General features: G+C 62.1%; 422 protein-coding genes, 5 pseudogenes and 1 riboswitch (1 of these 428 only partly in view). Of the genes and pseudogenes, 251 read left to right on the top strand and 176 right to left on the bottom strand.

Translation table 11 applies throughout. The features are described 5' to 3' along the window. Positions 1-230 precede the first annotated feature (230 nt). Positions 231-512, bottom strand: a complete 282-nt coding sequence (locus BUS06_RS38500) for a hypothetical protein (RefSeq protein ID WP_254369059.1) — start codon at positions 510-512, stop codon at positions 231-233. 42 nt (positions 513-554) lie between these two features. Here BUS06_RS38500 and BUS06_RS36070 point away from each other — a divergent pair, with 42 nt between their 5' ends. Together BUS06_RS36070 and BUS06_RS36065 are read left to right on the top strand one after the other, a co-directional pair. Then, positions 555-2,189, top strand: coding sequence for a putative bifunctional diguanylate cyclase/phosphodiesterase (locus BUS06_RS36070; protein ID WP_254369058.1), 1,635 nt, complete (start codon positions 555-557; stop codon positions 2,187-2,189). Between the two features lie 337 nt (positions 2,190-2,526). Then, the gene (locus BUS06_RS36065) at positions 2,527-5,604 is read left to right on the top strand and encodes a ligand-binding sensor domain-containing diguanylate cyclase (protein ID WP_083611749.1); all 3,078 of its coding nucleotides are present in this window, start codon (positions 2,527-2,529) and stop codon (positions 5,602-5,604) included. 58 nt (positions 5,605-5,662) lie between these two features. On the opposite strand, the gene BUS06_RS36060 is transcribed toward BUS06_RS36065, so the two are convergent. The 5 genes from BUS06_RS36060 to BUS06_RS36040 all read right to left on the bottom strand — a co-directional run bounded on the left by BUS06_RS36060 (position 5,663) and on the right by BUS06_RS36040 (position 9,882). After that, on the bottom strand, positions 5,663-6,715 hold the full coding sequence (locus tag BUS06_RS36060; RefSeq protein ID WP_074269012.1) for a porin: 1,053 nt from the start codon (positions 6,713-6,715) through the stop codon (positions 5,663-5,665). Positions 6,716-6,989: 274 nt separating this feature from the next. Further along, positions 6,990-7,604 carry a hypothetical protein gene (locus tag BUS06_RS36055; protein WP_074269011.1) on the bottom strand — a complete coding sequence of 205 codons (615 nt, stop codon included), beginning with the start codon at positions 7,602-7,604 and terminating at the stop codon, positions 6,990-6,992. Between the two features lie 47 nt (positions 7,605-7,651). Then, positions 7,652-8,443, bottom strand: a complete 792-nt coding sequence (locus BUS06_RS36050) for a molybdopterin-dependent oxidoreductase (protein WP_074269010.1) — start codon at positions 8,441-8,443, stop codon at positions 7,652-7,654. Between the two features lie 2 nt (positions 8,444-8,445). Continuing rightward, a complete protein-coding gene (locus BUS06_RS36045) occupies positions 8,446-9,039 on the bottom strand; it encodes a cytochrome b/b6 domain-containing protein (protein ID WP_074269009.1) in 594 nt (197 codons plus the stop codon). Between the two features lie 312 nt (positions 9,040-9,351). Then, a complete protein-coding gene (locus tag BUS06_RS36040; protein ID WP_438803573.1) occupies positions 9,352-9,882 on the bottom strand; it encodes a GNAT family N-acetyltransferase in 531 nt (176 codons plus the stop codon). 40 nt (positions 9,883-9,922) lie between these two features. On the opposite strand from BUS06_RS36040, the gene BUS06_RS36035 reads away from it, so the two are divergent. Beyond that, positions 9,923-10,909 carry a LysR family transcriptional regulator gene (locus BUS06_RS36035; RefSeq protein WP_367946976.1) on the top strand — a complete coding sequence of 329 codons (987 nt, stop codon included), beginning with the start codon at positions 9,923-9,925 and terminating at the stop codon, positions 10,907-10,909. A gap of 199 nt (positions 10,910-11,108) precedes the next feature. Next, entirely contained in the window at positions 11,109-11,480 is a 372-nt protein-coding gene (locus BUS06_RS36030; RefSeq protein ID WP_074269007.1) for a hypothetical protein, read from the top strand. Between the two features lie 82 nt (positions 11,481-11,562). Here the strand turns inward: BUS06_RS36030 and BUS06_RS36025 are convergent, their stop codons facing one another. Next, positions 11,563-12,456: a LysR family transcriptional regulator gene (locus tag BUS06_RS36025; protein WP_074269006.1), complete on the bottom strand. Its 894-nt coding sequence runs from the start codon at positions 12,454-12,456 to the stop codon at positions 11,563-11,565. Between the two features lie 111 nt (positions 12,457-12,567). On the opposite strand from BUS06_RS36025, the gene BUS06_RS36020 reads away from it, so the two are divergent. Both BUS06_RS36020 and BUS06_RS38635 read left to right on the top strand, forming a co-directional pair. Beyond that, a complete protein-coding gene (locus tag BUS06_RS36020) occupies positions 12,568-13,398 on the top strand; it encodes an SDR family oxidoreductase (protein WP_074269005.1) in 831 nt (276 codons plus the stop codon). 203 nt (positions 13,399-13,601) lie between these two features. Beyond that, on the top strand, positions 13,602-14,111 hold the full coding sequence (locus BUS06_RS38635; protein WP_083611748.1) for a septal ring lytic transglycosylase RlpA family protein: 510 nt from the start codon (positions 13,602-13,604) through the stop codon (positions 14,109-14,111). A 41-nt stretch (positions 14,112-14,152) separates the two neighbouring features. Here BUS06_RS38635 and BUS06_RS36010 read toward each other — a convergent pair whose 3' ends face one another. The 4 genes from BUS06_RS36010 to BUS06_RS35995 all read right to left on the bottom strand — a co-directional run bounded on the left by BUS06_RS36010 (position 14,153) and on the right by BUS06_RS35995 (position 17,836). Continuing rightward, positions 14,153-15,316: an MFS transporter gene (locus tag BUS06_RS36010; protein WP_074269004.1), complete on the bottom strand. Its 1,164-nt coding sequence runs from the start codon at positions 15,314-15,316 to the stop codon at positions 14,153-14,155. After that, positions 15,313-16,107, bottom strand: coding sequence for a DeoR/GlpR family DNA-binding transcription regulator (locus BUS06_RS36005; protein ID WP_074269003.1), 795 nt, complete (start codon positions 16,105-16,107; stop codon positions 15,313-15,315). The genes BUS06_RS36010 and BUS06_RS36005 overlap by 4 nt, the downstream gene beginning before the upstream one ends. An 84-nt stretch (positions 16,108-16,191) precedes the next feature. Next, positions 16,192-17,058 carry an alpha/beta fold hydrolase gene (locus tag BUS06_RS36000; RefSeq protein ID WP_074269002.1) on the bottom strand — a complete coding sequence of 289 codons (867 nt, stop codon included), beginning with the start codon at positions 17,056-17,058 and terminating at the stop codon, positions 16,192-16,194. A gap of 82 nt (positions 17,059-17,140) precedes the next feature. Beyond that, positions 17,141-17,836: an alpha/beta fold hydrolase gene (locus tag BUS06_RS35995; RefSeq protein WP_074269001.1), complete on the bottom strand. Its 696-nt coding sequence runs from the start codon at positions 17,834-17,836 to the stop codon at positions 17,141-17,143. Positions 17,837-18,005: 169 nt separating this feature from the next. On the opposite strand from BUS06_RS35995, the gene BUS06_RS35990 reads away from it, so the two are divergent. Beyond that, entirely contained in the window at positions 18,006-18,641 is a 636-nt protein-coding gene (locus BUS06_RS35990; protein ID WP_074269000.1) for a CGNR zinc finger domain-containing protein, read from the top strand. Positions 18,642-18,649: 8 nt separating this feature from the next. Here the strand turns inward: BUS06_RS35990 and BUS06_RS35985 are convergent, their stop codons facing one another. Then, on the bottom strand, positions 18,650-19,693 hold the full coding sequence (locus tag BUS06_RS35985; RefSeq protein WP_074268999.1) for a rod shape-determining protein: 1,044 nt from the start codon (positions 19,691-19,693) through the stop codon (positions 18,650-18,652). Positions 19,694-19,861: 168 nt separating this feature from the next. Here BUS06_RS35985 and BUS06_RS35980 point away from each other — a divergent pair, with 168 nt between their 5' ends. Both BUS06_RS35980 and BUS06_RS35975 read left to right on the top strand, forming a co-directional pair. Further along, complete coding sequence (locus BUS06_RS35980) at positions 19,862-20,578, top strand: class I SAM-dependent methyltransferase (RefSeq protein WP_074268998.1); 717 nt, start codon at positions 19,862-19,864, stop codon at positions 20,576-20,578. Positions 20,579-20,593: 15 nt separating this feature from the next. After that, positions 20,594-20,995 (top strand): hypothetical protein, encoded by a 402-nt coding sequence (locus tag BUS06_RS35975; RefSeq protein ID WP_074268997.1) that lies wholly within the window; start codon positions 20,594-20,596, stop codon positions 20,993-20,995. A 63-nt stretch (positions 20,996-21,058) separates the two neighbouring features. On the opposite strand, the gene BUS06_RS35970 is transcribed toward BUS06_RS35975, so the two are convergent. After that, positions 21,059-21,931, bottom strand: coding sequence for a LysR family transcriptional regulator (locus BUS06_RS35970; protein WP_074268996.1), 873 nt, complete (start codon positions 21,929-21,931; stop codon positions 21,059-21,061). 172 nt (positions 21,932-22,103) lie between these two features. Here BUS06_RS35970 and BUS06_RS35965 point away from each other — a divergent pair, with 172 nt between their 5' ends. The 4 genes from BUS06_RS35965 to rbsK (BUS06_RS35950) all read left to right on the top strand — a co-directional run bounded on the left by BUS06_RS35965 (position 22,104) and on the right by rbsK (BUS06_RS35950) (position 26,732). After that, positions 22,104-23,069 (top strand): sugar ABC transporter substrate-binding protein, encoded by a 966-nt coding sequence (locus BUS06_RS35965; RefSeq protein ID WP_074268995.1) that lies wholly within the window; start codon positions 22,104-22,106, stop codon positions 23,067-23,069. A 66-nt stretch (positions 23,070-23,135) separates the two neighbouring features. Further along, positions 23,136-24,758: a sugar ABC transporter ATP-binding protein gene (locus BUS06_RS35960; protein ID WP_074268994.1), complete on the top strand. Its 1,623-nt coding sequence runs from the start codon at positions 23,136-23,138 to the stop codon at positions 24,756-24,758. 2 nt (positions 24,759-24,760) lie between these two features. Next, entirely contained in the window at positions 24,761-25,762 is a 1,002-nt protein-coding gene (locus tag BUS06_RS35955) for an ABC transporter permease (RefSeq protein WP_074268993.1), read from the top strand. Positions 25,763-25,799: 37 nt separating this feature from the next. Beyond that, positions 25,800-26,732, top strand: coding sequence for a ribokinase (gene rbsK / locus BUS06_RS35950; protein WP_254369057.1), 933 nt, complete (start codon positions 25,800-25,802; stop codon positions 26,730-26,732). A gap of 103 nt (positions 26,733-26,835) precedes the next feature. On the opposite strand, the gene bla is transcribed toward rbsK (BUS06_RS35950), so the two are convergent. Further along, positions 26,836-27,708: a class A beta-lactamase gene (gene bla / locus BUS06_RS35945; RefSeq protein ID WP_083611747.1), complete on the bottom strand. Its 873-nt coding sequence runs from the start codon at positions 27,706-27,708 to the stop codon at positions 26,836-26,838. A 137-nt stretch (positions 27,709-27,845) separates the two neighbouring features. Between bla and BUS06_RS35940 the strand changes: the two genes are divergently transcribed. Continuing rightward, positions 27,846-28,181: a DUF2322 family protein gene (locus tag BUS06_RS35940; RefSeq protein ID WP_074268991.1), complete on the top strand. Its 336-nt coding sequence runs from the start codon at positions 27,846-27,848 to the stop codon at positions 28,179-28,181. Between the two features lie 137 nt (positions 28,182-28,318). Here the strand turns inward: BUS06_RS35940 and zapE are convergent. Continuing rightward, a pseudogene (zapE, locus tag BUS06_RS35935) lies at positions 28,319-28,492 on the bottom strand (AFG1/ZapE family ATPase); the annotation flags it as partial. Between the two features lie 374 nt (positions 28,493-28,866). On the opposite strand from zapE, the gene deoC reads away from it, so the two are divergent. The 8 genes from deoC to BUS06_RS35895 all read left to right on the top strand — a co-directional run bounded on the left by deoC (position 28,867) and on the right by BUS06_RS35895 (position 38,699). After that, positions 28,867-29,877 (top strand): deoxyribose-phosphate aldolase, encoded by a 1,011-nt coding sequence (deoC, locus tag BUS06_RS35930; RefSeq protein ID WP_074268990.1) that lies wholly within the window; start codon positions 28,867-28,869, stop codon positions 29,875-29,877. A gap of 13 nt (positions 29,878-29,890) precedes the next feature. After that, positions 29,891-32,287 (top strand): aldehyde dehydrogenase family protein, encoded by a 2,397-nt coding sequence (locus BUS06_RS35925; protein ID WP_074268989.1) that lies wholly within the window; start codon positions 29,891-29,893, stop codon positions 32,285-32,287. A 50-nt stretch (positions 32,288-32,337) separates the two neighbouring features. Further along, positions 32,338-32,817, top strand: a complete 480-nt coding sequence (locus BUS06_RS35920; protein WP_074268988.1) for an RbsD/FucU family protein — start codon at positions 32,338-32,340, stop codon at positions 32,815-32,817. Then, positions 32,814-33,776, top strand: coding sequence for a ribokinase (gene rbsK / locus BUS06_RS35915; RefSeq protein WP_074268987.1), 963 nt, complete (start codon positions 32,814-32,816; stop codon positions 33,774-33,776). Before BUS06_RS35920 ends, rbsK (BUS06_RS35915) begins: the two co-directional genes overlap by 4 nt. A gap of 91 nt (positions 33,777-33,867) precedes the next feature. Continuing rightward, positions 33,868-34,896 carry an ABC transporter permease gene (locus tag BUS06_RS35910; RefSeq protein WP_074268986.1) on the top strand — a complete coding sequence of 343 codons (1,029 nt, stop codon included), beginning with the start codon at positions 33,868-33,870 and terminating at the stop codon, positions 34,894-34,896. Between the two features lie 116 nt (positions 34,897-35,012). After that, entirely contained in the window at positions 35,013-36,017 is a 1,005-nt protein-coding gene (locus tag BUS06_RS35905) for a substrate-binding domain-containing protein (protein ID WP_074268985.1), read from the top strand. Between the two features lie 79 nt (positions 36,018-36,096). Next, on the top strand, positions 36,097-37,629 hold the full coding sequence (locus BUS06_RS35900; protein WP_074268984.1) for a sugar ABC transporter ATP-binding protein: 1,533 nt from the start codon (positions 36,097-36,099) through the stop codon (positions 37,627-37,629). Between the two features lie 35 nt (positions 37,630-37,664). Then, positions 37,665-38,699, top strand: a complete 1,035-nt coding sequence (locus BUS06_RS35895; protein ID WP_429285894.1) for an ABC transporter permease — start codon at positions 37,665-37,667, stop codon at positions 38,697-38,699. A 3-nt stretch (positions 38,700-38,702) separates the two neighbouring features. On the opposite strand, the gene BUS06_RS35890 is transcribed toward BUS06_RS35895, so the two are convergent. Then, positions 38,703-39,059 (bottom strand): hypothetical protein, encoded by a 357-nt coding sequence (locus tag BUS06_RS35890; RefSeq protein WP_074268982.1) that lies wholly within the window; start codon positions 39,057-39,059, stop codon positions 38,703-38,705. Between the two features lie 208 nt (positions 39,060-39,267). After that, the gene (locus BUS06_RS35885; protein ID WP_083611815.1) at positions 39,268-40,569 is read right to left on the bottom strand and encodes an MFS transporter; all 1,302 of its coding nucleotides are present in this window, start codon (positions 40,567-40,569) and stop codon (positions 39,268-39,270) included. Positions 40,570-40,885: 316 nt separating this feature from the next. On the opposite strand from BUS06_RS35885, the gene BUS06_RS35880 reads away from it, so the two are divergent. The 8 genes from BUS06_RS35880 to BUS06_RS35845 all read left to right on the top strand — a co-directional run bounded on the left by BUS06_RS35880 (position 40,886) and on the right by BUS06_RS35845 (position 50,766). Then, entirely contained in the window at positions 40,886-41,659 is a 774-nt protein-coding gene (locus BUS06_RS35880; RefSeq protein ID WP_074269507.1) for an N-acyl amino acid synthase FeeM domain-containing protein, read from the top strand. Between the two features lie 115 nt (positions 41,660-41,774). Next, positions 41,775-44,753 carry a putative bifunctional diguanylate cyclase/phosphodiesterase gene (locus BUS06_RS35875; RefSeq protein WP_074268981.1) on the top strand — a complete coding sequence of 993 codons (2,979 nt, stop codon included), beginning with the start codon at positions 41,775-41,777 and terminating at the stop codon, positions 44,751-44,753. Between the two features lie 64 nt (positions 44,754-44,817). Beyond that, the gene (locus tag BUS06_RS35870; protein WP_074268980.1) at positions 44,818-45,285 is read left to right on the top strand and encodes a TIGR02594 family protein; all 468 of its coding nucleotides are present in this window, start codon (positions 44,818-44,820) and stop codon (positions 45,283-45,285) included. A 35-nt stretch (positions 45,286-45,320) separates the two neighbouring features. Beyond that, on the top strand, positions 45,321-45,836 hold the full coding sequence (locus tag BUS06_RS35865) for a GNAT family N-acetyltransferase (protein ID WP_074268979.1): 516 nt from the start codon (positions 45,321-45,323) through the stop codon (positions 45,834-45,836). A gap of 8 nt (positions 45,837-45,844) precedes the next feature. Beyond that, the gene (locus tag BUS06_RS35860) at positions 45,845-46,354 is read left to right on the top strand and encodes a GNAT family N-acetyltransferase (RefSeq protein WP_083611746.1); all 510 of its coding nucleotides are present in this window, start codon (positions 45,845-45,847) and stop codon (positions 46,352-46,354) included. Between the two features lie 97 nt (positions 46,355-46,451). Continuing rightward, positions 46,452-47,354, top strand: a complete 903-nt coding sequence (locus tag BUS06_RS35855) for a hypothetical protein (protein WP_074268978.1) — start codon at positions 46,452-46,454, stop codon at positions 47,352-47,354. Positions 47,355-47,593: 239 nt separating this feature from the next. Then, positions 47,594-48,289 (top strand): head GIN domain-containing protein, encoded by a 696-nt coding sequence (locus tag BUS06_RS35850; protein ID WP_074268977.1) that lies wholly within the window; start codon positions 47,594-47,596, stop codon positions 48,287-48,289. 326 nt (positions 48,290-48,615) lie between these two features. Continuing rightward, positions 48,616-50,766: a tetratricopeptide repeat protein gene (locus tag BUS06_RS35845; protein WP_074268976.1), complete on the top strand. Its 2,151-nt coding sequence runs from the start codon at positions 48,616-48,618 to the stop codon at positions 50,764-50,766. A gap of 7 nt (positions 50,767-50,773) precedes the next feature. On the opposite strand, the gene BUS06_RS35840 is transcribed toward BUS06_RS35845, so the two are convergent. Further along, entirely contained in the window at positions 50,774-51,541 is a 768-nt protein-coding gene (locus BUS06_RS35840; protein WP_074268975.1) for an SDR family oxidoreductase, read from the bottom strand. Between the two features lie 163 nt (positions 51,542-51,704). On the opposite strand from BUS06_RS35840, the gene BUS06_RS35835 reads away from it, so the two are divergent. Beyond that, the gene (locus tag BUS06_RS35835; protein ID WP_074268974.1) at positions 51,705-52,106 is read left to right on the top strand and encodes a VOC family protein; all 402 of its coding nucleotides are present in this window, start codon (positions 51,705-51,707) and stop codon (positions 52,104-52,106) included. 6 nt (positions 52,107-52,112) lie between these two features. Here the strand turns inward: BUS06_RS35835 and BUS06_RS35830 are convergent, their stop codons facing one another. Beyond that, on the bottom strand, positions 52,113-52,838 hold the full coding sequence (locus BUS06_RS35830) for a DeoR/GlpR family DNA-binding transcription regulator (protein ID WP_074268973.1): 726 nt from the start codon (positions 52,836-52,838) through the stop codon (positions 52,113-52,115). Positions 52,839-53,102: 264 nt separating this feature from the next. Here BUS06_RS35830 and BUS06_RS35825 point away from each other — a divergent pair, with 264 nt between their 5' ends. Together BUS06_RS35825 and BUS06_RS35820 are read left to right on the top strand one after the other, a co-directional pair. Further along, positions 53,103-53,534, top strand: coding sequence for a DoxX family protein (locus BUS06_RS35825; RefSeq protein WP_074268972.1), 432 nt, complete (start codon positions 53,103-53,105; stop codon positions 53,532-53,534). Between the two features lie 158 nt (positions 53,535-53,692). Further along, positions 53,693-53,965: a hypothetical protein gene (locus tag BUS06_RS35820; protein WP_074268971.1), complete on the top strand. Its 273-nt coding sequence runs from the start codon at positions 53,693-53,695 to the stop codon at positions 53,963-53,965. Positions 53,966-54,091: 126 nt separating this feature from the next. Here BUS06_RS35820 and BUS06_RS35815 read toward each other — a convergent pair whose 3' ends face one another. Further along, entirely contained in the window at positions 54,092-55,594 is a 1,503-nt protein-coding gene (locus tag BUS06_RS35815; protein WP_143787709.1) for an MFS transporter, read from the bottom strand. Positions 55,595-55,796: 202 nt separating this feature from the next. On the opposite strand from BUS06_RS35815, the gene BUS06_RS35810 reads away from it, so the two are divergent. Continuing rightward, the gene (locus BUS06_RS35810; RefSeq protein ID WP_074268969.1) at positions 55,797-56,516 is read left to right on the top strand and encodes a response regulator transcription factor; all 720 of its coding nucleotides are present in this window, start codon (positions 55,797-55,799) and stop codon (positions 56,514-56,516) included. A 5-nt stretch (positions 56,517-56,521) separates the two neighbouring features. Here BUS06_RS35810 and BUS06_RS35805 read toward each other — a convergent pair whose 3' ends face one another. Continuing rightward, complete coding sequence (locus BUS06_RS35805) at positions 56,522-57,427, bottom strand: dihydrodipicolinate synthase family protein (protein WP_074268968.1); 906 nt, start codon at positions 57,425-57,427, stop codon at positions 56,522-56,524. Positions 57,428-57,797: 370 nt separating this feature from the next. Between BUS06_RS35805 and BUS06_RS35800 the strand changes: the two genes are divergently transcribed. The 6 genes from BUS06_RS35800 to BUS06_RS35775 all read left to right on the top strand — a co-directional run bounded on the left by BUS06_RS35800 (position 57,798) and on the right by BUS06_RS35775 (position 62,634). Then, positions 57,798-58,745: a 4-hydroxyproline epimerase gene (locus tag BUS06_RS35800; RefSeq protein WP_074268967.1), complete on the top strand. Its 948-nt coding sequence runs from the start codon at positions 57,798-57,800 to the stop codon at positions 58,743-58,745. Continuing rightward, complete coding sequence (locus BUS06_RS35795; RefSeq protein WP_074268966.1) at positions 58,742-59,887, top strand: NAD(P)/FAD-dependent oxidoreductase; 1,146 nt, start codon at positions 58,742-58,744, stop codon at positions 59,885-59,887. The genes BUS06_RS35800 and BUS06_RS35795 overlap by 4 nt, the downstream gene beginning before the upstream one ends. Next, positions 59,880-60,149, top strand: a complete 270-nt coding sequence (locus BUS06_RS35790) for a (2Fe-2S)-binding protein (protein ID WP_074268965.1) — start codon at positions 59,880-59,882, stop codon at positions 60,147-60,149. Before BUS06_RS35795 ends, BUS06_RS35790 begins: the two co-directional genes overlap by 8 nt. A 2-nt stretch (positions 60,150-60,151) precedes the next feature. Next, on the top strand, positions 60,152-61,444 hold the full coding sequence (locus tag BUS06_RS35785) for an FAD-dependent oxidoreductase (RefSeq protein ID WP_074269505.1): 1,293 nt from the start codon (positions 60,152-60,154) through the stop codon (positions 61,442-61,444). Positions 61,445-61,516: 72 nt separating this feature from the next. Continuing rightward, a complete protein-coding gene (locus BUS06_RS35780; RefSeq protein ID WP_074268964.1) occupies positions 61,517-62,284 on the top strand; it encodes an AraC family transcriptional regulator in 768 nt (255 codons plus the stop codon). A 14-nt stretch (positions 62,285-62,298) separates the two neighbouring features. Next, the gene (locus BUS06_RS35775) at positions 62,299-62,634 is read left to right on the top strand and encodes a hypothetical protein (RefSeq protein ID WP_074268963.1); all 336 of its coding nucleotides are present in this window, start codon (positions 62,299-62,301) and stop codon (positions 62,632-62,634) included. A gap of 82 nt (positions 62,635-62,716) precedes the next feature. On the opposite strand, the gene BUS06_RS35770 is transcribed toward BUS06_RS35775, so the two are convergent. The 4 genes from BUS06_RS35770 to BUS06_RS35755 form a co-directional block, all read right to left on the bottom strand. Beyond that, positions 62,717-62,920 carry a hypothetical protein gene (locus BUS06_RS35770; RefSeq protein ID WP_143787772.1) on the bottom strand — a complete coding sequence of 68 codons (204 nt, stop codon included), beginning with the start codon at positions 62,918-62,920 and terminating at the stop codon, positions 62,717-62,719. Positions 62,921-63,120: 200 nt separating this feature from the next. Further along, positions 63,121-63,450: a hypothetical protein gene (locus BUS06_RS35765; RefSeq protein WP_074268962.1), complete on the bottom strand. Its 330-nt coding sequence runs from the start codon at positions 63,448-63,450 to the stop codon at positions 63,121-63,123. Positions 63,451-63,715: 265 nt separating this feature from the next. Then, positions 63,716-64,897, bottom strand: coding sequence for a porin (locus BUS06_RS35760; protein WP_074268961.1), 1,182 nt, complete (start codon positions 64,895-64,897; stop codon positions 63,716-63,718). A 170-nt stretch (positions 64,898-65,067) separates the two neighbouring features. Then, positions 65,068-66,963 carry a bifunctional sugar phosphate isomerase/epimerase/4-hydroxyphenylpyruvate dioxygenase family protein gene (locus BUS06_RS35755; RefSeq protein ID WP_074268960.1) on the bottom strand — a complete coding sequence of 632 codons (1,896 nt, stop codon included), beginning with the start codon at positions 66,961-66,963 and terminating at the stop codon, positions 65,068-65,070. A 240-nt stretch (positions 66,964-67,203) separates the two neighbouring features. On the opposite strand from BUS06_RS35755, the gene aroQ reads away from it, so the two are divergent. The 3 genes from aroQ to BUS06_RS35740 are packed head-to-tail and all read left to right on the top strand — an operon-like array spanning position 67,204 to position 69,945. Then, a complete protein-coding gene (aroQ, locus tag BUS06_RS35750; protein ID WP_074268959.1) occupies positions 67,204-67,659 on the top strand; it encodes a type II 3-dehydroquinate dehydratase in 456 nt (151 codons plus the stop codon). After that, entirely contained in the window at positions 67,656-68,525 is an 870-nt protein-coding gene (locus BUS06_RS35745) for a shikimate dehydrogenase (RefSeq protein ID WP_074268958.1), read from the top strand. The genes aroQ and BUS06_RS35745 overlap by 4 nt, the downstream gene beginning before the upstream one ends. Positions 68,526-68,574: 49 nt before the next feature. Continuing rightward, positions 68,575-69,945 carry an MFS transporter gene (locus BUS06_RS35740; RefSeq protein WP_074268957.1) on the top strand — a complete coding sequence of 457 codons (1,371 nt, stop codon included), beginning with the start codon at positions 68,575-68,577 and terminating at the stop codon, positions 69,943-69,945. A gap of 33 nt (positions 69,946-69,978) precedes the next feature. On the opposite strand, the gene BUS06_RS35735 is transcribed toward BUS06_RS35740, so the two are convergent. The 5 genes from BUS06_RS35735 to BUS06_RS35715 all read right to left on the bottom strand — a co-directional run bounded on the left by BUS06_RS35735 (position 69,979) and on the right by BUS06_RS35715 (position 74,799). Further along, complete coding sequence (locus BUS06_RS35735) at positions 69,979-70,680, bottom strand: TetR/AcrR family transcriptional regulator (protein ID WP_074268956.1); 702 nt, start codon at positions 70,678-70,680, stop codon at positions 69,979-69,981. 117 nt (positions 70,681-70,797) lie between these two features. Then, positions 70,798-72,075, bottom strand: a complete 1,278-nt coding sequence (locus BUS06_RS35730) for an NAD(P)/FAD-dependent oxidoreductase (protein ID WP_074268955.1) — start codon at positions 72,073-72,075, stop codon at positions 70,798-70,800. Between the two features lie 59 nt (positions 72,076-72,134). Next, on the bottom strand, positions 72,135-72,935 hold the full coding sequence (locus tag BUS06_RS35725) for an anti-sigma factor (RefSeq protein ID WP_074268954.1): 801 nt from the start codon (positions 72,933-72,935) through the stop codon (positions 72,135-72,137). After that, positions 72,932-73,504, bottom strand: a complete 573-nt coding sequence (locus BUS06_RS35720) for an RNA polymerase sigma factor (RefSeq protein ID WP_074268953.1) — start codon at positions 73,502-73,504, stop codon at positions 72,932-72,934. The genes BUS06_RS35725 and BUS06_RS35720 overlap by 4 nt, the downstream gene beginning before the upstream one ends. Before the next feature lie 362 nt (positions 73,505-73,866). After that, positions 73,867-74,799 (bottom strand): dihydrodipicolinate synthase family protein, encoded by a 933-nt coding sequence (locus BUS06_RS35715; RefSeq protein WP_074268952.1) that lies wholly within the window; start codon positions 74,797-74,799, stop codon positions 73,867-73,869. 273 nt (positions 74,800-75,072) lie between these two features. On the opposite strand from BUS06_RS35715, the gene BUS06_RS35710 reads away from it, so the two are divergent. Both BUS06_RS35710 and BUS06_RS35705 read left to right on the top strand, forming a co-directional pair. Next, positions 75,073-76,002 carry a LysR family transcriptional regulator gene (locus BUS06_RS35710; RefSeq protein ID WP_074268951.1) on the top strand — a complete coding sequence of 310 codons (930 nt, stop codon included), beginning with the start codon at positions 75,073-75,075 and terminating at the stop codon, positions 76,000-76,002. A 162-nt stretch (positions 76,003-76,164) separates the two neighbouring features. Further along, positions 76,165-79,242: a transglycosylase domain-containing protein gene (locus BUS06_RS35705; RefSeq protein WP_074268950.1), complete on the top strand. Its 3,078-nt coding sequence runs from the start codon at positions 76,165-76,167 to the stop codon at positions 79,240-79,242. A 188-nt stretch (positions 79,243-79,430) separates the two neighbouring features. Here the strand turns inward: BUS06_RS35705 and BUS06_RS35700 are convergent, their stop codons facing one another. From BUS06_RS35700 to BUS06_RS35685, 4 genes are all read right to left on the bottom strand, one after another. Further along, positions 79,431-80,678: an ROK family transcriptional regulator gene (locus BUS06_RS35700; protein WP_074268949.1), complete on the bottom strand. Its 1,248-nt coding sequence runs from the start codon at positions 80,676-80,678 to the stop codon at positions 79,431-79,433. Positions 80,679-80,708: 30 nt separating this feature from the next. Beyond that, positions 80,709-81,503, bottom strand: coding sequence for an ATP-binding cassette domain-containing protein (locus BUS06_RS35695; RefSeq protein ID WP_074268948.1), 795 nt, complete (start codon positions 81,501-81,503; stop codon positions 80,709-80,711). Positions 81,504-81,520: 17 nt separating this feature from the next. After that, positions 81,521-82,510 (bottom strand): ABC transporter permease, encoded by a 990-nt coding sequence (locus BUS06_RS35690; protein WP_074268947.1) that lies wholly within the window; start codon positions 82,508-82,510, stop codon positions 81,521-81,523. A gap of 106 nt (positions 82,511-82,616) precedes the next feature. Further along, positions 82,617-83,621, bottom strand: a complete 1,005-nt coding sequence (locus BUS06_RS35685) for a sugar ABC transporter substrate-binding protein (protein WP_074268946.1) — start codon at positions 83,619-83,621, stop codon at positions 82,617-82,619. 489 nt (positions 83,622-84,110) lie between these two features. Here BUS06_RS35685 and BUS06_RS38020 point away from each other — a divergent pair, with 489 nt between their 5' ends. Further along, complete coding sequence (locus BUS06_RS38020; RefSeq protein ID WP_167379459.1) at positions 84,111-84,248, top strand: hypothetical protein; 138 nt, start codon at positions 84,111-84,113, stop codon at positions 84,246-84,248. A gap of 18 nt (positions 84,249-84,266) precedes the next feature. Here the strand turns inward: BUS06_RS38020 and BUS06_RS35680 are convergent, their stop codons facing one another. Then, positions 84,267-86,414 carry a 2Fe-2S iron-sulfur cluster-binding protein gene (locus tag BUS06_RS35680; protein WP_074268945.1) on the bottom strand — a complete coding sequence of 716 codons (2,148 nt, stop codon included), beginning with the start codon at positions 86,412-86,414 and terminating at the stop codon, positions 84,267-84,269. A 51-nt stretch (positions 86,415-86,465) separates the two neighbouring features. Beyond that, positions 86,466-87,113 carry a glutathione S-transferase family protein gene (locus BUS06_RS35675; RefSeq protein ID WP_074268944.1) on the bottom strand — a complete coding sequence of 216 codons (648 nt, stop codon included), beginning with the start codon at positions 87,111-87,113 and terminating at the stop codon, positions 86,466-86,468. A 116-nt stretch (positions 87,114-87,229) separates the two neighbouring features. Here BUS06_RS35675 and BUS06_RS35670 point away from each other — a divergent pair, with 116 nt between their 5' ends. Further along, positions 87,230-88,141, top strand: a complete 912-nt coding sequence (locus BUS06_RS35670) for a LysR family transcriptional regulator (protein WP_074268943.1) — start codon at positions 87,230-87,232, stop codon at positions 88,139-88,141. A gap of 26 nt (positions 88,142-88,167) precedes the next feature. Here the strand turns inward: BUS06_RS35670 and BUS06_RS35665 are convergent, their stop codons facing one another. Then, positions 88,168-88,695 carry an Lrp/AsnC family transcriptional regulator gene (locus tag BUS06_RS35665; protein WP_074268942.1) on the bottom strand — a complete coding sequence of 176 codons (528 nt, stop codon included), beginning with the start codon at positions 88,693-88,695 and terminating at the stop codon, positions 88,168-88,170. A gap of 150 nt (positions 88,696-88,845) precedes the next feature. On the opposite strand from BUS06_RS35665, the gene mdeB reads away from it, so the two are divergent. Then, entirely contained in the window at positions 88,846-91,566 is a 2,721-nt protein-coding gene (mdeB, locus tag BUS06_RS35660) for an alpha-ketoglutarate dehydrogenase (RefSeq protein ID WP_074268941.1), read from the top strand. Positions 91,567-91,623: 57 nt separating this feature from the next. On the opposite strand, the gene BUS06_RS35655 is transcribed toward mdeB, so the two are convergent. Continuing rightward, a complete protein-coding gene (locus BUS06_RS35655) occupies positions 91,624-92,460 on the bottom strand; it encodes a helix-turn-helix transcriptional regulator (RefSeq protein WP_074268940.1) in 837 nt (278 codons plus the stop codon). A gap of 108 nt (positions 92,461-92,568) precedes the next feature. Here BUS06_RS35655 and BUS06_RS35650 point away from each other — a divergent pair, with 108 nt between their 5' ends. The 3 genes from BUS06_RS35650 to msrA all read left to right on the top strand — a co-directional run bounded on the left by BUS06_RS35650 (position 92,569) and on the right by msrA (position 95,542). Then, complete coding sequence (locus tag BUS06_RS35650; RefSeq protein ID WP_074268939.1) at positions 92,569-93,462, top strand: SDR family oxidoreductase; 894 nt, start codon at positions 92,569-92,571, stop codon at positions 93,460-93,462. 234 nt (positions 93,463-93,696) lie between these two features. Beyond that, entirely contained in the window at positions 93,697-94,818 is a 1,122-nt protein-coding gene (locus BUS06_RS35645; protein ID WP_083611745.1) for a sensor histidine kinase, read from the top strand. A 220-nt stretch (positions 94,819-95,038) separates the two neighbouring features. After that, on the top strand, positions 95,039-95,542 hold the full coding sequence (gene msrA, locus BUS06_RS35640) for a peptide-methionine (S)-S-oxide reductase MsrA (protein ID WP_074268937.1): 504 nt from the start codon (positions 95,039-95,041) through the stop codon (positions 95,540-95,542). A 45-nt stretch (positions 95,543-95,587) separates the two neighbouring features. On the opposite strand, the gene BUS06_RS35635 is transcribed toward msrA, so the two are convergent. Continuing rightward, entirely contained in the window at positions 95,588-97,585 is a 1,998-nt protein-coding gene (locus tag BUS06_RS35635) for a sigma-54-dependent Fis family transcriptional regulator (RefSeq protein ID WP_074268936.1), read from the bottom strand. A 420-nt stretch (positions 97,586-98,005) separates the two neighbouring features. Here BUS06_RS35635 and BUS06_RS35630 point away from each other — a divergent pair, with 420 nt between their 5' ends. The 4 genes from BUS06_RS35630 to BUS06_RS35615 all read left to right on the top strand — a co-directional run bounded on the left by BUS06_RS35630 (position 98,006) and on the right by BUS06_RS35615 (position 102,335). Then, positions 98,006-99,094 carry an ATP-NAD kinase family protein gene (locus tag BUS06_RS35630; protein WP_074269503.1) on the top strand — a complete coding sequence of 363 codons (1,089 nt, stop codon included), beginning with the start codon at positions 98,006-98,008 and terminating at the stop codon, positions 99,092-99,094. A 99-nt stretch (positions 99,095-99,193) separates the two neighbouring features. After that, positions 99,194-100,177 carry a thiamine pyrophosphate-dependent dehydrogenase E1 component subunit alpha gene (locus BUS06_RS35625; protein ID WP_074268935.1) on the top strand — a complete coding sequence of 328 codons (984 nt, stop codon included), beginning with the start codon at positions 99,194-99,196 and terminating at the stop codon, positions 100,175-100,177. A 38-nt stretch (positions 100,178-100,215) separates the two neighbouring features. After that, the gene (locus BUS06_RS35620; protein WP_074268934.1) at positions 100,216-101,220 is read left to right on the top strand and encodes an alpha-ketoacid dehydrogenase subunit beta; all 1,005 of its coding nucleotides are present in this window, start codon (positions 100,216-100,218) and stop codon (positions 101,218-101,220) included. A gap of 2 nt (positions 101,221-101,222) precedes the next feature. Next, the gene (locus BUS06_RS35615) at positions 101,223-102,335 is read left to right on the top strand and encodes an acetoin dehydrogenase dihydrolipoyllysine-residue acetyltransferase subunit (protein WP_074268933.1); all 1,113 of its coding nucleotides are present in this window, start codon (positions 101,223-101,225) and stop codon (positions 102,333-102,335) included. Between the two features lie 16 nt (positions 102,336-102,351). Here BUS06_RS35615 and BUS06_RS37270 read toward each other — a convergent pair whose 3' ends face one another. Together BUS06_RS37270 and BUS06_RS35600 are read right to left on the bottom strand one after the other, a co-directional pair. Next, a complete protein-coding gene (locus BUS06_RS37270; RefSeq protein WP_083611744.1) occupies positions 102,352-102,672 on the bottom strand; it encodes a DUF4148 domain-containing protein in 321 nt (106 codons plus the stop codon). Further along, entirely contained in the window at positions 102,623-103,192 is a 570-nt protein-coding gene (locus tag BUS06_RS35600) for a thioredoxin family protein (RefSeq protein ID WP_074268932.1), read from the bottom strand. The genes BUS06_RS37270 and BUS06_RS35600 overlap by 50 nt, the downstream gene beginning before the upstream one ends. Before the next feature lie 409 nt (positions 103,193-103,601). Between BUS06_RS35600 and BUS06_RS35595 the strand changes: the two genes are divergently transcribed. From BUS06_RS35595 to BUS06_RS35565, 7 genes are all read left to right on the top strand, one after another. Then, the gene (locus BUS06_RS35595; protein ID WP_074268931.1) at positions 103,602-104,342 is read left to right on the top strand and encodes a response regulator; all 741 of its coding nucleotides are present in this window, start codon (positions 103,602-103,604) and stop codon (positions 104,340-104,342) included. After that, positions 104,339-105,661 (top strand): ATP-binding protein, encoded by a 1,323-nt coding sequence (locus BUS06_RS35590; protein WP_074268930.1) that lies wholly within the window; start codon positions 104,339-104,341, stop codon positions 105,659-105,661. The genes BUS06_RS35595 and BUS06_RS35590 overlap by 4 nt, the downstream gene beginning before the upstream one ends. A 231-nt stretch (positions 105,662-105,892) precedes the next feature. Then, complete coding sequence (locus BUS06_RS35585) at positions 105,893-106,936, top strand: alpha/beta fold hydrolase (protein ID WP_074268929.1); 1,044 nt, start codon at positions 105,893-105,895, stop codon at positions 106,934-106,936. Between the two features lie 68 nt (positions 106,937-107,004). Further along, positions 107,005-107,787 (top strand): DUF3348 domain-containing protein, encoded by a 783-nt coding sequence (locus tag BUS06_RS35580; protein WP_074268928.1) that lies wholly within the window; start codon positions 107,005-107,007, stop codon positions 107,785-107,787. Further along, positions 107,772-109,868, top strand: coding sequence for a DUF802 domain-containing protein (locus BUS06_RS35575; RefSeq protein ID WP_074268927.1), 2,097 nt, complete (start codon positions 107,772-107,774; stop codon positions 109,866-109,868). The genes BUS06_RS35580 and BUS06_RS35575 overlap by 16 nt, the downstream gene beginning before the upstream one ends. Further along, the gene (locus tag BUS06_RS35570) at positions 109,865-110,515 is read left to right on the top strand and encodes an OmpA family protein (protein ID WP_074268926.1); all 651 of its coding nucleotides are present in this window, start codon (positions 109,865-109,867) and stop codon (positions 110,513-110,515) included. Before BUS06_RS35575 ends, BUS06_RS35570 begins: the two co-directional genes overlap by 4 nt. A 25-nt stretch (positions 110,516-110,540) precedes the next feature. Beyond that, on the top strand, positions 110,541-111,197 hold the full coding sequence (locus tag BUS06_RS35565) for a DUF2894 domain-containing protein (protein WP_074268925.1): 657 nt from the start codon (positions 110,541-110,543) through the stop codon (positions 111,195-111,197). 33 nt (positions 111,198-111,230) lie between these two features. Here the strand turns inward: BUS06_RS35565 and BUS06_RS35560 are convergent, their stop codons facing one another. Beyond that, a complete protein-coding gene (locus BUS06_RS35560; protein ID WP_074268924.1) occupies positions 111,231-112,373 on the bottom strand; it encodes an MBL fold metallo-hydrolase in 1,143 nt (380 codons plus the stop codon). Positions 112,374-112,467: 94 nt separating this feature from the next. Between BUS06_RS35560 and BUS06_RS35555 the strand changes: the two genes are divergently transcribed. Further along, positions 112,468-113,082 (top strand): TetR/AcrR family transcriptional regulator, encoded by a 615-nt coding sequence (locus tag BUS06_RS35555; RefSeq protein ID WP_074268923.1) that lies wholly within the window; start codon positions 112,468-112,470, stop codon positions 113,080-113,082. A 79-nt stretch (positions 113,083-113,161) separates the two neighbouring features. Beyond that, the gene (locus BUS06_RS35550) at positions 113,162-113,563 is read left to right on the top strand and encodes a DUF302 domain-containing protein (RefSeq protein ID WP_074268922.1); all 402 of its coding nucleotides are present in this window, start codon (positions 113,162-113,164) and stop codon (positions 113,561-113,563) included. Between the two features lie 23 nt (positions 113,564-113,586). Here BUS06_RS35550 and BUS06_RS35545 read toward each other — a convergent pair whose 3' ends face one another. Next, complete coding sequence (locus BUS06_RS35545) at positions 113,587-114,990, bottom strand: aminotransferase-like domain-containing protein (RefSeq protein WP_074268921.1); 1,404 nt, start codon at positions 114,988-114,990, stop codon at positions 113,587-113,589. A 361-nt stretch (positions 114,991-115,351) separates the two neighbouring features. Between BUS06_RS35545 and BUS06_RS35540 the strand changes: the two genes are divergently transcribed. From BUS06_RS35540 to BUS06_RS35495, 10 genes are all read left to right on the top strand, one after another. Next, a complete protein-coding gene (locus tag BUS06_RS35540) occupies positions 115,352-116,581 on the top strand; it encodes an NAD(P)/FAD-dependent oxidoreductase (RefSeq protein ID WP_074269502.1) in 1,230 nt (409 codons plus the stop codon). Between the two features lie 110 nt (positions 116,582-116,691). Then, complete coding sequence (locus BUS06_RS35535) at positions 116,692-117,843, top strand: branched-chain amino acid ABC transporter substrate-binding protein (protein WP_074268920.1); 1,152 nt, start codon at positions 116,692-116,694, stop codon at positions 117,841-117,843. 580 nt (positions 117,844-118,423) lie between these two features. Beyond that, positions 118,424-119,683 (top strand): MFS transporter, encoded by a 1,260-nt coding sequence (locus tag BUS06_RS35530; protein ID WP_074268919.1) that lies wholly within the window; start codon positions 118,424-118,426, stop codon positions 119,681-119,683. A 153-nt stretch (positions 119,684-119,836) separates the two neighbouring features. After that, positions 119,837-120,766, top strand: a complete 930-nt coding sequence (locus BUS06_RS35525; RefSeq protein WP_074268918.1) for a LysR family transcriptional regulator — start codon at positions 119,837-119,839, stop codon at positions 120,764-120,766. A gap of 118 nt (positions 120,767-120,884) precedes the next feature. Beyond that, entirely contained in the window at positions 120,885-121,379 is a 495-nt protein-coding gene (locus BUS06_RS35520; protein WP_074268917.1) for a cupin domain-containing protein, read from the top strand. A 44-nt stretch (positions 121,380-121,423) separates the two neighbouring features. Further along, positions 121,424-122,443 carry a hydroxyquinol 1,2-dioxygenase gene (locus BUS06_RS35515; RefSeq protein ID WP_074268916.1) on the top strand — a complete coding sequence of 340 codons (1,020 nt, stop codon included), beginning with the start codon at positions 121,424-121,426 and terminating at the stop codon, positions 122,441-122,443. A gap of 48 nt (positions 122,444-122,491) precedes the next feature. Then, positions 122,492-123,958, top strand: coding sequence for an aldehyde dehydrogenase family protein (locus tag BUS06_RS35510; RefSeq protein WP_074268915.1), 1,467 nt, complete (start codon positions 122,492-122,494; stop codon positions 123,956-123,958). Between the two features lie 7 nt (positions 123,959-123,965). Continuing rightward, positions 123,966-125,033, top strand: a complete 1,068-nt coding sequence (locus BUS06_RS35505) for a maleylacetate reductase (protein ID WP_074268914.1) — start codon at positions 123,966-123,968, stop codon at positions 125,031-125,033. Positions 125,034-125,061: 28 nt separating this feature from the next. After that, positions 125,062-125,370 carry a YciI family protein gene (locus tag BUS06_RS35500; RefSeq protein WP_074268913.1) on the top strand — a complete coding sequence of 103 codons (309 nt, stop codon included), beginning with the start codon at positions 125,062-125,064 and terminating at the stop codon, positions 125,368-125,370. A 3-nt stretch (positions 125,371-125,373) separates the two neighbouring features. Then, positions 125,374-125,706: a Rieske (2Fe-2S) protein gene (locus BUS06_RS35495; RefSeq protein ID WP_074268912.1), complete on the top strand. Its 333-nt coding sequence runs from the start codon at positions 125,374-125,376 to the stop codon at positions 125,704-125,706. A gap of 89 nt (positions 125,707-125,795) precedes the next feature. On the opposite strand, the gene BUS06_RS35490 is transcribed toward BUS06_RS35495, so the two are convergent. After that, positions 125,796-126,587, bottom strand: a complete 792-nt coding sequence (locus BUS06_RS35490; RefSeq protein ID WP_074268911.1) for a shikimate dehydrogenase family protein — start codon at positions 126,585-126,587, stop codon at positions 125,796-125,798. Between the two features lie 64 nt (positions 126,588-126,651). Then, positions 126,652-127,434, bottom strand: a complete 783-nt coding sequence (locus BUS06_RS35485) for a carboxymuconolactone decarboxylase family protein (protein WP_074268910.1) — start codon at positions 127,432-127,434, stop codon at positions 126,652-126,654. Positions 127,435-127,548: 114 nt separating this feature from the next. Here BUS06_RS35485 and BUS06_RS35480 point away from each other — a divergent pair, with 114 nt between their 5' ends. The 3 genes from BUS06_RS35480 to BUS06_RS35470 all read left to right on the top strand — a co-directional run bounded on the left by BUS06_RS35480 (position 127,549) and on the right by BUS06_RS35470 (position 130,477). Then, positions 127,549-128,472: a LysR family transcriptional regulator gene (locus BUS06_RS35480; protein ID WP_074268909.1), complete on the top strand. Its 924-nt coding sequence runs from the start codon at positions 127,549-127,551 to the stop codon at positions 128,470-128,472. Positions 128,473-128,631: 159 nt separating this feature from the next. Next, positions 128,632-129,645, top strand: coding sequence for an aldo/keto reductase (locus BUS06_RS35475; protein ID WP_074268908.1), 1,014 nt, complete (start codon positions 128,632-128,634; stop codon positions 129,643-129,645). A 67-nt stretch (positions 129,646-129,712) separates the two neighbouring features. Beyond that, a complete protein-coding gene (locus BUS06_RS35470) occupies positions 129,713-130,477 on the top strand; it encodes an SDR family NAD(P)-dependent oxidoreductase (protein WP_074268907.1) in 765 nt (254 codons plus the stop codon). An 83-nt stretch (positions 130,478-130,560) separates the two neighbouring features. Here BUS06_RS35470 and BUS06_RS35465 read toward each other — a convergent pair whose 3' ends face one another. Further along, positions 130,561-131,325, bottom strand: a complete 765-nt coding sequence (locus BUS06_RS35465) for an SDR family oxidoreductase (RefSeq protein WP_074268906.1) — start codon at positions 131,323-131,325, stop codon at positions 130,561-130,563. 139 nt (positions 131,326-131,464) lie between these two features. Here BUS06_RS35465 and BUS06_RS35460 point away from each other — a divergent pair, with 139 nt between their 5' ends. The 6 genes from BUS06_RS35460 to BUS06_RS35435 all read left to right on the top strand — a co-directional run bounded on the left by BUS06_RS35460 (position 131,465) and on the right by BUS06_RS35435 (position 139,119). Continuing rightward, complete coding sequence (locus BUS06_RS35460) at positions 131,465-132,382, top strand: LysR family transcriptional regulator (protein WP_074268905.1); 918 nt, start codon at positions 131,465-131,467, stop codon at positions 132,380-132,382. Between the two features lie 155 nt (positions 132,383-132,537). Next, a complete protein-coding gene (locus tag BUS06_RS35455; protein ID WP_074268904.1) occupies positions 132,538-133,557 on the top strand; it encodes an ABC transporter substrate-binding protein in 1,020 nt (339 codons plus the stop codon). A 92-nt stretch (positions 133,558-133,649) separates the two neighbouring features. Beyond that, complete coding sequence (locus BUS06_RS35450; RefSeq protein ID WP_074268903.1) at positions 133,650-134,975, top strand: MFS transporter; 1,326 nt, start codon at positions 133,650-133,652, stop codon at positions 134,973-134,975. 20 nt (positions 134,976-134,995) lie between these two features. Next, positions 134,996-135,673: a response regulator transcription factor gene (locus tag BUS06_RS35445; RefSeq protein WP_074268902.1), complete on the top strand. Its 678-nt coding sequence runs from the start codon at positions 134,996-134,998 to the stop codon at positions 135,671-135,673. Beyond that, complete coding sequence (locus BUS06_RS35440; RefSeq protein WP_074268901.1) at positions 135,663-137,027, top strand: sensor histidine kinase; 1,365 nt, start codon at positions 135,663-135,665, stop codon at positions 137,025-137,027. Before BUS06_RS35445 ends, BUS06_RS35440 begins: the two co-directional genes overlap by 11 nt. 169 nt (positions 137,028-137,196) lie before the next feature. Then, positions 137,197-139,119, top strand: coding sequence for a hybrid sensor histidine kinase/response regulator (locus BUS06_RS35435; RefSeq protein ID WP_074268900.1), 1,923 nt, complete (start codon positions 137,197-137,199; stop codon positions 139,117-139,119). A gap of 59 nt (positions 139,120-139,178) precedes the next feature. Here BUS06_RS35435 and BUS06_RS35430 read toward each other — a convergent pair whose 3' ends face one another. Next, positions 139,179-139,949 carry an SDR family NAD(P)-dependent oxidoreductase gene (locus tag BUS06_RS35430; protein ID WP_074268899.1) on the bottom strand — a complete coding sequence of 257 codons (771 nt, stop codon included), beginning with the start codon at positions 139,947-139,949 and terminating at the stop codon, positions 139,179-139,181. Between the two features lie 153 nt (positions 139,950-140,102). Between BUS06_RS35430 and BUS06_RS35425 the strand changes: the two genes are divergently transcribed. Together BUS06_RS35425 and BUS06_RS35420 are read left to right on the top strand one after the other, a co-directional pair. After that, complete coding sequence (locus BUS06_RS35425; RefSeq protein ID WP_074268898.1) at positions 140,103-140,996, top strand: AraC family transcriptional regulator; 894 nt, start codon at positions 140,103-140,105, stop codon at positions 140,994-140,996. Positions 140,997-141,050: 54 nt separating this feature from the next. After that, complete coding sequence (locus tag BUS06_RS35420) at positions 141,051-141,917, top strand: class I SAM-dependent methyltransferase (RefSeq protein ID WP_074268897.1); 867 nt, start codon at positions 141,051-141,053, stop codon at positions 141,915-141,917. 113 nt (positions 141,918-142,030) lie between these two features. On the opposite strand, the gene BUS06_RS35415 is transcribed toward BUS06_RS35420, so the two are convergent. Further along, a complete protein-coding gene (locus tag BUS06_RS35415; protein ID WP_074268896.1) occupies positions 142,031-143,128 on the bottom strand; it encodes a porin in 1,098 nt (365 codons plus the stop codon). Positions 143,129-143,542: 414 nt separating this feature from the next. Between BUS06_RS35415 and BUS06_RS35410 the strand changes: the two genes are divergently transcribed. The 3 genes from BUS06_RS35410 (at position 143,543) to BUS06_RS35400 (ending at position 146,788) form a co-directional block, all read left to right on the top strand. Next, entirely contained in the window at positions 143,543-144,373 is an 831-nt protein-coding gene (locus BUS06_RS35410) for a MipA/OmpV family protein (protein ID WP_074268895.1), read from the top strand. A 96-nt stretch (positions 144,374-144,469) separates the two neighbouring features. Beyond that, a complete protein-coding gene (locus tag BUS06_RS35405; protein ID WP_074268894.1) occupies positions 144,470-145,141 on the top strand; it encodes a GntR family transcriptional regulator in 672 nt (223 codons plus the stop codon). 186 nt (positions 145,142-145,327) lie between these two features. Further along, the gene (locus tag BUS06_RS35400) at positions 145,328-146,788 is read left to right on the top strand and encodes an amino acid permease (protein ID WP_074268893.1); all 1,461 of its coding nucleotides are present in this window, start codon (positions 145,328-145,330) and stop codon (positions 146,786-146,788) included. Between the two features lie 100 nt (positions 146,789-146,888). Here BUS06_RS35400 and BUS06_RS35395 read toward each other — a convergent pair whose 3' ends face one another. The 3 genes from BUS06_RS35395 to BUS06_RS35385 form a co-directional block, all read right to left on the bottom strand. Then, complete coding sequence (locus tag BUS06_RS35395; protein ID WP_074268892.1) at positions 146,889-150,182, bottom strand: efflux RND transporter permease subunit; 3,294 nt, start codon at positions 150,180-150,182, stop codon at positions 146,889-146,891. A gap of 12 nt (positions 150,183-150,194) precedes the next feature. Then, positions 150,195-151,406 (bottom strand): efflux RND transporter periplasmic adaptor subunit, encoded by a 1,212-nt coding sequence (locus BUS06_RS35390; RefSeq protein ID WP_074268891.1) that lies wholly within the window; start codon positions 151,404-151,406, stop codon positions 150,195-150,197. A gap of 92 nt (positions 151,407-151,498) precedes the next feature. Next, entirely contained in the window at positions 151,499-153,085 is a 1,587-nt protein-coding gene (locus BUS06_RS35385; RefSeq protein ID WP_074268890.1) for an efflux transporter outer membrane subunit, read from the bottom strand. A 346-nt stretch (positions 153,086-153,431) separates the two neighbouring features. Here BUS06_RS35385 and BUS06_RS35380 point away from each other — a divergent pair, with 346 nt between their 5' ends. The 3 genes from BUS06_RS35380 (at position 153,432) to BUS06_RS35370 (ending at position 156,102) form a co-directional block, all read left to right on the top strand. Further along, positions 153,432-154,046, top strand: a complete 615-nt coding sequence (locus BUS06_RS35380; RefSeq protein WP_083611743.1) for a TetR family transcriptional regulator — start codon at positions 153,432-153,434, stop codon at positions 154,044-154,046. 63 nt (positions 154,047-154,109) lie between these two features. Continuing rightward, complete coding sequence (locus BUS06_RS35375; protein WP_074268888.1) at positions 154,110-154,850, top strand: response regulator; 741 nt, start codon at positions 154,110-154,112, stop codon at positions 154,848-154,850. Next, complete coding sequence (locus BUS06_RS35370; RefSeq protein WP_074268887.1) at positions 154,834-156,102, top strand: ATP-binding protein; 1,269 nt, start codon at positions 154,834-154,836, stop codon at positions 156,100-156,102. The genes BUS06_RS35375 and BUS06_RS35370 overlap by 17 nt, the downstream gene beginning before the upstream one ends. Positions 156,103-156,117: 15 nt before the next feature. Here the strand turns inward: BUS06_RS35370 and BUS06_RS35365 are convergent, their stop codons facing one another. Both BUS06_RS35365 and BUS06_RS35360 read right to left on the bottom strand, forming a co-directional pair. Next, the gene (locus BUS06_RS35365) at positions 156,118-157,185 is read right to left on the bottom strand and encodes an SDR family oxidoreductase (protein ID WP_074268886.1); all 1,068 of its coding nucleotides are present in this window, start codon (positions 157,183-157,185) and stop codon (positions 156,118-156,120) included. A gap of 48 nt (positions 157,186-157,233) precedes the next feature. Next, positions 157,234-157,848 (bottom strand): thioredoxin fold domain-containing protein, encoded by a 615-nt coding sequence (locus BUS06_RS35360; protein WP_143787707.1) that lies wholly within the window; start codon positions 157,846-157,848, stop codon positions 157,234-157,236. Positions 157,849-158,240: 392 nt separating this feature from the next. Here BUS06_RS35360 and accD point away from each other — a divergent pair, with 392 nt between their 5' ends. Then, positions 158,241-159,113, top strand: coding sequence for an acetyl-CoA carboxylase, carboxyltransferase subunit beta (gene accD / locus BUS06_RS35355; protein ID WP_074268884.1), 873 nt, complete (start codon positions 158,241-158,243; stop codon positions 159,111-159,113). Positions 159,114-159,146: 33 nt separating this feature from the next. Here the strand turns inward: accD and BUS06_RS35350 are convergent, their stop codons facing one another. Next, positions 159,147-159,779, bottom strand: a complete 633-nt coding sequence (locus BUS06_RS35350; RefSeq protein WP_074268883.1) for a TetR/AcrR family transcriptional regulator — start codon at positions 159,777-159,779, stop codon at positions 159,147-159,149. A 95-nt stretch (positions 159,780-159,874) separates the two neighbouring features. On the opposite strand from BUS06_RS35350, the gene BUS06_RS35345 reads away from it, so the two are divergent. Continuing rightward, on the top strand, positions 159,875-160,540 hold the full coding sequence (locus tag BUS06_RS35345) for an O-methyltransferase (protein ID WP_074268882.1): 666 nt from the start codon (positions 159,875-159,877) through the stop codon (positions 160,538-160,540). Between the two features lie 36 nt (positions 160,541-160,576). Here the strand turns inward: BUS06_RS35345 and BUS06_RS35340 are convergent, their stop codons facing one another. The 5 genes from BUS06_RS35340 to BUS06_RS35320 all read right to left on the bottom strand — a co-directional run bounded on the left by BUS06_RS35340 (position 160,577) and on the right by BUS06_RS35320 (position 165,872). Next, positions 160,577-162,028 (bottom strand): catalase, encoded by a 1,452-nt coding sequence (locus BUS06_RS35340; protein ID WP_074268881.1) that lies wholly within the window; start codon positions 162,026-162,028, stop codon positions 160,577-160,579. A 219-nt stretch (positions 162,029-162,247) separates the two neighbouring features. Next, on the bottom strand, positions 162,248-162,934 hold the full coding sequence (locus BUS06_RS35335; RefSeq protein ID WP_074268880.1) for an HD domain-containing protein: 687 nt from the start codon (positions 162,932-162,934) through the stop codon (positions 162,248-162,250). A 102-nt stretch (positions 162,935-163,036) separates the two neighbouring features. After that, positions 163,037-163,219 (bottom strand): hypothetical protein, encoded by a 183-nt coding sequence (locus BUS06_RS35330; protein ID WP_074268879.1) that lies wholly within the window; start codon positions 163,217-163,219, stop codon positions 163,037-163,039. Positions 163,220-163,580: 361 nt separating this feature from the next. Continuing rightward, entirely contained in the window at positions 163,581-164,798 is a 1,218-nt protein-coding gene (locus tag BUS06_RS38015) for a cell wall anchor protein (protein ID WP_167379458.1), read from the bottom strand. Positions 164,799-165,665: 867 nt separating this feature from the next. Beyond that, complete coding sequence (locus BUS06_RS35320; RefSeq protein WP_074268877.1) at positions 165,666-165,872, bottom strand: hypothetical protein; 207 nt, start codon at positions 165,870-165,872, stop codon at positions 165,666-165,668. A gap of 308 nt (positions 165,873-166,180) precedes the next feature. Between BUS06_RS35320 and BUS06_RS35315 the strand changes: the two genes are divergently transcribed. Next, complete coding sequence (locus BUS06_RS35315) at positions 166,181-166,486, top strand: DUF4148 domain-containing protein (RefSeq protein ID WP_074268876.1); 306 nt, start codon at positions 166,181-166,183, stop codon at positions 166,484-166,486. Positions 166,487-166,740: 254 nt separating this feature from the next. Here BUS06_RS35315 and BUS06_RS35310 read toward each other — a convergent pair whose 3' ends face one another. The 5 genes from BUS06_RS35310 to BUS06_RS35290 all read right to left on the bottom strand — a co-directional run bounded on the left by BUS06_RS35310 (position 166,741) and on the right by BUS06_RS35290 (position 171,789). After that, positions 166,741-167,421 carry a ThuA domain-containing protein gene (locus tag BUS06_RS35310; RefSeq protein ID WP_074268875.1) on the bottom strand — a complete coding sequence of 227 codons (681 nt, stop codon included), beginning with the start codon at positions 167,419-167,421 and terminating at the stop codon, positions 166,741-166,743. Then, positions 167,414-168,541 (bottom strand): Gfo/Idh/MocA family protein, encoded by a 1,128-nt coding sequence (locus tag BUS06_RS35305; RefSeq protein WP_074268874.1) that lies wholly within the window; start codon positions 168,539-168,541, stop codon positions 167,414-167,416. The genes BUS06_RS35310 and BUS06_RS35305 overlap by 8 nt, the downstream gene beginning before the upstream one ends. A gap of 68 nt (positions 168,542-168,609) precedes the next feature. Continuing rightward, positions 168,610-169,485 carry a carbohydrate ABC transporter permease gene (locus BUS06_RS35300; protein WP_174567556.1) on the bottom strand — a complete coding sequence of 292 codons (876 nt, stop codon included), beginning with the start codon at positions 169,483-169,485 and terminating at the stop codon, positions 168,610-168,612. Beyond that, a complete protein-coding gene (locus tag BUS06_RS35295; protein WP_254369056.1) occupies positions 169,482-170,408 on the bottom strand; it encodes a carbohydrate ABC transporter permease in 927 nt (308 codons plus the stop codon). Before BUS06_RS35295 ends, BUS06_RS35300 begins: the two co-directional genes overlap by 4 nt. Before the next feature lie 70 nt (positions 170,409-170,478). Further along, positions 170,479-171,789 (bottom strand): extracellular solute-binding protein, encoded by a 1,311-nt coding sequence (locus BUS06_RS35290; protein ID WP_074268872.1) that lies wholly within the window; start codon positions 171,787-171,789, stop codon positions 170,479-170,481. A 226-nt stretch (positions 171,790-172,015) separates the two neighbouring features. Between BUS06_RS35290 and BUS06_RS35285 the strand changes: the two genes are divergently transcribed. Both BUS06_RS35285 and BUS06_RS35280 read left to right on the top strand, forming a co-directional pair. Continuing rightward, positions 172,016-173,050 carry a LacI family DNA-binding transcriptional regulator gene (locus BUS06_RS35285; RefSeq protein WP_074268871.1) on the top strand — a complete coding sequence of 345 codons (1,035 nt, stop codon included), beginning with the start codon at positions 172,016-172,018 and terminating at the stop codon, positions 173,048-173,050. Between the two features lie 19 nt (positions 173,051-173,069). After that, positions 173,070-173,693, top strand: coding sequence for a polysaccharide deacetylase family protein (locus BUS06_RS35280; RefSeq protein ID WP_174567555.1), 624 nt, complete (start codon positions 173,070-173,072; stop codon positions 173,691-173,693). On the opposite strand, the gene BUS06_RS35275 is transcribed toward BUS06_RS35280, so the two are convergent. Further along, positions 173,664-174,671: a phosphotransferase enzyme family protein gene (locus BUS06_RS35275; protein WP_254369055.1), complete on the bottom strand. Its 1,008-nt coding sequence runs from the start codon at positions 174,669-174,671 to the stop codon at positions 173,664-173,666. The two genes, BUS06_RS35280 and BUS06_RS35275, sit on opposite strands and share 30 nt — an antisense overlap. Here BUS06_RS35275 and BUS06_RS35270 point away from each other — a divergent pair. Next, a complete protein-coding gene (locus BUS06_RS35270; protein WP_074268870.1) occupies positions 174,646-175,335 on the top strand; it encodes a cephalosporin hydroxylase family protein in 690 nt (229 codons plus the stop codon). The genes BUS06_RS35275 and BUS06_RS35270 overlap by 26 nt on opposite strands. On the opposite strand, the gene BUS06_RS35265 is transcribed toward BUS06_RS35270, so the two are convergent. Genes BUS06_RS35265 through BUS06_RS35245 form a run of 5 tightly spaced genes read right to left on the bottom strand, consistent with a single transcriptional unit; the run spans position 175,292 to position 180,171 of the window. Beyond that, the gene (locus BUS06_RS35265) at positions 175,292-176,497 is read right to left on the bottom strand and encodes a glycosyltransferase (RefSeq protein ID WP_074268869.1); all 1,206 of its coding nucleotides are present in this window, start codon (positions 176,495-176,497) and stop codon (positions 175,292-175,294) included. The two genes, BUS06_RS35270 and BUS06_RS35265, sit on opposite strands and share 44 nt — an antisense overlap. Positions 176,498-176,504: 7 nt before the next feature. Beyond that, positions 176,505-177,557 (bottom strand): asparagine synthase-related protein, encoded by a 1,053-nt coding sequence (locus BUS06_RS35260; protein ID WP_074268868.1) that lies wholly within the window; start codon positions 177,555-177,557, stop codon positions 176,505-176,507. After that, on the bottom strand, positions 177,554-178,426 hold the full coding sequence (locus BUS06_RS35255; RefSeq protein WP_074268867.1) for a GTP 3',8-cyclase MoaA family protein: 873 nt from the start codon (positions 178,424-178,426) through the stop codon (positions 177,554-177,556). The genes BUS06_RS35260 and BUS06_RS35255 overlap by 4 nt, the downstream gene beginning before the upstream one ends. Further along, positions 178,423-179,421 carry a phosphotransferase enzyme family protein gene (locus BUS06_RS35250; protein ID WP_074268866.1) on the bottom strand — a complete coding sequence of 333 codons (999 nt, stop codon included), beginning with the start codon at positions 179,419-179,421 and terminating at the stop codon, positions 178,423-178,425. Before BUS06_RS35250 ends, BUS06_RS35255 begins: the two co-directional genes overlap by 4 nt. Beyond that, on the bottom strand, positions 179,422-180,171 hold the full coding sequence (locus tag BUS06_RS35245) for a class I SAM-dependent methyltransferase (protein ID WP_074268865.1): 750 nt from the start codon (positions 180,169-180,171) through the stop codon (positions 179,422-179,424). A gap of 196 nt (positions 180,172-180,367) precedes the next feature. Here BUS06_RS35245 and BUS06_RS35240 point away from each other — a divergent pair, with 196 nt between their 5' ends. The 12 genes from BUS06_RS35240 (at position 180,368) to BUS06_RS35185 (ending at position 193,448) form a co-directional block, all read left to right on the top strand. Continuing rightward, on the top strand, positions 180,368-181,702 hold the full coding sequence (locus BUS06_RS35240) for an alpha/beta hydrolase (protein ID WP_074268864.1): 1,335 nt from the start codon (positions 180,368-180,370) through the stop codon (positions 181,700-181,702). A 238-nt stretch (positions 181,703-181,940) separates the two neighbouring features. After that, on the top strand, positions 181,941-182,897 hold the full coding sequence (locus BUS06_RS35235) for an AraC family transcriptional regulator (protein WP_083611741.1): 957 nt from the start codon (positions 181,941-181,943) through the stop codon (positions 182,895-182,897). Positions 182,898-182,975: 78 nt separating this feature from the next. After that, on the top strand, positions 182,976-184,034 hold the full coding sequence (locus BUS06_RS35230; RefSeq protein ID WP_074268863.1) for an ABC transporter substrate-binding protein: 1,059 nt from the start codon (positions 182,976-182,978) through the stop codon (positions 184,032-184,034). 73 nt (positions 184,035-184,107) lie between these two features. Further along, the gene (locus tag BUS06_RS35225; protein WP_074268862.1) at positions 184,108-184,911 is read left to right on the top strand and encodes an ATP-binding cassette domain-containing protein; all 804 of its coding nucleotides are present in this window, start codon (positions 184,108-184,110) and stop codon (positions 184,909-184,911) included. Between the two features lie 14 nt (positions 184,912-184,925). After that, positions 184,926-186,209 (top strand): sugar ABC transporter permease, encoded by a 1,284-nt coding sequence (locus tag BUS06_RS35220; RefSeq protein WP_074268861.1) that lies wholly within the window; start codon positions 184,926-184,928, stop codon positions 186,207-186,209. A gap of 102 nt (positions 186,210-186,311) precedes the next feature. Beyond that, on the top strand, positions 186,312-187,040 hold the full coding sequence (locus BUS06_RS35215; protein ID WP_074268860.1) for an SDR family oxidoreductase: 729 nt from the start codon (positions 186,312-186,314) through the stop codon (positions 187,038-187,040). 2 nt (positions 187,041-187,042) lie between these two features. After that, positions 187,043-188,686 (top strand): FGGY-family carbohydrate kinase, encoded by a 1,644-nt coding sequence (locus tag BUS06_RS35210; RefSeq protein WP_074268859.1) that lies wholly within the window; start codon positions 187,043-187,045, stop codon positions 188,684-188,686. A 137-nt stretch (positions 188,687-188,823) separates the two neighbouring features. Further along, the gene (locus tag BUS06_RS35205; RefSeq protein WP_074268858.1) at positions 188,824-190,248 is read left to right on the top strand and encodes an MFS transporter; all 1,425 of its coding nucleotides are present in this window, start codon (positions 188,824-188,826) and stop codon (positions 190,246-190,248) included. A gap of 256 nt (positions 190,249-190,504) precedes the next feature. After that, on the top strand, positions 190,505-191,746 hold the full coding sequence (locus BUS06_RS35200; RefSeq protein ID WP_143787706.1) for an ATP-binding protein: 1,242 nt from the start codon (positions 190,505-190,507) through the stop codon (positions 191,744-191,746). A 142-nt stretch (positions 191,747-191,888) separates the two neighbouring features. Then, positions 191,889-192,548, top strand: coding sequence for a glutathione S-transferase family protein (locus tag BUS06_RS35195; RefSeq protein ID WP_074268857.1), 660 nt, complete (start codon positions 191,889-191,891; stop codon positions 192,546-192,548). 167 nt (positions 192,549-192,715) lie between these two features. Beyond that, entirely contained in the window at positions 192,716-192,994 is a 279-nt protein-coding gene (locus tag BUS06_RS35190; RefSeq protein WP_074268856.1) for a hypothetical protein, read from the top strand. Between the two features lie 109 nt (positions 192,995-193,103). Next, positions 193,104-193,448, top strand: coding sequence for a superinfection immunity protein (locus tag BUS06_RS35185; RefSeq protein ID WP_074268855.1), 345 nt, complete (start codon positions 193,104-193,106; stop codon positions 193,446-193,448). A gap of 66 nt (positions 193,449-193,514) precedes the next feature. Here the strand turns inward: BUS06_RS35185 and BUS06_RS35180 are convergent, their stop codons facing one another. After that, complete coding sequence (locus BUS06_RS35180) at positions 193,515-193,793, bottom strand: hypothetical protein (protein WP_074268854.1); 279 nt, start codon at positions 193,791-193,793, stop codon at positions 193,515-193,517. Between the two features lie 516 nt (positions 193,794-194,309). Here BUS06_RS35180 and hflK point away from each other — a divergent pair. Genes hflK through BUS06_RS35160 form a run of 4 tightly spaced genes read left to right on the top strand, consistent with a single transcriptional unit; the run spans position 194,310 to position 200,717 of the window. Beyond that, positions 194,310-196,205 carry a protease modulator HflK gene (gene hflK, locus BUS06_RS35175; RefSeq protein ID WP_074268853.1) on the top strand — a complete coding sequence of 632 codons (1,896 nt, stop codon included), beginning with the start codon at positions 194,310-194,312 and terminating at the stop codon, positions 196,203-196,205. Between the two features lie 50 nt (positions 196,206-196,255). Beyond that, a complete protein-coding gene (hflC, locus tag BUS06_RS35170) occupies positions 196,256-197,329 on the top strand; it encodes a protease modulator HflC (protein ID WP_074269497.1) in 1,074 nt (357 codons plus the stop codon). Beyond that, on the top strand, positions 197,326-198,528 hold the full coding sequence (locus BUS06_RS35165) for an SPFH domain-containing protein (RefSeq protein ID WP_254369054.1): 1,203 nt from the start codon (positions 197,326-197,328) through the stop codon (positions 198,526-198,528). Before hflC ends, BUS06_RS35165 begins: the two co-directional genes overlap by 4 nt. Continuing rightward, a complete protein-coding gene (locus BUS06_RS35160; protein WP_083611739.1) occupies positions 198,525-200,717 on the top strand; it encodes a heavy metal translocating P-type ATPase in 2,193 nt (730 codons plus the stop codon). The genes BUS06_RS35165 and BUS06_RS35160 overlap by 4 nt, the downstream gene beginning before the upstream one ends. A gap of 43 nt (positions 200,718-200,760) precedes the next feature. Here BUS06_RS35160 and BUS06_RS35155 read toward each other — a convergent pair whose 3' ends face one another. The 15 genes from BUS06_RS35155 to BUS06_RS38475 all read right to left on the bottom strand — a co-directional run bounded on the left by BUS06_RS35155 (position 200,761) and on the right by BUS06_RS38475 (position 216,263). Next, entirely contained in the window at positions 200,761-200,997 is a 237-nt protein-coding gene (locus BUS06_RS35155; protein ID WP_074268851.1) for a hypothetical protein, read from the bottom strand. A gap of 427 nt (positions 200,998-201,424) precedes the next feature. Beyond that, the gene (locus tag BUS06_RS38630; protein WP_302050881.1) at positions 201,425-201,559 is read right to left on the bottom strand and encodes a hypothetical protein; all 135 of its coding nucleotides are present in this window, start codon (positions 201,557-201,559) and stop codon (positions 201,425-201,427) included. Positions 201,560-201,699: 140 nt separating this feature from the next. Further along, a complete protein-coding gene (locus tag BUS06_RS38090) occupies positions 201,700-202,044 on the bottom strand; it encodes a hypothetical protein (protein WP_074268850.1) in 345 nt (114 codons plus the stop codon). Between the two features lie 134 nt (positions 202,045-202,178). Then, on the bottom strand, positions 202,179-203,198 hold the full coding sequence (locus BUS06_RS35145) for a DUF2891 domain-containing protein (protein ID WP_074268849.1): 1,020 nt from the start codon (positions 203,196-203,198) through the stop codon (positions 202,179-202,181). Between the two features lie 178 nt (positions 203,199-203,376). Then, complete coding sequence (locus BUS06_RS35140; RefSeq protein WP_074268848.1) at positions 203,377-204,681, bottom strand: NAD(P)/FAD-dependent oxidoreductase; 1,305 nt, start codon at positions 204,679-204,681, stop codon at positions 203,377-203,379. Further along, on the bottom strand, positions 204,681-205,973 hold the full coding sequence (locus BUS06_RS35135; RefSeq protein WP_074268847.1) for an NAD(P)/FAD-dependent oxidoreductase: 1,293 nt from the start codon (positions 205,971-205,973) through the stop codon (positions 204,681-204,683). Before BUS06_RS35135 ends, BUS06_RS35140 begins: the two co-directional genes overlap by 1 nt. 69 nt (positions 205,974-206,042) lie before the next feature. After that, the gene (locus tag BUS06_RS35130; RefSeq protein WP_074268846.1) at positions 206,043-207,626 is read right to left on the bottom strand and encodes a DUF3138 family protein; all 1,584 of its coding nucleotides are present in this window, start codon (positions 207,624-207,626) and stop codon (positions 206,043-206,045) included. A gap of 37 nt (positions 207,627-207,663) precedes the next feature. Beyond that, the gene (locus BUS06_RS35125) at positions 207,664-208,575 is read right to left on the bottom strand and encodes an ABC transporter permease subunit (protein WP_074268845.1); all 912 of its coding nucleotides are present in this window, start codon (positions 208,573-208,575) and stop codon (positions 207,664-207,666) included. Then, on the bottom strand, positions 208,572-209,528 hold the full coding sequence (locus BUS06_RS35120; RefSeq protein WP_074268844.1) for an ABC transporter permease subunit: 957 nt from the start codon (positions 209,526-209,528) through the stop codon (positions 208,572-208,574). Before BUS06_RS35120 ends, BUS06_RS35125 begins: the two co-directional genes overlap by 4 nt. Further along, the gene (locus BUS06_RS35115; RefSeq protein ID WP_074268843.1) at positions 209,525-210,691 is read right to left on the bottom strand and encodes an ABC transporter ATP-binding protein; all 1,167 of its coding nucleotides are present in this window, start codon (positions 210,689-210,691) and stop codon (positions 209,525-209,527) included. Before BUS06_RS35115 ends, BUS06_RS35120 begins: the two co-directional genes overlap by 4 nt. 204 nt (positions 210,692-210,895) lie before the next feature. Next, entirely contained in the window at positions 210,896-212,029 is a 1,134-nt protein-coding gene (locus BUS06_RS35110; RefSeq protein ID WP_074268842.1) for a polyamine ABC transporter substrate-binding protein, read from the bottom strand. Positions 212,030-212,108: 79 nt separating this feature from the next. Then, the gene (locus tag BUS06_RS35105) at positions 212,109-213,545 is read right to left on the bottom strand and encodes an aspartate aminotransferase family protein (RefSeq protein ID WP_074268841.1); all 1,437 of its coding nucleotides are present in this window, start codon (positions 213,543-213,545) and stop codon (positions 212,109-212,111) included. 35 nt (positions 213,546-213,580) lie between these two features. Next, positions 213,581-214,915 (bottom strand): glutamine synthetase family protein, encoded by a 1,335-nt coding sequence (locus BUS06_RS35100; protein ID WP_074268840.1) that lies wholly within the window; start codon positions 214,913-214,915, stop codon positions 213,581-213,583. 31 nt (positions 214,916-214,946) lie between these two features. Continuing rightward, complete coding sequence (locus BUS06_RS35095) at positions 214,947-215,738, bottom strand: gamma-glutamyl-gamma-aminobutyrate hydrolase family protein (RefSeq protein ID WP_074268839.1); 792 nt, start codon at positions 215,736-215,738, stop codon at positions 214,947-214,949. 303 nt (positions 215,739-216,041) lie between these two features. Then, positions 216,042-216,263 carry a hypothetical protein gene (locus BUS06_RS38475; RefSeq protein ID WP_429285803.1) on the bottom strand — a complete coding sequence of 74 codons (222 nt, stop codon included), beginning with the start codon at positions 216,261-216,263 and terminating at the stop codon, positions 216,042-216,044. Between the two features lie 421 nt (positions 216,264-216,684). Here BUS06_RS38475 and BUS06_RS35085 point away from each other — a divergent pair, with 421 nt between their 5' ends. From BUS06_RS35085 to speB, 3 genes are all read left to right on the top strand, one after another. Continuing rightward, positions 216,685-217,236 (top strand): cupin domain-containing protein, encoded by a 552-nt coding sequence (locus tag BUS06_RS35085; RefSeq protein WP_074268837.1) that lies wholly within the window; start codon positions 216,685-216,687, stop codon positions 217,234-217,236. A 91-nt stretch (positions 217,237-217,327) separates the two neighbouring features. Continuing rightward, positions 217,328-218,815 carry an aldehyde dehydrogenase gene (locus BUS06_RS35080; RefSeq protein WP_074268836.1) on the top strand — a complete coding sequence of 496 codons (1,488 nt, stop codon included), beginning with the start codon at positions 217,328-217,330 and terminating at the stop codon, positions 218,813-218,815. Between the two features lie 133 nt (positions 218,816-218,948). Then, positions 218,949-219,914 carry an agmatinase gene (speB, locus tag BUS06_RS35075; protein ID WP_074268835.1) on the top strand — a complete coding sequence of 322 codons (966 nt, stop codon included), beginning with the start codon at positions 218,949-218,951 and terminating at the stop codon, positions 219,912-219,914. A 25-nt stretch (positions 219,915-219,939) separates the two neighbouring features. Here the strand turns inward: speB and BUS06_RS35070 are convergent, their stop codons facing one another. The 3 genes from BUS06_RS35070 to BUS06_RS35060 form a co-directional block, all read right to left on the bottom strand. Continuing rightward, positions 219,940-221,244 carry an MFS transporter gene (locus BUS06_RS35070; RefSeq protein ID WP_074268834.1) on the bottom strand — a complete coding sequence of 435 codons (1,305 nt, stop codon included), beginning with the start codon at positions 221,242-221,244 and terminating at the stop codon, positions 219,940-219,942. Further along, positions 221,241-221,774: a MarR family winged helix-turn-helix transcriptional regulator gene (locus BUS06_RS35065; RefSeq protein WP_074268833.1), complete on the bottom strand. Its 534-nt coding sequence runs from the start codon at positions 221,772-221,774 to the stop codon at positions 221,241-221,243. Before BUS06_RS35065 ends, BUS06_RS35070 begins: the two co-directional genes overlap by 4 nt. A gap of 99 nt (positions 221,775-221,873) precedes the next feature. Then, positions 221,874-223,106, bottom strand: coding sequence for a D-amino acid dehydrogenase (locus BUS06_RS35060; RefSeq protein ID WP_074268832.1), 1,233 nt, complete (start codon positions 223,104-223,106; stop codon positions 221,874-221,876). A gap of 41 nt (positions 223,107-223,147) precedes the next feature. Next, positions 223,148-223,261, bottom strand: a riboswitch (glycine riboswitch). Between the two features lie 287 nt (positions 223,262-223,548). Here BUS06_RS35060 and BUS06_RS35055 point away from each other — a divergent pair. From BUS06_RS35055 to BUS06_RS35045, 3 genes are all read left to right on the top strand, one after another. Continuing rightward, complete coding sequence (locus tag BUS06_RS35055; protein WP_074268831.1) at positions 223,549-224,466, top strand: LysR family transcriptional regulator; 918 nt, start codon at positions 223,549-223,551, stop codon at positions 224,464-224,466. Between the two features lie 139 nt (positions 224,467-224,605). Next, a complete protein-coding gene (locus BUS06_RS35050; RefSeq protein ID WP_074268830.1) occupies positions 224,606-225,007 on the top strand; it encodes a nuclear transport factor 2 family protein in 402 nt (133 codons plus the stop codon). Positions 225,008-225,072: 65 nt separating this feature from the next. Beyond that, complete coding sequence (locus tag BUS06_RS35045; protein ID WP_074268829.1) at positions 225,073-225,828, top strand: SDR family oxidoreductase; 756 nt, start codon at positions 225,073-225,075, stop codon at positions 225,826-225,828. Between the two features lie 105 nt (positions 225,829-225,933). Here BUS06_RS35045 and BUS06_RS35040 read toward each other — a convergent pair whose 3' ends face one another. From BUS06_RS35040 to BUS06_RS35020, 5 genes and pseudogenes are all read right to left on the bottom strand, one after another. After that, positions 225,934-226,329 (bottom strand): DUF427 domain-containing protein, encoded by a 396-nt coding sequence (locus BUS06_RS35040; protein ID WP_074268828.1) that lies wholly within the window; start codon positions 226,327-226,329, stop codon positions 225,934-225,936. A gap of 249 nt (positions 226,330-226,578) precedes the next feature. Then, positions 226,579-227,325 (bottom strand): SDR family NAD(P)-dependent oxidoreductase, encoded by a 747-nt coding sequence (locus tag BUS06_RS35035; RefSeq protein ID WP_074268827.1) that lies wholly within the window; start codon positions 227,323-227,325, stop codon positions 226,579-226,581. 390 nt (positions 227,326-227,715) lie between these two features. Beyond that, positions 227,716-228,345 carry a DUF3331 domain-containing protein gene (locus BUS06_RS35030; RefSeq protein ID WP_143787705.1) on the bottom strand — a complete coding sequence of 210 codons (630 nt, stop codon included), beginning with the start codon at positions 228,343-228,345 and terminating at the stop codon, positions 227,716-227,718. Between the two features lie 278 nt (positions 228,346-228,623). Then, the gene (locus BUS06_RS35025; RefSeq protein ID WP_074268825.1) at positions 228,624-229,613 is read right to left on the bottom strand and encodes a zinc-dependent alcohol dehydrogenase family protein; all 990 of its coding nucleotides are present in this window, start codon (positions 229,611-229,613) and stop codon (positions 228,624-228,626) included. Between the two features lie 61 nt (positions 229,614-229,674). Further along, a pseudogene (locus BUS06_RS35020) lies at positions 229,675-230,148 on the bottom strand (alkene reductase); the annotation flags it as partial. Between the two features lie 211 nt (positions 230,149-230,359). On the opposite strand from BUS06_RS35020, the gene BUS06_RS35015 reads away from it, so the two are divergent. Continuing rightward, positions 230,360-231,238, top strand: a complete 879-nt coding sequence (locus BUS06_RS35015; RefSeq protein WP_074268824.1) for a LysR family transcriptional regulator — start codon at positions 230,360-230,362, stop codon at positions 231,236-231,238. Here BUS06_RS35015 and BUS06_RS35010 read toward each other — a convergent pair. After that, positions 231,227-232,036, bottom strand: a complete 810-nt coding sequence (locus BUS06_RS35010) for a DUF72 domain-containing protein (protein WP_074268823.1) — start codon at positions 232,034-232,036, stop codon at positions 231,227-231,229. The two genes, BUS06_RS35015 and BUS06_RS35010, sit on opposite strands and share 12 nt — an antisense overlap. Positions 232,037-232,292: 256 nt before the next feature. Between BUS06_RS35010 and BUS06_RS35005 the strand changes: the two genes are divergently transcribed. Beyond that, positions 232,293-232,934: a glutathione S-transferase family protein gene (locus tag BUS06_RS35005; RefSeq protein ID WP_074268822.1), complete on the top strand. Its 642-nt coding sequence runs from the start codon at positions 232,293-232,295 to the stop codon at positions 232,932-232,934. A 177-nt stretch (positions 232,935-233,111) separates the two neighbouring features. After that, positions 233,112-234,284: a 4-hydroxybenzoate 3-monooxygenase gene (locus BUS06_RS35000; protein WP_074268821.1), complete on the top strand. Its 1,173-nt coding sequence runs from the start codon at positions 233,112-233,114 to the stop codon at positions 234,282-234,284. Between the two features lie 13 nt (positions 234,285-234,297). Here the strand turns inward: BUS06_RS35000 and BUS06_RS34995 are convergent, their stop codons facing one another. Further along, positions 234,298-235,056, bottom strand: coding sequence for a TetR/AcrR family transcriptional regulator (locus tag BUS06_RS34995; RefSeq protein WP_074269496.1), 759 nt, complete (start codon positions 235,054-235,056; stop codon positions 234,298-234,300). 209 nt (positions 235,057-235,265) lie between these two features. On the opposite strand from BUS06_RS34995, the gene BUS06_RS34990 reads away from it, so the two are divergent. The 4 genes from BUS06_RS34990 (at position 235,266) to BUS06_RS34975 (ending at position 241,067) form a co-directional block, all read left to right on the top strand. After that, a complete protein-coding gene (locus tag BUS06_RS34990) occupies positions 235,266-236,447 on the top strand; it encodes an isovaleryl-CoA dehydrogenase (protein ID WP_074268820.1) in 1,182 nt (393 codons plus the stop codon). Between the two features lie 92 nt (positions 236,448-236,539). Then, a complete protein-coding gene (locus BUS06_RS34985) occupies positions 236,540-238,147 on the top strand; it encodes a carboxyl transferase domain-containing protein (protein ID WP_074268819.1) in 1,608 nt (535 codons plus the stop codon). A 31-nt stretch (positions 238,148-238,178) separates the two neighbouring features. Continuing rightward, on the top strand, positions 238,179-238,964 hold the full coding sequence (locus BUS06_RS34980) for an enoyl-CoA hydratase/isomerase family protein (RefSeq protein ID WP_074268818.1): 786 nt from the start codon (positions 238,179-238,181) through the stop codon (positions 238,962-238,964). Between the two features lie 81 nt (positions 238,965-239,045). Continuing rightward, complete coding sequence (locus BUS06_RS34975; protein WP_074268817.1) at positions 239,046-241,067, top strand: acetyl/propionyl/methylcrotonyl-CoA carboxylase subunit alpha; 2,022 nt, start codon at positions 239,046-239,048, stop codon at positions 241,065-241,067. A gap of 20 nt (positions 241,068-241,087) precedes the next feature. Here BUS06_RS34975 and BUS06_RS34970 read toward each other — a convergent pair whose 3' ends face one another. Both BUS06_RS34970 and BUS06_RS34965 read right to left on the bottom strand, forming a co-directional pair. Beyond that, the gene (locus BUS06_RS34970; RefSeq protein WP_074268816.1) at positions 241,088-241,879 is read right to left on the bottom strand and encodes a phosphate/phosphite/phosphonate ABC transporter substrate-binding protein; all 792 of its coding nucleotides are present in this window, start codon (positions 241,877-241,879) and stop codon (positions 241,088-241,090) included. Next, on the bottom strand, positions 241,876-242,283 hold the full coding sequence (locus tag BUS06_RS34965; protein ID WP_074268815.1) for a winged helix-turn-helix transcriptional regulator: 408 nt from the start codon (positions 242,281-242,283) through the stop codon (positions 241,876-241,878). The genes BUS06_RS34970 and BUS06_RS34965 overlap by 4 nt, the downstream gene beginning before the upstream one ends. A 109-nt stretch (positions 242,284-242,392) precedes the next feature. Here BUS06_RS34965 and BUS06_RS34960 point away from each other — a divergent pair, with 109 nt between their 5' ends. Together BUS06_RS34960 and BUS06_RS34955 are read left to right on the top strand one after the other, a co-directional pair. Beyond that, positions 242,393-243,163, top strand: a complete 771-nt coding sequence (locus BUS06_RS34960; protein WP_074268814.1) for an SDR family oxidoreductase — start codon at positions 242,393-242,395, stop codon at positions 243,161-243,163. 28 nt (positions 243,164-243,191) lie between these two features. Continuing rightward, the gene (locus BUS06_RS34955) at positions 243,192-243,692 is read left to right on the top strand and encodes a GNAT family N-acetyltransferase (protein ID WP_083611738.1); all 501 of its coding nucleotides are present in this window, start codon (positions 243,192-243,194) and stop codon (positions 243,690-243,692) included. Between the two features lie 146 nt (positions 243,693-243,838). Here BUS06_RS34955 and BUS06_RS34950 read toward each other — a convergent pair whose 3' ends face one another. After that, positions 243,839-244,387 carry a carboxymuconolactone decarboxylase family protein gene (locus BUS06_RS34950; protein WP_074268813.1) on the bottom strand — a complete coding sequence of 183 codons (549 nt, stop codon included), beginning with the start codon at positions 244,385-244,387 and terminating at the stop codon, positions 243,839-243,841. Between the two features lie 277 nt (positions 244,388-244,664). Here BUS06_RS34950 and BUS06_RS34945 point away from each other — a divergent pair, with 277 nt between their 5' ends. Further along, positions 244,665-245,504 carry an oxidoreductase gene (locus BUS06_RS34945; RefSeq protein ID WP_074268812.1) on the top strand — a complete coding sequence of 280 codons (840 nt, stop codon included), beginning with the start codon at positions 244,665-244,667 and terminating at the stop codon, positions 245,502-245,504. Between the two features lie 11 nt (positions 245,505-245,515). On the opposite strand, the gene BUS06_RS34940 is transcribed toward BUS06_RS34945, so the two are convergent. Genes BUS06_RS34940 through BUS06_RS34930 form a run of 3 tightly spaced genes read right to left on the bottom strand, consistent with a single transcriptional unit; the run spans position 245,516 to position 248,792 of the window. Further along, entirely contained in the window at positions 245,516-246,946 is a 1,431-nt protein-coding gene (locus tag BUS06_RS34940) for a serine/threonine-protein kinase (protein ID WP_074268811.1), read from the bottom strand. 14 nt (positions 246,947-246,960) lie between these two features. Further along, on the bottom strand, positions 246,961-247,851 hold the full coding sequence (locus tag BUS06_RS34935; protein WP_074268810.1) for a c-type heme family protein: 891 nt from the start codon (positions 247,849-247,851) through the stop codon (positions 246,961-246,963). Next, positions 247,848-248,792: a hypothetical protein gene (locus BUS06_RS34930; protein WP_074269494.1), complete on the bottom strand. Its 945-nt coding sequence runs from the start codon at positions 248,790-248,792 to the stop codon at positions 247,848-247,850. Before BUS06_RS34930 ends, BUS06_RS34935 begins: the two co-directional genes overlap by 4 nt. Before the next feature lie 319 nt (positions 248,793-249,111). Between BUS06_RS34930 and tssB the strand changes: the two genes are divergently transcribed. From tssB to BUS06_RS34840, 18 genes are all read left to right on the top strand, one after another. Next, the gene (tssB, locus tag BUS06_RS34925; protein WP_074268809.1) at positions 249,112-249,630 is read left to right on the top strand and encodes a type VI secretion system contractile sheath small subunit; all 519 of its coding nucleotides are present in this window, start codon (positions 249,112-249,114) and stop codon (positions 249,628-249,630) included. A 9-nt stretch (positions 249,631-249,639) separates the two neighbouring features. Further along, complete coding sequence (gene tssC, locus BUS06_RS34920; RefSeq protein ID WP_074268808.1) at positions 249,640-251,133, top strand: type VI secretion system contractile sheath large subunit; 1,494 nt, start codon at positions 249,640-249,642, stop codon at positions 251,131-251,133. A 107-nt stretch (positions 251,134-251,240) separates the two neighbouring features. Further along, positions 251,241-251,744 (top strand): Hcp family type VI secretion system effector, encoded by a 504-nt coding sequence (locus BUS06_RS34915; RefSeq protein WP_074268807.1) that lies wholly within the window; start codon positions 251,241-251,243, stop codon positions 251,742-251,744. A 59-nt stretch (positions 251,745-251,803) separates the two neighbouring features. Next, positions 251,804-252,307 (top strand): type VI secretion system baseplate subunit TssE, encoded by a 504-nt coding sequence (gene tssE, locus BUS06_RS34910; protein WP_074268806.1) that lies wholly within the window; start codon positions 251,804-251,806, stop codon positions 252,305-252,307. A 5-nt stretch (positions 252,308-252,312) separates the two neighbouring features. Next, positions 252,313-254,199 carry a type VI secretion system baseplate subunit TssF gene (tssF, locus tag BUS06_RS34905; protein WP_074268805.1) on the top strand — a complete coding sequence of 629 codons (1,887 nt, stop codon included), beginning with the start codon at positions 252,313-252,315 and terminating at the stop codon, positions 254,197-254,199. Further along, complete coding sequence (gene tssG / locus BUS06_RS34900; protein ID WP_074268804.1) at positions 254,163-255,179, top strand: type VI secretion system baseplate subunit TssG; 1,017 nt, start codon at positions 254,163-254,165, stop codon at positions 255,177-255,179. The genes tssF and tssG overlap by 37 nt, the downstream gene beginning before the upstream one ends. Before the next feature lie 84 nt (positions 255,180-255,263). After that, entirely contained in the window at positions 255,264-257,966 is a 2,703-nt protein-coding gene (tssH, locus tag BUS06_RS34895) for a type VI secretion system ATPase TssH (RefSeq protein ID WP_074268803.1), read from the top strand. A gap of 63 nt (positions 257,967-258,029) precedes the next feature. Continuing rightward, positions 258,030-259,559 (top strand): hypothetical protein, encoded by a 1,530-nt coding sequence (locus BUS06_RS34890; RefSeq protein WP_074268802.1) that lies wholly within the window; start codon positions 258,030-258,032, stop codon positions 259,557-259,559. Between the two features lie 132 nt (positions 259,560-259,691). After that, positions 259,692-261,578: a type VI secretion system tip protein TssI/VgrG gene (gene tssI / locus BUS06_RS34885; RefSeq protein ID WP_074268801.1), complete on the top strand. Its 1,887-nt coding sequence runs from the start codon at positions 259,692-259,694 to the stop codon at positions 261,576-261,578. A gap of 2 nt (positions 261,579-261,580) precedes the next feature. Next, positions 261,581-262,129: a DUF6931 family protein gene (locus BUS06_RS34880; protein WP_074268800.1), complete on the top strand. Its 549-nt coding sequence runs from the start codon at positions 261,581-261,583 to the stop codon at positions 262,127-262,129. Next, positions 262,126-263,673: a type VI secretion system-associated FHA domain protein TagH gene (gene tagH / locus BUS06_RS34875; protein WP_074268799.1), complete on the top strand. Its 1,548-nt coding sequence runs from the start codon at positions 262,126-262,128 to the stop codon at positions 263,671-263,673. Before BUS06_RS34880 ends, tagH begins: the two co-directional genes overlap by 4 nt. Before the next feature lie 108 nt (positions 263,674-263,781). After that, the gene (tssK, locus tag BUS06_RS34870) at positions 263,782-265,119 is read left to right on the top strand and encodes a type VI secretion system baseplate subunit TssK (protein ID WP_074268798.1); all 1,338 of its coding nucleotides are present in this window, start codon (positions 263,782-263,784) and stop codon (positions 265,117-265,119) included. Further along, positions 265,116-266,519, top strand: a complete 1,404-nt coding sequence (gene icmH / locus BUS06_RS34865) for a type IVB secretion system protein IcmH/DotU (protein WP_074269493.1) — start codon at positions 265,116-265,118, stop codon at positions 266,517-266,519. The genes tssK and icmH overlap by 4 nt, the downstream gene beginning before the upstream one ends. Before the next feature lie 4 nt (positions 266,520-266,523). After that, on the top strand, positions 266,524-270,108 hold the full coding sequence (tssM, locus tag BUS06_RS34860; protein WP_074268797.1) for a type VI secretion system membrane subunit TssM: 3,585 nt from the start codon (positions 266,524-266,526) through the stop codon (positions 270,106-270,108). Continuing rightward, positions 270,105-271,478 carry a type VI secretion system-associated protein TagF gene (tagF, locus tag BUS06_RS34855; protein ID WP_074268796.1) on the top strand — a complete coding sequence of 458 codons (1,374 nt, stop codon included), beginning with the start codon at positions 270,105-270,107 and terminating at the stop codon, positions 271,476-271,478. Before tssM ends, tagF begins: the two co-directional genes overlap by 4 nt. After that, positions 271,475-272,194: a PP2C family protein-serine/threonine phosphatase gene (locus tag BUS06_RS34850; RefSeq protein WP_074268795.1), complete on the top strand. Its 720-nt coding sequence runs from the start codon at positions 271,475-271,477 to the stop codon at positions 272,192-272,194. Before tagF ends, BUS06_RS34850 begins: the two co-directional genes overlap by 4 nt. A 10-nt stretch (positions 272,195-272,204) precedes the next feature. After that, positions 272,205-275,102, top strand: a complete 2,898-nt coding sequence (locus BUS06_RS34845; RefSeq protein WP_074268794.1) for a serine/threonine-protein kinase — start codon at positions 272,205-272,207, stop codon at positions 275,100-275,102. Positions 275,103-275,113: 11 nt separating this feature from the next. Next, positions 275,114-275,536, top strand: coding sequence for a hypothetical protein (locus BUS06_RS34840; RefSeq protein ID WP_143787704.1), 423 nt, complete (start codon positions 275,114-275,116; stop codon positions 275,534-275,536). Between the two features lie 69 nt (positions 275,537-275,605). Here the strand turns inward: BUS06_RS34840 and tssA are convergent, their stop codons facing one another. Beyond that, positions 275,606-276,646: a type VI secretion system protein TssA gene (tssA, locus tag BUS06_RS34835; protein ID WP_074268793.1), complete on the bottom strand. Its 1,041-nt coding sequence runs from the start codon at positions 276,644-276,646 to the stop codon at positions 275,606-275,608. 242 nt (positions 276,647-276,888) lie between these two features. Between tssA and BUS06_RS34830 the strand changes: the two genes are divergently transcribed. Next, positions 276,889-277,854 carry a D-2-hydroxyacid dehydrogenase family protein gene (locus BUS06_RS34830; RefSeq protein ID WP_074268792.1) on the top strand — a complete coding sequence of 322 codons (966 nt, stop codon included), beginning with the start codon at positions 276,889-276,891 and terminating at the stop codon, positions 277,852-277,854. A 59-nt stretch (positions 277,855-277,913) separates the two neighbouring features. Here BUS06_RS34830 and BUS06_RS34825 read toward each other — a convergent pair whose 3' ends face one another. The 8 genes from BUS06_RS34825 to BUS06_RS34790 all read right to left on the bottom strand — a co-directional run bounded on the left by BUS06_RS34825 (position 277,914) and on the right by BUS06_RS34790 (position 284,916). Then, positions 277,914-278,156 (bottom strand): anti-sigma factor family protein, encoded by a 243-nt coding sequence (locus BUS06_RS34825; RefSeq protein WP_074268791.1) that lies wholly within the window; start codon positions 278,154-278,156, stop codon positions 277,914-277,916. A 194-nt stretch (positions 278,157-278,350) separates the two neighbouring features. Continuing rightward, positions 278,351-279,772 (bottom strand): alginate export family protein, encoded by a 1,422-nt coding sequence (locus BUS06_RS34820; RefSeq protein WP_074268790.1) that lies wholly within the window; start codon positions 279,770-279,772, stop codon positions 278,351-278,353. A gap of 14 nt (positions 279,773-279,786) precedes the next feature. After that, the gene (locus tag BUS06_RS34815) at positions 279,787-280,500 is read right to left on the bottom strand and encodes a YoaK family protein (RefSeq protein ID WP_074268789.1); all 714 of its coding nucleotides are present in this window, start codon (positions 280,498-280,500) and stop codon (positions 279,787-279,789) included. A gap of 57 nt (positions 280,501-280,557) precedes the next feature. Beyond that, complete coding sequence (locus tag BUS06_RS34810; RefSeq protein ID WP_074268788.1) at positions 280,558-281,490, bottom strand: glyoxalase; 933 nt, start codon at positions 281,488-281,490, stop codon at positions 280,558-280,560. Between the two features lie 15 nt (positions 281,491-281,505). After that, positions 281,506-281,961 (bottom strand): DoxX family protein, encoded by a 456-nt coding sequence (locus BUS06_RS34805; protein WP_074268787.1) that lies wholly within the window; start codon positions 281,959-281,961, stop codon positions 281,506-281,508. A 1-nt stretch (position 281,962) separates the two neighbouring features. Continuing rightward, positions 281,963-283,864, bottom strand: a complete 1,902-nt coding sequence (locus BUS06_RS34800) for an amidohydrolase (RefSeq protein WP_074268786.1) — start codon at positions 283,862-283,864, stop codon at positions 281,963-281,965. Beyond that, positions 283,861-284,151, bottom strand: a complete 291-nt coding sequence (locus tag BUS06_RS34795) for a XapX domain-containing protein (RefSeq protein WP_074268785.1) — start codon at positions 284,149-284,151, stop codon at positions 283,861-283,863. Before BUS06_RS34795 ends, BUS06_RS34800 begins: the two co-directional genes overlap by 4 nt. Before the next feature lie 111 nt (positions 284,152-284,262). Continuing rightward, a complete protein-coding gene (locus BUS06_RS34790) occupies positions 284,263-284,916 on the bottom strand; it encodes a hydrolase (RefSeq protein ID WP_074269491.1) in 654 nt (217 codons plus the stop codon). A gap of 288 nt (positions 284,917-285,204) precedes the next feature. Here BUS06_RS34790 and BUS06_RS34785 point away from each other — a divergent pair, with 288 nt between their 5' ends. Beyond that, on the top strand, positions 285,205-286,125 hold the full coding sequence (locus BUS06_RS34785) for a LysR family transcriptional regulator (RefSeq protein WP_074268784.1): 921 nt from the start codon (positions 285,205-285,207) through the stop codon (positions 286,123-286,125). A gap of 60 nt (positions 286,126-286,185) precedes the next feature. Next, entirely contained in the window at positions 286,186-286,953 is a 768-nt protein-coding gene (locus BUS06_RS38470) for a hypothetical protein (protein WP_254369113.1), read from the top strand. Positions 286,954-286,971: 18 nt separating this feature from the next. On the opposite strand, the pseudogene BUS06_RS38465 reads toward BUS06_RS38470, so the two are convergent. Next, a pseudogene (locus BUS06_RS38465) lies at positions 286,972-287,211 on the bottom strand (alpha/beta fold hydrolase); the annotation flags it as partial. 508 nt (positions 287,212-287,719) lie between these two features. On the opposite strand from BUS06_RS38465, the gene BUS06_RS34770 reads away from it, so the two are divergent. Then, positions 287,720-289,924 carry an OsmC domain/YcaO domain-containing protein gene (locus BUS06_RS34770; RefSeq protein WP_074268781.1) on the top strand — a complete coding sequence of 735 codons (2,205 nt, stop codon included), beginning with the start codon at positions 287,720-287,722 and terminating at the stop codon, positions 289,922-289,924. A 61-nt stretch (positions 289,925-289,985) separates the two neighbouring features. On the opposite strand, the gene BUS06_RS34765 is transcribed toward BUS06_RS34770, so the two are convergent. Next, positions 289,986-291,074 (bottom strand): fatty acid desaturase, encoded by a 1,089-nt coding sequence (locus BUS06_RS34765; protein WP_074268780.1) that lies wholly within the window; start codon positions 291,072-291,074, stop codon positions 289,986-289,988. Between the two features lie 242 nt (positions 291,075-291,316). On the opposite strand from BUS06_RS34765, the gene BUS06_RS34760 reads away from it, so the two are divergent. Further along, positions 291,317-291,811, top strand: coding sequence for a MarR family winged helix-turn-helix transcriptional regulator (locus tag BUS06_RS34760; RefSeq protein ID WP_074268779.1), 495 nt, complete (start codon positions 291,317-291,319; stop codon positions 291,809-291,811). Positions 291,812-291,910: 99 nt separating this feature from the next. Here the strand turns inward: BUS06_RS34760 and BUS06_RS34755 are convergent, their stop codons facing one another. The 6 genes from BUS06_RS34755 to BUS06_RS37675 all read right to left on the bottom strand — a co-directional run bounded on the left by BUS06_RS34755 (position 291,911) and on the right by BUS06_RS37675 (position 296,818). Further along, positions 291,911-292,651 carry a CDP-diacylglycerol diphosphatase gene (locus BUS06_RS34755; protein WP_074268778.1) on the bottom strand — a complete coding sequence of 247 codons (741 nt, stop codon included), beginning with the start codon at positions 292,649-292,651 and terminating at the stop codon, positions 291,911-291,913. Positions 292,652-292,752: 101 nt separating this feature from the next. Further along, positions 292,753-294,207: an indoleacetamide hydrolase gene (iaaH, locus tag BUS06_RS34750; protein WP_074268777.1), complete on the bottom strand. Its 1,455-nt coding sequence runs from the start codon at positions 294,205-294,207 to the stop codon at positions 292,753-292,755. 137 nt (positions 294,208-294,344) lie between these two features. Beyond that, complete coding sequence (locus tag BUS06_RS34745; protein WP_074269490.1) at positions 294,345-294,563, bottom strand: transcriptional regulator; 219 nt, start codon at positions 294,561-294,563, stop codon at positions 294,345-294,347. 367 nt (positions 294,564-294,930) lie between these two features. Further along, complete coding sequence (locus tag BUS06_RS34740; protein WP_074268776.1) at positions 294,931-295,584, bottom strand: NADPH-dependent FMN reductase; 654 nt, start codon at positions 295,582-295,584, stop codon at positions 294,931-294,933. Between the two features lie 307 nt (positions 295,585-295,891). After that, entirely contained in the window at positions 295,892-296,305 is a 414-nt protein-coding gene (locus tag BUS06_RS34735; protein ID WP_083611733.1) for a hypothetical protein, read from the bottom strand. Positions 296,306-296,524: 219 nt separating this feature from the next. Next, positions 296,525-296,818 carry a hypothetical protein gene (locus tag BUS06_RS37675; protein WP_143787703.1) on the bottom strand — a complete coding sequence of 98 codons (294 nt, stop codon included), beginning with the start codon at positions 296,816-296,818 and terminating at the stop codon, positions 296,525-296,527. 30 nt (positions 296,819-296,848) lie between these two features. Between BUS06_RS37675 and BUS06_RS34730 the strand changes: the two genes are divergently transcribed. Then, a complete protein-coding gene (locus BUS06_RS34730) occupies positions 296,849-297,133 on the top strand; it encodes a hypothetical protein (protein ID WP_074268774.1) in 285 nt (94 codons plus the stop codon). Positions 297,134-297,165: 32 nt separating this feature from the next. Here BUS06_RS34730 and BUS06_RS34725 read toward each other — a convergent pair whose 3' ends face one another. After that, positions 297,166-297,570, bottom strand: a complete 405-nt coding sequence (locus tag BUS06_RS34725) for a helix-turn-helix domain-containing protein (protein ID WP_074268773.1) — start codon at positions 297,568-297,570, stop codon at positions 297,166-297,168. Between the two features lie 714 nt (positions 297,571-298,284). Here BUS06_RS34725 and BUS06_RS34720 point away from each other — a divergent pair. The 4 genes from BUS06_RS34720 (at position 298,285) to BUS06_RS34705 (ending at position 301,928) form a co-directional block, all read left to right on the top strand. Continuing rightward, positions 298,285-299,133 carry a DUF2092 domain-containing protein gene (locus BUS06_RS34720; protein WP_083611732.1) on the top strand — a complete coding sequence of 283 codons (849 nt, stop codon included), beginning with the start codon at positions 298,285-298,287 and terminating at the stop codon, positions 299,131-299,133. After that, positions 299,130-299,951, top strand: coding sequence for a hypothetical protein (locus tag BUS06_RS38010; protein WP_074268772.1), 822 nt, complete (start codon positions 299,130-299,132; stop codon positions 299,949-299,951). Before BUS06_RS34720 ends, BUS06_RS38010 begins: the two co-directional genes overlap by 4 nt. 534 nt (positions 299,952-300,485) lie before the next feature. Beyond that, the gene (locus BUS06_RS34710) at positions 300,486-301,454 is read left to right on the top strand and encodes a hypothetical protein (RefSeq protein ID WP_074269488.1); all 969 of its coding nucleotides are present in this window, start codon (positions 300,486-300,488) and stop codon (positions 301,452-301,454) included. A gap of 78 nt (positions 301,455-301,532) precedes the next feature. Then, on the top strand, positions 301,533-301,928 hold the full coding sequence (locus BUS06_RS34705; protein ID WP_074268771.1) for a hypothetical protein: 396 nt from the start codon (positions 301,533-301,535) through the stop codon (positions 301,926-301,928). A gap of 48 nt (positions 301,929-301,976) precedes the next feature. On the opposite strand, the gene BUS06_RS34700 is transcribed toward BUS06_RS34705, so the two are convergent. From BUS06_RS34700 to BUS06_RS34690, 3 genes are all read right to left on the bottom strand, one after another. Next, a complete protein-coding gene (locus BUS06_RS34700; RefSeq protein WP_074268770.1) occupies positions 301,977-302,414 on the bottom strand; it encodes a CHRD domain-containing protein in 438 nt (145 codons plus the stop codon). Between the two features lie 138 nt (positions 302,415-302,552). Next, a complete protein-coding gene (locus BUS06_RS34695; RefSeq protein WP_074268769.1) occupies positions 302,553-303,473 on the bottom strand; it encodes an anti-sigma factor in 921 nt (306 codons plus the stop codon). Next, entirely contained in the window at positions 303,470-304,018 is a 549-nt protein-coding gene (locus BUS06_RS34690) for an RNA polymerase sigma factor (protein ID WP_074268768.1), read from the bottom strand. The genes BUS06_RS34695 and BUS06_RS34690 overlap by 4 nt, the downstream gene beginning before the upstream one ends. Positions 304,019-304,330: 312 nt before the next feature. Between BUS06_RS34690 and BUS06_RS34685 the strand changes: the two genes are divergently transcribed. From BUS06_RS34685 to BUS06_RS34665, 5 genes are all read left to right on the top strand, one after another. Then, entirely contained in the window at positions 304,331-305,869 is a 1,539-nt protein-coding gene (locus tag BUS06_RS34685; RefSeq protein WP_074268767.1) for a sensor domain-containing diguanylate cyclase, read from the top strand. Between the two features lie 146 nt (positions 305,870-306,015). Continuing rightward, the gene (locus BUS06_RS34680; RefSeq protein WP_074268766.1) at positions 306,016-306,768 is read left to right on the top strand and encodes an SDR family NAD(P)-dependent oxidoreductase; all 753 of its coding nucleotides are present in this window, start codon (positions 306,016-306,018) and stop codon (positions 306,766-306,768) included. 209 nt (positions 306,769-306,977) lie between these two features. After that, entirely contained in the window at positions 306,978-308,300 is a 1,323-nt protein-coding gene (locus BUS06_RS34675) for an MFS transporter (RefSeq protein WP_074268765.1), read from the top strand. A gap of 73 nt (positions 308,301-308,373) precedes the next feature. Further along, positions 308,374-309,552, top strand: a complete 1,179-nt coding sequence (rhmD, locus tag BUS06_RS34670; RefSeq protein WP_074268764.1) for an L-rhamnonate dehydratase — start codon at positions 308,374-308,376, stop codon at positions 309,550-309,552. 91 nt (positions 309,553-309,643) lie between these two features. Continuing rightward, positions 309,644-310,426: an L-rhamnose 1-dehydrogenase Lra1 gene (locus BUS06_RS34665; RefSeq protein ID WP_074268763.1), complete on the top strand. Its 783-nt coding sequence runs from the start codon at positions 309,644-309,646 to the stop codon at positions 310,424-310,426. An 11-nt stretch (positions 310,427-310,437) separates the two neighbouring features. On the opposite strand, the gene BUS06_RS34660 is transcribed toward BUS06_RS34665, so the two are convergent. Next, complete coding sequence (locus tag BUS06_RS34660) at positions 310,438-311,463, bottom strand: LysR family transcriptional regulator (RefSeq protein WP_074268762.1); 1,026 nt, start codon at positions 311,461-311,463, stop codon at positions 310,438-310,440. A 207-nt stretch (positions 311,464-311,670) separates the two neighbouring features. Here BUS06_RS34660 and BUS06_RS34655 point away from each other — a divergent pair, with 207 nt between their 5' ends. From BUS06_RS34655 to BUS06_RS34620, 8 genes are all read left to right on the top strand, one after another. After that, positions 311,671-311,994, top strand: a complete 324-nt coding sequence (locus BUS06_RS34655) for an L-rhamnose mutarotase (RefSeq protein ID WP_074268761.1) — start codon at positions 311,671-311,673, stop codon at positions 311,992-311,994. A 17-nt stretch (positions 311,995-312,011) separates the two neighbouring features. Then, complete coding sequence (locus BUS06_RS34650) at positions 312,012-312,905, top strand: amidohydrolase family protein (protein WP_074268760.1); 894 nt, start codon at positions 312,012-312,014, stop codon at positions 312,903-312,905. 94 nt (positions 312,906-312,999) lie between these two features. Next, positions 313,000-314,529 carry a sugar ABC transporter ATP-binding protein gene (locus BUS06_RS34645; protein ID WP_074268759.1) on the top strand — a complete coding sequence of 510 codons (1,530 nt, stop codon included), beginning with the start codon at positions 313,000-313,002 and terminating at the stop codon, positions 314,527-314,529. Then, positions 314,526-315,590 carry an ABC transporter permease gene (locus BUS06_RS34640; RefSeq protein WP_074268758.1) on the top strand — a complete coding sequence of 355 codons (1,065 nt, stop codon included), beginning with the start codon at positions 314,526-314,528 and terminating at the stop codon, positions 315,588-315,590. Before BUS06_RS34645 ends, BUS06_RS34640 begins: the two co-directional genes overlap by 4 nt. Next, positions 315,583-316,596: an ABC transporter permease gene (locus tag BUS06_RS34635; RefSeq protein ID WP_074268757.1), complete on the top strand. Its 1,014-nt coding sequence runs from the start codon at positions 315,583-315,585 to the stop codon at positions 316,594-316,596. The genes BUS06_RS34640 and BUS06_RS34635 overlap by 8 nt, the downstream gene beginning before the upstream one ends. A 90-nt stretch (positions 316,597-316,686) precedes the next feature. Continuing rightward, on the top strand, positions 316,687-317,694 hold the full coding sequence (rhaS, locus tag BUS06_RS34630; RefSeq protein WP_074268756.1) for a rhamnose ABC transporter substrate-binding protein: 1,008 nt from the start codon (positions 316,687-316,689) through the stop codon (positions 317,692-317,694). Between the two features lie 389 nt (positions 317,695-318,083). Then, on the top strand, positions 318,084-319,391 hold the full coding sequence (locus BUS06_RS34625; protein ID WP_074268755.1) for an MFS transporter: 1,308 nt from the start codon (positions 318,084-318,086) through the stop codon (positions 319,389-319,391). 66 nt (positions 319,392-319,457) lie between these two features. Continuing rightward, the gene (locus BUS06_RS34620; RefSeq protein ID WP_074268754.1) at positions 319,458-320,282 is read left to right on the top strand and encodes an NAD-dependent epimerase/dehydratase family protein; all 825 of its coding nucleotides are present in this window, start codon (positions 319,458-319,460) and stop codon (positions 320,280-320,282) included. A gap of 89 nt (positions 320,283-320,371) precedes the next feature. Here BUS06_RS34620 and BUS06_RS34615 read toward each other — a convergent pair. After that, positions 320,372-321,101: pseudogene (locus tag BUS06_RS34615) on the bottom strand (hypothetical protein). Between the two features lie 153 nt (positions 321,102-321,254). After that, complete coding sequence (locus BUS06_RS34610; RefSeq protein WP_074268753.1) at positions 321,255-322,205, bottom strand: GlxA family transcriptional regulator; 951 nt, start codon at positions 322,203-322,205, stop codon at positions 321,255-321,257. Between the two features lie 141 nt (positions 322,206-322,346). Between BUS06_RS34610 and BUS06_RS34605 the strand changes: the two genes are divergently transcribed. Then, on the top strand, positions 322,347-323,156 hold the full coding sequence (locus BUS06_RS34605; RefSeq protein WP_074268752.1) for an SDR family NAD(P)-dependent oxidoreductase: 810 nt from the start codon (positions 322,347-322,349) through the stop codon (positions 323,154-323,156). 90 nt (positions 323,157-323,246) lie between these two features. Here BUS06_RS34605 and BUS06_RS34600 read toward each other — a convergent pair whose 3' ends face one another. The 3 genes from BUS06_RS34600 to BUS06_RS34590 all read right to left on the bottom strand — a co-directional run bounded on the left by BUS06_RS34600 (position 323,247) and on the right by BUS06_RS34590 (position 325,119). Further along, on the bottom strand, positions 323,247-324,113 hold the full coding sequence (locus BUS06_RS34600; RefSeq protein ID WP_217272847.1) for an aldo/keto reductase: 867 nt from the start codon (positions 324,111-324,113) through the stop codon (positions 323,247-323,249). Positions 324,114-324,153: 40 nt separating this feature from the next. Then, entirely contained in the window at positions 324,154-324,318 is a 165-nt protein-coding gene (locus BUS06_RS38455) for a hypothetical protein (protein ID WP_254369102.1), read from the bottom strand. A 219-nt stretch (positions 324,319-324,537) separates the two neighbouring features. Continuing rightward, positions 324,538-325,119: a TetR/AcrR family transcriptional regulator gene (locus BUS06_RS34590; RefSeq protein WP_074268750.1), complete on the bottom strand. Its 582-nt coding sequence runs from the start codon at positions 325,117-325,119 to the stop codon at positions 324,538-324,540. Positions 325,120-325,380: 261 nt separating this feature from the next. Here BUS06_RS34590 and BUS06_RS34585 point away from each other — a divergent pair, with 261 nt between their 5' ends. The 9 genes from BUS06_RS34585 (at position 325,381) to BUS06_RS34545 (ending at position 333,692) form a co-directional block, all read left to right on the top strand. Next, the gene (locus tag BUS06_RS34585; RefSeq protein WP_074268749.1) at positions 325,381-326,391 is read left to right on the top strand and encodes a LysR family transcriptional regulator; all 1,011 of its coding nucleotides are present in this window, start codon (positions 325,381-325,383) and stop codon (positions 326,389-326,391) included. Between the two features lie 135 nt (positions 326,392-326,526). Next, a complete protein-coding gene (locus BUS06_RS34580) occupies positions 326,527-327,462 on the top strand; it encodes a LysR family transcriptional regulator (protein WP_074268748.1) in 936 nt (311 codons plus the stop codon). A gap of 162 nt (positions 327,463-327,624) precedes the next feature. Further along, on the top strand, positions 327,625-328,056 hold the full coding sequence (locus tag BUS06_RS34575; RefSeq protein ID WP_074269486.1) for a MarR family winged helix-turn-helix transcriptional regulator: 432 nt from the start codon (positions 327,625-327,627) through the stop codon (positions 328,054-328,056). A gap of 75 nt (positions 328,057-328,131) precedes the next feature. Continuing rightward, positions 328,132-329,238 carry an HlyD family secretion protein gene (locus tag BUS06_RS34570; protein WP_074268747.1) on the top strand — a complete coding sequence of 369 codons (1,107 nt, stop codon included), beginning with the start codon at positions 328,132-328,134 and terminating at the stop codon, positions 329,236-329,238. A gap of 18 nt (positions 329,239-329,256) precedes the next feature. Further along, positions 329,257-330,831, top strand: coding sequence for a DHA2 family efflux MFS transporter permease subunit (locus BUS06_RS34565; protein ID WP_074268746.1), 1,575 nt, complete (start codon positions 329,257-329,259; stop codon positions 330,829-330,831). A gap of 8 nt (positions 330,832-330,839) precedes the next feature. Further along, positions 330,840-332,276: an efflux transporter outer membrane subunit gene (locus BUS06_RS34560; RefSeq protein ID WP_074268745.1), complete on the top strand. Its 1,437-nt coding sequence runs from the start codon at positions 330,840-330,842 to the stop codon at positions 332,274-332,276. A 169-nt stretch (positions 332,277-332,445) separates the two neighbouring features. Then, positions 332,446-332,808: a BON domain-containing protein gene (locus tag BUS06_RS34555; RefSeq protein ID WP_074269485.1), complete on the top strand. Its 363-nt coding sequence runs from the start codon at positions 332,446-332,448 to the stop codon at positions 332,806-332,808. A gap of 135 nt (positions 332,809-332,943) precedes the next feature. Continuing rightward, complete coding sequence (locus BUS06_RS34550; RefSeq protein ID WP_074268744.1) at positions 332,944-333,300, top strand: nucleotidyltransferase domain-containing protein; 357 nt, start codon at positions 332,944-332,946, stop codon at positions 333,298-333,300. Beyond that, a complete protein-coding gene (locus BUS06_RS34545; protein WP_254369052.1) occupies positions 333,294-333,692 on the top strand; it encodes a HEPN domain-containing protein in 399 nt (132 codons plus the stop codon). Before BUS06_RS34550 ends, BUS06_RS34545 begins: the two co-directional genes overlap by 7 nt. 54 nt (positions 333,693-333,746) lie before the next feature. Here BUS06_RS34545 and BUS06_RS34540 read toward each other — a convergent pair whose 3' ends face one another. Then, positions 333,747-334,895 carry a CmpA/NrtA family ABC transporter substrate-binding protein gene (locus BUS06_RS34540; RefSeq protein WP_074268743.1) on the bottom strand — a complete coding sequence of 383 codons (1,149 nt, stop codon included), beginning with the start codon at positions 334,893-334,895 and terminating at the stop codon, positions 333,747-333,749. Between the two features lie 10 nt (positions 334,896-334,905). Next, the gene (locus BUS06_RS34535) at positions 334,906-335,481 is read right to left on the bottom strand and encodes an ANTAR domain-containing response regulator (protein ID WP_074268742.1); all 576 of its coding nucleotides are present in this window, start codon (positions 335,479-335,481) and stop codon (positions 334,906-334,908) included. 670 nt (positions 335,482-336,151) lie between these two features. Here BUS06_RS34535 and BUS06_RS34525 point away from each other — a divergent pair. The 5 genes from BUS06_RS34525 to BUS06_RS34505 all read left to right on the top strand — a co-directional run bounded on the left by BUS06_RS34525 (position 336,152) and on the right by BUS06_RS34505 (position 341,512). After that, a complete protein-coding gene (locus BUS06_RS34525; protein WP_074268740.1) occupies positions 336,152-337,363 on the top strand; it encodes a CaiB/BaiF CoA transferase family protein in 1,212 nt (403 codons plus the stop codon). 35 nt (positions 337,364-337,398) lie between these two features. After that, positions 337,399-338,847 (top strand): MFS transporter, encoded by a 1,449-nt coding sequence (locus BUS06_RS34520; RefSeq protein WP_083611810.1) that lies wholly within the window; start codon positions 337,399-337,401, stop codon positions 338,845-338,847. 28 nt (positions 338,848-338,875) lie between these two features. Beyond that, the gene (locus tag BUS06_RS34515; RefSeq protein WP_074268739.1) at positions 338,876-339,721 is read left to right on the top strand and encodes a citryl-CoA lyase; all 846 of its coding nucleotides are present in this window, start codon (positions 338,876-338,878) and stop codon (positions 339,719-339,721) included. Next, positions 339,718-340,623 carry an SMP-30/gluconolactonase/LRE family protein gene (locus tag BUS06_RS34510; protein ID WP_074268738.1) on the top strand — a complete coding sequence of 302 codons (906 nt, stop codon included), beginning with the start codon at positions 339,718-339,720 and terminating at the stop codon, positions 340,621-340,623. Before BUS06_RS34515 ends, BUS06_RS34510 begins: the two co-directional genes overlap by 4 nt. A 91-nt stretch (positions 340,624-340,714) precedes the next feature. Then, on the top strand, positions 340,715-341,512 hold the full coding sequence (locus BUS06_RS34505) for an IclR family transcriptional regulator (RefSeq protein WP_074268737.1): 798 nt from the start codon (positions 340,715-340,717) through the stop codon (positions 341,510-341,512). Between the two features lie 112 nt (positions 341,513-341,624). Here BUS06_RS34505 and infA read toward each other — a convergent pair whose 3' ends face one another. The 3 genes from infA to BUS06_RS34485 form a co-directional block, all read right to left on the bottom strand. Beyond that, positions 341,625-341,897 carry a translation initiation factor IF-1 gene (gene infA / locus BUS06_RS34500; RefSeq protein ID WP_042325066.1) on the bottom strand — a complete coding sequence of 91 codons (273 nt, stop codon included), beginning with the start codon at positions 341,895-341,897 and terminating at the stop codon, positions 341,625-341,627. A gap of 156 nt (positions 341,898-342,053) precedes the next feature. Continuing rightward, the gene (locus BUS06_RS34495; RefSeq protein WP_074268736.1) at positions 342,054-342,335 is read right to left on the bottom strand and encodes a hypothetical protein; all 282 of its coding nucleotides are present in this window, start codon (positions 342,333-342,335) and stop codon (positions 342,054-342,056) included. A 532-nt stretch (positions 342,336-342,867) separates the two neighbouring features. Further along, positions 342,868-343,086, bottom strand: coding sequence for a hypothetical protein (locus BUS06_RS34485; RefSeq protein ID WP_074268734.1), 219 nt, complete (start codon positions 343,084-343,086; stop codon positions 342,868-342,870). 271 nt (positions 343,087-343,357) lie between these two features. Here BUS06_RS34485 and BUS06_RS34480 point away from each other — a divergent pair, with 271 nt between their 5' ends. Together BUS06_RS34480 and BUS06_RS34475 are read left to right on the top strand one after the other, a co-directional pair. After that, positions 343,358-343,552, top strand: coding sequence for a YqaE/Pmp3 family membrane protein (locus tag BUS06_RS34480; protein WP_074268733.1), 195 nt, complete (start codon positions 343,358-343,360; stop codon positions 343,550-343,552). 130 nt (positions 343,553-343,682) lie between these two features. After that, positions 343,683-343,898, top strand: a complete 216-nt coding sequence (locus BUS06_RS34475; RefSeq protein ID WP_074268732.1) for a hypothetical protein — start codon at positions 343,683-343,685, stop codon at positions 343,896-343,898. A 40-nt stretch (positions 343,899-343,938) separates the two neighbouring features. Here BUS06_RS34475 and BUS06_RS38005 read toward each other — a convergent pair whose 3' ends face one another. Then, entirely contained in the window at positions 343,939-344,088 is a 150-nt protein-coding gene (locus tag BUS06_RS38005; RefSeq protein WP_167379457.1) for a hypothetical protein, read from the bottom strand. Between the two features lie 257 nt (positions 344,089-344,345). On the opposite strand from BUS06_RS38005, the gene cysC reads away from it, so the two are divergent. After that, the gene (cysC, locus tag BUS06_RS34465) at positions 344,346-344,933 is read left to right on the top strand and encodes an adenylyl-sulfate kinase (RefSeq protein ID WP_074268730.1); all 588 of its coding nucleotides are present in this window, start codon (positions 344,346-344,348) and stop codon (positions 344,931-344,933) included. Here the strand turns inward: cysC and BUS06_RS34460 are convergent. Both BUS06_RS34460 and BUS06_RS34455 read right to left on the bottom strand, forming a co-directional pair. After that, positions 344,930-345,232, bottom strand: coding sequence for a 2Fe-2S iron-sulfur cluster-binding protein (locus BUS06_RS34460; RefSeq protein ID WP_074268729.1), 303 nt, complete (start codon positions 345,230-345,232; stop codon positions 344,930-344,932). The genes cysC and BUS06_RS34460 overlap by 4 nt on opposite strands. A 98-nt stretch (positions 345,233-345,330) precedes the next feature. Then, positions 345,331-347,346, bottom strand: coding sequence for a sigma-54-dependent Fis family transcriptional regulator (locus tag BUS06_RS34455; protein WP_074268728.1), 2,016 nt, complete (start codon positions 347,344-347,346; stop codon positions 345,331-345,333). 277 nt (positions 347,347-347,623) lie between these two features. Here BUS06_RS34455 and BUS06_RS34450 point away from each other — a divergent pair, with 277 nt between their 5' ends. Together BUS06_RS34450 and BUS06_RS34445 are read left to right on the top strand one after the other, a co-directional pair. Next, entirely contained in the window at positions 347,624-347,824 is a 201-nt protein-coding gene (locus BUS06_RS34450) for a DUF2964 family protein (RefSeq protein ID WP_074268727.1), read from the top strand. A 335-nt stretch (positions 347,825-348,159) separates the two neighbouring features. Further along, positions 348,160-348,450 carry a DUF1488 family protein gene (locus BUS06_RS34445; RefSeq protein ID WP_074268726.1) on the top strand — a complete coding sequence of 97 codons (291 nt, stop codon included), beginning with the start codon at positions 348,160-348,162 and terminating at the stop codon, positions 348,448-348,450. 102 nt (positions 348,451-348,552) lie between these two features. On the opposite strand, the gene BUS06_RS34440 is transcribed toward BUS06_RS34445, so the two are convergent. From BUS06_RS34440 to BUS06_RS34420, 5 genes are all read right to left on the bottom strand, one after another. Further along, positions 348,553-349,854 (bottom strand): NCS2 family permease, encoded by a 1,302-nt coding sequence (locus BUS06_RS34440; protein ID WP_074268725.1) that lies wholly within the window; start codon positions 349,852-349,854, stop codon positions 348,553-348,555. A 283-nt stretch (positions 349,855-350,137) separates the two neighbouring features. Next, on the bottom strand, positions 350,138-350,401 hold the full coding sequence (locus BUS06_RS34435; protein WP_074268724.1) for a DUF4148 domain-containing protein: 264 nt from the start codon (positions 350,399-350,401) through the stop codon (positions 350,138-350,140). Between the two features lie 66 nt (positions 350,402-350,467). After that, a complete protein-coding gene (locus tag BUS06_RS34430; protein WP_074268723.1) occupies positions 350,468-351,244 on the bottom strand; it encodes a slipin family protein in 777 nt (258 codons plus the stop codon). Next, on the bottom strand, positions 351,241-352,815 hold the full coding sequence (locus BUS06_RS34425) for an NfeD family protein (protein WP_074268722.1): 1,575 nt from the start codon (positions 352,813-352,815) through the stop codon (positions 351,241-351,243). The genes BUS06_RS34430 and BUS06_RS34425 overlap by 4 nt, the downstream gene beginning before the upstream one ends. A 102-nt stretch (positions 352,816-352,917) precedes the next feature. After that, positions 352,918-353,961: an AraC family transcriptional regulator gene (locus tag BUS06_RS34420; RefSeq protein WP_074268721.1), complete on the bottom strand. Its 1,044-nt coding sequence runs from the start codon at positions 353,959-353,961 to the stop codon at positions 352,918-352,920. Between the two features lie 258 nt (positions 353,962-354,219). On the opposite strand from BUS06_RS34420, the gene BUS06_RS34415 reads away from it, so the two are divergent. The 3 genes from BUS06_RS34415 to BUS06_RS34405 all read left to right on the top strand — a co-directional run bounded on the left by BUS06_RS34415 (position 354,220) and on the right by BUS06_RS34405 (position 358,081). Beyond that, positions 354,220-355,353, top strand: a complete 1,134-nt coding sequence (locus BUS06_RS34415) for an acyl-CoA dehydrogenase (RefSeq protein ID WP_074268720.1) — start codon at positions 354,220-354,222, stop codon at positions 355,351-355,353. Positions 355,354-355,464: 111 nt separating this feature from the next. Beyond that, positions 355,465-357,189 (top strand): AMP-binding protein, encoded by a 1,725-nt coding sequence (locus tag BUS06_RS34410; RefSeq protein ID WP_074268719.1) that lies wholly within the window; start codon positions 355,465-355,467, stop codon positions 357,187-357,189. 115 nt (positions 357,190-357,304) lie between these two features. Next, positions 357,305-358,081 (top strand): enoyl-CoA hydratase, encoded by a 777-nt coding sequence (locus BUS06_RS34405; protein ID WP_074268718.1) that lies wholly within the window; start codon positions 357,305-357,307, stop codon positions 358,079-358,081. 6 nt (positions 358,082-358,087) lie between these two features. Here BUS06_RS34405 and BUS06_RS34400 read toward each other — a convergent pair whose 3' ends face one another. The 3 genes from BUS06_RS34400 to BUS06_RS34390 form a co-directional block, all read right to left on the bottom strand. After that, entirely contained in the window at positions 358,088-359,347 is a 1,260-nt protein-coding gene (locus BUS06_RS34400) for an MFS transporter (RefSeq protein WP_074268717.1), read from the bottom strand. Positions 359,348-359,416: 69 nt separating this feature from the next. Continuing rightward, a complete protein-coding gene (locus tag BUS06_RS34395; RefSeq protein ID WP_074268716.1) occupies positions 359,417-360,232 on the bottom strand; it encodes a siderophore-interacting protein in 816 nt (271 codons plus the stop codon). A gap of 53 nt (positions 360,233-360,285) precedes the next feature. Beyond that, entirely contained in the window at positions 360,286-361,191 is a 906-nt protein-coding gene (locus BUS06_RS34390) for a PadR family transcriptional regulator (protein WP_074268715.1), read from the bottom strand. A 319-nt stretch (positions 361,192-361,510) separates the two neighbouring features. On the opposite strand from BUS06_RS34390, the gene BUS06_RS34385 reads away from it, so the two are divergent. From BUS06_RS34385 to BUS06_RS34370, 4 genes are all read left to right on the top strand, one after another. Then, complete coding sequence (locus BUS06_RS34385) at positions 361,511-361,762, top strand: YkvA family protein (RefSeq protein WP_074268714.1); 252 nt, start codon at positions 361,511-361,513, stop codon at positions 361,760-361,762. A gap of 60 nt (positions 361,763-361,822) precedes the next feature. After that, positions 361,823-362,209 carry a YybH family protein gene (locus tag BUS06_RS34380; RefSeq protein ID WP_074268713.1) on the top strand — a complete coding sequence of 129 codons (387 nt, stop codon included), beginning with the start codon at positions 361,823-361,825 and terminating at the stop codon, positions 362,207-362,209. Then, on the top strand, positions 362,172-363,413 hold the full coding sequence (locus tag BUS06_RS34375) for an MFS transporter (protein WP_217272846.1): 1,242 nt from the start codon (positions 362,172-362,174) through the stop codon (positions 363,411-363,413). The genes BUS06_RS34380 and BUS06_RS34375 overlap by 38 nt, the downstream gene beginning before the upstream one ends. Before the next feature lie 63 nt (positions 363,414-363,476). Continuing rightward, complete coding sequence (locus BUS06_RS34370; protein ID WP_074268711.1) at positions 363,477-363,908, top strand: hypothetical protein; 432 nt, start codon at positions 363,477-363,479, stop codon at positions 363,906-363,908. Between the two features lie 99 nt (positions 363,909-364,007). Here the strand turns inward: BUS06_RS34370 and BUS06_RS34365 are convergent, their stop codons facing one another. Further along, positions 364,008-364,964 (bottom strand): LysR family transcriptional regulator, encoded by a 957-nt coding sequence (locus BUS06_RS34365; protein ID WP_074268710.1) that lies wholly within the window; start codon positions 364,962-364,964, stop codon positions 364,008-364,010. 100 nt (positions 364,965-365,064) lie between these two features. Between BUS06_RS34365 and BUS06_RS34360 the strand changes: the two genes are divergently transcribed. Further along, positions 365,065-365,730 carry an NAD(P)-dependent oxidoreductase gene (locus BUS06_RS34360; RefSeq protein ID WP_074268709.1) on the top strand — a complete coding sequence of 222 codons (666 nt, stop codon included), beginning with the start codon at positions 365,065-365,067 and terminating at the stop codon, positions 365,728-365,730. A 5-nt stretch (positions 365,731-365,735) separates the two neighbouring features. On the opposite strand, the gene BUS06_RS34355 is transcribed toward BUS06_RS34360, so the two are convergent. After that, the gene (locus BUS06_RS34355) at positions 365,736-366,779 is read right to left on the bottom strand and encodes a helix-turn-helix domain-containing protein (protein WP_083611728.1); all 1,044 of its coding nucleotides are present in this window, start codon (positions 366,777-366,779) and stop codon (positions 365,736-365,738) included. A gap of 340 nt (positions 366,780-367,119) precedes the next feature. Here BUS06_RS34355 and BUS06_RS34350 point away from each other — a divergent pair, with 340 nt between their 5' ends. Beyond that, positions 367,120-367,977: a DUF817 domain-containing protein gene (locus BUS06_RS34350; RefSeq protein ID WP_083611727.1), complete on the top strand. Its 858-nt coding sequence runs from the start codon at positions 367,120-367,122 to the stop codon at positions 367,975-367,977. On the opposite strand, the gene BUS06_RS34345 is transcribed toward BUS06_RS34350, so the two are convergent. From BUS06_RS34345 to BUS06_RS34335, 3 genes are all read right to left on the bottom strand, one after another. Beyond that, on the bottom strand, positions 367,955-368,740 hold the full coding sequence (locus tag BUS06_RS34345; RefSeq protein WP_074268708.1) for a class I SAM-dependent methyltransferase: 786 nt from the start codon (positions 368,738-368,740) through the stop codon (positions 367,955-367,957). The genes BUS06_RS34350 and BUS06_RS34345 overlap by 23 nt on opposite strands. 230 nt (positions 368,741-368,970) lie before the next feature. After that, positions 368,971-369,885: a glutaminase gene (locus BUS06_RS34340; protein WP_074268707.1), complete on the bottom strand. Its 915-nt coding sequence runs from the start codon at positions 369,883-369,885 to the stop codon at positions 368,971-368,973. A gap of 127 nt (positions 369,886-370,012) precedes the next feature. Beyond that, entirely contained in the window at positions 370,013-371,590 is a 1,578-nt protein-coding gene (locus BUS06_RS34335; RefSeq protein ID WP_074268706.1) for a DHA2 family efflux MFS transporter permease subunit, read from the bottom strand. Between the two features lie 279 nt (positions 371,591-371,869). On the opposite strand from BUS06_RS34335, the gene BUS06_RS34330 reads away from it, so the two are divergent. The 3 genes from BUS06_RS34330 (at position 371,870) to BUS06_RS34320 (ending at position 374,645) form a co-directional block, all read left to right on the top strand. Then, positions 371,870-372,538: an alpha/beta hydrolase gene (locus BUS06_RS34330; RefSeq protein ID WP_074268705.1), complete on the top strand. Its 669-nt coding sequence runs from the start codon at positions 371,870-371,872 to the stop codon at positions 372,536-372,538. 214 nt (positions 372,539-372,752) lie between these two features. Continuing rightward, on the top strand, positions 372,753-373,805 hold the full coding sequence (locus tag BUS06_RS34325; protein WP_074268704.1) for a rod shape-determining protein: 1,053 nt from the start codon (positions 372,753-372,755) through the stop codon (positions 373,803-373,805). Positions 373,806-373,844: 39 nt separating this feature from the next. Beyond that, positions 373,845-374,645 carry an alpha/beta fold hydrolase gene (locus BUS06_RS34320; protein ID WP_074269481.1) on the top strand — a complete coding sequence of 267 codons (801 nt, stop codon included), beginning with the start codon at positions 373,845-373,847 and terminating at the stop codon, positions 374,643-374,645. Between the two features lie 38 nt (positions 374,646-374,683). Here the strand turns inward: BUS06_RS34320 and BUS06_RS34315 are convergent, their stop codons facing one another. Further along, positions 374,684-375,085 carry a hypothetical protein gene (locus BUS06_RS34315; RefSeq protein WP_074268703.1) on the bottom strand — a complete coding sequence of 134 codons (402 nt, stop codon included), beginning with the start codon at positions 375,083-375,085 and terminating at the stop codon, positions 374,684-374,686. Between the two features lie 383 nt (positions 375,086-375,468). On the opposite strand from BUS06_RS34315, the gene gltA reads away from it, so the two are divergent. From gltA to BUS06_RS34285, 6 genes are all read left to right on the top strand, one after another. Then, positions 375,469-376,770 carry a citrate synthase gene (gene gltA, locus BUS06_RS34310; RefSeq protein ID WP_074268702.1) on the top strand — a complete coding sequence of 434 codons (1,302 nt, stop codon included), beginning with the start codon at positions 375,469-375,471 and terminating at the stop codon, positions 376,768-376,770. A 273-nt stretch (positions 376,771-377,043) separates the two neighbouring features. Beyond that, positions 377,044-379,317, top strand: coding sequence for an amylo-alpha-1,6-glucosidase (locus tag BUS06_RS34305; RefSeq protein WP_074268701.1), 2,274 nt, complete (start codon positions 377,044-377,046; stop codon positions 379,315-379,317). Positions 379,318-379,395: 78 nt separating this feature from the next. After that, on the top strand, positions 379,396-380,256 hold the full coding sequence (locus BUS06_RS34300; RefSeq protein WP_074268700.1) for a MurR/RpiR family transcriptional regulator: 861 nt from the start codon (positions 379,396-379,398) through the stop codon (positions 380,254-380,256). Positions 380,257-380,521: 265 nt separating this feature from the next. Further along, positions 380,522-381,571, top strand: coding sequence for a C45 family autoproteolytic acyltransferase/hydrolase (locus BUS06_RS34295; RefSeq protein ID WP_074268699.1), 1,050 nt, complete (start codon positions 380,522-380,524; stop codon positions 381,569-381,571). Between the two features lie 28 nt (positions 381,572-381,599). Further along, a complete protein-coding gene (locus BUS06_RS34290) occupies positions 381,600-382,946 on the top strand; it encodes an aspartate aminotransferase family protein (protein WP_074268698.1) in 1,347 nt (448 codons plus the stop codon). Between the two features lie 36 nt (positions 382,947-382,982). Further along, on the top strand, positions 382,983-383,537 hold the full coding sequence (locus BUS06_RS34285; protein WP_074268697.1) for a carboxymuconolactone decarboxylase family protein: 555 nt from the start codon (positions 382,983-382,985) through the stop codon (positions 383,535-383,537). 24 nt (positions 383,538-383,561) lie between these two features. Here BUS06_RS34285 and BUS06_RS34280 read toward each other — a convergent pair whose 3' ends face one another. Together BUS06_RS34280 and BUS06_RS34275 are read right to left on the bottom strand one after the other, a co-directional pair. Further along, positions 383,562-384,860 carry a type II toxin-antitoxin system HipA family toxin gene (locus BUS06_RS34280; protein WP_074268696.1) on the bottom strand — a complete coding sequence of 433 codons (1,299 nt, stop codon included), beginning with the start codon at positions 384,858-384,860 and terminating at the stop codon, positions 383,562-383,564. Further along, positions 384,860-385,198: a helix-turn-helix domain-containing protein gene (locus BUS06_RS34275; RefSeq protein WP_143787701.1), complete on the bottom strand. Its 339-nt coding sequence runs from the start codon at positions 385,196-385,198 to the stop codon at positions 384,860-384,862. Before BUS06_RS34275 ends, BUS06_RS34280 begins: the two co-directional genes overlap by 1 nt. 485 nt (positions 385,199-385,683) lie before the next feature. Between BUS06_RS34275 and BUS06_RS34270 the strand changes: the two genes are divergently transcribed. Further along, the gene (locus BUS06_RS34270) at positions 385,684-386,109 is read left to right on the top strand and encodes an OsmC family protein (RefSeq protein ID WP_074268694.1); all 426 of its coding nucleotides are present in this window, start codon (positions 385,684-385,686) and stop codon (positions 386,107-386,109) included. Between the two features lie 93 nt (positions 386,110-386,202). Here BUS06_RS34270 and BUS06_RS34265 read toward each other — a convergent pair whose 3' ends face one another. From BUS06_RS34265 to BUS06_RS34255, 3 genes are read right to left on the bottom strand one after another with little or no spacing between them, the layout of a single operon-like run. Continuing rightward, entirely contained in the window at positions 386,203-386,817 is a 615-nt protein-coding gene (locus tag BUS06_RS34265) for a hypothetical protein (RefSeq protein ID WP_074268693.1), read from the bottom strand. 50 nt (positions 386,818-386,867) lie between these two features. Then, positions 386,868-387,659 carry a molybdopterin-dependent oxidoreductase gene (locus BUS06_RS34260; protein WP_074268692.1) on the bottom strand — a complete coding sequence of 264 codons (792 nt, stop codon included), beginning with the start codon at positions 387,657-387,659 and terminating at the stop codon, positions 386,868-386,870. Positions 387,660-387,661: 2 nt separating this feature from the next. Continuing rightward, positions 387,662-388,255: a cytochrome b/b6 domain-containing protein gene (locus BUS06_RS34255; protein WP_254369051.1), complete on the bottom strand. Its 594-nt coding sequence runs from the start codon at positions 388,253-388,255 to the stop codon at positions 387,662-387,664. A 205-nt stretch (positions 388,256-388,460) separates the two neighbouring features. On the opposite strand from BUS06_RS34255, the gene BUS06_RS34250 reads away from it, so the two are divergent. From BUS06_RS34250 to BUS06_RS34240, 3 genes are all read left to right on the top strand, one after another. Then, positions 388,461-389,087: a TetR/AcrR family transcriptional regulator gene (locus tag BUS06_RS34250; protein ID WP_074268690.1), complete on the top strand. Its 627-nt coding sequence runs from the start codon at positions 388,461-388,463 to the stop codon at positions 389,085-389,087. Positions 389,088-389,118: 31 nt separating this feature from the next. After that, the gene (locus tag BUS06_RS34245) at positions 389,119-390,624 is read left to right on the top strand and encodes an MFS transporter (RefSeq protein ID WP_074268689.1); all 1,506 of its coding nucleotides are present in this window, start codon (positions 389,119-389,121) and stop codon (positions 390,622-390,624) included. Positions 390,625-391,104: 480 nt separating this feature from the next. After that, complete coding sequence (locus BUS06_RS34240) at positions 391,105-391,395, top strand: YodC family protein (RefSeq protein WP_074268688.1); 291 nt, start codon at positions 391,105-391,107, stop codon at positions 391,393-391,395. Positions 391,396-391,460: 65 nt separating this feature from the next. Here BUS06_RS34240 and BUS06_RS34235 read toward each other — a convergent pair whose 3' ends face one another. Next, on the bottom strand, positions 391,461-392,045 hold the full coding sequence (locus BUS06_RS34235; RefSeq protein ID WP_429286173.1) for a LysE family translocator: 585 nt from the start codon (positions 392,043-392,045) through the stop codon (positions 391,461-391,463). A gap of 189 nt (positions 392,046-392,234) precedes the next feature. Beyond that, a complete protein-coding gene (locus tag BUS06_RS34230) occupies positions 392,235-392,543 on the bottom strand; it encodes a superinfection immunity protein (RefSeq protein ID WP_074268686.1) in 309 nt (102 codons plus the stop codon). A 153-nt stretch (positions 392,544-392,696) separates the two neighbouring features. Between BUS06_RS34230 and BUS06_RS34225 the strand changes: the two genes are divergently transcribed. The 3 genes from BUS06_RS34225 (at position 392,697) to BUS06_RS34215 (ending at position 396,658) form a co-directional block, all read left to right on the top strand. Beyond that, complete coding sequence (locus tag BUS06_RS34225; protein ID WP_074268685.1) at positions 392,697-394,160, top strand: M20 family metallopeptidase; 1,464 nt, start codon at positions 392,697-392,699, stop codon at positions 394,158-394,160. Between the two features lie 33 nt (positions 394,161-394,193). After that, complete coding sequence (locus BUS06_RS34220; protein ID WP_074268684.1) at positions 394,194-395,297, top strand: malate/lactate/ureidoglycolate dehydrogenase; 1,104 nt, start codon at positions 394,194-394,196, stop codon at positions 395,295-395,297. Positions 395,298-395,779: 482 nt separating this feature from the next. Continuing rightward, on the top strand, positions 395,780-396,658 hold the full coding sequence (locus BUS06_RS34215; protein ID WP_074268683.1) for a crotonase/enoyl-CoA hydratase family protein: 879 nt from the start codon (positions 395,780-395,782) through the stop codon (positions 396,656-396,658). A 13-nt stretch (positions 396,659-396,671) separates the two neighbouring features. Here the strand turns inward: BUS06_RS34215 and pdeR are convergent, their stop codons facing one another. Further along, positions 396,672-398,675: a cyclic di-GMP phosphodiesterase gene (gene pdeR / locus BUS06_RS34210; protein WP_074268682.1), complete on the bottom strand. Its 2,004-nt coding sequence runs from the start codon at positions 398,673-398,675 to the stop codon at positions 396,672-396,674. A 206-nt stretch (positions 398,676-398,881) separates the two neighbouring features. Beyond that, the gene (locus BUS06_RS34205; protein ID WP_254369050.1) at positions 398,882-403,540 is read right to left on the bottom strand and encodes a DEAD/DEAH box helicase; all 4,659 of its coding nucleotides are present in this window, start codon (positions 403,538-403,540) and stop codon (positions 398,882-398,884) included. 283 nt (positions 403,541-403,823) lie between these two features. Between BUS06_RS34205 and BUS06_RS34200 the strand changes: the two genes are divergently transcribed. Next, the gene (locus BUS06_RS34200) at positions 403,824-404,879 is read left to right on the top strand and encodes an aldo/keto reductase (RefSeq protein ID WP_074268680.1); all 1,056 of its coding nucleotides are present in this window, start codon (positions 403,824-403,826) and stop codon (positions 404,877-404,879) included. A gap of 93 nt (positions 404,880-404,972) precedes the next feature. Here BUS06_RS34200 and BUS06_RS34195 read toward each other — a convergent pair whose 3' ends face one another. From BUS06_RS34195 to BUS06_RS34180, 4 genes are all read right to left on the bottom strand, one after another. Next, entirely contained in the window at positions 404,973-405,533 is a 561-nt protein-coding gene (locus tag BUS06_RS34195; protein WP_074269480.1) for an FUSC family protein, read from the bottom strand. 83 nt (positions 405,534-405,616) lie between these two features. Continuing rightward, a complete protein-coding gene (locus BUS06_RS34190; RefSeq protein WP_074268679.1) occupies positions 405,617-406,936 on the bottom strand; it encodes a cation:proton antiporter in 1,320 nt (439 codons plus the stop codon). Between the two features lie 84 nt (positions 406,937-407,020). Beyond that, positions 407,021-407,419 carry a DUF3175 domain-containing protein gene (locus tag BUS06_RS34185; RefSeq protein WP_074268678.1) on the bottom strand — a complete coding sequence of 133 codons (399 nt, stop codon included), beginning with the start codon at positions 407,417-407,419 and terminating at the stop codon, positions 407,021-407,023. Between the two features lie 99 nt (positions 407,420-407,518). Further along, complete coding sequence (locus BUS06_RS34180; RefSeq protein WP_074268677.1) at positions 407,519-408,028, bottom strand: PRC-barrel domain-containing protein; 510 nt, start codon at positions 408,026-408,028, stop codon at positions 407,519-407,521. 338 nt (positions 408,029-408,366) lie between these two features. On the opposite strand from BUS06_RS34180, the gene BUS06_RS38450 reads away from it, so the two are divergent. Next, complete coding sequence (locus BUS06_RS38450; RefSeq protein ID WP_254369049.1) at positions 408,367-408,990, top strand: hypothetical protein; 624 nt, start codon at positions 408,367-408,369, stop codon at positions 408,988-408,990. Between the two features lie 36 nt (positions 408,991-409,026). On the opposite strand, the gene BUS06_RS34170 is transcribed toward BUS06_RS38450, so the two are convergent. Together BUS06_RS34170 and BUS06_RS34165 are read right to left on the bottom strand one after the other, a co-directional pair. Then, a complete protein-coding gene (locus BUS06_RS34170; protein WP_074268676.1) occupies positions 409,027-409,701 on the bottom strand; it encodes an HAD family hydrolase in 675 nt (224 codons plus the stop codon). A gap of 137 nt (positions 409,702-409,838) precedes the next feature. Beyond that, on the bottom strand, positions 409,839-411,161 hold the full coding sequence (locus tag BUS06_RS34165; RefSeq protein WP_074268675.1) for a DNA topoisomerase IB: 1,323 nt from the start codon (positions 411,159-411,161) through the stop codon (positions 409,839-409,841). Positions 411,162-411,371: 210 nt separating this feature from the next. On the opposite strand from BUS06_RS34165, the gene BUS06_RS34160 reads away from it, so the two are divergent. From BUS06_RS34160 to BUS06_RS34130, 5 genes are all read left to right on the top strand, one after another. Further along, on the top strand, positions 411,372-411,722 hold the full coding sequence (locus tag BUS06_RS34160) for a chemotaxis protein (protein WP_074268674.1): 351 nt from the start codon (positions 411,372-411,374) through the stop codon (positions 411,720-411,722). A 116-nt stretch (positions 411,723-411,838) separates the two neighbouring features. Further along, positions 411,839-412,390 (top strand): type 1 glutamine amidotransferase domain-containing protein, encoded by a 552-nt coding sequence (locus BUS06_RS34155; protein ID WP_074268673.1) that lies wholly within the window; start codon positions 411,839-411,841, stop codon positions 412,388-412,390. A 319-nt stretch (positions 412,391-412,709) separates the two neighbouring features. Beyond that, positions 412,710-413,051: a DUF1488 family protein gene (locus BUS06_RS34145; RefSeq protein WP_074268671.1), complete on the top strand. Its 342-nt coding sequence runs from the start codon at positions 412,710-412,712 to the stop codon at positions 413,049-413,051. A 62-nt stretch (positions 413,052-413,113) separates the two neighbouring features. Further along, positions 413,114-413,695: a glycine zipper domain-containing protein gene (locus tag BUS06_RS34140; RefSeq protein ID WP_074268670.1), complete on the top strand. Its 582-nt coding sequence runs from the start codon at positions 413,114-413,116 to the stop codon at positions 413,693-413,695. A gap of 765 nt (positions 413,696-414,460) precedes the next feature. After that, the gene (locus BUS06_RS34130; protein ID WP_074268668.1) at positions 414,461-414,913 is read left to right on the top strand and encodes a PA2169 family four-helix-bundle protein; all 453 of its coding nucleotides are present in this window, start codon (positions 414,461-414,463) and stop codon (positions 414,911-414,913) included. Positions 414,914-415,028: 115 nt separating this feature from the next. On the opposite strand, the gene BUS06_RS34125 is transcribed toward BUS06_RS34130, so the two are convergent. After that, positions 415,029-415,361, bottom strand: a complete 333-nt coding sequence (locus BUS06_RS34125; RefSeq protein WP_074268667.1) for a BON domain-containing protein — start codon at positions 415,359-415,361, stop codon at positions 415,029-415,031. A gap of 528 nt (positions 415,362-415,889) precedes the next feature. Between BUS06_RS34125 and BUS06_RS34120 the strand changes: the two genes are divergently transcribed. The 9 genes from BUS06_RS34120 to BUS06_RS34080 all read left to right on the top strand — a co-directional run bounded on the left by BUS06_RS34120 (position 415,890) and on the right by BUS06_RS34080 (position 425,380). After that, positions 415,890-417,398: an RNA polymerase factor sigma-54 gene (locus BUS06_RS34120; RefSeq protein ID WP_074268666.1), complete on the top strand. Its 1,509-nt coding sequence runs from the start codon at positions 415,890-415,892 to the stop codon at positions 417,396-417,398. Positions 417,399-417,503: 105 nt separating this feature from the next. Continuing rightward, complete coding sequence (locus tag BUS06_RS34115) at positions 417,504-418,703, top strand: pyridoxal phosphate-dependent aminotransferase (RefSeq protein WP_074268665.1); 1,200 nt, start codon at positions 417,504-417,506, stop codon at positions 418,701-418,703. A 157-nt stretch (positions 418,704-418,860) separates the two neighbouring features. Beyond that, positions 418,861-419,532, top strand: a complete 672-nt coding sequence (locus BUS06_RS34110) for a lytic transglycosylase domain-containing protein (protein ID WP_074268664.1) — start codon at positions 418,861-418,863, stop codon at positions 419,530-419,532. Between the two features lie 126 nt (positions 419,533-419,658). After that, positions 419,659-420,432: an SDR family oxidoreductase gene (locus BUS06_RS34105; RefSeq protein WP_074268663.1), complete on the top strand. Its 774-nt coding sequence runs from the start codon at positions 419,659-419,661 to the stop codon at positions 420,430-420,432. Positions 420,433-420,552: 120 nt separating this feature from the next. Next, positions 420,553-421,452, top strand: coding sequence for a LysR family transcriptional regulator (locus tag BUS06_RS34100; protein WP_074268662.1), 900 nt, complete (start codon positions 420,553-420,555; stop codon positions 421,450-421,452). Between the two features lie 217 nt (positions 421,453-421,669). Beyond that, a complete protein-coding gene (locus tag BUS06_RS34095; RefSeq protein ID WP_074268661.1) occupies positions 421,670-422,401 on the top strand; it encodes a FadR/GntR family transcriptional regulator in 732 nt (243 codons plus the stop codon). A gap of 270 nt (positions 422,402-422,671) precedes the next feature. Next, entirely contained in the window at positions 422,672-423,415 is a 744-nt protein-coding gene (locus BUS06_RS34090; RefSeq protein WP_074268660.1) for a (Fe-S)-binding protein, read from the top strand. After that, entirely contained in the window at positions 423,412-424,803 is a 1,392-nt protein-coding gene (locus BUS06_RS34085) for a lactate utilization protein B (RefSeq protein ID WP_074268659.1), read from the top strand. Before BUS06_RS34090 ends, BUS06_RS34085 begins: the two co-directional genes overlap by 4 nt. Then, positions 424,790-425,380, top strand: a complete 591-nt coding sequence (locus BUS06_RS34080; protein ID WP_074268658.1) for a LutC/YkgG family protein — start codon at positions 424,790-424,792, stop codon at positions 425,378-425,380. Before BUS06_RS34085 ends, BUS06_RS34080 begins: the two co-directional genes overlap by 14 nt. Here the strand turns inward: BUS06_RS34080 and BUS06_RS34075 are convergent. Then, positions 425,364-426,392 carry an MFS transporter gene (locus BUS06_RS34075; protein WP_254369047.1) on the bottom strand — a complete coding sequence of 343 codons (1,029 nt, stop codon included), beginning with the start codon at positions 426,390-426,392 and terminating at the stop codon, positions 425,364-425,366. The two genes, BUS06_RS34080 and BUS06_RS34075, sit on opposite strands and share 17 nt — an antisense overlap. Before the next feature lie 623 nt (positions 426,393-427,015). Here BUS06_RS34075 and BUS06_RS34070 point away from each other — a divergent pair. After that, complete coding sequence (locus BUS06_RS34070) at positions 427,016-427,381, top strand: RcnB family protein (protein ID WP_074268657.1); 366 nt, start codon at positions 427,016-427,018, stop codon at positions 427,379-427,381. A gap of 121 nt (positions 427,382-427,502) precedes the next feature. Here BUS06_RS34070 and BUS06_RS34065 read toward each other — a convergent pair whose 3' ends face one another. Next, positions 427,503-427,901 carry a lipocalin-like domain-containing protein gene (locus BUS06_RS34065; protein ID WP_429433237.1) on the bottom strand — a complete coding sequence of 133 codons (399 nt, stop codon included), beginning with the start codon at positions 427,899-427,901 and terminating at the stop codon, positions 427,503-427,505. Positions 427,902-427,975: 74 nt separating this feature from the next. Then, positions 427,976-428,959 (bottom strand): annotated as a pseudogene (locus BUS06_RS34060) (aldo/keto reductase). Between the two features lie 135 nt (positions 428,960-429,094). Here BUS06_RS34060 and BUS06_RS34055 point away from each other — a divergent pair. The 7 genes from BUS06_RS34055 to BUS06_RS38625 all read left to right on the top strand — a co-directional run bounded on the left by BUS06_RS34055 (position 429,095) and on the right by BUS06_RS38625 (position 435,574). Continuing rightward, on the top strand, positions 429,095-429,997 hold the full coding sequence (locus tag BUS06_RS34055; RefSeq protein WP_074268656.1) for a LysR family transcriptional regulator: 903 nt from the start codon (positions 429,095-429,097) through the stop codon (positions 429,995-429,997). Between the two features lie 53 nt (positions 429,998-430,050). Then, positions 430,051-430,266 (top strand): hypothetical protein, encoded by a 216-nt coding sequence (locus BUS06_RS37660; protein ID WP_143787700.1) that lies wholly within the window; start codon positions 430,051-430,053, stop codon positions 430,264-430,266. Between the two features lie 101 nt (positions 430,267-430,367). Further along, entirely contained in the window at positions 430,368-430,700 is a 333-nt protein-coding gene (locus BUS06_RS34050; RefSeq protein WP_074268655.1) for a hypothetical protein, read from the top strand. Between the two features lie 165 nt (positions 430,701-430,865). Beyond that, on the top strand, positions 430,866-431,720 hold the full coding sequence (locus BUS06_RS34045) for a methyltransferase domain-containing protein (protein ID WP_143787699.1): 855 nt from the start codon (positions 430,866-430,868) through the stop codon (positions 431,718-431,720). A 236-nt stretch (positions 431,721-431,956) separates the two neighbouring features. Then, a complete protein-coding gene (locus BUS06_RS34040) occupies positions 431,957-433,126 on the top strand; it encodes a GNAT family N-acetyltransferase (RefSeq protein WP_254369046.1) in 1,170 nt (389 codons plus the stop codon). A 63-nt stretch (positions 433,127-433,189) separates the two neighbouring features. Then, positions 433,190-433,732, top strand: a complete 543-nt coding sequence (locus BUS06_RS34035; protein ID WP_074268653.1) for a DUF1003 domain-containing protein — start codon at positions 433,190-433,192, stop codon at positions 433,730-433,732. Between the two features lie 261 nt (positions 433,733-433,993). Next, positions 433,994-435,574 (top strand): methyl-accepting chemotaxis protein, encoded by a 1,581-nt coding sequence (locus BUS06_RS38625; protein ID WP_074268652.1) that lies wholly within the window; start codon positions 433,994-433,996, stop codon positions 435,572-435,574. A gap of 140 nt (positions 435,575-435,714) precedes the next feature. On the opposite strand, the gene BUS06_RS38000 is transcribed toward BUS06_RS38625, so the two are convergent. Continuing rightward, positions 435,715-435,885, bottom strand: a complete 171-nt coding sequence (locus tag BUS06_RS38000; protein ID WP_167379456.1) for a hypothetical protein — start codon at positions 435,883-435,885, stop codon at positions 435,715-435,717. 195 nt (positions 435,886-436,080) lie between these two features. Next, a complete protein-coding gene (locus tag BUS06_RS34025) occupies positions 436,081-437,676 on the bottom strand; it encodes an FAD-dependent monooxygenase (RefSeq protein WP_074268651.1) in 1,596 nt (531 codons plus the stop codon). 258 nt (positions 437,677-437,934) lie between these two features. Between BUS06_RS34025 and BUS06_RS34020 the strand changes: the two genes are divergently transcribed. Further along, the gene (locus BUS06_RS34020; protein ID WP_074268650.1) at positions 437,935-439,518 is read left to right on the top strand and encodes a DHA2 family efflux MFS transporter permease subunit; all 1,584 of its coding nucleotides are present in this window, start codon (positions 437,935-437,937) and stop codon (positions 439,516-439,518) included. A gap of 82 nt (positions 439,519-439,600) precedes the next feature. On the opposite strand, the gene BUS06_RS34015 is transcribed toward BUS06_RS34020, so the two are convergent. Together BUS06_RS34015 and BUS06_RS34010 are read right to left on the bottom strand one after the other, a co-directional pair. Beyond that, positions 439,601-440,107, bottom strand: a complete 507-nt coding sequence (locus BUS06_RS34015; RefSeq protein ID WP_074268649.1) for a universal stress protein — start codon at positions 440,105-440,107, stop codon at positions 439,601-439,603. 151 nt (positions 440,108-440,258) lie between these two features. Continuing rightward, entirely contained in the window at positions 440,259-440,816 is a 558-nt protein-coding gene (locus BUS06_RS34010; RefSeq protein ID WP_083611723.1) for a glycine zipper family protein, read from the bottom strand. Between the two features lie 178 nt (positions 440,817-440,994). Here BUS06_RS34010 and BUS06_RS34005 point away from each other — a divergent pair, with 178 nt between their 5' ends. The 3 genes from BUS06_RS34005 (at position 440,995) to BUS06_RS33995 (ending at position 442,998) form a co-directional block, all read left to right on the top strand. Next, the gene (locus BUS06_RS34005) at positions 440,995-441,552 is read left to right on the top strand and encodes a helix-turn-helix domain-containing protein (RefSeq protein WP_083611722.1); all 558 of its coding nucleotides are present in this window, start codon (positions 440,995-440,997) and stop codon (positions 441,550-441,552) included. Next, complete coding sequence (locus tag BUS06_RS34000; RefSeq protein ID WP_074268647.1) at positions 441,549-441,977, top strand: VOC family protein; 429 nt, start codon at positions 441,549-441,551, stop codon at positions 441,975-441,977. The genes BUS06_RS34005 and BUS06_RS34000 overlap by 4 nt, the downstream gene beginning before the upstream one ends. Before the next feature lie 127 nt (positions 441,978-442,104). Continuing rightward, positions 442,105-442,998 carry an alpha/beta fold hydrolase gene (locus BUS06_RS33995; RefSeq protein ID WP_074268646.1) on the top strand — a complete coding sequence of 298 codons (894 nt, stop codon included), beginning with the start codon at positions 442,105-442,107 and terminating at the stop codon, positions 442,996-442,998. Positions 442,999-443,026: 28 nt separating this feature from the next. Here the strand turns inward: BUS06_RS33995 and BUS06_RS33990 are convergent, their stop codons facing one another. Next, positions 443,027-444,736, bottom strand: a complete 1,710-nt coding sequence (locus BUS06_RS33990; protein WP_074268645.1) for a hybrid sensor histidine kinase/response regulator — start codon at positions 444,734-444,736, stop codon at positions 443,027-443,029. A gap of 379 nt (positions 444,737-445,115) precedes the next feature. Between BUS06_RS33990 and BUS06_RS33985 the strand changes: the two genes are divergently transcribed. Next, positions 445,116-445,952: a CHAD domain-containing protein gene (locus BUS06_RS33985; protein ID WP_074268644.1), complete on the top strand. Its 837-nt coding sequence runs from the start codon at positions 445,116-445,118 to the stop codon at positions 445,950-445,952. Positions 445,953-446,350: 398 nt separating this feature from the next. Beyond that, positions 446,351-447,358, top strand: coding sequence for a helix-turn-helix domain-containing protein (locus tag BUS06_RS33980; protein ID WP_074268643.1), 1,008 nt, complete (start codon positions 446,351-446,353; stop codon positions 447,356-447,358). A gap of 60 nt (positions 447,359-447,418) precedes the next feature. Here BUS06_RS33980 and BUS06_RS33975 read toward each other — a convergent pair whose 3' ends face one another. After that, complete coding sequence (locus BUS06_RS33975; protein WP_254369044.1) at positions 447,419-448,720, bottom strand: MFS transporter; 1,302 nt, start codon at positions 448,718-448,720, stop codon at positions 447,419-447,421. 376 nt (positions 448,721-449,096) lie between these two features. Here BUS06_RS33975 and BUS06_RS33970 point away from each other — a divergent pair, with 376 nt between their 5' ends. The 6 genes from BUS06_RS33970 to BUS06_RS33945 form a co-directional block, all read left to right on the top strand. Then, the gene (locus BUS06_RS33970) at positions 449,097-450,014 is read left to right on the top strand and encodes an STAS domain-containing protein (protein ID WP_083611806.1); all 918 of its coding nucleotides are present in this window, start codon (positions 449,097-449,099) and stop codon (positions 450,012-450,014) included. Between the two features lie 34 nt (positions 450,015-450,048). Further along, the gene (locus BUS06_RS33965; RefSeq protein ID WP_074268641.1) at positions 450,049-450,408 is read left to right on the top strand and encodes an STAS domain-containing protein; all 360 of its coding nucleotides are present in this window, start codon (positions 450,049-450,051) and stop codon (positions 450,406-450,408) included. 107 nt (positions 450,409-450,515) lie between these two features. Next, positions 450,516-450,902: an anti-sigma regulatory factor gene (locus BUS06_RS33960; RefSeq protein ID WP_167379468.1), complete on the top strand. Its 387-nt coding sequence runs from the start codon at positions 450,516-450,518 to the stop codon at positions 450,900-450,902. Then, positions 450,887-451,978: an ATP-binding protein gene (locus BUS06_RS33955; RefSeq protein ID WP_074268639.1), complete on the top strand. Its 1,092-nt coding sequence runs from the start codon at positions 450,887-450,889 to the stop codon at positions 451,976-451,978. The genes BUS06_RS33960 and BUS06_RS33955 overlap by 16 nt, the downstream gene beginning before the upstream one ends. Then, entirely contained in the window at positions 451,975-453,786 is a 1,812-nt protein-coding gene (locus BUS06_RS33950) for an ATP-binding response regulator (RefSeq protein ID WP_254369043.1), read from the top strand. Before BUS06_RS33955 ends, BUS06_RS33950 begins: the two co-directional genes overlap by 4 nt. Positions 453,787-453,810: 24 nt before the next feature. After that, positions 453,811-454,259, top strand: partial view of a hybrid sensor histidine kinase/response regulator gene (locus tag BUS06_RS33945; RefSeq protein WP_074268638.1) — the 5' end (the start) only. 1,510 nt of this gene lie beyond the right edge of the window; only the first 449 of its 1,959 coding nucleotides appear in the window; the start codon lies at positions 453,811-453,813; its stop codon lies beyond the right edge, outside the window.

The raw sequence follows: 454,259 nt of genomic DNA, 5'->3' as shown, positions 1-454,259 counted from the left end.
AGGTGGCATTCGATCGTCGTTAGAGACGCCGCTTTTATTTTCGAGGAGACGCAGCGCCAGCAAGCTTAAAACAAGGTTATTTCGCTTTGTCAGGCGTTTTCTTTCCAGGCTCTTATGGCGTTTCGGGGCATTTCGCCTGTCTTTGCCCGAGCATTGCGCGCCGGCCAAAGGAGAATTAACCCGCTATATGTGGTTTACGTAATAATTGCACTGTAGCCTCCGTCGTTCCGCTAACCGTCAAAAATGCGCAGGTCATGGCTTTCAGCGAACCAAGGTCTCCATTTTTCAAGTGGATTGTCTCTTCCGCTCAAAATCTGAGTGCCGAAAATCGGCAAATATTGCTTGCCAATCTGTTCACCAGAACGGCATCCATTATTTTTGCGTCGATTTGTGAAATCAGTGTCTGCGCCACGGCCTTTTACCTCCATCGGACTGCGCTTTATGCCGGTTGGGGACTTGCTGTCCTCGCTTTGCTGTTTACCCGGCTGGTATTGATTTACGTCTGTTGCCAACGTAGTGCCCGCGGCGAGCCTACGCCCACCTCCGCGTTTCTGTTGGCGAGCATTGTCTGGAGCGCGCTGTTCGGCTTCGGCAGCCTTCTATGCAATGTCAGCGGCGACCCGACGCTATTCCTGCTCGGAAATGTTTGCGCCGTCGGCGTTATAGGCGGCCTGGCAGGTCGCAATGCCGGCATTCCCCACCTTGTGCTGATTCAGATCACGCTCATTCTCGGGCTACTCGGTCTGGGCGCGGCCCTCTCTCCCGGCTCCGGCAAGCTCGTCCTGCTGTTTCAGGCGCCATTCTGCGCGGCAGGCTTCTTTACCGTCGCCCTGCGTAGCAACCGCGACACCGTCGCGTTGCTGACGGCACGCGAAAACAGCCACCGCCTGGCGCGCCACGACAGTCTCACTGGCTTGCCCAACCGCGCACGCATCAGCGAGCTCCTGCTCGAGCGCACGGGGACCGTGCAGCAGGTCGACGATCAATCGTTCGCTGTTCTACTGATCGACCTCGACGGCTTCAAGGCGATCAACGACAGCCTTGGACACGCTGCGGGCGACCAGATCCTGCAGGAAGCGGCGATACGGCTGCGCGATATCCTGCCGGCCGGCGGTATCGTCGGACGCCTGGCGGGGGACGAATTCGTCGCCATCTACGATGGCGCTTCCCTGATCGATGATGTGCGTGTGCTGGCCGATCGCATCGTCAAGGCATTGGCCCGGCCGTTCGTGCTGAGCGAGGCACGCGTCCACATTGGCGCGAGTGTTGGTATTTCGCTTTATCCGGAGCACGGCAAAACCGGGCCGCAATTGCTGATATGCGCGGATCGTGCCTTGTACGCGGTCAAGCGCAATGGCAAAAGTGCCTTTGCCGTTTTCGATGCCGACAAGCACGCCTCCGACGAAAGTCTGAGTCTCCTGCGCAGCGACCTCGAAGGCGCGATGCAGTCTTTTAGCGGCTTGCGGATGGAGTATCAGCCCATCGTCGATCTTAGCGACGGGACCATCTCGGGACGCGAGGCGTTGCTGCGCTGGACCCACCCGACGCGCGGCGAGTTGTCGCCCATCGCATTCATTCCCACGGCCGAACGCACGGGCCTGGTACTCGAACTGGGTGAATGGGCGCTGCGGCAATCGTGCATGGAAGCGGTCACCTGGCGCGATGCGGTCACGGTTGCGGTCAACGTCTCGCCTGTGCAATTGCGCGAGGAGTCGTTCGCTGCGACGGTCGAGTCGATCCTGCACAAAACGAAGTTGCCGCCGCAGCGCCTGAATATCGAGGTGACCGAAACAGTGCTGCTAAGCGACGATATCGCGACCCGGCGCAACGTCGCAACGCTCCGTGCATTAGGTATCGGACTGGCGCTGGACGATTTTGGAACCGGCTTTTCAACCATGTCGACGCTCGTCCGTTTTTCGTTCGATGAACTCAAGATCGACAGTTCCTTCGTCAAGGAATCCGTGCACCGGCGCGAATCCGCGGCGGTGGTTCGCGGGATCGTGGCGTTGGCGCGGGAGATGGGCATGCCGACTACCGCGGAAGGTATCGAGACCCCCGAACAACTCGACTTCGTCCGCGGCTGCGGATGTACCCACGCGCAAGGCTACCTGCTTGGCAGGCCGGAGCGGGCGGAGACCATCGCGCACCGGGAAGAGCGGCTCGCCGCCGACGGTGTGATCAAAGGCTAGGCCATCGCTAACGGCGCGCATGCGCCGTCCACTGCCTGATTTGCCTACCCTGTTTTCAGGCAATCCTTACGCAAAAAGTCCTCAAGTTGCAGTGCGATGCTGCCGTTTACATGCGTCGTGGTGTATGAGAGTAGCCATGAGGTGTTCTGCCCGCCTTCGGATCGTAATAGAAGAGTATTGATCAGTCGTTCTGAATGAGCAGCAAAACCCATGCGTCATGTTTATGAGGAAACCTAAAGTAGCTGCATCGTTTGCCGATATTTAGTTAGATATCGCGTGGCACGAATGCGGCGCGCCGGCATTGCGCGGCGAACGACCTATCGAGGACCAGAATTCCATGCATAAGTGGAGGCGCCATTCGTTGCGTATCCTGAGTTGCCTTCTCGTCTGCGTGGAGATGGTCGCGGCTGTACCGCCCGCCAGAGCAGCCGATGCCTGGTACGATGGATCGACGCCGGTTTTTCGCCATGTCGAAATGCCGAGCGACATTACGCCCACGGCAATGCTGCAGGACCGGGACGGCCTGATCTGGATCGCCTCGCAAACGGGTCTCGCCAGCTGGGACGGCTATCGCTTCCGCACTTACATTGCCGACCCGAGCAAGCCTGGCACCTTGCCTTCTTCCTACATCAATGCGCTGTATGAGGACCGCGAGGGCCGCCTCTGGGCGGCCACAGACAGTGGCGGTCTCGCAAGACTCGACAAGGCAGCTGGCACCTTCTCTACGCTGGGCGCGGGCCCTCAGGGCCTGAGCAGCGTACGCGTATTCTCCCTTGCCCCTGACGGCCCGGACGGCCTCTGGGTGGGCACGGAGGCCGGCCTCGACCGGCTGGATCTCAACACCGGCAAGGTGCGGCGCGCAGGCGGTGGGGCCATCCCCGCTGGCCTGCCCGCGCACCGGATCAGCGCGCTCCTCGTCGATCGCGGCGGCAACCTGTGGGCCGGCACGCTCGACGGGATCTACGTATTGCGTGCCGGCGCACAGGCTTTTGTGGCGGTGCCGGCGACGAGCCTCACGGGCGCCGCTATCGAGGTCTGGCAACTGGCAGAGGACCGGGAAGGGCGGGTCTGGGTCGGGACGCGAGCGACCGGTGCCTTCGTGATCGAACCAGGTGCCACGACGGCGCAGCAATTGCGCGACAGCGAACGCAGCGACGGGCAGGGTGTCGAGACCGACTGGGTCGGCGCGATCGTCGATGTCGGTAACGGTCACGTGTGGCTCGGCACGTGGGCCCAGGGCATCGTGCAGGTCGACACCCGCAGCTGGGCGACCCGGCGTCTGCGCCACGATGCCGGGATTCCTGGGAGCCTGGGCGAGGACGACGTGGCGGCGCTACTGCGCGATCGCAGTGGGTTTGTGTGGGCCGGCGGACCGAATGTGTTCGATTCGATCGATCCCTCCCAGCGGGCGATATCCACGTGGTATGGCAGCGACGGCCACCTGCTCGGCGGCAAGCGGGCAGAGGTCACGGCGGTGCTTGTCCAGCCCGACGGCAGCGTCTGGCTCGGCGCCGATATCGGCGGCGTCGACATCGTCCCGCCTGACCGCGAGCACGGCCGGCGTCTCACGGCGGAGGACGGTCTGTCGCGGACCGCGCTTCCCAGGGGCGCAGTGCTTTCGATGGCACGCGCACCGGACGGTAGCGTCTACATCGGGACTGCTAAGGGTTTGTACCGAACGCGTGATGACGGTCTCAGTGTCGAGCGGATGGAGTTCCCTGGCATTTCGCCTACTGCATTGGTGAGGGCGGTGTCGCTCGTCGATGGCAAGCTCTGGATCGGCGGCACGGACGGATTGAGCTATGTCGACCTGTCCGCGCAAGGCGCCACGGCGTACAGTGTCCCCGGCCTGCAGGGCGAAGACATCACGAACCTCAGCGCCGGCGCAGACGGGACGCTGTGGGTCGGCACGCAGACAGGACTTACGCGGTACTGGCCGACAACCGGCCGGCTCGAGCGGCCCTGGCCGGAGGGGCCCGGGCGTGTCGGCCTGCCTAGCACCCACGTGACTTCGGTTGTGCAGGACAAGCGCGGGCGGCTGTGGATTGCTTTCTATGGCGGAGGCGTGCGTGTGGTCGAGCCCGGGGTGGGCGGAGCGCCTACGCGAATCGACAGCATCGGTCACGATCAGGGTCTGCAGAAAAACGCCGCGAATGCCCTGCTGCTCGACGAGCAGGGCAACGCCTGGGTCAGCACCGACAGCGGCATTCTGCGCATCGACGGTAACACGCTGACCACGACGCTGCTGCAGCAGGCCGACGGGGTGGGGCTGCTGCCGTACTGGACCTCAGCGGCCGGGACGACACCGCAAGGCGATCTGCTGTTCGGCGGCAACGGTTTGACCATCGTGCATCCGAGCGAATTCCAGCCGGCACGTTTCAAGGCTTCCATCGTGCTGACCGATGCCGATGGCCGGCCGTTACCGCCGTCCGGGCTCAGGCTCGGCCCTTCGCAACGCACGGTGCAAGTGGCTTTCGCGTTGCTCGATTACTCGGCCCCCGAACGCACGCGCTACTCCTATCGCCTGGCTGGCCTGGAGGATACGTGGACCGAGTCATCCGCCGAGCAGCGCGTCGCGCATTATACGAATGTGCCGCCCGGAAAATACACGCTGCAGGTGCGGGCGTCGAACCGTGCCGGAGGTCAATGGACCGAGTCGGTGAGCTTGCCCGTCCGCGTTGTGCCGACGTGGTACGAGAGGACCACGTTTCGCGTGATCATGGCACTCCTGCTGCTGGCGCTGTTCGGCCTGCTGATGCACGTGCGCATGCGCCTGCTGCGGCGACGCGCATTGACGCTGGAGGCGGTGATCGCGGAGCGGACCCAGGAACTCCAGCAACGTTCCGATGAGCTGGTGCGCCGCACGGCGGAATTGCAGGCCAGCGAACAGCGGCTCGAGCAGTTGGCTTACTTCGACAGTCTGACGGGCCTCGCGAACCGGCGGCACTTCAACGACGATCTGCAACTCCTGATCGAGCAGGCGCGTCGCGGCGCGGAATTCGCGCTTGTGCTGGTCGACCTCGATCGCTTCAAGCCGATCAACGATATCCACGGCCACGATGCTGGCGACGTGGTGTTGAAGGCCGTTGGCTCACGCCTGCGGCTGATCACGCGCGAGATCGATCTTGTCGCGCGCCTTGGCGGCGACGAGTTCGCCGTGCTGCTCAGAGATCCAGGCGAGCGCGATGCGGTGGCCGAGGTGTGCGAGCGGATCATCGCCACCTTCGCTGAGCCGATTCCGTACCGCAAGCTTTCGCTGGAGGTCAGGGCGAGCATCGGGGTTGCGCGTTGTCCACAGGACTCACGGGATGCCCAGGGGCTGTATAAATCCGCGGACATGGCGCTCTACGCGGCGAAAGAGGCCGGCCGCAGCGCCTGGCGCTGGGCGGGCGATTCTTTCGAGGTGGACCGTTGAGTCGAGCAAGTCAGGTATCCTGAATGATGGCGACTGCCCGGCCCACCGCGCACAACGTTCAGAAGCGGTGCCGGATACCCAGCGTGACACCTGTCTGATTGGACGCAAAGGCAGTGGCGTCCGTTACGCCAATGGGCGTGTAAGTCCCATTCGCATAGCGTGTCGCTGCGGCATACGCCACGGTCGCATAGAGATCGGTGCGCTTGGATAGCGAATAGTCGCCGCTTAGCACGCCCATCCACGAGTTCGATACGTTCGCCGTCTTGTTGGACTGATAGTAGGTGCCGGCCGTTAGCTGGAAGCTTGGTACGAACCGGTAACGCACCCCGCCAAACCACATTGCGGCCGAAACCGTCGAGCCCTTGGTCGGATCGTTCAGGTAGTGCTCATAGCCACCCATGATTTCACCGTTGCCGATATGCTCCAGGACAGAGAAACTTAGGTTGCGCGTCTTGGTCCATGTGCCGGTCGAAGTGATCGCGCCGTTGCGATAATCGTAAGCCACCGCTGCCGCGAACGTGCCGGTGCTGTATTCCAGCGAACCGCCATAGGCCGCGCTGCTCTGGAACGAGTCTGCGTCGCCGCCGAAGCTGTAATCGGCAATCGCCTTTAGTCCGCCAAACTGCCCTACGTACTTCACGGAATTGTTGAGGCGCGCCTTGTAGGAGAAGTCGTCCGACGATCCGGTGGTGGGAAACCACGTGTACTGAGGCGCGTAACCCATCGGATCGTACTTTTCGAGTGTGTCGTACATGGCCGTGTATTGCAGGCCGGCCGAGAGCGATCCCAAGGCGTTCGACAACCCCACCGCTGCAGTGCGATTGAACAGCGTACCGGCGGTGGCAGGCGTGCCGTCGTTGCTGTTAAAGCCGGCTTCCAATACGAACCACGCGCTGGTGCCGCCACCCAGATCTTCCGTGCCGCGAAAACCAAACCGCGAGTTGCTAAGTCCACCTGAATTTTCTCGAACCAGCGACCCACCCGTCGCGCTTGCATGAGTCAGATATTCGATGTTGGTGTCGACTACGCCGTAGAGGGTCACGGACGATTGGGCGTGCGCGCAGGCGCATCCGGTCGCCGCGAGCGCGGCGACAAGACATTTCTTTTTCACTGACCGTCTCCTGAGATTTGCTGTTTTCATTTGCGTCGCAAGCCGGGTGATGTTGCGGCAGGCAGGGGGCAAACAACGCAATGGAGCAAATCGTAGAGGCGGCCGATGTAAATGTAAAATACATATGTGATGCACTATCCATATGCATCAGATATGGCGCTTGGGTCATCCTTGATGAGCCGAAGCGGGAGACAACGCGATCCCCTTTCTGTGGTCCAGGACGCTTTAATAACCTGGGACTACAACAGAAAGGTGATCGCGTCCCGGTCCGGAATTACATGGGAGGTACTACACCATCTTTCTCGACGACGACCACATTCGCGTCATACGAGCCGTTCTTCGCCGGGATTGCCACGATGAATACCTTTTTGTTCGCAGTCAGGTCGTCGCGGGTCGCGGGAATGGCCGTCACGACTGGAGCGTTGGCCGGCACGTTGATGGTGTTGCTGCCGCCTTTATACGAAAGCTTCAGGTCGCGTCCGCTCGTACCTTCCACGACAGTGTCGACGTTGGCGTTCGTCATCGAACTGTTTGCGCCGAGATCCCACGCGTAGTGACCCTCTCCGGTGCCGCGCGCGGCCTCCGGGAAGACCAGCACTTCCTTGGCGACCAGCTTTCCGTCCGGGCCCGGCATCGCCGCCGCGCCGACGTACGAGCCGGCCTTGATATCCGAAAGCTGGATTGCCTTCACGGCGTTCAGCGCCGTCGAGTCCTTCAGGTCAATGTTGACTGTATCGCCGCTGCGCCGGTGGATTTGCAAGGTGTTACCCGAAAGCGATACGATCTCGCCCCGGATCCGTTCGGGCTTGTTGGCGGAGGATTGAGCGAATGCAGCGCCAGCGAGCGTCAATGCGACAGCTGAAACAGCGAGTTTGAGACGAATGGACATAGGTGCTCCGTGTGGTTGATTGCAGTTAAAAGTCATCGGTTCGCGGTTCAGGAGCCGCCGAACCAGTTGTAACCCTGGTTTTCCCAGTACCCGCCGGGAAATTCGTTTGTGACGGTAATGGCGACGATATGCTTCGGGTTTTTGTAGCCCAGTTTGGTAGGCATCCGAAGCTTCATCGGGAAGCCGTACTTCGCAGGCAGGGTGTTGCCGTCATAGGTCAGCGTGAGCAGCGTCTGCGCATGAAGTGCAGTGGGCATGTCGATGCTCGTCCAGTAGTTATCGGCGCAGTGCAGTGCAACGTACTTCGCGGTGGTATCGGCTCCCGCTCGCTGCAGGAAGTCGGCGAATCGCACTCCGCCCCACTTGCCGATTGCGCTCCACCCTTCAATGCAGATATGCCTGGTGACCTGGCTTTGTTGCGGCAACGCACGCAGTTCGTCGAGCGTCCAGTCGGCTTTGCCCTTGACCCGTCCTTTCAGTTCGAGACGGTAGGTTTGTGCATCGACATCCGGCACCTGATCAATGTCGTAGTAGGCATTGAACGGAAATGGCCGTGTGATCATCGATTCCGGGTACGTCGGCGCCAGCTTGCGCGGATCGAACAGCAATGCCTGAGCGTCGTCGTTGAAGGAGGAGATTCGGCGCAGCATCGTGTCGACGGATTTGTCGTTCGTCAGATCGCAACCCGACAGGAGCATCAAGCCGCCCAGCGTGAGGATCCGTTTGCCAAACAAACGCCGTGAGGACGATGAGAGCTCCTTCTGCGCGTCTCTGATGATCGATTGCGCGTCGGGCCGGTATGCCGGCGCGGGCGTCGGGTGACCTTTTCGGGAATTCATGGTTACCGGCCTCGAATCATGGTGAGCAAAGAACGCGGGACGAGAGCGACCATCGCGACGTGCACCGCGAAAAAGCCGACGAGTACGCTCATTGCGGCAAAGTGAACGATGCGTGCGTTATCGAAGCCACCCATCGCCGTGCGCAGGAGCGGAAATTGAACGGGCTTCCAGATCGTCAATCCCGACAGCACGACCAGCGCGATATCCGCGATCACGACGAGATAGGCGAACTTCTGCACGGCGTTGTAACGGCTCAGATCGCCGTGATTAAGCTTGCCTCGCAGGGCTGCAACGAGGTCGGAGCCAATTGCACGTGGGCTGACCGGGAAGAGTTTCTTGCGCAGACGCCCCGTTACGAGGCCCAGTCCCAGATACGCGAGAAAGTTTGCGACCAGCAACCACATGACCGCGAAGTGCCAGAGCAGCGCGCCACCTAGCCAGCCACCCAGCGTAATGGACGCCGGAAACCTGAACGCCGGGAATATCGGCGACGCGTTGTACACCGCCCAACCGCTCAGGCACATCGCTATAACAGCGGCGGCATTAATCCAGTGAAAAATGCGAACCCACACGGGGTGAATAGTGGCGTGATTCAAAGCGACCTCACGGACGATTGGCACTTGCGAACAGGAATGGGGCGGCGAGCGTGCATTGCATAAGACGTAGTTCAGCGTGCCGGGACCTTGGCGCGACGGTGCAGTCAAGAAAGCGGAGTTGCCCTGTCTGGCCCGGGTGGATTGGATTGACGACAGGATCGCAGGCGCGCCACGACAGCGGTATCGGTCAAATGACCGACCCACGGCATCGTGCTTGTGCTTGTGTTTGTGTCTGGTGCGCGGCGCCGGCCGGTGCGCGCTGTCGGCGGCACCGGTGGCATGAAAAGAAGACTTCGGAGAGGGGGCGACCGCCTATTCCTGGTGAGAGTCCAACTCCCGTTGCATCAGCACAGTGTCGACCCACTGGCCGAACTTGAATCCGACCGATTTCAGCGTTCCCACTGTGCGGAAGCCGAGACGTTCATGCAACACAAGCGATCCCGTGTTCTCGCTATTGCCGACAACGGCAAGCATCTGCCGCCATGGCCCTTGCTCGCACCGTTGGATCAATTCCGCGAGCAGCGCTCGGCCGATCCCGAGACGGTCGAGCCCATGTTCTACGTAGATCGAATCCTCGATGGTGTGGCGATATGCCGGACGCGGCCGATACGGAGTCGCGTACGCATAGCCAACTACACGGCCCTGCCTCTGCGCCACCAGATAGGGAAGCCCCGCCTTCAACACTGCGTCGCGGCGTCCGAGCATGTCGTCGACGGAGGGGGGTGTCTCTTCGAACGAGGCGCTGCCGTGCAACACGTGGTACGCGTAGATGGCCTGCACGGCTGCCATGTCGACTGTCGCCGCGTCGCGAATCCGAATTGCACTCTCAACTTCTGATTCCACCATTTACCTCACTCCTGAGCCTCGATGTAGGAGACACGTCATGGGCGGCTCAACCCATACGTTCGACATGCATGATGCCCCGATCGTAGATATAAAGGAAGATTTGGTATCGTATGCAATCGATAAGGAATTCTTTGATATGAAGGGCTTGAATCTCGACTACCTGAAGACCTTTGTTGCCGTTGTCGAGCGCGGTAGCTTTTCTGCTGCAGCCGATCATCTCCGGCTCACTCAGCCGGCCGTGAGCCTTCAGATTCGCCAGCTCGAGAAAAGCCTCGGCGCGGTGTTGATCGAGCGCGTCGGGCGCGTAGCGAGAGCGACGGTCGCAGGGGAGGAGCTACTGGCACATGCCGCGGGAATTGATGCAGCGGTCACCTCGGCAGTGACGGCCGTTTTCCGTCATGCGGAGGAGGGCGTGGGGCGTATTCGCATTGGCACCGGCGCGACGGCTTGCATCTTTCTGCTTCCGCCTATCCTGACCAATCTGCGCCAACGATTTCCGAACCTCGAAATCACGGTCACGACGGGCAATACCGCGGATATCGTCAAGGCGGTCGAGGGTAATATCCTGGACGTCGGGCTCGTGACGATGCCCGTATCGAGCCGCAGCCTGCACATTGCGCCGGTCATGGATGACGAATTTGTGCTGGTGGCCCCATCAGGCATGCAATTGCCGACTCGTATCACCGCCGCCGCGCTCGCCACCCGGCCCGTCATTCTGTTCGAACCCGGTGGCCATACCCGTAGGATTACCGACGAATGGTTTGCGAGGAGCGGTACGAAGCTCAGGCCTGTGATGTCGCTGGGAAGTGTGGAAGCGACCAAGGCGATGGTCGGAGCCGGTCTCGGTTGCGCGATCCTTCCCGCACTCGCGGTCCGCAACGAGGAGTCCGGAAGCAGGATGGTGGTTCGATCCTTGTCCCCGCGTCTTCATCGCAAACTGGTTGCGGTAGTGAGACGCGACAAGCGTCTGTATGGCGGCCTTGCGGAGATCCTAAAATCGTTCCGGACTTTGTCTGAAGATTAGCTTCCCTCCGAATCTTTGGACTGCCAGATAATATGTTTAATCGACATCGCGTCTGAAAGCACGGGCGGTCCGCGCCGGCTGTTCACCGCACTTGAAACGGTTGTTCGACCTAAAGTCATTAGTTCGGACTGCCGTAATTGAGGCATCAGGGCCGGTTGCTTCCGGTAAGAACGCCGGGGCGACTTTCTTGGAGTCGATCATGAGCTATGTACGCGTCACCGGTAGAGTCACACGCAGCGTCTGCTACTTTCTTTTTTCCATCGCCGTGTTTTCGTTATGGGCATCGCTTGCTGCCGGGGCCGGTTTCATCCTGCTGCATTTGCCTGATGTTTGGGCGTCGCACAGCAACGACGAAAATGCACGCTTCGCGGTGATGTCGGTCACTGCGTATGCGGTCATTATTGGCGCACTGTTCCTCATCTTCACTGCGGGCGCCGTCGAGCGTTTATCCGATGCAGTGAGAGCGGCGCGTACAACGCTGCGACACCTTCAGAAGATGCACGCGGTGCGCCGCACACGTCGCGATCACGTCTCCGCAGTTGCACTCCATCCGGTCAGAAATACACACTGACACGCGCTGTTTTACCAGCCTGCTGGTCGTGAGTGCGGGCTGTTTCATATGACCATTGCCGTTGCGGTCTGCGAAAGAGAACTCATCCACTAACCGCCCGCACCATATCGATGAACGCCCGCAGGCTCGTCGACATATGGCGGGTGCGCGGAAAGTAAAGGAACAGGCCAGCTATCGTCGGGCACCAATCCTCCAGCACCGGAACGAGTCGCCCATCGCGCAATGCCGCACGCGCATAGGGTTCCGGAACATACGCGATACCGAGCCCATTCATCGCGGCTTCGACGATCAACTGGTTATTGTCCAGCGTCAAAGCGCCCGGAACGTCTATCGCCACTTCTTGCCGTCGCTTGAGAAACTCCCAACGATAGCGTTTGCCGCTAGGCAGACGCTGCCGGATGCATTGGTGCTGCATGAGTGCATCAGGTGTTTTGGGCGCCGGATGAGCCGCCAGATATTCCGGCGAAGCAACCGCGAGGAAGCGCATGTCAGGTCCAAGCCGAACCGCCACCATATCCTTGGGCACGGCTTCTCCCAATCTCACACCTGCGTCGAAGCCTTGCTGAACAATGTCCACCAGTCGTCCGTCCGCTACCAGGTCCAACTCCACGCCGGGATACCGCGCCAGGAATTCCGGCACAACTGTCTGAAGCAATAATCGAATGGCGTTTTCGCCGCCGTTGATCCGCAGCGTACCGGTTGTGTGACCTTGCTCGCCTGCGACTTCCTCCAGTGCGGCGTCGAGATCGCTCATCAGTGGATCGAGACGGCCCAGCAGGCGCTCGCCTGCCTCGGTCAGCGACACGCTGCGTGTCGTCCTGTGCAGCAGACGGGCTCCGACGCTGTCCTCCAATCCGCGCACGGCATGGCTTAGCGTTGAGCGTGTGATTCCAAGCAGGTCGGCCGCGCGCCGGAAGCTGCGGTGTTCGGCAACGGCCATAAAAGCGCGTAGATCGCTCAGTGTCGGCTTGTTCATTGGTGGCCTATTTTCACTTGCTCATGCCATTCATTGGTGATTGTCGCAACAATGATAGCGCCATAGCATGGATCCCTACAGCCCACACCTTTTCTTCACTGGAGGCGCATCATGGCCAAAACCTGGTTCATTACGGGAACATCCACCGGCCTCGGCCGCATCCTCACCGAACGTTTACTGGAGCGTGGGGACCGCGTCGTTGCAACTTTGCGGCGACCCGGAGCATTGGACGAATTACTTGCCCGGCACAGCGATCGCCTGCATGTCGTCACGCTCGACGTGACCAATGTCGAGGCAATCAGAGGCGCCGTTGCAGATGCTTTCGAACGGATGGGGCGCATCGACGTGGTGGTCAGCAACGCGGCCTATGGTCTCTTCGGTGCTGCCGAAGAACTAAGCGACGCGCAGATCGAGCGGCAGATCTCGACCAACCTTGCGGGCTCGATCCAGCTTATCCGCGCAGTCCTGCCGTATCTGCGGGAGCAAGGTGGAGGGCGGATCGTTCAGGTGTCGTCGGAGGGCGGACAAATCGCTTATCCAAACTTCAGTCTTTACCACGCCACCAAGTGGGGGATCGAAGGTTTCGTCGAATCCGTTGCCAAGGAGGTCGCGCCGTTCGGCATCGATTTTCTGATCGTCGAACCGGGGCCGACTCTCACCAACTTTCGCCAGGGTCTGGAGCACGCGCGGCCCATGAATTGCTACGACAGTACACCAGCCGGTGAAGTGCGCAAGGCGGTGTCTTCCGGAAGTTTCGTTCTCAAGGGCGATGCTGCCAAAACGGTCAATGCGATGATTGACGCGGTCGATGCAGATCGGCCGCCTTTGCGGCTGACCTTGGGCAGTACCGCCTACGCCTCGATCAGCCAGGCGTTGGCCGAGCGGCTACAGTCGCTGGAGGCACAGAAACATCTGGCGCTCTCCGTCGATCGGGACAACTAAGGTCTGTTGACCGGAGCGCTCCTGATAGCTGAACCGGTGCCCGCCGCTTTCGTCAGGCTGAAGAGGAGTGGCAGGTGAAAAGTAATCTTCATACCAGGGAGAGTCGGCCACGGGGCCTTCTCCCTGACGCGGACACAGTGGGCCTGAAAGAGCCATGGACGCCGGTCCGAAGGCATGCGCTCGGACCGGTTCTGCTTCTTGTGATGTCATGCTGTTTCAGCACGGCATTTTCAGCGCAAAAGCAGGTATCAGCGAATGCCGGCCCAGCAAACGCAAACCCAAACCCAAGCGCAACTCACAAGCCTCATCTCGATCTCTCCGGCAAAACTCGCAAGGGCAAGGCTTCTTACTACGGCCGTAACTTTTACACAAAGAAGATGGCCAACGGTATGCCGATGGATCCGCAATCGAATTCCGCCGCGAGCAAAACGCTACCGCTTGGCACCAAGGCTCGAGTCACCAATCTGAAAAACGGCAGCAGTACGGTCGTCGAAATCAGGGATCGGGGCCCCTACGTCAAGGGCCGAATCGTCGATGTGTCTCCCCAGACTGCCGATAAGCTCGGTTTGAAGGAGAACGGCACGGCTCCCGTCGAAGTCAAGCCGGTTGAAGTGCCGCAGCCTGACGGCAGCGTCAAGGCCGGTTCAGGCGTGGCGGAAAACGTGCACGGCCAACCGTCGGCCGACTTGCGGGATGGCCGTATCACCAACTGAGCGGGCGCTGTACTGTCGAGCAGGATTGGCGCTAGCGCATCCTATTTCGACGTCGCCAGACGAGTCGACATCCCCGCACTCCGCACGGCCCTGCCACCCACAGCGCAGACGATCAACGCTGCAATCAGCAGCGCACACAATGCCAGCCGCAAGCCCACGAAACCCGCGCCGAAACCAATCAACGGTGGCCCCACCAGAAAGCCCGCATAACCTGCAGTGGCTGCCATCGATACGCCGACAGCAGGTGTCGCAGCCGAGCGGCCCGCAGCGCTGAAAATGACCGGCACGATATTGGCGAGGCCAAGACCGACAAGCACGAACCCGACGACGGCGGTCCAGACATTGGGTAAGCCCAGCACCAGGGCGAAGCCGCTTGCGGCCAGAAAACCACCGAGTCCGACCACGGTACTCGCGCCCAGTCGACGCACGGATACGTCGCCGATCACACGGCACGCCGCCATGGAGAAGGCAAAAGCAGAATATCCGATGGCCGCAACGCTTGCCTCCCGATTCAGGACAGAGCGCAGGAAAACGGCGCTCCAGTCGGCCACGGCGCCTTCAACCATCATGCAAAGAAAGGCCAACGCAGCGAGCTTCATCAGACTTGCGTCTGGTAAAGCGAAGCCACCGGCTGCCTTGCTTGCGCGGACCCCGACATCGCGCAGTGCGAGAACTGCCGCCGCGACAATCAGCGCTCCAATGAAAGCGTCGGGAAGCAACAGACCGCCGGCGGCGCCGAAGCCCCACTTCTGTATCAGCGCGCCCGTCGCCGCACCGGTTAGGCCTCCTGCGCTCCATGCAGCATGGAATGACGACATGATCGGCGAGCGCCACTGCGTTTCGATCGCGCTTGCGTGACCGTTCATCGAAACGTCCAGGGCACCATTTGCCGCGCCAAGCAGAAGGAGTACCAGGCAGAGCAATGGAAGATTGGGCGCAAACGCGGGTAGTGGCAGCGCGATAAAAAACGCCACGCCGAGCAGTGCGGTTGCCCGGCCGCTGCCGAAGCGCGGAGCGAGCCTGCCCGCAAGCGGCATGGCGACGATCGCGCCCAGCGCGAAACAGAACAGCGCGATCCCCAACGCACTGTCGCTTAGCGAGAGGTGCTCCTTGATGCGCGGAATTTCGACCGCCCACGCACCGATCCCAAAGCCATTCGCGAGAAAAACGGCGAGAGTCGCAAGGCGTTCCCTGATCGGCTTCATGATGTTGCCACCATCACGTTGTCGCAGACTTCTTCGAGTTCGCTGATGCGATCCGCGGCAAGATCGGCTTCAACGACCAGACAGTCGATGGCGGACGCTGGCCCGACAACGAAAGGCGCCGCTGTCATCAGTTTCTCGGTCGTCATCGCAATCGCGAGCACGCTGCTCGATTTGAGCATGGCGCGTTTGAGTTCGGCATCTTCGGCATTGAAGGCGGCAATGCCTTCGACGGGATCGAGGGCGCACGCGCCCAGGAAGCAGACGTCGGCTTTGATCTGCTGGACCTGCAGCAGTGCGGTCGACCCCAGCGCGCCCGCGACATCGCCGCCGACCCTGCCGCCGATGAGAACGATGTCGAAACCCGGCCGATCCAGCAAACGCAGGCAAGCCTCTGGCGAGTTCGTCACGACGGTCAGCCCTGCGTTGTCCGGAAGCGCCTGCGCGATCGCAACATTGGTCGAACCCGCGTCCAGCAGGATCACCTGCCCGGGCTGCACGATCGACGCAGCAGCAATGGCAAGGCGTTGCTTGCGATCCACATCTGCCTTCATACGCGTCGATGCGTTCAGATGAGACGGCGAAGTCAGCAGAGCGCCCCCGTACACGCGCTTGCATAACCCGGCGCTCGCGAGGTCGCGCAAGTGGCGGCGGACGGTGTGTTCGGACGTGTTGAGTTCGGCCGCGATTTCGGACGCCAGCACCCGGCCCTGGGTTCGCAGACGCTCGAGGATGAGCTGCTCGCGCTCGTCGGGCAGCAGCCCATCCATGGCGTCCTGTCGGGTTCGTTGCATCTGGCGATCCTTGCTCGGTTGGGTGAATCGATCATAAACGAGCATAATGTATCGTAAACGAGAATTGCCGGCAACGACTGAATTTCAGGAACGTTCCTGCGCACTCAGGAATTCGCCAATCGCCGCAGCGACTTCCGCAGCATGCGTTTCCAGCGCGAAGTGCCCGGTATCGAGAAAGCGCACCACTGCCGCCGGCAGGTCACGCCGGAATGCTTCGGCGCCAGCGGGTAGAAAGAACGGATCGTTTTTGCCCCACACCGCGAGAAGCGGCGGTTGATGGGTGCGGAAATACTGCTGGAACGCCGGGTACAACGCCACATTGCTCCGATAGTCGCGGAACAGATCCAACTGCACTTCATCTGCACCCGGACGGCTCAGATAAAACTCGTCGAGCGAGTAGCCGTCGGGTGACACGAGTGACGCGTCCGGCACGCCGTGCGTGTACTGCCATACGGTCGTTTCATGTGTCAGCAGCGCACGAAGCGCTTCGCGATTAGCCGGCGAAGCCTCTTTCCAATAGGCGCGGATCGGATTCCATCCGTCGCTCAACCCTTCTTCATACGCATTGCCGTTCTGCGAGATGATCGCGGCGATCCGTTCGGGATGCTTGACGGCAAGCCGGAAGCCCGTTGGCGCGCCGTAATCGAATACGTACATGGCAAAGCGGTCGAAGCCAATCACCTCGGTGAAACGCCCAATCACCTCTGCAATGTGGTCGAACGTGTACGCAAAGCTTTCACGAGCCGGCATGTCGGACTGCCCAAAACCCGGCAGGTCCGGAGCGACGATATGGAAGCGGTCCGCCAGCTTCGGAATCAGATCGCGAAACATGTGGCTCGAACTCGGAAAGCCGTGCAGAAGCAGCAGTTTCGGGGCGCCTTGACGACCGGCTTCACGGTAAAACACCTTGACGCCGTCTACGTCGGCGGAACGATAGCTAATAGATGACATGAGTTTTCTCCTGAATGAATCAACGGGTCTGCCTGCGGTGCAGAGCAGGGGATGTGCACGGATACGAATGTGGCCCGCGTCTTTATTGAGCCGATACTGCCTTAACCGCTTCGACGATCACGTTCGTCACGGCGTCAGGGGCCGTGATCATGGGCGTGTGATCGACCGGGTACGAATGCACCCGCGCGTTCATCCGCTGCGCCATGAACTGCTGGGTGTCGTGACTGATCATGCGATCCTGCTCGGCGATCAGGAACCAGCTCGGAACGTCCTTCCAAAGCGGACGTCCCACCGGCTCGCCAATACAGGCAACCGAAATAGGGCGTTGAACCGCGCGGAGCACCGTCAGTTCCTGTGAAGCCGCGTGTTGTGCGAACGCCGCCGGGAAGGCATCGTCAGGCAGCCAGATCAGACCGTGCTGGTCCGGTGCAAGCTTGGGCGCCTGCGGATGCGGTTCAGCGCGGTAGAACACCTCGCCAACGGTTTCACTTTCGTCGGGCGCCAGAGCCGTCACGTAGACCAGCGCCTTGATGTTGTCTGCGCGCGCTAACCCGACCACTCCGCCGGCGTAAGCGTGTCCGGCAAGCACAACCGGACCGTCGATCCGCTCGAGTGTTCTGTTCAGCGCCGCGACGTCGTCCTGCAGCGACGTAAGCGGCAACGGTGCCGCGACCGCGCGGATGCCTTGTCCTTCCAGACGTTCGATGACCTTGCTCCAGCTCGAACCGTCTGCCCATGCGCCGTGCACAAGCACCACGCTTACGTTGCCAATCGCCATTTTTCGCTCCTTACAAGATAGTGGGTGCCGCTTTGGGTGCGCACACATTGACGTCTCTTTGTAACCTGTGTAGTGCGTATTTATAGGTTACAAAGTGCAGATGTAACTTGTCAAGAGCTTTTTTAGTGGTTACGATGTGTCTATCGTCACTCTGTATTCGTCACAAGAGATGGACTACCGCCAAATACCCGCGATGTTCCTGGCCGACGCGCCCGGACTGGATTTTCTGAATTCGGTGGCGACGCCGGTGGATGAGGAAGTTGACTGGATCAGCGACGGCGAGGGCCTGTTGGCCTGGCTGGACCAGGCAGCGTTTGTGCCGCGTGAAGCACTCGAAGCCATCCGGCGCCGTTCGACGCTTGCCGAACTCGATGAGGTGGCAGCGAAGGCGCGCGAGTTGCGCGAGTGGTTCAGGGGATTCGTGAAGCAGCACAAGGGACGGCCTCTGAGCGCCAAAGATCTGCGCGAGCTCGAACCGGTGAATCAGTTGCTGGAGCGTGACGAACAGCATCGGCAAATCGTCGCGAACACCGTGGATGGCGTGACGACTTTCGAGCTTCGCGCGAAGCGGCGCTGGCAGTCAGCCGAGTCGCTGCTGATGCCGGTGGCCGAAGCGCTGGCCAGACTCGTCTGCGAGGAAGACTTCACGCTGGTGAAAGCGTGCGAAGGGGTGAATTGCACGCTGCTGTTTGCGGATCACACGCGAGGTCACGCGCGCCGCTGGTGCAGCATGGCGCTCTGCGGTAACCGCGCGAAGGTTGCGGCCCACCGCAAGCGCCTCAAGGCGCAGGAACTCAGCCAGTAAGCATCGGCTTATTCGTAGGAAAAGACGTCGCCGAATTTGTCGATGCGCTCGAGCGCCATGCCGGAGCCGCGCACGACGCAGGTCAGCGGCGCCTCGGCGACGAACACAGGCAGGCCGGTCTCCTCGGCGAGCAGCCGGTCGAGATCACGTAGCAGCGCACCGCCGCCGGCGAGCATGATGCCGCGCTCGGCGATATCGGCGCCGAGTTCAGGCGGGGTCTGTTCGAGTGCGATCTTGACCGCCGATACGATCTGGTTCAGCGGATCAGTCAGCGCTTCGAGGATTTCGTTGCTGGAAACGGTGAAGCTGCGCGGTATGCCTTCGGACATGTTGCGGCCCTTCACCTCGATTTCCTTGACTTCGGATCCGGGAAACGCGGAGCCGATGCCTTTCTTGATCGCTTCGGCGGTCTGCTCGCCGATCAGCATGCCGTAGTTGCGGCGGATGTAGTTGACGATCGCCTCGTCGAACTTGTCGCCGCCCACGCGCACCGAGCCTTTGTAGACGATGCCGCCGAGCGAGATCACACCGACTTCCGTGGTGCCGCCGCCGATATCGACCACCATCGAGCCGGTGGCTTCGGAAACGGGCAGGCCTGCACCGGTTGCGGCGGCCATCGGTTCTTCGATCAGATAGACTTTTGCCGCGCCCGCGGTGTGGGCCGCTTCCCTGATCGCGCGACGCTCGACCTGGGTCGATCCGCACGGCACGCAGATCACGATGCGCGGCGACGGCGCAAAAATGTGCGGTGCGTGCACCATTCGGATGAACTGCTTGATCATCTGCTGCGTGATGTTGAAGTCGGCGATCACGCCGTCCTTCATCGGGCGAATGGCTTCAATGTTGCCCGGCACCTTGCCCAGCATCTGCTTGGCTTCCTTGCCGACCGCGAGAATGGTTCGCTTGCCGTTCGGGCCGCCTTCCTGCCGGATGGACACGACCGATGGCTCGTCGAGGACGATACCCTTGCCGCGCATGTAAATCAGCGTGTTTGAGGTGCCGAGATCGATCGCCAGATCGTTGGAGAAGAAGCTGCGCAGAAAACCGAACATTCAACGTCCTGTCTGGCTTGATGCCAGGCGGTTGGTCCATCACATGCGACCATGCGGCAGTCGGGAGAGGAGAGAATAACAGTTTCCCCATCCCGGGGACGCAGCGGTGTATGCGCCACTTGCGCAGGGAGAGGTAGGATACGGCCTGACTTGTCGTTGGAACGACCCATGAACCTCGACCCTCTGAGCGACAGCAAGATCATCGACTCGTGGCGGCACAATGCTTCGCCCTGGACACAGGCAGTACGCGCCCGCGAAATCGAGAGCCGCCGTCTGGTTACGGATCAGGCCATCGTGGATGCGGTGCTGGCTTGCGAGCCCAGGACTGTCATCGACCTCGGCTGCGGAGAGGGGTGGCTAGCGCTCGCGCTGCAGCAACGCGGTATCGGCGTGACGGCGGTGGACGTGGTGCCCGAACTGTTGGCTGCAGCGAAGCAGGCGGGGGTAATCGATGGCAGGGTTCAGTCGTACGAAGAGATCGTTACAGGGCAGTTCAAAGCGAGCGCCGATGTCGTAGTATGCAATTTTTCGCTGCTCGGCAAGGAGTCGGTAGAGGGTCTGCTGCGGATCATGCCAACGCTGCTCGAAGCAGATGGGAGCCTGCTTGTGCAGACGCTCCATCCTCTTGTTTCGTGCGGCGATCTGCCGTACGTTGATGGCTGGCGCACGGGCTCGTGGGCCGGCTTCGGTCCGGCATTTACCGACGCCCCGCCGTGGTACTTCCGTACCTTGCAGGCATGGGTCGAACTGATGCGCGATAGCGGGCTCGTCCTGCGTGCATTGCAGGAGCCGTTGGACCCGAGAACCGGCAAGCCCGCGTCGGTGATTTTTCACGCGCAGGTCCAGGCCCAGGTCCAGGCACCGGTTGGCAAATTGAGTCAGTGACAGGAAATGCGAATCATGATGGAAGATAACCCGCTGTCCGACACGAAGCGGTGGTTGCAAGGACTGGTTCAGGCCGGTGAGGCTGCTGTCCAGGCGGCGGAAAACTGCCCGGAGGCCAACGATCCCGCAAGCGAAGTCGGGATGATGGTGGCGTCGCAGCGCGATCTCGTCCGCGGCGAGGTGGTGAAGTTTCGCGCGAAGCTGACCTCGCTTACGCCGGTCAGGCAGAGCGAGAAGAAGTTCGCCGTGACCTTCGACCGGCGCTACTGGAAGCAGGGGACGTTTGTCTATCCACTGCACGTTTTCCATGACCCCGAGCACCGCTTCTCGGCGGAACAGGTCCAGCAGGTACAGGCGCTCAAGGTTGGCGAAACGGTTGATCTCGCCGACGGCCGGATCGTTCAGCGTCAGGAATAACCAGCCTGTCACGCCGGGATCTCATGCGGCCAGTTCGATCCGGCCTTCGGGTCAACCCCATGCCTAGCGGAAAATCTCGGCAATCAGATTCGCCACGGTGCGGATGCGCTCACTGTCGCGCAGTGCAGGATGCAGCACCATCCACACGTCCTGGTCGAGCGGCTTGATGTGCCGCTCCACGCAGACCAGATCGCTCGTCGTGTCGCCCGCGAGCTGGGCGAGCACGCCGAGCCCGGAGCCGCCCAGCACGCCATCGAACACCCCCATGCCGTAGCTGCTTCGAAGCGAGGGCGCCGGCGCGCCGGTCAGGGTTTTCAGCCATTGCGTGGCGGGATGATCGGGCTGCCGGTCGTCATAACCGACGAACGACAGCTTGTCCCACTCCTTTCTGGCGATGGCCGCCTTGTGCCGCAGATAGTAATCGCGCGAAGCGAACAGCCCGAAGCGGATGCGGCCAATCCGGCGCACATACAGGTCGCCTTCTTCCGGACACTCGGACCACAGTGCAATGTCGGCTTCGCGCCGCGCGAGGCTATAAGGCCGCCGAGACGTCAGCACTTCGATCTGGAGGCCGGGCAGCCGCTCCTGAAACGAGCCAAGCAGCTTCAACAGAATGTACGATGGCCACTCGACCGCATTGATGCGCACCGTGCCGTGCGGGCCGCTGCTGCCGGTCACGTCCGCGGCGCGCTCGATCTGATGGGCGAGGTCTTCCATCTGCTCGGCCCACGCCAGCACCCGTGCGCCGAAGGCCGTCACGGTACAGCCCGACGGCACCCGGTCGATCAGCGGCTCGCCCAGCCGGCGTTCGAGCTCGGTTAGGCGCCGCGAGAGGGTAGGCGCGCTCAGATCGCATGCCGCCGCGGCGGAGCGCATGGTGCCGCCGCGCGCGATGGCCACCAGAATCCTTAGATCGTCCCAGTCCACGTGTTCCATTTTTGAAACGCCCGATTTTGAAATTTGGCATAGCATAACCGAGATCGCGAGGATAGGATTGGACCTGCTCACGCTTGTCCCAGCATCTGGTGGCAAACGTGACGTCCTAACCCATCACACGATTCGGCGGCTATCAGTACGTAGACCGAACGAGCGAACAGGAGACACATCAATGATTCGCCATTTCCAACCGGCGCGACGTCGCGCTATCGTAGTCGGTGCAGCCTTCCTGGCCGCGTCGGTTCTGCCCATGTCCACCGCGTTCGCGCAGACCCCGCACAAGCCGAAGGTCGCGCTTGTGATGAAGTCGTTGGCCAACGAGTTCTTCCTCACCATGGAAACCGGCGCCAAGGATTATCAGAAGCAGAATCCGGACAAGTTCGACCTGATCACCAACGGTATCAAGGACGAGACGGACACCGCCAACCAGATCCGTATCGTCGAGCAGATGATCGTGTCGAAGGTCGACGCGCTGGTGATTGCACCGGCTGATTCGAAGGCGCTCGTGCCGGTGCTGAAGAAGGCTGTCGACGCGGGCATCATTGTGGTCAACATCGACAACCAGCTGGACAAGGACGTGCTCAAGTCGAAAGATCTGAACATTCCGTTCGTCGGCCCGGATAACGCCAAGGGCGCGCAAAAGGTAGGCGACTACCTCGCCAAGCATCTGAAGTCGGGCGACAACGTGGCGATTATCGAAGGCGTCTCGACGACGACCAACGCGCAGCAACGCACGCTGGGCTTCAAGAATTCGATGGCGGCCGGCGGCATGAAGGTGGTATCGCTGCAATCGGGCGAGTGGGAAATCGACAAGGGCAACGCGGTCGCGAGCCAGATCCTCAACGCAAACCCTGATGTCAAGGCGCTCCTGTGCGGCAATGACAACATGGCGATCGGTGCGGTCTCGGCTGTACGTGCGGCTGGCAAGGCTGGCAAGATCCAGGTGGTCGGCTACGACAACATCAGCGCGATCAAGCCGATGCTCGCCGATGGCCGTGTCCTCGCGACGGCGGATCAATACGCCGCCAAGCAGGCCGTATTCGGTATCGATACCGCTTTGAAGGCACTGTCGGAACACAAGAAGCAGTCGGAATTGTCTGGCGTGGTCGAAACGCCGGTCGATCTGGTCACCAAGTAAGAACGGTATAACGCGTGGCGCCGCCCGGCGCCACGCGCCCGCTTCTGGTCTGATTCGGTCAATTTGATGTCTACTCCAAACCTTTCCCTTGTCGATGCCAAAACCGTGCTGCAGGTTCACGGCATCGGCAAGACCTACGCCGAGCCCGTACTCGCTGATATCTCACTGGACCTGCGCGCAGGCGAGGTGCTGGCGCTGACCGGCGAGAACGGTGCGGGCAAGAGCACCTTGTCGAAGATCGTCGGTGGTCTGGTAACGCCGACGACCGGCTCGATGACGCTAGGCGGCACGGCTTACACGCCCGCGAGCCGCAAGGACGCTGAAGCGCTTGGCGTGCGCATGGTCATGCAGGAACTGAACCTGCTGCCGACGCTTTCTGTTGCCGAAAATCTGTTCCTGAACCGCTTGCCGCAGCGCGGCGTGTTCGGCTGGATCGACCGCACCAAACTGCGCGAGGATGCGCGGCACGCCATGGCGCAAGTCGGGCTCGACGCGATCCATCCCGATACGCTGGTGGGTACCCTGGGCATCGGGCATCAGCAGATGGTCGAGATCGCCCGCAATCTGATCGGCGATTGCCGCGTGTTGATCCTCGACGAACCCACCGCGATGCTGACGGCGCGCGAGGTCGATCTGCTGTTCGAGCAGATCGAGCGGCTCAAGTCCCGTGGCGTCGCGCTGGTGTATATCTCGCACCGGCTGGAAGAATTGAAACGTATCGCGAAGCGCGCCGCCGTGCTGCGTGACGGCCGGCTCGTGCATGTCGACGAAATGGCGAACCTCTCTGCCGACCGTCTCGTGACGCTGATGGTCGGGCGCGACATCGGCGAGTCGATCGATCTTGGCGAGCGGCGCATTGGCGAGGTCGCGCTGAAGGTCAGCGGGATGACCCGCGAGCCCGTGGTGCACGACGTTTCCTTCGAAGTGAAGGCCGGTGAGATTTTCGGCATTAGCGGTTTGATCGGCGCGGGCCGCACCGAACTGATGCGGCTTATCTACGGCGCGGATCGCGCCGATGCCGGCGAAGTGTCGATTGCATATGGCGGCGGTGCGCTCGAGAAAGTGCAGATCACCTCGCCAGTGGACGCGGTGAAGCATGGCGTCGCCCTGATTACGGAAGATCGCAAAGGCGAAGGCCTCCTGCTCACGCAGCCGATCGCCGCCAATATTTCGCTCGGCCATCTGGGCGCCGTGTCGAAGAACGGCGTGGTGGACGCGCGTCGCGAGGCGGCCATGGCGGGCCAGCAGATCGACGCCATGCGCGTGCGTTGCTCAGGACCGGCTCAGGTCGTATCCGAGCTTTCGGGTGGTAATCAGCAGAAGGTGGTGATCGGCCGCTGGCTCGCGCGCGATTGCATGGTGCTGTTGTTCGACGAACCCACGCGCGGCATCGACGTCGGCGCGAAGTTCGATATCTACGCCTTGATGGGCACCCTCGCGCGGGAAGGCCGCGCTTTGGTGGTGGTGTCGAGCGATCTGCGCGAACTGATGTCGATTTGCGACCGCATCGGCGTGATGTCGGCAGGACGGATGACGGGACTGTTCGAGCGCGGCGCCTGGACCCAGGACGGGCTGCTCGCAGCGGCGTTCGCGGGCTACACGCAGCGCGACGAAATCCTGCACGAGCCGATCGCGCCCGATGCACACGTGCCCGGCGGAAAGCCCGGCGACAAATTAGTGGAGTACTAAGCATGACCGCACCAACCAGCCTGCCTACGCTGCAGAACGAACCGCCCAAGAACGCAAAGCCGGTCGGCACGCGTCTTGGTTTCTCGAACTACCTGGGACTGCTTGGCGCGCTGCTCGGCATGATCGTACTGTTTTCGCTGCTGAGTTCGCACTTCCTCACCTACGACACGTTCAGCACGATCGCTAACCAGATCCCCGACCTGGTGGTGATGTCGATCGGCATGACCTTTGTGCTGATCATCGCGGGCATCGACCTGTCGGTCGGCTCCGTGCTGGCGCTCGGCGCGGCGTTGACGAGCATCGCGGCACTGCAATGGCATTGGCCGGCGCTGCCGTCCGCCTTGCTCGGCATGGCGGGCGCAACCTTGACGGGCTGCGTGACCGGCACGATTACCGTGGCGTGGCGGATTCCGTCGTTTATCGTGTCGCTCGGCGTGCTCGAGGGGGCGCGCGGCATTGCGTATCAATTGACCAACTCGCGCACGGCGTACATCGGCGATGCGTTCGACTTCCTCTCCAACCCGATCGCGTTTGGCATTTCGCCCGCGTTTCTGATCGCTATCGTCGTGATGGTCGTTGCGCAGTTCGTGTTGACGCGCACGGTGTTTGGCCGCTATCTGGTCGGTATCGGCACCAACGAGGAAGCGGTGCGTCTCGCAGGCGTCAATCCGCGGCCCTACAAGATCGCGGTATTCGCGATGATGGGTCTGCTCTCCGGCCTCGCCGCGCTGTTCCAGATCTCACGTCTCGAAGCGGCGGATCCGAATGCCGGCTCGGGCATCGAATTGCAGGTGATTGCAGCCGTGGTGATTGGCGGGACGAGTTTGATGGGTGGGCGTGGCTCGGTGACCAGCACCTTCTTCGGAGTGTTGATCATCTCGGTGCTGGCCGCAGGTCTCGCGCAGATTGGCGCTACCGAACCCACCAAACGCATTATTACAGGGGCCGTCATTGTCGTGGCGGTCGTGCTGGATACCTATAGAAGCCGGCGTCGCGCCGCATGATCCCGTCATTCGGCGAATGATCGGCAGGAGAGAGAAAGTGTCGAAAGAAGTGAAGCAGGGCCGGGTTCTCGTGGTGGGCAGTATCAATACCGACCTCGTGGCGCGTTCGCCGCATTTGCCGCGGCCGGGCGAGACCATTAGCGGACATGAGTTTTCTCAGGTTGCCGGCGGCAAGGGCGGCAATCAGGCGGTGGCGGCAGCGCGCATCGGTGCGCGAGTGGCGATGGTCGGATGTGTCGGCAAGGATGCCAACGGCGCGCAGCGCGTCAAGGATCTGGAAACGGAAGGCATCGATTGCGCGGGTATTGATGTCGACCCGGCGCAGCCTACCGGTGTCGCGATGGTGACGGTCTCGGACGACGGGCAGAACACTATCGTCGTGGTTGCGGGCAGCAATGGCCAGCTCACGCCGGATAGCGTCGCGCGTCACGAGGCCGCAATCAAGGCTTGCGACGTCGTGGTTTGCCAGCTGGAAACGCCATGGGATTCGGTCTTCGCGACGCTCGGTCTTGCGCGGCGCCTTGGCAAGATCACGGTGCTGAATCCGGCGCCGGCAACCGGGCCGTTGCCCGCTGAATGGTTGCCGCTGGTCGATTACCTCGTGCCGAACGAGGTCGAAGCCGCAATCCTCGCCGGCCTGCCGGTCGAATCGGAGAGTGGCGCGAGAAGGGCGGCGACAGAGTTGCAACGTGGCGGCGCGCGCAATGTGATCGTGACGCTTGGCTCGCAAGGCGCCTATCTTTTGCTCGAAGGTGGCGAAGGGACGCACTTCCCTGCGCCGCAGGTTCAGGCAGTCGATACGACTGCTGCTGGGGATACGTTTATTGGTGTATTTGCCGCGCAAATTGCCGCGCGGCAGCCGCTTGAAGGCGCGATCAGTCTGGCGCAACGGGCGGCCTCGATTTCGGTCACGCGCGCTGGCGCGCAACCGTCGATACCAACGCGCGCAGAAGTGGATAGCGCGGGCTGAAGCGGATCGTTCTTTAAAAATTTCGACGTCAAATAGCTGAGACGGCCTGCGCTGCCGAACGTATTGCTGTGATAGCAATGCCGATTGCGCAGGCCGGCTCTCATTACGCGCTGCGCTTGGCCCAGTCGACAAACGCGGCACCGACCTCGCGCATGACGGCTTCACGGCCGTCCATGTCGACATACGGTGCATCGTAATAGGCCGCGACAAGTAGAGGCGCACGTCCCGGTGGCCGCACGATCGCGTAATCGTTCGTTTCTTCTTCGACGCTGGTTCCCGGCCGGTCTGCGGCAACCCAGTCCGTCGGCAATGCTGCGCGGATCCTGTCGAGGCCTGGCTCGCAATCGATCATCCAGCTTTCAAGTTGTTGACGCGACTGCGCGCTCAACACATTGCCCAGGAGTATCTTGCCGACTGATTTCGTGATCGCTTTCGGCGTCGTGGTATCGCGCGCGCCGCTGTATTGGTTGGAGTCGGGTTCATAGCGATCCGAACGCGTGACGGTGTCGCCGAGGCCTCTAACGAATTGGGTCAGCGCGGGCGGGCCGCCAGCGTCTCTCATCAACAGGGTCGCCGCTGTGTTGTCGCTGACTTCGACGATGGCCTGACACATCGCGCGGACCGACATGGCGCCTTGCGCGACATTGGCCTTCGTCACGGGGGACGTGAAGATCAGGTCCTTCTCCGTGTAATGCACGAGGCGGTCCAGATTCTCCTTGCCGGCGTCTACGCGTGCGAGCACCTGCGCGGCGAGAAGTCCCTTGAAGGTGCTGCACATCAGGAAACGTTCGTCGGCCCGGTAAGCGAGCGTTCGGCCGGAGCCGGTATCGATGGCGAACACACCAAGGCGTCCGCCGCGGCGGCGTTCGATGTTGCTGATGGGGTTGGTGGCTGCGTAAAGCTGAGTGGTGAGCCCGCTGCCGAGCAGGAACGGTAGCCCGAGAGCCAGGCGCCGACGCGTGATAGAGATGGGCAAAGAATCGTCCTGATAGGTAGAAGTTTTCTGGTGCGCATTCTGCGAACCAGTCGCCGGGCGAGCTTGCGCGTTGTGCAGAATCCTATCGGATAAGATACCGACGCAACGTTCACTATCTAACCGATGGAGCCCCTTAAGTGATTCAACCGAGTAACGTATTCAAGGACAATCTGGCTCAACTGCCTTCGATCGACGGCATCGAGCGTATCGATCTGCTGGACGGCGAGCGTGCTGTGGTGGCAAGCATTGAGAACAAGCCTGGCAAGCACGGTTCGGTCGCCGTTTACCATTATCTGCAGCAGGTATTCGGCGCGCTGGATGCCAAGGCAGCCGAGCACGGCCTGGCAGTATTCGCGGAGCATACGGCGGACGCCCGTAATCGTCCGGGTGCACATCCCAACGTCGACCGTCTGCTTGTCATTGCGGCGGGAGGAGAGGCGTTGCGCATCGAGGTGGTTGCCGCCGCGGCCTGAGCGCGCAACAGTAAAACAGGCGGCATCGCTCAGGTGAGGGATGTCGTCATCTCGGACGCTGCCGCAGGGCTATCGAAAAGATTCGGATAGGTTCGCGATTGCATTTCGGCTAACCGGCTCAGCGTGCGCGACAGATCGAAGCGCTCATGAAATTCCGGATTCGGCAGCAGACCCTGCGGCGCGTAGTTCGACGTCAGCACGATGCGCGTGCCCAGTTCAAGTGCGATCTCGAGAAAGCGGCCGATCAGAAATGCATCGGCGATATCGTGCACGTGGAATTCATCGAAGCACAGCAGCTCGACGCCGTCGAGCTATTGCCGCGAGACCGCGACGCTGGCTGTCATCCGGCACGATCGCGCGCGCCGCCAGGGCGCTCACGACGCGAGCTTCGTCAATCATCGTGCTGCAACTCCACGTTTTGAGCAGGGTCGTTTTCGAACAAGGGTCATCCAACTAGGCACCGCTGCGGGCTCAACGATATCTGCACTCGCAGTACAGCGCCTAGTGGAAATACCGATGGCCAAACCCGTGACCACCCGGCGGTTGCCGATGCGCGCCAGTTCCACAAACACGATATGAGGAAATGATCGTAACGAAGCTTGTTACGATCCTATCATTCGATGTACGATGGTTGCGAATAAACCATCACTGGTTGCTGTGCACTGCACAAAATCACGGACGACCCATGCCTGAAGCTCCATCTTCGTCTTCCTCGGTCATCGCGCTTCGGCGCGGCGTGGCCGTACATCCCGAACGTAATCCCGGCGTGCCGTTCGACGCCGCCTGGCTCGACGGCCTGCGCGTGAATCAGTCTGCAGTCGAGCGGCGCACCGCTACGCTCGGCACGCGGCGCACCGTCAAGAAAGATGCGCAGGCCGCCTGGCTATTGAAGGCGGTCACCTGCATCGACCTGACCACGCTGAGTGGCGATGACACCGAAGGCCGCGTACGGCGTCTGTGCGCAAAAGCGCGGCAGCCGGTGCGTGCGGATATCCTCAGCGCGCTCGGCATCGCACCGCAGACCATCACGACCGGCGCGGTGTGCGTCTATCACCGCTTCGTGGCTGCTGCGGTCGATGCATTGCAGGGCAGCGGCATCCCCGTTGCGGCAGTGTCCACCGGCTTTCCGGCAGGCCTCATTCCGCATCCGCTCAAACTGAAAGAGATCGAAGCCTCGGTGGCCGATGGCGCGCAAGAGATCGACATCGTCGTCACGCGCGAGCATGTGCTCACGGGCAACTGGCAAGCGCTTTACAACGAGGTGCGCGATTTCCGTGCGGCCTGCGGTCCGGCGCACCTGAAAGCGATTCTCGCCACCGGCGATATCCGCACGCTCTCGAATGTGGCGCGCGCTTCGATGATCTGCATGATGGCGGGCGCCGATTTCATCAAGACTTCAACCGGCAAGGAAGGCGTGAATGCGACGCTCGACGTGTCGCTGGTGATGGTGCGCATGATCCGTGATTACTACGAGCGTACCGGCATCCTGATCGGTTTCAAGCCGGCGGGCGGTGTGTCCAGTGCGAAATCCGTGCTCACGTATCAGATCCTGATGAAAGAGGAACTGGGGCGTGCGTGGCTCGAGCCGGAACTGTTCCGTGTCGGCGCGTCGAGTCTTCTCGCGGATATTGAACGCCAGCTCGAACATCACGTGAGCGGCCGTTATTCCTCCTTCAATCGTCACCCCGTAGCCTGAGCAGACCGATCCCATGAGCGTAGCCGAATATTTTTCTTCGATGGAGTACGGTCCCGCACCCGAGGACGATCAGCCTGCGCGCGCGTGGCTTGCGCAGCATGAGGCGAGCTTCGGGCATTTTATCGGCGGGGCATGGCATGCACCGGCTTCGGGCGAGCGCTTCGAATCGCGCGAACCTGCCACGGGCGAGTTGCTTGCGCAAATCGCTCAAGGCGATGCGGCTGATATTGACACCGCCGTCGCTGCCGCGCGCGCGGCGCAGCCTGCCTGGCTGGCGCTCGGTGGCGCTGGACGCGCGCGTCATCTGTATGCGCTGTCGCGCATGGTGCAGCGGCATAGCCGTCTGTTCGCCGTGCTCGAAGCGCTCGACAACGGCAAGCCGATTCGCGAGACGCGCGACATCGACGTGCCGCTGGTCGCGCGTCACTTCCTGCATCACGCCGGGTGGGCGCAACTGCAGGACAGCGAGTTTGCCGATTTTGCGCCATTGGGCGTAGTCGGTCAGATCGTGCCGTGGAATTTCCCGCTGCTGATGCTCGCGTGGAAGATCGCGCCGGCTATCGCAACCGGAAATTGTGTTGTGCTGAAACCTGCAGAATACACGCCGCTCACTGCCTTATTGTTTGCGGAGCTGGCGTATCGCGCCGGTTTGCCTGCGGGTGTGCTGAATGTTGTTACCGGCGATGGCCGCACTGGCGCTGCGCTCGTCGAACATCCTGATGTGGACAAGCTCGCGTTTACCGGCTCGACTGAAGTCGGCCGGCAGATTCGCTCGGTGACGGCCGGCTCCGGTAAATCGCTGACGCTCGAACTCGGTGGCAAGTCGCCGTTCATCGTGTTCGACGATGCCGACCTCGACGGTGCAGTCGAAGGCGTCGTGGACGCCATCTGGTTCAACCAGGGGCAGGTCTGCTGTGCCGGTTCGCGTCTGCTGGTGCAAGAGGGCATTGAAGCGCGCTTCATCGACAAGCTGAAGCGGCGCATGGAAACGCTGCGTGTGGGTTCGTCGCTCGACAAGAGCATCGATATGGGCGCGATCGTCGATCCGGTGCAGCTCGAACGAATTCAGTCGCTCGTGGAAGCGGGCCGTCTGGAAGGCTGCTCGGTATGGCAATCGCCGGATGCGGCCGTGCCGGGTCAGGGTTGCTATTACCCGCCCACACTCGTAACAGGTGTTGCTCCTGCTTCGACGCTCGCTCAGGAAGAGATCTTCGGCCCCGTTCTGGTGACGATGAGCTTCCGCACGCCGGACGAAGCGGTCGCGCTTGCCAACAACACGCGCTATGGATTGGCCGCGAGCGTGTGGAGCGAAACGATTGGCCGTGCGCTCGATATCGCGCCGCGCCTGCAAGCGGGTGTTGTGTGGGTCAACGCAACCAATCTGTTCGATGCCGCGGTCGGCTTTGGCGGTTATCGCGAGTCCGGTTATGGTCGTGAAGGCGGCCGCGAGGGCATTTACGAATATCTGAAGCCGCGTGCGTGGCTTAAGCTCGTTGAACGTCCTGCACGAGTTGCGAATGAGCGCGCCGCAACGGACCCGTCGCTTGCCGCGGTGGCAAACGTAACGCCGATCGATCGCACTGCCAAGCTGTTCATTGGCGGCAAGCAGGTGCGGCCAGACGGCGGTTATTCGCTGCCCGTCTATGGTGCAGACGGCGCGATTGTCGGCGAGGTGGGCGAGGGTAATCGCAAGGACATTCGCAATGCTGTCGAGGCGGCGCGCGGTGCAGGGAAGTGGTCGCAGGCCAGTACGCATAATCGCGCCCAGGTCCTGTACTACCTCGCCGAGAATCTCACGGTGCGGGGCGACGAATTCGCACGGCAACTGGTGGCGCGCACCGGCGTTGAGCTAGCCGCCGCGCATGCGGAAGTCGAAGCGGCGGTGACGCGGCTCTTCACCTATGCCGCGTGGGCGGACAAGTTCGACGGCGCGGTGCATACTCCGCCGTTGCGTGGTGTCGCGCTGGCAATGCACGAGCCGCTTGGCGTGATCGGCATTGCCTGTCCCGACGAGGCACCGCTGTTGGCTTTCGTCTCGCTGGTGGGACCGGCGCTGGCGATGGGCAACCGCGTGGTGGTACTGCCGAGCGAATCGAACCCGTTGACGGCGACGGATCTGTATCAGGTGGTCGAGACATCGGATATACCTGCCGGCGTGCTGAACATCGTCACCGGCGAGCGCGCTGCGTTGCTGCCTGCGCTGGCCAAGCACGATGACGTCGATGCGCTCTGGTGCTTTGGCAGTGCGGCGGATTCGGCACTGGTCGAACGCGCCTCGGTGGGCAACCTGAAGCGCACCTTTGTCGATCATGGCCGCGAGTTCGACTGGTTCGACCGCTCGACGGAAGGCCCAGCCTGGTTGCGTCAGGCTGTGCAAGTGAAGAACATCTGGATACCTTACGGAGACTGACCGTCGAACGCTGATCCGATGGCAGTCCACTAGAACATGGAGAAGACACTGTGCTGAAGAATCTGGACCCGCTGTTGAACGCCGATGTGCTGTACGCGCTGCGCGCGATGGGCCACGGCGACGAAGTGGTGATTTGCGATGCGAATTTTCCCGGCGATTCCGTTGCGCGTGAAACGGTGCTGGGCAAACTCCTGCGCTTCGACGGCGCGGATGCGGCGAGCGCGGTTCGCGCGGTGCTGTCTGTCATGCCGCTCGATAGCTTCGTCGACGATCCAGCCTTGCGCATGGAAGTGGTCGGCGAGCCGAACACGATTCCCGCTGTGCAACGCGAGGCGCAAGCCGAAGTGAACGCCGCCGAAGGGCGCGATGTGCCGTTCGCCTCGATTGAACGCTTCGCTTTCTATGAGCGCGCGAAGCAGGCCTATTGCGTGATCGCGACCGGCGAGCAGCGTGGGTACGGCTGCTTTGTGTTCAAGAAGGGTGTGTTGCTGGCGCCGGACGCGCCCAGTGCGACGGAGCGCAGCAAATGAATACGCAGTCCCAGGCGAATGGGCGCGTTGTCATTCTCGGTATCTATGTGACCGATCTGACTTTCCGCGCCGAACGTATGCCGCTGATCGGCGAAACCATCGCGGGCTCGTCCTTTGCGATGGGCCCGGGCGGCAAGGGCTCGAATCAGGCGGTTGCGGCGGCGCGCGCTGGCGCACAAGTGGTGTTCTGCACGCGCCTCGGCAACGATGCCTTCGGCGCGATCGCGCGCTCGACGTGGGCTGCCGAAGGCATCACGGCACGCGCGACTGCCGTAGAGGGCGTGTCGACGGGAGCGGCGCATATTTTTGTCGACGAGACCGACGGCAGAAACGCGATCATCGTCGCTTCCGGTGCTGCGGGCACGATGAATGCGAGCGACGTCGACGCGATTGAAGCCGACATTGCCGCTGCGCAGGTATTCGTGACGCAACTGGAGCAGCCGATCTCCGCCGCGCGCCGCGGTCTCGAAGTGGCGCGCCGGCACGGCGTCACCACCGTGTTCAACCCGGCGCCCGCGTTACCGCTCGACGACGATATTTTCCCGCTGTGCGACTACATCACGCCGAACGAAACGGAAGCCGCCGCGTTGACGGGCGTGCCGATCCAGAACGCCGACGATGCGCGGCGTGCCGCTGACGTTCTGCTGGCTAAAGGCGTCGGCACGGTGATCGTCACACTGGGCGAAGCGGGTGCGTTGCTGCACTCGGCCACGCAATCGGTACTCGTGCCGGCGTTCCAGTGCGGCCGTGTTGTGGAAACGGCTGGCGCAGGCGACGGCTTCACGGGCGGCTTTGCAGCTGCGCTGGCACGCGGCGCCGATCCCGTGGAAGCGATGCGCTTCGGCTGTGCGCTGGCTGGCATCTCCGTCACGCGGCCCGGCACGGCGCCGTCCATGCCGACCTTGAGCGAAGTGAATCAGGTATTGAGTCAGTCGGGCCAACCGGCGTCTGCGCAATAAGCCTGCGTACTAAAGGTGCATTGAGGCCGCTTTAGACGCGCCTCAAAGGCTCACTGAAGTTCGATGCAGTTTGAAGGAGTCTGTCTTCACCATGAAGTCCTCGTTCGCTGTTGGAAAACTGTTCTCCGACCGGCAGTTGAATTTTCTGCTGATCGTCAACGTGCTTGTCGTGCTGGTGGCCACAGGCCTGTCGCACGGCCAGTTCGTGGACATCGACAATCTGCAGTCGATGGGCAGCCAGTTGCCCGAGCTCGGTCTGCTCGCGCTCGGCATCATGCTCTCGATGATCTCCGGCAACGGCGGTATCGACCTGTCGGGCGTCGGCCTCGCCAATCTGTCGGGCATGGTTGCCGCGCTGGCGTTGCCGAAGCTCATCAGCAGCGATGCCTCGCCTGTCGCCTACACAGCGGTCTTCTGTGCGATCACGGTCGTCATGGGACTGCTCGGCGGCCTGCTGAACGGCATCGTGATTGCGAAGCTGCGGCTCACCCCCATTCTTTGCACGCTCGGCACCCAGTTGCTGTTCACCGGCATTGCGGTCGTGTTGAGCAACGGCGCCTCGGTGCCGGTCGAGTATGTCGATCAGCTCTCGGATATCGGTAACGGCACGTGGTTCCAGGTGCCGGTCTCGTTCGTCATCTTCATCGCGGCAATCATCGTGCTCGGCTGGCTGCTTAAGCGCAGTCCGTTCGGCCTGCGGCTGTATCTGATGGGCACCAACCCCAAGGCCGCTTTCTACGCCGGGATTCCGCGCGACCGCATGCTGATCGTGACTTACACGATGTGCGGCGTGCTGGCATCCCTGGCCGGCCTGATCAGTGCCACACATACGTCGAGCGCGAAGTGGGACTACGGCAATTCGTATCTGCTGATCTCGATCCTGATCGCGGTGATGGGCGGCGTGAATCCCGCTGGCGGCCGCGGCCGCATTATCTCCGTGTTTTTCGCGGCGACGGTGCTGCAGTTCCTCGCGAGCCTTTTCAATCTGCTGGGCGTGTCGCAATTCTTCGGCGACTGCGCATGGGGTTTTCTGTTGCTGCTGTCGCTGGCGTTTGGTGGCGGCGAGCGGGTCAGCGCGATCTTCGGCTTCACGCGATCCGATCCGTCCACGCGGCGTTAGTGAGCTCAGCGTGAGCATCGGCACATAGGCAAGGTTTAGTACACGGCGTACATCGGGGCCCTGGATGTCCGCAACCGTGAAGCAGGGCGACATCGAAAGAAAAATGGAGACTTGGTATGAAATTGACTCGATTGAGCGCCGCGATCGCCGCGGGTGTCCTCACGGTAGGCGTGATCGCTGCAGCGCAGGCGGCGAATAATGTCACGATCGTGACAGTGGTGAAGGTGACCGGCATCAACTGGTTCAACCGGATGGACGAAGGCGTCAAGGAGTTCGCGAAAGACAACCCCGGTGTCACGGCCTATCAGACCGGCCCGGGCCAGGCGGACGCAGCACAGCAACTAAAGATCATTGAAGACCTGGTCGCCAAGAAGGTCGATGCCCTGGCAGTGGTGCCGTACGATCCGCCGACGCTCGAACCCGTGCTGAAGAAGGCGATGGACCGCGGCATCAAGGTGGTCACGCACGAGGCCGACAATGAAAAGAACACCATGGTCGACATCGAAGCATTCGATAACACGGCCTATGGCGCCAACCTGAACGAACACCTGGCCTCGTGCATGCACGACGAAGGCAAATGGGCCGTGCTGGTGGGCTCGCTCGGCAGCCGCTCGCAGGTGCAGTGGGCCGACGGCGGGATCGGCAACGCGAAGGCCAAGTATCCGAAGATGGATCTGGTCGAGCCGAAGCTCGAAACCAATAACGACGGCGAGCGCGCCTATGAAGTCGCGAAGGAAGTGCTGCGCAAGCATCCCGACCTGAAGGGCTTCCAGGGTTCGTCGTCGCTGGACGTGATCGGCATTGGCCGCGCCGTTGAAGAAGCGGGTCTGCAGGGCAAGATTTGCGTGTACGGCACGGGTCTGCCGGGTGAGGCGGGCAAGTTCCTGGAAAGCGGCGCCATCAACGGTATTTCGTTCTGGGATCCGAAGCTTGCTGGCATTGCGATGAACAAGATCGCATTGATGCTGATCCACGGCCAGACCGTGCATGACGGCGACAACCTCGGCATTCCGGGCTACACGAAGGTGACCGTGACCAAGGGTCCGGGCAAGGGCATCATCGTGCGCGGCCAGGGTTGGGTTGACGTGGACAAGTCGAACTACAAGAACTACTCGTTCTAAGCTTGTAGATTCCTCTGTAACGGTGTGCCCGCGCGTGAGTTCCACGTGCGGGTGCATTTCTTAAGTTTGCGATTGGAATATGAATTCAGACGCTGCTTCCGTGCCGTTCCTGCAGGTTGTTGGCGTGCACAAGCGCTTTACCGGCGTGCACGCATTGCGTGGCGTGAGCCTGTCGTTCCAGCGTGGGCAGATCTATCATCTGCTTGGCGAGAACGGCTGCGGCAAGAGCACGTTGATCAAGATTATCTCGGGCGCGCAGCCGCCCGATGAAGGCGAGCTCATTATCGAGGGCGTGTCGCATGCGCGCCTTTCGGCGCTCGAATCGCTCGCGGCGGGGATCGAGACGGTGTACCAGGATCTCTCCCTGCTGCCGAACATGAGCGTGGTCGAAAACGTCGCGTTGACCTCGGAGCTAGCCACGCATAACGGCCGTCTGGCCCGCACCTTCGACCGGCGCGCGCTGGCGAAGACGGCAGCGCGCGCGCTCGAGTCGGTCGGTCTGCCGGGCGATGCGGATTTCCAGGCAACCCTGATCGAACAGCTGCCGCTCGCGACGCGCCAGCTCGTGGCCATTGCTCGCGCCATCGCGAGCGAGGCAAAGTTCGTCATCATGGACGAGCCTACGACTTCGTTGACGCAAAAGGAAGTCGATAACCTGATTGCAGTGCTAACCAATCTGCGTGCGCAGGGTGTGACGGTTCTGTTCGTCAGCCACAAGCTCGACGAATGCTATGCAATCGGCGGTGAAGTGATCGTGCTGCGCGACGGCCAGACCATGGCGCAAGGGCCGATCACGAACTACACCAAGGCGCAGATCAGCGAATTGATGACGGGCCGGCATCTGTCGAGCGAGCGTTACCGCGAAGGCGGTTTTGGTGCAGAGGTCGTGCTCGATGTGAGCGGTCTTACCCGCACGGGGCAATTTGCCGATGTGTCGTTTGCACTTCATCGCGGCGAGATTCTCGGCGTGACGGGGCTGCTGGATTCGGGACGCAACGAACTGGCGCGCGCCCTGGCCGGCGTGGCGCCTGCGCAGCATGGCGAGGTCGTGCTCGACGGCAAACGCATTACATTGCGTACTCCTTCGGAGGCGAAAGATCACCGTATCGGCTACGTGCCGGAAGACCGCCTGAATGAAGGGCTCTTTCTCGACAAGCCGATTCGCGACAATGTGATCACCGCGATGATTTCCGGCCTGCGCGACCGCTTCGGCCAGATCGACCGCGCCCGGGCGCAGGCGCTCGCCGTGGAGACCGTCAAGGAATTGCAGATTGCCACGCCCGATGTCGACAAGCCTGTGCAGTCGCTCTCGGGCGGTAACCAGCAACGCGTGCTGATTGGCCGCTGGCTCGCCATCGATCCGCGCGTGCTAATCCTGCACGGCCCGACCGTCGGCGTGGACGTCGGCTCCAAGGACATCATCTACCGCATCATGCAGCGGCTGTCGCAGCGCGGCATTGGCATTATCCTGATCAGCGACGACCTGCCCGAACTGCTGCAGAACTGCGACCGCATCCTGATGATGAAGAAGGGACGCGTCGCGAACGAATACCAGGCCGACCAGATGAAAGAAGCCGATCTGTACCACGCGCTGCTGTCGGAAGCCGCTTAAAGGACGTTAGGGACGTTACACGCATGAACCCGCGCATGAACCAGACCATGACCACACCATCCGTCGTCGAAATTGCCCCGCAGGTCAAACCGCTTGGCTTGCGGGCCAAACTGGCGCGTAACCCTGAGTGGTTCACCTTCGGGCTGATTGTGGTGATGTGCGTCGTCGTGGGCGCGATCAATCCGCGCTTCTTCCAGTTTGCGACGCTATTCGACACGTTGCATTCGGCGACCACGGTCTCGCTGTTTGCGCTGGGCACGCTGGTCGTGCTGGCCTCGGGTGGCATCGACGTGTCGTTCACGGCAATTGGTGCGCTGACGATGTATGGGATCACCAAGGCTGTGTTTGCGTGGTGGCCCGATGAGCCGTTTGCGTTGATCCTGATCACCGGCGCGGTGGGCGGCACGCTACTTGGCCTGATCAACGGCATGCTCGTGCACCGGCTCAAAGCGCCTTCGCTGATCGTGACGATCGGCACGCAATATCTGTATCGCGGCATCCTGCTGACTTTCATCGGCACGACGTTCTTCATGAACATCCCGCACAGCATGGATCGCTTTGGGCGCATTCCGCTGTTTTTCTATCAGACGGCGGACGGTTTGCGCGCAGTGCTGCCGGTTTCGGTGCTGGCGCTGGTGCTGGCGGCCGTAGTGACCTGGTGGCTGCTGAACCGGACCATGATGGGCCGCGGTGTCTATGCGATGGGTGGCAGCCTCGCGATTGCGGAGCGCCTCGGCTACAACGTACGCGCGATCCACCTGTTCGTGTTTGGTTATACGGGCATGCTGGCGGGCATCGCGGGGATCTTGCACGTGTCGAATAACCGGCTCGCGAACCCATTCGACCTGGTCGGCTCCGAGCTCGATGTGATCGCCGCGGTGATTCTCGGCGGCGCACGCATTACCGGCGGCACGGGCACCGTGGTCGGCACGCTGCTCGGCGTCGTGCTGGTCACGCTGATCAACAACGTACTGATCCTCGTCGGCGTGCCCAGCACGTGGCAAAAAGTGATCATCGGCGCCTTCATTCTGATCGCCGGCACACTGTTCGCCCTGCAGCGAAAGTCCTGAGCGTTAAAACGCGTGCTGCAACGCCAGATCGAAACCGATCACCACGAGCGAGCAACCGATACCCGTTAGAACATTGGCGACCCGGTGCTCGAAGTCCGGGTGGCGGGTGATGCCCGCACAGGCCAGAAACACCACTTCGACGAAAATCTGCAGGCCCACGAACGTCAGCATGAGCAGGAATTCATAGCCCATGTACTTGAAGTTCGCGAAGTTCATGCCGTAATCGTAGATCCATCGCCCGACCCGGTACGCCTCGTAGGCAAGCAGCAGGATCGGAAAGAGATAGCTGGTCACGTAGGTGGGTACCGTTGCGTGGCGTAGCTCGAGATGAAAGTGATGAGAGTGGTGAGCAGTCTGCATGTCTCCTCCTGTTCGCGTCAGTCTCGGACCAATGCTAAAAAGTTTGACTGAGGTTCTGCAGAAAGGTGCGATCGCAAAGGTTGCTGTACCTGCGCGACGGGCTTTTTGTCCTGCCACATAGTGGGTCGGTAAAAGTGACCCGTCGCGGAAGGCCGACTCGCCCCCGCTTCACGTTGCGTATGCGCAACAGATATTTTCCTGGCAGATCTTACGAACTGACCTCTTCGTGCTCGAGTGATTGCACCTTTCGCAGGGCCGGAAACAACCTCATCCAGAGCAGGGCAACCGCGATGGTGGCGACGCCTCCCACCAGCACGGCAGGTTGCGCACCCCACCATCCGGCGGTCAACCCGGACTCGAATTCGCCAAGCTGATTCGATGAGCCGATAAACAGCGCGTTGACCGCGCTCACGCGTCCAAGCATCCCGTCCGGTGTGCGTAGTTGCACTAAGGAGCTGCGCACGACCACGCTGATCACGTCCGATGCACCGAGCGCCGCCAGCGCGAGCCACGAGAGCAGAAATTGATGCGAGAGGCCGAACACGATGGTCGCCACGCCGAACGCAATCACGCCGCCGAACATGGCCGCCCCTGGCCGATTACGCAGTGGAAAATGCGCGAGCCAGATGGTGCCGCTCAACGCCCCGATGGCGGACGCCGAGCGCAACAGACCGAGTCCGAGCGGTCCGGCATGCAGGATGTCGCGCGCGAAGATCGGCAGCAGCGCGGTCGCACCGCCAAACAGGACCGCGAATAAATCGAGAGACAGCGCGCCGAGAATGACTGGTTGCTGGCGGATAAAAGCGATGCCTGAAAAGACGGACTCGAGAGTGACGGGTGCGCGCGTGGGTGGCTTCGCCTGCAATGGAATACCCCAGACCATCGCCGCCGCCAATGCAAACGTGAACGTACAGACGATGTACGCAAACCCAGGGCCAACGCCATACAGCAGGCCGCCCAACGCCGGGCCGACGATTTGCGCGGTCTGGCCGGCCGAGGTTGCCCATGCGGTCGCCTGGGGCAGTTGGGCGCGAGGCACGACACCCGGCAACAGCGAAGACACCGCGGGTGATTCGAAGGCGCGCGCCGCGCCGACGCAAGCAGCGAGCGCATAGATAACAGGTGCGCCCAGCCATCCGCCAAAGGTGCCCGACACAAACAGCAACGCAGCAGCGGCTTCGATGCTTTGACAGACGGCGGCGATGCGCCGGCGGTCGTAGCGGTCGGCGACGTGGCCGACCACGAGGGTTAGCGTGAACATCGGCAGAAATTGCGCAAGACCGAGCAGGCCAAGCGCGAAGGCGCTATGTGTGATGGCATAGATGTGCCAGCCCATGGCAACTGCCAACATCTGGAAGGAAAGCGAAGAAAGTACGCGGGTGCACCAGAAGCGCTGAAAGGGCCTGCTGCGCGGCAAGCTTTGCAGCGTAGCGCCGGTTGTCGCGGCGCGTGATTCGCTGGAGGGAGTGGAGTTCGAATCTGCGGGGGGCTCTGCGGGCTGAGGGTTCATTGATTGCGAAGTCGGTTGCGGATCCGACGCCATGCATGCGCCGCCGCATTGCTAAAAAGCCGCCAAGTTTAGTGCAAGTCCGACGATCCCGCTCGCGCTCATCGTGCAGCAATCGGACGATAACGTTTGCGCCTCGCTTCGGCTTTCGCGCGGATCGCCCGCCGGTAAGGCAATTCAGTAAGTTACCCAGAAAGATTAGATAGGACTCACACGTAAATTTGAGTTCATGAGAGTCTAGTTTGTCGTGCTGAAGCACGGATATATGGCGTGCCCAGTGCGGCGATTTCTTCTCTTATCGCTCAATTGGGGTTACAAAATGGATCGACTCAATCCTGCAGTATTAATTTCCGAATCGCACAACGGACGGGCCGCCGACTCGGTAGATTTGAACCTGCCGGTGAAAAAAACCGAAAGAATGCCGTTTACCATTCGAATCGTCGCGGACGAAGAATCCCTTCAAAAAGCTATCGAAATGCGCCAAATGGCTTACAGCAGGCATCTGCCTGACTTCGCCCGCCAAATGACGATAGAAATAGGCGATTACGCGGCCGGCACGGCCGTGCTTCTCGCGGAATCGAAGCTGGACGGCGGCCCGCTCGGGACCATGCGCATCCAGACCAACCAGTTTGCACCACTGGCGGTCGAGCAATCAGTTGAATTGCCGGACTGGTTGCAGGGTACCCGCATGGCGGAGGCGACCCGGCTGGGAGTGGCCGGCGGGGTAATGGGACGGATGGTAAAGATCGGGTTGTGCAAGGCATTGTTTTTATATTGCCAGCAACAGCAGATCGACTGGATGGTGATTACTGCGCGCACTCCATTGGATCGCGAATACGAAGCCATGCTTTTCGACGACGTTTTCGCCAAAAATCAGTTTTTGCCAATGGCGCATGTAGGCGGATTACCTCACCGGGTTTTGGCCAAGCCCGTGGCGGTAGCTCGCCAGCGATGGGCGGCGGTTCAGCACCCGCTGTTCCAGTACGTGTTTGAAACACACCACCCGGACATCGATTTATCCCCGGTAGATTTATCTTTTGCGCGAGAAACGGTAGGATGCCTGGAGGCTTCGCAAATTGCTCAAAGTAGCTAAAACAACATAGTCCGGCCATCCGGCAGGCCAACTAATGGAGTGTGGCGATGGCAGAGCCATTCAGGCTCTGTCATTGCCCAAATAGAAGCGCTGCCGCACTAGGGGAATTCCAGGTATGGAATTGGCGACTTTCTTCTCGCGATCGAGGTACATGCGTGCGGGGTCGTTCATCGACTGGCTGCTGTTCGCATTCTCGGTGTATCTCGTGCCGGGACTCATCGCGGCCGCGACGGTCGTCGCCTTTCTTTGGGCGCCACGACAATTCGAGTCGAACGGCTCGCTTGTTGTGAATCTTCATGTCCTCCCTGACAAGACCAGTTCGCTTACGCCGGCCGAGGCGCTGCAAGCCCTGAGCGGGCAATTGCAGGCGCCTTCTACGCGGCGCTACAGCACGCGGCTCGCCGAAACTCCTTTCTGGTTTTTGTTCGACGTACCCGTCATCAAATCGGGGCAGCCCACGCTGATTGAATTTCCGTCTCGTCACGCACAGACAATCGCGTGCTGGAACGCATCGACTTTGGCGCCGCTTGGGCAAGGTGATCGCCGGGGTGTCAGCGGCAAGATCAGCCCGATCAAGGCGGGGTTCGAGCTCGCCGTCGACGCGCCGGTGTCTGCCCCAAGTGCTGTCTTGTGCCGCGGGACATTTTCGGGTCCTGCGTATCTGAACGCACTTGCCTGGAGCGCGCACGACCTCGATCGTTCAGCGCTCGACTTCCAGGAAAACTCGGCTTTGATCGCGGGCGGTCTGTTGACGCTGGCTGTGTTCGTCTTCGTGACCGCGCTGATCAATCGTGAATGGACGTATGTGATTTTCGCGGCCTGGCTCGTCGGCAATCTGCGGCTCTGTGCGAATGCGATGGGCTGGGACATGGAATGGATCGGCCGCATCATTCCGCCCGATCACATGCAGTTGCTGCGTCAGGCCACCTTCGCCGTGTACTACATGCTCACGGTAGCTTTATTCGGCCAACTGTTCCGCCGCGAGCTGAAAGGAGAAGGCTTTCGCTGGATGCTGCGGATCGTGCAATACAACGGTCTTCTGATGCTCGTGGCAGCCGCCACGTTGCGCTATGCGCAGTTCATCCCGGTGCTGTGGGCGCTCAGCAGCCTGGGCATGGTCGTGCTGATTTTCCTGCTTGCGCGGCTGGTGTGGACAACGCGTTCGCGTACTGTGCTGTGGTACGTGGCGTCGATGGCGGTCGTACTGTTTTCGATCTTCTCCGAGGTGCTGGGTGCGGCGTTCGGCATCAAGCTGCTGTTTGGCGGCGTGAATCCCGTAATCGCAGCGCTGTCGTCGAGCATGATGGCTGCATTCGCGATTGCGGAGCAGATGCGCGCCGATCGCGAGCGCCGCCGCCGCATGCAGACGGAGTTGCGCAATACCTATGATGTTGCGCCGATCGGTCTCTTCACCCTGGATGAGAACGGACGTTTCGTGCGGGCCAATCCCGCGCTGCGTGCGATGCTCGATATGCGCAAGGGCGAATACAGGGACCGTCACTGGAAGGACTATTTCGAACCGGGCGCGTGGGGTTCATTGCAGGCGCTGGCGCAGAAGGGCAGTGAGGCCGAACTCGAACTGGGCGGCTCGCTCGAAACCGGCACGGCTGAGCGGCGCTATTCGCTCAAGGCCACGCATTCGAACGGCTGGATCGAAGCATCCTTGCAGGACGTGACGGAGCGCTCGAAGGCTATCGAGCGGCTGCATTTTCTCGCGGAGCACGATCCGCTAACCGCCTCGCTGAATCGCCGCGGAGTCGAGCGGGCCATCGCGGAACAAAGCGACGAAAACGCACCGTGGGCGCTCGCGTATATCGATCTTGACCGCTTCAAGCTCGTCAACGATCTGTTCGGTCACCGCGCCGGTGACGAGGTGCTCAAGCAGGTCGCAGCGCGTACCCGCTCGGTGGTGAGGTCCGATTATTCGGTGGGACGGATCGGTGGCGACGAGTTTATCTGTGTGATGAGCAATACGGGTATCGACGATGCGATCGAGCAATGCCGCGAGCTGGTCACCGTGCTCAGTGCCGCGCCGTATCAGGTAGGCAATTGCGCGTTTCAGGTCAAGGCGTCGATCGGACTGGTGGAGTGCTCGCACGGGGTACGCGTGCAGGACGCGCTATCCAACGCAGACGGTGCGTGCCGCGAGGCGAAGAACGTGGCACACGGGCATCTCGTCACGTATCGCAAGGGCGCGGCCGCCTTCGAGGAGCGCGCCAAGGAACTGATGCTGGTCGAGACGCTGGGTCAAAACCGCCTGCCGCCTGGTCTGTTCCTGGTGATGCAACCGATCATGTCGCTCGCCGCGCCGACCGCTTCGCTCGATTTCGAAGTGCTGCTTCGCTGGCGCGCGCCGGATGGTACGACGCTGCCGGCCGGCAAGGTGATCGTGGCGGCGGAAGAGTCCGGCAACATTGCGGCCATCGACAAATGGGTGCTTGCTACTGTGCTCGACTGGATCGAGACCAACCGGCATGCGTTGTCGAAGACGCGTTTTGTCTGCGTCAATCTGAGCGGCGGCTCGCTCAACGACGAGCAGTTCATGGAAGACATCTTTGCGCTGTTCGCACGCTATCGCCCGATTGTTCGCTACCTGTGCCTCGAAATCACCGAAAGCGTGGCGCTGCACGATCTTGAGAATACACAGCGCTTTATTGCCCGTGTCCACGATATGGGCGGCAAGATTGCGCTCGATGATTTCGGCGCAGGCTATACATCGTTCAAGTATCTGAAAGATCTCTCGGCCGACGCGTTGAAAATCGACGGCGAGTTCATTCGTACGATGTGCGCGCATCCTGCGGATACGGCGATTGTGGAGGCGATCGTCGCGCTTGCGCGAAACCTCGGCATGCGCAGCATTGCCGAGTGGGTGGAAGATGCCGATACGCTGCGCGCGCTGAAAGAGATCGGCGTGGACTACGTGCAGGGGTATGTTATCGCGAGACCGCAGGAAAGCGCTGCGATTCTGACTGCCGGTTCGGCCGCGAGCTTCATCGAAGATCCCGCCACTCAAGATTTCGTCAATAGCCTGCTCGAACCCGCGCCGCGTATCGAAGAAGAATATGAAATTCGCGTGCGAGCCGGCTTGCATTGAGCGGACTTGCATTGAGCGGGCACGCAAGTGTAGGGTAGGCGTCGGTTCCTTTGCAATTTGATCCATGGACGATCTTCAATACCAACCCGATGCGGGCGAGGGGCCGCCCTGGCTTGCCGTCGCCTGCGGGGAAACTGGCGTGGCCCAGTATCCGCCGGGACAAAGCAATCCACGCATCACCGAATACCATTGGCACACGAATATTCGCGGCTATGACGATAAAGCCTCATGGTGCTCGTCGTTCGTGAACTGGTGTCTGGCGCAACTTGACATCGCCGGGACCGGGTCGGCATTAGCCCGTTCGTGGCTTGAGTGGGGTGAGGCGCTCGGGCAACCGGCTTTAGGATGCGTTGCCGTACTGTATCGCGACGGGCCCGATAGCTGGAAAGGGCATGTTGGCTTTTTCTTGCGCGAGGATGCGCAAAACGTTTACCTGTGGGGCGGCAACCAGTTGGGTCGCGTCTGCGAAAACGCCTATCCGCGTGAGTCGGTGTTGGGTTATCGCTGGCCAGCGGGCGGTGTCTTTAGATAATATGGGCCGCTGCAAATAATCAGGAAACCGTATCGATGTCGATTGAAGTACGAGAAGCGAATCTCGAAGACGCCGAGGCGATCGCGACGGTCCACGTGGCGACATGGCAGGCCGCTTACATCGGAATCATTCCGGAGCACTTTCTAAACGAGCTGACCGTCGCAGGGCGCACCGCTGGATGGCAGAAGGCGCTTGGAAATGGGCGCATCCGCGTGTTGCTTGCGCACACCGGCCACGTGCTCGTCGGCTGGATCGCGTTTGGCCGTAGCCGCGATGAGGACAAGGACAGTCAATGGGCCGAAGTGGAAGCCTTCTATGTGTTGCCGTCGTGGTGGGGCAAAGGAGTGGGCCGGCGCTTGAGCGATGCAGTAAAGATGCAGTTGCGAGACGCGGGATATAAGCACGTGGCGCTTTGGGTATTGGCGGAGAATCATCGCGCGATAGCGGCTTATCGAAAGCTGGGCTTTGTTCATGATGGTTCGAGCAAGTCAACGCAAATCGGTGGTGCGTCGCTTGTTGAACTTCGTTACCATCGCGCTTTGGCTGACTGATCGAATGAATGAACAATCGCATGAGCCGTCCTTTGTCAAAGCCTGATCAATTCAACACGCATATAGAAGGTCCGAAAGACAATGTGCAAGCTGCGTGTGAAGCCATCTTGCGCAGCGTGCCGGAATGGTTCGGAATCGAAGAATCTTTGGTGCAGTATGTCCGTGACACGGCAACGCTGCCTACCTTTGTACTCCACGAAGCAGACAGGATTATCGGCTTCTTGACGTTACGCGAGCATTTCCCGCAAGCTTGGGAAATTCACTGTGTAGCTGTGCACGCTGACGCGAGAGGCAAGGGCCACGGCAAGCAGCTTTTGAAGCATGTCGAGCATTGGCTTGCCGAGCGCGGCGCGCGCTTTTTGCAGGTGAAGACAATCGCGGCCACTAGCGCAAATCCTCACTATGCATTGACGCGCGGCTTTTACGAACGGCAGGGTTTTATGTCCATCGAAGTGTTCCCCGAGCTTTGGGCGCCGAGTAATCCCTGCCTGCAAATGCTCAAGGTGATTGACGCGTAAGGGCAACCCACGCGATGCGCCGGCCAGCTCCCGCCGTTAAACACCACAAGCGCCACGCTGTTTGAATGTTCCGATTGCCAACAAGGGAATACGCACAATGACGGTCGCAGACGAACTCAGCCTGCTAATGCAGAACCACGACGACGAACCCGAAGCTGCCGCCGGCCAGCTTAGGCACATCGCTCAGTCGCCAGTGCCTGCCGATCAGCTAGGGCGCTTCTCGTGGCTGTGCGTTCACGTGATTGGCGAAAAATATCAACGCTGGAGCGAGGCGTACGAGCTGATTGTCAAAGCATCCTCGGCTCATGAAACCATACCCCTCGCCGCATTGCGCAATGCGGCGGTGGCGGCACATCTCAGCGGCGATCTTCTGACCGGCCTCAAGTTGGAGCGCCGGATGACACAGCACGGATTGCGACCGGATCAGGCCACGATGGTCGTGCGCGCAGCAGCGCTCAGCTTCTTGGCGATACGCGAGCGCGCGGTCGACGCAGCCATTGCCTTGCAGACCGTAGTGGCAGCGGTCAGACAATGGGACGAAACAAAGGATGCCGACGCGCTCGTGGCGGCAAGCCTGAACAACATCGTCTCCGCGCTGCTCGAACTGGATGATGAAACGCTAGCGCAGTCTCAGGTTCGAGAGGCGATGAAAGACGGAGCGTTTGCCGCGCGCGAGCTTTGGCATCGCGCGGGAACGTGGGTCAATCACGAGCGGGCGGATTACCTCTGTGCGCTGGTATTCAATCGTCTTGGCGAATTCGCAAAGGCACTTGAAGCGGCGGAGCGCGGCAGGCAGCTGATTGAAACCCATGGCAGCGAAGACGTCGATCTTGCCTTTCTGATGCTTGAGTCGGCGCAAGCGCTTTTCGGACTTGAGCGGCGAGAGGAGGGTGCGGGGTGGCTTCGGCAAGCGGCTGCGATAGCGGAAGGTTGGGACGACGAGTCGCTGAAGGACTGGTTCGCCGGCAAAGCTAAGCCGCTATACAGCATGCTCGGATGAGGGTAAGCGCTGCTCTCCATCCGCTTGCCGAGCGCTGGATTGTCGGCGGCGAAGTGCCGGACAGCGCGCTCTACGGTCTGCTGCGCAGCGATCGTTAGGCCTGCACACTGCTTCGCTTCTCATAGGCCGTCGAAATCTCAAGCGTCTAGTGGTTTGACGCGACCGGCTCGTGAGGTGCATGATCTGCAACCGGAGCTGCTTTAGACCGGCTTGACTTGACTGAACTGATCGGGAGAACTATGAGACCGTCCATCGTTCGCCTGGCCGTCGTAGCGGCTGGCAGCATCCTCGCCAGTGTTGCGCTAGCCCAGAGCAACAACGGCGCCATCATGCGTGTCGATTCACCGGTAGCGGTGTCCCCCGGCGCAGGCGCAGATAAGTCGGAAGCGCGCCAGCCCGGCAAGTTTTCGGGCATTGACTTGCGTGCGCCCGTGGATGTGACTTTTTCTACCGGCGCGAATACGTCCGTTACGGTTTCCGGTCCGGCCGATGTCGTGCCACTGGTGCTTACGACCGTGAAAGACAATGTATTGACTATCCAGCTTACGGATTCGGTGATGCTGAGGAGGCCGATCAAGGTGACGGTTACCGGTCCGTCGCTGCTTGCGGTGAGTCTGTCCGGTTCGGGATCGCTGAATGCTTCCGGTCTCAGCGGCGATTCTCTGAACCTCGACGTCTCCGGTTCTGGCTCGATCGTGGCATCGGGCCAGGTCGCCACGGTCAATGTCTCGATCAAAGGCTCGGGCGGAGTAGACGCGCGTTCGGTCCATGCGAAAACGCTAAATGCGAGTATGAGGGGCTCCGGCGATTTGCGAGGATATGCGGCGAACACGGCAATCGTCTCTCTAACGGGATCCGGTGACGTTCGGGTTGTTGGCAATCCACCAACGAAAATAGTGAACCGGACCGGCTCCGGGGATGTGCATTTCGAATAGCTATCGGGTAGTGCGGATCGCCTCCGCCGGACTACGCGGACAGACCGTCTCCACTCCTGCATATGGCCTTACAGGCGTAAGGTGTCTGTGGGTACCGCACTGCGGCGCTGCAGACTCAGCTGTGCGGTCCTCTACACTCCCATCCCCTGAATAACGTGCTCCAACACGTTCATTTCCTCCCATCGCATTAGCCTCAATTGCCTTAACCTGCGTTTGGGGCGTTCCGTCAGCAGTGGGCGCATCCGCACGACACGTGCGCGTTGAACCTGCTGCTAGCATATCGCTTTCCCTGACCTTACAGACGCTGACATCGGCAACCCCTATTCATGACTCCGGCATCGACGCTCGCGCCCTCCCATGCAGAAACCGTACAGTCCGCGGCTATGCTCTGTTCCACCGGGAAATTCGCCGAGGCGCTGGCATTGGTACAGCCTATCCTCGAAGCGCGTGCCAGCGTCGCCGTACCCGTACTCGTCGGAACACTTAGCGTCGCCGCAATCGCGGCGCACGGTCTGAACCGGTCCACCGAAGCGGAGACGTACTGGCGCGAGTCGATCGCGCTAAAGCCCGATTTCGCAGATGGCTATAACAACCTCGGCATGTTGCTGAAGGGGCTTGGCCGCCTGTCAGAAGCGGAGGCAATGTTCCGCAGCGTCGTGGCCATCCGCCCCGATCAGGCCCAGGCGTATAACAACCTTGGTGCAGTGCTGTGTGGTCTCAAGCGTCTGCCTGACGCAGAGGCGGCCTACCGGCAGGCGCTCGCCGTACGTCCCGATTACGCGGAGGCGCACTACAACCTGGGCATCGTCCTCTACGAACTGCGCCGTTTGCATGAGGCTGAGGCCGCTTACCGGCAATCGCTGGCGTTGCGGCCCGGTTCTGCCGAGACGCACAACAACCTGGGCAACGTGCTCAAGGAACTGGGCCGCTTTCCCGAGGCGGATCAGGCTTACCGTCAGGCGTTGACGATCCGCCCTCAGTATCCCGAGGCGCTCAATAACCTGGGCAGCGTGCTCAAGCTGCTCACGCGGCTATCCGAAGCGGAACTCGCCTGCCGGCTGGCCGTGACGATCCGTCCGGGCTACGCCGAGGCGCACAACAATCTCGGCACCGTAATGGCCGACCTCAAAAAGCTGCCCGAAGCCGAGGCGTGCTACCGGCAGGCGCTAGCGCTGCGTCCCGATTACGCGGAGGCGTGCTACAACCTTGGCATCGTGCTGCACGGGATGAATCGGCTCGCTGATGCGGAGGCGATTTATCGCGAGGCGCTGCACATCAATCCGAACGGTGTCGAAGCGCATAACAACCTGGGCAGTGTCCTCCAGGTACTCGAGCGCTGGTCGGAAGCTGCTGTTGCATACCAGCAGGCGATCGCGCTGCGTCCCAATGTCGTCGAGGCCCATTACAACCTTGGCAACGTCCGGAAGGAGCTCAATCGGCTAGAGGAAGCCGAAGCAGCATACCGGCAGGCGATCGCGATCCGCCCAGACTATGCCGATGCGAAATTCGCTCTCGCGACACTGCTGCTCAGCACCGGTGCGTTCGAAGAGGGCTGGCGGCTTTATGAGTCCCGCTATCAGAAGCCGGACTATATCCACCCGAAGACTGTCGCGATGTTGCCCTGTCAGCACTGGCGTGGCGATGATCTCGCCGGCAAGTCGTTGTTGATCTGGCAAGAGGATGGCCTCGGCGACATTCTGCAGTTCAGCCGCTATCTTCCGCTCCTCAAGGCGCGGGGCGCGGCCACGATTACGGTTGTCTGCATGGCCCCGCTGCACCGCCTGATGGCTGCCGTGGAGGGCGTCGATGCAGTGCTCGACCATCAAGGCGCGTTGCGGCTGGCGTCCGGATTCGACCGCTGGACCAGCCTGCTCAGTGCGCCGCTGCATCTGCATACCACCCCGGACACCATTCCGCCCGCCGGTCACCTGAAGCTCGCCGAGCCGCTTCTCGATCAGTGGCGCTCCCGGCTCGAGGCGCTGCCTGCAGGGCACAAGGTTGGGCTGGTGTGGAAAGGCAACCCGCGACATCACAATGACGCCAACCGGTCACTACCGTCGTTGACAACGCTGGCGCCGCTGTGGAGTTTGCCGGATGTCCAGTTCGTGAGCCTGCAGAAAGGACAGGCCGAAGACGAGGCGCAGTGTCCTCCAGATGGGCAGCCACTGCTGCATCTCGGCTCGGAAGTAGCGGATCTGGCCGATAGTGCTGCGATCATCGCGCAGCTCGATCTGGTGATCTGCGTCGATACGTCGATTGGTCACCTGGCTGCCTCGATGGGCAAGCCTTGCTGGATCATGCTGCCAGGGCACGGTATCGACTGGCGGTGGATGCATGAACGCAGCGACTCGCCGTGGTATCCGCACACGGTGCGACTGTTCCGGCAAGCGGCAAGCGAAAGCTGGCCCGCGGTGGTCGAGCGGGTTCGTGAAGCGTGTATGGTGGAATTCGCGGCGCCGCTTGCTTTGGAGAGCTGAGGATCGCTTACAGCACTGCGAGCCAACCCCCATCGACGTAAATGATCTGGCCATTCACGTAGCTCGATGCCGCTGACGAAAGATACACCGCGGTGCCGACGAGTTCCTCGGGCGTACCCCAGCGCTGAGACGGGTTGCTGCTTTTGACCCACGCATCGAACGCTGCGTTTTCCACCAGCGCCTTGTTCATATCGGTCAGGATATAGCCGGGCCCAATCGCATTGGCCTGGATGTTCGATGACGCCCACTCGGCGCTCATGGCCTTGGTGAGCATCTTGATGCCGCCTTTCGCTGCCGCGTACGCGCCCACGGTGGCACGCGCGTTCTCGCTGATAATCGAGCCGATGTTGACGATTTTGCCTCCCGCGCCACGCGCGATCATGCGTTTGGCGGCCTGCCTGGCGACAATGAAGGCGCTCGTGAGGTTGGTGTCGATCACACGCTGCCAGTCGCTCAGTTCCAGCTCTACGAGTGGTTTGCGAAACTGGATGCCGGCGTTATTGATCAGGATATCTATCTTTATACCGTCTGTGTCCCACTGCGCGAATGCGTCGGCCACAGCCTGTTCGTCAGTCACATCGAAGGCACGGCCATGGACGTCGAGGCCCTTGTCTTTGAGTCGCGTCACAGCTTGAGCGACCGTATCGGCGCGCGTGCCGTTCAATACGACGCGGGCTCCCGCGGCGGCAAGCCCTTCAGCGAGCGCGAAGCCGATGCCACGCGCCGAGCCGGTGACGAGGGCAGTGCGGCCGCTCAAATCAAATAGCTGAGTCATCTGGGTTTCCTTTTTGACGGGTATTCAGGAGTGAGCCGATGCAAATCTCCTCCACGTGGTACTTTTCAGGAGTGGCACCCACCTGGCCGGCGCTGCCGACGCATCCTCCGGCAGGCTGCTGCTCACTTCAACCTGATGATGCACCAACTTACTTTCGACGATCATGAGCTTCTCGATAGACAGCATCGACCACATCGTTCTGAATGTAGCGGATGTGGAGGCCAGTGCCGAATGGTACGTCCGCGCACTGGGCATGCAGCGTATCGATTTCGATTCGCGCACCGGTGTGCGGGTCGCCGTTCATTTCGGCTCGCATAAGATCAATCTGCGGCCGAAAGATGCGGATACGGTGGCATGGTTTACCGGCGTCGCGCCAGTAGCCGGCAGCGCCGATCTGTGTTTCGTGACGCAGGCGAATCCAGAGACGGTCAAGGCGCATTGGCTGGCACACGGTATTGAAATCGAGGCCGGCCCGGTGGCACGATCCGGTGCGCGTGGTCCGATGACCTCGGTGTATTGCCGCGACCCGGATGGCAACCTGATTGAAGTAGCCACGTATCCGTGATCGTGCTCACTTGCGCCGGCGCAACTCCTGGCCTTTCTCGGTGATGATCGAATCGAAATCGTCGACCTGCGAGAACCGGACCGCTTTAACCGCGCCGAACTTGCTCGTATCGACCACCAGATGCCGCTCCACCGCACTCGCCATGGCCGCCTGCTTGAGCGCGACCTCATGAAAATTCCAGCAGGTGACGCCGCGTGCCGGATCCACTCCGCCTGCTGAAATGAACGCCTTGTTGATGCCCATGCGGCGCAGCATCTCGATGCTTTCTTCCCCGGCGAACGAATCCGACGACGGCACATACACGCCGCCCAGCAGGATCATCCGCACGTTGGGTTTGCGCCGTAAAATCTCCGCGACGTTCAGCGAGTAGCAGACCACGGTGACGTGCCGCTCGGCAGGAATCAGCCGCGCCAGTGTGGTGAGGGTGGTGCCGCAATCGATGAAGAGCGTTTCGTTGTCGGCGATCAGCTTCGCGGCGAACGCCGAGGCCTCGGCCTTGGCTTGCGCGAAATGGTCCTTCTCCTGCTCCAGCGAATACCCGGCGGTGTTGGGTACGTCTGTCGCGCTGACGATGTAGCCGCCCAGATAAGTGAATTGCCCCGGACTTGCGGCGACGTCCCGGCGCACCGTCATTTCCGACACGCCGAGCAGTGCGGCGGCATCGCGCAGGCGCATCACGTTTTGTCTGCCCAGCGCGTCAGCGAGCGCGCGCAGGCGGTCAGTTTTCAGCATGGAAGTCCCGGGCCCTGACGCAATGGGTTCGTTATATTTTGTTCGGAATCGTGAAAGGATTATAACAAGACCGGACGCGCGCGGCGAGTAATCAGGAGTGTAATCGGACGCTTTTCGAAGGGAAAAATTCTCCGTATCAGGGCCCGACGTGACGCGTTTTCGCTTGGAGAAGCGAGTCAATGCACATATTCTGACATGCACCTTCCGGGAACTGACAGCGCATCGCCCGGTCTTTTGCTTATCTGTTCACAGGAGTCCTTTCTCATGACGCGACCCGTCGATTCCGGCGTAATCCTCATTGCACGTCTTGCCCTTGCCGTTTTGTTCCTTTGGGGCGGCGTGATGAAACTGTTGGGTTACGCGGGTTTCGTGGGCTATCTGCATTCGAAGGGCGTGCCGTTCGTGCAGATTGCTGCACCGCTTGCCACTGCGGTCGAGGCGCTCGGTGGCCTGTTTCTCGTGCTCGGCTTCAAGATTCGCCCGCTGGCGCTCATCATGGCGGTGTACACGGTAGCAACAGCCGTCCTCGGACACGATTTCTGGAATGTGACGGATGCCGTGGTGCAGCATGACATGGTGATTCACTTCTGGAAGAACATCGGCATTGCGGGTGGTTTCCTGCTGTTGTTCGTGACGGGTGCGGGCCGTATCAGTATCGACGGCGCCCGCGCGCCGCGTAGCGGTCTGGGGCGCTGAGGAATCGCGTCCCCCAAACGCGAGAGCGTGAGCAAAGCGGCGTTTATTGGTCCCGGTACGGAGGTTGCTGCTGGGATAGCTGCATCAGGACCGTTTGCGCAGGGCATGTTCCATCCAACATGCCGTTCCGATTCAGGGTGTCTTCAAGGGAGTCGACAATGATTCAAAATTTTGAGCAAACGATCGGTGGCAACGTCATGCAGTTTTGCGCGAGCCTCGGCGAAGGGCCGACGCCGCATCGTGTGATCATCAGCCTCGCCGATTCCGCGAAAACGCTGGTGGTCCTCGACGCGTCCGGTTTGATCAGCACGATCAAGGCCGAGATTGAAGAACCGGCCAAGCTGATTGCCGATGCGATCAGCAAGGTGGAAAGCGAGGGCCTGATTGCGCGCGCGCTGGAATCCGGTGAGATTCAGGAGACCTCGCTGTAGCTGTCGCGCGATAGGCGGATGGCGGGTCCACTGCTGCCTGGTTCGCCGCGACGCACAACGCCCACGCTGGGCTCAGCGTGGGCGTTGTGCTTTCAGGGGATGGATCTGAATTGTGCGCTAGCGGTGCTAACCGCGATCAATAGCTCGCAGACGACGTCCCGATGATTCCCTGCGACTATCGTTCTCCGGTTGCTGTGCATGCGGTTCCGGATGGACGAGACAGCCGAGCACGAGGGCGGCGAGCAACAGACCCGTCGAGATCGCGGTAGCGACCTGCATGCCGAACACGATATGCGCCGCGCCCGCTCCGCTCACCAGCGCGCCGAACGCGGCGACACCCACGGCACCGCCTGCCTGCCGCGCGGTATTCAATACCGCTGACGCCGTGCCGGCACGCTGCCGTTCCACCGACGCCAGCACAGCGGTCGTCATGGCCGGCACCGCGAGGCCCATGCCCGACGGAATCAGCAGGAACGGCACCAGCAGTCCGATCAGCGGCGTCGTCGCGCCCACCAGGTGCAGCAGCCCATAGCCGAGCGCAGCGGTCAGCGCACCGCAGATCATCGGCACACGCACGCCATAGCGCCCGACCACCCAGCCGCTAAGCACATTCGAAGCGAGGAATCCGCCGGTCAGCGGCAGGAACGCCAATCCAGCCTCGAGCGGCGTGTAGCCCCGCACGTGTTGCAGATACAGACTCAGCACGAACACCATGCCGTAGTACGTCAGATTCACGCAGATGCCGAACAGCACCGCAGCGCTGAAGGTGCGCTTGCGGAACAGCGAGAGCGGCAACATCGGGGTAGCCACGCGCGCTTCCACCGTCACAAACGCAATGACCGCGATCACGGCGAGGATGAAGCCGCCTGCGACCAGCGGATGGCTGAGGCCGAGCGGACGTCCTTCGATAACTGCGCCGGTAAACGCCGTTAGCGCGACGATCGCCAGTAACTGGCCGGGCAGGTCGACGCTGCGTGGCTGCGGGGCAGCCTGTGCGGTGGATTGTGCATTTCCTGGGACGGTTGTGTTCGGGACGGCGGTCGCATCCGGCCGCGGCACCCAGGCGAAGGTCGCGAACAGGCCGGCTGCACAAATCGGCAGATTGACGAGAAAGATGCTGCGCCAGCCGAAGCCCGCGATCAGCAGACCGCCGATCACCGGTCCGGCCGCAATCGAAACAGCGCCTGCCGCGGTCCACAGACCCACAGCCCGCGCCCGCAACTTTGGATCGTGTCCGCAGGCCTGGTTAAGCAGCGCGAGCGAGTTGGGCAACATCGCGGCGGCGCCGATGCCCTGCAGCGCCCGCGCTGCCACGAGCATAGTGGCGTCGAACGCGAGCCCGCAGGCGAGCGACGCGAGGGCAAAGATCACGATGCCGACGGCATACATGCGGCGCGCGCCGAGCCTGTCGCCGAGCACGCCGGCCGACAGCATCAGGACCGAAAAAGCCAGCGCGTAGGCGTCGACGATCCATTGCAGGCCCGTGACGTCCGCGTGCAGATCGCCGCCGATTTTGGCGAGCGCGATGTTGACGATAGTCACGTCGAGCTGCGTGACGACGAACCCCACGCTGACCGTCGCGACGATGCGCGAGATAGCGGGGGTGAAGGGGGCGGTGGTCGTTTTCATAAGACCCATCGTAAGCCTCAGCGGCAGCCGACGTTTCGGCGCGGCATGAAGTGTCAATGCATGGCGGAGAACGCCGGCGTCAGAACGCAGGGCTCATCTGTCGGACAATGCCGATCATTGGGTAAATTAGGATTGCTCCTATGGGCTGGCGGCCGGGCGACTAACAGAATCGCGTCCGATCCAACAGTTAAGAGTTTTTCTCATGCGTATTGCCATCCTTCAGCGCGACCCCCTGCAGAGTCAGTCGATCGAACAGATCCTGCAGCAGGCGGGGCACACCTGCGCGACCTTTGACGACGGTCTGAGCATGTCGAAGGCCCTCGCACGTTCGACCGTAGACCTGCTCGTGCTCGACTGGAACGGCATGCGTCTATCGGGTATCGACGTGCTGAAATCGGTGCGCGCCGTAGGCGGCGACCGGATGCCGGTGGTATTCGCTTCGCACGACCGCTCGGAGGCCGCCGCGGTGCGCGCCTTCGCGGCGGGTGCGGACGACTATGTGCCGTTGCCGGTGCGCCCGGCGGAATTCCGCGAGCGCATCGCGGCGCTGTTGCGGCGCGCCTACCCGGACCGCCTTAGCGTGGCGACGTTCGACGCCGGCCCGTATCACTTCGACGCGCATCGCCAGCTGGTGACGTTGCGGGGTGTGCCTGTGCAGCTGTCCGGCACGCAGTATCGTCTGGCGTCACTGTTCTTCGCCAACATCGGCCGCGTCCTGTCGCGCGACCATATCTTCGCGATGGTGTGGGGCCGCGAATTCCGCGAGTTCACGCGGACCATCGACAGCCACGTGTCGCGCCTGCGTCTGCTGCTCGAGATCGATCAGGACAACGGCTTTCGTCTGCAACCGGTCTACAAGAGCGGCTACCGGTTGCTAAGCCTGCATCAGGCCGAAGCCGAGATCGAGAAAGCCGCGGCCTGATCTGCTCAGAGCGACGGCAGCGTGGGCCGCGTTTCGAGCGAGTGGCGAACCAGCGCTTCGACCGCCTTGCGTTCGTCGCCTGCAAGCGGCAGACGCGGCGGGCGCACATGCTCCGTGCCGAGTCCCACCATCGCTTCGGCGAGCTTGATGTTCTGCACCAGCTTCGGCGAGACATCGAGGGCGAGCAGCGGCGCAAACCAGCGGTAGATCGCGCGGGCTTCGTCGACGCGGCCTGCCTTGATCAGCTTGTAAATCGCGACCGTCTCATGCGGAAACGCGCATACGAGACCCGCCACCCAGCCGTGACCGCCCATCAGGGTGGCTTCCATGGCGAGGTTGTCCACGCCGCACAGAATCGCGTAGCGATCGCCCACCGCGTTGATCAGGTCCGTGACCCGGCGCACGTCGCCGCACGATTCCTTGATGGCGACGATTTTCTTCTCGTCGGCGAGTTCGGCGAACATCTCAGGCGTGGTGTCGACGCCGTACGCGAGCGGGTTGTTATAAATCATTAGCGGCAACGCGCTAGCTTTTGCGACGCTACGGAAGTGGTGCAGCGTCTCGCGCCGGTCCGACAGATAGCGCAGACCCGGCAGCACCATATAGCCAGCCGCGCCATGTTTCGTGCCGGCTTCGGCCTGGCGGCAGGCGTCGAGCGTGCTGTTTTCGGCGATCGTCAGGAGTACCGGCACGCGGCCCCGCGAGGCGTCCACGGCGATATCGAGCACTTCGAGCTTTTCGTCGAGCGACAGGGTCGAGGCTTCGCCGAGCGAGCCGCACACGATGATGCCATCCACACCGGCCTCGATCTGCGCTTCGATATTCTTCGCCGTCCACGCACGGTCTATGCTGAAATCCGCGTGAAATTTGGTGGTGACTGCGGGTAATACACCTTCCCAGATGTGCGCCACGACGTCTCTCCTGAATGTGATGAGTTGACCGCAGTGTAAGCAGGGAAAAAGCCGCCGTCTTGCGCGATTCGCGCGTCTTCGATGACGATTTCAGCACAAGCGGTATGCGGGAATCGCTCGGCCAGGCCGTTGAATGCCCAGTGACGATGCTGTCTTACGGGGATCTGGGCGTACCGCGTCGGGACCGCGCGAGGGAGACTTCCCGGCATACGGAGCCAATGCTGTGCGGAAGCGTTCGGGCTCGCGGAACGGAAGTCCGGGGCGACCGTCGCCAAGGCGGACGAGCCACGCCGATCACTATGCTGAAATCGTCACAATCCGCGCATAATGACACCAAGACTGGCCGTGCCGGCATTTCTAAGATTGCAGCATGAAAACCTTGAACGTGATTGATTCGCACACCGGCGGTGAACCGACCCGCCTGGTTGTGTCCGGTGGCCCGGATCTCGGTAACGGGACGCTGGCCGAGCGGCTCGACGTGTTTCGCACGCGTTTCGACGACTGGCGCGCCGGCATCGTCACGGAACCGCGCGGCTCGGACGTCGTCGTCGGCGCGCTGCTGTGCGAGCCGGATGCCGCCGATTGCGCGGCCGGCGTGATCTTCTTCAATAACGTCGGCTACCTCGGCATGTGCGGACACGGCACGATCGGACTCGTCGTGTCGCTGGCGCATATGGGCCGCATCGGCGCGGGGCAGCACCGCATCGAGACGCCGGTCGGCATCGTCGAGGCCACGCTCAATGGCGATGGCAGCGTCGCGGTGCGCAACGTGCCGTCTTATCGTTACCGTCAGGCGGTGAGCGTCGACGTTCCCGGTCACGGCGTGTTGACCGGCGATATCGCGTGGGGCGGCAACTGGTTTTTCCTCATCGCCGAGCATGGTCATACGCTCGAGGCGCGCCATATTCCCGAGTTGACGGCATTCAGTTCGGCAATCCGCGACGCGCTGATCGCCCAGCACATCACGGGTGCGGACGGCGCCCTGATCGACCATATCGAACTGTTCGGACCCGGCTCGCGCGACGGTCTCGACAGCCGCAGCTTCGTGCTGTGTCCTGGCAACGCTTACGACCGCTCGCCGTGCGGCACCGGCACGAGCGCCAAAGTGGCCTGTCTCGCCGCTGACGGCAAGCTCGCCGAGGGAGCGGTGTGGCGTCAGGAAAGCATTATCGGCAGCGTCTTCGAAGCGACGTATCAAGGGAGCGGCGACGGCAAGACGGTGATGCCGACCATCACGGGTCATGCGCACATCATGGCGGAAGGGCGTTTGTGTTTCGATGAGCGCGATCCGTTTGCCTGGGGTCTGCGCGCGGCATGACGGCGGATGCGCTCATCGTCGGTGCGGGGATTATCGGCGCGGCATGCGCGGCGGAACTCGCCGCGCGCGGCATGCAGGTCGAGGTGCTCGATACGCATGGCATCGGTGGTGGTGCAACGGCTGCCGGGATGGGCCACATTGTCGTGATGAACGACTCCCCCGCGGAATTTGCTTTAAGCGCGTATTCGCGCGACTTGTGGCTCGAACTTGCGCCGCAACTGCGAACACGTGACGCGTTTTCGCGCTGCGGCACGCTGTGGGTCGCGACCGACGACGAGGAATGGCAAGCCGCGGGCGCGATGCACGATACGTTTGTCGCGCAAGGCGTCGCCGCACAACTGCTCGACAGCGCCGCGTTGCGTGCCTGCGAACCCGCGCTCGCAACTGGCATGGCGGGCGGCCTGCGGATCGAACACGACAGCATCGTCTACGCGCCGACCGCGGCCGAGTGGTTGCTCACGCAATCGCCTGCGGCGGCGAATATTCGCGTGAGACTGGCAACGGAAGTGACAGCCGTCGACGCGCATGGCGTGATCCTCGCGAACGGCGAACGCAAGCAGGCGGCCTATGTGATCGTGGCTAACGGCACGGGCGCGCAGAAGCTGGTGCCGTCGCTGCCGCTGCAGCCGAAGAAGGGTCATCTGCTGATCACGGACCGCTACCCCGGTTTGATCCGGCATCAACTGCTCGAACTCGGATACATCAAAAGCGCCCATCACGCGGTGGGCACCTCTGTGGCGTTCAACGCGCAGCCGCGGCCGACGGGCCAACTGCTGATCGGCTCGTCGCGCCAGTTCGACACGACCGATCCCGCTGTCGAAATGCCCGTGCTCGCGCAGATGTTGCAGCGCGCGGCGCGTTATCTGCCGGCGTTGCCATCGCTCAACGGGATTCGTGCGTGGACGGGGTTTCGGGCCGCGACGCCGGATGGCTTGCCGTTGATCGGCCGCATGGGGCGGATGAGCCGGATGAGCGATGCTGCAGCAGATCTATGGGTGGCGGTGGGGCACGAAGGTCTTGGCGTCACCACATCTCTTGCGACGGCGAAACTGCTTGCATCGCAGATCACGGGAGATGCCACGCCGATCCCATGTGAGCCGTATTTGCCGCAACGTTTCGCGCAGAGCGTGTGTCATGTCTAGCCGGGGCATCAAAGCGTGCATTCGCGTGACGATCGACTCTCGCACGATCGAGGTCGAAGCCGGAACGACGGTCGTGGCGGCGCTCGCGATTGCAGGCTTGCGTGGCACGCGCACTTCGGTGGCTGGCCAGCCTCGTGCTGCCTTGTGCGGCATGGGCGTGTGCCAGGAATGCCGCGTCACCATCGACGGCCGCGCGCATGTGCTCGCGTGCCAGACGCTTTGTCGCGACGGCCAGATCATTCACACGACGGGGCCATTGTGAGCGTGGATCAGCACTACGACGTCGTCGTCGCGGGCGCCGGTCCGGCCGGGCTGAATGCGGCGCGAGCCGCAGCGCAGAAGGGCGCGCGCGTGGCGGTGTTCGACGACAATCCGTGCGTCGGCGGTCAGGTCTGGCGGCAAGGGCCGGGCCACGCCCCGCAGGCGCCATTGAGCGAAGTCGACGCGGCCTTGCGCAAGCATCCGAACGTCACCGTGTGGTCATCCTCGCGTGTCGTTGCTCCGTTGGGGCCACGTGCGCTGCTGCTCGAATCGGCCGGGCACGGTGGCGTATGCGTCAGCTACGACCAACTGATCCTCGCAACCGGTGCGCGTGAGCGGCTGCTGCCGTTCGCCGGCTGGACGCTGCCAGGCGTGACCGGCGCGGGCGCGTTGCAGGCGTTGATCAAAGGCGGCACGCCGGTACGCGGCGAGCGCGTCGTGATCGCCGGCAGCGGCCCATTGCTGCTCGCCGCGCTCGCCACCGCTCGCGCGGCGGGCGCCCACGTGGTGGCGGTGGTCGAACAGGCACCGGCGCTCGCGCTGGCGCGCTTCGTCGCCTCGCTCGCGGCCACGCCTTCGAAGTTGCTGCAGGCCGCGCAGCTCACACGTGGAGGAGCAGGGTTGCCCTACTGGACCAGCAGCGTAGTGCGCGAAGCGCGCGGCGCAGGACGAGTGGAGCAGGCGACGATCGTGCGCGGCACCCGCGAAGTCACGCTCGCCTGCGACCGTATTGCATGCGGCTATGGTCTGGTGCCAAACGTGACGCTCGCCCAGGCGCTCGGTTGTGCGCTCGATGAACACGGCGCGATTCGCGTCGACGACATGCAGCGCACCTCAGTGGAAGGCGTCCTCGCTGCGGGCGAATGCACGGGGATTGGCGGCATGGAACTGGCGCGGGTCGAAGGCGCGCTGGCAGGATGCATTGCGAGCGGCGATGCCACGCTGGACCTGCGCGCACTGCGCGCGCAACGCCAGCGTTGGCAACGTTTCGCGCAGCGAGTAGAAACGACCTTCGCCTTAGGCGACGCAGCCCGCGCGCTCCCTGCTGACGAGACCATACTCTGCCGCTGTGAAGACGTGACGCTCGGCGAAGTGCGCGTGCATCGCGACTGGCGCGACGCCAAGCTGCACACCCGCTGTGGAATGGGCGCGTGTCAGGGGCGTATCTGCGGCACGGCCGCCAGCACGTATTTCGGCTGGCAGACAGCGCAGCCGCGTCCGCCATTTCATCCGGCGCAGATCGGCACGCTCATCAAGGCCGCCGATTGGGTCGCATCGCCCTCGTCGACCCCCTGATTTTTTCGCCCCATCGCGCGGACCTATAATCGAGCGCACAAGATCACGCACCGGATGCACGGGATACGCAAGATGAACACGCTGGCTCACCCGCTCGACCCGCCCGACGCCACGTTGACCGGCATGCTCTCGCATTTCACGCTGCTCGAACCGGTCTTCGATGCGATGCCGGACGTCGTGTTTTTCGTCAAGGACGTCCAGGCGCGCTATGCGCTGGTGAACCGCACGCTGGCTTCGCGCTGCGGCTACAAGGACAAGGCGGCGCTGCTCGGCAGGACCGCCGAGGACGTCTTCCCGCGCCGCTTCGGGCGCATCTACACGGCGCAGGACATCGCGATCATCAATGTCGGCAACCAGATGGTCGATCAGCTGGAACTGCATCTGTACCCCGGACGGCAACCGGGCTGGTGCCTGACCTGCAAGCAGCCGTTGCGCGATCCGGCGGGGCAGGTGGTGGGGCTGGCGGGCATTTCGCGCGATCTGAAAGCGGACGAGGGCAGTCATCCCGCGTACAGCCGGCTCGCCGCGGTCGTGCAGTACATTCAGGACAATTATGTGCAGCCGCTGAACCTGAAGCAGCTCGCGGCCATGGCGGATATGTCGGTAGCGCAGCTCGAACGCTACTTTCACAAGGTCTTTCATCTGACGCCGCGCCAGGTGCTGCTGAAAACGCGGCTGGATGCGGCCACTGCGCTCCTGGTGTCGCACGACAAGGTCACGGATGTGGCCGCCCTGTGCGGCTATACCGATCACAGCGCGTTCACGCGGCAGTTCAAGGCGACCGTCGGCATTACACCGACCGAGTACCGCATGCTGCTGCACGGGACCACCTCTAGCTGAGCGTTCGCGTCGCAATGGCCCGTCGCCGTCCGAGTCATCACTATTACGTCTACGTGGTCGTACTGGAAGACACCGTCTGGAACGAGGCGCGCTTTCGCCGTGCGAATCCGGACTACCGGTTCGACAAGCCTTGCGTGTATGTGGGAATGACGGGGCTGGACCCGGACCTGCGCTTCGACCGGCACAAGGCGGATATCCAGGCGAATCGCTATGTGCGCGATTACGGCCTGCGGCTACTGCCAGAGCTGTATGAAGTATTCAATCCGATGCCCTACGACGGCGCGCGCGACATGGAAGTGGAACTGGCGATCGGCCTGCGTGAAGCGGGCTACGCGGTATGGCAGGCGTGAAAACTGCCAATAGTCAAACGAATGGCACGACGAGTAACGGAAACGTTACCGGCTCTATTGCGCGGCCAGACAATCCGCCAAATTAACGGATGCCGAGTCCACGCAAGACTGCATTGCCTTCCGGCGTCAGACGAATGTGCGGTGCACCGGCTTCGGTAGCGACCGTTTCGACGAGCCCCGCCTCATGCAGCATCGGAATCTCGGGTTTCGCGGATGCATCGATCGGCGCATGCAGCAACAGCAACAGCGTAGCGAGTTCATGGTGACTCAACAGGCGGCGCAGCATGGTCCGCTTGGCCGGCACCGCCGGGTCGCTTACGTCGCGATTTGTTTTGTTCAGGTTCAAGATATCCACCTCCAGCTTTTCATTGTCCGGTGGATCATGGGGCCCAAGTCTTAAACGATTCTTAAGACTCGAGCCTCATTCGGTAGGAATGTGTTGCATTCGATGTCGCGTCGATTACCGGCACTTACGTCACAGGAATGTCACGGAGCGCAGGTTTTGCTCGCGCCTTCGATCCACAGGTTGCTGGCGTGACGTTTGCCCGCGTAAAAGCGGTAGGTGGTAGCGCCGTTGTCGGCGCGGATCTTGACGACGTTCGAGTCGCCGAAATCGAGCATTTGCCCTTCGGGCAACGGCGTGGTCTTGAACGTCGCGTTGTGTTTGGCGGCTTCCTGCGTCATGCACGCCACCACGTCGCTTACGGGGCGCTGCGTGTTGCCGTCGATCACGGGCTCGCCCGAATCCGGATTCTGGAAATAGGCACACGCGCTGAGCAGCAGGGGAACGGACAGGACTACGGCAAACTTCTTCATAGGTCTCCAGGGGTATCGGTCCTCGCGGCCTGCGGGGCGGCGCCGGACGGGCGTCGGCCGCGGATAGCGCGCCGCGTCAGGTGGCGGATGGCGGATCAAACGCCATTATATCGGCGCAAAAAGCGTGCCCCTCGGAAGACGCGGACGCCGGGGGAACCTTGCGAAACCCTGAACGCATGTAAAGCCTAAGTAAAGCATCCGTAAAACGCGTTCAAGCTCACGCATGGCCGACCCCGCGCGCGGCACAAACCTGCCCAGCCGTCTTTTAAAAGAGGATCGCGATACCGAACATGCCGACGAACTGCGCGTTCGTCGACGACGGCGTCGAGTTCTGCGAGTCGCCGACCGCCGGCGTCGCCTCGACGATGTTGCCCGCTCCCTTCGAACCGAGCGTCTCGCCGCTAGCTCGCTGATAGGCCTGCACTGCGTACAGCGAGGTGCGCTTCGACAGGTGATAAGTCTGCTTGAGCGAATACTGCTGATAGCGCGCGGCGCTGGTGATGCTGTTGGCTTGCGATGCCAGCGTGTACGAGAATGCGCCGGCCACGTCGAAGTCCGGTGCGAAGCGGTAGGTGGCCAGTGCGGCGTAGGTATTGAAGATCGCGGTGTCGTGGAAGATGGAACGGCCGCCCGCTACGTATTGCACGTTGGTGTACGTGAGACCCATCATCAGGTTGCCGATCGTATAGTCGGCTGCCGCTGCGATGTGCTGGAGCGCCTTCGCCGACACGTAACCGGTGTTGAGCGACGAGGTGCCGAAACTGCCTGTCGAAGCCGCATCGAAGCCGGTGGTCTCTTGCGCGTTGTCCATGCGCAGATAGCCCGCGGCGAGATTGACTGGGCCGGTGGTGTAGCGCACGCCGGCGCTGATCGTCTCGCCCTTGCCGGTGCTGCCGGCAATACCGCCCAGCGCGTACATGCCGCTCGCTTGCAGGCCGTTCCAGTTCGGTGTGGTGTAGATCAGCGAATTGTTGATGCGGATCGTCGTGTCGAGTCCGTCGATATCGCCCGGATGCGCGCCGGTCGCGCCGGTCAGCCAGTTGGAAGAAGCGAGCGGTCCCACGAACTGGTAATACGTCGTATATTGCCGACCCACGGTGAACGTGCCGTACATCGGGTTTTGCATGCCGATATACGCCTGGCGGTTGAAGATCTGCGTGGACGACGACAGGGCACCGGTATTCGGATCGAAACCGTTCTGCAGATCGAAGACGACGGTGGTGCCGCCGCCAATGTCCTCGACACCGCGCAGACCCCATTTCGACGCATACAGGTTGCCCTGGCGCAGATAGACGTTCGACGCGCCCTTCTGGTTGTTGGCATAGACAATTGCGTCGTCCACTGCGCCGTACAGCGTGACGCTGCTTTGCGCGAAAGCCGGACTGGCGAGGAGGGTTGCGCTGGCCGTAAAGGCGAGTTTGGTGAGTGTGCTACGGGACTGCTTCATCGACTGTGTCTCCTTCGTTGTGAGAAAAGATCGCCAAGGTAAAGCGTTGATTTTTTGTACGTGGCCTGTCGCGGCCCGTAACTGACCGAACACTGCTTCGGTGCTCGGGTACATCTTTCTAAAAATGCCAGGGTCTGGTTGAACGCCCCTCGGGGCGCTGCCTGGTTGATCTACTGCTTGCGGTGCTGTGCCTGTGCAGCCAGACGGACCGCGGCGTTCCCAGCGCCGTAGCCGTCGTAGCCGCCGCGTCGTTCGACGATTTCGAGGAAGAAGCGTTGATCGAGTTGTGCGGTGTAGGTGTGGAAGAACTCGCCGCCGCGTTCGTCGCGGTCGTAGAGAATGTTGCGGGCGCGCAGGGCTTCGATCGTCTCGTCCGGCAGCGCGTAGCGAGCGGCGAGATCGTCGTAGTAGTTGCGCGGGATTCGCAGGATCGGCAGACCGGCTTCGACGAATCGAGGAATCGCCGAGAAGATGTCGTCTGTGCGGAACGCCACGTGATTCAGGCCGGAGCCGCGGTAGGCGTGCAACGCCTCCGCCACGGCCGTATGCCGATCCACTGAAGCGTTCAGCGCGATGCGCACCGAGCCGTCGCGGCTGCGTAACGCCCGGCTGCGCACGAGGCCGTACGGATCGGGCACCAGCCAGCTCGGCTCCGCCTCGAAGCCGAAGGCCGTGCGGAAGAACAGCACCCACGTATCGAGTGAGTCCGCGGGCAGCGACAGCACGACGTGGTCGATGTCTGTCAGAAGCGCAGGTTCGGCAATATTGCCGCTTTTGTCCAACAGGAAATCGGCTTCGAACAGGGTGGGTTCGTCGGGCGTTTCGTCGACGAAGTAGTTGAGGCTGCCATCCGGCGCGCGCACGGCGGGCAGCACGCGCTCGTTCGGTCCGACCTGGCCCGAGAACGGCGCATATCCAAACCCGGCCGCGCGCTCGAACGCGAGTCTCGCGTCGTCGACGCGCAGCGCCGACGCGCACAACGACAGTCCGTGTTGCTGAAAGAACGCGCTGGCGAACGAATCGGCCTCGGCGTTCAGCACGATCGAAGCGGCGCCGTGCTGATACAACGTGACGTCCTTGGAGCGATGCCGTCCGGCATTGCGGAAACCGAGTTTGCCGAGCCAGTCGGCGAGATGCGTGCGTGCCGCGTCGTCCACTGCGAATTCGAGGAACTGAAAACCGATGTGAGCAGGGGCAGGAGACGGTTGATAGAGCTGTTCGGTCCGCTGCTTGCTGTGGCCCTGCTGATCCAGCTTCGCACGCGTCTGCTCCTCGAGAAACAGCAACGAACGATGCCCGTCCGCTGCGGTCGCTGCCGTGGGTGCTGCGCGAAATCCATCGTTGAAAATCTCGAGCGAAAGCGGCCCCTGGTAGCCGGTTTCGACCACACGCGCAGTAAACCCCGCAACATCAAAATCGCCCTGGCCCGGAAAGCAGCGATAGTGGCGGCTCCATTCGAGCACATCCATCGCCAGCCTGGGCGCATCGGCGATCTGCACGAAGGTGATGCGCTCGCCTGGAATGGCCGCAATCTCGTCCACCGGATCGTCGATCGACAGCGTATGGAAGCTGTCGAGCACGATGCCGAGATTCGGATGACCGACGGCATCCACGAGCCGCCACGCATGCCGGTACGAATTCACATGACGCCCCCAGGCGAGCGCCTCGTAACCGGCAATCACATCCGCCTGCTCCGCCGCCAGCGCAAGCGCGCCCAGCTGATCGACGATCAGCGCGTCGTCGCGCAGCGTATCCGCCTGCACATTGCTGCAGACCAGAATGCGGTCGGTGCCCAGTTCATGCATCAGATCGAACTTGCGCTTCACGCGATCGAGATTGCGCGCGAGCCGCTCGGCGCTCACGCCCTCGAAATCGCGAAACGGCTGGAACAGCATGATTTTCAGACCGAGATCGGCGGCGATGCGGCGCACGTCGGCGGGCGAGCCGTCGAAATAGAGCAGGTCGTTCTCGAAGATCTCGACGCCGTCGAAGCCCGCCGCCTGAATCGCGGTCAGCTTCTCTACCAGTGTTCCACTAATCGAAACGGTGGCGATCGAAGTTTGCATCAACGGCTCCTGCAAGCGAGAAATGGACCAATCCGTTACCTATGAGTATCGACTCAAGGGGCGCTATCCGCCACATTAGCTGGATTTTTCGTGATTCTATACAAACTAACTAGATCGTACAAATTCGTATAAACCCCAGAAGACCAAACTGTCGATCGGGCGCACACTAGCGCCATGATGGGGAAAAGCGGCCGCGCGCCGGCCGCCTGACCTGTGCACTGATCTTATGGAGTGGCTGCAATGAGTTTCGCCTCGGTACTGGTCCTGAACGGACCGAATCTCAATCTGCTTGGCACGCGTGAACCGGCCATTTACGGCTCCGAAACGCTCGAAGACGTGGGGCGCATGTGCCGCGACGCAGCACAGCGGCTCGATCTGGCGCTCGACTTCTGCCAGTCGAACGCGGAGCATCAACTGATCGACTGGCTGCACGCGGCCCGTACCATGGTGGACGGCGTGATCATCAATCCTGCGGCGTATACGCATACGTCCGTGGCACTGGCCGATGCACTGACCGCGATCGAGAAGCCGGTGATCGAAGTGCACATTTCGAATGTGCATCGCCGCGAAGCGTTCCGGCATCACTCGTATGTGTCGCCGATTGCCGAGGCGGTGATCATCGGCTGCGGCACGCAGGGCTACGTGCTGGCACTGGAACGGATGGCGGTGATTCTGAAGGCGAGGGCTGCAAAATGACGATGTCGGCTAGCAACAAATCGTATCTGGTCGGGCTGATCGGCTCCGGCATCGGCGGTTCGCTGACACCGGCGATGCATGAGGAAGAGGGTAGCCAGCTCGGTCTGCGTTACGTGTATCGCCGTATCGATCTGGAAGCGCTGAAGGTCGACGTCTCCGCGTTGCCCGACATTCTCGTCGCGGCCGAGCGGATGGGTTTCAACGGCCTGAACGTCACGTACCCATGCAAGCAGCAGATCATTCCTCTGCTGGACGAACTATCTCCTGACGCTCATGCGTTAGGCGCCGTCAACACAGTACTGCTGAAGGACGGCAAGCGTATCGGCCACAACACCGACTGGTCCGGTTTTGCCCGGGCCTTCGAGCGAGGTTTGCCGGACGTATCGCTCAAACGCGTCGTGCAACTGGGCGCAGGCGGCGCGGGTGCGGCCGTCGCCCATGCGGCATTGCAGATGGGTGCGCAGGCGCTGACGCTGTTCGATGTGGACGCGTCCCGCGCGCACATCCTCGCCGATGAATTGCAGGCGCGCTTCCCCGCTTCGATCGTGCGTGCAGGCGACTCGCTTGCGGATGCGCTCGCCCACGCCAACGGCCTGATCCATGCGACGCCGACCGGCATGGCCAAGTTGCCCGGCATGCCGCTGCCGGCTGAGTTGCTGCACAGCGGCTTGTGGGTGGCCGATATCGTCTATTTCCCGATTCGTACAGCACTGTTGCAGGCGGCCGAAGCAGCGGGTTGCCGCACGCTGTCCGGTGGCGGCATGGCGGTCTATCAGGCGGTCGACGCCTTCCGCATCTTTACCGGACTGGAGCCGGATGCCGAGCGGATGTTCGCTCACTTCCAGACGCTGTTGCCGCGCGAGTAGACAGCGGCCGGCCGTGCCGCAAATCTAACGAGACATGAAGGAGACAAAGATGCCGCATCCGCTTCATTCCGCCCATTCCGATCTTCCGGAGCCGGGCCCGCAGACCGCTAACGCCGCCGTGGCCGGCGCGCGCCGTACAAAGGTGCGCTACCGCATCCTCGCGCTGCTCGCGATCGGTACGATGATCAACTATCTCGACCGTACCGTGCTCGGCATCGCGGCGCCGCAGCTGACGAAGGAACTGGGCATCAATGCAGCGTTGATGGGCCTGATGTTTTCGGTTTTCTCGTGGAGCTACGTGGCGTCGCAGATTCCGGGTGGACTGTTTCTCGACCGCTTCGGCAGCAAGGTCACGTACTTTCTGTCGATGACGTTCTGGTCCCTGTGCACGCTCGCCCAGGGACTGGTGCACGGCATTGCGCCGCTGTTTGCATTCCGGCTTGGATTGGGGGTCGCAGAGTCGCCGTGCTTTCCGACCAACAGCCGCGTCGTGGCGACCTGGTTTCCGCAAAGCGAGCGGGCGATGGCGACGGGCACCTACACCGTCGGCGAATATATCGGCCTCGCGTTCTTCAGCCCATTCCTGTTCGCGCTGATGGGTGCGTTCGGCTGGCGCTCGCTGTTCTACGTGGTGGGTGCCGTAGGCCTGGTGTTTGGCCTCGTCTGGTGGTTCTGCTACCGCGAACCGCGCGATCATCCGGCGGCCAACGCGGCGGAACTCGATTACATCGAAGCAGGCGGCGGCCTTACCCATCGCAAGAACAACACGGGCGAAGCGAAGCCGAAGTCGGGCGGCTTCGAGTGGCGCACCATTGGACAACTGCTCAAGCATCGCCAGCTCACCGGCATCTGTCTCGGCCAGTTCGCCGGCAATTCGACGCTGGTGTTCTTCCTCACTTGGTTCCCGACCTATCTGGCCACCGAGCGTCATATGGCCTGGCTCAAGATCGGCTTCTTCGCGATCATGCCGTTCATTGCAGCGTCGATCGGCGTGATGTTCGGCGGCACGTTTTCGGACTGGCTGCTGCGGCGCGGCGTCTCGCCGAACGTGGCGCGCAAGCTGCCGATCATCGCCGGGCTGCTGCTTGCCTCGACGATCGTGCTGGCCAACTACGTCGAAAGCAACGTGACTGTGATCGTGATTCTGTCTGTGGCGTTCTTTGCGCAGGGGATGGCGGCGCTCGGCTGGACGCTCGTCTCGGACATCGCACCGGACGGCCTGCTCGGCGTGACGGGCGGCATCTTCAACTTTGCGGCGAATCTGGCTGGGATCATTACGCCGCTGGCGGTGGGGCTGATCGTGGCGTGGACCGGCTCGTTCGTCGGCGCGCTGGTGTTCATCGGCGCGATCGCGCTGATCGGCGCACTGTCGTACATCTTTATCGTCGGCGATATCAAGCGGATCGTGCTGACCGATTAAGCCAGCCAGCGCGCGCCTGTCCGGCAGCGCGCGTCAGTGTTGCGCTTCGTTGCGCACGAAGCGCAGCACGGCGTCGACCACCATGGCCCGGTGCCGCGTGCGCAGACGCGGATGCGACGGATCGCGACCAAACGCGGTGCCGAACGTATGGCGATTGCCGATCCGGTGAAAGCACAGCGAGCTGATCAGCAGGTGCAGATCGATCGCATCCACGTCGCTGCGAAACTGCCCGCTTGCGACGCCGCGCGCCAGCAGATCTTCGATGGTTTCGATCGCACTCGCGTTGCGGTTTTTGAACGTCTTCAACTGCTCGACATACTTGGCGCCGTGAATGTTCTCGATGGTAATGAGGCGCACGAAGTCGCGATGACGGTCGTGATAATCGAAAGTAAATTCGACCAGCTTGCGCATCCCTTCCACGGGATCGAGTTCGCTGACGTGCAGATCCTGTTCGAGCGCACGAATGTCGCCGTACACCTTCTCGAGCACGGCCTGGTACAAGCCTTCCTTGCTCTCGAAGTAGTAGTACAGCATCCGCTTGGTGGTGTTGGTGCGCTCGGCGATCGCGTCCACGCGCGCACCGGTCAGCCCCATGGCGGAAAACTCCTGGGTGGCGACTTCGAGGATGTTGCGTTTCGTCTCTTCGGGATCGTACTTGCGACGGGCGTCGCTGCCCCGAGGTTCGGACGGGATGCCGCTCTGATCCGGCGCGGCGGCCTTGCTTCCCTTTTTCATTGTGTGCTTAAGCGGCGATGACGGCGCATTCTAGCATGGCGAAAATCGGCGCTTGTTGCTGCGTTTTACCGCCTGCGGCGGGTTTGCGGTGCGATGTCGGGCGCGCGGCGGAGGGTATCAGGAACGCGTCCGGCGACGTGCCGCGAGAGCGTCGCGGGCTTGCATGGTGGTGTAGGTCAACTGCGCGGCGGCCAGCCCGAGCGTGCCGAACGTGGGCGTCAGTCCGAACGTGGCGAACGCTTCCGGGACCGCCCGCTCGCCGGCAATCGCCGCCGCCAGCAGTTCGCCTGAAACGGTAGTGGGAGCCATCCCGTGTCCGCCGAAGCCGACCGCGTACCAGACACCGTCGGCGCTCTGGCCAATCTGCGGCATCTTGTGCCGCGCGTAGCTCATCAGGCCGCCCCATGCATACTCGACTCGCACGTCGTGCAGTTGCGGATAGACCTTCAGCAGATCGGCCCGCAGCAGCCTGGCGATGGCCTCCGGCTCGCGGTTGCGCACGGAGATCCGGCCGCCCCAGAGGATGCGCGTGTCGGGCAGCGGGCGGTAGTAGTCGAAGGCGAAGCGCGTGTCGTAGATTGCCGCGGCGGTATTGATCGCCTCTTTCAGACGCTCGCCCAGCGGCTCTGTCGCCATGACGTAGGTGGCGATCGGCAGCACAGCGCGTTCAACCTGGCGGTAGACGTTGCGCGCGTAGCCGCCGCCTGCCATCACGACTTGCCGTGCCTCGACGGCGCCGCTGGCGGTTTCGACCAGATAGCCGCTGCCCTGCCGCTGCAGCCGTACGACTGGCGAGTGCTCGTAGATTTGCGCGCCCGCCGCGGCAACGGCAGCCGCGACGCCGAGGACATACTTCAGCGGATGGAAGTGGAACGCGTTGCGCTCCAGCAGGCCGCCGTGATAGCGCCGCGTTTTCAGTTGCGTGGCGAGCGTGGCGGCGTCGACTGGCTCCCACTCGACAGCGAACGAGTCTTTCATCAGACGCCGCTGCGTCTCGAGGCGTGCCGGTTCGTCGAACCAGTTCGCGAGAATCACACCGGCGTGCGTGTCGTCGCATTCGATCCCGTAGCGCCTGATACGCTGCCGCATCAGATCGACCGCGTCGGTGGTGAGCGCGTAGAGCTCGCGAGCCCGTGCAGGTCCGAGGACGTTGAGCAGATCGGCGCAGTCGAGGCTGTAGCCGCCGAACACGAAACCGCCGTTGCGCCCGGACGCGCCGAACCCCACGTGCTGCGCTTCGAGCACGACCACGTCGCGCACGCCGCGCTCGACAAGTCCAAGCGCTGTCGACAAACCGGCGAGGCCGCCGCCGATAATGCATACGTCGGCGGCGCGCTTGCCGGACAGAGACGCCCGCTCGGGGCGAACCACGGTGGCTTCGTAAAAGCTTTGCATGAGAGGGAGAGAGCTGGCGCCTGCTTTTGTCTGGCAGGCGCCGGCATAAGACGTTGAGATCAGGACACCGGCAACAGCTTGCCGCTGAATACAACCGGACCGCTCGGGCCGTCCGGATTCGGCGAGCCGCCGGGCGGCTCGATCGAGATGGCGAGGGCGGCGTAGTTTTCAGGCCGTTGCTCGCCCGCGGTGACCTTGCCGTTGCCGCTGTTGGGCATGATCCCAAGCGAGACCGGATGGCCGCTTGCCGGGATACCCCACAACTGCATTGCCCGGTCAGGTGGCAACTGGACATCGCCGAGGCGGTGCAGCGTCATGGACGAATGAGCTTCGTCCCATGCCACCAGCAGGACCGGTTGCGCGTCCTTGTTGTTGAGCACCGCCACGTGCGACACCACGGCTTCGCCTTGCTCCGCCACCGTCTGCGAAGATCCGGACGGACCGGCGCCGAATGGCAGCAGCGAACGGACGGCGACCACCACGGCAATCGCCGCGAGCGCGGTGACGCCGATCGCCCAGCCGCGCCAGAAGGCGAGATTGTCGAACCAGTTGCGCGCCGGGCGGGCAGCTGCTTCCGAAGGCACTGGCGGCACCGGCTGCAGGCCAGCCGCCGCGCTGCGCGCGGAGACGAAACCGAGCCGCTGCTCGATGGCCTCCCAGACCGCCGCCGACGGCATGCGCGCCGGGACGAGTTCAGCCATCGGCTCGAGCCGTTGCTGCCATTCTTCCAGCAAGCGGCGAATCACGACGTCATGTTCCGCGTAGAACTGCAGCCGTCGCCGCGCGCCGCCGCGCAGTGTGCCGACGGCATATTCGGCGGCCAGCATATCGACCAGTTGGGGATAGCGGTGCAGATTCATTGCACACCCCCCAGACAGCTTTTCAGTTTGGCGAGGCCGCGCCGTATCCACGACTTGACCGTGCCGAGCGGAACGGTCAGCGTTTCCGCAATCTCGCTATGGCTCTGGTCGCGCAGATACGCCAGCGCGACTGCCTGCCGCTGCGCCGGTTCGAGCTGCTGCATGCAGCCGTCCAGAAGCCGTGCCTGCAGGCTCACTGCCGACAGCGCTTCCGGATCAGGATCCCCCGTGGCCACAAGATCGTCCAACGCATCACTCCATTCTGTTTCCTGCGTATTCACCCGCCGCAGGTGATCGAGCGCACGGTTGCGGACGATCGCCGACATCCAGGTCATGGGAGCCGACAAACCGCGCCGGTAGTCTCCCGCAAACCGCCAGATGTTGACGAAGCTATCCTGCAGGACCTCTTCGGCCCACTCATGCTTGCTCAATATACGGAGCGCAAGGCCAAACAGTTTCGGTGCCGCGGCGTCATATAGCTCCCGCAGTGCCGCAGAATCCTCCCTGGCAATGCGTTCGAGCAACTCGGTGAGCGTCTCCGGCGTTAGTTCGTGAGTGTTTGCGGTCATGGGGAAATGAGTGATGGCATGCGGAGGTATGTTACTCAATTTCCGTCGAGGGTTATATCCGCATTTCTAACGCCTTATCTGCATCCGTTGCGCCTGTGGCTACGTATAGGGGTCGTAGGCAGTCCTGCGCCAAGAGTCATAACCGCCGCTTGCCAATGGCCGCGCAGGGAAGGGAGGACGGGGTAGTGGTGGTGACCAGTGCTGTATTCCGACGGGGGCAGGTGCCGGGAACAGCGTCACGCCGGGCGGGAGAGCAAGCGTCTGGCGGGCAGGCAGTAAAGATGGAGTAGAGCAGGCTCATTCGGCGGGATGGTCAGGCTGGTTGGCGAAAAACGCCACTGGCCTGACCGGAATGAGCGGGATTACTTGCCCCAGCGCAGCACCAGCGGGTCGAGGCGACGCGCGATGGTCAGGAGGCCGGCGCGTGTAGCGGGGTGCATCGGCAGCAGCGGATGACGTACCGCCTCGGAGCGGATCACGCCGCCTTCTTTCATGAGCGCCTTGCAGGCCGCGAGCCCACCTTGGCGATTCTCGAAGTTGATGAGCGGCAGCCAGCGCTGATATTGAGCCGCCGCCGCTTCGGTGTCGCCAGCCGCATAGGCATCGACGATCAGCCGGATGCCGTCGGGATAGCCGCCGGCCGTCATCGCACCGGTTGCGCCCGCATCCAGATCGGCCATCAGCGTGATCGCTTCTTCGCCATCCCACGGGCCGACGATCGAGTCCCCACCGAGTTCGATCAGTTCGCGCAGCTTCGAGGCCGCCTGCGGGACTTCGATCTTGAAGTACGAGACGTTGCGCAACTCGCGCGCCATCTTCGCCAGGAAAGGTGCCGAGAGGGCCGTGCCGGCAACCGGCGCGTCCTGGATCATGATTGGAATATCGATCGCGTCCGAGACCTTCTTATAGAACTCATAGATGCCGCGCTCACCCACCCGGATCGTCGCGCCGTGATACGGCGGCATGACCATGACCATCGCGGCGCCCGCATCCTGCGCGGCGCGGCTGCGCTGTGCACACTGGTAGGAGCTGAAATGCGTGGTCGTGACGATCACCGGCACGCGTCCGGCGACATGCTCCAGCGCTACGTTGATCAGCGTGCTGCGTTCGTCGTCGGAGAGCGTGAACTGCTCGGAGAAATTCGCGAGGATGCACAGGCCGTTGGAGCCCGCGTCGATCATGAAGTCGAGGCAGCGCTTTTGACCTTCGAGGTCGAGCTGGCCGTTGTCGTCGAAGATGGTCGGCGCGACGGGAAATACGCCGCGATAAGGTGTCGGGTGGGTTGCTTGGTTCATGGCTGGGTGTGCTTGACGATGAGCTTTCGTGTTGACCTGATGGATGGGCTAAAACGTTTTGCCAGAGGGTAGAGATAAAGGTCGGTGTCGCCCGGCGCAAGCGTAGGCAGCCGCGCGGCTCGGTCGCCCGTGGGGGCATCTGATTGTCTCCAGGACCGACTATACGGCGGTCCGTTCCGGCCTGTATAGTGAAATGTTTCCATCCTGTGATCGCTTTTACGACTCACCCGGATTCGTCCCGCGCTTATACGAAACCCACATTTCACATCTCACATGAAAGATACGTTGAACGTGCTGCTGTCGCGCTTGCGCATGAAGCAGTTGCAACTGCTGATCGCGCTCGACGACCATAAGTCGCTGCACAAGGCGGCCGGCGCCATGGCGATGACGCAGTCCGCAGCGAGCAAGGCGCTGCAGGAACTGGAGTCGATGCTGGAAGCGCCGCTTTTCGAGCGTTCGAAAAACGGCATGATCGCGAACCAGTTCGGCCACTGCGTGATCCGCTACGCGCGGCTACTGGCAACGGATCTCACTTCGTTGTGCCAGGACATTGCGGAACTCCGCTCGGGGCGCGGCGGACGTCTGGCGATCGGCGCCATCATGGGAGCGATTCCGGAGCAGGTCGTGCCGGTGCTCAACGAACTGCACGCGAGCCAGCCGAATCTGTCGATTGAGATTGTCGAAGACACGAGCGCGCGCATGTTGCTGCAACTCGACGAGGGAAGGCTCGATCTGGTAATCGGGCGCGCGGCAGTCAGCGCCGATCCGTCGAGATATCAGTATCAGTCGTTGGGTGACGAACCGCTTTCGCTGGTGGTGGGATACGCGCATCCGCCCATCTCGCGCAAGAAACTGACGCTGCGCGATCTGGCCGGACACCGCTGGGTGACCTACCCGAGCCATATGCCGCTGCATGCGCTGCTCGAGCGCGAAATGGATCTGGCCGGCATGAGCATGCCGGTAAGCCCGATCTCGACCGCGTCGACGTTCGTCACGGTCGCGTTGCTTCAGGAAGCGGCGGATCTGGTGTCGGTTCTGCCGACCGGAATTGCCGAGCTGTTCGCGAAGCACAAGATGCTGCGCATCCTGCCAGTCAAGCTCAAGTCGCAGTCGCAAACTTTCGGGATTGTGTCGCGCAAGGGAGGGGTGCTGTCGCCGCCGGCGGAGCAATTTGTCCAGCTATTGCGCGCGCGAAAACCATGAATATCGCACTTCGCAAGCCGCTGCGCTACGTCTCGCGAAAATGGTGTTGTTGGCGCGAGACTGTGGGGTAATTTCGGACCGTTTGTGCGCTCTCAATCCGCGCTACACTGAGCCGGATGCAGGCACGTTTCACAGATAAACGCCTGCTAGGGGGATGCCGCCATGAATCGGCCACTTGTTCGGTTACCGCTTCGCATTACCGCCGCTCCGTCGGTGTGGAAGTGGATCAAATGGTCGCTGGTCGCTGCCGTTCTGGTGGCGCTAGCAATTCTGGCGAAGCTTTGCCAGATCGAAATAGAAACCTCCCGCCTGCAGGCGCGCTACCTGTCCGAGTTGACACGCGACGTGGACTTCACGCTCGCGGACGGAGCGAGCCCCAATATCCGTTTTCCCGCTAACGGTCCGTACGACGAACGGCTCGGCTACGCGTTGCTGCCTTCGTTTCAGCAACGTCTGACCGCGCACGGTTTCGTCGTGGCTTCCCAGGCGCGCGACTCCGAACGCATGCTTTCGCTCGCGGATAACGGCCTGTTCCTGCCGTATCAGGAGAAAGATCAGGCGGGCCTGCAACTGTTCGACGGCACCGGCGCACCGCTTTTCGACGCCAACTATCCGCGCCGGATCTATAGCAGTTTCGACGCGGTGCCGCCACTCGTCGTCAAGTCGCTGCTATTTATCGAGGACCGCGAACTGTTGGACCCCAACCAGCCGAACCGTAATCCGGCCATCGATTGGGGCCGGTTCGGCCATGCGCTGCTCGACCAGGGCGCGCGCTTTTTCAACCGCCATCAGGCGCAGCCGGGCGGCAGCACACTCGCCACGCAGATCGAAAAATTCCGCCACTCGCCGGATGGGCGCACCGCGACGCCGCCTGAGAAATTGCGCCAGATCGCTTCCGCTTCGGTGCGCGCATATCTTGACGGACCGCAGACCATGCCGGCGCGGCGCGAAATCGTCGTGCAGTACCTCAATACGGTGCCGCTGTCGGCGCAGGCGGGGGCTGGCGAAATCAACGGTATCGGCGATGGTCTTGCTGCGTGGTACGGACGCGATTTCGCCGAAGTGAATGCGCTGCTGAACGCGCCGACGTCAGCCGACAATCTCACCGAGCAGGCGCTGGCGTTCCGCCAGGTGCTCTCGCTGATGATTGCGCAGCGCGCGCCGTCGTTCTTTCTTCACCACGGCTACGCTGAACTCGGGCGCATGACGGACAGCTATTTGCGGCTGCTCGCGGCGGGCGGCGTCATCTCCACGTCATTGCGCGACGCGGCACTGAACGCGCAGCTTGCGCTCAGCCCGACGCAGATTCCGGAAGCGGACGCGTCGTTTATCAGCCGCAAAGCGGTCACGTCGATGCGTGCGCATTTGCTGGCGGCCCTTGGCGTGCGCAGCTTTTATGAACTCGACCGGCTCGACCTGCAGGCTACCGGCACGCTCAACAACGCGGTTCAGCAGGCGGTGAGCGACCGGCTCGCGAGTGCGGCGACCAAGGACGGTGCGCAGGCCGCCGGGCTGTATGGTTTCGAAATGCTGCGTCCCGGCGACGATCCGTCGAAGATCACCTACAGCCTGACGCTCTATGAACGCCACAACGGTTCGAACCTCGTGCGCGTGCAAACGGACAGCGTCAACGAACCGTTCGATATCAACTCGGGCGCGCGCCTGAATCTGGGTTCGACCGCGAAGCTGCGCACGGTCATTACCTATCTGCAGATCGTGTCGGATCTGCACGCGCGTTACTCGTCGATGAGCGCGGCCGATCTCAAGAAGGTTCAGCCCGATCCGCAGGATGCATTGACGAAGTGGTCTTTGGACTATCTGGCGCAGACTCAGGACCGCTCGCTGCAGGCGATGCTCGACGCCGCCGTGCAGCGCAAATACTCCGCCAACGCAGGCGAAACGTTCTACACCGGCGGCGGTGCGCAGACTTTCACCAATTTCGAATCGAGCGACAACGGCCAGATTCTGACCATCCAGCGGGCGTTCCAGCACTCGGTGAACCTGGTGTTCGTGCGGCTGATGCGTGACATCGTGCGCTACGAAATGATCCAGACTTCCGGGCCGTCGACGGCATGGCTCGACGATCCAGCCGCGCGCCAGCTTTATCTGAAGAGCTTCGCCGATCAGGAAAGCCGCGTCTACATGAAGCGCTTTTACGCGAAGTACCACGGCAAGACGCCCGACGACGCGCTCAGTGTGATGCTGCACAGCGTGCACAAGTCGCCGCCGCGGATTGCGACCGTGCTGCGCAGTGTGGCGCCCAACGGATCGCAGAGCTGGTTCGATGCGCAGATGCGTGCCCAGCTAAAAGGCACGCCGGCGCAGTGGCTTGGCGACGACGATCTGGCGAAGCTCTATACGAAGTACAGCATGGACAGCTTCAATCTGAACGACCGGGGCTATATTTCGCGCGTGCATCCGCTGGAGCTATGGCTGGTGAACTATCTGCGCGAACATCCGGACGCTACGCTCGATCAGGTTCAGCAGGCGAGCGCCGACGTGCGGACCTCGACGTATTCCTGGCTCTTCAAGACGCGCTATCACGCGACTCAGGACCGCCGCATCAAGCGCATGATCGAGTTGCGCGCTTACGATGCGATCGGCAAGTCGTGGCAGGCGCTCGGCTATCCGTTCGCCAACCTGACGCCTTCGTATGCGGCGGCGATCGGCGCATCGGGTGACCGGCCGGCGGCGCTGGCGGAACTGATTGGCGTGATCGCCAACGGCGGCAACAAGGTGCCGACCGAGAACATCACGCAACTCGATTTCGCAAAAGGCACGCCGTACGAAACGCATTTCGTGCGCGCAAGCGTGGCGCCGCAGACGCAGTTGTCGCCGCAGATCGTCAATGTCGTGCACGGGATGTTGAGCGATGTGGTGCAGGGCGGCACGGCCAAGCGTCTCGCGGACGGCATGACGTTCCCCGATGGCAAGACCTTGCCGGTATTCGGCAAGACCGGTACGGGCGATCAGCGGTTCGAGGTGTGGGCGAAGGGCGGCAGGCTGATCGAGTCACGCAAGGTGAACCGGAGTGCGACGTTCGTGTTCATCATGGGCGACCGGTTCTATGGCACGCTGACTGCGTACGTTCACGAGCCGTATGCGGCGCGGTATGACTTTACGAGTGCGATGTCGGTGCAACTGCTGAAGTCGCTTGCGCCCGCGTTGCAGCCGTTGATGGATGAACCGAAGGCGCCGGCTGCGCCGACGGCGGGTGCGGATGCGGTGAAGCGGAGCTGAGTGGGGGAGAAGGGCGAGGGCGGCTTCTGCGAGGCTGCTCGCCGCTGCAGTCGGCTTTGGTCTCGAAGTTCCATCTAACGTGTTGGCCGCATCCCCGGCGCTTAGTACCCGGCTCTTAGCGCTTTCACATGCCTAGCGCTTCGCGCCTCGCGCTTAACGGCCGCATGTCGGCTCATGGTGCCGGGCTCTTAATATCCCGCTTCCGTCGCCGGCTTAAGAAACAGCTCATGCACTGGGGCAAAGTGCGCGTAGAGCGGCAGGATCGCGCCGCCCATCGCACGCGCGTCCGCGCCAATGGTGCCCTCCAGCAATTGCGGCCGCACCATGCCCTCCCAGACGAAACCATCCAGAACGCGCTCGGTACGGCGGATGATTTCTCGCACCAGTTGACGGTCCAATTCGCCGTCGATCACCACCGCTTCGAGGTCGAGCAGCGCAGTCGCATTGATCAGCGCGCCGGCAATCGCCGGACAAGCCGTATCGAGCCATTGTTCGGTCACACGCCACCATTCCGGCGACAGGGCCCGATGATCGTGTGCGGCAGCGGCTGGCGCTCCGGCATCACTCAATAGTTGTTCGAGCACAAAGCCGGATGCGGCGTGCAGCAATTGACGCGTCGGTTGCTTCGCCCCGACTTCGCCGGTACCGCCGCCACTGCCCGCGACGGGAATCGAACCAACGGCCCCTGCGTTATCGTGCGGACCGCTGTGGAGCCGTCCGTCGATCACCATCCCGCCGCCAATGAACGTGCCGACAAACAAATAGAGAAAGTTATGGATGCCGCGTCCCTGACCCATCACCAGTTCGGCGGCGCAAGCGGCAGTGGTGTCCTTGGCGAATTCGACCGGCAAGCCGGTCATCGCCGCGATACGCGCGCGGATATCGATGTCGTGCCACGCATCGAGCGCATCCGGCGGCGCGCCCAGAAAATCGCGCCAGCCGCCGAGCCACAAAGGCGCAGCCACGCCTACCCCAACCACTTGCCTCGTCCGCTCGCCGAGCGTTTCGTTCAGCCGCGCGAGCTTGGTTTCGAGCGCCGGAAACAGCACCCGCGGATCGGGATACGCGTACTCGAGCACATCGCGGCTGCAGACGTGCCCGACGAAGTCCATCGCCAGCACATCCAGACTGCGGCGCCCGACCTTGATGCCGATCGTGTAGGCGCCTTCGGGACGCAACGCAATCGGCACCGACGGCTGTCCGATGCGCCCGCGCACGCGCGGCTGCCGCGCGAGCAGGCCGTCGTCGATCAGACGGTCGACGATCATCGAAACCGTCTGCATCGAAAGACGCGTCAGACGGCCCACGTCGGCTTTCGCGAGCGGGCCATGCAGGCGGATCGCCTGCAGCACGATCCGCTCGTTGAATTGCCGCATGCCGACCTGATTCGAGCCGACCGTGCGCTTGAGCGGCGAGCGGGTGCCGGTGGTATCCATCGTGGGCGGCCCGTCAGCAGGGTGCGTGCGTCATGCGATTGCCTTGACGTCCGCTTCCTTCGCGCCGGTCATGATGGCGACCGCGTCGGACATATGAATGTCCTTCTTGTTGACGAGCGCCGCGCGCCGGCCTAGCCGCTGGATATGGATACGATCGGCAATCTCGAACACGTGTGGCATGTTGTGGCTGATCAGGATCACCGGCAACCCGCGGTCGCGCACGCGCCGGATCAGTTCGAGCACCATGTTGCCTTCCTTGACGCCCAGTGCCGCGGTCGGCTCGTCGAGAATCACCACGTGCCGGGCAAACGCTGCGCTACGCGCTACCGCGACGCCCTGGCGCTGGCCGCCCGAGAGCGTCTCTACCGCCTGACGCATCGAACGGATGCCGATCTGCAAGCCCTTCATGTGTGCGGTGGCCTCTTCGAGCATGCGGCGCTTGTCGATCATCTTGAAGATCGAGCCGCGCCAGCCGGGCTTGACGAGTTCGCGCGCGAGGAACAGGTTTTCGGCGATGCTCATGGCCGGCGCCACCGCGAGATCCTGATACACGGTTTCGATGCCCTGGGCACGTGCATCGAGCGGACTGCGAAATTTAACCGGCTTGCCGTCGAGCAGAATCTCGCCTTCATCCGGCACGGTCGCGCCCGAGAGCGCCTTGATCAGCGACGATTTGCCCGCGCCGTTATCGCCGATCACGGCCATGATTTCGCCGGGCATCACTTCAAAGTCGCAGCCGTCGAGGGCCGTAACCTGGCCATAGCGCTTGACGATTCCACGCGCCTGCAGAACCGGCGTTTGGGAAGCAGTTTGGGGTGTAGACATGACAGGCTCCTGGTGGATCATCGAGCGCCGCGATGGGACAGCTTGTCGGCGGCGACGGCGAGAATCACCAGCATGCCGGTGATCAACACCTGATAGACCGACGACACGCCGATCAAGGTCAGGCCATTGCGAAACACGCCGACAATCAGCGCGCCGAGCAGGGTGCCGACAATCGAGCCGCGTCCGCCGAACAGACTGGTGCCGCCGAGCACGACCGCAGTGATGCTGTCGAGGTTTTCGGTTTGACCCGCTTGCGGATCGCCCACACCGGTCCGCGAAACCGACAACAGCGCGGCAACGCCGTAGATCGCGCCGGCCAGTGTGTAGACGGTGAGCAGGATGCGTTGCGACGAGAGGCCCATCAGGCGCGCGGCTTCGGCGTTGTTGCCGAGTGCGTACAGGTGCCGGCCGGGCACGGTGTCGCGCAACACGAACCAGGTGACGAGATACATCAGCAGCGTCAGCACGGTGCCGTAGGTCACCTGAGCCGGACCGACGCTGAACGTGTTGCCGAGGAACATGATCGCATCAGGCAGGTTCGAGACGCTTTCTGCGTTCGAGTAGATCTGCGTGAGCGCAAAGGCGATGTTCAGCGTGCCGAGCGTGACGATGAACGCGGGCAGTTTGATGCGCGTAATCAGGACCCCGTTGAGCGCGCCGAACAATGCGCTGGCGCCGATGCCGCAGAGAATCGCGAGGATCGGCGGCACGCCGAGGTTGACGGCGAACTTGGTCATGACGATGGAGCCGAACGCCATCACCATGCCGCAGGAAAGATCGATGCCGGCGGTCAGCACGATCAGCGTCTGGCCGATCGCGATGACGGCGACCACCATGGTCTGCTGAAGAATCAGCGAGAGGTTCTGGAACGACAGAAAGCGGTTGCTCTGCGAGATAAAGAAAATGCAGGCGAGCACAAGCGCGACAAGCGGACCGATTTCGGCGAGTGAAGGCAGCCGCTCGGAGAGAGGGCGGTGGCCGCCAGCCGGGGCAGAAGGGGTCGACATGATGTGTTTCCTCGATGCTAGAGCCGTGGCGCGGCGGCCACGCGGCAAATCTGTGGGAGACCCGTGCGCGGGTCTCCCGGTTGCTTAGGAAGGCTGATTGCCTGCCTTATTGACCCCAGCAGTTGGCCAGACCAAACTTGGTGTCCTTGCTGTCGACGCCGCTCATTGCCTTGTCGGTGATCAGCGTGACGCCGGTATCGTGATAGCCCGAAACCTTCTTGCCGGTCTTGGCATATTCGGCACCTGCGTCCACGCCGAGCGAAGCCATCTTCAACGGATACTGCTGCGACGTCGCGGCGATGGCGCCGGCCTTGACGTTACGCACACCTTCACAACCGCCGTCGATCGAGACGATCATCACGTCCTTATCCTTGCCTGCCGCCTTGAGCGCGCGATACGCGCCGGCTGCGGCCGGTTCGTTGATCGTGTAGACCACATTGATGTCCGGCGACTTCTGCAGGCAGTTTTCCATGGCCGTTTGTCCCTTGGACTGATCGCCGCGCGTGTCCTGGCTGCAGACGATGGACGGATCGCCTTCCTTGATGCCGAAGCCCTGCAGGAAGCCGTTATGACGCAGCACGCCCACCGACACGCCCGGCGCCAGATCGAGCGTGGCGATCTTGGCCGGCTTGCCGCCCATCGCCGACTTCGCGTATTGGCCAATCAGGACGCCGGCCTTGAAGTTGTCCGTGGCGAAGAGGGCGTCGGTTGCGTCTTGCGGTTCGGTCGGTGTATCGAGCGCAATCACCATCAAGCCGGCGTCGCGCGCCTTCTTGATGCTCGGCACGATAGCCTTGGTATCGCTCGGCGTGATCAGAATCGCCTTGGCGCCCGCGGTGATCATGTTTTCGATCGCGGTGACCTGACTGGCGTTATCGCCGTCGAACTTGCCCGCCGCGGTCAGCAGCTTGGCGCCATCCTTCTGCGCAGCGGCCTCTGCACCCTGGCGCATCTTCACGAAGAACGGGTTGGTGTCGGTTTTGGTGATCAGGCCGACGATGGGCTGATCAGCGACCGCCAGCGTGGCGCTTGCGCACCATACGGCAGATGCGGCGACGCACAGGGTGGCGAGACGCCGGGCGACGGGTTGCCTGCAGGTTTTCTGATTCATGGGGACGCTCCTCCGGATAATTGACAACGACGTTTTTGGACTGCGGTCGATTCAATAGCTGATGGGCGCTGCTGCGCCTCTTGTGGCCGCGCTGGCTGCGACGAATGACGCAGTTCGGTTGGCCGTTTTCGATTAAATCACTTTGGTTTATTTAGTACAGCAGGACGACGGAGCAGAGTCAAGGAGGGGAATTGGTGCGGCGCGGTCGAACGAAGCGGTCTGAATCACCCGCTGTGGCTTGACTGGCATAGGTCTGGCCAGATTGATGCGATGCGGAAACGGCGGCGCCGGATTGGGGTAAGTCTGGAGGCCAAATGACGCCGCGCGGTGAATTTGATTGTTATTTGGATGTAAGAAAACTCAGGCGGAAGGGGAGGTCTGGCGGAATTGTTTTCTCTTGTTGCGCTGCGGCATGATCGGTCTATAATAGGGTTATTACCTAGGTAGTTAACCTAGATCTCTTAAGCGTAGCCTGAACTGGAGCTTGCCATGAGCCACATCACCACGACTTCTACCCCCGTCGCCAGCAGCTGGTTTGCCCGCGTCGCCGCCGTCGCGCGCCATGCCCTGCAACTGCATCTGCAAACGTGCGCCATCATTGCCGAAGCGCATCGCCGCCCGAATTAAGCATCGCCGGGTTGGGCATTACAGGTCCAGCACCACGGTGGACTCTTCTCCGGTTCCCGTTCTCGCGGGAATCGCCGAGCAGATCAGCGCATGCCCCGGCGCAACGTCCCCTTCTATCGGGGAGGGGTAACTGACCTCGCCGGACAGCACGCGTGTCGAGCATGTCCCGCATACGCCGGATCTGCAGTTGGATTGCGCCGGCACGTCATTCGCTTCGGCGAAGTCGAGTAGCGTTCCCGCTTCCTTCGACCACATCGCATCGCGCCCCGTCCGCATGAATACGACTTTCGACACCTTCGTGGGGTCCGGAGCCGACGCGCGCTGCCCTGCGGCCAGAGCAGTCGTAGCAGCCTCTGCAACCGGAACAACCGCAGCGCTTTGAGTCCGCTTGACGCTCGCGGGCCCGAAAGCCTCGAAACGAATCCTGTCGTCCGCGATATTCAGGGCACGCAGACCGCTATACAGGTCTTGCATAAACGCGCCAGGGCCGCACAGGTAAAAATCGTAATCGCCGAACGGCAGCACGCGTTTGAGAAACTCGATATCCACGCGTCCCACGGAGCGCACTCCATCTTCCCGGGTAACCTCGTTGGGCCGGCTGTCGCGCAGATGCACCGAAACGTGTGGATGCGCCGCGGCCACGGCCATCAACTGTTCGGAGAACGGATGGTCGTTGGCGTCGCGCGCGCCGTGAACGAAGTAGATGTGTTCGGGCCGCGCGTCCCCAGGTTGGCTGGCGAGCAGGCTGTTAAGCATCGCGATCATCGGGGTAATGCCAATACCTGCCGAGAGCAGCACAACCGGACGCGTGTTGGCCCGCACCAGCGTAAACGCGCCTGACGGGGCCTTGGCCTCGATGATTGCGCCTTCGGTGATGTGCTCATGCAGCCACGTCGATACGACACCTTCGCGCTTCACTGTGATCCGATAGTAGCGGCCGTCGGCGGCGTCGGAGAGCGTGTATGTCCGGATCAGCGGTGAAGCATGTCCCGCCACGTTCAAACGAATGGGCAGGAACTGACCGGGCTCGAAGCGCGGCAATGGAGCGCCGTCCACCGGTTGCAGATAGAACGAACGCGCGGTCGGCGTCTCTTCGCGCACCTCGACCACCTTCATCTGACGCCACGCGCCTGCAGCCGGAGCAACCGCTTCGGGCTGCGTTTTCCAGCTACCCGTCTTCGCAAGCTGAGGCGCGTATTGCACCGCAGACCAACGAAACGGCAACACGCGCGGCGTGCGCCGCACCTCGCGGACATGAAAGCGCATGAGGCGCTCGGCCGCCTCGTACGACGCCACTTCCGCACCTTCCCAGATGATCTCGGCATCCACGGCGAGGTACAGCAGATCGCCGCTTTCGAAGTCGATCGCGAGCAAACCCGCGCGCGGATCCTCAAGCAGGTTGCCAATCGTATTGAAGAACAGGTTGCCACTGAAATCCGGCACGGTCAGCGTGTGCGCGTCGTCGACGCGGATAAAGCCGGGCTTGCCGCCGCGATGCGAGACATCGGCGCCACGAGCCAGACCGGCGTCGCTGGAAGCGTTGGCGGTGGCGATAAAAAACGTATCCGCACGGGACAACAGCGCGCGGTCCGCGTCACTGAGTTCGGCAGACACCTCCGGCGTGACAGGTTCGTCCTGCGCAGACGAGATAAAACTCGGCGCGCGGCTCTGAATATATTTGGCGCAATTGCCGAAGCTCTGGCTCACGCTGAAAGTCAGCGTGTCGTGATCGAGCGCGCTGATCACACCGTTGACGCGATTGCGCCGACGCGTAGCCGGCTGAATGCCAAGGCCGCCGATCAGCGAACCGACCTGCCACGATGTTGCCAACGGATCGCCTGGCAGAGCACGTGCGGCGATGCGCACGGTCCGTTCATCAGGAGTCGAAACAAAACCCGGTTCGCCCACGCGGAGCGTGGCCCACGGCTGGCCGCTCGCATCGAGTCCACTCAACACCATGAACGGCTGTTCCGCAAAGAACGTGCGGTGCTGCTCGGGCATGTAGTCGCGGATGCCGCGGCGTGCGTCGACGTTCATGCGTTCCCGCACGCCGACCCGCTCCTGCGCTGCGAGTTCGCCTACATGAAACGGCGATTCCGCGGCGCGCCAGCCGGGCGCGGGAACACGAACTGGTGCAGAGGCAGGGGCGGGAGCAGGGGTAGTCATGATGACCTCGATCGACGGTCAGCGTTGGCAGGCGTAGCACGCCCGCATGAGCTATGAGGCTTCGGCGAGCAAACCGGCTTTGCTCGCAGGCATTGGCAAAAAGCGCGGCAACGCTTCGACTCGTTTCAGCCACGCACGGATATGCGGGTACGGCTCGAGCGACACGCCGCCTTCAGGCGCGTGCGCGATGTACGAATGCGCCGCGATATCGGCAATCGTCGGCGTTTCGCCGGCTGCGAACCGTTTGTCGCTTAACTCGGCGTCGAGCACCCTGAACAGACCGGCGGCGATCTTCTGCGCCGTCTCCAGATGATGCGGTGCGCCGAACAACGTCACCAGGCGTGCGGCACACGGGCCGTAGGCAATCTTGCCCGCAGCCAGCGAAAGCCAGCGCTGCACAGCAGCGGCACCAAGCGGATCCTGGGGCAGCCAGGACGGATCGCCGTATTTGCGCGCGAGGTAAACCAGGATCGCATTCGAGTCGCTCAGAACCACGTCGCCGTCTTCGATCACCGGCACCTCGCCGAACGGATTGAGCGCGAGATGAGCGGGCGTGCGGTTGTCGCCGGCTGCCATATTGAGTTCGACCACCGTGAACGGCAGATCGAGCATCGTCAGGAACAGTTTGACGCGGTGGCCATGGCCGGACAGCAGCGTCGTATGCAGCCTGATGGGTTGAGCGGGCTTGGTGGAGGACATCGGGTGCTCCGTGAAGCAAAGTTAAGTTCGGGGTGTTGATGAAGCTTATGCTTCGCGGACTGGCCTGAGAAGATGGATAATCGTGGTTACTCTATCCTCTTAAAGTGGACAATCGAATGGCTAGCGCGAGCGATGTGAATCTCAACCGGCTGGTGGTTCTGGTCGCGGTGATCGAAGCAGGCTCGTTGACGGCTGCCGCCGAGCGGCTGGGCATCGCCAAGACCATGGTCAGCACCCATATGCAGCGGCTCGAAGCGGAAGTGGGGGCGAGCCTGCTAGTGCGCACCACGCGGCGGATCAGCGTCACCGAGGCCGGCAGGGCGTTCTACGAAGCGAGCCGGCAAATCCTCAGCATTGCCGACGAGGCGCTGCAGGCGGCGGGGGATGACGGCGGCGCGCTGCGCGGCACATTGCGGGTGGCCACGCCGGTCGACTACGGTGCGATCGTGGTGGCACCCGTGCTCGTCGCGCTGCGGCAGCAGCATCCCGAGTTGCACATTGAAATGGTATCCAACGACCGGCTGGTGAATCTGCTGGCGGAAGGTATCGACGTGGCGATCCGCGTGGGAAAGCTGGCTGATTCGAGCCACCGCGCAGTGAAGGTCGACAGCTTCGAGCGCTGGCTGGTGGCGAGCCCTGCGTTTGTCGAGGCGTGGGGCACACCGGCCACAGCCGCGGCGCTGGCCCGGTTGCCGTTCGTAGGGAACGCAGTGTTGCCGAAGCCGTTGACGGTCTCGCTCGAGAATTCACGTGGCAAGAAGCAGACGGTCCGATTCACCGCGGGCTTTCTTGCGGACACCGCGCCGGCGTGCCTGGCAGCGACGCTAGCGGGTGGTGGAGTCGGAGCACTGACGAATTTCTCGGTGGGCGAGGATGTCGCGGCAGGACGCCTCGTTCGTCTGCTGCCGGACTGGTCGACGCCCCCCGCCGGCATCCACGCGCTGTTTCCGCCGGCGCGCTATACGCCGCCCAAGGTGCGCGCCTTTGTCTATGCACTTCGCGCCCATATTGGATCAGAAGCGGCGTGAACTAAAACGCAGCCTTCGTATGCCGCTCACCTCCAGTCCGTTGAAACATCGTCCGGGTCGATCAGCGTCAGTCCCGACGACGGCAACGGCAGGGCCGTCTTATACCGCACCTGCTTGAGTGCAAAGCTGGAACGGATGTTCGAGACGCCCGGTATTTTCGTCAGATGTTCGAGGATGAAGCGCTCGAGCGTCTGCATGTCCGGCATCACGACGCGCAGCAGGTAGTCCGCGTCGCCCGTCATCAGATAGCACTCCATCACTTCCGGGCGCTCGGCGATGGCCTGTTCGAAGCGCTGCAGCGCTTCTTCCACCTGTTTCTCCAGACTCACCTGAATGAACACGTTGATGCGCAGCCCGAGCGGCTCCGGATTCAGCAACGTGACCTGTTGCTTGAACAACCCCAGTTTCTCGAGCGCGCGCACCCGGTTAAAGCACGGCGTGGGCGAGAGGTTGACCGCGCGCGCCAGCTCGGAATTGGTGATGCGCGCATTCTGCTGCAACTGGCTGAGGATGCCGATATCGATGCGGTCCAGCCGTTTCGGCGTGGTTGTCATAGATGACATATTCCGTAAATTGGCGTATGCGAAGAATAAATACACTATCCAGACCCGGAATGACAAGCAAATCAGAGGCCTATTTTGCGGATTGATGGTTACCATGGTGCCAACCCTGTTTAACCGGATACCCCCTCCTGGAGTGGCGTCATGACGGATTTGTCGAGCGGTGCATTGCAGTTGGGTTCTCCTGGGCGCGCTCAGGACGACAGCGACCCCGGGGAAACAGCCGAGTGGCTGGAAGCGTTCGATGCCGTCGTACAACACGTCGGTCGCGACCGCGCGCACTTTCTGTTCGAGCGCCTCGCGGCGCATGCGCTTGCGCAGGGCGTTGAATCGTCCCGGGCGCGGGTGACGCCCTACGTCAATACGATTGCCTTCGATCAGCAGCCCCGTTATCCGGGCGATCTCGAACTCGAGGAGCGGCTCGCCGCCGCGTTGCGCTGGAATGCGCTCGCCATGGTGGTGCGGGCCAACAAGGCGTACGGCGAACTCGGCGGCCACATTGCGAGCTATGCATCGGCGGCGGATCTGTTCGAAGTGGGCTTCAATCACTTCTTTCGCGCCGCAGCGCCCGATGCAGGCGAGGGCAGCGGGGGCGATCTCGTGTATTTCCAGCCGCACTCGTCGCCGGGTGTGTATGCGCGGGCATATCTGGAAGGATTCCTGAACGAAGAAAATCTGCAGCACTACCGGCGCGAAATCGCCGGGCCCGGCCTGTGTTCTTATCCGCATCCGTGGCTGATGCCGGACTTCTGGCAGTTTCCGACTGGCTCGATGGGCATTGGCCCGATCAATTCGATCTACCAGGCGCGCTTCATGCGCTATCTGCAGAATCGCGGCCTCGCGCAGACCGAAGGCCGCAAGGTGTGGGGTTTTTTCGGCGACGGCGAGATGGACGAGCCGGAATCGATCGGCGCGTTGTCGCTGGCGGCGCGCGAAAGGCTCGACAACCTGATCTTCGTGATCAACTGCAACCTGCAGCGGCTCGACGGCCCGGTGCGCAGCAACGGCCGCATCATCGACGAGCTCGAAGCGCACTTCAGCGGCGCCGGCTGGAACGTGATCAAGGTGGTGTGGGGTTCGGACTGGGACGCGTTGTTTGCGCGCGATCGTACCGGCGCTCTCGCGCGTGCCTTCGCTCACACCGTGGACGGCCAGTTCCAGACCTTTTCGGCGAATGACGGTGCGTATAACCGAGAACGTTTCTTCGGCCAGAATCCCGAACTCGCGGCGCTCGCTGCGCAGCTGAGCGATCAGGAAATCGACCGCTTGCGCCGCGGCGGTCACGACGTGCGCAAACTGCACGCAGCCTACGCGAAGGCTTTGGCCCACCGCGGCCAGCCTACGGTGATCCTTGCGAAGACGATGAAGGGCTTCGGCATGGGCACGTCCGGGCAGGGCAGGATGACGACCCACCAGCAAAAGAAGCTCGATTTCGACGACCTGAAGGCATTCCGCGACCGCTTCCGCTTGCCGATTCCGGACGAAGACGTCGAGCAGGTCAAGTTTTACAAACCAGCGGAAGACAGCCCGGAAATGCAATACCTGCATGCACGCCGGACTGCCCTGGGGGGCTATCTGCCCAGAAGGCGGAGAGTGGCATCGAAGGGGCTGACCGTCCCTTCGATCCAGACCTGGGGGCAATTCGCGCTGGATGCGAACGGGCGCGAGATGTCCACGACGATGGCGCTTGTACGGATGCTGACCGCGCTGTTGAAGGATGGCGAGATCGGTCAGCGAGTGGTGCCGATCGTGGCCGACGAAGCGCGCACGTTTGGGATGGCGAACATGTTTCGCCAGGTTGGAATCTATTCGCCGCTCGGGCAGTTGTATGAGCCGGAGGACCTCGGTTCCATGCTGTATTACCGTGAGGATACCAAAGGACAGATTCTCGAGGAGGGGATTTCGGAGGCGGGCGCGGTGTCGTCATGGATTGCGGCGGCCACGTCGTACAGCGTGCATGATCTGCCGATGCTGCCCTTCTACATCTACTACTCGATGTTCGGCTTTCAGCGGATTGGCGACATTATCTGGGCAGCGGCGGATCAGCGTGCGCGCGGGTTTCTGATCGGCGCCACCTCGGGCAAAACGACGCTCGGTGGTGAGGGCTTGCAGCATCAGGACGGCACCAGCCACCTCGCGGCATCGACGATTCCGAATTGCCGTGCCTACGATCCTGCGTTCGCGTACGAGGTAGCGGCGATCGTCGATGAGGGCATGCGCGAGATGGTCGAGCAGCAGCGCGACGTGTTCTATTACGTCACGGTGATGAACGAGAACTACGCGCAGCCTTCGGTACCCGAGGGCGATTTGCAAACGGTGCGCGACGGAATCCTCAAGGGGATTTACCAGCTGCCTACCGAGTCGACTGCAAAAGCGCGTGTGCAGTTGCTTGGTGCGGGGGCGATTCTCGGCGAAGTGATCGCCGCGCAGACGATGCTCAAGGACGATTGGGGCATCGACGCCGCCGTGTGGAGCGTGACCAGTTTCACCGAGTTACAGCGCGACGGCATGGCGGCCGAGCGGTCTTCCAGACTGGGCGGCGTGGAGATTCAGCCTTATGTGAGCTCGGCGCTTGGCGCCTCGCAAGGACCTGTAATTGCCGCGACGGACTATGTGCGTGCAGTGCCGGAACTGATTCGGGCGTATGTGCCGCGCCGGTATGTGACGCTTGGGACCGACGGGTTCGGCCGCAGCGATACTCGCGCCGCGCTGCGGGAGTTCTTCGAAGTGGATCGGGCTTCGATCGCGATTGCTGCGTTGAAGACGCTGGCCGATGAGGGAGAAGTGGAGGCGCGGGTGGTTCGGGACGCGGTGGAGCGATATGGCAAAAGCGGCTGGCCTGGTGGCGCGGCCTGGGTACGGTGAGGGCACGGTACGCCCGAATCACCGTTACGTCAGCGTGCCCGTGCTGTCGTGCTGTCACTAAGCCGTGACGGCACGCGACTCGATCAACGACTTTACCAGGTCCGCATCGTGTGGCGTTGCCGGGTTGTAGACCACCATATGAAGATCCGGTCGACCGTCGACGGCAAACGCTGAGTATTCGAACGCGATCATACCGGCGATCGGATGCCGCAAATGCTTGACCCCCTCGCCGTGTGCGCGCACGTCATGGTCGCGCCACATCGCGGCGAATTCTGGGCTGACCTGGCAAAGTTCCTCCACTAGCGCGGCGACCTGACTGGTGGCTCCGGCGCGCGCGGCATCCACCCGGAATGCGCCTACGACGAAGCGCGCGGTGGTTTCCCAATCGGTTTGCGCGGCGCGCACGCGGGGGTCGCAGAAAACACTGCGCAGGATATTGCGTTGCTCCGGCGGCAGCGCGCCGTAGTCGACGAGCGTCGCAGCGGCGGCGTGGTTCCACGCGACGACGTCCCATGTAGCAGTGCGGATCAGGGCGGGGCTTGGCTCCAGCGCATCGAGCACGTGCTGCAAGCGCGGTGTCACCCCACCGCTTGTCTGATAGCGGACCTCCGGCGGGCGGCCCAGGCCGAGTAGAAACAGATGTTCGCGCTCGACATCGGTCAGCAGCAGCGCCCGCGCGATGCGTTCCAGCACTTCAGCGGAGGGCGCTCCGCCCCGGCCCTGTTCGAGCCAGGTGTACCAGGTCGCACTGACGTTGGCCCGCTGCGCGACTTCTTCGCGCCGCAACCCCGGTGTGCGCCGGCGGGTCAACGCAATGCCGAAGGTGGCGGGATCCAGTTTCGTACGGCGATCCCTCAAATAGGTACCCAGCGGATTTTCATTCGCGGCCGGCATGCTTACCCTCACGCTGTTAGTCGATATACCTGTATAACGTCACTACTTTACCCTGATAGGGTACGCGCCAAGAATCTCTCCTGTCCACTTTGGCTCAGGAGAGTTTCCATGAAAGTTTTTGTGACCGGCGCAACGGGTTTTGTCGGCTCTGCGGTCGTCAAGGAATTGATCGAGGCGGGGCACGAGGTGCTCGGTCTCGCGCGCTCGGACGCCGGAGCCGCGGCGCTTGTCGCGGCAGGCGCCGAAGTACAGCGCGGCTCGCTCGAAGAGCTGGACGGCCTGCAGCGCGGCGCACTCGCCGCGGACAGCGTGATTCACACCGCCTTCAATCATGACTTCACTAAGTTTGCCGAGAACTGCGAGACGGAACGGCGTGCGCTCGAGGCGCTCGGCGACGCGCTCGAAGGCTCCGACCGGCAACTGATCGTCACCTCCGGGGTCGCGCTGCTGGCACCGGGGCGCCTCGCGACCGAAGAAGACGTCCGGCCTTTCGATCCCGCCTTCCCGCGTGCGCCGGAGCAGGTGGCGGCCTCGCTGTTCGCGCGCGGCATCAATGTCTGCACCGTGCGCCTTGCGCCCTCGGTGCATGGCGTCGGCGACCACGGCTTTATTCCGAGGGTGATCGCTATCGCGCGCGAGAAAGGGGTGTCGGCCTACGTGGGCGAAGGACTCAACCGCTGGCCTGGCGTTCATCGTCGCGATGCGGCCCGTCTTTACCGGCTTGCGGTTGAGAAAGGCGAGGCCGGCGCGCGATACCACGCGGTTACCGATCAGGGCGTGCCGTTCAGGGAGATCGCCAGCGTGATCGGCCGTCGTCTGAACCTGCCGGTCGTCAGCAAGCGTCCAGAGGCAATGAACGAGCATTTCGGCTGGTTTGGGATGTTCGCGGCAATGGATGCGCCGACCTCGAGCCACCGCACTCAGGCAACGCTGGACTGGCACGCAGTCGGGCCGGACCTTCTGGGCGACATCGACCAGCCCGGCTATTTCGAGCATTCGTGACGCCGGGTGACGGCGGTCTGTTAGCCTGACGGTAAGCGATCGCCCCCAGCGCATCCGCCTGCCGCGGGCAACGCCGGTTGTTCGCGGCCCCAGTCCGATCCGGAATAGGGCAAAATAAAACCCATCCGGACGGCCAACATCCCACACGTGAACAACTTACCAAGCTCGATTGACTCGCGGGAGTCCCTCGCGCGCGACATAGGCGCAGTCGCGCGCATTGGTGCCGTACCGTCCATGCTTCAGATGATTTGCGACGAAACCGGCATGGGTTTCGCGGCCGTTGCACGCGTCACCGACGCGACCTGGACAGCCTGTGCGGTGCGCGATACCGTCGACTTCGGCCTGCAACCTGGCGGGCAGCTGGACTTGCACACTACGCTGTGCTTCGAATCGCGCGCCGCGAGAACCGCCATCGTGATCGACCAGTTCAGTCAGGACGCGACCTATTGCGGGCATCACACGCCTGCAATCTACGGTCTGGAAAGCTACATCTCGGTGCCGATCATCCTGCCGGGCGGCGAATACTTCGGCAACCTGTGCGCGATCGATGCGCGCCCGGCGAAGGTTTCGGAACCGCGCATTGTTCGCATGTTCGAGGTGTTTGCGACGCTGATCGGGATGCAACTGGACAGCGAGAAACGCCAATGGTCGACCGAGGCGCTGCTGTCGAACGAACGCGAGACGGCGACCCTGCGCGAGCAGTTTATTGCGGTGCTGGGGCATGACTTGCGCAATCCGCTTGCTGCAGTGGGAGCGACCGCGGAGCTTTTGAGCCGCCGCGTCCAGGACCCCGAGATTGCAAATATCGGCAAGCGTCTGAAAACCACCGCGTCGCGCATGGCGCGGCTGATCGACGATGTGATGGACTTCGCACGCGGTCGTCTGGGCTCGGGAATCACGGTTTCTCTCCAGCCGGTAGATGACCTGGGGCAGCACCTGCGTGCCGTCGTCGACGAACTGTGCGAAGCGAACCCGTCGCGCGAAGTGTTGTGTCATCTGGCCATTGCCGCTCCCGTTCGTTGCGATCTGGCGCGTATGCAGCAGTTGCTGTCCAATCTTCTGGGCAATGCCATCAGCCACGGCGCGCCGGATGCGCCCATCGTGATAGAAGGATCGATCGATGCCGGTGAACTGGTGCTTTCCGTCGCCAATGGCGGCGACCTGATCGCGCCGGAAACGCTGTCGCGTGTCTTCGAGCCGTACTGGCGTCCAGCGTCCAGTGCGCCCGGAGGCGGCCTTGGCCTCGGCCTTTATATCTGCAAGCAGATCGTGAGTGCCCACGCGGGAGCCCTGGAAGTGCAGTCTACCGTGGAGTTTGGGACCCGGTTTTCCGTCCGCATTCCTGTGGGTTCGTAGACCACGGGAGTTTCCGAATTCGCCGGCAGGCGTGTCGATGCCAATCGCGACACGACCGGCCTGACCTGTGAGTCGACGGAAATGGTCGACTTCTGGCATGCTGCTTCCGATGCCTGCCTGATGCGAACCGCAGCTCCCGGCGGCAAACCCCAACACGCTAACTTGTTCATTGACGAGTGACGGACTCAGTGAAGTCACCGCACTCATGGAGAGAATCGATATGACGACGCAAACCGAAACCGCCCTCCTGGCTGGCGGGTGCTTCTGGGGCATGCAGGACCTGCTGCGCCGCTACCCCGGCGTACTGTCCACGCGTGTGGGCTACACGGGCGGCGACGTACCCAACGCCACCTACCGCAACCACGGCACGCACGCCGAGGCCATCGAGATCGTGTTCGATCCGGGCAAGATCAGCTATCGCCAGATCCTCGAATTCTTCTTTCAGATCCACGATCCGACCACGAAGAACCGCCAGGGCAACGACATTGGGCTGAGCTACCGCTCAGCCATCTTCTATCTCAGCGATGAGCAGAAGCAGGTGGCCCTGAAGACTGTGGCAGACGTCGACGCATCGGATCTGTGGCCCGGCAAGGTCGTCACCGAGATCGCGCCCGCAGGTCCGTTCTGGGAGGCGGAGCCGGAGCATCAGGATTATCTGGAGCGGATTCCCAACGGATATACCTGCCACTTCGTGCGGCAAGGCTGGAAGCTGCCCGCTGCTTGAGCGGAGCCGCCTGACTGTACCGCTGAGCCGCCGGGCCGCGGCATCTCACACGCGATGCGGGCCGGAGATTTTCAGGCGGGCAATGCGCCGGTACAAGGTCGCTCGCGAGATGCCGAGCGCGACCGCGGCTGCATTGGGCCGCCATTGGTGACGCGTGAGCGCTTCGATGATCCGGGTGCGTTCGTCGTGTTCATCGCATCCACTGGCTTCCTGCGCACGCCGGCCATCGCCGTCAGGCGCGAGCAGCGCCGCGATATCCGGCGGCACATGCCGCATCTCCACACGCGTCGACTCGCACATCGCGCACGCGTAGCGCAGCACGTTGCGTAACTGGCGGATGTTGCCAGGCCACGCATACGTGCACAGATGCGCTGCGAGCTGCGCATCGAGCGTCAGCACATGGCCGGCCGTGCGCGCTTCCTCGTCGAAAACCGCATCGATCACATCGCGGATGTCCGCGCGTTCTCGTAATGGCGGCATGCTTAGCGTCGCGCCGGTCAGCCGGTAGTACAGGTCCTCGCGGAAGAGCCCTTCCATCACCATCTGCGCGAGATCGCGATGGGTGGCGCAGATCACGTCGATATCCACCTGTTGCGGTGCATCGCCGCCGAGCGGTATCACTTCGCCTTCGGCGAGCACGCGCAACAGACGCGTTTGCAGATTCAGCGGCATGTCGCCGATCTCATCGAGAAACAGCGTGCCCGTGTGGGCCTGCGCGATCTTGCCGGTTGCGCCACGGCTGCGAGCGCCGGTAAAGGCGCCGGGCGCATAGCCGAACAACTCGCTTTCGATCAGCGCTTCGGGAATCGCGCTGCAATTGACCGCAACAAAGGGGCGGGTGCGACGCTCGCTAGCGTCGTGCACGGCACGCGCGAATACTTCCTTGCCGACGCCGGTCTCACCAAGCACGAGAAGCGGTAGCCGTTTGCCGGCAACGCGCAACGCTACCTGCGCGTTCTGTGCGATACGGCGATCCGCGCTATGCAGGAAGCGAGCGAGGGAACCGAGGTTGCTGTCCGCCTGCGCTTCGCGCGCCGTGCTTGCCGCCGTGAGATTGCCGCCGTTGCCGCTGCTGTTGCTGCTGTTGCTGCTGCTGCTGCTGCTGCTGCTGTGGCGTGCGGAGCGCCTAAGCGGTGCGCGGATTCGTGCATACAGCATCATGCCGGTGGCTCGCACCCGTAGTCCGACAATCGCATCGCTGCGCGCGGCGTCATGCAGATGCTCGGCTGACACATCGACGACTTCGTCGATGTGACGCGGTTCCTTGAGTCCTGGGACGCATTCGTGCGCTTTGCGATTCGCGGCGACCACGTTGCCGCCTTCGTCGAGTGCGATCAGCACTTCGGGTTGCGCTTCGACGAAGTTGCGGCTCGCGTGGCCGAAGAGAACCCAGTGCTGTGCCGTCTGATTGAGAAAATAGCCATCTTCGATGAGCACCGCACTTTGCCGCACCAGTTGCAGCACGAGGCGCTGGCTATCGCGATTATCCGGCGACTGCACCGCCGACGCGTCGAGCACGCCGATCATCTCCCCGTTCGGTGCAAAGATCGGGGCCGCGCTGCAGGTCAGCGTGGTGAACGCTGCGCGGAAGTGATCGGTCTTGTGGACGGTGATCGGCGCCAGATCGGTCAGGACGTTTGCCACACCGCAGGTGCCTTCTTCGCGCTCCGACCAGCATGAACCGATGAACAGCCCCGCGCGTTTGAAGTCGTTGCGGCGGTCGCGGTCGATCCGGTAGTCGATCGTGACGCCATGTGCATCGGTCAGCATCACGCAATAGTCGGCCACGCGAATCATCTCGTGCAGGCGCGCCAGACACTGGCCCGATGCGCGCAGAAAGGCCTCTTCCTTGCTTCGCACTTCGCGCAGTTCATTGGAGGTGAGCACACGCGGTCCGATCACGGAGCTCGGATCGAGCCGGTATTCCTCGAACGAGCGCTGCCATGACGACACGAGACGCGGCGAACCAGCGGGCGCAGGCAGCCGTCCCTCGATGGCGCCGCGCACCCGGTCGACGTGCTGGGTTTGAGAGACATAGGGCATGGCCGGCTCCCGTCGAGTCACGCGGTGAGTGCAGGCTGTTTTTGTAGCACATCTGACGTGCGCAATCACACTGCAATGCAGCATGCGAGACGGTTGAGACGATTGTCTCAAGCGGGTCGTGAGACTGCGGGGTTGTCGCGTTGATGCTTATGCGGTGGGGCTTGCCGTGATCTTTGCGTGGCCCGGTGAGACGCCTGCGAGCGTACGAGTCGAGGGCTTGAGACGTCTCAATGGCTATCTGATGCTGTTCGTTCCGCATGACCAGCGAGTGCGTCGCCCACGGAAACCCCTTTAAACAAGCGGTTTTCGTTGTCATGCGGTGCCGCTTGGGTTTTTTGGCACATCCTTTGCAGTGTCTTTGTCATGCATGAAAGCGCAGCAGTCGGCAGCGCTTCACAAAAAAAGACCGGAGACAAGACAGTGCCATCGCCCATTACGGTCGGCGTGATCGCGAACCCCGCATCGGGACGCGATATTCGCCGGCTCACCAGCCACGCGTCGGTGTTCCCGACATCGGAAAAGGCCAACATGGTCGTGCGGCTGCTCGCGGGACTCGGCGTGGTCGGTGTCGAGCGCGTGCTGACCTTGCGTGATCGCACCGGCGTCGCGGCGCTCCTGCTGCGCGCAATCGATACCCATACGGCGCTCGCCGGCCCACAGCGTTGGCCTCAAGTCGAATTCCTCGAACAACCGATTGCCGATAGCGTGGCGGACACCCATGCCGGCGTCGCTGCGATGGTGCGCGCAGAAGTTGGGCTGATCGCGGTGCTGGGCGGCGACGGCACGCATCGCGCAGTGGCCGCGCATTGCGCGCAAGTGCCCTTGCTGACGCTCTCCACCGGCACCAATAACGCATTCCCTGAGATGCGCGAGGCAACCGTCGCCGGCCTCGCGGGCGCGCTCGTCGCGTCCGGCGCGGTGCCGGCCGAGGTCGCGTTGAGGCGCAACAAACGCCTCGTGGTCCGCTGCGTGGCAGGGCCAAATCGCGGCCGCGAAGAGATTGCGCTGGTCGACGTGTGTGTCAGCCGTCAACGCTTCGTTGGCGCGCGGGCCGTATCGGAACCAGCGGATATCGAAACGCTGTTTTTGACGTTTGCGGCTCCCGACGGCATCGGACTGTCGTCGATTGGCGGCGCATGGGCTCCGGTGGAACGCAGCGCACCGCACGGCTTGCATTTGTGTTTTGGGCGCAACGGCGAACCGGGTGTGCCGCTCGTCGCGCCGATCGCGCCCGGCCGCGTCGAGCAGGTGACGTTGCGCACCTGCGAACGCTTTGAGGCCGGCGTGTGGACGCCGCTGAATACCGGGCACGGCACGCTCGCCTTCGACGGTGAGCGTGAGCTCGAGCTCGAGCGCGACGACCGCTATGAGATTTCGCTCGATTGGGACGGCCCGCTCACGGTGGATGTCGAGCGCACCTTGCGCTATTGCGCTTCGCATCAGCTCATGCGCGAGGCGGCTTATAGGGCTGGCGCTGTCATGCAGACGGCGGCCGGCGCAGGCGCTTAGCAGAGCGTATTTGAGTCAGCGTCAGCCGTGGCTCCAAACTGCCGTGCGCGACGCTTGTTTAGGTAGCAGTGCATTTGATTCATTCCAAGGAGACACGCCATGTCGGTTTCGAGTCAGTTGAGCAAGGAAAAGCTACTGGAGGCGTACCGGTTGATGCGCACGATCCGCGAATTCGAAGAGCGGCTGCACGTCGAATTCGCCACCGGCGAGATTCCCGGCTTTGTGCACCTGTATGCCGGCGAGGAAGCGTCGGCGGTGGGCACGATGATGCATCTGGATATTGCGGACTATGTGGCCACCACGCACCGCGGTCACGGCCATTGCATCGCCAAGGGCGTCGACGTGCGCGGCATGATGGCCGAAATTTACGGTCGTCAGACAGGGGTATGCCATGGCAAGGGCGGCTCGATGCATATCGCCGATCTGTCGAAGGGGATGCTCGGCGCGAATGGCATCGTCGGTGCGGGCGGCCCGCTGATCTGCGGCGCGGCGCTCGCTGCCAAGTACAAGAAAACCGGCGGCGTCGGCGTGTGCTTCTTCGGCGACGGTGCGTCGAATCAGGGGGTGATCTTCGAATCGATGAATCTCGCTTCGGTGTGGCGCTTGCCGGCCATCTTCGTGGCGGAAAACAACGGCTATGCCGAGGCGACCTCGTCGACGTGGTCGGTGGCTACCGACAACATTGCCGACCGGGCGAGCGGCTTCGGCATGCCGGGCGTGATCGTCGATGGTTTCGATTTCTTCGCGGTGCATGAGGCGCTGGGCGAAGCCATCGAGCGTGCCCGCAATGGCGGCGGCCCGACGCTCGTCGAAGTGAAGTTCTCGCGCTATTTCGGCCATTTCGAAGGCGATGCGCAAACCTATCGTGCGCCGGGTGAGGTGCAGAAGCTGCGTGACGAGAAGGATTGCCTGAAGCGCTTCGAAGAGCGTGTTGTACGCGCGGAAATGCTTACTTCCAATGAGTTGCGTGGTGTCGATGCCAAGGTCAGGCAACTGATCGACGATGCGGTGAAAGAGGCCAAGGCGGCGCCTTTGCCGACCGCCGAGGATCTGTTGACTGATGTCTACGTGTCTTATCCGTAAACGCAAAGCATATCTAACCATTGGCATTGGAGGCGGAAATGGCACGGAAGATCACATTTTCTCAGGCGATCAACGAAGCGCTGAGTCAGGAGATGGCGCGCGACGAAAGCGTCATCGTGATGGGTGAGGACAACGCGGGCGGCGCAGGTTCGCCCGGCGAGCAGGACGCATGGGGCGGCGTGCTCGGTGTAACGAAGGGGCTCTTTCACAAATATCCGGGGCGCGTGCTCGATACGCCGCTCTCGGAAGGCGGTTATATCGGCGCGGCAGTGGGCGCGGCCGCTTGTGGAATGCGTCCGGTCGCGGAGTTGATGTTTATCGACTTCATGGGCGTGTGCTTCGATCAGATCTTCAATCAGGCCGCCAAGTTTCGCTATATGTTCGGCGGAAAAGCGGTAACGCCGGTAGTGATCCGCGCGATGCAGGGCGCCGGTTTGCGGGCAGCGGCCCAGCATTCGCAGATGTTGACCTCGCTATTCACTCACATTCCCGGGCTGAAAGTGGTGTGTCCGTCCACACCGTATGACGCAAAGGGCCTGCTGATCCAGGCGATCCGCGATAACGACCCGGTGATTTTCTGTGAGCACAAGCTGCTCTACAGCCGTGAAGGCGATGTGCCCGAAGAGTCGTATGCGATTCCGTTCGGCGAAGCGAACGTGGTGCGCGAAGGCGACGACGTCACCATCGTGACCTATGGACGCATGGTGCACTTCGCGACCGAGGCCGCAGAGAAACTCGCCAAGGAAGGCATCCAGGTGGAAGTCATCGATTTGCGCACCACCTCGCCGCTCGACGAAGAAACGATCCTCGAGAGCGCCGAACGTACTGGACGCGTGGTGGTGGTCGACGAAGCCAATCCGCGCTGCTCGATGGCAACGGATATCGCCGCGCTGGTCGCGCAACGCGCGTTTCACTCGCTGAAGGCGCCGATCGAACTCGTCACGGCGCCGCACACGCCGGCGCCTTTTGCCGGAGTGCTCGAAGACATGTACATCCCGTCGGCTGAAAAAATCGCCGCTGCGGTGCGGAAAGTGAGGAGCTAGCAATGCCGGTTCACATGATTACGATGCCCAAGTGGGGCCTCTCGATGGAGCAGGGGCAGGTCAACGGATGGCTCAAGGCGCTGGGCGAAAAGGTCGGCAAAGGCGATGAAGTGCTCGACGTCGAAACGGACAAGATCGCGTCCGGCGTCGAGTGCGCTTTCGATGGCATCCTGCGTCGTCAGATCGCACAGGAGGGCGATACGTTGCCGGTGGGCGCACTGCTGGCGGTGGTGTCCGACGAAGCGACCACGGAGGCGGAAATCGATCAGGCAGTCGAAGCATTCCAGCGCGACTTCGTGCCGGCCAGCGCCGATACCGCCGACGCGGGGCCGCAACCCGAGAAGGCGCAGATCGGCGGGCGCACCATCCGCTATCTGAAGATCGGCGAGGGCGGCACGCCTGTGGTCCTGATCCACGGTTTCGGGGGTGACCTGAATAACTGGCTCTTCAATCACGCCGATCTTGCCGCTCATCGCGCGGTATGGGCGCTTGATCTGCCGGGGCATGGCGAGTCAGGCAAGGCGGTCGAGGCAGGCGACGCGGACGAACTGGCGGCGAGCGTAATCGCGTTTCTCGACGATCGCGGTATCGGGCGCGCGCATCTGGTCGGACATTCGATGGGCAGTCTCGTCGCGATGACGGTCGCCGATAAGGCGCCGCAGCGGGTTGCTTCGTTGTCGTTGATCGCGGGCGCAGGTCTCGGCAAGGAGATCAATCGCGAGTATATCGACGGCTTTGTGACTGGCAGCAGCCGCAATACGATAAAACCGCATCTGACGAAGCTGTTTGCGGATCCTTCGCTGGTGACCCGTCAACTGGTCGAAGACATCGTCAAGTACAAGCGTCTGGAGGGGGTGAACGAGGCTTTGCAGAAGATCGCCTCGTCGGCCTTCGAAGGCAACGTGCAGCGCAAGCTCTATCGCGATCGCCTCGCAACGCTCGCACCGCGCACGCTGGTGATCTGGGGCGCGCAGGATCAGATCATTCCCGCCAGTCACGCGCAAGGACTGGCAGGAGATGTCTCTGTGCATGTCGTTGAAGGGAAGGGGCACATGGTGCAGATGGAGGCTGCATCGGAGGTGAACCGCCTGCTTAACGACTTCTTCGGAGACTAGCCGTGGCGCAGGCCGATCAACCACCCTGATACAACTTGTTCAGACGGGCGATCTCGCCATCGTGCTCGGCCTGAGCCAGTTCATGACGAACTTCGGCACGCGTCTTCGGCGTCACGTTGATTTGATTCGGACTCCATTGCTGCGGTTGTGCGGCGACCGTCGGTTGAGCGGCGGTCGTTGCCGGCGTTGATGCATTTGAACCCGCAGACGTATCGGGCTTGTGTCGGGAAAGCGGCGAATTGCAATGTCGTGTATCACCTCGATGCCCAGATGCATGGCGATACGAATCACGGGTTTTCCGCCAGCAAGGATTTGATCTTCGCTTCGGTCTGGTCATAAGCACCTTCACCGAAATGCGTGTAGACGACGCGTCCCTTCTTGTCGACCAGGTAGAACGCCGGCCAATACTCGTTGTCGTAGGCGTTCCACGTCGCATAGTGGTTGTCCTGCGCGACGGGGTAGGTGATGCCGAGGCGCTTGATCGCTTCCTTGACGTTGTCCGTGTTGCGTTCGAACGGATACTCGGGGGTGTGGACGCCCACTACCACCAGCCCCTGATTGCTGAACTGCTGATTCCAGGCCTTCACGTGAGGCAGCACGTCGATACAGTTGATGCAGGTGTAGGTCCAGAAGTCGACCAGCACCACCTTGCCGCGCAACTGCTGCATAGTCAGCGGGCTGCTATTGATCCAGTTGTCGATACCGGTGAAATCCGGAGCGGTATTGTTTTTGCCGGGAAGGGTGGCAGCCGGGGCCGCGGCCGGACTCGCCGCGAGAGCGGTAATGGCAGCGGCACCGCCAGCCACGGTGGCGGCAAACAGGATCGTGGCGGCGACGGATTTGAAGTTGGAGAACATGTCAGGGGCCTTTCGTTGAACGGGATGGCTGTATTGGAACGCCCGTTCGTATCTGGCTTGTGTCGCCGCGGTGGCTGCAGTGCAATGTTTTGTGTCGCGGGAATGCCCAGATACATTGGGATACAAAGCCTCGCCGGTACCAGGCTATAAAGCAGCCATTCCTATGGTGGAGAATCCCATGAGTGCCCAACTGCCCGTCGATTGCCTTGAAGGCATCGACCCGTATACGCTGGAGGTCAGCGTGGCCAATGGCGCGAACCAGTCAGTCGCGGAGGACGTATGAGGCGGCTGATGGCAATTCTCGCCTTCCTGGCGGGCGGACTTGCAGCGGAGATGGCGCACCCCGTGCAGTGTTTGCTGGTCAACGTGAACCGTGTGCGCGTCAATCGTCGGAAGGATTGAGCCATTGATGGAAAACACCGACCACATCCTGATCGTCGATGACGATCGCGGCATCCGCGAACTCATTGCGACCTATCTCGAGAAGAACGGCATGCGCGTATCGCTGGCCGCTAACGGTCGCCAGATGCGCGCCGTGCTGGAGCAGGGTGCGCCTGATCTGATCGTGCTCGACCTGATGATGCCCGGAGAGGATGGTCTCGTCCTGTGCCGCGAATTGCGTGCGGGCAAGTTTCGCGCGGTGCCGGTTTTGATGCTGACCGCCCGCAGCGAAGAGACGGATCGCATTGTCGGGCTGGAAATGGGCGCCGACGATTACCTGTCCAAGCCGTTTGCCGTGCGCGAACTGCTGGCGCGCATCCGCTCGGTCTTGCGCCGCGCGAGGATGCTGCCGCCCGGCATGCAGGTGACGGAAACCTCGCCGATGATCAGCTTTGGCGACTGGCGGCTCGACACTGTCGCGCGTCATCTGCTCGACGCCGAGGGCACCATGGTGGCCCTGAGTGGCGCGGAGTACCGCCTGCTGCGCGTATTTCTCGATCACCCGCAACGCGTGCTGACGCGAGACCAGTTGCTCAATCTGACCCAGGGCCGTCAGGCCGACGCGTTCGACCGCTCGATCGATCTGCTGGTGAGCCGTTTGCGGCAGCGCCTGCAGGACACCGCACGCGAACCGCGCTACATCAAGACGCTGCGTAGCGAGGGCTACGTGTTCTCTGCTGCCGTGACCATGGTCGAAGGCGATCAATGAAACGCAATGCCTTGCTGCGATGGCCGCCGCGCACGCTGTTCGCCCGGCTCGCGCTGATTCTGTTTGTCAGCCTTGCGCTGGTGCAAACGCTGTCGGTCTGGCTCACCAGGACGGAGCGGGACCAGACCATGACCAACGTGATGATGGGTTACATCGAGCGCGAGGTTACGAGCTCGGTTGCGTTGCTCGATCATCTGCCGCCCAGCGAGCGTGCCGAATGGCTGCCGCGGCTGGCGCGGCGCACCTATACCTTCGCGCTAGGGCCGGGCGTAAGCGGTACGCCTCCTGACGCGGCGCTCTCGGCGAAGGTGGCGCAATCCATCGCGGATGGCATCGGCAAGCGCTATCCGCTCACGGCCAACGCCGTACCGGGCGACCCAGATCGTCTGCAGGTTCATCTGCAACTGAGTGACGGCACGCCGCTGACGATCGACTATCACCCCATGCCCAGTGCGCCGCTGTCACCGTGGTTGTCGTGGGTGCTGGTGCTGCAGCTGGTGGTGCTGGCCGCATGCTGCTGGCTGGCCGTACGCATCGCGACGCGCCCATTGAGCCAGTTGGCGCGGGCGGCCGATACGCTCGGCCCCGATCTCAAAGCGGAGCGTCTACCCGAAGACGGACCGGACGAAGTGGCACGCGCAGCGCGGGCATTCAATGCCATGCAGGACCGTATAAAGATGTACATGACCGAGCGCCTGCAGATCCTCGCGGCAATTTCGCATGACTTACAAACACCGATCACGCGCATGCGTTTGCGCCTCGATGTGATGGACGACAGTGCCGAGGGTGTAAAACTGCAGCAGGACCTGCGGGAAATGGAAACGATGGTCAAGGAAGGTGTCACGTATGCGCGCACCATGCACGGTGCCACCGAGGCGCCGTTGCGGATCGATCCGGATGCACTATTCGACAGCCTTGTGCTCGACTACGTGGATGCCGGCAAGGACGTGTCGCTGCATGGGCAAATCTCCACCGCGTTAGTGACGCGCCCCCAGGCGTTGCGCCGGATCGTGGGCAATCTGGTTGACAACGCGCTGAAGTTCGGCGGCTCGGCTGAAATCAGATTGGCCGCTTCGCAGGACGGGCAAGTGACAATCTCCGTGCTCGATCGCGGGCCGGGTATTCCGGCCGAATCGCTGGACGCGGTGTTCGAGCCGTTCTATCGGCTGGAAGGATCGCGCAACCGCGGCACGGGGGGTACGGGACTCGGCCTCGCTATTGCTCGTCAACTCGCTTTGGCGATGGACGCATCGCTCTCATTGCAGAACCGTCCGGAAGGCGGTCTGGAAGCCAGGCTCGTATTGAAGAGCGTTCGCTAGCGTTTCCGGACGGAGGCGGCGGTTGAACCTGCCGCCTCCGTCGTTTTGTATCGCAATGTATCTCCATCCTCGATAAATACAAACGCTTGCACTGGCGCTACTCCAGGACACAAGCCAGATACGTCCACGGGCTTTAATACTTCCACGCCAGACGCTCTGGCTGCGCAAATCAGACGTCCTAAAGGGCGTGTATGCGAACCACCTGTGACCATTCTTTGAGGAGAATCAGTGATGCCGGAACAGATCAATAATCGACGTCGTCTTCTGCTGGGGACGACCGTGGCTGGGATCAGCCTGCTGGAGTTGGGCCTGAGCGGACTCGCCAAAGCACAATCGAACAGCACGTCGGCGAATACACCGGGCGCAACGCGCGTTGCTTCGTTCGACAACCTTCGCCAGATCAACGCCGGGACACTGAGCATTGGGTATGCAGAAGCGGGCCCGCAGAACGGCCCTGTCGTCATTCTGCTGCACGGATGGCCGTACGATATCTACAGCTTCGCCGAGGTGACGCCGATACTTGCCGCCGCGGGCTATCGCGTCATTGTGCCGTATCTGCGTGGCTATGGTTCGACGCGCTTCCTCTCTGCGGATACGCCGCGCAACGGGCAACAGTCTGTGGTCGCCGTGGACATCATTGCGCTGATGGACGCCTTGAAGATCGACAAGGCAATTCTGGGCGGCTTCGATTGGGGCGCACGCACAGTCGATATCATCGCCGCGCTGTGGCCGCAACGCGTCAAGGCGATTGTATCTGTGAGCGGCTATCTGATCGGCAATCAGGCAGCGGGCAAGGCACCCCTGCCACCGAAGGCGGAGCTGCAGTGGTGGTATCAATTCTATTTCGCCACGGAGCGTGGCCAGGCGGGTTATGAAGCGAACCGTCACGACTTCAACAAGCTGATCTGGCGCCTCGCGTCGCCTAAATGGAATTTCGACGATGCGACTTACGACCGCTCGGCTGAGTCGTTCAACAATCCGGACCATGTGGCCGTGGTGATTCACAACTACCGCTGGCGTCTTGGTCTGGCTCAGGGCGAACCGCAGTACGACGCACTCGAAGCGCGTCTCGCGACAGCGCCGGCCATCTCGGTTCCGGCCATCACCATGGAAGGCGATGCCAACGGCGCACCGCATCCCGAACCGGCCGCCTACGCGAAGAAGTTCACCGGCAAGTATCAACACCGGAACATCGACGGCGGCATCGGACACAACCTGCCCCAGGAAGCGCCGAAGGCCTTTGCCGACGCCATCCTCGACGTCGCCCGACTCTAACCGTGAGGCAATCCGGCCGCCTTCATCCCGTCTGAGTGTAAACTGCTGCCTTTTTTGCCTCTGACGGAATGGTGCAAGCTTCGCAGCGTACAGCAGCTTCCAGCGGTCCGGCACTTATTCGCTTACTCGCCCGTCTGACGGACGTCGAGGTCGCCGAATCGAGCCAATCGCTCTCGGACCGGCTCAGCCAATGGCTCGGCTGGACCGATGCCATTGGGCTTTCCACCGCGCTGAGCGGCAACCCGCCGGTCGTCGCGCCCGGTGCGCGGGCGTTCGGCAGCGCGGAGGAGAGCGAGTGCGCCCGCGTGCGCGCTTCGCTGACGAGTACCATCATCCGCGAGACCACGCTCTCTGCCACCAACCGGCGCGGTTCGCCGAGAGAGCGTGCACAAGCGGCTTCTACCGGGACGGTGCTCGATTACGCGGTGTTTCGTCAGCAATACCAGTCGATCCAGCAGACCATGGAGACCGACATCGGCAACCTGCGCGGCCGGCTGCGGGCCATGCTGGCCGCCAGAACGCCGGCCATGGCCCGCCTCGCGGTCGTCGACGCCGTCATGGAGCGTGCTCTGAGCCCGCGTGAGCGGAATCTGCTGACGGCTGTCCCCGGCATGCTCGCCGGACATTTCGACCGCCTGCGTCTGGCCGAGCAGGCTTCCCTTGCCGACGCAGAAGCCGCGGGCGAGGCCTCAGCGGTCAAAGCCGGTGCATGGCAGAACGTGTTCCGCAAGGATATGCAGAGCGTGTTGCTCGCCGAACTGGAGGTTCGTTTTCAACCGGTCGAGGGGCTGCTTGCGGCTCTTCGCACCCCTTTGCACCCCGTAACCGGGACGCTATGTCCAAGTATCTGATTAATCTCGCTGTTTTTCTGGCCGGTCTGGCCGCCGTGTGCTGGATCGGGGTTGGCTACATCGGCTCGAATCCGCTGGCGCTGACCGTGACGTTGCTTGTGGGCGCCTGCTACGTCGCTGGCGCGCTTGAGTTGTGGCGCTACAGTCAGGGTACGAACACGTTGACGCGGGCCGTCGCAGGGCTGTCCGCGCGACCGTCCAGTCTGGGTGCCTGGCTCGAACCGATCGATCCGAGCCTGCGCAATGCAGTGCGTCTGCGCGTCGAGGGCGAGCGCGTGGCCATGCCGGGACCGGCGTTGACGCCGTATCTGGTCGGCCTGCTCGTGTTGCTGGGCATGCTGGGGACGCTGCTGGGCATGGTAGCGACCCTGCGGGGCACCGGCCAGGCGCTGCAGAGCGCGACGGATCTCGATGCGATCCGCTCCTCGCTCGCCGCACCGGTCAAAGGGTTGGGATTCGCGTTCGGTACATCCATTGCCGGGGTGGCCACCTCCGCCATGCTTGGGCTGCTCTCCGCGCTGTGCCGGCGCGAACGGGTCGAAGCGGCGCAACTGCTCGACCTCAAGGCGGCGACGACTCTACGCGTCTACTCGCAGGCCCATCAGCGTGACGAGACCTTCAAGCTGATGCAGCGGCAGGCTGAGATGATGCCGACGCTGGTCGATCGTCTGCAGGCAATGATGGCCACCATCGAGCAACAGAGCGTCGCCCTGAGCGAACGGCAGATCGCCACGCAGGATGCCTTCCACAGCAAGGCTGCGGCCGCCTACACGCGCCTCGCGGCTTCGGTGGAGCAGTCGATGAGGGCGAGCGTCGCCGATAGCGCCCGCGCCGCCAGCGCGGCGCTGCAGCCGGTCATGGAAGCGACGATGGCCGGTCTCGCGCGCGAAACCGCTGGCTTGCACAACACCGTGACGCAGGCCGTAGAACGGCAATTGAATGGGCTGTCGAGCGGCTTCGCAGCGGCTACCACGAACGTGGCGGGCATCTGGACCGAGGCGCTGGCAGGACAGCAACGTTCGAGCGAGGCGCTCGCGGAGAATCTGCATACTTCGCTGCAGCGCTTCACCGAGACGTTCGAGCAACGCTCGGCGGCGTTGCTGGAAAGCGTATCTACGCGCATGGATGCCACGGCAGGCAGCGTGTCGCAAGCGTGGAGCGAAGCTCTGACGCGGCAAGAGCGCGCGGGCGAGACGCTGGCGGGCCACAACGAGCAGGCTTTGGTTGCCGCCGCAGCGACCTTCGAACAGCACTCGGCGACGCTCCTGCGCGCCGTGAGCGAATCGCATGCGAACTTGCAGACGGAATTGGCTTCGCGCGACGAACAACGTCTGGCGGCGTGGACCCAGGTGCTTGGCTCGATGGCGGCGTCCCTTGCCAGGGAGTGGGAGCAGGCAGGCACCAGCACCGCAAACCGGCAACAGGAAATCTGCACAACGTTGGAGCAAACCGCGCGGGACATATCCGCTCAGAGTCAGGCGCACGCCAGCGAGACGATTGCCGAGATTTCGCGGCTCGTGCAAGCGGCTTCGGAAGCACCGAAAGCGGCGGCTGAAGTCGTCGCCGAATTGCGCCAGAAACTCTCCGACAGCATGGTCCGCGATACCGCGATGCTCGAAGAACGCAGCCGTCTGTTGGCTACGCTGGAGACGCTGCTCGACGCCGTCAACCACGCGTCCACGGAACAGCGCTCGGCCGTGGATGCGCTGGTGTCCACCTCGGCAGATCTGCTGGATCGCGTCGGCACGCAGTTCACCGACAAGGTCGAAGCTGAAACCGGCAAGCTCGGCGCTGTGGCCGCGCAGGTGACCGGCAGCGCCGTCGAAGTGGCGAGTCTCGGCGAAGCGTTCGGGGCGGCCGTGCAGATGTTCGGCGAGTCGAACGACAAGCTCGTCGCCCATCTGCAGCGCATCGAAACCGCGCTGGACAAGTCCCTCGCGCGCAGCGACGAACAGCTTGCCTACTACGTGGCGCAGGCTCGCGAAGTGATCGACCTGAGCATGATGTCGCAGAAGCAGATCGTCGAGGATCTGCAGACGATCGCGAGTCAGCGCGCTTCCGCCGGAGCCGATGCGGCATGAGCGAGGATATCGATGGCGGCGCGGAAGCGATCGCGCCGATATGGCCTGCCTTCGCCGATCTGATGTCGGCGTTGCTGGGCGCGTTCGTGCTGATCCTCGTGTGTGTGATTGGCGTACAGCTCGAACTTTCGACGCGGCTCGAACAGGAGGTCAAGCAGCGGCAGATGGAAACGCAGCGCCGCAAGACCCTCGAGCAGGCGTTGGCGGGGCCGCTGGCAGCGGGACGCGTCACGCTGGTGAACGGACGTATCGGCATCAATGGCAGCGTGTTGTTCGCGCTGAACTCGGATCAGTTGCAGCCTGAGGGCCGCGAGGTTTTGAAGAGCCTGGCCGGACCGCTGTCTGCCTATCTTCGGGCCAGTGACCAGATCCTGATGGTGAGCGGCTTTACCGACGACCGTCAGGTGAAGGGGGCTAACCGCGGCTTTGCCGACAACTGGGAGCTCTCGGCCCAGCGCGCGTTGACGGTGACGCGTGCGTTGATCGATGAAGGTATTCCGGCATCCTCAGTATTTGCGGCCGCATTTGGCTCCGGGCAGCCGGTCGGTTCGAATGCCGACGAAGCAGGACGTGCCCGCAATCGGCGCGTGGAAATCGCACCGGTTCCGAGGCCGTCGTCTGGCGCTACGGTGAAATCCGGTGACTAGCGGTAACAGTAACGGCAGCGGCGAGATGAGCGGCAGCGATATGGAAAGCGGAGTCCGCGCGACTCTCGACGCCTGGCGCGAGTGCGGCGCGGATCGTCTGAACCCTGTTCGCTTTCGTTTCATTGAGGCGCTGGAGCGGCGGGCCGCCGGCCATAACGGCGAGGCACGACGTATTCTCGACGACAGGCTTTCTGTGCTGGTCGAGGCGTATGCGCAGGATCTTGAACGCACCGCGTCGTGTGATACAGATGCTGGATCTACGGCCGTGGCGTCGTCGTTGGGCAATGTGCCGTCCGCTCGCGGAGCGCTTGCTGAATTGACCGCCTATATCGCCAATCATGCGCGGACGGCGCATGACCCCACGTCGCGCTTGCATTCGTATCCCGAACTCGATCTGCTCGATTACTTCAGAGAGATCTGGTCGAAGCTCAGCGCCGAGAGTCAGTTGCGCCAGTCGCTGGAGCAGGTGCCTGGCAATGCCGGGCCGCTCAATTCGAGCAGCCTCGTGCATCGGTCGCTTTCGCTAATGCGTGAGCTCTCGCCGGGTTATCTGCAGCAGTTTCTGTCGTACGTCGACGCCTTATCGTGGATGGAGCAACTGAACGGTGACGACACTGCAGCGAGTAAAGACGCGCCGCGTGCCGGAAGCGCGAAGAAGGGCGCCCGGGCCAAACACCGCTAGCGCTGACCGTTACCGTTAATCGCGCCGCAGAGGCTAGCTCGACGAGTTTGTCTGCTCGGCATTGCGGCAACCCAACAGACGCCGCAGCGTCCTAGGTTCTTCCACCACCACGCCAGCCTCCGCAACCTCGCGCCACCAGCGCTGACCGCGATGCGGCGCGCCCAGATCCAGCCGTTCTCCCATGCGCGGCGTCGCCAGCAGAATCCCGCGTGACATGGCGAGTCCTACCACGCGTTCGAACGGTTCCTGCCAGCGATGCATGGCCAGATCGAACGTGCCGTTGTGAATCGGCACCATCCAGCGGCCGCGCAGATCGACGTGAGCCTGCACGGTTTCATCGGGCTGCATGTGCACATACGGCCATTGCGCGTCGTAGGCGCCCGTTTCGAGCAGCGTCACATCGAACGGACCGAGCCGCTCGCCGATGGCTTTGAAACCATCGAAATAGCCGGTGTCGCCGCTGAAGAACACGCGCAGGTCGCCATCGACGATCACCCACGAGGCCCACAAAGTACTGTTGCCGTCAAAGAGGCTGCGGCCGGAGAAATGCTGGCCAGGCGTTGCGGTAAACGTCAGGCCGTCGATGTCGGTGCCTTGCCACCAGTCGAACTGACGGACCTTCGACGCATCGATGCCCCACTCGATCAGGCGGTCGCCGACACCCAGCGGCGTCAGGAACACGCCGGTTTTGGAGGCGAGCGCGAGCACCGTCTCGCGGTCCAGGTGATCGTAGTGGTCGTGCGAGAGAATCACGCCGCGCAGCGGCGGCAGATCGGCCAGTGCGATCGGCGGCGCGTGAAAACGCTTCGGGCCAAAGCGCCGGAAAGGCGACGCCCGTTCGGCGAAGACCGGATCGGTTATCCAGAATTCGCCGCGCAGCTTGAGCAGCATGGTCGAATGCCCGAGGCGATACAGGCTGCGATCCGGCGCCGCATCGAGTTGTTCGCGAGTCAGCGCGTCGACGGGCATCGCGGCCGCCGGCACCGTGCCGTCCGGCTTGTTGAGCAACACGTTCCAGGCGATGCTCAAGGTCTTGCCGAATCCTTCGACAGGACGCGGCTTGACGTTGCGAAAGCGTTCCCCGTCGTGCTGGGCTGAAGAGTCGAACGACTCACGCCCGCGACGGGCTGCTGTCAGGCCCAAAGCGCGGCGGATAGATCCGGTGAACGATGTCATGTAAGGCGTCCCGATGCAGAAGGTGGGCGGAAAGTAGACTGTTCAGTGTAGTTTATCCTGAAAAAAAGTAAACTGCATAGTGTAAAATTTGGCTATGGATACCCGCGATACGCCTCTTCGTCTGACCGACCGCAAGCGCGCCGCCGTCATCAGTGCGGCGATCGAGGAATTCCTTGCGGCCGGTTTCGACGCCACCAGCATGGACCGCGTCGCCGCTCGGGCCGGCGTCTCCAAGCGCACGGTCTACAACCATTTTCCGAGCAAGGAAGCGCTGTTCGCCGCGATCATGCGGCAACTGTGGGAGTCGAGCGACGCCGGTGCGGCGCCGGCTTATTCTGCCTCGGAGTCGTTGCGCCCGCAGTTGCTCCAACTGTTGCTGAAAAAGCTCAGCCTGCTGAATAACGAGGCGTTTCTCTCGCTCGCGCGGGTGGCGATTGCGGCGGGCATTCATTCGCCGGAGCGCGCACGCGACATGGTGGCCCGCATGGGTGAGCGCGAAGAAGACCTGACCGTATGGGTCCGCGCCGCGGCGGCCGATGGGCGTCTCAAGACCACGGATCCGGTGTTCGCTTCGCTGCAGTTGCAGAGTCTTGTGAAAGCGTTCGCTTTCTGGCCGCAGGTGACGATGGGGCAGCCACCGCTTGGCAAGGCCGAACAGAAGCACGTAGCGGAATCCGCAGTGGATATGTTTCTGGCGCGCTATGCATGAAGCGCGTGAAAGCTGAAGAGGAGCGGGAAATCCGGCCTATGCTATAGCGTCCGTCCTTTCTGCGATCTTCGGAGCGACCATGTCTATACCCGCAACTGAAAACGGCATCGTCACGGTGCCGACGCATCGTACGGTGGAGCAAGCCGCCGACAGACTCGCCTCGCTGATCGAAGCCAAGGGCATCCTCCTGTTTGCACGCATCAATTTCGCGGCGGATGCGGAGCGCGCCGGGCTCGCGATGAATCCGTCGCAATTGATCGTGTTCGGCAATCCGCGAGCCGGTACGCCGCTGATGCAGGCTGTGCCCACCGCCGCGCTCGATTTGCCGCTCAAGGTGCTGGTGTGGCAGGACGGCGACGGCCGCGTCTGGTACTCGTATAACGCGACAAGCTATCTGCAGGAACGGCATGGCCTCGCCGCGGATCTGATGAAACCCATAGACGCCGTTGTCTCGCTCGTGCAGGCTGCCGCGGCTGAGTGAGCGCAGCGGCGTACGAGTCAGATTCAGATCGTGCCGAACAGCGCTCTCGGACGGTCTTTTAGCGTGCCCGTCAACAACCGTAACGCACTCACCAGTTGATCGCGGCTCGTCGCGCAGGCGAGGTTGATCCGCACGCCATGTTCGATCTCGGAGCGGTCTACCGCAAACGCCGACGACGGCATCACCACCACGCCGCGCGCCTTCGCGTTGGCGGCGAAATCGTCGGCGCGCCAGGGCGGCGGCAACTTCAGCCACACGAACATGCAGGCCGGATCGGTTCGCAGGTAGGCCTGCGGCAGCAGTTCGCGCGCCAGATCCCGGCGCGCGCGAATTTCGGCAAGCTGGGCGTCCATGATATGGCGGGCGGTGCCGTCCTCGATCCAGATCGACGCGATCAGCATCGACATCGGCGCCGGCATCCACGCGGTCGTGCGCACGGCCTCCGCGCACAGCGCGGAGCTGTCCGGCGGACTCAGCAGATAACCGAGCCGTAACCCCGGCGCGAGGATTTTCGAGGTCGCCGCAATGTGAAACGTCCGTTCCGGACACAGGCTCGCGATGGTCGGCAGCCGCTGCGACACGAGCGGCCCGTAGACGTCGTCTTCGATGATCGCGACACCATGGCGGCGCGCGATATCGACAAGCGCCATCCTGCGTTCGAGACTCATCGTGATGACGGTCGGGTTCTGCAGATTCGGCACCGTGAAGATGGCCTTGACCGGCATGCGCTGGCACGCACGCTCGACGGCGTCGGTCAGCAGGCCATCCTGGTCGCTCGGAATGCCGACGATCTCAAACTGGAAGACCGGTGCGAGCGCCTTCAGGCCATAGTAGGTGAGCTGATCGGCGAGGATCACGCCATCCGTGCCGATCAGGCTGTTCAATACCGCATACAGGCCGTGTTGCGCGCCGCTTGTCACCACCACATGATCGGCCGCCGGCTCGAAGCCCGGCGCGGCCATCCAGCGGGCACCGGCGGCGCGTGCCCATAAAGGTCCCTGCGGCGGCTGATACTCCTGCAATTGCGGGTAGCGCGGATCGCGTGGCAAGTCCGCGAGGGTGCGTGCGAGGCAGGCCAGAAATTCGCCGGTAGCCGGCCGGTTCACGGTCAGGTCGATCGCTGCGTTGCTCGCCGTCTGGGCGGGGTCGACGCTTGGCATCGCGCCGCCCGTCACCAGTGAGCCGCGCCGCTTGCTGCCGATCACCAGACCGCGCAACTGCAATTCCTTGTAAGCGCGCGATACCGTCGACACGTTGATACCCAGCTCGGTGGCGAGCTGCCGCTGCGGCGGCAGGCGGCTACCGGGCGGATACACGCCGCTGCGAATCTCACTCTCGATCGAACTGGACACCTCGACATAGGTGGCGCGCTTTGCTTCGCCTGACGTGCCATTGGCGGCGCGTGCCGCGTCTTTGCCTGAAGCCATAGGAATGGGTGTCTCCATACAAAAAAGCTTTGTCCGCGATTGTGCGGAGTTGGGCCGATTCTATACCACATACGCCTCGCTGCAACCTTGCCAGACCGGCGGCATCGAGGCACACAGGTCACAGCAAGGTCCACGCCAGTGGCTATCCAGGGAAAATGCCAGGACCACACAATGAGCGTTTCAATTGCATACAAAAAAATATTGTGTGATTCTGAGTGTCATAGTTTGTCTGGTGACGAGTGCTTCGACTCCACCGGACAGCGTCAGACAAATGGGTCAACAGGAGTGTGTCGATGAACGTATCGCGGTCCACTGAATGCGCTTTGCCAGCCGGCGGGCCTGCGATGGAAGGGCGCGCATGATGTCGGATATCGCCATCGTCGGAGCGGGATTCATCGGCCTCGCGAGTGCCGCGGCGCTGATGCGCGACGGGCATCGAGTCACGCTGTTCGATCCGTCCGGCGTCGGGCAGGGGGCTTCGTACGGGAACGCCGGGACCTTCGCGCACTACGCGTGCATCCCGGTGAACAACCCGTCCGTGTTCCGCGATCTGCCGCGTTTTCTGCTGTCGAACGAAAGTCCGTTTCGCTTGCGCTGGAGCTATCTGCCGCAATTGGCGCCATGGCTCGTGCGATTCATGCTGAGTTCGTTGCCGCGCCGTTATGAGGCGAGCGCCGGAGCACTCGCCTCATTGCTCGGCTGCGCGCAGGACGGGTACGCGCCGCTCCTCAAGGCCGCGGAACTGGCGCGCTTTGTCCGGCCGCGCGAGTGTCTGTATCTGTATTCCAGCGTGGCAACGTTCGACGCGGCACGTCCTGCCCTCGATCTGCGGCGGAAGCTCGGTGTTGCCTTCGATGTTTTGTCGGCCACTGACATTCGCGCGCTCGAACCGTCGCTTGCGCCGATTTTCGAACGCGGCGTGTTGTTCAGCGACAGTTGGCACTTCTCCGATCCGCAGGGTTTCCTGCAGACACTTTATGGACGGCTCGCGGCGCAAGGGCTGACGCTGGAGCGCTCAGTCGTCAGTGCGGTGCAACCGGCGGCGGACGGCGCGACCTTGACGGCCGACGGTGTCGCAAGGCGCTTTAGCCACGTGGTGATCGCCACCGGCGCTCACTCTGCACGCTTCGCGAAACAGTGCGGCGATACCGTGCCGCTCGATACGGAACGCGGTTATCACGTGCGCTATCCGGGCGCGCAGCAACTGATTTCGCGGCCGGTCGGCTGGGCCGAGCGCGGCTTTTATATGACACCGATGAGCGACGGTATCCGCGTCGCCGGCACGGTCGAACTTGGCGGCTTCAAGGCGACGCAGAACCGCTCGCTGCTCGATCTCCTGACGTTCTCGTCGAAGCGGGCATTGCCCACGCTCGACGAGCCGGACAGCAGCTGGCTCGGTTTTCGTCCGACGCTACCGGACGGCGTGCCGGTGCTCGACCGCTCGAGCGCTAGTGAACGCGTGATCTATGCGTTCGGTCATCAGCATCTTGGACTGACGTTAGCGGGTATCAGCGGACGGATCGTTGCAGACCTGATCGCAGGTCGCGCGCCGCCGCTCGATCTCGCTCCCTACGCAGCCACCCGGTTCTAGATCGAGGCGGTAGCCTGGCCGCAAGTATCCACAGGACGGTCTCGACGCGTCGCGCATCGAACCGATAAACCTAAAGACAGCGCGACGTCACTTCTCGCAAGGAGCGCATCATGAATCGCCGCTATTGGCTTTTGAGTTTGGCCGCTTGCGCGCTAGCTACGCAAATGGCGCCGTCGTGGGCCGCCGATCCCGAAGTCGTCAAGATCGGTTTTGTCGGGCCGCTGACGGGCCCGGTTGCCCGTGTGGGCAAAGATTTGCAGTACGGCGCGCAGTTGGCCATCGACGAAGAGAACGCCCGGCATCCCACAATCGGCGGAAAGCCGGTCACGTTCGTGCTCGACGTGCAAGACGATCAGGCCGATCCGCACGTGGCGGTGCAGGTCGCGCAGAAGCTCGTCGATGACGGCGTGGTGGGCGTGATCGGCCACTACAATTCGGGTTGCAGCATTCCGGCATCCGCGGTTTATCACCAGGCGGGTGTGGCGATGATTACGCCGGGCTCAACCAATCCGGACCTCACCAAACAGGGCTACAAGAACGTGTTTCGCACGATGGGTCACGACGGCATAGGCGGTGTCGTTGCCGGGCACTTCGTGGTCGAGCAGTTGAAGCCTCAGCGTATCGCGATCATCGACGATCGCACTGCGTTTGGCGAAGGCCTCGCCAATGCGTTCGAAAAAGGCGTGAAGGAGGCGGGCGGCAATGTGGTCGATCGCGAGTTCACCAACGACAAGGCCATCGACTTTCGTTCCATCCTGACCACGCTGAAGAGCAAGAACGTCGATCTGATCTTCTTTGGCGGCCTCGATGAACAGGGGGCGATGCTCGTCAAGCAGATGCGCTCGCTGGGTATGACTACCCAGCTGTTTGGCGCGGGCGCGTTGAAGAGCAATGCGTTCCTGCAGATCGCCGGTGCGGCGGGCGATGGTACGCAGGATCTGGAGCCGGGACCGGCGCTCGACAAGCTTCCTGCCGCGCAGGAATTTGGCAAGCGCTATAAGGCGCGCTTTAATCAGGATGTCGAACTCTACGCGCCGTTTGCCTACGACGCTGCGCTCGCGATGATCAAGGCGATTCACAACGCCGATTCGCTCGACCGTGCGAAGATCGTCGACAGTCTATCTAAGGTCACAGTCACAGGTGTGACGGGCAAGATCACTTTTGACCCGTATGGAGATCTGATCAAGCCGCCTTATACGTTGTTTCAAGTCGAGCAGGGGCAGTGGAAGAGTATCAAGACGGTGGGCGGCAGCGGCGCCTGATTTTAGGTGTGGCGAGGTTCCCGGGGGTTTGCTTCCGGGAACATGAGCGAATGTCAGATCTTTGATATGCAGAACGTTCAGGCGACATCAGGCAGCCTGAGCCACAATTAATCGCACACCCCATCCCGCGCGAATCGTGACGTCGTCTGGTTGCAAGCGAGAGGGTCTTTGCAGTAACGCCTCTCGCAGTTGTTCGCGTGGCGCCATAAGCCTTCGCAAGCGTCGTTCAAAGCGCTGATTTCGCCGGATTCCCATACCCCCGTACTTCTCCTGGTACGCCTGAAAACGGGTTCGCTTTCCTGCCGGGTCCCACCGCCTGGCCTTACCCACTCTCGTTTTCAGCGCATCCCCCCGTCATTGTTTGCGATTCGCGAATGACGTATTCGGCGGTTGTGCCGTACCGGCCATGCCGCTCTTGCACCTATCTTTGCAGCATCGATGTCGTGCATCCACGCGCGCCGATCGATATCTGTTCAACGAACCCGACGGCGCGGCCGGAGCATGCAAACGTCGTTCGTCAGCAGCGAAGGCGCCGGTCGCCAGGCGCCCCGCATGCGGCGAGCGGCTCAAGGAGACAAAGATGAAATCGAACGACTGGGATGTGGCGTATGAGTGGAAAGCCGTGGTGCTGCTGGCACTCGGCTTCGGGCTGGTGGGCCTCGACCGGTGGCTGATCGCGCCGCTGTTCCCGTCCATCATGCGAGACCTGCACCTGACCGCGCAGGACGTCGGTAACTGCATCGGCATACTCGGGCTTTCGTGGGGCATCTTCGCAGCACTGATGGGCGGCATCTCCGACAAGATCGGACGTCGCAAGGTACTGATTCCTGCAATCATCGTTTTTTCGCTGCTCTCGGGCTTTTCCGGGCTCGCCGGCGGCCTGATGAGTCTGCTTGCCGTGCGCGCGCTGATGGGCGTCGCTGAAGGATCGTTTTGTCCGACGAGCTTCGCCGCCACCGCCGATGCGTCTCATCCGAAGCGGCGCGGCTTCAATCTCGGCCTCCAGCAAAGTGGCTTCGCGTTATTCGGACTTGCACTGTCGCCGATCATCGCAACGCAATTGCTTAGCGTGATGTCGTGGCGCGGGGTGTTCGCGCTGGTGTCGATTCCTGGCCTGATTCTCGGTCTGCTGATGTTCCGCGTGATCCGCGAGCCACAAGGCGCGCCGAAGCCCGTCGCGACGACCGCCGCCCGTGGCAACTGGCGCGACGTGCTGAAGAGCCGCAACATTCGCGTCGCGATGGCAGCGCTGTTCTGCGCGATGACGGGCGTGTTTGTGCTGGGCGCGATGCTGCCGCTCTATCTCACCGAATATCTGTCGCTCGACACGCAGCGCATGGGCGTCGTCGTATCGGCGATCGGATTCGGTGGATTCATCGGACAGTTCGGCTTGCCGGGCCTGTCCGATCTCGTCGGGCGGCGCGTGGCGAGCATCGTCGGCTTTGCGGGCACAGCGGTCATGCTGTACCTGTTCCGTGGACTCGGCGCACAGCCGGTCGAACTGTTCGCGGTGCTGTTCGTCGCGTCGTTCTTCACGCTTGGCCTGGTTTCCTTGTTGTCGGGACCCGTCGCGACGGAGGCCGCACCCGTGGGAATGATTTCGACAGCAATCGGTGTCGTGGTAGGCGCGGGCGAGATCTTTGGCGGCGGCGTCGCCCCGGCGCTCGCCGGCTTCGTCGCGACGCATTTCGGAATCCAGAACATTCTCTGGCTGCCGATCTGCGCGGTGCTGCTCGGTATCGGCGTGAGTCTGCTGCTCGAAGAAACTGCGCCGGCTATCCTGCGCCGGCGCAATATCCGCGCTGCGCTCGAATTGCCCGCGGCTGGACGGCCCGACTAGATCGTCCGATTCCGCACGATTGCGCGCGGCGCATTGCTCCGGAAAAACCCCAGGCATTCCGGAGCGATGCGCCGCCGGCTGTTGCAGCACCGCCCATGTACACTGACGTGCTGAACCGGAGCGGCCGGTGCGATCGGCGGAGAGGGAAGCAGCGTGGACCGTTTTCTGAGTATCGAAGCCTTCGTGCGCGTAGCGGAGACTAGCAGCTTTGCCGAAGCATCGCGGCAACTCGGCGTGACGAGCTCGGTCATCACGACCCGCATCCAGCAACTGGAGAAGTTCGTCAACGCACCGCTCTTTCATCGAAGCACGCGGCATGTGCGGCTATCCGAAGTGGGCGAGGCGTTCTATCGCGAATGCGCGGAAGTGGTCGGGCGCGTCAACGAACTGACCGACCAGATGCGCGAACTGCGCGCGACGCCCACTGGCCGGATGCGCATCCAGGTGCTGCCGGGCTTCGCACTAGGCCACTTCGGAGCACCCCTCGCCGAATTCAACCGCCGCTATCCCGGCATCCAGCTCGACGTGATCGTCAACGACCGGGTCGTCGATCCCATCGAAGAAGGTTTCGACGTCGCGTTCCAGATCTTCCCACCCATTTCCGAGTCGCTGATCGAGCGACGGCTCTTCGCGGTGCGCCGGCTGTTCTGCGCGACCCCCGCGTATGTCCGCGAACATGGCGCGCCGCAACATCCACGCGATTTGCTGCAGCACACCACGGCGCTGTATTCGGGCTATCCGTCGCGCAATCGATGGACCATGACGCGCGGCGACGAAGTCGTCGAAATGGAGTTGCCGGGCATGATCCGGTCGAACTCCGTGCACCTGCTGCGCGACTACGCGCTCACGGGCGGCGGCGTGGTGTGTCTGCCGACGCTCGTGGCGAGCGCCGCGCTGCTGGACGGCTCGCTCGTGCCGATCCTGACGGAGTACACGTTGTCGGCGCTGAGCTTCGCCGCCGTCTATCCCGCAACGCAACGACAGGCGCTGAAGGTGAAAGCGCTCGTCGAGTTTCTTGCCGAATATCTCGGCCCCGAGCCCGCATGGGATCGGCCGCTGATCGAGCGCGGCTGGGTAAGCTAGCGCGGCGATTATTTGCAAAGCGCAAATGCCGTAGTCGCCCGATTGCCGGTTGTTGCCGTCCTGCTGTGCTCCTAAAGTTCAATCCAACGACAAACACTTTTCATCACAGGAGACAGCGATGACCGAGTCGTCATTCCACACCGTTTTTGCCTCGCTCGACGGCTACCGCAAGGGCGAGATCGAAATCACGAGCGGCGACGCGCGCCACTACGTGTTCTCCAACGTCTTCGAAGTCGCGGCCCACTCCGCGCCCTACGAAAAGGTCGTGGTCGGCAAGAACCTCGACTATGTGATCGAGACGTTGCGTACCGAAGGACAGTCCGCCTGGTTTGCCTGCGCGCACGACGAATTCGTGATCCTGATGGATGGCGAAGTCCGCATCGACTTTATCCAGCTGGCTGCGCCGCCGAAGAGCGGCATCGGCACCGTTCACGCGGGCGCCAACCCCGCTGGCCGTCCGATGGGCCACGTGGTACTGCGCCGTGGCCACCAGGCGCTGCTGCCGGCCGGCTGTGCGTACCGCTTCAGCGCGGAGAAAAGCGGCGTCGCGCTCGTGCAGACGATGGTCGGCGAGCTCTCGGTACAGAAGTGGGCCGACATCTGCCTGCATTGAAACGCATCGCCGAACCGAACATCGCCCCATTCAGGAGACAAGCCATGGCAACCCTCACGACCAACGACCATCCGGCCGGCTTTGCCGCGGACACCGTGCGCGCAAGCGAACCCGACACCGTAACCGGCTATCGCCGCTTCACGCTCGGCGAATTCGAATTCAAGCGCGACGAGTACTTCGTCAAGATCAACTGGCCGGCCAAAGGTCAGATCCGCACCCATAACGTTCCCGCCGACGCTTTCCTGCGCGCGATGATGCGCGATGTAGCGTGGGGCTTCTTCTACGGCTGGGTCAATTTCGATCATGTGTTCGGCACGCGTAATCACTACGGCAAGGTCGATGTGTACGCGGGCTCGTTTAACGGCATCATGAAGGAGGCGGGCGTCGACTATATCGAGACCTTCGAAACGCCGACGATCATGGCGACCTTCAAGGCGATCCTGCACGACTGGACCAACGAAGGTTTCGATCCGTTCGCGGCGCCGGAGGAAACCGGCACGGCATTCGGCCGCAAGCACGGCGACAACGACGCAGCGATCGAACGCACGCGTGTTGCGACACGCCGCATGCCGGGCCTCGAAGGCGACTCGCCGCTGCGCGACGAGCTTCCCGTGAACCGCGCATTCGCCGACGTCGTGCAGGACGAGCCGGAAGTGCATGTCGAACCCGGCTTCGAAGGGCAGTTGCACGCGTTCAATCTGTTCAAGTATCTGTCGCGCTCGGACGTCACGTGGAATCCGTCGGTCACGTCGGTGTGCGGGCAAAGCCTGTTCTGTCCGACCACCGAGGAATACATCCTGCCGGTTTTTCATGGCAACGATCGCGTCGAGTGGTTCCTGCAGCTTTCGGATGAGATTGTCTGGGACATCGGCGACAAGAACACGGGCGCGCCGCGCGCGCGGATCACGATGCGCGCGGGCGACATCTGCGCGATGCCGGCCGATATTCGCCATCAAGGCTATTCGACCAAACGCTCGATGCTGCTCGTCTGGGAGAACGCTACGCCAGGCCTGCCGAAGCGCTACGAGAGCGGCGAACTGAAGCCCTATCCGGTCGACTTCTGAGCCACCGGTTACTCGGTTCACTGCGCCTGCACTCCCTGAAGGACTACTATGCAAACCCAACTGTTCATCGACGGCCGGTTCACGGATGCCGTCGAAGGCGGCACGATCGATGTGCTCAATCCGCATGACGGCTCGCTGATCACGAAAATCGCCGCCGCCACTGCGGCCGATGTCGATCTCGCCGTAGAAGCCGCCGCGCGCGCATTCCCAAAGTGGTCCGCGATGGCGGCCGCGGATCGGGGCCGTCTGCTGCTGCGTCTTGCCGACGCGATCGAAGCCAACGCCGAAGAGCTCGCGCAACTCGAATCGCTCGACACCGGCCATCCGATCCGCGATTCGCGTGCGCTCGACGTGCCGCGTACGGCCGCGTGCTTCCGCTACTTCGGAGGCATGGCCGACAAGCTGCAAGGCTCCGTGATTCCCGTCGAAACCGGCTTTCTCAACTACGTGCAACGCGCGCCGATCGGCGTCGTGGGACAGATCGTGCCGTGGAATTTCCCGCTGATGTTCACGAGCTGGAAGATGGGCCCCGCGCTGGCCGCCGGCAACACGGTTGTGCTCAAGCCCTCGGAAATCACGCCGCTTTCGACGCTGCGCATCGTCGAGCTGATGGCCGAGGTCGGCTTTCCGGCGGGTGTCGTCAATATCGTCGCGGGCTACGGCCACACGGCCGGACAGCGGCTCGCCGAACATGAAGGTGTCGGCAAGATCGCGTTCACCGGTTCGACGGCGACGGGGCGGCGTATCGTCGAGGCGTCGCAGGGCAATCTCAAGCGCGTGCAACTCGAACTGGGCGGGAAGGGCGCCAACATCGTCTTCGACGATGCCAGTCTGGACGCAGCCATCAACGGTGCAGCGTGGGCGATCTTCCACAACCAGGGGCAGGCCTGCATCGCTGGATCGCGACTGATCCTGCACGAGCGTATAGCCGATGCGTTCCTCGAGCGCTTTGTCGCGCTGGCGTCGACGATTCGCGTTGGCAATCCGCTTGATCCCGAGACCGAAATGGGGCCGCTCACATCCAGGCAGCATCTCGAACGCGTGCTCGCGTATGTCGATGTCGCGCGCGAACAGGGTGGCCGCGTGCTGACCGGCGGCACCGCGCCGCGCGACGCTGCGCTCGCGAACGGCTATTACGTGCGGCCGACCGTCGTCGAAGCTGCGACCCCGAACGATCGCATCGCGCAGGAAGAAGTGTTCGGACCGTTCGTGACGGTGCTGCGTTTCCGTACCGATGAAGAAGCGCTGGCGATCGCCAATGGCACTGACTACGGCCTTGGCAGCGGACTGTGGACGCGCGATCTGTCGCGCGCGCATCGCATCGCTGGGCAGATTCAGGCGGGCATGTGCTGGATCAACTGCTACAAGCGCGTCAATCCGGGTAGTCCGTTCGGCGGTGTGGGGAAATCGGGCTATGGCCGCGAGATGGGCTTCGAGGCGATGCACGACTACACAGAAGCGCGTTCGGTATGGGTCAATGTCGATGGCAATGTGCCGCCGCACTTCCAGCGCTGAGGTTCGCATGGAGCGCTTCGTCTATCAGGGCACGCCTTCGCGCGTAGTGTTCGAATGGGGGGCTCTCGCGACGCTGCCCGCGGAAGTGGAGCGCCTCGGCGCCCGCCGCGCGCTGATTCTCGCGACGCTCGACCAGCGTCCGCTAGCCGATGAAGTAGCGCGCGTGCTCGGCGCACGCGCCGCGGGCGTGCATGCGCAGGCCGTGATGCACGTGCCAGTCGAAGTGGCGCGCGCCGCACGCGATGCAGCGCAAGCGCTCGATGCCGACTGTTGCGTGGCCGTTGGCGGCGGCTCGACGATCGGGCTTGGCAAGGCGATCGCGCTCGAATCGTCGCTGCCGATCGTTGCAGTGCCCACGACTTACGCCGGTTCCGAGATGACGCCGATCTACGGGCTCACCGAAGGCCGTCTCAAGCGCACGGGCCGCGACACGCGCGTATTGCCGCGCACGGTGATCTACGATCCGTCGCTCACGCTATCGTTGCCGGCGGCGGTGTCGGCAGCGTCGGGCATCAACGCGATGGCGCACGCGGTGGAAGCGCTCTATGCCGAAGACGCGAACCCTGTCATCAGCCTGATGGCGGAAGAAGCGATCCGCGCGCTGGGCGAAGCGCTGCCCATCATCGTCCGTACACCTGATGACAAGGCGATGCGCAGCCGCGCGCTGTACGGCGCGTGGCTCGCGGGAACGTGCCTCGGATCGGTGGGCATGGCGCTGCATCACAAACTGTGTCACACGCTCGGCGGCACGTTCAATCTGCCGCACGCGCAAACACATGCAGCGATGCTGTCGCATACCGCGCACTATAACCATGCCGCAGCACCCGGCGCGCTGACGCGAGTGGCGCGTGCGCTCGGCGGCAACGATGCGGCCGATGCTGGTCCGCTGCTGTTCGAGCTCAACCGCACACTCGATATTCCGGCGGCGCTTGAGCAGATCGGCATGCCGGAAGAAGGGCTCGACGAAGCGGCGGATCTCGCGTGCAAGAATCCCTATGCGAATCCACGCCCCATCGAACGCGACGCGCTTCGTGCGCTGCTGCAGCGCGCGTGGCAAGGTTCGGCGCCGGCCTGAGCACAAAGACGAATTCAGGGAGGAAGACATGCGACGTTTCTTCGCCGTATTTGCCACCGATAAACCTGGCATGCGCGACGTGCGCGAACGCGTGCGCCCGAATCATCGAAGCTGGCTGCGCAGCGCCGCACACGGGGTGCTCGTGCGCCTCGGCGGTCCGACGCTGGCGCCGCAATGCGACGCGATGAACGGCACCTTGCTGGTCGTCGAAGCGGAAGGTATCGACGATGTGATGGCGTTCGTGAGCAACGATCCGTACATGCAGGCGGGACTGTTCGATCGCGTTGAAGTGCGGCCGTGGGACTGGAGCCTCGGCAATCCCGAGCGGAGGGTGTAGGCAATGAACGGGACGCGCCTCTGCCTATTCGCCGACGTGCCGGATGGCGGCGCGCGGGTTGTGGATGGAACGGATGAGCGTGTGCCCATGGTGATCGTGCGGCGTGGCGAGCAGGTCTGGGCCTATGCCAACCGCTGCCCGCATTTTTCGGTGCCGCTCGATTTCGAGCCCGGCGAAGTCTTGTGCTATCGCAAGCAGGTGGTGATGTGCGCGCACCACAGCGCGCTGTTTCGCTTCGAGGACGGACATTGCATCGAAGGTCCGTGCGCAGGGGCGAGTCTGGATGCGATTCGGGTGGGTGTCGACAGGGATGCGTGGATCGTATTGAAGCAGTAGCGCCGACGCGCGTTACCATGAACATCCGATCTGGCTGGCGCATCCGGAACGCTACATTTGTGCGTATGACTTTGGGTGCCGTCGTGGTTCTAGCGCAGCAAGAAATCAAGCATCATCTCTTGCACTGCATCGACCATCTGGACACCGTTCGCCGTTTTGCAGCCCGCTGACTGGGCGGCAGTCAGCAACGGTGTCACTCCATGCCCCGCAATCACATCGCCAACGAACATCGACGAATCCAGCAGTTCGCCGGAGACCGGAAGCGGGTCGTCCTCTGCCAGGCCCATGGGTGTTGCGTTGAATACCAAAGTACATCCCGCCGGATCGGCTGCGCCAACGCGTACACGACCCCGGGCAAGTTCGGCAACAAGTCCGTTCAGGCGGGTTGCGCGAGATTCGTCGGCGTCGTGGATGATGAGTTCGCCCACGCCTGCTTCGAGCAAAGCGATAGCGATCGCGCTGCCCGCAGCGCCGGCGCCCACCAGTAATGCACGACCGTCTTTCACGCGCGCGCCGTGATCGATCTGCGCTTTTACAAATGCGAGTCCGTCGAGCATGTCGCCGTGCCATGTGCCGTCCGCATTGCGCCGCATGACGCTTACTCCACCTAGCAACCTTGCAGTGTCGGAACTGGTCACACAGTATGTGAATGCCGAGAATTTATGCGGCATGGTGACGAGCAGGCCATCGACATTGCCGGTCAGTGTCAGCGCATGCATGACCGCATCGAGGTTGTCCTTCGCGACCTGCATGGGCAGGCACAAGGCGTTGTGGCCTCGTGCCTCGAAACCACGGGTCAGCTGTTGCGGCGATTTCACGAATCTGATCGGGTCGCCGATAATCGGGTACAGCCGGGTGGCGCCATTCAGTTTTTGTGACATCCAGTTTCTCTTGTGCTGAATCGGCAGGAACGTTTGCTCCTGCCATCAGACCCGGTGCGAGACCTCAGCCGGGTCGCTTTTCAAGTACGTCCTTAACGACTGGAAGTGCCGTAAATACATTCGGCCAACCCGCATAGAACGCCAGTTGTGTCATCACCTCCGACGCCTGTGCCTTCGTCAGTCCGTTATCCATTGCACGGTTCAGGTGATAGGTCAGTTGCGCGACCTGCCCGGTCGCAACCAGCGCGCTGACCGTGACGAGACTACGGTCGCGGGGCGCAAGACCTGGTCGCAGCCACAGGTCGTTAAACAACGCGTCCCGGGTGAACTGAACGACTCCGGGTGAGACGGCGCCGAAGTTTTGCTGCACGGTGCTTTCGCGCTGGGCTTCTGCCGCCTCGTCGAGAGGGAGAAGGTCAACCGCCGCTGGCGGGAGTTGCGCCGCCGTAATCCCGCGGCGCTCGAAAACGGCGCTCGTTATCTTCACCGCCGCGGTCGCATTGGCCCAACCGGAATAGAACGCCAGGTGCGTGATGATTTCCGAAATCTCGCTCGGCTTAAGGCCACTGTCGAGTGCGAGATCGAGGTAGAACGGCAACTCTGTGCTCTGATTACGCGCAATCAATACCGAGAGGGTGACTATGCTGCGGTCCCGTGCGGAAAGCTGCGGACGCTTCCACAGGTCGCCCAGCACCACATCGTTCGTGTAGCGCTCAAGGGCGGGTGAAACGGTGTCCATCCCGGCAAGCAGGTTGACGGAGGACGAGCGATCCAGAGTTTCCATATCAGGTTTCCTTTCGAACTGCGAACAGGCCGCGGTGCCTAGCGCAAGCGACATCATGGCCATTGCGAATATCCTCATCGGCAGTTTCCTCGATAGCGCCATATCTGAAATTTAACGTACCCACTCATGGCCGACTAGGCGCTAGAATCGGCAAACACCTATGAGATGAGTTCATCAATGCGTCGAGAAAGCTACAACGACCTGCTGGCGCTGATTGCCGTGGCGCGCGAGCGCAGCTTCACGCGTGCGGCTGCGCAACTCGGCGTATCGCAATCGGCCTTGAGCCATACCATCCGGGCGCTTGAAACCCGGCTCGGCATGCGGCTCCTGACCCGAACCACGCGCAGCGTCGCGCCGACGGAGGCTGGCGAGCGACTCATCCGGACCATCGCGCCCCGCTTTGAAGAGATCGATTCCGAACTGGCAGCCGTCACCGAGTTTCGGGACAAACCCGCGGGTACGATCCGCATCACCGCAACCGATTACGCGACCGAGACAGTCCTGTGGCCCAGGTTGTCGCCGGTCCTTCGTGAATATCCAGACCTCAAGGTGGAGATCATCACCGACTACGGTCTCTCGGATATCGTGGCAGACCGGTACGACATCGGCATTCGTCACGGCGACCAGGTAGCCAGGGACATGATCGCGGTCCGCCTCGCGCCCGAAATGCGGATGGCAATTGTCGGAGCACCGGAGTACCTGAAGACGCGTGCGTTGCCAAAGAAGCCTCAGGACCTGACCACACACAACTGCATCAATCTTCGTTTGCCGACGCTGGGCGGGTTTTATCCGTGGGAGTTGAAGAAAGGCAGCCGTGCAGTGCAGGTTCGCGTGGACGGACAGCTCGCGTTCAACGGGACGTATCAGATGCTGGCTGCAGCGTTGTCGGGATATGGCCTCGCTTACATCCCGGCTGATCTCGCCCAGTCTCATGTCGAAGCGGGTCGTCTCGTGAAGGTATTGGACGAATGGTGTCCTACGTTCCCAGGGCTGCACGCCTGCTACGCGACCCGTCGTGAGTTCTCACGGGCGATGACCGTGGTGATCGATGCGATCCGTTATCGCACAGAAGAGCCCGGACGCCGAAAACGGGATTCATGATTTCAGCTCATGAGGGTTTGCCGTTTTACGGCCTTTATCGCTAGATACCCTCGACCTATCATCCTCCATACAGACGGCGATCAAAACGCCGGCAGGTGCGCCGTTTCCGGCGCGCACGCTCTGGTAACCGCAGGCGCAGCCTGCATGGAGATGATGAGAATGGACTATCGGTATCTGGGTCGCAGCGCCCTCAAGGTTTCGCCCTTGTGTCTGGGCACGATGATGTTTGGCGGCGAAACGGATGAAGCTACCTCCCGCCGGATTATCGACAAGGCCTTTGATCAAGGTGTCAACTTCCTCGACACCGCGGATGTCTACCACGCTGGCCGATCTGAAGAAATTATCGGCCGGGCAATCGCGGAACGACGCGACGACTGGGTCGTGGCAACCAAGTTCGGCTACCCAGCCTCGGCAACCGCCCGTCCGAACGAACAGGGGCAGTCGCGCAAATGGATCTGCCAGACAGTCGACGCCAGCCTGAGACGCCTCGGCACTGACTACATCGACGTTCTCTACTTCCACCGGTCGCTTGTTGACGCGCCGCTGGAGGAAGGGGTTCGTGCCATCGGCGACCTCATTCGCCAAGGCAAGGTGCGCTACTTCGGTCTGTCCAACTTCCGCGCCTGGCGCATCGCGGAAATCGTGCGCCTGACCGATCAGCTCGGCATTGATCGTCCCGTTGCAATCGAACCGGTTTACAACATGGTCGACCGCACGGCCGAGGTCGAACTGATGCCTGCCGCCGGACACTACGGCATCGGCGTCGTGCCGTACAGCCCGCTCGCACGGGGCGTGCTGACGGGCAAATACGCACCCGACGATGCGCCGCCTGCCGACTCTCGCGTTGCGCGCGGTGACAAGCGCATCCAGCAGACCGAGTGGCGTCCGGAATCTCTCGCCATTGCACAGAAGGTCGCGGCGCACGCCGCTGAGCGCAACACAACCTCGATCGCATTCGCCATCGCGTGGGTGCTCAGGAACCAGCTGGTGAGTTCCGCCATCGCCGGGCCACGCACGGAAGCGCACTGGGACAGCTACATGGACGCACTGACGCTGCAACTGGGAGCGGAAGACGAAAAGTTCGTGGACAGTCTGGTCCCTCCGGGCCATGCATCGACGCCCGGATATACGGATCCGAACTATCCGGTGGAAGGCCGGCGCGTGATGGGCTGATCTGCCGCTCGCGCCAGCCAGAAACAGCACTGAAAACCTGAGCCGTAAGAGGCTGGAGGAACGCGTTGTGAATATAACTTTTGAGAACAAGGTCGCACTCGTCACGGGCGCGGGCTCCGGGCTTGGTCTGGCCACGGCGAAGGCGTTTGCTTTGTCGGGGGCCTCGGTCGTACTGGCAGACTGGCACAAAGACTCCGTGGAGTCAGCGGCAGACGAACTGAAGGCCCAAGGTTGTGCAGTCCTCGCCGTCCAGTGCGATGTGGCCGACGATGCCCAGGTGGAAGCAATGGTTGCGCAAACCGTGGCGGCCTTTGGAAGGGTGGATGTCGCCTACAACAACGCCGGCGTTCAGAATGTCCTCGCTGAAACCGCCGATTCGTCCCGGGACGACTACGACCGCGTGATGTCGATCAATCTGGGCGGTGTCTGGAGTTGCATGAAATTCGAATTGCAACAGATGCGCAAGCAGGGCAATGGTGCGATCGTCAATTGTTCGTCGCTGGGCGGACTGGTCGGCGGACCGGAGCGCGGCACCTATCACGCTGCGAAGCATGGGGTACTGGGGCTGACGAAGAGTGCCGCCCTTGAATACGCGTCACGCGGTGTCCGGATCAATGCCATCTGTCCAGGTTTGTTCTGGACGCCGATGGCCGAGCAGATGGCGGCCTCCGGCCAGAGCGAGGCTCTCGACGCACTGCTGAAAGCGGTTCCGATGGGCCGGTATGGGAAACCGGAAGAGATAGCCGATGTTGTGCTTTGGCTTTGCAGCGATGCCTCGAGCTACGTGACCGGTCAGTCTATTTCCGTCGATGGGGGTTTCATCATGCGATGAGCGAGATCCGGGCAAGACGCTCTCGTTGACGCCGACGACGGCGTCAAACGAAGCGTCTTGAACGTCTCATGGCGCGAAGGGATTCAGGTACGCGTAATCGACGCGCCGCCATCGACGAGCGAAGCGGTGCCGGTCACAAAGGATGAATCATCGGACGCGAGATACAGCACCGAGCGCGCGAGTTCTTCCGGCCGTGCGACCCGCTTGAGCGCATGCAACCCGGTCACGAAGGCCTGCGACTCGGCTGTGTCATTCATGTCCCGGTACATCGGCGTGTCCACTGCGCCCGGCAGGATGGCGTTGACGCGCACCCCTTGTGGTCCGTACTCGGCAGCCAGTGCCTGGGTCAGTCCGATCAACCCGGCCTTGCTCGCGGCGTATGCGGCGGTGCCCGGGAAAGCGAATGAATAACCGACGAACGTCGACGTGAAGATGATCGATCCGCCGCCTTGCTTCAGCATTTCGGGGATTTGATGCTTCGCACCGAGGAAGGCGCTCGTCAGATTGATCGCCAATGCGGACGCCCAGCCTGCCTCAGACACACCCGTGGTCGGGCCCATTTCGCCGAGCGTGCCGGCGTTGTTATAGGCGATGTCAAGACGGCCGAAACGGCTGACTGCGAGCGCGACCAGCGCTTTCGCGAAGTCCTCTGACTGCACGTCGCCCGCCAGAAACGCGGCCTCACCGCCTGCGCTCGCGATCTCGGCAGCGAGCGTTTCAAGTTCGGCTTCGCGGCGCGCCGCGATCACCACTTTTGCGCCTTCCGCGGCGAACAGTTTTGCGGTGGCACGGCCAATTCCGGCACTGGCGCCGGTCACGATGGCGACTTTCCCTGTCAAGCGTTGCATGTTCAATCTCCTGCTGCAGTTGGTTGACCAGTGCCCAATGCCCTGGTCCGTGAGAAGCAATATAGGCTTCAGCCATAAATGCAGAAAGGCACAAAACATGGGTATATCATTCAGTATTTGTGAATGATCGGGAAGTCCCATGGACAGGCTGCGTGCTTTTGAAGTTTTCGTGACCGTGGTGAGCCGCGGCAGCTTCACGCGCGCAGCCGATGTGCTCGAGACGTCGCCTGCCAACGTGACCCGCTACGTGAATGAACTGGAAGCGCATCTCGGCACGCGCCTGCTGAATCGCACTTCACGCAGGCTGTCTCTTACCGAGGGCGGCGAGACCTTTTACTCGCGCTGCAAATCGATCCTCGACGACGTCGCCGAGACTGAGGGGCTCGTATCCTCGGCCTCGGTCGAACCGCGTGGCCGTCTGCGCATCAATGCACCTGTGAGCTTTGGGATTCTGTACCTGGCGCCGCTATGGCCCGGGTTCATGCGGAAATATCCCGAAGTGGAACTCGACGTGGCGTTGATCGACCGCGTCGTCGATATTGTCGATGAAGGCTATGACCTCGCCATTCGCATCTCCCGCGCCGGCTCGACTAACCAGGCAGCCCGCAAGCTGGCGACATCGAGAAACATCCTCTGTGCGTCGCCAACCTATCTGGCGCGTTGCGGACACCCCGTTAAACCAGCCGACCTGATCGAGCATCGATGCATCGGCTACTCGTATGCGGCCACCGGCGACGAGTGGCAACTGATCGACAGCGAGAGCAAGGCTCACACCGTAAAGGTCAACTGTCACATGCATACAAACAACGGCGATACGGCGCGCGCAGCCGCACTCGCTGGGCAAGGCGTGATCTGGCAACCCACGTTTCTGGTCGGCAACGACCTGCGCGTCGGCAAGCTGGTTCAGGTGTTGCCGGAGTATCGGTTGCCCGACATCGACGTGCTCGCGTTGTACCCCAGTCGCCGGCACCTGAGCGCCAAGACCCGCGCGGTGATCGATTTCCTGGTCGATGCGTTTGGTGGCGTGCCTCCGTGGGATCGGGCCGACGGAGCTTGAGCGGCGCTCATGCCGGACGAGGGTAAACACCCACAACATTTCCTCCCTGCCGAAAGCAGGCAGAAGGCGTCGGTTTTTTATACTCGCGGCAAGCGCTGCACCAGACGATCCGTAGATAGCGGGCCGGCGCCCTTGACCATGGAGACCCTTCCGATATGCCACCCTTCGCCCGCTTCACGGCGCTAGCTTCGACCGCTTGCGCGGTTCTGTGCTGGACGCCGCCTGCCGACGCGCAGAAGCTGACGCTGATGACGGGTGGCGCGTCGAAGATCATGTATCTGCCGGTCACGCTGGCGGCCCGCCTCGGCTACTTCCGCGACGAAGGGCTGGACGTCGAGATTCTCTCGGAACCGGCCGGCGTCGATACCGCCACCGAACTGATCGCGGGTGCCGTCCAGGGCGCAGTGGGTATCTACGACCATACGATCGATCTGCAGAGCCGCGGTCTCGAAGTCGAAGCTATTGTCGTTCTGAACCGCGCGGCGGGACTCGCCGAACTGGCGTCGACCAAAGTGCCGCAGCCGATGCAGACCATGGCTGACGCTAACGGCCGCAGGCTCGGTGTGACGGGGTTTGGCGCTTCCACGTATTTCCTGAGCCGTTACCTCGCGCAGCGTGCAGGCCTCACCACCAACTCGTACACGGTCGTGCCGCTCGGTTCGGACAACAGCTTCGTCGATGCCATGACGAAAGGCACGGTCGACGCAGGCATGATCGAAGAGCCGACGGCCTCGCGGCTGCTGTCCGCCGGCACCGCGCAGGTGCTGGTGGACATGCGCAGCGTCGAGGGCACGCGTGCGGTGCTGGGTGGCCCCTTTGCCGGCGCATGTGTGTATGCGCAGCGCAAGTGGGTCGCCACCCATCCGGACGAAACCCGGCACCTGGTCCGCGCGATGACACGGGCTCTCGCGTTTATTTCATCGCACAGTGCCGGCGACGTCATGGCGGTTTTGCCGAAGGACTTTATCGGCGCGAACGGGCCGCTCTATCAACAGACGCTCGCTGCATCGATGCCAGCGTTTTCGCGCGACGGCAGGATGCCGGTCGGCGCGCCCGAAACGGTCCTGGCTGCGCTCGCGGCAGTCAATCCGGCCATTGAGCCGCGCCATGTCGATCTGGCGCGAACCTACACCAACCGCTTTGCCGACGAGGCCAATGCCGTACCGGCCCACTGAGGCATTCGACGCATTTCCACTTTGAACGAAGCCGTACCTGGTTGCCCCGATGGCCGCCGGGCACGGGCCTGTCCCTCCCAATCGAGGTCACCATGACATCTGCAACTTCATCGAACGAAACGGCTGCCGCTGCCGTCCCCGCTGCTTCAAGGGAGTCGCGCCTGCGCTCGGTGTTTCGCGTCACCAGCGGCAATTTTCTCGAGATGTACGACTTCACCGTGTACGGGTATTACGCGGCCGCAATCGCAGCCACGTTCTTTCCGACCGGCAACGAGTTCGCCTCGTTGATGCTCGCGCTTTCCGTGTTTGGCGCGGGCTTTCTGATGCGTCCGATCGGCGCGCTCGTGCTCGGCGCCTACATCGACCATCACGGCCGCCGCAAGGGCTTGATCCTCTCCCTGATGCTGATGGCGGTCGGCACTGCGTGCGTCGCGTTTGTGCCGGGCTATGCGCAGATCGGTCTTCTCGCGCCCGCTATCGTCCTGTTTGGACGGCTGCTGCAGGGCTTTTCCGCGGGCGTCGAACTGGGTGGCGTATCCGTCTACCTGTCGGAGATCGCGACCAGGGGCAATCGCGGCTTCTACTGCTCGTGGCAGTCCGCGAGCCAGCAGGTGGCGGTGGTGTTCGCGGCGTCGCTCGGCGTGCTGCTCAACCGTCTCATCCCTGCTTCGGAGATGAACGCATGGGGTTGGCGTATCCCGTTCATCGTCGGCTGTCTGATCGTGCCGTTCCTGTTCTACGTGCGTCGTTCTCTGCAGGAGACCGAAGAATTCGCCGCGCGCCGCCATCGTCCGGCTATGGCCGAGATCGCGAAGTCGATGGTGCAGCATTCGCGGCTGATCCTGGCCGGCATGGGTCTCGTCATCATGACGACGGCATCGTTCTATCTGATCACGGCCTACACGCCGACGTTCGGCAAAGTCGTGCTGAAGCTGTCTTCGCTCGATTCGCTGCTGGTCACGGTCTGCGTGGGCGTGTCGAATTTCATCTGGCTGCCGATCGCCGGTGCCGTGTCCGATCGCATCGGCCGTCGTCCTGTGCTGATCGCCTGCACCGTGCTCGCGATCCTGACTGCGTATCCGGTCATGCAATGGATGGTGACGCAACCGTCGTTCGCCCGTCTGCTGCTGGTCGAACTGTGGTTGTCGCTGCTTTATGCGTGGTACAACGGTGCGATGGTCGTCGCATTGACGGAGCTTATGCCGGCGCATGTGCGGACCACCGGTTTTTCGATGGCGTACAGTCTCGCCACGGTGATCGGCGGGTTTACGCCGGCCATCTCGACCTGGCTGATTCATACTACGGGTGACAAGGCTTCCCCAGGCGCATGGATGTCGTTTGCTGCGCTATGCGGGATAGTCGCAACGCTCGTTCTGTACCGTTCGACCCAGTCGCGGGAGCAGTACAGGACGGCATGAACGCATTGGGGATAGAGGCGATGAGGCTACTGCTCGTCGAAGACAACGATCAGCTCGCGCACTGGCTCGCGCGGATTCTGCAGGACGACGGCTTCATGCTCGACCGTGTGAGCGATGGCGAAGCGGCCGACACCGCCGTGCGCGCCGTGCCCTACGACGTCGTGCTGCTCGATCTGAATCTGCCGCAGCTCTCCGGCAAGAGCGTGTTGCGCCGTATGCGCGAGCGGGGCGATGCAACGCCGGTGCTGATCCTGACAGCGACCGGCGCCGTCGACGAAAAAGTGATCTGTCTAGGCGCAGGCGCCGACGACTACATCGTCAAGCCATTCGATGCGCGTGAACTGGTTGCGCGCGTGAAGGTGCTGGCGCGGCGGCAATCGTCGTCGCGCTCGAACCGCCTCAAATGCGGCAATCTCACGTACGATATGGACCGCTGCCAGTTCGCGGTGGAAGGCGAGCCGCTGACGTTGACGCCGCGTGAACACGCAGTGCTCGAGGCGCTGATCCTGCGTGCCAAAAAGACGGTGGCCAAGGCCCTGCTGGCGGATTCGCTCAGCAACGCCGATACGGCGACCAGCGAAGACGCCATCGAGATCTACGTGTCGCGGCTGCGCAAGAAGCTTGAAAAGAGCACTGCGACCATCATTACGTTGCGCGGCCTCGGCTATCTGCTCGAAGACGGCGCCGATGACGAATAGCCTACGCTTAAGGCTTCTGCTGTGGCTGCTGTTGCCGATGACCGTCTATGTCTTCGCGGCGGGTCTGATCGCTCGCGATAACGCACAGCGCACAGCGAGCCTGTTGCAGGATGAAGCGTTGCTGTCGTCGGCGCGCGTGATGGCCGGTGACATCCAATGGGAAAATGGCTATCTGCACGCGGAGATCTCGCCGAGCGCGATCGAGATCCTGAGTTCGCCGTATGGCGACGAGGTGTATTTCAGCATTCGCGAAGTGGGCGGTGCGACGATTGCAGGCACCTCGGATTTTCCGTTGCGCGTGCCGGGCGATACACCGCTCTGGTATGACGCAGCGGTGAGCGGACACCCGATTCGCGCGGTGGCGCTGATCCGCCCAATGTACGACTCGGGCGCAACGAAGCAGGTTGTCGTTTCGGTGGGGCGCACGCTCATGCAACGCGATGCGGCAGCCACCGAACTATGGCGGCCGCAGATGCTGCATTTTGCCGGCATCGTGACGATTGCCGTGGTGCTGGTTTGCGTCGGACTCACGTTCGAACTGCAGCCATTGATGCGGCTCGCGAAAGACATGCTGGCGCGTGCGCCGAATGCCTCGCTGCGAGTGCATGCCGATCCTTTGCGCAATGAGTTGCGCCCCATCGTCACCGCGTTCAACCAGTGCCTCGATATCATCGAACGGAAGACCGCCATGCAGCGGCGCTTTATCGCAGATGCGGCGCATCAGTTGCGTACGCCGCTCACCTTGCTCGGCACGCAACTGCAATACGCGCGACGCCAGGACGATCTTGGTCAACTGAAAGAGACGCTGCTGGCCATGCACCGCAGCAACCAGTCGCTGGTGGCGCTCACCAACCAGTTGTTGCTGCTCGCGCAAGCGGAGGCCGCGGACTACGCCGACTTCGAAGGTGCGCCCGTCGATCTGCGCGTGGTTGCGACCGGGACACTTGAACAGCTCGCATTGCTCGCGCAACGACGCCGCGTCGAATTGTCCGCGCATCTCGACGAACCAGGGCAAGTGATGGGCAACGAGCCGCTGCTTTCGGTGCTGCTGTTCAATCTGCTCGACAACGCGATTCGTTACACGCCAGCCGGTGGCCATGTCGCGCTTACCTTGAGCTCGCAGGACGGCCGGGTCGTTCTGACCATCGCGGATGAAGGCCCGGGGATCGGCCCCGAGTTACGCGACCGGGTGTTCGAGCCGTTCTTTCGGGCCTCCGGCGAGGAGGGCAGCGGGCTCGGATTGTCGATCGTCCGCGAAATCGCCCGGGCGCATCGGGCCGAAGTCGTGCTGGGCGATGGCGCCGGTGGGGTGGGGCTGACTGCTTCGGTGGTGTTTCCGGCCGTACGTGGGTGATTTGACCCACGAGGTTCAGGGGCGTAGGCGGGTTTCTTGTCAAAAATCGGTAATACGCCACCCCTGCCGGTGGGGTTGATCTAGAATTTGCCTCATAGGAGGTTGTGTGCTGACTTCGCTGGCAGGATAGAGTGTCTCCGGCCAGGTATCGACTTTTCCACCCACGACGATGACAACCGACAATCACGCAGCGCCCGCCGGACTGACCGATGCCCAGCGATTCGAACTGCTTGTGACCAGCGTAAAGGACTACGCGATCTACATGCTGGATACGCGCGGCTACATCGTCAGCTGGAATGCCGGGGCCCAAAGATTCAAAGGCTACGTCGCCAGCGAGATCATAGGAAAACACTTTTCCCAGTTCTATACGGATGAGGACCGCGCATCCGGCGTCCCGGAACGGGCGTTGCGCACGGCACTCGAGGAAGGCAAGTTCGAAGACGAGGGATGGCGGGTGCGCAAGGACGGCACGCGCTTCTGGGCCAGCGTTGTGGTCGATCCCATCCGCGACAATTCCGGCGAGCTGGTGGGATTTGCGAAAATCACGCGTGATATTTCCGAACGCAAGGTGGCTGAGGAAGAGTTGCGCAAGAGCGAGCAACAGTTCCGTCTCCTTGTTCATGGGGTCACGGACTACGCCATCTATCTGCTGTCCCCCGCCGGAGAAATAACCAGCTGGAATGCCGGGGCAGCGCGTATCAAGGGATATCAGCAACACGAGATCGTCGGTCAGCATTTTTCCCGCTTTTATACCGAGGAAGATCGCGCCCGCGGTGTGCCGGCGCTGACGCTCGCGATGGCGGCGCGCGACGGCCGGGCGGAACTGGAGGGCTGGCGGGTTCGCAAAGACGGGAGCCGCTTCTGGGCAAACGTGGTGGTGGATGCGATCCGCGACGAATTCGGCACGCTCCTCGGATTTGCGAAAGTGACTCGCGATATCACCGAGCGCAAGGAAGCGGCCGCTGCACTGGAACGCGCCAATGCCGCGCTGTTTCAATCGCAGAAGATGGAGGCGATCGGCCAGCTGACGGGCGGTGTCGCGCATGACTTCAATAATCTGCTGGCCGTGATTTCGAACGGGCTGCAGGTGCTCTCCGCACAATCGCGCACCCATCTGGACACGCGCATGCTGGATGCGATGCAGCGTGCCGTCGACCGTGGTGCCTCGCTGACCCAGCAGCTTCTCTCGTTCGCCCGGCAACAGCCACTCAAGGCCGAGTCCCATGACGTGAACACGATCATCCGGGCCTTCGAACCGGTGCTGCATCGGGCCGTGAACGACTCAATCAGTCTCGAGGTCGAGTTGGCCGCGGAGCGGACGGTGGTGCTGTTGGACGCTGCACGTTTCGAGGCCGCCTTGCTGAACCTGGTAGTGAATGCGCGCGATGCGATGCCCGGGGGCGGAACAATCGCGATCAGCACTGAGCGCGTCGAGCTCAAGGTTGGCGACGTCGGAGGACTTCCGGCCGGCACTTATATCAGGGCGGCGGTATCGGACACCGGCACGGGCATGTCGCCCGAAGTTGCTGCACGAGCGTTTGAGCCGTTCTTTACCACGAAGGAGATAGGCAAAGGGACGGGACTCGGCTTGAGCCAGGTGTATGGGTTCATTACCCAGTCGGGCGGCGATGTTGTGATCCGCAGCGTGGGCGGCAATGGCACGACGATCGAGATCTATCTTCCCGCCATAGCGGGCGCTCCCGTCCCTGCCAAGGACTATTCAGCGCATCTGACGGCGGAAACCGTCCTGCTTGTGGAAGACGAGCCTGACCTGCTGGCCGCCGCGTCCGAGCTGTTTCAAAGCATCGGCTACGAGGTGGTGACGGCCAGTAATGGCCTGGACGCCGTCGATATCCTGATGCGGCGTTCGCGGATCGACATTCTCTTTAGCGACATCGTGATGTCGCACGGAATCAGTGGACTGGAGCTGGCGCGGCTGGTTCGCGAGCAGTTTCCGGCTGTCAAGATCGTGCTTGCCTCGGGCTATCCACTTGCGGTGCTGCGCCGCGAACATGGCGAGCTCGGCGAGTTCACGTTCGTCCACAAGCCGTATCGCCTCGCCGATCTCGCTAAGGCCTTGCGCGCTGGTTGAGCAGGCGGCTGGGTAGCCCTTGGTACGCAGAGGGGCTAACCGGGCACGAGCGCCTCGTCTCAGATCACCATGCCGCCGGCGACTTCGATACGCTGGGCATTGACCCAGCGGTTATCCTCGGACAGCAGCGAGGCGATCATCGGGCCGATGTCGTCGGGCACGCCCGCGCGGCCGAGCGCGGTCGCTTCCGCCACGCGCTTGTTAATCTCGGGATTGTCGCGCACCATGCCGCCGCTGAAGTCGGTCGCGACCGCGCCCGGAGCGACGGTGTTGACGGCGATCTTGCGAGGACCGAGTTCCTTCGCGAGATAACGGGTCAGCACTTCGACCGCGCCCTTCATGGACGCGTACGACCCGCTGCCCGGAAAAGCGACACGGGTTAGTCCCGAAGAGATATTCACGATGCGGCCACCATCGTTGATGAGCGGCAGAAGTTTTTGCGTGAGAAAGAAAACGCCCTTGAAATGGACGTTGTAGAGACCGTCGAGTTCTTCCTCGGTCGTCTTCTCGAATGGGGTGTGATTCGAAGTGCCGGCGTTGTTGACGAGGAAGTCGAAACGCTCGGCGCCCAACTCGGGAAGCGACTTTCGAACCTGTTCCACGAAGGCGTCGAACGCGGTCACCTTGCCGGTATCGAGCGGCAGTGCAATGGCCTTTTGCCCCGCCTCTGCCACGAGGCTGACGACCTTGTCGGCTTCTGCCCGATTCGCGCGATAGGTGAAGAGCGAATTGACGCCGCGCCGCGCAAGGTTGATCACCGTATTACGTCCCAGACCGCGACTGCCTCCAGTAACGATTGCGATTTTTGTGCCTGTATTTCCTGCGGTCATGCTGTGCTCCACTTCCGGTTGAACAGGAGTCAAGCTTATTCCGGCCGCCCGGGACACTGAATGCCCGAACTGCTTCGCTTCTTGCCTGATCCTGCTCGGAGCCCCTCCTTTGGATACGTGAGCATGTACCATTCAGGAAAGGAGGGAATGCATATGTCCAATGCCTTGATTGAAGCGGTCAAACGCTATACCGATCAGCAGGCCGGTAAGGGGAGCCCGTTCATTACCGCGATTGATGGAATGGCCATCCTCCGCGCGGATCATGAAAAGCCTGCGTCTCATCTGATCATGAAGCCCGCGTTGTGTGTCGTCGTGCAAGGCACCAAGTGGACGACTTTCGGCGACCGGCGCTACGACTATCCGGCAGGGCGAGCGCTGGTCGTTAGCGTCGAGATGCCGGCATTCAGCAGGGTGGTTGAGGCGAGTCCAGCCGAACCGTTCCTCGCCATCGTGATTCAATTCGACCTTGCGGTGATGCGCGATGTGATGGAGCGTCTCGAGGCGCCGCCCGAACTGGAAGACAATCTGGGCCGCGGTGTATTTGTCACCGACTTCGACGGTCCGCTTGCCGACTGCGTGCTGCGTATGGTGCGTCTGCTCGATACGCCGCGGGCGATTCCCATCCTCGCACCGATGATCATGCGGGAGATCTGCTATTGGCTGCTGACGGGGCCTCATGGCGGCGAGGTCGCCAAGGTTGTGCTGGCGAACAGTCATGCGCAGAGAGTGGTTACAGCGATCCATACGTTACGGGACCAGTTCGCCGAGACGATCCGCATCGAGGAACTGGCGGCCGTGGCGCAAATGAGTCCCTCCGCATTCCATAGGCAATTCAAGGCGCTCACCTCGATGACGCCGCTGCAATACCAGAAGCAGCTACGCCTGCTCGAAGCGCGTCATCTGATGGTGACAGGGGACGCCAACGCCGAAGTGGCCGCGTATCAGGTGGGCTACGAAAGCGCATCGCAATTCAGCCGTGAATACGCGCGCATGTTTGGCGCGCCGCCCCGGCGCGATATCGCCTCATTGAAGACGGTCGTGGCCTAGCGTTGCGCATCGTTTTTTTGTCCAGACGAACACGAACCCACAGGAGCCACAGTCATGACCGACGGGCACGATATCGCACCCGACAGCACCGCAGCGCGAGTCGCGTTGTGGCGTGCACTGCATGTCCAGTCCGACTCGCTGCCGCATGTGCTGGAAGACGAGATCGGCCTCAAGCTGCTGTCGCCGGACGAGAACTGGCGCAGCCGTGGTGACATGGACCCGCAGTTCACGCGGCCGTTTCGCGCCTCGATCGTGGCGCGTGCCCGCTTCATCGAGGATCTGGTCGTGGAACAGGCCGGCCGCGGCGTCGGTCAGTATGTGATTCTCGGCGCCGGCCTCGACAGCTTCGCGCAGCGGCGCCCGGAGATTGCGTCCCATCTCAAGGTCTTCGAGATCGATCAGCCCGGCCCGCAGGCATGGAAGCGTCAGCGCCTGATCGAACTCGGCTTCGGCGTGCCGGACTGGTTACGTTTCGTGCCAGTGGACTTCGAGGCGGGGGGAAGCTGGCGGGAAGGGCTCGTGTCCGCCGGTTTCGATGAGAGCCAGCCGGCCATTGTCGTGTCGACGGGCGTCAGCATGTATCTCAGCAAAGAGGCGAACTCGGCCACGTTGCGCGAAGTGGCGGCGCTCGCCCGAGGGTCGACGCTCGCCATGACGTTTCTGCTACCGCTGGAACTGGCGGACCCGGAGGTGCGACCCGGGCTCGAGATGGCGGAGAAGGGCGCGCGGGCAAGCGGTACGCCTTTCGTGAGTTTCTTCACCCCGGCGGAGATCCGGGAAATGGCCTGCGAAGCGGGCTTTGAAGAAGCACGGCACGTATCCGCGGCTGATCTGACACAACGCTACTTCGCCGGCAGGACCGATGGCTTGCGCCCGCCGAACAACGCTGAGGAACTGCTGGTCGCAACGACCAGCAGTTAGCGTGCATTCCCTGGAGCGCCATTGTTGACGCGATGCCTTCAGAGGGTGAGGCCAGCAGCAAAGGATCGTCCGCGAGGCGGCCGTTTCAGCCACCTCGCGGAGATGCTGCGGATTTAGAACAGATTTCGCAGGCCGACTGCGACGCCGGTCTGGTTGTTGCGGCCCGGGTAGTCGGAGAGGAACGCGCCGTTGCCGCGGGTGAAGTCGACCGTGCCGTAGACCTCGGTGCGCTTGGACAGCGCATACTCGGCGAGCACCGTGGCCGAGTAGTTGATACCGACGCCGAGCGCGCCGTCGAGGAACGCCGCGTTGCGGGCGTGATCGTAGTAGCCCGCTACTGTCAACGTCAGCGGCGAGGTCACTTGCCAGCTCGAACCGACATAGAAGCTGTCGTCAATACGGTCCGGGCTCGCGGATGCCAGCAACGGCGCGCCGACCTGCTGCTGGGCGAAGTCGGCCGTACCGGTTTCGTCCTGCGAATGCAGCCAGCCCGCAAGCACCTTCACGGCCGGGGTGAACGCATACACGGTGCTTACGTTGACGATGTTGAATTTCTTGCCCTCGACGTCATTCTGCTGGAAGCCGACGTCGGCCGACAGCGGTCCAATCGAGTACGAAGCCGTCAAGCCGTACATGCTGTTCGAGCCGACGCTGCCCGGCACGCCGCCGAAGCCGTACATGCCCTCGACCGTCAGGCCGGCGAACGTGCCGCTGTACTTGACCGAGCTGTTCGTGAACAGGAACGGGCCGACCGGGTTATACACGTAGCTGTCCTGCCAGAAGTCGGCGACGGTCAACGGGTCGTAGGTGTTGCCCATCTGCTCGAAGAACGGCGTCTGCTGGCGGCCCAACGTCACCGTGCCGTACTGGCTGCTCGACAGCCCGACGTACGCCTGACGCTGGAACAACTGGTTGCTGCTGTTATCGAGCTTGCCTGACCAGAGCTGGAACTGGTTCTCCAACCGGAACACGGCCGAGAGGCCGCCGCCCAGGTCTTCGGTACCCTTCAAGCCCCACCGGCTCGGTGTTTCGACGCCTTCTCCCATCGCAACCTGGCCGTCGTTGTTCGCATTTGCATTCGACAGGTAACGAACCGTCGTATCGACGAGGCCGTACAGCGTGACTGAACTTTGGGCGAATGCGCTGGGCGCGAACATTGCGAGTGCTGCAGCGGCTGCGCCGGAACTCGCCATCAGGTGGAATTTTTTCATCCGTCTCTCCATCTTTTCTATTGTTTGAAAATTTGTTTAGGCGGTCTTCGAGGCGAGCGCACGCAGCTGAGCGAGTTTTTGTCGAGGGATCTGATTATGAAGATCCGTGACTATTTTTGTGCAGCGCGATGGCTTTGTTAATACCCCTTACCGCCGCGGGCTGATTTTACGATAAAGCCGTTTCAACGATTACAGCGGTAATAGCTTCGAACGATAAATGTCGTTTTTTTGTTGAAACCGGTTGACGGCTTTTTTGATTGAAAGCCTCCCGCGACTCGCGCCGTCTTTATCCCTTCTCGCGCCACCTCCCGTCGTTTCATCGCAAGCGGCTGGCCGCCCATGCCCGCGCTGCGCATCATGCCGCTTCCCTTCCCTGATCGGCTGAAGTCATGAGCTTCCAGCCCGGAGATTTCGATGAAAGTACGCGTCCATCATTATTCAAAATATCTGTTACTCGGCGCAATACTGTGTGCCGGTTCGATTGACGCTATGGCTGATGACGTTACAGCGCCCGCATCGCCGAACGCGATGTTGCCCGACGGTTGGCATTTCACCGTCGGCACGGGAGTTTTGAGCCTGCCCGAATATCCGGGCGCGAGCGATCGCAAATTTGAGCCGATTCCGTTACTCGGCGCGAGCAACGGGCGTTATTTCATCGGTACGGTGCCCGAGGCAAATACGCCGCTGGGGATGGGTGCCTACCTCTATAAGGACTCGCATTGGCAGCTCGCCGCGTTGCTGTCGTACGATTTCATCCAGCCGCGCGACCAGTCCGACGATGCACGCCTGCAAGGCATCGGCGACATCTCCCGTACCGCCCATGCCGGCCTGTTCGGCAGCTATACGCTCGACTGGTTCACGGCGCGCGGCAGCGTCATGACCGACATTCTCGGCAAGCACGAGGGCACGGTGGCCACCTTGGGCCTGGAAGGAAAGTATCAGCCGGTGGACGCGCTCACGTTGAGCGCTGGGCCCGGACTGACGTGGGGCAGCAGCCAGTACAACCGGACTTTCTACGGTGTCGACCCCGGCCAGAGCCAGCGTTCCGGTCTGCCTGAATACGCGCCGGGGGCGGGCGTCGCTTCGCTGAACGTCTCCGTCAAGGCTGACTACAGGCTTTCCAGGCAATGGGACGTGGGCGCTACCGTGATCGCCGCCAGGCTCCGCGGCGATGTCAGCGGGAGTCCCATTGTCGAGAAGAAAACCCAGCTCACATATGGGTTGTTCTCGAGCTACCGGTTCTGAGCGAAGCCTCAGCCCCGGTTCCTGCCGGGGATTTTGCCTGTCACAGGGATTCGAGTACCATAGCAGCCATGTGAATTGTCAGACGGGAATACAATCATGGCAGCCGATATGGAGCTGATACGGCCTGAGACGCTACGTCACCAGGTGGAGCACGTGCTCCGGCAGGCGATCATGTCGGGACGCTTTGCGCCTGGGGCGCGCCTGATCGAGCGTGAACTCTGCGAGTCGTTGAGCGTGAGCCGCACGTCGATCCGCGAAGCGCTGCGCCGGCTCGAAGCCGAGAAGCTGGTGCGCATTGTGCCGCACAAGGGGCCGACTGTCGCGGTCATTTCCAGGGAGGAAGCGACCGAGCTGTATGCGATCCGCGGCCTGCTCGAAGGATTTGCCGCCGCCGAGTTTACCCGTCACGCCGACGATGCGGCGATCGCACAATTTGGCGAGCGCGCCCAGGCATTGAAGGTGGCGGCACACTCCGGCAATCAGGATGCCGTGCTGAAGGCCAAGGGCGACCTGTATGACGTGCTGCTCGGCAACTGCGGCAACGGCCTGATCAAGGAGATCCTGACGAGCCTCTATTCACGCGTCAATCTGCTACGCGCCACGTCCCTGATGCATCCCGACCGCCTGCCAGCCAGCTTGCGGGAAATCGACAAGCTCTACAAAGCGCTCAAGGCGCGCGATGCGCAAGCTGCAGAGGCGGCCGCCCGGCTACACGTGGCGAATGCGGAAAAAGCCGCGATGAGGATGCTCGAGACGGACCAGGGCTGACAAGACTCTGCAAGCGGCGCCGAGCCGTTATTTCACTTTACTTCTGATTCGGACTACACTTAATTCCACTTTCTCTCCACCTTAGCCCTGCCAGTATTCGGTAACAGATGCTTTTGTCGTGCTTCGCGGGCCGAAGCAAGCCGAGTCGGTTCGCGTCCAAAAACCATTTGAACGGGACGACTCATCATGGCTGATACGAGCTACATGGCACGGAAATCCGTCGCCGATATCGTCGGAAGCGCGGATACGGAGGGAGGCCACTCGCTGTCGAAAACGCTGGGCGCCACCAGCATCACAGCGATGGGAATCGGCGCCATCATCGGCGCCGGCATCTTTGTCCTGACCGGCACCGCGGCGGCGCAGTTCGCCGGCCCGGGCATCATTCTTTCGTTCATCCTCGGTGGCATTGCGTGCGCGTTCGTTGGCCTGTGCTACTCGGAACTGGCTGCCATGCTGCCCGTATGCGGCAGCAGCTATACGTACACCTATGCAACCCTCGGCGAGATCTTCGCGTGGATCATCGGCTGGGACCTGATCCTCGAATATGCAATGGGCGCCGCGACCGTCGCAGTCGGCTGGTCCGGTTATATCGTGAGTCTGCTGCATAACGCGGGAATCAACATCCCGCCGACCCTGTCGACCGCCCCCGGCACCATCATCAAGCTCGCCGACGGCACCACGGCCACAGGTATCGTCAATCTGCCGGCCATCGTGATCATCGCCATCCTGACTACGATGCTGGTGCTCGGTACGAAGGAGTCCGCACGGCTCAACAACATCATGGTGGCGGTCAAGCTGATCGTGGTGGTGGCCTTCATCGCGCTGGGGATGTTTTTCATCAAGCCGGCCAACTGGCATCCGTTCATTCCGGCGAATACAGGGGAGTTCGGCAACTTCGGCATGAGCGGCATTCTGCGTGGCTCGGCCGTGGTGTTTTTCGCGTTCATCGGTTTCGATGCAGTATCCACCGCAGCGCAGGAGGCGAGAAAGCCGCAGACCGACATGCCGATCGGTATCCTGGGATCCCTGATTATCTGTACCGTGCTGTATATCCTCGTCGCCGGGGTCCTCACCGGGCTCGTACCGTACGCGGATCTGAACGTGCCTGATCCGATCGCCAAGGGCGTGGATGCCATCGGCCTCACATGGTTCTCAGTCCTGATCAAGATCGGCGCGCTGACGGGGCTCACCACCGTGATTCTCGTGCTGCTGTATGGACAGAGCCGGATCTTCTTCACGATGTCGCAGGACGGTTTGCTGCCGCCGCTTTTCGCGCGGGTTCATCCGCGTCTTCAGACTCCGCATCTGAGCCAGATCATGATCGGCACGATCGTCGCCATCGTGGCGGCGCTGACGCCGATCAGCGTGCTGGGCGAGATGGTCAGCATCGGCACGCTGTTCGCGTTCATTCTCGTCTGCGGCGCCGTGATCTATTTGCGGCGCAGCGACTCCGGCGCTTCGCGCCCGTTCCGGGCCCCGGGCGTGCCGATCGTGCCGGTGCTGGGGATTCTGTTCTGCCTGTTGCTGATGGTGGGACTGCCGCTCGTCACGTGGATGCGGCTCGTCGTGTGGCTGGTGATCGGCTTGATCATCTATTTTTCGTACGGCCGCAATCATTCGAAGCTGCGCTTTCCCGAGCGTCACTGACCGCTGACGAGCCTCAATAAAAAACGGGCGTTGCCGCGCATCTCTGCCGGCAACGCCCGTTCGGTAGCACCGAGGCGTTTCAGATCACGGAGACCCCGTCTCAGGGATTCGCGTCACCTGTGGCCGTTGTGCCACCCGTGCCGCCTGTGCCACCTGCATCATCTCCACCATGGTGCGGCAGCCTGTGCGAGACCTCGTCGAGCTTATCGCCCAGCACACGCCGCACGACCACGTAAAACACCGGGATCAGCAAGAGCCCGAAGAAGGTCGCAAAGATCATCCCGCCAATCACGCCCGTGCCGATTTCATGCCGGGAAGAGGCGCCAGCCCCTGACGACAGCACGAGCGGCAATACCCCAAGAATGAAGGCCATCGAGGTCATCAGGATCGGGCGCAAGCGCTGCTTGCCCGCGGTCAGCACGGCATCGTAAAGCGTCATGCCGTGGGCCTGTCCTTCCACCGCGAACTCCACGATCAGAATGGCGTTCTTCGCAGCCAGACCGATCACGGTGACAAGACCGATCTTGAAGTAGATGTCGTTAGGCACGCCGGTCAACAGACAGAACGACAACATACCGAGCATGCCCAGCGGCACCACCAGCAGCACGGCGACCGGAATCGACCAGCTTTCGTACAGGGCCGCGAGACACAGGAACACCACCACGATCGACAGGATCATCAGCAACGTTGCCGAATTGCCGGCGATGATTTCCTGGTAGGACTGACCCGTCCAGTCCGCGGCGAAACCCGATGGCAATTGGGTGTTGATGATTTTCTGGACCGCATCCATGGCCTGACCCGTGGAATAGCCCGGCGCAGGGTTGCCCACGATTTCGATTGCCGAGTAGCCGTTATAGCGCGGCAGCGCGACCGGACCCACATCCCAGTGCGACTTCACCACGCTGGACAACGGGACCATGTTGTACGGGCTCAGCGAGGTATCGGTTGCCGAGGGGTTGACGTTGGTCAGATAGCCACTGGTGTTGGTCGTGCTCGTGGCTGTACTGGTCGCGCCCGTCGATGCGCTGGTGATGCCACTCGGCGTGTAGATGTGCTCGAACGCGTCCACGCCCATCCGGTACGGGGCATCGGCCTGCAGATACACGCGCTTGACCCGGCCGCCATAAGTGAACTGATTCACATAGAACGGCGCGAGCTCCATCTGGATGGAGTTGTAGACATCCGTGAGCGACAGCCCCATGGCCTGCGCCTGCACACGATCGACAGACACCTGCAACTGCGGCGCTTCGGGCAGCGAATTGGGACGAATGCCGTACAGCGTCGGATTTTTGGCAGCATTGGCCAGCAGGATGCCTTCCGCCTTCGCCAGTTCCGCACGCGACTGGCCCGCACGCGCCTGCAGATACATGTCGACACCGCCGAACTGGCTCAAGCCGCGGATGGTCGGGAGATTGACGGCGAAGATCTGCGCGTCCTGCTGGCCATGCAAGAGCCTGTTGACCTGCGGAATGAGCTGCATCGCGGTTTGCGAGCGCTGGCCCCAGTCGGTCAACTTGATAAACGCCATGCCGACGTTCTCGCTACTGCCGACGAAGCTGAACCCTTCGACCTGGAACACGCTGTCGATGTCCTTGGCGATCGCACTATGCTCGAGCTTCTCCGACATCGCGGTCATCGCCGCATCCGTGCGCTGCAGCGTGGCGCCAGTCGGCAGATTGACGAGGGCGAGGATAAAGCCCTGATCTTCGTCCGGCACAAAGCTGGTCGGCAGACGGGTGTACAGGAAGCCCGTCAGCAGAACCAGCAGCAGGAACACGATCATCCAGCGCGGCGCGTGACGTACCGCGCCGCCGATCTGCCTGAAGTAGGTTGCGTTGACCCGGTCGAAGCCCTTGTCGAACCAGCGGAACACGACATTCTTTTTGTGGTGATCCGTCGGTTTGAGAATCGCGGCACAAAGGGCTGGCGTGAACGACATGGCGAGGAACGCCGACATCGCCATCGAGACCGCAATGGTCAGCGCGAACTGCGCATAGATGATGCCGGTGGCGCCAGGCTGCAAAGCGGAAGGGATGAACACGGCGGACAGCACCACGGTGATCGCGATGATGGCGCCGGTAATCTGGCCCATCGCCTTGCGGGTCGCCTCTCGAGGCTGGAGGTTCTCCTCGGTCATGATGCGCTCGACGTTCTCGATCACGACGATCGCATCGTCCACCACAATGCCGATGGCGAGCACCATCCCGAACAGCGTCAGCTGGTTCAGCGTGTAATGCAGCAGCGAGAGGCCGATAAACGTGCCCAGCAGCGCGACCGGAATGACGAGCGTCGGAATGATCGTGGCCCGCAGGTTCTGCAGGAAGATCAGCATCACCACGAACACGAGCGCAATGGCCTCGATCAGCGTACGCACCACATCGGTAATCGAAGCGGTAATGAACGGTGTCGTGTCGTAAGGCACATTCCAGGTGACGCCCGGCGGCAGATCCTTGGCGAGCACGCCCATTTCGGCCTTCACCGCCTTGGCGACGGCAAGAGCGTTGGCGCCCGGCAGCAGGTAGACGCCCATACCGCCGGCAGCCTTGCCCTTATAGACCGCCGCCGAGCCGTAGCTTTGCGCACCGAAGGTGATGCGTGCAACATCGCTCAGCCTGACCACCGTGCCGTTATTGTTGGTGAGCAGGATGATGTTGTTGAACTGCTTGATCGAGGAGAACAGCGAATCGCCGGACACCGTCGCGGTGAAGACCTGGCCCTTGACTGCCGGATCGGCACCGAGCGAACCCGTGGCGAACTGCGCGTTCTGTGCGCTCACGGCGTTGAGCACCTGGGTCGTGGACAGGCCATAGCCTTGCAGCTTGTCCGGATTCAGCCAGATGCGCACGGCGTATTCCGATCCCAGCTCGAACGTGTTGCCCACGCCGTTGACCCGCGCAATCACCGGCTGGATCTGCGAGGCGACGATGTCGCTCAGACGGTAAGCGTCGATGGCGGGGTTGCTCGACTGCAGCGAGATGAACAGCAGAATGTCAGGGCTCGCCTTGGCGACCACCACACCTTGCTGGGTCACCGCGGCCGGCAGCAGCGGCTGGGCCAGCGCAACCTTGTTCTGCACCTGCACTTCCGCCGTATCCGGATTGGTGCCGGTCGCAAAGCTCAGCGTAATGGTGACAGTGCCGTTGGAATTGGATGCCGAGTTGAAGTACAGCAGGTTGTCGATGCCGGTCAGCTGCTGCTCGATCACCTGGGTCACGGTCGATTCCATGGTCGCCGCGCTGGCGCCAGGGTAAGTTGCCGTGACCGTTACTTCTGGCGGCGCGATGTCCGGATAGGAGTCGATGCCGAGATTCAGCATCGAAATCACCCCTATCAGGCAGATGAGAATCGGGATCACCCAGGCAAAGACTGGGCGATCGATAAAAAACTTTGGCATGGGACGAAGTCCTTATTGTGCGTTGCCGGCGGTCTGAACCCCTGATGCTGCGGCGGTGGCCGAGCCACCTTGTGCAGCAGCCGGTGCCTGCCACGGGCTTGCCTTCACCTGAGCACCTTCGTGCGCGCTTTGCAGCCCGGTGACGATCACCTGATCGCCGGCTGCGAGGCCGCCGGTGACGATCCAGTTGTTGCCGGAGTTGTCGGTTGCCGTGACGTCCTTGCGCACGACCTTGCTGCCTCCATCGACGACGAGCGCATAGGCGCCGACCGTGTCACGTTGCAGCGCCTCCTGCGGCACGAGGAAAACGTCGTGCTGCTGGCCGAGGTTGACGTTCATGGTCACGTACATGCCCGGCAGCAGCGTGTGCTGTGCGTTCGGCACCAGCGCGCGCAGGTTCACGGCGCCGGTGGTTGCGTTCACGGTGACGTCGGAGAAATCCAGCGTGCCTGTCTGGTTGTACGGGCTGCCATTGGGCAACACGATCTGCACGGTCGTCTTGTCCTGCTGGCTCAGCGCGACGTTGCCGCGGCTGGCCGCTTCGCGCAGTGTCACCAGATCCGACGCGCTGATGGTGAAGTTCACGTAGAGCGGATCGACCTGGTTGACCGTGGTCAGCAAGGTGCCGCTGGAACCGGCATCGGCGGTGCTGCTGCCCACCACGGCGCCGACGGTGACCTGTTGCTGGCTGGCGATGCCGCTGATCGGCGAGGTCACCTTGGTATAGCCGAGGTTGACCTTCGCGCTATCCACGAGTGCCTGGTCGGCCTTGACCTTGGCCGCGTCGGTGCGCACCAGCGCATCGGCGTTGTCGACCGTCTGTTGCGAAACCGAACCAACCGGCAACAGCTTGTGGAAGCGCGCTGCGTTGACCTTGTCGTTGAGATACGTGGCCTCGTCTTCGCCGAGGATGCCGAGGTCGTTGTTCAGCTGGGCCTGATAGTAGGCCGGATCGATTTCGAACAGCACCTGGCCGGCCTTGACGTCACTGCCTTCCTTATAGATGCGCTTGATCAGCACACCGGAAACGCGTGCAGTGACGTTGGCGCTCAGGTAAGGCGAAAGACGTCCGACCAGATCGCGCGTCAGCGCCACGGTGGTCGGCTGGACGGTGACCACGCCGACCTGCGGCGGAGGCGGCGCCGACGCCTGACCGGATTTGCCGCAACCGGAAAGCGCGGACAGTGCAAACAGGGCAACGCACAGCAACGGTATTGACTTCATGGAGACTCCATTTTTTTCCGATTCCCGACGCAACCGGCCGTCGCTGGACTGGACGCTTCGCTCTCCAAAGCGATCACGTTCAAGGCGATCTTTCATTGCGACGGGGCTCCCGATGTTTGATTCGACGATTGCGGCGCGGCATTCGCACTGGTGCTGACTGCTACACCCTTGGCGTCATCCCACTGCCAGCCGCCGCCGAGATTTTTGACCAGCGTGACGCTGCTTTCCGTCAACGCTGCCTGTGTGTCCTTCAGATTCTGCGCGGCCTGCAACAGCGTGAGCTGCTGCGTCAACACGGCTTCCTGGCTCGCCGTGCCGGCCTGCATCTGGGCCTGCTGGCTCGAGAACAGCTGCTGGTTGCGCTTGTAGATGTTGGCGAACGCCTGTTCCTGCTGCTGCAGATGGTTGTAAGACGACAGGCTGTCTTCGACGCTCTGGAACGCGGACAGCACGGTCCCGCGATACGTGGCGACCTGCTGGTCGTACGTGGCCTCGGCCTCGTGGACCGCCGCAGAGCGCGCACCGCCGTCGAAGATCGTCGCGGCGAGATCCGGGCCGAGCGTCCAGAAGCGGCTCGGCATCGAGAACAGATGCGCCAGGGCGTTGTGTTCGAAGCCGCCTTGCGCCGAGAGCGTAAGCGTTGGGAAGAAAGCGGCCTCGGCGACGCCGATCTTGGCGTTAGCCGCGGCGGCCGTACGTTCCGCGCTCACGACGTCATAGCGCCGTTCCAGCAATTCCGACGGAAATCCGAGCGGCACGGCGGGCGTCGAAAACGTGTAGTCGCTTTGCGCCGGCAGCGTGAAGCTGGCCGGCGGCTCGCCGATCAGCACCGCGATGGCGTGTTCGTCCTGCTCGCGGGAGGTCTCCGTGGCTTGCAGGTCGGCGATCACCAGTTCGAGGTTGTCCTGATCATCGAGGAGCGTGTCGTTCGAGACCGTTCCCTGCAGGAAGCCCGCGCGGTCCATCTCCAGAATTTTGGCGTCGATCTGTTGCTGCTGCTTCAGCGAATCGATGTCGATATCGGCCTGACGCAGTGCGAAATAATCGATGGCGAGGCTGGCGGCGATCGACAGACGCTCGCCGGCGAGCTGGGCGTCGCTGGCCTGAGCGCTGGCCTTGGCCGACTCTATCGAGCGCCGGACACTGCCCCACAGGTCGATTTCCCAGCTGGCGGACGCGCTGGCGGACACGAGGTTGCTCGTATAAGGCTGACCCGTGATGCTCTCGACAGCGGCCGTACGGGAGCGCGAGCCCGACGCATCCACCCCGATGGTAGGGAACAGGCTCGCGACATTCGCATCGATCGTGGCCTTGGCGACCCGGTAGGCGGCTTCCGCGGCGGCGATCGACTGGTTTGCCTTAAGCGACTGATCCACAAGGTGGGACAGCGTGTCGTCGTGATAGTCGAGCCACCAGGTGCTGGAAAGCGCCCCTTGCGGGTTGGCCTGCGCGCGCTGCCAGTCGGCGCCTTCCTTGAAGGTGGCGGGAATGTCCTGCGGCGGCTTGTGATAGTCGGGACCGACGGCGCAAGCCGCGAGGCATAGCGTAGCCGCCAGCGCGCAGCCGGAGCGCAGGGTGCGCAGCGGCGCCGTTGCTGGCGCTGGCTTGCGGGGACGGCGTGAGTCGGGTGATACAAAGGTCGACCGGGAGGAAGCGTCCGTGCGAACCGGACTACTCATCCTGGATACATATAGAGCGAGTCGACCGAGTGGAGACTGGTTGCTCAAGTGAACTCCGTTTAGCCGTATTCAAAACTTCTATGTTGTCGGGCAACAGATGAGCGCCACACTGATTTGCGCACCCGACATCGGTGGAACCGCAACAGCAGAATGAGCGGTGATCTTACTCGATGTGCAAAAAGCAGGAGCACGTTAAATGAAATCGCACTTCGATAAATTTCACTTTGAAATAATCCGAAAAAAAGCCTAACGTCCGCTCCCATGCACGGCGGCTATGATCGCATCATCTGAGCTATTGAGCAGCCGCGGTGTCGCAGGGCATGGATGCGCGACAGAAAGCGGCTGAATGCTAATGAGGCGGACGAAGGCGCAAGCGCTCGACACGCGTGCAACGATTCTCGATGCAGCAGAGGCCATGTTCTTCAGTCATGGCGTCACGCAAACCACGCTGGACGAAATCGCCGATGCGGCCGGGGTGACCCGAGGGGCGATCTACGGTCATTTTAGAAATAAAGACGCGATCTTCGATGCGATTTTTGAGCGATTTGCTCTGCCGCTCGACCCTTTCGGCGTTCCCCTGCCTCCGGACGAGCCCAATCCACTGGGTACGCTGCGCACGGAACTTGAAGTGCGGCTCTCGCGGGCGTTGCGCGAAACGCGCATGCGCCACCTCTACAGCATCGTGTTTGCGCGCTGCGAATCGACTGAGGGGACGGCGCAGTTCTGGCGGCGCGTCCGGGCCGCCAACCGTCTGGCGGAGACCCAGATCGAGCAGGCGTTGCTCCATGCGGTCTCGTGCGACCAGTTGTCCGCCGACCTCGACGCATACCAATCAGCCTTGTTTATTCACGCCACCCTTACAGGAGTCTTTCGAAATGACCTGCTGAGACGCCGGCACAACACCAGGCTGAATCTGGGTAGGGTTGTCGGTTTGACGTTTCAGTGCCTGTCACGGCACTGACATGAGCCCCCGGCGACTCGCCTGCGGGTTCACGTTTCAATCAGGGCTGACAGGAGGGTGTGGATGGAGAGTGAAGCGATTCAGGTCCTGCTCGTAGACGACGATGCCGGTCTGCGTGACCTCCTCAGGAAATTTTTCCAGCAGCGCGGCATCGAGTTTTCGGTTTTGCATAACGCCACCAATATCGCCAATCGCCTCGCGCTCGAGCGGCCATCCATCGTAGTGCTTGACGTCATGATGCCAGGCGTGGACGGCTTGACCGCACTCAGGCAATTGCGCGAGGCGGGCGACACTATTCCCGTCATCATGCTGACTTCGCTTGCGGACGAAATGGATCGGGTCGTGGGGCTCGAGTTCGGCGCCGACGACTATCTGGGCAAGCCCTTCACGCCGCTCGAGCTGCTGGCGCGTATCAAAGCGGTGCTGCGCCGCCATTCGGGCCAGCCGTCCCCGGCTGTCAATGGACGCCAGGGAACTTACCGCTTTGGCCGGTTTCGCCTCGATCTCACTGCGCGCGCCCTGTTCTGCGACGACAAGCGCATCAAGCTGACGGGCACGAACTACGCGCTGCTTGAAGTGCTGGTGACGCATCCGATGGAGACGCTGTCGCGCACGAAACTGCTCGACATGCTGTACGGCCCCGACGCGGACATCACCGAGCGCGGCATGGATCTGGCCGTGTGGCGCCTGCGCAGACTGCTGGAAGAGGACCCCTCCCAACCCTGCGTGATCCAGACCGTACGCGGGGTGGGCTATATGTTTGCTCCGAGCGATGGCGGCGACGGCAATGAAAAATCCGTTTAATACACTCTTTGGACGCGCGGCACTGATGACCACGAGCCTGCTCGTGCTGGCCTACGCGGCCATGGTGTTCATGCTCGGCCGCGAAGCCAACCAGATGCATGCCGAGCATGCGTCGCGCGGCATCCAGGTAGTCGAAGAGTCGCGGCGTGACGGTATCGAGGCGACCAGGCACATTGCTTCGGCGCTCGGCGCCACCTATCTCGACGGGCGCGATACGAGCCCAGGCGACGGACCGCCTTCGCGGCGCGAAACACACGGACTGTACGAGAACGCGTTGCGTGAGAATCTGCCGCCGGGCAGTCAGGTTGTGTTGTCCGGCGACACAGGCACGGTCTGGGTGCGCTATGCCGGCGACGCCAACTGGATCCGCATACCGGGCGCTACGTTGACCGAAGCCCGCATGCACACCGCGTTGGCCTTGATGCTCGCGTTGGCCATCGCCGTGGCGTTCCTCGGAGCCTGGCAAGCCCAGCGCCCGCTGCGCAGGCTGGCCAATGCGGCACGCGAGTTTCGTATTGGCGTCAGCACACCCGTCGTCAGTGTGAGTGGGCCGCGCGAGGTGGCGGAACTGATCGTCAGCTTCAACGAGATGATTCGCGAGATCAGCGAATACGAACAGGAGAGGGCGATGATGCTGGCGGGCGTCGCTCATGATCTGCGCACGCCGCTCACGCGAATGCAGGTTCGCGCCGATCTGCTGCCGCACGGCGCAGAGCGGATGGGTTTCCTGGGCGATGTCGAATCGCTCGGGCGCATCGTCAAGCAGTTCCTCGATTTCGTGCGCGACCGTGCGGATGGATCGCCGCTCGTGTCCGTGGACTCGTTTTGTCAGAGCCAGTACGGCAACGTTCCGCAGGACGGGGACACGGAAAGCTCGCTCGTGACGCTGGATCTGCGTGCTGCTGGACACTTCAGACTGCCGCTGGTCGACCTCGACCGCATCCTGGCCAATCTGCTGGAGAATGCCATGACGTACGGCGAACCGCCCGTTGAAATCGCGACCAGCCTGCAGCACGGCAAATGCGTTTTGACGCTGCGCGATCACGGCCCCGGGATTCCCGACGACCAGCTCGAGCACGCCTTGCAACCGTTCGTCCGTCTCGATGAGGCTCGTGGCGGCGATGCCCATTGCGGGCTGGGACTCTCGATCGTGCGAAGACTGGTGCGCCGCAATGGCGGGACGTTTTGTCTGGTCAATGCGGCGGACGGCGGCTTGCTGGTCACGCTGACTTTTCCGGACCGCGCGGGATAGTCAGGAGTTCGTACCTTACTGCGGAATGATCCGCTCGGTCTTAAGCTTGTCGAACAGCGCGAAGAACGAGTCGGGAGTGCTTTGATAATCGAGGAAGCCAGCTTTGCGGCTCTTCGTCATGTCCGTGACCACTTCCATGGGGCGTCCAAGGTCAGCGTCGGTGTGCCACCATGACACCAGCTTGCCAATATCCGCTTCCTTCAGGTTGAAGCGTGTGGCGATCTCGGTCCATGCCGGCGCGGCTTTCTGCATGCGTGTCTCGAGCGGACGGACTTCGCCGTCGAACGGCACGGCTTCGATGCCGAAATAGCCGGCAATCTGCGACCACATCCATTTCCAGCGGAACACATCGCCGTTGACCACGTTGAAGTCTTCGTTGCGCGCAGCGTCGGACGTGGCGGCCCATTCAAGGTGACGTGCGAGCAGGGGCGCATCGGTCATGTCGGTCAGGCTGTTCCACTGCGCTGCGGAGCCGGGAAACAGGAACGGTTGGCCCGTCTGTTTGCAAAGCGTCGCGTAGACCGCGAGCGTGACGCCCATGTTCATTGCGTTGCCGATCGCGTAGCCAATGATCGTATGCGGCCGGTGCACGCTCCAGCTAAAGTCATACTGTTGCGCGGCTTCGAACACACGGTCTTCCTGCTCGTAGTAGAAATTCTCCACGACCTGGCGGCCCTGTTCCTCGCGAAACGGCGTAATGGGTACCGCGCCGGTCGCGTACGCTTCGAACGGTCCGAGATAATGTTTCAGGCCCGTGACAAGCGCCGCATGCGAAACACTGCCCGAGGGCCCAACGGCATCCAGCACGTGACGAACCATGCCGCCATTCACGCGAATGTTGTCTTTCTCCGTCGCCTGGCGAGACCATGCAGTGAAAAAGATATGGCTAAAGGATTTTCCAGCCAACGCTTCGCTTACGGATGCCGCGGAGGTCAGATCGGCGGTAATCGGTTCGACCGCCTGCGCCAACGCTGTGCGGCCGCGCGAAAGACCGGCAACAGTCCAGCCGGTCGAAAGCAATTGATCGGCCAGGTTGCTGCCGACGATACCGCTTGCGCCAATAATAAGTGCCCGGTTTTGCATGAGATTGATAGTCACAAAATGAAAATGTCTGTGGAAAGCAGTGGCGATCTAGCGGAACCGCTGCAAAGACGGATCGGTAATCGGCTGTTCCGGCAGATTCAGCATGGCCGGCAATGAGCTCAAAGGCGGCAAGCCGCTGACATCTGCCCAGCGGCCACCGCTCGTCATGTAGATGATGGTCGGCGTGCCGTCGAAGCCGAGGCTTTGGAACGTTTTTATATTGCCGTCCAGCTTGGTTTGCGTCGCTGGCGGCACCTTTGCCAACGGTGCGATGCCGCCGGACTCTTCTTTCTCGGAGAATTTCGTCTCGAGTTCATGCATCAGCGCCGGACCATCCTGTGCCTGGAGCAGTGCGGCGGCCTTGCCGGCCGAATCCGGTTTCAGGAAGCCCATCGGGATCCAATGCACCTGCAAGCCGGCGGCTTCGTAGGGCTGGAACGCTTTCCATGCGTAGTGACAGAAGATGCAGTTGGGGTCCATGAAAACATAGATCGTCGATTTGACGTTTTTGCCCGAAGCGCCTTCCACGATCGCCGGCGCGTTCTCGAACGTCGCCGCTGCTGAGGCCGGCAGATAGGTGGGGGCGGGCTGGTCCGCCGCTACAGCAAAACCGGACACCATGATCGCGGCCGCAGCAACGGCATGTCTTACAGGTTTGAACATAAAACGCTCCTCTGGATGCAGGTCGAACGTACGCAGGTTGAACGTACAACGGCGTGAGTTCGCCAATTGTCCACGATCCTGGAGTTTGGCGTGCGCAGCTACGCAGGCAGGAGGTCCGCCGCGCGGCATTCACAGCGGCAAAATGGGGTCTCGTAGCGATCTGGCGATCGTGACCGTGCCCGAATATCAGATTGGCCCGCGCTTGCCTGGACTTCGGCCTTGATTGGTTGGCGACCCCACGGTTGCCGTTCCTCGATCAGGTAGACTTTGGACGGCTCGCGACTACCGGATCGGTCATGGACGCCCAGTTACTGATTATCTGCTCGCTGACTTTTGTCATTCATGTCGTCGCACTGAATGTGGTTGCGATGACGCTGTGAACGGGAGAGGGTATGAACTGGCTCGACAACTTATTGCCGCCGCAGATCAAGCAAAGCGATCCGGCACGCCGCAAGGTCATTCCTGAAGGCCTGTGGTTCAAGTGCCCAGCGTGCGAAGCGGTGCTTTATCGCGGCGACGTCGAAGCGAATCTTCATGTCTGCCCTAAATGTTCTCATCACATGCCTATTGGCGCCCGTGAGCGGCTGGACCATCTGCTCGACGCGGAAGGGCGCTGTGAGATTGGCCGCGAAGTATTGCCGGTCGACCCTCTGAATTTCAAGGACAACCGCACCTATCCCGATCGCCTGAGCGAAGCAATGGAAGACACGGGAGAGACTGACGCCCTGGTGGTCATGGGAGGGGCCATCCACTCGATTCCGGCCGTGGTGGCGTGCTTCGAGTTCGGATTCATGGCAGGTTCGATGGGGTCGGCTGTCGGCGAACGATTTGTGCGCGGCGTACAAAACGCCCTCGAGCAACGTACGCCTTTCGTTTGCATTGCCGCGTCTGGCGGCGCACGCATGCAGGAAAGCGTGTATTCGTTGATGCAAATGGCCAAAACCACCGCCATGTTGACGCGGCTGGCGGACGCGCGACTGCCGTTCATCTCCGTGCTCACGAATCCAACCACAGGTGGCGTATCGGCAAGCTTCGCCTTTCTCGGCGACGTGGTGATGGCCGAACCGAAGGCAATGATCGCGTTTACGGGCGAGCGGGTAATCGAGCAAACAGTACGCGAGACATTACCGGCGGGATATCAGCGCCCGGAGTTCCTGCTGCGGCGGGGCGCGATAGACATGATTGTGGACCGCCGAAAGATGCGCGACGAAATTGCACAACTGATGGCACTCCTGACCTTGCAGGCGACGGATGCGATTATGTGATGTTGACGGATCAAATTTAGATGCGCTGGCCGGCTATCGTGCGGCCAGGTGTTCCACATACGCGCATAACATGTCGGCCATTTCCGCGACCCATTTTTCGACATCGGCTTTCGACTTCGCCTTTTCGGAAACCGCTTCACCGACTTGCGACATGGTTGTCACCAACACCTCGGCAACAAACGCACGGCGCGCGGTCGTCAGATCAGGAAGCGCTTCCTTCACGAAGGCGACTGCCACGCGCATACCGGCTTGCTTCTGCTCGCGCGCCTCGGGCGATTCGCGATAAAGCGGCGCCGCATCCTCGAGTGCAATGCGAAACGCAGCTTCCTCATATTCGGTCTGGAAGAATGCCTGCACGGCTGAGCGCAGCCGGTCCAGAGGAGGGCGCGTGGGGTCGTTGAGGATGCTCTCCAGCAACGCGTGGGTCCTTGTCCATTCCTCTGTCTGCAGCCGGAACAGCATGGCCTCTTTGTTCGGGAAGTACTGGTAGAGAGAGCCGACGCTCACCCCAGCCGCTTCCGCTACCCGTGCTGCGGTAAAACGCGGCGCGCCTTCCCGCTCTAAAACGCGAACTGCGGCTTCAAGAATGTCCGCTACAAGGCGGGTTGAACGTTCCTGCTGTGGACGCTTACGTGCTGTCACGACGGGGCCTTGCCGGCGTTTCATGTCTGTGCCTTCCGAATGCGAATAGTAAATGCGACTAATTGTTCGTATTCTATCCACATGCACAACAACGTGTATTCCATTCAAAGGGTTCATTCATGATCACACTGACTCAACCGCCCGTATCTACCGTTCTGGAACAGCTATTCGCCGATGCAGACGCATCGCGGGCGCTTATGCACAGGCAGATGGCCGCTCTCTCATCCGCGGAACGCGATGCATTGATGGCAAGCGCGCGATCCGAGGACTATCAGGGGTTTTATAGGCATGCGAAGGAATTCCATCTTGCGGTCTCGAGGCAGACCGGCGCGCTGCTCTATATGTATGCGCGCATGACGAAGGCGCACTCGATTATCGAGTTCGGTACGTCGTTTGGCGTATCGACTTTGCACCTGGCCGCAGCGTTGCGGGACAACGGCGGCGGACTGCTGATCACCACCGAGTTCGAGTCTTCGAAGGTTGCCGCGGCGCGCAGGACGATTGCCGCTGCCGGTCTCGGCGACCTGGTTGAGGTGCGCGAGGGCGATGCGCTCGAAACGCTTGCGAGCGGACTGCCGGAGCACGTCGACCTGGTCCTGCTCGATGGAGCGAAGGCGCTGTACCCGGCGGTTTGCTCGCTGCTCGAACCGCGCTTACGCGCAGGCTCCGTGCTCGTGGCCGACAACGCCGACTGGAGCCCGGAGTACCTGGAAATCGTGCGTTCGAGCGGCAGATACTTCTCGCAAGGCTTGGCGGACGACGTAGAAGTTTCGATCAAGTTGTAGGCCGCCGCGCCACGCGGCGCCACGCCGCGACGAAGACTACACAGACTGCTTTTGCAGCGCCTCGATGGCCTTGGCGACGCCCGCGCCGTAGGCGGGGTCGGCCATCGTGCAATGCTCGACATGCAGTTGCTGAATCGGCTTCGATACGCCGTTCATGGCCCGCGCGGTGTTCTCGAACAACGCCTGCTTTTGCGCGGGGGTCATCTGGCGAAACAGCGCGCCGGGCTGAGAATAGTAGTCGTTGTCCACACGATGATTCCAGTGATCGGCCGTGCCTTCAATTGACAGCGGCGGTTCGCGGAAATCGGGTTGTTCCTGCCATTCGCCGCGCGTGTTCGGCTCATAGGAGGTCGCGCCACCTGAGTTCGTGTCGACGCGCATGAGCCCGTCGCGGTGATAGCTGTGCACGTACCTTGCGCCGCGCGGAGCGTTCACGGGGATCTGATGGTAGTTCACGCTCAGACGATAGCGCTGGGCGTCGCCGTACGAGAAGAGGCGCCCTTGCAACATCTTGTCGGGCGAGAAGCTGATGCCCGGTACAACGTTGGCCGGCGCGAACGCTGCCTGCTCGACATCGGCGAAGTGGTTCTCGGCATTACGGTTCAATTCCATCACGCCCACTTCGATGAGCGGATAGTCGCTTTTCGGCCAGACCTTCGTCAGATCGAATGGGTTGATGTGATAGCCGCCGGCGTCCTTCTCCGGCATGATCTGCACGGACAGAGTCCAGCGAGGAAATTCGCCGCGCTCGATCGCTTCGTAAAGGTCGCGATGATGTGTTTCGCGATCGCGGCCAACCAGCGCTTCAGCCTGGGCATCCGTCAGGTTTTCGATTCCTTGCTGCGAACGGAAGTGGAACTTGACCCAATAGCGCTCGTTCTTCGCATTGATAAAGCTAAATGTGTGGCTTCCGAATCCGTGCATATGACGGAAAGTTTTAGGAATGCCTCGCTCGCTCATCACGATCGTGATCTGGTGTAACGCTTCAGGAAGCTGCGTCCAGAAGTCCCAGTTGCTTTCTGCGCTGCGCAGACCCGTGCGCGGATCGCGCTTGATTGCATGGTTCAGGTCGGGGAATTTAAGGGGATCGCGCAGGAAAAAGACTGGCGTATTGTTGCCAACCAGATCCCAGTTACCTTCCTCGGTATAAAACTTGAGCGCAAAACCGCGGATGTCGCGTTCCGCGTCAGCCGCACCGCGTTCGCCGGCAACGGTCGAGAAACGGGCAAACATCTCGGTCTTCTTGCCGATTGCCGAAAAAATCTTTGCCCGCGTGTATTGCGTGATGTCGTGCGTGACGGTGAAGGTTCCGAATGCGCCGGATCCCTTCGCGTGCATCCGCCGTTCGGGGATCACCTCACGGTCGAAATGCGCCAGCTTCTCGAGAAACCACACGTCTTCGAGCAATGCGGGACCGCGTTGTCCGGCAGTCCTGATGTTCTGGTTGTCGACGACGGGCGCGCCGAATACGGTTGTGAGCTTCGCCATGCTAATCAACTCCTTTGATTCCAAAGATATAGAGGGAGGGCGAGAGGTGCAGAGGCGGTCATTGCCTGCGGACTCGCCGTTTCCTGTCCAGAATTACGAGGAAGGCCCCGCGCCTTGGAGGATCCGTTCCAGCTGCGCCGGCGTATCGGGCGCTCCCATGCGATTGGCCGCGCCCATTGCGTTTTCTCCGCGTGCGAGGTGCTGCATGACGATCCTCCTTTAGTCCGCGCAGCCGCAGCCGGCGTGGTGAGAGTGACCGGCCTGGCTGTCGTCCCATGCGGAGCCAAGGATGATCTGGCAGAAATTCAGGCGCTTGTAGGTCGGGTCGCGAAGCTCGAGAACGTCGGCCTTGACGTTGCCGAACGTGGTTTCGGGTTTCTTGATCGTGCCTTGAGCGAACGCATCGATGATGTCGTTCTTGAAGGATTTCTCGCGCGGGTGCGCGGCGACGACCTGGATCCGTTGTTCTTCGCTGAACTCGTGATAGGTGAGACCGAGCACATCCATCTCGACGCCGGCGGTGACCAGCGCGACGACGGGCTTCATGTGTTCGGGAACGCCCGGCGTCGTATGCAGTGCGATGGAGGTCCAGACCTGCTCGATGTCATATTCGTTCACGCCATACTGCGTGAGGAAGTCGCGCGCTGCGTTTGCACCATCGACTTCGAAGCGGTCTTTCTTGCTGCTGTATGCATCGACGAGCCCCATGTCGTGGAACATGGCGCCGATATACAGCAGCTCCGGATCGTACTTGAGATTTTTGCGTTGACCGGAGAGTGCGCCGAACAGGAACACACGCCGGGAATGGTTGTAGAGCAGGTCCGGTTCGGTGTCGCGGACCAGTTCAGTAGCAGCACGTGCCATGATGCTGTCGGGGATCTTGATTCCGGCGATGGTGGTAGTCATATAGCATTCCTTAGTGATGGTTGAGGAGCTGTTGATAGTGGTTCTGGCGAGTGTGCTGGCCGCGAGCGGTGAAGCGGGGCGCCCGCGACCCGATGCTGCTATTCAGGTGAAAAAGCCAGGTGAGACTGGATCGCTGGCGGGAAACGTCAGCATCAAATACTCGTCGAGGAGATCGTCTTCACTCGCATGCACAGCGTGTTCGGCGAGTGCGCGAAACGTGGCGCTGCGGACGGTAGCCGAAGCGGGCGCGGCAGCGAGTGAGGGGTGTTCGACAGGGTGGTTCATGATGTCCGTCCGAAGTCGTGTTGATGGAGACCAGTATTGGTCAACGCCCCTTGACGGGCAACGACGAAGAACCGTGCATCACTGCCAGGCGCACGACGTTTTCTGCCGTGGCGGGGGATAGGGTGAGTTTATTGAGGTGATTGGCTCGTTTTCGGACAAGCGGGGAGTGCCGATTCGCGGGCTTGGGGTGCGTGTTCAGTGCACGCTGTGAAGGCCCGGATGGTTTGATTCTGGTGGTTGTGTGGGTTTCGTTGCGTTGGGTCTGGATGACGTTCGCGCATGGGATGAAGCATCTTCGCGTAGGGCTTACGCGAAGATGCTTTCGGTTCGCTAGAGCGGTTTTAGTGCGGAGTTGCTGAGGTTAGTGGCCGCCGTGACCGCCGCCGCAACCGCCACTGCTGCCGCCTCCGTGGCCGCCACTGCCGAAGCCGCCCCCGTGACCGCCGCTGCCGAAGCCGCCACTGCCGAAACCGCCGCTATGGCCGCCGCTGCCGAAGCCGCCGCTGCTGTGACCGCCGCCATCGCCGGAGCCGTGGCCTCCGTTGCTGCTGCCGTGACCACCGTTGCCGCTGCCGTGACCACCGTCGCCGGAGCCGTGACCACCGTCACCGGAGCCGTGACCGCCGTCACCGGAGCCGTGACCACCGTCACCAGAGCCGTGACCGCCGTCACCGGAGCCGTGACCACTATCGCCGGAGCCGTGACCACCGTCGCCGGAGCCGTGACCGCCGTCACCGGAGCCGTGACCACCGTCACCAGAGCCGTGACCACCGTCGCCGCTGCCATGGCCGCCGTCGCCGGAACTGTGGCCGCTGCCGCTACCATGGCCGCCATCGCCGCTGCCGTGACCACCGTCACCGGAGCCGTGACCGCCGTCGCCGCTACCGTGGCCGCTGTCGCCCGCACAACCACTGCCAGAGCCACCCGTGCCTGTGCCGCCGGTGCCCGAGCCACCCGTGCCTGTGCCGCCGGTGCCCGAGCCACCCGTGCCCGAGCCACCCGTGCCCGAGCCGCCCGTGCCCGAGCCGCCCGTGCCCGAGCCGCCCGTGCCCGAGCCGCCCGTGCCCGAACCACCAGTGCCCGAGCCGCCAGTGCCCGAGCCGCCCGTGCCCGAGCCGCCCGTGCCCGAGCCGCCCGTGCCCGAACCACCCGTGCCCGAACCACCAGCGCCCGAGCCGCCCGTGCCCGAACCACCGGTGCCCGAACCACCGGTGCCCGAGCCACCGGTACCCGCTCCACCGGTACCCGATCCACCCGTACCGGATCCACCACTGCCCGAACTACCACTCCCAGACCCACCACTCCCACTACCCGCACCACCGCTACCTTTACCACCACCACCCGCAGCCCCGGCCCCGGCATTGCCGGTTCCACCACTCCCTGATCCCTGGCTTCCGGACGCCGTGCCATTCGTTCCACTCGACGGGGTGCCCGCGCCGAATGCGCTTTGCGGACCTACCGTGCCACCGGTATCCGAATCTTGCAGGCCACTAAGCAACGCCGGCAGGCCATTACCGTCCTCCTTGCGGCATCCATGCGTGCTTGACTGGGGACAATCTTGCGTCGGGTCTTGAGCCAACACAAATTGCGGGGGACTACTCTCGCTCTTCCAGAGTGGCGCAGTTTGCGCGGCGTATGGATTCGATTGGGCACAAGCCATTCCCGCATATAAGGTCACTGCGGTTGCAATCGCTATCCTGCACATTCCGATCGAGGCGGATGCACTTTTATATCTTTTCATATCGTACCCCTAATTATCTATTCGAAGCCGGTTCCTGGGGAGCCGTTCAAAGTCCTCCCGCTTACAGAGGCCGGGTCTTCGTGACCGTGTCAGGCGGAATCGTGGGTCTCCTAACCATTCCCCGAAGTCCGCTCGTAGAACAGATCTGGATATGACGGAATGTGATCCGTGCGCGTGGCGCGTGCACCTCTATACCCGACGCAAAGGGGATGCATCCCGTTGATACAGACGCAAATGAAAGGTAGTGGAGCAGGTACAGACACACTGTTCGGCACCACACGCATAGAGCAGATGCGAGCGGATTTACTCGTAATACGAAGTTAAAAACTGTCAAATAGCGTTAGATTTACCGGGCTAAAATGAAAATGGAATTTTCTGACAATCAGTATGGAATCCGAATTAAACGTGCTGGTTTTAAACAGATGGGAGTGCGTTGATAGAGGGGATTGCGCCCGCAGAGGCCGATGCGATTTCTCCGTCAAACGTCGGTCGTACAGATTTCGCGGTGAGGGGATTTTAGAATCTGGGAGACACTCTCATCTGATCATTGATCGAGAGTAAAAAATTTCCTCGGCGAGAAAAATGCTGCAAAAACGACCGAATTTGCGTGAATGCCATCCGCTGATGCAAGGGCGGCCGAGGGTAAACCTGGGAATGAGATGAGCGATGCATGGCTCAGAGCATTCGTAGTAGGTTGTTCGCGCCTCACGCTTCGAGTTTTTCGATGTCAGCTTTGACGTGTAGTTCGATGTGCTTCGGATGTTTTACACGCGCGTGTTTCGGCGCCTGTTCGAGCATCGCGTCCGGCGGCAGCCATACGCAGGCACGGCTGGCTAAGGCCGATAGTTCGGACACCAATTCAAATTGAATGGTGAGCGTTCGTGGTCTGTCGAAAAGCGCGCTGAAGGGCACATTGTTCCGCCATAACGACGACTCGAGTTCGCATCTGAAGCGGGCATTCCTGCCGCCACCGCGGGCGACCGACTTCTGAGCGCGCTAGTGGGCTGAGCGCAGGATCCGGGGCGAGGTGTTGATCCGGCCCCGCTGTCCGCGACCGTCGGCATTGCACCGAGCGGGCGTCCCGATTGTCAGATTTCCGAGAAAAGTCATTTCCAAACTTAGGTATTTACCCTGGGCTGCTCGCCTCATAGACTGTATTCACCTGCTGCACATCAACCTGTTTGCAGCGCCGTGTAAAACAATTTGTGGAGGTTTTAATCATGAACTCGATCATCAAGGCTGTCGCCATCGCTGTCGCTCTTTCCGCTCCGGTGGTTTCATTTGCTCAATCGAACCAACCTTTGACGCGTGCAGAAGTGCGCAGTCAACTGGTTCAACTGGAAAAGGCCGGTTATAACCCCGCCTCGGCCGACAATGCCACGTACCCGGCTGACCTGCAGGCTGCAGAAGCCAAAGTCGCCGCACAAAACGGTGCAACTGACGTCGGCGGCGTCGCAAACGGTTCGTCGGATACAGGACACCGGGCCATTTCGAAGGCCGAGTGGAACGAGATGTACGGCCACTAAGGTCTAGCCAGACACACGCTGAAGGATCTTGACGCGTCGGCATAGCGAATACCGTGCAGTCAAGGCATTGCGCCGCGACACGTCACCATCCACGAAACTGGCTCGCTAGCGGGTTGGACCGCAGTAGCGAGCCGGTTTTGTTTTGAACACCTCCGCCGTCGGATTCCCGATGGCTTCGCTCAGGCCTTCACGGTCTGGGCGCTTTTTGTTATTCATCAATGCTGGTTCACGTCCGGGCAACCGCGTCACCCTATTCAGCGCGCGGCCCAAAGCAGTCCACGCAACATGATTTCGCGCGCTTGCGGGACCTCGAAATCGGCGTTGACGTGCCCCAGCGAAGAATAGAACACCCTGCCTTTGCCCCACTTGCGTTTCCACGCGACCGGCATGACGACACCCGTTACCTGTGGCTCATGTTCCCGAACATACGGCCCGTCGAAGCAGGTCGTCGCAAGAACCTCGTTGCTCGGATCAAAATGCATGAAGTACTGCTCTGAGTGCATCGAGAAATCGGCGAGACCGTGCATAACGGGATCATCGGGTGCCGTGATCTGAACGGTGTAGTCCACGATGTTGCCGGGATGCGCAACCCATTGGCCCCCCACCATGAACTGGTAGTCGGGGTTCGCACGGAACGCGTCGCCGGCGCCCCCGTGCCAGCCTCCGAAACCCACACCGCCACGAACCGCTGCGAGCAGATTCTCCGTTTGAGGTTTGTCCAGCTGGCCCATGGTGAAGCAGTTGACGATCAGATTCTGCTCAGCGAGATGGTCACGGTCGAGGTATACGCCAAGATCGTTGTGAATCTCTACCGTGAACCCTTGCCGCTCGAGCAGGCTTGCGAAGCGCTCGGTCGTCAGGCGCGGCTCGTGGCCGTCCCAACCGCCCCAGACCATCAATGCCGAGCGGCGTGGTGTCAGGTTGTTTTCAGGCATGGGTGATTCCCTCGTTTGTCATCGCCAGAGGCTGCGTCGACATAGGTGCAGGCCGCTGGAAAGTGCTGTCGATCGATACGGTCTGGCGCCGGGTCGCCGCGGCAAGAAAGCCGTGCATGACCTCCAGCACGTGATAGCCGATCTCGCCATCCGTGCGCGGACGCTCGCCGGTCTGGAGCGCATGCGCCAGTTCCGCGATGCCGAGCCCTCTGGTGTTGGTGCTATAGGGGTGCGAGAGCGGCACGTCAGTCCACTCGCCGTCGCGAACCTTCAGACTGACTGGACCGCCGAACGTATTGGGGTCCGGCACGCTCAGGCTGCCTTCTGTTCCATGCACTTCGATGAAGGGCAGTTTTGCCCCCCAGATGTCGAAGCTCGTCACAATGGTTCCGATTGCACCGTTGACGAACTGCATCTGCCCGGCGACGTGGGTTGGCGTATTCACTGCGATCCGCTGACCGCGTTTGGGCTTGCTCCCAATGATGCGTTCCGGAAAGCTCGCGCGCGCAAATGCCGATACGGAATCGATCGGCCCGATCAGATTGACCAGCGCACTCAGGTAATACGGCCCCATGTCGAACATCGGGCCGGCGCCTGGCTGGTAGTAGAACGCCGGGTCAGGGTGCCAGCCTTCATGCCCATGGTTGGTCATGAAGGCTGTCGCGGCGATCGGCTCGCCGATCGCGCCGCTATCGATCAATTGACGGCAGGTCTGGATCCCTGCGCCCAGTACTGTGTCCGGCGCACAGCAGATTTGCAGCGCGGCAGAGCGGGCCGTCTCGATCAGTCCGCGTGCCGCATCGAGGTCGAGGGTAAGCGGCTTTTCGTTGTAGACGTGCTTGCCCGACTGCAGCGCGTGCCGCGCTATCTCCGCATGCTGGGCAGGCTGCGTGAGATTGAGGATCAGGTCAATGCCGGAGTCTTCAAAGACCGCGTCGGCGGTAAGAACACGCTCCACCCGGTGACGGAGAGCTGAAGCCCGTGCGCGTTCCGTGTCGAGATCCGCGACGGCGCAGACCTCGACGTCGGCGAACTTCGCGAGGTTGGTGAGATAGATTTCGCTGATAAAGCCGCAGCCGACAACCGCGACACGCAGCTTGTGATGCGATGCTGAAGTCATATGACGTTGCCTCGAACGAATGAACAGGTGCCCACCAGCAGGCCGATGGGAAAAATTTCTAAAGCATTTCACCCCTTGACGGAGCCGACCATCATCCCTTTTATGATGCGTTCCTGGCCGAACGCGTAGGCGACGATCAACGGCAAGGACGTCAGCGTGACAACCGCCAGGGTGGCTGGAATATTCGCTGCGTACTGGCCCTGGAAGTCCCACACTGCAAGCGGCAGCGTGCGATTGCCTGGCGTCGAGGTGAGGACATAGGCAAAGATGAATTCATTCCACAACGCGATCGCGTTGTAGATGGCGACCGTGGCAAGTCCCGGCCCCGACAGCGGAACGAAGATTCGCCAGAAAATGGCAAACGGTCCGCAGCCGTCGAGCAGCGCGGCTTCTTCCAGTTCACGCGGAATCTGGCGCATGAACTCCGTGAGAATAAAGATCGAAACCGGCAGGCTAGAGGCGACATAAGGGCCGATCAAGGCGAACGGTGTGTCGTATAGCCCCGCTGTGCGTGTCATGAGATAGACCGGTACCAGGGTGACGTGCAGCGGCACGATCATCCCCGCGACGACAATCGAGAAAATCGATCTGTTGAGCCGCGAGCTCATGCGCGCGAATACGTAGGCGGCCATTGAGGCGGTCAACAGGATCAACGTAGTCGACAGTCCCACCACGAAAAGGCTATTGCGCAGGTAGACCCAAAATCCGCCTTGCAGGACTGCTTGATAGTTACTCAGGTCAAGAGCCGACGGGAGCGACCAGGCCGATCCGGAATATGTGTCCTGCTGGGACTTCAGGCTGGTTACCACGACGAACAGAAAGGGCAGCGTCGTTACCGCAAGCCAGCCGATACCGAGCGTCAGCACCATTGCCCGCGATACGGAAAACCCGGGGGTACGAAATGGGGTATCCGATTCAACATGAATGTTGGGGATCGCTTTCATATCTGCGTCTCGAAGCGGCGTGTCAGGGTCAGGGTGACGCTGGCGACGACGAGCACGATCAGGAACATCGCCGAGGCGATAGTGCTGCCGTAGCCGAGCTGAAACGAACTGAAGACTGTGCGGTACATGTAGGTCGCCATGAGTTCCGATGCGCCGTCAGGACCGCCGCCCGTCATGACGAAAATCAGATCGAAATAGCGCAGCGAACCGATTACGGCAAGCAGCACCCCCGTGCGCAACGTGCCTTGCAGATGCGGTAATTCGATGTGCCAAAAAATCCTCCACGGAGAGGCTCCGTCAAGGCGTGCTGCTTCGCGCAACTCCGGCGAGAGGGAAGAGAGGCCGGCCATGAAGAGAATCATGTAGAACGGGATGTTCTGCCAGCAGATTACCGCCAGCGTGGCGCCTAAAGCGAAGCGTCCGTCGCCTAGCCAGTCTTGCGCCAGATTGCCAAACCCAAGGGCGTTCAAGGCCGCATTTAGCGGACCGAAGTTCGGGTCATACACGTTCTTGAACACGACACCGATGGCCACACTCGACATCAACAGGGGCAGGAAATACAGGATCTTGAGGGTGCGTGATCCGCGGCCGGCCTTGTCGAGCATGACGGCGAGCGTCAAGGCGATCGGCATCTGGATCAGCACGGAGAACACTGCAAGTATCAGGTTGTTGCGGACTGCTTTAAAAAATGCCGGATCGTGCGCGAGATGAATCCAGTTCTGGGCGCCAATGAAGTGTTCCGTGGCGCCGAGTCCATTCCAGTCGAGCGTCGACAAGCGGAAGCTCGAGATCAAGGGGTACAGCAGGAAGAGGCCGAGCAACGCGATGGCGGGCGCGAGAAACGTCGCCGAGACTAACGCGGACGGTCTTCCCAGGCGCGATCGCTTCGGCATGAGCACCATGGGAAGCTTGATGAAACTCACATCTTTCTCCGTCAGTCGAAGGAAATCGGCCGGTCGCCGGACGCCCGCCGCTCAAGCAAACTGAGGGTAGTCAGTTAAGGTCCTTCTTCGCTTCGGCTTCCATCTGCTGTGCGGCCTCCTGCGGGGTCATCGTCAGCCCGAACAGCGCCTGCGTCGTGTTTTTGTGCAATTCGCCGAGCGCCGGCGGCAACTCCTGGTCGTACCAGAGTTGCACCGCGGGTGCATCGGAGACCGTCTTTAGAAAGCGTTTAAGCATCGGATCGCTGACTTCCAGGTTCTTGACCGGCGGTATGCGTGTGTCCGCCACGCGCTCCCGCATGGATTGATCGTCCGTCATCGACTCGATCAGTTTGAACGCTGCCTGCGGATCCGGGCAGGCCTTGGAGATACTGTAGAAGTTATCGCCCACCGTGCCGATCACATCGTTCGGGTTGCCTTTGCCACCGGGCACGGTAGGAAAGGGAAAGTAGTCGAGCTTTGAATAGAACGCCGGGTTCTCCGCTTTCACGGTGGATGCTTCCCAACTCCCGATGAGTTCCATTGCTGCGCGCCCGGAATAGAGCAGGCGTCTTGACGCGCCGATGTCGTAGTCGAGCCCATTGAATCCCTGCGCGAAAGCGCCCGCCTTGACCAGTTCCTGCACGCGCGTGCCTGCCTCTACGAAAGCGGGATCGGCGAAGCTGCCACCTGGCGCTCGCATGACCGCTCGGCGGACCACATCGGACCCGCCTATACGGTCGACCAGGTACATGTAGTACATGGACCCCGTCCATTTGTTTTTGTTGGCCAACGCAAAGGGCGCAATGTTATTCGCTTTCAGTACGTTGATCACATGGAGCAAGTCGTCCCAGGTCTTCGGGGGCGTCAGCTTGTACTTGTCGAAAATCTCCTTGTTATAGAACACGACGGCTACCGACGTGTTCTCGGCAGGGATGGCCCAAACCTTGTTATCGAAGGTGGCTGCCGGCCACGCGGTGTCCAGAAAACGGCTTTGAAACGAGGGATTTTGCTGAAGATAAGGCGTGAGATCGACCACCTGACTGGACTTCACATACTCGCGCAAAGGACCACCGCCCCAGCTCGAAAACACGCAGGGCGGCTGGTTCGCACCAAACGCGATTTTCAGTTTGGTCTTGTACGCATCGTTCAGGACGTGCGATGACTCGACTTTGAAGCCGGGATTGGCTTTCTCGAACCGCGCGGCGGCATCGTTGATGATCTTCGGGCCTGCGCCGACCGTTTGCGAATCCCATTCGGTCAGCGTTTTCGTTTGAGCAGCGGCCATGCTCACCGGTCCCAACGCACCGAGGCCTGTGGAGAGCGCTGCACAGGCAATGGTCAGGGTCCGGCGGTAGTTGAAGATCGAAACGATTCCGTTCATATCTTTCCACTGTAGTTATAAAATGTTTTATAGCGTTACCGCTAACGTTATGTAACAATACTAGTGAGTGGCCATCCTCGATGAAATGCGTATTTACCCGAGCCGGGAGCCCGGGTAGGGGGTCTTCAGACCCGGTGGCCGCGGACCACGTGCCCCAGCCGATGCAACTTGCATTGCGACAATCGGCTGTGGTGATTGGTTAATCCTACTAAGTTGATTTTTGCTCATGGCAAGACAGACCCCCACGTTGGCGCGGCTCGCGGAGTTGGCCGGCATTTCCCAGATGAGCGCGTCGCGCGCCATCAATGACCGTCATGGGGTGTCGGAGCAGACACGCGACAAGGTTCTGCGCATTGCCGCGGAGATCGGTTATGTCGCTAATCGGACCGCGCAGAAATTGTCAGGCGGGCGTACCCGGATTGTCGGCTTGCTCACCCCGGTCCGGCAGGATCAGTTCGTTAGCGAGTTGATCATCGGTTCGGGCCGGGCAGCGCGGAAGGCGGGATACGAGATGCTGGTGTACCCCGTATTCGACGAAGAACGCGAGACGCATCACAACGTGTTGACGCTGCTGCAGCAGTTTTCGGACGGACTGGTGGCTATCCTTCCCCACGATGATGCGCCTTATCTGAAGGCGTTGAACGAGGCGGATGTCCCGGTCGTGGTGGTGGATCAGCGTGGTGTTTTCCCGCAATATCCCTCGGTTGCATCGGACAACTATGAAGGCGCACGCCTGGCCGTGCAGCATCTGGTCGAGCTTGGTCATACGCGGATTGCTTTTATCAGCGGTGACGAGCGGCTGACCGCTGCGCAAGACAGGGCGCGCGGTTTTAATGACGCGATGCGACAACAGGGCTTGCGTCCTGAAGCGAGCTTGACAGCGATTGGGCGGTTTAGTCAGGCGATGGGTTTCAAGGCGGCATCGCATCTGTTGAAGTTAAAGCGTCCACCCACTGCGATCTTCGCCGCGAATGATCTGAGCGCGTTTGGTGCGATTGCCGCAGCGCATGAACTGGGAATGCGTGTTCCGGACGACGTGTCCATCATCGGGTTCGACGACGTGCCGATGGCCTCGCAGGTTTATCCTCCGCTGACGACCATTCGTCAGCCGCTACAGCAGATGGGGAGATCGGCGGTCAACATCCTGTTGGCCCGGATTGCCGGGATCGAATTGCCCTCGGATCGCATCACGTTGCCGACCGATCTGATCCTCCGCAACTCCACAGCGCGCCCTGCAGAAAAGCGTGTCGCGCAGCGGTAGCGCTACGACCCATTTCAACATGTCCATATCGACGCCATTGAGTTTTGACGACGGGCCTGGGCCGTCGACGCATGCGCTGCTGGACGTATTGCGCGCGAGTTCGTGTCAGGCGCTGTTCTTTGTGCTCGGAAGCAACCTGGCGCGAGCGATGGACGTTGCAGCCCGAGCGGTCCGTGAAGGACACGTGCTGGGCAATCACACGTACACGCATGCCCGGCCGGGTGTGCTGTCGGACGCAGCGTTGACTGATGAGATCGAACAGACCGATGCGCTGATACGCGAGGCTTATCGGCTCGCTGCCGTGCCGGAGCCGGCTTCGATCCCGTTGCGGCTTCCATACGGTCTCGAACCAGAGGATGTTCGCGCTGACGTTCTCGCGCGCCTGAAGCGCAGCCATACGGGATGGACGGCTATTCTGGACGATTGGCAGCGACCGGCACCGTCGCCACATGCGCTCGTGGACGCCATGCGCTGGCATATCGCGGAGAGCAGAGCGCGAGGACAGGACGTCCTGTTCTGCATGCACGACGGCTCGCGATTAGCCGAAGCGCGGCCCGCGACCGTCGAGGCAGTGCGATTGCTGCTCAGCGATCCGGACTGGCGGGCCGGTCAGCTAGCGAATGGGCGGGGTGCTGGCCAGTAACTGCCGCCAGCAGGCGAGGAAGCCCATGCCGGGACCCGGCATCCACAGGCCGCGCTGAGCGGCTTCCAGGTGGATCAGCACCTGATCCGCACAGAACAGGTCCATAAGCGCGTCGCGTCTCAGCTGCATGAGGCCCGGTGCGTCGCGCTCGGGCTGCATTCCGGTGTAGACATGCAGACCCAGGTCCCAAAGTCCCACGTCGAAAGTGAAGCGGTCTTCATTGCTTGCGTCACGCGCGAGCGCGAACAGCGCGAAGGACATTTCCAGCCATTGCGCGCCTTGCCCGACGTCATCGAAATCCAGTACGCCCGTCACTGCGCCATCGGCGAACAGCAGGTTGCCCGCGTGATAGTCGCTGTGCAGCCAATGCGTCGGTCCGCTAATCCACGTCTCCGCTGCCGCGAAATGCGTGCCGATGCGCTGGAGCAGCAGATCGTAGTCCTCCAGAAGAGCCGCTGGCAACGGCGATGCCGGCCGCGCCGCAACCCGCGCGTAGCGCTCGTTTAGCCACGCGAGCGGACTGTGCGCATTCGCGGGCAGGGTTGCCATCGCCGCATGCAGACGCGCGAGCGTACGCATTGCGTCGACGGTAGCTGGCTCCGCTGCGTCGGGCAGCCCAGGCGTGCCCTCGATGTGATCGAACAGATGCAGCCAGCTTCCGTCCTCGTCTTGCGCGTACGGTTGAGCGTTCACGGTCGATTGAAATCGGGGTAGCGTGGGAAGTTCACGCGCCGGGCCGAGGTGGTCCAGCATCGATGCTTCGCGCCGGACCTGCTCAACAGACTTGCCGCGCCACGAGGCGCGCAGCACCGAAGCACGCGAGCCGTGGTCGACGCGATACGTTTTGTTAGTATGACCAGTCGATAGCGCCTGAATCCGCGTCGGCCGGATGTCCCAGTGCTTCATCAGCAACTGTTCGACTCTTTCCACGTCACTCATCATTGCATCGATCATGTCCGAGCGAATTTCGTCCCGCATGCGGGACATCAATATCGAATGGCTGACGCGTGCAGCCGAATTCGACCACCTGTTTCATACGCGCTGGCTGGGCGAGCGCTTCTTTCATCTGCCGGGCGACATGCTCGCGATTCAGGAGCTGATCTGGAGCCACCGTCCCGACTGCATCGTGCAGACGGGCGTCGCGGCGGGCGGCGGCGTTGTGTTCTCTGCGTCGATGCTGGAACTCACGGCCAGTCACGGCCGCGTCGTCGCCATCGAGCCGCGTCTGCGCGAGGAGGTCAAGACGCGTCTGCAATCGAACCGGCTTGCGCATCGCATGGTGCTGATCGAAGGCGAATCCTGCTCGGCCGCGACGCTGGCGTCGGTCCGCGAACAGATCGATGGCTGTTCTTCCGTGATGGTGATCCTCGACCTTACGCATACGCACGAGCACGTGCTGCGCGAGCTGGAATGCTACGCGGGACTCGCGACGCCAGGCAACTATGTGATCGTCATGGACACCATCATGGAGTATCTGCCGGAGCGGATGTTTCACGGCAAGCCGTACGGCAGAGGCAACAATCCTGCGACCGCCGTGCAGACCTTTCTCGCCCGCGACGATCGCTTCGAAGTGGATGGCGATATCGAGGACCGCGTGCTCATGACGCTGTCGCCGGGTGGCTTCCTGAAGCGAGTTCGATGATCAGACGCGCAGCTTCGGCCGATCCGTCGCGCCGGTAGCTTGCGCCGATCTGCGCCGCGCGCTCGCGCAGCGGACCTGGGCGCAGCAGATCGTTGATGGCATCGGCGATCTCTTGCACGCTTGCCTGTTCCAGATCCAGACGGCACCCTGCACCCGCACGTTCGACGAACCACGCGGAATGAAACTGGTCGTTGCAAAACGGTGACAGCAGCATGGGAACGCCGCACGCCAGCGCTTCCATCACCGAGTTGGCACCGCCGTGGTTGATAAACGCATGCGTCCGCCGCAGCAGCGCCAGTTGCGGCGCGTAGCGCACGGCGATAACACGCTCGTCCGCCACCGGCGGCAGGTCCGTATCGACCAGTTCGCCCACGGAGAGCACCAGTTGCGCGGAGGTGGCACGCGTCGCCTGGATGACTTTGGCAAATAGCTCCGGTTGGTAATACAACTGGCTGCCGAGCGACATATAGACGAGCGGACGTGCGGCGTCGATGCGTTCCCACGGAAAAGGCGGCTCGTCACCGCGCGCGCCGGCCGGCAACGCGGGGCCGACCAGTTCGACGCCTTGCGGTGCTGCGCCGACGAGGTTCTCGGTGGTGAAGGCCAGCGTCAGATGCGGCGAGAGGATATCGCAGCCGCGAAAGTGCGCCTCGATGCCATAACGTGCGAACAGACGATCGCGTTCCGGCGCGAGCCATCGCACCGTGGCTAGCAGTTCCGAGTCGAGCGTATCCGGCAGTACCGGATTCAGCGAGTTCGACATCGCTACCCACGGCAGTTCCTCCAGTTCCGCCGCGATAGCCGATGCGTAGAGCAGCGGATCGATCACCACTACGTCGGGCCGCCACTGCCGCAAGATCGCGCGGATGCCGTCCACCTGTGCGGGCGTGTATTCGATCAGCAGCGAGTGAATCCAGCGCCGCAGCCAGGCGGCATCGCGAATGTTCGCGGCAAAACTCGCGCCGCGCGACAGATCGTGGCGCTCGGGCGTTTCGCGTGGTCCGAGAAAAGTAAAGTCACCGGCTCCTTCGAGTTGCGCGCTGATGTCGGCGGGCGCATAGAAGGCAACTTCGCAGTCCGCCGCCTGCAGATGCTGTGCAGGGCCGATGCAAGGGTTGACGTGTCCCTTCTCGGGCACTACGCAGAACAGGATTCGTTTCATGGTCGTTTCATTGCGGGCGAGTGGTCGCGCCCAGGTGATCGAGGGTGAGTGTCAAGGTCGTCCACAGCACACGTTCGGTGTCCGTCTGGAGCGTAGGAGCAGGCAGATCAAGCGATGAGGCCAGCGCGCGGATGCGCCCGCGGTCGAGCAACGCGCCAAGGTCCATCGCAGGCGCCAGCCGCCCTCGCTTGGGACCGCGAACCAGCCGGTCGGGCAGATTCAACCGTGCGCCGAGCTCGCGCAGACATTGCTTGTCCGGATCGGGTGCGATGCTGGTCAGATGCATGACGACGCCAAGGTCCACGAATGGCGGATAGAGTCGCACGGAGGCGGCATCGAACAATGCGTTGCATAACGGCAGATAGTTGGCGGACTGATCGCGGCGCAGCACCTGGTCCGCGCCGTCGCCGGAAATGGCCAGTTCGATGCCGTCCTCGGCCATCGCTTCAGCAAGCAGCCGTTTGGCGACCGGGTGGAGGTTGAACATCGGTTCCTCGACGGTGTGCGTGGTGCGCGGCAGCGCCGCCACGAAGTCGGACTCGCCGAAGCGTACGACCTTCACGTTGGCCTGCATCTGCGTCGCCAGTTCGAGCGCGGGATCCTCCTCGCAGTAGTCGGGCATGCCGGTTGCCAGAATGTACGACTTCACGCGCTGCTGCGCGCCGAGTTCGCGCAGCAGCGCTAGCAGGAGCGCGGAATCCAGTCCGCCGCTCAAGGCGAGCGCAACGCGTTTGCCGCTATCGAGCGCACGTTGCAGCGAATCGCGCAACAGCGTCTCCAGATTGCCGGATGTCGGCTGACCGGGCGCCTCGCGCACTTCGAGGCCGAGTGGCGACTCGATCAATGCGTGACCGGGCGGCACGGCCAGCACGTCGCGCAACACGGTGCGTCCGACGAGACGCTCGCCGCTCAGATAGCCGGCGATGGCGGCCACGTCGGGTTCGCCCGCGGCATGTCCAGACGTCTGGAGCAGTTCGCGGATGCTGCCCGCCCACGTGCCGCTGCGCGGATGGTAGACGAGGCGCTGGAAGCCGAACAGATCTCGCGTGCCGGCGATCATGGATAGCGCGCCTTCAACGCGTCCACTTCGATGCGCCGCATGATCCGGTGCGGCGCTTGTGGTGCACTGCCGCCGTGGCAATGCAGACAGGCTTCGAGCGGTGTCTCGCGTTGCAGATACGCGAGCAGCGCATCGAGCATGCCGGCGGCGTCCTGTAGCGGCAAACCGTCGGAGCGGAAGTCGCGATCGCCCTGATACAAGGTCTGAAAATGCGCCGGACGCGTGCAGGTGTAGAACATGCCGTCGCGGATCATGTGGCATCGTTCGCGAATCCAGCAGTCCTGATAGATGCGCTGCGCCTCGGCGAGGTCGTCGCATGGCTGCGTCCGGTTCATCGTCGAGAACGCGTCCTGCACCTTCCAGTTCAGGCGCACGGCGAAGCGTGCCGCCTGGGCTTCGATGTGCGCGATCAGATCGGGCGCGAGCTGCGGCTTCGGATAGCGCGAGATCGTCAACGCGTCGACCGCTTGCCAGAACTCGTCGGTCATGTCGCCGAGTTTCAGGCCGTTGGTCGTGATGGAAATGACCGGTGCGATGCCGGTGTCGCGCACGCTGCGGATGACGTCGACGAGCTGCGGATGCAGCAACGGTTCGCCGCCGACCAGCTTGAAGATGGCAGGATTCAGCACCTTGACGGCCTTGCGCAGATCGCCGGCGACCGAATCGGGCGTGGCGTACCACGCAGGCAACAGCGGCGACAGCGAACAGCATTCCGCGCACGTCAGATTGCAGTGATCGACGATATGCGCTTCGAGCGAACGCGTCTGCACGCGTCCATCTGACACGCGATAGTGGCGGTCCATCGGCGGCGGAAAGACATGCGTGCGGCCACAAGATGGTGTCGTGCTCGCGGGAGCATTCAGGGTCATAGGCTTCCTGCATCCAGACAACGGGAAAAGAAATCGATCAGCCGGCCGCGCGCGCCGAGCATCGCCGACACCATTTTCATGGCGCCTTGCAGATGCGATGCGAAGCGCGGCGGATCGTTCAGCCAGCCTTGCAATACCCAACGCTTGAGCGCGTGCTGCAGACACGCGGCATCGACTGCCCACGCGATCCTCTCGGGATGCAGCGGCCGGACCTGCAGATAGGCGCTCACGAACGCCGCGGCCATGTCCGGCGCTTCCAGCGGGAGATGATTAAGACACCGTACGACTTCGAATTCGCGCGGCGCGCCGATCGTCGCCTCCCAGTCGAGGATGACCGGCGGCAGGGCGCCGTCGAACAGATAGTTGAACTGGTTGTAGTCGTTGTGGATCGGATGCTGCGCGTCGCCGGCGGGAAAGGCGTCGATGCTGCCGGGGTAGTGTTCGTCGAGCATGCGCAGGCACGCATCGACATACGTGCGCAACAATGCGCGGTCGCCCTCCGGTGGCGTGTGTTCGAGTGCTTCGAGCAGGCTGCAGCGCATGTCGTCGGCATCGATGGCGGCGAGGCGCGCGCGGATCGTATCGGGCGCCGGCAGGTGCAGTCGATCGAGGTTCAGATGCAGGGCCGCGAGGCTCGCGCCGAGCGCGCGCCATTCGGCTGGCGTGAAGGTATCGTAAGTGCGGAATTGCCCGGCTTCCCAGCAGGTCAGCATCGCGTGACCGCCAAACCCGGTCCACGTGGTGTCGCCGGCCGCCGTACGTTGCAAGGTCTGGACGCGAAAGCGCGCATCGCCGTGCGTCGTGGCAAGATGCGCGAGCACGGCGCCTTCCTTGTTAGCTCGCACTTGCTGGTCGATCGTGTACAGCTTGACAGCGAACTCGCCGCGATCGGTTGGCAAATGCCAGACCCGTTCGCTGATCCGGCGTGCGGGGCCGCCAGGCTTTAGCGCATAGGACTCGCAAATCGCAGCGAAGGTGGCGTGCGGTTGGTCCATTCAGATCTGCTCAGCCGGGCCGTAGCGATAAGGATGGCCGCTCAGGAACGTGTTGTGGCCGACATAGCGCAGCTTGTACATGGCAGGCCGGAACAGGGCGGATGGATCGTTGCTGACGATGCCGAGAAGCGGGTACAGGTCGCGTCTTACGAAAAACGCGTTGTTGCCCATGTCGTCGCAACACACCAGTTCGTAGCCTTTGCGCTTCGCCAGATGATGCAGCGATTCCAGGCTCGCGCCGTAATAGGTCGAGCCGTCCCATTCGTGATCCGGGTTGAAGCACATGACCCATCGCTCGGGCGGCGCGTAGTAAGGATTGTATTCGACGACCACGATGCGCGGCCGGAAGGCTTCCAGTCCTTGCCAGACCCAGTAATCGTTGCCGTCGATATCGATCGACAGCAGATCGAATGCTTCGGGCACGCCCGCGTCGGCGAGCAGTTTGTCCACACTGTCCGGCTGGACGCGTTCATGACGAAGCTGGACGCTTTCGGCACCGCCGTAGTTCGCCTTCAGTTTCCCGTAACGATAGCTGCTGCCTTCGACCAGCAGCCCTTGCCATCCGCATTCGCGCAGCAGCAGCGCGGTGTTGCTGTTGCGCATGCCATCGCTCGCGCCGATGTCGACGCAGAAGCGGTTGGTCGGCGCAATCCGCTCCATCAGACGCGACAGAATGCGCTCTTCGGTTCCCTGAGCGTACAGGCTTTGAGCGAGGCCGGACAGCTCGAGTGGAGGAGGAGAGTCCTGCATGGATGATCGCGCGGCAAGGAGGTGGTTTGATGGAACGGTAAATGTACCCGAAATCCAGCGTGGTCACGATGTCCTCGCGAGCGTGACGGGAAGTAGTGGTTGACGTTTTCTCTTCGCTTCGACTACTGTCCTGGCAGCGGTTCGTAGAGTAGTAGTCGAAACCGGCCGGCTTGCCCGGAGAAGGAGGAAATTGCAGATGACCAAAGCCCATGCTGTTCTCGTGGTGGCCCTGCTCGCGACGGCAGTTGCCGTGCCGGCTATCGCCGCCGATACCGCCTGTGTTCCGCCCAATGCGTCGGTTCCGGCCGGTGCCAATACCACTGATCCGAAGGCGCCTTTCTTCATCGATACGGCGGGATTGGATCTGAAGACAACGCCGCCCACTCGCGACCCACGCAATCCGAATTATCCGCAAGCGAAGGAATTACCGGATGGTCAGATTCCATCGGTCAATAGCGACGGCAACTTCATCATCGGCGCGACGCATCAGCCGTCACCAGAGATCGTTGCCCAAGCCGATGTGCCTCACGGCACGGTCCATACTTTCATCATGGACTCGGCAGACAGCGTCATCTACCGGCCCGGGATGATTCGTGACGATTTGCCCGGATGCAGGAACTCAGCGGTAAATTCGGCTTCGACTGCTCCCGGCGACAAATCCGATCTGCTGGTGCCCGCGAGCCATGCGGGCAGCTGGAGTCGCGAGGTCGATGTCTATGTGCCGGCCGACTACGTCCCAGGTACGGCAGCGCCCTTCATCGTGTACGGCGATGGCGGCCCGCACGGCTTCTTCAAGGCGCAGAAGCTCTTCAACGTGCTGGACAATCTCATCCACGCGCACAAACTGCCGCCGATGATAGCGATCGGTATAGGCGCCGGCGGACAGGATGCGCAGGGCGCCGAACGGGGCCGCGAATATGACGCGGTGTCCGGCACCTATGCTGAATGGGTCGAGCAGGAGGTGTTGCCGCGTGTCGAACAGAATGCGCATGTGGTGTTGACGAAGGATCCGGACGGCCGCGCGACCATGGGCATCAGCTCGAGTGCCGCGGCCGCTTTCACCATGGCGTGGTTTCGTCCCGATCTCTATCACCGCGTGCTTGGCTATTCGCCAACCATGGTGAACCAGCAATGGCCGCATGACACGTCGCTTCCCGGCGGCGCGTGGCAATACCACAGCGCGTGGCCAGGCCCGGTCAAGTCGAACCTGACCGTGTCGGGCATCAATGTGACGCCTGCGAGCGGGTCCAATGGCGCGCCACTGATTCCGAATGCGCCGCGCAAGCCGATCCGCTATTGGTTCGAAGCGGGCGACCGGGATCTCTTTTATCCGGTCGCACCGCTTGCCGACGGTATGCATGATTGGACCGCGGCCAACGAGGACATGGCGCGCGTTCTCGCCGCCAAGGGTTACCACTACCAGTTCGTGTTCTCCCGCAATGCCGGTCACGTCGACGAGGGCACGGTTGAACAAACTTTGGCCGAAGCGCTCGAATGGGTGTGGAAGGACTATCCGGCGCCGGTGCGTTGAGCAGGAGGCGTCGTCCCTCAGATGAGCGAGCCGCTCTTTATCCTGGCCAATGTTGCAGCGTTGCGCAGCAGGAACCTGAAATCGTCACGTCATACGGGCTAACCCGAATGCAAGAAAGTATCGGTTAGCGGCCCGATTTTCAGTGGTGGAACATCTGCAAGAGGGTTAATTTTCAGTCATGGCTGGGCGCGGTGCAGCGTACGCGGACTGGCTGAAAAGAGACTCAGGAGGAAGACAGATGCACACCACCCGGGGTGCCACGGCGCGCGCGGATGCCCGCAGCGCCAATATCGCCCAGCCCGATCTGGAACTGGTCGCCGTGCCGCGCGACGAATCGTTCAAGGTCTGGTCGCACGGGTACCCCTATCGCACCGTGCGCTGGCATTTCCACCCCGAATACGAGATTCATCTGATCACATCGACAACAGGGAAATTCTTCGTTGGCGATCACATCGGTAGCTTTGAGCCCGGCAATCTCGTGATGACAGGCTCGAACCTGCCGCACAACTGGGTGAGCAGTGTGCCGCAAGAGACGCGTGTGGACGAACGCTGTCTTGTCCTGCAGTTCGATGCCGAATTCGCTGCGCGTGCCATCGCGGCTTTCCCCGAACTCAAGCGCGTGGAGCCCTTGCTCGACGCCTCGCGCTGGGGTGTCCTGTTCACGCCGAAAACCGGCATCGCGGCCGAACCGATCATGCGCGAGATGCTGGGCGCGCAAGGCATCCGGCGCATCACGCTGTTCGTTGCGTTGCTCGATGTACTTCTGCAAAGCACCGAACAGGTCAAGCTGGCGAGCGCCGCTTATCGTTCGGATCCTGCCTCGTACGTCGAGACGCATATCAATCACGTGCTTGCCTACATTGGCAAGAACCTGTCGCAGGAGTTGCGGGAAACAGAGCTAGCCGAACTCGCGGGGCAGAGCGTGAGCGCCTTCTCACGATACTTCCGCAGGCACGCGGGCCTCACCTTCGTGCAGTACGTCAACCGGCTGCGCATCAATCTCGCGTGCCAGTTGCTGATGGCGGGCGAACTGAGTATCACCGACATCTGCTATCAGGTCGGTTTCAACAACCTCTCGAACTTTAACCGGCAGTTCCTGTTGCTAAAGGAAATGCCGCCGTCGCGATGGCGCGCGTATCAGCAGCTCAACGCTGCAAGCGCCAAGGAATCGCCCGAGGCCGCGCACGCCTCGTAGGCGTTCGGCCAGCACCTGTTTTACGCCCCACCACGGCAGCAATAGCGCCGGAATTTTTCTAATAAACGGAGACACTCAATGAATAGCTTTCCTAACAAACTGATCGGCGCCAGCGCACTTACCCTGAGCATGCTCGGCAGCACGGCGGCGTTCGCCGCGCCCAGCGGCACGGTCGCCTTTCTGATGCCCGATCAGGCGTCGACTCGCTACGAGCAACATGATTTCCCCGGCTTCAAGGCCGAAATGAGCAAGCTCTGTCCGGACTGCAAGGTGCTCTATCAGAACGCCAATGCCGACGTCGCGACGCAGCAGCAACAGTTCAACTCGGTGATCGCACAGGGTGCCAAGGTGATCGTGCTAGACCCAGTCGATTCGACGGCCGCCGCTTCGCTGGTGCATATGGCGCAGGGGCAGGGCATCAAGGTGATTGCGTATGACCGCCCGGTGCCATCGACACCGGCCAACTACTACGTGTCGTTCGACAACGAAGGTATCGGCAAGGCGATTGCGCAATCGCTCGTCGAGCATCTGAAGGAAACCAATGTGCCGACGAGCAAGGGTGGTGTGCTCGAGGTCAACGGTTCGCCGACTGACGCAGCGGCAGGGCTGATCAAGAAGGGCATCCACGCCGGGTTAGCGGGCAGCGGTTACAAGACGCTCGCCGAATATGACACGCCGGACTGGGCGCCGCCGAAGGCGCAGCAGTGGGTCAGCGGTCAGATCACGCGCTTCGGCTCGCAGATCGTGGGCGTGGTGGCGGCCAACGATGGCACGGGCGGCGGGGCCGTCGCGGCCTTCAAGGCGGCTGGCGTCAACCCGGTGCCGCCGGTGACGGGCAACGACGCAACGCTCGCCGGGCTGCAGTTGATCATCGCAGGCGACGAGTACAACACGATTCTCAAGCCGAGCGAGATCGTCGCGGCAGCGGCAGCGAAGGTGGCCGTTGGCTTCCTGAACGGCCAGACGCCGAAGGGTGAAACGACGCTCTTCAACACCCCGACGCAACTCTTCAAACCGGCCGTCATCACGGCGAAGAACCTCAAGGCGGAGGTGGTCGACAAGGGGTTCGCGAACGCCAAGGATCTGTGCACCGACCGCTATGCCGACGGGTGCAAGAAACTCGGTATAGCGAACTGATCCAGCGCAAGCAGACGCTGGATGGGATCCGGCTCGTGCCGGATCCGGCTACTTTTGATGAGGTACCCGTCCCATGACTGACAACTCCAACACACGGTCCACGCGAGGCGAGCTGGTGCTGAGCCTGCGCGGCGTTTCAAAGCACTTCGGAGCGGTCTCGGCTCTGACGGACATCGAACTCGACGTGCATGCCGGGGAAGTCGTCGCCCTGGTGGGCGACAACGGTGCCGGTAAATCGACGCTAGTGAAAGTACTCGCCGGTGTCCATCAACCCAGCTCCGGAACGATCACCTTCGGCGGCAAGGAGGTCGCGCTGACCAATCCGGCCGCGGCGCTCGATCTCGGCATCGCCACAGTGTTTCAGGACCTCGCGCTGTGCGAGAACCTCGATGTCGTCGCGAACATCTACCTTGGGCGCGAGATGAATCCGCTGCGCCTCGACGAGGTTGCAATGGAGGTCAAGGCCTGGACGTTGCTGAACGAACTATCGGCTCGCATCCCGAGTGTGCGCGATGTGGTCGCGTCGCTTTCGGGCGGTCAGCGCCAGACGGTGGCAATCGCCCGCTCACTGCTGCTGGATCCGAAGCTGATCATGCTCGATGAACCGACGGCGGCGCTCGGCGTAGCGCAGACCGCCGAGGTGCTGAACCTGATCGAGCGGGTACGCGACCGTGGCCATGCCGTGATCATGATCAGCCACAACATGGAGGACGTTCGCGCGGTGGCGGACCGGATCGTCGTGCTGCGTCTTGGACGCAACAACGGCGTGTTCTATCCCGACTCGTCGAATCAGGAACTGGTGGCGGCGATTACCGGCGCCACCGAGAACGCTGTGTCGCGCCGCGCCGGGCGGCGCCAGGCCGAGCAGGGCGCCTAGACAAAGGAACCATCATGAGCAAAGAACTGCAAGGCGCTCCACAGTCCGACACGCAGGGCGCGGTGAAGCCTGCCACGCTGCTCGATCGCAGCGACGTGCGTGTCAAGCACGCCAGCGGGATTGGCGGCACCGTGTCCGCGTTCGTCGAGCGGGTGCGTTCGGGCGATCTCGGATCGCTGCCGGTGGTCGCGGGGCTGATCATCATATGGACCGTGTTCACTAGCCTGAACCCGGTGTTTCTATCGGCCGATAACCTGGTCAATCTGCTGTTCGACTGCTCCACGGTCGGCGTGATTTCGCTGGGCATCGTTTGCGTGCTGATGGTGGGGCAGATCGATTTATCGGTAGGTTCGATGAGCGGCTTCGCCTCGGCCCTCCTCGGGATGCTGTGGGTCAATCACGGCTGGCCAGTGCTGCTGGCTATCCTCGCGGCCATTGTCGTCGGCGCGGTGGTGGGTGCGGTGTATGCGCTGCTGCTCAACCGGTTAGGCATGCCAAGCTTTGTGGCGACGCTGGCTGGCCTGCTCGCGATACTCGGGATGCAGCTCTACGTGCTTGGTGCGAGCGGGTCGATTAATCTGCCTTACGACACCGCGATGGTGAACCTCGGTCAACTGATCGTCATTCCCGCTGTCGTTTCGTACGTCATTGCCTTGGTACCGGGTGCGGTGATGCTGGTGCTTGGGCTGCGGACGCGGGAGCGGCGTCAGGCGTCGAATCTTTCGGCGCCGTCGGTGGGTAGCCTCGTCATACGCGCGCTCGCCATCACGGTGTTGCTGGAGATCGTGGTGGCTTACCTCAACCGCGGACGAGGCGTTCCGTTGATGTTTGGCCTCTTTCTCGGCATAGCGGTCGCCATGGACTATGCGCTGAAGAGGACGCGTTGGGGCCGCTCGATGCATGCGGTCGGTGGTAATCACGAAGCGGCGCGGCGGGCGGGTATCAATGTTGGCGCTATTTATACCAGCGCTTTTGTGTTGTGCGCGAGTCTTGCCGCGCTCGGCGGCGTGTTGACCGCGGCACGGCTGGCTTCGGCCAGTCAGCAGGCGGGCACGGGCGACGTCAATCTGAACGCTATTGCGGCGGCGGTGATCGGCGGCACCAGTCTGTTCGGCGGACGCGGCAGCGCGTATTCGGCGGTGTTGGGGATCATTGTGATCCAGTCGATCGCCAGTGGTTTGACCTTGCTGAATCTGTCGTCGTCGCTGCGTTTCATGATCACTGGCGCGGTGCTGGCGATTGCGGTGATCGTCGATTCGCTGGCGCGTCAGTCCCGCGTTTCACATGGCCGCGCGTAAATCCAGAGAATTTCGTAACTTCGTTGCGCGGGACCAGAGTAATGCGCTAAAGCGCAAACGCTGGTCGACCGCAGTCAACTGCATGGGACCGGAGAGTAATCAATGTCTGAATCCATCAAAGGAAAGGTCGCCGCCATCACAGGTGCGGCCTCGGGTATCGGCCTCGCATGCGCGCGTGCGCTCATCGCGGAAGGCGCGAAAGTCGTGCTGATCGATCGAGCACAGGACCGGCTCGCACAACTCTGCGCCGAACTGGGACCGAACGCTTTTCCGCTAGTCGTCGATCTGCTTCAGCCCGCAGAGGTTTCGGGAATGCTGCCGCAGATCCTTGACCTCGCCGGCGGCCTCGATATCTTCCACGCCAACGCCGGCGCCTACGTCGGCGGTGAAATCAAGGACGGCAATCCCGACGAGTGGGACCGCATGCTGAACCTGAACATCAATGCCGCGTTCCGCTCGGTGCACGCCGTGCTGCCGCATCTGGTCGCGCAGAAATCGGGTGATATCGTCTTCACCAGTTCGATCGCGGGGATCGTCCCGGTAGTGTGGGAGCCGATCTACACCGCTTCCAAATTCGCGGTGCAGGCCTTCGTTCATACAACCCGGCGCCAGCTCTCGAAGCATGGCGTGCGGGTCGGCGCGGTGGCGCCAGGTCCGGTCGTCACGGCATTGCTCGACGACTGGCCGAAGGCGAAGATGGACGAGGCGCTCGCCTCCGGCAGCCTGATGCAGCCGAACGAGGTCGCCGAAGCGGTGCTCTTCATGCTGACTCGGCCCCGCAATGTGACCATTCGCGATATCGTGATACTTCCGAATAGCGTCGATCTGTGACTATGACTTCTGACAATCCAACCTCCAGCGCGGCAGGCAGCGCGCACGCCGCGCGCTACGTCGTCGGCGTGGACGTGGGCACGGGCAGCGCCCGGGCCGGCATCTTCGACCTCGCCGGCCACATGGTGGCCACGGCAAAACGCGACATCGCGCTGTTTCACACGAGCGGCTCGATTGTCGAGCAGTCGAGCGCCGAGATCTGGAACGCCGTCTGCGATTCCGTGAAGGAGGCGCTGGCGCAGGCTGCGGTGTCGCCCGATCAGATCGCCGGGATCGGCTTCGACGCCACTTGCTCGCTCGTCGTGCTGGGCGAGAGCGGGCAATCGTTGCCCGTGGGGCCGTCGGAGCAGGCTGAGCGCGACATCATCGTGTGGATGGATCATCGTGCGGTTGAGCAGGCCGAGCGCATCAACGCGGGCGGCCACGAGGTGCTGAAGTTTGTCGGTGGCAAGATTTCGCCGGAGATGGAGACGCCGAAGCTGCTCTGGCTGCTCGAGAACAGGCCGCAGGTCTTCGCGGCCGCATGGCAGTTCTTCGATCTGACCGATTTCCTGACCTGGCGCGCGACCGGAGATCTTTCGCGTTCCACCTGCACTGTCACCTGCAAATGGACCTATCTGGCGCACGAGCGGCGCTGGGACGAAAGCTATTTCCGCAGCGTCGGCCTGGGCGTGCTGGCGGACGAGGGCTTTGCGCGTATCGGGCAGAGTGTCGTCGACGCGGGGACGCCGTTGGGCAACGGATTGACGGCAGAGGCGGCGGCAGAGCTTGGCCTGCGCAGCGGAACGCCGGTTGCCACGGGCGTGATCGATGCGCATGCCGGTGGCATCGGCACGGTGGGCGCAGATGGTGCGCCCGAGTCGTGTCTCGCCTACGTCTTCGGCACCTCGTCATGCACGATGACGACGACCCGCACGCCTGTGTTCGTGCCCGGCGTATGGGGGCCTTATTTTTCGGCGATGGTACCGGACGCATGGCTCAACGAGGGCGGTCAATCGGTGGCGGGCGCTGCGATCGAACGGCTGATTTCGATGCATCCCGCGGCCTCCGATGCCCGAAGCCGTGCGGAGCAGGAGGGTCAGTCCTTGCCTACCTTGCTCGCCTCGCTTGCCGCGCAGGCGGCGGACAACCTGTCCGGGGTGGTATCGCTGGCTGACGGGCTGCATGTCGTTCCAGAGTTCCTCGGAAACCGTGCGCCGTTCGCCGATCCCCACGCCAGAGCCGTGATTGCAGGCCTTGGAATGGAAGACGACCTGGACAGCCTGGTTGCTCTCTACATTGCCGGCATTTGCAGTATCGGTTACGGCCTGCGCCAGATCATCGAAGTGCAGGCTGCGGCTGGTGCGCCGATCGAGCGCGTGGTGATCAGCGGTGGAGCGGGGCGGCTCGATCTGGTTCGCCAGCTGCTCGCCGATGCGACGGGCAAGCCCGTTCTCGCCATCCAGGCGGAAGAGCCCGTCCTGCTCGGCGCAGCCATGCTGGGCGGCGTGGCGGGCGGACAGTTCGACGACGTGCGCACGGCAATGGCGCGGATGTCGCAGATCAGCAAGACCTACGAGCCGGCCACTGGCGACGTCGCAGCAAGGCACGAGGCCCGGTTCCGCGCGTTCAAGCAGTTGCAGAACGTGGCCAGAGAAATCCGCTAGGTCTGCAATGACGAGATCGCATCCTTCGAACACGTGAAGCGCGCACGCGGCTAGAATGCTCGCCGGGTCTTTGGCCCGGCACTCCTGCTTCGGAGCGCCGGCTCAAGACCGGCCTCATACCCGAAGAAGGAGACCTCATGGCAAGCCCCGACCCGTCCGGGTCCGTCACGTCCGCGCACGGCGCAGCGGTGCTGGATGCCGGCACGATTTCCGCGCGCCTCGACCGCTTGCCCGCCACGCGTTCCATCTGGAAGCTCGTGGTTCTGCTGAGCCTCGGCTTCTTCTTCGAACTCTACGATCTGCTCTACACCGGCTACGTCGCGCCGGGTCTCGTCAAAAGCGGGCTGCTGACGGCTACGACCCATGGCCTGTTCGGCACGACCGGTGTCGCGAGCTTTATCGCCGCGCTGTTTGCCGGCCTCTTTATCGGCACCGTCGCGTGCGGCTTTCTTGCCGACCGCTTTGGCCGCCGCGCGGTCTTCACGTATTCGCTGCTGTGGTACACCGTCGCCAACGTCGTGATGGCTTTCCAGGAGAGCGCTACGGGTCTCAACTTCTGGCGTTTCCTGGCGGGCGTCGGCATCGGCGTCGAACTTGTCACGATCGGGACGTACATTTCTGAACTGGTGCCCAAGGAAATCCGTGGACGGGCCTTCGCCTGCGAGCAGGCGGTCGGCTTCGTGTCCGTGCCGGTGGTGGCGTTTCTTTCTTATCTGCTCGTGCCGCACACGTTGCTGGGTCTCGACGGCTGGCGCTGGGTGGTGCTGATCGGCGCGCATGGTGCGCTGTTCGTCTGGTGGATCCGCCGCGCCTTGCCGGAGAGTCCACGCTGGCTTGCCCAGCAGGGGCGGCTCGTCGAAGCGGATCGCGTGATGAGCGAACTCGAAGCCCGGGTGCGCAGCGAATATGGCCGCGAACTGCCGCCGCCCGCTGCGCCGATGCCGGTTGCTCCGCGCGGCAGCTTTCGCGACATGTGGGTGCCGCCGTACCGCAACCGCACCCTGATGATGACGATCTTCAACGTGTTTCAGACCGTTGGTTTCTACGGTTTTGCGAACTGGGTGCCCACGCTGCTGATCAGGCAGGGCATCACGGTGACGACGAGCCTGATGTATTCGAGCGTGATCGCGCTGGCGGCGCCGATCGGGCCGGTCATCGGCCTGTTTATCGGCGATCGCTTCGAGCGCAAGACGGTGATTGTCGTGATGGCGGCGGCCAACATCGTCTGCGGGCTATGGTTCAGTCAGGTCTCGGAGGCCGTGTTACTGGTGAGCCTCGGCGTGGGCCTGACGCTGGCCAACAACGTCATGTCGTATAGCTTCCACGCTTACCAGTCGGAACTGTTTCCGACCAGCATCCGTGCGCGGGCCGTCGGCTTTGTGTACTCGTGGAGCCGCTTCTCGGCGATTTTTACGGCTTTTCTGATCGCCGGCGTGCTCAAGGCGTTCGGCACCACAGGCGTGTTCGTGTTTATCGCAGGCGCGATGCTGATCGTGATGCTGGCGATCGGTCTGATGGGCCCGCGCACCAAAGGCCTGGAGCTGGAGAAAATCTCCCGCTGACCTTACTTTTTGAAAGTCTGGGAAATATTGTGTAAGGACTTGTCGCGCGCAGGGGCTTATTCGCAGGTTTTAATGTGGCCGGAGTGGGGGACTATCAGGGTGCGGGTTCGTACGTGCGGTTCGCATCCATACACTACCGTCTCTCTTAAGGTTAACGGACGCAAAAGCAGATTCTTTACCCTGACCGCCAAACATCCCGTTTGCCCGGCGCCCCATCCGGCCCGAGTGACCTTCGACTGACAACGAAGAGGAATCGTTGAATACCTTGTTTGTAAGAACCATATTGCTGTCGATGCTGGTGCTGATCTCGGTCCATGCCTGCGTCACGCTGCTGGTTTCCGATCCGGCCGCGGGTAGCGACGACCGTGCTCTGCAGACTGCTGTCTTCACCGGGCGCGCTTTCGCCGACGATCCGCTGGACAACGCCGGCGGGACGTGGGGTGCGCCGGTGGCACCCGTCTCGCTGGTGCCGGCGACGATGAAGCTCGATCTCGCAGCAAGGCCGAGGATTGTCGACGTTCGCCCGGCCGTCTATGAAGTACCCGCTGCTGGCGCTTTGATGGACATCGCCGCGCCGTCGACGCCGGGTTCGTCGAACGGACTTCGTGACGATTCGCCTTTCGCCGGTGATGCTCCGGCATCGCCGCTGGACTCGCGCTTCGCGGTCGCGGAGTGGGTGATGTCGCTCGTGATGCTCATCCTCGCGTGTCTGAGCCTCTGGCGCGTGCAGCGCCCGCTGCGCAACGTGGCACACGCCGCGCGCGAAACAGCTTGTGGCCGCCGCGTCGCGCCAACCGTCCGCGAGGAAGGACCGAGCGAATTGCGTCACGTGGTGCGCGCCTTCAACGAAATGGCCCGGCGCCGCAACGAGGCGATCGAAGCGCAGGCCGCGGTGCTTGCCGGACTCGCGCGGCATATGGAGTACCAGGCTGCACGCCTGCGAACCCGTGCGCTCGAAGTCAGCGAGTGGAACAAGCGGGTGGGCTTCGTCGAAGATATCGATTCGTTTTCCGACATCGCACAACAACTGCTCGACGTGGCGGGACACGGCGACAGCGAAGAGCAACAGGTTTCCGTGGATAGTTTCCTGCGCGACCGCTTTTCGATGATCGGCACCATGGACGGCGCATTGTTCGCCTGCGATCTGAAGGCGGGGCCGCAGTTCATGATGTCGCGGCCGCTGCTCGAACGCCTGATGACCAATCTGGTCGACAACGCGCTCGCGCACGGCGAGCCGCCCATCGAGATCAGGACGTCACGCGATCAGCACGGCTGGCACCTCAGCGTGCGCGATCATGGCCCTGGCATCAGCGCGAGCCAGATGCCGGGCGCGACGCCATCGTTCGTGCGTCTGAACGAGACACACAGCCTGACCCAGCACTGGGGCCTGGGGCTTTCGGTGGTCGCGCGACTGGCGCGTAGTTGCGGCGCCAGTCTGAAATTGGGTAATCATCCCGATGGTGGTCTGTGGGTGCGGCTTGTTTTGCCGGCTAATTGAGGATGTCTCGTCAGGCGTTCGCCACCAGGCGCGCTCAACCTGGTGTGCTTGTCGATTCAGGCGACCGTGGTTCGTCGTAGGGTAAAGCTGCTTTTCCCGGCTATCCTTGCCCGGGCAGCTTTCCTGACACCCGGAGATCGCGATGACATTGAAGCTCTACGCTCACCCCTTTTCCTCGTATTGCCAGAAGGTGCTGGTCGCGCTGTACGAAAACCACACGCCGTTCGAGTTCCGCCAACTGTCCCACGACAAACCGGAGGTGATGGAAGAGCTCACGGCGTTGTGGCCGTTCAGAAAGTTTCCGGTGCTCGTCGACGCTGGCCGTCCGGTGATGGAGGCGACTGTCATCATCGAATATCTCTGCCTTTATCATCCTGGGCCGGTCTCGCTGTTGCCGACGGATCCGCGCGCGGCGCTCGAGGTCCGCAGCATGGACCGCTTTTTCGATAACTACATCTCGACGCCTCAGCAGAAGGTGGTTGGCGACTGCCTGCGCGGCGAAGCCGAGCGCGATCCCCGTGGCGTGGCCGATGCCCGCGCCATGCTCGATACCGCCTACGCATGGCTCGACAAGACCATGTCCGGCCGCGAATGGGCGGCGGGCGACACCTTTAGTCTGGCCGATTGCGCCGCTGCGCCGTTCCTGTTCTATGCGGACTGGACGCATCGGATCGATGCTTCGTTTGCCAATGTGCTGGCCTACCGTCGACGCCTGCTCGCGCGACCGTCTTTCGCGCGCGCCGTCGACGAAGCGCGTCCATACCGCGCGTACTTCCCGCTCGGCGCACCGGACCGCGATTGACTCGCCAGTAGGGTTGCCCAGCGGAATTGTTCGAAATCTGAAAATTGTGATTTCGCCCTATCGACATAGACTTTCGATAGGGTTCCCCTAAACTACCTTCCAATGTCGCGCTGCACAGGGCAGTTCGCAGCGCACCCCGTTACTCGAAAGCACATTGGAGGTTCATCATGAAAACCAAACTGATCGCAGCATTGCTCGTCGCCGTTTCCGCAGCCGTGGCTGCTCCGGCTTTTGCCAGCGGCTACGGCCCGGCACCGTTCTATCGTCCGTCGGTCGGCGCACCGGTCTCGCAACGCGGCCAGAGCGCGCAAGTGGTTGCCGCCGAACGCGACAGCACCGGCAACGCAACGGCCGACAGCTCTTACGGCGGCGTGGCTAGCGCTACGTCGGAATCCGGCAGCCGTCAGTTCTCGGCCACGACGCGCAGCCTGTACGCAGGTCATTGATTGCGTCGCGTGACGGTGTCGGACGTGTGCGTGGGCCTGAAGGCTCAAGGCAGCCGGTCCGCCCGTCACGTCATCGCGCACTAGAGCGGCAGAAAAATGAGGTGATGTCATGACGCAAATACTTGAAGGCATAGCCGTTCTCGGCGCATTTACGCTTTACATGATCCCGTCGATCGAAGCGGACGCGCATAACCGCGACGACGCTTTTGCGATCACGATGGTCAATGTGCTGCTTGGCTGGACGGTGATCGGCTGGCTTGCGGCTTTCATGTGGGCACGTCGCCCAGCCACCGAAAAGCGTTTGACCCATCTGGTCAGGCGCACGCATCGGGCCGTGGCGCGCGTGACGATCGACAAGCTGGTGGCGCACGCTCAAAGCCGCACCGCGTTGCAGAGCCAGATGGTCGGCAAGCTTCGCGTGCGTACACGTGCTGTGGTGGCTCGTCAGTCGTAATGTGCTGGCGCCGGCCGGCGAGTTTCGGCCGGCGCATTTGCGCGGTGAGTTGCAGCCGCGTCAGTTTCAGCCTGCATTTTGCGCAGTGTCGTCGCTGGCGGCCGGTTTAGCGGCGCCTTCGAGAAAGCGCCGTGTCGCTTCGAACGATTGCAGCATCTGATCGGGCCACGGTGTCTGCAGCATCACAGCCTGATGATTTTCGAACGCATTTGTCAGCAGCTTCGAAAGCGCGGGCGATTGAAAGTGGCGAAGCAGCACGCTCACAGCGATGGCGGTCGCCTGGCTGGCGCCGGCCGTCTGCAGTTCGGACGTGGTGAGAGCGGCGAGTTGTTTGTTGATGTCCATAGTGGCAAAGAAGAAAGTTGACGCGCTTGAGTTGAGCTCGCGCGCACGCCAGGGTGTTGGGCGTCGATTAAGCGGTAGAAAAACCAACGGCCACCCTGGGTGGCCGTTTTTGCGTAGGTGATCTCGTAGGCGTTCAGGAAGAATCATACCGCGCGCATAAAACCCGGACAAGCCACGACGCCACCGCCTTAAAAGCCCTCGCTTTTCAGATTATTTATTTTCAGGGCAGGCGTGTTGCGGAGTCTGCTGCCTGCAATGGGTTTGCGGGGGCAGTCACTAAACCGGCAGCGTAAATCGTTTTCAAGCCTGTTTGAAAGTCGATATTCGCCGGATGCAATCCAGCAATAGCGTGCCGGCCGTTAAACACACCAGGTTCATGATTCGCTTGAGTTTCGAATCCCGACGCGTTAAATTCGCCTCGCACGCCGCCGGCGCTGCCAAAAAATCCTGACGAAATACATACAATTTTTAGTTGACCGGGTTCAGGGGCCCGGCGCGGGTCATCCAAGGATAGCGATGTTGCATCAGATGCAAAGCGACGAACAAACACCGCACAGCTATCCGGTTTCCGCCACTCGGATCGCCTCGGTCAGCGTGGTGCTGGCTCTCGTGCTCGCCGCGTTGCCGCTCATCAAGGGCGGCTGGTTCGATATCCGCTGGTGTGCCGCCTTGTCGAGCGCATGGCTCGATGTGTTTACGGTCGCGTTGGCGGCCCGTCTCGCTCATACTGGCGGTTCGCGCGCCGCGGAAAAAACACCCCATCCGCAAGGCTTCCGTGTGTGGCAACGCGCGTGGTGGGGCGCGTTAAGCAACACGATCTTTGCGACGCTGCGCGCGATTCGCTGGCAGCCCTTCGCGGTGCTGCTGTGCGCGGCGCTTTCCGTGGCCGTCGCCTCGCTCGCGTGGCGCGCGCCGGTCCAGTTTGCGCTTGCTGCCGTGCTGCGGCCGCCCAGCGCCGCGCTGATCGCCGGCCTCGCCGCCTTCGCGCTGGCGTTCGGCACGCTCGTCGCTGAGCTGTACTTTGCGATGCACGCCGCGCGTGGCCGCGCCTGGGGCTCGCTCGCCAATGTGCTGCGCGTGGCGCTCCTGAGCGCGATGGTCGCAGCGATCTGCGCCGTGCTGCTTGCCTATGCGGAAATCGCCGCGGTGTGGCCGGTGCGGGCCCTCGCGGTTTTCAACGCAGCCATTGCCCTTGAATTCGCCTTGCGTGCCGTGTTCTCGTGGTTCGCGCCGCCCCATATGCGCAGCGGCGACGCCAGCGTGCCCGACAGTCTCATCGCGAGTCTGCTGCGTCTGCGGCCCTCGCCATTGGCCCGCTTCAGCGCACAACTGCGCAATCGCTACGGCATCGATCTGCGTCAGAACTGGGTCTTGCAAAGCGTGGTGCGTTTGCTGCCCGCGGCCATTGGCACGATCGTCGTGTGTGCCTGGCTGCTGACGGGCATCGTGATCCTCGGACCCGAGCAACGTGCGGTCTACGAGCGATTCGGCGCGCCGGTCGCGGTCTGGCAACCGGGTCTGCATGTGGCGCTGCCGTGGCCGTTTGGCAAGGCGCGCGCAATCGATAACGGCGCGGTCCATCAACTGATCGTCTCCGGTTCGCCGGAAGAGAGCGCGGCCGCGTCGCCGCTGGTGCCCGCCGACGCGCAGACGCCCGAGCAGGTGAACCGCTTGTGGGACGTCGTGCATCAGGGCGAGACGAGCCAGGTGATCGCCGGTGCGAGTGGCGACCGGCAGAACTTCCAGATTGTCAGCGCCGACGTGCGGCTCGATTACCGCATTGGTCTCTCGGATGCCGCGGCGCGCGCCTCGCTATATCGCGCCGAGGACGTACCCGGCACCGTGCGGGCCATTGCCAATCGCGAAGTGGTGCGCTACCTCGCCTCGCATACGATCGATTCGTTGCTCGAAACGCGGCAGACCGTGATGGCCGACACGCTGCGGCGGGCGGTGCAAACCCAGCTCGATCGCCTGTCGAGCGGCATCGATGTGGTGGCAGTGGTGATCGAAAGCGTGCATCCGCCGGCGGGGGCATCGGCGGCGTGGCACAGCGTGCAGGCAGCGCAGATCCGCTCGGAGGCGAGCGTCGCGCAGGCGCGCGGGCTTGCCGCGCAGTCGCTCGGCGATGCGCAGCAGCAGGCCGAGACCGCGGTTGCGCAAGCCACCGCGCAGGCCGCCGATATCACCTCGGCCGCGCAAGTCCAGCAAACCAGTTTCAGCGCCGACGTGATCGCAGCCCAGGCAGGCGGCCCGGCGTTTGTGCTCGAGTACTACCTGCATAGCCTGCAGAAGGGTTTGCAGAACGCCCATATCACGGTGATCGACGACCGGCTCGTCGACGGCAACCGCGCCACGATCGATCTGCGCTCATACGGTGCGGGCGACGCGGCAGGGGCGCGGCGGGTTTATTGACGGCGACGTACTCGCCGCGTGGCATCGGACAGACGGCTTCGGGGGATATTGTGAGTTTGAATCATTCGCATGCGCACGCTCATGGTCACGCGCATCACCACCGCGGCGGTGATGCGCACGGCCACGGCGGTGCGGCAACCGGCGGCCCCGGTTTCTACTGGCGTGTGGCGCTGGCGGCGCTGTGCGTCGTGATCGCGTTTGCGGTCGCGAGCTTCATTCAGGTCCAGGCGGGTCAGGCTACCGTGGTGACGCGCTTCGGCGAACCAGTGCGAGTGCTGCTCGAACCCGGCCTCGCGTGGCGTTTGCCGGCGCCGATCGAAGCCGCCGTGCCGGTCGACCTGCGTCTGCATACGACCTCGAGCGGCCTGCAGGACGTCGGCACACGCGATGGCTTGCGCATCATCGTGCAAGCCTATGTGGCGTGGCGTGTGCCGGCCAACGCGAGCGATGTCGGCCGTTTTGTGCGCGCCGTGCGCAACGAACCTGATGAGGCGGCGCGGCAGATTCGCTCGCTGCTCGGCTCCGCGTTGCAGACCACCTCGGCTGACTTCGATCTCGCTTCGCTCGTGAACACCAACCCGGGCCAGGTGCGCATCGCTGCGTTCGAAGATGAACTGCGCCGTCAGGTCGATTCGCAGCTCTATCAGGCGTATGGCGTGCATGTGGTGCAGGTCGGGCTGGAGCAACTGACGTTGCCCGCCGTGACGCTCTCGGCGACTGTCGAGCGCATGCGGGCCGAACGTGAAACAGTGGCTGCGCAACGCACCGCGGATGGCAAACGGCAAGCCGCGCAGATCCGTTCCGATGCGGATCGTGATGCGCGCATTGCCATTGCCGATGCCAACGTCAAGGCTGCGCAGATCGAGGCGCAGTCGCGCCAGGATGCGGCGGCGATCTACGGCAAGAGTTATGCGGGCAACCCGCATCTCTATACGATGCTGCGCTCGCTCGATACGCTGAACGGCGTGGTCAACACCAATACGAACCTGATCCTGCGCACCGACGCCGCGCCGTTCAATGTGCTCGTGCAGGGTCCCGCCGGACTCGGTGTGACGCAAGCCGAGCAGTCGCAGACGCAAGCGCAAGCTCCTGCGCCGTCGAAGAAGGGCAAGCACGCCCCATGAGTACCGCCATGGAGACGTCGTCGCCAACACCGTCGCTCGGACCCGGCGCACAAGCCGTGCGCCTTGCGTTCTGGTTCGTGGTGGTGATTGCGCTACTCGCGGCAGGGGTGTGGGCCACTTCGAATATCCGCCGTATTCCCGCGGATAGCCGGGCTGTCGTGATGCGTTTCGGCGCCTTCGTGCGCACGCAGGACGCGGGGTTGCTGGTGGCGATGCCGCAACCGTTCGAAACCGTGCTGCTGATTCCCGGCAGCGCGCGTGTGCTGGAACAGCGCATCAGTTCGCTTGATCGCGACCCGCGCGCTCGCGCTGCGGATCCGGTCGCTACGACGCAATCCAGTCAATCGGCTCAATCCAGTCAGACGATGCCGCTGCCGCCTGGTGAGGCCAGTTCGTTAGGAATCCCATCAGAGGCTACATCGCTCGGCTCTGCCTCGCCCGACTCCGACGCCGGCTCGCCCGATAACGCCGGCCCGACGTTGCCCGATGCGCTGGCCGGCTCAGGCTATGTGCTGACCGGCGACGAAGGCGTCGTGCAACTGAGCGCGACGCTCTACTATCGCGTCGTCGATCCGTACGCCTACGTGCTGCAAAAAGAGCGCCTCGAATCTGCGTTACAGCGTGTGGTTGCAGCGGCGGTGGTCGAAGTGACGGCGGGGCGCGACCTCGATTCGATTCTGGTGGCACGTCCCGAACTGTTGTCGTCCGACCAGCAGATGGCGGTCAAGCGCGAGCAGTTGCGCGGCGACATGGCGCAGGCGGTGCAGCGCCATTTGAATGCGCTCGCGGCTGCGCATACGGGCCTCGGTATCGAGGTAGCGCGCATGGATGTGCAGGCGCAGTTTCCGGCAACTGCGGTCGATGCGTTCAACTCGGTGCTCACCTCGCTGCAGACCGCCGACCGCAATATTGCCGATGCACGCACGACGGCTGAGAACATCCGCCAGGGCGCGCAGCAGTCAGCGGATCAGATTCTGCAGAGCGCGCAGGCGAGCGCCAGCGAGCGTGTCGCGACGGCGCAGGCTGAAACCACCACGATCCTGCAACTCGAAACGCCGCTCGATGCCAACAGCGATCCGGGCTTGCTGGCGCGTGCGTATCGCGACCGGATCCAGCAGATCCTGTCAAAGGCTGGACGCGTGACGACGATCGATCCGCACGATGCATCGAGTCTGGTGCTGCCGGGGAAAATTCAATGAGCGCTCATATCGATCCGGTTGAGCGTGCTACTCCCGGTGGGGCGGGTGATTTGGCGCATGGTGCCCATGGCGCTGACGGCGCCGGGCATGAACACGGCCATGACGATGGGCACGGCAATGGCCACGACCACGACCACGACCCGCACGCCGCTCATTCGCACGATGACGATGGACCGGGCATCGCGCTCTCAGCTACAGAACGGAGCATCGTCACGCGGCAGATCGCGCTTGCTTTGCTGGCGGGCGGCCTGCTGCTGCTGTCGATGGCATGGCGCTACTTCGCACCCGGCGGAGCGCAGCTCGCCGAAGTATTGGCGGGACTCTCGTCGCTGCTGGTGGCGGGGCCAGTATTCACCGGCGCCTGGTACAGCCTGAAGTCGCCGAGTCTGCATGGCGTCACCGACCGGCTGATTGCGCTCGCCATGCTGGCAGCGTGGGCGACCGGCGACATGACGACCGCGGCCTTGCTGCCGATCGTCATGACCTTCGGACATGCGCTCGAAGAGCGCAGCGTGCTGGGTTCGCAAGAGGCGATCCGCGCGCTTGGCCGGCTAACCTCGGGCAATGTCCGGCGCGTCAGGACCGATGGCACGATCGAAGAAGTGGCTTACGAGGCGATCCGCGCCGGCGATATGGTGGAGGTGGCCGCCGGCTCGCGGATTCCCGCCGACGGCCTGGTGCGGCGCGGCCGCTCGAGCGTCGACAACGGGCCGATCACCGGCGAGTCGTTGCCGCTCGATGTGGATGAAGGCGCCGCGGTGTTCGGCGGCGCGTTAAATCTCGACGGCCCGCTGCGCATCGAAGTTACGCATGCGGGCGAGCACTCGGCGCTCGGCAAGATCATCGAACTGCTGCAACGCGCCGAACAGGTGAAGCCGCCGATCACCCAGGTGCTCGAACGCTACATGGGCGGTTATCTGGCGCTGGTGCTGCTGATCGCGGCGATTGTCTGGTTCGCGTCGGCCAATGCGTCGGCGATGCTGGCGGTGATCGTCGCTGCATGTCCGTGCGCGCTGGTGCTGGCCGCGCCTTCCACGGCGATTGCCGGGATCGCGGTGGGTGCGCGGCACGGCGTGTTGTTCAGGAACGCCGCATTTCTCGACCGCATTGCCGAGATCGATTCGCTGGTGATCGACAAGACCGGCACGCTCACGCATGGAGAACTGCGCGTGGCGGATGTGTTCGCGCAGCCCGGCGTGGTGCGAGCGGAGGCCGTTGCGCTGGCGGCGCGGCTGGGGGCTGGAAGTGCGCATCCGGTGAGCCGGGCGTTGACGCGGTATGCGGCGTTGGACGCGTCTACTGCATCGGCTACATCGCCCACATCATCCGCGTCAGCGACTTCAGCCACATCAGCCACATCAGCCACATCAGCCACCGGGCACGACGCCACGCCGTTCGAGCGCACCCGCGAATTGCGCGGCCTCGGGGTCGTCGCGGAAACGCCGGACGGCACCGCCGTGCTCGGTCGCGCGGAATTACTGCGCGACCACGTAACGGCTTTGCAACCGTCGCCCGATTCCATCGACGGCCCGTGTGTCGGCCTCGCGCTCAACGGTAAGCTGCTCGCCTGGTTCGGCTTCGCCGATGCCTTGCGCGCCGAAGCCGCCGGTGCGCTCGCCGAACTGCGCGAGCTTGGCCTCGTGCGCCAAACCCTGCTGACGGGCGATCGCGATGCCGTGGCGCGCAAGGTGGCCGCCGAGGTCGGCATCGAGACGGTCGTCTCCCAAGCGCTGCCGCACGACAAGCTCGACTACGTGATGCACGAACTCGAAGCGGGCCATCATCCGCTCGTGGTCGGCGACGGCCTGAACGACGTGCTGGCGATCAAGGCTGGCGCGACCAGCATCGCGATGGGCGAACGCGGGATCGATATCGCGGTGGCCTCTGCCGACATCGTGCTGCTCGGCGACGATCTGCGCCGCATCCCAACCTGCATCCGGCTTGGCCGGCGCTGCCGCCGCACCGCCAGCATCAATGCGGCGATCGGATTGCTGTGGACTGTCGAGATCATGGCGCTTGCTGCGCTCGGTTTGCTAGGAGCGGTGTGGGTGGCGATCCTGCACAACGTCGGCACGTTCATCGTGATCGCGAACGCCGGACGGCTACTGCGGATCGACGAGGATTCCGCATCGAAGCCGAGCCGGGACACGCATGTGAATGACGCGCAGACCGCCGCCGCGCCGCATTGAAGCGCAGCGATGGATTGACCGGGACTGCAGTAAAGCGATGGAGCTACGTATCGGCGGTCACCTTGCCGTGCCTGATGGCCGCATCGAGCTCATCGAGTTGCAACAGCAAGTCGTCGATTGAGCAGAGTTGGGGTTTGGTGACGTGATGGGCGTCGAGCAGTCTGAACAGACGCTTGCGCCAGTAGTCCGGTGGCAGGATGCATCCGCCGAAATCCCCGCACACCGATGGCTTCATGACGCGCGTGATATGCGCGATGTCCTGATCGATTAGTGTAAGCATCTTCCGCCCCCGCGGTGGTTTGTACCTGGTCTGCGCCAGCTTTTTGTTGTTTTGTCTAATTAAAACTCTAGCTCAAATTGGCAGGATGGCAAGCTGCATGAAGCGCCAGGAAAGCGCTACGGGCGGTTGCGGCCGGGCTGTGGCGGGTCGCGGGGATACTAAGGAAAACCATGATAGAAAGCTTTCCCAAAACGCCTAGACTGTAACCAAACGTAACTAAGTGTTGCTAATTCTGATTACGGGGATGATTAACGGGGCCGCGCCAGATTGGGCGCACACTGATGAGAACGTGGTGAAGTGAAGCCGCGCATATGGAATGGCCGCAGAGCAATCTGCGGCCATTTTTTTCTTTGCTGCCGGGTTTGCGCGGCCGCTGTAGTTTCCAGCGGCAGCAAGCCCCGGCGTCAGCCGCGGCTCAGGCAGCGCCTTAGTGGCAGCGCTTTTGCCAGTGGCCATGAACCTTTACTTTGTGGCACACCGGATGGTGTTCCTCGGCGGAAGCCGGAGCGATGACGCCAATAGCGACGGCGGCGAGCGTGATGGCAAGCAAAATTTTCTTCATGGGGTTTTCCTGGGTCAGATCGACCTTGTTGGTGAACGGCCCGCTATCTTAGCCCCAGTTGTGGAACGTTAATGTTAAGGAATTGCAAAAACCTGACCGGCCGGCTTCATGGCCGGCCGAAGCGAAAGGGGCCGAACGGCTCAATGCCCCTGGCCGTGTCCGCCACCGCCACCGTGCCAGTTACCGCCGCCACCGCTGTGGCCACCGCCACCATGCCAGCCACCGCCGCCGTGCCAGCCGCTGCCGCCATGCCAGTACCGGCCGCCGTGGCCGTAGTAACAGCAACCGCCGCCGCCACCCCAGATGCTGACCGAACCGTAGGCCGGTGCGTATCCATAGCCGTACCCATAACCGTAGTCGGGATAGTAGGCTTGTCCGTAGTCCGGGTAGGCCGGCCCGTCGTAGTACGGATATCCGTAACCTGGCGCGACGGCGCAGCCGGCCAGAACTGCCACCACCCCGAGCGCCGCAATTAGGCGAAGCATGATTGTCTCCCTCGATTCTCTTAAGAAAGAAACGCGCTCGCCAAGTTCCAGAACAATTGTGTCCACCGTTTACAGAAACAGTGGACGTGGGTCGTGAGGGGTGGTGTGTCAGTGCGCCGGAACGGAGGCACTCATTACGCTTCGAGCGCGAGCGTCGCAAAGGTTGCGAGCCAGTGCTCTCCCATGTAGTCGCCGGCCACATGCTCGAGCGCGCTGTCCAGATGCCGCTCGGCCGCTTCGTTGAGCAGCGTGCGACGCGCGTCGTCGTCCGGCAGCGCGCGGGCGATCGAGCGCTGACACCATGCGCGGCTCAGATTGAGGCCGTCGAGGTGAGCGATCTTGCCGTCGCTGCGATCGGTCACGGTGACCGGTTCGAACAGGGTGGCTGGTTTTTGCGCGGCGAGCTCCGGTAGAAATGCGTCGAACCATGTGGCGAATTGCGCGCCCGGCAGCACTCGCCGCATCAACTCGGCTTCCATCAACGACGGCGAGAGGAATTCATCTCCCGCCGGTTCCCACGCCTGACACGCGACGTCATCCAGATACCAGCGGCGCGCGGTTTCGATCACCAGCGCCGCCAGCGATTCATGTGAGGTTTGCCGTGCGAAGTCGAGCGTCAGGGCGAGCGCAAACGCCATGTTGAAATGCGTGCCCACGCGTAGCGGATAGGTGGCCTTGGGCAGAAACTCTTCAAAGCGTTGGATGAAGACTTCGGTTAGCGGTGCGAAGGTTTCGCTCCAGCGCGCGGCGTGGGGATGCTTGCGCAGCTTCAGCGCGTCGATCTGTGCGGATAACGCCAGCAGCCAGCCCCAGCCGTACGGCCGCTCGAAGCCGCGATTTTGCGGCAGGTCGAGATAGGCGCGCTCGCCGGCCACATTGGCTTCGGTGAAATGCTCGTTGACGACGGCGACGATGCGCGCCGCCTCGGGCAACCCAGGAAAGCGTTCGAGCAGATGGAGGATAAGCCAGTAGCCATGCACGCAGGAATGCCAGTCGTAGCTGCCGTAGAAGATCGGGTGCAGTGCGCGTGGTCCCTGGACGTCTTGCGGACCTTCAAGCGAATGCGTCAGCTTGTTCGGATACTCGCGGGTGAGATGATCCAGCGCCAGATTGGCGAATCTGGATGCGATAGCGGGGGTGAGTTGGGCAGTCATGGCGTCTCGCCTGTAGCGGGTCGGAAGCGGAATATGAAGAGATACATCAGCACGGTGTTGACGGTCAACAGCAGTAGTGCGGTACGTCATTGTGCCTTGATCACGCCGTTCCGGTCCTTCAGTTCGGGCGAGGCGATCCGCGCCAGCGGTGGCGCGGGTCCGTTTTGCCGAGTGACAGCTACAGCAGTTCGCGAATCCGGTGATACAGCATCCCAAGCTCAAGCGCCGGTCCGCGCAACGCCGGCCCACCCGGAAAGCGCGTATGACGCAGCCCGGCGAACAGATCGAATGCCGCTGTCTCACCGGCAATGGCCTGAGCAATGACGCGCCCGGCAATCCCGGTCAACGCCACGCCATGCCCGGAAAATCCCTGCACATAGAAGTAATTCGGATCGATCGAGCCGAAATCCGGCGCGCGATTGCGCGTGACATCCACGAAGCCGCCCCAAGCATATTCGACCCGCGCATCGGCCACTTGCGGAAACACGTCCACCATCCGCTTGCGAATCTGCTCGGACAACTGGGCAGGCGACGCACCCGTCGAACTGGCGCGGCCGTCGAACAGCACACGGTGATCTGCCGAGATGCGGAAGTAGTCGAGGAAGAAATTGTTGTCGCACACGGCTTCCCGTCTGGCGATCAAGGTGGACGCACGCGCTTGCCCGAGCCGCTCGGTGGCGACGATATACGACGCGATCGGCGCGATCCGCGCCGCGACCGCCGCGGGCAGCACATTGCCGATGGTCGCGTTGCCGCACGCAGCGACAAAGCGGCAACGCACTTCACCAGTCGCAGTCCGCACGACCGGCCGTTCGCCGCGCACCACTTCGACCACCGGCGAACGCGCGAACAGCAACGCCCCTTCGCGCCGCGCCGCTTCGGCAAGACCCAGGCAATATTTCAGCGGATGCAGATGCCCGGAGAACGGATCATAGACGCCGGCCAGATAACGCTCCGATGCGACGCGGGCGCGGATCTCATCGGTGTCGATCCACGAAAGCTTCGTATAGCCCCAGCGCGACGAAGCATCGTCCATCCACGAGCGCAGATCGGGCACGCGCTTCGGTTTGGTCGCGACGGTCAGATAGCCCGGTGTGAAATCGCAATCGATCCCATACCGTTCGATGCGCTCGCGCACCAGCGCCACGCCTTCCACGGACATTGCCCAGGCCGCGCGTGCCCCATCGAGCCCGAGCTGCCTTTCGATGATCTCGTCTTTGGCGAAACCCACCAGCGTCTGTCCGCCATTGCGCCCCGACGCACCCCAGCCGGGACGGTGCGCATCGAGCACAATCACCGACATGCCGCGCGCCCGGCACTCGAGCGCAACCGAGAGCCCGGCAAAACCCGCGCCGATCACGCAGACGTCGGCTTCGAGTGCGGCATCGAGCATCGGATCATCCGCGAGCGGGCGCACGGCGCTCGCTTCGTAATAGGAGTCGCGGATCAGTGCATCCGCACGGCGGTCGAGACTGTCAGCCATCAAAGCAGGTCCTTCATTCGATACCAGGCCATCGCGAGCACGAGGGCAGGGGTGCGCAGTGTAGCGCCACCCGGAAAATCGCGGTGGCGAATCTTGCCGAACAGGTCGAAACGCGAGGCCTGGCCGTCGATCGCCTCGGCGATCAGCTTGCCTGCCAGCCCCGTGGTGTTGACACCGTGACCGGAGAAGCCTTGCGCGAAGTACACAGTGGGCGAGAGGCGTCCGAAATGCGGTGCGCGGTTCATCGTGATATCGACGAAACCGCCCCACGCATAGTCGACCTTGACGTCGGCCAGTTGCGGGAAAGTCTTCAGCATATCGCGCCGCATTGCTTCGCCCAGATCGCGCGGCGCAAACGTCGAGTAACTGACCTTGCCGCCCCACAACACGCGGTGATCCGGCGCGGGGCGGAAGTAGTCGAGCACGAATCGGCTATCGCAGATGGCGGCTTGCGCCGGCATCAAGGCCCGCGCACGCGCGGGGTCGAGCGGTTCGGTGGCAATCACATACGTGCCGACCGGCATGATCTTGCGCGCGAGCTCAGGTGCCAGCGCACCCAGCCAGGTGTTGCAGGCGAGCGCAACGAATTGCGCCTGCACCTCGCCATGAGCGGTTTCGATCACATGTCCATTGCCCTCGCTACGCATCTGGCTCACGCAACTGTCTTCGAAAATCTGCACGCCCGCTGCGCACGCCGCACGCGCGAGGCCAAGCGTGTAATTGAGCGGATGCAAATGGCCGCTGTCCGGATCGAACAGGCCGCCCAGATAGCGTGTCGACTGCACGTAGTGGCTCAGGCCGTCTTGCTCGATGTAACGGAAACGGTCGTAACCGAAGCGCGTGTGTGCTTCATCTCGCGATTGCCTTAGCGCTGCGGCATCGCGCGGTTTGTTCGCCGCATGAAAATAGCCGAACTTGAGATCGCAGTCGATCTGATGTCTGGCGACGCGATCCCTGACGATATCCAGCGTCTCGAGTCCCATCTCCCACATACGTTTGACGTCTTCGGCGGGCATGTGCTTTGCGAACGTATCCATATCGCACGCAAAGCCGCCGATCAACTGGCCGCCATTGCGCCCGCTCGCCGCCCAACCGACTTTCGAGGCTTCGAGCACCGCAACGGAATAGCCGCGTTCCGCGAGGTTGAGCGCGGTCGAGATGCCGGTGAGGCCGGCGCCGATCACGCAGACATCCACCTTCAATGTGCCGTCGAGCGGGGCATGACGGGTCGTATCGTTGAGCGTCGCGGCGTAGTACGACGCGGCATGGGGCTGGTTCGAGAACCGGAGCATAGGCAGAAAACACAATAAGGGCCGAGGCGCGACACCCTGCGGCAGGCAATCGCGCTTCGGCGGTACAGGTTAAAACGCGTAGATGAACTGCGTGGCCAGCATGTCGTTGGACTTGCTATAAGAGCCATCGTTGCGCAGGAACGTATCCTGGGTGGCCCAGTCATGCCGGTATTCCACCTTCACCGTGATCTGCTGGGTCGGATAGAACAGCAGGTCCAGTGCGACGTCCTGGTGGACGGCGCCCTTGCACTCGAAGCCCAGGCCACCGTTCGCCTTCGAATTCGCGAGGCAGCTTGCACCGATGCCAAAACCGTCTGCCGTGTCCATACCGTTCGAGTTCAGCGCGATGCCACCGCCGCCACCGCCGTTCTTGGTGTCGGCGAGCAGGTCGTAACGCGCCGTCACACCCATGCGGCCCACCGTCGGCAAAGTGAACTTGCGGTGCGCGAGCAACGAGATGCCGTACCACTGCGCCTGGCCGCCGTTGAATGCAGCGTTCTGTTGCTGACCGTAGTCGAGCTCGGCGTTGTACTGGACGTCCGCGAGCGTGTAAGCGGCATCGGCTTCAGCGAAGAAGAAAGTGCCAAAGGCGCTTGGCGCTGCACCGCCCACGCCGTACACCGGATTGCCGTTGGAGTCGAGTCCGGAGGCGAGCGTTTGCCGGCCGATGTTGAACGAGCCGCCCAGATCCAGCGCGCTAGACCACGTGTAGTCGACCCGTGCCGTGAAAGTGGGGATTTTGTTGCTGCTGGTGATCGGATCGCCCAACGCGTTGGTGCCCGTCTGCACCACGGAACCATACGTGCGGTACTGTTCGTTGCCCAGCATGAATTTCCACGCCCAGTTGCTGCCGTCGCCCGTGTAGTTCACACCTACGCCGACATAGCTGCCCGGATCCGAGAAGTCATACAGCAGGTTGTGCGTGAGCGTGGTCATCTGGTTCGACTGCTGCACTTCATAGCCGCCGAAGCTCGGCATCAAGCCGGCCACGAAGGTCGTCGTCGCCGTCACCGGTACCGTCACGACCGCCGTGTTCAGGATGTTGTCGCCGATCGTACCGTGCTCGTTCTGCAGCAGCGTAATGCCGTTGCCGCGGTTCGGCATCAGCGTGATTTCGGCCGACGGCGCCATCGGGCCGACACCGAAAGTCTTCTTGATGTCGAGGTAGAGATCGCCGAACGTGCTGTTGAAGTAGTTGTAGCTGCTTTCGTGGTTCGCGAACAGGAACGACGAGGTGCCTGGCGCGCGGTTATAGACATAGGTCGGATCGATATAGCCCGTGATCGAGAGGCCTGCGATCGGACCGGTGTTCTGCGCATCCACTAGCGAATCGACCTTCAGCTGCTGGTTGGCGATCTGCTGCTTCATCGAGTCGACCTGGTCGTTGGTCAGCGTCGCTTGCGACTTGCCGTAGTCAGGCGACGAAATGTCCACCGGGGCTGCGGCCACGGCAGGTGCCGCAGCCGGCGCTGGCGCCGGTGCGGCGGCTACCGCCTTGGGTTTGGCTGCGACCTCCGAGCGCAATTGCTTCACTTCTTTTTGCAAGGCGTTCAGCTGGGCCTGAAGCGCCTTGATCTCATCGCTGGTGGCGTCCGCCATGGCAACGCCAGGCAGACTCCCCGCCACTAGCAGGCAGATGAGTTTCTTTCTCATGCACATTCTCCTTGTTGGTCGTATTGCCAGGAACTGCTTAAACTCGGACGGTACCGAGCGACTTGCGCACGGCGGCGGGTTGAGGGGTAACGGTTGCTGCATCGGCGGCTTCGGCAACGGCAAACGCCATTTGCATATCGCGGGTGCGCTTGCGTTCGCGAATCTGCATCCAGCGGTTCACTGCAATCACACCGATCGTTACAACCGTGATGAAGATCGTTGCGAGCGCATTCATTTCCGGATTCAGACCGAGACGTACTCGCGAGAACACGACAAGCGGCAGCGTGGTGGAACCGGGACCGGAAAGGAACGCGGATAGCACCAGATCGTCGAACGAGAGCGTGAACGACAGCAGCCAGCCGGACATCAGCGCCTGCGAGATCAGCGGCAGCGTGATCAGGAAGAACACCTTGAACGGCGTTGCGCCGAGATCGAGTGCGGCTTCCTCGAGCGACTTGTTCAGCTCCTTGACGCGTGACTGCACGATGATTGCGACGTAGGAGACGCACAACATCACGTGGCCGATCCAGATCGTGAACAGGCCGCGGCCCTTTGGCCAGCCGAGCATCTGTTCGAGCGCGACGAACAGCAGCAGCAGCGAGATGCCTTGAATCACTTCAGGAATCACGAGTGGCGCGTTGATCATCCCGGCAAACATCGTGAAGCCGCGAAAGCGCCCGAAGCGCGCGAGCACGAAACCCGCCCACGTTCCGATCACGACCGAGGCGCATGCCGTCAACAGCCCGATCTTCAGCGACAGCCACGCCGCGCTGAGCAACTCGTCGTCCTGCAGCAGCGCCCCGTACCATTTCAGCGAAAAGCCGGACCACACGGTGACGAGCTTCGACTCGTTGAACGAGTACACGACGAGGCTGATGATCGGGATATAAAGGAACAGGAACCCGAGCGTCAGGACGGTGTTGGAAAGCTTTCTGTTCGGCCTGATCATTTCGCGCCCTCCAGTTCCTTGACCTGGTAGTACTGGAACACGGCCATCGGCACGAGCAGCAGCAGAACCATCGCGACCGTGACGGCGGACGCCATCGGCCAGTCCATATCGTTGAAGAACTCGTCCCACATCACACGGCCGATCATCAGGGTGTCTGCGCCACCGAGCAGTTCGGGGATCACGTATTCGCCCACTGCGGGGATGAACACCAGCAGACTGCCGGCGATGATGCCGTTCTTCGACAGCGGCAACGTGATGCGCGTGAAGGCGGTCCACGGCTTGGCGCCGAGGTCGTAGGCGGCTTCGAGCAGCGTCAGGTCCATCTTCACCAGGTGCGCATACAGCGGCATCACCATGAACGGCAGATACGAATAGACCATGCCGATATAGACGCCGATATCGGTGTGGTATAGCCGCAGCGGCGAGTGGATCATGCCGATCGCCATCAGCGTGTGATTGAGCAGGCCGTCGTCCTTCAGGATGCCTATCCATGCATAGACGCGGATCAGGAACGAGGTCCAGAAAGGCAGCATCACGCCCATCATCAACAGATTGCGTTTGGCCGGCTCCGAACGCGCAATGTAGTACGCGATCGGATAGCCGATCAGCAGGCAGAAGAAGGTCGAGATGGCCGCCATCTTCAGGGAACTGATGTAGGTCGCGATATACAGGTCGTCCTGCAGCAGAAACGCGTAGTGACCGAGTTGGATCGCCAGATGCACGACGCCGTCTTTCATGCTGACGAGGTCGGAGTACGGTGGAATGCTCAGGCGCAGATCGGCGAAACTGATCTTCAGTACCAGCACGAAGGGCAGTGCGAAGAACAGCGTTAGCCAGATGAACGGTACGCCGATCACCGTTGTGCGGCCCGACGGAAGCAGGGCGCTCAGGCGCTTCAGCAGCCGGGTGAGGGTGCCGGGCGCCACGGAGGAGGTGGAGACGGATGTTGTCATTGCGTCACCACCACGCCGCTCGCCGGCGACCAATGGACGAACACGTCGTCGTTATAGGCGGGCGCCCCTTCGCTCATCAGGTGCGAGCTGGACAGGTTCGACACCACGGTCTTGCCGCTCGGCAGGCGTACGTGATACAGCGAATAGCTGCCCATGTAAGCGACATCCGAGACGACTCCACGAGCCCAGTTGTGCGGCGTGCCCGGCTTCTCGAGCGAAACCCTGACGCGCTCCGGGCGTACCGAGATGCCCACCGGCATGCCGAGCGGACCCGTGATGCCGTGGCTTACATACATGCGTGCTTCGAGATCCTCGCTTTCGACGAAGATGTGATCGGGCTCGTCCTCCACCACCACACCTTCGAACATGTTGGTCGTGCCGATAAACTCGGCCGAGAAGCGGCTGTTCGGAAACTCATAAACCTGGGAGGGCGTACCAATCTGCACGATGCGGCCTTCGCTCATCACGGCGAGGCGCCCGGCCATGGTCATCGCCTCTTCCTGATCGTGGGTCACCATCACGCAGGTCACGTCGACCTTCTCGATGATGTTGACCAGCTCGAGCTGGGTCTTCTGGCGGATCTTCTTGTCGAGCGCGGACATCGGCTCGTCGAGCAGCAGCAGCTTGGGACGCTTGACGAGCGAGCGGGCCAGCGCCACACGCTGCTGCTGGCCACCCGAGAGCTGGTGCGGCTTGCGGCCCGCGAACCGGCTCATCTGCACGAGGTGCAGCGCATCGGCAACGCGTTCCTTGATTTCGTTCTTCGGCGTGCCTTCCTGCTTGAGGCCGAAGGCGATGTTCGACTCCACGCTCATATGGGGGAACAACGCATACGACTGGAACATCATGTTGACCGGGCGCTTGTACGGCGGCATCGCCGCGAGATCTTCGCCGTCGACGAAGATGCGTCCCGAGGTGGCCGTTTCCAGCCCGGCGAGCATGCGCAGGAGCGTGGACTTGCCGCAGCCCGAGCTGCCGAGCAGTGCGAAGAGTTCATTCTTCGCGATGGTCAGATTGACGTTATCGACAGCGGTGCTGTCGCCGAATTTCTTTACGACGTTTTCGATACGGACAAATTCGTCGGACTTGCTTTTAGTCGTAACCGCGGCTTTTGCAGCATTACGAGCCGCCTGGGCGGCGCTATTTGAGGTCGTCGAGTTCATGGCGTAACCATTCCTTGCGGATCGCGGGCGTAAGCGTCCCCGTGTGGGGCGCGCGGGGCGGCTCACAAAGGTCTGCTGCGATCGGGAAACATGGGACTGCGCTTGCAAGGCGCAGGCTGACTGCCTTATTGCCTGATTCAGGCGGAGAGGGATCGAGCGATCCCTGCTCCGCGGTTATATCCGCTGATATGCGGTGTCTAAAGATTAGTGGCCGGTTTTGAGCTGAGCCCAAAGACGGTTTTCGAGGCGCAGAATGTCGCTCGGCATCGGCTTCATTAGCGTCATCTTGCTCAATACGTCGTCACCCGGATAAACAGTGGTGTCCTGAGCGACGCCCGGCGTCACGAACTGGCGTGCAGCCTTGTTGGCGGTCGGGTAGAAGACTTCATTGGTGATCGCGGCGTTGACCTTCGGATCTTCGATGTAGTTAATCCACTTCAGTGCGGCTTCAGCGTGCGGCGCATCCTTCGGGATCACCATCACGTCGAACCACAGCAGGCCGCCTTCCTTGACGTTGGAAAACTTGACCGTGTACGAGCGCTTCGCTTCAGCGGCACGGCGGCTGGCGATGCCGACGTCGCCCGACCACGCCACGGCGACGCAGATGTCGTTGTTAGCGAGGTCGTTGATGTAACCGGAGGAGTTGAACTGGGTGATATACGGGCGGACTTTCTTCAGCACTTCGAAGGCGGCCTGATAGTCAGCCGGGTTCGTGCTGTTCGGATCCTTGTGCATGTATTGCAGCACGGCAGCGAACACGTCGACAGCCTGGTCGAGGAACGACACGCCGCAGCCCTTCAGCTTGGAGAGGTTGGCCGGATCGAACACCAGCGACCAGCTATCCACCGGCGCATCGGCGCCGAGTGCCTTCTGTACGGCTTGCAGGTTATAGCCTATGCCGTCCGTGCCGTATGCCCAGGGCACCCCGTACTGGTTGCCCGGATCGGCGTCGGTAATCATCTTCATCAGAACCGGGTCGAGGTTCGCCAGGTTCGGCAGCTTGGATTTATCCAGCTTCTGGTAGACGCCGGCCTGAATCTGTTTGGCCATGTAGTTGGACGTCGGCACGACGATGTCGTAACCCGAACTCCCTGCGAGCAGCTTGGCCTGCAAGGTATCGTCGCTGTCGTAGTTGTCGTACTTCACGTGGATGCCGTCCTGCTTCTCGAAGTTCGGAATCGTGTCTTTGGCGATGTAGTCCGACCAGTTGTACACGTTCAGTTCCGTGTCGGCCGCAAGCGCCGGTGAGACCGACAGCGCAGTAAAGCTCGTGACGGCGAGAAGCGCGGCCCCCGCAACCGCATGTCGAAGATGACGTCCAGTATGACTAGCGCTCATGGCGTTTTTCCCTTGAAGTTAGAATCCCGGCATGGGCGCGTGTCATGGTTGTTGCGCCCGGGCCGGAAAAGAACTGCCGTTACGAAATTCCGAGTTGTTGTGCGGTCGCGTCGATGGCCTTTTTCGCCTTCGACACGATCTCGTCGATTTCCTGCCTGGTGATCACGAGCGGTGGCGACAGCAGCATCCGGTCGCCGCTAGCGCGCATGATCAGGTTGCCGTTGAAGCAGAAGTCGCGGCAGATGGTGCCGACTTCACCTCCATTGGCAAAACGCTTGCGCGTTTTAGGCTCCTGCGCGAGTTGCAGACCGGCTACCAGCCCGGCGCCGGAGATATCGCCGACGATCGGATGGTTCGCGAAGGCCTCGCGCAACTGCTTCTGGAAGTACGGACCGGTGTCGGTCTTGACGCGCTCGATGATTTTCTCGTCGCGCAAGAGCTTCAGGTTGGCGACCGCCACCGCTGCCGCAACCGGATGGCCCGAGTAGGTGAGGCCGTGGTTGAAGTCGCCGTTTTCGACAATGACTTTGGCGACACGGTCATGCAGACCGACCGCGCCCATCGGCACATAGCCGCTCGTCAAGCCCTTGGCGAGCGTGATGAGGTCGGGCTCGAACTCGAAGTGCTGATGTGCGAACCATTCACCGGTGCGCCCGAAACCGCCGATCACTTCATCTGCCACCAGCAGGATGTCGTACTTGCGGCAGATGCGCTGGATTTCCGGCCAGTAAGTCGACGGCGGGAAAATCACGCCCCCCGCCCCCTGGAAAGGCTCACCGATAAACGCGGCGACGTTCTCCGCGCCGATCTCGAGGATCCTGGCTTCCAGCTGCTGTGCGCGGGCGAGGCCGAATTCTTCCGGCGTGAGATTGCCCTCGGCTTCGCCGAAATAATACGGCTGGTCGATGTGAACGATGTTCTCGACTTTCGACGGCATCTGCTCATGCATGTAGCCCATGCCGCCGAGCGTGCCGCCGGCGATTGTCGAACCGTGATAGCCGTTCTTGCGCGAAATCACGTACCTCTTCGCGTGCTTGCCCTGCGTGGCCCAGAACTGATGGACGATGCGCAGCACGGTGTCGTTGCCTTCCGAACCGCTGTTGCAATAGAAGAAGTGATTGAACGGAGCCGGCGCCAGTTCCGCGAGCAGCGCCGACAGTTCGATCACCGGCGGATGCGTGGTCTTGAAGAAGGTGTTGTAGTAGGGCAACTCCAGCATCTGCCGGTAGGCGGCGTCGGCGAGTTCCTTGCGGCCGTAGCCGACGTTCACGCACCACAGACCCGCCATACCGTCGATGATCTGGTTGCCTTCGGAATCCCATACATACACGCCCTTGGCCTTGACGATCACGCGGCTGCCGGCCTTGTTGAGCGAACCCATGTCCGAAAACGGGTGAATATGGTGTGCCGCGTCGAGCGCGCGATACTCAGCAGTGCTGCGTTGTTGCGATACCTGCGCGAACGCCGCCGGCTGGGCCGGTTGCACGTACGCGACTTCTTCTGTTCTGTAGCTCATGTTGCCTCCAGTTGTTCTCTTGGCTTACGCACGTCTTAAACGTGCAGCAGCAGGTGCCGGCGTTCCCACGAACTGATCACGCGGAAAAACGCTTCATACTCGGTTTCCTTCAATGCCAGATAGGCCTTGACGAATTTCTCGCCGAGCACTTCGGCGATCGGTTCGCACCCGCCCATCAGCGTCAGGCCCTCTTCGAGATTGCGCGGCAATTGATAGGGCAGTTCGTAGCCGTCGCTGATCAGCGGCTCGGTAGGCCGCAGATTTTGCGTCATGCCGAGGTAGCCGGCCGCAAGCGTTGCGGCAATGGCGAGGTAGGGATTGCAATCCACGCCAGGAATGCGGTTTTCAATGCGCCGTGCAGCCGGCCCCGAATGCGGAATCCGGAAGCCCACCGTGCGGTTGTCGTAGCCCCACGCCACGTTGATCGGAGCCGCCATAAAACGCGACAAGCGGCGGTAGGAGTTGATGTACGGTGCGAAAATCGGCATCAACGCGGGCGTGTATTTCTGCAGGCCGGCGATATAGCCGTCGAATAGTGGCGTGGGCTTGCCGTCGGGGCCGGTGAACAGGTTGTGCCCGCTCTCCTCGTCGACGAGGCTCTGATGCATGTGCATCGCCGAACCCGGCTCGCTTTCCATCGGCTTGGCCATGAACGTCGCATACATCTTGTGACGCAGCGCGGCCTCGCGCACCGTGCGCTTGAACAGAAACACGCTGTCCGCGAGCTTGAGCGGGTCGCCGTGCATGAAGTTGATTTCCATCTGCGCCGCGCCGACCTCGTGGATCAGCGTGTCGACTTCGAGCTCCTGAATGTCGCAATACTCATAGATGTCTTCGAACAGCGGATCGAATTCGTTGACCGCTTCGATCGAGTACGCCTGGCGGCCCGTCTCCGGACGGCCGGTCCGGCCGATCGGCGGTTGCAGCGGCAGATCCGGATCCTTGTTCATGTCGACCAGGTAGAACTCGAGTTCCGGCGCAATAACCGGCTTCCAGCCGCGGGCCTTGTACAGCTCAAGCACCTGGCGCAGCACCCGGCGCGGCGAGATGGCGACCGGTGTGCCGTCGAAGTGCACGCAGTCGTGAATCACCTGCGCGGTGGGATCGACTGCCCACGGAATCAGGCGGATGGTCGAAGCGTCGGGAACGCAGACCATGTCGGGATCGGTGACGCCGGTCAGTGAACCGTCCTCCGGATAGTCCCCTGTGACGGTCTGGATCATCACCGCTTGCGGCAGGCGCATGGATTCCCCGGATTCGAACTTGCTGCGCGGAATGATCTTGCCGCGCGCGATCCCGGCCATGTCGGGAATGATTGCTTCGATCTCGGTGATGCGGTGTTGCTTCAGAAATTCGTCGATGTCTTGCATGATTGTTCTCTCAGTTTTTGCGCGGACCAGCTCAGGCGTGCGTGGCGGCGGATGCCGCGCCATAGCCGGCCCTGGTGCGCATTCGATCGCGGCATGCATCGCCGAACGCCCGGAAGATCGCGGTGGACAGCGCGTCGTTCGCGTGCTTCCACTCGGGGTGCCACTGCACACCCAAAGCGAAGGCACGCGCATTCCTGACGCTCACCGCCTCGATCAATCCGTCCGGCGCAGTGGCTTCGGCCACGAGGCCGTTGCCTAGCCGCTCGACGCCTTGTCCGTGCAAGGAATTCACACGTGCCTCATTCGCTCCCGCTGCAAGGCGCTGCAGCAGGCCGCCCTCGGTCAGCGCGATGGAATGCGACGGTGCGTATTGCACGTCCAGTTCGTCTTCCTTGTTCTCACGGTGGTCGTTTAAACCTGCCACCGCGTGAACGCTTTGATGCAGCGTCCCGCCGAACACCACATTCATTTCCTGAAAGCCGCGACAGACGGCGAGGACCGGCACACCGGCGTCGATCGCTGCAGCGAGGAGCGGCAGCGTCGTCGCGTCGCGTGCAGCATCGTGCAGCGTGCCCGGTACGCTGGGCTCGCCACCGTAATGGTGCGGCTCGACATTCGAATAGCTGCCGGTAAACAGCAAGCCGTCGACCGTCGCGAGAATCTCGGCAGCGGCCTGACGGTTGCCGAGCGCGGGCAGCAGCATCGCCAGCGCGTGTGAGCCGTCGACGACAGCGGCGATATATTTCTCGCCGACCGTGTGCGACGGGTGCACTCCCGTCATCGTTCTGTCGGCGCTAATGCCGACCAGGGGTCTGGTTCGCATGACTAAATGAATGGACGTGTTTATTCCCCGCGGGACGCGGCGCGAACAACGTTAAAACAGGCGCGGCACGATTCCGCAGCCGTGCGCAGGGCGCAAAGCCACCGGAAGTGCAGGCGGAGGTCGTTAGCGGACCATGCCGCGCATTGCTATCAGGAAAGCCGTTCGGTTCAGCCCATTACCTGGCGCAACGGATACGAATGCGCAGACAACAGACGAAACGATGCACGCACAAGCGCTGGTGCCGGTAAAGGCACACGCATACGCTCAGGCAAACAGGTGAACCGAACGGTAAATAGAGAGGCGCTAGGGCAGCAGGGAAGCGACTTCGTCGGTGCGTACGGCGATGAAAGCGCGCGCAGAGACGGAATTGTGGCGTCGGACAGAACGGCGGGACAGGATCGTGAAGACGGACAGAAAGCGGCGAAACGCAAGGCTGCCGTTGCTGCCGTCGGCGATGGTGCCTTCAGGACGAAGACATCTCGCCTGACTGCGTTCCCACCTAACCAAAGGGCCTCGGACTCTCACGATTACACTCGACTAGCGACGTTGAAAGTATTGAACGCCTCGTTCAGAAACGCACAGGGCGTTTAAAGAAACGTGACGCGGGTTGATCGCCTGGTGCCGCAGCGAAACTGCTTCGCTTCGTCGCAAAACACTCGCTGGAGGATCTGTGACGTTGGCATGACGACCGCCTGTGAACCAGCATATACGAGCCAATATTGCCGTCAAATCATTTTTATAAAAGATTTATCAGGGCTTACCCGAGGCAATAGGCCAAAACCCGCGGGTTGGGTATGCGTATTGCAATAGCCGGTATTTCGAATGCATCAAAGGGTTTTCCCCAGCAGCGGCAGCCTTAAAGTGATTAGAATATTCAACACTCGCGCAGACCCGACGCGATCCTGCTGATTCCTTAAACGGGTTCATCCACTCTGAGAGTGCAGCGATGTCCATCGAAGTTGCGTCCCGCCTGCAGTACATCCGTAAGAAGAATGGCCTGTCTCAGCGCGAGCTGGCCAAACGGGCGGGCGTCACTAACGGAACTATTTCGTTGATCGAACAAAATCGCGTGAGTCCCTCAGTCGGGTCGCTCAAGAAGCTGCTCGAGTGCATACCGATGAGCCTCGCCGAATTCTTCACGTTCGAAGTGGAAGCTGACCGCTCCGTGGTGTCGCGCCGCGCCGACATGCCGAATCTCGGCAACGAGTCGATCGAGTTCTATCTCGCCGGTGCGGGTGTGAAAGACCGCAACATGGGCATCTTGCGGGAAGTCTATCAACCGCTTTCAGACACCGGACCGGAGATGCTCGTGCACACCGGACACGAGGGCGGGGTGATCGTCAGCGGTCAGATCGAATTGACCGTGGACGGCGCTACGTGGCTGCTCGACCCCGGTGACAGCTACTACTTCGAAAGCCGTTTGCCGCACCGTTTTCGCAATCCCAGCGCGGAACACGTCTGCGAAATCGTCTCGGCGAATTCGCCGCCGAGCTTCTAGACTTTCCGCGTCAACGTCGTTGCGACGCTCGTGATGGCTGCGAGGGCGGCTCTCACGCTGGACGTCGAACGCATAACATTGAGGCATCCTGATGGAAAAGACTCTGGCTTACTGGCAGGACAAGGCCGCAACGCTTTCGATCGAAGGCCGCGCGTTTATCGACGGCGAATATCGCCATGCTGCGAGCGGGCGCACCTTCGATTGCCTGAGCCCGATCGACGGCAAGCTGCTCGTCAAGGTGGCCGATAGCGCGGCGGACGATGTCGGCGCGGCGGTTGCGGCGGCGCGCCGCGCCTTCGATTCGCATGTGTGGTCCGGGCTGAATCCGCGCCAGCGCAAAGCTGTCCTGCTGCGTTGGGCCGGCTTGATGCGCGAGCACCTCGACGAGCTATCGCTGCTCGAAACGCTCGACGCCGGCAAGCCGATCGGCGATACGACTTCGGTGGACGTGCCGGGCGCCGCGTACTGCGTTGAATGGTTTGCCGAGGCGATCGACAAGATCGGTGGCGAAGTGGCCCCGGCCGATCATCATCTGGTGGGGCTGGTCACGCGTGAGCCGATCGGCGTCGTGGCGGCGGTAGTGCCGTGGAATTTTCCGATCCTGATGGCGTCGTGGAAGTTCGGCCCGGCGCTGGCGGCCGGCAATAGCGTGGTGCTGAAGCCCTCCGAGAAGTCGCCGCTGACGGCCATCCGTATCGCGCAACTTGCCCACGAAGCGGGTATTCCGGCGGGCGTGTTCAATGTCGTGCCGGGCGCCGGTGAGCCGGGCAAGCTGCTCGCGCTGCATCCAGACGTAGATTGTCTCGCCTTCACCGGCTCGACCAATGTGGGCAAACTCATCATGCAGTACGCCGGGCAGTCGAATCTGAAGCGCGTATGGCTCGAACTGGGCGGCAAGTCGCCCAACATCGTGATGCCGGACTGTGCGGACCTCGACCGCGCCGCCAACGCCGCCGCGGGCGCGATCTTTTACAACATGGGCGAGATGTGCACGGCTGGTTCGCGCCTGCTCGTGCATCGCGACATCAAGGACGTGTTCCTCGACAAGCTGATCGCCGCTGCACGCGGTTATACACCGGGCAATCCGCTGGACCCGAAGACCTCGATGGGCGCAATTGTCGACCAGGTGCAACTGGACCGCGTGCTGGGCTATATCGAAGCGGGCCGCGCGGAATCGAAGCTGCTGCTCGGGGGCGGCCGCGTGAAGCAGGAGAGCGGTGGCTACTATATCGAGCCGACCATTTTCGACACCCAGGCCGATGCTAAAATTGCACGTGAAGAAATCTTTGGACCGGTGCTGTCGGTCATCACGTTCGATACGGCGGAAGAAGCCATCAGGATTGCGAACAATAGTGAATACGGTCTGGCTGCTGCAGTCTGGACTTCGAATCTGACCACCGCTCACGAAATGGCGCGCAGCCTGCGGGCCGGCACTGTGTGGGTCAACTGCTACGACGAAGGGGGAGACATGAATTTCCCGTTCGGCGGCTACAAGCAATCGGGCAACGGCCGCGACAAGTCGTTGCACGCACTGGAGAAGTACACCGAGCTGAAGTCTACGCTGGTGCGGCTGCGCTAAAGGATTCGCAAGCCAGCGCGGCGGTGCGCGATTACGGCACCGTCGCGTTCCCAATGAATCCGAAGCCGGGCGATACGCGTACAACCTCGGGAAACCTCGCGCGTGTTGCCGGCATGTTTTATCAGGTCATCCCATGACTGAACTTCTCTATGGCGACGGTGCAATCCGCCGTCCGTCCCTGTACGGTTCCTCGATCGAAAACACCTATGCGGGCGTGCTGTCGTTCATGCGACGCAAGTACACGCGCGAGCTCGACGGTGTCGACGTGGCTATTTCGGGTGTTCCACTCGATCTGGCGACCACCTTTCGCTCCGGTGCGCGCCTCGGTCCCGCTGCGGTGCGTGCGGCAAGCGTGCAGTTGTCCGAGTTGTACCCTTATCCGTGGGGCTTCAATCCGTTCGACGATCTCGCCGTGACCGACTACGGCGACTGCTGGTTCGACGCGCACAATCCGCTGACTATCAAGCCCGCAATCGTCGAGCATGCGCGCACGATCCTGCGCTCGGATGCGAAGATGCTGACGCTGGGTGGCGATCACTACATCACCTATCCGCTGCTGATCGCGCATGCCGAGAAGTATGGCAAGCCGCTGTCGCTGATCCACTTCGACGCACACTGCGATACTTGGGCCGACGACAGCCCGGACAGCCTGAATCACGGCTCAATGTTCTACAAGGCGGTCAAGGACGGCCTGATCGACCCGCAGACCTCGGTGCAGGTCGGCATCCGCACGTGGAACGACGACTTCATGGGCATCAATATCCTCGATGCCGCGTGGGTGCACGAGCACGGTACGCGAGCCTCGGTGGAGCGGATCATGTCGATTGTCGGCGAGCGTCCCGCGTATCTGACCTTCGATATCGACTGCCTCGACCCGGCCTTTGCACCGGGTACGGGCACGCCGGTCGCAGGCGGCCTGTCGTCGGCGCAAGGGCTGGCGATCGTGCGCGGCCTGACCGGTGTGAATCTGATTGGCGCCGATGTCGTGGAAGTGGCGCCGGCCTATGATCAGAGCGAGATCACCGCGATTGCCGCGGCGCATATTGCATGCGATGTGTTGTGCCTGTGGCGGCAGCGCAAGGTAGCCGGTACACGTTGATGCTTCAGCGGCACTGACGTTGGCGTTAGCTCGTGGAGGACGCTCCGCGCGGCTGACGCCGGCCCTCGAGCAGACCCAGCGTGTAGACGGCGAGTGCGCCGCTCGCCAGCGCCAACTGCCATATCAGCATGTCGTTGCCGAGCGCTTTCATTGCAAAACCGGCGAGCAAAGGGCCGACAATCGAACTGGCGCAGAAAGTCAGCGAAATCAGCCGCATATTGCGAATGAGTGCGGCTTTCGCGCCGGAGGCCGCGGCGTAGACACCGAGCGTGAGGAATGCGCTGTTCAGACCGCCTAGCAGCAGCGCGCTCGCGCTGAGCAGCCATGAAGCGGGCGCTGCGAGTCCGAATGAGACAATCGATAGCGCACTGATTGCGGCGCAAAACATGACCGCCGTCGGCAGGTCAGTGCGATCCGCTAGCCAGCCGACTGGAAACTGCAGGACCATGCCGCCAACGCCGAAACAGGTCAGCAGTGTGGCGGTCTGTGTGACGCTTAGGCCGCGGCCATTGGCGAAGAGGGGAAAGAGGCCGAATAGCGCGCCATCGCCCAGGCCGCCTACCACCACGACCACCATGCCCAGGGCGATCAGCGGGTCGATACCGTTTGCCTGCCTGCTGGCGGCGTGCTGAGCGGACCGGGCGGCCTGGAGAGCATCGGCGGCTTCGTCAGATTCGGTATCGTCAGGAACTTCATCAGGAACTTCATCAGGAACTTCATGAACCCCGGACGCGCGAGCGAGTTGGCTGCTTTGTGTGTTTGCGTCACCGGCGGCATCGGAACCTGCCAGCCAGAGCGGGACGGCCGCGGCGAACGTACATGCCGCGCCGGCTATAAAAATGATCGGCCCGTCGACCCCGCACCACGCAGCAAGCGCTGGACCAATCACCCCCGCGACGGCGATCAACGCTTCGTGCATGCCGACCACGCGCCCGCTGGCATCCGCAGGAACCAGCCGGTAAAGCCAGGTCTCGTTCGCGATCCAGCGCAGCCCCATGCCGAGTCCGATCAGAAAGCCGGGGACGATCCATAGAGGCCAGGTTAGTGCGCGGATGCTGGCGAAGGCGATGACCGTTGCCGCCAGCGCGAGCAACACGGTGCGCCTGGCGCCGAACCGCTCCACCAGCCGTGGCGCCGAAAGCAACCCGGTAAACATGCCCGCCCACTGAACTGCGGAAAAGAGCCCGGCTCGCGGTGCGTCGAGCCCTTGATGAGCCAGCCACACAGGCAAGACCATGAAGCCGATGCCGAACTGGCCGATCTGCGTGAACGCCGACACGGCGGTCAGCGCTCCAATCGCACGCCAGCGTGCAGAGACCGCGGAATTCATGCGCCGCTCCGCTGTGGCATGGGCAAGCCCTGGTCGCGGCATTCGACCGGGCAGCCTGCCTTCAGGCAAGGGCCCTCGTCGCACAGACGACACAGCTGCATGGCATGCGCTGGATCACGCGTTTCATGCCAGAGAATCTTGATCAGCAGGTCTTCGAACACGATGCGTTCGTCCGCGTCGAGACGGCTGACCACGCGCTGCAACATCCGTTCGCGCGCGGTCTGCATGCGCTTTGCTTCACGCTTGCCGGTGGCGGTGAGGGCGAGCGCTACAGCGCGCTTGTCGGGGCCGGGCTTTTTCTCGATCAGGCCCGCTTCGACGAGCCCCGCCACCGCACGGACCGCCGCCGGATGCGAAAGGTCCACCGCATCGCGCAGTACTTCGATGGACGAATCGGGGTACTGGCCAACGGCGTTGAGCATGGCGCGCGCCGTGGGGCCGGCGAGGGCGGCCACGGTGTTCAGCGCGTTCATCTCGTCTGTCACCAGCAGGGCGAGTACGCCGAGGAGGTTTTCGGTGCGCTGCGTCATGACGATGCCTCAACGTGTGCAGTGTGCATATATGCATGATGCACACGTTGAGGCGAGAGCGCAAGCTGCTTCTGAACGCCGGCGAGCAGCCGGAGAGGGCTAGGCTGCGCGCCGGCTGGTCTGCTCGATTACGTCCGCTACACCTGCAGCCGTGGCCGCCGAAAGCGTCCAGCCGAGATGTCCGTGGCCGGTGTTATAGAACACGCCCGGCAAACGGCCTTTGCCCACCTTCGGCAACATGCTCGGCAGCATGGGGCGCAGACCGGCCCACGGTATGACGCGCGACGTATTCACCTGCGGAAAATAACGGCGCGTCCAGTCGACCAGCGGCGCAATCCGTTCGGCCCTGATATCGCGGTTGAAGCCGTTGATTTCAGCGGTCCCCGCCACGCGGAAGCGATCGGCGCCGAGGCGGCTGGTGACGATCTTCGCGCTGTCGTCGAGCAGGCTGACCCACGGAGCGCCTTGCTGGCTCGCTTCATCGTCGAGACAGACGGTGATCGAATAACCTTTGACGGGGTAGACGTTGACGTGGTCGCCCAGCATCGAAGCGAATTCGCGGCTCCTGACACCGGCGCACACCACAACCCGCGCAAACGACTGCTGAAACGGCTGCCCCGTTTTCGTAGCCGCAATGCTGAATGCGCCAGTCTGATCACGCGTGATCGAAGCAATCTCCGTGTCGTAATGGAATTCGACACCTTGGCGTTCGCATGCCTGAGCGAGACCGCGCGTGAACTTGTGAATATCGCCGGTCGAATCGGACGGTGTAAAGAAACCGCCGTGGAAGGTGCCGTCGAGCGCGGGCTCGATCCGGTGGATTTCGTCAGCGCTTACGGGCTCGCGCTCGAGACCGCCTTCCTTGAGCAATGCATTCACCTTCGCGGCTGCATCGAACTCCTTGCGGGTTTTGTACACGTGCAGGATGCCGCGCCGTTCGAGGTCGAAATCGATCCCCTCGCGTTCCGCCATCGAAAACAGATGCTGCCGCGCGGCAATCGCGAGCCGCACGGTTTCAATCGTGTTCGCGCGGTAGTGCGGAATCTGCCGCAGAAATTCACCCATCCACGAGTACTTGTGCCAGTTCGGCAGGGGATTGAGCAGGAGCGGTGCGTCGCGGGTCAGCATCCAGCGCAGGCCCTTGAGGACCGTCGCGGTGCTGTTCCACACTTCCGCGTTGCTGGCCGAGAGCTGGCCGCCGTTGGCGAAAGAGGTTTCCATCGCGGCATAGCGATGGCGTTCGAACACGGTGACGTTGAAGCCGCGTTGCGCAAGGGCGTAAGCGGTCGTGACGCCGGTAATGCCGGCGCCGATAATGGCGATACGTGACATGTCATGGTCCAGAGTGAGTGAGCACGGCCGTTTCCGGCTTCCATGCCCCATCTGTCCATGTACCTGAGAGTTTCTTTCCGTGCGCATCCCGTTGCCGGGCGGACGGAAATCCCCTTCGGTGGGCGCTGAAAGCGCCGCTCTCCAGATGTTCCCGCTGGGCGGTCCTTGTGCCTGAGAGTTTCCGGGGCGGTTGCTCCGTCGGCGCCGCCACCGCCTTTCGGCGTGACAGTCTCTCCCGCGACAGCGTGTAGAACGGCGTAAAGGTAGCCTTTCCCAAAAAATAGGGCAAGCGATTTTTGTAATGCGGCCTGGTTCGAACATCAGGATGACACGCGGCCCGGCAACCATGCACTGGATTCGCCTGACATTTGCGAAATATGCATCAATCGTATAGCCTTTGCCCAGGCTCACCCGCCTCCAGCAACCACCTACAGCCGCCACCGTGAAGGACATCCTCTCCCTCAAGCTTTACACCCGTGTCGCCCGTCTTGGCAGCTTCTCCGCTGCGGCGCGCGAATGCGGGCTGTCGCAATCGCAGGTATCGCGCATCATCGCCGATCTGGAAACCGACCTCGGCGCGCGGCTGCTCACGCGGACCACGCGTGCCGTCGTGCTAACCGAGGCCGGCGCCGAGTTCCTCGCGCGTCTCGATTCAATCCTGATCGCGCTCGAAGACGCCGAACACAGCGTGCGCGATGGCGGCGAACTGCGCGGCATGCTGCGCATGAGCATGCCGGCCAGTGTGGCGATTCGCGAGGTCATCCCGCGTCTTACACCGTTTCTCGAACTTCATCCGGAGCTACGTCTGCAGGTTTTGCTGGGCGACCGTCCGCAGGATCTCGTCAAGGATGCGGTGGATGTCGCTATCCGGCTCGGGCGGCTGGTCGATTCGAGCGCAACCGCCACGCTGATTACGCAGATCCAGCGCGTGATCATCGCCTCGCGCGACTATGTGGACCGTTATGGCGCGCCGGAGAGGCCGGAGGATCTCACGCGGCATCGCATCGTCGGCGGGCCGGCGTCGGTGGTCCCGTCGGGCTGGAAATTCGAGCGTGCGGGCGAAGAGGTGGTGGTCGATCTCGAAGCGCATTTTTCGACCAACGAAAACGAGGGCGCCGTCGCTGCCGCGGTAGGGGGCATCGGCATTACCTCCACGACCGAATGGGCGTGCCGGCGCGAGCTGGCCGACGGTTCGCTCGTCAGGCTGCTCGCCGACTGGACGACCGACGACGTCCCAGTGCATGCGTACTTTCCAATGGGCCGGGCAACCCGCGCGGCAGGGCGCGCAGTCGTCGAACACCTCATGGCCGATCTGCGCCGTGAAGCGCGGCCATCTATGCGCCGCATACATAAGAGATAGCGAAAAAGAGCGGCTACCGCTGCCGCTCAGCCGCCGTTATCTTTACTTCACCACGCAACCGTTCCGGCTCTGCGTTCCGTCGACGTCCGGGACGTCCGGCGGCGCTTCGACTCATCTAACTTCATCTATCGAGACTGACATGAGCACAACCACGCCTGAGCAGAACAAGGCCCTCGTCCTCGAGGCTTTCGATACGCTTTTCAACAAGCGCGACTACGCGGCCGCCGAACGCTTCTGGTCGGACCGCTATATCCAGCACAGCGCACACATTGCACCGGGGCGCGACGGGCTGTTCGGTCTGATCCGCACGCTGCCTGACACGCTACGTTATGAGAACCAGCTGATCGTGGCCGAAGGCGACTACGTGATCGCGCATGGCCGTTTCTCCGGCAGCGGCAGGCCAGCCGCGTGGATTGCAGCGGACGTGGTCCGCTTCGAAGACGGCAAGCTCGCCGAGCACTGGGACGTATTGCAGGACGAGGCAACCAGGGAGCAATCCGCGAGCGGTCTGCCGATGTTCGGCGACCGTTTCCCGGAGTGAAGTCCTAGCCCAGAAACATTGGACTCCGAAACCACGATGCCTTGAACATTATTTAGGACACCATCATGAAACTGACAGGAAACACGATTTTTATCACAGGCGGCACCTCAGGTATCGGGCGCGCATTGGCCGAGGCGCTGCATCAGCGCGGCAACAAGGTGATCATTAGCGGACGCCGTCGCGGCCTTCTCGACGAGGTGGTCGCAGCCAACCCCGGCATGGCCGCCATCGAGCTGGACATGACTGACGCGGCAAGCATCGAGCGGGCCGCGGCGCAACTGATCCGCGACTATCCCGACTTCAATGTGCTGATCAATAACGCCGGCATCATGCAACCGGATAGCGCTGCGGGCCGGATCGACGATGTGCTGCTGGTTTCTACCGTCGAGACCAATCTGATCGGGCCGATCCGCATGACCTCGGCGCTGCTCGGGCATCTCAAGACGAAGAACAATGCGGTGGTCGCTTATACGACCTCAGTGCTGGCGTTCGTGCCGCTGGCCGTGACTGCAGTGTATTCGTCGACCAAGGCCGCGTTGCATTCATACATCATGTCGCAGCGCTTCATGTTGCGCGATACCACGGTGCGAGTCCTCGAAATCGCGCCGCCGTGGGTGCGCACCGACCTGATGAACAGCCGCGAAGCTGAACAGGCGATGCCGCTGGATGCGTTTATCAACGAGACTGTCGCAGTGCTCGGTACGGACACCGATGAGGTGCTGGTGGACGCGGCCATGCTGTTCCGCGGCAATCCCGGGCCGGGTGAGCATGAACTCGTGAACGGGTTCAATGCCCAGATGGTCGAGGTGTTTGGCGGGTGAGCGGTCGTCTGTGGAAGATCGTTGAAGAGAGGGACCGCGTGAGCAAGCCGGGAGGCTGCGCACGCGGTAAGTCATAACCGTCATGAAGTCGCGAAGTTCGCCGGCTCAGGCGTGCACTTCGATCGAATCTACACGGTCCGGATAGAAGGCGAGGTGATCCTTGATTGCCGCGACTGCCGTGTACGGATGTTCATAGGTCCAGACCGAATTGACCGAACGCTCTCCGCCCGACGGGATCGAGAAATACGAGCAATCGCCTTTGTACGGACAATAGGTCGTATGTTCGGTGCGCTCCAGCAGCGTCATGTCCGTGTCCTTTCTGGGGATGTACAGGACAGCAGGGTAGGCCGCTTCGCGCAACGTCAATGCTTCGCGGGTGTCGGCGATCACCTTGCCGCCGAGCTTGACGACGATGCGCGCCGGGTTCGGCTCGACGGTGATCGGATGATCGGCGCCTGGAATCTTGACGGTCTTGCCTGTCTGGTTCAGGTTGCTTGACATTGAAACACTCCTTGGGTTGATTCGCCGCGCAGCGTGGGCCGCGCTCGGCGAGACGGGTGTTGCGGGCCACTGCCCCTATGATCGGCCCTTTGACGATTTTGCGCAGGAACCGTGACGCGAACGGTGCCAGGTCTTCCACGAGTGCCTCGGTGCCTGTCACACGCGGTTCGATCACATGAAGACAGGCTAGACCATACGCGTTCGGACGTCCGGCGAAATAACAAATGCGGCCTCCGGCTTACTGTTCAATCAGAGCTTCGAGCCGCCATCCACGTGCAGCGTGTCGCCCGTGACCCAGCGGGCTGCATCGGAAGCGAGGAACGCGACCGCACCGGCAATGTCGTCGGGCTGCGCGATGCGCTTCAATGCCTGCATGCCTAGCGTGATGTCGCGACCGGCATCCGTCTTCGTGAAGTTCGACATGTCGGTGGCGACTACGCCAGGCGCAACCGCATTCACGCGTATGCCACGTTCGCCGAGTGCGGAGGCGAAATGCTTGACGAGCGTATCGACCGCGCCTTTGGTCGAGGCATAGGCCGACAGCACGCCCACCGCGGAATGGGCGGCAAGCGACGACAGCAGTACGACGCTACTGCCCTGGCCAAGCACCGGCAGCAGCTGTTGCACGAGGAAGTAGGGCGCCCGCACATTCACCGCGAACAGATCGTCGAAATCTTCAACGGTGGTGTCCTCGATGCTCGCGGCCTTGGAGATGCCGGCATTGGCCACCAGAACGTCCAGCCGTTCGCCGACCATTTCACGCACCGCTGCTGCCAGCTTGTGCGGACCGTCTGCCGCGCGCAGATTGGCGCCAACCTTCTCTGCCTTGCCGCCGGTTGCGCGGATCTCGGCAACGACAGCGTCGGCTTCCTTCTCGCCACTGCTGTAGTGAATCAGGACCTCTGCGCCCTGTCTGGCGAGTGCGAGGGCGCTGGCGCGGCCGATGCCACGCGAAGCGCCGGTGACAAGGGCGGTTTTTCCAGTCAGGCTAGTCATGGTCAATCTCCAGTGAGGTTAAAAGCTGCTGTGCCTGTGAAGTTCGGATGCGTGTTCGTCATCCGGTAGTTCAGAGCTGTGACGCGCGGGGGGTGGACGTTCGCGTCGCTGCCATGAGAGCTAATTTAGGGGTGCACAGCACAAAGGAAAAAGACTTTGTGGGCTGGTGGCCATGCCTCGTGGGCATGTGCTGCAAACGCAATGCCGCATGATGGGCGCTGAGTGGCCCAATGAGGCTTGCTATAGGAAGGTGTCGGGGAAATGAAAGTATGGTGTGGCGTGCATGACCGGAAAATCAAAAAAACCTTCCAGGCAGCCACAGTCTGGTGATCTGGCCGCGCTGTTGTACCGTCGCGCGGCCAGAAGACCACCCTGCAGATTCGATGCGCGTTACAGCGACGCTTCGAGTTCCTCGATCGCTTCGGCGAGCACCATTTGCGCGGCATTGGCCGGCCGTGCCGCAGTGCGGCCCGCGGGCCCATAAACCGCGTCGCCGCGTACGATGCTGGATCCCGTGATGGCGCAAACGCCCTGCGAGCGCGCGATCCTGCGAATCCACAACTGTTCGCAGTAGTTGGCGGCGGTGGAGTCGCGCCACGTAATCGAAACCGATTTGGCGGTGAAACGCTCGACAAACGTCACCACGGCGCTTTTGTTGTCGGCGGCCCTTCCGCGCGAACGATCAGCCGCTGCACCCCGGCGCGCCGGATTGGCGCAATCGCGACCCGAGCGCGTCGCGGAGAGGCGAGGCGCGCCTTGCATGCGGCCCGTACCCGCCGCTTCTTCCACATCGCTATCAGGCATCTCGTCCTGCGTGGACAAGGCGCTTTCTTTCAATCCGGCAATCACCACTGCCCATGGATCTGCGAGGCGGGGACGCGCAAGCGACTCGCCAGCGGTCGAAAAGGCACGTTCAACCACACTGTTACGCTGCGCCGCATCTGCCTTCAGGTGCCGGCTGCGCCCCGTGGGTGCGTTCATCGTGGCTGCCAGGTCTGGCTCGGGTCCTGTAACGTTCACGTCGAATCCTTTATCTGATTCCGCTCTCCAGGACCGCTTCTGCCCGCCACGACGGGTCGGGACGGCTGAGCGCGGCAACCCGCGACGCGTCGCAAAGACGCGAACGCCCGTCGTGACGGCGCGCGGCACAACGGGGCTGAAGGCGGAAGGCTGGTGTCATTGGCGACACCCTCGAACGCATCTTATCGGCCGGCTCACGCGAGATAAATGCGCGTTCCCTGAAAACAATGTTTGGGTTCGGCCAACAATGAAGGGGCGCGGCGAGGCGCCCCTTGTGCTCAGACAGTGACGACGATCTTGCCGAACTGGCCGTTTTTCTCCAGATAGCGGTGCACCTCAACCATTTCGTCGAACTTGAAGGTGCGGTCGATCACTGGCTTGAGCGCGCCGCTTTCCAGCCCCTTCAGGACATATTCGACCGCGGCCTTGCGCCGGGCCTCGTCACCGCTCGTCAGCCAGATGTTGTGAGCTTTGACAGTGATGACCCTGGCGATCATGTCGAGGATCGGCAGCGGCGTGACATCGGTGCTGAGCGCGCCATAGATGTACAGGATGCCGTTGAAGGACAACGCCTCGACCAGTTTGGTCAAGGTCGGGCCGCCGACCGGGTCGAAGGCGACGCGTGCACCGTTGCCGCCCGTGATGCGCTTGACCTCTTGCACCAGGTCGGTTTCTTCCGTGGCAATCACGTGTGCCGCGCCGGCGTCGAGCAACTGCTGACGCTTTTCCGAGGTGCGTGTGAGCGCGATCGAGGTTGCGCCCGCGTAATTGGCGATCTGGATCGCCGCAAGTCCCACGCTGCTCGAGGCCGCCGGAATGATGACGAAGTCGCCCTTCGTGACCTTGGCGTCTTCGATCAGCGCGCCGTATGCAGTGACGAACATCATCCACACCGAGGCGCCCTCAGCATAGGACAGCGACTTGGGATGCTTCACGACCGCATGTTCCGGCACGATGACGATTTCGCCGTACGTGCCGTAGCTGTTCATCGAGAACGACGGCATGACGTTGACTTCGTCGCCGGCCGCGATGCCGTTCACCTCCGGTCCCACCGCATCGACGACGCCGGCGGCCTCGTACCCCAGAACGGCCGGAAACTTGACGGGCTCGATATAGTCATCGAGACGCCACATCGATTCGGCGCGGTTGATGCCGATTGCCTTCACTTTAATGCGAACTTCATGCGGGCCGGGGGCTTGCACCTGATGCTCGACGAATTCGAGTACTTCGGGAGCGCCGGCTTTGGCAAACTGAACTATGCGTGACATAGAAACCTCGTGATGTGAGTGGATGCTGGTGGTGTCGTGCGTTGAGCGTTACGGCGAGTGCTCAGGAGCACACCGTCTCGGCTTCTTCGTAAGCCGGGAAGTCCGAGTAGTTCTTTTCGTCGCCGCCCCAGAACGCGGAGCGCACGTATGGCGTGAGCGGCAGGTTGTGCTGCAGGCGATAGGGCAGATCCGGGTTCGACGAGAAGTGACGACCGAAAGCCACCAGATCGGCATCGCCGGATGCGACGATCGCTTCGGCACTGGCGCCATCGAAGCCGCCTGCGGCGATGATCGGACCTGAGAAGTGCGGGCGCAGATACTTCACCGCCGCCGGTGCGTGACCTTCATGCAACGTGTCGTCTCCTTTGATGTGCGGTTCGATCACGTGAAGATAGGCCAAACCGTAACCGTCGAGTACTTTAGCCACGTAGCTAAAGGTGGCTTCCGGGTTGCTATCGGAGATACCGCCCCATTCGCCGGACGGCGAGATCCGCACACCTACGCGCTCGGCGCCGAACACCGAAATCGCCGACTTTTCTGGGAGTGAACAGGTGAGCCACGATCTTTCCGTTGCTGGGTAGATATATATTGCAAGCATGGATTGAAATCGGCTTCGGGTCGCCGTCCTGAGTGGACCGCCGTCCCGTCGCCGCCTGATCGGTAATGTAGTGAGGTCTTGTCGAAAGCTAAAAGACTTTGTAAGCTGGCAGGCATGCCTGTCAGGCATGGATCGAATTAGAGGGCCTATGGAACTACGCCATTTGCGGTATTTCATTGCGGTTGCCGAGACTGGCAGCCTGACGGTCGCGGCCGAGCGTCGGCTGTTCACTTCGCAGCCGTCGTTGAGCCGGCAGATCCGCGATCTGGAGGAGGAGGTCGGTGCCGACCTGTTTAGCCGCAGCGCGCGCGGGGTCGAACTGACGGCCGCAGGCAAGGCGTTTCTCGATCACGCGCGGCTCGCGCTCTCGCAGGTGGATGCAGCGGGCGAAGCGGCGCGGCGCGCGGCGCAGCCGAGCAAGCCGGTCTTTGCGCTCGGCTTTCTGACAGGGCAGGAAATGACGTGGTTGCCGCGCGCGATGCAGGTGCTGCGCGAGGAATTGCCGAAGGTCGACGTGACGGTGTCGAGCCACTACTCGCCGGATCTGGCGGACGCCCTCGCGCGCGGCAAGCTCGACCTCGCGTTTCTACGCGCGGAACCGGGCTTCGATCTCGACTATCGCGTCGTGAGCCAGGAGAAACTGGTCGTGCTGATGCCGAGCGATCACCGCCTCACTGAGCGGGCCACCATCCGACCCGGGGATTTCGCGGGTGAGCCTTTCATCATGGCGACCAACAAGGCCAAGGTGCTGCATCAGGTGATCTTGAAGTATCTGAAGGACAAGGCGATCGAGGTCGCGCCCGAACATGGTGTCGACAACCTCGCGATGGCGATGTCGTTAGTAGCCTCTACGCGCGGTCTGGCGCTGATGCCCGAGTACGCGAACAATCTGCTGCCGTGGTCGGTGGTGAGCCGTCCGCTCGAAGGCGAGGCGCCGACGATCGATCTGGTGATCGGCTACAGCAAATCGAATACGTCTGCGGTGTTGAAGCTGTTTCTTTCGAGGGCGGATGAGTTATTGATGTAGTCGCTCGATGATCCCTCGCGCTGCTGCGGGATTGCGTTCCTTAAAGCCGCTGATCACATAGAGGTATACGTCGCGTCCCTTTTTCGCACCGGTGTCTGCTGCGACCGGTTCGAGGTCGTCCGGTACAGTGCCCGCGGCGAGCTGGCTGGCCCGTTCCGCCCATGTGTCGAGCGCCTTCTTCGAATAGCCCTGGGCCTGCTTTTCGGAAGTCCCCATGATCCGGGCGTACACGAAGGGCGCGGTGAGGTCGGCGATCTGCGGATACTCGCCGTCCGCCGCGAGCACGATAGCGACGCCGTATTTGCGCGCCAGCGCGACAAAGGCCTCGCTACGGAAGCTCTCGTGCCGGACTTCGACCGCATGCCTCAACGTGAGCCCGTCCAGCTTTTTGGGCAGCAGCGTCAGAAATGCTTCGAAATCCTCTGCATCGAATTGCTTGGTTGTGGCGAATTGCCAGTTGATCGGCCCGAGCTTGTTTTTCAGGTGGGTGAGGCCGCTGCCGAAGAAGCGCTCCATGCTGTCACCGGCTTCGGCCAGCACGCGCCGGTTGGTTGCGTAGCGCGGCGCCTTGAGCGAGAACACGAAATCGTCGGGTGTCTCGTCGTGCCACTTCATGTAGCTCTCGGGCTTTTGCAAACCGTAGAAGGTGCCGTTGATTTCGATGGCGGTCAACTGGCGGCTCGCGTATTCCAGTTCGCGCTTTTGCGTCAGGTCCTCTGGATAGAACACGCCTCTCCATGGGGCGTACGTCCAGCCGCCAATGCCGACCCTGATCTGCGGTTTCGTGCGCGTTGCCATATGCGGTTGTCCTCGTTGTTTGGGGTGCCTCGTGGTGCGACGACTCTCCAGGGGGCTCAGCAAGTTCGATGCCTTCCCTTATCCTGGCAAATCCGATTGCATGTGTCCATGAGTTGCGAGCGCGACCATGTCAAGAGTGGCGACTTTCACGCTAACGTATTGGAATTCAGGTTACATGGAACCTGAAACGCGAGGTGGCACGCTTGTCCATTGAACCCCGCCTGATCACCGCCACGCTTCTTACAAGGAAAGTTACATGCTGAAGATCCATCACCTGGGCCACTCGCAATCCGAACGGATCGTGTGGCTCTGCGAAGAGCTCGGCGTTCCCTACGAGCTCGAGAAATACACGCGCGACTCCGTCACGCGCCTGTCGCCGCCGGAGCTGAAGGCGCTGCATCCGCTTGGCGCGGCGCCGCTTGTGGAAGTCGACGGCATGTTGCTGGCCGAGTCCGCTGCTATCGTCGAGTTCATCCTCGCCCGCTATGGTCATGGACGTTTGCAGCACGCACCGGACCATGCGGATTTTGCTTCGTATCTCTACTGGTTTCACTTCGCCAACGGCAATCTGCAGCCGGTCATGCTTCGAACCATGACTGTGGGACGTTGCGGACTGGCGCCGGACCATCCGGTTCAAACGTCGTCGCTCGATCGCCTTGAAAAAGTGCTGGCACTGGTCGAGACGCGCCTCGCGCAGAACGACTATCTCGCGGGCAACGAATTCACCGCAGCCGACATCATGAGCGTTTTCTCGCTGACCACGATGCGCCTGTTCCATCCTCTCGATCTCACGCCTTATCCCAACATACTCGCGTACCTGCAGCGCATCGGTGCAAGGCCTGCTTATCAGCGGGCGATGGCCAAAGGCGATCCGGACTTGACGCCGATGTTGACCTGAAGTCACGACCTTATCTCAAAACGGCATAGTTGTTATCTGTCATATAGCGTTGCGCGATACGGTCCGCGGTCGGCACACTTGATCCACAAATCAATTACCGCCAATCGCAACTGCGTTGCATGGGGTGAGCGTCAGCGCTAAAGCGCCAACTCTCACCGACCGCGACAGGAGACATCTATGCGTACCCAAGTCGGCATCATCGGCGCCGGGCCGGCAGGCCTGCTTCTTTCCCATCTGCTTCATCTGCGTGGCATCGAGTCCGTCGTGCTCGAATCGCGCACGCGCGCGCAGATCGAATCCACCATCCGCGCCGGCGTTCTCGAGCAGGGCACCATGGATCTGCTCTGCGAGGCCGGTGTCGGCGCGCGCATGAAGGCCGAGGGCGCGCTGCATCATGGCTTTGAACTCGCTTACGAGGGCAAGCGCCGCCGGATCGACCTGACCGGACTAACGGGCCACTCGATCACCGTCTATGCCCAGCACGAGGTCATCAAGGACCTCGTGGCGGCGCGGCTGGAGGCGGGTGGCACCTTGCTGTTCAGCGTGTCGGATACTTCGATTCACGGTATCGATACGGATACGCCTTCGATCCGCTTTCGCCATCAAGGCGAGGCGTGCGAGCTTCAGTGCGACTTCGTGATTGGCTGCGACGGGTCGCAAGGAGTGTCACGAGCGTCGATTCCTGCGGTCTTGCGCAAGGACTATGAGCGCGTCTATCCGTTCGGATGGTTTGGCATCCTGTGCGAAGGGCCGGCGTCTTCCGACGAACTGATCTACGCGCGCCACGAACGGGGTTTCGCGCTGGTCAGTACCCGTTCGGCGAACGTGCAACGGATGTATTTCCAGTGCGACCCGAAGGACTCTGTCGACAACTGGTCCGACGATCGCATCTGGGCCGAAATGCACGCGCGGGTCGATTCTTCCGACGGTCAGAAAGTGGTGGACGGCAAGATCTTCCAGAAGAACATTGTTGCCATGCGCAGCTTTGTCTCGACCACCATGCAGCACGGCAGGCTCTTTCTGGCTGGCGATGCGGCCCATATCGTGCCGCCGACGGGCGCCAAGGGCATGAACCTGGCGATCGCCGATGTGCGTGTGTTGACCGCTGCCTTGCTGGCCTTTTACGAGGAAAACCGCCGGGATCTGCTGGATAACTACAGCGCTACCGCGCTCAAACGCGTCTGGCGGGCGGAGCACTTCTCGTACTGGATGACGCGCATGATGCACCGGCTCGACGATGCCTCACCGTTCGAGCAGCAACTTCAGGTGGCGGAGCTCGAGCATGTCACTACCTCGCGGGCAGCGGCTACCGCGATGGCGGAGAACTACGTGGGCGTGGCGCCGGTGTGAACCTTGCGCATTCCTAGGCGCTGGCGACCTTATGTGCTGCCTTCGCCGCTTCTGCCGCTTGTGCCTTTTCCAGCCGCCGGCTCGCTTCACCCACCTCATGCCGGAACTGCACCAGGGCGGCGAGCGCCGCTTCGGGCGGCTGCAATGCCGCCCACAGCACCTCGATCAGACTGTCGGCAGTGGCTTCGATATCCGTGCGGCGATTGGCAAGCGTCGCATCCCACAGCACGTGTTCCATGGGTCCAAACACCATCGAGCGCAGCAGCCGTAACGGCACATCCGCACGAATCTGACCGGTTTCCTGGCCATGGGCGAGCACGCGCATCAGCGGTGCCGTGTAGCGCCGCTGCAGGTCGGTCAACGCTTCGCTCAACTCGTGATGCCGCGCGCGTCCCTCGGAAAGCACCAGCGCGCACAGATCCGTGCCGTTCACCAGCATCAAACGAAGATGCATGCGGACGATGAACGCGAATTGCTGCCTCACGCTGCCGTCGCGCGGCAGACCCGTTTCAATTGCACCGATGATTTCGTCGTACCAGTCGCCGATCACCCGTGCGCACAACTCGCGCTTGCCGCGGAAATAACTGAACACGGTCGCCTCGGAGATGCCGAGCCGTTGCGCAATCTCTGCCGTGGTCGCACGTTCGTAACCCTTTTCGGAGAACACGTCGCGGCCTGCCTGAAGGATTTCCTTCACGCGTTGCTGCGATTTACGCCCTGCCGGCTCGCGGCGCGATGCAAGCGCCTCTGTCTTGGGTGTGGCCCTCGCCATGGCGGTCGGTGCAGGCTTCGATGCGGCCATCATATGAGTCCAGTTCAGTTTTGAGCCTTGGAGGCTGCCGGTGTGGGCGAGTTTAGCACGCTGAAACGGCGCTTTGGAGTACATTTCCCGTATCTGAGTATCACTCAAAAATACCTATTGACGTATACGTAAATCTAGCGTGAAATTCGCTAATCCCACGAATTCCTGGAGACACTGCAATGAGTAACCTGCCCGGTTTGCAATTCCCGCTCGGTGAAGAGATCGAAATGCTGCGTGACAGCCTCGCGGGTTTTGCGGCGAAAGAAATCGCGCCGCGCGCCGCTGAAATCGACCGCACCGACCAGTTTCCGATGGACCTGTGGAAGAAATTCGGCGACCTGGGCGTGCTGGGCATGACGGTGTCGGAGGAGTACGGCGGCGCCAATATGGGCTATACGGCCCACATGATCGCCATGGAGGAAATCTCGCGGGCGTCGGCCTCGGTGGGTCTGTCGTACGGCGCGCATTCGAACCTCTGCGTGAACCAGATTCATCGCAACGGCACCGAGGCGCAAAAGCGCAAGTACTTGCCGAAGCTCGTGTCCGGCGAGCACGTCGGCGCACTCGCCATGAGCGAGCCGAACGCCGGCTCGGACGTGGTCAGCATGAAGCTGCGCGCGGACAAGAAGGGTGACCACTATGTGCTGAACGGCACCAAGATGTGGATCACCAACGGCCCGGATTGCGACACGCTGGTGGTCTATGCGAAAACCGATCTCGAAGCCGGCCCGCGCGGCATCACGGCGTTTATCGTCGAGAAGGGCATGAAGGGCTTCTCGGTGGCGCAGAAGCTCGACAAGCTCGGCATGCGCGGCTCGCACACGGGCGAACTGGTGTTCGAGAACGTCGAGGTGCCGGAAGAAAATATCCTCGGCCAGTTGAACGGCGGCGTGAAGGTGTTGATGAGCGGGCTCGATTACGAGCGCGCCGTGCTGGCAGGCGGCCCGACCGGCATCATGGTCGCGGTGATGGACGCGGTGGTTCCGTATATTCATGACCGCAAGCAGTTCGGCCAGTCGATCGGCGAATTCCAGCTGATCCAGGGCAAGGTGGCCGATCTGTACACCACGCTGCAGGCTTGCCGTGCGTATCTGTACGCGGTGGGTCGCCAACTGGACACAATGGGTTCCGAGCACGTGCGCCAGATGCGCAAGGACTGCGCCGGCGTGATTCTCTACACCGCTGAAAAGGCCACGTGGATGGCCGGCGAAGCGATCCAGATCCTCGGCGGCAACGGCTACATCAACGAGTACCCGGTGGGCCGTCTGTGGCGCGATGCGAAGCTCTATGAGATCGGCGCGGGCACCAGCGAGATCCGCCGTATGCTGATCGGCCGCGAACTGTTTGCTGAAACGGCCTGACTGGTGGCACCCGGTTGCCACTCAGTTGCCACTCAACCCGCCTGGTCGAACCGGGCGGCGCATAGAACAGCGGCGCTCAGGAGAGCCAAGCAATGCCGATCATCGAAACAAAGCTGAATCCCCGCTCGGACGACTTCCGCAACAACGCGGCCGCGCTTGAGGTGCTGGTTGCCGACCTGCGCGCTAAAGTCGAGAAGCTTGCGCTTGGCGGCGGGCAGGCCGCGCGCGACAAGCACGTGGGACGCGGAAAACTTCTACCGCGCGACCGGATCGCGCAACTGCTCGATCCGGGCACGCCGTTTCTGGAACTGTCGCAACTGGCGGCGTTCGGCATGTATAACGACGATGCCCCGGGTGCCGGCGTGATCACCGGTATTGGCCGCATCGCCGGGCAGGAATGCGTGATCGTCTGCAACGACGCCACTGTCAAAGGTGGTACGTACTATCCGGTCACCGTGAAGAAACATGTGCGGGCGCAGGAGATTGCCGCTGAAAACCATCTGCCGTGCGTGTATCTGGTGGATTCGGGCGGCGCCAATCTGCCGAATCAGGATGACGTGTTCCCCGATCGCGATCACTTCGGGCGCATCTTTTACAACCAGGCGAACCTGTCCGCAGCCGGCATTCCGCAGATCGCGGTGGTGATGGGTTCGTGCACGGCGGGTGGCGCTTACGTGCCGGCGATGAGTGACGAGTCGATCATCGTCAAGAACCAGGGAACGATTTTTCTCGGCGGGCCGCCGCTCGTGAAAGCCGCGACCGGCGAAGTAGTGAGCGCGGAAGACCTCGGTGGCGGCGACGTGCACACGCGCCTGTCGGGCGTGGTCGATCATCTGGCGCAAAACGACGCGCATGCGCTGGGGATTGCGCGCAGCATCGTGGGTAATCTGAACCGTACCAAGCAGGTTCCGGTGGCGCTGCAGGAGCCGAAACCGCCGCGTTACGACGCGCAGAGCATCTACGGCGTGATCCCTGTCGATACGCGCAAGCCGTTCGATATCCGCGAGGTGATCGCGCGTATCGTCGACGACTCCGCTTTCGACGAATTCAAGGCCCGCTACGGCACGACGCTTGTCACTGGTTTCGCGCATATCTGGGGCCATCCGGTCGGCATTATCGCTAACAACGGCATTCTGTTTTCGGAGTCGGCTCTCAAGGGCACACACTTCATCGAGCTGTGCTGCCAGCGCAAGATCCCGCTTGTGTTTCTGCAGAACATCACCGGCTTCATGGTGGGTCGCAAGTACGAAAACGAAGGTATCGCACGCAACGGCGCGAAGATGGTGACGGCCGTCGCGACGGCCAAGGTGCCGAAATTTACCGTGATCATCGGCGGCTCGTTCGGTGCGGGCAACTACGGCATGTGCGGCCGCGCGTATTCGCCGCGTTTCCTGTGGATGTGGCCGAACGCGCGCATTTCGGTGATGGGCGGGGAACAGGCGGCCTCCGTGCTGGCCACCGTTAAACGCGACGGGATCGAAGGCAAGGGCGGCGCCTGGAGTGCGGAGGAGGAAGAGGCGTTCAAGCAGCCGATCCGCGAGCAATACGAGCATCAAGGGCACCCGTATTATGCGAGTGCACGCCTGTGGGACGACGGTGTGATCGACCCGGCGCAGACCCGCGATGTGCTCGGCCTCGGACTGTCCGCGACAATGAATGCACCGATCGAAGACACGCGTTTCGGCGTGTTCAGGATGTAACGCGGCAGCTCGACGGAAGGAGCGAATCGATATGCAATACGAAACATTGATCCTGACGACAGCCGGTCAGGTTGCGACAGTCACGCTGAACCGACCCGATGTACGCAACGCATTCAACGAAACGATGATTGCCGAAGTGACCTCGGCATTCCAGTCGCTCGACGGGCGCGACGACGTGCGAACGGTCGTGCTGGCGGCAAACGGCAAGGCGTTTTGCGCGGGCGCGGATCTGAACTGGATGAAAAAGATGGCCGGTTACTCCGACGAGGAGAACCGTGCCGACGCGATGCGTCTCGCCGCCATGCTGTCGGCGATTTACCGCTGCAACAAGCCGGTGATCGCTCGCGTCAGTGGTGACGCCTACGCGGGCGGCATGGGCCTGATCTGCGCGTGCGACATCGTAGTGGCGCTGGACACCGCGCGCTTCTGCCTCTCCGAAGCGCGCCTCGGTCTGATTCCCGCCACCATCGCGCCGTATGTGATCCGCGCGCTTGGCGAACAGGCCTCGCGTCGCTACTTCACCACCGCGGAATTGTTCGACTGCGCAACGGCGCTGCGCCTGGGCCTCGTCAGCGAATCGGTCAGCGTAGACCAACTCGACGCCACCGTGCAGCAACTGGCCGGCACGCTGTGCGCCAACGGCCCGCACGCCGTGCGAGCCTGCAAGCAACTCGTGCAGGACATCGCGGGGCGCGAACTGGATGAAGCGCTGATCGCGGACACGGCCTCGCGTATCGCGCGCGTGCGCGCCAGTGCGGAAGGTCGCGAAGGAGTGGCGTCGTTCCTCGAAAAGCGCACGCCGTCGTGGCGCACATAAGGCCTTGGGCATGATGCCGCCGGACGCCACGATTACCCGCAGAACAACGGTCCTGAACGGGACACTTCATCGAGACACCTCATGTTCAACAAGATTCTGATCGCTAACCGCGGCGAGATTGCCTGCCGGGTCGCCGCAACCTGCAAGCGTCTCGGCATCGCGAGCGTAGCGGTGTATTCCGATGCGGACGCCAACGCGAAGCATGTCGCGGCGTGCGATGAGGCGGTGCACATCGGCGGCGCGACTGCGGCGGAGAGCTATCTGCGCTACGAACGCATCATCGCGGCGGCGCTCGCAACCGGCGCACAGGCGGTGCATCCAGGCTACGGTTTCCTGTCGGAAAACGAAGACTTCGCCCAGGCGTGCGCAGCCGCAGGCATTGCGTTCATCGGACCGCCCGTCGAAGCGATTGCGGCAATGGGCTCGAAAGCGGCTGCCAAAGCGTTGATGCATGCTGCTGCCGTGCCGCTGGTGCCGGGCTACCATGGCGACGATCAGGATGCCAAACTGCTGCAACGTGAAGCAGATGCGATCGGCTATCCGGTGCTGCTCAAAGCGAGCGCAGGTGGTGGCGGCAAAGGCATGCGCGTGGTCGAGCGCAGCGAAGACTTCGCGGCGGCGCTTGCATCGTGCAAGCGCGAAGCCGCAAGCAGCTTTGGCAATGATCGTGTGCTGATCGAAAAGTATCTGACGCGGCCGCGCCATGTCGAAGTGCAGGTGTTCGCCGATCAGCAGGGCGGCACCGTATATCTGTTCGACCGCGATTGTTCGGTGCAGCGTCGCCATCAGAAGGTGTTGGAAGAAGCCCCAGCGCCGGGCCTTGCCGCCGAGTTGCGGCGTGCGATGGGCGAAGCGGCGGTCGCGGCGGCGCGTGCGGTGAATTATGTCGGCGCCGGCACGGTTGAATTCATCATGACCGGTGCGAGCGACTTCTACTTCATGGAGATGAATACGCGCCTGCAGGTCGAGCACCCGGTCACCGAAATGGTAACGGGCCTCGATCTGGTGGAATGGCAATTGCGCGTAGCGTCAGGCGAGCCGTTGCCGCTGACACAAACGCAACTGAAACTCGATGGTCACGCCATCGAAGCGCGTATCTACGCCGAGCATCCGGCACGCGGCTTCCTGCCGTCGACGGGCACGCTCAAGCATCTGCGCATGCCTGAAGGCGTGGAGTTTGCGATCGGTTCGCCGGGGGTACCCGGTTCGCGCGCTGCGGTGCGGATTGATAGCGGCGTGCGCGAAGGCGACACGATCACGCCGTACTACGATCCGATGATTGCGAAGCTGATCGTCCACGGTGCGACGCGTGCCGAGGCGCTGGCGCGGATGAGCCGGGCGTTGCGCGCTTGCGAGGTGGTGGGGCCGCATACCAATGTCGAGTTTTTGCAGCGTATCGTCACGAGCGAGCCGTTTTCCAGTGGCGATCTCGATACCGGCCTGATCGAGCGGCATCACGCTGCGTTGTTTGCGCCGGTGCAAAAGCCATTTCGCGAAGCCGTGGCGCTGGCCAGTGCAGCTTTGCTAACGCGTGAAGGCGGTACGGCCCATGGCGCATCGCCGTGGGATGCGCTGTCGCATTGGCGGTTAAATAGTGGCTATACGCAGACCCTCGCATGGCGCGACGTCGAAAACGAAAGCGCCTTTGCGGTGACGTTTGCTCGCGATGGCGGCGTGCAGACACTGGAACATGATGGTCAGCGCGACGGCTTTACGTGGTGGCGCGGAACAGGTGCACATGAGTTCGGCGCGACGATCGGCGACTCGCACGTCACCGGGCGCGTCTTCGTGGATGGCGACGTGTTCCATGTGTTCTGTCTGGGCGAGGCGTTGGCTTTCGAATGGCAAAACCTGCTCGCGCACGCGGCCGATGCCGAACATGGCGAAGGGCGCCTCACCGCGCCGATGCCCGGCAAGGTGATCGCGGTTCTTGTCGAACCGGGTGCGGTTGTCGAGAAAGGTACGCCGCTGATCGTCATGGAAGCCATGAAGATGGAGCACACCATCGGAGCGCCGGCGGCCGGCACGGTATCGGAGGTGCTGTACGCGGTGGGCGATCAGGTAGCGGACGGTGCGCAGTTGCTGGTGCTGGATGTCGGTTGATTGCGCGTAGTCCAGACCGCTCAGGCAAGGTGCGGATACCCCAGGGCCCGCGCCTCGTTTTCCATCTGGTTGATGCGCGCATAGTCGCTCAGCGACAGGTGTGAAAATCCCTTGAGACGCAGTCGCTTCGCACGCATGGGTTGTGAAGCGAGGGCGTCGTCGAGCGCCGCGCGCATCGATTCGACGGTGCTCTGCGGCACATCGTTCGCGGCAATCAGCGGCAAGCCCGGCGATGCGGCTGTCCAGCCCGGCACTCGCACCTGCTGCGCGAGGTCGGGCAACTCGTCGCACATGAACGCAAACGTGACACAGTCGATTGCGGCGACATCCGCGCGGTTCTCCACCACCGCTCGCAGCGAGCCGAGGTGCGAACCGGTGCGGATGACTTCGCTAAAGAATCGCCCATCCTTTGCAAGCGGCGCCACCGCATGTCGGAATACATTCATGCCACTATTCGAATCGTCCTGGTTATAGGCAGCGCGTGTGCCGCGGCATGCGTCCAGAGAGTCGAACGGTGCGTTCGCTCGGGTGATCAGCACGCTCGAATAGTTCGCGCCCGCACAGCCTGGTGCGTCGAATTGCGGCGTCGCAATCAATTGAACGTGACGCTGCAAACCGCTGACAAGCGGATAACCGCAGGTCTGCGATATCAGGAGGTCGGGGCGGCGCCACAGCGCATGCAGGTCTTCACCCGGATCGATCAGGGCGGCATGCGGGTCCACTGCCTTTAAGACGTCAGCAAGCAACGCGCGCCACACGGCGGCGAGCGCGGGCGTGACGTTGTACATCGGAAGGGCGGCGACGCGGTTCATGAGGGTTCTCTTTTCTTGCGCAATTCGCGTAGTTCCGGTTCGTGTCTTTCGGCCCATTGCCACACTTCGCAGAATGCTGCGCACAGGCTCGTTCCCAGTTCAGTCAACGAGTATTCGACGCGTGGGGGAACCTCCGGATGCACGGTACGCAACACGAGTCCGTCGGCCTCCATTTGCCGCAACGTCTTCGTCAACATTCTTTGGCTGATCGAGCCGACCAGTTCGCCGACGCGCGTAAAGCGCACTACGCCGTTCTGATTGAGCACCTCAAGGACGCACATCGTCCATTTGTCCGCGACGCGGCCGAGCACGTCGAGCACAAGTGCATCGAGTTCCGCTGAGGACGAGTGCCCGGTCGTCGATTTGAATACGACCCGTCGATTTTCTTTTTTGCCGTTCGCCATTGAGAATCCGCATTACGCACATTGATGTTCGTACCACACAAACCGGTGCCTACTTCCCGAATGAGAGTGCTTGCCATACGCTAGCACAACCTCATACAGGAGAACAGCCATGCAAATTAGCGGAAACACGATTCTGATCACCGGCGGCGGTTCGGGCATTGGGCGCGCGCTCGCGGAAGCATTTCATCGCCGTGGCAACAAGGTCATCGTCGCGGGGCGCCGCCAGTCCGCACTCGATGCTGTGCGCGAGGCCAATCCAGGCATCGAGACAGCCACGCTGGACCTCACGGATCCGCAAGACATTGCCCGCTTCGCGGCGCAGATCGCTCGCGACTATCCCACGCTGAACGCGCTCCTCAACAATGCTGGCATCATGCAGCCTGAAGACTGGCGTGCGGCCGATGTGAATACGAGTATCGCCGAGGCGACGATCGCCACGAACCTGCTCGCCCCTATTCGTCTCACTGCTGCATTGTTGCCACTGCTGCGTAAACAGGCGAAGTCGACGGTGCTGACCGTGTCGTCGGGACTGGCATTCCTGCCGCTCGCCATCACGCCGACGTACAGCGCCACCAAGGCAGCAATCCACTCGTTTAGCGAGTCGCTGCGCTATCAGTTTAAGGGCACGAATGTGGATGTTGTCGAAATCGCGCCGCCTTACGTGCAGACCGAACTGATGGGTGAGCAACAGGCCAGCGACCCCAACGCGATGCCGCTTACGGAGTATATTGACGAAGTCATGTCGATTCTGGAGTCGCAGCCTGACGCGCACGAAGTGCTGGTCAAGCGTGTGCTCCCGCTGCGCTTTGCGGCCGAGCAGGGACGTGAACGTTATGCAAAACAGTTTGCCGGCTTGAACGATCACTTCGCTGGCAGCTAGATGTGTTGTATCAGATCGGGCTCAAACCATGAGATCAGACATCGCCGTTGTTCAGATCGAACGATTCTCCCAGTCCTGGGAGAGTGATGTCTGGTCGCTCATTTCGCAAGTCTGGGCGGAATTCGGCATTCACGACGACCCACGCGCGGAGAGTGATCTTGGCGATCTGGCTCACGCTTATCAAGAGGGTGCCAGCGGGTTCTGGATTGCGATCAGCGACAGCCGGGTGGTCGGTACCGCTTCCTTGAAAGACCTCGGCGACGGGTTGATTGCCATGAAAAGGTTCTATGTCCTCAAGGAATTCCGCGGCACCACGATAGGCACGGCGCAACGTCTTCTGGACCATCTCGTGCAACATGCTCGTCAGGGTGGCGCAACAACTCTATGCCTCGGTACCATCGAACTAACCGTCGCTGCGCAGCGGTTTTACGAAAAAAATGGTTTCCAGAGAGTGCCACGTAGTGAGCTTCCCACTGAGCGGTTTGCGGCCGAGATCGATACGCTCTTTTATAAGTTGCCTCTGGCGTGAACCGCATCGGTATCGATAGCGCGGCCGGTCGTTAGACCGTTCACCGCGCGGACTTCGGAGTGACTTCGTCAATCAAGGAGCTAGTAAGGCATCCGAATTGACGAATGCCTCACCACTCAACAACAGGTTCGACGATCCACTTATAGTCAGGCAGTCCAGGCGTATTCGCCGAACATTTCCTCCAGCGGAGGATTGGCGACGCTGCCGGCATAGTTGGTGATGGTCGATGCGGCCACGACCAGGATGACTTCGAGCACCAGAGACTGGTCGAATCCGGCAGCCGTGAACGAGGCGACATCGCGATCGTCGAGACGACCACGCTTTTCGATCAAAGTACGTGCAAGACGCGAAAGCGCGGCGAGCTTGCTGTCCTGCGGCAAGCCGCGCGTACGGATCGCCTGGACGTCTGCTTCATGAAGGCCTTCCTTGAGTGCCAGGAACGTATGGAAAGCGACCGCCCAGGTGGAGCCGTTCGTGACGGCATTCGTCAGCAGAAGCGTCTGGATCTGTGCTTCCGTAAAGCTGCCGGTATGAACCTGCTGGAACACGCCGACCAGACCGTTGATCAGCTTCGGCGATCCGGCGATCGCGCCGGCAATATTGGGCACCATGCCAAACGCTTGCGCGAGTGCCTGCAACGACGGCTTCGATTGTTCGGGTGCGGATTCAAGCGTATAAACGGGAAACTTAGCCATGGTTTTTTCCTTGAGAGTTAAGCGCGTACGTTAAGTAGTGATCGCACGACAGACGTAGATTAAGTTTGTGCGGGCAATGCGCCAACTACCTCCGAAGTAATAGCGGCAGCGCGGCTGCGATTGTTCGATCAGATCGCATGATTCATCCTGGTTATCCAGCCTGATAAGAAGCGAAACCCTTTCTATACTCAGCCCAGAGGTGCCGGGTTTAGGCGCGAGCGAGCCGGTGTGGCTTGCGGGTCAAGCGGCGATGAACTGATAACGTGGGAGATTGACAATGCTCGGAAAGAACGCGGTCTGGCTGATTACTGGATGCTCGAAGGGTTTGGGCCGTGCACTTGCGCGACAGGCTTTGGAGTCGGGCTATCGGGTCGTCGTGAGTGCACGGGATGTGTCCGCTGTCGAAGACATCGTCAAGGAGCATCCGGCCGTCGCGCTGGCTGTCCAGCTCGACGTCACGAAACCCGACGAGGCGAAAGCCGCCGTCCGTGCCGCTGAGCGCCGGTTTGGCGCGGTGGACGTGCTGGTCAACAATGCCGGGTATGGATACCTCGGCGCGATCGAGGAAGGCGAGGATGCCGACGTTCGGGCGATGTTCGAGACGAACGTGTTCGGCACCTGGAACATGATAAAGGCCGTCCTGCCAGGTATGCGCGAGCGTGGCCGTGGACATGTTGTCAACATCAGTTCGGTAGGTGGACTGACAACCTTCCCGGGCGTCGGGTTTTACCACATGGCAAAGTTCGCAGTGGAGGGGCTGTCAGAGACACTGGCCAAAGAGCTCGCTCCCTTTGGCCTGGGGGTGACCGTCGTTGAGCCAGGTGCTTTTCGCACCGATTTCCGCGGCGGCTCGATGAAGCAATCGAACGTGCGTCTTGCGGCCTATGCGGACACCGTCGGCAAGGCGCGGGACGGCGTGACGGCTGCGCACGGCAAGCAGCAGGGCGATCCCGTGCTCGGCGGCAAGGCGATCATAGCCGCGCTCGAAGCAGATAAGCCGCCATTGCATCTGGTGCTCGGTGGCGACGCGCTCGATCTGATTCGCAGCAAGCTCGACGACCTGGGTCGCGAGCTTGATACATGGGAAGAACTGACGAGAAGCACGAGCTTCAGGTAAGTCGATGAAGGTCACGTGGCCGACTCGCCAAGTGCACGCAGGAAAGCCTCTCTATCCACTGACGACGGCAGCGCATCGGCGAGACGCGCATGGAAGGTGGCTGCGTCCGCGCCCCGTGCTGCGCGTCCTGCGACAATCCGCGCAATGGGGCCCACGTGCACCGCCAGTTGTCGCGTGGCGGCTTCGATATGAGCGGGATCGAGCGTCGCGGTCGCTGCGTGCGCGCTTTCGAAGGCCAGTGTCTCGCTCACAACTTGAAACGAAGAGCCTTGCCCTGACTCCAGCAGATGCTGCTTGAGCATGGTGCCCCATTCGCGGCGAGCCGCTTCGTCGGGCAGATGTCGGGCCAACTGCGCGGCGAGCGCTCGTGAATCGGTCGCCTGCGATGCGGCGCGCCGCACCAGCAGCGAGGCGATCGGCCCAACGTGGCTGGCAAGCCGCTCCTCTAATGTAGCGAGAAAGCTGCCTGACAGGCCGGACGCGGCTACCGGCAGGGGTTCGAGCGCCTTGCGCGGCAGCTTCGCAGCGATCACGGTATGGTCAGGATCGAGCCTGTCCTTCAAGGTGTCGTGCAGGACAAGCAAAGCGTTCCGCCAGCTCAGAGCAGTCGCGAAGCGCTGCTCGGGGCGCTTGGCGATCGCCTTCATCATCATGGCGTCGAGTTCAGCAGGAAGATCAGCCACGTGGCTGGACGGGGGCGGTGGCATCTCGTTGATGACCTGGTGCATCATTGCCGCTGACGTTCCGCTGAATGGGCACTTACCCGTCAACATTTCGTAGAGAACGACGCCGGCGGAGAAGAGATCGCTACGCGCGTCGATATTCCCGCCCGCATACTGTTCAGGCGACATGTAGCTCGGCGTGCCGATCATCATGCCTGCCTGGGTCAGACGCCCGGTATCGAGTTGGGCGATGCCGAAATCCGTCACCTTGCAGTCGCCGCGCGGCGTAATCAGAAGATTGGCGGGCTTGATGTCACGATGGATGACCCCAAGCTCATGGGCATATGAGAGCGCATCCAGCAGTTGCGCAAACCAGCTCAGCGCCTCGAGCACCGGTATTGCACTCCCGCTGCGGACACGCCGGGCGAGACGTTGCGCGAGCGTTTCGCCGGGCACGTATTCCAGCGCAATGAATGCGACGCCATGGGTCTCCCCGTAGTCGAATACGCTGACGATGTGCGGATGCACGAGACGCCCGGCGGCGCGCGCTTCGTTGAGAAAGCGTTCGGTCAATTCGCTGCCGGAAGGCCGATCGTCGCCGGTTCCTGTGTCGTCAAGCAGTGCAGAGCGAATGGTTTTCAACGCCACCTGCCGCTGGATATGCGGATCGGTGGCGAGATATACCGTGCCCATTGCGCCGCGGCCGAGCACCCGTTCGACCTGATAGCGGCCTATCTGCCGTGGCAAGCTGGCCGTGCGCGAAGTATCTTCGTGGTCCATGACGCGTCGCCCGGTTACCGTTGACCTTCCTCGAGAATCTCAAAGGCTGCAATGAGGCTCGTGCGCATCCGTCCGAACGAAACGGCCAACGATGCGATTTCATCGCGCCCGCCTGCCGGCAACGCAACGTCTCCTAACTTGCCAAGACTCACTTCGTCGGCCGCGCGTGACAGCATCTGCAGACGGCGAGTCACCAGAAAGTGCACCATGAGGTTGAGCACGACGAGCACAACTGCGAACACCGCACTCAATGACACCATCAGGCTGCGCCACACCGCGTGACCGCGAGCGATCGACTCCGACATCGGTACTGAGACGAACTCCGCGCCAATGACCTCGTTCATGGTCCAGCCGAAGCCGTTCGCCGGACCATATTTGTCGAACATCGTGCGCGGGGCCGCGGAGGGCGTGCTGTGGCATTGCATGCAGCTTGAATCGGTGATGCTGCTGGGGTGCGCGAGGAACAGCAACTGATCGCCCCCAGGCGTGCGGCGTTGCCCCGTGATTTCCTTCAGTTCGGGATGGTCGTGAAGGTGGTTGATCACCTCGGTTTCCCAGTCAGTGGGCCGGTCGCGCGGATTGGTCGGGTTGACCATGGTCGAGCGGTACGAAAAGTTTGGAAACGCGCTTTGCAGCGTATTCAACATCTCGATTGCAGAGTACGCCGGCACCGATTCTGGCACGAATGAATACTGGATCTGCGTTGCGAGCAATGGCGTGATGTGCTGGGCGGTGTAGTTTTGCACGGCGCCGGCGGCGCTCAACAGCACATCGGCATCGTGACGTGTTTCCTCCAGCGCCTGCTGTTGCAAAACCCGATCGGCGACGAGACCGATAGCCGTGAGCCCGATCGCGAAGATCGCGATAAACACGAGATTGAACTTGATGGCGAGCGAGATCTTCATGGGTGTACGGAGTCGGAGGAATAGGGTGATCGCTGCTGGAACGCTGTGCTGCGCGCGAGGACACGTGGCGGCGGATAAACGAGCGGACGCCAGTCGGGCAGCTCACGGATGTTCTGCTTGATGGCGTGTTGAAACGCCCCATCGGAAAGACGTGTGCGGAACCGCGCCGTAAAACGTGTGGGCGACGCAGTACGCACTGCCAGGCTGCTTGCGAGCCAGTCCGACACATCGTCGTAAGCGACGGGACGCATGTCTTTGGGCGGATCGTTGTGCACGGTGGTTAGCGCAGGGATGGTGCGCAACGCGTCGCGAAAGGCGACCGGCATCGACGCGATAAATGCGGAATCGGGCCGCGTCGCGAGAGTGACGGGTTCCTGTGCCGTGGAGTGCGTGGCGAAGCCGTGCGCGTCGACGCGTAACGGCACCGGCTTGCCGTGCGAGCCTGCAATTGCGCTGACGCTTGCCGTGCCGCTCTCGCAGAACACCGCGTCGGTGTCCTGATAGCCCGCGGCTTTCGCCGCAATCACGAGCGCCGTATCGGCTGCCGGCAAAAATCGGCTGCGCTCTGTTTCGATAACCGGTGCGGCGCAATCATTCGTGTTGCACGCATTGCGCACCTTCATCCATCCCTTCAGCAACGCGATATGCGCGTCGCGCGACAACATCACACGCGTGTCGTGACCCAGCGCGACGATGTTCCCCGCCTCGTCCTGAATCTGTATGCCGCCGCTTGCCGGTGTCTCGACGATGTCGTCCGTCCCGAAGCGTTGCCCGATGTCCGGCTGATACAGCCCCGTGTCGTGGATGGCGACCGGGCGTGCATCGGCACGCACGAGTTGCCACGCCGCTTGCGCCCGTGACGTAATCGCGACGAGGACGAGCAGGGCCAACAAGGTCTGTTTGCCACGCAATGCGCTGCTGGGTTGAGTTGAGAGTTTCATGTTCTGAAGCGCCATGACATCGACGAAGTACGGAGAAGGCGTCCCCATAAAACGCTCGAACGCGCGGTTTATTCCGTGGCCGCCGCGAATGACAAAGCGCGCAAATTTAAAGTGGTTGCGGAATATCCCCCAACTCTGGGGCGTTGTGTAGCCAGCGGGCGGGGATCACGCCGGCAAGCACAGCACCTGACGAACGCGGAAAAATTTAGACGGAATAGATCGCGACGCTGAGCGTTTTGTAGGTGCGGACAGCGTTCACCGTACAGATCGAGCGCATCGTCGAATCCATCACATGGTCAACACTGAAAGGAAGCAGCCAATGTCAACGAGACAGAACAGTCAGAAATTTATTGGGCGCAACCGGGCGCCGCGCGTGCAGATCGAGTACGACGTCGAACTGTATGGGGCGCAGAAGAAGGTACAGCTCCCGTTCGTGATGGGCGTGATGTCGGATTTGTCCGGTGCCAATGCCGCCGAACTTCCCGCGATTGAAGCACGCAAGGCGCTCGAGTTCGATGTCAGCAACTTCGATAGCCGCATGCAGTCGATGAAGCCGCGGGTGAGCCTGAGTGTGCCCAACACGTTGACGGGCGAAGGCCACCTCGCAGTCGACATGACCTTCGAAAGCATGGATGACTTCTCGCCTGCCGAGGTGGCGCGCAAGGTCGAACCGCTCAGGAAGTTGCTCGAGGCGCGCACGCAGCTAGCCAATCTGGGCACGTATCTCGACGGCAAGTCGGGCGCAGAAAAGCTGATTGCCCAGGCGATCAAGGATCCGGCACTGCTGCAGGCACTGGGCGCGGTACCGAAAGCCGCTGATGAATCCGGGAAGGAGTGAGGGAAAGTCATGGAAAGCCAGAACCAGATCGAGCAAGGTGTACAGGGCGCCCTCACCGAGGTCAGCGAATTCTCGGCACTGCTGAGCAAGGAATTCAAGCCCAAGAATGAGCGCGCGAGGGAAGAGGTCGAAGCTGCGGTACGCACGCTGGCTGAGCACGTGCTTCAGGATTCCAACGTCGTATCCGACGATTTGACGCAGACTATCAATGCGTACGTCGCCGAAATCGATCGCAAGCTCAGCGAGCAGTTGAACCAGATTCTGCACGACGCAGGGTTTCAGCAACTGGAAGGCGCGTGGCGCGGGCTGCATCATCTCGTCACCAACACAGAAACGGATCCGCTGCTGAAGATCCGGGTGATGAACGTGTCGAAGAAAGAGCTTGCCAAAAATCTCAAACGCTTCAAGGGCGTCGCTTGGGACCAGAGTCCTGTTTTCAAGCGCATTTACGAAGAGGAATACGGCCAGTTAGGCGGCGAGCCGTATGGCTGTCTGATCGGCGACTACTATTTCGACCACGGTCCGCAGGACGTGGAGTTGCTGCGCGGCATCGCGCAGGTCGAGGCGGCAGCGCATGCCCCGTTTATATCGGCGGCCGGCTCTTCTTTGCTGGGTATGGAGAACTGGAACGAACTCGCCAACCCGCGTGACCTGTCGATGATTTTCACGACGCCCGACTACGCCGCCTGGCGTTCACTGCGGGAAACGGACGATGCGCGTTATCTCGCGCTGACGATGCCCCGTACCCTGGCTCGCTTGCCATATGGTGCGAAGACCGATCCGGTCGAAGAATTCGATTTCGAAGAAGACACGGAAGGCGCGGATTCGTCGAAGTACACATGGCAGAACGCAGCATATGCGATGGCGGTGAACATTAACCGCTCGTTCAAATACTACGGATGGTGCACGCGGATTCGCGGCGTCGAGTCGGGTGGTGCAGTCGAGAACCTGCCGGTTCATACCTTCCCCAGTGACGATGGCGGCGTGGACATGAAGTGTCCCACGGAGATCGCGATTACCGATCGACGCTCGGCAGAACTCGACAAGATGGGCCTGATGCCGCTCGTGCACCGCAAGAACACGGACATCGCGGCGTTCATCGGAGCGCAATCGGTCGCGAAGCCGGAAGAGTACGACGATCCCTCGGCCACGGCCAACTCGAATCTTTCGGCCCGCTTGCCCTACATGTTTGCCTGCTGCCGTTTCGCGCATTACCTGAAGTGCATTGTGCGCGACAAGATCGGCTCGTTCAGCACGCGGGAGCAGATGGAAAGCTGGCTTTCCAACTGGGTCATGAACTACGTGGATGGCGACCCCAAGAACTCCAGTGAAGAGACGAAGGCCCGCAAGCCGCTCGCTGCCGCGGAAGTCGTGGTGGAAGAAGTGGAGGGCAACCCCGGCTATTACACCTCGAAGTTCTTCCTCAAGCCGCACTACCAGCTCGAAGGGTTGACCGTTTCACTGCGCCTCGTCTCGCGCTTGCCGTCTGCGCAGGCGGCCTGAGCTCACACGTAAGTCACTTTTAGTCGCTACCCGGAGGGCAATGCTCCGGGTCCAAAGGCCTGTCAGCCTGGCAGGCAAACTTTTCCAGCACACAAGTAGAGGAATATATGGCATTCGACATGCACCTGAAATTCGGCTCTGGCGCGGTGACGATCCAGGGCGCCTCCGCCCATTCGAAGCACAAGAACCAGGTGCCCATCATCGCCTGGTCATGGGGCTGCAGCAATACCGGCAACCTGCACACCGGCGCCGGCTATGCGTCGGGCGGCAAGGCAAACATCCAGGACATTACCGTCACTAAGTACGTCGACGCCTGCTCTAACGCGCTGTTGCAAGCGTGCTGCACGGGCGCGCGAATCGATACCGCCTATCTATACGTGACGAACGCAACCGGTCAGCAGACCGACTACGTGACCATCGAGCTCAGCGAAGGCGTATTGGTCACGTCGGTATCGACCGGTGGCAGCGGCGGCGACGAGCGGCTGACCGAAAACATCACCTTGCACTTCGGCAAGTTCAAGTATTCGTTCCAGCCTCAGGACGATACGGGCAAGGCGAGCGGTGGCACCAAGGATTTCACCTACGACATCCAGCAGGTCACCAAGGAATAAGCCGGCCGGCGCGATACCGGGGGTCCGTCCGGATCCCCTAATGTTACGGAGCCCGCCGCATGGCAGAGCTGACACCCCAGGAGCGTCTGCAGCCTTCGCTGCTCGACCGGTTGACCGACCTTGCTCCTGCACAGCGTGAAGAGAGTCGGGAGGAGCGTGTTATCACCGCGCTGCGTCTTCGCGAGTACGTGACTCGCGATATCGCCTGGCTGCTCAACTGCACGCGCCAATGGAGCAGCGAAGAATCCGCGGGTTTCACGCACGCGGGTAAGTCGGTTCTGAACTTCGGGATTCCTGATCTTACCGGTACGGCCTTGTCGGGCATCGACATCGCGCTGTTGCAGGAGCGTATCCGTTCGGCGCTGCGCGATTTCGAGCCGCGTCTGATCGCCGGTACGGTTCAGGTCAGTGTCGAGCCGGACCATGCCCGCATGGACAGCCGCTCGCTGCGTTTCCGGATCGAAGCGGACATGTGGGCGCAGCCGATGCCGCTTAGCCTGTATCTGCGCACCGACGTCGATCTCGAGACCGGCGAGTTTCACGTCTCGCAACTTTTCGGCTGAATGTAATGGATCCACGACTCTTACGCTATTACAACCGCGAGCTCCAGCATGTCCGGGAAATGGGTGCGGAATTCGCGAGCGAGCACCCCAAAATCGCGGGGCGGCTCGGGCTGGAAGGGTTCGAATGCGCGGACCCGTATGTCGAGCGTTTGCTCGAAGGATTCGCGTTTATGGCTGCACGCGTGCAGTTGAAGATCGACGCGCAGTTCCCGGTGTTCACGCAACATCTGCTGGAGATGATCTACCCGCACTACCTGACGCCGGTACCGTCGATGGCAGTAGTGCAGTTTCATCCGGATGAGGCTGAAGACTTGCCGGCGGCCGGCCACCCGATCGCGCGGTATACCGTGATGCGCAGCCTCACTGGCTTCGGCGAGCGGACAGCCTGCGAGTACCGTACCGCGCACGAGGTCACGCTGTGGCCGCTCGCGATTGCCGAGGCGAGATACTTCGACACACCCGCGGCGCTGGCCGCCGCAGGGCTCGCGCCGCCACCCGGCACGCAGGCGCGCGCGGGTTTGCGGTTGAAGTTCAGGACGCTCTCGGGTGTGCCTGCGAAGGCGCTCGCGCTCGATCGCTTGCCCGTCTTTCTCGGCGGCGCCGACGATTTGCCGCGTCTGGTCTATGAGCAACTTCTGGCCAATGGCGTCGGATATACGGTGCGTGCGGCTGCGCAGGACGGGACGGCCGTCGAGGTGCATCGCGAGGCGTCTGCGTTGCGCGCGGCGGGCTTCGACGAGGATGAGGCGCTGCTGCCGTACGGAGGCCGTTCGTTCAGCGGTTATCGTCTGCTGCAGGAATACTTTGCCTGTCCGGAGCGCTTCCTGTTCGTCGAGTTCACTGGCCTGCGCACGCTGCTTGCGCGTGCCGCCGGCAACGAGTTCGAGATCGTGGTGTGGCTCGACCGCAGCGTCGCGCGTCTGCATAACGCCATCCATGCCAGCAATTTCCGGCTCTTCTGCACACCGGCAGTCAATCTGTTCGAACGCCGCGCAGACCGCATCCATCTGCAGCAGGGGACCACGGAATATCACGTGCTGGGTGACCGGACGCGCCCGATGGACTTCGAAGTGCATAGCGTGCTGGACGTGCAGGGTTACGGCGATCGTCAGGAGCCCGAGCAAAGTTTCCGGCCGTTCTACGACAGCACCTCGCGGACATGGCACAGCCCTCAGTCTGCGTTTTATACGCTACGGCGCGAGCCGCGCGTGCTATCGAGCCGTCAGAAGCAGCGGGGCGCACGCTCCAGCTATGTCGGCAGCGAAACCTTTATCGCGCTGGTGGACGCGAACGACGCGCCCTATGCGACCTCGTTGCGTCAATTGGGCTTGCGCCTGCTGTGCACGAATCGCGATCTGCCGTTGCATATGCCGGTGGGCAAGTCGTACACGGACTTCACGCTGGATACGGATGCGCCGGTGGCGTCGATCCGCTGCGTGGCGGGGCCCACCCGGCCGCGTGCGCCCACCGCGACAGGGGAATCCGCCTGGCGTCTGATCAGCCATCTGCAGCTGAACTACCTGTCGCTGCTCGATGAGGAGGGCGAAGCAGGTGCAACTGCCTTGCGCGAAATGCTCAGTCTGTATCACGACCAGTTCGATGCCGCCACGCGCCGCCAGATCGAAGGCATCAAACACGTTGCGGCCGTGCCGGTCACGCGCCGCATTCCCGTGCCGGGACCGGTCACTTATGGCCGCGGCCTGGAGGTCACGCTGACCTGCGACGATGCGGCCTTCGAGGGCAGCGGCGCATTTCTGCTTGCGTCGGTTCTGCAGCACTTCTTTGCGCGCTACGTTTCGCTGAATTCGTTTGTCGAGACAGTGTTGCGCACACTCGAACGAAACGAGGTTGCCCGATGGCACGCGAATCCCGGCAAACGGCCGATCCTCTAGCGCTCGAGGCGGCGCTGCGCGCGCGGCCCGAAGCATTCGAGTTCTTCGAGGCCATGCGGCTTCTCGAATGTGCGTACCCGGCGTTGCCCAGGCTCGGACACTCCACGCGGCCTGCCGAAGATCCGGTGCGCCTGGGTCATGCGGTTTCGCTGGAATTTCCGTCGCGCAGCATCGAGCGTTTCGAAACACGCACCGCTGATCGGCCTGGACGGCTTTATGGGCTGTTTCTCGGCCTGTTCGGTCCGCATGGACCCCTGCCGTTGCATCTGACCGAACATGCCGTGGACCGCGAGCGCAACGCGAAAGATCGCACGCTGGTCGCGTTTGCCGACGTGTTTCATCACCGGATGCTGAGTCTCTTCTATCGCGCGTGGGCCGATGCGCAACCGACCGTGCAGATGGATCGTCCGGAAGAGGACCGCTTTCGCACCTATATCGGTGCGCTGATCGGCATCGCTACGCCGCATCTGGAGAAACGCGATGCATTGCCCGATGAGTACAAGCGCTTCTTCGCTGGGCGCCTTGTCGCGCAGTCGCGCAACGCCGAGGGACTCATGAGCTTTCTCGAGCATTACTTCGGCGTGCCTGTGCGTGTGATCGAGTTTGTCGCGGGCTGGATGAAGCTGCCGCGCGATGCCTGTCTGCACATGGGGCGCGGCATGGCTTCGTTGGGCAGAGACGCACTGCTTGGCGCACATGTGCGAGGCGCGCAAGAGCGTTTCCGGCTGCGTATCGGGCCGCTGGACCGCAACGAATTCAACCGCTTCCTGCCCGGCAGCGACGCGCTACGGCAACTGGTGGCCGCGGTGAGGATGTATGTCGGCGACGAGAAGGGATGGGATCTGCAACTCGTCCTGAAGAAAGAGGACGTACCGCTGACGTACCTCGGCAAGGCCGGCCGCATGGGCTTCAACACCTGGATGGGTCGTTATCCGAAGCCCGCCGATGCGGACGAAGTCGTACTGAGGCCCGTGAAATAAAGTCCGCGCCGCACTGGCGCGCGCATCGTTCAACCCAACGGCGGCCGCACGTCGGCTGCCTCACGTTATACAGGATCGGAAACCATGGCTGAAATCAGTCGCGGCGCGCTGTTCGGCAAGCTCAATCCGCTTGCCTACCGCTCTATCGAAAGTGCCACCGTGTTTTGCAAGCTGCGTGGCAACCCGTATGTCGAACTGGCGCACTGGATTCACCAGATCCTGCAGTTGCAGGATTCGGATCTGCATCGCATCGTGAGTCACTTCGGACTGAATCCTTCGCATCTTGCGCGCGACGTGACCGGCGCGCTCGAACGGCTGCCGCGTGGCAGCACCAGCATTTCCGATCTGTCCGCCGAAGTGGAAGAGGCCGTCGAGCGCGGCTGGGTCTTCGCCACGCTGATGTTTGGCGAAAGCCAGGTGCGCAGCGGCTATCTGATTGTTGGGTTGCTGCGAACGCGCCATCTGCGCCACGCACTTCTTAACGTGTCCAGCGAGTTCGAGAAGGTGCGCGCCGAGACCCTTGCGGATGAATTCGCAGGCATTGTCTCGGGGTCGCCGGAAGACGGTCAACATGCCGCTGACGGCTTTCGGGCCGATCAGGTCGCGCCCGGCGAGAGCAGCGGTGCGCTGGCACCCGCGCAACTGGGCAAGCAGCAGGCGCTTGCCCAGTTCACCGTGGATCTGACCGCGCAGGCCCGCGACGGCAAGATCGATCCGGTAGTGGGCCGCGATGGCGAGATTCGTCAACTGGTCGACGTGCTGATGCGCCGGCGTCAAAACAACCCGATGCTGGTCGGCGAGGCCGGCGTCGGCAAGACGGCGGTGGTCGAGGGCTTCGCGTTGCGCATCGCGCGTGGCGACGTGCCGCCGCCGTTGCAAGCCGTGCAGGTGCGCGTGCTCGATATCGGTCTGCTGCAGGCCGGAGCAAGCATGAAGGGCGAATTCGAAAACCGGCTGCGTCAGGTGATCGACGAAGTGCAGGCCTCGCCCAGGCCGATCATCCTTTTCATCGACGAGGCGCATACGCTGGTGGGCGCGGGCGGTGCCGCGGGCACTGGTGACGCGGCGAATCTGTTGAAGCCCGCGCTGGCGCGTGGCAACCTGCGCACGATCGGTGCGACCACCTGGGCCGAATATCGTAAGCATATCGAAAAGGATCCGGCGCTAACGCGCCGCTTCCAACCCGTGCAGGTCGACGAGCCAGGCGAGGAGAAGGCGATCCTGATGTTGCGCGGCGTCGCGCACGTGATGGAACAGCACCATCGCGTGCAGATCCTCGACGAGGCGCTCGAAGCGGCCGTCAAGCTGTCGCATCGCTACATCCCGGCGCGGCAATTGCCGGACAAGGCCGTGAGCCTGCTCGATACGGCTTGTGCGCGCGTCGCGATCAGCCAGCATGCGGTACCCGCGGAGATCGACGATGCGATGAAGCGCATCGAGGCACTGGAAACGCAGCAAGCCATCATTGCACGCGAGAAGACGGTCGGAGTCGACGTTGGAGAGCGCGAGCCGCAAGCTGCCGCGATGCTCGCGAGTGAGCGTGAGCGTTTGCGGCATCTCGAAGCCGGGTGGGCGGAAGAGAAAGCTCTGGTTGAGCAGATTCTGGCCTTGCGCGCGCGCTTGAGAAGCGAAGACCCTGAGATGGACGACGACGCAAAAGCCGCCGCACTCGCCGAACTCAGGCAACTCCAGGCGCAACTGGTCGAATTGCAAGGCGAAAGCCCACTAATCCTGCCCAACGTCGACTACCAGGCCGTCGCTGCGGTGACCGCGGACTGGACCGGCATCCCGGTGGGCCGGATGCTGCGCAGCGAACTGCAGACTGTAATGAATCTCGCGTCCGTGATGTGCGAGCGTGTGATCGGTCAGGACCATGCGATGGAGATGATCGCGAGGCGCATCCAGACGTCTCGTGCCGGTCTCGACAATCCCGGGAGACCGATCGGTGTGTTCATGCTGGCCGGCACGTCGGGGGTGGGCAAGACCGAGACCGCACTGGCGCTGGCCGAAGCGCTGTACGGCGGCGAGCACAATCTGATCACCATCAACATGAGCGAGTTTCAGGAAGCGCATACGGTCTCGACTTTGAAGGGCGCGCCGCCGGGATACGTCGGTTATGGCGAAGGCGGCGTGCTGACCGAAGCCGTGCGTCGCAAGCCATACTCGGTGGTGCTGCTCGACGAGATCGAAAAGGCGCATCCCGATGTGCACGAGATCTTTTTCCAGGTCTTCGACAAGGGCGTGATGGAGGACGGCGAAGGGCGCTCGATCAGTTTCAGGAACACGTTGATCCTGCTCACCACGAATGTGGGCACGGATCTGATTGCCGCGCTGTGCAGGGATCCGCAACGGATGCCGGACGTCGAAGACCTCACGAAGGCCTTGCGAGAGCCATTGCTGGACGTGTTCCCACCTGCATTGCTGGGGCGGCTTGTGACGGTGCCTTATTTCCCGCTGAGCGGCGACATGCTTGCGAAGATCGTGAGGCTGCAACTAGAGCGCATCAAGCGGCGTGTGGAAGATCGCTATCGCGTGCCGTTCGAGTATGACGACGCAGTAGTGGGACTGGTGGTGAGCCGTTGCACCGAGAGCGAATCAGGCGGGCGGATGATCGATGCGATTCTGACCAATACCCTGCTGCCGGAAATCAGCCGTGAGTTTTTGGCGCGGACGATGCGAGGCGAGGAAGTCGAGTGCGTGGACGTCAGCGTGGAGGACGGTGAATTTGCCTATCGCTTCGATGCGCTTGAGCAGGTTGCTATCGACATGGCCGCCGCAACGTCGTGATGGGGCATTCCGCAAGCGCCACTTTTTTTTAATCCCTCGTGCGAAGACGTTTCTGAGGAAATAATGCAAATACTCGACAAAACACTTCCCGTACTGCCTTTCACATACGCGCAATGGTTGGAGCAAACGGGCCAACCTGCGGAAGACGCGAACCGGACGCAAAAAATACTGGCAATGGCGCGTCCCGCTAGTCCTGAGTTGGTCGCGCTGAATCTATGCATCGAGAATTATACCTTCGTGGTTGCGAGGGATCGCTACGACCGTTTGATTGCGGCCTTTGAGAAATGGAAAAGGCTGAAGGAGCAAAGCTACGAGAACTGGAGTAAATCGAGGCGGAATATTTCAAAGAAAGGCAGCCTCGTTTCGGTCATGCAGGAGATATTTGGAGAGAGCAATTATCTTAAATACGAAAAGAAGACGCGGGAAACCATTCTGATGTTTCTCTCCAAGCTGGAATGCTCCGAGTCAAGTTACCAGTTCATAACGGACGGCGTGATAGATAATTTATTCGATTTTGCCAACAATGCTGCCTCGTTGCAGGCACAGACGGTGGCCTCGTCTATCGATGCAGCGGGACGCACTTTCAATAACCTGAACCTCAAGGAGCGCGTACTGGACCGGCTGGTCGAGCGTACGAAGTCGATGTCGGCAAAAGATGTGCTGCAACTTGCTTCGCGCCCCCTGCCGGCCATGAACCAGGCGCTGGTCACCAAGGTTACCCAGTTTGTTGAGGCCAGAGCCAAATCGATCGAGGAATTCTTTCGCGCCGAGTTTGGTCAGCCTGTCCGCCTACGGACTATCGATCTCGATGAACGGTTTGAGAAGGCCGGGCAAGTCCAGCGCAATCTGACTAAAAGTCTGGTGACTTTTTTGTGTCCCATTGTCGGGGCAGTGGTGACCGATTCTTTCGATGTGCTCGATAGCTTGCTCGATACAGCGGCGGCGTCGCTGGTGAAAATCGAGCAACGGGCTCGCGAGAGAAAAATTTCAATAAAACCCGGCATCAGCCAGATGCTCGCCAGCACTCTCCGTAAGGAGATGACAAGTGACATTGCGGAAGGGGTGTACAACATTGCCAAAACTTCAGGAAAACTGGCGGTTGACGCAAAATCAGCGGCGCTTGCGTCCCCTGTCTATTCGATTATTTTGTCGGCGCTGGAGATTCTGTGGCAAATGATCAGGCGCCATTTCCAGATCCAACGGATGAACCAGATATTCAGGGATGCCCAGGCGTTGTATCAGAAGAAGGACGTGCTGACACTGGGAGACTTCAATTCCTGGTTTGCAGACAGTATTGGCAGGACTCCGGCTGTGGCGGCGGTCATTCTCAACAGTGGCATCCTGGTAGACAAGGTCTCCTTCTACCAGTTGATCAAGGACGATGCCGTAGTCGATCAGTCTGTCTTTGATGCAGCGGTAGCGCACCTGCAAACGTTAATTGAATTCTCGTCGGAATACCTCGAGCAAACTGGATTTGAAATTTCCAGCACGGTGCCGGAGTTTGAAATTTACCTGCAACCCGCAAAGCGCGCTCAGGCATCAGGCCTTGCCAGACTGATCTCCGGGGTGCAAGCGGGGGTAGGCGCCGAATGATACGACCGCGTGCATCTTGAACGGGTCTGGCGTGTTCCGACATCGAAGTGCGTAGCGACGGAATAAACGCGGAGCCCAGTCGTTCTAAGTAACAACACGACGACTCATGCGCCTCGGCACGCAACTCATCTCATGGCACACGCAATCACGCTCACCTCCACGCTCGGCTCGAGCCTTCTGTTCGCGAACATGACGGCTAGCGAGTCGCTCGGCAAGCTGTTTTCGTACCGGCTGGAAGCGATCAGCAAGAACATCGAAGTGGATCTGCGCTCGCTGCTGGGCACGCCGATGACAGTGAAGCTCGTCTCTCCGCAAGGCTATACGCGCTACTTCAACGGGATTGTCTGCGAAGGCGAGCAGGGCGGGTTCGTCAACATCGAAAACGTGCGCTATGCGGTCTACACGTTCAGGCTCGTGCCGAAGCCCTGGCTCGCCACGCGCCGGCGCGACTGCCGCATCTACCGAAGCATGAGCGTGCCGCAGATCATCCAGTCGGTACTTGGCGATGTCGGCTATAGCGATCTGAAGCAGAGTCTGAGCGGCAGCTATCCGGCGCGCGACTACTGCGTGCAGTACCGCGAAAGCGACTTCGACTTCATCAGCCGCCTGATGGAGCAGGAAGGCATCTACTACTACTTCACGCATACGCAGAGCACGCACACGATGGTGCTCGCGGACGCGCTCGGCGCGCATTCGACGGTGCCCGGCTTCGAGCAGATACCGTATGCGCCGCCGATCGAGCGTGGCAAGCGGATGAAAGCGTCGATCAGCGACTGGGAAACTGCCCATGCGGTGAACACGACGAAGGTACAACTCGACGACTACGACTACCTCAAGCCGAAGGCGTCGCTGCTCGCCACCGAAGAGTTGACCGACACGGAGGACGTGCACAACGTGAGCGGCCTCGACATCTACGACTACGCATACGACTACGTCGGTTACGACGAGCGTCTCTCCGATGGACAGCGCTACGCCCAGGTGCGAGCCGACGCGCTAAACGTGCCGCTCGCGATGAGTGTGGGCAGCACCGATGCGTGCGGTCTCGCGACCGGCGTGCTTTTCACGCTCCAGGACTTTCCGCTTACGCAAGCCAACCAGGAATACCTCGTGATCGACACCACGACGCGTCTTGTGGAACCGGACTATGCGTCGGGTGGCGGAGGGGACGACGGCGAAGAGCCGTTCCAGTGCGACTTCAAGGTAATCCGCAGCCGCCAGCCGTTTCGCACGGCCCCGTCGACGCCGCGGCCGGTGATTGCGGGCCTGCAGACGGCGGTGGTCTATGGGGATACGCCCGAGGACATCTCCGTGGACAAATACGGCCGCGTGCAGGTGACGTTCTTCTGGAACCGCCCGGCCAAGCCCAATGCGCAAAACTCATGTCCCGTGCGGGTCGCACAGGTGTGGGCCGGCAAGCGCTGGGGGGCGCAGTTCATTCCACGCGTCGGGCAGGAGGTCGTGGTGAGTTTCCTCGACGGCAATCCGGACCGCCCGCTCATCATCGGCAGTGTCTATAACGCCGACAACATGCCGCCGTATGGCTTGCCCGACAACAAGACGCAGAGCGGTGTGAAAAGCCGCAGTCATCAGGGCGGCGGTAGTGAGGACTACAACGAGATCCGCTTCGAGGACCGGATGGGCAGCGAGCAGGTGCTCATCCATGCACAGAAGGATCTGCGCGAAGAATCGGAACACGACCATGACGTACAGGTGGGCAACCACTACACGCTCACTGCGGCCAGCCAGATCAGGCTTGTCACCGGGCTTGCAAGCATCACGATGAACAGCTCCGGCGAGATCGTGATCTCGGGCACGAATCTCACCCTGAACGGCGACATGAACGTCACGATGACCTCGGACCTCGCCATGGAGATCAACTCCAAGGCGAACCTGAACATGAGTTCGGTCGCGGCGATGGAAATCATGTCGGAAGCCGATTGCCTCGTTCAGTCCACCAATCTGCAACTGATCGGGACTGCGACCGCGGTGCTCGGCGGTGCTGCTCCGATGATCCTGTAATCATGATCGCGATCCTCGATGCTGCCCGGCAGATGCGGCTTTCAGAACAGGCGATCGCCTGTGTGCGACCAGTCGCGTCTGCGCGTGCGGCCGTGCAGGCACTCCTCGACGGCGGGCACCGGAGCGATGCGCTGCGGCTGCTGGCCCGTGTGTTGCCACGCCGGTATGCGGTGGCGTGGGCCTGCCAGTGTGGGCGCCGGCAGCCGCTGACCGAGCACGATCAGGCTGGTCTCGCGCTGGCGGAGGCATGGCTGCGTGAGCCTGCGGAATCTCAACAGGCCGCCGCGCTCGCCTTCGCGAAAGCGCATCGTTATCAGACGATCGGAGCGTGGATCGCCGCTGCCGCAGGCTGGTCGGGCGGCAATCTGAATCCCGACCATGAGCGGCCGACTCCGCCGCCTGCACATCTGAGTGCGATTGCGGCGAGTGCCGCAGTCGCCTACATGGCTGCGCTGGAGCCGGCGCAGTTCGATGCGCGCCGCACGGCATTTGTGCGCGACGCCCTGAATCTGCTGAGCATTCCTGATGGAATCGATGGAGGGTTGCAATGAGTGTCGCGCCTGGCTTGATCCTCGCGCTGGAAGGCGAACGCGCGCAGCGTTTCGACGGTCGCCGTGAACAGCGGTTCGACTGCCGCGATGGCAGCATTGGCCGCTCCGAGGAGTGCGACTGGATGCTCGGCTCGGAAGGCGTATCGCGCCTCCATGCTGTCGTACGTTACCTGAATGGCATTTACTTCATCGAGGATCGGAGTACCAACGGCATGCTGCTGAACGGCGCGCCGTTGCGCAAGGGGGAGCCGGCTGCACTGAAGGAGGGTGACCGGTTGCAGATCGATACCTTCGAGGTGAGCGTGCGGCTGAGCCGGGAAGATGAAACGCGCTTCGGTGGCGTGGGTGAGAGTGCTGTAGCAACGCCCGTAGCGGCACCCCTCCCGGCAGCCACGCCCGCACCTGCACCCGCGTCCGCGGCGCTTGCGCGTCCTGCGTTTGCTGCGGATGAAAACAGGAGTCCGCTGGACCTGAGTCTGCTGCTTCGCCCGGCGCGTGATGCCGGGTCAGACGCTGGAGGCGAAGCTGAAGGCTTGATACCGGGCGCTACGTCGCCTGCTCCCGACTCCAGCCTCGATCCGCTGGCGCTGTTCGATGCGCCGTCTTCGTATCAGGATGAACCGCCGCCGCTCGCGCCGCCGGCTCAGGACTGGAACCACACGCCCTCGGTTGCCGACCGGTATCGGCCGCCGCAACCGCAGGCGGCGCGCGTCGATGCGCCGATGCTCCCGGACGACTGGGACGCAACCGGCTATCGGGCCGCCGTGCATGCTGAGGCGGCGGACGTGGGTCAAGGTGAGGTGTCGACGGAGATGGCATTCGAGTCGCCGGATAAAGCGCCAGCCACCGACGCCGGCGCAGATGCATTGCAGACGGTGACGGAGCCACCCGTGCGCGCACCGTCAGCGCCGGAAACCCCGCCCCCGCCGATGCCAGGCGTGGGTATGGCGGACGCTGGTGCGCCGTCGGCCGAGCTCGCCGCCCCTCTTACAGCGCCGCCCACGCCTCCGGTACAGGTGCCTGTCGCTGAGCCAAACTTATCCGGACTCGACGCAATGTTCGAGATCGCCGTGGACGCGATGATGGACGTATTACGCGCCCGGGCAGAATTGAAAAACAGCTTCCGGCTACCCGCAACGCTGATCCAGCGCTCGGAAAACAACCCGCTGAAGTTCGCGCCGACCGCGAAGGAGTCGGTCAAACGGCTGCTCGCAGCGCCCGACGGCGGATTTCTCTCGGGTAGCGCCGCTCTCGCCGATGCCGCCGAGGACATCCGCAATCATCAGATGGCGATGCTAGCCGGCGTACGTTCCGCTTTCGATTCGATGCTTGCGCACTTCGACCCCGCACGAATCGAGCAGTTCAACGAAGGCAGCACGCGGCGGCTGCCGTTTGGCGGCCGGTCGCGACATTGGGAACGTTACAAGGAAGAGTTCGAAGCAGTCACAAGGAATCCTGACGAATGCTTTCGAAGACTGTTTGGCGACGAATTCGCTCGCGCCTATGAAGAGCAGCTAGGGCGCCTGAAAAAGCGGCGCAACTGAAGGCCGTCCGCGGGTCTATCGCGACACGAAGCATTCCAGGCTATCACCCGCCGTCGTGAGCGACCGATCGCGCACGACGCTTGAAGAACCATTACCCGGCATTCCGACATGACTCAGAACAACAAGGTGGTATGGAGCGAAGGCCTGTTTCTCAGGCCGCAGCACATGCAGCAGCAGGAGCGCTACTTCGAACGCTACGTGCAACTGCGCACCGGCGCGCTGCGTCCGCACGGCTGGGGCTTTCAGGAGCTCGAGCTGGAAAGCGAGCTGCTCGCGATCGGCAAGCTCGGCATCAAGCGTGCGCGAGGCGTGTTTCCCGATGGCACGCCGTTCGCGATGCCTGGAGACGATCCGTTGCCGCCACCGCTCGACATCGACGCGAACTGGCGCGACCAGGTCGTGCATCTGACGTTGCCGCTGCGCTCGACAACCCAACCTGACAGCGCGTGGCCTGACGCGGGCTCTGACCAGCTGTTTCGCTATCGGGTGCGCGAAACCGAAGTGCTCGATGCCTCCGGCAGCATGGAAGGGGTCACGGCACTCGAAGTGGCGGGGATGAGCACGCGTCTGTTGCCGGAGTCGCAGCCCGCCGAAGGCCTGATGAGCATTCCGCTCGCCCGGGTGGTCGAATGCCGGGCCGACCGGCGCGTGATTCTCGATGACGGCTTTATGCCGAGCGCGCTCAACACCGAGGCGGCGAGGCGGCTGGTGACGTTCCTCTCCGAACTGCTCGGCTTGTTGCATCAGCGCGGCGAGGCACTCGCGGGCCGTGTCGCCGAAACCGATCGTGGTGGCGCCGCCGAGATCGCCGACTTCCTGATGCTGCAGGTCATCAATCGTTATCAGCCGCTCGTTGCGCATCTGGCCGAAGCGCCGCTGTTGCACCCTGAAGCATTATTCGGCCTGCTGCTCGAACTGGCTGGCGAACTTGCCACCTTCACGTCGCCCGGAAAGCGCGTACAAGCCTTTCCGCCGTACCGCCACGAGGCGCTGCGCGAGAGCTTCGAGCCGGTGATCGCGGCGTTGCGCCTCGCGCTGAGCGCGGTGCTCGAGCAAAACGCCGTGGCGATTCCGCTGCAGCAACGCAAGTACGGTGTCTGGGTGGGTGTCGTGCCCGATCTGACGCTGCTCGATACGGCAACCTTTGTGCTGGCGGCGAAAGCAGATCTGAAGTCCGAGGACATGCGCCGGCAGTTACCGACGCAGTCGAAGATCGGCCCGGTCGAAAAGATCCGCGACCTGGTCAATCTGCAACTTCCAGGCATCGGCGTATCGCCGATGGCAGTGGCGCCGCGCCAACTGCCGTACACGTCTGGCTTCCTGTACTTCGAGTGCGACCGGAACTCGCCGATGTGGCGCATGCTGAAGACATCCGGAGGCATCGCGATGCACTTCGGCAGCGGTTTTGCCGGACTCGATCTGCAACTGTGGGCGGTGCGCGCATGAATCCCGGCAACCGCTCCAATGACTCGGTGCGCGCCGACGCGACCCTCGTGCGTCCGCGTGACTCGCTGGACATGACGGGTGCGACGGCTACAGGCAACGCCGACGACGCGACACGCATCATGTCGCCGCGCCCGCAGACCGTGCGTGCCGCACAAAGCGCACAAACCACGCAACCCGGTCAATTCGCCCAGCCGCCCAGGCGGGCCGCACTGCGCGCCGAACTGGGCGACTTCCTTAGCGGCGTCGCTAATCCGCTCGTTCGCGCCGCCAATCCGCTACTGCTGCTGGCGGTGCAGTTGCGGCACAGCGTGGCGCCACCGGTCGACATCGGCCGTCTGCGCGAGCAGGCCGTAGCGCACGTGCGAAGCTTTGAGCGTTATACGCAAGATGCGGGAATCAACACGCAGACGATCATGGCCGCGCGCTACGTGCTGTGCACGATGCTCGACGAGTCTGTGAACAACGCGCCATGGAGCGACCAGAGTGGCTGGACCCAGAAAACATTGCTCGTAACCTTCCACGGCGAAACCTACGGCGGCGCCAAGTTCTTCCAGATCCTCGATCGACTGAGCGTGGACTTCTCGCGTCATCTGGACCTGATCGAAATGATGTACATCTGCCTGGCGTTGGGTTTCGGCGGCCGCTATCTGGTGGAGCAGGGCGGCCTCGCGCGTCTGGCCGACATTCAGGACGACCTGTACCGCCGCATCCGTGGGCTTCGCGAAGCGCCCGCCGACGAACTGGCGCCGCACTGGCGCGGTGTCGAAGACCGGCGCAATCCGGTGATGCGCCACGTGCCGCTGTGGGTGGCAAGCGCCGCTGCGCTCCTGATCGTGCTGGGGACGTTCCTGTTCTTCTTCACGCGGCTCAACGCACTTACGGCACCCGTCAACGCGCAGCTTGCCACGATCGGCCTCGAGGAGGCCGCGCCGCCACAAACGGTCGCGACGCCCAAGGCCGCGCATCTGACGCTCAAGCAACTGTTTGCACCACAGGAGCAGGCGGGGCAGCTAAGCGTCGACGAGCAGGCCGACGGCCGCGACACCGTGCGTCTGGCTGCGGCGGAGCTGTTCCCGTCCGGCGGTGCCGATATCGCCCCTGCGGTTGTGCCGCTCCTGCACCGTATCACGTGGGCGTTGAATCAGGTGCAAGGCCGGGTTGTCGTGGTCGGCCATACCGACGACCAGCCCGTGCGCTCCCTGAAATTCAAGGACAACTTCGAATTGTCGACGGCGCGTGCGCAGAACACCGCGCAAATCCTCGCGCAGGGCCTCGACGATCCGCGCAGGCTCGAGTCGAACGGCGCAGGTTCGTCGCAGCCGATCGCCACGCCGGCCGATCTGCCCGCTAACCGGGCGCGCAACCGGCGCGTCGAAATCCTCTACATCCCGGAGAACTGAGCCCATGAATTCGCTAAAAACCTGGGCGACGTCCCGATGGTTTGCGATCGCAGCCGGCATGTTGCTGATCGCAGCACTGATCTGGCTGGCTGGTCCGTATCTCGGCATCGGCGACCGGCAGCCGCTCGCGAGCGCCGCATCGCGCGTCGCCCTGATCCTTGCGCTCGTGCTGATCTGGCTGTTGTGCATGCAGGTGATGCAGTGGCGGATGCAGCGCAAGACTGCGCAACTACCGGGCGAACTTGCCGGACAGAACGCATCGTCTGCTGCTGACGAGCGCAATTTCGCCGAGAGCACGCAACTGCAGCAGCGCTTTCGCGAGGCGGTCGATACCTTGCGCAAAACACGGCGCAATGGCGGCAACCTGTACGCGTTGCCATGGTATGTCGTGATCGGGCCGCCTGGTTCGGGTAAGAGCACCCTCCTGCAGAATTCCGGACTGGACTTCCCCCTCGCCGAACGCTTTGGCAAGGATGCGATCCGCGGTATTGGCGGCACGCGCAACTGCGACTGGTGGTTCACCGATGAAGCAGTGTTTCTCGATACGGCTGGCCGTTACACAACTCAGGATTCCGATGCGCTCGCCGACGGCTCGGCATGGCAGTCGTTCCTCGGACTGTTACGCCGATATCGCAAGCGCCGGCCGCTGAACGGCGTGATCGTGACGATGAGCGTATCGGATCTGTTGACACTCGACGACGACGCGCGCCAACAGCACATCCGCGCGGTACGACGCCGTCTCGACGAGTTGTCGGAGCATCTGAAGGTGGCGTTTCCGGTGTATCTGGTGTTCACCAAGTGTGACCTCGTTGCGGGATTTGGGGAGTTCTTCGACGATCTCGGACCGGACCTGCGCCGCCAGGTCTGGGGCATGACCTTCCCGGTCGATTCGAGTTTCGACGGCACCGCCAGCACACGCTTTACGGGCGAATTCGACCTGTTGCTGGAGCAGTTGAACACACGCGTGATCGAGCGTCTGCACGCCCAGCGCGACCGTAGCCGCCGCGCCGCTGTGCTCAGTTTTCCGCAGCAGCTCGGCGCGTTTCGCGAGATTGCCAGGCAATTCGTCGAAGGCGCATTCGGGAATTCTCAATACGGCGCGACGCCGCTGCTGCGCGGCGCGTACCTGACTTCGGGCACCCAGGAGGGCGCGCCGATCGACCGCATGCTGAGCGCCGTCGCACGTACCTTCGGCGTGGACGCTGGCCGCGTGCAGGGCCGCTCGACGCAGCGCCGCACTTTCTTCGTCGAACGGCTGCTCAAGGATGTGCTGTTTCGCGAGTCGGGCCTCGCCGGCACCAATCCGCGGCTGGAGCGGCAGAAGATCGCGATGCAGGCGGCCATTTATGCCGGCATCGCGTTGCTGACCGCGCTGCTGGTGACAGGCTTCGCGACCAGCTACGAACGCAACCGCCTCTACGTCGACGAGGTGCAGGATCAGCTGAAGGACCTGCCGCCCGGCAATAGCCTTGCTGGCGCGCCGGATCTGAAGGCCTGGTTTGCCCGTGCGCTCGGCCGTCTCGAGGTCATTGCAGACACGCAGGACGTCGCGGGTCAGTACCAGGGGCACGTTCCGCTGCTGATGCGCTTCGGTCTGTTCGAAGGGCATGCATTGTATGCGCAGGTTCACAGTGCGTATCTGCGCGAGCTGAACGGCACGCTGCTGCCGGGTGTCGGCGTCCGGTTCCGCGAAGGTCTCAGTGCCAGCGCCAACGACCCGCAGTCGCTTTACGACTATCTGAAGGGCTATCTGATGCTGGGTCAGCCACAGCATCTGGATCCGGGCGAGCTTGCGGCGCTTGCGAGCATCGAATGGCGGCGTCTGTTCCCGCAGGACCCCGCGATCCAGAGCGCACTCGACCGGCACTTCTCGGCATTGGTCGACGATTCGCAGAAGCCGCGCGCGTTGACGCTCGATAGTGCACTGATCGATCAGGCGCGTGCGACGCTCAAGACCGCCGATCTGGCGACCCTCGTGTACGGCAGTGTCCAGCTCGACGCCGCGCGTTCCGGCGTGCCGCCAGTGCGGCTCGATCAGACGCTCGGATTGCTCGGCAATGTGTTTCGCCGCAAGAGCGGTGCGCCGCTATCGCAGCCGTTTCCGGCGCTTTTCACTCAGCCGTATTTCGCGGCCGAAGTGAACGGCGGGATCGACCAGTCGGTAGATCGCTTCGTCAAGGACTACTGGGTATTCAATGCGGGCCGCGTCGAGCCGCTGGCGCGCTCGCGTTATGCCCAGCAGGTGCTGGCGTTGTACGAGCAGGACTACATCAAGGCATGGGATGCCTTGCTTGACGACCTGCAACTGCAACCGGTCAGCGATATCCAGAGCGCAAGTGCCGTGGCCGCGAAACTGTCTGGTCCGGGTTCGCCGCTGAAGGCGTTGCTGCAGCTGGTGCGCGATAACACCAGCGACATGCTGCGAAGTCCGGCGCATGATGAGGCCGCATCGGGCGCAGCCGAGGCCGCAGCCGCTTCGCAGGCGAAGACGGTGGGCGAGAACCTCGCGGCGCGAAGGGCGCTCAATACGCGCCTCGGCAGCGAGTTGCGCGGCGCTGGCGCCACGCTGCCCAATGGCACGGCTGCTGCCGCGGCGAACGGCGTGGACACGGCGAGCGGGACAAGCGGCACCCGGCCGGGCGCCGCCATCGAGGCGCACTTCGCGCAGCTGAACCAGTTGAGCGCGGGTACGCCCGGTTCGACACCGCTCGACCACACGATCGGCGTGCTCGACCAGTTGAGCAAGAGCTTGCTATCGATGTCCGATCTGAGCGACCCCGCCACGCAGAACAACCCCGCGGTCCTCGCAGCGCGCCAGGAGACGGGCGAGCTGCCACCGCAGGTCGCCTCGCTGGTATCGGGTGTGGCGACGAAGAGCGCGTCGCTTGTTGCGAGCGGCAACAGTGCGGCGCTCGCCGATCAGTTCCGCGCAGCGGCCGGCAACGACTGCACGCGCATGGTGGACGGGCGCTATCCGTTCGCGGCGAACGGCGCCTCGGACATTCCGTTGCAGAATTTCACCGATCTGTTCGGCAATGGCGGCCGCTTCGACGGCTTCTTCAAATCGACGCTGGCGAAATTCGTCGATACGAGCGGGCGGGCATGGCGCTGGAAACCCGGCGTGCCGGCGGGTCCCGCTTCGGTGCTGAGTGAAGCGCAGGCTGCTGACGCGATCCGCCAGATCTATTTCCGCAACGGTGCACAGCTTGCGGTTGGCTTCACGCTGCTCGCGCCGCAACTGGATCCGTCCATCGCGAAGCTTTCGATCGAGATCGACGGGCAGAAGTACGACTACTCCGCCAACGGTACGGCCAGCATGACGATGACCTGGCCCGGTCCGCAGCCCGGGCACGTGGTCGTGACGGCGTTCGATACATCTGGCCAGCCGGTCGGTGCACCGTTGAAGTACGACGGCGATTGGGCCTTTTTCCATGCGCTCGATGCTGCGCATCTGCAGAAGCAGGGCGATCTGCGCTATCTCGCCAGTTTTGATTTCGACGGGCACACGGTGAAACTGCCGATCCAGCCGGCGAGCCTCGAGAACCCGTTCCTCAACGGCGAGGTACGGGAATTCAGGTGTCCGCGATGACGGGCGGCGTCGGCTTTTACGGCAAGCTGCCGGGGGCAGGCGATTTTGTCCAGCGACGGCTGGCCCCGGCTTTCATCGATGACTGGGACCGGCATTTCCAGCGCGCTGTCGAAACCGGGCGGCGCGAACTGGGTGACCAGTGGACGCTGGCCTGGAAGCAAGGTGCGGCGTGGCGCTTCATATTGCCTGCACAGGTGTGTGGCCAGGGCGCGTGGTGCGGACTCGTCGGGCCGGCGGTGGACCGGCTCGGTCGCGCGTTTCCGCTCGTGCTCGCGGCGCCCTGTAGCGGCGATGTCACCGCGATCCTCAGTAACGATGCGTGGTTCGATGCACTCGAGCGTGTCTATCGCGGCGCGCTCTACGACGCTGTGAGCGTCGAGACCTTCGATGCGCGGGTCGCCGCGTTGGCCGGCCCTTCGACATACGAGGCGGGTATTGGCGCAATCTGGCGGGCGCTGCCTTGGGACAGTGGGCAATGGATGATGACGCCGCCTGCCGGTGCGGCTACGGGGATCATGCTGGCGCAAACGTGGACGCAGTTGAGCTTGCGCCCGGGTCCGTGGTGCCTGTGGTGGACTGCGAGCGCGGGCACTCTGCTCGCGACGCGTGGCTTGCCGCGCAGTTATGCGACTCTGCTGGAGCACCGTGCGGAGCAGCCCGGCGAGACTGCCCCGTTAAGCATTCCTGATTCCGGAAGCGAGCGGGGTCTGCAACCGGTCCATGACGTCGATGTTGCCGTGGATATGCAACCCGCGATGCCGAGTCTCGATGACGGCCGCATGCTGGTGCTGTGCGCTGACGATGGTCCCGATATGCCGGGTCGTCTCGCTGCATACCGCATCCGCGAAGCCGCGCGTACGGTCGAGGGGGATCTCGAACGCCTGCGATCGGCGCTCATGGAGTTGCACGCGCAATTGCGCGTGCATGACGAGGCGTCGCGCGAGGAGACACCGGAAAACGGCGCCGCGCTGATCGCCCGCTTCGAGGGTGCTGCGGTGCGCCTGCTGCGCTTCGGCGCGGCATCCGCGTGGCTCTGGCGGCACGGTCAGGTGCATCCGCTGTTTGTCGAACGGGCAGCAGGCGCGGGCGGCGAATTCGACGATCTGCTGTTCGGCGACACATGGATCGACATGCCCGGCATCGGCGCGGCAGGTGAACCGGATTGCGACGAGGCGCACATCGTGCTGGAGCATGGCGATCGTCTGTTGCTGCTCGTCACCCGTGAGCTGGTTCAACTCCCGCGCACCTGTCTTGCCGAAGCGCTTGGCTTGTCCAGTCACGAAGACGCTCGCATTCATCTGGCCGTCTGCGCGGGGCTCAGCGGCCGGTCCGAACTGTGGCCGCTCGCGGTCATCGGAGTGGGCGCATGACGACCCGTTGCCGTTCCGCTGGCCACACCGAGACCGGCAAGGTGCGACGCCGCAACGAGGACGCGATCCTGCTGCGTGACGACCTCGGATTGTGGGTGGTCGCCGATGGCATGGGCGGTCACGCGGCAGGCGACCTTGCGAGCGCGCTGATCGTCGAGCGGCTCGGCTCGCTCAGACGCGAAGGGGACGTCTACGAGTTCGTCGCAGCGATCGAGGACAGCCTGCAGCAGGTCAACGACGAACTGCGCGCCGCCGCCATCGAGCAACAGGTCGATGTAATTGGCTCGACGGTCGCGTTGCTGGTGCACGACCCGCAGTTCGTGCTGTGCGGCTGGGTGGGCGACAGCCGCGTCTACGTCGACGATCACGGCGCGTTCACGTTGCTCACGCAAGACCACGTGCACGGTCAGCCGGTCGATGTGACGTATTTCGGACGCCGCGCGCCGCCCGGCGCGGGAGCGGGTGTGCTGACGCGGGCGGTGGGCGTCGACGAGACGCTCTACGTCGACTGGGTCGTGGCCGGCAGCCGACCGGGGATGCAGTTTCTGCTGTGCACGGACGGCGTCAACAAGGAATTGAACGACGCGGAACTGGCGAACGCATGCTGCACGCCGGACGATCCGCAGGAGCAGGTCAGGCGCCTGTTTGCGCTCGCGCTCGCGGGACGCGCACGGGACAACATTTCGGCCGTTTTCGTGCGGCTCGACGCATCGTGAACTTCTCGTCATGAACAACTTCAACGACTTTCTGGCCGCATGCCGCGAACGCACTTCGACGCTCGCAACGCTGTTCGATTCGCTCAAGGCCGGGTATGGACGGCTGATTGCATCGAAGCATGCCGTTCCTTCGTTGCCACCGCGCACGCACCGGACGGCCGACGTCGAATCGCATCCTCCGCCAGGGCACGCTGCGTCATCCGCGCGTTCGCTATCCGATTCCGATGCCGGATCAGAGGCCGAATCCGACGCCGATGACTTCGAGCTGACCAGGGTGCAGTCCGCACGCAGCGGGCATCAGCATGCCCTCGCATCCGTGCACGGGGCGGACGCTGACGCGACGGTCGTGAAGCCTGCGAGCAGCGCCAACAGTCGTCGCACCGGCACAGGCAACTCGGCCGCTGACGGCAGCCTGAACCGCGCCAGCTGGCAGAGTCTCGCAGAGGTGCAGAGCGTGGAGCACGCGAGCGTCGGCATGCTGCTGAAAGGCCGCTTTCTGCTCGAGCGTGAACTGGGCCGCGGCGGCATGGGTGTGGTCTATCTCGCGAAGGACGAGCGCAAGGTGGAAGCGCGCGACCGCGATCCTTACGTGGCGGTCAAGGTGCTCAACGACGAGTTCCGCCGCCATCCCGATGCGCTGATTGCGCTGCAACGCGAAGCGCGCCGCGCGCAACGGCTCGCCGACGACCACATCGTGCACGTCTACGACTTCGACAAGGACGGCACGATCGTCTACATGACGATGGAGTACATCGACGGCACCGATCTGCGCACGCTGATCCGCGAACGGGCCTCCGGGGGCATGCCGTTCGACGAGGCATGGCCGTTGATCGAAGGCATGGCGCACGCGTTGCAGCGGGCCCACGCGAGCGGCATCGTGCACTCGGATTTCAAGCCCGGTAACGTGATGGTGACGCGCGATTACGTCGCCAAGGTTTTCGACTTCGGCATCGCCCGCGCGGGTATGTCCGGCGCCGGCGCGGTGGGCGAGCAAACGGTGTTCGACGCGGGCACGCTCGGTGCGCTTACGCCAGCCTACGCGAGTCTGGAAATGATCGAAGGCGCGCATCCTGCCGTCCGCGACGATGTTTACGCGCTCGGCTGCGTGATCTTCGAATTGCTGACCGGCAGCCACCCGTTCGATCGTCACAGCGCCGATGTGGCGATGAAGGAAGGGCGGCAACCGCCCGTCGTAGCCGGTCTGTCCCGACGCCAGCAGAAGGCGCTGTGCGACGCAGTTGCGTTTCATGGCGAGGAGCGGCCGCATAGTGTCGAGGCGCTGATCGACGGACTGCGCCGCAGGAGCACGAGCGAGCGCCTCGCGCCGTACGTCGGCACGGCGCTCGCCGTTGCGGCGCTGGCGGCGGGTGGGGCGATGCTGCATACCCAGATGCGTCATCGGCAACTGGAAACGGCGATCGAGCGCCTCGCGGCAGCGAATCCGCAGCACTACGTGAACGAAAATCAGATGATGACGGCACTCGATGCGCTCGGCGAAGACGAACGCGAACGCGCGGTGCTCGACCAGAGCGAGGCTATCCAGGCCTTTTTGCTGGAGCGCCTCGACGCATACTGGAATCCGACGCTTGGCCGCTTCGACTATGGCGCCGTCCGGCACGTGTTCGAGCTGCGCGATCGGCTTAAGCTGTTTTCACCGACCTTCGACGGGCGCCGTAAGCGGATCGAAGACGAGCGCAACGATCTGCTCGGCAGACTGGGCGGTGACCTCGATCAGGCGAGCGAGCGCGACGCATTGTTCGAAGATCAGCCCGGCAGCGCCGCCGAAATTCTCGAGCGCATCCGCGCGCTCGACCCGGGTAGCGCACTGCTGAAAAACAGCCAGCTGGAGTCGAAATACGACGCGGCGATCGGGCAGTCGATCGATCTGGGTCAACTCGACAAGGCGCGCTCGAGAATGACGCTGGCGTTGCAGCTATTCCCGGACTCGATGCTTCTGCAGCAACGCCACGCGCAGCTGGACGCCGCTGTGGCGGATGCGGCCGCGCATCCGGACGCGCACGCGAATCGCGCGAGCGTGGACGACGCGCGCCGCGCGCTGACGCAACTCGCCGCCAGGCCTGCGGCGAGCAGCGAGTGGCTTGACGCAGTGACCAGTGCGATGTCGTCGCTGCGAGGCGACGACGCACCCGAGACCGAGCAGGCGATCGAAATGCTGGTTGACGGCATCATCACTGCGGCGGAGAAGGTGAACGACCCAGGCCAGGCGCAGCAATATCTCGATCTGGTCCAGGCAGGGCTACGCTACGCACCGCGCTCGACGGCACTGGCTGCACAGCGCGACCGTATGCAGGACCTGTTGCAGCAGCAGAAGATCGACCAGCAGATTGCGAGCGGCGACCCGGCCTCGCTGATGGACGCGGTGCGCCTTGCCGCGAGTGCTAACGACGGGCCACGTGCGCTGACCGCGTTCGAGCGGTTGCGCACGCTGCAGCCATCGGATCCGTTCGTGAGCGCAGAAGGGAGGCAACTGGTGGCCGCCGCCTTTCTTGGCAATGCACGTGCCTTGTGTCAGCAGGGCTTGCTCGCGGATGCCGCGAAGACTGCGGCGCAGGGTGCCGGCGCGCTCAGCGACGACGCCAGACTGAGCAACGCGGCGCAACGCTACCAGGTGGCTGCGAGCATCCTCGCGGCCCGTAGCCAGCCGATGGCGGACCCCGACTACCAGACTCTACGCGCGCGCTACGCAAGCGCAGCCGCTGCCGATCCGGACGGCATGCAGCAACTGGAGGGCGACCTTGGCGTCCGCGTGACATTGCCACAAGGCGGCCTGCGTGCGTTGCTCGATCAGATCAAGACGCAGAACCCGGACACGTCTGGCGATGTCGGTGGAGATGCTGCCTCCACGTTGGACGGCTCTGCGCTCCCCGCCAGCGGTGTCGATAACTGATGAGGAACGGCATGATGGAACAGTGGTCGGTTGCGGCAGGCGACAGCCCGCGTGGCCTGGTCGAGAGCGCCGCGCGGGCCGCAATGAAGGTCCGCGAACGCCAGGTTAACGAAGCACTGCGCACGCTCGACGAAGATCATCGGCTGGGCCGCATTGCGCGCGACGAATACCGGCACCGCCGGCGCGCCTTGCTCGAATCGCTGGGTGACGAGATTGCTCAGGCGGAGCGCGAAACGGTGCGTCGCGCGGTCCCGGCTTACGACATGTCGACGCCAGGCGAGATGGGAAAGGCGCGCAACGGCAAAGCGGAGCGAAAGCTAAACAGCTCGGGCACGGCCTTCGACGCAGCGTGGCTCATTGAAAGAGCCGCACTGCTTTGCGCGATCGCCCTCTGCTCGGGTGTTTTGCTGTGCTATTGGCTTACGTGCACGTGAGGGGGTCTACCGGTATGGGCGAGGACAGTACCGGGGTCGAGCGCGCTATAAGCAAGACTCGCAAGCGTGTCAGTCGACTTCGGAACCGGACAGCGTTTGCAGTTCCGACAGACCGCCGGGCGTGATGTCCTGCATGATCTCGACAAAATTCTTGCCTACCAGACGGCGGGCCCGCTTGAGCAGGATGGGCAGCGGACTGGAGGGTTCGTTGCGTTCGTAGTACTCACAGATTTCGTCGATGCGCAGCCTGACATCGTCAGGTCCTGCGATGCCTCGCGGGCGGGGCGGGTCGATCGGGTCTGTACCTTCTGACGGCATCTGTGGCTCGCGGCCGTTAGTATCGGTGTTTTGCTGATCGGGAAATCGCCGGGTGCGTTGCGCGTCGACGAATTTCTTCAGATCCCTGATGTCGGCCGGCAGATGGCTCAGGTCCGGGCTCGACGTTCCCAGCTTTTCGCCCAGAAGCGCATCGATCGATTCTGCATGTTCCAGTGCGTCGGCAAGCAACGCAGCAGTACGGGGTAGCTCATCCTCCGGACAATCCATGCAGGCCGCCTCGAGATCGACAAGGCTGGGAGCAGATGCGCCGTCCGCGGACGGTGTGGCAGCTGCCATGCCGGTTGCGACGCGCAGATCTCGCAGCGAGAAACGGCCGAGCCTCACCGACTGCACGAACGTCGCGGTACGGAAGTAGCCCAGCACGCTCTGCGGATTGCCAAGGGCCATGAGTGCGTTGGCACGCGCAGTGGCATCGTTGTCGTCGTCGGCGTCCAGTTGAGGGTGGACGTCGTCCCAGTAGCGCTCAAGCAACCCGCGAACCAGACCGAGGCCCGCAGCCCAGCCATCAAGTCCCGCTTTGCGTGTCCACGCTGCGCTCAGATGGAGCGCGACGCGCAGGTCCTTGGTGCGAGCGAGCAGTGCGTCGGCCGCATCGGCCACTTTGTCCCAGTCGGGTTCGACGGCGGCTTTTATGCTGTCGCCCATTGCGCGTTCGGAAACCGGCGTGGCGATTCGCTCCAGTTCCGCAAACGCAGGGTCGTATTCGAGGTTTTGCCCTGTTGGCGCGCTGTCATCGATTGGGGCCAGGAAGCGGTCGAGGTCGAGTTGCATCGTGGAGATCTGAGGTTAGGGGAAGGGTTGCGGGAAAGTGAAACCCGTCAAGGATTTCGGCTGACGCAGGTGAATCGGCGCATGACTTTCACGCAGGGTCTCTGGAAATGGAAACGCTTGAGCCGACCCGGTTATTCCAACGGCTCGCTGACCGGAGGGCCCGCCAGCAGAAAAACAGCAGCCGCATTAGACTGCCCATCTGAGCGCATCCACGAATATCACCTGTGTAGGAGACAAACTGCATGTCCGGTTCCGCTGCCTTGAATGTCGCCGTCCTTGACGATTACCAGCATGTCGCCCCTTCGCTCGCGGACTGGGCGAGCCTGCAGCCCCAGGCGAACACCGTATTCTTTCATGATCATGTCAGCGACGCGGATGCGCTTGCGGCCCGGCTCGCACCGTTTGACGCTGTCGTGCTGATGCGCGAGCGGACCCGCTTCGACGCGAATCTCCTCGCACGTCTGCCGCGTCTCAAGCTGATTGTCAGCGTCGGCATGTGGAATGCCGCCATCGATCTCGATGCCGCGAAGTCGCGCGGCATTGTCGTATCGGGCACCACAGGCGGCGATGCGGCCGCCACCCCGGCCCTGACCTGGAGTCTGATACTCGCCGCCACGCGGAATCTGTACGGCGAGGCTGCGTCATTGCGGGCCGGTGGTTGGCAGACCCGTGTGGGGATGGATGTAAATGGCAAAACGCTAGGAGTGCTCGGACTTGGACGTATCGGCGAGGCCGTCGCTCGCATCGGCGTCGCATTCGGAATGCGGGTTATTGCGTGGAGTCAGAACCTGAGCTCCGAACGGGCCGCGGAAGTGGGCGTGCAACGTGTCGAGAAGGATGAACTCTTTCGTGAGGCGGACGTGCTTACGATTCACCTCAAGCTTGGCGATCGCACAAAGGGGCTTGTGGGTGCGAGAGAGCTTGGACTGATGAAGCCGGGCGCGTACCTGGTGAACACCTCTCGCGGGCCTATCGTCTCGGAAGACGCGCTGATCGAAGCGCTGCAGGAACGCCGTATTGGTGGTGCCGCGCTTGATGTATTCGACGAAGAGCCGCTAGCCGGGGGGCATCCGTTCCGGTTTCTGCCGAACGTACTGGCTACGCCTCACATTGGCTATGTCACGGAGAATACCTATCGTGTGGCTTATCCGCAGATTGTGGAGGCGATTCGCGCATGGATTGACGGGGCGCCGATCCGGCAGCTTTGAGCGAAGGGACTGCAGCGTTTTCGAACGGGGGGCCCCTCGTCGTGTGCGGGGGCCATGCCTCACTTGCCCGTCTTTGCGGCAGCTGCCACCATCTCCGTGATTTTCTCAATCAGTCTTTGCGGGACAGATGGCAACTTTTGATGCGCGAACGCTTCCCTGTAGGGCAGGCGGGATGCCTGCAGTCGCGTTACCCGGATCGCGGTCTTGACTGACCGGCGGATCCTGGCGTTGATTTGCTCGCGCTCATGCGGCGACAAAGTGCCGTCCGCATACGCCATGAGCTGGATATCGTCCGTTTTCATGAACGCGATTCCTTTTTGCTTCCGGTATTTTTTGTTTTCTGGTCTTCCCGCTCGCCTGAAAAATTTGCCAATTCTTCGATGTGCCTACGACAGGCGGCTCAGGACTGTGCCAACCGAGATGCAGAGAAGCGAATACAACTTTGTAAACAGATGGGATGTCGATTCTATTCCCAGATCACTGGATTGATTAAGGATTACCAGCCATATTTGAGTTCGACACCGAAGTAATCGGCATTGCTGCCGCCCACGCTCCGGATGGAATTGCCGACCTGGAAATGGACCGCTTCGACCGAGCCGATCAGGTTGTCAGCGATCGTCCAGTCTGCCCGTAGCTGCGCGTACATGCCCGTCCACCGGGTGCCGTGCCCCGCGGTACCGGGCACGATGGCGTTACCCTGCTGGTACACGGCGTCGCCCGTCGTCTCGCGCCACTGGAAACCGAGTGCGGCCAGCAACGCGAGACGGCTCGACGGCTTCAGCGTAATCGATGGCTTGATGTGGATGATGTTCGCATAGCCCGTATAACCCGCCAGCGTGAAGTAGTAACCGTTCGGAAAGAGCGGATTGAACGTTTCCACTCGTCCGTCGTTGGGATGCCGGTCACCGGATGCCGCGTCGATCTGGATGCCGAGGCGCGGTGTCCACGGTGCATCGAGCGTGTAGCCGGCAAGCGAGCCGACCGCCCATGCGCCGATCGTCTTGCTGCCGACATGGCCGGTCTGCCACATCGATTCCACGTCCCAGTCGGCACGTCCGGTTTTCCCCGCATATCTCAGGTCGAACACGTTCCGATGCTCATCGCCGGTTGCGTCGAGAAACTGCGCATTGCTCCGGCTGTACAGCGAGTAGTATCCGGAGAGATCGCCCGGCCCGGCATCCTGACGCTCGAAGCGTACGCCGCTGAACGTGAGGTGCTGGTTCGATACATCGTCGAACGCCGAGACGTTGCGGTTCTGCACCGGCTGCGTCGCATAGCCGATGAAGCGCCACTTGCCGTTTTCATAGTCGGCCCAGACGGCATCGTAGGTCTGCCGCACGTTCGGGCCATCGCGAACGGAGATGAATCGCTGCAGGTCGAACGCCATTTCCTGACGGCCAAGGCGAAGTTTTACCGTTCCGCCTGCCAGTTGCCCAACCCACGCGACAAAGGCCTGCTCCAGATCCAGCGGGTTCTTGTCGACCGGCGAGACGGTGTCCTTGCCGAACGCTCGCGCATCCTCCAGTTGGACAAAGAACTGGAAATGCTGCGCTATATATGCATCGGCACTGACCTGAGCCCGTTGAATCAGATACGTATCCGAATGTCCCGCGCCGATGCCGAAAAGCGGCGCATCGTTGACCTCGACGCGCTCCCGCAGATTCGCGCCAAGAGACAGGTACGAATCCGGATCGCCGCCAAGGGGCATGTATTTGAGTCCATCCAGCGGCTTTGCCGGCACGCACGGATTCGCCAGAACCGACCAGTCTTCCTGCCACCGGTTGAACAACACCGACGGCCGCGGAACCGTACAAACCGACGCCGGCTCATCGGCGTTCGCGTATGACCCGGCATTCAGGACAAGCGTGGTCGCGACGATGTACGGCGAACACCGAAACAGCGGCGGGACATTGCGCATACGCAATCTCCCGATCATCGGGGCGAATCCGGCAACGCTTCGCGATCGGCCGTGTCCGCCCCGTGGCGGCGCGCGGCGAGTGCCAGCCAGACGAGCAACGCAAACGGCAACAGCAGCGCCCAGAACGAAACATGCCGGTATGCAAGCGCGCCGGCAATGGCGCCCACACCGAAACATGCTACTGCCTGCAGCGTCTTGCCAAAGCGTGTGCGGACGGCCGTCTTCGCGTCGGCCGCTATCTCGGACGAAACGAGTTCGATCGCGTCGAGCACAGCCTGGGTGACGTTTCCTGTCATGACGGTATTCGGTACGCCGCCGCGGACAATCAGACGTCCGTGGGCATTCTGTACACCCATCGCTGCAGCGCCCAGCATCCCGCACGCGACGACCGGCAGGCTGCCTGCGCTGATAACCGGCTCAGCGCCGACTCCAGAGAGGCAGAAAGCCAGCAGCAGTAACGCCTGAGCGGCATACAGCAACGCTGCGCTGCAGTTCGCTCCGTGCGGTCGCGCGACCTTCACGAGCGCGCTGCTCAACCCCACCCCAGCGATGAACGCGGGGAACGCCATCAGCTTCATGAATACGCCCTGTCCGAAACCCGCAACGTCCGCGCCGATCAGCACGAAGTTGCCGGTCACATGCGCCGTGAACAGACCGAAGAGGGCCACGAAGCTGAGCGTATCCACATAGCCGGCAATCGCCGCGAGTAGGTTGTCTTCCGGTTTCATCGCCGGTGTCCGGTTAAATGGATGTCGTGCAAGAAGTACCCACGGCGCACGTTGCTGTTAATGGGCCACCGAGTGAATCTCGGCGATATAGCCACCCGGGAATTGCACGAGTGCCGCTTCGCGCTGGTCGGCCGAGAACGGCGGGACCAGTACCTTCGCGCCCGCGGCATCGGCCTTTTTCAGCGTGTCGGCGAGGTCAGTCACTTCGTAGCCGGTCGTCTCCCGGCCGAACGGCCAAGGCAGATGGCCGTCCGTTACCAGCACGGTCATCTTGCCGAAGCCCGACTCGATGCGCACGCGCCGATACGTGTCGTCCGGCCGGCCGATTTCGACGCCCGGCGCATTGCGCTCATCGGAGACAACCTTGCCGTGCGAGAACGCAACGAAGTTGTGGATCAGCGAATCGGCACGCTGCGGCGACACATAGACGCGGTTCTCCGGCACGGTCTGCAGCGGGTCGTAGTGCGGCGCCTGCGTGTGCCAGTACAGTTGCATGTGCACACCGCCCGGCCATTCGACGATCGCGTCGCGGCCGATAGGGTCGGGGAACGTCGCGACCTTCACGTCGGCGCCGTGGAGTTTCGCGGATTTGACCGCGGCGTCCATGTCGGTGACGAGATAGCCTGTACGCTCGTCGCCGAACGGCCAGGGAACAGGCGTCTTGAAGCCGAATACCGAAACCGTGCCGACCGGTGTGAAGACAAGCTGCGACATGGTCTGGCTCGGCGTGGGCGTCACCTGAAACACGCCTTGCTGTGACTTGTGGCCGCCGAAGGTTGCGACGAGGCTGTCCGTGAAGCGGTCGAAGTCCTCGGGGGCGACATAGACGTGCGTTGTATCGTATTGTGGTCCGACGGCAATGGACGGCCTCGCCGGATGCAGTGCAGCAAGCACGCCGCTGTTCGCCGGAGGCGTCGCGGTAGCGGGAAACGACATCGCGACACTGGCTGAAACCAGAGCGGTCGCGATCAGGGAACGGATCATTGGCATGGTATTGGAGTTCCTTTAGTGTTTTTGCTGGGAGCGGGCATCGCCGCGCCGGCCATCCAGATCGGAGAGCCGTGCCACCATGATGAGGGCAGCGATCAGTCCCAGGTGTTCGAAAAAACTGTTGGTCGCCGAAAAGCGCACGTTGCCCGCCGCGTTCCAGAAGTCGTTGGCGACGAGCATGGCAATGGCCGTCAGACAGGCCAGTCCACCCGCGCCCAGCCAGACTAGCCGGTTCGCGATCACGCAGACCGACCCGCCAAGCTCGACGGCGATCGCAAGCGCTGCCCAGAGCCATCCCGGACGAAGCCCGAAATGTTCCTGCTCGGCGATGGCCGCGGGAAAATGCACGAGCTTCGTCACGCCGCCGAGGAGGTACGCCGACACCAGCGCCGCGCGCGCCACCGGCAGGAGCCAGCGCCATTCGAGGATCGCGCTCACCCAGCCGGGGTTGCCTGCTTTGAGGGTGCTCACGTCAGACCGCCCAGCACGCGCACCCGAGCGCGCCCCAGAATGCGCTCAGGTCGGAGGTCGGAGCATTGCCCGACCACGCACGCGCGTGACTGTGGCCGTGCACCGAGCAGGCAGTGGAGCAACCACACGCCGCGGCGGCGACCTGTTGCAACGTGGATTCACCTTCGCTGCGCGAGCCGGCAGTGTCCTTCCACGCCGCGAAGCCGCCGAACCGACGCACCGGCGACCAGTCGGGCATCGCGGGCGGCGGCGCGCTGTCGTCGAGAGGGCCGAATTCGCCCGCGCCGTACACCACGCGTCCGCCGACGATCGTCAGTTCCGATGTCGTCTGCGCAATCTCGTCCTCCGCGCAGGCGAAGAAGTCGCGGTCTGGCACGATCAGATCGGCGAACTGGCCGACCGCAATCTGGCCTTTCTTGCCCTGCTCGTTGGAGAACCAGGCGACCTTCTCGGTCCACATGCGCAGCGCCGTCTCGCGATCGAGGCAGTTGCGCCGCGGATAGAGACGCAGACCGGCTACCGTCATGCCGGTCACCAGCCACGCAAGCGAGACCCAGGGGTTGTACGAAGCGACTCGTGTCGCGTCGGTACCGGCTGAAGTCTTCACGCCCTTTTCGAGCAGCTTCGCGACCGGCGGCGTGGCCTCCGCTGCTGGCGCTCCATAACGCTCGACGAAGTACTCGCCCTGATAGGCCATACGGTGCTGCACAGCAACGCCACCACCAAGCGCGGCGATACGGTCTATCGAACGTTCCGAGATCGTCTCCGCGTGATCGAAGAACCAGTTGATGCCGGTCAGTGGAATATCGCGGTTGACCTTCTCGAAGACATCGAGCGCCCGGCTGATCGTCTCGTCGTAGGTGGCGTGCAGGCGCCACGGCCAGCGGTTTTCGGCCAGCACGCGCACCACTTCCTCGAGTTCGCCCTCCATCTGGGGCGGCATGTCCGGACGCGGCTCGCGGAAGTCTTCGAAGTCGGCGGCGGAGTAGACAAGCATTTCTCCCGCGCCGTTGTGCCGGAAGTAATCGTCGCCCTGCTTGTATTTCGACGTCCTGGTCCAGTCGAGGAAGTCCTGCTTCTCCGCTTTGGGCTTTTGCGTAAAGAGGTTGTAGGCGAGACGGATGGTCATCTGTCCTTCGTCAGCCAGCTTCTGGACGACCTCGTAGTCGTCCGGGTAGTTCTGAAAGCCGCCGCCTGCGTCGATGACGCCCGTGATGCCGAGCCGGTTCAGCTCGCGCATGAAGTGACGCGTCGAATTCAGTTGATAGTCGAACGGCAGCTTCGGCCCTCGCGCGAGCGTCGCGTAGAGAATCGACGCGTTGGGCTTCGCGAGCAACAACCCGGTCGGGGTGCCCTGGCTATCGCGCATGATCTGGCCGCCCGGCGGCTCGGGCGTGTCCTTCGTATAGCCGACGACGCGCAGCGCGGCCGCATTCAGCAACGCCCGGTCGTAAAGGTGAAGGATGAAGACCGGCGTATCCGGCGCAACGGCGTTTAACTCCTCGATGGTCGGCAGTCGCTTCTCTACGAACTGCTGCTCGGTGAAACCGCCAACCACACGCACCCACTGCGGTGGCGGCGTGACAGCAACCTGACGCCTGAGCATGTTCATTGCGTCGGCGAGCGAGCGCACGCCGTCCCAGCGCAGTTCCATGTTGAAGTTCAACCCACCGCGTACGACGTGCGTGTGGTTGTCGATGAGACCAGGCAGAACCAGCCGGCCCTTCAGGTCGATCACACGAGTCGTCGCGCCGGCAAGCGGCACAACCTCGGCATCGTCGCCGACGGCAACGAACTTGCCCTCCCGGATTGCAATGGCGCTCGCTATCGGCTTCGCGCGATCGAGCGTCGTGAAGCGGGCGTTGCGCAGTACGAGATCGGGAGTGGTGTGAGAGGTAGTCATGAACGGTTCTCCTCAGTGTCGGTCGTCGCGCGTCGCGCCTGCTCTGAAGCCTGGCGGCCCGGCAGCATGCCGAAGACGTGGCTCGTGCAATGAGCGTCGTGCCACGCGGCCGACAGGGTGGTTCCTGACAGGAGGCGCTTCGCGACCGGTATCACCTGCTCGCCGCCGAGCATGCCGAGCAGGCCAAGCAGTGCGATGAGCGGTGGTGCCGGCGAGCGCACGTTGATCAGGCTATAGATGACGCCGACGAGGACGCCGGCTCCCAGGGAGAGCAGATAGACCTTCATGGGTGGGCTGACTTCGCTTCGTCGGAGTTGGGTCGGAAAGCGGACGGCGGCCCGCGCCTTGCGCCGGGCCGAGGGCCGCAATTTTTATAGTGCGTGCGGTGCGTGTGAGGATCAGTGGCCTTCGCTGCCGCCGAACATCGTCTTCGCGTAGACCAGGCCGAGTCCATAGCCGCCGCCATGCTGGATCGCGGTGGCAACGGTCTGGTTGTAGGTCTCGCTGCGAGCCCAGTCGCGCTGCAACTCGAGCAGATACTGCAGTGAGGTCATCGGGCGCGCGCCTGCCTGGATCACGCGCTGCATCGCGCGCTCGTGAGCTTCGTCGGTGACGTCGCCGCTCGCGTCAGCGATCACGTACACTTCGAAACCCTGGTCGAGCGCGGACAGCGCCGGGCCGACGACGCACACGGTCGTCCACAGGCCCGCAATCACGATGCGCGACTTGCCGATGGCATTCACGCGGTCGGTGATGCGCGCGTCTTCCCAGGTGTTCATCGAAGTGCGGTCGATGAACTCCTCGCCGGGAAACACCGAACGGATCTCGTCGAAGATCGGACCGGAGAACGTCTTCGCAGCAACGGTTGTGACAATCGTCGAAACGGAGAACTCCTTCGCCGCCTTCGCCACTAGCGCTACGTTGTTGCGCAGCACGACCGGGTCGATCGACTTCGTCGCGAAGGTCATCTGCGACTGGTGGTCGATGAGGATCAGCGTGTGGTCGGAAGGGGACAAAAGCAACTTTCCGGGTTTGGCTTGAGCTTGGGGCATCATCGTCTCTCGATTGGAAGGAGTGGACACGCAGCGGCCCGCGACTCGTCGGGTCGCGGCAGCACGCCCGCAGGAGATCGGCGAGCCGGTCATCCATACGTACTGAGCATCGTTGGCTGTCGGGCGCGCAAACATGCTGCCGTGACGCAGGCGTGTCGCTTGCATTGAAGCGTTGCGAAGCGCCCTTAGGTCCGATCCGTCTGCACCGTGCTCAGTAGCGCTGATACTATTTGAGCGTTGCCAATCAAGAAATAGAATGAATGGAATTGAACCTATGCCAGATCTTTCATGAACACTCTTCCTGACCTTGAAGCGTGGGCAATTTTTGCCCGCGTCGCCGACGCTGGTTCGTTTGCGAAAGCCGCGGAAGCACTCGGTATGTCGCAACCCACCGTATCGAAAGCCATTGGCCGGCTGGAACAGCGGCTGGGAACGGCGCTGCTTTACCGGACTTCGCGGCGGCTTTCGCTCACACCTACCGGCGAGATGGCGCGCGAGCGCGCGATCCGCATCCTGAACGATGGCGAAGCCGTGGAAGCCGAGGCTTCCGCCCAGGCGCTCACGCCGCAGGGCATCGTGCGTGTTACCGCGCCCATGTCGTTCGGGCTCAAATATCTGGCTCCGCTGATCCCTGCGTTCCTTGACCGCTACCCGGACGTTGGCGTCGACCTCTCGCTCAGCGATCATCTGGTCGATGTGGTGGCCAGCGGGCTCGACGTGGCCATCCGCATCGCAGAACTGGAGGATTCCTCACTACGTGCGCGGCGGTTGTGCGCAGTGCGCCGGCCGCTGGTCGCCTCGCCCGCCTATCTCGACAATCACGGGCGCCCTGGTCATCCGCGAGAACTGGAACGGCATGCCTGCCTGATCTACACCAACCTGCCAACGCCGGACCTGTGGCGCTTCCGTCACGCGTCGGGGGAAGAGTGCGCGGTGCCGGTAAGCGGCAGGATCAGAAGCAACAATGCGGACGTGATTGGTCCCGCGCTTCTCGCCGGACGCGGCCTCGCGCTGCAGCCCGAGTTCATCGTCTGGGATGCCCTGAAACGTGGCGAACTGGAAGAGGTTCTGCCTGAATGGCGTATAGCGGACATTAACGTGAACCTCGTGACTCCACCGGGTATTCTGCGGCCGGCACGCGTGACGGTGTTGCTGGACTACCTGGCCGAATGCCTGTTGGTTGCGCCGTGGGCGGTGACCGGCACATGACGGCACGATCATCGTCGCAACGGAGTGCCACGACGTCGACCAACCGCCTGGAGGCTTGAGATGCCCGTATCTCTCGCCCAGCTCTGGCGGCGCTGGTGGCCCCGCGCGCTGGCGCCAATCGCACCAGCGGACGCCCACGAGACCGTCAGCAGGCTTGGCGAAGCCGACACGACAGACTGGATGCCCTCCAGCCGCCCATCGCCACCTTTCCGTCTCGATGCCTGCTTCGAGGCGCCTCACTACGTGCCGGGCTGGATGCTGGCAGACGGGTCGCGCGAGACTCCGCCGGTCGCATTGACGCCATTCGCGAATGATTTTGGGTACGTCCGCGCCGAAACCGCGATCGGTCAGGAGGCGACCCTCGCGGAGCATTACCGTCGCATTCTGCTGGCCGCGCCCTCATGGCGCCAGTGGCGTGAAGCCCACCGTGGCTGCTTCGATGTTGACCTCGTCATATACATCGAGGGCGAGCACGAACTGCGGCTCGAGATGTTCAATGGTGCGGCATGCGGCGCCGGCGAACTGCTTGCCCTTTTGGCCGATGTCGACGCGCCGCCGGACACGCTCTACGACAATCTCGACCAGGGGTGGGCGTTGCGCATGGTCACGACGCCGGATGCGGTATTCACATTGGAATGGGATTGGGAGCGCCCGGCTGCAGACGATTGCCCGCGCGCACTCCGGTTCCCCCGCAGGGAACTGGCCGTGCAGGCAGGCGATGCGTTGGCACGGCTGCGGCACGTGCACAGAGCGCTTGTACGGGACCTCGGAGCCGATCTGTGGAACCAGCCGCCCGAGCCGGAACGTAAACCGAAGACCAGACGCTGAGGCGCAGTACGATAGGCCGACCAGATGGAGTCGTTCGATATCAAAGCGGGTCAACACTGCGCGAGCGGTGTCAACAAGGAATGGCACAGATATCGCCGATAGTTCGCCACATTCGCTCTCGCCGCAGCCTGGCGCATCGTAGGCGATGAACGGTCGTCCATCAAACGCGGACAGTCTCGCGATGTCCGCGTAATCTTCTTTGGTGGAGCCGAATCCGTGGAGAAAGATAATCGGCTCGCCGACACCTTGCCTGTGCATAGACGAGATGCACAAATCCACTCCTCGAACCCGCAGATCAAGCTTTTCTCTCTTGACGTCGACCATAGATGCTCTCCAAAAAAGCAAGGTGATGGCGCAACGGAGCACCCCGTGATGCCACATGTCTCAGCCGGGTATCATGAAGTCACGAGCTTAATAGGTAAAGTTTCGATTCCATATCTCTGTGATACGAATCTCCAGTCGTTCCCCATATACGGAAGTCGCGAGAATAGCCTTTGATAAAGGCAAGCAGATCCGGGGTGATCACATCGGCGTGAGTGGTGAGCACGCCGTGCGGGTAGCCGGGATAGACCGCAGCGTGGCGTTTTTGATGAGCTTGGTCGGTGGAGGAACGCACCCCCACAAGGACTCAGCCCCGCGATCGACGGCCGGGTGGGAGTAGAATTCGCGCTAGGAAACGTCATTCGCTAGTTGATTGGCTATTGTTAAAGCCCAGTTTTTACGGCGCTTTATATTTTGTCTTGAGTACCATTTTTGGAATTTCGCCGTGGAAATTAAAGTCAACTTTCTCGATAAGCTACGTCTCGAAGCCAGGTTCGATGACTTCACGGTAGTGGCAGACCAGCCTATCCGTTATAAGGGCGACGGCTCGGCGCCTGGACCCTTCGATTATTTTCTGGCCTCATCGGCCTTGTGCGCAGCTTACTTCGTGAAGTTGTACTGCGTAACCCGCAATATTCCTACCGAAAATATCCGTCTGTCGCAGAATAATATTGTTGATCCGGAAAACCGGTACCAACAGATTTTCAAGATTCAGGTTGAGTTGCCGGCGGACATCTCGGACAAAGATCGCCAGGGCATTTTGCGTTCCATCGACCGTTGCACCGTCAAAAAAGTGGTGCAAGCCGGACCCGAGTTTGTGATTGAAGAGGTGGAGAATCTGGATGCCGATGCTCAGGCGTTGCTGACGCTAAATCCCGATTCCGAGGCTCGCACCAATATTCCAGGCAAAGACCTGCCGTTGGAGCAAACCATCGCCAATATGTCGGGTATTTTGGCGGACTTGGGCATGAAGATTGAAATCGCTTCGTGGCGCAATATCATTCCCAATGTGTGGTCGCTGCATATCCGCGATGCACACTCGCCGATGTGTTTTACCAATGGCAAAGGATCGACCAAGGAAAGCGCGTTGGCGTCGGCGTTGGGAGAGTTTATCGAGCGCCTGAATTGCAACCATTTCTATGGTGGTGCGTTTTGGGGCGAAGACATCGCCAATGCGGAGTTTGTCCATTACCCGAATGAGCGCTGGTTCAAGCCCGGCCGTAAGGACGCGCTGCCGGCTGAGATTCTGGATGCGTACTGCCTGGAGATTTACAACCCCGATGGCGAGTTGCGTGGCTCGCATCTGATCGACACCAACTCCGGCAACGTGCAGCGCGGTATCTGTTCGCTGCCGTTTGTGCGGCAGTCGGACGGCGAAGTGGTGTACTTTCCGTCCAACCTGATTGAAAACCTGTATGTCAGCAATGGCATGAGTGCCGGTAATACGCTGGCCGAAGCGCAGGTGCAATGTTTGTCCGAAATTTTCGAACGGGCGGTGAAGCGCGAAATTCTGGAAGGTGAAATCGCCTTGCCTGATGTGCCGAGCGAAGTGCTGGCGAAATACCCTCGCATTCTGGCGGGGATTCAGGGATTGGAAGAGCAGGGCTTTCCGGTGCTGGTCAAGGATGCGTCGCTGGGTGGGACCTATCCGGTAATGTGCGTCACCTTGATGAACCCGCGCACAGGCGGTGTCTTTGCTTCGTTCGGCGCGCACCCAAGCTTCGAGGTGGCGCTTGAACGGAGTCTGACGGAATTGCTGCAGGGGCGTAGCTTTGAAGGCCTGAACGATCTACCTCAGCCCACCTTCGTCAGTAACGCCGTGACCGAACCAAATAACTTCGTCGAGCACTTCATTGATTCCAGCGGCATAGTGTCGTGGCGCTTTTTCAGCGCCAAAGCGGATTTCGAGTTTGTCGAGTGGGATTTTTCTGGCCAGGGCGGAAACTCCAACGCCGACGAAGCAAAAACCTTGTTCGGCATTCTCGAAGACATGGGCAAAGAATCTTACATGGCGGTGTATGACGAGCTGGGTGCCGTCGCCTGCCGGATTCTGGTGCCCGGTTATTCGGAAGTTTACCCGGTAGAAGATTTGATCTGGGATAACACAAACAAGGCGCTGTTGTTCCGCGACGATATTTTGAATTTGCATCGACTGGACGATGCCGCCCTGGCGGCACTGCTCGATCGGTTGGAGAACAGTGAGCTGGACGAGCACTCCGATATTGCTACTTTGATCGGCATCGAATTTGACGAGAATACGGACTGGGGGCAGCTAACAGTTCTCGAGTTGAAGCTGCAGATTCATCTCGCCTTGCAGCAATTTGAGGCGGCGCAGGAACTGGTGGGCGCTTTCCTGCAGTACAACGACAACACGGTCGAGCGCGGATTGTTTTACCAGGCGTTGAATGTAGTGCTGGAGGTGCTGCTCGATGACGACCTCGAACTGGACGACTACGTGGTCAACTTCCGCCGGATGTTTGGCAACGCCCGGATGGACGCGGTAATGGGAGCAGTGGACGGCAGCGTGCGCTTCTTCGGATTAACGCCAACGAGTATGAAACTGGAGGGTCTCGATAGGCACCACCGCCTGATCGACAGCTACAAAAAATTGCATAAGGCACGGGCCAATGTGGCGGCCACAACCAGTTAGGGGCGCGGGTCATGGCTGGATGCGATCATGCTGTTCATACATGGAGTCGCGGGCGCGGATCTTATAGGACTTGTCTTGCGCGTTGGCGTTCAGCAGTAGCGGGTGGGTTAGCTTCACGGAGTTCTCCTCGGGGGACAACGGCCATGAATTTAGCCCGCAATTTACCCGCAAAACTGGCGGAAGCAGGTTGATTCCTTTGAATGAGATCGGGCAGACCGTCATGCACCGGATGCACAACCGGAGCGAATGCAAAAAGCCTTAGCCATTCGCTATAACCCTGCACCAGAAAACCTCCTGAACGCTCCATGTATTGCTGGCGGCAGGTTGCATAGACATTCCGTAGTGCAAACCATGGCACATGCGGAAGATCATGATGTACAGCATGATAGTTGTTATTCAGAAACAGCAGACGCCAGAACCACGCAGCTTCGTTGAGCACGGTACGGTGCTCGACAGCCTCGGCTGCACGATGCTCGTAGAACGAGCGGATCGAACTCAACGACAGCGCGCCGTAGCCGATGCCGAGCATAAACAGCCACACAGGTATTCCGCAGGCTGTGTGCAGCCACCACGCAAGGCCACCGAGTGACGCGCCATGCGCAAGCCACAACGGAACCTCGCGCCAGTCGCCACGACCGACCTTGCGCATCGCGTCGATGGTCGTCGCAGCAATCGCGAAGGCCGGCCCTACCAGCAGGCGCCCAACAAAAGTATTGCGTAACATTAGCAGCGCGCGTGTCGCGGTGCCTGCACGTCGCCACGTTTCGCCGGTGACGAAGTAGCTTTCCGGGTCGTGCTCGGGCCGCGTCAAATGCACGTCGTCGTGATGGCGCAGATGCGAATTGCGGTAGATGCCATACGGGAACCACACAGCGAGCGGAGCGAAACCGAGAAGGCCATTGACGAGGCGCGAGCGGGTAGGGTGGCCGTGTAGCAGTTCATGCTGCAGCGACATGTACCAGGCGCTCAGCAGCGCCAGCAGACCGGTGGTGAGCGGCAGTCCCAGGCTGCGCGCGTGCGTCGCGACGCTGAACCATCCCCCGTAAATCGTGACGATCAACACCCAGGTCGGCCATTCTGTGCGCCATGTCCAACTCGCGCTCATGCGCGTCAGGGCTTCGCGTTGCTTGTCGTCGAGGTAAATCGCCATCGGCAGAGTACGGGTCGGACCGGATCGGGATGCAGGGAGCGTCAGCAGACGCGTTAAAGCCGATCGTACGGGGACCTGCGCCGGTGACGAACCAATTTGTTGCGCAAAGCATCTGCAAAAAAGCGCTTAGGGCGGTAGGGTGGTTGTCGGGGCCCGCTATCAGCGCGCGGCGTTACCGGTTAATATCAGAGCACGAACGTTAAAATATTCGAGTTCTGATACCTTCCAAACCTCTGATACCCATGCACAAACCGGCCACCACACACGATCGACCTGACATACCCCGCATTGGCGAGGGCAAGCGCGGTGAGGAGGGGTATATCGGCTACCTGCTGCGTCAGGCGGGGGGCGCCCATCGGTTACGCATGGAGCGGGCGCTCGCTGACCTCGGCGTGACGCCGCCGCAGTTCACGGTGCTGACGATGCTGGTGGCGTACCCCGGGCTGTCAAATGCGGACGTCGCCCGCCTTGCCATGCTCACGCCACAAACCGTCAGCGTGATCGTCGCGAACCTGCTGCGCAGTGGCGCGATCGCCCGGCGGCCTCATGCGGTTCACGGCCGCATTCAGCATATCGATGTCACCGAGGCCGGCAAGGCGCTGCTCAAGCAATGCCGCTCACGCGTGAAAGCGATCGAGCAGCAGATTCTCGCGGGCTTCAGCGCCGATGAGGAGAGTGTGATTCGCCGCTGGCTGGTGAGCGTTGCTGTTGAGGGCGGTTCCGGCGAGGCCGAATGAACGTGGCTGACAAGCGCGGCTCATTAGCGCGGCTGGCGCGTGACTGACCAGGTGGCCGTCAGCCTCGCGGCAGCGAACCGCGCAGCAGCCGACTGCGCGCTAATGTGCGTCGGCCAGATGGCACTCGTGATCGAGTAACCCCTCTGCCGTGCCCGTGCCGTTGTCCACATCCAGTCCGCTATTGAGCACGAGCCAGCCGTCCTGATCGGCGGAAGGCCCCGCGCCGGTGACGAGGATCGTCTGCGTCGCCATCGACTGCGAGTCCGGGTGATCACGCGCAACGATGCGGAACGGGTCGTTGTCCTGCGACAGACTGGTGACGCGCATGATCCGGTAGCGAACGCCGTCTATCGTCTCCCAGTGCCACTGGCCAGGTTGATCGCGGCGGTAAGGCGCCAACGCGTCGATGATATCCGTCCGCATGCAATCCATATGAATATGCAATTGCTGTTGCGATCGGCGGAACTCCGAATTGATTTCCAGTCCGAACTGATCGGCGGCGAGCGGCTTCTTGAGCGATGCTTCCACGGTATTGCGTGAACTCCAGCCGTCGGCCCAGTAGTCCGGCGCATCGGGCGCCACGATGCTCGGGCTTTCGATGCCGGTGACACGCTCAGTCGGAATCAGCAGATGCTGGCTGCGTCCGCTGATGTCTTTCAGAATCGCGTAGTGGTCGGCCAGATCCACGCTCGTGCATTGGCCGGGATGACCGCTGGCGCGCGCTTCGGGCACGCATTGTCCGCCGACGATTTTCCATAGCGCGTCGGGATCGGCCGCAGCAAGCTCGGCGCAACTGCTCGCTACGACGGCGACAGCCACCAGAGCGGCTGCCTTGGCCATCACGAGACGTGCGCGGCCGCTGAATCTGCTTCCGGTCCTTACCACACGAGCTGACTCGCGCAAGCGGCCGTCAGCGGCCGCTGAAACTTTCCGCGCGCGCATCAAAGGGTCGGCGCCGGTAGCGCGCCGAGCAACTGCTCGAACGCTACGCCGATAGCCAGCAGCCGCCGGTCGCTTCCAAGTGGTCCGTCCAGTGCGAGACCGACCGGCAGACCTTCAGCGGTCAAGCCTGCAGCCAGCGACAGGCCCGGAATGCCTGCGTTGCTGGCAGGCTGAACATTGCGCAGATAAGCGTCCATTTCGTCGATGGGTACTCCGCCGTTGATCGACACGGCCGACGAACCTGCGAGGTCATCGATCGGCACCGCGGCGAGGCGGGTGGTTGGGAACAACAGCGCATCGAGCTGTTGCGTGGCGAAGGTCTGGGCATACAGTTGCTGAAGCTGCGGCCGCCACATGGTCAGGGCATCCTGATACTCATGGGCGAGCGGGTCGGCAAGCACCGCATCGTAGATGTCGCGTACATCCGGACTGGCAATGCGTGCCGCCAGCTCGGCCAGCGTTTTGACCGGCGCATCGTTGGCGACGAGCCATGCCGGCACATCCAGATGAGCTTCGTGAATCGCCACCGCCGAGCTGACCTTGCTGCTCAGTGGCAACAACTCGTCCATCTCGACCGGCACCAGCGTCACACCTGCCGCCTCGAGCCGCGTCAGCGCGTCCCGCACGACGTCTTCCAGGGCGTACTCCAGGCCGTCCCATAGCGGCGCCGGCAAGCCGATGCGCAGACCGCTCAGCGCAACCTCAGGCAACGGCCCGGCGCCGGTCACGATGCCGTCCAGCAGCGCAATGTCGGCGACGTCGCGCGCCATAGGCCCGACGGTGTCGCGTGTATGGCAGATCGGCACCACGGCGTCCGGATCGTGATAGCGGCGCTCTGCGCCTCCGTCGCCTACCGATGGACGAAGGCCCGCAGTACCGGTTAGCGCTGCAGGAATGCGGACGGACCCGCTCGTATCGGTGCCGAGTCCGGCTGGTACGATGCGCGCCGCAATGGCAGCGGCGGTGCCGCCCGAGGAGCCGCCCGGAATCAGGCCCGGATCGTAAGGGTTGCGAACGTGACCGGCATGCGGCGCGAAGTTCGTACTGGTGATGCCGCACGCCAGTTCGTGCATGTTGGCCTTGCCGAGCACGATTGCGCCCGCGTCGAGCAGGCGCTGCACGGTGGGCGCGTTCGCGCGCGGCACGAAGTTCTCCAGCGCGGGCGTGCCGGCCGAAGTGACAAGCCCTTCCGTATTGATGTTGTCTTTGACAACGATTGGCAGACCCGCAAGCGGCAATGCCGAGCGCGCTTCAGGTGTCATGGCGTCGATCCGCCTGGCCGCATCGAGTGCGCCCTCCATGTTGAGCGCAGTGAGGGCGTTGAGGGTCGAAAGCGCCGCAGCGCGAGCGAGTAGTGTGGCGACATAGTCCGTGGCTTTCAGCCGGCCGGTCTGGATCGCAGTCACCGCTTGCGTTGCCGTTAGGGCCAACTGTTCGTCGACGGTCCATGTCATGCGTGAGATCTCCTCGAATGACGCCTATTCTGTCACAGCCATTCCAGGCGCGTCATCGAGCAGACCGGCGCAAGCCGTTCTGTTCAGGTCAAACCCAACTGGTACACCAGCTCCCACTGGTGCGTGTCACGTATTGGTCATTGATGATTGTCGATCCACATACGTCCCCAACGATACGCGTAGGCCACCGCGTGTTCTTCGTCGAAGAAATAATCGAGCGCATCGAACGAATGCGCCCGGCTCGGATCTGCAGTGGTTTTGCCGATGGTCAGATTCGCGGCGAACAGCCCGTTGGGCAACTGTTGCGCGACCGGAGCGACCTCGTAACCTTTGTATTGGATAGCTTGTCGATTCATGATTTTGGCGATGATTCTGCCCATGTGCGTTGCAAGGGAAGCCAGACGCATAGTGTCGACCGGAGGGTCGGCGGGCAGGAACAAGCGTAGGCGCGGTGGCCTCGCCAGTGAACCAATCATTCGTCGCAAGCAAATTACGCTCGACCTGGAACTGTCTTCGCAATTTCGGATGAGGCGACCCCGGATGCGTCGAGACCACTATCCGGTGCGTCGCGCTGCCTGTCTGTTACTTGGCACACGCAGCGTAGGGGTGCTTTTTAGGGTTGATTCAGGCGTGCTGCGGCTTTGGCTTCGTATGCCGATGCAGGTAGCGGCGCCGTTTGACGGGCTGCGTGGCACCGGGGCGCCGCGTACCTTCGCCTGCCAGTTAGCTGGCGAGCGTGAACACCTTGGCCGTGCGGCCTTCGGGCGCCGCGCCGCGAGGCACCGACGTGTGCTGCGTGCTGAACGCGAGGGCAAACTGTGCGGCCTGCTGGCCGACTGTAGCAAGCTGGTCGACCACTTTCGGGTCGGAGCAGGTATCGACGGTTTCGAAGCGTGTCTCGAGCGTATTGATGCCGGCGCCGAACGGCGTGGGCCAGCCGCGCAAGGCGTGCACGATCGAGCGCAGCGACGTCAGTACCGAACCGGCGGCCTGCCAGCCATAGGCCGTGACCACGCAGCCCACCGCACGGCCGTCGAGGTAAGGACGCTCGTCGCCACGCAGTTCTTCGAGCGTATCGAGCGCATTCTTCACGAGACCGGAGACGCCGCCGTGGTAGCCGGGGGTGGCGATGATCAGCGCGTCGGCTTCGCGCACGGCTTCGATCAGCTCGAGCTGGGCGTCGGTGCGTTGCGGATCTTCAGGGGCGTAGTGCGGCAGGCTATGTAGGAACGTGCCGCCGAACAGGCGGGTGCGTGCACCGGCTGCTTCGGCGCCGCGCAGTGCAAAACCGAGGGCACGCTCGGTCGACGATGCCGCACGCGTGGTGCCGCCGATGCCGATGACGAGCGGCCGGCGTTGGTGATCGAAACTGGTCAACGAAATGCTCCTTCGGTAGCGGCTGCCGGGGGCGCGGCGCAGGGCTGCGCGCAAACTCGCCGGGCAAACGGGACTTGGCCCGCGGGACTTAAACCGCCATCTTAGTGATCGATACTAGCAGCACGAAGCGACTTTTCGTTCTAACGATATACGCCGGGAGGGTTATCGACGCAGGGCCGCCGTGAAATGCACCTGAAGCGGGCATGGATAAGCAAAGCGAAAACGCTTCGTTGGCTGTGGGCTGGGGCGCCGCTATGATTGGCCCGTCTCCTCCATGACTAACTCCTTGACATGGGTCTCGGCCCCGCTATCGCGAGATGACGGGGCCATTTTTTTGCCACGGTGCAATCCGGTCGCTTTGCGCAAAGCGGGCGAGACGTTTGTGCACGTCCTGTATCACCTTGACGGGGGTCTCCTGCAACTGCTGGTCGTGCAGCGCCAGCAACCGTTCCAGCGCATGTGCTTCGGCGTCTTCCAGGTGCCAGACATCTGCCCCGGTGGCCCGCGCCGCACTGCGCTCGAGCGCCTGCTCCGCGTGCGTATAGAGCGTGGCGTCAGCCGTGCCGAAACCTGCTTCCTGCAGATACCAGGCCACATACAGGACATGAATCAGTTCGCTCAGCAGATGGCCGTTTCCCGAGCCGGCACGCAACGCTTCCAGTGCGAGATGGCTGCGTAACGACCGTTCTCTGATCGATTGGACTGTAAGCGGCAGCAGCATGGCTTTCGCTGCCGATTTCCCTCTGGAACCTCGCAGGGCCGGATGTTTTCTTTTATTCATCTTGGGTAAAACTCACAGACTTGCTGGATTTTGAGTCGCGATTTTATATGCGCTCGCTCTCATATTGATTTAATTTTTTGATTTTTAAAAGTCAGCTGGAAAATAATCGTGAGGAGATCCCGAGTCCTTGCTGGAATGACGGGTAATCATCAGTTCGATTTAACTATTTGGAATCATGCATTCCGGGTCGAAAATATTCGAATCGCTTGCGGCCTGTGCTTCCGGGCCGTCCGATAGGGTGAGGCAGGTGTGCTGTGTCAACGTGCTGACATAATCGCTCGAATAATAAGGACGGTTTCGCATGCGGCATGCATTTTTATGGAACTCCAGAATACGGCGCTCCGCCGCGCTGGCTCGAATGGCCTTAAACCTGTGGCGCGCCGGCAACCCGCCCATAAAATCAGGGCGAATTCCTGTAGAGATTCGATCCGTTGTCACATCGATCTGGTACATGGGAAGGGACAACCCTCGTAGGAGACCGATGTGAGCATCCGAACTACCGATGTACGCCCCACGATTGCTGCGAAACACCCGTTCGAGAGTTGCTTCATGGACCTTGGAAGCCATTCGGCCGACAAGGCGCTAATCGCACTGACCGACGCTATGCATGCCGAACAGCGCGATATGAATGCCTACGACTGGATCACCCAGGCGCTACCCGGCGCGACGCTCAAGCCGGCCCACGCAATCGGCACGGTGGGCGAGTTGTACCGTTCCTTTACCCGGCCCGCGGAATTTGGCCGGTTGAAGGACATCTGGCGGTTGTGAGGAGCGCGAGCAGAGGAGGATAACGGGTTCGGTCAACGGCTCGATTTCGACAGCCGGTGGCCGAGTCCCAGATTGGTCGCGATCTGCCAGGCGTAGACCCGCGAGTACTGCACCCCGAAGCGCGCGGCGATCAGCTCGCGCAAGCGTACGTTGGTCCATGCATCGCTCGGGAAACCGTGCTCGCGTGCGGAGCCGCGCAGTGCGGCGGCGACCCACTCGAGCGCCGCGGCGTCGAGCGCGGACGAGCGGCCACCGACGCTCATCTTCTTCAACGCGTCGAGGCCGCCGCTCTCCAGCATGGCCTTATAGCGTTTGACGGTGGCGGTAGACAGATGAAGGGCATCGGCCACTGCGCTGACCGAAGAACCCGCCATCAGCATCTGGCCCGCGCTCATGCGCCGGACGACAGTGGGAAGCTCTTCGGTTCGGGATGGCATAGATTGACCGTCCGTCAAAGTCCGGGCGCATAGGCAATGCGAGCGTTCCATCTGGAAAACCATGCCCAGCCGTTGTCATTGAACCCAGAAAACGGCCGCGCAGGGGCGGATAGCATTACTAATAAATGATTTTTTATTGAATGTGTTGGAAAGGGATAAAAATAATTGCGGTCGTGATTTTTCCATTTTTCCTATGAAGAGGTGTGTGGGGAATTGGCGGTTCAGTAGGATTGAAACAATCCTACTGATTATTTCTGATTTCGATATCACCTTAATGGTGCTTGATGTTCGGCAAGACGTTTGCTAGCATCCAGTAACACTTTTACATGGTCTGCAGAATGTCGCAGAAACTCAATCCACACCGGGCTCACCGTCTGTCTGCCACGTCTCGTTGAGAAACGTTGTGCGGCGCTTCATCACCGCATTCTCTTATTTTAATGCGCGACTGATGGAAGAACATGAGATATCGCGGTTTTATCTATTCTTCCCATCGCGAATTTCGGTTTCACCGTCATTCTCTGACAGAAAACATCAATTGTTTTGGAATTCGATATAAACAGATTTATCCGTTTGGCCATCGCTTGACTCCTGAGCGACTGCGGAGTCGGAAATGGCAATTCGCGCTTAAGCGCAGGCGCGGGTGGAGCGCCGTATAGCGGTTTGTCTGCCGGAATGCCGGGTCAGTGCAACGTTTCAATGAGTTAGGAGAGCATAGTGAACCTGTTTATTTCGCGTGATGGCGGCGAGCCTGCCTTGCGGGTGCGGCGCATGGTCCTGATGGGCTCCGCGCTGGCGGCGCTGGTCGGTGCCCCCGTGGTGCTCGCCCAGGCTCCCGCGTCTGGGAGCAACGCGCCGGCCCAGGCGCAACCCGAGATGCAGCAGCAGGCCGTCGATGCGCTGAACAAGCTCGGCAACTACTTGCGCACCCTGAAGAGCTTCCGTATCGAGGCCGATAGCGTGACGGACGCCGTGCTGACAACGGGCCAAAACGTCGGCTTCCTGCATCGCACGGAGATGTCGGTGCAGCGTCCGGACAAGGTCAGGGTCGTGGTCACAGGGAGCCGCGCGCCGAAGGGCCTGATCTACGACGGTCACACGTTCGTGCTGTTCAACGACACCCATCACTACTACAGCCGGGTGCCGGCGCCGCCTACCATTCGCGAACTCATTGCCGACGCCGACGACAAGTACGGCGTCCAGCTTCCGCTCGTCGACCTGTTCTACTGGGGCGAGCAGTCGGACGACGAAAAGTCGCTGACGAGCGCGCTCTTTATCGGCCTCGACAAGGTCGACGGCAAATGGTGCAACCACTATGCCTATCAACAGCCGGGCCTCGACTGGGAGCTCTGGATCCAGACCGGCGCGCGGCCATTGCCGTGCCGGTTTGTCGTGACGGATACGACCCAGCCATCGCGGCCGCAGCATGCGGTCAACTATCAGTGGACGTTGAACCCCACCTTCGAAGCGGGCACCTTCACGTTCCATCCGGGCCCTGGCGCGAGGGAGATTCCGATGCGGCCACCGACCACGACGGGCGACGACCAACAGGGAGACGCGCAATGAAACCACTGACGCGATTGACCGGTATTGCGCTCGCCGTGATGTTTTCGGCAACCTCAACCTCGACGTTTGCCTTTGGTTTTCGTGGTGGCGCGCGGACCAGCATTCATGGCGGCGGTGGCGGTGGTTTCCATGGAGGTGCTGGCGGTGGCGGTGGCGGATTTCAGGGCGGTGGTGGAGGAGGTGGGGGAGGCTTTCACGGTGGCGGTAATTTCGGCGGGGCGCAGGGCGGTGGTCCGTCTCATGGTGGCGGCGGTCAATCTGCGCACGGAGGCGGTGGCGGCAGCAACGGCGGAGGGGGCGGCCAGAACTCGCACGGCGTTGGCAGCAGCGAACACAGCGGCGGCGGTGGCAGCAGCCACAACGGCGGTGGCAGTGACCACAACGGCGGCGGTAGCGATCACAACGGTGGCAGCGACCACAACGGCGGTAGCGACCACAATGGTGGTAGCGATCACAACGGCGGCAGCGACCACAACGGCGGCAGCGACCACAACGGCGGCAGCGATCACCACGACGATGGTCACCACGACGACGGACACCACGACGACGGACACCACGACGACGACCACGATCATCACGACGATGACTACGATCACCATCATCACGACGACGGCTGGTACGTCGACCCGGTGGCGGTCGGCGTGGCAGTGGGCGTGACGACGGCAGTCGTAGTCGGAACGACCGTCGCGGCTTTACCGCCGAGCTGCAATAGCGTGATGGTCGGCGGTGTGTTGTATCAGCAGTGCGGGCCGAACTGGTATCAGCCGCAATACGTGGGCCCGACGGTGAAATACGTGGTGGTCACGCCGCCCCGATAAACGCTGAACCCGCGCGCCGGCCAGGTCCAGGCCGCGCGCTGCAGCGGTGCCTGCTCACGCTCGCTGTCTTTATAGGGACTGTAGATGCCAATCGACTTCGAGGCGAGGATCGCACAGTTGCTTTTGCGGGCAGCGCGGCACAGGAAACTGGTTCCGTACGGCGCGTTCCATGCTATTTTCCCCGCGGATTACGCGTTAAACAGGCGCTATGCCGCCCTGGAGCGCACGGCTGCATCCATCTGCGATTTGCAGCTTGCCGATTACGCATCGCTCCTCTGCACTGACTCGGGTTTGCCGGGCCCGGACTTCTACGCCCGCTTCAAGCGTCTGCACGCCGAGCGTTATTACACGGTGCTCGGCGCAGACCGCACCCGCAAACTCAAACTCGTGGAAAAACAGCGCTTTGCCCGTGAAGCGCGCGAAGAGGTCTACCGGCATGCCCGAGCCGCCAAAGAGGAATTGCCCGCGGACGCGCAAGAGGCGCTCGAGGCCGCTGCCGCTGCGCGTTCCGCGGCACGCCCAGTCCGCAATGCGGTGCTAGGCGTCGCGCTCGTCACGAGTGGATTGCTCGGTGCTCCGGCGGCCGATGCACAGGAGTTCTCACTGTTCGGTGGAGGTTCCCGCGCCGGCAGCACCAATACCTACACATGGGCCTTCAATTACCAGGAAGGTCTCGGACAATACTTTGCAGCCAGCTTTAGCTGGCTGAACGAAGGCCATATTCCCGACCATCATCGTGACGGCCAGATGGTTCAGCTCTGGGGCCGCATTCCCGTCGGCAATCCTAAGTTCGTTCTGCAGGCGGGTATCGGCCCGTATCGCTATTTCGACACGACCACCGCCGATCAGGGCGGCAGCTATTCCGACACCCACGGCTGGGGCGTGGTCTATAGCGTGCGTGCAGCATATTACGCATCGAGTCGCTGGATTACGCAGCTGCAGCTCAATCGCGTGCATGTACAGCGTGGTCCGGATGCGACCAGCGTTATGTTCGGCGTAGGCTATCAGCTCGACGCACCGGATACGCCAGGTCCGCGAGACTGGGCAGCCGGCAGCAGCACTAACGTGACCAATAACGAGGTGGCTGTGTATCTGGGCAAGACTATCGTCAACTCGACGAGCTCGCCGTCTGCGCTGGGCGGCGCCATCGAGTACCGGCGAGGTCTTGCCAGATATCTCGATGTGACGCTCGGCTATCTGCATGAAGGCAGCAGCAAACTGGCGCGCCGGGATGGCATTACGAGTCAGCTCTGGGCAACCCGTGCGTTCTTTAACGACAAGGTGACGCTCGGCGTGGGAGCCGGCGCGTACTACGCGATCAACGAAAACGAGAACAGCGAATCACCGGGACCAGGAGCCGGCAAATTCTCCGGTCTCGTCACCATTGCAGGTTCCTATCGTTTCACCAGAAGCTGGGATGCGCGGCTTGAATGGAACCGGGTGGTGACCCGTTACAACCGCGATTCTGATGTGATATTTGCTGGTGCGGGCTATCGGTTCTGACGGCCGGTTGAAACGCAAGCCGAACCGGCAACGAGGGCGGCGCAGGTTGCGCAGGCGTATTGCTGAAGGAGGTACTCCATGGCCCATACAGGTTCCGTCATCGTCGCGTTGTGCCTGGCTGTGGGTAGCCTGGTTACGACGAGCGCTTACGCGGATGACGAGGCCGTCGCTGACCGCATCCAGTCGGCCGGCCGCGGCGCGCACCTTGGACGTGATCTGTGCGGCTTCACGGCCGCGCAAATCGCGACCTACAAGGCGAATCTGAAGCGCTCGCTTTCCTCGCCGCCCAGCTTCGACACGCAATGGGACTACGGATGGCAGCGGGCCACCCCCACCTTGCTCCAATACCAGTCGCTTAAAGTGGGTGACCCGCAGGACTACGAATCGCGGGTGCACCTCGTTTGCGCAACGCTGCACAGAATCGGCAAGCGGGTTACGAAGGCGCCCGACAACAGCAGCCAGACGAAGCCTTAGGTGTCCCGCAAAGCGATACAGCGCTCAGGCCGCCAGGCGGCAAATGCTTTACTTCACCTGTTCGACCTGACCGCGAATCTCGCCGCCGGGGTTCTTCGCGGTATGGACGTTGAAGTACCAGTTGCCGGCCAGCAGATCGCTTTCCTGCGCAGCGCTCAGCGTGGCGTCGCCATCAATCGGACTGGCCAGTTTGTCCATCGGGATCGGAACCGCCACCGGCGCGTTCTTGCCGACCGGTGCCGGGCCGTGGAAATGCGCCATGCTGGCGGGCCCGGTGAGGTCCGCGTAGGTGACCTTGTAATGCAACACCTTCGACGCGGTGTCGTAGGTTGCCGTCAATTCGCCGTGTCCGTCGCTGGTTTTGGGCGGCACTTCGGAGGAGGCGAGCAGGTGGGCTTGCAGGTTGAGCGTGTCGGCAACGGCGAGCGCAGGTGCGGCGAGACTCAGAGACAACACCAGTGCGGTAAGCGTTCGATTCATTTTCATGGACGTCTCTTGAAATGGACAGGATGTAACCTCCGACGCCGCGTGGCCTTGCGGCCATGCGGTGCGTCACCGGTTACTCCATTGAACGCTCGCTGTTTCCGGCTTATTCCCTGCCGCAACGATATTTTTTTGCCGGGTTCAGTTAGCCGCCAGCATCGAGATGCCCGCATCGCCGAACAGCGTCTGCACGTCGTTATCGGAGATACGTTTGGCCAGTGCAGGCAGGTCGGTCCCTTCGGGCTTGCCGATCAGCGCGTAGCTGAGATCGGCGTGCCGCCAGGTCACGACGTTCATGCTCTCAACGCGTCGTTCTGCGATCGTGGTGTCAGGCTTGCCTTCCTTCATGACGCATAGCGCGATGGGCGCGCCCTGCTGCGGCAGATAGACGATCTGCACCAGGGGTTTGTCTTTAAAGCGCAACCGTTGCACGCGCTTGAAGGTCAGGCCCGCCTGACTCAGATCCGGAATCCGTACGTTCAGACCGTCCTGATGCTGGATTTCGTCGACGGTTTGCGCCGTGAGTTCGGCATTGACCGGCACCTGTGCCACGGTCTCGCGCGAATAGAGCTGCTGATATCCCGCTGCAGCGGCGACCCAGCCTGGCTCTTCGGGATTGGCTGCCGCGAGCGTCGCAGTGGGACTGCTGTTCGGGGTCGCGCCAAAACCCGGCAGGAAGCGCGTTCCAATGCCGTAGCAGACTACCCCCGCAACAAAGGCGACCGCGAGCCACTGCGGCGCGATACGCAGGCGCGAGCGGATGGGCGCCGAAGGTGCCGTAAAGGCGTCGCGCGTGACGGCGGCGTCGTTGGCGCCCGGCGTGGCGGTGCGTTGTGCATGGGCGCGCGCCATCGCGGCAACGGCTTCGGTCAGGCTGTCCGGCACCGGCGGCAGCTTTTGCTGGGCGAACGCTTGCGCATACGGCAACTGCGACGCGCGTAATTGCGCGACGAGTTCGGCGGTATCAGGCGACACAGCGATCTCCTTTTCGATCTCCTGGCATTCTTCTGCAGACAGCTCGCCGTCCACATATGCCATCAACAAAACAGAGTCCATTTTCATGAGACCGGGTCCTTACTCGCAACTGTGACTTTTGTTTTTTGATTGTCCCGAACCCCGAACAGCGTGCCGATGGTCTGGCGCGCGCGCGACAAGCGGCTCATGACGGTGCCGATCGGGACCTCGAGCACCTCCGCCGCTTCACTATAACTAAGCCCTTCGACGGCGACCAGCAGCATGACGACGCGCTGCGCTTCCGGCAACTGTCCGACCGCATTGACAATCTGGTTATTGATCGCGTTTTCCTCCGGCGTGCGCGCCGCCGGATCGGCGACGGTTTCAAGCATGTCGTCGTCCCACTCCGTGCTGGAGCGGTTGCGCCGGCTGCGGGCGCGCAACTCGTCGATCCAGGTGGAGTGCACGATGGCGAACATCCAGCTGAGGGTGGAGGTGCCGGGCTGTAACTGGTGGGCGCGTTCGAGCCCGCGCAGGCAGGCGCGCTGCACCAGGTCTTCGGCATCGTGCCGGTCGCCTGAAATGCGTAACGCGAACGACCACAGGCGCGGCAGCAACTCCGGTAGCTGGCTGGGTAAGTCTGAGCCGGTCATCGACAGGTTCCTTGCTAGGTGTTCGGTGTCTTTGGACGGATGGCTGGATTTTAACGACAACTGGTGTTCTTCGCTCACATTGGCCTCGCCGGGCGGGCAAGGCGGGTCCGAACCGGGGACATGCGGATTTCCCGTGGCGACACGAAGCGGTTAAAGTTGAACTACTGCGGTCGAACTACTGCGGTCGAAGTAGTGCGCTGTAACGCAGACGAGGTACGGCAGGCGCCCGGCAGGGCGACCGTCTGCCGGGAAGGCGCGGCGGGCCAGCCGCGAGCCGCGGACGCGCGCTCTACTCACGACGAAGGGGGACGAGTGAGGCATCGAAAGCTTTCCCTGCGTCGACGCTGGCGCAAAGCATTCCGCACTTACGGAGCGCTGGTCGCGCAGAGCGTGGGCGGCCACCCGTTTCTCGCGGGTTTCGCCGGGACGGTGGTGGCGACTGCTATGGCGAGCCTGACCTTTCTGACACTCTACGATGGCCGGGCCGACGCGCTGCGCCATGCCCACGAAACCTCGGAGAACCTCGTATCGCTGATTTCCAGCGACCTTGCGCGCAATGTCGAGATCTACGATCTGTCGTTGCAGTCGATGGTCGACAACGCGCAGGACCCGGCCACCTGGCGCCTGTCGCCGGCGCTGCGGCAAGCTGTGCTGTTCGATCGCGCGACTACCGCCGCCTACCTCGGTGGCGCCTATGTATTGGGCATAGACGGCCTCCCGCGCGCTTCCCAGAATGGCGACCGCAATCCAGTGGTGCCGCTTAGCGACCGCGACTATTTTGTCGCTCAGCAGCGCAATCCGTCGCTGGGCCTGTTCGTATCGCATCCGTATCGTTCCCGATGGCGCGGCGGCAATCCGTCGATCGGGCTGACCCGGCGTATCAACGCACCCGACGGCAGCTTCGCGGGCGTTGCGATGCTGGCTATCCGGCTCGAATATTTTCAGCACCTGCTCGACAGGATCAACACGGGCACGTCCGGGTCTGTGTTTATCGTCCTCGACGATGGAACCTTGCTGGCCCGCAAGCCGTTTGCCGAAAGCGATATCGGCACCAGCATCGCCAAGTCTCCCACTTTCACGATCATGGCGGCGCACGCGGAGGGGTCGTATATCGCGAGTTCGGCCGTCGACGGCGTACGGCGCATGTTTACCTATGCGCGTGTGCACAACACGCCGTTGATCGCTGTGGTGGCGCCGTCGCTCGACGATGTGCTTGCCGAATGGCGGCGGCGCAGCCTGATTGCCGGCGGCCTCACGCTCGCGCTGGGCGCGGTGTTCGTGGTGCTGTCGTGGTTGCTTGCATTTACCCTTCAGGACAAGGTCGCGGCGCAGGCAGAACTGATCCGGCTCGCGGCGACGGACCCGCTGACCGGCCTGAGCAACCGTCGCGTACTCGACCGCCGGCTCGACGAAGAGTGGTTGCGCGCGCGGCGTCATGGCAGTCCGATGTCGGTGCTGTTTGTCGACATCGATCACTTCAAGCAGTTTAACGATACCTACGGCCACGCCGCGGGCGACGAAGTGCTGACCGCGGTGGCCGAATGCATCGCGTCGGCGGTGCGGCGTCCGGTGGATCTGGTGGCACGCTATGGCGGCGAAGAGTTTGCCGTGGTGCTGCCGGATACCCCGGCGGCAGGGGCGACGAGCGTCGCGGAGAAGATCCGCAAAAGGGTCCAGGGCATGAGCCTGTTCTATGGGCAGAGCGGCCACGGCAGCGTAACGGTGAGTGTGGGCTGCGCCACTTGTGTGCCGGCTCAGGGGGCGAGTGCTTCCGGGTTGATGGCTGCCGCCGATGCGCAGTTGTATGCGGCGAAGTCGGCGGGGCGGAATCGGGTGAGTGCGGCGGCTTGACGTTCGCGCTCTCGCGATCCACTTTTGTTATCGCATCTTCCAATACTCGAATTGTTCCGGTATCGGCCACGCCGTATATTGGCTGACACCAACACAACCACACTGTGACCCGGGTACGACTGGGTGTCATAGGAGCGAGACAAGCGATGAACCGAATCGATCTGGAGGGGCGTACCGTCGTCATTACTGGCGGGGCGCGTGGAATTGGCTATGCAGTGGCGCAGCGCGCGCTGAACTCGGGCGCCTCGGTGGCGCTGTGGGACGTCGACGCGGCGCGTCTCGAGCGCAGCCGCGGCGAACTGGCCGAACTCGGCAAAGTCTCGACGGCGATCGTCGAACTGACCGACGAGGCTTCGGTGAATAAGGCGGTCAGCGAAACGCTTGCCGCCCACGGCACGATCGACGTGCTGATCAACTGCGCGGGCATCACCGGCGGTAACGGCACCACGTGGGAGCTGGAGCCCGATGTCTGGCGCCGCGTGATCGACGTGAACCTGATCGGCCCGTATCTGACCTGCCGCGCTGTGGTACCGCAGATGCTCAAGCAGGGCTACGGCCGCATCGTCAATATCTCCTCGGTAGCCGGCAAGGATGGCAACCCGAACGCGTCGCACTACAGCGCCTCGAAGGCCGGCCTGATCGGCCTCACCAAATCTCTCGGCAAAGAACTCGCCACCAAAAACATTCTGGTCAACGCCGTCACGCCGGCGGCAGCCAAGACCGAAATCTTCGATTCGATGTCGCAGCAGCATATCGACTACATGCTCTCGAAGATCCCCATGAACCGCTTCCTGCTGCCCGAAGAGGCGGCCTCGCTGATCCTGTGGCTGTCGTCGGAAGACTGCGCGTTCAGCACCGGTGCGGTGTTCGATTTGTCGGGTGGGCGCGCGACTTACTGATGTTCAGTCAGACGTTGAGCACGCGAGTGCTGCGTGCTCATCAACGTATGTGGCAGCCTGGACGCGCATCGCAGCGCGCCATGAGGGCGAAGCCGTCAGCACGCTGCCGGCCAGCCTAGCCCGCGTAGACGGGGTAGTGACACCGGTCGCTGGGGCGTACGACAGTCAAGCCGCCACGTCCCACGAGCGGATCAGGAGCAGGAGACAACATGAATCCGAATTCGCCCGCATCCCTCGAGGCGATTAACAGCAAGGTCATGCGGCGTTTGTTGCCGTTTCTTTTGCTGATGTACGTACTGGCTTTCCTCGATCGCGCCAATATCGGCTTCGCGCAAAAAGCGCTGCAGCACGATACCGGTTTGTCGAACGCTGCGTTTGCGTTTGGCGCCGGGGTGTTCTTTATCGGCTATGCATTGTTCGAAGTGCCAAGCAATATTCTGCTGCATCGGGTGGGCGCACGTCTGTGGATGTGCCGCATCATGGTGACATGGGGCCTGGTGTCGGCGTCGATGTGTCTTGCACACACGCCCACCGCGTTCTACACGATTCGTTTTCTGCTTGGCGTCGCGGAGGCTGGTTTCTTCCCGGGCGTCATCTATTACCTTACGCACTGGTTCCCGCAATCGTCGCGGGCGCGTGCCGTGGGCGTGTTCTATTTCGGCGCGCCACTCGCGTTTATCTTCGGCAGTCCGCTCTCGGGCCTGCTGCTCGAACTGCATGGCACCGCGGGTCTGGCGGGCTGGCAATGGCTGTTTCTGATCGAAGGCGTGATGGCCGCGGCTGTCGGCGTATGGGCGTTCTGGTATCTCGACAATCAACCCGAAGACGCGCGCTGGCTCGATAGGGCGCAACGTATCGCCTTACGCGCCGCACTCGACGAAAACGCTCGCGATGCCGCCGCGCATGGGCCTCGCAATCTCCTCGCTGCGCTGCTCGACCGCCGCGTGCTGGGGCTCTCGGCGATCTATCTGCTGATCCAGATGAGCGTCTACGGCGTGATCTTCTATCTGCCGCAACAGGTGGCCGCGCTTTTGGGCACGACGGTGGGTTTGCGTGTCGGCCTGGTCGCGGCGCTGCCGTGGCTGTGTGCGCTAGTCGTGACGTGGCTCGTGCCGCGCCGCGCTGACCGCAGCGGCGGACATCGCGCCTGGGCCGTTGCGTTGCTGGTGCTTGCCGGGCTTGGCATCGGTGCATCGGGATTGACGCATAGCCCCTTGTTTGCGCTGCTTTCGCTGTGTTGCGCCGCCAGTGGCTTTATCGCCGCGCAGCCGCTGTTCTGGACCTTCCCCACGCGCTATCTGACCGGCGCAGCGGCAGCAGGCGGCATTGCCCTGATCAACTCGCTTGGCGGCCTGGGCGGTTTTATCGCGCCGTCGCTGCGCACCGCTGCGGAACACAACTTCGCTTCGACCTCAGCGGGCTTGCTGGTGCTCGGCGCGGCGAGTCTGCTGGCTGCCTTGCTGATCGCCACGCTGTTTCGCCGGTATAGCGCGCCGACGCCCCAACCGCTTACCCCATTGACGCATCACTGACGCATCACCGAGACACCGCGCCCGCCAGGCATCGACGGCCGCGCTTTACTGCACTACAAACGGAGCCTCTCTTATGGCCATGCCTACTATCAAGCACGTGCGTGCCTTTATCGTCCGTGGCGGCGGCGCGGATTATCACGACCAGCCCGACGGCCACTGGATCGACGATCACATCTCGACGCCTATGGCGCGTTACCCCGAGTATCGCCAGAGCCGTCAGTCGTTCGGCATCAATGTGCTGGGCACGCTGGTGGTCGAGATCGAAGCGAGCGACGGCACCGTCGGCTTTGCTGTGACAACAGGTGGCGAGATCGGCGCGTTTATCGTCGAGAAGCACCTGGCGCGTTTCCTCGAAGGCCAGCTTGTCACCGACATCGAGAAAATGTGGGATCAGATGTATTTCTCCACGCTCTACTACGGTCGCAAGGGTGTGGTGCTGAATACGATTTCGGGCGTCGATCTGGCCTTGTGGGATCTGCTCGCCAAAGTTCGCAAAGAGCCGGTGTATCAGTTGTTGGGCGGTCCGGTGCGCGACGAACTGGTGTTCTACGCAACCGGCGCACGGCCCGATCTCGCCAAGGAAATGGGCTTTATCGGCGGCAAGCTGCCGCTGCAACACGGCCCGGCCGAAGGCGCGGAAGGACTCAAGAAGAATCTCGCGAAACTCGCCGATATGCGCTCGAAAGTCGGCGACGACTTCTGGCTGATGTTCGATTGCTGGATGAGCCTCGACGTCCCGTACGCTACCAAACTCGCACACGCGGCGCACGAGTACGGTCTGAAATGGCTGGAAGAATGCCTGCCGCCGGACGACTACTGGGGTTACGCCGAACTGCGCCGCAACGTCCCGCGCGGCATGATGGTCTCCACGGGAGAACACGAGGCGACGCGGTGGGGCTTTCGCATGCTGCTCGAGATGGAATGCTGCGATCTGATCCAGCCGGATGTCGGCTGGTGTGGCGGCATCACCGAGCTGATCAAGATTTCCGCGCTGGCCGATGCGCATAACGTGATGGTGGTGCCGCACGGCTCGTCGGTGTACAGCTATCACTTCGTGGTGACGCGTCATAACTCGCCGTTCGCCGAGTTTCTGATGATGGCGCCAAAGGCCGATGAGGTGGTGCCGATGTTCACACCGCTGCTGCTCGACGAACCGGTGCCCGTGAATGGCCGCATGAAGGTGCCGGACACCCCGGGTTTTGGCGTGCGGCTCAATCCGGAATGCGCGTTGGTGCGGCCTTATCCGCGTTGAAATGCGCCAGATGCGCCGGGCACGTTGAACGGCATGTCGAAACGTGCGTCGAAAGGCGCACGATGCAATCCGATCGATCAAGGAGAAAGAAGTGCTGCTCAAGGACAAGGTGGTGATCGTCACAGGCGGATCGCGTGGCATCGGCCGGGCCATCGCGGTGGCTTGCGCTCGCGAAGGCGCCGATGTGGCGATCAACTACTGGGGCGATAACGACGCGTCGTACGGACGCCGCTCGGCCGTCGAAGAAGTGCTGGCCGAGATCAAGGCACTGGGCCGGCGCGCGCTGGCAGTGGAAGGCAACGTGGCCGCGCATGAAACCGGCACGGAGCTGGTGCGCCGCACGGTGGAAGCGTTCGGCAAGGTCGACGTGCTGGCGAGCAACGCGGGCATCTGTCCGTTTCACGCGTTCCTCGACATGCCGCCGGAGGTGCTGGAAACGACGGTTGGGGTCAACCTGAATGGCGCGTTCTTTGTGACGCAGGCCGCGGCACAGCAGATGAAGGCGCAGGGAACAGGCGGCGCGATCGTCGCGACCAGTTCGATCAGCGCGCTGGTGGGCGGCGGTATGCAGACCCATTACACACCGACCAAGGCCGGCGTGCATTCGCTGATGCAGTCATGCGCGATCGCGTTGGGACCGTATGGCATCCGCTGCAACTCGGTGATGCCGGGCACCATCGCAACGGATCTGAATGCCGAGGACCTTGCCGACGAAAGCAAGAAAGCCTACTTCGAGAAACGGATACCGCTAGGCAGGCTAGGGCGTCCGGAGGATGTCGCAGACTGCGTGGTGTTCCTCGCCTCGGACTACGCCCGCTATGTGACGGGCGCGGCATTGCTGGTAGACGGCGGTCTGTTCGTCAACCTGCAGTGAACGTGCGAGGCTCAGTGGGCGGGCAGCGGCGCAATGTGACCGGCGGGAACTGCGACCGCTGCTCCCTTGCTGCTTTCCGGTTGCGCATTCGCGTCGCGGGCAAGCTGATGCGAGACGCTACGCAGCAGGTCGATGAAATGCAGCGCGGGTTCAGCGAGCGCTTCTTCCTTGCGAGTCAGAATGCCGAAGCCGGACAGGCTTTTGCCGATTTCGACGGGCAGCGCCACCAGCAGTTTGCCGCGCACGTGATCGCGCACGACGGATTCGGGCAGCATCGCGACGGCGTCGTAGTTTTCGAGCAATTGCAGGGTGGCGAAGATCGAGGCGCATTCGGTCAGATTGACCGGCGTGGCGAGCCCCGCGCGGGCCAGTTCCTCTTCGAACAGCACGCGCGCCGGACTTGTTACGGGCTGCGCGACCCACGGCCAGTCGATCAGTTCGCGCAAGGTAATGGCCGAGCGCTGCGCCAGCGGATGAGCGGCGCGCACCACCAGCATCAAGGTTTCGCGGGCGAGCGGTTCGAAGCTGAAGTCGTTGTGTTGCAAGGGGCTGGTCAGCCGGCCAAGCGCCAGGTCCACTTCGCGGCGGTGCAGCAACTGGACCACCTGATCGCTGGTTTCACCGAGGATGCGCACATTGAGCAGCGGCCGTTCCGTCTTCAGCGCGGCGACCGCCATGGCCAGCAGGTCGGGCGCGGCGCCCATGATGGCGCCCACGGTCAGCTGTCCATGTCCGCCTTTGCGTTTGACGTCGAGGTCTTCGGCAAAGCGGGTCAGCTCCGCCAGCGCGCGGCGCGCATAGGCGAGGGTGACGACGCCAAGCGAGGTGGGCTGCATGCCGCGCGCGTTGCGCTCGAACAGCAGGAAGCCGAACGCTTCCTCGATATCGCCCAGCATGCGGGACGCGCTGGGTTGCGCGACATTGACCGCATCGGCGGCCTGATGCAGGTTGCGGGCGTCGTCGAGCGCGACCAGCAGCGCCAGATGCTTGAATTTGAGCCGGTTGACGAGGGCGACGGTGGCAGCGTTCTGGCTCATTGGGCAAATGCGGTGACAGATACGGTGAAAAGTGCATCGGAAGGCACGGCTTGCAAATGCAATCGCCGGGCATGCGATCCGGTTTCTGGATCGCCCAATCCCAACAACGGATTGAGATGCTATCGATCGAGGAATTATAGTCGGTTCAGACGCTTCCCCCAGAAAGCGCCCCGGCAGATCAAAACCCAACACGGGAGACAGGCCGCAATGGAGACAATCGCTTTCCGGATGGTGCTAAACCCCGGCATGCGCGACGAATACGAGCGCCGGCATCAGCAGATCTGGCCCGAGCTGGTTGATGCGTTGCAGCAGGCGGGCGTGCGCGACTACCGCATCTTCTTCGACGGGGGCACCCACCACCTCTTTGCCATCCTGACACGTACCCCCGATCATCATATGGACCGTTTGCCCGAGCTCGAAGTCATGCGCAAATGGTGGGATCACATGGCCGACATCATGCAGACCGCCCCGAATCACACGCCGCTGCAGCAGGCGCTGGAGCCGGTGTTTCATCTGCAGTCGGCGGGTTGAAGCGAGGAGGCTATTCCATGCAAGTTGTCGACCCGCATATCCATCTGTGGGATCTGAAGACGCACCATTACCCGTGGCTTGCGAATCCGGGCGTGTCGTTTGTTGGGGACGCGCGCGAACTCAAGCACGACTATCTGCTGGCGGATCTGCTGCGCGAAGCGGGCGAGATCCAGATTCTGAAAGTGGTGCACGTGGAGGCGAATCACGACCCCGCCGATCCGGTCGAGGAGACTCGCTGGTTGCAAGGCCTCGCGAATGAGGCTGGGTCGCGCGGCATGCCGAATGGCATCGTCGCGGGCGTTGATCTCTCTGCGCCGAATGCCGCGCAGGTTTTAGAAGGGCACGCGGCCTTTGCGAATACGCGCGGCATTCGGCAGATCCTGAACGTGCACGAGAACAAGCTGTTCGACTACATCGGGCGCCATCTGATGCGCGATTCCGTATGGCGCGAGAATTTCGCGCTGTTGCGGCGCTATGACATGTCGTTCGATATGCAAATCTATCCGTCGCAGATGGACGAGGCTGTGGCGCTGGCCCAGGCCCACGCGGATACGCAGTTCATCATCAATCACGCGGGAATGTTCGTTGACCGCAGTAGCGTGGCCGGATACCGCGCATGGCGCGACGGCATGCGCAAGTTGGCCGGCTGCCCGAACGTGACCGTGAAACTCAGTGGCTTCGCGATGTTCGATCACCAATGGACGGTGGAAAGCCTGCGTCCTTATGTGCTCGAGACGATCGATACGTTTGGCGTCGAGCGCGCGATGTTTGCATCGAATTTCCCGGTGGACCGTTTGTTTGGCTCGTATGAAGATCTTTGGCGCGGCTACGCATCGATCGTTGCGGATGCAAGCGCTGCCGAAAGGGACGCGCTGTTTCGCCGCAACGCGGAGCGCGTGTACCGGATCTGATGCGGATTGACGTCGTCACCCGGCGACGTGGCAACACAGCATCCGCGATGAAACGCGGCGCGCTTACGACGCCGCATGATGGAGGAGACAGGCAGTGCAGCAACAGACAACCGCTACGCCCCGGCTTGAACTGCGGCATGCGAGCAAATCGTTCGGGCGGGTGCGCGCGTTATCCGACGGCGACCTCAAGCTATTGCCGGGCGAAGTGCATGCGCTGCTCGGCGAAAACGGCGCGGGCAAATCGACGCTGGTGAAGATTCTTGCCGGGGTGCATCAACCGGATACCGGCGAGATTCTGATCGATGGCGTCGCGCAGAGCTTTGCGACGCCCGCCGCGGCACGCGATGCCGGTCTCGCGGTGATCTATCAGGAACCCACGCTGTTCTTCGATCTCTCGATTGCCGAGAATATTTTCATGGGCCGCCAGCCGGTGGACCGTATTGGACGGATTCAGTACGACGCGATGCGCAGCGAAGTGAATGGCCTGCTCGCATCGCTCGGCGTCGATCTGCAGGCGGATCAACTCGTACGCGGGTTGTCGATCGCCGATCAGCAGGTGATTGAAATTGCCAAGGCGCTGTCGCTGAACGCGAACGTGCTGATCATGGATGAGCCGACCGCGGCGTTGTCCTTGACCGAGGTGGAGCGGCTCTTTGCGATCGTGCGCAAGCTGCGTGAACGCGATGTCGCGATCCTGTTTATTACCCACCGTCTCGACGAAGTGTTTGCCTTGACGCAGCACGTCACCATCATGCGTGACGGTGCCAAGGTATTCGACGCGCCTACCGCGGATCTCACAACGGCGGCGATTGTGGCCAAGATGGTCGGGCGCGATCTGGAGAGCTTCTACCCGAAGGCGGATGTCGCGCCGGGAGAAGTGCGTTTGTCGGTGCGTGGACTGACGCGGTTGGGTGTGTTCAAGGACATCTCGTTCGAAGTCCGCGCGGGTGAAATCGTGGCGCTGGCGGGTCTGGTTGGCGCGGGACGCAGTGAAGTGGCGCGGGCGATCTTCGGTATCGATCCGCTCGACGCGGGTGAGGTGTGGATTGCCGGTAAACCGCTTGCCACCGGACGCCCCGCCGCAGCAGTGCGCGCCGGCTTAGCGCTGGTGCCGGAAGACCGTCGTCAGCAAGGTTTGGCGCTTGAACTGAGCATCGCGCGCAATGCGTCGATGACGGTGCTCGGGCGCCTCGTCAAACACGGACTCATCTCCACGCGCAGCGAAACGCAACTTGCGGCGCAGTGGGGCACGCGTCTGCGTCTGAAAGCAGGTGATGCCAATGCACCGGTCGGCACGCTCTCGGGCGGCAACCAGCAGAAGGTCGTGCTCGGCAAATGGCTCGCGACCGACCCAAAGGTCCTGATCATCGACGAACCCACGCGCGGCATCGACGTCGGCGCCAAAGCGGAGGTGTATAGCGCACTGGCGGAACTGGTCACGAACGGCATGGCCGTGCTGATGATCTCTAGCGAATTGCCAGAGGTGCTCGGCATGGCCGACCGCGTACTGGTGATGCACGAAGGATGTATCAGCGCCGAGATTGCACGCGCCGATGCGAACGAAGAACGGATCATGGGCGCCGCGCTAGGCCAGCCTGTGAACCCACTAGGGCACGCCGCATGATGCGCCACTCCCATACTCATCCTCATCCGGCGCCAGTGCGGCCTCCCGTCGCCGGTGGTCCGCCTGCGAAAACGGGCGGACTGGTTTCCGCACTGGCAAAAAGCCGCGAAACCACGCTGTTTGTCGTGCTGATATTGCTGATCGTAGGCACCGCTCTCGCGCGGCCGCAGTTTCTGAATCTGCAGAATCTGCGCGACGTGCTGCTGAATGTGTCGATTATCAGCTTGCTGACGGCCGGCATGACGGTCGTGATCCTGATGCGGCATATCGATCTCTCAGTGGGATCGACGGTCGGTATCAGCGCCTATGCGGTTGGCAGTCTGTATGTCGCGTTTCCGCATATGCCGGTGATCGTGGCGCTGGCGGCTGGTCTCGCGATCGGCCTGGTAGCGGGTGGCATCAATGCGCTGCTGGTGGCGGTAGGGCGCGTGCCGTCGCTGGTCGCCACGCTGTCGACGCTCTATATCTTCCGCGGCGCGGACTATGCATGGGTGCATGGCGGACAGATCAATGCGACCAGTTTGCCCGATGCCTATTCGCGGCTTGCGACCGGCGTGTTCTTCGGCGTGCCGACGCTCGCCCTGATCGCCATTGTGGTGCTGATCGGCTTGTCGGTGTATCTCAAGCAGTTTCGCGCCGGCCGTGAGCACTATGCGATCGGTTCGAATCCGGAAGCGGCGCGGCTCGCGGGCGTCAATGTCGAGCGGCGCGTGATGTCGGGCTTTCTATTGTCCGGTGCGATTGCGGGCTTTGCGGGCGCGCTATGGCTCGCGCGTTTCGGCACTGTGGATGCCAGTACTGCTAAAGGTATCGAACTGCAGGTGGTAGCCGCAGCCGTGGTGGGTAGCGTCGCGATTACGGGTGGTGTCGGCACCATCCTCGGCGCGACACTGGGTGCGCTGGTGCTGGGCGTGATCAGTATCGCGCTGGTGGTGCTGCGCGTGTCGCCATTCTGGGAGCAGGCTATTCAGGGCGCGCTGATCGTCGTGGCGATCGCAGCCGATACCTTGCTGGCCCGCTCCGTCGCCAAACGCATGATAAGGAAACGCGATCATGGCTAAACCCGATTCCGCGCTGCTGACCCGCAAACGCGAGACGCCGTTGCGCTGGGAAGTGCTGCTTGTGATTGTGCTGGCGTTGTCGCTGGCCTTGGGCCGCGTGTTGTCGCCGGTGTTTCTGACCGGCGCCAATATCAGCAACGTCCTCGCCGATCTCACCGAAATCGCGCTGATGGCGCTGCCGATGACCTTGATCATCGTCGCCGCTGAAATCGATCTCTCGGTGGCTTCGGTGCTCGGGGCATCGAGTGCGCTGATGGGCGTGCTGTGGCATATGGGTCTGCCGATGCCGGTCGTGATCGTGCTGGTGCTGATCGTCGGCGCGCTGGCCGGGCTGCTGAACGGCCTCGTGATCGTCAAGCTGAACCTGCCGTCGCTTGCTGTGACGATCGGTACGCTCGCGCTGTTTCGCGGCCTCGCTTATGTGCTGCTCGGCGATCAGGCGGTCGCGGATTTTCCGGCTGGCTACACGGCCTTTGGCATGAACAACCTTGGCCCGACGTTTATCCCGTTGCCATTTGTGATCGTGATCGTCGGCGCCGTGATTTTCACGGTGCTGTTGCAGGCCACGGCGTTTGGCCGCAGCCTCTACGCGATCGGCGCCAATCCGACCGCCGCGACGTTCTCCGGTATCGAAGTGGCGAAGATCCGCTTGCGCCTGTTTGTGATGTCGGGCGCGATGAGCGCGCTAGCCGGCGTCGTCTATACGCTGCGCTTTACCAGCGCGCGTGGCGACAATGGCGAGGGTTTCGAGCTTTCCGTGATCGCGGCGGTGTTGTTTGGCGGTGTCAGCATTTTTGGGGGGCGCGGCTCGATGGTCGGCGTGTTGCTGTCGCTGCTGATTATCGGCGTGCTGAAAAACGCGCTGACGCTCGATGACGTCTCGAGCGAAACGCTCACGATCGTCACCGGCGTGCTGCTGCTGGCGTCGGTGCTGATCCCCAATCTGGTGGCCCGCTGGCGCGCGATGCGCGACCGGCGGTTTATCGCCAGGTCGTCGGCGTCCTAGTTTTGCCGTACGGCTGTTGTACGGTGTGCCGTTCCTGATATCAACAACCCGGACGCATTAACGTCCGATTATCTAGCCAGGAGACACTTCATGTTCAAACCCCTACGTCAGGCCGGAGCCGTCGCGCTCTGCGCCACGCTGCTGGGCATCAGCCTCGCAGCAGGCGCGGCCGATCTCAAGAGCGGCCTGAAGATTGCATTCATCCCGAAGCAGATCAACAACCCGTACGAGGTGATCGCCGATAACGGCGGTATGGCCGCGATCAAGGAATTCGGCGGCGTCGGCAAGGTGGTGGGGCCGTCGGATGCGGGCGCATCGTCCCAGGTGCAATACATCAATACGCTGATCACGCAGCGTCAGGATGCGATCGTGATCGCCGCCAATGATGCGAACGCGGTCGTGCCTTATCTTAAGAAGGCGATGTCGCAGGGCATCAAGGTCGTCACGTTCGACTCGGATACGGCGCCGGAAGGGCGGCAACTGTTTGTGAATCAGGCCAACGCGGAAGGCATCGGGCGCGGGCAGGTCCAACTGGTTGCGAAGCTGATGGGCGGCGAGGGCGAGTTTGCGATTCTCTCGGCCACGCCCAATGCGACGAACCAGAACACCTGGATCAAATGGATGCAGGAGGAGTTGAAGAAGCCGGAATACTCGAAGATCAAGCTCGTGAAAATTGCCTACGGCAATGACGATGACCAGAAGTCGTTCGTCGAGACTCAGGGTCTGCTGCAGGCTTACCCGAATCTGAAGGCGATCGTTGCGCCGACGACGGTAGGCATTGCGGCGGCGGCACGCTACATCTCGACGTCGTCCAGCAAGGGCAAAGTGGATGTGACCGGCCTGGGCACGCCGAACCAGATGCGCGCGTTCGTCAAGAACGGCACGGTGAAAGCGTTCCAGTTGTGGGATCCGAACCAGCTCGGGTACCTCGCTGCCTATGCCGCTGCGGCGCTCGCTTCGGGGACGATTACCGGCAAGGAAGGCGAGTCGTTCGCCGCGGGTAAGCTCGGCAAGCGCACCATCGGGCCGCAGGGCGAAATCATTCTTGGACCGCCGACCACGTTCGATTCGAGCAATATCGACAACTTCAATTTCTAACGCTCAAGCGTCAGGAAGAGGGCACGCGGTTGTGCCTGGCAAAACGCCCTTCGGGGCGTTTTTGCTATCGGAAGGAACTATTCGCGAACCTTGCAAAGTTGTTTGGCAAAAATACATTGCGGGTAAACACCCGGTTAGCCGTTTGATCGCCTAAGTGGGCTATAAAATCTGTCAAGTAAGACGTAAATATAACCAAAAATAGCGATTAACCCTTCGGCCAAAATCATTCAACTTCAATGTTGCTTGACAACTATTCCCCCGGTTGATTATCTTGGCGTCCATGGTGCGACGCTGCATGGTGGTGCGTCCGCGGTGCGATCCGCGACAAGCAGACGCCGCACACCAAATTAAACAGCACGTCAGCACACGGCGGCACTCCGGAGGAGCAAATGGGCAAGGTTAGAGGCATGCGCTGGTGGATGATTGGACTCGTCACCTCGGGTCTGATCGTCAACTACATTGCGCGCAATTCGCTGGCGGTGGCCGCGCCGGAAATGAACCGGCTGCTGAGCATTTCGACCGCGCAGTACTCGTATATCGTCGCGTCGTTCCAGGGCGCGTACATGATCATGCAACCGGTGGCCGGCTACGTGCTCGATGTGGTCGGCACCAAGATCGGCTTCGCGCTGTTCGCCATCGCGTGGTCCGGCGCCTGCATGCTGCACGGCGCGGCCAACGGCTGGATTTCGCTCGCAGTGTTTCGCGGCATGCTCGGTCTGACCGAAGCGGCCGGCATTCCCTCCGGCCTCAAGGCCACCTCCGAATGGTTTCCCGCCAAAGAGCGTTCGATTGCTACGGGCTGGTTCAACATCGGCTCGTCGATCGGGGCGGTGATCGCGCCGCCGCTCGTCGTCTGGTGGGTGCTGCACGGCAACTGGCGTATGGCGTTCGTGTCGATCGGCGTGCTTGGGCTTGTGTGGAGCGTGCTGTGGCTGCTGCTGTACCGTGCGCCGAAAGATCAGCCACGCCTGTCCGATAGCGAGCGCGATTACATCCTTGAAGGCCAGGAAGCGCAACACAAGACGGCGACGGCTGCCCGCCCCTCATGGCGCGCTATCGTCAAGCGCCGCGCGTTCTGGGGTATCGCGATTCCGCGTTTTCTCGCCGAACCGGCCTGGCAGACCTTCAATTTCTGGATTCCGCTCTATATGGTGAGCGTGCGTCACATGAATCTGAAAGAGATCGCGATGTTCGCGTGGCTGCCGTTCCTCGCGGCTGATATCGGTTGCGTGCTGGGCGGTTATCTCGCGCCGTGGTATCAGAAGCACTTCAACACCTCGCTGATCACCTCGCGCAAACTGGTGGTGGTGACGGGTTCGTTGTGTATGATCGGACCTGCCTGCATCGGTCTGGTGACCAGCCCGTATGTCGCTATCGCGCTGTTCTGTATCGGCGGGTTTGCGCATCAGACGCTGTCCGGCGCCCTTTACACTCTCGCTTCCGACGTGTTCGGCAAGAACGATGTCGCAACTGCCACCGGCTTGACGGGGATGGCCGGTTACGCCGGCGCCACGCTGTTTTCGCTGGCGGTGGGTGTACTGGTGGCGCTGGTCGGTTATGACCCGCTGTTTGTCTCGCTCGCCTGTTTCGATCTTATCGGGGCCGTCGTAGTATGGCTCGTGTTGAAAGAACCGGCCGAGCCGCAGCAGCGCGCCGCCGATGCAGTTCCGCGCGGTGCCGACGCGGCACGCGCATAAGCAACCGCTACCTCTGTCCGGCCACGGCCTGCTGGACGGCGGTGGCAGAATCGGAGAAGTCGCAGGATGAGCAATCAGCAGGAATCGACGGGTAAGCCCTTTAAACGGCTTTTGTTGACCGGTGCGGCCGGCAATCTCGGCCGGCAGTTGCGCGGCGCGCTGGCGCAATGGGCGGATGTGGTGCGTCTGTCCGATATCGCGCCAATGGGCGAAGCGGCTGCGCACGAAGAGCACGTCGTGCTCGATCTTGCAGACCGTGCAGCGGTGGACGCGTTGCTCGAGGGCGTCGATGCTGTCGTGCATCTGGGCGGCATCTCCACGGATGCGCGCTTCGACGATCTTCTCGAAGCGAATATTCGCGGCGTCTACAACCTGTACGCCGCGGCGCAGAAGCATGGCGTGAAGCGCGTGCTGTTTGCGAGCTCCAATCACGCAATCGGCTTTCATCCAACCACGTCTGTGCTCGATGCGGATTCCCCGCTGCGTCCGGATAGTCTCTATGGCGTGACGAAGTGCTTTGGCGAATCGCTGTCGCGCTACTACTTCGACCGCTTCGGTCTGGAGACGGTGTGCATGCGGATCGGTTCTTCGTTCGAAGCACCGAAAAACCCGCGCATGCTGGTGACCTATCTGAGCTACCGCGACTTTATCGAACTGGTGCGCTGCTCGCTGTTCACGAATCGCGTGGGGCATGCGATTGTGTACGGCGTGTCGAACAACCGGGTCTTGTGGTGGGATAACAGCAAGGCTGCGTTTTTGGGTTATCGGCCGCAGGACAGTTCCGCCGAGTTCGATGGGCTGTTTCCGGTTCAGGCGCCGACTGAGGAATTCGACGATCCCGCGCAGCAGTTTCAGGGTGGGATGTACGTGGTCGGGCTGCCGCAGTCTTGAGTCGATTCTCGGGTAGCGCCGCCGGGGAGGCGACGGCGGTGAGGCAGTTCTGTGCCGTCACCGCCGCCTCACCGGTATCCTCCGCGCTTTCAGACCGCTAAGGCTTCCTCACTATAAAACGGATAGTCGGTATAGCCGGCTTCCGTGCCGCCGAAGAAGGTCGGGCGATCGTACGGATTCAGCGGCAGCTTGTCACGTAGACGCGCAGGCAGATCCGGGTTGGCGATGAAGTCCCGTCCGAAGGCAACCAGGTCCGCGTCGCCAGCCTTGACGATAGCCTCGGCCGTATCGCCCTTGAAGCCACCCGCCGCGATAATCGTGCCTTTGTAATGCTGGCGGATCAGTTGTGCCGCCACTGGGCGCTGATCCTTGCTTTCATCGTCGACATTCCCCAGCACCCGCGGTTCGATCAGATGCAGGTAAGCCAGATCCAGCTTGTCCAGTTGCTCTGCCACGTAACTGAAAAGGCCAACCGGATCGCTGTCCGACATATCGCCCCACGAGCCGCTCGGCGTGATAGAGCTGTAGAAAGATCTTGCCACCCTTGGCATGCACAGCATCGGTCACAAGGCGCCAGCCGGCGATCTGGCTGTCGTCGAAGAGACCCGGTGCGCCAAGATAACCGTTGCCGTTCGCAGCGGCGATAGTGGCTTCGCTGATCAGCAATGCCCCTTCGGAAGTACGTTGCGCGTAGTATTCGGCCATCAGAGGGCCTGGTTTGGCGCCGTCTTCGGCGCGCATGCGCGTGAGCGGAGCGAGCACCACGCGGTGCGCGAATTCATATGGGCCGACTCGAACGCCGGTAAAGAGTTTGGACATGATTCCCTCTGCTTGAGATCTGGTTTAGCACGGTGGACGTTCCGCCAGGTTTTTGCCTGAGAGTGTGGAAAGTCCGTTGCCTTGACGAGAACTCTATGCCGATCGTGCAGCGGGAAAAACAGGCTCACGTTCCGAACATTGCGGACATGGGTGTCACAAATGGCGCGATTCATCGCCGCGCGAAGCGCGCCGTATCACCTGTGGCGGTTGCCCGAACGCGCGCAGGAACGCGCGCCGCATCCGTTCGCGATCGCCAAAGCCGGTATCGCGCGCCACGACTTCAATGGGATGCAGACCCGACTCGAGCATCAGACGCGCCGCCTCGATGCGCAGATGCTCGACCGCCTTTGCCGGCGATTGGCCGGTCTCCGCCCGAAACGCGCGGCTGAATTGCCGTGGACTCAAATGGGCCGCTTCGGCAAGCTGCTCGACCGACAGTTCGGTATGAAGATTCTGTTTCGCATAGGCGAGCGCCATCTGAATCCGGTCGGAGCGCGGCTCCAGCTCGAGCAGCGCTGAATACTGCGACTGGCCGCCCGCGCGTCGGTGATAGACGACGAGTTTCTTCGCCACCAGTCGCGCGATCTCGGCCCCAGCATCTTTTTCAACGAGTGCCAGCGCCAGATCGATGCACGCCGTCATGCCCGCAGAGGTCCACACCGGGCCGTCGATGATAAAAATGCGGTCTTCCTCCAGCTTCACCGCGGGGTAGTCCTGACGCAGGCGCGCCGCGAAAAACCAGTGGGTGGTTGCGCGTCGTCCGTCGAGCAGACCCGCTTGCGCAAGATTGAACGCACCAGTGCAGGTCGAGCCGATGCGCCGCGAGGTCTGCGCCGAGCGCTGCAAAAAGGCGATCAGTGCTGCGCCGGGTTCGATCACTTCGTTATCGCCGACCACCAGCACGGTATCGAAACGGCTGTCGTCGAATGGCTGCGTCTCGACCGCGAAGCCGGTCGAGGTCTGCACTGGGCCGCCATGCTCGGACAGCAGCACGAACTCATAGAGGGGCTCGCTAGCCGTCACGTTGGCAAATTCAAAGACCGTCGTGACAGCCAGGTTGATGACCTGGAAGCCGTGGTACAGCACGATTCCAATACGCAACATGATGGATTCCCTGGGCGTTTCGCACCGATGGTCAAAGTGATGTCCTAAAAAGTGGCATCTATGACATTTGAGACTTCCGAGTCTACGCTTAATCTTCGTTCCATGCAGGCCGACATGGGTTGGCGCTAACGGAGAAAGTTGATGAACGACACGACACACAAGGGCACAGCGTTGATTACCGGCGCTTCTTCCGGAATTGGTGCGATTTACGCAGATCGCCTTGCCCACCGCGGTTACGATCTGATTCTGGTGGCGCGCAACCGCGAACGGCTCGACAAGCTGGCTAATCGTCTGACGAGCGCGACGGGCCGTTCGATCGAAGTGGTTGCAGCGGACTTGGGTAACAAGGCCGACGTGCGGCGCATCGAAGAGATTCTGCGCAGCGATTCGAGCATCACGATGCTGGTGAACAATGCAGGGATCGGCGGTGCCGGCCCGCTGCTCGTTTCCGACGTGGACACCATGGAAGCGATGATCGATCTGAACGTCACTTCGCTTACGCGGCTGACGTATGCGATTGCGCCGGCGTTCGTCGCGCGGGGAACGGGCACGATCGTCAATATTGCTTCGATCGTGGCGGTGGCGCCGGAAATCCTGAACGGCGTGTACGGCGGCACCAAGGCATTCGTGCTGGCGTTCAGCCAGTCGTTGCACCATGAGCTGGCGGCGAAGGGTGTCCGCGTGCAAGCGGTGCTGCCAGGTGCGACTCGCACCGAGTTCTGGGACGTCGCGGGCCACCCCGTTGAGAACCTGCCGCAGAGCATCGTGATGAGCGCGGACGATCTCGTCGACGCAGCGCTCGCGGGACTGGATCAGGGCGAACTGGCCACGGTTCCGTCGCTGCCCGATGCGGCCGACTGGGCCGCGTTCGAAGCGGCGCGCGCCGCGCTGGGACCGAACCTGTCCCGCAGTGAGCCGGCTGCGCGTTACGGCGTGAAGAGTGCCGCTTGAAGTACTGCTTGAAGCAAAGGAGCCGCGGTGTTCGCGGCTCCTTTATCCGTGCCCGGGCTTTGCTTGCCGACGCGGCACGGCTTTACGTGATTAGCGCAGCGCTTCCAGTTCAGCGAACTCCCGATCGCTCAGACTGATCTCCGCGGCGGCCACATTCTCGCGAAGATGGGTGCGCTTCGACGTCCCCGGAATCGGCAACATCACAGGGCTGCGCTTGAGCAGCCACGCCAGTGCAATCTGGCCCGCGCTGACGTTGCGTGCGGCCGCCATTTTTTGTAGCGGCGAGTCCGCTTGCGTCAGACTGCCGGCTGCGAGCGGATACCAAGGAATAAAACCGATGCCGTGTTTTTCGCAGTGTTCGAGCACGTCCTCGCTGGCGCGATCGGACAGGTTGTAGCGGTTCTGCACCGTCGCGACCTTGAAATACTTCGAGGCAGCCTGAATGTCGTCGACCGATACTTCGCTCAAGCCGGCAAAGCGGATCAACCCCTCGTTCTGCAACGAACGGACTGCATCGAACTGTTCGTCGCGCGGCACCTTCGGATCGATCCGATGCAGTTGCCATAGAGCAATCTGCTCGACGCCCAGATTCTGCAGGCTCTTCTGCAGCCTCTGCCGCAGATGTTCCGGACGGCCATCCGGCTCCCAGCGATCCGGTCCTGGTCGATGCAGCCCGGCCTTCGTCGCAATCAGCAGATCGGTGTACGGATGCAACGCTTCGCGGATGAGCTGCTCGGACACATCGGGGCCGTAAGAGTCCGCCGTATCGATGAAATTCACGCCGAGCTCGCGCAGGCTCTGCAATGTGCGCACTGCCTCGGCCGGATGGTCAGGCGGTCCCCAGATACCCGGGCCCGTAATGCGCATGGCGCCGTATCCCAGACGATGGATCTCGACTTCGCCGCCCAGTTTGAAAGTACCCGACGCTTCTGCCGACGGATTGCTCAGATCGCTCATTGCTCGTCTCCTTATGGTGAATGTCGTGAGTCTAAAAGATTTAACGAAACTCAACCGGCGAGCCGTCTTGTTGCCTGGCGTCTGAGGAGGGAAACAGGTGCTCGCCCATAAAGTCCACGAAGACACGAATCTTCGGCGAGAGATGCCGGCCGGAAGGCCATAACGCTCGCAGTACACCGGGATTGCCGGGCAGTTCTTGCAGCACATGCACGAGTGTTCCACGTCGCAATGGTTCGCGTACGGTGAAGCCAGGCACGCAGCTTGCCGGTCGACTGAAAGCGATGCTGCAGACAGGCGTGGTTCAGCAGATCTTCCGGCGTGGCAGGCGTGCCGCGCTCGGCCAGATACGCCGGCGAGCCGACGATATCTTTACGCGGGGCAGGACATCGAGCGCCGCGAATACGGCGGCGCGCCGTATGTTTCTTCAGCGCAGGATTTTCGAAAACAGGACATGCCTGAAACGGACCACCGGCTGCGCGCTGCGTTGTGCCTTGGCGAGCATAAACGCGCCCTGAAGCGAGGCGACGATAAAGCCAGCGACATCATTGCAATCGAAATCCGCCGGCAATTCACCTGCTTTAACCGCCGACGCCAGGCAGTATTCGAGGCATTGCTGCTGCTCCGCGAAGATCTCCACGACGCGATGGCGAATCGCATCGCTGTAGTCGCTTGCCTCCAGGGCAAATTTGCCGAGCAGGCAACCGTTGCGCGTCTGGTTCACGCAAAGGCGGGAGATGTTCCAGTCGATGTAGTCGCCCAGCCGTTTGAGCGGCGCAAGCGCATCGTTGCGCAGCGTCTCGTCCAGGACCTGGCGGCTATTGGCGAAGTAAAGCTCGAGAACCTCGAGACCGAACGCTTCCTTGGAGGCAAAGTGGTTCGTGAACGACCCTTGCGGAACGCCCGCGGCCTGGACGATGTCACGCACGCTAGCGCCCGCGAAGCCTCGTTCATGGACAACCTTGAGGCCTTCGGTAAGGATTTTTCCGCGGTGTGAGGGTCTTGGCATGGTCAGGAAATTGTACGGTCGTCCATATTGGGGCGTCAACGGAAACGGCCGCTGGAGAAGCCGGAACCTTATCCCGCTGGATACCAGGGGAATCCTTGACATCCATTATCGGTTCAATTTTAATACGGACAGTCGTATTGGTTGGTGGAAAATCACGAATTTTTATCGTGCGCGCTCATGGTGCGCGGCTTATCGCGCCGCCGGCCTTGCAAACTCTGCCCGGGTAGACGGGCAAACGTCAGAATTCAAAGGGATCGGAATATGGACCGGCTTCAGGCAATGAAAGTGTTCACGCGGGTTGTCGATACGAACAGCTTTTCGCGTGCCGCGGACACGCTGGATCTGCCGCGTGCGTCGGTTACTACGATCATCCAGAATCTCGAGGCGCATCTGAAAGTACGGCTGTTACAGCGCACGACCCGGCGCCTGAGCCTCACGCCGGATGGCGCCGCTTATTACGAACGTTGCGTGCGCATCCTGGCGGACATTGAGGAAACGGAAAGCTCCTTGTCGCAGGCGAGAAGGACGCCGCGCGGCAAGTTGCGCGTCGATATGCCGAGCGCGCTCGGCAAGCTGGTCGTGATGCCCAAGATCGACGAGTTTCATGAGCGCTACCCCGACATCGAACTGATGGTGGGCTTCGGCGACAAACCCGTCGACCTGATTCAGGAAGGCGTGGACTGCGTGATCCGCATTGGCACCCTGCAGGACTCGAGTCTCGTCGCGCGACGTATCGGGGTGTTTCAGCGCGTGACGGTGGCGAGCCCGCTTTATCTCGAACAACGCGGTACGCCGCGGACGATCGAAGATCTGCAGGATCATGTCGCCGTTAACTACTTCCTGGGCCGCACCGGGCGCGTGATGGATCTGAGCTTTGGCGTCGACGGGCAAACCGTCGATGTGAAGATGCGCGGCAATATCGCCGTGAACGACGCGGAAGCTTACGTCGCGAGCGGCCTGAAAGGGGTGGGTCTCCTGCAGGCGCCGCGGTTTATGGCGTTGCCTCATCTGCGTTCCGGCGAACTGGTCGAGGTGTTGTCGCAATGGCAGCCGTCGCCGCTGCCGATCTCGGCGGTGTATCCGCATAACCGGCATCTGTCGCCTACGGTGCGGGTTTTCGTCGACTGGGTGGCGGAGCTGTTTGGACGCTGCCCGCTGTTCTCGGGTCAGGAAGATGCCGAACAGCGTTGCCTGCCGACCGTTGCTGCTGAACCGGCTATCCGGCGCAGTGCCCCAGTGGTGGCTGCGGATGATCTGGAGTTGGCGGTCTGAGCTGACGAGCACAGCTTGTCCAGCCGGGCCCAACTATGCGGTAATCTCCTGACGCTCCATTGAGCAAGTTGGTGGCGTAGGCCTGCGGGCCCACGCCGCCAACTGCTCTTCGTCGAGCCCACCACGAGGTGACCTATGGATTATCTGGAGAGTCTGCGAGTCTTCCGTGCCGTCGTCGAATCCAGGAGCTTTACGCGTGCCGCGGACATGCTCGGCCTGACCACGCCGATCGTGTCGCGCTCCATTTCCGGACTCGAACGCCGTCTCGGCAGCCGTCTGTTCAACCGGACTACGCGACAGGTTTCGCTGACCGAAGCGGCAGAACACTTCTACGAAGGTTGTGCGCGGATTCTCGACGATCTCGAAGCGCTCGAAGCCGACGCGTCTGCGCAGACCCGCGAGCCGAGCGGCGTGCTGCGCCTCGTCGCGCATACCACCGCCACCGTCAACCGGCTGGTGCCGCTGGTCTCCAGCTTCAAGCTCAAGCATCCCAAGGTAAGTCTTGACGTCACGCTCACGGAGCGGCCCGTCGATCTGGTCGCTGACGGCTTCGACCTTGGTCTCGTGCTGCCTTTTATGCTGAGTTCCGACACGGTTGTCACGCGGCTGCTCGAGCGCATGCCGTTTGCCATCGTCGCGACGCCGGATTATCTGAAGCAGCATTCGCGACCGACGCATCCGTCGGAGCTGACCGAGCACATGGTGGTCGTGCTCTCGCCGGCGTTTCGCAAGCCCCAGCTAACCTTCCGGCTTGGCGCCGAGGATTTGACGGTACCGCTCAGATACGATATCGCCTCGAATAACGCGGTATTCAACCGGGAGATGGTGCTGCAGGGGTTTGGGATTGGCGTCTTGCCCGCAGGCCTGGCCCAGGCCGAGCTGTCTGGCGGACGACTGGTAGGCATTCTCGAAGAATTCGAGCTCATCGATGCCGTGGTCGATCTGCGGCTCGCGTATAACACGCGCACGCTGTTGCCTGCCAAGGTCAAGGCGTTTGTCGAACACGCGGCGGAGTTCTTTGCCGATGTGCTGGCCGTCGAGGCAGCATCGGATCTGAAGGGCAGGGCATAGGTCGGACGATTTAACCGTAGGCCGATAATCGGGCTCACTAGGGCTGACGCCGACGCGCCCAACCAGCCCAAGCCGCTTGCCGACTGGATTCTTGTCGCAATCACAACAATCAGATGTGCCCAGGAGATTGCTCCGGCAAGTCTGCATCTCTAATCTGTGCACATGCACACATCACCCGAAAACGACGACTGCTTCGCGATCCGGCAAGCCGCCCGCCATATCTCCCAGCTTTACGAGCGGCATTTGTCTGAAGCAGAAGTCACACCGACGCAGTTCAGCATCCTCACCGCGCTGCGGGACGGCGCGAGCCTGACGATGCTCGAACTCGCACAGGCGATGGTGATGGATCGAACCACGCTGGTACGCGCGCTCAGGCCTTTGCTTCGAAACGGTCTGATCGCCAATGAACCGGATGGACAGGGCGCCCGGCGTCTGCAACTGGTGCTGACCGCCTGCGGTCGCGCGAGGCTGGATGAAGCGATGGTGCATTGGCTGGCCGCTCAGGACGAGTTTGAGCGCAAATTTGGACCGCAGCAGGCTGCCATGCTCCGACGCGAACTGTTCCGTCTGACCCGCGACGTTTCGAAGGCTTAAAGAAAGATTGGGCCGTTGGCCCAGGCAGTAAAGGCAATTTTCCATTCAATTTTGTGCATATACACAGGTGAAAACATGTCGAGTCCTTCAACACCCGTTCCGGTCGTTCCCGCGGCCCCTACCGAAGCTGCCAAGGGCAGGCGCATTCCATGGATGCGCCTTGCCTATGGTCTCGTGGCGGTGGTCCTTGCCGCCGCTGCGGGCTACTGGTTCCTTGTCCTGCGCTTCGAGCAATCTACCGACGATGCCTACGTCGGCGGCAACGTGACGGTGATGGCGCCCAAGGTCAACGGCTTCGTCACGGACATCCTTGTGCAGGACAACCAGCACGTCAGCGCAAACCAGGTGCTGATCCGGCTGGACGCGCGCGACTATGACGCCAGGCTTGCGCAGGCCACGGCAGAAGTGGATAGCGCCCGTGCCGCCGTATCGGAGTTGCAGGCACAACAGGTCTTGCAGGCGGCGGTGATCAACCAGCACCAGGCGGAAGTGCGGGCCTCTTCGGCTGAACTGACGCGTAGCGCTCAGGACCAGACGCGTTACCGCGAACTGGTCAAGGACGACGCCGTGTCCAACCAGATTGTCGAGCGTGCCGACGCGGATTTCTCCAAGGCACAGGCCGCGGTGCAAAGCAGTGGGGCAGCGGTGCTTGCTGCTCAACGCGAACTGGATGTGCTGGGCGCGCAGATCGCCGATGCGCAGGCACGCGTCAACACGGCGCTGGCCGCGCAACGGGTCGCACAACTGAACGTCGAATACACGACGATCCGCTCGCCGGTGGATGGCTATATCGGCAACCGCACCGCGCGGGTCGGTATGTTGGCCAATATCGGCGCACCTTTGCTGACGGTGGTGCCGTCCACCGATCTCTGGGTGGACGCGAACTTCAAGGAAGATCAGCTCAGGAAGATGCGGATCGGCGACAAGGCCGACGTGGCGCTCGACGCATCGAGCATCCCCGTGCACGGCTATGTCGAAAGCCTGGCGCCTGCTACCGGCGCTACCTTCAGCGTGCTGCCGCCCGAAAACGCGACCGGCAACTTCACCAAGATCGTGCAGCGCGTACCGGTGCGGATTCGGCTGAACGTGCCGCGCGGCATGGAGAACGTGTTGCGCCCCGGTCTGTCTGCGACCGTCGAAGTGCATCTTGCGGACGGCTCGCAAGCATCGAGCGCTCATTGAGCGGACAAGGCCAACATCATGACAAGCGCTCATCCCCTCGATCCGGCCTCCCAGCCGATGCGGCAACGCGTGTTTGCATTCGCACTCATGTGTCTGGGATTTTTTATGGCAACCCTGGATATCCAGATCGTCGCGTCCTCGTTGAGGGACATTGGCGGCGGCCTCTCTGCGAGTCAGGATGAGTTGTCGTGGGTCCAGACGGCTTATCTGATCGCGGAAATTCTCGTGATTCCGATGTCCGGCTGGCTTTCCAAAGTGTTTTCAACGCGCTGGCTGTTCGTCGCCTCTGCGGTGGGTTTTACCATTACCAGCATGCTGTGCGGCATCGCTTGGGACATCAACTCGATGATCCTGTTTCGCGGCCTCCAGGGTGCCATGGGCGCAGCGATGATCCCGACGGTATTCACCACGGCTTTCGTGCTGTTCCCCGGCAAGCAGCGGCTGGTTGCGTCTACCACGATCGGCGCGTTGGCTTCGCTTGCGCCGGCGATCGGGCCGGTAATCGGCGGCTGGATCACCGATCAGTGGTCGTGGCACTGGCTGTTCTATCTGAACGTCGTGCCTGGTGTCGTGGTGGCTGCGCTGGTGCCGAAGTATGTGAATGTCGATAAGCCCGACCTGTCGTTGCTGAAGAAGGGCGATTACCTGGGAATCCTGCTGATGAGCGGATTTCTCGGCTGCCTCGAATATGTGCTGGAAGAAGGTCCGCGCAAGAACTGGTTCGGCGATCACATCATCATTACCTGTACGTGGATTTCGGCGATCTGCGGCTTTCTCTTTCTCGTGCATGCGCTGACGACCGATGACCCCATCGTCGATCTGCGCGCGCTGGTGGTGAGGAATTTCGGCATCGGCAGCTTGCTGTCATTCATCACCGGAATCGGGATCTTTGTGGCGGTGTTTCTCACGCCTGAATTTCTCGGCCAAGTTCGCGGCTTCAGTTCGCTGCAGATCGGTATCGCGCTGCTTTCGGTTGGAGTATTCCAGTTGTTCGCCCTCGGGGTCTATGCAATGGTGGCGCGCTTTGTCGATATGCGCCTGTTGTTGCTGTTCGGGTTGATCTGCTTCGGCCTCGGCTGTTACCTGTATGTACCGCTGACGCACGATTGGGGCTGGCAGCAACTGCTGTTGCCGCAGGCCTTGCGCGGCATCGGTCAGCAGTTCGCAGTGCCACCGATTGTCACGATGGCGCTCGGATCGCTACCCCAGTCGCGGCTGAAGTCAGCCAGTGGACTGTTCAATCTGATGCGAAATCTGGGCGGCGCGATCGGCATTGCGGTTAGTGCGACCATGCTCAACGACCGCCTCAACTTCCACTATCTGCGGCTCAACGAAAGCGTCACGACTGGCAGTCCGCAAGTCGAGTCCTTGCTGACCGAGCAAACCGCGCATTGGTCATCCGTGGCAGGCGATGTGCTCAACACGACCCAGTCCGGGCTCGCCAATCTTCACGCACTGGTGTTGCGCGAAGCCCTGGTGCTGACCTACTCGGACACCTTCTATGTGCTGTCGCTGTGCTTCATCGTGGCGATAGCAAGTGTGCTGTTTTCCAAACCTTTCTCTAACAGTGCGCCGCCGCCTGACGCACATTGAGGCCAATCATGAAAAAGCTTCTGATAGAAATTATGGCTTGTGTTTCGCTGGCCGCATGTGCGGTTCAGCCGGCTACTCACGCTGATTTGCCGGCCACGGTGAGAACCGTCGCACCGGCTAGCTGGAGCGTCGAAGCACCGAAGGACGCTGTCGATGCAAAGACCTGGTGGGCGCAGTTCGGCGATCCGGTACTCGACGAACTGGTGGACGCTGTGCTGACCGGCAACCTGGATCTGCAGGCCGCCGCGGAGCGTGTCAAGCAGGCGCAAGCGATTACCACGCAGAAACACGCGGTGCTGCTGCCGGAACTCGACGCGACCGCGACCGCTGCCGATAGCCGTATCAACACGCCGCCGCCGCTCGGCTACGTGCGTGAGGGCGGCGCAGGTCTCGCGCTGAACTGGTCGCCCGATGTGTTCGGCGGAGAACGGCTCGATCTGCTGGCGGCCCAGGCGCAACTGGTCGGACAACAGCATGCCGAGGATGCACTGCGGCTTGCGCTCGCAGCCAACACCGCATCGGCCTATGTCGATCTGCGCTGGGCGCAATCGGAACTGCAGATTCTGCAGGATAACCAGATAATCCGGCAACGTGCGTTGCAATTGACTCAGGAACGTCTCAAGTACGGCTTGTCGACGCAACTCGATGTCGCTCGTGCACAGAATCAACTGGATGAACTGCAGGCGCGAATCCCACGCGCTCGATCGACGATCGAACATGAGCTGAGCCTGATTGCCGTGTATTCGGGCCGCACGCCGGAGTCGGTGGATAAGCTGGTGCTGGCCACGCCTGGTCCGATTCCTAACCCGGAAGGTGCCGCGCCTACAACGCTGCCGTCCGAAGCCTTGCTGCGCCGTCCCGATGTGCTGGTGGCCTATGCCACCGTCGAACAGCGTGCCGCGGAAGTGGGGGTGTCGAGAGCGGAGCGTTACCCGAAATTTCAGCTGAATCTGAGCGATGGCTTGCTGGCCGCTTCATATATTGGCTTGCCGACATTGACCGATAACCTGTTTAGCGCGGCATTGAACGCCAGCAGTCCGATTTTCAACGCAGGCCGGATCACGGCGGATATTCAGCAGAGCGAAAGCAAAATGCGCGAATCGCAGCTGAATCTGCAGCAGACGATGTTGCAGGCGCTCAGGGAAGTGGAAGATACCCGCAGCGATCTGGTCAGCACGACAGCATCGACACAAAAACTGAACGATGCGCTGGGTGCGTCGGACCAGTCGCTCAAGCTGGCGAACCAGTTGTATAAAGGCGGCGCGACGGACTTCCTCGATGTTTTGTCGGCGCAGCAGACGTATCTGCAGGACTCCGATTCGCTGAATCAGGCGAAGCGCGAGCATGCGTTGGCGGCGGTGGCGTTATACCGCTCGCTTGGGGGCGGGTGGAGTCAGTCGGCGGGACCAGCGCTTGCTTCCAGCGATCATGCTGCCGGCGAATGAGAACGGCCGGAAAAATAACGGTTGTCGGACGCTTTGCGCTTTCGCTTTGCTAGCTGATGAATTAGATTGAACAAGGTCGGCGCGTCGCCTACCCGTTTAATTGGCAATTTTTAGACCTTCCCGCAGACGAATGACGCTGGCCAACGATTGGCAATGACAGGAGATGAACGTGAAGACAGCCGGAATCTTGAGCGCTTTATGTCTGACAGCGGCGGTTGCGATGCCCGTTGCCGCTTATGCGCAAGCTAGCGACGCGATGTCCGCACCAGACACCAGTTCGATGACGAGTTCCAAAAAAGCCGTTTCGAAGGCAGACCGGGCGCTTGCGCGGGCTGTACGCCGCGCGCTATCGAAGGCCCAGGGGTTTAACGTTTCGAATGTGTATGTGCGGGCGCGCAGCGGTGCGGTGACGCTGTCTGGTAGCGTCGATACCGGAGATCAGATTACTCAGGCTGAAACGGTTGCGAAGTCAGTGTCTGGGGTGAATTCGGTGTCGAACAAGCTGACGCTGTTTCATGGGGGGAATGGTTAGGCGAGCGGGCGGCTAAGCGCCTCACTGAGTCCATGTGTCTGTCTCGCCACGCTGCTGATGTTGCCGCCGGCCCGACGCCCGCGTGGTGTCCTGTTATATGATACTCAGTGAATAGTTACTAATGTGGCGTGGCATATGCACACCCTGACTGAACATCCTATTGATTCCGCTACGAAGCAGACTGCATTCGCCTTTCTCGACAGGGCGGCCCAGGCATTTACGGTGACAGGCGCAATACTGTTCGGGAGCCGCGCGAAGGGCGAGTTTCGCCCGGATAGCGATGCCGATATTGCCGTTGTGCTGCCAGGAAGCAGGGGCGAGTTTATGGACGCCAAATTGACGCTGGCGGATCTGGCTTTCGATGTGCTGCTGGAAACGGGAATCCGGGTTCAACCGCTTCCCGTTTGGGAAGAGGAATGGGCACATCCCGAGTTGTATTCCAATCCTGAGTTGCTGCGCAATATCGAAAGCGATGGGGTGCGTTTGTGGTGAACGCGCGTGAGCTGTTGGCGAAGGCGATTCGCGCATCATCGTCAGCGGCATTGTTGCTCGGCGACGGCGACGTCAACGGGGCATGCAATCGCGCCTACTACGCGATGTTTGATGCAGCTCGCGCAGCACTTCTGGCCGCCGGTGCGCCTGTCGATCCAAACGTGGTACGAACGCATAACGGTGTCATCGCTGCTTTTGGTCTGCATCTGGTGAAGGCGGGGCAGGTCCAGCGCGATTGGGGCCGCGCGCTCAATCGTGCGCAGGAAATCCGGCAGGTAGCGGACTATACGGGCGAAAACGTAGAGATGGCGGTAGCGTCGTGGGTGGTCGAGCAAGCGCACTTATTCATCGTAGAGATGCAGGCGACGTTTCGAATTGACGTGCCAGAGTGAGCGTAGCGAGTAGCCCGTGCTCTTAAATCGGTTTTAGGGGCGCTGAACGCCCCGTTACGCATGAATCTCGAACCCAGTCGCATAGCGATCGGGTTCGCTACCGTCCCACACTCGGCCATCTATCAGTCGCCGCGAGACGCTTTCAGCCGGAATCGCAATACCCATACTTTCCGCCGCATCACGATACAACTCGGTCTGATTGATCGCCGCTGCGATCTCGCGATAATCGTCGCGGTGCGCGATCATCCCCCAGCGTTCGTATTGAGTGAGAAACCATACGCCATCGTCCGCTCTCGGATAGTTCACCGTACCGTCTTCGAAAAACCGCACCGGTAGACGACCAGGCGTCAGCGATCGGCTATCGTGCGTTAGCCGCTTTGCAATCAACGCTTCATCGATACCGATAAACTCCGGCCGCACCAGCCAGCGCGCAATCTCGTTGCGATGTCCGTCGCCGTCGAGCCAGCGGCACGCTTCGAGCATGGTCTGCACCAACGCTTTCGCCGTATGGGGATGCTGGTCCACGAAATCGCGGCGGCAGGCGAGCACCTTCTCCGGATGGTCGGGCCAGATTTCGCTGCTGTACGCGATCGTGCGACCAACGCCGCGCGCTTCAGCGGCGGCATTCCACGGTTCGCCGACACACAGCCCATCGAGCCGGTCTTCGGCCAGCGCCGCGACCATATAAGGCGGCGGAATTACAACGCTTTCGATATCGCGCAACGGATGTACGCCCTGCGACGCCAGCCAGTAGTAGAGCCACATGGCATGCGTGCCGGTCGGGAAAGTCTGCGCAAACACCGGCTTGCGACCGAGCGTCGCCAATGCACGCGGCAGCGTTTGATATTCATTTAACGCGTCGGCAAGGCGGTTCGAAAGCGTAATGGCCTGACCGTTGCGGTTGAGCACCATCAGGACGGCCATATCCGTTTGTGGACCACCCAGGCCGAGCTGGACGCCATACGCGAGACCGTACAGCGCGTGAGCGGCATCCAGTTCGCCAGCAAGCAGTCTGTCACGCAGCGCAGCCCATGACGGTTGACGCAATAACTCCAGAGTCAGGCCATGCGCGTGCCCGAATTCGAGCAGCTTCGCCGCGACGAGCGGTGCCGCGTCAGCGAGCGAGACAAAGCCCAGCCGCAGATGCGTTTTCTCTAGCCGCATAGGTGCGGAGGGTTGGCTAATGGGAGCAGGTTGGTTCATGAGCCACGCTCTATTTGGGCAAGTCTGCGGCCATGACGATCTGGCGCGCGACCTCGACGAGCTTGACGCCCTGGTTCATTGCACGCTTGCGCAGGTTTGCATACGCGGCGTGTTCGGTCATTTTCTGCTGATCCATCAGCAGACGTTTGGCGCGGTCGATCAGCTTGCGCTCGGCCAGTTCGTTTTCGGCTTGAGCGAGGCGTTCGCGTAGCTGGCTTTCCTGGGCGAAGCGGGCGAGCGCTACCTCGAGGATCGGCGCGAGCTTTTCTGTCGCAAGTCCCTCGACGAGGTAAGCGGTGACGCCAGCGCCTACGGCGTCGCGAATCAGTTGCTGGTTGGTGTCGTTGCTGAACATTAGCACGGGGCGCGGGGCGGTCGCGTTCATTACCGCCAGCTGTTCGAGCGTGTCGCGTGATGGCGATTCAGTGTCGATGATGATCACATCGGGCCGCTCGCTTTCCACTCTCCTGTGCAGCGCCTGCGAGGCCGCCGTACCTGCCAGCATGTCGTAGCCTAGCCGCGCGAGGGCTTCGCGCAGATCGCCAATCGGCTTATCGGTGTCGGTTACGAGCAGTACACGCAGCATGGGTCGGCAGGGGGGCGGCGGCTTTTGGCGGGTCGGGTGAGGCTTTGTGGGTTTCGCCGTTTAGTCAGCGGGCGATGGACGCCGAGAGTCTGGAAGCAAGCTATATGCCATTGATGCTCGTTGCTGTAAGCGGTTTTGGGCTGAACATGCAACCGCCGGCGGGTCTGGGGCGCACCGCGGTGGTGCGATGCGAACGCAGCGCACAGGAGTGGCGCGTGATAGGCGACTGTGTAGTTAAGCCGTGCTCGCTTCTGCTTCTGGCATTCACAGCGAAGGTGATGAATTCCACCAGACCGCTTTCGCTCAATACCCCCCGGCCATCGTAATGGCCCTTACGACGTGCGTCGGCCGCTACGAGATGGGTGTAGTAGCCGCTTGCTCTCGCGCAAAACCTCGCATGGGCGACCAGATCCCCTGCGTGAGTCCCAGCGCCGAAAGTCCGATATGCGTACGCTGGTCATGGCGATTCGTTTGGCGGCTAACGCGGCGAATGTCAGAGAGGCGTTTCCCGGTTGATGTCACTCACCTTCGCACGCTCCCGCAGTGCTAGCTGCTCGGTGGTAACCCCTATTCCCCACCCCAATCCCAAGGACCACAATCCGCCTCATCGAATTATAGAACGTCGTTCTATCAGATAGAACAACAATCGGAAATCCAGTAAAGGCTCGTGATGGTTTCTCTCCCGCTTTCCGGCATTCGCGTGCTGGATTTGTCCAATGTCCTTTCCGGCCCGTTCTGCACCTATCAGCTTGCGCTGCTCGGCGCCGACGTCCTGAAGATCGAGAATCCCGCTGGCGGCGATCTCGCCCGTCGCCTAGGCGCCGATCCGCAAGCGTCGGCGCGAAATATGGGCGCGTCGTTCGTGGCCGTGAATGCCGGCAAGGAGTCGCTGACGCTCAATCTGAAGCACGAGGCGGGCAAAGAGATCCTGCGCAAGCTCGTGGCCGAGTCCGATGTGCTGGTCGAAAACTTCCGCCCGGGCGTGATGGACCGCCTGGGGGTGGGCGCGGCAGCGCTACTCGAAGTGAACCCGCGGCTCGTCTACTGCGCGATCTCGGGTTTCGGCAATGACGGTCCGTTGGCGCATCGTCCCGCTTATGACCAGATCATCCAGGGAATGTCGGGGGCAATGAGCGTGACAGGCGATGCCGAAAGCGCACCGTTGCGCGTCGGCTACCCGGTGTCGGACACCGTCGGCGGCATGAGCGCAGCGCTGGCGATCTGCGCGGCTGTGGTGGCAGCTCAACGCACCGGCGAGGGAAGGGTGATCGATGTGTCGATGCTGGAAGCGACACTCTCCAGCATGGGCTGGGTGGTCTCCAACTATCTGAATGCCGGCGTGACGCCCACGCCGATGGGCAATGAAAACTTCACGGCCGCGCCGTCCGGGACCTTCGTCTGCGGCGAGGGCATGCTGAATATCGCCGCTAACGAGAACAAGCAGTTTATTGCGTTATGCGAACTGATCGGCCGGCCGGATTTGCCGCGTGACGAACGCTTTAGCGAGCGCAATTCACGCAAGCAGTATCGCCTCGAACTGAAGCACGAGATCGAAGCCGCGCTCGCTCGCGACGTCGCCAGCAACTGGGAGCAACGCATGACGGAGGCCGGCGTGCCAGCCGGCCTCGTACTGAGCGTACCGGAAGCAATCAGCCAGCCACAACTGGTCGAACGCGCTTTCGTCCACGAGTTGCAGGACGGTGAGACGGTCCAGCGTGTGACCCGCGCGGGCTTTCGCTTCGTCGACGCCAAAGGAGAAATTTCGAGCGGTGCGCCTACCTCGCGCGCGCCGCATTTGTCCGAGCACACAGACGCGCATTTGCAACGTCTGGGGTTCGACGCCAGCGCTATTGCGCAACTGCGAAAAGACGGCGCTATTTAAGCCCGCGTCCCGAAGAGACCTGAATGGGGAAATTCATGAGACAAGCATCAGATACGATCGCCCGTAGCGGCTTTGCGGACGCCGTGGAGCACCGCGTCGATCAGGAGAGCCAGGCACGCGGTATTGTCGCGCGCCTGGACCGGTTGCCTGCCACGCGGCATATCTGGACCATTGTGTTCCTGCTATCGCTCGGCGGCTGCTTCGAGTTCTACGATCTGTTTATGACCGGCTATATTGCGCCGGGGCTGATTGTGAGCGGATTGTTCGTCAAGACGTCGACGTCGATCTTCGCCATGAACAGCATCGCAGCGTTTGTGGCGTCGACATTTCTCGGGCTCTTTATCGGCACCATGGGACTCAGCTTTCTTGCCGATCGTTTCGGACGCCGACGCATCTTCGTGGTGGCATTGCTGGGCTACACGGCGGCGAGCCTCATGATGGCGTTTCAGCAAAGCGCCCTCGGCGTGAATCTCTTTCGTCTGCTTGCGGGGATCGGACTTGGCGTCGAGATGGTGACCATCAACACCTACGTCGCGGAGCTGATACCGAAGAATCTGCGTGGCCGCGCCTTTGCAATCACGCAGATCGTGCCGTACTGCGCGGTGCCTGTGGTCGCATTGATGTCGTGGTGGCTCGTGCCGCAACAACCATTCGGTCTCGATGGCTGGCGCTGGGTCGTGCTAGCCAGCGCCGTCGGCGCAGCGATCGTATGGGTTATCCGGCTCGGCATTCCCGAAAGTCCGCGCTGGCTCGTGACGCGTGGCCGACTCGATGAAGCGGCGCGCGTGACGCAGCAGATCGAGCGCATTGTCGAGCGCCAGTATGGCCGTCCATTGCCGGCGGCGGTTCCGCATGCGCACAGCGTGCCGACCGTCGAGCGCCGCTTTCGCGACATCCTCAAAACGCCGTATCTGAAGCGCACGATCATGATGTCGGTCTATAACGCGGTCTCGGTGATCGGCTTTTACGGCTTTAGCAACTGGATTCCTTCGCTACTCACGAGCAAGGGCATCAATCTCGTGCATAGCCTGCAGTACTCCTTTCTGATGTCGATTGCGCTGCCGCTCGGGCCTGCGCTGTTTTTCTACTTTGCAGACAGGATCGAACGTAAGTGGAGTCTGGTCGGCTCGTCGGGTGCGATCGCCGTATTCGGGCTCGCTTTCGCGCATCAGACCGGCTCGCTGGGGCTCATTGTTTTCGGCTTCTGTATGAACCTCGCACTGACCATCATGACTTACTCGTTTCAGACCTATCAGTCTGAACTGTATCCGACCGAAATCCGTGCGCGGGCGATTGGCTTTGTCTACTCATGGAGCCGCCTGAGCGCGATCTTTTCCGGCTTTCTGGTGGCGTTCTTTCTGCGCGACTTCGGCGCGAACGGCGTGTTCGTCATGATCAGCAGTTGCATGGTGTTTGTGATGCTGCTGATCGGCGTCATGGGACCCGCCACGAAAGGCCTCGCGCTCGAAGACATCAATCGCTGACACAACCGACATCACCGACACAACCGCTATGACTCAAACCCCGCTCGACCCCGCCACGCTCGCTGCCGATTACTGGAGCACCTCGATCATCGATATTCACCCGGGCTCGATCCAGGTGCGCGGCTATCCGATTCAGGAGCTGATCGGGCAGATCAGTTTTCCGCAGATGATCTGGCTGATGCTGCGCGGCGATTTGCCGAGCGCGGGTGAGGCACGTCTGCTGGAAGCAGCGCTGGTGGCCTCCGTCGATCATGGTCCGCATGCGCCTTCCATTGCGATTTCGCGTATGGCGGTGAGTTGCGGATTGCCGCTGAACGGTGCCATGGCCTCGGCGCTGAATACCCTCGACGATGTGCACGGCGGTGCAGGGCAACAGGCCGTCGAGCTCTTCCATGCGATCGAACGTGCGCAGGCCGACGGCGCAACGCTGGAAGCAGCGGTTCAGACATGCATTGACCACTTCATTGCGGAGCACGGCAAATATCTGCCGGGTTTCGGGCACCGCTTCCACCCTGTCGATCCGCGCGCGGGCCGCCTGCTTGGCATGGTCGACGAAGCCGCCGCCGAAGGTGTCGTGTCCGGACGATACGCCGCCATCGGGCGTGCTATCGAGGCCTTGCTCAAGCAGCGCAAAGCGAAGCCAATTCCGATGAATATCGATGGCGCCACCGCCGTCATTTACGCCGAGCTTGGCTTCGCCCCAGAACTGGCGCGCGGCGTCTTTTGCCTGTCACGCGCGGTCGGCATTCTGTCTCATGCGTGGGAGCAGCGCGGCCGCGGCGAGCGCAACAAGGGACCGATGCCGCGCCAGATGGCCTATCGCTATACCGGGCCCGCAACACGCCATCTCGAGCAGGAAGAGGAGGGGCAATGAACTGGTCTCCCGTGCCGCCCATCGTCGGAACCGCGATCCTGACGGCCATGCCGCAACCGATGCGCCGCCACGACGTGACGGAGTGGTCGCGCGCCAACAAGGGCGGGGCAGTGGTGGATTCGTTTATCGAAGGGCCATGCTTTGACCCGCATGGCAATCTGTATCTCGTCGATATTCCGCACGGGCGGATCCTGCGGATTTCGCCGGAGTTCGAATGGAGCGTGGTGGCCGAATACGATGGCGAGCCTAATGGTCTGGCGTGGCATCCCGATGGCCGACTGCTGATCGCAGACTACAAGAACGGTATCCTCGCATTCGATCCGGAGAGCGGCGCGGTCAGCCCGGTCATCGCACGGCGCAACAGCGAGCGTTTCAAAGGACCGAACGATCTGATCGTCGCGAGCAATGGCGATATCTACTTTACCGATCAGGGCCAGACGGGCTTGCATGACCCCACGGGGCGCGTCTACCGGCTGCGTCCCGATGGACGGCTCGACTGTCTGATTACGAATGGCCCGAGCCCGAATGGACTGGTGCTAAGTCCCGACGAAAAAGTGCTGTTTGTGGCGATGACGCGTGACAACTCGGTGTGGCGCCTGCCGCTGCTCGATGACGGCAGCACCAGCAAGGTGGGGCGCTTTGCTCAGTTCTATGGCGTCAGCGGCCCCGACGGCCTGACGATGGACCGCGACGGCAATCTGTTTGTCGCGCATGCATCGCTTGGCGCGGTGTTCGTGCTGAATTCGCATGGCGAGGGGATCGCCAAGATCGAATCATGCGCGGGCCGTACGATCACCAATGTCACGTTTGGCGGACCGCATCACAGCTCTGTATTTATCACGGATTCGAGTACCGGGTCGGTCTTGACGGCGCAGTGGAATACACCCGGCCGCGGCGGGTAAGATAGCGTTCTGTCACGCATAACGCCGGCCAATCCGGCGTTTCTCAACGCTGCTCCCCAGCGCTTTTCACCGCTCGCCCCACACACTCCCTATGGCTGCCTCAAGATCTTCCAGCGCTTCCGGTCCCTCCACCGCGGACGCCGACGCTGCCGCGGGTCCTTCGCACGCACCCGACGGCGTCGCCGCGCTCGATCGCGCCTTCGCCATCCTGTTCGCATTTCGCCCTGACGATAAAGGCGTCTCCCTCGCCGAACTTGCCGCTCGCACGGGCCTCTACAAAAGCACGATCCTGCGGTTGATCGCGTCGCTTGCGCATCACCGGATGCTGCTGCGCTCGGACGACGGTCTCTACTACGTCGGTCCGGCAACGCTGCAACTGGGCGCGCTGTATCAGCGCAGTCTGCAACTAGGGGATGTGGTGTTGCCGTTGATGCGCCGCCTGCGCGACGCCAGCGGCGAAAGCGTATCGTTCTACGTGCGGCAGAAAGATCTGCGCGTGTGTTTGCATCGCGTCGATTCGACCCACGCGATCCGCGATCACGTGCGCGAGGGCGACGTCCTGCCAATGGACAGAGGCTCAGGCGGACGCGTACTAAGCGCGTTCGACGGCGGTCATGGAGAACTGTTCGAGCGAATCCGCCGCGACGGCTATTACCTGTCGGTGGGAGAGCGGGATGCCGATACGGCGGGGGTTTCGACGCCGGTGTTTTCGGCGGCACGGCCGCTTGCCGGCGTGTTCACGCTGGCAGGGCCACGTTCGCGGGTCGATGAGGCGCTGATGTTGCGCATGCGTCAGCCGATGCTGGACGCGGCAATCGAGGCCAGCGAGCAGCTCGGCGGCGATGCGACTCCACTGCGCGCCGCTCTGGCATTACTCAAGCCGGAGTAGGCGCGCGAGAAGTTTCGCTAGCGGGTGGAGGCAATCAACAGGCCATCAACACGATGGCTCTTCAACACCAGCCCGCAAGGCGGCAGCAAACGCGCCGCCATTTCAACTACGATTAGCGACGACGGAACTGCGTATTGCGGGCGCCGCCGCCACCGGAGGCGCGTTCGTCCTTGTGACGGAAATTGATCCGTCCTTTGGTCAGGTCGTAGACCGACAGTTCGAGCGTCACGCGGTCGCCCGCGAGAATACGGATGTGATTCTTGCGCATGCGTCCGGACGCATAAGCGCCAACCACGACGCCGTTGTCGAGCGTCACGCGGTAACGGCTATCCGGAAGTACTTCGTCGACGATACCGTCAAGTTCAAGCAGTTCTTCTTTCGCCATGCATTACTCCTGGTCGATGGGGTAAGGGTGCCTTGCTCAACGGCAAAGCTTGTAATGAGGTAGGACGGGTGCCGTCACGGCGCACCCGCAGAGGATGGAGCGGCGCGGCGCGCGAGGCGCACCTTGCGTAGATGGGGGCAGTTTTGCGATTGCCAATCAAAGATCGGCCACCGACTGGCCGTCTACACGGCCGTCGATCAACTGTTCAGCGTGCGCCATGCAAGCGATGCGGGCCTTGCCCGTGCCTTCGAACGGCCACAGATACGGCAGGCGGAACACCCGGCCGTCGGCTGCCGGATTGGCGCCAACGCGGCAGATGCGCACCGAGGCTTCGTAGCCTGCGTCCGGATTGCGACTGGTCGTGCCGTCAGCGGGACGGCGCGGATACACGAGCGGATGAATTTCGTAGCCCTTGTAGGTCTTTACAACTTGATTCATGAAGTACTTGTCCTGTAATACGTGGCTGCCGTGTCAGGCGTGTTACGCCCGGCACAACAGGCCCGGCAGCGCAGCACCTTGGGGCGCGCCGCCATGGAAAAAGAGTGGCACAGGCCCGATGGCAGGGGGCTTGAGCGCAGCCGCGCAAAATCGCGGATTGGATGGAGAAGAAACACGCTAATGTCGCGTGGACATCAGGCGCATGAAAACTGCACAACTCGCGACGGCGAATGCATGTTACGCATTGCCGGAGTGACGGGATCGCCGACAGGCGGCGGTCGAACAGTCGGGGGTACTGCGGAGATGCCGATTGGTGCTGCCGATGCTGCAGGTGCCGAATACAGCTATTCCAATATGATGCACTAAATGGGCCAGCTTGGATAGCAAAACCTGCCGCGCGAGCAACGGCGGGCCTGAAAACGGCACGGCAGACGCTCTCGCGGACCCCGTTGCGAGCGGCGAGAGGATGCCTGGACGGACGGCAAGGGAGGGCGCCAGCGCTTCCGGCCGGCGACTCTTTATGATGATCGTGTCAGCGGGTGGTTTCCGCGACGCGTTTCTTCAGTTCACGTGAGGCGGCGAGCGGAATGCGGGCGTCATCCCAAACGGCTAGCCACTCGACTTCCTTCGACGTGAATACCTGCCCGTAATTGCGCAGCGTGTATTGCAGCGAATCAATGATGTGATTGCGGATGATTTCCGGCGTGCCTTCATCGTCAAGCACGGCGCGAAACGCTTCTAGCGTGGCCATCTGTTGCTCCGTGGAATAGGGATTACCCATAGGTGTTTCCCTTATCGCACGAAAAAATTCTGCCCGCCACGCGAACAAAAATGCATCTGTGTCTGCGGACCCCACAGCCCCAGGTCGGCAAACCGCCAATGGTACGATCTTGGCGCGTCCAGCTCCCGTCATTTTCGAGCGGGTCGAATACGAAGCCGGCAGTGCGCCGCGCTTCGCTCCAGTCAATTGATCCGGTACGCCGCTTCGAGTCAGGCAAGCCGGATGTCATAAGGAAATCTGCATGCGCCTGCTGCTTGCCATCATCCTGCCGTGGTTTCAGTTCTTTACGATTGGCCGGCCGTTCGCCGGGATCATCTGCCTGATTTTGCAGATCACATTGATTGGCTGGATTCCAGCGGCGATCTGGTCGGTGTATGCGCTGAGCCAGTACAAGGCCGACCAGAAAATCGAACGCGCGCTAGGTTCGCGCAGGTGAGACAGTTGCGACGGAACCCGGGTGTCCTTTAATGCATGGAACACGGGTTTCGTCGGCTGGGCGGGGGCTCGGGCGGGAAGGCACGCCGTTTGCTTGGTGAGGCTACCCGAAGCACATAACGAGAATCACCATGCGCCCTGACCACACCGCTGCCGACTACGCCTCGCCCCGCCCGGTACTACCGCTCGCACCGCCCGAGGCAAACCCTGAGGCTTCCCGTTCACAACGGCATGGCGGCTCGCTGGCTCGCGTCACGTTCTGCTTCGCGTGGCTGTTCGGACTTGAAGCATTTCTGGCGGGCGGCGTGCCCGAGTCAACTGGCCTCGACATCGACGGCCATCGTTAAGCCCAGCGCTTGAAAAAATCGCCAGCCACGCGCGCAGCTTTTACATTGGCCGGCTTACCTTGAGGGTTTCAAGCGAGCGGCGGCGCCATTCGCCGGGGGTGAAATGGCCAGTGAGCGGATTGATACGACGCGCGAACCCGATCAGCGCCCATATGGCTAGCGGCGACAAGATAAAAAATGCGAGCAGCATGATGCGTTCACGGTGATGGAGTGCCGTGAGTGTAGTCCGTTGCCTGCTTGAGAAAATCAGCTGAAATGACAACACACTGTTCATTCAACGCGAATGAACGGGCGCGGCCGGTTTCCACCTGGAACGCCGTCGCCGGACAGCGCATCCATTCCCCAATGCGGCGGCGAAATTTTCGGTAAAGAGACTATTTTTTTCTGCGACGGAATATCGGCGCGCAAACGTTAAAGTGAGGTCGAAAATAATCTGGATGCGATTTCATGAACGCCAATGTTGGATTGACGAGCGCCAAATTACCGCCGGTTATCTGGATGACGGGACTGCCAGGTGCGGGTAAGACCACGATAGCGCAGGCACTGAACACAGCATTGCTGGAGCAGGGCACAAAAGTCGTGGTGCTCGACGGCGATACGCTTAGAGAGGGCCTGTGTTCGGATCTGGGATTTTCAGATCTTGACCGCCTCGAGAATGTTCGCCGCATTGCTCATGTCGCCAGACTGTTTCAGCAGATGGGTCACGTGGTGCTGGTCGCCACCATTTCGCCGCTCGCCGCTCAGCGTGAGTTGGCCCGGGGGATTATCGGCGCTGGCTTTCTGGAAACTTTCATTTCGGCGTCCGCCGAGCTTTGCTCGCAGCGCGATCCGAAGGGCATGTACGCGCAGGCGCGACTCGGCAAGATTGCACAATTCACCGGCGTCTCGTCCGCTTATGAGGTCCCGGCCAACCCGGATCTCGTGATCGAGACGTCGCGTTGCCGGGTCGAGAGCGCGGTGGCCACCATTATTTTGCGTCTGGGCAAGCGTGTGCGAACGGAGAGCGTGAAGGGCGCGGGACATCAAAGCCGCTAGATTATCTCCACGGCGTCCGGTACCTCGATCACCACATCCGATTGTGCCACCGCTACGCAGGGCAGGATAAACCCGTCGGCCTTCTCTTCGCGGCTCAATCCCGGCCATTCGACGATGTACGAGACCGCGCCGCTGACCAGCCGGCACATACACGTCCTGCATGTGCCATTGCGGCACGAGCGCGGCAAACGCAGATTGGCGAAGCCGGCGGCTTCGAGCACGGTCAGCGAGTCTGGCGCTTCGAACGTGCGGCCGAGTGGCTCGACCCGCACCGAGAACGGGGGCTTGGTTTCGGACATTGCTTCAGACAGCAACCATCGTGCGTGGAATTGGAGTCAGCCCGTCACGATACCTCAGACTCGCCTGTCCGACTGCGAATACCGGTGAAGTTGCGTCTCTACTTGCGCTGCCCCGGTGTCCCCATTGATGGGTTCGGCGCGCGGCGCAGATACCGGTAGACCGTATTGCGCGCGAGGCCGAGTTCGCGTGCCGCAGCGGAGACGTTGCCGCCGTGGCGCGAGAGGGTTTGCGCGATCAGGGTAGCCTGCCACTCTTCCATCCGCGCCGGCGAGGCTGGCGAAGCGGACGTGCGCTGGGGCGCGGCGGCTACGTTTGCGTTGTGCGTCGTCGTCGTTGCGGACACTGCTTCTGTCGCAATCTCCCGCGCCCTTGCGACGTCCGACGCATCGTCGCAGTCCTGCAGGAAATCTTCCGGCAGATGTTCGATCTCGATCTGCGCTGCACCTTCAGCCATGATCGCGGCCGTACGCAGGACGTTCGCCAGTTGCCGCAGATTGCCAGGCCAACGGCACCGTCTGAAACACGCGAGCACGTCATCCGAGACGCGCACCGGCATCCGTTCGCCCTCGCACTGCGCGGCGAGGATGTGCGACACGAGCGCCGGCATATCCGTGCGTTCGCTGAGTTCAGGCAAGCTCACGACCAGCCCGTTGATCCGGTAGTAAAGGTCTTCACGGAAGGTGCCGTCTTCGATCATCGAGCGCACATTGCGGTGGGTTGCGCAGACGATCCGCAAGTCGACCGGAATCGCCCGCGTGCTGCCGAGCGGCGTCACCGTGCGCTCCTGCAGCACACGCATCAGCCGCACCTGTTGCGCGAGCGGCATATCGCCGATCTCGTCGAGAAACAGCGTGCCGCCATCGGCCTGCACGATCTTGCCGACGCGGCCGCGTTTTTTTGCGCCAGTAAATGCGCCGTCTTCGTAGCCGAACAGCTCGGCCTCGATCAGCGTGTCGGGCAGGGACGCGCAATTGACGGCGATAAACGGCGCCGTGCTGCGCGGCGAATCGTGATGGATCGCGCGGGCCAGCCATTCCTTGCCGGTGCCCGTTTTGCCGAGCACGAGGATCGGAATATCGCGGCCGCGGACTTTCTCGACACGGCGCAGGATCGCCGCCATCCGCGTGTCGCCGGTATCGAGCGTGGCGAGCGTCGCCGGCGTTACCGCACGGGCTGTCGGACGAATCACCGTGGCCACGCCCGATTGCCCGCCAACGCCGCCGGCCTGCACGAACTGACGCGGCGCAGCAAATTCACCGCGCGCGATTACGCGCACACCGCTCGGCAGCATCAGCGTCGTGCATTCGCCAGGCGCGCAGAGCGTCTGTTGCAGCAGGGCCGCAAATGCGCTGCCGAACAGCGTTTCGAACGATTGCCGTTGCAGCGCCGCAAGCGGCTCGCCTAATTGAAACAGGGCGCTGCGATTGGCCGACAGAAACGTGCCGTCAGGCGCAAATGCCGCGAGCCCTTCGTACAGTGTGCCGATAAATTCGGCGCGCGCATGAAAATGGATCCGCACGGCATCGGCAAACTGATTAGCAAACAGATGGTTTTCGATCATCTGCGCGGACATCCGCACGAGCGCCAAGGTGTGCTTATGAAAACCGCGCGTGTCGCCGCTCACATCCAGCGCGCCGATGATGCGGCCATACGGATCGGCAATCGGCGCACACGAGCAGGTCAGGATGCGGTTCGCGTGAAGAAAGTGTTCGTCGGCATGAACGACCGCCGGTTGACGCTCGACCAGCGCAGTGCCGATCGCGTTGGTGCCGCGGTCCGCTTCGGCCCACGACACGCCTGGACATAGCGCGACCCGGTTGGCCTTTTCGATAAAGTCGCTGTCGCCGAGACTATGCAAGATCACGCCGTGATCGTCGGTGAGCAGCACCATGCTCTGGGTGTCGACGATCTGTGCGTGCAGCGTCTCCATCACCGGCAGCGCGTGCGCATACAGCGAGTGATTGCGCTCGACGAGCTGGCGCAGGGCCGTTTGGCGCAATGGATGGAAATCAGGCGTTTCCGAAGCGCGCAGTCCCACCTCGAGCGAACGTGCATGGGACTGCGCAATCAGATCCAGATGGCCAGCCAGGGCGTGGCCAGGGGCAGGCGCCATAGGGGGCGCGCAAGGGCGATGGGTCACTGCTCGTCTCCGGTTGGAATTCGACACAGCGGGTACATTGCCCGTCCGTTGCCATCCCGCAGCGCAGCATGCCGCGCCGTCGAAGTTTCATCTTACAGGATCGGGCGTATACCCCGCACGCCACACGCTGCGGGCTATTCCGTACTTGATTTCGCCCGCAGAGGTGCAATGATTTGAACTATGGGACGCGTTCGCGCCGTGCCCCATTGAGGCCTTGCCCGCCTCGCTAGCGCCAGTTTGGGAGTACGCCATGGTGCACACGGAACACACGGAAGTAGGGGTTGTCCTTGCACTGCTTGCGACGTTTATCGCAGTCATAGGCATAGCGGTCGTGATCCACGGAATGTTGTTCGACGAGAACGGGGTGACCCTCTCGGGGGCCGCAACGGTGGCACTGGGCGTTATCGCCTCTGCCGCTTTCCTGAATCTCTGGCCGCGAGATCACTCGTAGACAGCTCGGTGACAGCCTGCGAGGCTGTCCGACGCAAGCAGGTCGACGACGGATGCGTAAGTACACCCGCTGGCGGGCGCGGCTGTGTCCGCAGCGCGCGCAGTGTGAGTAGTGTGGCCCCGGGCAGCGTTTGACCTGCACCAGAATTGGGCCACCTCGAAGGAAAACTTGCGGCGCGCCGGAACTCGTCTACAGTAATGAAATCACCCGCAGCGAGCGTGCTTGCGCGCGTTTCTGCGGTTGGTGTAGCCCGCGCCTCGAGCACTGAGGGAGGCACTTAAAAACAGGCGTGCGCGGCCTCGAGTGATCCACCCTGTCAAACCAAGGCGAATCCCATGCAGATCATTTTCCCGAACGAAACCCCTGAGTATTCGGGGCGCGAACTTACCCTGGCGTTCCCGGCAATGATTGATGGGGAAAGGGTGGAGTGCATGATCACCGCCGAGGCACTTGAGGACCACTACGGCGCAGCATCGCCGCGTCTGGAAGATATGGTCGGCGCTTTCGCCGAGCATCGGGCGCGTATTGAAGCTGCAACGCGCCGTCTGCTGTCGGAAACGCGTGCGCAATGCCTGGTTTTGCGCAGCGGCTATGTGCGCTTCTACGAAGCGAACTGGCGCAACTGACGCTACCTCTGGGCACTACTCAGTAAGGCTAATCAAGCAAAGCCTGGCGCTGCCAGGCTTGAGCGGCAGCGCCTGCCTGCTCGCCCGCCGCCCAACCGATGCTCAGTCGGCGCCCAGATAGAAATAGCGGAACAGAAAGATCGCCGCGATGATCCACACCACCAGCTTGACCTGGCGCGCCTTGCCCGTCAGCAGCTTCAGTCCCGCGTACGAGATAAAGCCGAACGCCACACCGTTGGCAATCGAATAAGTGAACGGCATAAGCAGCGCCGTGAGCGCGGCGGGCACCACTTCGGTGGCGTCGTCCCATGGCAGGTCGACCATTTCACGCAGCATCAGGCACGACACATACAGCAGGGCCGGTGCGGTCGCATAGCCGGGCACCACGCCCGCGAGCGGCGCAAAGAACAGTGCAAGCAGAAACAGCACCGCGACGGTGATCGCCGTGACGCCGGTGCGCCCGCCCGCCTGCACGCCCGATGCGCTTTCGATGTAAGCCGTGGTCGACGAAGTGCCCAGCAAGGAGCCCGCGAGAATGGCGGTGCTATCGGCGAGTAGCGCCTTGTTCAGACGATGCATCTTGCCTTCGACCAGCAGGCCCGCGCGGTTGGCGACGCCCATCAGCGTGCCGGTTGCATCGAACAGTTCGACGAGAAAGAACACCATGATGACGTTGAGCACACCACCTGAGAGGGCCGCGCGAATGTCGAGGTGAAACAGCGTCGCATCGATCGACGGCGGTGCTGAAAGGATGCCGTGAAACTGGTTACCGCCAAAGAAAAAGCTCAGCACGGTCACGCCGACGATACCAATCAGAATCGCGCCGCGTACCCGCAGATAATCGAGCGTGACGATGGCAAAAAAGCCGATCACCGCGAGAATCACATGCGGGTCATGCAGATTGCCGAGCGTGACCAGCGTAGCCGGATTGCCGACCACCACACCGGCTGACTTCAGCGAAATAATCGCGAGAAAGAGACCGATACCCGCAGTGATGGCGATGCGGATCGAATGGGGAATCCCATTGACGATCACCTCGCGCACGCGGAACAGCGTGACGATCATAAACAGGCACCCGGAGATAAACACCGCGCCGAGCGCAGCCTGCCATGTGAAGCCCATGCCTTTGACGACCGTATAGGCGAAATACGCGTTCAGGCCCATGCCTGGGGCACACGCAATCGGATAGTTCGCGTACAGACCCATGATCAGCGAGCCGAGCGCCGCAACCAGGCAGGTCGCGACGAACACGGCATCTTTGGGAATGCCTGCGTCGCCGAGAATCGCCGGGTTGACGAAGATGATGTACGCCATCGTCAGGAAGGTGGTCAGGCCTGCGAGCAGTTCGGTACGCAGATTGGTGCCAGCTTCGTCGAAGCCGAAGTATCGTTTTACGGAGTCCATTAGGCGGGTCTCGGATCGTGATGAAGTTACTTGTTGTGGTGATCGGCAGGCGCCGCCGCTTCACACGGCGGCGGACGCTCGCAAAGCGCTACGGGCGGATTGTAGTCACGATTGACGCTGATGTACCGGATCGGCATGGCTGGCGTGGAGCCGATGCAACAGTCCCGGATGCCGGGCCGCTTGTGTGTTATCGAAGGGGCGAGATGATACCGTGCCGGCGCCCGGACGGTGCGGCGCGACACCAGGCAAGGCGCGGCAAGTGCGCTTGCCGCAGCAGACACGTTTACTGCACGCAGCCAGCCGGAATACCCGCCATTGCATGCCGCTGTGCGACGATCCGTCCGGCCTGCTGCGCGTTGTAGGGATAGTTGATCCAATCCTGCGGATCGTAGCCCGCCGCACGCCACTGGATGTAATCCGCTTTCACTTCGGCGCGGGTTTTGGGCGCATACGGGTTGCATGAACCCTGCGATGTCTGCGCAAATGCGGTGCTTGCGCAGCATGCCGCCAGCAGTGCGCCGAGGGTGATGCGAGAGAGGGTTTTCATCACAAGCTCCTTTGGAGCGATCAGTACAAACCCTGGACTCAGGGTGCGGTTTGCCTGATTCGACACTTAAGCTGCCGACGACGGCTTGCCCATCCTGTCCAGCACGGCACTCAGCAAATCGATCGGCAGCGGAAACACGATGGTCGAGTTCTTGTCCGCAGCGATCGTCGTGAGCGTCTGCAGATAGCGCAGTTGCATCGCCTGCGGCTGCTGCGCCAGCGTCTGGGCCGCCTCCAGCAGATGCTGCGAGGCCTGCAACTCGCCTTCAGCATGAATCACCTTCGCGCGCCGCTCGCGTTCGGCTTCGGCCTGGCGGGCGATCGCGCGGATCATCGTTTCGTTAATATCCACATGCTTGATTTCGACGATCGCCACCTTGATGCCCCAGGCATCGGTCTGTGCGTCGAGCACCTTCTGGATATCCGCGTTGAGTTGCTCGCGATCGGCAAGCAGGTCGTCAAGTTCGTGCTTGCCGAGCACTGCGCGCAACGTGGTCTGCGACAACTGGCTGGTCGCCTCGAAGTATTTCGCCACCTGAATCACAGCGCGTTCCGGATCGACGACGCGGAAATACACCACCGCGTTGACCTTCACCGAGACGTTGTCGCGCGTAATCACGTCCTGTGGCGGCACGTCGAACACGACGGTGCGCAGATCCATGCGCACCACCTGCTGGACGATCGGGATGATCAGCACGAGCCCCGGTCCCTTGACTTTCCAGAAGCGGCCGAGCATGAAGACCACACCGCGTTCGTACTCGCGAAAAATACGTATCGACGAGGCAATCAGCACGGCCACCAGCACGATCAGAATGCTGCTGAAGCCGAATGTGAAACCAATCATGAGGGGTCCCCTTCTCCATGTTGTGATCCTTCCGGCACCACGGTCAGCGTGAGGCCGCGCCGCGCCGTTACACGCACCGCATGGCCGGCCGCAAGCGGCGCCGCGCTACACACCTGCCAGCGCTCGCCATGCACGCGCGCCCAACCCACGCCTGCATCCCCGCCTCCGTGCGGCACAAGCCCTTCCTCGAGCACCACGCCGAGGCTGCCAATCAGCGCTTCCGAACCGGTCACGACCGGCCGTCGGCGCGCGCGCAGCGCCACGCTCGATACCGTGAATACAAACAGCGCACTGAATGCGGTGACGGCCGCGATCACCGGCAAGGGAATGCCGTAGCCCGGCACATCGGTATCGATCAGCATCAGCGCGCCGACCACGAACGCGACAATGCCGCCAAAGCCCAGCGCGCCGAAGGTCGGCAGAAACGCTTCCGCGACCAGGAAGGCGAGGCCCAGCAAGATCAGGCACAGTCCCACGTAATTGATGGGCATCATCTGCATGGCGAACAGGCCGAGTAAGAGGCTGATCGCGCCTACCACGCCGGGCAGCACGAAGCCCGGATTGGCGAATTCGAAAAAGAGGCCGTACATGCCGATCATCAGCAGAATCAATGCCACGTTCGGGTCTGTGATAACCGCGAGGAAATGGCTGCGCCAGTCGGGTTCCAGCGTGATGATTGGAGCGTTGGCCGTATGCAGCGGCTGGTTGCCTGAAACGGTGTTGACCATGCGGCCGTCGAGTTTGCGCAGCAGATCGGGGACGTCGCGCGCGGTGAGGTCGATCACGTGCTGGGCCTGCGCTTCGTTAGCCGACAGGCTCACGGCTTCGCGCACGGCATGCTCGGCCCAATCGGCATTGCGGCCACGCAGTTGCGCGAGGCCGCGAATATAGGCGGCGGCATCGTGGACCTGCTTGCGCATTTCGGTCGATTGCGAGTCGAGTGGCAGCGCGGCAGGAGCGCTTGAGGCTGCCGCGGCGCCTGATGACCCGGATGTTCCTGATACGGACGTTGGTGCACCAGCGCTTCCCTGGCCGCCTGGGTTCATCGCCGGCAAGCCGGGTGCGCTTTGTCCCGCTGGCTCCGCGCCGCCCAGACCGACCTGCACCGGCGTCGCCGCGCCGAGATTGGTGCCGGGCGCCATTGCCGCGACGTGGCTTGCGTAGACGATATACGTGCCCGCGCTCGCGGCCCTCGCACCGCTCGGCGCCACGAATGCGGCGACGGGCACAGGCGAAGCCAGAATGGCCTTGATGATCTGCCGCATCGAGGTATCGAGACCGCCGGGCGTATCGAGCTGCAGCACCGCGAGCGACGTCTGTTGCTGCGCCGCGCGTTGCAGACTGCGCACGATAAAGTCGGCGCTCGCGGGTCCGATAGCGCCGCTGACGGGGATCACGATGACGCCGCCGGGCGCCGGCGCAGCCTCTATGCCAAGGGGAAGGGTGCTGGCGAACGCCAGCAGGAGGCCTAGCGCGGCGACGCCGCGTAGAAACCGGACCGCTAGACCACCGGGGATACGCCGGGGGTGCGGGCCGGATTGCCGGAACGGGAGAAACGGGTACGTTCTCATCGCGGACGGCCAGAGCGCCGTATCGGACCCGACCGTCCCAGATGAGACGTGGCGAGTGTGATCGAGCGGCGCCGGCCGAAAAAAGGGCCTGCTGCTTACAGCTTAGTCCGATTCCGCGGGATGCGTGAGATCGGCCCGCTCGAGCCGGTAATCGGTCGGCCGCATGCCGGTCCATTTGCGAAACGCGCGATGGAATGCGCTTGGCTCGGCGAAACCCACGCGTGTAGCGATTTGCGCGATGCTACGCCGAGTGTCCTGCAGTTCGGCGATGGCAATATCGCGCCGCAGGTCGTCCTTGATGGATTGGTAGGTATAGCCCTCCTGCTTCAGATGCCGCCGCATGGTTGCTTCCGCAACATGCAGACGGAGTGCCATCTGATCGGCGGCGGGCCAGCCGGCCGCCGGCAGCGCACGCAGCACCTTGCGGACCCGCGCGGCCAGCGAGCCTGGATTGCGATACTTGACGACAAAGTTGCCCGGCGCATCGCGCAGAAACGGCTTGAGCGACTGCGCGGTCTGAACCACGGGCAGTTCGAGAAACGCCGGCGCCAGGTCGACGTACGACGCGTCCTCGCCGAACTGCATGTCTTCGCAGAACATCAGCCGGTATTCCTGCGCGGCAGGCGGCTCGGCGCAGCGAAAGCGCGCCGCCAGCAGCGGAATGCGCCGTCCGACCAGCCAGCACACCAGTCCGTAGACCAGGATGAAATACGTTGCGTAGGCGAACATGGTCGGCTGCGGAGTGCCGTCCCGATGGTTGAACGTAATCCGCACGCGGCCGGGGTCTGTGCTGAGTTGTGCGCTCAGATCGTCGAGCACCAGGCGCATGAAACTGAGCGCCCTTGCCAGGGCCTGGCCGCCGGTGCGTGCCGTCAAGGTTGCCTGCGTCATGGCGATAAAGCTGCCGCGACGCATGGGATGCGGGTCTTGGCCGAAAAACTCGTCGTCGAGCGCGTTTGCAATGGCGACCCACAGCGCGCCGTATTGCGCTGAAGAAACCCGGCTTTTCGGCGCGGCCAGCATCTGCGGCGCAATGCCGGCGGCTTCGACGAGCGGCTTCACATCGAGACCGCGCGCCCGCGCGAGCGCCAGCGTTTCTTCGACGAGGCTCAGCGAGATCGTCCCTTTATCGTTTTTCGGCGTCATTGAATCGGAATGGGTTGCATGGCATGGGCCTCAAGCTCGGTGGGCGGCCAAGGGTGGGGCACAACCGGCCCAGGCTGGCAAACGCGCTCAAGATTGCGCGTGCCGGAGAACAGCGACCCCGTCAATTTACGTGCAGAAACGTTGCCGGATCACGCGGGCATGGCAAATGCGCTCACGCAGAATGATCGGGCAGAGCATCGAAGCTGTCCAGCGGCTTGCTACACTTGTTCAATCTGGACGGAGACACAGGCGTAAGCCATGGACCATTTCTACACCGATGAACAGCGGATGATCCGCGACGCGGCTCGCGACTTCGCGGTCGATTGCCTCGTGCCGCATGCGGCGCAATGGGACCGCGAGGCAAAACTGCCCGATCAGGTCGTCACGCAGATGGGCGAGCTGGGTTTTCTCGGCATGATCGTGCCGTCCGAATGGGGCGGCTCATACACCGACTACATCGCCTATGCACTAGCGCTCGAAGAAATCGCCGCCGGTTGCGCCTCGTGCGCGACGCTGATGAGCGTGCACAACTCGGTCGGCTGCGGCCCGATTCTCAACTTCGGCACCGAGGCGCAGAAAAATGAGTACCTCCAGGATCTCGCTACCGGACGCCGGATCGGCGCGTTCTGCCTGACCGAGCCGCAGGCCGGCTCGGAAGCCCATAACCTGCGCACGCGTGCCGAGTTGCGCGACGGTAAATGGATAATCAACGGCAGCAAGCAGTTTGTGACCAACGGCGCGCGGGCGAACATCGCCATCGTGTTTGCCGTGACCGATCCCGAACTGGGCAAGCGAGGCATCTCGGCTTTTATCGTGCCCACCGATACCCCCGGTTTCAACGTGGGCCGCCCCGAGCACAAGCTCGGCATCCGCGCCTCGGATACCTGCCCGATCTCGTTCGAGGACTGTGCCATCCCCGAGGCGAATCTGCTCGGCCAGCGCGGCGAAGGGCTGCGCATCGCCTTGTCGAATCTCGAAGGCGGACGCATCGGCATCGCGGCGCAGGCACTGGGCATCGCCCGCGCAGCCTTCGATGCGGCGCGTCTCTATGCTCGCGAGCGGATCCAGTTCGGCAAGCCGCTGACGGAACACCAGTCCGTTGCCAATATGCTGGCCGATATGCTCACGCGCCTGAACGCGGCCCGGCTGCTGGTGCATCACGCGGCGCGGCTGCGCAGCGCGGGCAAGCCGTGCCTGTCCGAGGCATCGCAGGCGAAGCTGTATGCGTCCGAGATGGCCGAGGAGGTCTGTTCGCACGCGATCCAGATTCATGGCGGCTATGGCTACCTGGAGGACTACGCGGTGGAGCGTCACTATCGCGATGCCCGCATCACGCAGATCTACGAAGGGACGAGCGAAGTACAAAGAATGGTGATCGCGCGACACGTTTGAGTGCAGAATGAAACGCCAATAGAACGCACATGCGCCGGACGCTACGGCAGCATCTGCACGAGACGGGAGCTAGCCCTGAAGCGCTGACCCCCTTCGACAAAGGAGACGACGATGACCGAGCGAACCATTCCGATTTCGACGAAGGCCTTCCTCGATGCGCGCGATCTCCTGTTGCGCCATCGCACGGACTACGAGCGCGCGTATAGCGAGTTTGCCTGGCCGGTGCTCGATCAGTTCAACTGGGCGCTCGACTATTTCGATGTGATTTCGCAAGGCAACGACAACCCGGCCTTGTGGATCGTCGACGATCCCAGTGGCCCGGGTACGAAGTTCTCGTATGCGCAGATGTCCGAACGCTCGGCGCGGATGGCGAATTTTCTGCGCGGTATCGGCGTAGGACGTGGCGACCGCCTGCTGCTGATGCTGCCGAATCGCGTTGAACTCTGGGACGTGATGCTGGCGGCGATGAAGCTCGGCGCGATCGTGTTGCCCGCAACCACCCAGCTTTCCGCCGACGACGTGCGCGACCGCATCCAGATCGGCGAGGCGAAATTCGTCGTGGTGGACAGCGCGGAACTGGCGAAATTCGATGGCCTCGATATCCCGCTGACGCGTCTGTCGGTCGGCGCGCCGCGTGACGGCTGGATCGATCTTTCCGCCGCTTACGATTCCGCCGCGCAGTTCACGCCCGGTGGTCCGACGCGCGCCACCGATCCGCTGCTGCTGTACTTCACGTCAGGCACCACGTCGAAGCCCAAACTCGTGGAGCATACGCATCAAAGCTACCCGGTCGGACACCTGTCGACGATGTACTGGATCGGCCTGCAACCGGGCGATATCCACTGGAACATCAGTTCGCCCGGCTGGGCCAAGCACGCGTGGAGCTGCTTCTACGCACCGTGGAATGCGCAGGCCTGCGTGTTTGTCTTCAACTACGCGCGCTTCGTGCCGAAGGAAACGCTCGATGTGCTGGTGCGCTGCAACGTCACGACGCTGTGCGCGCCGCCGACCGTCTGGCGCATGCTCGTGCAGGAGCCGCTGGCCGACTATCCGGTCAGGCTGCGCGAGATCGTCGGCGCGGGCGAGCCGTTGAATCCGGAGGTGATCGAGCGTGTGCGGCATGCATGGAACGTGACGATCCGCGATGGCTTTGGCCAGACCGAGACGACCTGCCAGATCGGCAATTCACCCGGCCAGCCAGTGGTGCCGGGCTCGATGGGCCGGCCGCTGCCGGGCTACCGCATCGAACTCGTCGATGCCGACGATCATCCCGTCAGCGAAGGCGAAATTGCCTTGCCGCTCGCGCAGCGCCCGCTTGGCCTGATGACGGGCTACGCGAACAGCGCGAATGCAACCGTGCAGGCGATGCGCAACGGCTATTACCACACCTCCGACGTGGCGCTGCGGCGCGACGATGGCTATTACGTGTACGTGGGCCGCGCCGATGACGTGTTCAAGTCGTCCGACTATCGGCTCAGTCCGTTCGAACTGGAGAGCGTGCTGATCGAGCACGAGGCGATTGCCGAAGCGGCCGTGGTGCCGAGTGCCGACCCCGTGCGCCTGTCCGTGCCGAAAGCGTTTGTCACGGTTCGTCATGGCTATGAAGCCGGCCCCGAACTCGCGCGCAGCGTGTTCCAGTTTTCGCGCGAAAAACTGTCCCCGTACAAACGGATTCGCCGTCTGCAGTTCAGCGAGCTACCCAAGACCATCTCCGGCAAGATCCGCCGCGTTGAACTGCGGCGCCGCGAACTGGAACGGACCGCCGAACCCGCGCGTCTGCCTGGGGAGTACTGGGAAGAGGACTTCGCGGATCTGTCGGGCGGGAATAGTAAATAGATCGAAGCCGTTGCAGCGCAATGCTGCACTGTCTACCTCTTTTTCAAACGCTATGAGCCGTCCGCCCGGTTACGCGCAGCGGCGATAGCACAGCATTTCCAGCCGGAGACGCATGATGATCGAACTCGACTACGCAAACGACGGCGCCGTCGCCCTGCTCACGCTCAAACGCCCGCCCGCGAACGCTTTCACCCCGGACGGACTCCTGCAACTGCAACACACGGTCGAACGCCTGAACGGCGAGGCTCGTGTGCGCGCGATTGTCATCACCGGTGACGGCCCGAAATTCTTCAGCGCGGGCGCAGATCTGAACACCTTCGCGGATGGCAATCGCGATGTCGCACGTACCGCCGCTGCGCGCTTCGGCGCCGCCTTCGAGACGCTGCAAAACGCACGCGCCGTGGTGATTGCCGCGATCAACGGCTACGCGATGGGCGGCGGCCTCGAATGCGCGCTGTCCTGCGATATCCGGATTGCCGAGCAGCACGCGCAGCTCGCGTTGCCGGAAACGGCAGTGGGCTTGCTGCCTTGCGGATGCGGCACGCAGACGCTGCCGTGGCTGGTCGGCGAAGGCTGGGCGAAGCGGATGATTTTGACGGGCGAGCGCATCGATGCCGCGACGGCATTGCGGATCGGCCTCGTCGAAGAAGTGGTGGAGAAGGGCGCCGCACGCGAGGCCGCTTTAGCAATGGCGGCACGTGTGACGGCGCTCAGTCCGCAGGCGGTCTCTTTCAGCAAGACCCTGATCCATCAGGGCCGTCAAGGTGTGCCGCGTTCGGCGGCGCTCGCGGTTGAACGCGAGCGCTTCGTCGATCTCTTCGATGGGCCGGATCAACGCGAAGGCGTCAACGCGTTTCTCGAGAAGCGGCCGCCGCAATGGCATGTAGCATAGGTTGGGTCAAACCTCGCTCAACGGTTCCGCAACGAACTCAGCGGCGGCAGGCGGTGCGTTATCGGCCGCTGCCTTGACCCGGTTGACCCACAACACAGCCGCGATCGTGATGCCCGCCGCCACCCAGCCCACCGTGCCATAACCGGCAATCTGTCCGCTCGCGGTATTGGTCAGCATCAAGCCGCCGAGCCATGCACCGCAGCCCATCCCCAGCGCCTGCAAAGCGCTGTTCGCACTGAGAAATGCACCCCGGCGGGTAGGCTCGGGAACCGTCGTGAGCAGGGCCTGCATGGGGATCATCCGTCCTGACATCGACACCATAAAGAACGGGAAAAACAGCACCATCGCCACGAACGGAAGATTGGGCAGGTGGGTCACGAACAGCACCGGCAGCAACGACACCAGAGCGGCAATGCGGAACACCCGATGCTTGCCGTAGCGGTCAGCAAGGCGCCCAATCGCACGCGACGTAAAGAACGTCGCGAAACCTCCGCCCATATACATCCACGACAGATTTGCGGGCGCCACGGCGTGATTGAGCACCAGCATCGGCGAGATAAACGGAATCACCAGCATATGCGACACCATGATCATGAAGGTGAGCGCAAACGCATTCAGATGCCGCGGATTGGTGAGCAGGCGTCCGAGGTCGGGCAAGACCTGGTTCAACGGCGGTGGCCGGCGGCTCAGATGCTGGGCGAGCGAAGGCACGATCTGCATGCCGACAAACCAGATCACCACGGAGAGCACCACCAGCAGCAGGAACGGTGCCGCCCAGTTGAAGTGCGCCCCGAGCATGACGCCGGCCGGCACGCCGGCAATCGCGGCCAGCGAGAGCGAGGTCATGATGATGCCGGTGGCCGCACCACGGCGCTGCACCGGAACCACGTCGCCGACGATCGCCATGACCACCGAGCCCAGCACACCGCCCGTAATACCGGCAAATGCGCGCGCCGCGAGCAGCAACGGAAAGCTGCTGGCGAGCGCACAGCCCAGGTTGGACACCGCGAACAGTGCGTACACCGTCAACAGCAGCTTGCGCCGGTCGAAGCGGTCGATATAGGTGGCGGCGAACAGCCCCGACAGTCCCGAACACCACGAGTAAGCCGACACTGCCGTCGCGAAGGCCGCTGGTGTAATGCCGAAGGTATGCATGATCTGCGGACCCAGCGGCATCATGACCATGAAGTCCATGATGACAGTGAACTGCGTCAGCGCGAGCAGCCAGAGTAGACGCCGTTCGTGCTTTGTGCTGATGGAATACATCGGCAAGATCCTTGAAAAGGGTAAAGCCAGCCGTGGGGCTGGCGATGATGTTGGCGAGTTTGCGCGGGCTCAGTCGTCGAGGTTTTCGTGCACCGCTACGGCGCCCTGTTTCCAGTAGCTCGCCGCACGGATGCGCGATTTGTCGACGCCGCGCTCAGTGCACAGGTGATACCGCACCGCGCGCATCGTGGCGGATTCGCCGGCAGCCCAGACATAGCCTTCGCCATCCGGCAGATACGTTTCACGGACCGCTTGCAGCAATGCGTCGCCGCGATACGGTGAGTCGCTGCGGTAGCGCCACACCGCATGCAGTTCGGCCTGCGTATCGAATTCGATGCGCGCCGACGGATCGGCGACTTCGAGGACCGCCGCCACGCGGGTGCCGGCAGGCAGCTCCTGCAGACGTCGGGCGATGGCCGGCAGGGCGGTCTCGTCGCCGATCAGCAGATGCCAGTCGAAAGCGGTGGGAATGACCAGTGAGCCGCGCGGACCACCGATGCCCAGATATTGCCCGACCTTTGCCTGCGCTGCCCAGCTCGCGGCCGGCCCGGCTTCGTGCATCGCGAATTCAATATCCAGCTCGCGCGCGGCGCGGTCATAGCGGCGTGGCGTGAAATCGCGCGCCACGGGTCGCGGCTGATCTTCCGGGAACACCGGGCCGTTCGGGCCTGCCTCTGGCAGCACCGGTTTGTCGGCGCCCGGCGCCGGGAAGAAGACCTTGATGTGATCGTCGAACGAAGCCGATTCGAAGTCGTGCAGATCGTCACCGGCGAGGGTGACGCGAATCAGATGAGGCGTCAGCGGATGAACCCGCGTGACTTGCAGCAAACGGAATTTCAGCGGATGACGTACGCGGGTAACCGCGAGATCGGACCTGGTCAGCATAAATGTTCTCTCCGGTGATGTCGGGTAGCGCGCGGGATTCTGGCCACCTGGGCTCAGATATCTCCCGCGCCGGCGTCGGTGCCGGTGTTCGTGCCTGCGTCCGGCTTGCCTTCGATTTCAGCCGTGGCGCGCGCGAGGATCGCGGCGATGCGGCGTTGTTCGTCGGCCGGTACGTTGTCGCGGCGGAACAGCGCATGCTTGAGGGCACGGCGGGCTTCGATCAGCTCGGGCAGCCAACCGCCTTCGCTCGGATCCAGCGGCTCTTCGCCAGCGAAGGCGCGCCGCACGGAATCCATCTTGCGGGCAATATGGTTCAGCTTGGCGAGCATCATCTCTGCCCGTTCGCGGTTGTCAGCGAGGTGCTGGCGGCCGGCGTCGGCCAGTTCGTAGCGCTTGCGGTTGCCTTCGAGCTGGACGGTCACGAAGCCGATTTCTTCGAGGTAGGTCAGCGCGGGGTAGACCATACCGGGACTCGGACTATAGAAACCGTTCGAGCGTGTTTCGAGCGCCTTGATGAGTTCGTAGCCGTGGCTCGGCTGGGCGTCCAGCAGGGCCAGCAGCAACAGTTGCAGATCGTCCGAGCTGAATTTGCGGCCGCGCGGGAAACCGTCTCCGTCGCCGCCGAAACCCCCAGGGCCGCCGGGACCGCCAAAGCGGCCGCTACGGTCACCGCCGCGTTCGCCGCGATGGTGCTGATGGCGGCCGATGGCGTGCCACAGGGCGTGCAGCGCAAAGCGCTCGGGAAAGGCTCCGCGGGCGGCGAAGAAGTCTTCGAAACCACGGGGTGAGCGGGCGTGGCCGCGGCCTTCGCGCTCGCCACGGCCTTCGTGGCGTTCGCGGCCGCCCTCGCGGTATTGCTCGCGGCTGAGGGCATGCCACAGCGCATGCAGCGAGAAACGGTCGGTGGAATACATGCCGTCGATGTCGTGATGACGGCGGGAATGATGTGAATGACGCATCTGCGTTCTCCGGGTGTGTCTTAAGATGTGTCTTAAGATATATATCTAAAGATACTCTGTCAAAGAGAAAATACGGGGATGGATCAGTTTTTTGTTTGGTGTGTGGAGGGCGGGGGCGCCGCGGTCGAAGTGCTGAGGCGTTATGCGCAGCACAAAATTGAGGTGTTGCCTGGTGCGGGGGTTGGGAGACAGTGGAGGCGCAGGCTATCGCGTCCGATCCTGGAGTAGCATTCGAGTTGCGAAATACGGCGCTCGCAGATTCAGAAGCGGCAGGCGGCGTAGCCGATGCAGGAACGGAACGGGTGGAGGATCTGTCGAGATGAAAAAAATCGTTTTGCTGTTGAAGGTGGTCAAGAACGATCTTCGGGTGCTCTGGTATGCGCTGAGGCACCCGGACCGTCCGGTATGGCTGATGCCCGCATTCGCTCTTGTGGCGTTGTACGCGATCGATCCTTTCAATTTTGCTGTTCCATTCGTCGGGATTGTGGACGACGGTGTGCTGGTCCCGATGGCATTGCATTTGATGGTCCGCTTTCTACCAACCGAATTGCAACGTCTACGTCGTCGATGAGATCCCACGCGGATAACTGGATCGTCGAGAGCATGGATGTGCCGGCGCTAAAGAAATTACATGGACCACAAGACATTGCTCGCAGCATACAAAGATGCGTTAGCGACTCACCGCTGGGAGGCAGTCGCACCGTTGATTCACGAAGACGCGTGTTTCATTTTCAGTGAAGGGACTTACTTCGGAAAGGCGGAAATCGAAGGTGCCATCAGAGCGACCTTCGATCTCATACAGGGCGAGCGCTACGTTATTAAGGATCTCGTTTGGACTTATGTCCACGACGACAGCGCTGCCTGCACATATGGCTTCGAGTGGAGTGGACTGATCGAGGGCCAGCCAGCCTCGGGAACGGGCCGAGGCACTACGGTCGTCGTACGTGTCGGAGATGGGTGGCAAATCATTCAGGAGCACCTTGGACCGTCTGCAACCCGGCCGTCTCACGATGTCTGACCAAAGCGGCAGTCAATCTGCATTGCGTCAAGTTGCAGTGTCGAGGCTTCTCTTCGGCGCAACGATTGCGATGTTTCTCTCGGGGCTCGGCACATCGGCGGCCGCACCACAGATCGTTCTGTTTCTGGTGAAGGAACTCGGCGCCTCGCTGCCGCTGGCGGGACTTTATTACATGACCAGCCTTGCGGCGCCAGTCACGGGGTATCTCGTCGGCCGTTATTCCGATCGAACCGGGAATCGCCTCGGTCTTTTTCGCCTGTGTGCTGTGGCGGGCTTTCTGGGCTGGGCGGGGTTAGCCCTCTCCACTTCGGTCTGGATGCCCTTCGTCATCGCCATTGCTTTGCTGGCCGTTTCCGGTGCTACCGCCTCGCAAATTTTTGCGGCCGTTCACGATGAACTCACTGATAAGCCCGGCGACGAAAATGAGAGTGTCGTTGCCGTCGTCCGTATGGCGCTTACCGGCGGATGGATCGTCGGGCCTGTCCTGGGATCGTGGGTGGCGGCTGCCTACGGCCTGCGCCCCATGCTCTGGATGACCGCCATCTGTACGCTGTTACAGATCGTACCTCTCGGAACGCTGAATCCACCCGTCAAGCTCAAACCGGAGCCGGCGAGTGAGCCCGCGCGGCACTCCAGCCTACGTGCCATGCTTCCACTGCTGACGTTCACAGGACTCTTCGTGTTGGTCTACGCGGGGGAGCCAGTGAAGTACGGATTCCTGCTGATTTACATGGAAGAGCACCTCAAGCTGAGTCCGGCGGTACGGGGCGCGGTCATCGGAATACAGCCGTTCATCGAACTGCTGATCATGCCCTTCAGCATCGGCCTGGGCCGCAAGCTTGGCAACGTGTGGCTGATGTGTATCGCGGCCGCCATGGCGGTGCTTGCCAATTTTTGCTTTGCGCTCTGGCCGTCTGCAGCGGGCATGTTCGCCGGACAGATCCTCATGGGCGGTGTCTGGGGCATATTTATGGTTCTGGGCATCATCGTCGCGCAACGCCTGCTTCCCAGCGCGGTAGCGACGGCGTCGGCAATCTTCATGAGTTCGACGGCTCTCGCCTCGGCGTTAGGAGGCGTCGCGGGCGGTTTCGGAGTGGCATTCCTGGGTATTCCTAATGTCTTCCTGCTGCCAGCGCTCTTCGCCGGCATTGCCGTTATCGGACTGGCATTGATGGCACGCACTGAAAGCTTCAAGGTGTATTGATTTCGACGAGTCTCTTCGCGCGCCTTTCCCTGGTCGGAGAAGCCGCTGAATCTGAAAGGCAACATGAAACGACTGTTCCTCACCGCGCTCGCAGCCGCCTCCTTCGCGACTTGTGTTCATGCGCAAAGCAACGCGTCCGGCCCACTTGTTACACCCTCAGGCGAACTGCAATTTGAGCGCGTCGATCGCGGTTTCGTGGCAACCGTCGACAACGGCATTTTCGATCGCTTCGGCGCGAATACGCTCACGCATTTCGATGACATCGGCGGCGCAAATGACGCCGTCGCGCGAATGCTTGTGCAGACCGATTCCGGGCCGGTGCTGTACGACTTTCGCCACCATCCGCCACTGGTGGAGCGCCTGACCATGCGCATGATGGTTAAGCGCGTTTTCTGGCAAGGCGACGAAGTCGTGATGCAAGGCCCACAAGGCTGGTTTCGATTCAAGCAAGGAGTGCTGACGAAGCTGCAGTCTTCGACGACGACGTACCACTGATCACGCACACAGATCGAATCACCCGTTCGCGAGAAGTTGAAGGTCCGCTGTAGGCGAGGGGGTGCCAACACGTCGAATCGCGCCTTTTCTGACGTGAGATCAATCCGTGGACGTGGATGAGTGAACGGTAGGGAGGTCCCGGAAGTACGACCGTAACGCGTCTACAGCGGCCCGTACCTTGGCGGGCTGGCCGTCCTTGCGCGGTGTCACGAGTGTCACAGGGAGTGCCGGAAACGTCCACTTCGGCAGAACATGCACCAGACTGTGATGCTTGAGCGAGTTGAGTACCTCGATATACGAAAGGCGCGCTATCCCGAGCCCCTCCTCACACATCTGTTGAATCGCAGGTTGCGTCGTACTGACGACGCGCACGCCAACGTGCACCGTCTGTTTCATCCGCCTCTCGCCAAAGAGCGTCACCGGTATGACCGGCGTTGCACCATCCGAAGAGTCGACGGACCGGGCAGCGTCGACCTGCCGCTCAAGGGCTATCCATTGATGGTCGCTTAAGTCCTGTGGACTGTCAGGCGTGCCGTTGCGCGCCAGATAGGCCGGAGAGGCACACATGATGGTTTCGAGGTCGCATAGCTTCTGGGCGGTCCACCCGGAGTCGGCCATGGTGCCTATCCGGATGGCGAGATCGACTCGCGCATCGATCAGATCGACCATCTCGTCGCTCACCAGCAGGCGCAGGCGTAGTTGCGGCCAGGTGGAAAGGACCGACGCCAGCGCTGGTGCGATCCGAGGTCCAAGGCCCAATGGCGCGGCAATACGTAACTCCCCGGTTGGCGCATCCCGAGCCTGCGTTAATGAATCGGTTGCGGCCTTCCATGACGCCATCAGTTGCAGGCAATGGAAATAGCACTGTTTGCCGTCTTCAGTGAGTGTCAGTTTGCGCGTGGAACGATGCAGCAGGGTGACCGCAGACTGCCGTTCCAGCGCCTTGATGGTCTGGCTTACCGCCGAAGGCGTCATCCCCAGCCGCTTCGCCGCTGCACTCATCGAGCCGCGTGAGACCGTCTCCGCGAAGACCACCAACTGACGTAGATCTTGCATTTTGTAGCTCAGCTTAAAAGATATCGTAGTTTGCGCTGTATTTTAAAGTCGAAAATTGACCGGTAGCATAACTCCTCATGCTTTTATCGTGGGAGGGATCATGAAAGTTGCGTTGATTGGCTCGTCCGGCTTCGTCGGCAAGCATCTGCAGAAGGAATTGCTTCACCGTGGGCATGAGGTCACGGTGATGGTTCGAAAGAATGGGGGCGTTGCGTCACAACCGGGCCTCAATGTCGTGACCGGCGACGCCTATTCGCCGGAGTCGGTCGCAAACGCCGTGCGCGATCACGATGCCGTCGTGTCGGCTTTCAACCCAGGCTGGAACGACCCCGAACTATTCGATAACTTCCTCCGTGGGAGCGAAGCGATTGTTCGCGGAGTAGAAGCCAGCGGCGTGCGGCGTCTTGTGGTCATCGGTGGCGCGGGTAGCCTTTTTGTTGCACCGGGCGTCCAGCTTGTCGACACCGATTCCTTCATCGCACATGTCCCGCCGAACATCGTACCTGGCGCGAGGGCGGCTCGGGACGCGTTGAATTCGATGCGCAGCAACACGGCTCTGGACTGGACATTTGTGAGCCCGCCAGCATTCCTCGAAGAGGGCGAGCGGACCGGTACCTACCGTCTTGGCGGAGAGCAACTGCTGATGGATGGCGACAAACCGGCCGGTATTTCGGTAGCCGATCTCGCCGTGGCGGTCGTCGACGAGCTTGAAACGCCTCGTCATATCAAGGCGCGATTCACAGCTGCGCGCAAGGCGGCCGGCTAACCGCGTCAAGACCGCTTCGGCGATGCGCCCATGTCGTCGCGGTACTGCCGGATGTCCTGTGGCGCGAGGCCGTAAGCACGCCGAAACGCTCTGGTGAAGTCCGACGCGCTCCGAAAGCCGTGAGCATAGGCGATGTCCTGCACTGGGACGCCCGGCCATGCGACGAGCTCGTCGGCGGCGGCGCGCAGGCGCACATGCCGGATATAGGCGCCAAGCCCTCCTTCGTGCTCAAAGAGGCGATAGACCGCGCGTCGTGAGAGGCCGAGCGACTCCACGACGCCATCGGGCGAAAGATCGCCGTCGTGCAGATTCCGATGCACGTAGCGGCGTGCCTGGTCGAACGCCATTGCCCGGGCGAGCGCGGGCTTGCCGCCCTTCAGCCCCGCCTGCTCGCCGAACGCGTCCGCGATCAGCAGCACGATCTCGCGCAGGATCCGGTGAGCATCCCAAGGCGCCATGTGGCGGACGTGAGCAGCAAGCGACAGGACGCGGCCCGTGAGATAACGCACTACGGGCAAGTGTGGCGAGAGTGTGCGTCCGTGCAGGACCGATGGGTCTGGGAACACATTACATAGCAGCGTGCCCGGCAGAAAAATCGTGACGTGCCGGCAGGGCGCGCGCTTGAACTGCACGGGCTGATTGAGATCGACGGCGAAGATGCCGCCCTCGAGCGCCGTGCCTGTGCGTTTGCCGGGGTATATGAGCTCGTTGCCGGGCGCAGTGTCGAAAAACACGTGGAAGACGATGCTGCGCGCGTTGTCCTGGGAGATGCGCGCGATCGTCCGGTCTTGCGTGATGCGGTCGGTGTGGCAGTCGGCGAACAGGAATTCGCCCACGGCATAGCGGTCGATCCAGCCGCGAAACGGCTGCCTGCGTTCGTCGCGCGTCGTCAGGAGGTTGACCACCCCAATCATACGGTCGCACCACGCCAGCAACTGCTGCTGGACGGGCAGCGCGCAAACGTCGAAATGCTGGTGCGCGATTTCGAGCCGCTGGGCCGGATCCAGGACGATGGGCAGATCCTGGAAGTGTGTCTTGACGGCGGGCATGGCGAGGATTCGGTGGATCGGATGGTCTGGCAGGGCGGTTCTGCGGTGAGCCGGCCGAACGTCACCTGGACGCGGCGCCCGTTGGCATAGACCACTGGCGGCCTCCCGGGGCTCCGAGCGATTTTACAACTCGTAGCCTCGACCTGTTGAATTCACCTCGGCAGGTGTTCCCTCCTCAAAGGCCACCTACGATAAATCGCACGGTGCCCTTGATCGCGACATTCGACTTCTTCGGTTTTATCGTCGACAATCCTGTCGCAGAAATTGGTGCGCCGGTCATTTGCGATAGCAACAGTGCCGATTGGCAAACTTACACATCAATCTTTCATCGACATCGCAAATGCAATTACAGGCGGCATCGGAGAGTCCCAATGCGTGGGTCGAACGGGTTGTAAGCGGTCTTCTTTCTGGCAACGATGAACGAAGCCGTATCGGCTCCGCGTTCCGCCTCCTTGCCGCGTTTGGAATCAAACAGGCATGGGTCTGCCTCTTTGGCGGTCTTATGGTCGCGCTGTTGGTCGGCAGTCATTTCTGGTATCCAGCGGATGCGGCGCTCCCTCGGTACGATGCGCTCACAATTGCAGCCGTTCTGATTCAGGCGCTTCTTATCGCATTCCGCCTTGAAGAGTGGGACGAAGTTGTCGTAATCCTGCTCTTCCACATCGCCGGAACAGGCATGGAACTGTTCAAGACGGCTGTCGGATCGTGGATATATCCCGAGTTCGCGTACCTAAGGATTGGCGGTGTGCCGTTGTTCACCGGCTTTATGTATGCATCCGTTGGGAGCTATATCACCCGGGCATGCAGGGGATTCGACCTGCGGTTCTCCCATCATCCTTCGCTGGCGGTGACGGGCGCGTTGTCCGTCGCGATCTATGTCAACTTCTTTGCCCACCATTATCTGCCTGACGTTCGATACCTGTTGATGGCATGCGTCGCGATTGCCTTTCGCCGCTGTACCGTGTTCTTTCTGATTGGTCGAAGCTACCACCGGATGCCGTTATTGCTCGGTTTCGTGCTTATCGCCACGTTCATCTGGCTGGCAGAAAACATCGGCACGTTCAGTCACGCCTGGTTGTATCCAGGCCAGATGCATGGGTGGGCGATGGTGTCCGTGGGAAAACTGGGTTCATGGTTCATGCTGACCATCATGAGTTACGTGATGGTGACATTGATCAATCGCCCCCGGAAGCTGTGATGGAGCTGGATTTTCTGGTGCGAAAAATCATGACAAGATTCAACGAGCAGAAGGCGATGGCGCCTCCCTGGAAAAAAACAAGACTGACAAACAGGTTTATTATTTTTTTAATGGGTATGGAAAATAGTCCATGTATCGTTCGTCGCAGAGTGCCGGTAATTAACGGCTGAGCCTCCCCGCCAACAAACACGAGTTCCACACCCAATTCGTTGGCAAGATATTTTACCTTGCCACTTCCAATTACCGTTATATGAGTCATGTCACTATTCTGATTGAACAATCCGAATGGTGAGTCTCCATTTGGAAATCGGGCGATGAAAGTTCCACCGTCTTTCAGTATTCTTTTTGCTTCTCTTAGAAAGGTCAGAAGATTTTCCTGACTAACATGTTCGAGAACGTCGAAAGCCACTACCAGATCGAAAGTATCGTCTGGAAATGCGCTCAGATCGGCTGTGCAGATGCAATCAAAATTGAGACGCCTGGCGGCTTCAACCAGATCCTTGTTGATTTCCGTGCCGACGATATCCCATTGCTTTTTTCTGGCGTAGGTGAGAAAGCTGCCGTTACCAAAGCCAATCTCTAGCGTGCGTATCTTTCTGTCGGTTTTAATATTCGCCTTTTTTATTTCCGCATCGAAGTAGCAGCTTTCTGATTTTCCTAATCTGCCAAAGTTACTGACTTCCCAATTTTTCCATTCGCGGTATGATTTTCCATACTCCGCACCGGGTTTTCCGCTGGATGAGGGAAGTGCATTATCGGGCATAACTCTTCTCCTGTGCGATGTCCCCGAGTTGCCAGCGTTTATGCCTTGTTCGGTGACTTTCGATGCTTCGGGTTTTCGAGCGAATCGGAGCATCTGTCGGAAAGATGCCTGTTTGCCGCCTGAGCCAGCTGGAGAAAATGGGCGATTTCGTATTATAGTTGGGCCAACTCTGTCCGCTGCGGACAGAGTCGCGCTCTTTTACGCCGCCAAAATTACCTGCCCCGGCGCTATTAAAAGATCGACTGTCCGGTAAGTGTGGTTAGCCATTCCAGTGACTTCACCCCCGCCAACGAATTCCCATTGCTATCCAGCCCTGGCGACCAGACGCAAACCGCCATTTCGCCCGGCAGCACGGCGACAATTCCTCCACCAACCCCGCTCTTGGCCGGCAGTCCCACGCGATAGACAAAATCCCCCGCCGCATCATAGGTACCGCAGGTCAACATCAGCGCCGACAGGCGCTTAGCCGAACTGCTGTCAAGAATCCGCTCACCGGTCGCCGGCACGACACCGCCATTGCTCAGAAACAGCGCCGCCTTCGCCAGCTCGACGCAACTCATCGAGATCGCGCATTGCCGGCAATACGCATCCACCACCGAGTGGACCGGCATTTCCATGTTGCCAAAGCTGGCCATGAAATGCGCCATAGCCTGGTTCCGATCGGCGTTTTGCAGCTCCGATTGCGCCACGCGCAAATCGTAGTCGATCGTCACTTCGCCGGTCAGCCGCCGCATGAACTCTACCAGCGCGGTTTCCGCCTGCACGAACCGTCGGCACAGCACATCGGTGACCACCAGCGCGCCAGCGTTGATAAACGGATTGCGCGGCTTGCCTTGCTCCGCTTCGAGTTGCACCAGCGAATTGAACGGCGTCCCTGACGGCTCGCGCCCAACGCGCTGCCATAGTGCATCGCCGAGCAGCCGAAACGCCATCGTGCAGGCGAATAGCTTGGAGATACTCTGGATGGAAAAGCGGGTGTCGGCCTCGCCGGTCCGGAACACCTCACCGGCGTTCGTGACAATGGCCATGCCGAAGCTGTTGGCTGGAACCCTGGCCAGCTCGGGAATATAGTCGGCAACGCGACCGGTACCCAGGTAGGGCTGCAGATCGTGGTGGATCTGTTCGAGGATGCCTTGGTAGTTCATAAGCGAGGGCGAGCGTGGACGCCGGGATTTTACTGGCAAGCCGCTGCAAATGGTAAATCGGCCGCCATCCCCACTGCCTGCCCACGCCCAACGCGCCCCACGCGATCAATACACCCAGCGCCCGCGCTCAGTGTGCCCCAGCCGCACCCGGACCACCGCCGCCCTTGGCAGGCCGGGTAATCCAGATCAGCGGAATGATCAAAATAAAAATGATCGCGGAGATAAAGAAAATATCGTTCAGCCCCATCATGGCCGCCTGCGTATTCACAGTGAAATCGAACAGGGCGTTCGACGATTGCGTATTCAGATGCAGTAGCGACTGGGTCGAGTTGATCTGCTGGTTGAACAGCGGATTATCGATGGTGGCCTGCTCCGTCAACCTGGCATGGTGAAGCACGGTGCGATTATTCCACTCATTGCCCGCGATCGACGTACCCACCGCGCCGCAAAACACCCGCGCAAAATTCGATAAACCTGCTGCCGCCGGAATCTTCTGAGGCGGTTGCCCGGACAGAATAATTGCCGTCAGCGGCACGAAGAACAACGCCATCGGAATGCCTTGCAGCAGCGTCGGCAGCACCAGATGCCACGTGTCGATCTCAATCACGTATTTTGAGCGCATGTAAAACACGATCGCAAAGCCGATAAAGGCGAGCGTCGCGATAATGCGCGCGTCCGAGCGCGGCAGCACACGGCCCATCACCGGCGCGAGAAGCACCGCGAATATGCCGAGCGGCGCGGTCACAAGACCGGCGTCCACTGACCGGTAATTCAGGTACTCCTGCATCCATTGCGGCAGCAGCACGAGGTTGCCGAAGAACACGCCATAAGCCACGGAGATTGCAATCGTCCCGCCCAGGAAGTTGCGCTGCGTGAACAGACGCAGATCGACGATCGGGTTTTCTTCGGTGAGCTCCCACACGAGGAAGAACGCAAAGCTGACCAGCGCCGTGATGCCGAGAATGACGATCACCGGCGACGAGAACCAGTCGAGGTCTTTGCCCTTGTCGAGCATCACCTGCAGCGAAGCGACCCAGGTGATCAGCAGGCCGAGCCCCACCACGTCGATAGGCGGTTTGCGGGTGGGCGTTTCGCGGGTGCGGTAGATCATCCACGTGACTCCGGCCGCGAAGATGCCCACCGGGATATTGATGTAGAAAATCCACGACCAGCTATAGCTATCCGTGATCCAGCCGCCGAGCGCCGGTCCGGCAATCGGGCCGACCGTTGCGGTCATGGCCCACAGGGCGAGCGCTGTCGACGACTTCTCCTTCGGATACGAGCCGAGCAGAATGGCCTGCGACAGCGGAATCAGCGGACCAGCCACCGCGCCTTGCAAGACCCGCGCGAGCAACAGGATGGGCAACGTGGGTGCGATGCCGCACAGCCACGACGACAGCACGAACATCAGAATTGCGCCGACGAACAGCTTGACCTGGCCGATGCGCTGCGTGAGCCAGCCGGTCAGCGGAATCGACACCGCGTTGGCGGCGGCGAACACAGTAATGACCCAAGTGCCTTCGTCCACCGAGACGCCCAGGTTACCTGAAATGGTCGGAATGGCGACGTTCGCGATCGACGTGTCGAGCACGTTCATGAAAGTGGCGAGCGCAACGGCGATTGTCGCGAGTACGAGCTGGCCGCCTTTAAGCGGCGGTGGAGGCGGCGGCGGGGCCGATGCGGGCGCAGGTGCGGGCTGGCTCAATCGATTCTCCGGAGCGGTGTCTTAAGCGATGCGGGATGCCGGCTTGCTGGACGGCAGGCGGCTCACCGCTGGCCCAATGGCTGTCAAAAGCATACCTGCATTCCTCAAGTAGGGTTGTCGACGTGCACAGCGCATGCTGGCCAGGGCTCGCCAAAGGCGGCAAAAAAAATCACGAAAGCGTATGCTCGCGGCTGTGATTTGCCCGGCGTCGCGCAAACGGCGTCGGGTCGTTCGTTGATGTGCATCGAAGCAAAAGACAGAAAGCAAAGGGAGTCTGATATGGCCTGGGAAGAATTCGAACATGGCTGGCGCCTCGCGCCTGCCGTCCCGCCGGCTGATGCGCCGGCTCGCGCGCTGGTGGTTCTGCTGCATGGCGTCGGCAGCAACGCGCAAGACCTCCTTCCGCTCGCCGATAGCTGGAGCGAGACATTTCCCGATGTCGCCTTTACCTCGCTCGACGGTAGTGAACGCTTCGACGGCGGCTTTGGTGGCCGCCAATGGTTCAGCCTGCGCGACGTAAACGAGGCTAACCGCATTGGCCGCGTGGCGGATGCCTACCCGCCGCTACGGCGCATGCTCGAAAGCGAGTTGCAGTATTGGCAGCTTCCTTTCGAAAAGCTTGCGCTGGTGGGTTTCTCGCAAGGCTCGATGATGGCGCTTCATCACGCGGCGACGAGCGACGACGCGCCCGCTGCCGTCGTAGCGTATTCAGGACGCCTTGCTTCCCGCATCACCACGCAGGCGCGCACGCCGCTGACGCTGGTGCACGGAGTCGAAGATGCGGTGATCCCAGTCCTCGAACTCGAGCGCGCGGCCCATGCGTTCAGCGATGCCGGCTATGCGGTCGGCGCATTTGCGTTGCCCGGCATTGGTCATACGATTTCGGGCGAAGGATTGGTACTGGGACGCGATGCGCTCGTCCGTGCACTGGGAGCAAAGGCCCCTTGAAACAGGGCGAAACTCGGTCCGAAATGAAATGGAAAATAAAGTAAGCCTAAAGAATTTGTTCTACTTGCCGTTAATGGTTCAATAGCGCGAAAATCACGCGCGCTGCATAAAGATCTTGCTGCACCCGCGGGGGTGTTGGGTGGGCTTGGTGCGGTACAACGGGGATTCATCGCAGCGCCTGCAAGGGCGATAACGACAAACGCAGAGCCTTCATATGGCCAGACCGAAGCCGCATCATTCACTGTTCAGGGGACTGTTCCGTCACACCGTGGCGGTCGACCTCGGCACGGCTAATACCCTGATCTACACCGACGACGGCGGCATCGTCCTCAATCAGCCGTCGGTGGTGTGCTTCCAGAAGCAGCCCGAAGCCGGCCAGAAGCGGGTGGCGGCAGTGGGCGCCCAGGCCAGACAACTGCTCGGCCGCGCGCCCAACAATCTCGAGACGGTACGGCCGATGCGCCACGGCGTGATCGCCAACTTTTCCGCCGCGGAACACATGATTCGCCAGTTCGTGGAGATGGCCCGGCCCAGACCGCTGTTCGGCCGCCGTGCTGCATTCACGATCTGCGTACCGGCCGGGGCAACCCAGGTCGAGCGTCGCGCCATCAAGGAAGCCGCCGTGGCGGCGGGGGCCTGGAAAGTGAGCCTGATCGGCGAATCGCTGGCTTCGGCAGTCGGCGCGGGCTTGCCGGTATCGTCGGCAACTGGCTCGATGGTGGTCGATATCGGCGGCGGCACGACGGAAGTCGGGGTGATCGCGCTTGGCGGCATGGCCTATAACGGCTCGGTTCGCGTCGGCGGCGACCAGTTCGACGTGGCTATCATCAACTACGTGCGCTCGCTGTATGGGGTGCTGCTCGGCGAGCAGACCGCGGAACACGTGAAAAAGACCATTGGCTCTGCCATGCGCGACGTGCCGATGGAGCGCATGAACGCCACCGGACGCAGCGTCGACGACGGCCTGCCGCGCACGGTCGAACTGAACAACCACGATATCGCCGATGCCATCGAAGGGCCGTTGCGCCAGGTGATCGGCGCCGTGAAAACGGCGCTCGAATGCGCGCCGGCCGAACTGGTAACCGATATCGCCAGCTCGGGCATCGTACTGACCGGCGGCGGCGCGCTGCTCGCCAACCTGGGACGTCGTCTGACCGCCGAACTCGGACTCGGCGTGCGTATCGCCGATGAACCGCTGACATGCGCGGTGCGCGGTGCGGGGACGGCAGCGGAAGCCGGCCTGCTGGACGAACTCGTCTACGAATAACGCGTGACGGGCGATATCGAGCTCTCCAATGGCTTGCGCATGCCCTACGTCGAAGCAGGCGAGGGCGAACTGCTGCTGTTCGTGCACGGCTCGCTGTGCGACTACCGCTACTGGCAGCCACAACTCGACGGACTGGCGAAGCATTACCGCTGCGTAGCGGTGAGCCTCACTCATTACTGGCCGGTGACGGATACGCCGGCCGACATGCCGTTCAGCTGGAGCAATCACGCAGACGAACTGGCCGAATTCATCGAGCGCCTGGGCTCTGGGCCGGCACATGTCGTGGGGCATTCGCGCGGCGGCTGCGTGGTGTTTCATTTTGCGCGGCGCCACGCGCAGCATGCGCGCACGGTGACGCTCGCCGACCCGGGCGGGCCGTTGCAGATTGCAGGGCGGCCTGTTGCGAGCCTGCCGGAAACGGTCAATGCATTGCGGGCGCGGGCCGCTCAGTTGATCGAAGAAGGCAATGTGGACGCGGGCCTGCAACTGTTCGTCGATTCGGTGAGCCGTCCTGGCTTCTGGGCGAAAAGCACGCTGGCATTCCGCACGATGGCGATCGACAACGCCCACACCCTGGCGCGCCAGTTCCGCGATCCGCTGCCGGCCTATACGCCGGAAGATGCCGCGCAGGTTCGCTGCCCCGTGCTATTGATCGACGGGGAGAAGAGTCCCGAGATGTTCAGACGCACCGCCACTGCGCTCGCATCGTGGTTGCCGGATGCGCGGCGCGAGACGGTGCGCGGCGCATCGCACGGGATGAATCTGGCGCACCCTGCTGCGTTCAATCGCTATATCGACGAATTTATCCGCAGCGTGGGCGGCGACGCCTCACAGCGCTGAACCGGCTGATTCAGCCAGCCAGTTCAGCTAATCCAGCATTAAGCCTTGCGATGCGCGTCAGCGTCGAGCGCGCGCTCGGCTGCTTCGCCGACCAGACCGTGATAGTACAGATGCACGCCGATCGCGAGCGAGTCGTTGCGGATTTCCTGGAAGGCTTTCCACGCCTTGACCGGCTCCTTGAACACCAGGTAGTGCGCTTCATTGGCCACCAGTCCGGCGACCTTATGCAGGCCGTGGCTATTGAGCCTGGAAACAAGTTCGTCGAGGCTGCTGTGCGTGCGCGCGTCGGTACGCGGATAAAGCATATGCAGCACGGCGACGTTTTGCGTCTTCAGTGCTGCGGACAACGCCACCACGATGTCCTGATGGTTCAGCGCGGTAACGATGCTGTCTTCGGTGTGGTTGAGATCCGGAAACAGCGTTTCGAGCGATGCGTTCATCTGGTAATCCTGTTCTTCAGACTGGATAAAAAGGCCCGCCGCGAACGGCGGGCCAAAGACAGCGATGTGTTTTGCAGGGGAAGCAACACACGCAACGAGTATCTCAGACGGCGCGCGCTTCTGCTGCTTAGGCAGAGCAAAACATTGTTGCAATAACTACGCTATCTTTCAGTTGGCTGGCTGAGTCTAGCTGGCCAATATTCGTAGGAATGAATTGGATTTAATACGATTCGCAACGAATGTTGCTTAGGTCGAGATGGATTGTTGTGGCCAATCGCCGCAATTAATGGACGAGGTGGCCGTAAAATGCAAAGCCTGAGCCGGCTTTAGAACCTTCGTAGTCCGGCACGAGTGCGATGTGATAGCAAAAAAGGAACACGTAGATGAACGACTCTAAGACACACGCAACGCTGAAGTTTTCCGACAGCGACCAGACCGTCGATTTCCCGATCTACAAGGGCACGCTGGGCCCGGACGTAATCGACATCCGCAAACTGTACAGCCAGACCGGCAAGTTCACGTATGACCCGGGCTTTATGTCGACGGCGGCGTGCAACTCGGCGATCACTTATATCGACGGCGACAAAGGCGAGTTGCTGTACCGCGGCTACCCGATCGATAACCTTGCGGAGAATGCGGACTTTCTCGAAACCTGCTATCTGCTGCTGAACGGCGAACTGCCGAATGCAGCGCAGAAGGAAGAGTTCGTCGAGACCGTCACGAAGCACACGATGGTGCACGAGCAGATGCACTTCTTCTTCCGCGGCTTCCGTCGCGACGCGCATCCGATGGCGATTCTGGTGGCCGCTGTCGGCGCACTGTCCGCGTTCTATCACGACTCGCTCGACATCAACAATCCGCAGCATCGTGAGGTGTCGGCGATTCGCATGATCGCCAAGCTGCCGACGCTGGTGGCGATGGCATACAAATACACGGTTGGCCAGCCGTTCGTGTATCCCAAGAACGAGCTGTCGTATAGCGCGAATTTCATGCGCATGATGTTTGCGAACCCGGCAGAGGAGTACAAGGTCAACGACGTGCTGGTGCGCGCACTCGATCGCATCCTGATCCTGCATGCGGATCACGAACAGAATGCGTCCACGTCGACGGTGCGTCTGGCCGGTTCGTCGGGTGCGAATCCGTTCGCATGTATCGCAGCCGGTATCGCCTGCCTGTGGGGCCCGGCACACGGTGGCGCGAACGAAGCCGCGCTGAACATGCTGGAAGAGATCGGCTCGGTCGACAACATTCCTGAGTTCATCAAGCAGGTGAAGGACAAGAACTCGGGCGTCAAGCTGATGGGCTTCGGTCACCGCGTGTACAAGAACTACGACCCGCGTGCCAAGCTGATGCGCGAAACCTGCCACGAAGTGCTGGAAGAACTGGGCCTGCACGACGACCCGCTGTTCAAGCTGGCCATGGCGCTGGAGAAGATCGCGCTGGAAGACGAGTACTTCGTGTCGCGCAAGCTGTACCCGAACGTCGATTTCTATTCGGGCATCGTGCAGCGCGCACTGGGTATTCCGACCGCGATGTTCACCTGTATTTTCTCGATGGCACGTACGGTGGGCTGGATTGCACAATGGAACGAAATGATTGCGGATCCGGAGCAGAAGATTGGCCGTCCGCGTCAATTGTTTGTGGGCTCCACGCCGCGTGAAGCCAAGCCGATCGCGCAGCGCTGATTGACCGCCGGCATGGCCTGAGTGCCGCCTGATTGCGGACGCTCTGCGGGCGTTGTCTCCAGACAGGGGACAACGCCCGCAGTCCGTTTACGGCAAAACTGCATGACGCGTGCCACCGCACATATGCACCGGTCCGGCGCATCGTTCGTAGCGTTTTGTTACGCCTTCGAAATAGCTTACCGGCGTAAATCCACCACCTACCTGTGTTAAGTTCGTTCGACGGGCGCAGACCCTCTACAATCGGAACGAAGCCCATAGCACAGGAGCAAGCTGATGCAGCAACCCGAAGCCCTTGGCGGACTCTCAGGCGGCGTCGACCATGTCGAACACGAACCGGATGGCGCATTTATCCCGCCGGAAAACCTCAACGTCGCTAGCGCGAACCAGTTCGTGCTGAAGTCGGGCGACACCTTTATTGTCAACGACCCACTCGGCGATATTACCGGCCACGACGACGGCCTGTTCGTCAACGACACGCGGGTCCTCTCACAACTGCGGCTGACTTTCGGCGGGCGTGCACCGTCGCTGCTTTCAGGCAGTGTCAGCAGCGATAACACTGCGTTCACGGCGCACCTGACCAACCGGCCGTTGCCGCCTTTGGGCGGTGACAGCACGCCCGAGGGTGTGATCCACGTCGAGCGCGTGCGCGTACTGTCCGGCACGGTGCTCAACGAAGCGATCGAACTGACCAACTACGGCACGAAAGATGCCGTCGTGCCGCTTTCCATTTCGTTCGCCAGCGATTTCCGCGACATGTTTGAAGTGCGTGGTCTGAAACGCGACAAGCAGGGCAAGATCGAACCGGCGCGCGTCGAAAACGGCGAGGTGCTGCTCAGCTACGTAGGGCTCGACAATGTCGCACGCAACGTCGGCATTGCGTTTTCGCCGACTCCGGACAAGCTCTTTGCCAACCGCGCGGACTACACGGTGCAATTGCCGGCGCAAGCCTGCGTGTCGATTTATCTCGCCGTCAATGTCGAGGTGGAGGCAGAGCAGGCCGCTACCAATGCCGACGTCGCAAAGTCCGTTCATTCGCTGAACGAGGCGCATCTCACGCAGATCGATGCAGCACGTCCTCGCGTCGGACGCGCTGCCGTGCGCGCGGCGCTGGTCGATGCCCACCTGGTGATGCGCGAGCGGCGCCGTGCGACGGCGCGCGTGCGTTCGAGCAATCCGCTGTTTAACGCGTGGATCGACCGCTCACTCGCCGATCTCGGACTGCTCACCACCGATCTGGAAACCGGTCCTTATCCGTATGCCGGCATCCCCTGGTTTTCGACCCCGTTTGGCCGCGATGCGCTGATTACGTCGCTGCAAACGCTCTGGTTGCAGCCGGGACTGGCGCGTGGCGTCCTGCGCTTTCTTGCCGAGCATCAGGCGCGCGAGAATTCGGCGTTTCGCGACGCGGCGGTCGGCAAGATCATGCATGAGATGCGCAAGAGCGAAATGGCCGCCACCGGCGAAGTGCCGTTTGCGCTCTATTACGGCGGGGTCGACTCGACGCCCCTGTTTATCGTGTTGGCCGGTGCCTACGTGGCACGTACCAACGACCTGGGTCTGATCGACGAGTTGTGGCCGGCGCTGGTGCGCGCGGCCCAATGGGTCTCAGGCGTGTGTGACAAGAACCGCTTCGGCCTGCTCGACTATCAGCGCGAATCGGATGGCGGTCTTGCGAACCAGGGCTGGAAAGACAGTCACGATTCGGTCTTTCACGCAGATGGGCGCTTCCCTGACGGGCCGATTGCGCTGGTCGAGGTGCAAGCCTATGCGAGCGCGGCGTTCGACACCATGGCGCATTTCGCCAGGCTGCGCGGTCTGCTGGACGAGGCCGCCGGTTATAGCGAACGCGCGAAGGGCATCCGCCAATGCGTGGAAGAGAAGTACTGGATGGAGGAGTTCGGTTTCTACGGCATTGCACTGGACGGCCATGGTGAACTGTGCCGTGTGATGGCGTCGAATGCCGGCCATCTGCTCGCCTTCGGCTTGCCGTCACGCGAGCGCGGCGAGGCCGTGGTGCGCGGTCTGCAGTCGACGCTGTTCCACACCGGCTGGGGCGTGCGCACGCTCGCTGCAGGACAGGCCCGTTTCAATCCGATGGCGTATCACAACGGCTCGGTCTGGCCGCATGACAACGCGCTCTGCGCGCGCGGCGTGGCACGCTACGGCGGCAAGGCGACCGCGGTGAATCTGCTGCAGGCGCTGTTCCAGGCGGCTGTCAATTTCGACATGCGTCTGCCCGAACTCTTCTGCGGTTTCCCGCGCCGGCGCGGCGAGCCGCCCACTGCGTACCCGGTCGCGTGTCTGCCACAGGCATGGGCGGCCGGCTCGCCGTTCATGATGCTGGAAGCGTGCCTCGGTGTGACCGTGGATGCGGCGAAGCGCGAAGTCCTGATCGAACAGCCGATGCTGCCTGAAGGTATCGACTGGCTCGAAATCGGCGATATGCGTGTCGGCGATTCGAGCGTGACCATCACCTTCCGGCGCGTCGCGGGCAAGGTGGTCGCCTCGGCGGAACAGGGCGATGTGCGGGTCGTGGCATTGCTGTAAACGCGGGTCCTGGGTTGGTGGTGCATGCGGTGTTCCGGGTGGTAACATTTGTTGTCAACTTACTCCCTGGTCCATCGCATGCCCGACAGTTTTGACCAGCTCGCCGCCCTGATCCGGGCGCGCTTCTCTGAACTCAGTCCGCAATTCCAGATGGGAGCCGCGTTCCTGCTGGATCATCCCGACGAAGTCGCTGTTTCTTCCATGCGCAAGGTGGCCGAGCGGGCTCAGGTGCAACCCGCCTCGCTCGTGCGGCTGTCGCAGCAACTCGGTTTTCCCGGCTGGAATGAACTGCGCAATCTGTTCGTGGCGCGCGTGCGTACGCGGCCCGAGCCGCTCGCCAGCCGCGCCCGTTCACTCGTCAAGACCAATGCCAAAGACGCGTTGGCGCACGATCTGCTGGTGGCGCAACAACACAATCTCGATGTCACGGCCGCGCATAACACGCGTGTCACCGTTGAAACCGCGCGGTTGCTGCGTCGCGCGCCGCATGTGCACGTCGCAGGCTTTCGCTCCTGTTATGCGGTGGCATTTGGTCTGGTGTATGGATATCGATTGTTCCGCTCGTCGGTGTCGTTGCTGACGGGTGAGGCCGGTACGCTGGAGATGCAGCTGCGCACCATCGAACGCGATAGTGCGACTGTCGTTATCAGCTTCGCACCTTATTCGGTGGAGGCAGCCCGCGTGGCCGAGGCGGCGCTCGAGAAGGGCAGCAAGCTGATTGCGATTACCGATAGCGCGGTGTCCCCGATCGCGCTGAATGCCGACAAGGTGCTGATTTTTTCACACGAAAGCCCTTCGTTTTTTCCTTCGCTCGTCGCGGCCACCGCCATTGCGGAATCGCTGGTCGCGCATCTGCTGGCGCTTGAAGGCGCCGACGCGGTCGAGCAACTTGAGATTGCCGAACGCTCGCTGCATGCGAAGGGCGCTTACGTGCCTTGAGGATGCGCGGAGCGGGGCTGCTGCTGACCTGCAGCTCCGCGACATCCGCGCCTTTTACTCTGTTTTTTGTGCCGCTCGCTCCGTTCGATACATGCTCGGCCGTATTGACAACATATGTTGTTGAGAGGTATAAATTGGAATCGAGTGTTGAATCGATGTCATCGTGGCTGAAGGCGTCCTTTTACCGCGCCGCACATGATGAGCGGGTCACTGCTGCATGTTGCGGCGCCACAGCAAACCGGGTTTAAGCGAGGCATAACCGTCAATGCAGGAATGGAGTCTCTTTCGTGTCACCGGGCAACCGGATGACATCGGCTACAGATTGGGCGAACTGGTGCGGCCTGTGATGGCAGCGTACATGCAGCAAAGCGCTGCGTGGAAGCAGGTGAGCCGGTGGCGTGGCCATCCATTCGTGGAAGCGCTACGGCGGGCAGCTGAAGCGTATTTCCCGGCGCTGGTTGCCGAGTTGGACGGTATGGCTGCGGGTCTGGCATGGCCCGTGGAAGATGTGTTCCTGTGGAACTGCCGCGGCGAACTGATCCACAACGCGCCAGACGGTTGCACGACGCTGGCAGCCGCGTCAGGCAATGCGCGTTTCATCGCGCACAACGAAGACGGCGATCCGTATTTGCGCGAACGATGCTTTCTCGTAGACGTTCAGCCTGCCGGCAAGCCCGGCTTCATGAGTTTCTATTACCCCGGTTCATTGCCGGGACATACCTTTGCCGCCAGCCGCGCGGGCCTCGTGCAGGCCATCAACAATTTGCGCATCCGCGTACCGGCGGTGGGTGTGCCCCGCATGATCCTCGCGCGCGCCGTGCTTGATACACACTCGCTCGACGAAGCCGTTGCGCTGTTGCGCGATGTGCCACGTGCGAGCGGTTTTCATCACACGCTAGGTTGTGTGGGCGACTCGCGTCTGGTCAGTGTTGAAGCAACGGCACGGCGTTGCTCGGTGGTTGCCGATACCCCACGTTTCGGTCACGCGAATCATATGATTCACGACGGCAGTGATGGTGAAGCGCAAATCATCACCGAGTCCTCCCGCGACCGTCAGGCGCGTGTGAATGCATTGCTTTCGAGGCTTGGCGCACCAGTAACAGACGACGCACTGCTGCGCGTTCTAAGCGATCAGGAACCTTCCGGACTGCCCATTTATCGCGACGACCCACACGACCCCGACGACGAAAACACCTTGGCCACCGCGCTGTTTCGCATCGAAGCGGACGGTGTGGCGATGCAGGTCTATCGTCAGGGGCAACGTGCGTTCGATACGTTTATTCCACGGACGGCGCCTTCGAACGCCGCCTTCTGACCGCGATCAAGCGATAAGGATACCTATCATGTCCACCGTATTTCACCGCGCACCGAAGCAGGCGTTGCCGGTCGCCGTAGCTGGCGATGGCATCGAGATTATCGACGCCGCCGGCAAACGATATATCGATGCGTGCGGCGGGGCCGCCGTTTCGTGCCTCGGTCATAGCAACCAGCGCGTGTTCGACGCCATCAGGCGTCAGTCCCAGCAATTGCCGTACGCGCACACGTCGTTCTTTACGACGCAGGTGGCGGAAGAACTCGCGGACCGGCTCGTGGCCAGCGCACCGTCCGGCCTGGATCATGTGTATTTTGTGTCGGGCGGCTCGGAAGCGATCGAAGCGGCGTTGAAGCTCGCACGCCAGTACTTCGTCGAGAAGGGCGAGCCGCAGCGGCGTCATTTCATTGCGCGCCGCCAGAGCTATCATGGCAATACACTGGGCGCGCTTGCGATTGGCGGTAATGCATGGCGCCGCGAGCCGTTTCTGCCGATTCTGATCGAAGCGCATCACGTCAGCCCGTGCTATGCGTATCGCGAGCAGCGCGCTGACGAAACCGAAGAGGCCTTTGCGCAGCGATTGGCGGATGAGCTGGAACAGAGAATCCTCGAACTGGGCGCCGAGACGGTGGCAGCTTTTGTCGCGGAGACGGTGGTCGGCGCTACTACAGGCGCAGTGCCGCCAGTGCGTGAATATTTCCGCAAGATTCGCGCTGTTTGCGATCGCTATGGAGTGCTGCTGATTCTCGACGAGATCATGTCGGGAATGGGGCGCACCGGGTATCTCTATGCCTGCGAAGAGGACGGTGTAGCGCCGGATCTGCTGACGATCGCGAAGGGTCTGGGAGCTGGCTATCAGCCGATCGGCGCAACGCTGGTCAGCAAGCGCATCTACGATACGATCGTCGGCGGCTCAGGCTTTTTCCAGCACGGTCATACGTATATCGGGCACGCAACGGCTTGCGCGGCTGCACTCGAAGTACAGCGCGTGATCGCCGAGGACAATCTGCTATCGAACGTGCAGGCGCGTGGCGAGCAGTTGCGCGCACAGCTTCGCGAGCACTACGCGCAGCATCCGCATATCGGCGATGTGCGCGGGCGCGGGTTGTTTGTGGGTGTCGAACTGGTGCAGGAGCGGGCGAGCAAGACACCATTCGACGCGAAGCTCAAACTGCATGCAGCGATCAAGCGCGAGGCTTTCGCGCGCGGGCTGATGGTGTATCCGATGGGTGGCACAGTGGACGGCAAAAGTGGCGATCATGTGCTGCTGGCGCCGCCGTTTATCTGCACGGCGCAGGATATCGACAATATTGTGAGCCGTCTCACCGACGCGATTGACGGCGCGCTTCATTCAACCGGCGTGCGCGCGGTGTGCTGAGAGTGGACCGCCGCTTCATTACTTGCGAGAGTTTCCATGACTGAACGTTTGCCGCGTTTCGACGCCGCGTATGCCACGCCTGAGCAGAGGGCCGTACTCGACGAGATATTGTCCGGTCCGCGTGGGAATCTGAATGGTCCGTTTCTGGGCTGGATTCACAGTCCCGAACTCGCGCAGCAGGCGCAACGGCTGGGGGCGTTTTGCCGCTACCGGACTGGCCTGCCGCTGCGTTTATCGGAGTTGGCAATTCTGGTGACGGCCGCGCGCTGGCAAGCGCAGGCCGAGTGGTACATACACTATCCGATTGCGTTACAGGCTGGCGTTACCGAGGCCGAGGCGGAGGCGATTCGCCTGGGTCAGCGGCCGTCTTTTGCCAATCCTGAAGACGCGCTGATCTACGCGTTTGCCAATGAGCTGTATGACACGAAGCGGGTGTCCGATGCGACCTATGCGGCAACCGTGGAGCGCTTCGGGCATGAGGTCACGATCAACCTGGTCGGCTTGCTGGGGTATTACGCGCTTGTAGCGATGACGTTGAATGTGTTCGGGATGCGGGCCGAAGGGCAGGAGACGTTGCCGTTTGCGGAGTAAGCGCGAGCAGGAACGAGGCAATGGTCAACGTTCTAGCAGTCTCCTGGCCGCCGCTAGTTCGGCGTGTTCGAAAGCGGGTTCGAATTCGTCCGCTTCGCGAGCTGTCATGCCGATTTCTTTCGAGAGTGCCATCTCCCGCCATGAACGTACTGCAAGATATATGTTGCCGAGTAGATCGAGAGCCGCGCCGTCAGTCAGATGGAAATGCCTGGCCGCCGCGACGGCTTCTTCGATCGAACCACTCGGTCCAGATTCTTCCGTGAGCCATGTCTTGAGTTCGCGATCCTTGTCTGGCATCGGATTGAGATCAAACGCAGGGGCAAGACGCCATTGCCCATGCCCTACGTGCAGGAAACCATGATTTTGCAGGTGATCGTCCACATTGGTGATGAGCATGCTGAACACGATCCGGCGCCATAACTCAGTCAGATCTCTGCGCGGATCGTCGCTGACAACCAGGATCCGTTCTGCGATCTCGGTGTACGAGTGATCTTCTTCGCGCGACGCCTGGAGTAGCGATGCTGCCGACAGGTACGGAATCCGGCCGCCGTTATGGCGGTCAAAGCGACGGATCAGCGCAACCGGCACGTTGTCGGATAGCACGATGCGCGCGTGTGACGTGTCGATACCGGCCGTTTGCGCGAGGCGCAGGGCAAGCACTTCGGCGCGCGTAACCGCGCGCTCGTCCTGAACGCTTGGAAACTTGCCAATGGCGAGATGCCCGTCGTCGTCGACTATCGTGCATTTGGGCCGCATTCCACCGAGCGACGTTCCGCGCCCGCGTAGATAACGCAAGTCAGCTTCAGTCTCAGTACCGCTTTCGACCGCACGTGACGCGCCCAGTAGCTGGCCTAGTTCGATTAGCGGCGGAGCGCGGTGGCCGCCGTCCTCCATCGCGCGCTGAAATATCCCCTGGTCGTTCGCAAAGCGGATCGCTCCAATCCGGCTTTCGTCATCGACGCCAAGCAGGTAGTCCATCTCGGTCAGCGCACCACTAAAGTTCTTACCCTGTTCCTGCGCGCGCTTGCGTCGCTTTGCGTGGTCACGCGCAATGACCCGGCAGCCCCAGCCGTCAGGTTCGGTGTCCGCGATCGCAAAATGAAAGACGGAGTCGTTTCTGGTGGGAGCTTTGCGGAACTGCCGTTCGGTGGTCAGGACAAGGTCTGGAGAAATTGCGAAGTGAGAGTCGTCTTGAAGCCAGTTTGTGTCATAGACGAACGCCGAGCTTTCACGGGATCCCAGTTTTGCATAAGTCAGTTGGCCGACGGGCAATGCCGACGACCCCAACGCTACGCTGACTGTGCGCTCAACGGGTACAGCCATTACAGGGCTCCTGACGATGAGGTGGTCTTCTTGCTGCGGATACGTTTGGGAAGGTCTTGATCCATCAGGGTTAGGCCAACATCGTCTCCGGCAGTGTCCAAAAGGTTCGTAAAGCGCTCCAACTCGCTCAATATGAGCATTGCGGTCGCGACCGTGCCCACGGCGACCGTTGGGTCGCCTTTTTCAAGCCGCTGCAAGGTTTTTAGCGAAACCTGCAGGCGTTCCGCCATGGATTGCGTGGAGATGCGTCGACGACGACGGGCCAACGCGATGTCCGCACCGAGTTTTTTCAATCCACGACGAACCGGCAAAGGGAGTGCGTCCGCTTTTGCAGTCATATGTGACTTGATAGGTAAATTTAACGGTTCCATATGACTGATTATAGATTGAAATCGGGGTTCTCGTAAAAATTGTACGTTAGAGGTCACATGTGACTCTATAAAATAGATTAAAGGCTATATGTGACCGTTAGTGATCGGAGGTAAGGTTGGATTGGTCGAATTTGCACCTAGGCATCCGACGGCAGGGTGCGGGGCCGCCGCCGCTATGCAAACCGGGGCTCCGAAGCTGCTTGCGCACTCGCCCTTGATCCGCCACTGGCTCTATGTTGATCGCGACGGCCCTCGCGCGACCCTGCCAAACACTTGACCGCACCGATCTCCAGAAGCGCCTATGATGAAGACCGGTCTACGCCCGCGTCTGTCGCGCTGCGCGGCATGCATCGACCGGCGCCGAGCCCGCAAGAATCCGGGCGTGACCGTTGCGGCAGGCGCCATGATGGGATAGCACAGCAGCGCTGACAGGGCACCAACAGGAGAGAACGATGAAGCGCAAGGCATCAGCGGTCTGGCAAGGCGGCCTGCAGGACGGGAAAGGCACGATTTCTACTGACAGCGGGGTTCTCAAGGACACCCAGTATTCGTTTGCGACACGTTTCGAAGACGGCATCGGCACCAACCCGGAAGAGCTGATCGCGGCTGCACACGCCGGGTGCTTCTCCATGGCGCTATCGGCTGAGTTGGGCAAGGCGAATATCAAACCGGAACGTATCGGCACCACGGCAACCCTGACGCTCGACAAGGCCGACGGCGGATTCGCCATCACCGCGGTTCACCTTGACGTCAAGGTGAAGATCCCCGGCGGCGACCGGGCGGCGTTTGAGAAAGCCACGGCGGACGCCAAGGCGGGATGTCCAGTCTCGAAAGTACTGAAGGCCACCATCACCATGGATGCGACGCTCGAAACCTGAGCGCGAACCGGTGAAGTAGCAATGAGAGTCTGAGAGCGGGTGTGCGGCGCCCTTTGGCGCCGCACACCCGAGTTGTCATGTTGACAGACAGAGTTACATCGGCGGCGCCACACCGTCCTTCTCAACCACCACGCGTTGCGCCAGGAACGCACCCTGCGCCGCAGGCGTCGCGACCACGAACACTTTCTTGCCGGCCGTCAGGTCGGTGCGAGTGGCCGGAACGAAGGTCACGACCGGCACATTCGGCGGTACCGTCACCACGTTGTTACCCCCCTTGTACGACAGCTTCAGATCGCGGCCGCTGGTGCCTTCGGCCACCTGGTCGACATTCGCGTTCGTCATCGAGCTGTTAGGACCGAGGTCCCACGCATAGTGGCCTTCACCGGTGCCGCGAGCCGATTCCGGAAACACCACCACTTCGGTGGCGGTCAGCTTGCCGTCGGTACCCGTGGTGGCAGCCGTGCCGATGAACGAGCCGGGCTTGATATCGGCCAGTTGCATTGCCTTGACGGCGGAAACGGTGACGGTCGGCGCCAGATTGATGGAGACCGTATCGCCGCTGCGGCGATGCACCTGCAGGACATCGCCATTCAGCGAGACGACTTCGCCGCGAATCCGCGACGGTTTGACCGCGGGCGTCTGCGCGAGCGCGACACCGGCGAAAGCGAGCGAGACAAGCGTAACGCCAAGTTTCAGGCGGATAGACATGGAATCTCCGTAGATTGAGTGTGGGTTGACTTGAAAAACAGGGATGCTGCTCAGGAACCGCCGAACCAGTTGTAGCCCTGGTTCTCCCAGTAACCGCCGGGATATTCATTCGTCACGGTGATCGCGACGATGTGCTTCGGATTCTTGTAGCCAAGCTTGGTCGGCATGCGCAGCTTCATCGGAAAGCCGTATTTCGGCGGCAACACCTGGCCGTCGTAGGTCAGCGTGAGCAGCGTCTGCGCATGCAGGGCTGTCGGCATATCGATGCTGGTCCAGTAGTTGTCGGCACAATGCAGCGACACGAAGCGCGCCGTCGTATCCGCGCCGGAGCGCTTCAGGAAGTCGGCAAAGCGCACGCCGCCCCAGTGGCCGATCGCGCTCCACCCTTCAATACAGATATGCCGCGTGATCTGGTCCGTCTGCGGCAGCGCATGCAGTTCATCGAGCGTCCAGACCCGCTTGCCGTTCGCGAGGCCGCCCACCTGAAGGCGGTAGGTGGCGGCGTCGACTTCCGGTACGTCGTCTACGTCGTAGAACGCGTTGAACGGGAACGGCCGCGTGATCATCGATTCCGGATAAGTCGGCGCCATGTGGTTCGGATCGAACAGCAGCGCCTGCACGTCGTCGTTGAAGAAAGAGATCTTGCGCAGCATCGTGTTCACCGATTTGTCGGTGCTCAGATCGCAGCCCGACAGCAAGGCGAGGCCGCCGAGCGAGAGGATCCGCTTGCCGAGCAGGCGGCGCGCCGGGTCCTTCAGTTCGCGGTGGGCATCCTTCAGGATCGCGTCGCCATGCGAGGCGAGCGTCGTGCCGGGTTGTGCGTTGCGCTTGCGAATCGCCATGTCTACCGTCCCCGGATCATCAGGAGCAGCGAGCGCGGCACCAGCGCGACCATCACGACGTGCACGGCGAAAAAGGCCACCAGCACGCTCATACAGACGAAATGCACGACGCGCGCGTTGTCGTAGCCGCCCATCAGCGTTCGCAGGAGCGGGAACTGCACCGACTTCCACACGGCCAGCCCTGACAGCACCAGCAGCGCGATATCGACGATCACTACCAGGTAGGCGAGCTTCTGGATCGAGTTGTAGACCGAGAGATCGCCATGAGTGAGACGGCCGCGCACGGCTGCGACGATATCGGCGGCGAGCGAGCGGAAGGTGAGCGGCAGCAGTTTGCGGCGCAGGCGTCCGGACGCCAGATTGAGACCCACGTAGACGAGGAAATTCGCCACCAGCAGCCACATCACCGCGAAGTGCCAAAGCAGGGCGCCGCCGAGCCAGCCGCCTAGTGTGATGGCAGGCGGAAACTGCAAGGCGGGAAAGATCGGCGAGGCGTCATAGACCTGCCAGCCGCTCATCACCATCAGGACGACTGCCAGCGCATTGATCCAGTGTGTGATGCGGACCCAGATGGGTTGAATCGTGGTGTGACTCAAAGCGATCTCGTGGTTGTTGGCCATTCACGTGGGGGAGGGCGTGGACGCATTTGCCGGCGTCGAGAGGGCTAACACCGTTTGGCCGGGGCTATTCCACCGAGGCCGAAGAATTTTTCTTAAGAGGGGCGTGACGTCACAGGCGTCCCAAAGACCTCACTGCCAGCGCGCTTGATTTATTGAATGGATAGTCATAATATCCAAACCCATGAGCCAGCCTGCCACCTCGAACAAACCCCGCACCACGAGCGCCCGAGGGCGCCCGCGTGAGTTCGACACGTCTACGGTGCTGGCCCACGCGAGCGATGTGTTCTGGCGCCACGGTTACCACGCCACCTCGATCGACGATCTGTGCAAGGCTACCGGCCTGCTGCGCGGTAGCCTGTACGGCGTGTTCGGCGACAAGCACGGCATCATGCTGGCGGCGCTCGACCACTACGCGGATGGCTCGGTTGCCCGCCTGGCGGAGCGTCTGAACGCGCCGCTGCCGCCCGAGGAGTCGCTGCGCAACGCCTTGCTGCATTATGCGAAGACGTCGTGCTCACTTACCCAGCAACGCAGTTGCCTGATTACGAACACCGCGCTGGAAATGCAAGCGGACGATACCGCGCTGCGCGAACGGATCGGCTCGATCCAGCGCCGCATGGCGACGCTGCTCGCGGGTGCCGTGATTCGCGGCCAGGCGAGTGGCGCCTTCAGTTCGACGCTCGACGAAAAAGCGGTCAGCAAATTTCTGCTGTGCATCATGCAGGGATTGCGCGTGCTGGGCAGGGTCGCGAATGACGAGGACCAGTTGACGGACATCGTCGACGTGGCGATGCGCGCGCTCGGGTAAATTTTTTTATCTAATTTTTGAACAAACGGTCATGAATAGCGAATGCATGAAGTCCGCACCGGTGACCCTGGCGGTTCCCGGTAGCGCGAGCGCCGCATCCAATGCCGCCCGTGCGATCAGCGCCGCCGAAGCGCCGCGCTTCGAGCGTCAGGGCCTCGCGCTGGCCGTGCTGTTCGTCGGCGCGTTTCTCGCGCCGCTCGACTACTTCATTGTCAATCTGGCGCTGCCGGCGATCCACACGGGGCTCGGCGCCACCGACGCGCAGTTGCAACTGATCGTCTCCGCCTACGCGTCCTCATACGCCGTGTTGCTGATCACGGGCGGCAGGCTTGGCGACCTGTTCGGGCGTCGCCGCATGTTCATGACCGGCATGGCTGGGTTCGTGGTGGCGTCAGCGCTGTGCGGCCTGGCGCCGAACGGCCACGTGCTGGTGATCGCGCGGATCATCCAGGGCATGGCTGCTGCGGTGATGGCGCCGCAGGTGCTGGCGACCGTCCGCGCGGTGGTGCCGCTTTCCCAGCAAACGCGTGTCATGAGCTTCTATGGCTTCGTGTTCGGACTTTCGTCGATCGTAGGCCAACTGGGCGGCGGCGCGCTGATTACCTACCGTCCATTCGGCCTCGACTGGCGGGTCATTTTTCTGATCAACATCCCGGTCGGCATCCTGGCGTTTATCGGTAGCTGGAAGTTCGTGCCGGAGAGTCAGCCGGCGGTACGCGCGGGCGTGGATCTGAAGGGCGTGGGTCTGCTCTCGCTGTTGCTACTGCTCGTCATCTACCCGATGACGCACGGCCGCGAAGCCGGCTGGCCCGCATGGACCTTCGTGATGTTCGCGTTGAGCGTGCCCGTGTTTGCGCGCTTTATCGCCACCGAGCGGAGCCTCGAGCGCCGCGGCGGCCACCCGCTCGTCGATCTGCAACTGTTCCGCAATCCAGCATTTGCGCTCGGTCTCGTGCTCGCGTTCCTGTTCTATTGCAACAGCGCGTTCTTTCTGACCTACGGCATTTTCCTGCAGACGGGTCTGCACTGGACGCCGCTCGCTTCCGGCGTGGCCATCATGCCGTTTGCGATCGGTTTCGTGATCGGGCCGTTGACCTCGCCGGCGGTGGTGCGGCGCATCGGCGGTCATGTGCTGACACTGGGGTTTTCGATGATGGCGATCGGCTTTACGGTCACCGGCTGGTCGGCCACTCAAGCTGCTACGCCGGACCTGCTGTTCTATTGTGGGCTGGTGTGCGCCGGCGTGGGGCAGGGCCTGCTGCTGCCGTCGATCATGCGGATCGTTCTCGCGGAAGTCGCGCCGGAGAAGGCCGGTCTGGCCTCGGGCGTGGCGTCGTCGACGTTGCAGATCGGCTCGGCGTTCGGCACGGCGGCGATCAGCGGGGCGTTCTTCGGCGTGCTGGGCGGCCGCTCGACGCCGGGTGCCTACGCGCATGCCTTCCAGTACAGCCTCGGAATCAACGCATTATTGATGCTGGTGTGTATTGGATTGAGCGTGCTGCTGGTGCAGCATCAGCGACGCGTGGTCCGCCATTGATGCCATTGTCGTTTACCACAGGAATATGACACTGCACCGACTTAATGCACTTCGCCCTGCATTGGTGATATTCATGGATGGCTGCTCAGTTCACAGATGATTTTCGCAATAATGATCTGATAAAAATAACCGGGTGATCGGTCGCATGGCGACTGGAATCAAATCGCAATGTCTGACAAATCAACCCCGGCATGTTTTACTTTGAATATTTTGAGCCTGCGTAAATTGTTCCCGCGCTCAGGTCCGCTGGGCGGGGGGTAGGCGTTAGCTGATGAGGTTTTAGCGAAACGATCATTGTTTCAGTGAGTGAGCCGATGATCGAAATTCGATTCTCGCCTGCGTGAAAACGGTATCAATAAAAATCACTTGCAGACGGGATATTCAATTGTTAATCTTGGCAAACTTTTTAAAATCTTCCGCCAGTAGGCTGGCTGAGACAATGGGCTAAAACAGATCAACGTTTTCATTCCGGGGATTGATATGCTGACCGCTACCCTCGATGCATTTGATACACCACTCGCGCCACTGAGCGTCGGTGACGTGGTCACGCTCAAAACGGGTGGGCCGCGAATGACGGTGACCTATGCCGGTCCCGTCGCGCTAACTTCGGGCGACTGGGTAATTTGCCAGTGGTTCGACGAGCACGGTGAACTGCGCCAGCAGATGTTCGAGCAGGAACATGTGCGGCTCGAGCCACGCTCGATTCCTGCCGGCTCCGTGACGCTGCGTTCCTTCGGGCGCAGTGCGTATTCCAGCTCGCGTTCCGAGTAAATCACCTTAACGTCCTCTTCGCGCGACCCATCGGGTCGCGCGCAAGGCGGCCTGCCTCTGGCCTGTTAGCGCCGCGCCTCGGTTGCCATCCGAATTGCCAGTCCCGCGAGCACCGTTCCCATCAGCCAGCGCTGGGCGAGGATCCAGGCGGGCCGTCTGGCGAGAAACACGGCGATCGAACCGGCCATCATCGCCACCATCGCATTGATCGTCAGGCTAAACGCAATCTGCACCGACCCCAGCACCAGCGATTGCTCGAGCACGTTGCCGTGTTGCGGATCGATGAACTGCGGCAGCAGCGATAAATACAGCACCGCGATTTTCGGGTTCAGCAGATTGGTGACGAAACCCATGGCGAACAGTTTGCGCGGGCTGTCCGCCGGCAGGTCGCGCACCATGAACGGCGAACGGCCACCCGGTTTGACGGCTTGCCACGCGAGCCACAGCATATAGAGCGCGCCGCCGAAGCGCAGCGCATCGTACGCAAATGGCACGGCTAGCAGCAGGGCGGTGATGCCGAGCGCGGCGCTGAACATATAGAACACGAAGCCAAGCGCCACACCGCCGAGCGAAATCAGACCGGCGGTACGGCCCTGGCAGATCGAGCGCGAGACGAGGTAGAGCATGTTCGGGCCAGGCGTGAGTGCCATGCCGAGCGAGACGAGGGCAAAGGTCAGCAGTTTTGCGAGTTCAGGCACTGAATGGCTCCATGAAAGTGACGTGTGCGTAACGGCGTGTGTGACTAATTGCGGCGGTGCAAAGGCGGCCAAAGCGGCAGGCGTATGTGGCGCCTGCAACGTCCTGCGCAGCGGCGGGTCCAGCGGCTTGTGCCGCTCGCGTCACCGTCCGGTTTTGTTGCGGGTCGCCCGGCTTTGCACACGCTGGACCAGCGCCGCGGAAAAATTGCGCATCCGCACTACGCGCCGCGTTTGCACGACTTCTTCCGCAACGTCCTTCGGAGGATTCGGCTGCAGCGCCCAATAAAGCGCGGCCAGCCAGCCGAACCCGGTCCAGCCCAGACATGCATTGAACAAGGCCAGCGTCAGCAGATCGTGGCGCTTGCGGCGGTCGGCGAGGATCGCCGGCAGGAAGTACAAACCCAGCGCGACGATTGCGGCGACCGCTTGAACGAGCGTGTTGCCTCCCATCGCGGTACTCCCGGTTTAATCCGAATCTTTCGATTGTCTCTCGATTGTGCCATGCGCGCAGCCATTCTCGACACCCTGGCCGAACGGGGGACTTCAGGACGGCAACGGAGAGGTCTATCATGTGCGTTTTGACCGACCGACCGGACAGCCATCATGATTTCCGACGACACCGCCCAGCAGGCCAAGACCATCAACCACGATACGCTGCGCGAATTCGTGGATCGCAAATGGAACGATGAAATTGTGCCGGCGCTGACCGACTATATTGCCGTCCCGGCCAAGAGCCCGGGCTTTGACGCGGACTGGGTCAAGCACGGTTTTATCGAGCGCGTGGTGACGGACGCGGCGCAGTGGGCAGAGCAACAGCCTGTCAAAGGCCTGAAGCTGGAAGTCATCCGCTTGCCGGGCCGCACGCCGGTCATCTTCTTCGAGTCGCCGGCCACGCGCTCGGGCAGTACCGAGACCATCGTGCTGTACGGCCACCTGGACAAGCAGCCCGAATTCGACGGCTGGCGCAACGACCTCGGGCCGTGGACCCCGAAACTTGAAGACGGCAAGCTGTATGGCCGCGGCGGCGCGGACGACGGCTACGCCATCTACGCAAGCCTGACCGCACTGGCTGCGCTGGACGCGCAAGGCGTCGAGCGGCCGCGCTGCGTCGGCCTGATCGAGACCTGCGAGGAATCGGGCAGCTACGATCTGCTGCCGTATGTCGACGCACTGCGCGAGCGGCTCGGCAAAGTGGGCCTGGTGGTGTGCCTTGACTCCGGTGCCGGCAACTACGATCAGTTGTGGCTGACCACCTCGCTGCGCGGCCTGGTGGCGGGCGATCTGGAAGTCCATGTGCTCGACGAAGGGATTCACTCGGGCGGCTACGGCGGCATCACGCCGTCGAGCTTCCGCATCATGCGGCAACTGTTCGACCGTCTCGAAGATGCCTCGAACGGCAATCTGCTGCCGAAGGGCTTCCATTGTCCGATTCCTGCCGACCGTCTGCGCGAAGCCGAGGCGACTGCCCATATTCTGGGTGACGACGTGTGGAAAAAAATCCCATGGGCCTGCGGCCAGGACGGCCGCCAGGTGCTGCCTACCACCGCCGATCCGAAAGAGGCGCTGCTCAACTCGACGTGGCGTCCGTCGTTGTCGGTGACGGGAGCGGCCGGCTTGCCGGCCATCGCCGACGCCGGCAACGTGTTGCGCCCGCGCACGGCGTTCAAGCTCTCGCTGCGTTTGCCGCCGCTTCTCGATGCGGTGAAGGCGGTCGCGGAGCTGAAAGCGCTGCTGGAATTCGATCCACCCTACAACGCCAAGGTGACGTTCAAGCCCGACGCCGGCGCCGCAACCGGCTGGAGCGCCCCCGAGCTGGCCCCGTGGCTCGCCTCGGCACTCAACGACGCGTCGCGCCAGCATTACGGCGCAGACTGCGCGTATATGGGGCAGGGCGGTACTATCCCATTGATGAACGTGCTGAAGGAAGGCTTCCCTCACTCGCAGTTCATGGTGTGCGGCGTGCTCGGACCGAAGTCGAACGCGCACGGACCGAACGAGTTTCTGCATGTGCCCTATGGCAAGAAGTTGACGGCCGCGGTTGCCGATGTCATTGCAGCGGCGCCTTAACCTGAACCCCAACCCAGCTCCCAGATACTGCGAATGAACGATCCCCGCGTGGCCCAATCGTCTTTCCCAAGAATTTCCGCCGAAACGCTGCATGCCTATGTGAGGGCGATCTGGGAGCAGGCCGGCAGCTCGCCGCGCGAGGCCGAGCTGGTCGCCGACCACCTGCTCGCAGCGAGCCTGACCGGTCACGACTCGCATGGCGTCAGCATGATTCCGCGCTATGTGGCATCAGTGGGCGACAACGAACTCAAGCTCAATCTGCATGCCAAGGTCGTGCGCGATGCCGGCGCGGTGCTGACCATCGACGGCGTCAAGGGTTTCGGCCAGGTCATCGCGTATGAGGCAATGGAGCTCGGCATCGAGCGCGCGAAACGTCTCGGCATCTGCGCCGTGGGTCTGCATGGCGCGCATCATATTGGCCGCATCGGTCACTGGGCGGAGCAGTGCGCGCGCGCCGGACTCGTCTCGTTTCACTTCGTCAATGTGGCGGGCGATCCGCTCGTCGCGCCGTTCGGCGGAACGGACCGCCGCATCGGCACCAATCCGTTCTGCGCCGCCTATCCGCGCAGCGGCAGGCCGCCGCTGGTGCTCGATTTCGCCACCAGCGCGGTGGCGTTCGGCAAGGTCCGGGTCGCCTATAACCAGGGCAAACAGGTGCCCCCTGGCGCGCTGATCGACAACGCAGGACGCCCCTCGCTCGAGCCGAAAGTGATGATAGAGCCACCGGTCGGCTCGCTGCTGCCCTTTGGCGGTCACAAGGGTTTCGGGCTGGCGTCGATGTGCGAGATCTTCGGCGGGGCGCTGTCGGGAGGCTTCACGAGCCATGCCGATACGCTCGGCACGAACCACGCCATCATTAATTGCATGCTGTCGGTGATCATCGATCCCGCCGCCTTCGACGCCCCGAACGCCGAGGCCGAAGCCGACGCGTTTATCGAATGGGTGAAGGCTTCGCCGCTTGCATCGGGTACCGAGCGCATTCTCGAACCCGGCGAAGCCGAGCGGCTCACGCGAGCCGACCGTGAGACGCACGGCGTGCCGGTCGACCCCACCAGCTGGCAACAGATTTGTGCCGCCGCGCTCGCGGTTGGCATGCCGGCCGAGCAGATCGAACGCTGGGCCACGCATCTGCAATAACCGCCTGGTTGTCGCAATTACCGTCGCCATCACCGTCGTTGCCGCTATCGCTGTAAGGCGTTAGCGCCTCGACTTTTTTGTTCAGCCGCGTCCTTAAACACGCATAACCCCTCTCGTTATGCGGTGGGAATGTTCTCTCTCCCACACACCACGACTTAAAGATTACCTCAAGCAGCATTTTCGATTGCATTGCCTGGGAGTAAATATTTACCGTCGTTCTCGCCGCCGGCAATAAATTCCACATCCAGTCTCCACCGGCTTTTCCGGCGGTTTGGCACAAGCATTTCCGTGTGTTTTTTCACGGGCAATCGTTTGCGGCCAGATGTGCGGCCTCCCGTTTGGAACTCACCCGGAAACCCTTTCCCGGAGGGAATGTGAGGAGAACTTGCGTTCGTCCGTTAGCAAACCCGCTCCCAGCTCATTGAGGTCTGCTTTAGGCTCGACTTGCATTGCCGCCGTTTAACCTTAAAGGACCGTTCAAAATGAATCTTCACAATCATCACGCCTGCCGTCCGTTCCTCGAAGCCGGAAACCTGTCGCAGATTTCTGCCTATTACGAAGAGGGACGCAACATCATGTGGATGATGTTGCGTGCTCAACCGCGTCCCTGTTTTAACCTTGAACTGGTGCACGATATTCTCAGCCTGGCACAGGCCGCGCGCGAGTCCGGCTTACCGATCGACTTCTGGGTGACAGGGTCGCTGATTCCGTCGATCTACAACGTCGGCGGCGATCTCGACTTCTTTGCCGAGACGATCCGCGCTGGCCGGCGCCAAGCCTTGATGTCGTATGCCAGAGCGTGTGTCGATTGCGTGCATGCCGCAGCACGCGGCTTCGATACCGGTGCGATCTCGATTGCGATGGTGGAGGGGACCGCGCTGGGGGGCGGGTTCGAAGCCGCCCTCGCACATCATTTCCTGCTCGCGCAGAACGATGCGCGAATGGGCTTCCCGGAGATTGCATTCAATCTGTTCCCGGGCATGGGTGGGTATTCGCTGGTAGCGCGCAAGGCCGGCATGCGGCTCGCGGAAGAACTGATCGGAATTGGCGAGTCGCACACGGCCGAGTGGTACGCGGGCAAAGGGCTCGTCGACCAGTTGTTCGAACCGGGCGAGGCCTATGTGGCGACGCGTACGTTTATCGACACGTTGCGCCCGAAGATGAATGGCATCCGGGCTATGCTGCGGGCACGTCAACGCGTACTGCAGCTTTCGCGCGCCGAGCTGATGGAAATTACCGAAGACTGGGTCGAGGCCGCGTTCACGATTGAAGAAAAAGATCTGGCTTTCATGGAAAGGCTGGTCATGTTGCAGAACCGCCGCACCGCGAGCATGCGCCAGACGAGCGCCAGCATCGCCTGACTCGGACGGAGGCTCAGGCGATCAGCCTGAGCTTCTGCCGGTCGTGCAACCACTGCTCGAATTCCGCGGCCGGCATGGGCTGGCCGTACAAAAAGCCCTGTACGTATTCCACCCCAAGCCCTTTCATGAATGCTTCTTCCGCCTCGGTTTCGATGCCTTCTGCGACCACCTTGAAATTCAGCTCCTGGGCTACTGCCACCATCGAACGCACCAGCGCCTGGGCTTTCTTGTCGGCGTTGATCGAGCGCACGAAGCTGCGGTCGAGCTTGATGACGTCGAGCGGAATGCGCCCGAGTTGCGACAGCGACGAATAGCCAGTGCCGAAGTCGTCGAGATGCACCTGCGCGCCAAGCTGGCGGAACTGCGTGATCAACTGGATCGCCGCGGCTTCGTCTTCGATCAGGCAGCTCTCGGTGAGTTCGAGATCGACGAGGCACGGATCGAGCCCCGCTTGCTGGAGCGCTTCGGCGAAATGCCGGACCACCGCGGTATCGACCAGCTGGCGAGCCGACACGTTGATCGCCACGCGCAGGTTGAGCCCAGCGGCTTTCCAGCGCGCGGCCTGCTGGGCTGCGGTCTGCATGACCCAGCGGCCGAGATGGCCGATCAGCCCCGATTCTTCGGCATAACGAATGAACTCGGTCGGCATGATCTGGCCGCGCTCGGGCGAATTCCAGCGGATCAGCGCCTCGGCGCCGGTTACCGCACCCGTGGCAAGCGACAGCTTGGGCTGGTAGTACAGCGTGAACTGGCCCTCTTCGAGACCGCGCCGCAGATTGGTATCGAGCCACATATACTCGGCCACCTTGCGGTCCATCTCCTGCGAAAACACCCGGTAGGTCCGCTTGCCTTCATCCTTGGCGACGTACATCGCGGTGTCCGCCGAACGGATCAGCGACTCGAGGCTGTCGCCGTGCTCCGGGCACCGCGCGATGCCGATCGAACAACCGGTGTAGACCTCGACGAGGCCCAGGCTGAAGGGCGTGCGCAGGCGCTCCAGAATGCGCTGCGCGGTGGCTTCGAGGGACTCGAGGCTGCCGTTCGCGGCCAGCACGATAAACTCGTCGCCACCCAGCCGCGCGAGCGTGTCGCCCTCGTTCAGGCAGGTGCTGATGGCCGCCGACACATCCTTGATCAGCCGGTCGCCGAATACATGGCCGTAGTGGTCGTTGACCTTTTTGAAGTTGTCGAGGTCAAGGAACAGGATGCCGACCGACTCGTCGACAGCCGCGCTCGAGATTGCCGCGCGGACCTTGTCCTGAATCGCGTTGCGATTGGCGAGGCCGGTGAGCGAGTCGGTATTGGCCAGTTCGGTCAGACGGTCCTGCGCGCGACGCTCTTCAGTTATGTCGGTGCCCGAGCAGATCAGGAATTGCTCGTTGACGCCGCTGCCACTTTGCACGAACTTGTTGCGAAACAGAAACAGCCGCTCGCCGTGAACCGTTTTCACGAGCCGTTCGACTTCGTAGGAGACACCGCGGTTAAAAAAGCCGGCGATATTCTGGCTCGACGCCGCACCTGCCTCGGACGACATGAAGAGAGCCCAGACGCTGCGGCCGACAATGTCTTCCTCTTTCATGCCGGTCAGTTCTTCGGCGAGGCGATTGAAGCGCTGGATGCGCCCATTGCGATCGACGATCACCACGACCGAGTTCACCTCCGACACCACCTGCTCGGCGAACGACAGGCCATGCACGAGATCGCGCGCGACCGATTCGGTATCCTCATAGGCTGACGCGGTGCCCGCCCACAGATTGCCGCTGAGTTTCTTGCCGACCAGATGCAGCTTGAGCGGCTGGCCGAACAGGCGCACGTTCAGAACCAGATGGGAAGTGATGCCTGCGAGGCGCCGGATCTGCCCGGCCTGTTGCGGGGTGAGGGAGATGGCGGCGTTGGCCGGCATGTCACCCGTGACCGGCGTCAGTTCGAGCGCGTTGCTGTCTTTGGACAGACGCCAGCAAGGGCTGCTTGTGCCGAACTGGGCATAGAGCACCTGGTCGTGTTGGTCGTCGTTCATAAGTGTTATCCCCGGGCAAGCATGCCTGCGGGCCGCCAGCTCGGATAGTCAGGCCGGCGGGGGGCAAGCAGTCTACTTCAGCTGAAAGACTGACTTCATTGTATCCAGATGGCCGTGACTGAGAGTCGTTAACAATAACGGCAAGGTACTATGATCCTTTAGACATAGGTTAGATATTAATGGCAATGCATTAATTAATGGCGACATTAATGACGGCGCGCCATTCTGATGCGCATTTGTTCCCGCGCGTCGCCCTCTGCATGCGTCAGATATGTAAATTCGCCCGCCACCAGCGTCGCCACCACCACGCCATCCCGGTATAACACGCGATTGCCGGTCACCGCGGGCACCTTGTCGCCTGGCAACAACGTGCCAGCCAGATTTAACGGGTCGATGCCGGCCACGCAGACAAAAGTGCCGTCGTCGGCATGGCGGCGCACTTCGCGCAGCAACGGGATCGCTTCGGGCAGCGCAAACTGCTCGCCCGAAAGACCGTTGACGAAGCGTCCGCCGCGCACGTGTCCGCGCGCCTCGAGCCGCTGCAGGACGCGCAGCAGGTCGCGCCACGGCGGCAGCCATTCGGCTTCGCGCGCGAGCAGCCGCCAGAACACGACGCCATAACGGCGTAACAAAGTCATGACCACGTGCTCGAGGACTTCGGGCGCAAGGGAAGAAGCGCGACCGACGGATTGCGACGGTGGCGTCGCAGCCGCGCCTTCCTCGACGGCAAGCGCACTGCGGCGCTGGAGCAACGCCCAGCGGCCCGCGTCCTCCATGCCTCCGATCAGGGCACCAGCACGCGGGCGCCGGTTGCTGTGATGCGCGTTGCGCTTCGCGGCCGGTTTCAGCAAGGCACGCAACCCGGCAAAACTATCCGAATTCACGAGTCCTGCCGCAACAAGTTCGCTTAATGCGTATTCCAGCTGAATGCCAAGCAGACGCGTGTCGCTCGCCAACTCGTCGAAGAACATCGCACCGTGTTTAATAAGCGTGTCATAAACACTTTGCGCGTGCGATGAAAGTTCGGGCTGCTTGCTTTGATCGATCAACGCGCTCCATAGACCGATGTCGCGCCGCGGCAACAATACGATCGGTGTGCTGCGCACCGGTCCACTGGTTGCGCGCGAACGTTCGGTCAGACGCGTCCAGACCAGCTTGCCGGAGCGGCACAGTTCGTCGAGCATCGTGATCGAATAGTCCTTGAGACGGGCGGGCAGGATGTCTTCTTCCCAGGCACCGGCCGCCGCCTCGAAACCGGCCAGCTGATCGAGCACCGCCGCGAGCGCGTCGCGCCCTTCACCGCATGTGGCGGGCGTCAGATGTTGCCATTCGAACAGGAAACGCATGAAATCGTGCCGTTCCACCGGCTCGATCTCGCGGCGCAAACGCCGCACGGTGTAGCGATGAATCCGCGCGAGCAGGTGCCGTTCGCACCATTCTTCTGCGGACGCGCCCAGTGTGAAGCGGCCGCGCATCACATAGCCTTGCGCCTCGAGCGCGGTCAAGGCTTGCTCGACGGCGACAGAAGGCAGTGCCAGAGAGCCGGCAATCGAGGCCACCGGTAACGGGCCGAAGCCGGTGAGTCGCGCGCGGATCACGTCGACGAGCGCTTCCTCTTCGCTCCAGGTGTCGGTAAAACCTTTGGGCGCGCTGATCGGCGGCGTGAAGGCGGCGTCCGGATAGATAGCAGCGAGGCAGGTCAGCCGCTCCGCCGGAAGCCAGAGGTCGGCACCGGCCCGGTTTTGCAGCCGGGTGGCCCGGCCCGATTCCGCCAGGGTCGTAAGCCATCCTGACCACTCCGGATTCTGTTGGGCCTCGGTATCGCTGACGCACGCGAGTCCGGTCAGCGCCTCATGCATTTCATCGAGGTTGCGCGGCTGCGGCCAGGCTTCCTCGCGCACGCCGGCAATTGCGTCGGCATCGAGCGCGCCGAGATCGTCAGCCGAGGCGGGATCGGACCAGCGCCGGTTGAGCACGGCCTGGGTGCGACGCTCTTCGATCGGCGCGTCGTCCAGATACGCGTAGGGCTTGGCGGTGAGAATTTCGGCCGCGAGCGGCGAGGGCGCCGGCAATTCGCGCGTAATCAGTTTTACCTCGCCTTGTTCCATCCGGCGCAACAGGCTGATCCAGCCTTCGGTGTCCATTGCTTCGTGCAGGCAATCGTCGATGGTCTGATCGACGAGCGGATGGTGCGGCAATTCACGTTCGCCGACGATATTCTCGAGACACGCCACCTGATCGGGAAACACGGCTGCCAGCAGGTCCTCGCTGCGCATGCGCTGCAGTTGCGGCGCCGTCTTGCGGCCGCCGCTGTAGCGCGGCAAGGCGAGCGAGGTGGTTGCGTTCCAGCGCCAGCGCACGCCGAACAGCGGCGCATCGAGCAATGCCTGGATCAGGAGATGCTCGGCCGTGTTCGAATGCAGATAGCGCCAGACTTCATCGAGCGCGAAGCTGTGGCTGCCGGTCAGCGAAAGAATGATGGCGTCCTCGGTGGCGGCCGCCTGCAATTCGAAGTTGAAGGTACGGCAAAAGCGTTTGCGCAACGCGAGGCCCCAGGCGCGATTGAGACGGCTGCCAAATGGCGCGTGAATCACGAGCTGGGTGCCGCCCGATTCGTCGAAGAAGCGCTCCATGACCAGCGTGTTTTGCGTGGGGAGCGTGCTCAAGGCGGCGCGGGCGCGCGCCAGATAGTCGACGATCTGGCGCGCGGCCGGCTCGTCGAGATTGAGCGTGGCAGTCATCCAGGCAATGGCGCGTTCGAGGCGGGGTGCATTGGATAACGGTGCGCGTGCGGGCGCGTCCGCCACGGTCACGTCCACGTCCGCGTCACGCAATTGCGGAAGTGAGTCAGAACCGGAAGCCGCGGGCGAATCGACAATGGCAAGCGCGCGTTCGCGGCGTGGGGCACGTCGGGTTGCGGCGAGACTTGCTACGGCCGCTGTCTTCGCGCTGGCTGATTTCTTCTCCGTCGCTGCTTCCGTAGCGCCTGTTGCGTCCTTGGCGCCCGTAGTGCCGCCTGCAACGACATCATCATCGTCGTCACTGAGCAACTGATCGATCTGTGCCCGCAAACGCGCCACGCCGAACGACAGCTCATCGCTACGCCCCGGCGCTTCGCCGAGCCAGAACGGAATATTCGGCGGCTGCCCTTGTGCATCTTCCACCCGCACGCGGCCGGCTTCCACGCGTTGGATACGATACGACGCGTTGCCGAGTTGAAAAACGTCACCTGCCAGACTCTCGACCGCGAAGTCTTCGTTGACCGTGCCGATATTGACGGCCTGCGGCTCGAGAATCACCGCATAGTCCGCGTTCTCGGGGATGGTGCCACCCGACGTCACCGCGACCAGCTTGCCGCCGCGTCGTCCGCGCAATGTTCCACTCACTGCGTCGCGATGCAGATAAGCGCCGCGCGGCCCGTGGCGGCTCGTATAGCCTTCCGCGAGCATCCGCAGCACCGCGTCGTACTGCTCGCGTGCGAGGTCGGCATAGGGCGCGGCGCGCCGCATCAGATCGAACAGCGCATCCTCGCTCCACTCGGCGCTCGAGACTTCCGCGACGATCTGCTGGGCCAGCACGTCGAGCGGCGCACGCGGTATCTGCAAGGCGTCGAGTTCGCCGCGCCGCACGCAATCGAGCAAGGCCGCGCATTCGATCAGGTCGTCGCGCGAGGTGGGGAACAGCCGTCCTTTTGGCATGCCGCCCACATGGTGTCCCGAGCGGCCGACGCGCTGCAGAAACGGCGCGATCGCGCGTGGCGAGCCCATCTGGCAGACCAGATCGACATCGCCGATATCGATGCCCAGTTCCAGCGACGCCGTGGCGATCAGCACACGCAGATCGCCGCGTTTGAGACGCTGCTCGGCGTCGAAGCGATATTCCTTGGCGAGACTGCCATGGTGTGCGGCCACGGCTTCCTTGCCGAGCCGCTCGGTCAGATGACGCGCGGCACGCTCCGCCATGCGGCGCGTGTTGACGAAAACCAGCGTGGTGCGGTGCTGCGCAATCAGTTCGGCGAGCCGGTTATACACGAGCTCCCAGACTTCGTTGGCCATGACGGCTTCGAGCGGTACCGGTGGAATTTCCAGCGCGAGATCGCGGGCACGCACATGGCCTACATCGACGATCGCGCAATCAGCCGGTTCGGCGCTGTCCACACTCGCACCGCCCACCAGAAACCGCGCGACCGCGCTGATCGGCTTTTGCGTCGCGGAGAGGCCGATGCGCGGCAGACGCCGGCCGCATAGCGCGTCGAGCCGTTCCAGGCTTAACGCCAGATGGCTGCCGCGCTTGCTGCCGGCGAGCGCATGGATTTCATCGACGATCACCGTGCGGGTGGTCGACAGCATGCGGCGCCCGGAGTCACTACCGAGCAACACGTATAGCGATTCCGGCGTCGTCACGAGGATGTGTGGAGCGCGCTTGCGTAGCGCGGTGCGCTCCTGCTGGGTGGTGTCGCCGGTGCGCACGGCGGTGCGGATCTCGAGCGGCGGCAGGCCGCGCTGCGCGAGTTCGGCGGAGATCCCTTCGAGCGGCAGCTGCAGGTTCAGACGTATGTCGTTCGAAAGCGCCTTGAGCGGCGACACGTAGACCACGAGTGTTTCGTCTGGCAGCGCGCCGCCATTGGCGAGGCCTTGCTGGACCAGATCGTCGAGCGCCGACAGAAACGCGGTGAGCGTCTTGCCGGAACCGGTCGGGGCGGCGACCAGGGTCGAGCGGCCGCTGCGGATAGACGGCCAGGCGGCCACCTGGGCATCGGTAGGCGCCGGAAACGTTTTCAGGAACCAGCCGGCCACCGCCGGATGAAAGCTGTCCAGCACGCCGGTCGATGAAGAGGCGGGAGAGGGAGAAACGGCGGGAGTCATGCTGCCGTAGATGGGGGCGCGACCGGCCATATCCAGAGGAGCGGCGCACGCCGCGCGATGTGAGGAACCAGGGCCCAGTCTCGCAGGTTTTCGGGCGGCGCGCCATGTGGATTGGAGCGTCGTAAAACGGCAGGTTTTGCTGCTTTTCAGATGGCGGCGAGTAGAGATTGCACCGTTGACAACGAGTATGACGCGCCGGTCATCTGCTTGTCGCCGCCGCTGCTGGATTTCGCCCCGTGCAGTATTCTCATTGGTTTCCCCCCAACCAGTCGGAGCAATAACGATGCGCTATAACCAGCTAGGCCGCACGGGCCTCTTTGTGTCCGAACTTTGTCTTGGCACGATGACCTTCGGCGGCGGCGAAGGCATCTGGCGTCAGATCGGCGATCTGCAACAGGCCGACGCCGAACGTCTCGTTGGTCGCGCGATCGACGCCGGCATCAACTTTATCGATACCGCCGACGTCTATGCGCAAGGTCTGTCCGAGCAGATCACCGGCCTCGCGCTGAAGAACCTCAAGGTGCCGCGCGACCAGGTCGTGGTGGCCACCAAGGTGTTCGGCGCGACGGCGGAATCCGCCAACACGCGCGGCGCCTCGCGCTATCACATCATGGACGGCATCAAGGCAAGCCTCAAACGTCTGCAACTCGATCACATCGATCTTTACCAGATCCACGGCTTCGATCCGGCCACGCCGATCGAAGAAACGGTGCGTGCGCTCGATACGCTGGTTCAGCACGGCCATGTGCGCTACGTCGGCGTGTCGAACTGGGCCGCGTGGCAGATCGTCAAGGCGTTGGGTATCGCCGACCGTCTCGGCCTCGCGCGCTTCGAAACGCTGCAGGCGTACTACACGCTCGCGGGCCGCGATCTCGAACGCGAACTGGTGCCGATGCTGCATAGCGAAGGGCTCGGACTGATGGTCTGGAGCCCGCTCGCGGGTGGTCTGCTGAGCGGCAAATACGGGCGTGAGCAGCAAGGCGAGGCTGGCAGCCGCCGGAACACGTTCGATTTTCCGCCGGTGAATCGCGAGCGCGCCTACGACTGTATCGATACGATGCGCGGCATTGCCGAGGCAAAGGGGGTGTCGGTCGCGCAGATCGCACTCGCCTGGCTGTTGCATCAGCGTGCGGTGACCACGGTGATCGTCGGTGCGAAGAAGGTCGAGCAGCTCGACGACAATATCGCCGCCACCAAGGTCGAACTGAACGCCGACGAACTGGCGAAACTCGATGCCGTCAGTGAGTTGCCGGCCGAGTATCCGGGCTGGATGCTGGAGCGTCAGGGCGAGCCGCGTCGCGCGCAGGTGAAGGAAAGCAGCCGACGTTCGCTGAAGTAAGCGGTTCAGCGTGGGGGGACGTTTGCGGTGCGAGTGCAGTGGGCGCAGCGGTTGCAATTCAAGGCAATTGCATGCCCGACTGCGTCGCGCCGCTTATGACTTGACGAACCAGCGCTGCTCGATGCTATGAATCAGGCGGCACACGAGTAACGCGCTGACCGTTCCGATCGTGACTTCGCCGAGGCGGATCAGCGCGACTTCCCATGGTGGTCCGATGCGCGGCACCAGCAACATGATGGTGGCGGTGATGCCGCCCAGACGCGCCGCGCTGCCGATATTGGCCACCCAGCAGATGATGATCGCGGCCGCCACTGTCGCCATATACGCGACGAAATAGCCGCCGCCGAGCAGCGTGCCGGCGAGGCCGCATACGCCGCCGACCATCGCGCCAAGAAACTGGTCGCGCGAGAGTTTGCGGGTGTCGACGTAGTTGTGCTGGCTCACCGCAATCGCGGTGATGGCGGCCCAGAACGGCTGATGGGTGTGCAAGGCGCGGGCGATTGTAAACGCAATGCTGGCGCCCGCTACCGCCTGCAGCGCCATCACGCAACCCTCGATGAGACGATCGGGAAGCGGCAGCGATTTCAGGAATGCGAATAGTGAATCGGCGGCGCTTGCCTGCGCTGCGCGCCGGGTCTGGGGAGATTCCGTCATGAGGCCTTGTCGCATAGAGACTGGGTGAACAGCTGGATATTCTATCGACTCATTGCGGGGCCCAACCGTATTCAGGCGCACTTTCATGGATCCGGGCCGCGCGCGCGGTGGTACCAGTTCATGAGCGGCGTCGCCGAGACCCCATGTATGACGACCGAGCCCGTCACGACTGCAAGTGCTAGCGGCGCCAGCGGCAGAATCTGCGCTGCCTGACCGTGTTCGAGTGCATAGGCGAGGTAGTAAAAGGAGCCCGTGCCGCGAATGCCAAACCAGCCCATCAGACGGCGTTGCGCCTGCGACGCTCGCGAGCCCAGCAACGATAGCTCGACCGCGAGGGGCCTCACCAGCAGAAACAGCACAACGATCAGCGCCGCGCTCTGCCACGTGAAAAGCGGCGCGCGCAGAGTGGCGAGCACGTTGCCGATCATGGCCATGATGGCCACTTCGGCGATCCGCTCCAGCTCGATCGTGAAGCCCAGCACCGATTCGGTCATGTAGGCGTGGGCCTTGTCCGGATCCGCAGCGGTCGCGGACACGTCTTCGGAATCGACCGTGCCGATCGTGCTGCGCGGCGAGCGCTCGCCGCTCGCCTGGTGTTCGACGCGCCGCATCGCGACGCCCGCTGCGAACACCGCAAGGAATCCGTAGGCATAGGCGAGTTGGGCGGCGCCAAAAGACAGTTCGATCAGTCCCAGTGCAAAAAATCCCTCCAGGCCGAGCGCCTGCGCGTGGTGGGTCCGCAGCCAGGTGACGGCGTGCGTCGTGGCCCAGCCGAGCGCGGCGCCAATCGCAACCGCACCCGCGATTCCCCAGACCGCTGTGGCGGCAAAACGCCAGCTTAACGCCGTGGTCATGGAGCCCGGCGGAGCCGCGCAAAGCGCAAGGCCGAGCATTGCGAACGGCAGCGCGATCCCGTCGTTCAGGCCGCCTTCGCCGGAGAGTGCGAAGCGTAACAGGTCGCGGTCACCCGGGTTGTGAACCTGCACGTCGTGGGCGAGCACGGGATCGGTCGGCGCAAGAATCGCCGCGAGCAGGAGGGCGGGCCCCCAGTCGAGGCGCAGCACGTAGACTCCGAACAGCATCAGCAAGGGGATCGTCAGGAGCATGGCTGGAGCGCCCAGGCGCAGCGGTAGCCACCACAGGGCGTCGAAGACCGGTACGCGCAGTCGCAGGCCGATGGCGAACAGCGAGACCAGCAAGGCGATCTCGGTGATGATCCGCAGCAAATGCGCGTCGCCGACGATATCGAGGTGCAACAGGTTCACTCCGGCCGGCCCGAGTGCGTAGCCGATGCCCAGATAGAACATGGCGGCGCTGACCGGCAGCCGCCTGAAAGTGGTCGCGGCGACGCCCATAAAGACGAGCACGCCGCCGACAATGAGAAACCAGAGTGTTTCGTCCATAGGCATCCGGTGAGGCGGGGCGCTGGCGGGGGCCAACGGAGGCTTTGCGCCGAACCAGCGCCGATCCGCGGGGCGTAACGCGCGTTACGGGGAGCGGCCGAAGGCGATACGCAGCTTGCGCTTGGCCTGCTCGAGTGTGGCGCGGCGTCCTTTGGGCAGGTTTTTGCCGGCGCGATTGATGTAGAAATTGAGCATCGACATGGCCGACTGGAAGGGCGTGCCCTTGCGTCGCCGGCTATGCGTCGAAGAGCGTTTCAACGACTCGGCAATCGACTCCGCGCTACCGGTCTTGAAGACGTTCGCTTCGATGTCCATAGCGTCGCTGGTTTCCATGACGTGATGCGACCAGCGGTTCGAACGGCTCGCTTGCTGGGCACCGCCTGTTTTCGCATGGCGGCTTGCGGTGGCCCGCGCATGACGCTGGCGGGGCGGTCGCCCGGACTTTGCGCGGGCCACCGGGCGCTTCGATTTCTTGCTGACCATGATGTTGTGCCTCGTATGAAGAGCGGGCGCGCCACCAGGTGGACCGCTAAGCGGTGGAGCGCCACCCGGTGCAGCGCCGCCATCAGGTTGACCCTCCGGTCACAGTTTGACGCCACCGGCCTCAGGTGCTTCCGCGCCGCCCGGCAGAGTCGCCCCGACGCCGAGATCGTCGCGGCCCCAGTACGGTTCGCTGCCGTAAAACTGGTGCACCGAGGTTGCCCATGTCTGATCGGCCATCGACGGCCAATGATCCTTGTCGAAGCCTGGCGCGTTTTTGATGCTTTCCGACGACATGCCCAGCTGGAAGCACTTGCGTTCCGTGTCGAGGGTCAGCGCATCCCAGGGAATGGCGAGCAGCTTGTCGCCCATGCCGAGGAAGCCGCCGCTCGACAGGACCGCGTACGCAATGCGCCCCGAGCGTACGTCCAGCATGATGTCCTTGACCTTGCCGATGTCGTCGCCTTCGCTGCTGAGAACCTTGTTGCCATCGAGTGTGGCCGCTGCCATCACGTCCGGTCCGGGCCCGTCAGCGCTACGGCTGCCTTTGCCGACGATCTTCGCGCCGGCGCCAGCACCGGTGCTCGTGCGGGTTTCGTTGAGTATGCTCATGATGTGTCTCCCTGGACAGATTGATGTCCCTTCATCACAGCAACGCTTGTTCCTTCGATGACGCGTCGCTGGATATCTCTGGCGAGATTGCTTTCCATCCGCTTTCATTGTGCGAGCGCCCGGCTGCTTCTGCGGTCTGCTTCGCAACCCATGACACAGCGCGTAAAAAGCGTCGCGCAGATTGCAATTCTTGCGCGATGGGCGACGGTGGCTGAGGCGTCGCGGACGAAATATGGCCGCGGCAGGGCACGTATTCGGTAGTTTGCTAAATCGGCCCGTTTCTTGCTGCGTTGCACAGCAACCAGGGCAGTAAACACCGTATCTTTTTCGGAATCAGCATGACCGCGGACAGATTCAATGCGCGCGCCCCCTCGTGTCACGGTCCTCGCCGTGACACCGACAGCCAATCCCCGACCGGCCGAACCGTTGTGCGTGAGCCGGCGTCCGCACAACCGGTCAGGACCCCGCAGGCGCAGATCCAGCAGGCGCAGCAGATCCAGCAGTCCCAACACTCCCCGCAGTCCCAACACCCGAATGCAACGCGTTCCGCGACCCAGTCTGCTCCGCAGCAAATCAGCGCGCTGCAGATTCTGATCGCGTTGCTCGTGACGCCGCTTGCCTGGCTTGCTCAGGTGAGCATCGCCGAGATGGTGCTCGGGCAGCGCTGTGTGGCCGGCGCGCCGCTATTCGTCGTGCACGCCATGGCCTGGACACCGCTTACAGTCGCCGCGGCGAGCGTTGTCTGCCTGATATTCGCCGCGTTTGGCACATTCGTGGCATGGCGCAACCTGTGGCGTACCGCGCACATTCCGTGGCGCTTCCCCGCAGCCCTCAAAGGCACACGGGCCGAACGCGACTGGTTTTTGTCGAGAATCTGTGCGATGTCCAGCACCATGTTTATCCTCGGCCTGATTGCCACCGATGTCGCGATGCTGGTCATCGCACCGTGCAGCCCGTGGTAGCCGCAGCGGCGCGAAGACGACACGAGAACTAGCCCGTCACGGCCGTGCGGCCACCTCGTCGAGATGCAGCAGCAGATCGGCGGGGTCTTCGTAGACGCGCAACGCGCCGGCACGTTCGAGTTCATCCTGACCGTAGCCACCCGACAGCACACCAACTCCCAACGCGCGGCAGCGCTGCGCGGCCAGCATGTCCCAGATGCTGTCGCCCACCACCACGCTTTGCTCAATCTGCACGCCCAGGCGGTGCGCCGCGGCAATGAACAGATCGGGATCGGGCTTGGCGTATTTGACGGCGTCGCGCGTAACGACCACCGTTTTCTCAGGATCGACCCCGAGCGCAGCCAGATTTACGGCGGCGGTTTCCATGCGGCCGCTCGTCGCGATGGCCCAGCGTGTGCCGCTCTCGGTCAGAGCGGCGAGCAGTTCGCGAGCGCCGGGTAACGGCCGCACCTGGTTGCCTAGTTTTTTGTAGGCCTCGGCATGCGCGTGCCGCAAGTGCTCGATGCGCTCCGCGCTCATTTCGCTGCGCGTCTCGCGCAGTAGCTGGTTCGTGAAGAGGCCGCCACTCATGCCGATCTTGCGATGGATGCGCCATACCGACAGTTCGATTCCTTCCTGATCGAGCGCCTGCTTCCACGCAAGGACGTGTTGATAAACGCTGTCGACGAGCGTGCCGTCGAGATCGAACAGAAAGGCGGTCTGGATGCGCATGGTGTTCCTCCGAAAACGGTTGAGCGATAGTGCCAGGAAAGTGACGAAATCCATGAGGCACTATGGTGCACCTTTGCGAGCGAAAGCGGGGGTGGAAATTGGCGCGGCCGGCTAGGTGCGGCCGGCCAGGTGCGCCGTCACGTCGTAGTCGGCCGGGCCTGCCGCGACGCCGTGCGGGCCGAATTGCGCACGCGCGTGACGCGTGGCGCGTTCGGCGTGCCCGACGATTTCCTCATGGCGCGAGATTTGGTAAGGAGTGCGGTGAGTTGTGCGTCGCTCACGGAATTCGCCGTATCAACCGCCTCGCGCGCGAGCGTCGTGGTGGCCGGAGCACTCGACGAGCGGCGCTTGCGCGAACCGTTAGCCGCCTGTCGGGCCGCCTGCTTCGCGCTGCGCGAGAGCAGGATCGCGAAAGCCGCTTCGTCGACCCGCAGACCTCGCCGCGGCCGGCAATTCGCGATGCCTTGCAGTTCATCGGCTTCGAACGCGGCAATCACAGCCGGATGGATATAGCAGCGTCTGCACACAGCTGGCGTATTGCGCAACAGCGCGGCCACTTCTTTCACCGTCGCCACCACATGCCGTCTTGCCTCCGCCGCGCTATCGCACAGCAGACGGCGCAGCGCAGCGAACGCATACACGCTGCCAGCCCACGTCCGATAATCCTTGGCAGTGAAATCGGCATCGCTCGCGCGTTTCAGATAGTCGTTGATCTCGGCCGAGCCGACCGTGTGACGCGTACCGTCCTCATCGACGTACTGAAACAGATCGTGCCCGGGCAACTCGGCGCAGCGAAGCACGATGCGCTTCACGCGTGGATTATCGATGGTCACGTCGTGTTCGATACCGCTCTTGCCGCGAAAGCGGAAGCGAACTCGGCCTGCCTCCACTTTCAGATGCTTTTTGCGCAACGTCGTAAGTCCATACGACTGATTGTCGCGTGCATATTCGGCGTTACCGATCCGGATCAGCGTGGAATCGAGCAACTGCACGATGGCAGCAATTACCTTGTCGCCCGGCATGCCGCGAAGCTTCAGATCGCGTGACACGCGCGCGCGAATTTTTGGCAAGGCCCGGCCGAATGCCGTCATGCGTTCGTATTTGTCGGCGTCGCGCGTCTCGCGCCAGCGCGGGTGGTAGCGGTACTGCTTGCGTCCTCGTGCATCGCGGCCAGTTGCCTGGATATGGCCGCGCGGGTCAGGGCAGATCCAGACGTCGGCATAAGCAGGGGGAATCGCCAGTGCGTTGATACGGGCAATTTCATCGGCATCCTCGATCCGTTTGCCCGCGACATCGAAATAGGCAAAGCCCTCTTTAAGCAGCTTGCGCGAGTAGCCGGGACGTGTGTCGTCGGCGTGCCGCAAGCCGCTGGGCATTGCGCTTTGCGTTGCTGCCGTCGCACTTGTGCTGGCAGCGACGGTCGCGGACTGATGTCGGGCAGATCGGGGCGGGGCGGTCATGGTTGCCTTTAATCCATGTAGTAAGTGGCGCAGCCAGGTGGACTCATTTATCAACTCAACTCAGCCTGTCCGACTCAACCTCAACCACGTCGATCAACCAGGCGATCCATGCATTCGCCTCAAGCAAGGGCAGTGCCCGTCCGCGACACCGCGTGCGGAACACTCCTTGCGGCGCTTCAGTGCAGGTGTCGAAAACCCAAGGAGGTTGAAATGAGCAGCACCCTGAATCCTGATGAGGAACCGCAACACGAGGTTCGTGAGACGGCCAGTTCGACCGGCGCGTTAGGCCCGAGCGACTCCTCCGACAGTGGCAGCGACGTGGCCGGCGCGAAGCGTCACGTGTTCGATGTGGACTCGGAACTCGACAACCACGCGCTTGAAACCGGCGACGCCGAACTTCGCAGCGACACGGACCGCCATGGCACCGGCGAACGCGCCGCGGCGGACGGCGACGCCACGCTCTCTCCCGACGCGGACATCGTACCGGACCGCGTCGACGACCCGTTTGCGCCCGACGTATCAGACGATCTCGACGATCCGGATGCAGCGCGTCCCGCCTGACGTTGCACGGGCACAGCTCTTGCTCGATACCTCTGGAAACGGACTGAACGAGTTCAAGGCGAGACCCGGCGCAGCGCCGGTCGATTCATTTTCATGCTCGCAAAGGAGAAACATTGATGGCTAAGTCACTTCAAGGCTGCAAGGTAGCAGTCCTCGCATTAGACGGCTTTGAGCAGGCAGAACTGCTGGAGCCGCAACGCGCGCTCGCCGAGGCCGGCGCAACGGTTCATGTGATCTCGGCAAAGCCGGGCAAGATCCAGGGCTTCAAACATGTCGATATAGGCGATTCGGTCGCAGTCGACACTACGTTTGACAAGGCCACCGCGGCCGAATACGACGCTGTCGTCTTGCCTGGCGGCGTGGTGAACGGTGACGCGATTCGCTCGCTGCCGCAGGCGCAAGCCTTCGTGAAGGCCGCCAACAGCGCGCACAAGCCGATCGCGGTGATCTGTCATGGCACATGGCTGCCGGTATCGGCGGGCATCATCAAAGGCCGCACGGTGACGAGCTGGCCCAGCCTGCAGGACGACATTCGCAACGCCGGTGGTACATGGGTCGATCAGGAAGTGGTCGAGGACGACAACTTCATCACCAGCCGCAAACCCGACGATCTGCCAGCCTTCAACAGAACGTTGATCGCACAACTGACCAAGCGCAGGGCCGCTTAAGGGTGGCTATTGCGTTGAGCCCCTGAAACGGGTCAGCCGGTGGCAATGGCTGGCCCGCAATCGGCCGATGAACTGGGAGAAAGTGCATGAGATTCCGGTATTCCATACAAGCCATGATCGCGGCGATGGGACTGGGCGCCGCCTTGCTGGCCGCCATGCAGACGCAAGCTGGCGCCGCCAGCCAGGCGAAGCCCGGCGCGCGGGTTTTTGCGGCTCAGACTTCTCCGCAGACCGGCCCACAGCGCAGTGCGAACACTCAACAGTTTGCCACCAGAAACCTGAGTAGGCCCCACGTGAAGACATTCGAACCGAGCGCGCCATGAACGCCATTATTCTGCCGCGGCCCGCCTACGAGGACGCCACCATGCACATTACTTTTCCTGACGAAGCACCGGGGTTCGACGGCTCCAGTCTGACCGTGCAGTTCACGGCACGCGTCGACGGCGAACCGGTTATTTGTGCAATCACAGCGGAGGCGCTGGAGGATCATTTCGGCGCGGAGTCAGCGCTCGAGGACGCCTTGCTTGGCGCATTCAGGCAGGGCCGCCGGCGGATTCATTCGGTGTGCGCAGAGGCGCTTGACCAAAGCGAAGGAGCAAGCGTAATACTGCATAGCGGACTGTTCCGCGTCGAGGGAATGGAATCCGGCCACGACCGGTAGACACTTGTCAGGACCGCGAAAGGGTATGTCTGTAATCATTTTCCGCGATGAAAGGAGGATCTATGTCACTCATCGTCGCAGCACGTTTCACCACGTTTCCGGCCGCTGAAGATGCAGCCCAACGTCTTTTCAACAGCGGTTTCGTCGAGGAGGACGTGACGCTGTTTTTCGTCAATCCGACCGGACAGCATGCGCGTTATCCGATTGGCGGCGATACCGCCACGGACGCCGGTTCCGCGGAGGCGCCCAAAGGCGCGGGCAAGGGCGTGACGATCGGCGCTGTTCTGGGAGCGGCAGTGGGCGTCGGCATCTTTACCGTGTTTTCGGCGCCGCTGCTCGTATCGGTTATCGCAGCGGGAGTGGGCGCCTATGTCGGCTCGCTGGTCGGCGCCATGTCGCATACGCGCAGCGGGGGCAGGTTAGGGCGCCACGGGACACAGCAGCACGAAACGCGCGATTCAGGTGTGCTGCTCGCGGTACATGTTTCGCCGGATAGCCAGTACGACGCTGCGCGTATCTTGCGCGATACGGGCGGTGCGGCAATCGAACGTGCGAACGGACGTTGGCAACGCGGCCGTTGGGCCGATTTCGATCCCACGCGTCCGCCGGAAACGATGCCTGAACTCAATGAGAAGCATGCCTAAGCGAGCTTAACGACGGCGGGGCCACAAATAACGCAGGGCTACTCATGGCCCGCGCATAAAAGAAGCGGCGGTCGCAATCGATGCGGCCGCCGCGCTTTCTTTATAGCCCGGATTTCTTATACCCAGATACGTAGGGCCGTTTGCTGTGGGTGGGCCGCTCCGTCCACCGAACGTTCGCCGCGCATAGTCTCGCAAGCCGCTGGCGCCAACCCCTGGTGCGTTGTGCCGCAGCTCATTGTTTGTGCGGCACTTTGCGGCGCAGTCCTCAGTACGTATTCACGGACCTGCATGGCAGCAGCCGACGTGACGATTGCCACCGCCAGCAGAAACTCGGCTCTCCTGATCTTCATGATGAGGCTCCCTTTGTCGTTGCGTGCCCATTGATTTTCGATTGCGGAGGGCTCGTCCTGTCTCGCAGGAGGCGCACACCGGTGCGGGCAGCACCATGGATACAGCAACATCTATGCCATTGCATTGCATTCGCTCGCAGGCCCGGTAGAAGGCCGTCCGAAGCCAGTTCGAGGGACGTTTGGCACGCCGCCGGATGTCTGCGCACGATTGCCGCCGGGCAACATTTACGCGGCTGGGTAACTTTGCCAAACGCGGTTTGCGGGCAAGCGCGGGCCGCGGAGGCTTGTATGCGCTATCGCTCCACACCCACCGTGAGGACGCCCGCGAGCCCAGCCCGGGCACACGTCATGCGGCATTGAATGGGAGCCGCTGCCACCGGCAGCGGGCCGATGAACTATGAAACGGAGGAATGCAATGTCTACCAACGTGACCGCTGTATTGAACGATCTGGTTGAAACATCGAAGGACGGCGAGCGTGGCTTTCGCAAGGCTGCCGAAGACGCGCACGATGCGCAACTCAAGTCGCTCTTTGTCTCGCGTGCCGACGACTGCACACGCGGTGCACGCGAGTTGCAGGACCTGGTCCAGAGACTGGGCGGCAAGCCGGAAACTGGCGGCACCGTGAGCGGTGCGCTCCATCGCGGCTGGACAGACGTCAAGAGCGCCGTGGCCGGTCGTGACGACCACTCGATCCTCGCGGACTGTGAAAAGGGCGAGGACGTAGCGAAGAAGCATTATCACGATGCACTCGACAAGGAGTTGCCGGCCGACGTGCGAATCGTGGTGGAAAAGCAGTATCAGGGCGTTCTGTTGAATCACGATCGCATTCGCGATCTGCGTGACCAGTACGCGGCTGCCAAGCACTAAGCCCAAACGCCGCGCATTAAAAGCCCAAAAGCAAGGGGCCGTCCGCAACGCGGATGGCCCCTTTTTCATCAGGACACCGCCGAAGCGATGTCCGAACGAATAGTTGCTGGCGGCTTTACTCGGCCACCACCTTCAAATGGTTCTTCACGCTCGCCACGCCATCGACGTCTTTCGCGACTTCCGCTGCAGCGGACTTGTCATCCGAGGTCGGCACCGTACCCGTGAGCCACACCACGCCCTGGCGGGTCTTCACGTGAATATGCGTCGACTTGACGTTCTTGGCGCCGAGCAGATCGGCCTTCACCTTGGTGGTGATGGTGCCGTCGTCGACGTGCTGGCCAATCGTTTCCGAGCTGGCGGACGGTGCATTGGTCTGGGCCGAGGCGTTCAGGGCAAAAGCGACACAGGCAGCGACGCCAGCGGTCTTCAGAAAATGGATGGTCTTCATATAACTGCTCCTTCGTGTTGTTGATAAGAGATGCGGTCTTGTTACCTATGCGGTCGATCGCAACTGGATGCCAGCCGCCGATGACACGCGTGGGATCGTTGCCGCTACGGTTCCGTCAGGGCCGTTAATCGACACCGGATACGCGACTCATTCACTTGACGCTGGTTGCGCATGCGTTGGCGCGGCGCGCTTGTCATTTGACTGAGGTTTATCCGTCCACACGACCATAGCCGCAAGGAGTGTGCCCAACGGTGTGAGTTTGCTTCGCAAAGGGCGGACATGGGTCGCCTGGAGGGCGTGTAAGCCTGCCGGGACTGGTGTGGCGGCCCGCGGAGCGGGCCTGTAAAAGGCGTCGCCGTCCGCTGCGCATTTTTCCGGCCAATTGTAAAAAATGGCGCCGCAAGCGACCTGCCTGAGCCTGGCGAAAAAGCAAAGATGAGAAAAAACAGCGGTTTGCGCGAGCTGGTACGACAGTTGCTCTGGTAGTGCCAAGCCTCTTTTTTAGAACTATCCCAAGGACTGACTACAATGCCGCCTTCAATTGAACTACGCACAAGGCAATCACTGGCACTGACTCCGCGGTTACAGCAGTCAGTGCGGCTATTGCAGTTATCGTCCCTCGAGTTCCAGCAGGAGTTGCGTACTGCGCTCGACACCAATCCATTTCTCGAGTACGACGCGACCGACACGGAAGACGTTGCGCTCGCAACCTCTTCGACCGGCGACGATAGCATCCCGGTTGCGGCTGGCGACACCGTCAGCGCGAGCGAGCCCGATACGATGCTCGACACTGCAGTAGCTGATTCGCGCGAGAGCATGGCGTCGGATGAATCGTCGGGCGACATGTCGTCCGGTGACTTCTCAGGCGAATTCTCCGGTGACTCGTTTAGCCGCAACTCGTCGCGGCAGAACGGCGATTCCGAGGGCAGCGACCCGGCCGAATGGGCACGCTCCCAACCTTCGCTGCGCGAACAGTTGCACGACGCGCTGCGGCTGTACCGCCTCGACCAGCGTGACCGTGAAGTTGCCCGGTTCGTGATCGAAGCGCTCGACGACGACGGCTACCTGCGCCAGGATCTCGCGGATCTGGCCGCAATCGTGGAACTCGAACCGGCTTTGACGGAAGAGGAATTGCTGGTGGCGCTGCGCCTCGTGCAGTCGCTCGATCGTCCGGGACTCGGCGCACGTTCGCTCTCCGAGTGTCTCGAGCTGCAACTGCATGCGATGCCCGTCGACGTGCCGGGTCGCGATGTCGCCCTGCAGATCGTCCAGCATCATCTCGAACGTCTTGCGCGCCGCGAGCAGGCCGAATTGCAAAAGCAGATTGGCTGCTCGGCGGAAGAACTGCGCGTGGCTTGTGCCCTGGTGCGCAAACTCGATCCGAAGCCAGGTAATTTCTATGGCCGCACGGAAGACAACTATGTCGTGCCGGACGTGATCGTTCGCCAGGTGCGTAATAAATGGATTGTGAATATTAATCCGGCTGTGCAGCCGCGCGCGCGGATTCACCGCATGTATGCCGAGCTGTTCGCGCAGTCAGCCGGTGCAAGCCGTTCGCCGCTTGCACAGCAACTGCAGGAGGCACGCTGGCTGATCCGCAACGCACAACAGCGCTTCGATACGATTCAACGCGTGGCCGAATGCATCGTCGCGCATCAGAAGGCGTTTTTCCAGTACGGCGAGATCGCGCTTAAACCGATGGTGCTGCGTGACGTCGCCGAAGAACTTGGCTTGCACGAATCCACCATCTCGCGCGCGACGGGCAACAAGTATATGGCGACGCCGCGAGGCATCTTCGAATTCAAGCATTTCTTCCCGCGCGAACTGGGCACCGAAAGTGGCGGCACCTGTTCGGCTGCGGCTGTCCGTGCGCTGCTCAAGGAAATGATCGCCGCGGAAAACACCAACGATCCGCTGTCGGATGTGACCTTGGCTCGCATGCTCGCCGAGCAGGGCGTGCTGGTCGCACGGCGGACAGTGGCAAAGTACCGCCATCTGATGAAGGTGCCGCCGGCTGAGTTGCGTCGTCAGCTTTGAGCAAATCTCGCAGGCTTCTCCCTTGCACATTGTTCGCAACGATGGACGTTTTGCCCACTCCCCATTACATTGATGGCCGGACAGGTTTTGCCGTGAGGAGTGGGGATGAAGTATTCAAGTCTGGTCGAGCGCCTGCAGGGCAAGCGCACGTCCGCATGGGAGATTCACCATGCCGCGCAACAGGCGCGGGCGAGAGGCGAAGATGTGATCGTGCTGAGCGTCGGCGATCCGGACTTCGCGACACCTGAGGCGATCGTCGAAAGGGCAGTCGAAGCGCTGCGCGGCGGCGACACGCACTACACCACGGTGGTTGGGCGTGAGCCGCTACGGGCGGCGATTGCCCGCGAACACACCCGCACCACTGGCCGTTCCGTCGGCGTCGAAAACGTGATGTTGTGCGCCGGCGCGCAGAACGGCATTTTCGCCGCGGCGCTGTGTCTTTGCGAACCCGGCGACGAAGTGATCGTGCCGGAGCCGCTCTATCTGACCTACGAAGCCTGTGTGCGGGCCTCGGGCGCTACGCTGGTGCCTGTGCCCGTCGACCCGGCTCGTGGTTTTCATCTGGATTGCGATGCGCTCAAAGCGGCTATCACGCCGCGCACCAAAGCGATCTTCTTTGCCACTCCGTGTAACCCGACCGGCGTCGTGATGCCGCGTGCCGATCTGGAACGCATCGCGCAACTCGCTCGCCAGCATGATCTGTGGGTCGTGTCCGACGAGGTGTATGCCGATCTCACCTTCGAGCGCGAGCACGTCAGTATCGCCTCGCTCGAAGGGATGGCCGAACGGACCGTGACGATCGCGAGCCTCTCGAAGTCGCATGCGATGGCGGGTTGGCGCGTAGGCTGGGCGATCGGGCCGGCCGAGCTGATCGGGCATCTCGGGCGGCTCGCGTTATGCATGCTGTATGGCCTGCCTGGGTTTATCCAGGAGGCCGCGCTTGTGGCGTTCGAGCACAAGGCGCAGATCGTCGCGGACATGCGCGAAGTCTACCGGCGCCGCCGTGACGTCGTGTATGAGCGCTTGAGCCGGGTGCAGGGACTGCGCTGTCTGTTGCCCGAAGCAGGCATGTTCATGATGGTCGACGTCAGCGGCTGCGGTCTCGATACGGTCGAATTCACCTGGCAACTGTTTCGCGCTCAGGGTGTCTCGCTGCTCGACGCAAGCGCGTTCGGCGAGACGGCCAACGGCTTCGTGCGGCTCGGCTTTGTGGTCGACGAAGCTCGTCTGGCCGAAGCCTGCGACCGGATCGCGGCCTTCGTCGCGGGTCTGCAGGTCCGGGCACCGGCGCTGAACGCCGGCTGAGGCGGTCTTGTCGCAGCGATTCTCGCGCTGCGATCTTGATGCCTTGTTGTAATGCCTTGTGTTTTGATGTCCTGTTTACGTCGGGCAGACACGTTTTTGTTCGCCCGATACGTCGTTCCACGTATTGTTCATCGCACGCGAATAGCCAGCGGGCGATATGCAGAACAGCCAGACGAACAGGGGAAGGGAAAACCGCACCACACGGGCCACACGAGTAGTGGGCCTGACGCTCGGCGCGTTGACACTGTCATTTGCGAGCGCGATGCAGGCGGCCGAAGCGCCGCGTATCACGGATGCGCCGATGCTCGATGCACCGCACGTTGCTGCCCCGGTCATGGCGAGCCAACCGCCTGACGGCTCCAACGCATCGGCACTGGTTGAAATTGCAACTATCCTGTCGGGACAATTTCGCGTGGCGCGCGGTGAATCCACCACCATCGCGCAAGCCGTGCTCGATGCGGCGAATCGCTTTGCGATGTCGCCGGTGCTGCTGCTCGGCGTGATCGCCACCGAATCGGGCTTCAACCGACGCGCGGTCAGCACCGCCGGCGCGAAAGGTCTGATGCAGGTGTTGCCCTCGGCGCATCCGCAACTGGTGTCGGGCGGCAAGGATCTGTCCGACCCCGTCGTCAACGTGACCATCGGCTCGTCGATCTTGCGCGGCTATCTGGACGCCTCGGGTGGCGATCTCAACGAGGCCTTGTCGCGCTACAGCGGCGGCGGCAAAGGCTACGCGCGGCGCGTGGCCTTGCATATGCAGCAGTTCTCCGCGCGATTGCAGGCGCAGCCCGATGGATTCGTGAAGGTCGCGCTGGTCGAGCCGCGCTGAAGCGCTGCTTGTTGCTTCGCGCAGATTGTTCACGATTGCTGGATTTTCCATCCAGCCGCGACCGGCCAATAGCGGCGCTTGCCGCTCCTATACTGTGACTCCCCACTCAATGTCCCGGAGGATGTCATGGCAGATCACTCTCTCAACGGTAAGGTGGTCGTGATCGGAGGCGGTGCAAAGAACCTGGGCGGGCTGATTTCCCGTGAGCTCGCCAAGGGCGGCGCGGCTGCGGTCGCGGTGCACTACAACAGCGATGCGACCCGCGGCGCCGCGGAAGAAACCGTTGCCGCCGTGCAGGCCGCCGGCGCGAAGGCGATTGCGGTGCAGGGCGACCTGACCCAGCCCGCCAACGTTACACGGCTGTTCGACGAAGCGCTGAAGCAGTTCGGCAAGATCGATATCGCGGTGAATACCACGGGCATGGTCATCAAGAAGCCGATCGTCGAAGTGACCGAGCACGACTACGACACGATCTTCGCAGTCAATTCAAAGGCGGCGTTCTTCTTTCTGCAGGAAGCGGGCAAGAAGCTGGCCGATAACGGCAAGGTTGTCACTATCGTGACCTCGCTGCTGTCGGCTTACACGCCGTTCTATTCGATCTATCCCGGCAGCAAGGCGCCGATCGAACACTACACGCGCGCTGCTTCGAAGGAGTTCGGCGAGCGCGGCATCTCGGTGAACGCGATCGGCCCGGGTCCGATGGATACGCCGTTTTTCTATCCGGCTGAATCGAAAGAGTCCGCTGCCTATCACGCAACCGCCGCCGCACTCAGCAAATCGACGAAAAGCGGCCTGACCGAAATCGGCGATATCGCACCGATTGTCAAATTCCTCGTCACCGACGGTTGGTGGATCACAGGGCAGACGATCTTTGCCAACGGCGGGTATACGACGCGCTAACTGTCAGGCCCGGCGCATTCGACCTATGCCTTGGCTTCCCGAGTCTTTGACGTTGCTTGTGCCTATGCAGCATTCATGCTTCAGTCTGGTTCGTGACAAAGCAAATGGAGCCGGACTTCAATGGATCAGGTCGACCTGCTGCGGGTCTTCGTGCATGTCGCCGATATGCGCAGTTTCATCAAGACGGCCAAGGCGCTGAACCTGCCACGCGCAACGGTCTCGCTCGCCGTGCAGCAACTGGAGCAGCGCATGGGCGCGCGTCTGTTGCACCGGACCACCCGGCTCGTTCAACTGACCCCGGATGGACAGACGCTGCTCGAACGCAGCCGTAGCTGGCTCGCGGATGCGGATGCGATCGACGGATTGTTCCGCAAGGCGCCCACCGAGATCGCGGGGCGTTTGAGCGTCGACGTGCCGAGCCGGATCGCCCGGCGGCTCGTGGCGCCCGCGTTACCGGCCTTCTTCGAGCGCTATCCGAACGTACAGGTGATGCTGGGCTCGACCGACCGGCCGATCGATCTGGTTCAGGAGGGCGTGGATTGCGCGATCCGCGTGGGACCGCTCGACAGCACGAGCCTCGTCGCCCGGCCGCTTGGTGCGCTGACGCTGATCAACTGCGCCAGTCCCGCCTATCTGGCCAGGCATGGCGTGCCGAACACACCCGAGGATCTGCCGAAGCACTGGGCGATCGATTACGCGTCGGCAGGCGGCGCGCGCATTGCCGCCTGGGAGTATCGAAGCGGCGAGCAGACCATCAATATGCCGATGCGCAGCCGGGTTACCGTGAACAACGCGGAAACCTATATCGCCTGCTGCCTGTCGGGCCTGGGGTTGATTCAGATTCCGCGCTACGACGTGCAGGAGCACCTCGAAGCGGGTGAACTGGTCGAAGTGTTGCCTGCATGGCGCGCGGCGCCGATGCAGGTCTCGGCAATCTATCCGCATTGGCGGCACCGCGCGGATCGGGTCGAAGCGTTTGTGAGCTGGTTGATTAGTCTGTTGCAGAGCCGATTCGATTGAAGGGTGCTTTAGCGGGGTTCTTTAACCGGCGCCATTCAAGCGCGGTGTGTGCAAACGGCAACGGCCGCTCTCATGGCCTCTCAGGTGCCATAAAGAGCGGACGCTATAATTGCCCCAGGCAGTTGCGGCCGCCGTCTCCAGAAGCCACCCCTGACGCGCCGGCCGGCCTTGTCCACCAACGCAGCGCGTCACACCCTCTACCGCTACGACCTTGCCCATGCAATTTCATCCGATCCAGTCCTTCACGCGCAAACGGCTGTCCGACGTCGTGTCCGACCAGATCAAACGGCTGATCTCGGACGGCGCGTTGATGCCGGGCGACCGCCTGCCCGCCGAGCGCGATCTGGCGACCCAACTGGGCGTATCGCGTCCATCGCTGCGGGAAGCGCTGATCCGCCTGGAGGCGGACGGCTATATCGAGACCTCGGGGCGGGGCGGTTTTACGGTGGTGGACGTGACGGCGCCGATCATCTCGAAGCCATTGGCGGAGCTGCTGCTGCAGAATCCGCGCACCAGCGCCGACATTCTCGAACTGCGCCAGGGGCTTGAATCGATCGCGACGGTGTACGCAGCCGAGCGCGCCACCGCTGCCGATCTCAAGAAGATCCGCAACGCTTTCGAAGAACTGAAAACCTGCTCCCTCTCCGACGACCGCACGAACCTGCCGGAGCTGGACGCCGCCTTTCACCTGGCTATCGCCGATGCGACGCATAACGTGGCGCTCGCGCATGTGATCCACGGTATCCATACGCTGATTCGGGAAGGGATGCGGCAATACCATCGGCTGATCGATTACGACGATGCCAAGGAGCGTCAACTGTTGACGCAGCACCAGGCGATCTTCGACGCCGTGATGGCACGTGACGCCCAGAAGGCGCGCAAGGCCGCCGAGCGCCATCTGACGTTCGTACGCGAACTGTATGAAGAAGAGGCGGCCAAGCCTTCCTGACGCTGCGGGGCGGTACTCGCGCTGAGGGCGCGGTAAGTCCAGTCCATTGCGGTCGCGTCAAGGCTGGCACCCAAAGGCTGGCGCCTAAATTGACACGTTTCTCCAACTTCCTTATATTCTTGGTCAGACCAACAAGACCAGTCATACAAAAAGCGTACTTGGGCGGCCAGCAGCACGTCGCCGGACTGGAATCCGCAGTAGAGTAGGCACATGCGCCCGCATCCGGAGCGCAGCGCTTCGTCCCCTCAAATATGCCGGCCCCTCGATTCCATGAAAGTCGCTCTTTTCATACCCTGCTTTATCGACGCGTTCTATCCGGAAGTAGGCATCGCCACCCTTGAATTGCTTGAGCGCTTCGGCATCGAGGTGGACTATCCCCAGGAGCAGACCTGCTGCGGCCAGCCAATGGCGAACAGCGGCGCCCAGGCCGAAGCGGCCGGCGCGGAGAAGGTCTTTGCGCGCAATTTCGCGGGATACGACTACATCGTCGGACCTTCGTCGAGCTGCATTCATCACGTGCGCGAGCATCTGACTGCAATCGAGCAAACCTCCGAGGTGAAGAAGGTACGCGCCGTCGCCTATGAACTGGTCGAGTTTTTGCACGACGTGGTCGGCGCCCGTGACTTTCCGTGGGCTGAGTTTCCACATCGGGTAGGGCTTCACAACAGCTGCAGCGCGTTGCGGCATCTGAAAGAGGCGTCGGTCTCGGAAATCGCCGGCACGCCGTTTTCAAAACCGCTGGCCTTGCTGAAGGGCGTCAAAGGCATCGAATTCGTCAAGCTCGCCCGTCCCGATGAATGCTGCGGCTTCGGCGGCACCTTCTCCGTGACGGAAGAGCCGGTATCGGTCCGCATGGGGCAGGACAAGGTTCGCGATCACCTGAACGCCGGCGCGGAGTACATCGTCTCTGGCGATATGTCTTGCCTGATGCACCAGCAAGGTTGCGCGGAGCGGATGAAAGCGGACGCACGTTTTATCCATATCGCGCAGGTTTTGAACGGAGCACGCGAATGAGCCGGATCGATCACGCAAAAGCCGCGGGCGCTTTCATCGCCAAGACGGAGCATGTGGCGTTTCATGACAAGCGTCTCTGGGACCTGCGCGAAAAGCGCGATGCGCAGGCGCACAACATCGCCGAATGGGAAACGCTGCGCGAGCTGGCCTCGGGCATCAAGGAACATACGCTGTCGCATCTGTCCGAGTATCTCGAACAGTTCGCCTCCGCGGCGGAAGCGAACGGCGTGACCGTGCACTGGGCGGCAACCGCGGAGGAGCACAACGAGCTGGTCTACCAGATCATGTCCGGACGCGGCATGACGACGCTCGTCAAGAGCAAGTCGATGCTCACGGACGAGTGTGCGATGCGCGAATATCTCGAGCCGCGCGGCATCACGGTGATGGAGACGGACCTCGGCGAGCGCATCCAGCAACTCGACCACCAGGATCCGAGCCATATGGTGGTGCCCGCCGTGCACAAGCTGCGCGCCGATGTCGCGCAACTGTTCGGCCGCACGATCGGCACTGATCCCGAGAACAGCGATATTCACTACCTCGCCGAAAGTCAGCGGATGAATACGCGGCCGTATTTCGTGCGTGAGAAAACGGCCGGCATGACGGGATGCAATTTCGCAGTGGCGGAAACGGGCACGGTGGTGGTCTGTACCAACGAAGGCAACGCGGATCTGTCGGCCAACGTGCCGCCGCTGCATATTGCCTCGATCGGCATTGAAAAACTGATTCCGAAGGTCTCGGACCTTGGCGTGTTTGTGCGCATGCTCTCGCGCAGCGCGCTCGGCTCGCCGATTACGCAATACACGTCGCACTTCCGCGCACCGCGTCCGGGCACCGAGATGCACTTTATCCTCGTCGATCATGGCCGCTCGGAGCGGCTTGCGATGCAGGAGTTCTGGTATTCGCTCAAATGCATCCGCTGCGGCGCGTGCATGAACACCTGTCCGGTGTACCGGCGCAGCGGCGGTCTCTCATACGGTGGTACGTATTCAGGACCGATTGGCGCGATCATCAACCCGACCTACGACCTGAAACGCTATAGCGCGTTGCCGTTTGCTTCCACGCTCAATGGGAGTTGCACGAACGTCTGCCCGGTGAAGATCAATATCCATGAACAGATCTACAAGTGGCGGCAGGTGATTACCGAGCGCCATGAAGTGCCGTTCGTGAAGCAGGAAGTGTTGAAGATGGCCGGGCGTCTGCTGGCGAGTCCAACGCTGTACCGGGCGACGGTGTCGTCGATGGGCGGCGCATTGCGGCGTCTGCCGAATTTCGTGCTGTATAACCCGCTCAATATCTGGGGCCGGCAGCGCGAATTGCCGGAGGCGCCGAAGCTGACGTTTCACGCGTGGTACCGGAAGAATCGTGGAGGTGGCGATGGCAACGCGTGAGGCTTTTCTCGCGAAGGTACGCGCGGCGCAGCCGGAGGCGCGCGAGCGTCCCGAGGTGCCGCTGTTCGCATCGACCGGCGGCGACCTGCGGGCGCGTTTCACCGCGGCGTTGGCGGGCATGGGCGGAACGTGTGTCGAGGCCGCTTCGGGCGCCGACGCGCTTGCGTTGATCCGCGAGCGTTTCGGCGCGCAGGCTTCGGTGTGTTCGGCTACGTCCGAAGTACCGGGCACGCGCCCGTTGAGCGCCGACACACCACCGGTGTCGCTGCAGGACATCGACGTGGGCGTCGTGCGGGCCCGCTTTGGCGTCGCGGAGACCGGCTCGGTGTGGTTCAGCGAGCAGGAATACGTGGTCAATGCGATCGGTTATATCGTGCAGCATCTGGTCGTGCTGCTCGACCCTGCACAGATGATCGATGGATTGCAGGACGTCTACCGGCGGCCGGATTTTCAGCGTGCTCGATATGCGGCGCTGGTAACGGGGCCGTCGGCCACGGCCGATATCGAAGGTGTGCTGATTCGCGGCGCACAAGGCGTGCGGTCGTTGACGGTGGTGTGGCTCAGCGCGCCGCATTGACGCTAGGGGTCGCGCGCAAACTGCTGAGCGCGAGGCCCGCGAGCGTGCCGGTCACAAGCAACGTGAACAGATAGAGTCCGCCTGGACCTGCGAGTCCCATGAGCGCCGACGCCAAAGTCGGCCCCGCGCTCGCGCCCAGCGAGAAGATCAGCAGCAGCCCGGCACTGACGGCGATACGCTGGCCGGCCGGAATGCAGTCGTTGACGTACGACGTCGCCACGCCGTACAGCGAGAACACCACGCTGACATACACGTACCCAAGCACCTCGACCAGCGTGCCGCCAGGCAGCACGAACAGCAGCAGGCTGCACACCGCAGCAAGCGCAGTAATTGACAGGATGACGATGCGCCGGTCGAACAGATCGGCGAGCCTCGCAACCGGCCATTGCGGCAGGAGCGCCGCAAGCAGCGCGAAGCCCATGAAGTGCGAGACGTCGGTGACCGAATAGCCGAGCCGGCGCATGAACACCGGCTGCATTGTATAGAAACCGCTGTTCAGCAGACCGGCGGCGAGGCAGCCATACACTCCGAGCGGCGCCCATCTGTAGACCGTGCTCAAGCCCGAGAGTCCGCGTGCGAGACGCGAACCGCCGCTGCTCTCAGGAGCCTCCGTCGGAGCAGTCGGCACGGGTGCGTTACCGGCCAGTGCAACCGGTATCAGTGAAGCGGAAAACAGCGCGCTGACGAGGCTGAAGAGGGCGAAGCCGGCTGGATCGGCGAGGCTGATCAGAAACTGCCCCGTGCCGACACCCAGGTAGTTCGTGATCATGTACGCGGAAAATACCCGTCCGCGCTGCGCGTTACTGGCCGACTGATGCAGCCAGCTTTCCACCACCGTGAAAATGCCGACGAGGCAAAAGCCCATCACAAAGCGCAACGCAGCCCACGTCGCGGCCGAACTCCACGCAGCATAACCGAGCGCGCAGCATGCCGAGACCGCGGCGAACGTGACAAAGGCGCGATGATGTCCGACCCGCCCGATCAGGCCGCCGCCCCATAGCGCGCCGACCATGAAGCCGATGTAAATAAGCCGATTGCACTACGCCGACCACCAGCGACGGCGTCTGCTGCTGGATCAGCCGCAGCGAGATGAGCGTGCCCAGCAGGCCATTGCCGGTAATCAGAATCGCGTAGCCGAACAGCAGTATGGCGGTCGCCTGCAGGCCGCTGGCGGGTGCCGGTGTGCTTGCAGTTGCGGAGGTACTTGCAGGGTAGGCAGGGTGTGCTGCGATAGACGGCGTGGACGGCAGACCGGCCGCCGCGTCGCGGATCCAGGATTCGTTGACCGGTTTCATCGTATGCGTTGGGAGCCATGCAAGGGTGCTGTTTCTGGTGCAACACATGTTGGCCCAGGTCAGGTACCCGAAGCAATTGCTGCAATTCACACAATTGATGTGGTCGCGGTGGTAGCGTCGAATGTCAAACATTCTTAGAACGCGCTTCGAAGCAGCCGAAATGTGCCGATCGATTTGAGCCTGCACGCGTTCTTATGACATCATTTGCCGGCGTCCGACGTTGACCCCCGCCAGGCGATCCATTTCGCATAGCGACACGGTCAAGACGCAACTGGCGCTTTGCCCCGTCTGGAGCTGGAGCGCCAAACCGCTATTCCGTCATTCACTCTGAGGCGAAACCATGAAGTCGACATTTGCCGTACCGTTTTTGATCGTATCGTTACTGGGTACGTCCGTTGCCGCTATTGCCCAGCCGCACAATGATGATCACGGCCAGCGCCCGGTTCAGCGTGGACATGGCCGCGGACCTGCACCGCATGAGGCGTCGATGGGCGGCCCTGGAGGTCCGGTTCCGCACAACGATTGGCACAAGGGCGAACGGTTGCCGGCGGAGTACCGCGATCGTAACTACGTGGTCGACGACTGGCATGACCACGGCCTTCAGGCGCCGCCGCGCGGATATCAGTGGGTCGGTGTGAACGGCGACTACGTGCTCGCCGCCGTCGCAACCGGCGTTATTGCCAGCGTCCTGCTCAACGCGCATTAAGCGACCGGGCTGAGAACGATGGTTGCCGATGCCGGCAACAGGTTTGCGTTCTATCGGTTGTGAGGTCTGCCGTTCGTTGTCTCGAGCGGCAGACCTGCTGTGATTGTTTGCCTGATCCCCTTCAGTCCACCCGTCGCCACACCGAAATCGGCACATCGCCATTCGGGCGAGGTGTCACGCGGTAGCTCAATTCACCGTCCTTAAGTTCGTAGCTTCGCTTTTGCGACTGTCCTTCCCAATTGGGAAAGGACGCGTTCTCTACATGGACCGTCAAGGTTCCATTAACCGGGCCGACGCTGATCGTACCGAAGTGGGTGCTGGAACCCATGACGGCCTCTTTATACTCGGCCGGTGTTCCCGCGCCCTTGTCGCCCGAAGCGAATTGCGGGCGTTCCGCCTTGAAAATCTGCAGCGAATAGTGTCCCTGAGAGTCGATCAGCAGCAGTCCCTTGTTTTGCATACCGGGCGCGCAGATGCACCGCCGGCTTTGGCGCAATTGAAGCGGGTTGTGATGGAGAATGCGACGGCTAACCTTGGTTCGTAGGGTTCTGACTATGTCAGCGCGTTGCAGCGCGCGCTGAACCGTTCGACGCTCTAGCGATCCACGCGCTGCTGCATTTGCGCCGGGTAACGATCCCCGACTACCTTGATCTGCTTAAGCGCCGCTTCAATCGCCGACAGATCGTTACCCGACAGTTCGACGGCGGCGGCGCCGATGTTCTCTTCCAGCCGATGCAGTTTGGTCGTCCCAGGAATCGGCACGATCCACGGTTTTTGCGCGAGCAGCCACGCAAGCGCGATCTGCGCACGGGTCGCACCCTTGCCGTCGGCGATCTGTCCGAGCACTTCGACCAGATGAGCATTGGCCTTACGGTTCTCTTCCGAGAAACGCGGCACGATGTTGCGGAAGTCGCCCTGGTCGAAGGCGGTGGTCTCGTTGATCGCACCGGTTAGAAAGCCCTTGCCTAGCGGGCTGAATGGTACGAAGCCAATCCCGAGTTCCTCGAGCGTCGGAAGCACACTCTCCTCCGGCTCGCGCCATCACAGCGAATACTCGCTCTGCAACGCGGCCACCGGTTGCACGGCATGCGCGCGGCGGATCGATTGGGCGCCCGCTTCGGACATGCCGAAGTGCTTGACCTTGCCCTGCTGGGTCAGATCCTTGACGGCGCCGGCCACATCTTCGATCGGCACGTTCCGGTCGACGCGATGCTGGTAGAACAGGTCGATGCGATCGGTCTTCAGACGCTTCAGCGAAGCCTCGGCCACGGCACGGATGCGCTCGGGCCGGCTGTCGGTCGGCAGCTTTGAATCGCCGTCCTGAAAGCCGAACTTCGTGGCGATCACCACTTCGTCGCGCATCGGAGCAAGGGCTTCGCCCACCAGCTCCTCGTTGGTGAACGGGCCGTAGCATTCGGCGGTATCGAAGAACGTGACGCCTCGTTCAAAGGCGGTCTGGATCACCTTGATGGCTGCGGACTTTTCGGTGGCTGGCCCAAAGCCAAAACTCAAACCCATGCAGCCGAGACCGAGCGTCGATACCTCGAGACCGCTGTTTCCCAGTGTGCGTTTTTGCATGTCCATTCTCCCTTCGAAAATTGCGGGCGGCCGCCTGCCCCGAGGGGCGGTGCGATGTATGAAGGTATCTTAGGCTGTTGTATGTTGCTCAACAATCAGGCTAGACTTGCACAGCATATTGAGGAGAATTCAACTATGCCGCGTGCCGGCCTGTCCGAGCTGACTGCTTTCATTGCCATTGCCGAGCATCGAAGCTTCCGCGCAGCGGCGCGCACGCTCGGAGTCTCACCGTCGGCGCTGAGCCATTCAATGCGAGGTCTGGAGGAGCGGATAAACGTGCGACTGTTCAATCGCACGACCCGGTCCGTCGCGCTCACCGAAGCCGGCGAACAACTTCTGCGGCGCGTTGGACCTGCCGTCGCCGATCTTGAAGACGCGGTGAACGAGGTTGCTTCCACGCGCGATCGTCCGTCGGGCTCAATCCGGATTAGCGCATCGGAGTCGGCGGCAAGGCCGCTCGTGCGCCATGTGCTTCCGGAGTTTCTCGCGGCTTATCCAGACATCCATGTCGAGTTCGTGGTGGACACGCGATTGGTGGATATTGTCGCGGACGGTTTCGACGCCGGCATCCGGGTGCTTCAGGACGTACCGCGCGACATGATCGCGATTCGCTTCGGACCGGATATGCGGTTCGCGGCTGTGGCATCGCCTGAGTATCTGTCGCGTCATGAGTCGCCAAAAGAACCGCACGATCTGAAGCAGCACCGTTGCATTCGCTTTCGCTTTGAGAGCGGAGCGCTGTACCGCTGGGATCTCGAGCATCGTGGCAAAACAGCGAGCATCGATGTCGACGGGCCGATGACACTCGGCAGCCTTAATCTGATGGTCGAAGCAGCGCTGGCCGGCATCGGGATCGCGTGGGTGCCCGAGTATCAGGTCGCCGAGCTCCTGGCGTCGGGCCATCTGGTTCATCTGCTGCCTGAGTGGAGTCCGTCGTTTCCTGGGACGTGTCTTTACTATCCCGCCAATCGTCATCCGCCGATCGCACTCAGGTTGTTTGTTCAGGCGGTGCGTGAGTGGGCGAGCCGGTCGCAATAGTCTCTGGCTTTACCGCTTGCTCATATCGAGTCCTGACCGTGGAAACAAAGGTGATGACGAACGGCATTTCATGTCCTATGCATCAGATCGCCTCGCGACATCCGACACGATCCGTTGAAATGTCGCACAAGCACAACATGCATCAATTGACAGACCACGCATTCAAAGAGAAACTCGGCGTCATGATTTCGAACCTCATCCCAGCATTCGCGCTGCAAGGCGGCGAGGGTTTCCGCAAGGACACCCTGGGGGAGGCTCGTTCGCTTTAGATTTACAGGTACAAGCGTCGATCAACAGGCCTCTCCGGAAACGGATGAGGCCTGTTTTGTTTGTACCGTCTCCGTTTCCGACCTTACTAACGGAGATATCTATGAACACGAAAACATCGACCCCCGCCCGTGACGGCGAGTCCATCCAAACGATCTACCCGACCCGGCGTCCCACCGGGTCAAGCGTCGACAACGACTTCCACACCCGGCATCAAGCCGAGCGAGCGATGACGATAGCGCGATCACGGATGTTCTATCCGTTCGAATACTGGGCGCATGGAAGCCCGAGCATTCAGGCCGACGTGGAAGACTCGCCGGCTGACTCACGTCCCGGTCGCGCAATCGAAAGTCGATCCTTCAAGCGGCCGGTGATCCTTGCCGGATGGCTGCAAGATCTCGCGATGCATTTGTTCCACCGGGTGCGCGGGCCTTGAAACGGTGCGGCCCGCGGACTCGTGACTAACGGGTTCCGCGGGCCGCGACCGCCAACGTTGTCTTGTCGCATTACAACCAACCTATGGCGGCAGTTTGTCGCCTGACGGCGCGATCATGTCTGGAGGATCCGGGATTTCCCGGAACACTTCAGACGGCGCCTCCGAATGACTCTAAGAAGCACGCTTAAACAGCCATTCCTGAATGGCGTAGCGAAACTGCCCGACTTCATGCAGCGCGCAATGCTAACGCCACAGTTGCGCCGCATCTGCATTCGCGTGCCGCTGCTGCGCGCGGTGTACTCGGGCTGTCTGCGCCGTCATCCCTTCGACCTGCAATTTGGTATCGATACCAGCGGCCTGGTGGACGCATTCGCGTTGCAGCGCGATCCGCTCCTTGCCGATCAACTGAGTCCTTACATGGGCTCACAGCCGACCATCATTCGCCGCGCGCTCGATACGCTCGGCGATATCGCCGGCTATACGTTCGTCGACATCGGCTGTGGCAAGGGCCGGCCACTGATCGTCGCGTCCGAGTATCCGTTCGCGCGGGTACTGGGCTACGACATTAGCGTCGACCTCGTGAAGACCGCGAATGAAAACGCGGCCGCCATTGCGCGACGCTTTCCGGCACGTGCGCCGATCCGCGCGGTCGTTGCGAATGTCGCCGACATGGCTGTGCCGTCCGGCAACGTAGTCGTGTTCATGTTCAATCCGTTCGGCCCTGAATTGATGACCACGCTGCTGCACAAGCTCGAAGAGGCGCTCGCGAACGGCGCAATCCAGCATCTTTTCCTTGTCTACGACAATCCGGTCTGCGGCGATGTGTTCGACGGTTCGGAACATTTAAAGCGCTGGTTTGCGACGATGTTCGACTACGATCAGCACGAACTGGGTTTCGGACCGGAGGAGCGGGAAGGCGTCGTCATCTGGCAAAGCGTGCGCGGTGCGCGGCCCGATGCTTTTGCCGACCGCAATCGTCGCATTACGACTAAAGACAAACTCAGCGCGGCCGTTGAATAGCGTCGAACGGCCATTCGGCGCTGCGCGCGACCATGCCTGCACATTGCCCGGCGCTCCGCCAGGTCTTGTCCGCCAAAATCCAGAAACGGCCGAAACCATAGGTCGCGCGCGTGTGCTTTTCGTTCGACACTATGCGCTGCCGCCAGACCACCTTTACCCCTCCGCGTAAATTGCCCGTTATGGCAGGACGGCAAATCCGCCACGGGGCATGCGCTGCAAAATAATTCAGGAGTCCAGTGTCTACAGCCACGGCCGCGATGCTCGAACCCTCATCGCCAACAGCTTCGTTCCGATACGACGTACGATCGTGCGAGACGCTCGCTGCATTTCGCGCGTTGCAGCCACAATGGTGCGCGTTGTCCGCGACAGCAGAAGCGCATTCCCCGTTCAGTAGTTTCGAATACTGCGAGCTTGCGGTTGAACACGCGCTGGCGAGCGGTGCGGTGATCGAAGTCGCGATGGTGTACGGCGCGCACGAATTGCTCGCGTTGTGGCCGGTCGCGATTACTCGCAAAGGAGCGCTGCGGCTCGCGCATTCGCTTGGTTGCGGAAGCGGCGAGGAATACGGCGGTCCGTTGATCAAAGACACGCGGCGTACTGAGCTCTACGCGGCCGCGGTCGCTGCGATGATGCGGATTCATGCGGATGCGCTCGAAATTCCGATGGTCGAAAACGGCAGCGCATTGCAGCACGCATTGAGTGCTGCACCTGGCTCGTGGGTGCGGCGACGGCTGCCACCGCGCTGGCGCGAGTTGCCAGGATACGCGATCGGACTGCGCGCCTATCCGTCATGGGACGACTTCCTCGCGACGCGCAACGCTACGCTGCGCTCAGCCTTGCGTTCGAGTGTGAAGCGGCTGCGCCGCCACGGCGACGTAAGTTTCGGATGGTGCCGCACGGCCGACGAAGCGCAAAGCACGCTGACGTGGTTGTTTGAAAACAAACGCAATTGGGCTGTTGCGCGCGGGATCGGGTCGCGCTATCTGATGGACAATCAGGTGCGCGATTTTTTCATTGCGCTGGCGCGGCGCACAGACCTGTCTAACGTCCCGCTCGTCGCATTCGTGACGGTGGATGGGCGGCCGGTAGCGGCTTCGGTCAACCTCGTCGGCACGCGGACCGTCGAGTATTTCATCACGACCTATGACGAGGCCTTCGGGACGTTTTCGGTGGGGAATCTGCTCGTCGAGTTTCTCGCGCAATGGGCGCACGCGAATGGCCGCGACTTCGATTTCCGGCCGCTGCACGGCGACTATAAAGCGCGTTGGGCCGATCGGGTGACGCGGCATGAATCGCTACTGCTCGTGCTGAATCTGCGCGGGCGGTTGATCGAGTTGCCGTTGTTATGGGCGCTGGCGGAACGCGTGTATCGGAAGATAGCGGCGGTTTTAACGAAGCGACTGTAGGAGGCGAATTTCATCTCGCTCATGTAGATTGACGCGTTTTCCACCCAGAGCGAGTTCAACATCATGACGCCATTCGATCAAGCCAAAGCCGACAAGTCGTCCCCGAAACACGAACGTTGGCCGCATCTGCGGTTTCACCTTCCTTACAACCACGTAACGTCGACCTTCGGAGACGACTGGTTTGCGCTCAAGGCCGAAGCGTTCGCGCGCTTCTTCGGCACGCCTACGTTTCTCCTCGGGCAGACCCTGATCGTCGCAATCTGGGTCATCCTGAACATGACGGGCGTCACCAAATTCGACGTCTATCCTTTCATCCTTCTCAATCTTGCTTTCAGTTTGCAATCCGCCTACGCGGCGCCATTGATCCTGCTGGCGCAGACGCGTCAGGCCGATCGCGACAAGGCACTCGCAGATGCGGACGCCCAGCATCGGGAAGCGATCGCGAAGTCCGCCGAAGAGCGGCAACTGCAGATGGCTGAGCACACCTCACAGATGGCCACGCTGTTGAAGCAGAACACGGAACTCACCGAAATCACGCGGCAACTGAGCCAGAGAATCGAGGCGTTGACCATCGAAATGCATGCGAAGGTGCTGTCGGCAAGGTAAGCGCGGCGGGGAAAGAACACGTAAGCCTTTCTGAGGGCGGCCGACTGGTCGCCGCTTAAAGAATTGAGGCGATTTGCCGATAAAACATGGAGACCTTGACAATTCGAGCCACCGCACTGAGTGGAACCGGAATAGTGTCGCCTTCGTTTTCCACGTAGCGCAACGGGTCTCCTGATCACGTGTTGCTTGCGGGATGTGTCGCGACGCCGCGAAACGAGTCGGCGCCCGGTTCTGTCAGTCACAGCAAATAAGGACGTTATCTTGCCGTTTCTTAAGAACATGAGAGTCGTGACGCAGCTTGTTTCAGGCTTTGCGGTGGTTATCCTGCTGCTGATCGGGCTAGGGGCGTTTTCGCTCTACGAGGTGAGCGCCGAAAACGACCACGTCGCAGCGCTTCGCGATAAATGGTCAGCCAGTGTCAGCAGCAGTCTGCGGATGCAGAACGCTCTGAACCAGATCCGTCTCTCCGAGTTCCGCATGGCCTCCACCGACAAGGTTGCCGAGGCGCAGGCGGTGGATGCGAGGATGGCGCCGCGCATCGAGGCCTTCCGCAGCGCGAGTGCGGAATACGAAAAGCTCATCTCCGAGCCGGAGGAGAAGACGGCGTTTGCGGACATCCAGCTCCTGATGTCGCAGTACATGGACCTCGATCAGCAGGTTCGGACCGCGGCGAAAGCGGGCAATCCGCAGCAGGCCATGAGCGTCCTGACCGGACAGTCCGGGACGGTTCGCGATGCCATCGCGAAAGATATCGACAAGATCGTCGCTATCAATGAGCAAGGCACGTCGCAAGAAGGGAAGGTGGCCGACGAGGCGTACCACGCTGCGATCGCGCTGGTAGTCGGTTTGATCGTCGCGGCGGCTGCTGTCGCGCTGGGCGTGGCGCTCTTTATCGCCCGCGGCTTCGCGCGACAACTCGGCGGAGAACCTGGCGAGGCCGCGGCCATCGCGAGCGCGATTGCAGCCGGCAATCTGCGCGTCGCCGTGCGGTTGAAGGCGGGGGACAACATGAGCCTCATGCATTCGCTTGCCACCATGAAAGAGCAGTTGACGGGCATCGTCCGAGGCATCAAAAGCTCGAGCGAATCCATTTCCGTGGCGGCCGGCGAGATTGCGCAAGGCAACACCGATCTGTCCCAGCGAACGGAAGAGCAGGCCGCTTCCCTGGAGCAAACGGCGTCGAGCATGGAACAGTTGACCAGCGCCGTACGCCACAACGCGGACAACGCCAAGCAGGCAAGCCAGCTGGCCGGCGCGGGCTCGGGCGTCGCGCAACGCGGCGGTGCGGAGATCGGGCGCGTCGTTGCGACCATGCAAGAGATTGCCGAAAGCTCGGCGCGGGTCGCGGAGATTATTAGCGTCATCGAAGGGATCGCATTCCAGACCAACATCCTGGCGCTCAACGCGGCGGTCGAGGCCGCGCGCGCCGGCGAACAGGGCCGCGGGTTCGCCGTGGTAGCCGGCGAGGTTCGTGCACTCGCACAACGAAGCGCGAGCGCCGCGAAGGAAATCAAGGATCTGATTACGGAATCGGTGACGAGGATCGATACGGGATCGAAGCTGGTCGAAAACGCGGGCCGCACGATGGACGAAATCGTGTCCTCCGCGGGGCGCACGACCGACATCATGAACGAGCTTGCTGCCGCGTCCGAGGAGCAAAGCATCGGCATTGGGCAGGTGAATACCGCGGTTACCCAGATGGACGAAGTCACCCAGCAAAACGCGGCACTCGTCGAGCAGGCATCGGCTGCGGCGCAGGCGTTGGCGCAGCAGGCGCAAGCGCTGCGCGATGCGGTGTCGGTCTTCAGTGTCGATAGCGAGATGTCCTACGCGGCGCCGTAGAGCGTCGGCACGCAGGACGTCCGCAGAGTGCGACGTATGGCGGCGTCCCGCAATCTTCTCTTCCTCCTCTGGCTCTGAACCGCTGCCGATTACGCTGCGATCGCTGCCGCGATCGTTGACTCCCTGCGCGATACCGCTCGCTACGAACGGTCCCGGTTGCGAGTCCGGGTGGCGCCCGTGATGATCGCGACGCCGAGCATGATGACCGCGACGATTTCGATCGTGTGCTGCGAGACGTGCATGGCGATGAGCGCCCAGCAGACGCCGCCTATCAGAACGATCCAGCCGACTAGATAAATGACCAGGGTCATCGTGTTCTCCTTTTGTGGTCGACGGCTGCGACGGGCTGCCTGCCATGTTGCGCTTCATCCCGGTGCGGTCGTCGAATGATGGGGCCGGCGCGAGTTACCAGCCGGTCTGTTGAGTAGCAGATTCCGCGCCTGAGGAGGCGAGCTGAAGGCCGAGGCCCGAAGCCGGACTCTTGGCGACGCCGCCAACGCCACTAACTAATGTGTCCCGTCACCCACCCGCAAGCCGACAACGTTCTTCAGATAACGCTCGAGCGAAGCCACGTCCTCCGACTCACCACGTACCGCAACCACCTGGTCAGGCCTGATCAGCACCCATCCTGCGCCTTTGAACCCGTAGCGTCGACGCGCGTCGCCGGAAGGGTCGTCAGCAGCATCGAGCGCCACAACCTGGACCGCATCGTCATGCGCAGCAGCCAGCGTCTCGGCACGCGACACTTCGCTGCCTTCGCGAAACGCGATCAACGTGTGCCGTACATCCAGCAGAGGCCATAGCGTGCGCGGCGATCCATCGGCTGCATCGGCCCAGTGCAGATCCAGCGCACGTGTGCCGGGAAAGCCGCGCGACGGATGACGCGCACTTTCGGCGAGCGCAACCAGCGGGCCGTCGTGATAGGTTACGTCCGTTTCGGCCATCTCGGTACGCAACCGCTCCTGCAATGCCGGCACGTGATCGAGCACGGACACTGCTGCGTCGCGTGCGAGACGCGCAAGCGGATGCGGCGCCATGCCGACGTGCAGCAGTCTTGCCGCGTTGGCGATCACGTTGCGCGCAACCGGTCGCCGTTCGGCCTCGTAGCTATCGAGCAGCGTCGCGGCGTCGCCGCGTCCCTGAAGCACGTAGGCGAGCTTCCAGCCGAGGTTCGCCCCGTCCTGAATGCCGGTGTTCATCCCCTGGCCGCCTGCGGGACTGTGAATGTGCGCAGCGTCGCCCGCGAGAAATACGCGACCCGTGCGATAGCGCGCCGCGAGTCGCTCGTTGATCCGAAACGTGGACAGCCAGCCGGGTTCCGATAACGTCGCGCCCGGCGGCCCGTGGCGTGCGATCTTCTGCTGCAGTTCATCGAGGGTCGGCGGCTCTTCGCCGCGCGCCGCCGCTTCATCGTCGACGCGGCGGCTGATCACCCGCCATACGTCATGAGCGAACGGAAACAGCGCGACCGTCCCGCCGCCGTGCCACCAGATATGGATGCTGTGCCGGTCGAGATCGACCCCGTCGATGCGCACGTCGCCCAGCAGATAGGTGTCGGGTTCCGTGTCCCCCTCGAACGCGATATCGAGCGCATGCCGCACCGCGCTGCGCGCGCCGTCGGCGCCGACCAACCACAAGGCAGTCGTGTTCTCGATTCGTCCATCGGCATGCCGCAGCGTCGCGGTCACTGCGTCGGATGTTTCGCTGAGGCCAGTCAGTTCCACCCCACGCTCGATCACGCCGCCCATATCGACGAACTTCGCCGTGAGGATCGCTTCGGTTTGCGACTGCGGGAGCAGAAGGGGATTGGGATGAGCGCTGTCGATGCCGTCTTGCATCGACACGCGCGCAAGCCGCCGCGCGCCGTCGCCGAACGTCACTGCGCTCATCGCTACGGCCGCCTCGTCGAACGCCGCGCCGACGCCGAGGCTGCTCAACACTTCGAGGCTCGCCGGCCATACGGCGAGTGCTTTCGACAGGTCCGCAGGCTTCTCGAGCCTGTCGATCACCCGCGTTGCAATGCCGTAACGACGCAGCGTCAGCGCCAGTGTCAATCCTGTCGGCCCCGCGCCGGCGATCAAAACAGGGGTGTGCTGCTCCATGGCGAATTCCTCCCAAGATTGGTGGGTATCGGCATCAAGAGTAGATGCCGGACGACCCATCCGGTAAAGCCCGTTTTCAGCCCACGCAAATGGCACGCCTGCGCTACCCGCGGACGCCGCGAACATGCCGCCTTGGTGAAAGGCCCGATTGCAAATCTTTTTCAAAGCCGCATGATGGTGTAAGTATTTAATAAATGTGACGGAAGCGCGTACCATACGCAGGTTCGCCGTCCTTGCCCACACCACAAGCTCCGACTTATGACGCAGGAATCGACCCCTCCCGCCTCACCCGCAGCACCCGTCCAACATCCGCCACTACGAGGCGGCCAGCTTGTGATCGCCACGATCGTCGTGGCGCTGGCGACTTTCATGACGGTTCTGGACACGTCGATCGCGAACGTCGCGGTCCCCAATCTGTCGGGCAACCTTGGGGTATCCGTCGACGAAGGGACGTGGGTCATCACGATCTTCGCGGCCGCCAATGCGGTGTCCATTCCGCTGACGGGGTGGCTCACGCAGCAGATTGGTCAGATCCGGCTTTTCGTCGGCGCGATCCTGATGTTCGTGTTTGCCTCGTGGCTCTGCGGCATCGCCCCAGACCTGCCGTTCCTGCTGGGCGCGCGGATTCTGCAGGGACTCGTGGCAGGCCCGCTCATTCCGTTGTCTCAGGCTGTCCTGTTGAGTTCCTACCCGAAGGCCCGGGCCAACATGGCGTTGGCGCTCTGGGCGATGACGGCCACTGTGGGCCCGATCGCGGGGCCGGTGCTGGGCGGCTGGATCACGGACAACTACAGCTGGTCCTGGATCTTTTACGTCAACATTCCGGTTGGTTTCATCGCCGCCAGCGCCACCTGGTTCATCTACCGCAAGCGCGAAACGCCGACCAGAAAACTGCCGATCGATACCGTCGGTCTCGCGCTGCTCGTCACATGGGTCGGGTCGCTTCAGGTGATGCTCGACAAGGGACGGGATCTCGACTGGTTCTCGTCTTCGTTCATCGTTGCGCTGGCGCTGATTGCGCTTGTCAGCTTTGCGTTCTTCCTCGTGTGGGAGCTGACCGAGAAGCATCCGGTCGTCGACCTCAGGCTCTTCGCGTTGCGCAATTTCAGCAGCGGCACGATTGCGATTTCCGTCTCCTACGCGCTGTACTTCGGCAACCTCGTGTTGTTGCCGCAGTGGATGCAGGAGTACCTCGGCTATCGGGCTTTCGACGCGGGTCTCGTCACCGCGCCTGTCGGCATTTTCACGGTTCTGCTTTCGCCTTTCATCGGGCGCATGCTGCAGCTGGTGGACGCCCGGACGCTGGTGTCCATCGCTTTCGTGGGTCTGGCGGGCGTGTTTTTCATGCGCACGCAGTATCTGAGTACGGTGGACGCGTGGCATCTGGTGATACCTACTTTGCTGCAGGGCATTCCGACCGTCCTGTGGTTCGTTCCGCTCGTGTCGATCATCCTCTCGGGACTGCCGCCTGAACGCATTCCAGCGGCGGCCGGGCTTTCCAATTTCGCGCGTATTTTCTGTGGTGCGGTCGGCACGTCCATCGCGGGCACGGTCTGGGGCCACCGCACTGCCGTGCATCACGTTCGACTCATGGAGCAGGCGAACATCGACAATCCGGTTTTCAATTCAGCCATTGCGTCGTTGCAATCGCAACTACATCTGGACGTGGGGGCCGCGCACGCAATGTTTGAATCGATGGTCACGAGTCAGGCTGCGGTCATGGGACTGGACGACTTCTTCTATGCGTCCACGTTCATTTTCATCCTCATCATCCCGCTGATCTGGATCACCCGGCCGGCGAAGGGCGGAGCGGACTCTGGAGAAGCGTCCGCCGCGCATTGAGCCTGGCCGGGATCTGCGGCACGGTGCGAAACTTCGAATAGCGGCGATGCAGATGTGGCGACCGACCGGTGAGGCACTCGCCTTACCAGGTGCCGGCGGCCGTCACATCGATCCAGCGTCTGCCGCCACGGCGCGCCGGATTGGCCACGGGCTTGTCGCTGACGATCTGCGTTGGCTGGCTGGAGTGGCGCATCACCTCCGCTGCCACGTCTTCGCTCAGCCAGTGCCAGCGTGACGCGCTTCGCCTGCCGAGAAGAATCAGGTCGGCACCGGTCTCTTCCGCGACGGCGGCAATCGCGCGACCCACCGTCATGCCCGAAAACGGCAGCGTCACCATGCGGACTTCCGCCGGCAGCGCATGAGTATCCAGCACACTCCTGACGTGCGTGACGACACGGTGTCCGTGTGCTTCCATGGCCTCGACGATCAGGCCGAAGTTGCAGTCCGCACCCCCGATATAGCTGGGCGATGGATCGACTACGTGCAGTGCAACAACTTGCGCATCGTACTTTCGCGCGGCTTCGATGGCGGGTGCCAGGACGCTATCGGCGGAGCTTGTACTGACTGCAACGAGAATCTTCTTGAACATGATAGGTATCCTCAAGTATTTGCCAGGCAGGGCACGGCAGCAGGTTGGTGCTCTGCGTGATCCATGGCCGCATCATCGCGCGGCAGAGTGAGCAGGAAATTAGCGCGGGCGCTCAGCAGGTTTGCCTGGTAAGCCCGCTCAGTAGGCCCGCTCAGTAAGCCCAGTAACCGTAACGTTGCGGGTAGCCGTAAACAACCGGAGCCGGCACAACTGCGACAGGCGGCGGAGCGTAGGCCGGCACCGTGCTATAGACGGCCGGCTGGGAAATGGTGTTGCCCTTTGACGCCATACATTGCGCGTAGGCGGCGTCGTAGCGCGACTGCAGGCTGGCCGAGGTGGCTTGCGTGTTGTTTGCGCCAACAGCACTGCCGAACAGGAGGCCCGCGCCCGCGCCGATTGCTGCGCCGATGCCGGCATTGCCCGCTGCTGCACCGAGCAGCGCGCCGGCGGCCGCACCGCCCACGGTGCCGACGGCCGTACTGCCGACGCCTTCCGGTATTGCGCTATGGGCCGGTGCGCCGGCATTGTCGGAACGGAATGCGTAGTCGCGGCAGGTGTAGTCTTCCTGCTGGAACACGTTCATCGGTTTGCCGCTGGGCGGCAGTGCGACGACTGACGGGCCGGACGGCGGAATAACGGCGCAGCCGGTGAGCGCAATGGCGACGAGCCCTACGGGCAGGGCCAGGCGAGTGATTCGTACGAGCTTCATGATGTTTGCCTCCTCTATTCGATGACGCCATCTTGAGGGGGCAAACTTAGCGGCGAATTAGGCTGATGCAGTGCGCTGTGTGTGGGGTGGACCTCAGCGCTGCTCGATGACGCGGGGACGCACGGTTGAACGTGCATAATCGTTGTTTCGAACCGCAACCGCAGCGCAAGGAGACGCCATGCCAAGGGACCGGGCAGACCACAGCGGCGGACCGCTCGCCCGATCCTCCGAAGCAGCCACCTTCGATGTCAAAGCCAGCGCCCTGCAAGACCCCGCCTTGCTGCGCCGTCTGCTGCGCGCCAAAGATCGCATGGATGCCGCCTCGCACGAGGCATGGCCCGTCAAGCGGCTGGCCGAGGTCAGCGGCGTCTCCGAAGCCCATTTCGCGCGCTCGTTCAAGCAGGCCTTCGGCGTTCCGCCACACCGTTACCTGCTGACTCGCCGCATCGAGCAGGCGACCACGCTTCTGCGCGACACCGAGCTAAGCATCACGGAAATTGCCTTCGCGACAGGTTGGGAGAGCCTCGGCACTTTCGGCCGCACATTCCACGACATCACCGGACGCAGCCCCAGTGCCATGCGCCTCGAGGCCCGCGCCAACCTGCCTGGACTTGACCGCATGCCTGCCTGTGTCGTGAAGGCCGCGCAGCGCCCGGATCTGACGATCGCAGTTTTGGAGAAGCGCCGCCGCGTGGTCACAGGTACAGTGCGGCCATCCATCAAGGAGGTGTCATGAACCAGGGTATCAATGTAGTGGGCCTGTATGTCGACAACCAGGACGAAGCGCTCGCGTTTTACGTCGACAAACTCGGATTCAATGTCCACACGGACGTGCGTAACGGTTCCTATCGCTGGCTCACGGTCCAGCATCCGGAACAGCCGTCGTTCCAGCTCGGGCTGTTCACGCCCGGGCCGCCGATTCACGACGAAGCCACCGCGCAAACCCTGCGCGCGATGGTCGCCAAGGGGGCGATGCCGCCTCTCGTTCTCGCAGTGGCCGACTGCCGCGCCAGCTATGACCGTCTGAAAGCGAGCGGCGTGGAATTCACCCAGGAACCGATGGAGCGCTACGGCAGCATCGATGCCGGTTTCCGCGATCCCGCTGGCAACGGCTGGAAGATGATCCAGTCCGCGCCGGCGAAGGCTGCCTCATCGGCGTAACCGGGTCGCCGCGCCGACCTCAGTGCCCGGCGAGAAACGCGCTTACGTCCTGGCCGCAGACGCTTCGCATCCTCCGGCATAATCGGCTGAACGCTTTATTGTTTAGTCTTGCCGCTCTGGAGGCGTCATGCTTAAAAGCATTGCAACCAATCTGCTCGAGATTGCCTATGACGAACAAGGCGATAGCGCAGGATGGCCGGTTATTCTGCTGCACGGTTTTCCCTACGATATCCACGCGTACGACGAAGTGACGCCACGCCTGACGGCCAAAGGCGCGCGCGTTATCACCCCTTATCTTCGCGGCTATGGGCCAACGCGCTTTCTCGACTCGACCACACTTCGTTCGGGCCAGCAGGCCGCACTCGGTGCGGACCTGTTGGCGCTGCTCGATGTGCTTCAGATCGAACGGGCCGTGCTGGGCGGATATGACTGGGGCGGCCGCGCCGCGTGCATCGTGGCGGCGCTGTATCCGTCGAGAGCGCGAGGCCTTGTCTCGGTCAACGGCTACAACATCCAGAATATCGCCGCTGCCATGCGGCCGAGTACGCCGGAAAAGGAATATCGCTTGTGGTACCAGTATTATTTTCATGGCGAGCGCGGCCAGGCTGGACTGACCGAAAACCGCTTTGAGTTTTGTCGCCTGCTGTGGTCGTTATGGTCGCCCACCTGGCGCTTCGACGACGATACCTACGCTCGCTCGGCGGCCGCCTTCGATAATCCGGACTTCGTCGACGTGGTGATCCATTCGTATCGGCACCGTTACGGACTCGTCGATGGCGATCCCCAGTTTGATGAAATGGAGCGGCGTTTATCGTCCACACCGTCGATCACCGTACCAACGGTCACGCTAGAGGGCGACGCCGATGGCGTTACGCCGCAAGGAGGAGGGCAGGCGTCCCTGAAGCAGTTCACCGGGCGCCACGAGAACCGCGTCGTGCCGAATGCAGGTCACAATCTCCCGCAGGAGGCACCGGAAGCGTTCGCCAGCGCAATTCTCGACGTCAACGCGTGCGCGGGTTGATGGGAGAGGAAGACGCGGTACCGCCCGATCAGACAATGCCGCCGAGTTTTCCGCCGGCACGATTCGCCAGAATGTAGCGCAGCTTGTCGAGCGACAACGGCTTGGTGAGGTGATAGTCGAAACCCGCTGCCAACGCCCGGGACTTATCGGACTCCGCGGCATAGCCAGTCAATGCCACGAGCAGGACGTCGTCGAGCTGGCTGTCGGACCGTACCGCATGGGCGACCTCGAAGCCATCCATGCCGGGCATGCCGACATCGATGATGGCAACCTCGGGCAATTCTTCCTTGATCAGACGCACCGCTTCGCGTCCGCAGTCGCACATCGTGACGTGATGTCCGTCGAGCTCCAGCAGGATGCCGAGCGACTGCAACGCATCCGCGTTATCGTCGGCGAGCAGCAGACGCACCGATCCCAGGCCTAGCGATTCGGTCGTATCGCCCGTGGCCGCCGATTCGTCGCGGACGCTCAGGATGGGCAGACGCAGTGTGACCGAAGTGCCCCGCCCACTGCCTCCGCTTTGCAGCGAGATCGTCCCGTCGTGAAGTTCGACCATGCGCTTGGCCACGGCAAGACCAATTCCCAGTCCACCTTCGGAACGGGCATTGCCGCGTGCGGACTGGGCGAAAAGTTCGAAGACGTGCGGCTGGACCGCGCTGTCGATGCCAATGCCGTTGTCGTTTACTTCGATGACAACCACGTCCTTCTGTTCCGGTTCGCGATCTTCGGCCACGATCTTTACCGCCAGTTCGATGGTCCCGCCGACCGGCGTGTACTTCGCGGCGTTGGACAGCAGATTGCCGAGCACCTGGCTTAGCCTGATGTGATCGGCGCGGACGGGCACCGGTTTCTCGAGACCGGTCAACCGGAGTGAGTGGCGCCGCGACTGGATGTGATGCTTGACCGCGGTCACGGCATCGAAGGCAATTTCGTTGAGCGTGGTATCGCTATGTTTGATGGCGAGCTTGCCATGCTTCAGTCGCGCGGCATCGAGCAGGTCGTCGACCAGCGTTCGCAGATGCCTCATCTGCCGCTGCGCAATGGTCAGGACTTCGACCGCTTTTTCGTTTTCCGCACAGAGCTTGATGGCTGCGCCGACTGCGCTGTCGATAGGCGCCATCGGGTTTCTAAGCTCGTGTCCGAGCATCGCTATGAATTCGCTATGCCGGCGCTCGCTTTCCTCGCCGGTGTCACGGGCATCCACGGTGGTCAGCGCGGCACCGGCCGAGACCGCCAGGTCCGAGAGCAGGCGCACGTCTTCGAGATCGAACTGGCGTGCCGGGATGTGCGACATCACCCATATCGCGCCGACGAGCCCGTTCTCAGTCGGAATCGGAACGATGAGTCCTTCGACAATCTCCACGCCGGGAAACTGCAGGCTGGGAAAACTATCTTGCGGGCGAAGAAATAATTGGGGTTCTGCGGATTCCACCGCTAGCCGGCACGGACATTCGTGCCATGCTGTCGTTTTGCCTTGCAAGCCTACGCATAAGCCGGCCACGGCCAGCCACCGAAAGTGCCGCCCGGCGTCGACGCCTTCCATGAGACTGATGCCTGCGCTACCCGCATCGCAGAGCGACAGGGCGGCGTCGGCTATCTCCTGCAAGAGCCGCTCGCGCGATCCCGACTGGGCGCGCGCGAGCCTCAGCAATACGCGGTTTTCCGCGGCGTGGTCCGCCGGCCGCGCGGAACGCATGCGGAGTTCATCCGGCTGTGCGGTTCTGTGATTGCTTTCCATGGCATCGAGGCGCGCTGAGAAAGGGCAGGTGAATTGTTGCGATGGGAAGGCTGCATGAAGCCCCGCAGGACGATAGGATGACATCTCGCGGCAAAGGCACGTCTGGCAGAAGACAAGGATTGACTAACTGATCCGAAGAAGATTGTACGAGGCTTTAGCGCGCAGCGGGCGTGAGTCCACATACACGTTGTCGGTACTCTGGTCACGGCGCGCGTCGAGGAATTGGGTTTATCCGCGACGGGTTAACCCGGAACGCCTGCGAGTGCGCCTTCGCCGCGGCGGCTTGCGTGTGGGTACACAGGTTGCTTACGATAACAAAGGTGCCCCGCATGCAGGATGCCGTGACCGCAGAACCGGTCGGCCACCAGCAGGAGACGAGATGAAAACGAATAAGGGACCGGGCTCCGCCGAACCCGACGCCGCTGAAGCGCACTTTTCGGACTATGCCAGGCCGTTGATTGACGAGGCGAATTCATCTGCTGCAGCGCTGCGCTCGGACTCCGACGCCGAGGTGCTGCACAGGCTGCGGGTTGCGCTCAGACGCCTGCGAACGCTGCTCTGGGCCTACCGGCCGCTGCTTGGCGAGGAACTCGAGGAGCGGCAAGGAGAGCGTTTCAGGTCTCTCGCAGGCGCGGCCGGCAAAACCCGCGATTGGGACATCCTGATCGAGTTGCTGAATGAAGCCTTGGGCGAGAAGCGGGCGCCGACTGAGCGCCTGCTTTCCGCACGCGCCGCTGCGCTAAGCGACAGCCGGGAGAGGCTGGCTCATGCCGGCATCAGTTCGGAATTGCAGGACGCCCTGAACGATGCGAACGACACCTTGCGTCAAACGCGCAAACCCACGTCGTTGAAGAAGTTTGCCCGCAAGCGCGTGGCGGCCGCGGAGAAATCGCTCCACAAACGTGTGCGCCGCGCCCGGGACGCTAAGGGCGCCGAATACACCTCGTATCACGACGTCCGCAAGGCAGGGAAGAAGGTTCGCTACCTGCTCGAGTTTTTCGAGCCGTTGCTGTCTAGCAGGCAGTTGAAAACGCTGAAGGGCTTGAAGAAGCTCCAGAAGCGGTTCGGCGCACTGAACGACGTGGTGGCGAGCGAAGAGCTGTTACGGAGCAGCAGCCGCGACTTGTTCAGCAATAGCCGATCTGTCGCTACGGCTCTGGCGGCCCTGGAAAAGCAGCGCAAGCGCCGGGTTCGCGCTGCGGCGAAGCTGCTATGAACGGGCAGTAAAAAATTCCCAAAAACTGGCACGCACGGTCAAGCCTGCCAGTAAAAAACGGTCAGAATGGCGTCCGGTTGCTAGAGCGGGCGGAGAGACCCAATGAGCAATCCGTCTAAAAAATTAAAAACAAAATAAGAAAAACAGACCGGTTACGGTCGGTGAAGGATCTGGCCATTCCAAGGGCTATGCCAGAACCTGAGAGAGTTCATATGTCGCATTGGCGGCCTGGTTGTATCGTCTGCGCAACTCGCCCGGCTGGTTTTGACGCCGGGCGAATTCTTTTTCGTCCTCCAGTTTGGGAAAAATTCATGCAAGGCGAATTTTTCGGTTAAATTTCAGGAGCGACCACCCCAGCGGACCTCTGGGGGACCATTCCAGTACAAGAATTGCGTTACATGAACTCCCGCGTTAATCCGGCTGATCTGCGCCGCCCGATGAAACAGGGCATTGCGTACAGCCATTTCAATGTGCAGGCGGAACCTCCGCAGCGGCGTTTACTCGCCTGGCGCGATCGCGTCGGCCATGTTATTGACGTCCTGCCCTCGCGGTCCGATCTTGAAAGGCCCTTCCGGGCTTCGATCGACCGTTATCAGGTCGGCGATCTGGTATTCACCGACTGCCGCTCCGATCTGATGGTGCTCGATCGCTCGTTGGCCCGGATCTCGGTCGACACCGTGCGTGACTTCGTCTTCCACGTATTTCTGGAGGGCGGAATCGCGAACATCGCCCTACCCAGGCAGCGCGAACAGACGCCTGCTGTTGCGAGGATCGTCGCACTGGATATGGGTCAGCCCGTGCGCATGCAGCGCAACGACTGCAGGGTGCTGACGTTTTTTGTACCCGGCGAACTCGTGCAGGAAGTCTTTCCCGATCCGGAAGCTATCCACTGCCGTACGCTTTCCGCTGCAGCGCCGCTCGCGGGGATGATCGTCAGGCACGTGTCGGCGCTCGCGCAGAACATCGGCAGCATGAGTGCCGGCGAAGCGGACAGCGCCATCCGGGCGGGAGCGCAACTGCTCGTCGCGGGGTTCGGCAAGGACGCGGGGCTGAGCGGCAATGCTCGCGCGGCGGCCCGGTCGGTCATGTTCGATGAGGCGCGGCGCTATATCAAGTCGCACCTTTACGAAGAGACGCTTTCGCCCGAGAGCGTGCTCGGCGCGCTGCCTTTTCCGCGCAGGAGTCTGTATCGCCTGTTTGAACATGAGGGCGGTCTGAGCGCGTATATCCGTCATCTCCGGCTGCGCAGCGCAGCCGAAGATCTGACGCGCTACCCGCATGCGACGGTGACGGAGATCGCCTACGGCGTGGGCTTTAAAAGCGCTTCGGACTTTACGCGGGCATTCCGGCGGGCCTTCGATATGGCGCCGCAGGATTTCCGGGCTTTGGCGGCAGAGGCGACCTAGGCCGGCTGGCTGACGCACGGCCGGTTTGTGCACGGCCAACGCAAGCGCCATCTCTGTCAGTCAGGGTTCGCGCGGCCGCTCCCGGAACAGCATCAACGCACAGAAGCTCACCGCACACGCCGGCGCCACATACCATGCCGCAGACATTGGATCGCCGGTCCATTTGATCAGTCCCGTCACGATGAATTGAGCGGTGCCGCCAAACACGGCGACATTGAGTGCATGTGAAACCGCCATGCCGCTGGCTCGCACCTTGACAGGAAGCGCTTCCAGCACCAGCAGGGTGGTCACGCCGGCGCCCAGCGCCAGCAGGACGCTAATCAACCCGACACCGCACAGGATAGGCAACGCGCTTTTCGCGTGGGTGATCAGCAGAAACACGGGATAGACCAGCAAAGCCATACCCGCCGAGCTGATGAGCGCCAGTGGCTTGCGGCGCCGCAGACGGTCAGTGAGGCGGCCGGCAAAGGGAGGAATGCCGACAAGCAGCACGGTCGAGCACGCCGATACCAGGTAGCCGGTGATGGCGGGCATATGCATCACCCGGGTCACATAGCTTGGCATGTAGTAGACGGTCGTGTAGACCGGCAAGGTTTGCCCCATCAACATCAGCGTGGCCAGGATAACCGCTGTGCCGTGTGTGCGAAACAGTTCCGCCAACGGCATTCTCGTGTTTTCTGCCGTGGCGCCACGAGGCGGATCTTCGCGAAGCCGAAGGCGAACGTACAAACCGACCGGTGCGATCAGCAGGCCGATCAGGAACGGCACGCGCCAGCCCCACGCGGTAAACGCTGCGGGAGACAGTGTGTGACTGAGTAGCACTCCCAGGCTTGCTCCGACCAATGCGGCGGCGCCCTGGCTGGTGAACTGCCAGCTGAGCAGATAGCCCCGGCGCGCTGCGGGCGCAGTCTCCATCACGAAGCTCGCGGCAACGCCAAGATCGCCGCCTAGTGCAAAACCCTGCAGCGAACGGCCCGCGACGACAATGAGCGGAGCCGCCACGCCTATCGTCGCAAACGGCGGACACAGTCCAAGCGCAGTGGTGCCTGCCGCCATCATCCAGGTTGTCCTGACCATCGCGGCGCGACGCCCCACGCGGTCCGCGTACGCGCCGATCATCATCGCGCCAAGAGGGCGCATGAAGAAGCCCACGCCGAACGTGCCGACTGCGAGCAATAGCGACGTCAACGGGTCTCGTGCGGGAAAGAACTGCTCTCCGATCATTGCTGCGAAGAAGCCGTAAACGGTGAAATCGAACATTTCGAAGCCGGTTACGAGCGATGCTGCGACCACGGCCTTGAGCAGCTCGCGGCGATCTTCCTGATTACTGTCCGGTTCGTCGCCTGTCGCGACAGGAGGCATGCGCATTCTTTTTCTGGAGTGGTCAATGTGGATGCGTGAGCTTCGAGTCGCAAAGTGCGGGCTCACTGCAAGGTGCACCGCAACATATCACGGGCGCGCATTTGAAGCTCGACAGAGTCCTCGAATTGCGAGGTAATTGTTACCTTTTAAACCATCGTTCATTCGGCTTCAGGCGCATTCGACCTGGCACGAAGGCCGGTTGCGATCGGCGTCGGCCCTGTCCAGCAAGGCTCGCAGCAATCTGCATGTGCCATTGTGAGGGCGCCCTGGCGCATGTTAAAGTCCATTGCGCCTTTTGAGCGGTTGGTCAGGGCGCGAGCAAAACGACATTGCCGGCGCCTTGCGCCTTCAGCTGATCATCGACTGGGGACACTGTATGGAAACGCTTGGCGGATCGCGTCTCGCCCGACTCTTCAATGAACGACAAAACGAGTTGCTCGGCGAATGGGTGGCGCAGCAGTATGCAATTGCTTCGCGCCGCGGCGGTGTCACCGAAGTGCAGTTGCGTGACCAGTTCGTACAGTTCGTCGCCGTCGTCTGTTCAGCGCTCGAGTCTTCCGATCGCGTGGACTTCAAGACTCGAGCGTGGGACGAAGTGCGCGGCTTTCTCGCGGACGTTTCGACGCAGCGCGCGCGGCAAGGCTTTACGCCGGTCGAGACCGCCATGTTCGTGTTCTCGCTGAAGGAACCGCTTTTCGCCCGCTTGCGTACCGAACTCGTGGCCGACCCTGCCAGTCTCACCGAGCTCACCTGGACTATCAGCACGCTGTTCGATGCGATGGGCCTCTACACCACCGAAGTCTTCCAGAGCAGCCGCGAGCAGGTCATCGTGCGTCAGCAGCAGGAACTGCTCGAACTGTCGACGCCGGTCGTGCAGTTGTGGGACGGAATTCTGGCGCTGCCGCTGATCGGCACGCTCGATTCCGCGCGCACCCAGGTCGTGATGGAAAGTCTGCTGCAAAAGATCGTCGAGACGGGCGCGGCAATCGCGGTCATCGACATTACCGGCGTGCCCACGGTCGATACGCTCGTTGCGCAGCATCTGCTCAAGACCGTGGCCGCCGCCCGGCTGATGGGCGCGGATTGCATCATCAGCGGCATCCGTCCGCAGATCGCACAGACCATCGTTCACCTCGGGGTGAATCTGCAGAACGTCATCACCAAGGCTACGCTCGCGGACGCATTCGTCGTGGCGCTGAACCGCACCGGCAAGTCGGTCTCGGGCACGGGCACGCATGGCGAAGCGCCCGGCGCACCCGGTCCGTTGCGCGGCAACCAGTTCGCCGGCGACTGACGCCGGCTCACGCGGGTTCAACCGGACCACGACAATGGAACGCATTCCGATTCTGCGGATGGGCAAACTCCTGCTTGTCACCATTCAGGTCGACATGCACGATCGTCTCGCCATGACGCTGCAGGACGATTTGACGAGCCGTATCGTCAAAGACCGCGCCAAAGGCGTGCTGATCGATATTTCGTCGCTGGATGTGGTGGATTCGTTCATCGGCCGGATGATCGGCGACACGGCCGCGATGGCGCGTGTGCTCGACGCTGAAACCGTGGTGGTCGGCATGCAGCCTTCCGTCGCGATCACGCTGGTCGAACTCGGACTGGCGCTCCCCGGCGTGCGTACTGCGCTGAACGTTGAAAAAGGCATGGCGCTCCTGACTGGTACGTCACCGCTTTGAGCGCAATCCCCGGCAAGACAACCGAGCGTAGCCCACTATCCTCCATGCTCAGCGACGACAAGACTGCGGGTCCGGTAGGCGCTGACGGTCAGCCGCCTGACGAGATCATGCCGATCCGCTCGGACGAACAGATCGTGCGGTTGCGGCGTTTCGTGCGCGAAAAGGCGGTGGCCCATGGCTTTTCGCTGATCGATCAGACGAAATTCGTGACCGCGGCCAGCGAACTTGCACGCAATACGCTGATATATGGCGGGGGAGGCGACGTACACTTATACACGTTGCACCGTAACGGCCGTATTGGCCTCAGGCTCGAGTTCATCGACAACGGACCTGGCATCGCAGATATTTCGCGAGCGCTGTCCGACGGCTATACCACCGGCAACGGTCTGGGCCTCGGCCTGGGCGGCGCCAAGCGGCTGTGCGATGAGTTCGAGATCCGTTCGGCGCCCGGCGAAGGTACACATATTTCGGTGACCAAATGGAAACCGTTTTGAATGGGCTGAGCGTGACCCAGCGGCGGTTCGAGATCAGCGATCCCAGCTCGATTTCGTTTGCGCGGCGTGGCATCAATGAAGTGGCGTATAGCGTCGGCTTTGACGACACGGTGCTCGGCAAGCTGGCGATCATCGTGACCGAGTGCGCGACCAATCAGCTCAAACATGCGCAACGCGGCGAACTGCTGGTGCGGCCGATTGCCCGCGAGAGCGGATCCGGCTCACCGCTGCCTGCCCGTTATGGCGTTGAACTGCTCGCGATAGACAACGGCCCCGGCATCCTCGATCTGCACGCCTGTTTTGTCGACGGCTACACGACGGCCGGCAGTCCCGGCAACGGCATGGGTGCGATTCAACGGCTCAGCGACGAGCTCGACATCTGGAGCGTGCCAGACCGCGGTACGGCACTGCGTATCGTGATGTGGGCCGCGGGGGCGGATGCGAGCGTGCCAGACAATCCATCGCCGATTGTGTACGGCGCGATCAATCTGCCCCTGCACGGCGAAACGCTATGCGGCGATGCGTGGATTTGCGGCTACGCGGACGGCGAATTCCAGGTACTGGTTGCCGACGGCCTGGGGCACGGTCCGCTTGCCAACACAGCAGCACTCGCCGCCACGGAGACGTTTGCGCGACGCGGCGCCGCGAGCGTGACAGAAATTGTCGCGGCGTCGCATGAAGCGCTGCGGCCTACACGCGGAGCCGCGCTCGGCGTCGCGAGCATTCCAGCCCCCGAGGCGGGAGAAGGTGCCACCGGCAGCGCACGTTTTTGCGGCGTCGGCAACATCGCGGCGAGCGTGTGGACGTCGTCGAGTCATCGCCATCTGGTGTCGCACGCGGGCATCGTCGGTCATCAGATACGCAAGACCCAGGAGTTTCAGGTCGACTGGCCTTATGACGGACTCCTGATTCTCCATTCCGATGGCCTTGCAACGCGCTGGGACCTGGGCCGCTATCCGGGTCTGGCGCAGCGTCATCCGGCATTGATTGCGGCAGTGCTCTATCGCGACTTCACGCGCGGTCGCGACGACGTGACGGTATTTGTCGCGCGTGCGCGGCGCAGCGGGGACGCATGATGGCCGAGCTGCTGCAAGTCCTTCCGCTCGACAGCGAACTCTCGGTAGTCGCGGCGCGTCGGCGTGCCCGCGAAATCAGCGAAGCGCTCGCGTTCACAAAGCATGACCAGATCCGCATCGCAACCTCCGTACTCGAGGTCGCACGGGTCGTATTTCTCGCGAGCTCCAGCGGACGCGCGGAATTTTTGCTTGAGAAGGCGACTCAACCACCAGGGCTGTTGATCCGTCTGGTGGCTCCCGCAATGTCTGTCGCAAAGCTGCTGGAACGGTCAGCCGGCGCAGAACACGCCGGCACCGGTGAGGTTCCGGGTCCGCTTGGGGTACTTGCAGCTCAACGGCTGATGGATGCGTGTTCGATCGACGATGTGGACGGCGATGCCGTCGTCACGCTGATGAAGCACCTGTCGGCGCAGGCGCCGCTCGCTGTCGACAAAGCGGTTGCAGTGCTCGTCCAGCAAACCGGTACGTCAGGCGCGGGAGGTTCGTTCGACGAAATGCAGTGGCAAAGTCGCGAACTGGCCGCGGCGCTCGATGAACTGCAGGAACGCCAGGAAGAACTCACGCGGCTTACCCGCGAACTGGAAGACACCAATCGCGGCGTGGTTGCGCTCTACGCGGAACTGGACGAGCGCGCCGACCATCTGCGTCGCGCCGACGACGCCAAGTCGCGCTTCCTGTCGAACATGAGTCATGAATTTCGCTCGCCGCTGTATTCGATTCGCGCGCTGTCGAAACTGCTGATGGATCGCACCGACGGCGACTTGACGGATGAGCAGGCCAAACAGGTGCGCTTCATCCGCAAGGCGGCAGAAGAACTCTCCGAAACCGTCGACGACCTGCTCGATCTCGCCAAGATCGAAGCGGGCAAGGTCGAATTGCGTCCGGCCGAGTTTGAGGTGGCTAATCTGTTCTCGGCGTTGCGCGGCATGCTACGACCGCTCTTGCCGACCGCCGACGTCGAACTGGTGTTCGAGCCGTGCGATGAGATTCCGCCGGTCTACACCGACGAAGGCAAGGTTTCGCAGATTCTCCGCAATTTTGTATCCAATGCATTAAAGTTTACCGAGCACGGCGAAGTCCGTGTGCGAGCCCAATACGACGCTGATCAGAAACTGTTGACGTTCGCGGTTTCGGATACGGGCATCGGTATTGCGCCCGAGCATCAGCAAAGCATTTTCGAAGAATTCGAACAGGTGGAAAACCGGCTGCAGACCTATGTAAAAGGTACCGGGCTTGGACTTCCGTTATGTAGCAAGCTCTGCAAGCTGTTAGGCGGCACGGTGGGTCTGGTGAGCGAGCTGGGCAAGGGCTCGACTTTCACGGCGACCATTCAGGCCTATCTACCGCAGATCGTCGGACCGGAGCCTCGCACGCCTCTCGCTAGCGATACCGATACCGGGCGCGATATGGTGCTCTTTGTTTCGACCAGTCAGGATGACCGGCTGCGTTATGAGGCGTCCCTGCATAACACGCGCTACCGCTCGGCCAACGCGGCCACCGTGCGGGAAGCCAGGTCGACCCTGGCGATGACGGCGGCGTGCGCCGTGCTGATCGATATGGAATCCGGACGCGAAGACGGTTGGTCCTGGCTAGGCGAATTGCGCGAGCAGGACTCGGTTGTGGGCCGCGTTGAAGGCGTGGTGCGAGCCGCTGGCGATTCGCGCAAGCGTCACGTGCCGGTGATCGTTCTGAGCGATGTGGACCAGCGCGGCCGCGCCGAATCTCTTGGCGCAGACGCTTTCTTTGTTAAACCGCTGTCGGGCAACGAACTGCTCACTTCGCTGGACGCGATGTTGAGCGCCCCCTGACCGATCCACGGACAAGAATCTTCCATGAACGACGCGACCGCCAACCTGATACTCAATGTCGATGACAACGACGGCGCCCGCTATGCGAAGAGTCGAATCCTCTCACGTGCCGGCTTCGAGGTGATCGAGGCCGCCAATGGCACTCAGGCCCTCGAACTCGCGCGCGCCTCGCTGCCAGACCTGGTTCTGCTCGACGTCAAGCTGCCGGACATCAATGGCTTCGAGGTATGCCGCCAGATCAAGGCCTCTCCGGAGACCGCGGCCATTCTGGTGCTGCAGACCTCTGCTGCGGCTGTGCAAAGCATCGACCGGATCAGAGGGCTCGACGGCGGCGCGGACAGCTACCTGATCGAGCCTATCGAACCCGCCGAACTCATCGCACATGTGCGTGCGCTGCTGCGCGTGCGCCGCGCGGAGGGTGCCTTGCGCGAAAGCGAAGAGCGCTTCAGGCAGATGGCGGAAAACATCGACGA

This window comes from Paraburkholderia phenazinium (assembly GCF_900141745.1).
Classification (GTDB): domain Bacteria; phylum Pseudomonadota; class Gammaproteobacteria; order Burkholderiales; family Burkholderiaceae; genus Paraburkholderia; species Paraburkholderia phenazinium_B.
The sequence above is the reverse complement of the archived record's forward strand: the minus strand, read 5'-3'. Positions and strand labels throughout refer to the sequence as shown.

Coding starts and splice junctions, on each gene's coding strand:
- BUS06_RS35140 (WP_074268848.1), bottom strand. CDS start 204,681: ATGGCTGACAGTCTCGACCGCCGTGCGGATGCACTGATCCGCGACTCC.
- BUS06_RS35115 (WP_074268843.1), bottom strand. CDS start 210,691: ATGAACTCGACGACCTCAAATAGCGCCGCCCAGGCGGCTCGTAATGCT.
- BUS06_RS34120 (WP_074268666.1), top strand. CDS start 415,890: ATGCCGCCTTCAATTGAACTACGCACAAGGCAATCACTGGCACTGACT.
- BUS06_RS34580 (WP_074268748.1), top strand. CDS start 326,527: ATGGATTATCTGGAGAGTCTGCGAGTCTTCCGTGCCGTCGTCGAATCC.
- BUS06_RS35475 (WP_074268908.1), top strand. CDS start 128,632: ATGGACTATCGGTATCTGGGTCGCAGCGCCCTCAAGGTTTCGCCCTTG.
- BUS06_RS34990 (WP_074268820.1), top strand. CDS start 235,266: ATGAGTAACCTGCCCGGTTTGCAATTCCCGCTCGGTGAAGAGATCGAA.
- BUS06_RS35405 (WP_074268894.1), top strand. CDS start 144,470: ATGGCAGCCGATATGGAGCTGATACGGCCTGAGACGCTACGTCACCAG.
- BUS06_RS35280 (WP_174567555.1), top strand. CDS start 173,070: ATGTCCATATCGACGCCATTGAGTTTTGACGACGGGCCTGGGCCGTCG.
- BUS06_RS34495 (WP_074268736.1), bottom strand. CDS start 342,335: ATGAATCAAGTTGTAAAGACCTACAAGGGCTACGAAATTCATCCGCTC.
- BUS06_RS34675 (WP_074268765.1), top strand. CDS start 306,978: ATGAATCCGAATTCGCCCGCATCCCTCGAGGCGATTAACAGCAAGGTC.
- BUS06_RS36055 (WP_074269011.1), bottom strand. CDS start 7,604: ATGTCCATTCGTCTCAAACTCGCTGTTTCAGCTGTCGCATTGACGCTC.
- BUS06_RS35430 (WP_074268899.1), bottom strand. CDS start 139,949: ATGACCGCAGGAAATACAGGCACAAAAATCGCAATCGTTACTGGAGGC.
- BUS06_RS35000 (WP_074268821.1), top strand. CDS start 233,112: ATGCGTACCCAAGTCGGCATCATCGGCGCCGGGCCGGCAGGCCTGCTT.
- BUS06_RS34425 (WP_074268722.1), bottom strand. CDS start 352,815: ATGAGAACGTACCCGTTTCTCCCGTTCCGGCAATCCGGCCCGCACCCC.
- BUS06_RS34795 (WP_074268785.1), bottom strand. CDS start 284,151: ATGAAGGTCTATCTGCTCTCCCTGGGAGCCGGCGTCCTCGTCGGCGTC.
- BUS06_RS34325 (WP_074268704.1), top strand. CDS start 372,753: ATGGCCAGACCGAAGCCGCATCATTCACTGTTCAGGGGACTGTTCCGT.
- BUS06_RS35285 (WP_074268871.1), top strand. CDS start 172,016: ATGGCAAGACAGACCCCCACGTTGGCGCGGCTCGCGGAGTTGGCCGGC.
- BUS06_RS35775 (WP_074268963.1), top strand. CDS start 62,299: ATGGCCCGTCGCCGTCCGAGTCATCACTATTACGTCTACGTGGTCGTA.
- BUS06_RS35190 (WP_074268856.1), top strand. CDS start 192,716: ATGAAAACCAAACTGATCGCAGCATTGCTCGTCGCCGTTTCCGCAGCC.
- BUS06_RS35540 (WP_074269502.1), top strand. CDS start 115,352: ATGTCGGATATCGCCATCGTCGGAGCGGGATTCATCGGCCTCGCGAGT.
- BUS06_RS36030 (WP_074269007.1), top strand. CDS start 11,109: ATGAGCTATGTACGCGTCACCGGTAGAGTCACACGCAGCGTCTGCTAC.
- BUS06_RS34765 (WP_074268780.1), bottom strand. CDS start 291,074: ATGGCGATTTACCTCGACGACAAGCAACGCGAAGCCCTGACGCGCATG.
- BUS06_RS35415 (WP_074268896.1), bottom strand. CDS start 143,128: ATGAAAAAATTCCACCTGATGGCGAGTTCCGGCGCAGCCGCTGCAGCA.
- BUS06_RS34155 (WP_074268673.1), top strand. CDS start 411,839: ATGGCTAAGTCACTTCAAGGCTGCAAGGTAGCAGTCCTCGCATTAGAC.
- BUS06_RS35800 (WP_074268967.1), top strand. CDS start 57,798: ATGAAAACCTTGAACGTGATTGATTCGCACACCGGCGGTGAACCGACC.
- BUS06_RS35780 (WP_074268964.1), top strand. CDS start 61,517: ATGAACACGCTGGCTCACCCGCTCGACCCGCCCGACGCCACGTTGACC.
- accD (WP_074268884.1), top strand. CDS start 158,241: ATGAACTGGCTCGACAACTTATTGCCGCCGCAGATCAAGCAAAGCGAT.
- BUS06_RS34505 (WP_074268737.1), top strand. CDS start 340,715: ATGGCTGCCTCAAGATCTTCCAGCGCTTCCGGTCCCTCCACCGCGGAC.
- BUS06_RS35925 (WP_074268989.1), top strand. CDS start 29,891: ATGAGCGTAGCCGAATATTTTTCTTCGATGGAGTACGGTCCCGCACCC.
- BUS06_RS35205 (WP_074268858.1), top strand. CDS start 188,824: ATGGCAAGCCCCGACCCGTCCGGGTCCGTCACGTCCGCGCACGGCGCA.
- BUS06_RS36050 (WP_074269010.1), bottom strand. CDS start 8,443: ATGAATTCCCGAAAAGGTCACCCGACGCCCGCGCCGGCATACCGGCCC.
- BUS06_RS38000 (WP_167379456.1), bottom strand. CDS start 435,885: ATGACCCTGGTCATTTATCTAGTCGGCTGGATCGTTCTGATAGGCGGC.
- BUS06_RS34195 (WP_074269480.1), bottom strand. CDS start 405,533: ATGACGGAATCTCCCCAGACCCGGCGCGCAGCGCAGGCAAGCGCCGCC.
- BUS06_RS35715 (WP_074268952.1), bottom strand. CDS start 74,799: ATGAACCAAGCAACCCACCCGACACCTTATCGCGGCGTATTTCCCGTC.
- BUS06_RS34935 (WP_074268810.1), bottom strand. CDS start 247,851: ATGAAGATCTCGCTCGCCATCAAGTTCAATCTCGTGTTTATCGCGATC.
- BUS06_RS34365 (WP_074268710.1), bottom strand. CDS start 364,964: ATGCAAGATCTACGTCAGTTGGTGGTCTTCGCGGAGACGGTCTCACGC.
- BUS06_RS34810 (WP_074268788.1), bottom strand. CDS start 281,490: ATGCCAATGATCCGTTCCCTGATCGCGACCGCTCTGGTTTCAGCCAGT.
- BUS06_RS35300 (WP_174567556.1), bottom strand. CDS start 169,485: ATGAAAGCGATCCCCAACATTCATGTTGAATCGGATACCCCATTTCGT.
- BUS06_RS34440 (WP_074268725.1), bottom strand. CDS start 349,854: ATGGACTCCGTAAAACGATACTTCGGCTTCGACGAAGCTGGCACCAAT.
- BUS06_RS35685 (WP_074268946.1), bottom strand. CDS start 83,621: ATGAATCAGAAAACCTGCAGGCAACCCGTCGCCCGGCGTCTCGCCACC.
- BUS06_RS34815 (WP_074268789.1), bottom strand. CDS start 280,500: ATGAAACCGGAAGACAACCTACTCGCGGCGATTGCCGGCTATGTGGAT.
- BUS06_RS34590 (WP_074268750.1), bottom strand. CDS start 325,119: ATGCCAAGACCCTCACACCGCGGAAAAATCCTTACCGAAGGCCTCAAG.
- BUS06_RS35545 (WP_074268921.1), bottom strand. CDS start 114,990: ATGGCTTCAGGCAAAGACGCGGCACGCGCCGCCAATGGCACGTCAGGC.
- BUS06_RS35425 (WP_074268898.1), top strand. CDS start 140,103: ATGTCCAATGCCTTGATTGAAGCGGTCAAACGCTATACCGATCAGCAG.
- BUS06_RS34445 (WP_074268726.1), top strand. CDS start 348,160: ATGCAGATCATTTTCCCGAACGAAACCCCTGAGTATTCGGGGCGCGAA.
- BUS06_RS34340 (WP_074268707.1), bottom strand. CDS start 369,885: ATGAACTACCAAGGCATCCTCGAACAGATCCACCACGATCTGCAGCCC.
- deoC (WP_074268990.1), top strand. CDS start 28,867: ATGCCTGAAGCTCCATCTTCGTCTTCCTCGGTCATCGCGCTTCGGCGC.
- BUS06_RS34610 (WP_074268753.1), bottom strand. CDS start 322,205: ATGTTGCGTATTGGAATCGTGCTGTACCACGGCTTCCAGGTCATCAAC.
- BUS06_RS37675 (WP_143787703.1), bottom strand. CDS start 296,818: ATGTACCAGATCGATGTGACAACGGATCGAATCTCTACAGGAATTCGC.
- tssH (WP_074268803.1), top strand. CDS start 255,264: ATGGCTGAAATCAGTCGCGGCGCGCTGTTCGGCAAGCTCAATCCGCTT.
- BUS06_RS35900 (WP_074268984.1), top strand. CDS start 36,097: ATGAATTCAGACGCTGCTTCCGTGCCGTTCCTGCAGGTTGTTGGCGTG.
- BUS06_RS34600 (WP_217272847.1), bottom strand. CDS start 324,113: ATGAGCGATCTGAGCAATCCGTCGGCAGAAGCGTCGGGTACTTTCAAA.
- BUS06_RS35345 (WP_074268882.1), top strand. CDS start 159,875: ATGATCACACTGACTCAACCGCCCGTATCTACCGTTCTGGAACAGCTA.
- BUS06_RS35625 (WP_074268935.1), top strand. CDS start 99,194: ATGTCGGTTTCGAGTCAGTTGAGCAAGGAAAAGCTACTGGAGGCGTAC.
- BUS06_RS35395 (WP_074268892.1), bottom strand. CDS start 150,182: ATGCCAAAGTTTTTTATCGATCGCCCAGTCTTTGCCTGGGTGATCCCG.
- BUS06_RS35315 (WP_074268876.1), top strand. CDS start 166,181: ATGAACTCGATCATCAAGGCTGTCGCCATCGCTGTCGCTCTTTCCGCT.
- BUS06_RS35735 (WP_074268956.1), bottom strand. CDS start 70,680: ATGAAAAAGGGAAGCAAGGCCGCCGCGCCGGATCAGAGCGGCATCCCG.
- BUS06_RS38635 (WP_083611748.1), top strand. CDS start 13,602: ATGTCATGCTGTTTCAGCACGGCATTTTCAGCGCAAAAGCAGGTATCA.
- BUS06_RS38450 (WP_254369049.1), top strand. CDS start 408,367: ATGACCGCGGACAGATTCAATGCGCGCGCCCCCTCGTGTCACGGTCCT.
- BUS06_RS35275 (WP_254369055.1), bottom strand. CDS start 174,671: ATGCGGGACGAAATTCGCTCGGACATGATCGATGCAATGATGAGTGAC.
- BUS06_RS35510 (WP_074268915.1), top strand. CDS start 122,492: ATGCAAACCCAACTGTTCATCGACGGCCGGTTCACGGATGCCGTCGAA.
- BUS06_RS34840 (WP_143787704.1), top strand. CDS start 275,114: ATGATGGAACAGTGGTCGGTTGCGGCAGGCGACAGCCCGCGTGGCCTG.
- BUS06_RS35670 (WP_074268943.1), top strand. CDS start 87,230: ATGGCTAGCGCGAGCGATGTGAATCTCAACCGGCTGGTGGTTCTGGTC.
- BUS06_RS35010 (WP_074268823.1), bottom strand. CDS start 232,036: ATGGCAACGCGCACGAAACCGCAGATCAGGGTCGGCATTGGCGGCTGG.
- BUS06_RS35635 (WP_074268936.1), bottom strand. CDS start 97,585: ATGCCCTATGTCTCTCAAACCCAGCACGTCGACCGGGTGCGCGGCGCC.
- BUS06_RS35970 (WP_074268996.1), bottom strand. CDS start 21,931: ATGGAACACGTGGACTGGGACGATCTAAGGATTCTGGTGGCCATCGCG.
- BUS06_RS38090 (WP_074268850.1), bottom strand. CDS start 202,044: ATGCTTCGCCTAATTGCGGCGCTCGGGGTGGTGGCAGTTCTGGCCGGC.
- BUS06_RS35705 (WP_074268950.1), top strand. CDS start 76,165: ATGAATCGGCCACTTGTTCGGTTACCGCTTCGCATTACCGCCGCTCCG.
- BUS06_RS34185 (WP_074268678.1), bottom strand. CDS start 407,419: ATGGTCAGCAAGAAATCGAAGCGCCCGGTGGCCCGCGCAAAGTCCGGG.
- BUS06_RS35260 (WP_074268868.1), bottom strand. CDS start 177,557: ATGATCGCCGGCACGCGAGATCTGTTCGGCTTCCAGCGCCTCGTCTAC.
- BUS06_RS34005 (WP_083611722.1), top strand. CDS start 440,995: ATGCCAAGGGACCGGGCAGACCACAGCGGCGGACCGCTCGCCCGATCC.
- BUS06_RS35840 (WP_074268975.1), bottom strand. CDS start 51,541: ATGACTCAGCTATTTGATTTGAGCGGCCGCACTGCCCTCGTCACCGGC.
- BUS06_RS34405 (WP_074268718.1), top strand. CDS start 357,305: ATGATCGAACTCGACTACGCAAACGACGGCGCCGTCGCCCTGCTCACG.
- BUS06_RS35700 (WP_074268949.1), bottom strand. CDS start 80,678: ATGGATACCACCGGCACCCGCTCGCCGCTCAAGCGCACGGTCGGCTCG.
- BUS06_RS35850 (WP_074268977.1), top strand. CDS start 47,594: ATGAGACCGTCCATCGTTCGCCTGGCCGTCGTAGCGGCTGGCAGCATC.
- BUS06_RS35365 (WP_074268886.1), bottom strand. CDS start 157,185: ATGCAAAACCGGGCACTTATTATTGGCGCAAGCGGTATCGTCGGCAGC.
- BUS06_RS34315 (WP_074268703.1), bottom strand. CDS start 375,085: ATGAACGCATCGCTCGAAACGCTGTTTCCGGATCTCAACCACACCGAA.
- BUS06_RS34035 (WP_074268653.1), top strand. CDS start 433,190: ATGACGCCATTCGATCAAGCCAAAGCCGACAAGTCGTCCCCGAAACAC.
- BUS06_RS35815 (WP_143787709.1), bottom strand. CDS start 55,594: ATGAAAACGACCACCGCCCCCTTCACCCCCGCTATCTCGCGCATCGTC.
- BUS06_RS35795 (WP_074268966.1), top strand. CDS start 58,742: ATGACGGCGGATGCGCTCATCGTCGGTGCGGGGATTATCGGCGCGGCA.
- BUS06_RS35955 (WP_074268993.1), top strand. CDS start 24,761: ATGACCGCACCAACCAGCCTGCCTACGCTGCAGAACGAACCGCCCAAG.
- BUS06_RS34095 (WP_074268661.1), top strand. CDS start 421,670: ATGCAATTTCATCCGATCCAGTCCTTCACGCGCAAACGGCTGTCCGAC.
- BUS06_RS35875 (WP_074268981.1), top strand. CDS start 41,775: ATGGAATTGGCGACTTTCTTCTCGCGATCGAGGTACATGCGTGCGGGG.
- BUS06_RS35155 (WP_074268851.1), bottom strand. CDS start 200,997: ATGCTTACACTAATCGATCAGGACATCGCGCATATCACGCGCGTCATG.
- BUS06_RS35035 (WP_074268827.1), bottom strand. CDS start 227,325: ATGACTAGCCTGACTGGAAAAACCGCCCTTGTCACCGGCGCTTCGCGT.
- BUS06_RS34385 (WP_074268714.1), top strand. CDS start 361,511: ATGAAAAAAATCGTTTTGCTGTTGAAGGTGGTCAAGAACGATCTTCGG.
- BUS06_RS34625 (WP_074268755.1), top strand. CDS start 318,084: ATGGGCAAGGTTAGAGGCATGCGCTGGTGGATGATTGGACTCGTCACC.
- BUS06_RS34085 (WP_074268659.1), top strand. CDS start 423,412: ATGAGCCGGATCGATCACGCAAAAGCCGCGGGCGCTTTCATCGCCAAG.
- BUS06_RS35305 (WP_074268874.1), bottom strand. CDS start 168,541: ATGACTTCAGCATCGCATCACAAGCTGCGTGTCGCGGTTGTCGGCTGC.
- BUS06_RS34550 (WP_074268744.1), top strand. CDS start 332,944: ATGCACACCCTGACTGAACATCCTATTGATTCCGCTACGAAGCAGACT.
- BUS06_RS33995 (WP_074268646.1), top strand. CDS start 442,105: ATGCTTAAAAGCATTGCAACCAATCTGCTCGAGATTGCCTATGACGAA.
- BUS06_RS38020 (WP_167379459.1), top strand. CDS start 84,111: ATGAGCCACATCACCACGACTTCTACCCCCGTCGCCAGCAGCTGGTTT.
- BUS06_RS35770 (WP_143787772.1), bottom strand. CDS start 62,920: ATGCTGCGCCGCCTGTTGAGTCACCATGAACTCGCTACGCTGTTGCTG.
- BUS06_RS34355 (WP_083611728.1), bottom strand. CDS start 366,779: ATGCCCGCCGTCAAGACACACTTCCAGGATCTGCCCATCGTCCTGGAT.
- BUS06_RS35185 (WP_074268855.1), top strand. CDS start 193,104: ATGACGCAAATACTTGAAGGCATAGCCGTTCTCGGCGCATTTACGCTT.
- BUS06_RS35410 (WP_074268895.1), top strand. CDS start 143,543: ATGAAAGTACGCGTCCATCATTATTCAAAATATCTGTTACTCGGCGCA.
- BUS06_RS33980 (WP_074268643.1), top strand. CDS start 446,351: ATGAACTCCCGCGTTAATCCGGCTGATCTGCGCCGCCCGATGAAACAG.
- BUS06_RS35065 (WP_074268833.1), bottom strand. CDS start 221,774: ATGACGCAGCGCACCGAAAACCTCCTCGGCGTACTCGCCCTGCTGGTG.
- BUS06_RS34430 (WP_074268723.1), bottom strand. CDS start 351,244: ATGATTGGTTTCACATTCGGCTTCAGCAGCATTCTGATCGTGCTGGTG.
- BUS06_RS35570 (WP_074268926.1), top strand. CDS start 109,865: ATGAGCGAGGATATCGATGGCGGCGCGGAAGCGATCGCGCCGATATGG.
- BUS06_RS34995 (WP_074269496.1), bottom strand. CDS start 235,056: ATGGCGAGGGCCACACCCAAGACAGAGGCGCTTGCATCGCGCCGCGAG.
- BUS06_RS34850 (WP_074268795.1), top strand. CDS start 271,475: ATGACGACCCGTTGCCGTTCCGCTGGCCACACCGAGACCGGCAAGGTG.
- BUS06_RS34945 (WP_074268812.1), top strand. CDS start 244,665: ATGCTCGGAAAGAACGCGGTCTGGCTGATTACTGGATGCTCGAAGGGT.
- BUS06_RS34215 (WP_074268683.1), top strand. CDS start 395,780: ATGAATCTTCACAATCATCACGCCTGCCGTCCGTTCCTCGAAGCCGGA.
- BUS06_RS36020 (WP_074269005.1), top strand. CDS start 12,568: ATGGCCAAAACCTGGTTCATTACGGGAACATCCACCGGCCTCGGCCGC.
- BUS06_RS35890 (WP_074268982.1), bottom strand. CDS start 39,059: ATGCAGACTGCTCACCACTCTCATCACTTTCATCTCGAGCTACGCCAC.
- tagH (WP_074268799.1), top strand. CDS start 262,126: ATGAGTGTCGCGCCTGGCTTGATCCTCGCGCTGGAAGGCGAACGCGCG.
- BUS06_RS34585 (WP_074268749.1), top strand. CDS start 325,381: ATGGACCGGCTTCAGGCAATGAAAGTGTTCACGCGGGTTGTCGATACG.
- tagF (WP_074268796.1), top strand. CDS start 270,105: ATGACGGGCGGCGTCGGCTTTTACGGCAAGCTGCCGGGGGCAGGCGAT.
- BUS06_RS34635 (WP_074268757.1), top strand. CDS start 315,583: ATGGCTAAACCCGATTCCGCGCTGCTGACCCGCAAACGCGAGACGCCG.
- tssK (WP_074268798.1), top strand. CDS start 263,782: ATGACTCAGAACAACAAGGTGGTATGGAGCGAAGGCCTGTTTCTCAGG.
- BUS06_RS34985 (WP_074268819.1), top strand. CDS start 236,540: ATGCCGATCATCGAAACAAAGCTGAATCCCCGCTCGGACGACTTCCGC.
- BUS06_RS33960 (WP_167379468.1), top strand. CDS start 450,516: ATGCCGATCCGCTCGGACGAACAGATCGTGCGGTTGCGGCGTTTCGTG.
- BUS06_RS34055 (WP_074268656.1), top strand. CDS start 429,095: ATGCCGCGTGCCGGCCTGTCCGAGCTGACTGCTTTCATTGCCATTGCC.
- BUS06_RS33955 (WP_074268639.1), top strand. CDS start 450,887: ATGGAAACCGTTTTGAATGGGCTGAGCGTGACCCAGCGGCGGTTCGAG.
- BUS06_RS34275 (WP_143787701.1), bottom strand. CDS start 385,198: ATGACTGCAAAAGCGGACGCACTCCCTTTGCCGGTTCGTCGTGGATTG.
- BUS06_RS35590 (WP_074268930.1), top strand. CDS start 104,339: ATGAAACGCAATGCCTTGCTGCGATGGCCGCCGCGCACGCTGTTCGCC.
- BUS06_RS34160 (WP_074268674.1), top strand. CDS start 411,372: ATGAGCAGCACCCTGAATCCTGATGAGGAACCGCAACACGAGGTTCGT.
- BUS06_RS35505 (WP_074268914.1), top strand. CDS start 123,966: ATGGAGCGCTTCGTCTATCAGGGCACGCCTTCGCGCGTAGTGTTCGAA.
- rbsK (WP_074268987.1), top strand. CDS start 32,814: ATGAATACGCAGTCCCAGGCGAATGGGCGCGTTGTCATTCTCGGTATC.
- tssB (WP_074268809.1), top strand. CDS start 249,112: ATGTCAACGAGACAGAACAGTCAGAAATTTATTGGGCGCAACCGGGCG.
- BUS06_RS34075 (WP_254369047.1), bottom strand. CDS start 426,392: ATGGTCGGCGCGCTATGGGGCGGCGGCCTGATCGGGCGGGTCGGACAT.
- BUS06_RS34510 (WP_074268738.1), top strand. CDS start 339,718: ATGAACTGGTCTCCCGTGCCGCCCATCGTCGGAACCGCGATCCTGACG.
- BUS06_RS34760 (WP_074268779.1), top strand. CDS start 291,317: ATGCACAAACCGGCCACCACACACGATCGACCTGACATACCCCGCATT.
- BUS06_RS35860 (WP_083611746.1), top strand. CDS start 45,845: ATGAACAATCGCATGAGCCGTCCTTTGTCAAAGCCTGATCAATTCAAC.
- BUS06_RS38630 (WP_302050881.1), bottom strand. CDS start 201,559: ATGAAGAAAATTTTGCTTGCCATCACGCTCGCCGCCGTCGCTATTGGC.
- icmH (WP_074269493.1), top strand. CDS start 265,116: ATGAATCCCGGCAACCGCTCCAATGACTCGGTGCGCGCCGACGCGACC.
- BUS06_RS35465 (WP_074268906.1), bottom strand. CDS start 131,325: ATGCAACGCTTGACAGGGAAAGTCGCCATCGTGACCGGCGCCAGTGCC.
- BUS06_RS35265 (WP_074268869.1), bottom strand. CDS start 176,497: ATGAAACGAATCCTGTTCTGCGTAGTGCCCGAGAAGGGACACGTCAAC.
- BUS06_RS34475 (WP_074268732.1), top strand. CDS start 343,683: ATGCGCCCTGACCACACCGCTGCCGACTACGCCTCGCCCCGCCCGGTA.
- BUS06_RS35145 (WP_074268849.1), bottom strand. CDS start 203,198: ATGACTGCCCAACTCACCCCCGCTATCGCATCCAGATTCGCCAATCTG.
- BUS06_RS35080 (WP_074268836.1), top strand. CDS start 217,328: ATGGAAAAGACTCTGGCTTACTGGCAGGACAAGGCCGCAACGCTTTCG.
- BUS06_RS35830 (WP_074268973.1), bottom strand. CDS start 52,838: ATGCTGAAAACTGACCGCCTGCGCGCGCTCGCTGACGCGCTGGGCAGA.
- BUS06_RS34165 (WP_074268675.1), bottom strand. CDS start 411,161: ATGACCGCCCCGCCCCGATCTGCCCGACATCAGTCCGCGACCGTCGCT.
- BUS06_RS35765 (WP_074268962.1), bottom strand. CDS start 63,450: ATGAAGAAGTTTGCCGTAGTCCTGTCCGTTCCCCTGCTGCTCAGCGCG.
- BUS06_RS33990 (WP_074268645.1), bottom strand. CDS start 444,736: ATGGAAAGCAATCACAGAACCGCACAGCCGGATGAACTCCGCATGCGT.
- BUS06_RS35575 (WP_074268927.1), top strand. CDS start 107,772: ATGTCCAAGTATCTGATTAATCTCGCTGTTTTTCTGGCCGGTCTGGCC.
- BUS06_RS34125 (WP_074268667.1), bottom strand. CDS start 415,361: ATGAAGACCATCCATTTTCTGAAGACCGCTGGCGTCGCTGCCTGTGTC.
- BUS06_RS35975 (WP_074268997.1), top strand. CDS start 20,594: ATGATGGAAGATAACCCGCTGTCCGACACGAAGCGGTGGTTGCAAGGA.
- BUS06_RS35725 (WP_074268954.1), bottom strand. CDS start 72,935: ATGAATCTGCACCGCTATCCCCAACTGGTCGATATGCTGGCCGCCGAA.
- BUS06_RS34460 (WP_074268729.1), bottom strand. CDS start 345,232: ATGTCCGAAACCAAGCCCCCGTTCTCGGTGCGGGTCGAGCCACTCGGC.
- BUS06_RS35905 (WP_074268985.1), top strand. CDS start 35,013: ATGAAATTGACTCGATTGAGCGCCGCGATCGCCGCGGGTGTCCTCACG.
- BUS06_RS34800 (WP_074268786.1), bottom strand. CDS start 283,864: ATGACTACCTCTCACACCACTCCCGATCTCGTACTGCGCAACGCCCGC.
- BUS06_RS35615 (WP_074268933.1), top strand. CDS start 101,223: ATGCCGGTTCACATGATTACGATGCCCAAGTGGGGCCTCTCGATGGAG.
- BUS06_RS34785 (WP_074268784.1), top strand. CDS start 285,205: ATGAACACTCTTCCTGACCTTGAAGCGTGGGCAATTTTTGCCCGCGTC.
- BUS06_RS34960 (WP_074268814.1), top strand. CDS start 242,393: ATGCAAATTAGCGGAAACACGATTCTGATCACCGGCGGCGGTTCGGGC.
- BUS06_RS35990 (WP_074269000.1), top strand. CDS start 18,006: ATGGACTACCGCCAAATACCCGCGATGTTCCTGGCCGACGCGCCCGGA.
- BUS06_RS35855 (WP_074268978.1), top strand. CDS start 46,452: ATGACGGTCGCAGACGAACTCAGCCTGCTAATGCAGAACCACGACGAC.
- BUS06_RS34940 (WP_074268811.1), bottom strand. CDS start 246,946: ATGGACCACGAAGATACTTCGCGCACGGCCAGCTTGCCACGGCAGATA.
- BUS06_RS34020 (WP_074268650.1), top strand. CDS start 437,935: ATGACGCAGGAATCGACCCCTCCCGCCTCACCCGCAGCACCCGTCCAA.
- BUS06_RS34690 (WP_074268768.1), bottom strand. CDS start 304,018: ATGACCGGCTCAGACTTACCCAGCCAGCTACCGGAGTTGCTGCCGCGC.
- BUS06_RS34575 (WP_074269486.1), top strand. CDS start 327,625: ATGCACACATCACCCGAAAACGACGACTGCTTCGCGATCCGGCAAGCC.
- BUS06_RS35520 (WP_074268917.1), top strand. CDS start 120,885: ATGACCGAGTCGTCATTCCACACCGTTTTTGCCTCGCTCGACGGCTAC.
- BUS06_RS34705 (WP_074268771.1), top strand. CDS start 301,533: ATGGCCCATACAGGTTCCGTCATCGTCGCGTTGTGCCTGGCTGTGGGT.
- BUS06_RS35865 (WP_074268979.1), top strand. CDS start 45,321: ATGTCGATTGAAGTACGAGAAGCGAATCTCGAAGACGCCGAGGCGATC.
- BUS06_RS35600 (WP_074268932.1), bottom strand. CDS start 103,192: ATGTTCTCCAACTTCAAATCCGTCGCCGCCACGATCCTGTTTGCCGCC.
- BUS06_RS35390 (WP_074268891.1), bottom strand. CDS start 151,406: ATGAAGTCAATACCGTTGCTGTGCGTTGCCCTGTTTGCACTGTCCGCG.
- BUS06_RS35060 (WP_074268832.1), bottom strand. CDS start 223,106: ATGTCACGTATCGCCATTATCGGCGCCGGCATTACCGGCGTCACGACC.
- BUS06_RS34450 (WP_074268727.1), top strand. CDS start 347,624: ATGGTGCACACGGAACACACGGAAGTAGGGGTTGTCCTTGCACTGCTT.
- BUS06_RS34455 (WP_074268728.1), bottom strand. CDS start 347,346: ATGGCGCCTGCCCCTGGCCACGCCCTGGCTGGCCATCTGGATCTGATT.
- BUS06_RS33965 (WP_074268641.1), top strand. CDS start 450,049: ATGGAACGCATTCCGATTCTGCGGATGGGCAAACTCCTGCTTGTCACC.
- BUS06_RS35180 (WP_074268854.1), bottom strand. CDS start 193,793: ATGGACATCAACAAACAACTCGCCGCTCTCACCACGTCCGAACTGCAG.
- BUS06_RS35710 (WP_074268951.1), top strand. CDS start 75,073: ATGAAAGATACGTTGAACGTGCTGCTGTCGCGCTTGCGCATGAAGCAG.
- BUS06_RS34080 (WP_074268658.1), top strand. CDS start 424,790: ATGGCAACGCGTGAGGCTTTTCTCGCGAAGGTACGCGCGGCGCAGCCG.
- BUS06_RS34620 (WP_074268754.1), top strand. CDS start 319,458: ATGAGCAATCAGCAGGAATCGACGGGTAAGCCCTTTAAACGGCTTTTG.
- BUS06_RS34965 (WP_074268815.1), bottom strand. CDS start 242,283: ATGGCGAACGGCAAAAAAGAAAATCGACGGGTCGTATTCAAATCGACG.
- BUS06_RS35530 (WP_074268919.1), top strand. CDS start 118,424: ATGAAATCGAACGACTGGGATGTGGCGTATGAGTGGAAAGCCGTGGTG.
- BUS06_RS34010 (WP_083611723.1), bottom strand. CDS start 440,816: ATGAAGCTCGTACGAATCACTCGCCTGGCCCTGCCCGTAGGGCTCGTC.
- BUS06_RS35330 (WP_074268879.1), bottom strand. CDS start 163,219: ATGAACCACCCTGTCGAACACCCCTCACTCGCTGCCGCGCCCGCTTCG.
- infA (WP_042325066.1), bottom strand. CDS start 341,897: ATGGCGAAAGAAGAACTGCTTGAACTTGACGGTATCGTCGACGAAGTA.
- BUS06_RS34025 (WP_074268651.1), bottom strand. CDS start 437,676: ATGGAGCAGCACACCCCTGTTTTGATCGCCGGCGCGGGGCCGACAGGA.
- BUS06_RS35845 (WP_074268976.1), top strand. CDS start 48,616: ATGACTCCGGCATCGACGCTCGCGCCCTCCCATGCAGAAACCGTACAG.
- BUS06_RS35375 (WP_074268888.1), top strand. CDS start 154,110: ATGGAGAGTGAAGCGATTCAGGTCCTGCTCGTAGACGACGATGCCGGT.
- BUS06_RS35045 (WP_074268829.1), top strand. CDS start 225,073: ATGAAACTGACAGGAAACACGATTTTTATCACAGGCGGCACCTCAGGT.
- BUS06_RS36000 (WP_074269002.1), bottom strand. CDS start 17,058: ATGTCATCTATTAGCTATCGTTCCGCCGACGTAGACGGCGTCAAGGTG.
- BUS06_RS35350 (WP_074268883.1), bottom strand. CDS start 159,779: ATGAAACGCCGGCAAGGCCCCGTCGTGACAGCACGTAAGCGTCCACAG.
- BUS06_RS34105 (WP_074268663.1), top strand. CDS start 419,659: ATGGCAGATCACTCTCTCAACGGTAAGGTGGTCGTGATCGGAGGCGGT.
- BUS06_RS34220 (WP_074268684.1), top strand. CDS start 394,194: ATGAACGATCCCCGCGTGGCCCAATCGTCTTTCCCAAGAATTTCCGCC.
- BUS06_RS35560 (WP_074268924.1), bottom strand. CDS start 112,373: ATGACATCGTTCACCGGATCTATCCGCCGCGCTTTGGGCCTGACAGCA.
- BUS06_RS34535 (WP_074268742.1), bottom strand. CDS start 335,481: ATGCTGCGTGTACTGCTCGTAACCGACACCGATAAGCCGATTGGCGAT.
- BUS06_RS35825 (WP_074268972.1), top strand. CDS start 53,103: ATGACGCGACCCGTCGATTCCGGCGTAATCCTCATTGCACGTCTTGCC.
- BUS06_RS35595 (WP_074268931.1), top strand. CDS start 103,602: ATGGAAAACACCGACCACATCCTGATCGTCGATGACGATCGCGGCATC.
- BUS06_RS34480 (WP_074268733.1), top strand. CDS start 343,358: ATGCGCCTGCTGCTTGCCATCATCCTGCCGTGGTTTCAGTTCTTTACG.
- BUS06_RS35420 (WP_074268897.1), top strand. CDS start 141,051: ATGACCGACGGGCACGATATCGCACCCGACAGCACCGCAGCGCGAGTC.
- BUS06_RS35255 (WP_074268867.1), bottom strand. CDS start 178,426: ATGACCCTGAATGCTCCCGCGAGCACGACACCATCTTGTGGCCGCACG.
- BUS06_RS35225 (WP_074268862.1), top strand. CDS start 184,108: ATGACTGACAACTCCAACACACGGTCCACGCGAGGCGAGCTGGTGCTG.
- BUS06_RS35335 (WP_074268880.1), bottom strand. CDS start 162,934: ATGACTACCACCATCGCCGGAATCAAGATCCCCGACAGCATCATGGCA.
- BUS06_RS34180 (WP_074268677.1), bottom strand. CDS start 408,028: ATGAGCATACTCAACGAAACCCGCACGAGCACCGGTGCTGGCGCCGGC.
- BUS06_RS35650 (WP_074268939.1), top strand. CDS start 92,569: ATGAAAGTTTTTGTGACCGGCGCAACGGGTTTTGTCGGCTCTGCGGTC.
- BUS06_RS35195 (WP_074268857.1), top strand. CDS start 191,889: ATGACATTGAAGCTCTACGCTCACCCCTTTTCCTCGTATTGCCAGAAG.
- BUS06_RS35100 (WP_074268840.1), bottom strand. CDS start 214,915: ATGCAAGACATCGACGAATTTCTGAAGCAACACCGCATCACCGAGATC.
- BUS06_RS35645 (WP_083611745.1), top strand. CDS start 93,697: ATGCTTCAGATGATTTGCGACGAAACCGGCATGGGTTTCGCGGCCGTT.
- BUS06_RS35910 (WP_074268986.1), top strand. CDS start 33,868: ATGAAGTCCTCGTTCGCTGTTGGAAAACTGTTCTCCGACCGGCAGTTG.
- BUS06_RS35120 (WP_074268844.1), bottom strand. CDS start 209,528: ATGACAACATCCGTCTCCACCTCCTCCGTGGCGCCCGGCACCCTCACC.
- BUS06_RS33950 (WP_254369043.1), top strand. CDS start 451,975: ATGATGGCCGAGCTGCTGCAAGTCCTTCCGCTCGACAGCGAACTCTCG.
- BUS06_RS34295 (WP_074268699.1), top strand. CDS start 380,522: ATGCAGGAATGGAGTCTCTTTCGTGTCACCGGGCAACCGGATGACATC.
- BUS06_RS35340 (WP_074268881.1), bottom strand. CDS start 162,028: ATGGCGAAGCTCACAACCGTATTCGGCGCGCCCGTCGTCGACAACCAG.
- BUS06_RS34735 (WP_083611733.1), bottom strand. CDS start 296,305: ATGCTGCTGCCGCTTACAGTCCAATCGATCAGAGAACGGTCGTTACGC.
- BUS06_RS35980 (WP_074268998.1), top strand. CDS start 19,862: ATGAACCTCGACCCTCTGAGCGACAGCAAGATCATCGACTCGTGGCGG.
- BUS06_RS35165 (WP_254369054.1), top strand. CDS start 197,326: ATGAGTACCGCCATGGAGACGTCGTCGCCAACACCGTCGCTCGGACCC.
- BUS06_RS35105 (WP_074268841.1), bottom strand. CDS start 213,545: ATGAGCTACAGAACAGAAGAAGTCGCGTACGTGCAACCGGCCCAGCCG.
- BUS06_RS34400 (WP_074268717.1), bottom strand. CDS start 359,347: ATGTATTCCATCAGCACAAAGCACGAACGGCGTCTACTCTGGCTGCTC.
- BUS06_RS34745 (WP_074269490.1), bottom strand. CDS start 294,563: ATGAATCGACAAGCTATCCAATACAAAGGTTACGAGGTCGCTCCGGTC.
- BUS06_RS34755 (WP_074268778.1), bottom strand. CDS start 292,651: ATGGCCAAGGCAGCCGCTCTGGTGGCTGTCGCCGTCGTAGCGAGCAGT.
- BUS06_RS35160 (WP_083611739.1), top strand. CDS start 198,525: ATGAGCGCTCATATCGATCCGGTTGAGCGTGCTACTCCCGGTGGGGCG.
- BUS06_RS34570 (WP_074268747.1), top strand. CDS start 328,132: ATGTCGAGTCCTTCAACACCCGTTCCGGTCGTTCCCGCGGCCCCTACC.
- BUS06_RS35790 (WP_074268965.1), top strand. CDS start 59,880: ATGTCTAGCCGGGGCATCAAAGCGTGCATTCGCGTGACGATCGACTCT.
- tssA (WP_074268793.1), bottom strand. CDS start 276,646: ATGCAACTCGACCTCGACCGCTTCCTGGCCCCAATCGATGACAGCGCG.
- BUS06_RS35965 (WP_074268995.1), top strand. CDS start 22,104: ATGATTCGCCATTTCCAACCGGCGCGACGTCGCGCTATCGTAGTCGGT.
- rhmD (WP_074268764.1), top strand. CDS start 308,374: ATGGCCATGCCTACTATCAAGCACGTGCGTGCCTTTATCGTCCGTGGC.
- BUS06_RS34070 (WP_074268657.1), top strand. CDS start 427,016: ATGAAGTCGACATTTGCCGTACCGTTTTTGATCGTATCGTTACTGGGT.
- BUS06_RS36025 (WP_074269006.1), bottom strand. CDS start 12,456: ATGAACAAGCCGACACTGAGCGATCTACGCGCTTTTATGGCCGTTGCC.
- mdeB (WP_074268941.1), top strand. CDS start 88,846: ATGACGGATTTGTCGAGCGGTGCATTGCAGTTGGGTTCTCCTGGGCGC.
- gltA (WP_074268702.1), top strand. CDS start 375,469: ATGAACGACTCTAAGACACACGCAACGCTGAAGTTTTCCGACAGCGAC.
- BUS06_RS34270 (WP_074268694.1), top strand. CDS start 385,684: ATGAAGCGCAAGGCATCAGCGGTCTGGCAAGGCGGCCTGCAGGACGGG.
- BUS06_RS35885 (WP_083611815.1), bottom strand. CDS start 40,569: ATGAACCCTCAGCCCGCAGAGCCCCCCGCAGATTCGAACTCCACTCCC.
- BUS06_RS34305 (WP_074268701.1), top strand. CDS start 377,044: ATGCAGCAACCCGAAGCCCTTGGCGGACTCTCAGGCGGCGTCGACCAT.
- rhaS (WP_074268756.1), top strand. CDS start 316,687: ATGTTCAAACCCCTACGTCAGGCCGGAGCCGTCGCGCTCTGCGCCACG.
- BUS06_RS34110 (WP_074268664.1), top strand. CDS start 418,861: ATGCAGAACAGCCAGACGAACAGGGGAAGGGAAAACCGCACCACACGG.
- BUS06_RS34050 (WP_074268655.1), top strand. CDS start 430,368: ATGAACACGAAAACATCGACCCCCGCCCGTGACGGCGAGTCCATCCAA.
- BUS06_RS34225 (WP_074268685.1), top strand. CDS start 392,697: ATGATTTCCGACGACACCGCCCAGCAGGCCAAGACCATCAACCACGAT.
- BUS06_RS34370 (WP_074268711.1), top strand. CDS start 363,477: ATGAAACGACTGTTCCTCACCGCGCTCGCAGCCGCCTCCTTCGCGACT.
- BUS06_RS34695 (WP_074268769.1), bottom strand. CDS start 303,473: ATGAAAATGGACTCTGTTTTGTTGATGGCATATGTGGACGGCGAGCTG.
- BUS06_RS35445 (WP_074268902.1), top strand. CDS start 134,996: ATGAGGCTACTGCTCGTCGAAGACAACGATCAGCTCGCGCACTGGCTC.
- BUS06_RS35870 (WP_074268980.1), top strand. CDS start 44,818: ATGGACGATCTTCAATACCAACCCGATGCGGGCGAGGGGCCGCCCTGG.
- BUS06_RS35745 (WP_074268958.1), top strand. CDS start 67,656: ATGACGATGTCGGCTAGCAACAAATCGTATCTGGTCGGGCTGATCGGC.
- BUS06_RS34015 (WP_074268649.1), bottom strand. CDS start 440,107: ATGTTCAAGAAGATTCTCGTTGCAGTCAGTACAAGCTCCGCCGATAGC.
- BUS06_RS35565 (WP_074268925.1), top strand. CDS start 110,541: ATGAGCGGCAGCGATATGGAAAGCGGAGTCCGCGCGACTCTCGACGCC.
- hflK (WP_074268853.1), top strand. CDS start 194,310: ATGTTGCATCAGATGCAAAGCGACGAACAAACACCGCACAGCTATCCG.
- BUS06_RS35095 (WP_074268839.1), bottom strand. CDS start 215,738: ATGCGAACCAGACCCCTGGTCGGCATTAGCGCCGACAGAACGATGACG.
- BUS06_RS34240 (WP_074268688.1), top strand. CDS start 391,105: ATGCTGACCGCTACCCTCGATGCATTTGATACACCACTCGCGCCACTG.
- BUS06_RS35270 (WP_074268870.1), top strand. CDS start 174,646: ATGTCCGAGCGAATTTCGTCCCGCATGCGGGACATCAATATCGAATGG.
- BUS06_RS34190 (WP_074268679.1), bottom strand. CDS start 406,936: ATGGACGAAACACTCTGGTTTCTCATTGTCGGCGGCGTGCTCGTCTTT.
- BUS06_RS35240 (WP_074268864.1), top strand. CDS start 180,368: ATGACCAAAGCCCATGCTGTTCTCGTGGTGGCCCTGCTCGCGACGGCA.
- BUS06_RS35220 (WP_074268861.1), top strand. CDS start 184,926: ATGAGCAAAGAACTGCAAGGCGCTCCACAGTCCGACACGCAGGGCGCG.
- tssG (WP_074268804.1), top strand. CDS start 254,163: ATGGCACGCGAATCCCGGCAAACGGCCGATCCTCTAGCGCTCGAGGCG.
- BUS06_RS34435 (WP_074268724.1), bottom strand. CDS start 350,401: ATGAAAACCCTCTCTCGCATCACCCTCGGCGCACTGCTGGCGGCATGC.
- BUS06_RS34410 (WP_074268719.1), top strand. CDS start 355,465: ATGACCGAGCGAACCATTCCGATTTCGACGAAGGCCTTCCTCGATGCG.
- BUS06_RS34650 (WP_074268760.1), top strand. CDS start 312,012: ATGCAAGTTGTCGACCCGCATATCCATCTGTGGGATCTGAAGACGCAC.
- cysC (WP_074268730.1), top strand. CDS start 344,346: ATGAACGCCAATGTTGGATTGACGAGCGCCAAATTACCGCCGGTTATC.
- BUS06_RS35810 (WP_074268969.1), top strand. CDS start 55,797: ATGCGTATTGCCATCCTTCAGCGCGACCCCCTGCAGAGTCAGTCGATC.
- BUS06_RS35210 (WP_074268859.1), top strand. CDS start 187,043: ATGACTTCTGACAATCCAACCTCCAGCGCGGCAGGCAGCGCGCACGCC.
- BUS06_RS35760 (WP_074268961.1), bottom strand. CDS start 64,897: ATGAAGCAGTCCCGTAGCACACTCACCAAACTCGCCTTTACGGCCAGC.
- BUS06_RS35490 (WP_074268911.1), bottom strand. CDS start 126,587: ATGTCACAAAAACTGAATGGCGCCACCCGGCTGTACCCGATTATCGGC.
- BUS06_RS34890 (WP_074268802.1), top strand. CDS start 258,030: ATGCAAATACTCGACAAAACACTTCCCGTACTGCCTTTCACATACGCG.
- BUS06_RS34420 (WP_074268721.1), bottom strand. CDS start 353,961: ATGACGCCGAAAAACGATAAAGGGACGATCTCGCTGAGCCTCGTCGAA.
- BUS06_RS35400 (WP_074268893.1), top strand. CDS start 145,328: ATGGCTGATACGAGCTACATGGCACGGAAATCCGTCGCCGATATCGTC.
- BUS06_RS35460 (WP_074268905.1), top strand. CDS start 131,465: ATGGACAGGCTGCGTGCTTTTGAAGTTTTCGTGACCGTGGTGAGCCGC.
- BUS06_RS35680 (WP_074268945.1), bottom strand. CDS start 86,414: ATGACTACCCCTGCTCCCGCCCCTGCCTCTGCACCAGTTCGTGTTCCC.
- BUS06_RS34560 (WP_074268745.1), top strand. CDS start 330,840: ATGAAAAAGCTTCTGATAGAAATTATGGCTTGTGTTTCGCTGGCCGCA.
- BUS06_RS34955 (WP_083611738.1), top strand. CDS start 243,192: ATGAGATCAGACATCGCCGTTGTTCAGATCGAACGATTCTCCCAGTCC.
- BUS06_RS35215 (WP_074268860.1), top strand. CDS start 186,312: ATGTCTGAATCCATCAAAGGAAAGGTCGCCGCCATCACAGGTGCGGCC.
- BUS06_RS34915 (WP_074268807.1), top strand. CDS start 251,241: ATGGCATTCGACATGCACCTGAAATTCGGCTCTGGCGCGGTGACGATC.
- BUS06_RS35125 (WP_074268845.1), bottom strand. CDS start 208,575: ATGATCAGGCCGAACAGAAAGCTTTCCAACACCGTCCTGACGCTCGGG.
- BUS06_RS35500 (WP_074268913.1), top strand. CDS start 125,062: ATGCGACGTTTCTTCGCCGTATTTGCCACCGATAAACCTGGCATGCGC.
- BUS06_RS35230 (WP_074268863.1), top strand. CDS start 182,976: ATGAATAGCTTTCCTAACAAACTGATCGGCGCCAGCGCACTTACCCTG.
- BUS06_RS35555 (WP_074268923.1), top strand. CDS start 112,468: ATGGATACCCGCGATACGCCTCTTCGTCTGACCGACCGCAAGCGCGCC.
- BUS06_RS35895 (WP_429285894.1), top strand. CDS start 37,665: ATGAACCAGACCATGACCACACCATCCGTCGTCGAAATTGCCCCGCAG.
- tssI (WP_074268801.1), top strand. CDS start 259,692: ATGGCACACGCAATCACGCTCACCTCCACGCTCGGCTCGAGCCTTCTG.
- tssE (WP_074268806.1), top strand. CDS start 251,804: ATGGCAGAGCTGACACCCCAGGAGCGTCTGCAGCCTTCGCTGCTCGAC.
- BUS06_RS34725 (WP_074268773.1), bottom strand. CDS start 297,570: ATGCCATCCCGAACCGAAGAGCTTCCCACTGTCGTCCGGCGCATGAGC.
- BUS06_RS34235 (WP_429286173.1), bottom strand. CDS start 392,045: ATGGCACTCACGCCTGGCCCGAACATGCTCTACCTCGTCTCGCGCTCG.
- BUS06_RS35835 (WP_074268974.1), top strand. CDS start 51,705: ATGAGCTTCTCGATAGACAGCATCGACCACATCGTTCTGAATGTAGCG.
- BUS06_RS35070 (WP_074268834.1), bottom strand. CDS start 221,244: ATGAATTCCGCGGTCTCTGCACGCTGGCGTGCGATTGGAGCGCTGACC.
- BUS06_RS34825 (WP_074268791.1), bottom strand. CDS start 278,156: ATGAAAACGGACGATATCCAGCTCATGGCGTATGCGGACGGCACTTTG.
- BUS06_RS34320 (WP_074269481.1), top strand. CDS start 373,845: ATGCCCTACGTCGAAGCAGGCGAGGGCGAACTGCTGCTGTTCGTGCAC.
- BUS06_RS35005 (WP_074268822.1), top strand. CDS start 232,293: ATGCTGAAGATCCATCACCTGGGCCACTCGCAATCCGAACGGATCGTG.
- BUS06_RS35360 (WP_143787707.1), bottom strand. CDS start 157,848: ATGTTCAAACCTGTAAGACATGCCGTTGCTGCGGCCGCGATCATGGTG.
- BUS06_RS34205 (WP_254369050.1), bottom strand. CDS start 403,540: ATGACTCCCGCCGTTTCTCCCTCTCCCGCCTCTTCATCGACCGGCGTG.
- BUS06_RS34970 (WP_074268816.1), bottom strand. CDS start 241,879: ATGAACCGCGTCGCCGCCCTTCCGATGTACAACGTCACGCCCGCGCTC.
- BUS06_RS34605 (WP_074268752.1), top strand. CDS start 322,347: ATGAACGACACGACACACAAGGGCACAGCGTTGATTACCGGCGCTTCT.
- BUS06_RS35495 (WP_074268912.1), top strand. CDS start 125,374: ATGAACGGGACGCGCCTCTGCCTATTCGCCGACGTGCCGGATGGCGGC.
- BUS06_RS34230 (WP_074268686.1), bottom strand. CDS start 392,543: ATGGGAGGCAACACGCTCGTTCAAGCGGTCGCCGCAATCGTCGCGCTG.
- BUS06_RS35740 (WP_074268957.1), top strand. CDS start 68,575: ATGCCGCATCCGCTTCATTCCGCCCATTCCGATCTTCCGGAGCCGGGC.
- BUS06_RS34485 (WP_074268734.1), bottom strand. CDS start 343,086: ATGGCCACGCTAGAAGCGTTTCGCGCCGTGCTTGACGATGAAGGCACG.
- BUS06_RS34130 (WP_074268668.1), top strand. CDS start 414,461: ATGTCTACCAACGTGACCGCTGTATTGAACGATCTGGTTGAAACATCG.
- BUS06_RS35015 (WP_074268824.1), top strand. CDS start 230,360: ATGGAACTACGCCATTTGCGGTATTTCATTGCGGTTGCCGAGACTGGC.
- aroQ (WP_074268959.1), top strand. CDS start 67,204: ATGAGTTTCGCCTCGGTACTGGTCCTGAACGGACCGAATCTCAATCTG.
- BUS06_RS34170 (WP_074268676.1), bottom strand. CDS start 409,701: ATGCGCATCCAGACCGCCTTTCTGTTCGATCTCGACGGCACGCTCGTC.
- BUS06_RS34820 (WP_074268790.1), bottom strand. CDS start 279,772: ATGCGCAATGTCCCGCCGCTGTTTCGGTGTTCGCCGTACATCGTCGCG.
- BUS06_RS35620 (WP_074268934.1), top strand. CDS start 100,216: ATGGCACGGAAGATCACATTTTCTCAGGCGATCAACGAAGCGCTGAGT.
- BUS06_RS35130 (WP_074268846.1), bottom strand. CDS start 207,626: ATGAGAAAGAAACTCATCTGCCTGCTAGTGGCGGGGAGTCTGCCTGGC.
- BUS06_RS35110 (WP_074268842.1), bottom strand. CDS start 212,029: ATGAGCGCTAGTCATACTGGACGTCATCTTCGACATGCGGTTGCGGGG.
- BUS06_RS34660 (WP_074268762.1), bottom strand. CDS start 311,463: ATGAGCCAGAACGCTGCCACCGTCGCCCTCGTCAACCGGCTCAAATTC.
- BUS06_RS35050 (WP_074268830.1), top strand. CDS start 224,606: ATGAGCACAACCACGCCTGAGCAGAACAAGGCCCTCGTCCTCGAGGCT.
- BUS06_RS35585 (WP_074268929.1), top strand. CDS start 105,893: ATGCCGGAACAGATCAATAATCGACGTCGTCTTCTGCTGGGGACGACC.
- BUS06_RS35690 (WP_074268947.1), bottom strand. CDS start 82,510: ATGTCGACCCCTTCTGCCCCGGCTGGCGGCCACCGCCCTCTCTCCGAG.
- BUS06_RS35435 (WP_074268900.1), top strand. CDS start 137,197: ATGACAACCGACAATCACGCAGCGCCCGCCGGACTGACCGATGCCCAG.
- tssF (WP_074268805.1), top strand. CDS start 252,313: ATGGATCCACGACTCTTACGCTATTACAACCGCGAGCTCCAGCATGTC.
- BUS06_RS35515 (WP_074268916.1), top strand. CDS start 121,424: ATGGCAACCCTCACGACCAACGACCATCCGGCCGGCTTTGCCGCGGAC.
- BUS06_RS36065 (WP_083611749.1), top strand. CDS start 2,527: ATGCATAAGTGGAGGCGCCATTCGTTGCGTATCCTGAGTTGCCTTCTC.
- BUS06_RS34360 (WP_074268709.1), top strand. CDS start 365,065: ATGAAAGTTGCGTTGATTGGCTCGTCCGGCTTCGTCGGCAAGCATCTG.
- BUS06_RS34000 (WP_074268647.1), top strand. CDS start 441,549: ATGAACCAGGGTATCAATGTAGTGGGCCTGTATGTCGACAACCAGGAC.
- BUS06_RS34350 (WP_083611727.1), top strand. CDS start 367,120: ATGCAATTACAGGCGGCATCGGAGAGTCCCAATGCGTGGGTCGAACGG.
- BUS06_RS34280 (WP_074268696.1), bottom strand. CDS start 384,860: ATGGCTGTACCCGTTGAGCGCACAGTCAGCGTAGCGTTGGGGTCGTCG.
- BUS06_RS35485 (WP_074268910.1), bottom strand. CDS start 127,434: ATGGCCATGATGTCGCTTGCGCTAGGCACCGCGGCCTGTTCGCAGTTC.
- BUS06_RS36035 (WP_367946976.1), top strand. CDS start 9,923: ATGGGCGGCTCAACCCATACGTTCGACATGCATGATGCCCCGATCGTA.
- BUS06_RS35755 (WP_074268960.1), bottom strand. CDS start 66,963: ATGCAAACTTCGATCGCCACCGTTTCGATTAGTGGAACACTGGTAGAG.
- BUS06_RS34790 (WP_074269491.1), bottom strand. CDS start 284,916: ATGCCCCAAGCTCAAGCCAAACCCGGAAAGTTGCTTTTGTCCCCTTCC.
- BUS06_RS34830 (WP_074268792.1), top strand. CDS start 276,889: ATGTCCGGTTCCGCTGCCTTGAATGTCGCCGTCCTTGACGATTACCAG.
- tssC (WP_074268808.1), top strand. CDS start 249,640: ATGGAAAGCCAGAACCAGATCGAGCAAGGTGTACAGGGCGCCCTCACC.
- BUS06_RS35310 (WP_074268875.1), bottom strand. CDS start 167,421: ATGCCTGAAAACAACCTGACACCACGCCGCTCGGCATTGATGGTCTGG.
- BUS06_RS34245 (WP_074268689.1), top strand. CDS start 389,119: ATGAATAGCGAATGCATGAAGTCCGCACCGGTGACCCTGGCGGTTCCC.
- pdeR (WP_074268682.1), bottom strand. CDS start 398,675: ATGAACGACGACCAACACGACCAGGTGCTCTATGCCCAGTTCGGCACA.
- BUS06_RS35245 (WP_074268865.1), bottom strand. CDS start 180,171: ATGCAGGACTCTCCTCCTCCACTCGAGCTGTCCGGCCTCGCTCAAAGC.
- BUS06_RS34640 (WP_074268758.1), top strand. CDS start 314,526: ATGATGCGCCACTCCCATACTCATCCTCATCCGGCGCCAGTGCGGCCT.
- BUS06_RS35380 (WP_083611743.1), top strand. CDS start 153,432: ATGCTAATGAGGCGGACGAAGGCGCAAGCGCTCGACACGCGTGCAACG.
- BUS06_RS35385 (WP_074268890.1), bottom strand. CDS start 153,085: ATGAGTAGTCCGGTTCGCACGGACGCTTCCTCCCGGTCGACCTTTGTA.
- BUS06_RS35025 (WP_074268825.1), bottom strand. CDS start 229,613: ATGTCACGCATAGTTCAGTTTGCCAAAGCCGGCGCTCCCGAAGTACTC.
- BUS06_RS37270 (WP_083611744.1), bottom strand. CDS start 102,672: ATGACCAGACCGAAGCGAAGATCAAATCCTTGCTGGCGGAAAACCCGT.
- BUS06_RS36010 (WP_074269004.1), bottom strand. CDS start 15,316: ATGAAGCCGATCAGGGAACGCCTTGCGACTCTCGCCGTTTTTCTCGCG.
- BUS06_RS35580 (WP_074268928.1), top strand. CDS start 107,005: ATGGTGCAAGCTTCGCAGCGTACAGCAGCTTCCAGCGGTCCGGCACTT.
- BUS06_RS35730 (WP_074268955.1), bottom strand. CDS start 72,075: ATGCAAAGCTTTTACGAAGCCACCGTGGTTCGCCCCGAGCGGGCGTCT.
- BUS06_RS34930 (WP_074269494.1), bottom strand. CDS start 248,792: ATGAAACTCTCAACTCAACCCAGCAGCGCATTGCGTGGCAAACAGACC.
- BUS06_RS34330 (WP_074268705.1), top strand. CDS start 371,870: ATGGCCTGGGAAGAATTCGAACATGGCTGGCGCCTCGCGCCTGCCGTC.
- BUS06_RS35450 (WP_074268903.1), top strand. CDS start 133,650: ATGACATCTGCAACTTCATCGAACGAAACGGCTGCCGCTGCCGTCCCC.
- BUS06_RS35820 (WP_074268971.1), top strand. CDS start 53,693: ATGATTCAAAATTTTGAGCAAACGATCGGTGGCAACGTCATGCAGTTT.
- BUS06_RS35880 (WP_074269507.1), top strand. CDS start 40,886: ATGGATCGACTCAATCCTGCAGTATTAATTTCCGAATCGCACAACGGA.
- BUS06_RS35085 (WP_074268837.1), top strand. CDS start 216,685: ATGTCCATCGAAGTTGCGTCCCGCCTGCAGTACATCCGTAAGAAGAAT.
- BUS06_RS35235 (WP_083611741.1), top strand. CDS start 181,941: ATGCACACCACCCGGGGTGCCACGGCGCGCGCGGATGCCCGCAGCGCC.
- BUS06_RS34520 (WP_083611810.1), top strand. CDS start 337,399: ATGAGACAAGCATCAGATACGATCGCCCGTAGCGGCTTTGCGGACGCC.
- BUS06_RS34300 (WP_074268700.1), top strand. CDS start 379,396: ATGCCCGACAGTTTTGACCAGCTCGCCGCCCTGATCCGGGCGCGCTTC.
- BUS06_RS34390 (WP_074268715.1), bottom strand. CDS start 361,191: ATGCGTCATTCACATCATTCCCGCCGTCATCACGACATCGACGGCATG.
- BUS06_RS34415 (WP_074268720.1), top strand. CDS start 354,220: ATGGACCATTTCTACACCGATGAACAGCGGATGATCCGCGACGCGGCT.
- BUS06_RS38005 (WP_167379457.1), bottom strand. CDS start 344,088: ATGCTGCTCGCATTTTTTATCTTGTCGCCGCTAGCCATATGGGCGCTG.
- BUS06_RS34045 (WP_143787699.1), top strand. CDS start 430,866: ATGACTCTAAGAAGCACGCTTAAACAGCCATTCCTGAATGGCGTAGCG.
- BUS06_RS34655 (WP_074268761.1), top strand. CDS start 311,671: ATGGAGACAATCGCTTTCCGGATGGTGCTAAACCCCGGCATGCGCGAC.
- BUS06_RS34100 (WP_074268662.1), top strand. CDS start 420,553: ATGGATCAGGTCGACCTGCTGCGGGTCTTCGTGCATGTCGCCGATATG.
- BUS06_RS34145 (WP_074268671.1), top strand. CDS start 412,710: ATGAACGCCATTATTCTGCCGCGGCCCGCCTACGAGGACGCCACCATG.
- BUS06_RS35290 (WP_074268872.1), bottom strand. CDS start 171,789: ATGAACGGAATCGTTTCGATCTTCAACTACCGCCGGACCCTGACCATT.
- BUS06_RS35370 (WP_074268887.1), top strand. CDS start 154,834: ATGAAAAATCCGTTTAATACACTCTTTGGACGCGCGGCACTGATGACC.
- BUS06_RS34515 (WP_074268739.1), top strand. CDS start 338,876: ATGACTCAAACCCCGCTCGACCCCGCCACGCTCGCTGCCGATTACTGG.
- BUS06_RS34540 (WP_074268743.1), bottom strand. CDS start 334,895: ATGAACCAACCTGCTCCCATTAGCCAACCCTCCGCACCTATGCGGCTA.
- BUS06_RS34380 (WP_074268713.1), top strand. CDS start 361,823: ATGGACCACAAGACATTGCTCGCAGCATACAAAGATGCGTTAGCGACT.
- BUS06_RS35040 (WP_074268828.1), bottom strand. CDS start 226,329: ATGTCAAGCAACCTGAACCAGACAGGCAAGACCGTCAAGATTCCAGGC.
- BUS06_RS36005 (WP_074269003.1), bottom strand. CDS start 16,107: ATGCAACGAACCCGACAGGACGCCATGGATGGGCTGCTGCCCGACGAG.
- BUS06_RS34265 (WP_074268693.1), bottom strand. CDS start 386,817: ATGTCTATCCGCCTGAAACTTGGCGTTACGCTTGTCTCGCTCGCTTTC.
- BUS06_RS35960 (WP_074268994.1), top strand. CDS start 23,136: ATGTCTACTCCAAACCTTTCCCTTGTCGATGCCAAAACCGTGCTGCAG.
- BUS06_RS35480 (WP_074268909.1), top strand. CDS start 127,549: ATGCGTCGAGAAAGCTACAACGACCTGCTGGCGCTGATTGCCGTGGCG.
- BUS06_RS34285 (WP_074268697.1), top strand. CDS start 382,983: ATGACTGAACGTTTGCCGCGTTTCGACGCCGCGTATGCCACGCCTGAG.
- BUS06_RS35535 (WP_074268920.1), top strand. CDS start 116,692: ATGAATCGCCGCTATTGGCTTTTGAGTTTGGCCGCTTGCGCGCTAGCT.
- BUS06_RS34345 (WP_074268708.1), bottom strand. CDS start 368,740: ATGCCCGATAATGCACTTCCCTCATCCAGCGGAAAACCCGGTGCGGAG.
- BUS06_RS38010 (WP_074268772.1), top strand. CDS start 299,130: ATGAAACCACTGACGCGATTGACCGGTATTGCGCTCGCCGTGATGTTT.
- BUS06_RS33970 (WP_083611806.1), top strand. CDS start 449,097: ATGGAAACGCTTGGCGGATCGCGTCTCGCCCGACTCTTCAATGAACGA.
- tssM (WP_074268797.1), top strand. CDS start 266,524: ATGAATTCGCTAAAAACCTGGGCGACGTCCCGATGGTTTGCGATCGCA.
- BUS06_RS35135 (WP_074268847.1), bottom strand. CDS start 205,973: ATGCTCCGGTTCTCGAACCAGCCCCATGCCGCGTCGTACTACGCCGCG.
- iaaH (WP_074268777.1), bottom strand. CDS start 294,207: ATGACATGGACCGTCGACGAACAGTTGGCCCTAACGGCAACGCAAGCG.
- BUS06_RS35665 (WP_074268942.1), bottom strand. CDS start 88,695: ATGACAACCACGCCGAAACGGCTGGACCGCATCGATATCGGCATCCTC.
- BUS06_RS34395 (WP_074268716.1), bottom strand. CDS start 360,232: ATGCTGACCAGGTCCGATCTCGCGGTTACCCGCGTACGTCATCCGCTG.
- BUS06_RS34980 (WP_074268818.1), top strand. CDS start 238,179: ATGCAATACGAAACATTGATCCTGACGACAGCCGGTCAGGTTGCGACA.
- BUS06_RS34260 (WP_074268692.1), bottom strand. CDS start 387,659: ATGGCGATTCGCAAGCGCAACGCACAACCCGGCACGACGCTCGCCTCG.
- BUS06_RS38470 (WP_254369113.1), top strand. CDS start 286,186: ATGCCCGTATCTCTCGCCCAGCTCTGGCGGCGCTGGTGGCCCCGCGCG.
- BUS06_RS34140 (WP_074268670.1), top strand. CDS start 413,114: ATGTCACTCATCGTCGCAGCACGTTTCACCACGTTTCCGGCCGCTGAA.
- BUS06_RS34200 (WP_074268680.1), top strand. CDS start 403,824: ATGCGCTATAACCAGCTAGGCCGCACGGGCCTCTTTGTGTCCGAACTT.
- BUS06_RS35455 (WP_074268904.1), top strand. CDS start 132,538: ATGCCACCCTTCGCCCGCTTCACGGCGCTAGCTTCGACCGCTTGCGCG.
- BUS06_RS34700 (WP_074268770.1), bottom strand. CDS start 302,414: ATGAAAATGAATCGAACGCTTACCGCACTGGTGTTGTCTCTGAGTCTC.
- BUS06_RS34565 (WP_074268746.1), top strand. CDS start 329,257: ATGACAAGCGCTCATCCCCTCGATCCGGCCTCCCAGCCGATGCGGCAA.
- BUS06_RS34525 (WP_074268740.1), top strand. CDS start 336,152: ATGGTTTCTCTCCCGCTTTCCGGCATTCGCGTGCTGGATTTGTCCAAT.
- BUS06_RS35675 (WP_074268944.1), bottom strand. CDS start 87,113: ATGTCCTCCACCAAGCCCGCTCAACCCATCAGGCTGCATACGACGCTG.
- BUS06_RS35655 (WP_074268940.1), bottom strand. CDS start 92,460: ATGCCGGCCGCGAATGAAAATCCGCTGGGTACCTATTTGAGGGATCGC.
- BUS06_RS35250 (WP_074268866.1), bottom strand. CDS start 179,421: ATGGACCAACCGCACGCCACCTTCGCTGCGATTTGCGAGTCCTATGCG.
- BUS06_RS34950 (WP_074268813.1), bottom strand. CDS start 244,387: ATGGCTAAGTTTCCCGTTTATACGCTTGAATCCGCACCCGAACAATCG.
- BUS06_RS33985 (WP_074268644.1), top strand. CDS start 445,116: ATGAAAACGAATAAGGGACCGGGCTCCGCCGAACCCGACGCCGCTGAA.
- speB (WP_074268835.1), top strand. CDS start 218,949: ATGACTGAACTTCTCTATGGCGACGGTGCAATCCGCCGTCCGTCCCTG.
- BUS06_RS35985 (WP_074268999.1), bottom strand. CDS start 19,693: ATGTTCGGTTTTCTGCGCAGCTTCTTCTCCAACGATCTGGCGATCGAT.
- BUS06_RS34090 (WP_074268660.1), top strand. CDS start 422,672: ATGAAAGTCGCTCTTTTCATACCCTGCTTTATCGACGCGTTCTATCCG.
- BUS06_RS33975 (WP_254369044.1), bottom strand. CDS start 448,720: ATGCCTCCTGTCGCGACAGGCGACGAACCGGACAGTAATCAGGAAGAT.
- BUS06_RS34845 (WP_074268794.1), top strand. CDS start 272,205: ATGAACAACTTCAACGACTTTCTGGCCGCATGCCGCGAACGCACTTCG.
- BUS06_RS35550 (WP_074268922.1), top strand. CDS start 113,162: ATGTCTATACCCGCAACTGAAAACGGCATCGTCACGGTGCCGACGCAT.
- msrA (WP_074268937.1), top strand. CDS start 95,039: ATGACGACGCAAACCGAAACCGCCCTCCTGGCTGGCGGGTGCTTCTGG.
- BUS06_RS35995 (WP_074269001.1), bottom strand. CDS start 17,836: ATGGCGATTGGCAACGTAAGCGTGGTGCTTGTGCACGGCGCATGGGCA.
- BUS06_RS34680 (WP_074268766.1), top strand. CDS start 306,016: ATGAACCGAATCGATCTGGAGGGGCGTACCGTCGTCATTACTGGCGGG.
- BUS06_RS35440 (WP_074268901.1), top strand. CDS start 135,663: ATGACGAATAGCCTACGCTTAAGGCTTCTGCTGTGGCTGCTGTTGCCG.
- BUS06_RS37660 (WP_143787700.1), top strand. CDS start 430,051: ATGACGAACGGCATTTCATGTCCTATGCATCAGATCGCCTCGCGACAT.
- BUS06_RS34250 (WP_074268690.1), top strand. CDS start 388,461: ATGAGCCAGCCTGCCACCTCGAACAAACCCCGCACCACGAGCGCCCGA.
- BUS06_RS35720 (WP_074268953.1), bottom strand. CDS start 73,504: ATGACCGCAAACACTCACGAACTAACGCCGGAGACGCTCACCGAGTTG.
- BUS06_RS34975 (WP_074268817.1), top strand. CDS start 239,046: ATGTTCAACAAGATTCTGATCGCTAACCGCGGCGAGATTGCCTGCCGG.
- BUS06_RS34880 (WP_074268800.1), top strand. CDS start 261,581: ATGATCGCGATCCTCGATGCTGCCCGGCAGATGCGGCTTTCAGAACAG.
- BUS06_RS34115 (WP_074268665.1), top strand. CDS start 417,504: ATGAAGTATTCAAGTCTGGTCGAGCGCCTGCAGGGCAAGCGCACGTCC.
- BUS06_RS35695 (WP_074268948.1), bottom strand. CDS start 81,503: ATGTCTACACCCCAAACTGCTTCCCAAACGCCGGTTCTGCAGGCGCGT.
- BUS06_RS34290 (WP_074268698.1), top strand. CDS start 381,600: ATGTCCACCGTATTTCACCGCGCACCGAAGCAGGCGTTGCCGGTCGCC.